Here is a 459,733-nt window from a genome sequence, read left to right as displayed (position 1 = left end):
CAGGCATACGCCTTGGGCTCCCGCTTCTGGTCCGGATCTCACGTAAAAATCTATTAGGAGGCTTAGGCCATGTGGAGAGTTTGGCTGCTGGTTAACCCCGCTCAGGCCCTGTTCGCGTCTGCCGCGATCCTGGTGACCCTGGTGACCATCATTCACCTGTTCGTTCTGGGCGGCCCGCTGTCCCAGTACCTGTTCAAGGGCTTCATCGCGAAGGGCCTGTAAGGCTCTCGCGGATCCTTCCTGCGGCGGGCTTGGTCCGGCGCGGAAAGGCCCTGAAAAAGAACCCATCCGGTGGCATAGCCCCGGGTGGGTTTTTTATTGGCCAAAACCTCGCGAGAGAGCGGGGGGGGGCGTTTCCCCCCTGCCGACCGGGGCTTACACACCGTCGTCGTTGCGCAGGCGAAAGCGTTGGATCTTGCCGGTTGCCGTTTTGGGGAGCTCATCAATAAAGCGAAAGCGCCGGGGGTATTTGTAAGGAGCGAGGCGCTGCTTGCAGTGGGCCTTCAGGTCGTCTTCCAGGGAGGACGTGGGGCGTGTGGCGTCGTCAAGGACCACCCAGGCCTCCGGCTTGACCAAACCATCGGCATCGGCCCGTCCCACCACGGCGGCTTCCAAGACGGCGGGGTGCTCGATCAGGGCGCCCTCGATTTCAAACGGAGAACACCAGATCCCCCCGACCTTGAGCATGTCGTCGGAGCGGCCGTGGTAATAAAAGGTCCCGTCCTCGTCGCGCGAATAGGTGTCACCGGTGTTCAGCCAGCCGTCCACCATCGTCGCCGCTGTTTTTTCGGGATCACGCCAGTAGGCCCGGGCGATCGAGTCGCCCCGAATGACAAGGCGTCCCGGGGTTCCGGGAGGCAGTTCCCGCTCGTCGTCATCCAGGATGCGGGCCTGATAGCCGGGCACCAAACGCCCGCTAGAGCCGGGCTTCCATTCGTCGATTCGGTTGGAAATAAAAATATGCAGGGCTTCGGTCGAGCCGATGCCATCCAAAATGACCAACCCCGTCTCCTCGCGCCAGCGGCGGAAAATGTCGGCCGGCAGGGCCTCGCCGGCCGAGACGCACAGGCGAAGCGAGGAAAGGTCAGGGGCTCGTCGGTCCATGGTTTGAAGCTGGGACGCGTAGAGGGTTGGGACCCCAAAATAAAGGGTGGGGCGGAAATCCTCGATGATGGCGAAGGTCGCCTCGGCGGTGGGGCGCTCGGCCAAGAGGATACTGGTTGCCCCCACCCACAGCGGAAAGGTCATGCCGTTGCCCAGGCCATAGGCAAAGAACAGCTTGGCCGCCGAGAAACAACGATCGTTTTCGGAGATCCCGAGCGTTTGAACCCCGTAGTTCTCGCTGGTCACCACCATATCGCGGTGACGGTGGATTGCGCCCTTGGGCTGGCCGGTGGAGCCAGAAGAGTAAAGCCAGAAACAGTCCGCGTCCGGGCCAGCCGGCACCGCGTCAAAGGTGTCCGGTCCGTGTTCGAAGAGACCGGGCGCCGTGGCCTCGTCCACTTTCAGGGTCAAGGAGGGGCGGTGAGGACCCCGGGCCAAGGCGGGCTCCACTTCCCCGGCGATGGGAGGGGAGTACAAGAAGGCGGCGCATTCCGAGTTGCCGATCAGGAAGGCGTAGTCGTTTTGGCGGAGCAAGGTGTTCAGGGGGACGGGGATCAGCCCGGCCTTGATGGCTCCCCAGAAGATATAAAAAAAGGCCGGGCAGTCCTTGATGGCCATCAGAACGCGGTCCCMCCGCTCCAAGCCTTGAGCCAACAGAGCATGGGCGCACCGGTTCACCCGTCGCTCCAGGTCGGCGTAGGTCACGCTTTCCTGATCTGTCAGGATGGCGACTTTGTCTCCCCGCCCCTCCAGGCGGTGGCGGTCGATAAACCAGCGCGCCACGTTGAAATCGCTGGGAAAGGTCAGGGGGGTGGGGCGGTGTGGCAGCGCTGAGGCCATCGCGTCTGTCCCTTGGCTCGGGGAAAGGGGGATCCCGGTATGGCACTAAAGCCTCGTCTTGTGGTGTCTTTCTTTTCTCAGAGGTGCGTTGCGCTGAGGGGCGAGGCCACGCTCCCTTACGGGATCGAGGGGTCTGGGGAGGCCTGCCTCCCCGGCCTTGGTTTTCCGTGATTTAAGGCTGGGGAGGCTTGCCTCCCCAGACCCCTCGATTTTTTGGCTTGCGCTGCTGAGGGGCACTCTCTATAACCCGGCCTCCCGATGCGGTTGACCGCCCGGGTCGCTTCGTTGGCTTCAGCCGGTGTGGCGGCCCTGAAAAAAAGCGGTTGACACGGTGGGGCGGTGCTAGTAAAAACCGCCGCCTTGGTGACGACGAACGAAGCATCTGACGATGTGACGGTAGTCGAAGCTAAGTGGTTAGTCAATATTGCCGGTTCGCCGGTGTGCTGTTTGACATTGTAAAAGAAAACGCGATCGAAAGAGATGGGCGGGCGGCTCTCGGGGGACGTCCTCGATCATCATGGCGTCGTCGTCTTCGGGCTCCGGGGGGGCAGTGGCCCGGCTCAAGGTCGAGGCCACCCGCTCCTGGATGGCCCGCATCTCGTCGCGGGTGATCCGGGGATAGGGCGGCAGGGCGGGCGGGGCGGGTGGGGCCGGGGCCACTGCCGGCTCGGGGCGTGGCCCCGGTCCCGGCCCCGGCTCCAGGCGCTCGGCCAAGCTGCCTCGGGGGGCGCGGGGCACCGGCGAGGGCGAGGAGGGCGGGGATCGACGGTCCGCGACGAGGTCGTCTTCGGAAGGTGGAGGGTCTTCGGCCTGGAGGGCCGGCGCGAGATCGGGCTCGGTCGGGGCCAAGGACGGCTCGGGCTCCGTTTTGGAGAGGATCGGGAGGGCCGACAGGGACGGGGCCGCCAAGGGCCGCTCGGGGGGATCGGCACTCAGGGGCGGCTGGAGCGCCTCGATGGCCTCGCGGGCGATGGTGTCGTCCTGGTCGCGGGCCGGACCCCGGCCGGGACGCCAGACCGGCGTTGTATCGGGAGGCGCCACGGTCGCCGCTGGCGGGGGCGGCGGCGGGGGAGCGTTGGGGGCGGGCGTGCCGGGGTCGGCGACGGGGGGGGCCGAGGGCTCAAGCGGTTCGGTGGGCGACGCGGGGGGGGCTTGGGTCAGGCGTCCGTTGACCCCGGTCAAGACCGCGGCCACCCGGTCGAGGGGGCCATCGGCGAGCAGGCCGCTCAACAGGCCGTTTTCGTCGTGCTCGTGGGCGAGGCGAGAGACATGGGCGTAGCGGCGCAAGAAGATTTCAACCGCCACGGCGCCTTGGGGGTCTTGGGCGAGCCGGGTGGCAAGGCGCTCGGCGAAGTTGGGGCCGGTGGCCTCGGCCGAGGCGAGAAAGGGATCGGCGAAGGCCCAGGGGTGGCCGGTGCCGGTGAGAGCCCACAGGGTCTCGGTCTCGTCGCGCCCGGTCAGGCCGACCCGTTCCATGATCTGGGCTAACTGGGCGTTCATGTCCTTGAAGGCAAGGTCGATGCTGTCGAGGTGGGCTCGGCGCCGCGCCTGCTCTTGCATCATGATGACGGTTCGCCCCAGGGCCTCGACATCCTCGGCGGCGCGGCGAGAATGCAGCGCCAGCCCCCGCAAGACCCGGGGCAGGTCATGGGCCGAGAGCGCTAGCGACACGCCAAGAGCGATCGCCCAGGTCAGCGTTGGCGGCAAAATCCCGGCGGCGATGACCGCGCTCAGTTCGCCAGGACCCAGGACGGCAAGCCCGGGCCAAGCCGGGTTGAGGGCGAGGACGAGAGTATAGGTCACCAGCCATCCCACCGACAGGATGGCGGCGACCAGGAGAGGAACATAGGGACCGGTCACACTGGGCTCTCTCGGTGGCGATGCGGGGGCCTGGAGTTTGTCTGCTTTCGTGGGCGGCGGACAATCTCGACCGGAGTATGGCACGTTGGCGCGACCGAGGCAAAAGGCTCAAGGGAACGAGGGGTCTGGGGAGGCGGCACCTCCCCAGCCTTCCCTCACGCGTCCCCTCACGCGTCGATGAGGCGCACGCGCAAGGAGGGCAAGCCGGTCAAGGTGGCCTCCAAAACGTCGCCGGCTTCCACCGGCCCGACGCCGGCCGGGGTGCCGGTAAAGATGATGTCGCCCGGCTGAAGGGTGACCAGCCGCGACAAACAGGCAATAATCTCGGGCACCGACCAAATCATGTCGGCAACCCGGCCGCTTTGGCGCACGCTGCCGTTGACGCTCAAGGTCAGGGTTGCCTTGGTCACGTCGCCGGCGGCGGCGATCGGGGTCAGGGGGCGACGGGGCCCGAGGCATCGAAGCCCTTGGCCATGTCCCAGGGCTGTCCTTTGGCCTTGGCGGCGGCCTGAAGGTCGCGCCGGGTCAGGTCAAGGCCCACGGCCACCCCCCAGACGCACCCCCAGGCGTTTTCCGGGGCCAGGGAAGCGCCGCCCTCCTTGAGGGCCAGCACCAGTTCCACCTCGTGGTGGAGATTGCTAGTCGCGCTGGGATAGGGGATGTCGCCGCCGCCAGGCACCAGGGCGTCGGCCGGCTTGGAGAAGAAAAAGGGAGGCTCCCGCTCGGGATCCGATCCCATTTCGCGGGCGTGGTCGGCATAGTTTTTGCCCACACAAAAGACGCGCCGCACCGGGAATAGGTCGGGGCTACCCTGGAGGGTCAGGGCGGGACGGGGCCAGTCGGCGAGGACGAAGGACAAGGGCATCTCCGGGCGAGAGAACGGGGGAAAACCAAAGCCGTATCCCGCAAATAAGGACGCCCGGCAGGGGGGCTACCGGGCGTCCTCCTTCGCGATCCGGCCAGGGGGGAGGACCGGACGCGGCACCTCCTTCGCGGAGCGGGAAGGTGGTGGGGAACCAACCTTCCTGTGACGGTCTGTCCCGTCAGTTGCTCTAAAGATGGGGGAGGGGGCGGTGTAATCCAATGCGCAATACGCAGGGCTGCTTTGCTTTTTCTGCATACCAAAGAGAAGGATCAGCGGTCGCGACGTTGCGTGGGCGCCGAGAACTGAAACAACTTGGGGTCGAGCTTGATGTCGCGCCGAGGGTCGAACAGCGAGACCGTCACCTCAATGTTCTGGGCATCGAGCACCCGCCATTGGCGCAAGTCCACCGGATCAACGGTAAAGACCAAGGTCAACGTGCCCTGCCCCGGATCCTTGGTCTGGACCAGCGAAATCTCGGCCACGCCGCCGGCCTCGCGATAGCCGGTCAGGGTGATCTGCGGGTCACTTAAGACAATGTGGTCACGCAGCAAGACGCCGAGCGGTGTTTCGTCGAGGCCGATGTAGGTGACTTGGTCGAGCTTCTTGTCGTTGTAAATGAGGTGGGAGCCATTGGCGACGACCAAAATCTCGGCTGGTGGATCGTAATCGAGCCGCAGGCGATTGGGCCGCAGCAAGGAAACGGTGCCTTCGGCGTAGTTTCCGGTCGAGGAAATCTGAAGAAACCGGGCCTGAACGCTGCGCAGGTCATTCAAAAAGGCTTCGGCGCGGGCCACGAAGGCGCGCTGTTCCGGCGTAAGCTGGGGCAAAATGCTGGTCTGGGCCGGCGTTTCCCCAGCGCGCGGGGCGGGAACACCGCCGGCCAGAAGCCCCAGGGCCAGGGCCAGGGCAAACAGGTGGGAACGACGCATCGCACTCCTCGATCAGCCAGAACGAAAAACAGAAGGACCCGGGGGGGGCCGGGTCCTTGGGGCAAAGGTCATTCGGCCGGGGTCAGGCCAGGGCCGACATCGGCCCCCTCGGCCGGCCGGCGGTCGGACGCGAGGAAGGTGTACACCACGGGCAGAACGAACAAGGTAAACAAGGTACCAATGCTCATGCCGGCCACGATGACCACGGCGATCGAAAAGCGGCTCATCGCCCCGGCACCGCCGGCGAACAGCAAGGGGATCAGGCCGCAGACCATGGCAGCGGTGGTCATCAAGATGGGCCGCAGCCGCAGCCGCGCCGCCGCCTCGATGGCCTCGCGCCGGCTGAGACCTTCTTGTTCCTGACGCTCACGCGCCACCTCGCACATCAAGATGCCGTGCTTGGTGATCAGGCCGATCAGAGTCACCAGCCCGACCTGAGTGTAGATGTTCATGCTCGCGGCGCCGATGGCAAGGGGAATAAGCGCCCCACTGATGGACAACGGCACCGAGACCAGGATGACCAGCGGGTCGCGGAAGCTTTCGAACTGGGCGGCCAGCACCAGGAAAATGATGATGAGCGCCAGGGCGAAGGTCAGCACCAGGGCGTTGCCTTCTTGCACGAACTGGCGGGACTGGCCCATGTAATCCACGGAGTAACCCTTGGGCAGCAGCTCGCGGGCGGCGCCGTTGAGCACGTCAAGCGCCTGGCCCTGGGTGACGCCCGGCATGGGAAAGGCCGAGATGGTGAAGGAGTTCAACTGATTGAACTGCTTGAGCGACTGGGGCTGCACCTCGCGATGCACGGTGATGAGTGACGAGAGCGGGATCAAGGTGTTGCTGTCGGTGCGCACATGGAAGCGGCCCAAGGCGGTGGGGTCCAGGCGGGCGTCGTCGGGCACGCGGGGAATCACCTTGTAGGACCGGCCCTGAAGGTTGACGAGGTTGACGTAGTTGCCGCCGGTCATCAGGGCTAAGGCGCCGCCGATGGCCTCCATGGACACGCCATAGGCGCCGGCCTTGTCCCGGTCGATCTCGATCACCGAGCGCGGGGTATCGAACTTGAGGTCGAGGTCGATGAAGGCGAAGCGAGCGGAAGCGCGGGCCTTGGCCATCATGGCGTCGGCGATTTCCGTCATGGTTTCGTAAGGGGCGGTCGAGCTGACGACGAACTGCACGGGCAGGCCGTCCGAGCCCGGCAGCGCCGCCGGATTGAACACTGAGGCCTTCACGCCGGCAATGCCGTTCATGCTCTGCTGCACGGCGGCGATCAAGGTGGCGGCATCGCGCTCGCGCTCGCCCCAGGGCTTGAGCGAAATCCCTCCGAACCCGTTGTTGGGATTGCCCATGCCGGCGATCAAAAAGGTCTGCTCGGCCTCGGGGTAGGACAAGAGCGCCGTGTTGATCTGGTCCACAAACACATTCATGTACGCGTTGGAGGCCTGGGGGGGGCCGTCGAAGACACTCAACACCGCGCCTTGGTCTTCCTCGGGGGCTAGTTCCGATGGCACGGCCATGAACAAAAACGGCAGGCTCACCAACACGATCAGGGCGAAGGCCACCGTGGAAGCGCGGTCGTTGAGAGAGGCCTTGAGCATGCGGCCATAGCGCTGTTGCAAGGCATCGAAAATGGCATCGAGCCGTGCGGCCAGACCCTTTTTGTCTTCCTCATGGCGCAATAGCTTCGAGCACATCATGGGCGACAAGGTGAGGGCGATAAGGCCCGAAACGATCACCGAGCCGGCTAGCGCCAAGGCAAACTCCTGGAATAAGGCGCCGGTCAGCCCGCCCATGAAGCCAATCGGCGCATACACCGCCGCCAAGGTGATGGTCATGGAAATCACGGGGAGGGCGATTTCGCGCGTGCCGATCAAGGCGGCGCTGAGGGGGGAGCGGCCCTCCTCGATATGGCGGTGGATGTTTTCCACCACCACGATGGCATCATCGACCACCAAGCCGATGGCCAGCACCATGGCGAGAAGGGTCAGCAGGTTGATGGAAAAGCCAAGCGCCAGCAACAAGATCGTCACGCCCACCAGCGAAAGCGGCATGGTGACTAGCGGGATCAGCACCGAGCGCAGCGAGCCCATGAACAGGTAGATGACCACCATCACGATTAGGGCCGCCTCGAGGATGGTTTTCACCACCTCGCGGATAGATTCCTCAATAAACACGGTCGAGTCATAGGCCATGAAGGCCGACATACCCTCGGGCAACTGGGTTGTGATCTCGGGCAGGGCCTCGTCGCGGATCTGGCCGATCACGGTCAGCGGGTTGGCTTCCGGGGTGGTGAACACGCCCACGAAAATCGCCGGCTGGCCCGAGGCGAACACGGTGGTGTCCTCGCTGGCCGAGGCCAAGGTCACGTCGGCCACGTCGGCCAGCCGGACCAAACGGGCCCCGTCGTTGACCACCACCATCTCGCGAAACTGGCTCACGTCGGTGAGGTCGGTCTTGGCCTTGATGTTGAGGATGTCGAACGTGCCCTGGGTTCGGCCGGCCGCCGAGGTATAGTTGTTCCCGGTCAGGGCGGTTTGCACGTCTTGCGGCGTGATCCCCTTTTGCGCCATGCGCTCGGGGTCGAGCCAAACGCGGATGGAAAAGTCCTTGGAGCCGAACACCTCGGGATTGGCCACGCCGGGGACGGCCGCCAGCCTTGGCTGGATCACGCGGTTGACGTAATCGGTGATCTGGGCCTGATCGTGGGCTGTGGAGGAAAAGGCAATGAAGGCCGAGGGAAAGGTATCGCCGGTTTCCTTCTTGATCACCGGATCGTCGATGCCGCGCGGTAGGGTCGAACGCACCTCGTTGACCTTGGCCGTGACCTCGGTCATGGCGGCGTTGGGGTCTTCGTTTAAGCGCACATAGGCTTTGACCTCGCTTTGGCCCTGGGTCGAGCTCGATTCCAGGTAGTCGAGGCCCTTGGCCGTCGAAACCGCCTTCTGCAAGGGCTGGGTGATAAAGCCCTGGATCAGGTCGGCGTCGGCGCCAGGATAGGTCACGGTCACCGTGATGACGGTGTTTTTCATTTCCGGGTACTGGCGCACCGGCAGCGTGAACAAGGCCTGGAGGCCAATCACCAAGATCAGCAAGCTCAGGACCGACGCCAGCACCGGTCGTTTGATAAAGAGATCGAAAACAGACATGGCGGGGGTCCTAGCGGGCCTGGGCGGCGCTCAAGGGGTGGGGCGAGACCAAGACCAGCGAGCCGTTTTCCAGCTTCATCTGACCCGAGGTCACAACGCGGTCGGTGTCGCTCAATCCCTCCTTCACCACCACGCGGTCGCCCCGGCGTTCGCCCAAGGTGATCCGCACTCGCTCGGCTTGGGCGTCGGGTTTGGGGGTGTCAGCCTTGGGGGTGTCGGATTTGGCGTCGGGCTTGGTATCGGCATCGGCGGCGGGCGCCGGGCGCAACACAAAGACCGCATCGCCCGACAGGGCATAGGTCACGGCCGACACGGGCACGGTCAGGACATTTTCCTGGACGGGCTGCATGACCTTGACGCGGGCCAGCATGCCCGGGCGCAAGGTCCCATCGGGATTGGGGAAGCGGCCCTCGACACTCACCATGCCGGTCTTGGCGTTGATCTGGGGGGCGACGGCGGTCACGCTGCCTTCAAAGGTCCGGTCGGGCCAAGCGTCGGAGGTCAGCGTGAGGGGCGCGCCGGGCTGCAACAAGGAAAGATCGCGCTGCGAGACACTGAAATCGGCCAGGATGACGGAAAGATCCTGAAGATTGACCAGCGCTTGCCCCGCGGCCACGTATTCGCCAAGATCAACCAATCGCACGCCCAGTTGACCGCTAAAGGGGGCGCGGATGGTTTTTTTGGCGATCTGCGCCTCGATTTCGTTGATCTTGGCCTCGGTGATGCGCACCTGGGCTTCGGCATCGTCTAGGCTGGCACGCGTGCCGGCACTGGTCCGCACCAAGCTGGAGGCGCGCGCCGCGGTAATGCGCGCGAGGGAGGCGCTGGCCCGGGCCGAGGCGAGGAGGCTTTGCTCCTCGTCGATATCAAGCTGAACCAGGGGCTCGCCCTGGCGCACCATCTGCCCGGACTGGAAGCGCAGCGCCGTGATTTGCCCGGCGACCGAGGGACTGACATCCACGCCGTTGACGGCGCGCAAGGTGGCCACGGCGGGCACCGAGACGCTCCAGTGTTCCTGGGTTGCGGTTTCGGCGGTGACCGTCACCAAAGGACGCGGCATATGGGCAAAATAGTCTTCGATCATCTTTTGCTTGAACTGGGTGAAGCCGATCACCCCGCCAAACAAGACCGTTGCGCCCACCACCATGATGGCCATGCGTTTGAAACTCATGAGATTTCCTCGAAGGTCAGGGTTGGTCACCGCGGGTGGTGGGAACCCTCCCGGGAGAAGAGAGGCACAAGGAGATCACGTTAAAAGGGACATTGCTGTATTACACAAACGGGAGAGGCTTTCGTTGTCGTGAAGGTTGAGTCCAGTGACGCGATTGAGAAACAGGCCGTCAAGGGCCAAGCCCACCAGCATGGCCCGGTCAGGATCGGGGCTGTCGGCGCGCATGCGTTCCAGCAAGCTGGTGAACAACTCCCGAATAGGAGCCAGGAGTTCGGGATTAAGAGCGACCGCCGCAAGGACCGCCGCGCCAACTGGGTCATTACAGTTATTATCAGGCTGGAAAGAGGCCCGAACTTGCGCCCGTGCCCACCGATAGGGCCCCTCGGGTTCTTGTTCGTACTGGCGGATGATCTGATCTTCGTATTCTGCGATCAGGCGCTGAACCATGGCCCGGATCAACTCGTCTTTGGAGCGAAAGTGATACAACACTCCCCCCTTCGACACGTTCGCATGGCGAGCGGCCTCGTCGAGGGTCAAGCGGGCCGCGCCTTGTTCCCGAACGATTCTCATGGCCGCGTCCACGATGCGGGTGCGGGTTTCTTGTCCTGCCATGCCTGGGATCCTGTCTGAGAATGTAGACCGTCTGGACGGTACACCTAAAGAAAGTCGGATATGCGGTGTACTGGACCCGTTGTCCACTGCGGTGAGGGCATATCTGCCTTGCGTTCTGGGCATAAAAAAACCGCCCGGTGGGGCGGCGGGGGGCACAGGAAGAAGGGAAGGCTGGGGAGGCGCGGCTTCCCCAGACTCCTCGGCTTTTGGGGGTTAGAAATCGGAGCAGCGGCCGTTGCGTTCCCAGTCGTTGTAGCGGGTGGGTTCGGGGCCACGGGGGCCGCCAATTTCGGGGGGCGGCGCCGGGGGTAGGGGAGAGGGCTCGGGGGAGACGGTCGGGGGAGAGGGCTCGGGGGACGTCGAGGGGCGTTGCTCGGGCATGGCTTCCTCCAGAAATAGCGGGAGTGCGCGCCGGCTTGACGCGCTATACCCACGCCTTATCTCAGCCCTTGTTCGTCGTCCATGAAGAGAGGACACTCTCATGTCGTTCGCCCGAGTCGCCTTGTTGCTGGCTGTCCTGACCGCCCTGTTCATGGGCGTGGGCACCCTGATCGCGGGGCAGGCCGGTATGATCATCGCCCTGGTTTTGGCCCTGGGCATGAATGCGCTCGCCTACTGGACCTCCGACAAATTGGTGTTGCGCATGCACAACGCCGTCGAGGTCGATGCCCAGAGTGCCCCGGACTACTACGGTATTGTTGCCGAACTCGCGCGGCGCGCCGAGATTCCCATGCCCCGGGTGTATATCATCCACACCGAGCAGCCCAACGCCTTTGCCACCGGCCGCAACCCGAAAAACGCAGCCGTGGCAGCGACGACCGGCCTGCTGGCCCGCCTGACCCCCGAGGAACTGGCCGGGGTCATGGCGCACGAACTGGCCCACGTGAAGCACTACGACACCTTGACCATGACCCTCACCGCCTCGCTGGCTGGCGCGGTGTCCATGCTGGCCAACTTCGCCTTTTTGTTTAGCGGCTCCAACGGCAATGACCGGGAGAATGGCGGCTCGGCCTTGGGAGCCGTGGGGACCTTGGTCCTGATGCTGCTGGCGCCCTTTGCCGCGATGCTGGTGCAAATGGCCATCTCGCGCACCGGGGAATACCGGGCCGATGCGGCCGGGGCCGAGATCTGCGGCCAACCGATGTGGCTGGCCAATGCTCTGGAAAAGATCGAACACGCGGCGCGCGGCATCGTCAACCCCAGCGCCGAACAAAGCCCGGCCACGGCGCACCTGTTCATTATCAATCCGTTGAACGGGCGGGCGATGGATAACCTGTTCACCACCCACCCTTCGACCGCCAACCGGATCGCCCGGCTGCGGCAAATGGCCGGCCTGTCGCCGCGTTTGTCGGGGCCTTGGGGGTAAGAACAAGCCGGGGGAGGCGCGAGGGCCCCTCTCGTTCTCGAAGACCGAAGGCCCCGGGCGAAATGCCCGGGGCTTTTTCTCTTTTTGGCCGTAGAGCGCAAAAAAACCGCTGTCGTCTTTCCGACAATGTACCGCGCGGGGGCAGGATTGTCGGGAACCCGCCATGGGGGCTTCCGAGGAAAGGCAGGGAAATCAAGCCTGTGGATAACTGGCACATCGCTTGCTTAACAAGCGGTATCGCCGTTAGATCCCGGAGGTCCCCCCATGATGATGTCCCTTTCCGACCGGGCCGCCGACGCCGTTCGCGCCGTTGTGGGCCGCTGCGCCGACCATCCCGCCGGGTTGCGGGTGCGTGTCAGCCTGGGAGGGTGCGCCGGGATTGTCTATCGCCTGGGCCTGGAGCGGGCCGCGGCTGATGGCGATCATGTGATTGATCTGGGGTCGGCCAAGCTGTTCATCGATCCCGAAAGCCAGCCCCTGATCGATGGAACCACTCTTGATTTTGTCGAGGAAGACGGCGTGCCCGGGTTCGTGTTCGACAACCCCAAGGCAGCCGGCCTGTGTAGCTGCGGCGGCTCTGGCGATGCGCCGACCTGTTCTTCGTAATYCCCCCTCGCCCCCCTGTCTTGCCCCCCCGGAGGATGCCCCATGACCGCACCCGTTTCGTCCGTGTCGTCCCCCCTGGCGTCAGCCGTTGCCGCGCCCCAGCCGGGCAGCGAGAGCTTCGAGGCTCGGGTTCATGCCCTGATCGAGACCGTGATTCGGCCGCGTCTGCAACGCGACAACGGTGATATCCGCGTCGATCGGATCGAGGACAACCGAATTTACGTTACCTTGGACGGGGCCTGTGTCGGCTGCCAGCTCTCCAGCATCACCTTGTCGGGGATCCAGCAGCGCTTGATGGAGGGGATTGGTCGGCCGGTGCGGGTGATCCCGTCTCACGTCATTGATGCGTCGTCGGCACCCCGGCGCCCGACGCGGGTGGCGGTGGCGGCGATCGAGGGCACGCCCTCCTGAGGAGGGGCGAGGGAACGCCCTCGTGACGGCCCTGGTTTTGCCGTCGTTTTTTGGTGTGCTTCGCGGTGTCCAGGAGGAGCGGGAGTGCTGGCCATGGACTGGAATTCGGTGGTGATCAACGATACGACGCTGCGTGATGGCGAGCAAACCGCCGGCGTGGCGTTCACAGCCGAGGAAAAGCTGGCCATCGCCCGCGCGTTGGAAGAGGCCGGCGTCCCGGAACTCGAGGTGGGGACCCCGGCCATGGGGCCCGAGGAACAAGAGGCCATCCGCGCCGTGGTGCGCGAGGTCGAGCGGACCCGGCCCATTGCGTGGTGCCGCATGACCGTGGGCGACATCGAGGCGGCCGCCGCGTGCGGCGTCGATATGGTCAACCTCTCGGTGCCGGTGTCCGAGCAGCAGATCCGCAACAAGATCGGGCGCACCCCGGTCTGGGTGCTGGCGCATATCGGCACCATGGTGCGCACCGCCCGCGAAAAGGGCCTGGAGGTGGCGCTGGGCGGCGAGGACTCGAGTCGGGCCGATCCCGCTTTTCTCGAGGAGGTGATCCAGGCCGCCGAGGAGGCCGGGGCGCGGCGCTTTCGCTACGCCGATACCCTGGGCATCCTTGATCCGTTCACCACCCACCAAGTGTTCAAGCGGCTGCGCGCCGCCAGTGGCCTGGAGCTGGAAATCCACGCCCACGACGATTTGGGGCTCGCCACCGCCAACTCGCTGGGCGCCTTGCTGGGCGGCGCCACCCACATTTCGACCACGGTCAACGGCCTGGGCGAGCGGGCCGGCAATGCGCCCCTGGAAGAGATCGTGATGGCGTGTCGCAACCTCTACGACCGCTCCACCGGGGTCGAGCCCAAGGCGCTGGCGGCGGTGTCGCGGCTGGTGGCCGAGGCCTCGGGGCGGCCGGTGCCGGTTAACAAATCCATCGTGGGCGAGGCGATTTTCACCCATGAGTCCGGCATTCATGTGAGCGGCATTTTGCGGGACCGGCGCAATTACGAGGCGCTGGCCCCCGCCGACCTGGGCCGCGATCATCGGGTGGTGCTGGGCAAGCACTCGGGCTTGGCCAGCGTGATGTATGCCTGCCACGAACTGGGGCTGTCCCCGGGCGAGGCGCAGGCGCGGGCCATGTTGGCACGGGTGCGCCAGCATGCCGTGCAAACCAAGCGCGCTCCCGATCCCGCTGATCTGCGGCGCTTTTACGACGATACCTTGTCCATCGCCGACGCGGTGGACTCCCTTGATCACAGCCGCCCCCAGCGGGTGGCGAGCTGAGGCAGACCGGGAGAGTGGACCATGAGCGACTTTCTGACCCGTTTGCGAACCCTGCCCAGCGCCGAGGAGTTTTTCCGGTTTCTGGACGTGGCGTTCGATCCGCATGTGCTGGCGGTCAACCGCTTGCATATTCTCAACCGCTACCGCTTGCTGTTGCGCTCGGCCGACCTGGGCGACGGCTCGGAGGCGGCGTTGCGGGCGGCGCATCGGGCATGTCTGGAGCAGGCCCACGCCGATTTCCTGACGGGAGATCCCAACAAGCTCAAGGTCTTCCGGGTCTTTGAGCAGGCTCGGGGGCGAGGACGAGGCTTTGTGGGGCTGGAGAGCATCGCCCCCCTCGACGCTTCGGCCTGATCCACGCCGCCCGGGGAGGCGGCTGCCGTCCGCGCGCTCTTCTATCGCAGCGCGCGGACGAATTTATGGTACCCTTATTCCGGGTTGCGAAGATCCTGGCAAAAGGGGTTCGCCAAAACACACTGGCTCCCCGCCCCGCGCGACGGTATAGCGAGGTGCATTTCCGATTAAAGACAGGCTTTGTCGTTCCCGTTGGGAAGTGGTATGACGTAAAAGTAATGATGCGGCGCACAAATACCCCTGATCCGTTTCTGGGAATTGCTCTTGCGCTTTGAGTGTGGCGGGGGGGGCCCCGCGCGAGTGACCGATCGCCCCGGCCAGGGGCACGCGATATGAGGATTAGACGCATGCACATAGTCGTCTGCATCAAGCAGGTTCCCGACAGCGCGCAGATCCGGGTGCATCCGGTGACCAACACCATCATGCGCCAGGGCGTGCCGACCATCATCAACCCTTACGATTTGTTCGCCCTGGAAGAAGCTCTCCGGCTGCGCGACAAGATGGGGGGCAAGGTGACGGTGATGACCATGGGCCCGCCCATGGCCGACGAGAGCCTGCGCAAGGCCCTGGGCTTTGGCGCCGACGCCGCCGTGCTGCTGACCGACCGCTTTTTCGCGGGCTCGGATACGCTGGCGACCTCGTTTGCGTTGGCGACCGCGATCGACAAGCTCCACAAGGAAGATCCGATCAGCGTGGTCTTCACCGGCAAGCAGACGATTGACGGCGACACGGCGCAGGTCGGCCCGGGCATTGCCCAGCGCCTGGGCCTGAACCAGCTCACCTATGTGTCGGGCATCCGCGAGGTGGACGTGCAGGCCAAGACCATCGTGGTCGAGCGCCGGGCCGAGGGCGGCACCCAGGTCCTGAAGACCGCCCTGCCCTGCCTGATCACCATGCTGGAAGGCACCAACACCATGCGCCGGGGCAGCATGGACGACATGTTCCGCGCGGCGCGCGCGGCCATCGCGACCTGGAGCGCCAAGGATGCCGGCGTCGAGGACATGACCAAGTGCGGCCTGCGCGGCTCGCCCACGGTGGTGAAGAAGGTGTTTGCGCCGCAGCCCCGCAAGGACAAGGCCAAGCTGGTGGAGACCGCGGGCAAGACCCCGGCCGACGTCGCCCAAGCCACCATCGATACCCTGTTTGCGGCCAATACCAAGCTGGAGGGTGACCTCCTCAAGCTGTCCGCGGCGTCCTGAGGAGGAGCAAGGAACCATGAGCGACACCAAGACCCCCGCCGTTCCCGCCGGTGGCCGTGCCTCGGCCAAGAAGGAACTGCCGGACCACTTCAAGGATTACAAGAACGTCTGGGTGTTCATCGAAATGGAGCGTGGCAAGGTCCACACCGTTTCGTGGGAGCTGCTGGGCGAGGGCCGCAAGCTGGCCGACAAGCTGGGGGTTGAGCTGGCGGCCGTGGTCATGGGCCCGCCGGGGGCGGATCTGGACCGCGCCATCTCGGACTCCTGGGCCTATGGCGCCGACTTGGCCTATGTGATTGCCGACCCGCTGCTGACCGACTATCGCAACCAGCCCTTCACCAAGGGTCTCAACGACCTGGTCAACACCCACAAGCCGGAAATCCTGCTGCTGGGCGCCTCGACTCTGGGCCGCGACCTCGCCGGCTCGCTGGCGACCACCCTTAAGACCGGTCTGACCGCCGACTGCACCGAACTCGCCATCGACAGCGACAACAGCTTGGCCGCGACTCGACCGACCTTCGGTGGCACCTTGCTGTGTACCATTTACACCCTCAACTTCCGCCCGCAGATGGCCACCGTGCGTCCGCGCGTGATGGCGATGCCCGAGCGGGTCGAGGGCCGGTCGGGCCGGGTCATCCCGTTCCCGCTCACCATGGTCGAAGAGAACATCGTCACCAAGATCCTCGACTTCCTGCCCGACCTGACCTCCAACAAGGTCAATCTGGCGTATGCCGACATCGTGGTGGCGGGTGGCATGGGCCTGGGCGGTCCGGCCAACTTCAAGCTGGTCACCGATCTGGCCCAGGTGCTGGGCGGCGATTTTGGCGGCTCGCGTCCGACCATTCAAAAGGGCTGGATCCCGGCCGAGCGTCAGATTGGCCAGACCGGCAAGACCATTCGGCCCAAGCTGTATATCGCGGCGGGCATTTCGGGCGCCATTCAACACCGGGTGGGGGTTGAGGGCGCCGACATGATCCTGGCCATCAACACCGATCCCAACGCGACGATCTTTGAATTCGCCCACTACGGCATCGTCGGTGATGCGTTGCAGATCCTGCCCGCGCTGACCAAGGCGTTCCAAGAGCGCCTGACCCAGGTGCGCAAGGCGAGCTGACCAGCAGGCGAGAGTAGGAAAGGACGAGAAGAGAGATGGCCGAGCATTTTGACGTAATCGTCGTCGGCGCGGGCATGGCCGGCAATGCCGCTGCCTATACCCTGGCCAAGGCGGGCCTGAACGTGTTGCAGATCGAGCGCGGTGAGTATCCGGGCTCCAAGAACGTGCAAGGCGCGATCTTGTATGCGAGCGCGGTCGAGGCCCTGATCCCCGACTTCCGCGACGAGGCGCCCCTGGAGCGCCACGTGATCGAACAGCGCATGTGGATTTTGGATGACCGCTCCTATGTCGGCACCCACTTCCGCAGCGAAAACTTCAACGAAGAGCGGCCCAACCGCTATACCATCATCCGTGCCCAGTTCGACAAGTGGTTGAACAGAAAGGCCAAGGATGCCGGTGCCATGGTCATTTGCGAGACCACGGTGCTGGAGCTGATCAAGGACGATGCCGGCAAGGTCATCGGCGTGCGCTGCGACCGCGAAAACGGCGAGGTCTACGCCGACGTGGTGGTGCTGTGCGATGGCGTGAACGCCATGGTCGGCCAGCGCTCGGGCATCCGCGCCGAGATCGCCCAGGAACATGCGGCGCTCGCGGTCAAGGAAATGCACTTCCTGCCGCGCGAAGTGATTAACGAGCGCTTCAATATCAGCGATAATGAAGGTGTGGTGATCGAGATCCTGGGCACCGTGACCTCGGGCATGCTCGGCACCGGCTTCCTTTACACCAATGGCGAGAGCATTGCGCTGGGCATTGGCTGTATTGTCAGCGACTTCATTGAAAAGAAGATCAACCCGGCCCAGCTTCTCGAGAAGCTGAAGACCCATCCGTCGGTCGCGCCCCTCATCAAGGGCTCGGAAGTCAAGGAATACGCCGCTCACCTGATCCCCGAAGGCGGGTTCAAGGGCGTTCCCGAGCTGTCCGGCGCCGGCTGGGTGATCTGCGGCGACGCCGCCCACTTTGTGAATGCCGCCCATCGCGAGGGCTCCAACCTCGCGCTGACGTCGGGCCGCATTGCCGCCGAGTCTATTATTGCCCTCAAAAAAGAGGGTAAGGAAATGTCGGCGGAAAACCTGAAGCTCTACAACCAGTCTCTGGAAGAGAGCTTCGTTCTGAAGGACCTGAAAAAGTACAAGGACCTTCCCGACACCCTGTGGCGTAATAAACAGTTTGTCACCACCTATCCCGAACTGTTGGCCAAGGCGGCCGAGCAGTTCTTGCGGGTCGATGGCGTTGACAAGCTGACCAAGGAAAAGGAAATCGCGCGGAGTTTCCGCAAGGCCCGGGGCGTCCTGGGTCTGGTGGGCGACGCGGTCAAGGTGGCGAGGGCCTGGCGATGACACTCAAGATCGAAGAGAAGCTGTACCAGAACCGCTATCGTGTGGCCGAAGGCGAGCCGCACGTGTGCATTGATCCCTCCAAGGCCGATAGCGAAGCCTTGAAGGCCATGGTCAACATCTGCCCCGCCGGCTGCTATGTGGCCACCGACGAGGGCAAGGTCGAGGTGGTGCCCGATGGGTGCCTGGAGTGTGGCACCTGCCGCATCGTTTGCCAGGGGACTGGCGCGTTGCAGTGGGGCTACCCGCAGGGCGGCTACGGCATTCTGTTTAAGTTCGGCTGATTCACACCGCACTCCCTGCCCGCGCTGCGCGGGCGGGGATGATGAGACCGGGACCCAAGGCTGGGGAGGCGAGCCTCCCCAGACCCCTCCTTCCTTTTGTGCTTCAGGCAACTTTGACCGTGTCCAGGAAGCCCCGCACCGTGTCGGACAGGGTGCGCGCCTGGGAGCCCAGGCCGTTGACCGCCGCCAGGACCTGCCCCGCCGCCCAGCCGGTTTCGCGCGCCGCCTCGCCCACGCCGGCAATGGTTTCGCCCACCTGGGCGGTCTCGCGGCTGGCCTCCTCGATGTGACGGCTGATCGCCTGGGTCGAGGCGTTTTGTTGGGCCACCGCCCCGGCAATCGCCGCCGATACCAAGGACACCTCGTCAATCACCGCCAGGATCTCGCCGATCGCCGCCACCGCTTCGCGGGTGCGCTCCTGGACCTCGGCGATCTGGCGAGAGATATCCTCGGTGGCACGGCTGGTCTGGGAGGCCAGGGTCTTGACCTCGCCGGCCACCACGGCAAAGCCCTTGCCGGCGGCTCCGGCCCGCGCCGCCTCGATGGTGGCATTGAGGGCCAAAAGATTGGTTTGCGACGCAATCGCGTTGATCAAGCCGATCACCTCGCCAATGCGCTCCGAGGCCCCGGCCAAGGCCCGGACGCCCTCGCTGGTGCGCCGGGCCCGATCGGCGGCGCGATCGGCGATCGAGGTGGCGTGGTGGACCTGAGCCCCAATCTCGCCGATCGCCTCGCCCAGCGCCCCCGTCGCCTGGGCCACCTGCTGCACCGCACCACTGGCCTGGGCCGCCGCCCCGGCCACCGTTGCCGAGCGCACGGTGGTTTCCTCGGAGATCCGGCTCATGGCCTCGGCGGTGCCGTGCAACTGACCGGTGGCTTGCCCCACGCTTTCTAGCACCTCGCGCACCGCGCTTTCAAAGTTTTGGGTCAGAGCCTCAAGGACGCGCGCCCGCTCCTCACGTTGGCGCCGTTGGATCTCGCGGTCGGCGGCGGTGGCGGCACTGGCGCGCATGGCATCGCGAAACACCTGCAAGGCCTGAGCCATGGCTCCCACCTCGTCGCGGCGCTCGACCCCGGGAATGGCCACCGTGAGATCCTGGTCGGCCAAGCGTTTCATTGCCGCCGTCATCGCGACAACCGGGCGGGCGATGCCCGTGCTGATCCAGGCCCCGGCGCCCAGACCGAACACGATGGCACATCCCGCCAGTCCGGCCGCCAGGGCGAGCGCCAGTTGGGCCTCCTCCAAGGCCTCGTCACCAATGCCTTCCTGGTGGTGGACCTCCGCTGTGGCCATGGCCGCCGCCGCCGCCAAAACGGAGGCCTCGGCCGGCCCCAGGGCGTCATCCCGCACGGCGGCTTGGCTTTGCACCAAGGCGAGGGCCTCGTCGAAGGTGGCCAACAGGTCCCGGCCCGCCACCCCGGCCTGCCCGGCCAGCGCAGCAAGGGCGGGCTCGGGCGCTTGCGCCTCGATCTCCGCCAGGATTTGGGTGGACCGGGTCAGGTACTGGCGCGTTTCGTCGATCAAGGCGGTGTCGAGGGTTTCCAGGGCGCGGTGGGCGGCCAGCCGCGCTTCGCCCAGGGCGTCCAGAGCCTGCCCTGCCGCAAACAACACCGGAAGGGTTCCCTGATCGCGGGCCGCCTCTTGCAGTCGGCGCACGGTATCGCTCGCGTCCACGCCTCCCAGTTCCAGATACATCACCAAACCTTCGCGGGTTTGCTCGGTATTGACGATGCGGCTGAAGGCCTGAAACGCCTGATGGAGGGACTGGGCCAGGGCATGCAACGGAGCTTGGCGCTCGGCCTCCATCTGGTCGCGCACCTGGGCCACGGCGGTGGAGGCCTGGGCATAACGCTCGTTGGCCCGCTCCGCCCCCGCGGTGCTGGGGGCAATCCCATACGCCCGGATCTCACGCAAGGCATGCAAGACCTCGGCCCGCAGGTCGGAAAGCCGGGCGGCTTCCTGCGCCGAGCCCACCAGCGCCCCAACCCGGTGATCCAGGGCGTTCAGCGACCACAAGGCGTTGGCGCCCATGGCCACCATCAGAAGAATCATCACGGCGAACCCGCCGCCGATCTTAAACCCGATCGGGATATCCTTCAGCGTCATGCCTGTTCCTCCTCCCTGCGACGGCGCGCCTCTCGCGGGCGCTTGCCGTTAACGGAATGGTATTATGGGGCGCAATTGCCGATCTGAACATCTCTCTTTTGGATCCTCACGCCCCTCCCTCCCCCCAAAGAGAATGAGGGGCCTGGGCGGGGCGGCCTTCCCAGCCTTCTCCCACGTTCTGAACCGGCTGGTTCCTTACGCCAGAAGCGACAGGCGCCCTTGCCCGCCTCTCGGTGTCCCAAATTCCTGACTTTTTCCAACAAATCAAACGCTTAACCTTATGACGTGATTTTTTAAACCAAAGCCACTATCAATTGGCTACGGCTATTTAAAGGTGATAAGGTGCCACCGCACCAAGAAGGCGCGCGCAAGGGCTCGGAAAGCCCGTCCCTGTCACTCTGGAACGGAGCACGCCATGGCTCAGTCGATCCCCGTCGGTACCTCTGCCAACCTGTTGTTTGGCTACCAGCCCGTTTGGAACCCCAGCGGGGAGATCCCCGTGCCGTTCTTTGGGCCGGCGACGCCGCCTTTGCGGCCGCAGAACATGACGAACACGCCGGTCGATTTTCCGCTTTGGGGCGGAACACCGGTGATCACCTTGCATCAGTCGCCCCAATCTCTGGTCTCAACGATTTACGATTACGATGTTTTACCCACGACCAGCGACCCCAAGTCGATTGTTGTCCCATCGGGTCCCCTTTCCCTGAACGATGCGGACAGCAAATCAGCCCTGGCAGCAACCCAAGATTTTCTAGGGCTGAACCTTAGCGGTCCCGGAAATTACATGCTGGTTGTTTATGAACGCCGTTCATCGACGATCACGGGAGATTTCTGGGACGGGAATACGTCGCGGGCGCGCGAGGACATCCTGACCGAGGAGGCTCTGGCCATTGTCGAGGCGCTGCCCAGGGCACAGCAACCAACCCAAGGATCCGTCCTCTACGACAGCAAGCTCACCCTCGCCGACGCCAAGAAGTATCTAGCCGCCATCAATGCCTTGGGAACGCATTTCGTGACCAAGGTCTTTACCGGCGACAAGCTTCTCCAGGTGTTTTCCTACGACGACAAGGCGTTCAAATACCTTCAGTCCCAGTTCAAACTGGCCGCAACCCCGCAACCCGACGGCACGCTGGCTGTTTCGGGGATCCTGGCCAACAGTTGGGCAATGTTCACGGCACCTGCCAGCACGGGCGGGTTCGTCAAGGCCTATGGGGCTCTCACCACATTTAGCCGGGACCCGGCGCTCCTTGCGGCGATTGCCGAGGGGAAATGGGCGAATGGCTACGTGCCGGACGGCACGCCCAGCATCTTCGCCGCCAGCCAGGACTACGGCCTGTTCGCGGCCCTCAGCCTGGATGTGCCCTATGCATGCGAACTCACCCCCATGGCCGAACTGATGCCGGGGGCGCTGGTGGAAGGCCCCTGGAACCGGGTTGTGGCGGGCGGCCTGACCCAGAAGTACGGCAACGAAGTGATCATTCCGTTACGCCACCCTCTTGACTATGACTGGGCGAAGATTTTCCCGGAGACGACCGAATCCTGGGCGTCGGGCATTGTGACACCGGTCATTGATATTTATCAGGAGCGGGTGGATCTGGCCGAGGTCAAGATGATGGGCGCCGACATTATCGGCGAAACCTATACCTTGGACAGTTTTTCCTGCTTTTCCCAAGTCTTACAGGCGACCACGGGCAAGGATACGCCGCCGATCCCCCTCCCCTCGGATTCGATTACCATTATCGCGCAGATCATCGACACCACGCAGGCAGCCCAGACCCCCGTTTTGCTACTGAGTGAAAAGGGACTGCGGGCGATGACCGTGGCCTGCCAGGAAATGTATGGCACGCTGATCTTCCAGCGCGAGGGACCGTCGTCACCGGTGACCCGCAAGACGGCCCTGGATGGCTTCCTCATGGCCACCCCGGAAGCAGTGGATCCGCTCACCCATCGCTATCTGGTCGAGATGGCGGGCGTGTTGACGGATCCCCCCAGCGAGGCCGTGCTGATCGCCCACTCCCAAAGCGTTGAGTTCTCCGTTGTGGCCGGCGAAGCCCTGTTGCAATCGCAAGGGACCGGGGCCGACGTGGTCAAGGGCCTGGAACTCACCTACCTGAACTGGCTGGCCAGTATTATTCCAGCCAATACCCAAGACGTTGTCCTGGCCAATGCCCGGGTTCAGGCCCTGTATCTTGCCAATGCCATCGCCGATTTTGGCATGAACACGGTGTTTGTTCCTTACGTGACCTACGACAGCTACGCGAAATACGTCGGTGATCTGGTGACGCAGGCCATGGCCCTGAGCGGCCAAATCGCCAATTACCAGTCGCTGCTGATCACGACCGAGGCCAATTACAAGGTCATGACCTCGATCCAGGCTGTGAACGACAACGTGCGCAGCATCGGCGGGGTCCTGACCCAGTACTTCAAGGCCCTGGCCGATGGCCGGAACTCGATCGACCAATACTACGGCAACATCAATGCCCAGTTAAGCCGACAACTCGACAGCACCCTGAAGAACATTGGTGATCTCCAGGTCCAGCTCGGCGAGCAGCAAAAGCGCATCAGTAATCTTGGGGCGCCTCCTGGCATCGTCCAGCAGTTCGAAACCGATTACGTCGCCTACCAAAAGGATCAAGTCTTCAAGCTGACGATGAGCATCGTCACCGGGCTGTTCTCGCTTGGCGCCGCCCTGGCCGGCTTCCCCGGCGCGGCGGAAAAGGGCGTTGCCGACGCTCTCAAGGCCATGGTGGACGTGTTCCAAAAGCTCCAGTCGGTCATGCAGGTCATCAATCAGTTGGGCGCCATTGAAAAGGTGACCAACGACATCGGGAAGATCAACCAACTAGCGCAATCCATCCAAAGCGCGGCGGCGGCGGGCACCATGGCGATGCCCAGCTTGGTCGATCTGCAAATGGTCCCGATCAATGTCGAAGCGGCCCTGGTCAACGTCCCCGACAGCGGCAGCTTGCAGCAAGACAAGGCCAACCTGATTGCCGCCACCAAGAACTTGGTGATTGTGGGGTCGGCCTTGCTGACCGCCCAGTCCGAAGCCAGCCGTCTGTTGGTTGAAATCGCCAACAATGAACGCCTGCGCACCATCAATTCCCAGCAGCAGGCCAAAATGTCGGCCCTGGGCAACGCACTCAATCTGAGCAACCCGGCGCTCCCGCCCGATCTGGCCAAGATTGATCTGATCGGCACGACGGGTCAGTTGCAGTTCCAGCTCAAGCAGGTTCTGAGCACGCTGGCCAAGGTCCTGGCTAACCAGAACGGCGCCTTGCAATTTACCTATTTTGGCACGCCGGTCGCCATCTCCTCGTTTTCGCTCAATCAGTTGCTGGCGGTGATCGCCAATCAGGACGCCAATATCCTGAGCGCCCTCCAGCACCTGAACCCGCAGCCGCAGAAAATCGACCAGCCGATCACGGTCAAGATCGGCCCCATCCCCTACAAGGAACTGATCAACGGCAGCTTCAAGCGGATTACCATCCACCAGTCCGACCCGGGCTTTTGGAACTACGTCATGGTTCGCATTGACCGGGTGGTGCCGCGTGTTCGGGGGGTGGCCTCCACTGCCTCGGGGTCGTTCGAGATTTCCCTGGACACCCAGGCCCATCCCTTCTTGGACCGCGACCCGGAGCGCCAGCCCTACACCTTTGTGTCAACGCGCCGGGTTTTCGGGCCTTACGTTTATGACGTCGCTACGGGCGCGGCGCAGTTTGGTACCAACACGGGGACGTTTGCCGACAAGGTGACCCAGCTCACCCCCTTTACCGACTGGAACGTCAGCCTGCCGGCGAAGAGTACCAACAAGGACATCACCTTTAACGAGCTTCTGGTCGATATCGAGATCGATTTCTATGTGACGGCGATCTACAACGACCCGGTCGCCTTGATGCGCCAGCGGATGATCCGGGCCATGACCGAGCGCCGGGCGGTGCCGATGGCCCGGCTGGCCGCCCCCAGCCCGGACGCCGAGGCCCTGGCGTTCGCGGCTCTCCCGGACTCCTCGCCCAGCCTCGCCTATCTTGAAGCCCAGATGTACCAAAACCAAAGCGTTCTCAACGGCTGGGACGCCGTGTTTAGCATGCTGTCCGGTCCGGTGAACGCTTTCTTGAACCAGCAGTTCTTGACGTATATCCAAAAGCTGGTCCCCGGGGATAACAGCGGTCTGATGCCGATCAGCGCTTCCTTCTTCGGCACGGCAACGCCGGTCGGACGGGGATTCTGGAGCAGCACGGTCACCCAGCTTGATTTCAGGCTGACCACCCCGCTGTTGCAGTTTATCGCCAGTTCCGATCAGGCTTCGGTCCAGCAGTACATCAAATCAGGATCGGTTGCGATCGGCTCGGTCGATGTCACCGGCAACAACCAGACCAAGACCAGCGCCTTCCTCCCCAGCAAGACCACCCTCCCGGCCGGTCCGTTGACCTTTAGGGCCGATACCACGACGAAGGAGCTGGTCATTGCCCAGGGCAACGTCCTTGGTCTCGCCCTGGGGAGCATTTACCTCAGCACGACCGGAACGTTGCCGGCCCCGCTGCAAGTGGGTGACCCCAGCACGTATACCAACGAGTATTACATCGCCCGCTGGACGACGACCGACAGCGAAACCCGGATCACCCTCACCAGCGATCCCTCAGGCGAAAAGCCCATCGAGATCACCTCCGCGGGCAGCGGCACCCATACCCTGACGGTGGATGTCAGTTGGGGCAGCCCCTCGGTAATGGACATCAGCCAATCGCCTTATGTGTTTGCCAACGTTCAGCTTTCTACCATCGTGGGCTTGGTGGATCCGCCGGCTGGTCAGGGCGACAAGGACAACACCTTGTCGGTGGTCCTGGATTTCCCGACAGGGTCCTTCGTGCTGCGCAATATCCATGTTGAGCCGCCCAACTGGAGTCCCTCGGCCTACGCGACGCAGATTTCTGCCGCCATCGCCAACTACTATGCCCAAAACGACATCCGCTTCCTGGTCCAAACCCTCAACACCACGGATTTGGCCGCCGACAAGGCGCTGACTCCGAGCAAGTTCGTGTTGCATGCCATGACAACCAACGCAGGCAATAATGTTCTCCAGTTGTTGATTGCCACAACCGGCACGCTCCAGAACACGCACACGATCAATGTGAGTGAACCGGTCGCCTATAATCCCGCCGCCCCGGTGGCCGGGGTGAGTGACTTCATGATTTCGCTGATGATCAGCTCGAAGCTGACCTTCCAACACATCTTTGTCGATAGCTTCAACCGGGGCTCGACCAACTTCGTTCTTGCGGCGGTCCAGCCCGACAAGGATTTCGAGGCATGGAGCGCCCGCATGACGTCGGGAACGATGGTCGCGGTCGTTCCTTTTGAAGACAGCTATGATGTCAATGGCACCAAGACCCAGTTTCGGATGTCAGCCAGTGGCAACACCTTGAAGTGGGACGTCACCGGCCTGACGTTCTCGCGGACCGAAACCGATGGCGTGGCCCTTTACTACTCGAACGGGACGGCAAACCCGCCAACCGGCGGCACCAACGTCGATTTCCAATACCGTCAGTATGTCTATGTCAGTGGCGGCTCCTACGCGCCGGGTCATTGGTATTGGACCAACTGGACCGATGCCTCGGCCATGACCTACGTCACCATGACGGGAACCTACCCGCTGGAAGTGAGGAACAGCGGCCCCAATCAGCTCGTCGAGTTCGCGACCACCAACCCGACGATCACGGTGGACAAGTCGAGCGACCTCAAGCCGACCGGGGCCTGCGAATGTAACAACAACGACCTCAAGATCGCCTTGATGTCGGCCTTGTCGGCGTCGCTGCCCGCCGAACTCCAGAAGAACATGCAGCAGATCAGCTTCAAGCCGATCTCGATCATGGCCCTGGAAAGCCTGCTGTTCCCGGCCGAACAGTTGATCGCCATGTCCACGGCCAAGGTGCCCGCCGACTCCTTGGTGGTGGGCCGCTTCCTGGCCCAAGTGCGCAAGACCTGCCCAACCTACACCGTGACCATCCCGGCCTCGGCGGGGGCCCAGGGCAGCTTTGGCGGCGTGTCGTTCAAGAGCGGTGACAAGGTCAGCAGCGTCACCAAGGGCTCGATGCCCGCCACCTTTGAATTCATCTACGGACCGATCGACCCGGCCCTCGGGGGACAGGTCACCTACCGCCTTAACATCCAGACCGGCGAGATCTCGCCAAAGATGATCGCCGTGATCTACCAGCCGGACATTTCGTCAACCACGGCGGCCCAGAATGTCACCTTGCTGTTGCCAGGATACCCGCTCCCGACGACAAGCTGATCTGCCCAACGGTTGCGGCGGGGGGCCGACACAAGCTCCCCGCCGGGTTTCCCCCCATGTCGGCCAGGAGGCCCTGGGATGAGCCTGCAAGACCCTGACCTGAAGGCCCTGGTGGCCTTGATGGCCGACGCCCCGTCGGTCCCCGAGGGATGGGACGTGGCAATCACGCTGTCCACCCCCGTCCTGAACGCCTTGGTGCGATCGTCCTGGGAAAGCCAGCCCCCGATCGCCCCCTCGCTGCGGTGGGCCGCACCGCCCGACGCAGGCCCGTCCCCCGAGGTGCTAGAGGTTGAAGCCCCCCTCCCCCCGCCCCTCCTGCGCCTAAACGCCAGCACTGGCATGGTTGACCTGACCTTTTATCCTGAGCGCCGGAGCCACGCGCCGCGGCGTGCCCGACGCGGCCCCCCGCCTCCCTGGCGCCGCGCTAGAAGGTGACGCCGTGGCGTGGTCGGCCCCGGAGCCCATCACAGCGCAAACGCCCGTGCGTGTTGTGACCGAGGTCCCCGTTTCGGTGCTGGCAACGGCGGAGGCTTTCGTGGTGGGCCTTGATTTCGGGGCGGCCGCCTTGCGCCTCAGCGATCGCTTGCCGGGCCTAGCGACGACGAGCGCCCCCCTTGCGGCTGTGCCCGCCCTTGATGCGCGCGGACAGATCGCCCGCCTGGACCGACGGGCCGGCCCGGATCCAACCTTGGTCCCGGCCGGGGTCAGCACGCGCATTGTCCCGACGAAGGACGGCCGGGCCGCTTTCCAGATTTTGACCGGCCCGACGGCGGGCGGATCGCTTGCCGCAGCAGGGGGGGCCGCCTTGGTGCCGGCGGCCGCGTCGGCGCAGGGAGGGGAGCCGGCCCCGGGCATCGCCGTGCAAGTCAGTTCCCAAGCGACCATGGACATGATCGCGCGCGCCTACAATCAAGGGACCGGGGTGATCAAGATCCTGGCGGTCCCACCAGCCGACCCGCACCCCCACTGGTTCTTGCAAGTGCACGAACCCATGGTGTTCGAGGGCACGTTCGGCTCGGCGGACGGTCAGGTGTACGTCCGGGACCACGCCCGCCAGTTTCTGTGCTTTGCCGGCTCGTCCGATCAGGATCTGAAGCTGTTCACGGTCATTGACCCCACTTCAACCGTGCGACTTCAGTTGGATCTTGCCGCCCACTACCCGACGGAGATCAACGATGGGGTCGCCTTGAGCGAGGGCGGACAGTCGGTGACAGGCGAAGGGTTTTATGAATCGATCGTCCGGCCGCAACTGGAAGCCTTCTTGGTTGGCGACATTCGCGCCGACATGACCCGGGTCCGCCTGACCCCCCTCAACGACCTGCTTCTCCAGCGCCTGACCTTGCCCGGCCACACCGTGCACCTTGAAGACGCCGCCCTGCCGGGAGAAACGCTGGTTCTGGGCAGCGTGCGCCCCACGGCCTGAGAAAGGGAACGCCATGGCCTCCCCCGCGACCCTCGACATGCTTTTAGCCGAAATGGCCCAGAACAAAGAAGTCTTGAACGGCTGGGATGCGGTGATGAACGTTCTGGAAAGCGCGATCAACACCTTTTTTCAGTCCCAGTTCCGCAAACAGACCGGCAATACCGGCACAATGACGATTTCACAAGTCTTTTGTGGCCCACGCATTCCCAATCCCCACGGGGATTACAGTGTTGTCACCAGCTTTTCCTTCACACTCGGCCCACCTTCCTTTGTTTTTACCGATGCCTCCAATACGGTCACGATGACCCAGGCCATCCTCGGCGGCACCACCTGTACCGGGAGCCTTGCCGTGGGGGCCGGTTTCCAGCCCGCGTCGTGCGGCTGCACGGCCAATGACCCCCGCGTCGTCTGGGGCTCCCCTGAGCGGGTTGATCTCGGCCAGCATCCCACGGTCTCGGCCAAGGTCCCCCTGACCTCGGTCACCGGCCTGATTGATACCCGCACCCAGACGGTGGTGCTGGATTTTGCCAACGGCGCTTTTACCGTCACCAACCTGACGATCGCCAACGTCGGATCCGACGATATCGCGCTGCACATCAAGAACTGGTTCGTCTCCAACGGCGTGCGCTATACGCTGGCCTCCGTGGTTCTCGGAACGGGGTCCCTGCCCTCGCTAACCCCAACGTGGTTCCGCTTCCGGGTGATCAAGACCAACGTGGGCAACACCATTGTCCAACTGCTAATCCACACCACCGGGACAGGGACCCAGGGCGACCCGATGGTGCCCGAACCGATCCCAACGGCCGACGGCTACACCTGTTCCCTGATGATCAGCTCCCGGATCACGTTTTCCGATATCCTGTGCGCCGGGTTCAACGCGGCCAACAAGCCGTTTCGGCTCTACCCCCAGAGCACCTCGCTCACGGCGGGCTATACGGCCACGATCGCGCCGCCCATGCACTTTGCCGGATCCTTCAGCTATGGCAGTTGCTGCTCTCCCACCACCGTGACCTATTCGTTGTATCTGGGGGGGACCTATTCGGGCACCGCGACTCATGGCTTTCATTTATGGCAAGAGATCACCCCGAGCGGCAATGTGGGCAACACCATCACGGTCTCGGGCGACAATCCGGTCAGTCTGTCGGGCACGGGCGCCGCGCAGGCGATCTGCATCACCCCACAGCCTCCCACCGTCGTCGTGACCGGCGGCGCCTCCGAGACGATCAACAGCACGCTTCAGGAAATTCTCAATACCGACTTCAAGACGGCCATGGCCGGCATCTCCTTTGGCCCCGTGACCTATTTTTCCCTGCGCACGATCCTGTTTCCTGACAGTATGATGAAAATGGGGGTGGTTCAGGTGCCCACGGATCTCGTCATCGTTGGGACCTTCCAGCCTGGTTAGGCGACGTCAGGGACATGTCATGGTCAGCATCTCTCTTGGAGATCCGGTCGATCTCCTCTCGGGCTTGGCCCCTTGCTTTTACCCAGCGGCCTCTCCCTGGACCCTGCCTCCCAACCGGCCGCTGGTCGTCGAGCCCCCGGATCCCCCCACGACCCCCGTTCTCTGGGACCCCCTGACCCTCTCCCTGCACGAAACCGTCGAGGATCTGCTGGGTCACCTGTTCGCCTATAGCGTGACCCCCATGGTGGGCCTGGATGGCCCTTTGTCCCTGGAGGCCAGCGTGCTGATGGCCGACGCGCCCCTGGCCCCGTTGGAAGCCCGGCTGGGTCTCGACCTCACCCAGCAGCCAGCCCCGGCCTATCTTCTGGCCCGGCTGCGCGGTGCCCGCGAAACCGTCTACTACACGCCAGAATGGTTAGGCCTTAACCGAAAGGGCAAAATCGAGCAGTGGCTGACCCCCGAAGGCCGCAACGCCATGGCCCGCCTGCGCCTGAGCGACCAGTTCCAGGAAGGTGCCGACTTCCATGGGCGGATCAGCGCTCGAAACGCCCAGCGCTACCTGGACTACTTCCACGACTTTGGAACCCACCTGATCCGCTCGATCCGCTGGGGCGAAATGATTTTTCAGGTGTTTGCGCTCAACGAGACCGTTCTGCCAAGCGTGCGGGCGCTGTTCCACCAGGAGGCGGGCGGTCCGCTGATCCAAGGTCCCCTCGCCCAAGGGTTGACCCACCTCACCCGGGCCCCCTGGGTCCAGCGGGCCAGCCCCCTCCTCACCACCGATGACACCCCCGATACCCGATGGGTCACACACCACCGGATCTGGGGCGAGGGAGAAACGGCCAGCTTGCTGTCGCCGGCTGCCCTGGTTCCGGCCAACCGGGCGACGGTGTTAAGCCGCTTGCCGGCGCGCAGCGTGATCGGCGTCACCTTGGCCTGTCAGGCCCTCTACCTTGAGGATTTCCGCGCCGATGCCTGGACCCGGGTGCTGCGGGGCTGCCTGTCCCAACGGTTCGCGCACGCAACCCGGGTCGGCTGGCGGGCCCGGGGAGGCTTTCGCACCGTGCCTTTCCTCGCCAGCGCGGGAACATCTTCTCCCCTGGTGCCTGCCCTCGCGCCGCCCGACCGCGAGCCCGGGCTGGCCTTGTTTGCCACGGCCCACCCGGAAACCGGAGCGGCGCTGCCCCTCACCACCACCACCCCGGTGGCCGAGGTAGCCCGGCAGTGGAAACTCCCCTTCATCGAGGGCAGCCTCGTCTTGAGCGACMCCCACGGCGGGCGCGCCTGTCTGGTGGAGGGGGTGTGGCTGGGGACCGGCGCCGATGGCCGGCCCACGGTCCTCGGGGCACCGGCCGAGCCGGACCCGGCCTTGCTGCGGGCGCACGCCCCCGCCTTGTCGCTGTTTCTCGCCCTGGCCCGCTCCCTCCTGGGCCCCGGGGTCGTGCCCGAGGCCGCCGCCGCCGTGCGCCGTGCCGCCGGGTGGCTGGCCGAGGTCACCGCCGGCCACGACACTGTGAGGGCGCTTCACGAGCAGGCCGTGGGGGTGGCCTGGGGGCTGGGCGTGCGAGGGGCCGACAGCCTCGCGGCCGATCCGGCCACGCGCACCGCGTTGCGGGCGGTGCTGGAGGAAGCCCTGGCGCTCCTGGCCCTGCGGCCCGACCTGGGCGGCCTGGGAGCAGCCACGCGCGGCCTGGAACGACGGGTCTCAGCCCTGCGCCGCGCGCTGCCCGCCGCCCAGACGCCCGATGCCTTGGGTCCCAGCCTTGACCATGCGGTCCAGGCGCTGCACGAGCGCTTTGCCCGGTGGGCGGCCCTGCCGACCCTGCCTCCCCCCCTGGCCGCCGCCCTGGCCGCCGGCGCCACCTTGGCCCAGCCCCCCGATCCCCGGCGGTTGCCCTCCGGCCTGCTACCCGGCACCGAGGGCGTCGCAGTGGCGTGGAACGCGGTCTTGGGACTGCGCGCCCGCCATGCCGAGGCGCGGGCTGCCTTGCATCGGGCGGTGGGCGAGGGCGACAAGGCGGTAGCGCTCCTGCGCGCCGAAAGCCTGACGGCCTGGGAGGTGCCGACCACCTTGCGGGAAGACCTCCTAAACGCCGTCCCCGATCTCCCAGAGGCCGAGCGCCAGGGGATGCGCGAGGAGGTCACGACCCTCCTCGATCTTGCCACCTCGGCCGGCCTGCTGATCGAAATCCCCCTGCCAGAGGAAACACCCCTGGACCTGCGCCGCCTCGCCGCAGTCCTGGCCGTGTTGACCCTGGCTCGATCCCTGGGCGTTGAGATCTCTCCTCTTGACACCCTGGCCCTGCCCAGTGTCGCCGCCCGCCTTTCCCAAGCGCTGGCTAACCCCATGACGCCGCAGCCCTGCTAAACGAGGGGTCTGGGGAGGCCCTCGCCTCCCCAGCCTTCCTTTCCCTCACCCCGCCGACGTGGCGGGAAAGCGCCGAAACGCCAACGACACAAAGTGCCCGCCAAAGGCAAACGAGTTGGACAAGGCCACATCGGTCGCCAGCGGCACGGTCCGCCCGCCTCCCTGCCACGCCGGCGCCAGACCCACCCCCTCCCAAAAGGGATCCACGGCATGGGGAGCCTGCTGGCGCTGAAGGGCAAGCACGGTGGCGACGGCCTCAAGCGCGCTGCCCGCCCCCATGCAATGCCCCACGGCCGGCTTGCAGGCACTCACCACGGGACCCGCGCCAAACACCTCGGCAATCGCCGCGCTTTCCAGGGCGTCGTTCAGGTCGGTGGCGGTGCCGTGGGCGTTGATGTGGCCAACCTGCGCCGGGCTCAGGCCCGCATCCGCCAAGGCGGCCCGCATGGCGCCGGCCATGCCGCGTTGGGTGGGCCGGGTCAAGCTGGGGGTATCGGACACGGCGCCCGAGCCCAGGATCTCGCCCAGGATGCGAGCCCCGCGGGCTTGGGCGTGCTCCAGGCGCTCCAGCACCAAAACAGCGGCGGCCTCGCCAATGACAAAGCCCTGCCGCTCGCGGGTGAAAGGCCGCATGATCCCGGTGGCCGGGTCGGTTTGCGGACTCATGACGGCGAGCGCATCCCAGGCGGCGAAGAGGGCGGTCCCGGGAAAGGCCTCGGCGCCCCCGGCCAGACACACGTCCATCTCGCCTTGTTGCAAGGACCGGGTCGCTTGGGCCAGGGCATGGCCCGAGGCGGCGCAGGCCGTGACATGGGCCGTCGAGGCCCGCTCCAGTCCATAGCGCGCGGCCAAGGCCGCGGTGGGGCCGTTGAGCATGATCTTGAGCAAGGTGGTCGGTCGCAACCGCTGGTCCCGGGCGACCCGCTCGACCGCGTCTTGGATGGACGCCGCCGGCCCGAAGGCACTGCCCATCATCACGCCGGCCCGTCCTCCGATGCTCTGGGGATCCAGCCCGGCCTCGGCCAGGGCTTCGTCGGCGGCGGCAAGGGCCAGCAGACTGACCCGGTCGTAGCAATGGGCATCGGCCTTGCGCACCAAGCCTTGAGTGTCGAACCCGGGAAGTTCGCCGCCCCAATGGCAGGCAAACCGGCTGGTGTCCAGGCTGGTGATGGGGCGCAGGGCCGAGGCGCTGGCAAACAGGCCCGCCTCGAACTCGGCTCGGCCCTGACCAAAGGCGGACAAGACCCCAAGGCCGGTCACGACAACGCGCGCGGGCTTATCCATGGGAGGGGGCCGGCCCCGCGCCCCGGTGCTGGAGGATCAGCTCTTCGGTCATGCTCAGGACATCACCCAGAGTATGCAGTTGGTCACGGCAGCGCTGCATATGGCTCAGGACGGGGGCGTCATATTTTTCTTCGATCTCAAACATGATCTCGACAAAATCGAGCGAATCGATATCAAGGTCTTCCAGGGTTTTATAGTCTTGGAGTTCTTCTGGTTTGACCTCCAGGAAGTCGGCGATCAGGCTCAGGATCTCGTTTTTCATGAGGGGACCTTCCAGATAGACCTGAGGGGTGAAGTGGTTTTGGGGAGGTGGGGAGAAGATATTTTTTTGCCTATTAAAATTAAAACGGGTTTTTTGTAATGAAGGGTTATTTTTTATACTAAGAACCGTGTTTGAAGGGAAGGCTGGGGAGGCGGGCCTCCCCAGACCCCTCGGGCGTTTTGGGGGAGGTTAGGATGGATCGGCGCAGACCATGGCGGCCGCGAGGTCGAGCAGGGTTTGCCCGCCCAAGAGCGCGGCCAGGGGCATGACGTGGCCCAGGTCCCGTTCAACGGCGGCCTGAAACTCGACCGCCGCCAGAGAGTCGAGTCCCAGGCGATCAAGCGGGGTGTCCAGGGACAGGTGATCGGGGGAGGTTTTTGATGATCCCGGCCAGCAGGTCCCGGCACTGGAGCGCGAGCCGCCGCCCCCGCTCGCCGTCGCTTTCCCCCTCCCTTCCCAGGCGCAGGCGAGGTCTCCTGCGTTCCCAGCGGGCCGTGTCGAACGCGCGGGCAAGACAGATCTGGGGCCGCCCCGAGCGCAAGGCCGCGCCCAAGCCCGCCAAGGCAACCGCCGGGTCAAGGAGCGGCAGGCCCGCCGCGCTCAAAAAAGCCGCAACCGGGGCCGACGCTGCCATGCCCACCCCGGCAATCGGACCAAAATTGACACTGAGCGTCGGAAGACCGGCGCGGTGGCGCGCCCAGGCCAAGCCATCGAGAAAGGCATTGGCCGCCGCATACGCCGCCTGACGCGGCGTGCCCAGGAGGGCACTCAAGGACGACGCCATCACAAAGGTCTCAATCCCCAGATCCAGACTGGCCTGATGCAGGGCCAGGGCACCCTCCACCTTGGGCGCCAGCACCGCGCGCACATCGGCCTCGGTGAGGTCACGGGCCGGCCGGTCGCGGGTCTGGCCGGCCCAGTGAAACACCCCGGCCAAGGGACGATCGGTCCTCGCCAACTCCCGCATCAGGGCGCGCACCGCCTGAGGATCGGTCACATCCAGGGGTCGAACCGCCATCTCGCCCCCCAGACAGCCCACGGCGCGGGCCAGCGGCGCCACCCGGGCCTGGGATGGCACCGACCGGCTCGTCAGCACAACCCGCCCGGCACCGTGGCGGACCAGCCACAGGGCCAGGGCCTGACCAAAGCCGCCAAGCCCGCCCGTCACCAGATAGCTGCGGCCAGGATCGCCCCGCCACGGCGCGTCCTCGGACTCGGCAACCGGGACAAAACACGGGCGATAGCGCTGCCCGGCCCGCAGGGCGATCGCCGGAACTCCGGCCCCAATCTCCTGCCAAAGACGCTCCAGTGCCGGCCCCTCGGCCCAGGAATCCGCGCTCGTAACATCAATCAGCGAAACATCGCCGATGTCGTTGCACAACGCACGCCCCAGCCCCCACACCGCCGCCTGATCGGGCCGGACCTGATCTTGGGGCGTCACCGGCTGGGCATCGTGGGTCAGGAAACATAACCGCCCCCGGCCCGGCTCCCCCCCCAAGGCCAGGAGCGTGGCCAGCCCCTCGACCAGCGGCGCCATAGGGAGAAGCGTCACCTCGACGGCCGGAGCCACCGCCCCCAGCGCGTTCTTCAAGCGCTCGGCCTGCGGCCCGGCCGGGGCAACCACACGCACCGGCCGCCCCCCGAAGGCGGCAGGGGGATCTGGCTGGACCGGGACGACCTCCCAGCCCGGCGCCCGAAAAAAGTCGGGCCGGGGAATGGGGGACGTGAGCCGCCGCAAGGGCCGGGCCGTCACCCCATCCAGCCGGGCCAGACAGACCCCGTCGTCGTCCAGCACCCACGCGCTGCACTCTCCCAAGGCAGAATCGTCGCTGGCGAGCGTAATCCACGCCCACACCGTGGCCGGCAGGGGGGTGTACACGCTCAGGCGCTGGACGGCGGTCAAAACGACCGCCCCCTCCCCCACCCGCAAGGCCAAGGCGGCCTGAAACACCCCGTCGAGCAAGGCCGGCACCCCCTGGACCTCGGGAACCGGACAACTCGGCCGATGAAGGCTGATCCGGGCCAAGGCTGCGCCGCCATCCGCCGCCAGGGAGAGGAAAGACGGCCCCTGAAACGCCGGGCCATGCCCTAGCCGCGCCCGCTGCGCCTCCAGGTCAACCGGATGCGGGGCCCGGGCGGCGAGATCGCCCACCACGCAGGCCGCAGGGCGCGGCGCTGCCTCCCCAATCCGGGCCGTGAGAACCCGGGTGACGTGTGCCGGCCGGGCCGGATCGTAGGCCAGAACCTCCAGCGCCTCGGCCACCACGCGGCTGTCAAGAACCTGCTCGTGGCGTCGGGTCAACGGAAAAAGACCCGGAAAGCGACAGGCTTCAAGACACAACGGCGTGTCGGCGGCAAAGGCTCCGGCCGCCTGCCCGGCCTGGAGTGCGGCCTCCAAAGCCGCCGCGCCGGGCAGGACCGGCACGCCCTCGATCCGGTGATCCGCGAGAAAGGCAAAAAGAGTTCGATTAAGGTCGGCCCGCCACGTGCGCGGCTGGGCGGCCGGCTCGGCCCATGGACTGGCCGCCGGATCGCCCCGCCGGTCCAAGGCCTGCACCTCGGCTTCGTGCCAGAACGGCCGGCGCTGCCACGCGGTCACGGGCAGCCCGACCAGCCGGCCCTCGGGCGCCTGGGCCCGCCAGTCGAGCCCTCCCCCGCTCTCGTAGTGGCGGGCCAGGGCGTGGTGCAGCGCCGCCGCCTCGTCGGGCCCGCCGTCCAAGACGGGCAGGACCACGATAGGCTGGGTCTGCGCGCGCGCCGCCTCGCGCAGCGGACCTTGCAACACCGGTCGGGCCCCAATCTCCAAGCAGTGGCGCACGCCCAAGGCAAAAGCGGCCGCCAGCGCTTCGTGAAACCGCACGGGCTGGCGCACATTGTCCCACCAATAGGCGGCCTCCATCCCCGCCTCGACCGAAACTCGTCGGGCGGTCACACTGGAGAACAGCAGAAGCGACGGCTCCCGCGGCGCAAGCCCCGCCAGGGCCGCGCGCAAGGGCGCTTCCAGCGGGTCCATGTCGGCACTGTGATACGCGATCTCCCCAGGCAACCGGCGCCAGGGCACGCCTTGGCGGCGCAACAGCGCCTGTGCCTCGGCCAGAACCGCGTTGGATCCGGCGAGCGTCAGGGCCGTTGGGCCATTCAGCGCGGCCAGGGCCAGCCCCGGCACCTGCTCTTGCAGCGCCGCCACCGCCGCCTGGGGCAGCCGCACCGCCAGCAAGCCCCCCCGGCCGGCCCGCTGATCTTGCAACCGGGAGCGCGCCCAGCACACCCGCACGGCGTCCTCCAAGCTCAGGTGCCCGGCGCAAAAAGCGGCGGCCACCTCCCCGGCCGAATGGCCCAGGCATCCGTCGGGCCGCAGGCCGTGGCGGGCCAGAACCCGCACCACGGCGCACTGGAAAGCAAAGCCCGCAGGCTGGGCCAAGCGACAGGGCCAAGGCGCATCGGGGGTCTCGCCCGCCAGGAGGGTGGCGCTCAGGGAAAATCCGGCCAGCGGGGCCCAGAGGGCGTCGATTTCCTCCAGCGTCTGGCGAAACACCGGCTCGCTCGCCGCCAGCATCCGGCCCATGCCCGGCCACTGCGGCCCCATGCCGGAAAAGACAAACAAGACCGGGCCGCCGTGCCGCACCTCGGCGCACCGCCCGCCCGTGCGGGCCACCCCCCGCAAGGCCGCTGCCAAGGGCCGACGTGGTCGCCGCCCCGGTTCCGTCGGCGTCGATCCAGGCGGCGCCGCCCGCGGCCCCCAAGAAACCGGTACTGCCGCCGGCCTTGGCCCCCGCCAAACCGGCGCCGGCGGCCCCCACGCAGACGCTCGCTGTTCAAAGCGATCCCGTGCCCGAGGGCGAAACCCTGGTCGATGCCGACAGCCTGACGCGCGACGACGACCTGGGTGTGGTGACGGCGCGCGGCAACGTGGTGGTGGTGAGCGGCCCCAAGGTGCTGCGGGCCGACGTGGTGACCTACAACACCGTCGATAAAATGGTCACGGCCTCGGGCCATGTCTCGCTGACCGAGCGGACACTGCCCGGCACGCCGGCGCCGGCCCAGGGGCCCGAGACAACCTTTGCCGATTACATGGAACTGACCGGCGATTTGCGCGACGGATTTGTGCGCGGCATTCAGATCCTGTCGCCGTCGGGAACCCGGCTGGCGGCGCTGTATGGCGAACGCTCGTCGCAGACCCAAAAAAAGGAGTTTGCCCGCGGGGTTTACACGGCGTGCGACTCGTGCTCGGGCGAGGCCTCGCCGCTGCCCACCCTGACCGGACGACGCGACGGCCCCCGGCAGCCCCCGCCCAGTTGGCAGGTCAAGGCGGCGCGGGTCACGCACGACGAGGCCGAGCAGGAGGTCGTGTTTCACGATGCCTGGATTGAGGCGTTCGGAGTGCCGGTGCTCTACACGCCCTATCTGAGCCAAGCCGACTCCACGGTGTACCGCCGCTCTGGTTTTCTGGCCCCCTCAACCGGGTCGTCCGACCGCCTGGGGGGCGAGCTTCAACTGCCCTATTATCTTGTGTTCGACGACCACTCCGATGCCAAGCTGACGCTGCAATATACCGAAAAGCAGTACGCCATCTTAAAAGGCGACCTGAATCGCAACTTCAGCCGGGGGGCTCTGACGTTCAACGGCTCTTTCAATCCCTATGACGAGGACGGCTGGACCCAGGGATATTATGCCTCCAAGGCCACTTGGCACCTGGACCCGGTGTGGCGCGCCTCGCTGGAAAGCTCCCTGACGACGCGGCCGGTCTACCTGCGCCGCATCGACGTTTCCCCGCCCAACAACGTGGACTACCTGACGAACCATCTGAGCTTGGAGGGCTTCGGCCTGCGCTCCAGCGCCTCGGTGGAGGGATTTTACTTCCAGTCGGTGACGGAAGGGGTAGCCCAATCGGGCATGACCGCCGTGCCGCTGCTGGCCGACATGACCTTGCTCTCCGACCCGTTATGGTCGAATGGCCACGTGGAGACGGCGCTCAACAGCGTGGTGCTGCGCCGACCCTCGGGCACAGATTCCGAGCGGGTGAGTGTGGGCTCACGCTATTCGGTGCCCCTGCGCGACGGCTTGGGCAACGAGATCACCGCCCTGGCGGCAGTGCGCGGGGACTTCTATCACGTGGTCGATCAAACCCTCGACTCGGGTCACCGTTTCGATGGCTCGGTGGCGCGGGTGGTGCCTCAGGGCGGGGTGATCTGGCGCCACCCCCTGATCGCGACGGGGGCCGGCTATTCCCAGGTGATCGAACCGAAAGTGGGGGTGTTTGCCGCCCTGCCCGACAACAACCCCGACGAGATTCCCAACGAGGACAGTCGGGTGGTCACTTTGGATGTGGGCAACTTGTTTCAGCCCTCGCGCGTGCCCGGCCATGACCGGGTGGAGGGTGGCGAATGGACCGCCTACTCGCTGCGCTATGCCTATGCCGGCGACAAGGGCGATGTGCTCGACATCGAGGCCGGCCAGTCCTATCGCCTGGGCACCGACACCGACTTGTTTCGCGCCGGCTCGGGCCTGGACCACACACTGTCCGACGTGGTGGCGCGCATCCGCTATACGCCGTCCGCCCATCTCAGCATGCAGTACGACACCCAGCTTGACCACGACAGCCTCGTGCCGCAGCGTCATGTCCTGCGCCTCTCCGGGGGCAATACCTTGGTCAACGGCGGTGTCAATTACCTGTACGCCGACACCACCACCACGCTGGATGGCGACGTCCTCAAGGATCGGCAGGAAATCACCGGCTTCGGGGCGACCCGCGTTGCGCGTCACTGGGTCGTATCGGGCGCCCACACATACAGCTTCGACCGGAACAAATCGGTGCGCACGGCCCTTGCCGTGGGGTACGACGACGAATGCCTCAGCATCGCCACAACTTATACGCGAGACCACACGGTTGAATACGATGTCAAGGGAGGGACAACGCTGATGTTCACCCTGACCCTGAAAACGCTAGGCTCTTACTCCTTCTCGCCCAGCCTGGGCGACTCCTCCAGTTGACCGAGGCCCGTCGTGGAGCACTTCGTTTCCCTTCGATCGTTTCCCCGCTCCGGGCGGGCCGCGCTGCTGGGGCTGGCCCTGACCCTGATCCCCCTCCCCCTGGTCTCCCCAGTTCTGGCGGCTTCGGCGACCGGGGCCGACCGACCGGCGGCGGCTCCGACGGCGGGCGCGGAGCGCATCGCGGCGGTGATCAATCAAGATGCCGTGTCCCTGCGCGACTTGAACGCCCGCATGGATATCGTGATGGCGACCAGCCGCCTGCCCAATTCCCCGGAAATCCGCCAGCGCCTCGCGCCCCAGATCCTGCGTGCCCTGATCGACGAAACCCTGAAGCTCCAGGAAGTGGAGCGGGTCAAGATCAGCGTGGGGCCCGAGGACATTGAGCAAGGCGTGAAGCGGCTGGAAGGGCAAAACAACCTGCCACCGGGCGGCCTGCGAAAAGCCTTCAAGGAGGCCGGCCTCGACTGGGGCAGCCTGGAGCGCCAGGTGCGCGCCGAAATGGGGTGGATCAAGGTTGTACAAAAAACCTTGGTTCCACGCGTCAATGTCTCGGATGAGGAAGTTGCGATCTACGAAAACAACCTCAAGCGCAATCTGGGCCAACCCGAGTATCTGGTAGCCGACATCTTTCTCGCCGTCGATGATCCCGCCCAGGATGCCGAGGTCCAAAGCGCCGGAGCCCGTCTGATCGACCAGTTGCGCCAAGGCGCCAACTTCGCCGCCCTCGCCCGGCAGTTCTCGCGCGGGCCCTCCGCCCAAAAAGGCGGCGATCTCGGCTGGGTCGGCCCCGGCGATGTCGATCAGGATCTGTTGGGGGTTCTGGGACAGATGGCGCCGGGGAACCTCTCCCAGCCCATCCGCACCTTTGGCGGCTATCATATCGTGCTGCTGCGGGACCGCCGGCTGGCCGGCCAGCAAAACACCAGCGCATGGCCGATGTCCCGCTTGGTGCTGATTACCCGCGGCCCCCAGGCCGTGAAGGCCGAGGTGCGGCAAAACGCCGAAGCCCGTCTCAAAAACATCCGGGGTTGCGAGGCGTTCGACGCCCTGGCCCGCGAGATTGGCCCGCCCTCGGGCTCCCTGGGGCCGGTGGATCCCCAGCGCCTGCCGCCGCCGATCCGCGACGCGGTGCGCGATTTGCCCGTGGGCCAGCCCTCGCCGCGCTTGAGCGTCGAAGGCGCCGATCTGGTCATGATGGTCTGCGACCGGCCCACGGGCGGCTTGCCCGACCGCAATGCGCTGCACGAGCGTCTGGCCCAGCAAAAGCTCGAAGGCTTGGCCCAGCGCCGGTTGCGCGACCTTCGCCAGCAGGCCCTGATCGATGTGCGGATCTGAGGCGGCGCCGTTGCTCGCCCTGAGCATGGGCGAGCCGGCTGGCATCGGCGGCGAGATCGCCCTGATGGCCTGGAGCCGCCGGGCCGACGCGCTGCCGCCCTTCGTCCTGATCGCCGATCCCGACTGGATCCAGGGCATCGCCCAGGCCCTCGGTCTGGGGCCGGTCGCGGTCGTGGACCACCCGGCCGCCGCCCGCGCCGTGTTCGACCGCGCCCTGCCCGTGCTGCCGATATCCCGGGGCTTGGCCCAACCGGTTTTGCCCGGCCAGGGCACCGCAGCCAATGCGCCCGCGGTGCAGGCGTGCCTGGAGGCGGCGGTGGCCCTGTGTGCCGAGGGCGCCGTGGAGGGCCTTGTCACCTTGCCGCTGCACAAGCGCCTGATGCAAGAGGGTGGCTTTGCCTATCCCGGGCATACCGAGTTTCTGGGGGTGTTGGCCCAACGCCACTGGCCTGGGGCGCCCTGTCAGCCCGTGATGATGCTGGCGTGCCCCGGCTTGCGGGTGGTGCCGGTCACGGTGCATATCTCGGTGCGTCGCGCCCTTGATCAGCTCACGCCGGCGCTGATCGAGACCACCGCCCACCTGACGGCGGCGGCCTTGACCCGCGACTTCGGGCTGGTTCGTCCGCGTCTGGCGGTGGCCGGCCTCAACCCTCATGCCGGGGAAGACGGCACCTTGGGGACCGAGGACCGCGACGTGATTGCCCCGGCGGTGGCCGCGTTGCGCGCGGCTGGGCTCGACGTGCGCGGCCCCCTGCCGGCTGATACCTTGTTTCATGCCGAGGCCCGCGCCGACTACGACGTGGCCCTGTGCATGCTCCACGACCAAGCCCTGATCCCGATCAAGACCCTGGATTTTCATGGAGGGGTCAACGTGACGCTGGGCCTGCCCTTTGTGCGGACCTCGCCCGACCACGGGACCGCCTTTGGCCTGGCCGGCCAGGGCACCGCCCGTCCCGACAGCCTGATGGCGGCCTTGCGCCTTGCGGCCGAGATGGCCCGCCACCGGCGCTTCCCCCCTGCCCCGGAGGCCGCGTGAGCCCGGATACGCTTGATGCCCTGCCGCCCCTGCGCGAGGTGATCGCCCGCCACGGGCTCGATGCCCGCAAGGCGTTGGGGCAAAAATTTCCTGTTTGACCTCAACCTCACGGGCCGTATCGCTCGGGCGGCCGGAGCACTGGACCAGGGATCGGTCATCGAGATTGGCCCCGGGCCCGGCGGCCTGACCCGGGCCCTGCTGGCCCACGGGGCCCGCGAGGTGATCGCCATTGAACGCGACCCCCGTTGTTTGGGGGCCCTGGCCGAGATTGATCAGGCCTGCCCCGGCCGACTAAGCGTGATCCAGGGCGACGCCCTGAGCGTGGACGTGGCCCACTTGGGCGAGGCGCCCCGCCGCATTGTGGCCAACCTGCCTTATAACGTGGCCACGCCGCTGCTGTTGGGCTGGCTCAAGCACGCCACCGCCTTCGAGTGCTTGGTGCTGATGTTCCAAAAGGAGGTCGTGGACCGTCTGGCCGCGCGCCCCGACACCAAGGACTATGGACGCCTGTCGGTGATCACTCAGTGGCTGTGCCGGGTCACGCCCCAGTTCGAGGTTCACCCCAAGGCCTTCGTGCCGCCGCCCGCCGTGACCTCCACCGTGGTACGCCTCGACCCTCGGCCCGAGCCCCTGGCGCCGGCCCGTCTGGAGACCTTGGAGCGCGTCACGGCAGCCGCCTTTGGCCAACGACGCAAGATGCTGCGGACCAGCCTCAAGCCTTTGGGCGATCCGGTCGCCTTGTGCGCCGCCGCCGGGTTGGACCCGACCGCCCGCGCCGAGACCATCCCGGTCGAAGGCTTCGCCGCCCTGGCCCGCGCCGTGGACGAGGAAGCCTGACCCCAACGAAACCGAAGAGTCCGGGGAGGTCGCGCCTTCCCGGCCTGCTTTTGGGGCAAGGGCATGAAAGGACGCAACGGGAGACAGCATGGCCCATCTGATCGTGTGTTGCGACGGCCTGTGGCACCGGGCCGGGGGGAATGGCGACCCGTCCCCCACCACGAACGTGACCCGTCTTTATCAGGCGCTGGCCGACACCACCGCCCAGGGCGAGCCACAACGCCGCGTGCTGATCGCGGGACCCGGCCGCCCCCCCCGGGGACGTCCCTGGGGCGCCCCGACCGACCTGCTGGGCCCGTCTGTGCTGGCCGGCCTGTCCTGGCTGGGGGAAACCTTCCAGCCGGGCGACCGCATCTTTCTGGTGGGCCTGAGCCAAGGCGCCACCATCGCCCGCACCCTCGCCGCCCTGATCGTCCGCTATGGCCTGCCCACCGCCCGGCACCTGGAGACGGGGCCCACGCTGCTCGCCGCCTACCGGGCCCGCACCCCGCTGCCCGAGGGCTGCCCGCCCCCCTATCCCGCCGACATCCACTTTCTCGGCGTGTGGGAAACCTTGGGACCGCTCGGCATCCCGCTGGACTCCGCGCTTTGGGGGATCGGGGCCTTCCCCACGCGGGAGACCTTTGCCGATGACCGTCTGAGCGATCGGGTGCGTCACGCCTGCCAGGCCTTCGCCCTCGACGAAACCCGCAGCCCCCCGGCGCCGTGGAGCAACGTCGCGGCTCGGCGCACCGTCTCCCAGCTCTGGTTTCCTGGCACCCACGAGGACGTGGGCGGCGCGCTCGGCCAAACCAGCCTGTCCAATGCCGCGCTGGCCTGGATGATGGAGCAGGCGGCGGCCTGTGGTCTGGCGCTGCGTGGCGACCCCCGCCCCGTCGAGGGCGGGCCGCTCCCCATCCGCGCCAGCCAGAACGGCGCGCCGCGGGCCGTGCCCTGCTTCGCCGACCCCCAGGCCCCCCTCCACCCCCTGGCCCGCGCCCGCCACACGGCACCGCCCGATCCCACGACGCCCTATTGGCCGACCCGGATCCTCGCTGCCGGCGAAACCCAGCGGGTGGAGGTGGACGCCGCCTGCCCCTGGACCCCCACCGGGCTGTGGCTGGAAGCCGGGCGCTTGTATCGGGTCGAGGCCACGGGACGCTGGCATCTGGGGCTGTTGACCTGTGGCCCTGGCGGGATCAGCGACAACGGCTCCCACACTGTCACCCCGGGCCAACTCGTCTCGCACGCCCTGGCGACGCTGGGCCGGGTCTGGCACCACCATATGGGCCAGTCCTTGCCCCCCCTGCCGGGGACCCGACGGGCCCCCACCTTGCCCTGGGGGAGCTTGGTCGGGCACATTCCCGGCGACGACGGCGGGGAAACCCTGGCTCTTGGGGCCACGGGCATGGTGGAACCGCGCACGGCGGGGTATTTGTATGTCTTTGCCAACACCGCTCGCGGCCTTTCTGGCCCCCGCTCGGGCAGCCTGACCCTTGACATCACCGCCCTCTGAGATCGGGAGATCGCCGCTCGTGTTCCGCTTCGCTCCGGCCCTTGTCCTGGCCCTGCCCCTGCTGGCGGGAGGCTGCGCCAGCGAGCCTTTCGTCGATTACGTCCAAATCCGCGAGCGCTCGACCGTGGCCCTGCCCATGCGGGGCACCGCAACCATTGCCGCCGTCTGTTACAGCGGGAACGAGGCGGCCCAGGCCAAAACCCTCCAGGCCCTGGCGGATGCCCATTGCGCCAAGGACAACAAAAAGGCTCGCTACCACCTCACGGAGCGGTATGGCTGCACGTGGCTCGCTCCCCACGTGGCGTTCTTTACCTGCGTCGAGCCGGCCCCGCCGCCTCCGGGAGAGGCCCCGTCGTGAGCGAGCCGCTGACCCTGGCCGCCACCCGCCTTGGCCATGGTCGGCCGGTGGTGATCTTGCATGGCCTGTTCGGCAGGGGGCGCAACTGGCGGGCCATCGCCGGTCGGCTGCAAGATCTCGCCAGCCTCCACCTGCTTGACGCTCGCAACCATGGCGACTCGCCGTGGAGCGACGTCATGACCTATCCCGCCCTGGCTGGGGATGTCGCGGCCTACATCGAGGCCCATGGCCTGGAGCGGCCGGTGGTGATCGGTCATTCCATGGGCGGCAAAACCGCCATGACCTTGGCCCTGACCCGGCCCACGCTGGTGGGGGCGCTGGGCGTGATCGATATCAGTCCCGGGGTGTCCCCCGGCCGGGCCACCTTGGACGCGGTGATCGCTGCCTTGCAGGCTCTGCCGGTCGATCTGCCCAGCCGTGAGGCCGCCAACACCTTGTTGGCCCCCTCCCTCCCCGACCCCGCGTTGCGGGCCTTTTTGCTGCAAAACCTGGGGCGCGAGGATGGCGGCTGGCGCTGGCACCTCAACCTGCCCGCCTTGCGGGCGGCGGTGCCGGCGCTTAGTGGGTTTCCTGACGTTGGCGACCAGGCCGCATGGCCGGGACCCACGCTGGTCGTGCGCGGCGAACGGAGCGACTACGTGCCCGACAGCGATCGGGACGCCCTTCGCCGTTTGTTTCCGACGGCCCGGGTGGTGACGGTGAAAAACGCCGGGCACTGGGTGCATGCCGAGCAGCCCGAGACCGTGGTCCAGGTGCTGCGGGGGTTCTTAGAGCGGGGGTAAAGGGGGAAGGCTGGGAAAGCGCGGCCTCCCCCCCCTTCCCTTCCGGGGACCCTACGCCGGGTCGGGAAACTCGACCAACGAGCGATAGGCGTGCCAGGAGGCGTGGCCGACCAGCATCAAGGCCGGCACCAAGCCGATCAGCCCCATCATCAAGCCTGCGCCGACAAACAAGGCGATCAAGGCGGCCCAGGCGGCGAGAGGCGCCGGATTGGCCCGCACCACCCGCAAGGACAGGTGCGCGGCCCGGAAGAAGTCCCACCGCTGGTCAATCATCACCGGCAAGGCGATGACCCCGATCACGAAAGCCACCACGGCAAACGCCCCGCCCACCCCAGCGCTCACCGCCACAAACACGGCGCCATCCAAGGTCGTCAAGGTTTCGTGGACCAGATCGGCCCACGAGGGCCCGACATACGGGAAGGACAGGGCAAACAGCACCGCGACAAAGCGCAGCCACGCCAGCAGCAGCAAGGTAAAGGTCAAGCCGGCAAACAGCAGGCCTTGGGGAGCGCGGCGAAAGGCCAGCAGAGCAGCGAACGGTTGGGGGGGACCGCCGGCCTCCACGATCCGGCTGATTTCGTAAAGGCCCGTGCCCAGCACCGGCCCCACCAGGAGAAAGCCGCCCATCATCGGCAAGATGGCCCAGGCCATGTCGAGGAGCAGCAAGCCCCCGGTCACGCCAAAGCCCAACAGCACGAACAGGGCGCTGTAGAGCAAGCTGGAGAAGGGGGCCGCGCAGATATCGGCCCAAGCCCGGTCAAGCCAGCCCCAGACGGCCCTGACGGTCACGGTGTTGAGGCGATAGGGCGGCTCGGGCGAAGAGGCGGGGCGGTGGTCGGTCATGGCCGTCTCCCTGGTCGCGCCGGGCGCAGGGACCGGGCCCGGCAGTCCGTGGCCATGGATATGGGCAGCACGGGAGCGGGGGAAAAGGGCTGGGGGCCTTTGGGGCGCAAGGACAATGATAAAAACGGAGGGGAAAGGGAAAAATAAGGCGGGCGAGGCGGGCCTCCCCAGGCCCCTTCGGTCCATGGGGGATGCGATGGGGGGATTAGACTGGGGAGAGGGTGACGTGGGCGGCGATGGCGGCGCTTACGGTGATCTCCTGGCCCTTGACCCGCAGAACCCAGGCCCCAGGCTCGCGTCCGACAACCAGCAAGGCCGCGCCGCTGGGGATGCCCGGCAGCCCGGTGCTCAGTCGCCACACCGAGCCGGCCGGCGCCTCGTTCAACGGGATGTCGCGGCACCGACGGGCCCGTTCCACCCAGGCCAGGGCGTGTTGGGTCCGGCGCGTCATCGTGGTTTCTCGCATGAGGGGTCCCCCCGGGCGCCCAAGCAAAATGACCCCCCGCCCGGCCAGGCGCCAACCAGGGCGGGGGGTCCCGATCCCCCCTACCGCCGACCGGCCCGGCCCTGGGGATCACGCTGCGCTGGAGCAGGAGGCTCCCCCCTGTCCACCCCCTGACCGTACTGAAAGTGAGAGTTGCTCGCAACTCCTGAGCGGCCGCGCCGCCCGGAATTGGGTTCACACCGTCTCGCCGCGCCCACAACAAAAAAGGCCGCCCACCGGCGGCCTTCTTGCAAACTGGCGCGAGTGACGGGACTTGAACCCGCGACCTCTGGCGTGACAGGCCAGCGCTCTAACCAACTGAGCTACACCCGCAAAGAGACACTCCCGACCGGAGAGCCTTTAAAAAAACTGGCGCGAGTGACGGGACTTGAACCCGCGACCTCTGGCGTGACAGGCCAGCGCTCTAACCAACTGAGCTACACCCGCTTCGTTCCGAGGGGCCGGTAAGTATCCGGCTTTGGCGGATCAGGCAAGCCCCTATTTTTGCAAAGGAGCATTTTTTTTGAAACCGTGGGGAGAGACCCCCTCAAAAAGCCAAAAGCCCGGACACTGACCGGGACCGTGAGAGACCTGGACGCTGGACGGACATTCTGTCCGGGGGGTCAGGCTTCCACTTCGACGGCGCGACCGAGAGGACCGGCGCTGCGGGCCGGGGCGCTGGTGGTGGGGTCGGGGCTGGCGGCGGTGTCACGCACCGGCAGGCTGGCCACGACCGAGGGAAAGGCTTGGCTCAAAGCGGCGGCGGCCACAACGCCGACAGCCTGCACATCCTTGACGTTCCCCCCATCGACCTCAACGATCTGCCGCTGGGCCAGAAAGTCTTCCAAGGCGCGCTGTTGCTGCTCGGTGAGGCCGACATCGTGGGCCTCCTTGCCGCGCAAATACGCTTCGATCTGCTCGCGGGAAGGAACCTGAAAGTTGAAATCCTCGCCGTACGTGAACTGGGTAACGCTCACATAAAAGTTGGGATCGAGGATGATTTTGGTATCAAGGTTATAGGTATCCCCGGTACTTTCAGCGGTGGCGCCAACGCCGGAAGCAGAGGGAAGGGCGCTTTCTTGCTCGGTGGGGATGGGGATGGGCTCTTGTCGAAACGAGCCTGCGTAGGCTTGCTGCGTCAAGGCAGCGCCGCCCAGTCCAATGTCCTGTCCAGCGTCCATGGCTTTTCTTGCCTCCGTTTAGACTGGAGACAGAATGCCAGAAAGCGAGCAAAGGCGCAAGAGTACCCCCGCACGCCAGCCGAAGGCCAGGGAAGCGTGGAGCGGAAGGAAACGACTGCCGCGAGGATGATCTCTGACGGGGTCAGAGGAGTGGAGACGGGTCGTGGTGACCTGTCGTTTTGCTACGCCTTCTTCTTGCCGACTCCCCCTCTTTTCCACCCGATTTTGAGCCGGTTTCGGCTCTTGAGGATCCGGGAACAACCGGACCTTCTTTCTTTGGAATTTGTTATGAGTACCGCGCGCATCGTTCAGAGTCGAGCCGAAAGTGAGCGGAGTCCGGGGAGGTGCCCCTCCCCGGCACTGGTTTACTCGCCCTTCAGCTGGGCCTCGGCTTCGGCATGGCGCTTGATGCCCTGCTCCACGCATTCCCAGGCTTCCTTGTAATCGCCCCAGCCCAGGATCTTGACCCACTTGCCTTCTTCCAGATCCTTGTAGTGGGCGAAGAAGTGCTCGATGCGCCGCAGCTCGATGGGCCGCACGTCGCCGAAGTTGAACACATTGTCGTGGTAGGGATGCAAGGAAGAGTGGGGAACCCCCAGGATCTTCTCGTCGCGCCCGGCCTCGTCTTCCATGTGCAGCACGCCGATCGGCCGGGTGCGCAGGACCGAGCCCACCGCCACCGGGATACGACCAATGACCAGCACATCCACCGGGTCGCCATCGTCGGCCAGGGTGTGGGGAACGAAGCCATAGTTACAGGGATATTGCATGGCCGTGTGCAAGAAACGGTCCACGTACATGGCCCCCGATTCCTTGTCCACCTCATACTTCACCGGGTCGGCCAGCATCGGAATTTCGATGATGACGTTAATGTCCTTGGGCGGATTCTTGCCGACGGGGATCTTCTTGATATCCATGGGTCCAACAGTCCTTACAGGATCAGGCGAGGCGCGCACTGTAGCGCCGAATTGTGCGGTGCGAAAGAGCGCCGCAAGAAGAGGGGTACTGCAAAATCACCGGGGTCACCTCACGACACGCGCCCCGCCGGCGGCGCCAGTCGGGCCGCCAGCCAGACCAGCCCCAAGACAGGCACGCCCAACACGGCCGTGCCAATAAAGAAGGGCCCGTAGCCCTGGGCATCGACCACCGCGCCGCCGTAGCCGGCGAGGATCTTGGGCCCCAGGGTCATAAGCGAACTGAACAGCGCATATTGCATGGCGGTAAAGCGAACGCTGGTCAGCGATGAGAGATACGCAACAAAAGCCGCCCCGGCCAGACCCGCGGCCAGATTGTCGGCAACAATGGCCMCCAGCAACAAAACGGTGTCCCCCGGCCGGGTGGCCAAAACGGCGAACACCACGTTGGTCGCGGCCGAGAGCACGGCGCCGACAAACAAGGACCTCATGACGCCCAGGCGAACCGCGCTCACACCGCCGACAAAGCCCCCCAGCAAGGTTGCGGCCAATCCCCAAACCTTGGTGTAGGTGGCGATCTGGTCCTTGGTAAACCCCATGTCCACGTAAAAGACCGTGGCAATCGCCCCCATGACGATGTCGGCCACCCGATAGGAGCCGATCAGAGCCAGGATGAGAACGGCAAGGCGGCCATGGCGCGCAAAAAAATCGGCGATCGGCGCCACATAGGTTTCGGCCACATGGCGCTTCGAGGCCAGCCCCAGCGCCACCAGCGCCCAGGCCGCCGCCGCCGCCGCCACTCCCGACCCCACAAAGCGCGCCACCTCGCCCCAAAAGCCAGACCAGACCCCGGCCAGCGCGACAAAACTTGCCAAAAAGGCCCCCGCCGCCAAACCGACCACCGCCAGTACCCGCAACTGGTCGCCCACCGACGCGGGCGCCGGCACCTCTCGCAGCGGTTCGGGCATCACTAAGGTGGTGAGCAAACCGACTCCCATGCCCGCCGCCATGGCCCGATAGACCCACGCCCAGGCCTCAGGGGCATAGGTGCCGGCCGGCTCCAAGGCCGAGGCCAGCCATAAGGCTCCGGCCCCCGACACCAGCATGGCCAAACGATAGCCGGCCACATACATCGCCGACATCATGGACTGCTTTTCCGGCTCGGCCGCCTCAATGCGGTAGGCGTCAATCACGATGTCCTGGGTGGCCGAGGCAAAGCCCAAAAGCACGGCGCCCACCGCCACCGGCACCAGCGACGAGGCCGGATCAAAGCTGGCCATGCCCAGCAGGCTCGCCACAATCATCCCCTGGGCCAGCAGCAACCAGCCGCGCCGACGCCCCAGCCGGCCCAGGAGCGGCAGGCGCAGACGATCGACCAACGGGGCCCAGACGAACTTGAAGGAATAGGCGAGCGCGGCCCAGCTCAACAGCGTGACCGTGGCCCGGTCGATCCCGGCTTCGCGCAGCCACACCGACAGCGTGCTGAACACCAGCATAAGCGGCAGACCGGCGGAAAAACCGAGAAAAAGCATGCGCACGACGACCGGCGAGGTCATCAAGGCCAGGGAAACCCGGGAAGGCGAGCCCTTCCCGGATCCAGAGGTGTCGTCGGCCGACGTCATGCGGCGGCGGAACGGGAGCGGCGCTTGCGCTCGTTGGGATCAAGCCAGCGCTTGCGCAGGCGGATGGACTTGGGCGTCACCTCGACCAGTTCATCGTCTTGGATGTAGGCCAGGGCCTGCTCCAGGCTCATGCGCACCGGGGGCACCAAGCGGATGGCTTCGTCCTTGCCGGCGGCGCGGATGTTGGTGAGCTGCTTGCCCTTGAGCACATTGACATCAAGGTCATTGCCGCGATTGTGCTCGCCGACGATCATGCCCTCGTAGACCTTGGTGCCGGGCTCGATGAACATCGGGCCGCGGTCTTGCAGGTTGAACAAGGCATAGGCCACGGCGTCGCCGGTGCCGTTGGCGATCAGCACGCCCTCACGCCGGCCCTCGATGGTCCCGCGGTAGGGGCCATAGCTGTGGAACAGGCGGTTCATGATGCCGGTGCCGCGGGTGTCGGTCAGGAACTCGCCGTGGTAGCCGATCAGGCCACGCGACGGGGCCAGAAACACCAAGCGGGTCTTGCCGCCGCCCGAGGGCTTCATTTCGGTCATCTCAGCCTTGCGCAGCGCCATCTTTTCGACGACCACGCCCGAGAATTCCTCATCGACGTCCACCACCACTTCCTCGATGGGCTCCAGACGCTGACCGTTTTCGTCGGTCTGGAACAAAACACGCGGACGCGAGATGGAGAGTTCAAAGCCTTCGCGGCGCATCACCTCGATGAGCACGCCCAACTGGAGTTCGCCACGCCCGGCGACCTCGAAGGCGTCCTTGTCTTCGGTTTCGCGGATACGGATGGCGACGTTGCCCTCGGATTCGCGGGCCAGACGCGCGGCAATGACGCGGCTGGTCAGCTTGTCGCCTTCCAGGCCGGCCAGCGGCGAGTCGTTGACCGAGAAGGTCATGGCCAGGGTCGGCGGGTCGATGGGCAGGGCGGCCAGGGGCGTCTCGACCTCGATGGCGCACAAGGTGTCGGCCACGGTCGCCTTGGTGATGCCAGCCAGCGCGATGATGTCGCCGGCCTCGACCTCTTCCACCGGCACGCGGGCCAAGCCACGGAAGGACAGGAGCTTGGAGGCCCGGCCCTGTTCCAGCAGCTTGCCATCGTGCGAGAGCGCCTTGATGGGCATGTTGACGCGAGCCCGCCCGGTCATGATCCGGCCCGTGAGCACGCGGCCCAGGTACGGATCATACTCCAAGGTGGTGGCCAGCATGGTGAACGGAGCATCGAGCACGCGCTCGGGCGCCGGCACGTGGTCGTGGATAAGCTGGAACAGGGGCTGAAGGGTCTTGCCCTCGGTGCCGCCCTCGATCTCCTCCAGCTCCGTGACCGCCCAGCCGCTGCGCCCGGAGGCGTAGAGGGTGGGGAAATCAAGTTGGTCCTCGTTGGCGCCCAGGTTGGCGAACAGATCGAAGATTTCGTCGTGGACCTCGTAGGCCCGGGCATCCGGGCGGTCCACCTTGTTGATCACGACGATGGGGCGCAGACCCAGGGCCAGCGCCTTGCCCAGCACGAACTTGGTCTGGGGCAGCGGGCCTTCGGCGGCGTCCACGAGCAAGAGCACGCCGTCCACCATCGAGAGGATCCGCTCGACCTCGCCGCCGAAGTCGGCGTGGCCCGGGGTATCGACGATGTTGATGCGCACGCCCTGCCAGTCCACCGAGGTGCACTTGGCCAAAATGGTGATGCCGCGCTCTTTTTCCAGATCATTGGAATCCATGGCGCGTTCTTCAACGCGCTGGTTGTCGCGAAAGGCGCCGCTCTGGCGCAGCAGGGCATCAACCAGGGTTGTCTTGCCGTGGTCAACGTGGGCGATGATGGCGATGTTACGCAAGGTGGTCATGCGGGAGTTCCGTTCAGGCCCAGGACGTCGTTGACCAGGGCGGCAAGAGAGTCCACGGCCGGCCGAGCGCCGACGTGGGAGACCACCTCGGCGGCGGTCACGGCACCGACACGGGCACAGTCGGCCGGCGCATAGCCCCGGCACAGACCCCACAGGAAGCCGGCGGCGAACAGATCGCCGGCGCCGGTGGTATCCACGAGGGTCGTCACCGGATGGGCCGGGACGTCGCACACGGTGTCGGGCAAAACGACGCGGCAGCCTTGGCTGCCCCGGGTGATCGCGGCGATGGCGCAGCGTCCCTGGAGCGCCTGGGTGGCGGCGTCGATGGAAGAGGTGTCGGTCAGGGCCAGGGCCTCCGACTCGTTGGCAAACAAGATGTCAACGTGGTTGTCGAGCAACTCGATGAAGTCGGCCTTGTGCCGCCCGACGCAAAAGGGATCGGACAGCGACAGGGCAAAGCGCCGGCCGGCGGCGCGGGTGTGATCGGCGGCCAGCCGGATAGCGTCCTTGGCCGCCGGCATGTCCCACTGATAGCCCTCGACGTAGGTGATGGCGGCGTCGCGAATGACGCTTTCGTCGATATCCTGGGGGCCCAGGCAGGTGCAGGCCCCGAGAAAGGTGTTCATGGTCCGCTCGGCATCGGGCGAGACCAAGATCAGGCTGCGCGCCGTCGCCGGCCCCTCGGTGAGGGGCACCGTAGGATAATACACGCCACTGGCCGTGATGTCGTGGCGGAAGATGCGCCCCAGGGCATCGTCTTTCACTTTGCCAATGTACGCGACGCGCGCCCCGAGAGAGGCGAGGCCCGCGATGGTATTGGCCGCCGAGCCCCCGGAGATCTCAACGCCCGGCCCCATGGCGCCATACAGCGTCTCGGCGCGCGCCTCATCGATGAGGGTCATGCCCCCTTTGGGCAGGCCCTGGGCCTCGAGAAATGCGTCATCGGCATGGGCCAGCACATCGACGATGGCGTTGCCGATCCCGGCAACGTCGAAACGGGGTTCCGCCATGGGTCCTCTCGGGGTTAGGTAAGGTCGTCGGGGCCCGGCGAGCGCGAGCCCCGCCCGCGCGCAAATGCGGGCGGCTGTCGTTGACCGCGCAGTATACCGACCGCGCGCCGAACCACAAGGGCGGGGCGGGGTTTGGACCGATCTTTCTCTTGACAAGAGTCGTTCCAAGGCGTCCCCGTGCCCGTGAACCACCTTTTTCCCCTTCTAGCCGCCACGAGAGGCCCCGCCATGTTTGTTGCCCTGTCTCGCGCCTTTGCCCAGCTTCCCGACCCAAGACTGCGCCGGGTCCTCTTGCGCTCGGTGGGATTGACCTTGCTCGGGGTCGTGCTGCTGGGCGTGGGGGCGGCGGTTGGGGTGGATCTGCTGCAAACCACCGGCATCGGCTGGCTGGAGACCGCGCTGGACGGCTTGGCCGGCCTGGGGGTCATGGCCTTGACGCTGGTCTTTTTTCCCTCCCTGGTGGCGGTGATGGCCGGGTTGTTCCTGGACGAGGTGGCCGATGCCGTGGAGGCGCGTTACTACCCGGCCCTGGGGCAACCGCGCCGCGTGCCTTTAGGCGAGGGGGTGCGCCTCGCCGGGCGGTTTGCCTTGATCAGCCTGGGATTGAATCTGGTGGCTTTGCCGTTGTATCTGATCCCGGGGGTGAACATGGTTTTGTTCTACGGGCTCAACGGCTATCTGATTTCGCGGGAATTTTTTGAGCAGGCCGCGCATCGTCGCTTGCCCCCCGCCGAAGCTCGGGCCTTGCGCAAGCGCCATCAGGGACAGGTGTGGGCTTTGGGCGCCGTTCTGGCTTTCCTTGGCACCCTCCCGGGGCTAAACCTGTTGCTGCCGCTCGTGGGCACGGCCTGCCTTGTGCACTTGGTGGAGCGCTTGCGTCCGGCTGGCTCCCCGTCCTGACCAAACAAGTAGAGTCTTGACCGAAGAGAAAGGGGACTTGACCAGGGAAGAGGGAAGAGGCTCAGTCTCTGGGGGGATCCCCTCTCGAGCGGGTCCACACCAAAGGGTGATTGCGTGGCATCTTGCGAAGCAAGGTGCGCGTTGGCTAAACTTGTCCCTCAGAAGGACAGCCGACCCATCACTTTCCTGGGATCCCGCCGAGGGTCCCGGCCCAGGGGCAGGATACACAGATGTCAATGTTCGGACGCAAGCCGGGCGACCGGGAGAAAGACTCGCCGTCGGCGACCGCCCCGGGCAAGCAAGACGAGGCCGTGCCGGGAGGGGAGGCGCCGAGCTTCAAGCCCACCCCCCCCATTGCGTCGTTTGACCCCTCGGCGGCGTTGGCGTTCACCCCCGGGGCGGGGGCGGCTGCGTTTAGCGCAACATCCGTTTTGCCCCCCTCTGTTCCCCTGCCCCTGGCGCCATTTTCTTCGGTTTCTTCTCCCTCCACAACGGCCACGGATCCGCTGGCCCCCTTAAAACCGCTTTCCAAACGAGGAACGCCCATGGCGACCCGCCCCACCAGCCCCCCTCTCAGACAACCCGACGTGCCCCGGCGGGTTCTCGATCTCCCGGGCCAGGGGCCACGTCGCGCCGACCAGAGCGCAGACGAAGGCAAAAAGCTTACCGTGGGCCGCGAAATCCGTCTTTCGGGGGAGATTTCCGCTTGTGACCATTTGATCGTGGAGGGCCGGGTGCAGGCCAACCTCAACAACGCCGACACCTTGGAAGTGGCCGAAGGAGGCGAGTTCCAAGGGACCGTCAACATCGCTGAAGCCATCATCAGTGGCCGCTTTGAAGGCGAGATGACCGCCACGCGCCGCGTTGTCCTGACCCGAACCGGCGAAATCACCGGCACCGTGCGGACCGCCGCCTTGGTGGTGGAAGAAGGGGGACGTCTCAAAGGGAACGTCAGCCCCCTCGATACCGCGCCGGCCGCCTGACGCCCGCCGCCCCGCAGCGGGAAGGCCACGCCAAGACGGCGGAGGCCTTCTCGGGGGGCGTCAACAAAAAACGCAAGAGCGGGAGCCCTGGCGCGTTTTATATCCTGGGCACCCGGCTTACTCGCAAGACTTGTCCTGATCGCTCCATCCCGGTAAGACCGGGGGGTCTCACACCCCGGAGGCCCTTGGTGATGGCCGTTGGTCGCCCGCTCTGTTTTTTAGCTCTGGCCGCCTTGTTGTTTGCCTTGCCCGTACGGGCCGCCGACGACGACGAGGAGAGCCTCTCGCTTGACCCTCAGGTCCTGCGGGGTCTTACCCCGGAAATGAGCCTGCCTCCGGCCACGGATCCTCCGGCGGCCCGCCCCCGGGCCGAGACCAGTCGGTCCCCGGAGCCGCCATCGCAGGAGGAGGAGGCCGCCGCCGTCGAGCCGGCGGTGATCACCAGCGGCACCAGCCGGGGGCAGGACGCGGTCGATGAGGGCTATCGGGCCCTGCGCGCCGGCCTGCACGATGATGCCCTGAAAGCCTACACCCGCGCCACCCGCCAAAATCCCGCCCTGCCCGATGCCCATCTCGGACGCGGCGCCGTCTTGGAGGCCCAGGGCCGGCTGCGCGAAGCGGCTTTGGCGTTCGAGCGCGCGCTGGCCCTGCGCCCCGGCGATCCCCTGCCGCGGGCGCGGCTGGTGCGGGTGCTGGGCCGGATGGCGCCAGAAGAGGCCCTGGAGCGTCTGGGCCGCTTGGCGGTGGCCTGGCCCACTGACCCCAGCATTCAGGCCCAGATCGGCCTGGCCCAAGCCCGCGCGGGCAATTTTCTCGCCGCCCTGGGGGCCCTGGAGCAAGCCAACACCCTCGCGCCGCGTGATCTTGGGGTGGCCCTGAACCTTGCCGTGGCCGCAGATCGGGCGGGCGAGCGGGAGCGGGCCGTGGCGGCCTATCGCCGGGCGCTGGGGCTGCTGCGGGCTCAAGGGAACCCAACCGGCCTTGATCTGAGCGCGGTAGCCCGCCGGTTGCGCTGGCTGGAAACCGGACCGGCGCCGGCGCCACTGCCTCTGATTGCCAGCACTTCGGGTGGGCACTCTGGAGAGACTGCCGGTGACAAGCCGGAGGAAGGTGGGGATGACGTCAAGTCCTCATGGCCCTTACGGGCTGGGCTACACACGTGCTACAATGGCATCTACAATGGGTCGCCACCTCGCGAGAGGGCGCTAATCTCCAAAAGATGTCTCAGTTCGGATTGCACTCTGCAACTCGGGTGCATGAAGTCGGAATCGCTAGTAATCGTGGATCAGCATGCCACGGTGAATACGTTCCCGGGCCTTGTACACACCGCCCGTCACACCATGGGAGTTGGTTCTACCCGAAGACGGTCCGCTAACCGCAAGGAGGCAGCCGGCCACGGTAGGGTCAGCGACTGGGGTGAAGTCGTAACAAGGTAGCCGTAGGGGAACCTGCGGCTGGATCACCTCCTTTCAAGGACGATCTGGAGCAATCCCGATCTTCACTTGATCATGACTAAATCCGGTTCTGGTTTTTCTAGGGCCGTCCTCCCATCTCTTTCGGCGTTTATGTCTTTTGGGCAAGGCTTTGGGCCTGTAGCTCAGGTGGTTAGAGCGCACGCCTGATAAGCGTGAGGTCGGACGTTCAAGTCGTCCCAGGCCCACCAAAAGCAAGGGGTCTGGGGAAGCTTGCTTCCCCAGCCTTCCAATAGGCCGCAAGGCCTTGTCCCAAGTATAAAGACGGATCCGCCAAGAGATCGCCCTAACGGGCGTCGCGTTTTCTGCTATTTGACATTGTAAAGAGGGTTTTGATGTCGTTCCGAACAGGGAACTGTTCGGAGCAATGGGAATTATGTACAAGCGCTGAGTATCTGCGCGTTTGGGGTCGGGTTGACCCCTGCGCGTTTTATCAAGCAAGAGAAGGGCATCTGGTGGATGCCTAGGCGTCAAGAGGCGATGAAGGACGTGGCACTCTGCGATAAGCCATGGGGAGCCGAGAGCAGGCTTTGATCCGTGGATTTCCGAATGGGGCAACCCACCCCTTTGGGGTATCCATTTCTGAATTCATAGGAAATGGAGGCGAACCCGGTGAACTGAAACATCTCAGTAACCGGAGGAAAGGACATCAACCGAGACTCCGTTAGTAGTGGCGAGCGAACGCGGACTAGCCCAGTGACTTGAAGTTTCTAACCAGAACGGCATGGAAAGGCCGGCCACAGCGGGTGACAGCCCCGTATGGGTGTTGATGCCCTGGCCGCCGAAGCCGAGGTCAAGCCGGCCCCGCGCCCGACGAACAACGCCCCGCGCAAGGGCCCGGCCGGTGCCGGGAAGCGTCCCGGAAAGGGAGGTCGTTAAATGCTGAATCAGACTCCGTTTGCCGAAGGCATCCAGCGCCTGTCCGAGCAGGCCAACAGCTTGGCCCTGCACCTGGAAACGGTCTCGGCCAAGGCGACCGCCGCCGCCGCGGCCGTGGCCCACAGTGGTCCCAGCGAGTTCTGGTGGCTGCTGACGGTGTTTGTTCTGGCCTGTTTCGTCGGCTTTTACGTGGTGTGGTCGGTGACGCCGGCCCTGCACAGCCCGCTGATGGGCGTGACCAACGCCATTTCGTCGGTGATCATCGTCGGCGCCTTGCTGGCGGCCGGTCCCGACATCGTGGGCGGGTCCAAGACCCTGGGCGTGATTGCCGTGTTCCTGGCCAGCATCAACATCTTTGGCGGGTTCATCGTCACCCAGCGCATGCTTGCCATGTTCAAAAAGAAGCAGAAGTAAGGGACCCCCATGATGACCGGATTCACCATGGCGGCCTACGTCACCGCCGGCGTGCTGTTCATCCTCGCCTTGCGAGGACTGTCCCATCCCGAGACTGCCCGCAAGGGGAACACCCTGGGCATGATCGGCATGGGGATTGCCATCGTCACCACCTTGCTCTCGCCGGTCGTGGAAACCTACGGCTGGATCGTTCTGGCCGTGGCCGCCGGTGGCGGCATTGGCGCGGTGATCGCACGCAAGGTGGTGATGACCGCCCTGCCCCAGTTGGTTGCCGCGTTCCACTCCCTGGTCGGCATGGCCGCTGTTCTGGTGGCCACTTCGGCCCTGCTGCATCCCGAATCCTACGGCATCGGTACCCCGGGTGACATTCACGCGGGCTCGCTCATCGAGATGTCCTTGGGCCTCGCCATCGGTGCCATCACCTTCTCGGGCTCGGTCATCGCCTTTGGCAAGCTCCAGGGCCTGATTTCGGGCAAGCCGGTGACGTTTGCCAACCAGCACCGCATTAATGCCGGGCTTGGCATTGCGCTGGTTGTCCTGATTATCCTGTTCTCGATGACCGAGAGCCACTTCCTGTTTTATATGCTGATGCTGCTGGCCTTTGCCCTCGGCTTCTTGCTGATCATTCCGATCGGCGGCGCCGACATGCCGGTGGTTATCTCCATGCTCAACAGCTACTCGGGCTGGGCTGCGGCCGGTATTGGCTTCACCTTGGCCAACCCGCTGTTGGTGGTGGCCGGCGCGCTGGTCGGCTCCTCGGGCGCCATTCTGTCCTACATCATGTGCAAGGGCATGAACCGCTCGATCTTCAACGTGATCCTGGGCGGCTTTGGCGGCGAGTCCGCGGGCCCGGCCGGTGGCGTCGATGGCGATCGCTCGGTCAAGGCCGGCAGCGCCGAGGATGCGGCCTTCATCATGAAGAACGCGGCCAAGGTGATCATCGTCCCGGGCTACGGCATGGCGGTCGCTCAGGCCCAGCATGCCCTGCGCGAGATGGCCGACACCCTGAAGGCCGAAGGCGTCGAGGTCTCCTACGCCATTCACCCGGTGGCGGGCCGTATGCCCGGGCACATGAACGTGCTGCTGGCCGAGGCCAACGTGCCCTACGACGAGGTTTTTGAACTCGAAGAGATCAACAACGAGTTCCAGACCGCCGACGTGGCCTTCGTCATTGGCGCCAACGACGTGACCAACCCGGCTGCCAAGACCGACCCGTCCAGCCCGATCTTCGGCATGCCGATCCTGGAAGTGGAGCGGGCCAAGACGGTTCTGTTCATCAAGCGCTCCATGGCCTCGGGCTATGCCGGCGTGGAGAACGAGCTGTTCTTCCGCAACAACACCATGATGCTGTTTGGCGACGCCAAGAAGATGACTGAGGAAATCGTTCAGGCTATGGGCTGAGTGGGGCCCTCTTCCTGAAGAAAAAGAACGCCCTCCCGGATTGGGGGGGCGTTTTTTTACGAGAATGGGGCGAGAAAAAGAGAAGTCTGGGGAGACGGGGCATAGAAAGGTCCCGACGGGAGGGTCACGCTCAAGAGAGCCAGAGCCCCCAAGGACACAAAAACAAAGTGACGCATGCCGGCCTCCCTGCTTGCTCCACGCCTAAGGGGAACTGGGGACCGGCCGAAAACCCGTCGCACAGGACCGGACAGACGGGTAATAGCCCGCCGGATAATCACAATAATACCACACCGGCGGCGTCGTTGGCACGACGACGGGCGGTGGATTATAGGCCGGAGGGTAAACAACTGTTGGAGGTGCGGCTGGCACAATGACGGTCGAGACTACCGCAGGATAGGGATAGATCGGCCGGTCGTACAAATACCAGAGGCCATCGACCACCCACCACCAGCCCCAACGGCCACCATGGGCCTCGTGGCGCCAGAAGCCGCCGCGCCAGACATCGTGCGGGGGAGGACGATGCCAATCCGGGTCGGGGCGATCCCATCCCCGCCCCCGATCATGGGGCCGATCCCATCCCTGCCCGCGATCGTGGGGCCGATCCCAACCAGGAGGCGGCCCGCTGTCGCCGCGCCCCCAGGTCGGATGCCCATGCCAGCCAGGGCCAGGGCGATCTTGGGCTTGCGAAGCACTCATGACCGCCAAGGGCAGAAACAGCCCCCAAAGACCCAGAGCCAAAACTGCAAAAGCACGTCGAATCATGGGGATCAGACCGTCGCCGTTCATCCTCAGCCCTCCGAAAGCGGAGCCTCCCTTTAGGATGCACGAAAAAACGACCTTTTTGCGAAGCAAGCGCTCAAGAAAATCTGGGGAGGCGGGCCTCCCCAGACCCCGCGTCCCTTAGGAGGAGGCCATGAACAATCCCTTGTAGCGCTCACGCAACAAGGCCTTTTGCACCTTGCCCATGGTATTGCGCGGCAGATCGACGGTAAAAAACGCCTTTTTCGGCACCTTGTAATTGGCAAGATGCGCCTTGCAATGAGCCAGGATCGCCGCTTCGTCGATCCCCCCCCGGGACGTGACCAAGACCACGCCAACCTCGCCGAAATCGGGATGGGGCACACCAATCACGGCCGACTCGATCACCCCGGGCAAGGCATCGATCACATCCTCGACCTCCTTAGGATACACGTTGTAGCCGCCGCTGATGATCAAATCCTTGGCCCGGCCGACCAACACCAGATAGCCGTCGGGATCGAGTCGCCCAACATCGCCGGTCTTGAACCAGCCCTCTTGCGTGAACTCCTCGCGGGTTTTCTCCGGGAGCTTCCAGTACCCCTTCATGACATTGCGGCCCTTGACCTGAACGTCCCCCACCGCCCCCTCTGGCAAGGCGGCGCCGTCCTCGCCGACGATCCGCACCGACACCCCGGGCAACGCTGGTCCCACCGCCCCCGGACGGCGCTCGCCGTCATAGGGGTTGGAGGTGTTCATGCCGGTTTCGGTCATGCCGTAGCGCTCGAGAATGGCTTTGCCGGTCCGCTCAAAGAAGGCCCGATGGGTCTCGGCGAGCAAAGGAGCCGAGCCCGAGACGAACAGGCGAATCCCCGCCACCCGCTCGGCCGTCAGACGATCGTCGCCGAGCAGCCGGGTGTAAAAGGTCGGGACGCCCATGAACACAGTGGCCCGAGGCAGCAGGTCCAAGACCGTGTCCTTGTCGAAGCCGGGCAGCCACAGCACGCTGCCGCCGGCCAGCATCACGGTATGGCAGGCGACGAACAGGCCGTGGGCGTGAAAAATCGGCAGGGCATGCAGCAGCACGTCGTCGTCGCAGAACCGCCAAGCCTCGATCAGGGCAAGGCCATTGGCCGCCAGATTGTCCTGGGTCAGCATGGCGCCCTTGGGCTTGCCGGTGGTACCCGAGGTATAGAGCATGGCGGCCAGGGCATCGGGAGACAGCTCGGCCGGGGCCAGGACCTCCCCTTGCTGGGCAAGTCGCTCCATCAGGCTGCCCGTGCCATCAGCGGCTAGGGTCAAGACCACCGCCCCGGCCCGCTCGCCCAGCGGCGTCAGTCCGGCGAGATCCTCGGGGCGACAGACGATCACCCGGGGGTCGGCATCGCCGATGAGATAGGCCAGCTCATCGTCGGTGTAGGCGGTGTTGAGTGGCAAGAACACGAACCCGCCGCGCAGGCAAGCCAAGTACAAGACCAGGGCTTCCGGGCTTTTGTCGGCGCGCACGGCGATACGATCGCCCACAACGGCCCCGGCGTCGGCCAAGACCCGTGCCAGCCGTCCGGCCAAGGCATGGGCCTCGCCATAGGACAGAGCCCGGCCGTCGGGACGGATCAGGAGCGGCTTGTCCGGACTGGGGGCGCGCTCGACGAGCAGGGCGTACAGGGACGCGATGGCTTCGGACATGGACGACGTTCCTCCTTGTTTTCCCTTGCTCCCGCTTTTTCGGGAGACGTTCGGGATACCTTAGGCGCGTCGGGCGGTCCAGGGGCGTGGCAGACGTGTGCCCCACCAGAACCCGTCCCCTGGGACCGAGAACCCTCTTTGCACGAGAGGATGCTGGGCGCTATCGTCGGGCCGACGCGTCCTTCGGAAATGGGTTTCCGAAGCGCGCCGCCTTCAAACCCGTGAGGTCGATGCCATGGCCCTTCATCCGCCCTACCTTTTGTTCCTGGGCGACGCGCCCGATGCGCTCGCCGCCAAAACCGCCAACGGCATCCGGCATTGGCGCCCCGAATGGTGCCGAGGGCAGTTCCGCCTGCCCGGTTGTCAGGCCGACCTGGGCCTGCCTGATCTCAGCTTGGAAGAAGCCCGAGCCGCTGACGTGCGCACCTTGGTGGTGGGCGTGGCCAACCGCGGCGGTGTGATCGGCGAGTCCTGGCGGGAGATTTTACTCCAGGCCGTAAGCCTGGGTTTTGATATCGCGGCCGGTCTGCATGAAAGACTGGTCGATGTCCCGGGCTTGGCCGAGGCAGCCCAGCGCGCCGGGGTCAGGCTGCACGATGTCCGTCACCCGAGCGGCAAGCTCGCCGTTGCCTCAGGCAAGCGCCGGGCCGGCAAGCGGGTGCTGGCCGTGGGCACCGACTGCTCGGTGGGCAAGATGTACACCATGCTGGCCATGGAGCGGGAAATGAAGGCGCGCGGCCTCAACGCCGACTTCCGCGCCACCGGCCAGACCGGCATCTTCATCGCCGGCTCGGGGATTTCCGTGGACGCCGTGGTGGCGGACTTCATCAGTGGCGCCGCCGAGGCCCTGGCCCCTGAGAACACTCCCGACCACTGGGATCTGGTCGAGGGCCAGGGGTCCTTGTTCCATGCCTCCTATGCCGGCGTCAGCCTGGGCCTGCTGCACGGCGCCCAGCCCGACTGGCTGGTCATGTGCCACGAGCCCGGCCGGGCCCATATGCGCGGCCTGCCCGGGCGTCAGTTGCCGTCGCTGGACGACTGCATCAAGCTGAACCTGGATTGCGCGCGTCTGACCAACCCGGACGTGGCCATGCTGGGGCTGGCCTTCAACACCGCTGGGCTGTCCTCGGAGGCGGCGACCCGTCTTTTGGAGCAGACCTCGGATGCCTTCGGCCTGCCCTGCGTGGACCCGGTGCGCACCGGCGTCGGCGCCCTGGTCACCCGCCTGACCGAGGCCGCCGCATGAGCCTGGACCAGCCCCCCCGCCTGACGGTCCGGGCCGAGGTCTGGCCCGTCGCCGGGTCGTTCATCATTGCGCGGGGCGCTCGAACCGAGGTGACGGTGGTGGTCGCCGAAATCACCCAGACCCTGGGGGATGGGCGCACGGTGGCGGGACGGGGCGAATGCGTCCCCTACGCCCGCTACAACGAGACCGTCGCCCAGGTCATGGGCGAGTTGGAGAGCCTGGGCGAGGCCGTGGCCCGGGGACTGGATCCCCAGGCTCTGCAAACCCGGTTGCCGGCCGGGGCGGCACGCAATGCCCTGGACTGCGCCCTCCTTGATCTCGAGGCCAAGCGCTCGGGCCGACCGGTGTGGTCGGCCCTTGGGCTTGCCGTCCCGCGTCCCGTGGTCACGGCCCAGACCCTGAGCCTGGAAGCTCCTGAAATCATGGAGGAAAAGGCCCGGGCTCTGGCCCGGCTGCCCTTGCTCAAGATCAAGGTAGGCGGTGAAAACCCGGTGGCTCAGGTGGCGGCGGTGCGCCGGGGCGCCCCCAGCCCGCGCCTGATCGTCGATGCCAACGAAAGCTGGGATCCGGCCACCTTGCGCGAGATCTTGATGGCGATGGCCGACCTGGGCGTGGACTTGATCGAGCAGCCGGTGCCAGCTGGCCAGGACGCGGCACTGGCCGGGCTCAAGCAGATCGTGCCCTTGTGCGCCGACGAGTCCTGTCACGTTGCCGAGGACATCAAGGATCTGGCGCCGTACTACTCCCACGTCAACATCAAGCTCGACAAGACGGGCGGGTTGACCGGGGCCCTGGCCTTGGCCGAGGCGGCCGAGAGCGCGGCCATGGGGGTGATGGTCGGGTGCATGCTGGCAACCTCGCTGGCCATGGCCCCGGCCTTGCTGTTGGCACCGCGCGCCGACTTCGTCGATCTCGACGGTCCTTTGTTGCTGGCGCGCGATCGTGACCCGGGGCTCTCCTACGAGGGCACCACCTTGTACCCGCCGCCGCCGGCCTTGTGGGGGTAGGCTGGACACCCAGGGAAGTCTGGGGAGGCGCGGCCTCCCCCAGACCCCTCCTTTCCCGGAGTGTTCAAGAATCATGGCATGGGACTTGCGTCAGGGAAGTGCCCCTCGTATCCTGGGGTGGTCGGCCCTGGCGTATCAGCCTCGGTTGAGCGACCTCCTTTCTCGTCTGGAGGCCCCGGGTGATGGCCCCAAAAGCGCTTCCTTCCCTTGCAGTCGTTCTGGTGCTTTCGGCTTGGGTCGGTGGCAATGCGTGGGCCGCCGATATGGTCCCGACCGAGGCGCTGTGTGCGGCGCATACCGAGACCTATAACCGGGACGCCGGCTTTCCGCCCCACATGCTGACCGCCATTTCCCTGGTCGAGTCGGGCCGCTGGTCCCCCACCTTGCGGGCAAGAGTTGCCTGGCCTTGGACTGTGACGTCGGGCGGGGATGGGAATTTTTATCCGAGCAAGGCCGAGGCCCTGGCCGCGGTGCAGGCGCTCCAGGCCCGGGGTGTGAGAAATATCGATGTGGGCTGCATGCAGGTGAACCTGCATTTCCATGGCGAGGCCTTCGACAACGTGGACGAGGCCCTGGATCCCGCCGCCAACGTCGCCTATGCCGTTTCCTTTTTGCGACGGCTCTATGCCGAAACCAACTCCTGGGCGGCATCGGTGACGGCCTATCATTCCCGCACCCCGGAATATGCCGAGCGCTATGCCGGCAAGATCAATCAGGCGTGGACCGAGGCCGAGGCCACCGCCCCCGCCCGTCTGGTGTTGGCCTCACAGGTCACCCCCGGACGCTTCACCGGCAACGATGCTCCTCAACAAGTGTCGCAGGTCTCCCCTCCGCGGCCCTCGTCGCTCCTGGAGCGCTACCGCGTGGCAGGGGCGGCTCGCGCCGAGGCCTTCCTGGCCCAATCCCAGGCCATTGCCGCCCAGGCAAATGCCAAACGCGCCGCCGCGCAGGCCCGCAAGACGCAGGAGGACGCCGAGCGCAGGGCGGCCGCCGAGGCGTGGCGCGCCGAAAAGCTAAAGGCTTGGCAGGAACGCCGCATCGGCGCTCCCCCATCATGAGAGGGCCTCTGCCCCTTGTCCTGGCGCTGGTCTCCCTGTTTGTGCTGTGCCTGTTGGGGCCGCTCCAGGCAGCGCAGCCGGTGGAACGGGTGGTCTTGCACCTGAAATGGACTCATGCCTTCCAGTTTGCTGGCTACTATGCCGCGCAAAGCCTGGGGTATTATCGCGAAGCCGGACTGGACGTGGACATCCGCGAAGCCTTGCCCGGCACCGACGTGGTCCAGGCAGTGGTCGCGGACGAAGGACATTACGGGATCGGCACCAGCAGCCTTTTGCTGGCCCGCCACGCGGGGCACCCGGTGGTGGCCTTGGCGGTCATTTTTCAGCATTCGCCGCTGGTCCTGGTGGCGCGCTCCTTGTTTCCCGGCCAAACCTTGCACGATCTGGTGGGACGCCGCGTAATGCTGGAACCTCAGTCCGAGGAGCTGCTGGCCAGCTTGCAAAAAGAAGGCATCGCTCCTGGAACACTGACCCTCCTTGATCATAGTTTCGATCCCCAGGACCTGATGGAGGGGATGGTCGATGCCATGTCGGCCTATACCACCAACGAGCTTTATTATTTTGAGCGAGCCGGCTTTCCCTATCTTCTTTTCTCTCCCCGCACCCAGGGTATCGATTTTTACGGCGACACGCTCTTTACCTCGGAACAGGAAATTGACCGGCACCCGGCGCGGGTTCGAGCGTTCCGGGCGGCCTCGCTCAAGGGATGGCAATACGCTCTCAGCCATCCGGCCCAGGTCATCGACATGATTCTGGCCCGCGCCCCTGACAGTCACGAGCGGGCCTTTTACGAGTATGAAGCCCATCAAACCGCGCCCCTGATCCGCCCTGATCTGGTGGAGATCGGGTACATGAGCCCGGCCCGCTGGCGCCATATTGCCGATACGTATGCCGAAATTGGCCTGCTGCCGCCGGGTCTGCCGCTCGGAGGCTTTCTGTACAACGCCACCCCCCCCAACGGCCTGAGCGGGGCATGGCCCACTTACAGCCTGGGCGGCGCTGGTCTTTTGGCCCTGCTTGTCGGCACGAGCCTCCTACGCTCGCGCCACCGGCGCCACGTGGCCCGCCTCAACGCCGAGTTGAGAGATGTCCACGCCGCCCTGGACGAAAGCGAAGGGCGGTTTAAAGTCCTGAGCGAAACCACGAGCGTGGGGTTGTTCGTGGTGCGCGACGGTCGGCTGATCCTGGTGAACCCGGTCCTGACCACCCTGACCGGCTTCTCCCGCGAGGAGTTGCTGCGCATGGACCCCTACACCCTGGTTCACCCGGATGATCGCGGTCTCGTCCAGGCGCGGTCCCAGGCACGGGGGCGGGGAGACCCCACCCCCAACCGGTACGAAATCAGGCTGTTGCATGCCAACGGCAGCGAGCGTTGGGTGGAGTTGACGGCAGGGCAGTTGTCTTATGGCGGCAGCATGGCCACCATTGGCTCCCTGACCGACCTGACCGAGCGGCGGCGCACCGAGGAGCGCATTCGCCACATGGCCCAACACGACCCCCTGACCGGCCTGCCCAACCGGGCCCAGGTTTCGGATCGTCTGCACCAGGCTTTGCCGCGCCCGGGGGGAGAGGGACCGCCCCTGGCTTTGCTGTACATTGACCTTGACCGGTTCAAGCCGATCAACGGCACCCACGGCCATGCGGTGGGCGATCGCGTGTTGCAGGAGGTTGGACGGCGGTTGCGCGCTGTGCTGCGCCGTTCCGATCTGGCAGGACGGATTGGCGGCGATGAGTTCGTCGTTTTGGTCTTGCCAGGGGGGGATCGCGCCGAACTGCGCGAGTTGTGCCAACGGCTGCGCGCCACCATTGCCCGCCCCATCGAGATCAATGGGTTGACCGTGTCGGTGACGGCCAGCGTCGGGATCGCCCTATGCCCCGAGCATGGCCAAGACGAGGTGACCTTGGCCCGCGCCGCCGACCTTGCCTTGTATGAGGCCAAGCGCCAGGGGCGTGATACCGAGCGGTTTTATCACCCCGGGATCGTCCGCGACCTCGCTGATATTCATTAAAAAAAGGAATGCTGGGGAGGCGAGCCTCCCCAGCATTCCGTCTCCCTCCCCCGGCCGGAGCCGGCTTACGCGGAGCGGATTTCGGCCAGAAAGCGATCCAGTTCACCGCGCAGTTTTTCCGAATGACTGGCCAACGCCTCGGCCGAGACCAGCACATCCTCGGCGGCCCGCCCGGTCGCCGAGGCGCTATCCGTCACGCCGGTGATCGTATAGGACACCTGCTGAGTCCCGAGGGCGGCCTCTTGCACATTGCTGGCGATTTCCTGCGTCGCGCGCCCCTGGGCCTCGACCGAGGCAGTGATGGCGGCCGCGATGTCGCGCATCTGGCTGATCACCGTGGCAATGCCCTTGATGGCCTCGACGGTGCGGCGGGTTTCTTCTTGCACAGTGGTGATTTGCTGGCCGATCTCACCGGTCGCGCGCCCGGTCTGGCTGGCCAGGGTCTTGACCTCGCCGGCGACGACCGCAAATCCCTTGCCGGCATCGCCAGCGCGGGCCGCCTCGATGGTGGCATTAAGGGCCAGCAGGTTGGTTTGGCTGGCGATATCGTCGATGAGCTGGACGACCTGCCCAATGCGATCGGCGGCACCGGTCAGGCTTTCGACCATCCCGTTGACCCGGCTCGCCTCCTGGGAGGCCACACCGGAGATACGCGCGGAGTCCCCGACCTGCCGGGCGATCTCGGCAATGGAGGAGGAAAGTTCCTCGGCAGCCGCCGCCACGGTTTCGACGTTCATAGTGGCCTGCGAGGCGGCAGATGCAACGGTCTCGGCCTGAAGACTGCTGTCGGAGGCCACCGTGGACATGGCCCGGGCGGTCTCTTGCAACTGGCTTGCCGAGTCCGACACCATGCGGACCACGTCCATAACCCGGGCCTCGAAGGCATCGGCGAGGCGGTTCATGGTGACGCGGCGCTCTTGTTCGGCGCGGGCCTGATCCTCGGCACGCGCGGCGATCGACTGCTTCAAGCTGCCTTGCATCGCCCGCAGCGAATGAGCGAGCACCCCCACCTCATCGGCCTGCTCGAGATCAAGGGATTGGTTGAAATCGCCCTGGGCAATGCCTTCGGCAAAGGCGGCACAGGTGCGCACCGGGCGGGCGATGCCCCGCGCGGCGACCACGACCAAAATGATCGCCCCCGCCGCAATGCCGAGGCCAACCGCAACTTGCCACAAGGTGTCGGTCGTAGCCCGCGCCTCCAGGGTTTGTTCCAGCACTTGGGCGGGGGCCATGACGACGGCGCGAGGCAGGGTCAGCACCACGGCCCAGGCGGTGCCGGAGCGACCGAAGGGAATGGGCGCATACACGTGGATATCGCCAAAGGAGGGATCGTCGCGGACCACGGCTTGCCCTGCGGCCACGGTGGCCTGCGTTTGCGCCCACTGTGGCCCCAAGTCGCTGACAGGTTTTCCGATCGACTGGGGCGCGCCACTGTTGGCCACGACCAAGCCGGTATCGTTGACAATCACCGCAGTGCCGGCCCCCCCGAGCAACGAGGTATCGACCTGTTCGGCGAGGCGTTGCACGAAGTCCAGGTTATAGTCAGCGCCGGCCACCCCGGCGAAGCGCCCGTCCACGACGATCGGAACGGACATGGTCGCGAGAAAGACCGGTTTCCCCTGAACGATATAGGGCAAGGGGCCAAGGAGGCTTTCCTTGCCGGTTTTCTGGGGATTGAGATACCACGCCCCTTTGACCAGTCCATTGGGGTGGCGAGCGGCACTATCGTATTCCACCAACGGCTGGACCGCGATAGTGCCCGTGGTGTCGTTACGGGTCCAATAGGGCAGGAAACGGCCGGTGCTATCTGATCCCATTTGGGTCTGCCCGACAAAGGTATTGTCCTCACCATCCAGAGCATTCGGTTCCCAGGCCGAGTAGGTGCCATTAAACCCTGGGTTATCTTCCAAGACACGCCGCAGAACAGAGTTGAAATATTTCCGCTTTTCCCCTGTTTCATGGGCAGTCTTCTCTTCTGCCTCGACTGCGAACACCTTGGCTATGGTGCGAGCGGCATCAAAGCCCAGATCGAGTTCCGCCTTGATGGAGCGCGCCTCGGCGCTGGCTCGATGGACCAGGGTCTCCTTGGTTGTCGCGTCGGCCAGCCGGGCCACATCGGCCGAGACCACCCGGCTGGTCCCGTAGGAGGAATAAACGCCAAAGCCCGTCATGACCAAAACGGTGGCAATGAGAAGAAGGCCGGACAGGAGGGCGATTTTAAGCTGGATGGATTTAAGAGCGGAAAACGAAAAGAATCCCATCACGTTGTCTCCATATCCACGTCGGGACCGCCCGGACCCTGCCAGGAGGATGGGGATGACCTGTCCCTCTCGACTTTAGAATATGGATACCGCCGTTTCAAAGAAGTGTCACTGCGTTTTAGAAACCATCCAATAAATCTGGAGGCCCCAAAAAAACCCGGGAGACCAAGCCTCCCGGGGGCAAGCGGCTCAGGTCGGCATGAGTCCTTAAGCGCGCATCGAGCCGGTCTTGACGAAACGCTGATGCCAAGACAGAGATTCATCAAGCAAGCACGGCGAATGCAGGCCGTAGGAGTTTTCCTGGGCGCGGCGGAAGTAGTCGGCCAGCGCCGGCTGATAGTCGGGGTGGGCACAGTTTTCGATAATGGTCTTAGCCCGCTGCTTGGGCGAGAGACCCCGCAGGTCGGCCAGACCGTATTCGGTCACGATGACCTGCACGTCCTGATTGATGTGGTCCACGTGGCTGGCCTGCGGCACAATGGCGGAAATCTTGCCCCCCTTGGCGGTCGAGGGGGTCACGAAGATGGACACATAGGCGTTACGGGCAAAGTCGCCCGAGCCGCCAATCCCGTTTTGAATGCGCGAGCCCATGACGTGGGTCGAGTTGACGTTGCCGTAGATGTCAGCCTCGATCATACCGTTCATGGCCAAACAACCGAGGCGACGGATCAATTCGGGATGGTTGGAGATTTCCTGCGGACGCAGGATCATCTTGTTGCGGTAGCGCTCCATATTGGCGTTGAGGGTGGTCGCCGCCTCGGGGCTCAACGAGAAGGCGGTAGCCGAGGCCATGCGCAGCTTGCCGCAATCCAGCAGATCGAGCATGCCGTCTTGGATCACCTCGGTGTAGGCGGTCATGTTCTCGAAGGGACCATCAAGCAGGCCGGTCAGCACCGCATTGGCGATGTTGCCCACGCCAGACTGAAGCGGCAGCAGATTTTCCGGCAGGCGCCCCTTTTTGACCTCGTGCTGGAAGAACTCCAGCAGATGGCCGGCGATGCGCTTGGCCACGTCGTCGGGCGCGGTAAAGGGCAGGTTGCGGTCGGGCACATCGGTTTCAACGACCGCCACCACCTTATCGGGATCGCAGCGGAAGTAGGGCTGACCAATCCGATCGTCGGCGCGCACCAGCGGAATCGGCACGCGGTTCGGCGGCAAGGCGGTGCCGTAATAAATGTCGTGCATACCCTCCAGGGCCGGGTTCTGCCAGCTGTTGACCTCCAAAATGATCTTGGAGGCGCGGTCGAGCCACGTCTTGTTGTTGCCGACCGAGGAGGAGGGAATCAGCAAGCCGTCTTCGCGGATGCCCACCACCTCGACCAAGGCCACATCAAGCGGCCCCAGAAAACCCTGCCACGCCACCGGCGCCACTTGGCTCAGGTGCATGTCGAAGTAGTTCATCTCGCCCCGATTGATCTTCTCGCGGGCGATGGGATCGGAGTTGTAGGGCAGGCGAAATTCAATGCCGTTCGCCCGGGCCAGGGCGCCATCAAGCTCGGGGCCGGTGGAGGCCCCGGTCCACACGCTCACGCGAAACGGATTGCCGGCGGTATATTCGGCTTCGATACGGGCAGCGAGCGCCAGCGGCACGGCCTTGGGATAGCCCGACCCCGTAAAGCCGCTCATGCCGACCGTGCAGCCATGGGTGATGTGCTTCACCGCTTCCTCGGCCGAGGTCACTTTGGCCCGCAGCTTGGGGCATCCGATCCGCTTGTGGTCGATCAAATCCGTTTCCTCCGATGGTTATCCCTGATCTCCGGGCTCCCCGAAGGCCGCCCTGCGGCCTCTTGGTCCGAAGTCACTTTTTCAACGGGCCCTCTTACCCCGGGCCGACCTAGAGCGCCAGTGATCAGCGACGCAACCCCCCAATGACGCAACGGAAAGGACAAAGCGCTGGCGCCTGAGCGGAACAACCCGTATCGTTTTAAGATTCATTTGAGTGGAGGCACTCGGTCGGGGGAACGCAGGGCTGCCGCCCCGCGTTCCCCCGACCGAGTGCCCCCCTCGCGTTCTTAACGCCCTGCCCCCAGAGACCGCAGGTCGGAGAGGGCGGAGCGGATCCCTTCGCGGGAGAAGTCTCCGCCCAGGAAGGCATTGCCAAGCACGCCTAGGGTGGTTCCATTGTGCAGCACGGCGGCCAGCACCGGGGAAAGCCGACCCAGGGCCGCCCCGAGCAGCAAGCCGGTGTTGATGGTGGCCGCCACCTTGAAGTTGGTGTCGATGACAGAGAGGGTCGAGCGCGCCAAGTCGTGGATGTGGGCCACGCCATCCAAGGCGTCGCGCATCAAGACCACATCGGCGGTGGCCCGGGCCACGTCGGCGCCGCGCGGCATGGCGATGCCGACATCGGCAACCATGAGAGCCGGGGCATCGTTGACGCCATCGCCCACGTAGGCCACCTTGCAGCCCTGGGCTTGCAGGGTTTGGATCAGGTGGGCCTTGTTTTCCGGAGCCACCTGGGCATGCACCTCGTCGAGCCCCAGGCGCTCACCCAAGGCATGAGCGGTGTCCGGGGTGTCACCGGTGATCATGACCAGCCGGCGGATGCCATTCTCGCGCAGACGCTCCAAGACGGCGCGGGCCTCGGGACGCACCCGATCGCGCAGGGCAATGACACCATGCGGACGGCCATCGGCGCCGACATAGAGCAAGGATCCGCCTTCGGCCGTGAGGTCGGCCAGAACATCCTCGTAAGGCGAGAAGTCGATGGCCTCATGAGCCTCCAGGTAGTGGCGGCTACCAATGCGTACCGTGAGGTCGCCCACCCGGGTGGCAAGGCCATGGCCGATGAAAAAGTCCACCTCCTCGTGGCCCATGTGGGCCAGGGAGCGCCGCCGTGCCACGTCCACCACCGCCGCCGAGACGGGATGACGCGAGTGTTCGGCCACCGAGGCGACCAGGGCCAACAGGGCATCCTCGCTGGAACAGGTGGTTTCGTCGAGGCAGACGATGCGGGTGACTTCGAGTTCGTTGTGGGTCAAGGTGCCGGTTTTGTCGAAGACCAGGGTATCGGCATCGGCCAGCTTTTCCAGGGCCCGCCCGCCCTTGACCAAGGCGCCGACCCGCGCCGCCTTGACCATGGCCGACTTGATGGCCATGGAGGTCCCAAGCTTACCAGCGCACGAGAAGTCGATTAAAAACACCGATTCCAGGCGGCGCACCGAGCGGGTCATCAAGAACACCGCCACGCCCGAAGCGAGGGTGATGATGATGCGCTGGTCGGCCAACTCGTCGGCCTTGGATTGGGTGATGGCCTCCTCGGCGAGAGCACGTTGCAGGAACTGGGCGATGCGCGCCGTTGTCGTGGCGTCGCCCACCCGTTCGGCGATGACGCTGAGGCGGCCTTCCTCGATCACCGAGCCCGAGAGCACGGCGTCACCGGCCTCGCGCGGCACCGGCAGGCTCTCGCCGGTGACTGCCGACTGGTTGACCGTGGCCGCCCCCGCGACCACCACCCCGTCCACGGCGATGGTTTCGCCGGCCTGGATACGCACCCGCGCGCCGGGCGCGACATCCTTGAAGGGAATTTCGCTGACCGTGCCGTCCTCGGCCTCGACCCAAACCGTTTCCACGTCGGGTTTGAGCAGGCGCAACACGAGGTCGTCACTAGCGCGGCGTGTGGAGTCTTCAATCAGCCCGGCGAGATTCAACAGCCATTGGGTAATGTTGGCTGTGGCATACTCGCCTCGGAGGGTGGCCAACCCCACCGCCGTAGCATCAAGCACTTCGACCCGCAACCCCTCGGTCAGCAAGGTCGCAACGCCACGCCGAACCGTGTCGGCGACATGCACGACGGTCAAGCCCGCCTTCAGCGAGGGCGGCAAAAACGGCAACGCAAGGCATAAGCCGCCCCCCAGGAACAAGGGGCTGGCATCCAGGGGATCCTCGCTCTGATCCACCGCTTGCGTGCGGGGCAGCGGCGTTTGGTCGAGAAGGCGCACGGCGTCTTCGACGCGCTGGGCCGCCGCTGCCGTGGCCTCGTGTTCCACGACCACGGACAGCGCCGCCGGATTGAGCCGCACGCGCGTGACCCCGGCCACCCCTTCAAGGTAGCCCCGCAAATACCGCTGGTCGAGGCGGCGGTCGCGCAGAGAGGCCATCTTGAAGCGGGAACGGCCGGGAAGGCGATGAACGAGGCGAGCCATGATCCCCCCAAGGAGCCGGAGCCGGAGTCTGCGACGGGAGACTCCGGCCGTGTTCACGTTAAAGTCAGGCGGACACGATCAGGCCTCGGGTGAGGGACCGTCGTCTTCTCCCGTAGGCACCGCGCCGCGCGCCGCCGCTTGCATCTCGGCCTCGGCGTCGCGGAACCGCTCCTTGATTTCCTCCATGCCGCCTTGGAACAGGCCCCACAGCGAGGCGAGCCCGGTCAGGGTCTTCTTTTGCATCGAGGGATTGCTCAAGATCAGGGCCGCCACGGCGCCGACCACCAACCCCTTGACGTAGGCGTCGTTCTGGAAATCGACCCACCCCCGGGTCCACGAAGCGTTGGTCAAACTCTGGAACATCGAAGCCGAAGCCGCCGGGGTTCCCGCCGGGGCATAAGCCGCTCCCGGCGCCGCACCTGGTCCGGTGGCATAGCCATAGCCGTAGCCATAGGCGTTCGCCAAACCGTCCGCCGGTGCCGTGCCATAGGGAGCCTGGGGCGGCTGCGGTGCCATGCCCCCATAGGGTGCCTGCGGCGGCTGGGGTGCCATGCCCCCATAGGGTGCCTGCGGCGGTTGCGGCGCCGCGCCCCAATAGGGCGCCTGCGGCGGCTGCGGTGCCTCCCCTCCTTCTGGAATTGGAGGGCAATCTCCCGGTCCAGGTCACGCCAGCCGCCATCCCCGGACAGCACAATGGCCATGAGATCGCGGCTTGCTGTCGCCGGCAGGGGAACCAGGGCGGCATCGGCGATCCCGCTGCGGTTGGCCAACAGCCGACTGACGCGCCGGGCCAGCGCCTCGTCGGGAGGCAGCGAAACCCGGACCGTGCGGATCGCCGGCAGAGGCCGTGTCAGCGCCCGGATCAGGCGCCGGGTCTCGGGGGGGGCGGTGGGGGTCAGAAGAACGCGCACTGGATCGTCTTGCGCCGTGAACCCATAGGCCAGAGCCGGCAGGGGCGGATCGTTCTCCCGGCGGCATACAGAGGCTTGGGCGGGCACGACGGCAGCGGGGTCCACCACCACGGCGGCCCCATAGGTGTTGACGTCGGCGCCCGCCATGGTGGCCAGGGCCAGGGCGCCACCGGTGCCGGTCCCCGCCAGGATCGGGCTGAGATAGGGATCAACGGCCAGGGCCTTTTGCAGATCCTGGCTATAGCCCTCCAAGGTGTTGGCCAGATCGGTGCAGTCGCCGGGCTCGGCGGTATTGATGTGGGCCAGCAGTGCCGGGGTATCGAGGCCGACGACGAGGGCGCCCTGGCGCTGCCAGCGGGTCGCCAGCGCCCGTTCGCGCGTCCCCCACCGGGCGTCGGAAAACAGCACGACCACCGATTGGGGCGGCCCTGCGGGCTGGAACACGGTCAGAGCCGCCGGGGGGAGGGAAAAGGGCGGGTCGGGAAGGGGGGGAGGGTCGGGAGGGGGGAGAGGGGTGGCGTGGGCGAAGCCGCAGATCAAGCACAGGACAAGGAGGGGGACGATGGCGCGCATGGCGTGGGACTCCTGGAGCGGTGCAGGCAAAAAAAAGGCCGGGGAGGCGTGCCTCCCCAGACCCCTCAGATCTGGTGGTTTTTAACGGGGGATGGGATCATTTGCCGATCACGCCTTTGAGCCCCCCGCTGATAAGAAACGCGGTGTCGGCCAGGGCGAGGGCGGGATTGAGCCCGCCGGCCACGGCCATGTAGCGAGGTTGCCAGTCCGGGGCAAACTTGGCCTTGAAGGCGCGCAAGCCCTGGAAGTTATAGAACCGTTCGCCGTGTTCATAAACGGCACGCCCGACCCGATGCCAGACCGGCGCCGAGACACTGGCGCGCAGCCCGGCGAGCGGCGCCATGCCCAGATTGAAACTCCGATAGCCCTCGGCCTGGAACCGCTCCATAAGGCACAGGAACAGGAACTCCATGCCCGAGCGGGGGCCTTCGGGATCGAAGCGCATCAGGTCAATGGAGACCTCTTCCTTCAGCGAGGTCGTGAGCAAGGTGGCGAAGGCCATGATCCGGTCTTGAACCCGCAACACGGCCACCGGCTGCGACAAGACGTAGTCGGGCTCAAAGGCGCCAAGAGAGAAGCGCTTTTCCCGGACCTGATGCTGGGCCATCCAGGCGTCGGAGATCTCTTGCAGGCGGTCCATCACGGCGGCGGTGTCGGCGGGCGAGAGAACGTTGACCTCCAGACCCTCGCGGCGGCCCCGGCTCAGGGTTTGGCGCAGGCCATAGCGCCGGGAGCCAGACAGGGAAAAGGTGGTCAAATCCAGGTGAGCTTCTTCCCCCAACTTGAAGGCGCTGAGGCCGGCATCAGCGTAGAGTGCCAGGTTCTCCGGGGCCACCTGATAAAACACCGCCCGACCGCCGGCTTCACGGGCGGTTTCCACGAAGCGCCAGACCAGTTCCGGCCACGCGTCGCGCGCGCCGATGGGGTCGAACAACGCCACCCAGGACAGGCCGTGGCGGCCATACATGATGAAGGCGCGTTCGTCGTCGCTAAACATCAGGCTTTTGTCGCCCATGCGCACGAGGTTGGCCCCAGCCGAGGGTTGGGTTTCAACCAGGGCAATGGCCTTCGACAAGTCGCTGTCGTGGGGGGACAAGGAGCGTCCCGACGCCGGGCGCAGCAGGGACCACAGGGCAACGGCCGCCGCGCCCAGCGTCACCGCCAAGAGGGCGCGCAGGCTGCGGGAGGCTTCCTCGGAGAAGTCGAAAGCCCCCCAAAGGTCATGGCTGTACTCAACCTCCCGGTAGGTGATGAACAGCAAGACGAACGCCGAGGCAACCACGGTCCCGACCGCGGCCAGCCAGGGCGCGGTGAGGATTTGGTGGACCAGGGCGGCAGGGCGGCGGAACTCGGCCCGGGTCGCCAGCAGGGCCACCGACAACAAGACCAGAAGGATGAACTCGCCCAACGCCAAGGCTTTGAGCAAGGATAACACCCCAGCGATCGCCGCCGCGCCAATCGCCGTCCACCACGCCCCATCCAAGCGAAAGGCCAAGCCGCGCGCGACGATGACCAGCATCAGGCCGAGAATGCTGGCCAAAAAATGAGCCGCTTCCACGATGGGGAGCGGCACCCACTGCGACAACAAGGACAAGGTGGTTGGGTGGGCTGGGGTCACCCCCGAGAACACCAGCATGGCGCCCAGGATCAAGGTCAAGGTCGAAAGCACCGGCGGGGCCAACCGGCCTCCCGCCCCGATGACCCGCGACGCCGCGGGGCCTTCGACCAATCGCTTGAGTTCAACGAGGCTCACCACGACGGCCGCAATCAACAGCGGCAAAATGTAATAAATGACCCGAAACAGGATCAACGCCCCCAGGAGCCGATCCATGGGAACGGCGTCGCCCAAGGTGGCGATCAAAATGGCCTCCAACACCCCGAGGCCGCCGGGAACGTGACTGAGGACACCAATGCCCATGGCCACCGCGAACAAAGCGACGAAGGCCGGAAAGTCGATGGGAACGGTGGGCAGCAAGATCCACAGAACCCCGGCGCAGGCCACCACATCGACGGTGGTCGCCGCCAACTGTCCGAGAAGAATGCGCGGACGCGGCAAACGCAGGGTAAAGCGTCCCCAGCCTACCGTGCCATCGCCCCGCCCCGCCAGGGCGCCCAGGGCAAACAACACGGCCAAGGTCGCTCCGGCGCCCAGTTCCAAAACCAGGGGATCAAGGCCGAGGAAGGGCGAAATCTCCTGGGCCGAGACCAACAGGCCCGCCGACGTTAAGACCGTAAGGCCCAGGCCGAACGCGGTGGTGACGAACAAGATGACCTTGCCCGCGTCTTCGGGTTCCAGGCCATAGGGGGCATAAAACCTGAGGCGGATGGCGCCGCCGGTCAGCGGACCAAAGCCGGCGGTGTTGCCCACGGCATAAGCGCAAAAGGCAGTGAGACCAACGGCCCGGTAGGGAACAGAGCGGCCGATATAGGCAAGAGCGGCCACGTCATAAAAGGAAAGGGCGATAAAGCCGATGACCGTGAAAGCAATGGCCTGGAGCACCGACGTTAACGGGGTCGCCTGAAGCGCCGCGACAACGTCTTGGTAGTGGACCTCCCGGACCAGTTTGCCAATGGTCACGCCGACCAGCCCCAGAACGGCTAAGGTTGCCAGCGAAATCAAAAGATTGCGGTGGTCCGAGGCCCAGGCCAGGACACGGGCCAGGACCGGGGAAGAACCGCCAGACGCCGAGGCGTCAGGATCGGAGTCAAGTGTCATGGGGAATCACGTGGCGCGAGGGAAAGGAACAGCCAAAAGGCGGTTGGAAAAGACCGTGGGGAGACGGCCTGAACCTGTCAAGAGGATCAGAGTGCGGAACAATACACCGCCTCCTGTTTCACGTGAAACACTCGACGAAGAAAAATCGGCCAGAACCAGACCTCTCATTCCTATCGGGATAAAAAGTGGTCCAGGGCTTGGCGCAGACTTTCCGGGGTTGTCAGGGGCGGTCCGCACACCCCGTCGCGGCACACGGTCGCCCGAGGCGATTTTATTGTGTTGGGCAAGCGTCGTACCGTAAAGGCACCGTGCCGGGCTTGGCTCAATGCGGCTTCCCAGGCGGGATCGGTGCCTTCCAACGTGACCAGCAGGCCGGTCTCCAGAAAGTCTACGGCCTGGAGTACCGAGGCGGTGTAGGGAAACTGTCGCAGCAGGGCCTCACCCGCCGGCCGCACCACGGTGTCGATCCGCTCCCGCCACACAAGATCCCCAGTCAGGTGAAACAGGCGGGCGTAGGCTTGCAGCAGAAGACCGGTGCCCGAGGGTGTTGCCGTGTCGGTGAAGCTGCGCGGCCGCCACGGCAAATCCTGGGCCGATCGGGCGGTCTGGCAATATCCCGGGCTGTCGTCGTCGCGATAGTCGCCCTCCACCGTGTTGGCCCAGGCCAGGACCTGTTCCAGGAAGGGCGCCTCGCCCGTGATCTCGTACAGCGCGAGACCGGCCCGCATCAGGCCGGCGTAATCTTCCAGCATGGCCTCAGCCTGCAAGCGGCCATGACACAGGCTATGCCCCAGGCGATGGTCGGGTCGCGTCATGGTCGCCAGGATACCCTCCCAGGCGTGACGAGCCCGGGCGATCCAGGCCGGCTCCCCGAACACCAAGCCCGCCCGGGCCAGAGCGGCGATGACCAGACCGTTCCAATCGGCCAGAACCTTGTCGTCGCGCGCCGGCCGGGGCCGATGCTCGCGCGCCCGCCACAACAAATCGCGGGCCGAGGCCAAGTGCTCTTCCAGCGCCGTTTCCGCGTCGGCGTCGAGCAGGGGCCCGGCCCGATGCAAAATATTGTGACCCTCCCACGTGCCCTCGGGCGTCACGCCGTAGGCTTCCATGAAGGCCGGGGCGAGGGGCCCCAACAGGGCCTTGATCTCGCCCACGCTCCACAGAGCAAACCCGCCTTCCCCGGCCTCGTTGTCCGCATCCAGGGAGGCGGCAAAGGCCCCGTTTTCGGCGCTCATCTCGCGGTCCAGCCACGCCACGGTTTGGCGAACCCGTCGGGCCAGCAGCGGATCGCGGGTCGAGCGCCAGACTTCGGTCATCAGCTCGATCAGAAGGGCATTGTCGTAGAGCATCTTCTCGAAGTGAGGGATCTGCCACGCCGCATCCGTGGCATAGCGGGCAAAGCCCCCCGCCAGATGGTCGTAAAGGCCGCCCTGGGCCATGCGGGTCAGGCTGTGGGTGACGGCGTGACCAAGGCCGGGGTCGTCGGTGCGGTGCGCCACCCGGTGCATCAGGGCGAACACGGCGGGCATGGGAAACTTGGGGGCGCCGCCTAGGCCGCCGTGCTCCGGGTCGATGTGGGCCAGCAGGGCGCGCACCGCCGCGTCTAGATCCTCCAGCCGTCCGCCCTCGCGCGCTCCCTCGGGAGGGTGAGGTCGGAGGGCCTCGGTGAGGGCGTCGGCCTGACGATCCATGTCCTCGGGATGACTGCGGGCAAAGTTCGAGACCATCTTCAAGACTTCGACGAACCCCGGTCGGCCCTGGCGCGGCTCGGGGGGAAAGTAGGTGCCGCCGGCAAACGGCTTGCCCTCTGGGGTCAGAAACACCGTCAACGGCCAGCCGCCCGGTTGCCCGGTCGCCGCCAGGGCTGCTTGGTAGAAGGCATCAATATCGGGCCGCTCTTCGCGGTCCACCTTGACCGGAACGAACAGGGCGTTAACAATGTCGGCCACCGCCGGATCCTCGAAGCTCTCATGGGCCATGACGTGGCACCAGTGGCAGGCGGCGTATCCCACACTTAACAGGATCGGCCGGTGGGTGGCGCGGGCCTCGGCAAAGGCCTCGGGTCCCCAGGGAGCCCAATGCACGGGATGCGTCCGGTGCTGGCGCAGATAGGGCGAGGTTTCCTCTCCCAGGCGGTTACGGCTCATGGCAAGCTCCCTGAACAGGCGTGGAAAGGGCGTTGGTGATCGGCTTACGTCTTTTACTGCTGTTTGGATGCGCCTGATCGTCATGCAACCACCGCTCCAGCCGGCGCGGTCGAGGGAGGGAACGATGAAAATCACGGTGGATGTGGAATGCACGCCCGAGGAAGCCCGTGCTTTCCTGGGCCTGCCCAATATCGCCCCGCTCCAAGACGCCCTGGTGCAACAGATGCAAGACCGCATGGCGGCCTCCCTCAATGCCCTGGAACCGGAAGCCTTGTTACGCGCTTGGTTTCCGGCGCAGGTCCAAAACCTGGGGGCCTTGCAGGACTTTTTTGGTCGCAGTTTGCCAAAAAGGGCGCGCGACCCTCTTCTTCGTCGGAGACCTAAGGCCGATTATGGCAACGATTTTTGCCCTCGCGACCGCCCATGGCCGGGCCGGCATCGCCGTGGTCCGCGTTTCCGGGCCAGGGGCCGGGCCGGTCTTGGACGCCCTGACCGGCCGCCGTCCGGTGCCCCGGCGCGCAACCCGAGCCCGCCTCTGCCACCCCGTGAGCAAAGAGTGGTTGGATGACGCGCTGATTTTGTGGTTCCCCGGCCCCGCCAGCTTCACGGGCGAGGATCTGGCCGAACTGCACATCCATGGCGGACGGGCGGTGCTGGAGGCGGTGACGCAGAGCGTGGCCGAGATCCCCGGGGTGCGGTTGGCCGAGCCCGGGGAATTCAGCCGCCGCGCCTTCTTGAACGACAAGATGGACCTGACCACGGCCGAGGCCCTGGCCGATTTGGTCAACGCCGAGACCGAGGCCCAGCGGCGGCAAGCCTTGCGTCAGGCCGACGGCGCCTTGTTTCGGCTCTACGAGGGATGGCGCGGTGAGGCGATGCGATTGCTGGCCCACGCCGAGGCCTTGCTCGACTTTCCCGACGAGGACCTGCCGCCCGCCGTCGAGGCCGAGGTGCGGGCGGGCATTGTTCATCTGCGCGACACCTTGGCCGCCCACCTTGATGATCGGCACCGAGGCGAACGTCTGCGGGACGGTCTCCACGTCGCGGTGATCGGCGCGCCTAACGCCGGCAAGTCGAGCTTGGTCAATCGGCTGGCGCGGCGCGAGGCGGCCATCGTCTCCGACATTGCCGGCACCACCCGCGATGTTATCGAAGTGGGCCTCGACCTCGGCGGTTATCCGTTGCTGCTGGCCGATACGGCCGGGGTACGCGAGACCACCGATGTCATTGAGGCCGAGGGGGTGCGCCGCGCTCTGGCCCGTCACGCCCAAGCCGACCTGACCTTAGTGGTGATGGATGGAACCCGCGACCCGGCCGAGGCCGATCCCTTGGTCGGCTTGAGCGGGGCGAACTTGCTGCGGGTCTTTACCCGGGCCGATCAGGTGGCCGAGCGGACGGGAGAGGGGATCTGGATTTCCTGCCTGACCGGGGAGGGCTTCGAGGCCCTGGAGGCGGCCTTGGAACGGGCGGCCCGGGCCCTGCTCGACGAAACCAATGCCCCTGCCCTGACCCGCGCCCGGCATCGTGCCGCCGTCACCGAGGCCCACACCGCCCTTGCGCGGAGTTTGACGGCGCCGCTGGCCGATCTCCGAGCCGAGGACTTGCGGCTCGCCGTGCGGGCCCTGGGGCGCATCACCGGCCGGGTCGCGGTGGATGATCTGCTGGACATCATCTTTAGAGACTTCTGCCTGGGTAAATGAGCATGAACGCGAACCAGTGGGATGTGATCGTCGTGGGCGGCGGGCACGCCGGCACCGAGGCCGCGGCGGCCGCCGCCCGGATGGGGGCACGCACCGTCTTGGTGACCCATCGCCGCGAGACCGTGGGGGCCATGTCCTGCAACCCAGCCATTGGTGGCCTGGGCAAGGGGCATTTGGTGCGCGAGATCGACGCCCTGGACGGGCTGATGGCCCGCGCCATTGATCGCGGCGGCATCCAGTTTCGCATGCTCAATCGCAGCAAGGGGCCAGCCGTTCAAGGACCCCGCGCCCAGGCCGACCGCCGGCTCTATGCGCAGGCCGTTCAGGATCTTCTGGCTGAAACGGCCAATCTGACCCTGTGGGTCGGGGCGGTGGAGGATCTGTGCGTGGATGCCGCGGGGCGGTGCGCCGGGGTGGTTCTGGCCGACGGCAGCCGCTGGACGGCCGGGGCGGTGGTCCTGACCACGGGGACCTTTCTGCGCGGTGTTTTGCATGTGGGCGAGGAAACCACGCCTGGGGGGCGGGTGGGGGATCCGCCGTGCCTGGGGCTCTCGGGGGCGCTGGAGCGGCTGGGCTTTTCCTTGGGGCGGCTCAAGACCGGCACCCCGGCCCGCCTTGATGGCCGGACCATCGACTGGGCCGCTCTGGAGATCCAACCGGGCGAGGATCCGCCGCCGCCGTTTTCCTTTCTGACCTCGGCGATCACCACCCCCCAGGTCCCCTGTCACCTGACGGCCACCACCCCCGAGACTCACGCGGTGATCCGGGCCAACCTGCACCGCTCGCCGCTTTATGCCGGACGCATCGAGGGCATTGGGCCGCGCTATTGTCCGAGCATTGAAGACAAGGTGGTGCGCTTTGCGGATCGCGATCGCCACCAGATCTTCCTGGAGCCCGAGGGCCTGGACGATCCGACCGTCTATCCCAACGGCCTGTCCACCAGCTTGCCGGTGGATGTTCAGCACGCTTTTCTCAAGACCATTCCCGGCTTGGAGCGGGCCCAGGTGCTGCGCCCGGGGTATGCCATCGAGTACGATTTCGTTGATCCCCGCAGCCTGACCCCCACCTTGGAAACCCGGCGGGTTCCCGGGCTGTTTTTGGCTGGACAGATCAATGGCACGACGGGCTACGAAGAAGCGGCGGCCCAGGGGCTGCTGGCGGGCGTGAATGCCGCCTTGGTGGCCGGACGCCAAGAGGCGCGTGGCTGTGAGACGTCCCTGACCATCGACCGGGCCGAGGGCTATCTCGGCGTGATGATCGATGACTTGATCACGCTGGGGACCCGCGAGCCCTACCGCTTGTTCACCAGCCGGGCCGAGTATCGCCTGGTCCTGCGCGCCGATAATGCCGACCGCCGCCTGACCGCCAAAGGTCTTGCCGTGGGCTGCGTGGGGGCGGAACGAGCCCGGGCCTTCGCCGACAAGGAGGCGGCCCTGGACGCGGCCCTGCACCAGATCCGGGCGTTGGCGGAAACACCGCAGGCCTTGGCCCGCCGGGGGATTGGCGTGAATCATGATGGCCAACGCCGCTCGCCCTTGGATCTCCTGGCGCTGCCCGACATGACCTGGGAGCGGGTGGTCGGGATCTGGCCCGAGTTGGCCCGGTTGCGGCCCGATGTGGTGGAGCAGGTGGAAATCGAGGCGCGCTATGCCGGCTATCTGGCCCGCATGCACGCCGACATCGAGGCCTTTCGGGCCGACGAAAGCCTGCATTTGCCGGGGGATCTCGACTACCATGCCCTGGCCGGCTTGTCGGCGGAACTGCGTGGCAAACTGTCGGAAGCGCGGCCGGTGACGTTGGGGGCGGCGGGACGTATTCCCGGCATGACCCCGGCGGCCTTGACGGCGCTGTTGAGACATGTGAAAAAAGGACATCGGGCGGTCTGAGCCGAGGAAAAAAGTCGGTGGAAGGCCATTCCGATCCTCCCGTTTACCTTTTCTTTTGTGTCCCCTGGCACGGTGTTCCACGGCGTTGTGGTCTGGTGTCGGGCACTGTCCCGGAGAGTCCACCAAAGGGTCTGTGCTAACGGGTACCGTTCGCGTATGAAAAAATCCGCTGTGTCATCCGCTTCCGGGGGCGCCCACAAAGGGCCGGCCCCCCTGACACCCGACGCCTTTGCCGAGGCGTGTGCTGTTTCACGTGAAACAATGAAACGCCTGGAGGCGTATCTGGCGCTGCTGCGCAAATGGCAGCCGGCCTTGAATCTGGTGGGACCAACCACCTTACACGACCCGTGGCGGCGCCATTTTTTGGACTCGGCCCAGCTTTTGCCCTTGATGCGCCCGGGAGCCCGGGTCGTTCTTGATGTGGGGAGTGGGGCGGGATTTCCCGGGATGGTGCTGGCCCTGCTTGGGGTGCCCGAGGTTCATTTGGTTGAATCGGATGGGCGCAAGGGGGTGTTTCTGCGGGAAGTCGCGCGGGTGACCGAGGCCTCGGTTCAGGTGCATACGACCCGCTTGGAAGCCATGACACCGTTTCCCGTCGATGTGGTGACGGCCCGGGCCTTTGCGCCCTTGCCCCGGCTGTTGGGCTGGACGGCTCCGTTCCTGGAAGCCGGCGCCCAAGGCCTTTTTTTAAAAGGGCAATCGGTTGAGGAGGAGTTGACCGAGTCCCGCACACAGTGGATGATAACCGAGGACCGGTTCCCCAGCCGCACCGGGTCCGGCGGCTTCGTCCTGCGACTTGAAGAGGTTCGCCGTGTCTGAGCCCTATGCCCTCGCTCCGATTCCCACTACCGGCCCCCGCGTTATTGCCATCGCTAATCAAAAGGGGGGGGTGGGTAAAACCACCACGGCCATCAATCTGGCCACGGCCCTGGCCGCGACAGAGAAAAAAATCCTCATCATCGACCTGGATCCTCAGGGGAATGCGTCAACGGGCCTCGGCTTGACGGCTGCGGCGCGTGCCCAAAGTACCTATCAGGTGCTGATGGGAGACCTGCCGGCGCGTGAGGCCATGCGGTCTAGTGGAATTGGCAATTTGTGGGTTATTCCCGCCGGCGTCGATCTGGCTGGCGCCGAGCTCGAATTGGTGGCCGAAATGGGCCGTGAGTTTCGGTTGCGCATGGCGTTGGAAGGGCAACTGGATGGGCTTGATTATGTGTTGATCGACTGTCCGCCGGCTTTGGGCCTGTTGACCCTGAACGCCTTGGTGGCCGCCCACGCGGTCATGGTTCCGTTGCAGTGCGAGTTCTTTGCTCTGGAAGGGATCAGCCATCTGGTCAAAACCATTGAGCGGGTGCGACGTCTGTTCAACCATGACCTGGATATTCAGGGCATTGTTCTGACCATGTTCGATCGTCGCAATAACCTGTCGGACATGGTGGCCGCCGATGTGCGCGGGTACTTTGGGTCCAAGGTGTACAACACCGTGATTCCCCGCAACGTTCGGATTTCCGAGGCGCCGTCCCACGGCAAGCCGGTGCTGTTGTATGATTTGAAATGCGCGGGCTCGCAGGCGTATTTGCACCTGGCGGGGGAGATGATCAAGCGCGAGCGTGGTTGGGCGGCATGATGGATGTGATGGAGTATGGCGAGATGACCCCCTCCGACTCCCAGGGTGCCGACGACAGTGTCGTTGTGCCCCCGTCCTCGAGCCGTAAGCGCGGTCTCGGGCGGGGCCTCTCCGCGTTGTTGGGAGACGATGAGGAGATTTCTCGTCTGGAAAGCGGCGACGGGCCGGTGCGGGGGATGCAGATGGTGCCGATTGGCAGCGTCATGCCCAACCCCACCCAGCCGCGTCGGCTGTTCGATGAGGAGGCGATCGCCGATCTGGCGGAGTCCATTCGCTCCAAGGGGATTTTGACCCCCATTTTGGTGCGGCCGGATCCGCTGGGCACCGGGGGCTACCAGATTATCGCCGGCGAGCGTCGCTGGCGGGCGGCGCAACGGGCTCAGGTGCATGAAGTCCCGATCTTGGTGCGCGCGCTGTCCGATCAGGAGACCCTGGAGGTCGCCCTGGTCGAAAATCTTCAGCGCCAGGACCTGTCGCCCATTGAAGAGGCGGAAGGCTATCGGCGGCTGATGGAAGACTTCAGCCATACCCAGGAGGGCTTGGCCCAGGTTCTGGGCAAAAGCCGCAGCCATATTGCGAATACCTTGCGCCTGACCACCTTGCCCGACGAAGTCAAGCTGATGGTCGAGGAAGGCAAACTCTCGGCGGGTCATGCCCGCGCCTTGATCACCAGCGACCGGGCGGTGGAACTGGCTCGTCGCGTGGTCACCCAAGGTTTGAATGTGCGCCAAACGGAAAAGCTGGCCCAGCAGGCGGCAACGGAGCCCAAGGCCCGCGCGGCACGCAATACCAAGGACGCGGATACCCTGGCGTTGGAGCGCGATATTTCCAACAACCTGGGCCTCAGTGTGAGCATTGAGTCCAAGGGGCGGGGAGGGCGCGTGGTCATTACCTATGAGTCTCTGGCCCAGTTGGATGATGTGTTGCTGCGCTTGGCCCAAAGCCATAAGGAGCCCGAGCCGGTGGTGGAAGATGACGAGACCGCTGGGTTGGGCGACCTGATCTCTTTGGACGACTAGGGGCGGTTGACGGGGACTCTGCGAGCGAGGCGATGCCCCATAAAGGCGGGGCGTGATTCGCGTGGCCTAGGCGCTAAAACCGGCGTAAAACCTCCAGATCGCCGTCCTCGCTCAGGGTCCTCATCACCATGTCGGAAGCACCGGTCGTCCCGCCGCCCCTGGAAGCGTCCCCTTTTTCCGGGGAGTCCGAAGGGGAAGACGATCCTCTCTTGCGCTTGGTGGATGCCTTTCCCGAACCCTTGGCCGTGGTGCAAGACGGGCGGCTTCTTTTCCTCAATCAAACCTTGAGTCTTTTGCTCGGGCTGGACACAGCCCAGGGGATCGGCACGATGTTTGTCGATCTGGTGCGCGAGGAAGACCGGGAGATCTTGACGGGGCACTTGAGCGATGCCGGGCGGTTTTGGGAACTGACCGCACGGTTGGCGGGCTCGGAGCGACCGGTGATCGTTAAGGGATCGGTGGCCGCGTCATCCGATGCGCCCGTGGCTCTTCTGAGCGTGCGTCCAGGGCCTGGGGGATCCGGTCTCCTTGTCGATGGTCCTTTGCGCTCGGTGCTGGACCAGATGCCGTTTCCCATCATGATGACCAGCCCGATGGGGGTCATCGAATACGTCAATCCCGCTTTTTTACGCAACCTCGGGTACGAGGCGCACGAGGTGCTGGGCCGCACCCCCCGCTTTCTCAAATCGGGGACCATGAATGAAACCATTTATGAAAAGCTCTGGGCCGATTTGGCGGCAGGTCGGCAATGGAGCGGAGAAATCCAGAACCGGCGCAAGGACGGTTCCCTGATCTGGGAGCGAACCACCATCGTTCCCCTGCGCGACGCCACCGGAGCGGTTGTGCACTATATGGCGGTGCATGAAGACATCAGTCAGCGCAAAGCCGCCGAAAGCCGGTCGTGGCATCATGCCAATCACGATGCGTTGACGGGTCTGCCCAATCGGATCTTGCTGCGCGACCGGATGACCCTGGCGGTGGCTCATGCGCGCCGGGCGGGCTCTCGGGTGGCGGTGCTGCTGGTCGATCTTGATCACTTCAAGGTGATCAACGACACCCTGGGCCCTATTGTTGGCGACACGTTGCTCTGTCAGGTGACCCAAAGGCTGCGCGAGTGCCTGCGCGACACCGATACCTTGGCTCGGGTCGGGGGCGATGAGTTTTTGATTCTCTTGGTGACGGAAGGCGGGGTCGTTGACCAGGCGCTGGTCGCCCGACGCATTCTGGAGGCGCTGCGCCGTCCATTTGTCCTGGACGATGGCCAGGACGTCATGATCGGCGGATCAATCGGCATCACCGTGTCACCGGATGACGGGGAGTCCGTGGATGAGCTGATGCGCAACGCCGACACCGCCTTGGCGCGCGCCAAGGAGTCGGGGCGCAATACCTATCAGTTTTTTACCTCGGAGATGAACCGGGAGGTCCAAGAGCAGATTTCTCTGGAGGGCGCTCTCCGGCGGGCTGTCCGCAATATGGACTTGACCGTGCATTATCAGCCGGTGGTGGACAGCCAGACTTTGCTGGTGGTGGGGACCGAGGCGCTGATCCGGTGGCCCAGTGCGGAGGGAGGATTTGTGTCTCCGACCCGGTTTATCCCGGTGGCCGAGGACTTGGGTTTGATGGAGGAAATCGGCGCTTGGGTGTTATGGACCGCCTGCACCCAGGCCCGCCAATGGCTGAACCGAGTGCCGCCGGGGTTTCGAATGGCGGTCAATTTGTCGTGGCGACAACTGCGCAATCCCGACTTTCCGCAGCGGGTGGTCGAGGTGCTGGAAGGGACGGGGGTTCCGGCCTCGGTCTTGGAACTGGAGGTCAGCGAGGCCACGTTGTCGCGCGACCCCAAGCCCATCGGCCGAACCCTTCAGGCGTTGAAGGAGTGTGGCGTGTCCCTGACCATCGATAACTTTGGATCCGGGCATGGATCCATGAAGACCTTGCGCGCCTATCCCTTTGGCAGCATGAAGCTCGATCGCCACTGTGTGGCCGACATGCTGACCCGGCACGAAGATGCGGTGTTGGTGGAAACGGCGATTTTGATGGCGCGGCGGCTGGGCTTGCGGGTGGTGGCGGAGGGGGTCGAGACCGAAGCCCAACTCGCCCACCTCCGCGCCCAGTACTGCGATTTGATTCAGGGGTTCTTGTTTGGCCACCCCTTGGCGCCGGAAGATCTGGTCGCCTTGTTGTAACCGGGGGAGATCAGTTTTCGACCTTGCCCCGGGTGACCAGGATAATCAGCACGAACAACAGCACGCAGAGGCCCAGGCCCAGGAATTGGGCCCCATACAGGATCACCGATGACACGGTGACACCCAGGACATACACGCCGACATAGAGAAGCAAGCCGGTCAAGGCGACAGCGAGGATTCCAAGAAGCTTTCCAGTTACCATGGGGGGTCTCCCGCGTCCTCTGGTCCTTTGACTGTACGCTGGGCCTGTGCATTTTGTCCACAGGAAGCACGGACGACACCTTGCCCGCCGAGGCGGGCGGTGTATGATGGCGGGCCTTTCCTGGACACGAGGAGCCCTTTTCCGTGATGATTCCAGAGGCGCTGACTTTCGACGACGTGCTGCTTGAGCCCGCCGCGTCGGACGTTCTCCCGGCTCAGGCCGATACCCGCACCCAACTGACCCGCTCGATCACGCTTGGCATTCCCCTGATCAGTTCCGCCATGGACACGGTCACGGAAAGCCCCATGGCCATCGTGATGGCGCAGTCCGGCGGCATCGGCGTTATCCACAAAAACCTGGACATTCGCGCCCAGGCCGAGGAAGTGCGCAAGGTCAAGCGCTTTGAAGCGGGTATGGTGGTCAATCCCGTGACCATCGGCCCGCACGCCCCGTTGGCCGAGGCGCTGGCCCTCATGGCTCACCACCAGATCAGTGGCATTCCGGTGACGGAGCCGCAAACGGGCACGCTGGTCGGGATCCTGACCAACCGCGATGTGCGTTTTGCCGAGGACACCTCGGCCCCAGTTCGCACGTTCATGACCCATGAAAATCTTGTCACGGTGCGCGAAGGGGTGAGCCAGGGCGAAGCCCGGCGCTTGCTGCATACCCACCGGATCGAAAAGCTCCTGGTCGTGGACGATGCCTATCGCTGCATTGGTCTCGTGACCGTCAAGGACATTGAAAAGGCCCAGACCTACCCCAACGCCTGCAAAGATCCGCAAGGGCGGTTGCGGGTGGCGGCGGCCACCGGGGTGGGGCCTGATGGCTTGGCCCGCGCCGAGGCCTTGATTGAGGCCGGGGTGGACGTGGTGGTCGTTGATACGGCCCACGGTCACTCCCGGGGCGTGATCGACACCGTGGCCCATATCAAACGTGCGTATGCCAATGCTCAGGTGATCGCCGGTAATATCGCGACCGCCGACGGGGCCCGTGCCCTGGTGGATGCCGGCGCCGACGCGGTCAAGGTGGGCATTGGCCCCGGGTCGATCTGTACCACGCGCATCGTGGCGGGCGTGGGCGTGCCCCAGTTCACCGCGATTGTCGAAGTGGCCGAGGCCCTCAAAGGCAGCGGCGTGTCGGTGATTGCCGACGGCGGCATCAAGTACTCCGGCGATCTGGCCAAGGCGCTGGCCGGGGGCGCCGACACCGTGATGGTTGGGAGCCTGCTGGCCGGCACCGCCGAGGCGCCGGGCGAAGTGTTCCTCTACCAGGGCCGCAGCTACAAGGCCTATCGCGGCATGGGCTCGTTGGGCGCCATGGCCCGGGGCTCGGCCGATCGCTACTTCCAGCAGGAGGTCTCCAACCTCAAACTGGTGCCCGAAGGCATTGAGGGGCAGGTGCCGTTCAAGGGGCCGGCCGGCACGGTCATTCACCAACTCATCGGCGGGCTCAAGGCGGCCATGGGCTACACCGGCAGCGCTACCTTGCCCGAGTTGCGGGTGCGGGCCCGCTTCCGGCGGATTACGGCGTCGGGCTGGCGCGAGAGCCATGTCCATGACGTGACCATCACCAAGGAAGCGCCGAACTACAGGGGGGGTATGTGACACCGGGGGCCCGGTTTCAGGAGGCGGTGGCGCTGTTGGGTGCCATCGCCGCCAGCGATCGTCCGGCCGACGGGGTGGCGAGCGCCTTCGTGCGGGCCCGGCGCTATATGGGGTCCAAGGATCGCCGGGCGGTCACGTCGCTGGCCTGGGGCGTGCTGCGCTGTCGGGCCCGCCTGACGTGGCATGTGGAGCGTTGCGATCTGACCCCGACGCCGCGCTCCTTGGCGTTGGCTTATCTGGTGGTGGTCGAGGGCCAGTCCGCGGCGACCGTGCGGGCCTTGTTTGCCGCAAGTCCTCCGGGACCCCATGATCCGTCCCCCTTGACGGTGCCGGAATCAGGGCTGGTGATGGCCTTACAGGGGAAATCCCTGGAGGATCGAGGCATGCGAGCCTCGGTGCGCTACGAAGTCCCAGTGTGGATTCCCGAGCGTCTGGCGCCTGCTCTGGGCGAGGCGCTCCATGCCGAACTGGAGGCCCTGCTGGCCGAGGCTCCGGTGGATTTGCGGGTCAACACCTTGAAAGCCACGCGCGACGCCGCCGTGCGGGCCTTGGCCGACGAGGGAATCTCGGCGACCCCGGGATCCTTGTCCCCGCTGTCCCTGCGCCTTGAGGGACGGCCACATGTGGCGGCAACCCGCGCCTTCCAAGATGGTCTGGTCGAGGTTCAAGACGAGGGCAGCCAGCTTGTCGCCTTGATGGCCGAGGTCACGCCGGGTATGGCGGTGCTTGATCTCTGCGCCGGGGCCGGCGGCAAAACCCTTGCCCTGGCGGCGGCCATGGAAAACAAGGGCAGCCTGATCGCCACCGATGTAAGCGCCGGACGGCTGGAGCGCGCCCGCGTGCGCCTGCACCGGGCCGGGGTGCATAACGTGACCTGTCGGGTCCTGGATGCCGAAACGTCGCGGTGGCTGAAGCGTCGCAAGGGCAGCTTCGACCGGGTGCTCATTGACGCCCCGTGTTCCGGCACCGGCACGTGGCGCCGCAATCCCGACGCCCGCTGGCGCCTGACCCCGGAGCGGGTCCAAGCGCTGGTGGCCGAACAGGCCGGCCTGCTGGAGCGCGGCGCCGGCTTGGTCAAGCCCGGCGGACGGCTGGTCTATGCCACCTGTTCCTTGCTGCCCGAGGAAAACGAAGACCGCATCACTGCCTTCCTGTCCGCTCACCCCGAGTATGAGCCCACGAACAAAGGCCGACGCTTGCTGCCCGGTCGCGACGGCACGGATGGCTTCTTCATCGCTGTCCTCACCCGCTCCTCTTAACCGAGGGGTCTGGGGAGGCCGCGCCTCCCCAGCCTTTTTCTCTTTTCCCCAAGCGCGTTTACACGGCAAACTCCCGGGTGAGGTCGGCAATAAGACCACCCAACAGGGAGAAATCAATCGTGCAAGACCCCGTGCGCCCGTTGTGGCAGCTCGCACCCGAACGCGTGGCTGCGGCGTCCTTGACCGCGTTTCGTCAGGCCGTTGAAACCGAGGAGGGCGTGAGCCTTCCCGACTACGATGCCTTGTGGCAGTGGTCCATCGACCACCCTGGAGCCTTCTGGGACAAGGTGTGGACCTTTTGCCGGGTGATCGGCGAGCGGGGCGACGGCCCGGCGGTGGATGATCCCACCCGCATGCCTGGGGCACGCTGGTTCGCCCAGGCCCGGCTCAACATGGCGGAAACCCTGTTGCGGCCCGATGTGGATCCCGAAGCCGACGCCTTGGTGTTCTGGGGCGAGGCCAGCGTGCGCCGACGCCTCAGCCACGCGGCGCTTCGGGCCGAAGTGTCGCGCGTGGCCCAGGCCCTGGCGCGGGCCGGCGTTGGGCCCGGGGACCGGGTAGCGGGCTATCTGCCGAACCTGCCCGAGGCGGTGATCGCGTTTTTGGCGACGGTCAGCCTGGGGGCGGTGTGGTCCTCGGCCTCGCCCGATTTCGGGGTCCAAGGCGTGCTGGACCGCTTCGGCCAGATTGAGCCCACGGTGTTGTTTGTGGTCGATGGCTATCTGTACAACGGCAAGGTCCATTCGTGTCGCGGCAAGGTGGCCGACATCGTGGCGCGGCTGCCATCCCTGACGGCGGTGGTCGAGATCCCCTATGCCGGGGGCGGGCCGGAGACGGTGGAGGCGGTGAGCTGGGACGATTTCCTGGCCGGCCTGACGCCGAGCGCGCCGACCTTTCACCGCGTGCCCTTCGATCATCCCCTGGTGATCATGTACAGCAGCGGCACCACCGGGGCGCCGAAGTGCATTGTGCATGGCCACGGCGGCACCTTGCTGCAACAGCTCAAGGAACATGTCCTCCACGGCGACACCCGGCCCGGCGACCGCGTGTTTTATTTCACGACGCTGGGCTGGATGATGTGGAACTGGCTGGTCGGCGCCTTGGGCACGGGGGCGACCTTACTGCTCTATGATGGCTCGCCGTTCCATCCCTCGGGGACCATCCTGTGGGACTATGCCCAGGCCGAGGGCTGCACCTTCTTTGGCACCTCGGCCAAATGGCTGGACGCCCAGCGCAAGGAGGGCCTGCGCCCGCGGGACACCCACGCCCTGGGAGCCCTGCGGGTGATTGCCTCGACCGGCTCCCCTCTGGCCCCCGAGGGGTTTGACCACGTGTACGAGGCGATCAAGGCCGACGTGCACCTGGCCTCGATCTCGGGCGGCACCGACATTGTGTCGTGTTTTATGCTGGGCAGTCCCGTGGATCCGGTGTACCGGGGCGAGATCCAGAAGCGGGGCCTGGGCATGGCCGTTGCGGTGTACGACGAGAGCGGGCGGCCGGTCGTGGGGGAAAAGGGCGAGCTGGTGTGTACCCGAGCCTTTCCCTCGACGCCGCTGGGGTTTTGGAACGATCCCGATGGCAGCCGGTTTCGCGCCGCGTATTTTGAGCGCTTCCCCGGGATCTGGACCCATGGCGACTGGGTGGAACTAACACCGCGTGGTGGCATCATTGTTTATGGCCGCTCGGACGCGACCCTCAATCCGGGCGGGGTGCGCATTGGCACCGCAGAGATCTATCGTCAGGTGGAAACCTTGCCCGAGGTGCGGGAGGCCATCGTCATCGGTCAGGACTGGGAGGGGGACGTCCGGGTGTTGTTGTTCGTGGTTCTGGCCCCCGGGCTGGCTTTGGACGACGCCTTGGTGGCCCGGATCAAGGGGCGGATCCGCGAGAACTGCACGCCGCGGCATGTCCCGGCCAAGGTTCTTCAGGTTGGGGATATTCCGCGCACCAAGTCCAACAAGATTGTCGAGCTGGCCGTGCGCGATGTGATTCATGGCCGGGTGGTGCGCAACAAGGAGGCTTTGGCCAATCCCGAGGCGTTGGACGAGTTCATGGATCGGCCGGAATTGGTGAGCTGACGGGAGAAGGGCAGGCTGGGGAGGCGGGCCTCCCCAGACCCCTCTTTCCTTTAAGGAGAGGCGGCATGGGTCACGCGATCCGAGGGGTGGGGATGGTGGTGGGGCTTTGGCTGGGGGCGGTCACGGCCAACGCGGCGGGGCCTCAGGGGCTGACGCCGGCTGAAACCCTGGTCTTTACCCTGCCGCCGGGGTGGGAAACCTTGTACACGACCGACGAGCCCAGCCATCGGCGGGCGGTGTTCGTGCCGGAAGGGCAAGGCGCCCAGGACTGGAAGGACATGGTGGTGGTGTCGATGGCTCGGGGCGAGGGGACGCCCAGCCTCCAAGAAGCGCACCAGCGGACCATCAAGGAGTACGAAACGACCTGTCAGGCCCACACCACCACGGTCCCTCAGACCAAGGTGGAAAACAACATCGGCCGGGCCTTTTGGAGCATGGGGTGCTTCCGGCGCAAGGATGTCGATGCCGGCGAGGCCTCGTTGTTTCTCTACATCCAGGGCCGCGAAGGATCCTACATGGTCCAGCGCATCTGGCGCACCCCGCCGTTTGGCAACGAAGGCCCGCCCATCGCCTCCGAGGAACGCGACCACACCGTCGAATTTTTAAGAAAAATCAAGGTCTGCGCCCTGGCGCCCACCGCTACCGCCTGCCCCTGAGAACCGAGGGGCCTGGGGAGGCCGCGCCTCCCCAGCCTTCTTTCGTCACACACTCTCCGCCGGCACCATGCGCCCCAACTTGCGTCCGGCAAACAGGTGCACATGCAAATGCGGGACCTCCTGCCCCCCGTTGACGCCCTTGTTGGACATCACCCGATAGCCCGGCTCATCGACCCCCAGCAGGCGGCCGACGTGGGCCACGCCGCGAATAAACCTGGCGATTTCGGCCTCGCTGGCCCGTTGGGCGAAGTCGTCCCAGTCGGTGTAGGCGCCCTTGGGGATCACCAGCACGTGGACCGGGGCCTGGGGATTGATGTCATGGAAGGCCAGGATGTGCTCGTCCTCGTGCACCTTGCGGCACGGGATCTCGCCCTTGAGGATGCGGGCGAACACGTTGGTCTCGTCATACGCCATCACGGATCTCCAGATCAGCCCTTGCGGGCGGCTTTTTCGTCGATCCCCGAGGTGCCGAAGCGCTGGGCCAACTCGGCCCACACCTGATCCGGCGTCACGCCGGTGTCGGCCCACAGGACGGTGAGATGATACAAGAGGTCGGCGCTTTCCGACACCACACGGTCCGGTCCCTCGGAGAGGGCGGCCACCGCCACCTCGAAGGCTTCCTCGCCCATCTTGTTGACGATCTTGCCGCGCCCCTTGGCGAACAGGCGGGCGGTGTAGGAGGTGTCGGGGTCGGCGCCTTTGCGCCCGGCGATGACGGTGTAAAGGTCGGCCAGGATGGCGGGACCGGTTGGGGAGGTCATGGCGGCTCCTGTCAGCAAAGACGCATGGGCAGGCCGGCAGCGGCCATATGGGCCTTGGCCTGGGCGATGGTGTAGGTGCCGAAGTGGAAAATCGAGGCGGCGAGAACGCCGGTGGCGTGGCCATCGCGCACGCCTTCCACCAAATGATCCAAGGTGCCCACCCCGCCCGAGGCGATGACCGGCACCGACACGGCGTCGGCAATCGCCCGGGTCAGGGGCAGGTTGAAGCCCTCGCCGGTGCCGTCGCGGTCCATGGAGGTGAGCAAGATCTCGCCGGCGCCAAGCTCGGTCATGCGCCGGGCCCAGGCCACCGCGTCGATACCGGTGGGCTTGCGCCCGCCGTGGGTGAAAATCTCGAAGCGATTCGGGCCCACCGACTTGGCGTCGATGGCAACGACAATGCACTGGCTGCCAAACTTTCGCGCCGCCTCGCCGACGAACTCGGGATGATGCACGGCGGCGGTGTTGATCGACACCTTGTCGGCACCGGCCAGCAGCAGCTTGCGGATATCCTCCAAGGTGCGCACGCCGCCGCCCACGGTCAGGGGCATAAAGCACTGCTCGGCGGTGCGGGCCACGACATCGAACAAGGTATCGCGGTTTTCGTGGCTCGCGGTGATGTCGAGAAAGCACAGTTCGTCGGCGCCGGCGGCGTCATAGACGCGGGCTTGTTCCACGGGGTCGCCGGCGTCGCGCAGGTCCACGAAATTGACGCCCTTGACGACGCGACCGTCCTTGACGTCGAGACAGGGAATGACGCGCATGGTCAGCATGACAAGGCCCTCTGTCAGACCGCGCCCAACGCCACAAGGGCGGCGGCGAGGTTGAGGCGGCCGTCGTAGAGGGCGCGGCCGCTGATGACGCCCTCCAGGCCGCGATGGGCCTGGGCCTGGACGGCGAGCACGTCGTCGAGCGAAGAGACCCCGCCCGAGACGATCACCGGTGTGGTCAGGTGCTCGGCGAGCTGGGCCGAGGCTTCGACGTTGGGGCCGCTCAAGGCGCCGTCGCGGTCGATATCGGTGTGGATGATGGCGGCCACGCCGGCGTCCTCGAAGCGCAAGGCGAGGTCGAGGGCGGTCACGTCGCTGGTTTCGGCCCAGCCTTCCACGGCGACACGGCCGTCGCGGGCGTCGATGCCCACGGCAATACGGCCGGGATGGCGGCGGCAGGCCTCGCGGACCAGGGCCGGATCACGCAAGGCCACGGTGCCCAGAATGACGCGCGACACCCCAAGGTCGATCCAGCGGTCGATGGCCGCGTGGTCGCGGATGCCGCCGCCCAACTGAACGGGAACATCCACCGCCGCCAAAATGGCTTCAACGGCGGCGGCGTTCACCGGATGGCCGGCAAAGGCGCCGTTGAGGTCCACCACATGGAGCCAACGGCACCCGGCATCGGTGAAGCGGCGAGCCTGGGCCGCCGGGTCGTCGCCGAACACGGTGGCTTTGTCCATCTCGCCCTTGAACAGGCGCACGCACTGACCATCCTTGAGGTCGATGGCGGGAAACAAGATCATCGGAACGTCCGCAGGTTGGCCTGCCCTCAAGGGGCCCAGCGCAGGAAGTTGGTCAGCAGGCGCAAGCCGGCGGCCTGGCTCTTTTCGGGGTGAAACTGGGTGCCAACGACGGTATCCCGGCCGACCACAGCGGTCAGCGGGGCGCCGTAGGAGACCTGGGCCCGGACATGGGCCGGGCACGCGGCGGCCAGATGGTAGCTGTGCACGAAATAGACCGGGGTCCCCGGCGCGAGGCCGTCGAGCAGCGGGTGGGGGCTGTCGGTGGGCTCCAGGGCGTTCCAGCCCATATGCGGGATGCGCAGGGTCTCGAGGCTGTCCGGCGGGGCTTCATCGCGCAACGGGCGGACTTCGCCGGGGATCCAGTCGAGCCCCGGGTGGATGCCGTGCTCCAGGCCGCGGGTGGCCAGCAACTGCATGCCGACACAAATGCCGAGGAAGGGGCGTCCGTGGGTCCACACGGCCTCGGTCACGGTGTCGATCATGTCGGGCAGGGCATCGAGCCCCTGGCGACAATCGGCGAAGGCGCCAACCCCGGGCAGAACCAGACGGTCGGCGCGTTGAGCGACCCGCGCGTCGGCGGTAACGGTGATGTCGGCGGCAATCCCGGCGTCGCGGGCGGCGCGCTCCAGGGCCTTGGCGGCCGAGCGCAGATTGCCGGAACCGTAATCAATGATCGCGACCAGCATGGCGATCCTCAAAAAGGGAAAAGGCGGGCGGGCAGGGCAGGGGAGTTTAGCACCCCAACCAGCGGGGGGGGCGAAGCCGTCAGGCCGAGGGAGCACTGTCGCCCAGGCTGCCCAGAACGCCCTTGGTCGAGGGGACCTGAGAGGCTTGGCGGGGGTCGATGGTCCAGGCCATGCGCAGTGCCTTCGCCAGCCCCTTGTAGCAAGATTCAACGATATGGTGGTTATTTTCCCCATAATGGGTTGCAACATGCAACGTGATGCCCCCGGTTTGGGAAAATGCTTGAAACCATTCCTTGAAAAGCTCAGTGTCGATATCGCCCAGCTTGTCGCGGGTCAACGGCACATTCCAGACCAGGAAGGGCCGGTTGGACAGGTCTAGGGCGACTTGGGTCAGGGCTTCGTCCATGGGGATCAGGGCAGAGCCATAGCGTTGAATTCCCAGGCGATTTCCCAAGGCTTGGGAGATCGCCTGACCAAGCGCCAGGGCACAGTCCTCGGTGGTGTGGTGACCGTCGATATGGATATCTCCTTTCGCGTGGAGGCGTAAATCCATAAGGCTGTGGCGCGAAAGTTGCTCTAACATGTGGTCAAGGAAACCAAGTCCGGTGCTGATGTCGGAGCGGCCCGTGCCATCGAGATCGACGGTAACGGAAATGGCGGTTTCCCGGGTGGTCCGGGTGACGGTTGCGGTTCTCATTCCGTGCAAAATCCTTGACCTTGCCCTTTTTAGGTGTACAATAAAAAGGCCGTGGGAGAAACAGCCCTCCGCAACGCACCTTGACCGGTTAAATCGCTGGAGTCGTGGGCCCGGACACGCTACGGTTTGACAGCCGGGTCCAATGGATAAACCCGCTATAGATCATGGGGCAAGAACGTGAGAAGGTCAAAAAACGAAGAGCTCCTGGGAGATGGTGTGAACAAGTCGCCCGATCCCGTGGACGTGCACGTAGGACGCCGGCTTCGGCTGCGTCGGACCCTGTTGGGGATGAGCCAAGAACAGCTCGCCAACGCCGTGGGCGTGACGTTCCAGCAAATCCAGAAGTACGAGCGCGGCTCCAATCGTGTGAGCGCGAGCCGCCTCTACGATATCTCAAAGGTCCTGGGCGTTCCGGTGGCCTTTTTCTTCGAGGACATCGGCGACGATGTCACCTCGGTGCGCAAGGCGCCGTCAGTGCCCGATCTTTCGGGCCTGGCCGAGCCCGCCATCCCGGCCTATGAGCAAGACCCCCTGCAAAAGAACGAAACCCTGGAGCTGATCCGCGCCTACTGGCGGCTGCCCACGGAGCACGTTCGTAAGCGGGCTCTGGATTTGCTGAAGAGCCTCTCGGGGCGGGAATAAGCTCAAGTCCGGGGGCCGCGGATCGGTGAAGACTGATCCGCGCCGCCGGGGCTCTTGACCCGGGTCGGTCCTTCCTTTCATCCTTGATCGCCCGGCCCCGGCCGGGGGSGCAAGGTGGTGGACCTCTTTGGTGACACGATCCCCATGCCCTTGGCCCAGCCTGCATGGAGATATTCCTGATGACAGGAGCAGAGTCCTCGTCCCCGCCAACGTGGCATGGCACAACCATTTTGGCGGTGCGGCGCGCGGGACAGGTGGTGATTGCCGGTGATGGTCAGGTGACCTTCGGCAACACCGTGATGAAGGCCAATGCCCGCAAGGTGCGGACCCTGGCCGATGGCTCGGTGATCGCCGGATTTGCCGGGGCGACCGCCGATGCCTTCACCTTATTTGAGCGCCTGGAAGCCAAACTGGAGCAGCATCCGGGGCAACTGACCCGGGCGTGCGTCGAAATGGCCAAAGATTGGCGCACGGACCGCTATCTGCGCCGTCTGGAGGCCATGATGGCGGTGGCGGACAAGGACATTTCCTTGGTGCTGACCGGCACCGGCGACGTGCTGGAACCCGAGGACGGCGTCATTGGCATCGGATCCGGCGGTGCCTATGCCTTGGCGGCCGCCCGGGCCCTGATGGGCCTTGAGATCGAGCTGGATGCGGAAGCCATCGCCCGACGCGCCATGGCGGTGGCGGCTGGCATCTGTATTTACACCAACTCCACCCTGACCCTGGAACGCCTATGAGCTCGTTCAGTCCCCGCGAAATCGTCTCCGAGCTGGATCGCTACATTGTCGGCCAGCGCGACGCCAAGCGGGCCGTGGCCGTGGCCCTGCGCAACCGCTGGCGCCGCCAGCAGCTTCCCGATGCCCTGCGCGACGAGGTGCTGCCCAAGAATATTCTGATGATCGGCCCCACCGGCGTGGGCAAGACCGAAATCGCCCGGCGTCTCGCCCGCTTGGCCCAGGCGCCTTTTTTGAAGGTCGAGGCGACCAAGTTCACCGAAGTGGGCTATGTCGGGCGCGATGTTGAGAGCATCATTCGCGATCTCGTCGAGGTGGCGATCGTCACCGAGCGCGAACGCCAGCGTAAGATGGTCGAGGCCAAGGCCGAGATCAACGCCGAGGAACGGGTCTTGGATGCCCTGGTTGGCGCTAACGCTTCGGTTGAAACTCGCCAGAAGTTCCGCAAGAAGCTGCGCGAGGGTGAGCTCAACGATCGTGAGATCGAGCTGCACGTTCAAGATACCAGCGGCCTGTCGCTGCCGACCATGGACATCCCGGGGATGCCTGGGGCGCAAATGGGCATGCTCAACCTCGGCGACATGCTGGGCAAGGCCTTCGGCGGCCGCACCCGGCCCCGCCGCATGACGGTCGCGGATTCCCACGACGTGCTGGTGCGCGAAGAGGCGGACAAGCTGCTTGACCAAGATCAGGTGGTGAGCCAAGCCATCAGCGCCGTGGAAAACAACGGCATCGTCTTCCTCGACGAGATGGACAAGATCGCCGGCTCGACCGAACGGCGCGGCGCCGATGTCAGCCGCGAAGGCGTGCAGCGCGACCTGCTGCCGCTGATCGAGGGCACGACGGTAACCACCAAGCATGGCCCGGTCAAAACCGACCATGTGCTGTTCATCGCCTCCGGTGCCTTCCACATCAGCAAGCCGTCCGACCTGTTGCCAGAGCTGCAAGGCCGTCTGCCCATCCGGGTGGAGTTGAAGGCGCTATCGGCCGAGGACTTCCAGCGCATCCTCACCGAGCCCGAGGCCAGCTTGCTCAAGCAGTACAAGGCCCTGTTGGCGACCGAGGAAGTCACCCTGGAGTTCCCCGACGAGACCGTGGTCGCCATCGCCGAGATCGCCACCGAGATCAACCGGGCGGTCGAGAACATCGGGGCGCGGCGCTTGCATACGGTATTGGAGCGCTTGCTGGAGGACATCAGCTTTACCGCCACCGACCGGGCCGGCGAGACCTTGGTGGTCACGCCCGAGATGGTGCGCGAGCGGGTGGGCACCTTGGCCGCTAAGGCTGATCTTTCGCGGTTTATTCTTTAAAGCAAGGCTGGGGAGGCGCGGCCTCCCCAGACCCCTCGATTCCTGGTTTTTTGTTGCGTTTGGTCATGGCGGGCCTCACCTCTGGGATATCGGTGTTTCCCAAGGAGGTCAGCACATGCGTGCGGTTGGCACTAAAAATCCCGGGCCTTTGTCGGTTCCCGATGCCCTGGCGGACATCACTCTGCCCCGCCCTGTCCCCCAAGGCCGCGATCTTCTGGTTGAAGTCAAGGCGGTGTCGGTCAATCCGGTCGATACCAAGGTGCGTCAGCGCCAAGCGGTTGGGGAGGACTGGAAGGTTCTGGGGTGGGATGCGGCCGGTGTGGTGGTCGAGACCGGCCCCGAGGTCAGCGGATTTCACGTCGGGGATACGGTTTATTATGCCGGCGACCTGACCCGTCCCGGCACCAATGCCGAGTTTCATCGGGTGGACGAACGCCTTGCGGCCCGTAAGCCGGCCTCGCTGTCGTTTGCCGAGGCGGCCGCCCTCCCCCTCACCGCCCTCACCGCCTGGGAAACTCTGTTCGATCGGCTGGACGTGGCCCGACCGGTGCCCGGCGCGGCGCGCAGCCTGCTGATCATCGGCGGGGCCGGAGGGGTCGGATCCATCGCGATTCAGTTGGCCCGGGCTCTGACCGACCTCACGGTGATCGCCACCGCTTCAAGGCCGGAAACCCGCGACTGGGTCACCACGTTGGGGGCCCATCATGTTGTGGACCACACCCGACCGCTGGCCCAGGCCTTGGCCGATCAGGGGCTAGCCTCCCCCGGCCTTGTGTTTTCCACCACCCAGACCGACCAACATTGGGCGGAAATTGTCGCGCTGATCGCGCCGCAGGGCCGTTTCGCCCTGATCGACGATCCGGCCCAGCTCGACGTCATGCCGCTCAAGCGCAAGAGCGTTTCGGTACATTGGGAGTTCATGTTCACCCGCTCGCTGTTTCAAACGGCGGATCAGGAGGCCCAAGGGCGCATCCTGGCCGAAGTCGCGCGGCTGGTGGACGCAGGCACACTCCGCACCACCCTGACCGAAGTCTTGGGACCCATCAATGCCCCCACCGTGCGCCAAGCCCACGCCCTGATCGAAAGCGGCAAAGCACGCGGCAAGATCGTCTTAGAAGGCTTTGCCTAAGGATCGGTGGGGTCTGGGGAGGCCAGCCTCCCCAGCCTTCTCTTGTTACCGCTTAATGGCGGAAGTGGCGCAGCCCGGTGAAGACCATGGCAAGACCGGCCTCGTCGGCGGCCTTGATGACCTCATCGTCGCGCACCGAGCCGCCCGGCTGGATCACGGCGGTGGCCCCGGCCTCGACAGCGGCCAGCAGGCCGTCGGCGAACGGGAAGAACGCATCGGAGGCGACGACCGAGCCCTTGGTGGCGGGCTCGGCGGCGCCGGCGGCCTGGGCCGCTTCCTGCGACTTCCAAGACGCGATGCGGGCGCTATCGACGCGGCTCATCTGGCCGGCGCCAATGCCCACCGTGCAGCCCTCGCGGACATAGACGATGGCGTTGGACTTGACGTGCTTGCAGACCTTGAAGGCGAACAGCATGTCGGCCATTTCCCGCTCGGTCGGGGCGCGCTTGGTGACGACGCGCAGGTCGGCGCTGAGGAGATCGGCGGCATCGCGGTCCTGAACCAGGAAGCCCCCGGCCACCGAGCGGATGGTCAGCTCCGGGGTGGTGGTATCGGCGACGACCCCGGTCAGCAACAGACGCAGGTTCTTCTTGGCGGCGAACACGGCCAGGGCCTCGTCGTCGGCATCGGGGGCGATGACCACCTCGGTGAAGATGCCGGTGATCGCCTCGGCCGCCGCCCGGTCAAGCCGGCGGTTGAGGGCGACGATGCCGCCGAAGGCACTGACGGGATCGCAGGCCAAGGCCTTGGTGTAGGCGTCGAGCACCGTTTCACCCCGGGCAACGCCGCAAGGGTTGGCGTGCTTGATGATGGCGACGGCCGGCTCGTTGAACTCGCACACCAGCTCGAAGGCGGCATCGGTGTCATTGATGTTGTTGTACGAGAGTTCCTTGCCCTGAACCTGCCGCGCGTTGGCGACGCCGGGGCGCGACAGGCCGTGGACATAGAAGCCGGCTTTTTGATGCGGGTTTTCGCCGTAGCGCAGGGACTGGCGCAAGCGGCCGGCGAACACGATGTGCCGGGGATTTTCCTCGCCGGTCTGTTCTTGGAACCAGCGGCTGATGGCTCCGTCGTAGGCGCCGCAGCGGGCATAGGCGGCGGCGGCGAGACGGCGGCGCAGATCAAGGGTAGTGGCGCCGTTGTTGGCGCGCATGTCGTCCATGACCTTGGCGTAATCCTCGGGGTCGGTGACCACGGTGACGAAGGCATGGTTTTTAGCGGCGCCGCGGATCAGGGAGGGGCCGCCGATGTCGATGTTTTCCACGCAGGTGGCGAAATCGGCACCGCGCGCCACGGTGGCCTCGAAGGGATAGAGGTTGACCACCACCAGATCAATCGGCGGGATGGCGTGCTGCTCCATGGCCCGCTGGTGCTCGGGGTTGTCGCGGATGCCGAGGATGCCGCCATGGATCCGGGGATGGAGGGTCTTGACCCGGCCATCAAGCATTTCGGGCGAGCCGGTGTAGTCGGCCACCTCGATCACCGGCAAGCCCGCATCGGCCAGGGCGCGGGCGCTGCCGCCGGTCGAGAGCAGTTCAACGCCGTGCTCGACCAGGAAGCGGGCGAAGGAAACGAGGTCGGTCTTGTCCGACACGCTGAACAAGGCGCGGCGAAGAGGAATAGCGTGCTGCACGGGTGAGAATCCCTTGAGACTGCCGGAGATGAAGGGGAGGGGCCGGAGAGGGCCGGTGCACCGCTATACCATGCCCTGAGTCTGGGCGCGACCGGGCACGCTCAAAAAAACGGCGGCGGGCGCCTTGGTTACGCGGGGGGCTCCAGGCAAAGCCGGTAGCCCCCCTCCTCCGTCACCAGGGCAAGCCCGGGGAGCGGGTCGGCCTCCAGTTTGCGGCGCAGGCGGTAGACGTGGGTCTCCAAGGTGTGGGTGTCGAGGGCGTCGCTATAACCCCACACTTTAGTCAACAACGTTTCACGTGGAACAATTTGCCCCGGAGCCCGGGCCAGGACGGCCAGCACCTGGGCTTCTTTGTCGGTGAGATGGCCGGGCCACGGGCCGCTCGGGGTCTCCAGGAGTTTGCGCTCGGGCCGGAACAGGCTGGCCCCCAGGGCCAAGACCGGCTCGGCCTGACACAGCGTTTTCAGACGGGCCACCAACTCATGAAGGCGAAAAGGCTTGGCCAGGGTTTCGACTGACGCCCCCTCCCSGSCTTGGCTCACCAGCCGCAGGATGGGCGCGGTCAGGCCGTGCTGCCGTACGGTGCGCACGGTGGCGTCGCCTTGGGGATCGTCGGGGGGGGCTTCGATGACAATCACGGCCGGGCGGTGATCGGCCAGGGCGCCGGGCGCCTCCTGGGCCTGGGCCACGGCAACAACGTCGAAGGGGCCGGCGGTGGCGAGGCTTGCGGCCAGGGCCTGGCGTGTCAGGGCATCGCCGCCAATCAACAGCAGGCAGGGGCCCGGGATCATGATAGTGTCTCTCCTCTTCCGGTTCCGCTCGGGACAGGAATATCATTCCTCCGAGCCCTTTGGTATGACGAGCAAGACCCGGGGTGTTCCGGGTTTTCCCGCCTCCTTGAATTCGTTGGACCGACCCGTGACCCAACCCTCTTCCTCGCCTACCGCCCTTTCCGACCTCCAGGACGCCGCCTTGCTGACCCGGGTGGCGCGCGGCATCAATGAAATTCGTCTCGGGGCCCCCGTTGTGGTGCGCAGCGACCGGGAGGCGGTGCTGATGTTGCCCGCCGAAGCGCCGCCCGAAACCCTGGCCGGCCTGTTTGCCCGTCCCGGGGGGGGCGTGGTTCTCACCGCCCGTCGGGCCGCCGTGCTGGGGCTCCTGCCCGAGGCCGCCGGGTCCGAGGCGGTGGTGGTCCGTCTGCGCGAGCCGCTGACCGAAGCCGCTTTGGCGCGGCTGGCCGATCCGTGCTTGGACCGGGAAGGTCCCCTGCCCGCTCTGGACAGCGTGGAGGGCGTTGCCGCCCTGTCGGCGGCGGGGGCGGCGGTGGGCTTGGCCAAGCTGGCCCGCTTGCTGCCGGCGGCGGTGGTGGTGCCCCTGCCCGACCCGCTGGAAGAGACGGCGACCCAGATTTTGGCAGCCGCCGATATTCACGAGTACCAGATGGCGGCGGCCCGCTCCTTGCGTCAGGTGGGCGAGGCGCGGGTGCCGCTGGCGGGGGCCGAGGACACCCGGATCCTGGCGTTTCGCCCGGCCGATGGCGGCACCGAGCATGTCGCCATCTTGGTGGGCGAGGTCGATCCGGCGAAGCCCATCCTGACCCGGTTGCACAGCGAGTGCTTTACCGGCGATTTGCTGGGATCGCTGCGCTGTGATTGCGGCGACCAGCTTCGCGGGGCCATTGAGGCCATGGCGGCCGAGGGCGCGGGGGTGTTGCTGTACCTGGCGCAGGAGGGACGGGGCATTGGTCTGGTCAACAAGCTGCGCGCCTATCAGCTTCAAGATCAGGGCTTCGATACCCTGGACGCCAACGGCCAACTTGGCTTTGATGATGACGAGCGGATTTATCTTCCGGCGGCGCGCATGCTGGCGCATTTGGGGATTGCACAGGTTCGTCTCTTGACCAACAATCCCTTGAAGGTCGAAGCCTTGGCGCGGCATGGGGTTGATGTGGTGGAGCGGGTTCCGCATGTCTATGCGCCCAACCCGCATAACCTGCGCTACCTGGAGACCAAGGCGCGCCGGGGCGGTCATCTGTTCTAAGCGCGTGCTGCGGGGGTGTCTCTCCAGGGCAAGCCTTGCCGGGATGGGCAGAAACAGCCGGGTGATCCTTGCCGGCCGGTGGCAGGGGCGTTTCAAAGAGAGCCGATCCCCCAACGGTCGAGGTCGTGGCATACTTTTTGATCGCTCCCCTTGGGGGGGCAAGGGGTCTCCAGCCGGAGCCTGTCGTCGCTTGATCGAGGAGTGACCATGGACGTCGAGAACAATCCCTCCGTTCCGGCCCCGGTCGTGCGGGAGGCCAAACCCTCGGGGTATCGCCTGGAGGGGGACAAGGTCATCAACGACGAGTTTCTGGATGGCTTCACGTTTTGGGATCTGCTGGACGTGGTCAATCCCCTCCAGCACATCCCCTTGGTTTCCACCGTGTACCGCCATCTGACCCACGACGACCTTAAGGCCGGCCCCCGTCTGGCCGGTGGCATGCTGTTTGGAGGGCCGCTTGGCTTGGCGGCCTCGGCCTTCAATGTGGTCATGGAAAAAGCCTCGGGCCGCGATTTGGGCGACCATGTTTGGGTGGCGGTGTTGGGGGACGATACCGCCCCCGCCTCGCTGCCCACCGGACCGGAAGCCAGTTCCCCGGCTTTGGCCTCTGGCGAGGGGGCGGCGGAAGGACCGGTGAGCCTCATTCCCGCCGCCTGGGCCACCCCTCTGGAGAGCGCTGCCCCCCAAAGAGCGCCAACGCCGGGGGCTTCTCCCGCCGCGTCCACCGTTACGGCGCGGGGCGCGGCGCCCATGAGCCGGCCCCTGGGCTACGACGCCCTGACCCCGCCAAATGCCGGAACACCGGCCGCTGCCCCCTCCCCGGCCTCGGGGAGCGGCACCGGAACCACGCCACCGCTGGTGGATGTGATCTTGTCATCGCAGCAAGGGGCGCCGCAGCAAGGAACGCCGGGATCGCCGTCCTCGGGAACCCCTCCCCTGGGCTATGACGCCTTGGGCCGGATGGCCGCGCCTGCGGCTTCGCAGCAGACCTCGGCCTTGCCGACGGCCCTCAACAAAAGCGCCCGCCAGCGTGATCCCAAGGCCATCCAGGGGATGTCCCTGGCGCAGTATCAAAACCGAGTGGGCCGCGCCGAGACGGCCTATCCCCTGCCCGAGCGCGGGGCGTCCACGGCCGCGACGCCTCTGGCCTTTGCGTCCACCGCCGCCATGATCGCGGCCCCCGCGGCGGCTCCAGCGGCAGGGGTGTCTCAGCCGGCGCCCCCCCCGTCCGGCCCCCCGTCCGGGATAAGCAATCGGCAGCTTTTGCAGATGCGGTTGGATGGGATGCAGGCCAAGGCGGCGGGTGTTTTGAGCGTCTCGGTCGCGGCGTCGGGGGGGGCCCGCCCAGGGGGCGACGGTTCACCCTCGCCTCCTCAAGCCAGGGCCACGCGCGCGGCGGCGATGCTCTCGGGCAGGTCGCGGCCAAAGCAGCGCTGGTAGTATTCGGCGATGATGGGGCGCTCGGTTTCGTCGCACTTGTTGAGGAAGGTCACGCGGAAGGCATAGGCATCGTCGCCAAAGATGAGCGCGTTCTCGGCCCACGTCAAAACGGTGCGCGGCGACATGACCGTCGAGATATCGCCATTGATAAAGCCGGCGCGTGACAGATCAGCGACCGCCACCATCTTGTCGATGACCTTGCGGCCTTCGGCGGTGTTGTAGGAGGGCTGTTTGGCCAGGGCGATATTCACCTCGACATCGTGCTCCAGGTAGTTGAGCGTCGCCACGATGTTCCAGCGGTCCATCTGGCCCTGGTTGATCTGCTGCGTGCCGTGATACAGACCGGTGGTGTCGCCCAGGCCGACGGTGTTGGTGGTGGCGAACAGGCGGAAGAAGGCGTGCGGGCGGATCACCTTGCTTTGGTCAAGCAGGGTCAGGCGTCCCTCCACTTCCAAGACGCGCTGGATGACGAACATCACATCGGGCCGGCCGGCATCGTATTCATCAAACACCAGGGCGACCGGGCGCTGAAGGCACCACGGCAAGATGCCCTCGCGGAACTCGGTAATCTGCTGGCCGTCGCGCAAGACGATCGCATCCTTGCCCACCAAGTCGATGCGGCTCACATGGCTGTCGAGGTTGACGCGGATGCAAGGCCAGTTGAGGCGGGCCGCCACCTGCTCGATATGGGTGGACTTGCCGGTCCCATGATACCCCTGCACCATGACGCGGCGGTTGTGGGCAAACCCGGCCAGGATGGCGAGCGTGGTGTCGGGGTCGAAGCGGTAGGCTTCGTCACGATCGGGCACGTGCTCGGAGGGACGCGAAAACGCGGGCACCATCATGTCGGAGTCAAGACCGAATACCTCGCGCACCGAGACCGTGGTGTCGGGCTTGTCCAAAAGCGGTTCGGCGGCGGTCAAGGGGGCGGTCATGGGCGATCCTCGAAATCAGACAGGTCAGAAAAAGGGAGAGGGGGTCACGCGCCAAGCGCGGCCATCAAGACGTGGTAGGCTTCGTTGACCATCTTGAAGCGCTCCTCGGACTCCCGATCGCCCCCATTGGCGTCGGGATGGTAGCGCTTGACAAGGGTCTTGTAGCGGGTTTTGAGGGTGTCCAGGGTCAGGGGCTCGGAGAGATCAAGCACACGCATCGCCCGGGCCCGCGGGCCATCCTCACGGTAGCGGGCGCTGCGGCGTTCCTGTCGGCTGCTGGGGCCGGTCGGGCCGGTGTCGTCAAACACCGTGAAGGGGTCGTGCAGGCCATCCGGCGCGGCGTGTCCAGGGCCGCCCCGCTTGCCAAGGGGCCACGTCGGGCGGTCCCAGCAGATGGAATGGCGGATGGCCGCCTCGATATCTTCCTCGCGCAGGCCCTGATAGTAGTTCCAAGCCTTGTTATAGGCTTGAACGTGATTGAGGCAGAACCAAAAATACTCTTTTAAGTCGCGGTCCTTGGGCGCGCGATAGAGGCCCTCGGCCGTGCATCCCGGGTGGTCGCACAGGCGGATCCTTGGCCTGGTGTCCGAGGCAAAGGTCTCAAGCGGCGGGATGGGGCGGCGCTTCCGACGGGAGCCGGAGGCGGTGTCATCGGGGTTGACCATGATGGGCTTACTATGGCGTTCGGATCCGGTCGAGGCAAGCCACCACCCAAGGCGGGGCGCTCCGGTGACTGGGGCTTTTGGCCAGGAAAGACAAAAAAAGACAGGCTGGGGAGGCGGGGCCTTCCCAGACCCCTCGGTCACGGTGGTCCTTCGCTGTGGTCGTCCGCTTTCCCTCTTTCTTTACCTAAAGGCCCTGCTAAGGGAAGGCGAGGTCTTGATCGGAAGCACAACCGGACCAAATGTCGGCCTATGCCTCATGATAAGGAGATTGGCATGTCTTCCACCCCCGTCAGCGATCGGATCCGCGCTCTTCTTACGAGTTCTCTTGATCCTCTCCACTTGGAAGTTTATAACGACTCACGGCATCACGCTGGGCATTATCACCCGCCCAAGGAGTCTCCGGGGCATGCGCAGGACGAAACCCACCTACGCGTTGAGATCGTGGCCCTGGCCTTCGAGGGCATGAGTCGGCTTGAGCGCCACCGAAAGGTGATAGGTCTTCTGAAAGACCTGGAGGGCGTGCACGCTCTCTCTCTGGGGTTGCGATCTCCGGCAGAAAACGCCTCGGCCTAAGGCGTCGCATTTTCGGAGTTTCGCGTCGCTCCCTAATCTGCGTCGCATTTTGCGAAGATCTCTCCCCCCCCTCTGCGCCTTCATTTTATTAACCTCTTGTTTTCCTTTAAAACGCTTGTGTACCGCCGGACGGCACGCCCCTTGCTCTTGGTCTGATGCGTCCCACTCCACCGACCGGGTCGGATCTCCCAGAGAGGAGACCTGGACGACCAAACAAGGGGGGTCATGTCATGACCGTCAAAATGTCTGCCGATGCGGCCACGCGGGTTCTCATTCTCAGCGAGGATGCCATTGTTCTCGATCAGGCGCGCTTGCAGCTTGAAGACCGGTTCGAGGTGATTACGGCCAGCGCGGCGGGCGGCGGTCTGCGCGTGCTGGAGGAGGAGGGCCCCTTCGCCCTGGTTTTGGCCGACCTCTCGCCCGATGGCCCGGTGTGGGACGGCATCTTGGAGCGCCTCTATTCCCTGCCCAGCGATACGGCCCTGATGCTCCTGGGCAATGGCCCGATCGGCGTCCCCTCGGGCGTCTCGCTGCACTGATCTCCGCCCATCGAGGTCCCCGTCTTCCCCGGTCGTGACGGGAGACTCTTGGGACGCATTCCGCGAGGTGCTCGACAGCGGCAACACTGGTGCCGACGTCTGGGCAGATACCGCCTATCGCTCGCGCAAGAACGAGGAGTTCATGGCGAAACGGGGCCTGCGCTCGAAGGTCCATTTTCGCCGGGCACCGGGCAAACCACTGTCACAGGCCCACGCTAAGGCCAACGCCGCCCGCTCCAAGGTGCGCTCGGCCGTCGAGCATGTCTTCGCGTGCCAGAAAGGGCCGATGGCCCTCTTCGTCCGCACCATCGGCATCGCCAGGGCCAAAACCAAGATCGGCATGGCCAATCTCGTCTACAACATGCGCCGCCTAGTCTGGTGGGACGGGAGAACTGCGCCCGCATGACGGCCGAAAGGCCGAAGAGGGGGCCGTAACGGCCCAAATACCACGGAATTCAGACCGAAATAGCCCCCAGTCTCAGCTCGGGCGCCCCGTTTTCCTATCCAAACCGTCCAAAAACTCGGTTCTTCGAGGTGTCCGGCCGATATCCATGCCCAAGACTTCGCGCCGCCCATCGGCATTGACGGCAATGGCGATGGTCACGGCAACAGAGATGGTTCGATCGTCCTGGCGGACTTTCACGTATGTGGCGTCGATCCAGAGATACGGCCACTCTCCCTCGATGGGTCGGGTCAGGAAAGCCTTCACGCGGTCGTCGATATCGGCGCACAGGCGGCTGACTTGGCTTTTGGACACCCCCGACATCCCCATGGCCTGCACCAGATCATCGACCGAACGGGTGGAAATACCCTGGATGTAGGCCTCCTGGATCACGGCGGTCAGAGCCTTCTCAGCCATACGCCGGGGCTCCAGGAACCCAGGGAAATAGCTTCCCTTGCGTAACTTGGGAATGCGCAACTCCACGGTTCCGGCCCGGGTTTCCCAATCGCGATCCCGGTACCCGTTGCGCTGCGCCAGCCGGTCCGGCGAGCGCTCCCCCAGAGCCGCCCCGGTACGGGCCTGCACCTCCAACTCCATCAGACGGTGCGCGGCAAAGCCGATCATGTCCCGCAGAACATCGGCATCGGCCCCCTTTTCCAGCATCGTGCGCAGTGCCATCATCTCGTCGGTCATCGTGGTCACCCTCGGTTAGGGTTTTGTTGTGGTGACCAAACGTTACCGAAGATCCACGATGACCGCCCCTGCCAGGATAGCCCCTTCGGACGGCTACGCCGCCCTACGGGGCTATCCTGGCAGCGCTCCTACACCACTCCTCGGGACACGATCTATATGGCCGTGATAATAGAAGATGTTGCGTTTCGAGATATTTTCTACCATTTGGAATCAACGTGGGGAGTATTGACGGGGCGGCCGATTGATTAAGGGTTATCAACAGAAAATTGAAAAATATCTACTTAAATATTTTTAGTCGTTTTTTGTTGGGGCAACGAACTCAACCTTCTTCCGTTCTCTGATGTCGGATCAGGGGGAGGGCAATGGTATCGCCGCGCGTGAGGAGAAGTAGAGTTTGAAGAGACTGATAATGAAAAGTATTTTTAAAAGTGTATTATACGTATTTAAATCTCTATTCTAGCAGCATAAAGGAAAAAGGGGGTCCGGGGCATCGCCCCGGGCGGGGTCGGGCGGCAGCCCGAGGGACCTGGGCGTCCCAGGGCTGCCGTTATCAAAAAGAGCTACGCCCTCCGCCGAATCAGCAGGTCGCGACTGGCCACGAGGGCGCCGCCGACGATGAGGAGGCAGGCGGCGACGACGACGGGGGAGAAGTGGCCTTGGCCGAAGGCGAGGAGCAAGGTGGTGGAGATTAGGGGGGCGGTGTAGCTGAGGGCGCCGAGAACCTGGATGTCGCCGTGCTTAACGCCGTGATCCCAAACAAAAAACGCCGCGCCGACCGGACCGAGACCAAGACCGAGCACGGCCAAGCCCTCGCTAACGCTGGCGGGCCAGACGGTGGTTTCAAACAGCAGGTGGCAGACGGCAGCCAGAACGGCGGTGGCGCCGCAGAACCAGCCGACGGCATCGGTGGGCACGGTGCCGAAGCGCCGCGAGAGGACCGAGTAGGCGGCCCACAGAACGGCGCAGGTCAGGGCCGAGAGGTGGCCTGGCAGGTTGGCGGGGTCGAAGGCGATGGTGCCGCCGCGCGTGACCAGCAAGACGGTGCCGGCCAAGCCCAACAGCGCTCCACCAATGTGAAACCAGCGCAGGCGTTCGCCCGGCAGTAAGGCGGCGAACAGCACGATCAGCAGCGGCCATAGGTAGGAAATCAGCGAGGCTTCGACGGCCGGCGCGAGGCGCAGGGCCATGAAATAGAAGAAGTGAAAGCCGAACAGGCCGGCGAGGCCAAGGGCCCAGGCGGCTTTGGGCTGGCGCAAGTGGCTCAGAGCCGGGGCGCCGGTCACGATCCATTTGCCGGCCATCAGGACAAACGCCACGCTGAACGCCATGGCGGTGAGCTGGAAGGGCGGAATGGTGCCGGTCCAGGTGGTCAGCAGCGCCAGGGTGCCCCACATCATGATGGCGGTGGCGCCGATCAAGGTGGCGCGGGAGCGGTGGGCGGCGCTGTTCATGCGGCGCCCTCCGCGATCAGCCGGCCAGTCGATCGATGGCCTGGGCCAAGGTGATGTCCTTGTGGGTGAGCCCCCCGGCATCGTGGGTGGACAGCGTAAGATGGACGGTGTTGTAAATATTGGTCCATTCGGGATGGTGTTCCTGTTTTTCGGCGATCAGGGCCACGCGGGCCATAAAGCCGAATGCTTCGTTGAAATCCTTGAACGTGAGGGTGCGGGTCAGGGCATCGCGCCCCGGCACCAAAGACCACGCGGGCAGGGTGGCGAGGGCGGTAGTCCGGGTCGGATCGTCGAGGGGAGCGGTCATGGACGGATCTTTCTTGCGGCAAAGGCGCCAAGGCCTGAGGATAGCTCTCCTCAAGGTGGATCCGTCTAGCCTGTCGTCAAGGGAGGCTGGKGGGTCCGCGTTCCCCGTGCCGAGAAGCGATCCATGAGCGACCTGCCGCCTTTCACCCATCCGCCCTCCCTGGCCGATCTTGATCTGATGGCCCGGGCCGCCCTTGATACCTTACCCGAGGTGCTGCGCGCCCAGTGCACCGATCTCGTCGTGCGCGTTGAGGAGTTTCCCGACGAGGAGGTGCAGGTGTCCATGGGCCTGGAGAGCCCGTTTGACCTCTTGGGTCTGTACCATGGGGTGTCGATTGACCGGAAGAGCCTGGGCGATGTGCCGGGCGGGCCTGACATGGTCTTTTTGTATCGCTCGCCGGTGCTCGATTACTGGATCGAGACGGGGGAAGACCTGAACCGCTTGGTTCGTCACGTTTTGATTCATGAAATCGGCCATCACTTCGGCTTTTCCGACGAAGAGATGGCCGACCTGGAAACGCAAGCCTAAAAAAACCGAGGGGTCTGGGGAGGCCGCGCCTCCCCAGCCTTGAAAAAGAGAAGGCCGGGGAGGCGCGGCCTCCCCAGACCCCTCGATTTCTTTTAGACCGCGAAGCTTTCGCCGCAGCCGCAGCGGGCTTTTTCGTTGGGGTTCTTGAAGACAAACGACGCCTGAAGCGCGTCTTCCTGATAATCCATCTCGCTACCGATCAGGTACAGGACCGCCCCGGGCTCGATGAAGACGGTGGCGCCGTCTTGGCTCACCACCTCTTCCAGCGGGCGCGGGCCGTCCTCGGCGTAGTCCACCCGGTAGGACAGGCCCGAGCACCCCTTTTGGGCCACGCCAACGCGCAGGCCCCGCACCGGCTGATCGGCCCGGGCCATCAGGGCCTTGACGCGCGTGACGGCGGCCGGGGTCAGGTGAAGGGACGGCGGAAGAGCCATGGGACCTCTCCTTCTCTCAGAAGTATTGCGGGTCAGAACATGTCCAGGGCAACCCTGGCCACCTCACTCATACGTTCCGGCGTCCACGGCGGATCCCAGGCCAAGGTGATGATCACCTCGCCGACCCCTGGTATGGCGGCCACCCGTTGGGCCATTTCTGGCGGCAAGGTGCCGGCGACCGGGCAGGCCGGGGCGGTCAGGGTCATCAGGATCTTGCACGTGCCGTCGGCTTCCACGCTCACGTCGTAAATCAGGCCCAGGTCATAGATGTTGACCGGGATTTCCGGGTCATAGATCTCGCGCAGAACGTCGATCACCGCATCGACCGTGGCGGCGGGCGTGCCCGGTTCCAACGGCGTGCCGCAGCGGGCAACCTCGCCCTCCTCGGGCGGGTCCATGGGCGAGGCGGACAGGGCATAGGGAGGCATCATTGGGGGGCACTCGCTCTTTCGGGTCTCAGGCGAAAAACGAACGCACGAGGTCCAGGCCCCGGACCAGGGCGTCGATGTCGGAACGTTGGTTGTAAAGCCCCAGGGAGGCGCGGGCCGTCGCCGACACCCCCAGGCGCTCCATCAGCGGCTGGGCACAGTGATGACCAACCCGCAGACACACCCCCTGGCGGTCCAGCAGGGCTGCCATGTCGTGGGGATGGATGCCGTCCAGGGTAAACGACAGCACCGCCACCTTGCCCGGTGCGGTGCCATACAGGCGCAGGCCCGGCACCGCACAGAGTTGCTGGGTGGCGTAGGACAGCAGGTCGGCTTCGTGGCGGGCGATGGCCGGGAGGCCCAGGCTCGACACATAGTCGATGGCCGCCGCCAGCCCGACCGCCTGGACAATCGGCGGCGTGCCGGCTTCAAACTTGGCCGGAGGGTCGGCCCACTCGGAGCGCTCGAACGTCACCGAGCGGATCATATCGCCGCCGCCGCGCCAAGGCGGCATGCGCTCCAACAGCTCGTGCTTGGCGTACAGCACCCCGAGGCCGGTCGGGCCGTAGAGCTTGTGTGCCGAGAACACGTAAAAGTCCACGTCCAGCGCCTGGACATCGACGGGGCCGTGGACCACGCCCTGGCAGCCATCGAGCAGCACCCGCGCCCCCACGGCGTGGGCTTGGCGGATGATATCGGCGGCGGGCGTCACCGTGCCCAAGACGTTCGAGGTCTGGGTGATCGCCACCAGCCCGACCTCGGGCGTCAGCAGGCGGGCGAAGGCGTCGCGGTCCAAGGCGCCGTCGTCGGTGATCGGGCAAACCTTGAGGGCGATGCCTTTTTCGTCGCGCAGCATCTGCCAGGGCACGATGTTGGAGTGGTGCTCCATGGCGCTGATCAGCACCGCCTGCCCCGGCTGCAACACGCCCCGGCCATAGCTCTGGGCCACCAGATTGAGGGCGTCAGTTGCCCCCATGGTGAAGACGATCTCCTCGCCCCGCGCCGCGTTCAAGAAACGCCGCACGGTCTCGCGCGACGCCTCGTAGGCCGTGGTCGCCTGTTCCGAGAGCCAGTAGGTGCCGCGATGGACGTTGGCGTACTCGGTTTCCATCATCCGCGTCATGGCGTCGATCACCGCGCGCGGCTTTTGCGCCGAGGCGCCGCTGTCGAGGTAGATCACCGGCTTGTCGCCGTGCACCCGGAGTTGGAACACCGGGAAATCGGCCCGGACCGCTTCCACGTCGTAGCCGTCATCGGCCCGTGGGGGGGGGCTGGAAAGAGCCGTCATCGGGAATCGCTCCATACCGCCTGGGCCCGGCTGCGCTGCCAGTCGCGCACCCGCTCGACCAGGGCCTCTTGCAGCCGCTCGTCCGTCACCGTGCCGATGGCGTCGTCCAGGAAGGCTTCCACCAGCAAGGCCCGGGCCGTTGCGGCGTCCAGGCCCCGGCTTTGCAGGTAAAACAACTGGTCCAGATCCATCTCGCCCGCCGTGGCGCCGTGGCCGCACACCACATCGTCGGCGTAGATCTGCAATTCGGGCTTGATGTCCACCTCGGCCCCCGGGGCCAGCAGCAAGGCCCGGTGCAACTGCCGGCCATCCGAGCCCTGGGCGTCGCGCCGCACCAGGATCTTGCCCTGGAACACCGCCCGGCCCGTTTCATCGAGCACGCCCTTGAACAACTGCGACGAGGTGGCGTGGGGCACCGCGTGATCGACAAACACCGTGTTATCCACATGCTGGCCGGCCCGCACGGCATAGGCCCCGTTCACCAGGGCTTGGGCGCCTTCGCCCTCCAGCCGCACCCGGGTTTCGTTGCGCACCAAGCGGCCGCCCAGGGTCAGGGAGAAGGTTTCGTAGCGCGCGCCGGCGGCCACGCTGGCCAAGGTGGCGCCGACCGTTACCCCATCGGCCGCGCCGCAGATCAGTCGGGCGTGCGAAAGCTGGGCGCCTTCCTCCAAGATCACGTCCGACACCAGATTGGTGAAGGTGGCGGCGCCCGGCAGGCAGACAAAGCTCGACGCAATCACCGCCCGGGCGTTCTTGCCCAGCACCATGACCGCCCGCGGATGGGTGGCCGAGGGGCCGTCGCCGGGAACGGTGAGGTGGACCAGATGCACGGGGGTCTCGACCGTTACCCCCTCGGCCACCGACAAGAACAAGCCGTCGTCGAGCAGCGCCAGATTGAGGGCGGCCAGCGGCAAGCTCTCCAGGGTTTCTTGGGTCTGCGCACGCTCCAGGAGCGGACGCACGGCCTCGGGATCGGTGCGCAACTGGGCTTGAAGGCTGCCCGCCGCCACCCCCGCCGGCAGCGGATCCGACAAGGCGGGCGCGAAGCGGCCGTTGATAAAGACCACACGAGGCGCCGTCAGCGGCAGCAGCCGGGCATCGGGCAGGTCGGAGCGGGTCAGGGTCGGCACCGGGGGGGCCGGGCCGAACACCTCGCGGCCCAGGCAGGCCAGATTGGTGTACTTCCACGCCTCGACCCGGGGCGTGGGGATCCCCTGGCGGCGGTAGGCCTCCAGCGCGTGTCGGCGCAGGCCGGCCAGCCAGCCCGAGCCCTCCACGCGGGCCGCCGGGGTAGTTCAGAAAGGGCAGGGACTCCGAGGCCGGGGCACTCATCGGATCAGGCCGCGCTTGAGACGAAGTCGGCATAGCCCTTCTCCTCCAGTTCCAGCGCCAGCTCCTTGCCACCCGAGCGCACGATGCGGCCATCGGCCAGGACGTGGACGAAATCGGGCTCGATGTAGTCGAGCAGCCGCTGATAATGGGTGATGCAGACCACGGCCCGCTCGGGTGAGCGCAAGGCGTTCACCCCCTCGGCGGCGATGCGTAGGGCGTCGATATCAAGGCCGCTGTCCATTTCGTCGAGGATCAGCAAGTCCGGTTCCAGCATGGCCATCTGCAACACCTCGGCCCGCTTCTTTTCGCCGCCCGAGAAGCCGACGTTGACCGGCCGCTTGAGCATGGCGTCCGGGATGCCCAGCGCCTTGGTGGCGGCCTTCAGCTTGGCCAGGAAGGCGCCGGCGTCCAGGTCGTCGAGGCCCTGTGCCTTGCGCTTGGCATTCAGCGCCGTGCGCAAGAAGGTGGTGAAGCCCACCCCGGGGATCTCGACCGGGTACTGGAAGCACAGGAAGATCCCGGCCCGGGCCCGCTCCTCGGGGGCGGCGGTCGTCAGGTCCTGGCCCTTGAACAGCACGCTGCCGCCGGTGATCTCGTAGCCCGGGCGGCCGGTGATCACGTTAGATAGGGTGCTCTTGCCCGCGCCATTCGGGCCCATGATGGCGTGGACTTCCCCCGCGCGCACGGTGAGGGACAGGCCCTTGAGGATCGCTTTGTCCTCGACGCGGGCCGACAGGTCGGTAATTTCCAGAAGCGCCATCACTCTCCTCCGTCTTGCCGGTGTCTCCCCCCGGCATGGGGTTGTCCTCAAGGCCAGTCAGCCCACCGAGCCTTCTAGGCTGATTCCCACCAGTTTTTGCGCTTCGACGGCAAATTCCATCGGCAGGGTTTGCAGCACTTCCTTGCAAAAACCGTTCACGATCAGGGCCACCGCCTCTTCTTGCGACAGACCCCGTTGCAGGCAGTAGAACAACTGGTCGTCGCTGATCCGGCTGGTGGTGGCCTCGTGTTCCACCTGGGCGGTCGGCGAACGGCTTTCGATGTAGGGAATGGTGTGGGCGCCGCAGCGATCGCCAATCAGCAAGCTGTCGCACTGGGTAAAGTTGCGCGCCCCTTCCGCCTTGGGCAGCACGCGCACCAAGCCCCGGTAGGTCTGGTCCGAGCGGCCGGCGGCGATGCCCTTCGAGACGATGCGCGAGCGGGTGTTGCGGCCGATATGGATCATCTTGGTGCCGGTGTCGGCCTGCTGGGCGTTGTTGGTGATGGCCACCGAGTAGAACTCGCCCGACGAGTTGTCGCCTTGCAAGATGCAGCTCGGGTACTTCCAGGTGATGGCCGAGCCGGTCTCGACCTGGGTCCAAGAAATCGACGAGTTGACCCCACGACAGGCGCCGCGCTTGGTCACAAAATTATAGATGCCACCCTTGCCCTCGGCGTCGCCGGGGTACCAGTTTTGTACCGTGGAATACTTGATGCGGGCGTTGTCGAACGCCACCAACTCCACCACCGCCGCATGCAACTGGTTTTCGTCGCGTTGCGGCGCCGTGCAGCCCTCGAGATAGGAGACCTCGGCGCCCTCGTCGGCAATGATCAAGGTCCGCTCGAACTGACCGGTCTTACGCTCGTTGATGCGGAAATAGGTGGACAGCTCCATCGGGCAGCGCAGGCCCTTGGGGATGTACACAAACGAGCCATCGGTAAACACGGCGCAGTTCAAGGTGGCGTAGAAATTGTCCGTGTAGGGGACCACCGAGCCGAGATATTTTTGCACCAGTTCGGGATGCTCGCGGATGGCCTCGGAGATGGGGCAAAAGATCACCCCCATGTCGCCCAGCTTTTTCTTGTAGGTGGTCGCCACCGACACCGAGTCAAACACCGCGTCCACCGCCACCACGCCGGCTAGGATCTCCTGTTCCTTTAGGGGAATGCCCAGCTTCTTGTAGGTGTCGAGCAGCTCTGGATCGACCTCGTCCAGGCTGGCCGGCCCCGGCTTGATCTTGGGGGCCGAGTAGTAGTGGCTGTCTTGAAAGTCGATCGGCGGATAGGAAAGCCCGGCCCACGTGGGCTCGGTCAGGGTCAGCCAGTGGCGGTAGGCCTTGAGGCGCCAGTCCAGCATCCACTGCGGCTCCTCCTTGCGGGCCGAAATGAAGCGGATAATGTCCTCGTTGAGGCCCTTGGGGGCGGTCTCCGCCTCAATGTCGGTCACAAAGCCGTATTTATACGTCTCCGTGGCCTCGCGCAGGGTCTCAACGGTTTCCTGTGTGGCTGCCATGCTTCTCTCTCCCGCAACGCGGCTTTCCGGATCATAAAGGGGCTCAGGCGAGATCACCCGCAAGAAGGGCCGCCCGCTGGCGGGTGATCGCGGGGTCGAAGGCCGGCAGGCTGCCTTGGGCCATGTCGGCCAGCGTCACCGTGCGCAGGGCGTTTTCCACCCGGCGATTGACGGTGTCCCAGTGGCCGTGCATCGGGCACAGGCCGCCCAGGCCACACGGCTCGTCCCCTCCGGGCGCCGCCAGATCGCGCGCCCCGCCGAAAGGATCTTCCCCCCGGGCCACGCAGGCCGTCAATGCAATGGGGCCTTCCAGGGCCTGGATCATGTCCGCCACCGTGATGGCCTGCGCCGGGCGCGCCAAGCCATAGCCGCCATTGGCGCCGCGATGGCTCACCACCAACGCGCTACGCACCAGGGCCTTCATCACCTTGGCCACCGTGGGCAGCGGCACGCCGGTATCCACGGCGATTTGCTGGGCGGCGCGGACCTTGTCGCTGCGGGCCATGTCCACCAGCAACACCACGGCGTAATCGGTGAGCTTGTTGATCCGAAACATGGCGGGCTTCCCTGGGGTGCTGGGGTTCAATCGGACCAAATTGGTCCTCTTTGATAAGGGGGCCTCCCCTCCCGGATCAAGGGGGGAATCGCGCCGCGCGGGGGATTGGGCGCACTTTTTTGCACCCAGGCCTCCGGCGGGGGGCAGGGCGGCTCTCTGGGGCTATTCCAAGAAAAATGCCGGGCCCTTGATCGCCATGCTTGCACCTCTGCGCCGGGTGTCGGCATGATGGGTGCACCGCACCAAGCGTCCTGTCAGTCCTCGGGAGCGACCCCCCATGACGGAAGAATTGCAAGAGCGCATTAAGACGCGCGCCTACTATCTCGCCGAAGCCGAGGGGTTCCCCTCGGGACGTGATCACGACTTCTGGGCCCTGGCCGAGGCCCAGGTCCGGGCCGAGCTGGCCGGAACACCCGCCGCCTCCGATGCCGAGCCCCCCGTCGTTGAGGCGCCGGTGGCCGAGGTTTCGGGGAATGAGGGGCCGGTCCTTGACGTTCCGGGTGAGAAACTCCCGGTCGCTGAGGCCCCCGTCGTTGAAGCGCCGGTGGCCCAGGCCTCGGTCGTCGAGCCCGAGGCCCCCCCGGTTTGCGTCCGAGCGCCCGCCGCCGAGCCCCAGGACAACGAGCCCCCCAAGCGCAAGACCCCGCGCAAGAAGGCGCGCGCCGCCGACGCCGAAGCCCCGGCTGTCACCGCCGAGGACAAGCCCGCCAAGCCCAAGACCGCGCGTGGCCGGAAGACCCCCAAGGCCCCGGGCGCCGACGCCTGAGGTCGCTTGCGGGGGGCGCCTGCCTTTTCGTCTTCGCCTCGGGGTGACGAAGCGTTCCCCGTGGAGTATCGTTTCGCGTGAAAGCCGTTTCGGCGTTGCCGAGCGCGCCCCCTTGCCGCGTACTGGAGCATCATGGACCCCAACGCCTTTTCCGAAGCGATGACCGCCCTGGTCGGGGCTCGTCATGGCAATCCGTTCGCGTTTCTCGGCTTGCATGGTGGTCGTGCCACAGGGGGGGGAGGCGGGTACTGTCTGCGGTGTTTCCGGCCCCGCGCCGCCGCGGTCAGCGTCATTGACGCCGCCGATGGCCGGGTCGTCGCTCCCATGCGCCGCCTCCATCCCGAGGGGGTTTTCGGGCTCGACCTGCCCGCCGGTCAGGGTCCCTTCTCCTACCGCCTCAGGGTCGAGGAAGACGGCCACGTCCGTGACATCGACGACCCCTACCGCTTCGGGCCCGTGCTCGGCGATCTCGATCGCTACCTGCTCGGCGAGGGCACCCATCTTGAGATCTATCGCAAGATGGGCGCCCACCCCATGACGGTGGACGGCAGCCCCGGCACCAGTTTCGCCGTGTGGGCGCCCAATGCCACCCGCGTGAGCATCATTGGCGACTTCAACCACTGGGATGGCCGGGTCCATCCCATGCGTCAGCACCCGGGCAGCGGCGTTTGGGATATCTTCATCCCCGGTGTCGGCCCCGGCGCCCTTTACAAGTTCGAGCTCACCGGCCCCGATGGCGGGTTGCTGCCGGCCAAGGCCGACCCCTATGCCTTCCGGGCCGAGCATCCCCCTCTGACCGCTTCCGTCGTCTGCGGCCTCGGCTCCTATACCTGGAGCGACGATGCCTGGATGGCCCGGCGCGCCGAAACCATCGCCCGGACCCACCCCATCAGCATTTATGAGGTCCACCTGGGCTCGTGGCGCCGCGACGACCAGGACCGGCCGCTCGGCTACCGCGCCCTGGCCGACACCCTCATTCCCTATGTCCTCGAGATGGGCTTTACCCACATCGAGCTGCTGCCCGTCAGCGAATTTCCCTTCGATGGCTCCTGGGGCTATCAGCCCATCGGTCTGTTTGCCCCGACCAGCCGCTTCGGCAGCCCGGATGACTTCCGCTACTTCGTGGACCGCTGCCATCAGGCCGGTCTCGGCGTCATTCTCGATTGGGTCGCCGGCCATTTCCCCGAAGATGCCCACGGTCTGGCGTGGTTCGATGGCTCCCATCTCTACGAGCACGCCGACCCGCGCCAAGGCCGGCACATGGATTGGGGCACCCTTATTTTTAACTACGGCCGCAACGAGGTGCGTAACTTCCTCCTGGCCAACGCCTTGTTCTGGCTCGACCAGTTCCATATCGACGGTCTGCGTGTCGATGCCGTGGCCTCCATGCTCTACCTCGACTACTCCCGCGAGGAGGGGCAGTGGGTCCCCAACAAATACGGCGGGCGCGAAAACCTGGAGGCCATCGACTTCCTGCGCCAGATGAACACCTTGGTTTACGAGCGCTTCCCCGGCGCCGTCACCATCGCCGAGGAAAGTACCTCGTGGCCCATGGTCAGTCGGCCCGTCTATTTGGGCGGCCTCGGCTTCGGCTACAAGTGGAACATGGGGTGGATGAACGACACCTTGGGTTATGTTGCCCACGAACCCATTCATCGCCGCTATCACCAAAACGACCTGACCTTCGGCCTCCTCTACGCCTTCTCCGAAAACTTCATTCTGCCCCTGTCCCACGACGAGGTGGTTCACGGCAAGCGCTCCATTCTCGGGCGCATGCCCGGCGATGCGTGGCAACAGTTCGCCACCTTGCGGGCTTATTACGCCTTCATGTGGACCCACCCGGGCAAGAAGCTGCTCTTCATGGGCTCCGAGTTCGGCCAGGGCCGCGAGTGGAACCATGCCACCGGCCTTGATTGGCACCTGCTCAACATCGACTGGCATCAAGGCGTCCACGCCCTGGTTCGCGACCTCAACCATCTCTACCGCGACCTGCCGGCGCTGCACGAACGCGATACCGAGGGCGACGGCTTCGCCTGGGTGGACTGCACCGATGCCGACCAGTCGGTCATCAGCTTCCTGCGCGCCGGTGATCCCCCGGCCGCCACCAAGGGCGATACCATCGACAGCGCCCGCGGTGTCCAGCCCTTGGTTTTGGTGGTCTGTAGCTTCACGCCCGTGGTGCGCCATGGCTATCGCCTGGGGGTGCCCCGGGCCGGCGTGTGGGATGAAGTGCTCAATACCGATAGCGGGTTCTATGGCGGCTCCAATGTGGGCAACGGGTTCGTCGAGACCGAGGCGGTGAGCGCCCATGGCCACGCTCAGTCCCTCGCCCTGACCTTGCCGCCGCTGGCGACCATCGTGCTACGGTTCAAGGGGTAAGGGAAGGCTGGGGAGGCTTGCCTCCCCAGACCCCTCATTCCTTAGGGTTTTTGGGGGAAAGTGATGCGTCGTCTCGTGTTGGAGCCGAGTGGTCCTGGTCCGGCCGGGGCTTGGGTCGGGGACGGCGGGGTTCATTGGCGGGTGTTTTCCGACAATGCCTCGGCGGTTGAGGTGTGTCTGTTCGATGCCGAGGGGCGGGAGGAGCGCTTGCCCCTGCCGGGGCGTGACGGTTCGTTTTTTCACGGTTTCTTGCCCGGGGTCGGGGCCGGTTTGCGCTATGGGCTGCGCGCTCATGGTCCCTATGACCCGGCCCGGGGCCATCGCTTTAATCCTCACAAGCTGCTGATTGATCCCCTGGCTCGCCACCTCGACGGCCCGGTGATCCCCCATCCTGCCTTGTTCGGCTTTGATGTCGCGCGCGGCTGGCCCCAAGGCGAGGATGACCAGCCCAGTGGCCTGGACAGTGCGCCCTTTGTGCCCAAGGCCATCGTCGTTGATCCTGCGGCCCCGTCGCCCCGCCCCCGCCTTGGCGGGCGTTTGGAGCCCGGTCGGCTGGTGATCTACGAGGCTCACGTCAAAGGCATGACCCAGCAGCATCCCGAGGTCGAGACCGTGGCGCGCGGCACCTTTGCCGGCTTTGCCGCCCCCGGGGTGGTGGACCACTTGCGGCGTTTGGGCGTTACGGCGGTCGAGCTACTGCCGGTCTGGGCCTTTGCCGATGAGCCTGCCCTGTGGGGGAGCGGGCGCACCAACTATTGGGGCTACAATCCCATCGCCTTCGCCGCCCCCCATCCCGCCTACGGCCCGCCCGACGCCTTTTGCCGCATGGTCGAGGCCCTGCATGACGCCGGTTTGGCCGTCGTGCTTGATGTCGTGATCAACCACACCGCCGAGGGTGGCGCGCGGGGGCCGACCTTGTCCTGGCGGGGGCTGGATAACCTGTCATGGTATCGGCTGGTCGAGGGCAATTTGGCGGCGTATGTCGATCACACCGCGTGCGGTAACAGTGTCCAGACCGAGCATCCAGGCGTGTTGGCCCAGATCGTGAACGCCTTGCGCGCGTGGGTCGTCGAGCGCGGGGTCGATGGCTTTCGCTTTGATCTCGCCGTCACCCCGGCTCGGAACCAGGGGGCCTTTGATCCCGAGGGACCCTTCTTGCGTGCCCTGGCCGCCGATCCGGTGCTCTCGTCGTGCCTGCTGATCGCCGAGCCGTGGGATGCCGGGCCGGCCGGCCATGCCTTGGGCCGTTTTCCCGCGCCGTGGTTGGAATGGAACGATCAGGCGCGCGATGCCGTGCGCCGCTTTTGGCTGCGGGGCGGCTCGGCCGGCGCGTTTGCCACCGCCCTGGCCGGCTCCAGCCCGGTCTTTCCCGCCGAGCGCGGGCCGCTGGCCGGCGTAACCTATGTTACCTGTCACGACGGCTTTGCCCTGGCCGACCTCGTTGCCTACGACACCAAGCATAATCTCGCCAATGGCGAGGACAACCGCGATGGGATGGACACCAATCACTCGGTCAACCACGGCGTCGAAGGGCCGACCGGGGAGCCCGGGATTTTGGCCCTTCGCGAGCAGCAGCGCCGGAACCTGATCTTGTCCCTGGTGCTGGCCCAGGGGGTGCCCATGCTGCGCGCCGGCGACGAGTTGGGCCAGACCCATCACGGCAACAACAACCCCTATTGCCACGACAGCCCGCTGACCTGGCTCGACTGGGCGGCGACCGATCCGACCTTTCTTGCGTTCGTCCGCCAAGCCCTCGCCCTGCGTCAGCCCGGCCGCTGCGCGTTTCTGACCGGCCAGCCGGGGCCGGACGGCTGGGCTGATGTCGCGTGGCGCCGGCCCGACGGTCACCCCATGGCCGCCGACGACTGGGACGACCGGGCGTTTGCCCTGCGCCTGGGCGCGGCGCGTCTGATTCTGGTCAATGGCCGGGCAACGGCGTGTTCCTTTGTCCTGCCCGACGATGCCGCGTGGTCGGTGGTTCTGGCCAGCGCCCCTGTCGATCTGCCGGCACTGCCCCCCTTGAGCGTGGCGGTGTTGGCACCGGATCTGGCCGGGGAATGACGGAAAGTCATTGATTATAACAATGACAAAACGGCATGGTGGCCTCCTTGGTTTCCAAAGGAGGTTGTCATGCCCCTTCCCCCCTGTCTTGCCGATGCCGATCCGGTTTTGCGCCGCTGGTGGCAGCGTGTGGTCCGCGAGGACCTGGACGACGCCTTCCTTGCCACCGTCCTGACCCTGGTCGAGGCCTTGCGCCGTACCCCAGCCGAGGCCCAGCGTCTTGGTCAGAAGCGCCTGGCGGGCTATCACCGCGCCGCCGCCCTGGCCCCCTCCACCGGCCAAGCCCGATCCCGGCTAGAGCGCAAGGCCGCTGTGATCGACGCCCTGCTGCGCCATGCCCCCGCGCCCCTGGCCCTCCCTGCCGACGAAGGCCCCACCCCGCAAACCGTCGTTCGGCGCGGCGCGGCAGCCCCCATCACCTGGTTGCGCGACCAAGGGCGCCTTGATGACGCCGAAGCCCTGGCCGCCTTGCGTCTGCGCCGGGTCATCGAGGGTCTAACCCGCCCCCTGATGGCCCGCGTCTCCCATCTAGACGGCGTTCCCGGTGCCGCCGAGGCCTCGGGGCCCGGCCGCGTGCTCGATCTGTTGCCCGGCGAACTGGCCCTGGAGCACAGCCGGCTGTATCTGCCCTGGGCCGCCGAGGTCAATGGCTGGGCGCGCCGGCCGCCCTACCGCCCCTTGCCCCTCATTCTCGATGTCGTGGTCTATGATCGCGGTCTGGATGCCGTGCGCCGGCGCCACCATTGCAGCGCCGACACCGCGTTTGCCGACCTCAAGGCCGGATTGGCGCTTTATGCCCGCCGGGCCGGGCTGGGCCGTTTTTCCCCTCGGCGCCCCCTTGACGCCGAGGGGGCTGTCATGTAATGTCGTTTCATCATGAAATTCGTGTGAGGGCCGCTCCCCCCAGCGGCCCTTTTCCTTTGGGTGGATGAGCCGGTTCGGCTCGACCACGAGGACCCTGCCATGACCGGCGAGCCTTCCTTGCCCCCCCTCTCCGAGACCGAACGCGCCTTCGTGGCCGCCTATCTCGCCAACGGTCGCAAAGCCGCCGCCGCGTGGCGCGTCCTAGAGCCCAACGCCGGCCCCCGCGCCAGCCCCCGCGCCGCCCGCTGTCTCGCCCGCCCCGCCGTGCAAGCCGCCCTCGCCGCCGCCGACCAAGAAGCCCAGGCCCGTACCCGCGCCCTCATCGAACGCTATGCCATCACCGAAGAACGCGTGCTCGCCGAACTCGCCAACGTCGCCTTCTCCCGGCCCCTCGATCTTCTGCGCCTTAACCCCGATGGCACCGCCGTCGTCGATCTCACCGACATGGACGAGCACCAAGCCGCCGCCATCGCCGAAGTCACCGTTGACGAATACATGGACGGCAAAGGAAACGAAGCCCGCCCCGTCAAGCGTATCCGCGTCAAACTCGCCGACAAACTCCGAGCCCTCAACCTCCTCGGCCACCGTCTCGGCCTGTGGAAACCCACCGCCAATGCCGACCCCAGCAACAATGGCGCCGGGCTGTCCGCCCTGCTCGACGAAGCCCTGCGCGAAGAGGAAAAAAATAGAGGAAAGGGGGAAGGGTGAAAGGGAAGAAGGGAAAGGAAGAAGGGAAAGGAAGAAGAAAGGCTGGGGAGGCTCGCCTCCCCAGACCCCTCCATTCATGGAAAAACAGAGAGTATGCGCGATCAGAAAGTCATACGTAAACATTGTGTATTTTTATTAAAATAATTAATATAATTATTATTAAAAATAAATACATTTTTATTATATTGCATCGTTTTGTGATGGGCGTCGTCCTTAAAGGAATGGAGGGGTCTGGGGAGGCGAGCCTCCCCAGCCTTCCCTTCTCTCTTTCCCTTCCCCCCCTTTGTGCCCTCTCGCCTCCCCATGGAGCCGGAGGCGGGAGGTTTCCATGCCTGGCTCTTTCTTGTCGTCGGATCTTTTCGACCGTTACGCTCACCTGCGCACGCTGTGGCGGGCTGATCCTGTGTTGTATGCGCGTCAGCGGTTGGGGCTGACGCCGACGGTGCAGCAAGCGGCGTTATTGGCGGCCGTGGCGCCGTCGGGGGCCAAGGTGACGGCGCGGGCGGGGCATGGGGTAGGCAAGACGACGGCGACGGGGGCGGCGATTTGGTGGCATTTGGAGTGTTTTGACTATTCCAAGACGCCGTGCACGGCGCCGACGGCCAGTCAGCTTGAGCAGATTTTGTGGTCCGAGTTGGCGCGTTTGTGCCGGGGTGCCGATTTGCGGGCCGAGAGCTTGGGTTTGCCCGGCGCTTTGCGGCTGTCGGCTCTGTTTGACTTATCGGCGCAGCGGATTGCCGATCGGGGCCGGCCGCGCGAGTGGTTTGCGGTGGCTCGCACCGCCCGGCCCGACAACCCCGATGCTTTGCAGGGGTTTCATGCTGGCGGGCCGGCCGGGGGGGAGGGGCGCGGGGCCTTGATGTTTGTGATTGAGGAGGCGTCCGGGGTGCCTGATGCGGTGTTTGAGGTTGCTGAGGGGGCGTTGTCGGGGCCGGGGGCTCGTTTGCTGATGGTTGGCAACCCGACCCGCAACACTGGCTTTTTTGCCCGCTCGCACAAGCAGGACCGCTCGGCGTACACCGCCTTGCATTTTTGCTGTGCCGACAGCCCCCTTGTTGATCCCGGCTATCGGCCCGGCTTGGTGCGCAAGTATGGCGAGGGGTCCAACATCGTGCGGGTGCGGGCCGATGGCGTTTTTCCGCGCCAGGACGACGATGTGCTGATTGCTTTGGAGTGGGCCGAGGCGGCTTTGGGTCGCACTGCCGAGGGGGGCGGTCACGAGCGGCGGCTTGGTCTGGACGTGGCGCGTTTTGGCGATGACCGCACGGTTTTTGTGTTGCGGGCGGGTCCGGCTGTTGAGGCCCTGGAGGTGACGACCGGGCGCGACACCATGGCGGTGGCCGGGCAAGCGCGGCGCTTGAGTGCGTTGTGGCGGGCGCAGCGGGTTTTTGTCGATGAGATCGGCGTGGGCGCTGGGGTGGTTGATCGGCTACGCGAGGAGGGGGTGCCGGTGGTGGGGGTCAACGTTGCCACGGCGGCGCCTGAGCGTGTGGTCGGCGAGGAGCGCGGCGCCTTGTTGCGCGATCATCTTTGGCTGTGTTTGCGGGCGTGGCTGCGTGATAGCCAGCCCGGGTTTGCTGGCTTGCCCCGCGATCTGGCCCAGGACTTGGCGGGTGAGTTGGTGTGCCCGCGGTATGGGTTTGAGGGGTCGGGGCGGCTCAAGCTCGAGAGCAAGGAAGCCCTCAAGCGTCGTGGCGTGCGCAGCCCTGACTTGGCCGATGCCTTGGCCCTGACGTTTTACGAGGGAGGGGCGGCGGGTCGGGTCACGGCGCTGCGCTGGTGAAGAAAGGCTGGGGAGGCACGGCCTCCCCAGACCCCTCGATTTCTTTGAAAGAGGAGAAGGGAAGGCCATGGTCGAGGTCAAGGCCGGGGGCGATCCTGCGCGTCCCGATCCAGAGTACGTGAGTTTGCTGCCCCGTTGGGCGTTGGTGCGGACCCTGATGGGGGGGACGTTGGCCATGCGGGCGGCGGGCGAGGCCTATTTGCCGCGCTACGAGGCTGAGGATCTTGAGGCCTACCGTGCTCGCCTGGAGCGCGCCGTGTTGTTTCCCGCCTTTGAGGAAACAGTGCGCGACATCACCGGGCGGGTGTTTGCCCGGCCGTTGGTGCTGGGGGCCGATGTGCCCTTGGTGCTGCGCCGCTGGCTTGACGACGCGGACTTGCTGGGCAACAGCGTGCACACCGTGGCCCAGCGCTGGTTCGCCGAGGCTTTGACCACCGGCATTGCTTGGCTTCAGGTGGATATGCCGGGGCCCGAGGTGCCGGCTGCCCGGCGGCGGCCCTACTTGGTGGTGGTGCCGGCCGAGGAGGTGATCGCGGCCCAGGCTGGGGTGGTCGAGGGGCGCTGGTGCTTGGCCCATGCCCGGGTGCGCTACGAGGTAGGCGAGCGCGACGGGTTTTTCCTGCGCCCACGGGCCCGTGTTCAGGTGCTGGAGCCCGGGTATTGGGAGATCTGGCAGCACGACGGCCCAAGCTGGGCGCCGCTGCGTCAGGGACGCACCGGTCTGGACACGGTGCCGTTGGTGCCCTTGCGGTTGGGGCCCGCCGTGGGCGCGTTGCAGGCCCGCCCGCCCCTGGAGGGCTTGGCTCACCTCAATGTGGCTCACTGGCAGTCGGCCAGTGACCAGCGCAACATTTTGACCCTGGGGCGCTTTGCCATGCTGGCGCTTTCCGGCCCGGCGCCCGAGGGGCCGGACGGCGGGGCGCTGGCCGTGGGGCCCAAGACCTTTTTGCACACCCCCGACGCCCAGGCCCGTTGGTATTACGTCGAGCCCCAGGGCACCGCCTTGCAAGCCGGCGAACGCGACCTGAGCCGGCTGGAGGCGCAGATGGACAAGCTTGCCATGGAGCCCCTGTTGAGCCGCACGGGCGCCACGACGGCCACCGCCACCGCCATTGCCGAGAGCCGGGCCAATTCGTCGATCAAGGCGTGGGCCCTGCAATTGCGCGACGGCCTGGAGCAGGCCCTGGTCCTGATGGCCGCGTGGGCCGGGCTGGGCGCGGGCGGCAGCATCGACGTCAATACCGATTTTACCGACGCCGGCGACGAGGCCGACCTCGATGCCCTGGCCCAGGCCCGGGCGGCCGGCGACCTCAGCCGCGAGGCCTATCTGACCGAACTGCGTCGTCGGGGCGTCTTGTCGTGGGCCTTCGACCCCACGGCCGACGCCCAGCGGCGCGACTCCCAGGAGGATTCCCACCCATGACCCTGCGCGTGTACTACGAGAGCGAAGAGGCCATTCCCGAGGCCTTGCGTCCCCACTACGCCCCCGGCCCCGCCGGGGGTTTTGTTTTTCAGGCCGAGGATTTGGCGGCGACCACCGCCGAGATCACCCGCCTGGGGGAGGCCCTGGCCCAGGCCGAGGAAGCTCGCCTTGCCGCCGCCGTCGAGGCCGCCTGTGCCACCACCCAAGTGCGGGCCGAGGCTCGGGCCGAGGTGCTCCAGGCGGCCCGCGCCGCCTTTGCCGACAGCGCGGCCAGCCCGGCAGCCCTGACCGAGTGGCTGGAAACCCGACGTCGCGAAGGGCCGGGCCCGTGGTGGGATCTGCCGGCCGGGGGGGGCATCCCGCCGGTACGTCTGGGCGCCGCCGTTCCCAATCCCTTTGCCCGCGACACCTTGAACCTCACTGAGCAGGGCCGCTTGCTGCGCACCCAGCCCGAGTTGGCGCGCGTGCTGCGCGATCAGGCCCGCTGATCCTCGCTTTCTGATCCAGGAGATTTCCATGAGCACGGTTTCCACCCGGTTGTCTGACGTGATCGTTCCCGAGGTTTTCCAGCCCTATCTGGTGCAGCGCTCCTTGGAGCTGGATGCCTTTGTCCAGTCCGGGGTCGTGGCCCGCGATGCCCAGTTCGATGCCCTGGCGGCCGGGGGCGGCACCACCTTTCCCCTGCCGTTTTTCAACGACCTGTCGGGGGACTCCAATGTCGGGTCCGACGATCCCGACAGTCTGGTCGCCCCGGCCCGTTTGACGGCGGGGCGTGATGTCGCCATCAAGCATGTGCGCAACAAGGCGTGGTCGAGCATGGACCTGACCGCCGCCTTGCTCGCCACCGACCCGTTGCGTGCCGTCGCCGATCTGGTGGCGCCGTTTTGGGTGCGCGATCGCCAAAAACTCTTGATCGCCAGCCTGAGCGGCGTTCTGGCCGCCAATGTTGCCGCCAACGGGGGCGACATGATCCACTCGGTGGCGACCGACGACGCCGGCGCCCCCACCGCCGCCGAGGTGATCAGTGACGAAGCCATTTTGGCCGCCGCCCAAACCCTGGGTGACATGAAAAGCCGCCTCTCGGCGATCGCCTTGCACTCGGTGGTCCACACCCGCTTGCAACGGCTCGGCACCTTGCTGCCGGTCTACGATCCCCAAAGCGGCGATCTGCGCTACCAGACCTACCTGGGCTACCGCGTCATCGTGGACGATGGCCTGCCCGTGACCCAGGGCGCCCACCGGCCCGTCTATACCAGCGTTTTGTTTGCCGAGGGCGCCTTTGCCTATGGCGAGGGCCAGCCGAAAATGCCGGTCGAGACCGAGCGGGTGCCGGGGGCCGGCGATGGCGAGGGCATGGAGATCCTTCATTCGCGCCGGCACTTCCTGCTGCACCCGCGCGGCATCCGCTGGGTGGGTGCCAGCATGGCCCGACCGGCTCCGACCAACGCCGAACTGGCCCTCGCCGCCAATTGGCAGCGCGTGTACGAGCGCAAGGCCATTCGCATCGCCGCCCTGCGCACCAACGGTTGATCCGGCCTGCAACAGGAGCGGACCATGAGTCTCGCCCTCGCCACGCTGCTTCCTGGCAGCGACCCCTTGATCGTTTTTACGCCCGCCGATGGCCCGGCCCAGGAGTTGGGTCCGGTTTATGACGCGCGTTTGAGCCTGGAGCAAGACAGCCGCGTGTGGTGGCAAGAGGCCGGCGACGGCAGCTTGGGGCCAGCTCGCGAGGATGTGGGGCGCCAGCGTCTTGTTCTGCGCTTTACTGCCCGCTGTTGGAGCCCTCTGGCCGTCTCGGCGTTCTTTGGCGGTTTGACCGGCACGGCCACGCTGACTCTGGGCGACGGTGGGCCTTCCACGGTGGTGGCGGGGCCGGCTCGGCTGGGGCCGGGGGCCGATCCCTTGGCGTGGTCGGGGGCGCCTTGGGTCGGCTTGCCTTTGGTGGTGACGTGGCTGGGGCGGCCGCCTCGGGCGTCGGCGCTTGTTGGGCCGGCCGCGTAGGGAGAAGGGAAGGCTGGGGAGGCTCGCCTCCCCAGACCCCTCTTCCCCTTAAGTCATCAGGGGTCTGGGGAGGCGAGCCTCCCCAGCCTTCCCTTCCTTAACTTCCCAAGGTGTGACCATGTCCCTGATCGCCGAGGATGGCAGCGGCCGCGCCGATGCCGACTCCCTGGTCGCCCTGAGCGCGGCCGATACTTACTGGGGCAATCGCCCCCACACCCCCCTGGCCGCGTCCTGGACCGCCGCCGCCGAGGCCCTGCGCGAAGGCGCCTTGCGCGAGGCCACCGCCTGTCTCGAGGGGCGTTTTGCCGCGCGGTTTTCCGGCCGGCCGCGCCGGGGCCGCGATCAGGCCCTGGGATGGCCGCGCGTGGGCGCCCGGGATGCGCAAGGGGCGCCGATCGCCGACGATCAGGTGCCGCGCGAGATCGTGGCGGCCTGTTGCGAACTGGCGGCCCGCGCCTTGTCGGCGCCCCTGTTGCCCGATTCCGACCCCGAGGGCCGCCTTATTGAGGAACATCTGACCGTGGATGCCCTGAGCACCACCACCGTGCGCGAGAGCGGGGCCGGCCCGGCGCCGATCCCGCCCCTGGTCCTGGCTCTGCTGGCCCCGCTGCTGGGGCCGGGCTCTGTTGTCTGCCGGAGGTGAGCCGCCATGACCCCGATCACCCGTGCCCGCGTGCTGGCCGCCTTTACCCGTGTTTTGGCGGCGGCGGGCGATGCCGTGTTGGTCGCGACCTTGCGCCGCCGGGTCGATCCCGCCTTCGACCCGACCGACGCCTGCGTGAGCGAGCATCCCGTTTCCCTGGTGTTCCTGAGCACCTCCCCGGACGCCCCGGTTGATCCCGTGCGCCTGCCCGGCGACCGCCGGGGCTTGGTGCTCACCGCCGACGCTCCCCCCCCCCGGCCGACCGACGCCCTGGTGGCCGAGGGGCAGACCTGGACCGTGATCGAGGTGGCCGAGTCCTCGGCGGCGCTTGGGCTGTTGTTTCGCGTCACCGTGCGCCCGGAGGCGGTGTTATGAGCGCCCCGGGTCTTCGCCTTGTCTTGCTGGCTGCTTTGGCGCCGTTGTTGGGGCGTCCCCTGGTGGGGGAGGGGAGCCGCGCCCGCCCGCCCGCCGGCCAGGCCTGGGCACGGGCCGTCCTGGCGCCGACCAGCGCCGAGGGCGGGCGCGGTTGGGGGGCGGAAGCGGGCGCGCTGAGTGTGCTGCTGTACGACCCCCAGGCCAGCGACCCCGCCGCTGCCGACACCGTTTGCGCGGCCGTGGCCCAGGGCTTGGGCGGGCGCTGGCTGGCGACCGAGGGGCTGGTCCTGGTGACCGGCGCCCCGGCCCGGGCCAGCGCCCGCTTCGAGGAGGGGTTTTGCGTCGTGCCCCTGTCTATTCCGTATCACGCCATGTTTGCGAGGGACTCATGAACGATCGTGAACCGCTGTCCGGGACCACCACGGTGGCCTCTGCGCTGCGTGGTCTGGGCGGGACCCCCCGCCTGTCGGACGACACCGCCGCCGTCTTGGCCTCGCCGCTTGCCTCGTCGCGCCAGCAAGGTGTGGCCGGTGATCCCCAGGGCATTGACGCCCTCATGGAGGGCGGCCGGCGCCTGCTGGCCCGACCGCAACGGGGGGTGTGATGAGCGAGGCCGACACCCTTTTGGTGCTTGATGGCCCGGCCCTGCTGGCCCGCTGGAGTGCCCGGGGCACGCGCCATGTCCTCACCCCGGTGCCGCGCGGCGAGTTCTGGCGCGACCAGAGCGGCACCGCCCACTTCGCCGCCCTGCCCGGGGCCCGCTATGTCCTGACCTTGTCGGCCAGTGATGTTCGCCCGCCGGCCTTTGCTGGCTTGTGGCCGGGCGTCACCCTGAGCGTCGAGGCCGCCAACCGCCTGGGGGTTCTGCTGGCCCCGGGGACCAATGCCTGGACCGCCGAGCGCGACATTGTGGCCGGGAGCGTTCAGGCCCACGACAGCGACGGCGCTGCCCATCCCGTGACCGAGGTCGCCGGCCGCGCGGTGAGCATCGCCCCCCACGACCGCCCGGTCTGTGTGTCGCTGCGCCCGCGCCTGTTGATGATGGTGCGCGACTGGTCGGCAGGGCTGGAGGAGTGGGACGGTCTGCACCCCTGGCGTTTGGTGCTTGAAGAAGTCTGACGGAGGAAGTCGCCGTGCCCGAGGCCCTCTACTTTGCCTGGGTCGCCCCGGGCACTCCCTTTGATGCCGCGCAGCACGCCCGTACCGACGAGGCCATCCGTGCCTTGGAGATCCGGGCCGAGGAGGGCGAGGCCCCCTATGCCCGCGTGGTCGTGGCCCGGCGCTCGTCTCGGATCGGCGGCCCCGACGGCCTTGTGCACGCCTACTTGTCCACCCGGGTGGACGGCGCCGTCATGCCGTTGTTTTTTGGGGTCCTGACCCAACTGCCCGATGGCCTGACCGGGCCGTTTCTTACCCTTCAACTCGACGCCCGCACCGGCGACACCGAGGCCCTGACCGCCGCCGCCCTGGCGCCTTACAAGGTCGCGCCGGCCTACGATGCCCTGTTTATCAGTGAGGGCCGCGAGGACGAGCCCGACGAGATCCTGGAAGGCTGGTTCGCCCGCCTGTGTGTGGATCGCCTGACCGGGGGGGTCTTGGTGTCGCACGCTCTGGAGGGACGCCGGACCCTGACCTTTGGCCCCGAGAGTCTGGCCGAAGGGAGCCTGACCCTCAGCCAGCCCGACGGCCCGCCCCCGGCCTGGATCGAGGGCCGCATGGTCACCACCTGGACCCAGCGCGGCGGGGCGCTCGCCGACTTCGGTGCCCTCATCGCCCGCGAGGCCGGCGGCGCCCTTGTCACCTTGTCGCCGGAAGCCGACTTTGCCGATGGCTGGCCGCGCGTCGGCCAGCGGTTGGGCGGCGAAACCGGCTATCTCATCACCGAAAGCGCCCTGGTCGCCCAGGACCTGCCCGCCTTCGAGTCCAACCTCACCGACGACCCCAGCGCCGTCACCAGCGAAGACGGGCGCGTCCTCGTGGTCGGGACAGGCAGCGGGATCAGTCTGGATGGCGTCGTTGATTTTGGCCCCACCGCCGCGCGCTCCAGCTTGTTTCCAGCCGGTCTGTTTGCCGGCTGGATCTCGTTTGCCAAGAGCGCCTACTGGCCCGTGCTGCGGGTGCGCTGGGACTTTCGGCAAAAACGGCGCGAAACCGTGGTGTGCCGCCTGACCAGCCATCTGGCCCCGGGGGCGCCCCCGGCCCAAGGCGGCGAGCAGATCAGCTTTGGTCTGCGCGATGTTGGCGTGTGCGACGCGGCCGAGGACGAGAGCGACAGCACGGTGCCGGACTGTGATAGTCTTCTTTCGCTCTCGCGGGCTCGGGTCAGCCTTCAGGCGAGCGCCGACGTTTCAACACCCAGCGGCTTGGATGAGGTCAGGTCCGGCGAGGCCGAGACCGGTCTGCCCATTGGCGACCCCCTCTATCCCAGCTTTGCCCTCACGTCGCGCGGGCGTCAGGCGGTGGCCCACCTGCTGCGGGTTCTGGCCGTTCGGCTGGCCTTTGCCCAGCGCTGTGTGAGTGTGCGGGCCCGCTTGCCCGGCTGGACGGCGGCGGCGCTGTCCTTGGACCTCGACTGTAGCGTGGTCTTGCACAGTCCGGTGCTGCCCGAGGGGCAGGTGCGGGGCAAGGTGGTGTCGCTGCGGTTGGCGTGGGACGAGGACGGCTGTTCGGTCGAGCTGGTGCTGGCCGGGTCGCTTGGTGGGGGCGGCACGTTCCTGCGGCCGGCGGCGGGGGCCGACACCGTGGCCGAGGCCGCCTGGGACGACTATGCCCTGAGCGCCGAGACCATCCACGCCCTGGGGGTGAGCGACGACGATCCCTTCGCCATTCCTTTTTATGACTTCAGCGCCCAGCAGCCCACCGACGCCTTGGCCAGCGTGGCCAAGTGGACCGCCGGGGACCTGTTGCAGCGCTTGTGCTTGCGTAATCTCTGGGCCGAGCAGGACGCCTACATTTGGGCGCGGCGCCACGGCACGGTCAGCCCGCGCGCCCTGCTCTCCCAGGTGCCCACCGATGTCTGTCTGGCGTTGCGGCCCCTGCGCGGCCTCGACCGGGTCGAGCACACCGTGCACGTGACCCCGGCCGGCGCCTTCGGTCTTGTTCCCACCCTCAGCCTCGGAGCGTCATGATGGTGTATCTTGATCCCTTCGCCACCGTGTCGGCCCTGGGGGGGGCTGGCGCCGGTGAGCGTGGTTTTTGCGTTTGATGAGCGCCTTGGCGGGCTGGCCGGCGTCACGGCCACTGCGCTGGAGGCCACGGGGCGAACCCGGGGACGGGTTACCGGGCTGGCCGACCTGTGTTTGTGGCCTTCGGGCGGGCTGGCCGGGGTGCGCTTGAGCGCCGATGCCGCGTCGCTGCTGGCCTTCCGTCAGGCCGGCCCGGGGTTGGCCGCCCTGCCCAGTGCGGTGGGGCCACCGTTTGTCCGCTTGGCGCGGCCCCGGCTGTGGCCGTGGGGCGGGGAGGGCTTCGCCGTGTGCGGGCTGCAAGAGGGTGTCGGCCTCGTGCTGGCCAGCCCGGCCTGGGACCAAGCGCCCACCGTTCAGCCCTTGGGGAGCGTGGTGACCGATCCCGAAACCGGGAGCGTCATTGGGGCTCTGGCCGGTGACGCCGGCTTGGAGGTTTTGGGCGAGACCTTGTTTGTTGCCACCCACACCACCGCCTTGCCAGCCAGCGAGGGCTGGGCGCCGCTCGGGGTCGAGACCAGCACGCTGGGCCTAAGCCGTCGGCTGGTCGAGGCGCCCCCGGAACAGGGCGACGGTCTGGTGGTCTGGCGCACTACGGCGGTCGCTGCCTGGGCCGGGCGCTTTTGGGTGGCGGCCACCCGGCGGGTGGGGGCGGTCGAGCGCCATCGGCTGTACAGCCTTGTGCCAGGGGGCGCCCCGGGGGTGGGCTTCGAGATGGGCGGGGTGGACGGGAGCGACAGCCTGCCCTGGGGCTTGATGGTTCAGGCCGCCGAGCCCGAGGGAGCCCCCGCCCCGGAAGCGCGGATCGGTGGGTTGTGGGCCGGGGATCGCTTGGTGATAGGGGTGGTTCCCGCCGCCGTTGACACCGCCTCTGGCCGCCTGAGCGCCTCGGGGCAGGCGGGGGTTTATGTGGTGGGCGCGGATCTGGTGCCGGTGTTTCGGGCCCTGCCGACGGGCCAGTGGTTGGCGGGGGCGGTGTGTCTTGGCAATCCGGCCCAGAGTTTGGGGGCCGCCTTGTGGCTGTGCCGCTTGCTTGATGCCCAGGGCGGGGCGCGCATGGCCCTGACCCGCGACTTCCTCACTTGGAGCGTGGACCCCGAAGGGGTGGAGCCGGTGGCTTTGCATGCCGGGTGTACGGTGCGGTGGGGGTGGCTCGCGTAAGAGAGGGAAGGCCGGGGAGGCTGGCCTCCCCAGGCTCCTCCATTCCTTGAGGAGAGGCTTCATGGTTGATGTTCTAACGCGCGCGGTGCGGGCGCGCCAAGCGGTGGCCCGGCAGGAAACCGCCGTGGTGGCCGCGACCGGCACCATCAACACCGACAAGGCGCAAAGCTGTGCCCGCGCCCTGGTTCCCACACAGCGCAGCGTGGGCACATTGCGGCCTAAGAGCAACGCCGCCGATGCCGTGTGGACCGAGATTGCGCGCGAGACGGAAACCGTGCGCGTGAGCAGCGCTGACGGCGCCTTTTGGGTCGATGTCGAGCAGGTTCGACGTCTTTCCCTGCGCTCCGAGACCGGGGCTCGCCTGACCTTGATCCTGACTCCCTGATCCCCCCCTCCGAGGTTCCCCCTCATGGTCAGTCTTACCTACCGCACCAGCGATCCCGACTGGGGCGCCGGCAAGGGCGCGCCCCTGACCGCCGCCGAAGTGGACCGCAATTTTCACGCCCTGCGCCTTGCCCTGGAGCAGACCACCGGCACCCCGGGCCGCGGCATCGCCCAGATCGCTCAGGATGGCTGGGATCTGGTGTTGACCTACAGCGACGGCAGCGGCACCCGCCTGACCCTGCCCGCGCCCAGCGTTCAGGCGCGCGGCGCTTGGCGGGCGGGCGAGGCCTATGCCCCCGGTGATTTCGTGACCCGCGAGGGCGGGGCCTATCTTTGCCTCGCCCGCCACGTCGCCACCCCGGGCTGGTGGAGCGACCAGCGCGCCGGGATCTGGGCGACCCTGGCCGGCACGCAAAGCGACAGTCCCACGGTCCACCCCATTGCCACCGGGCAACTGCTGGCCTGGGAGGTGCCGGCCGGGCTGGCGTTGAGTGTCGGCCAATGGGTGCGGGTGGTGAGCAAGGCCGATTCCACACGCTGGATGGAAGGCGAAGTCAGCGCCTATGCTCTGAGCGAGACACTGTGGAGCGTGACCCTCACGCCGACCCGGGCCTCGGGGACGGGAGATCTCGCCGACGCCCGTGTGGTGCCGGCCGTGGCGGTCAGTCTGGAGGGCAGCACCACAGCCGGTGCCTGGAGCCGGGTCCTTTCCGTGACCAGCCCCCACACCGTGAGCGCCGACGAGATCGGCGCCCTTGTGGTGGTCCCGGCCGGCGGCACGGTGATCCTTAGCGGCGATGGTTTTACGGCCGGTGACGCCCTGTGGCTGGAAACCGCGCTTCAGGGCAGTGCCACCCTTCAGGTTGCCAGCGGCACTTTGGAGGGCGGGACTACGGCGCTGGCCTTGGTGTCGGAACGGGTCTGGCTGGTCCACGAGGGGGACGGCGCGTGGCGGGTAGCGGCGCGCACCACGGTGCCCGGCACGCTGGAGGCGGCCCGGCCGGTGTGGCGCTCCACGATCAGCGTGGCGGCCGGGACTAGCCGCACGGTTGCGGCGAGCGATAGCGGCGCGCGCTTCGTCCTGGGGGCATCGGCCGTCCTCAGTGTGCCCACGCCGGCCTCTCTGGGCGATGGCGCCGCTCTGTGGGTCGAGGGCGCAACCGGGGCCAGCGTGAGCGCGGCCCTGGCTGGCGGGGCCTCGGCCTTGAGCGTGGCCGGTCGCCGGGTTCTTCTGGTGGCCGATGTTCTGGGCGCGGCCTGGGTCGTGGCCCTCAACCGGCCGGTGAGCGGCGAGGACAGCAGTGCCAGCGGCACCCTGGCCGCGCAGAACGCCGACGCGGTGGTCATCACCGGGGGCAGTCTGAGCGGGGTTGTGGTGAGCGGCGGCCGGGCCCATGGCGTGGCCCTGACCCATCAGGCCCTGGGCGCTAGGGCCTCGGCGGTGGTGTTTAATGTCGCCCAGGCCGCGTCCTTCAGCCTGACACCCACCGCCAACATCACGGTGTCTTTCAGCGGCTGGAGTGCCTCAGGTCTGCACATGGTCCAGGTCGAACTGATCGGCGGCGGCGATCGTGTCTTGACCTGGACCGGCGTGACCTGGGAGGGCGGCACACCCCCCGCGCTGTCAACCGGCAGCGGGGTCGATACCTTGTTGTTTTGGAGCCGCGACGGCGGGGCCACAGTCTATGGCAAGATGGGCGCCGCCTTTGGCGACCCGGCCCATGTGTTGGGGATTGCTCTGGTCGCGACCGGTGGCGGCTCGGGCACCTGGGCTCGGGTGGACAAGGCCGGCAACACCCTGTCGGGCAGCGATTACGCCCTGGGGGGCGCCGCGTTCAACACCCATCCGGTGTGGGGCAATCTTGTGCCGGTCACCATCGACGGGCAGGTCATGATCCGCGTCCCGAAGTTCTATTACCGCGTGGCCCCGGCCCCAACGGGCAGCGCACAGGCCGGGAAGACCTGTTGGTGGATCAGCGATCAACCCCTGGATGGCTTTGTGCTCCATCCGGCTTTTTACAAGGATGGCGCGCCGGTCAATCAGTTTTGGGTTGGCAAGTATCAAGGCAGCGACAGCGGCGGCACCAAAGTGGCTTCTGTGGCTGGGGTTATGCCACTAACCAATATCTCCTTCACCGATTACCAAGCCCGCTGTGCTGCCCGCAACGCGGGGGGCGTGACGGGTTTCATGCTGTGGTCGGTCTACCAGTGCGCAGCCTTGCAGATGCTGGCTTTCATTGAAATGGGGACGACCGATGCTCAGGGGGTGGTCGGCCTGGGGCGGGTTAATGAAGGGTCACCTGCCACAGTCAACGCAACTGATGTTGCGACCGCGACATATCGAGGTATTGTTGGGCTGTGGGGAAATGTGTGGCAGTACTGCGACGGTATACGCGTTCAGGCATCGTCGGGTGTCCTCTCTGTGTGGGACCGTCAGGGTAATAAATCCTGGGTTAATACAGGGGCGGTGCGAGTGGATTTGGGCTATCCAACCAGTTTTCTTTCAAGTGCCGGCCCAACACACGACTTCCGAGATGTTTTTGTTCCGGGGTCGGTTACAAGCACGTATCTTGACGCCATAGTCCCTGACTTAACGATTGCCACGACAAATACAGCTTACGATCGCACAGCGTCTCTGGGAGGGGCCTATTCGATGGGGCCTAACGCCGGTATTTTTTCAATCGCTCTTAGTGAGACCGCTTCATCATACTACGAGAACACCGGAGGCCGTCTGGCTAAGGTGTAGGAGGCCCCATGTACGCGACCGCTAAAGGCGCCATTATCGAAGCTTTACCGCCCGATTTGGCTGACTCCAGCGACGACACCCTAGCCGGCCACGGAATCTACCACGTGCGCGAAAGCACCCTGGCGTCTTTCGATTCGGCCACGCAGGCCCTGACCATGGACGGCGCCGCTTGGGGATATGACGAGAGCGGTTCCCTTCCGGTGATCACCCTAGCCTGGGCCGTGCGCTCCTTGACCGAGGCCGAGCTTCTGGCCCGGGCCCGGGCGCGGCGGCCCGAGATCGTGCGCCGGCTGCACGAGATCGACGCCGCGTCGATCCGTCCGGCGCGGGCGGTTGCCGCCGCACTGGCCCAGGGGAGCGCGCCCGATCCCGCCGACGTGGCCAAGGTGGCGGCCCTCGACGCCGAGGCCCAGGCCCTGCGCGGTCAGTTGGTCCCCGAGGCCGATCCCCCGGAGGTGCCGTGATGTTCTTYCCCCCTTCCGCCCAGGGGCGGCGGCGTTTTGCCCCCAGCGGGTCGATCGGCTTGGTCGGGCCCGAGGACCTTTCCAGCCTGTTTGCCACCACCTTGTACACCGGCACCGCGACGGCGGGGGAGGTGGTGACCGGGGTCGATCTGGCGTCCACCGGGGGACTTGTGTGGAACAAGGGGCGTTCGGCAAGCAGCTCCCATTTTTTGTTCGACACCCTGCGCGGGCCCAACGCCTATCTTCAAACCAACAGCACCAGTTATCAGTATACAGCCACCGACTTCCTGAGTGCCTTTACGACCAAGGGCGTCACACTGGGGTCGTCGGCCTATAACGTCAATAAAAGTGGGTTGTCCTATGTTCTGTGGTCGTTCCGTCGAGCGCCGGGGTTTTTCGATGTCGTTTCTTATACCGGCACAGGGGTCGCCGGAACCTTGATTGCCCACGGTCTCAAGACGGCGCCGGCCTTCATTCTCCTACGCAATACCAGCAGCGAGGCTAACTGGGTTGCGTGGCACAAGGGGGTCGCGGCCGGGGTCAATAGTGTGGAGTTCAATACCACCAACGCGTGGCAGAGCCAGGGGCAGTTTTTGGGCACGGAGCATACCCGCGCCGTGTTTCAGGGGGGATCGCAGGCCTATTATGCCAATCAGTCCGGCGTTCCTTACATCGCCTATCTTTGGGCCGACGCTCCGCGTCTCATCGCGGCCGGCACCTATGTCGGGACCGGCTCGGCCACGCCGTTAAGCGTGACCTGCGGCACCGGCTGGGATCCCCAGTGGCTGATGATCCGCCGCGTTAGTGGCGGTAACACCTTGATCTACGACAGGGTGCGTCAACAGGCCCGGGGGGCTGGTCCTTGTGAGTTGGCCGCCAATACCACAGGGATCGAAGGGGGGCAGGGCACAGCGCCCGATCCCGTTCTGGCGGCGCCCGGGTTTACCCTGACCACGACTTGGGAGGGGCTCAATGCAAGTGGCGCTTCTTACGCTTATCTGGCCATTCGGGCGTCTGAATTCCAATAAAAACAAGGCTGGGGAGGCGCGGCCTCCCCAGACCCCTCGGTCTGTTTGTTTCAGCCGGCCATTGCTTTTTGCAGGCCCTCGTCGAGCTTGTCGAGGAAGGCGGTGGTGGTGAGCCAGGGGTGATCGGGGGAGATCAGAATGGCCAAGTCCTTGGTCATAAAGCCGGCCTCGACGGTCTCGACGCAGACCCTTTCCAAGGCGTTGGCGAAGGCCACCACATCGGGGGTATCGTCGAAGGTGCCCCGGTACTTGAGACCCTGGGTCCAGGCAAAGATCGACGCAATGGGGTTGGTCGAGGTTTCCTTGCCCTGCTGATGCTGGCGGTAGTGGCGCGTGACCGTGCCGTGGGCCGCTTCCGCCTCAATGGTCTGGCCATCGGGCGTCATCAGGACCGAGGTCATCAGGCCCAGCGAGCCGAAGCCCTGCGCCACGGTATCGGATTGCACGTCGCCGTCGTAGTTCTTGCACGCCCACACGAAGCCGCCCGACCACTTCATGGCGCAGGCCACCATGTCGTCGATCAGCCGGTGCTCGTAAGTGATGCCGGCCTCCTTGAAGGCATCGGCGAATTCGGCGTCGAACACCTCCTGGAACAGGTCCTTGAACCGGCCGTCATAGGCCTTCAAAATCGTGTTCTTGGTCGAGAGATAAACCGGCCAGCGCCGCGTCAGGCCATAATTGAAGCAGGCCCGGGCAAAGCCCCGGATCGACTCATCCAGGTTGTACATGGCCATGGCCACGCCGCTGTCCGGGAACTTGAAGACCTCCAGGTCCAGGCCCGGGCCGCCATCGTCGGGGGTAAAGCGCAGGGTCAAGGTGCCGGCGCCCGGGATCTTCACATCGGTGGCGCGGTACTGGTCGCCAAAGGCATGACGGCCAATGACGATGGGCTGGGTCCAGCCGGGGACCAAACGCGGCACGTTCTTGCAGATGATCGGCTCGCGAAACACGGTGCCGCCCAGGATGTTGCGGATGGTGCCGTTGGGCGACTTCCACATCTTGGCCAGATTGAACTCCTCGACGCGGGCTTCGTCGGGGGTAATGGTGGCGCATTTCACGCCCACGCCATAGGTCTTGATGGCATTGGCCGCGTCGATGGTGATCTGGTCCGCCGTCTCGTCGCGCTTCTCAATGCCAAGGTCATAGTATTTCAGGTCGATATCAAGGTAGGGCAGAATCAGCTTGTCCTTGATGAAACGCCAGATGATCCGGGTCATTTCGTCGCCATCAAGCTCGACGACGGGGGTTTTCACCTTGATCTTGCTCATGTTCGAGAGTCCAGCCGTGAAAGGATGAGAAGGTCGCGGTGTCCGGCGGGGTGTGCCCCGGGCCTGAGTGGGACACGAGACACCTCGCGTCCATGCGGACAAAAGGACGATACACCCGGGGCGGCCGCGTTGGGAAGAGGGCGGGGTGCTTCGCCTCACGGCACCCGATAGCGCCCGGATCCGTCGGTTTCGGCGAGGCCGAGGGCACGCAGTCGTTCCAGTCGTTCGACGCCCCAGGCCATGGGGTCCTGGGCGCCGGCGCGTTGGCCGATGGTGACGGCGGAGGTGAAGGTTTGGTCGAGCAGGTCCAGCGCCCGGCTGTCCTTGGGCGTGGGGTGGGTGGGCGGCGTGCGGGAGATGCGCTCGCGCACGGCCTCAACAAGTTCGACGGGGGGAAGAATTTCCTGGGGGGGCGTGCTGACCACGGTCAGGCCGAGAAGCTGGCGCAGGTCGCGCTCCATGTTTTTGATTGCGCGGTGATCAGAGGGGGAGACGGGGACTGTGTAGCGGTGTTCGCGGCCATCGCGGGTGAAGACAAGGCGCAAATGCTTGCCACCCATCACCAAGCGATGGTCTGAAATCTTGGCGCGTTGCATCAAGCGATTGATGGCCGCCTCATAGTCCTTGTCAATTTTCATCCCTTTGGTGTCCTGGGCCCCTCGCCAAGGGGCAGGGGCTCAGGCGATCTCCCTCGCGTTCAGTCTCCTGTGCCGATGGCTCCCTTATATGTGGGGGGCGTTACGTGATTGCAACCTCGCAACCTTTGGGATCAGTGGGAAGGTGCGTCAAAAACGGCCGGTATCGGTCCCTGTGCGGGCCTCGCCCCCCGCTAACTCGGCGTGCAGAACCGGCAGAACTTGCCCCACGTCCTCAACCACCGTGACCAAGGCGCGGGACTGGGGCCGGGCAAAGCCGTTGGCGATGATGCTGTCAACCAGCCCGACGAAGGGATCCCAGAAGCCGTCGATATTGACGAGAACGATCGGCCGGTCATGCAGCCCCAACTGTCGCCACGTCAGGATCTCGAAGGCCTCATCCAAGGTGCCGAAACCGCCGGGCAGGATGCACGCCGCCTCCGAGCGGTCGAACATCAGGCGCTTGCGTTCGTGCATTGAGCCCACGACGTGCAGTTCCATCAAGTCGCCGTGCGGTGTTTCGATCCGGGTCAGATGTTCGGGAATGACGCCAATCACCTTACCGCCGTTTTCCAGGGCGGCGGAGGCAACGCCTCCCATCAAGCCGACGTTGCCCGCTCCAAACACCACGGTCACGCCCGCTTGGGCCAGCAGGGCGCCCAGGCGCTGGGCTTCGTTGAGATAACGCGGGTCGTGACCGGCGGCCGCACCACAAAAGACGCTTAAGGAAGTTAAGGAGGTCATGGGACACTCGTTCGTCAGAGAAATAACAGGAAAAAAACAAGGCTGGGGAGGCTCGGCCCCTCCAGGCTCCTCGGGGCAGGGGGTTAGGCGGGGGCGATGAGGATGGCGCGGAAGTCGTTGACATTGGTCAGGGTGGGGCCGGTGATCACCAGATCGTCCAGGGCGGCAAAAAAGGAATAGGCATCGTTGTCGGCTAGGAAGCCGCGTGCCGACAGGCCCCGGCGCCGGGCCCGGGCCAGGGTGTCGGGGGTGACGATCGCGCCGGCGTTGGTCTCGGTGCCGTCGATGCCATCGGTATCACCGGCCAGGGCCCACACCGATGGCGCGCCGTCGAGCGCTCGGGCCAAGGCCAGGGCAAACTCGCTGTTGGGTCCCCCCCGTCCCGCGCCTTGCACCGTTACCGTCAGTTCTCCCCCGGACAGCAGCACGCACGGCGGGGCGGCCGGATCCCCGAAGCGGGCGCACGACAACGCCATCGGCGCCAGGGCGCGCGCCACCTCCCGCGCTTCACCCTCCAGGGCATCGCCCAGAATCAGGGGCGTGACCCCGGCATGGCGGGCCACCTCGGCCGCCGCCACCAGGGCTTGGCGCGGCGTGGCCACCAGCACGGTCTCAGTTCGCTCCAGGGCCTGCGCGTCCGGCGTGCTGGCGCGACGTGTTGCCAGAAAGCGCAAGACCCGCTCGGGTTCGCTGATCCCATGGCAGCACAGGATGTCGAGGGCATCGGCCGGTGTCGAGGCATCGGCCACCGTGGGTCCCGAGCCAATGACCGTCGGATCATCCCCTGGCACATCGGAAATCAGCAGCGTCACCACCCGGGCCGGCCGCGCCGCCGCCGCCAGCCGTCCGCCCTTGAGCAAGGACAAATGCCGACGCACCGTGTTGATATCCTGGATGGGCGCGCCGCTGCGCAACAAGGCCGCCGTCACTGCCCGCTTGTCCTCCAGGCTGAGGTCGGGCGGCGGCAAGGCCAGCAAGGCCGAGGCTCCCCCCGAGATCAGGCAGAGCAAAAGATCGTCGGGCCCCAGGCTGCTGGCCAGAGCCAGGATCCGCCGGGCCGCCTCCGTGCCCCGGCTGTCTGGCAAGGGGTGGCCGGCCTCCACGACCTCCAGGCGGGGACAGGGCACGCCGTAGCCATAGCGCGTGACCACCAGACCGCTTAACGGGCCGTCCCAGGCCAGATCCACCGCCCGGGCCATGGCGGCGGCGGCCTTGCCGGCCCCGACCACCACGGTGCGTCCGACCGGACGCGGCGGCAGATGGGGCGGCACCACCAAGGCCGGATCGGCCGCCGCCACGGCGGCATCGAACAAGGCACGCAGCAAACGCAGGGGAGGGGCTTGGTCCATGGCACCAGCCTTTGCGAGCAGGGGTCACGTCGGCCATGACACCCCAAGGAACGAGGGGTCTGGGGAGGCCTGCCACCCCAGCCTTCTCTTATAAAGGAGCCGTCGCCGCCTCCAGCCAAGCCCGGGCCGACGCCTCAAGATGGGGGGCATGGGCCTCGCGCACCCGTGCATGATAGGCATCCACCCAAGCCCGCTCACCCGGGCGCAACTGCCCGACCTCAATCAGACTGCGATCCAGCGGGGCCAGGGTCAGGGTCTCGAAGCCCAGGAACGGCCGCGTGGCGCCCTCGGGCGTCGGGGTGATCTCCTGAACCGCCATCAGGTTTTCGATGCGGATGCCAAAGGCGTTTTCGCGGTAAACCCCGGGCTCGTTGGACAAGATCATCCCCGGCACCAGGGCGATCCCATTGCCGGTGCGGTTGAGGCGGGCCGGGCCCTCATGAACGCCGAGAAAACTGCCCACGCCGTGCCCAGTGCCATGGTCGTAATCCAGACCCTCGGCCCACAGGAATTGCCGCGCCAGACTGTCGAGCTGGCTGCCCGTCGTTCCCTTGGGAAAGCGCGCCCGCGCCAGCGCAATGTGGCCGCGCAGCACCAAGGTGAAACAGCGCCGCACCCCGGGGACGGCCGGACCGATGGCGATGGTTCGGGTGATGTCGGTGGTGCCGTCCGGGTACTGGCCGCCGCTGTCCACCAAATAGATCTGCCCGGGCTCCAGGAGGCGGTCGGTGGCCGGCGTGGCGCGGTAGTGCACGATGGCGGCGTTGGGTCCGGCCGCCGAAATGGTGGGAAAGCTGAGGTCCACCAAGGAGGGGTCTTGCGCCCGAAACCCCGCCAGCGCGTCGGCGGCGGCCATTTCGGTGAGGCCGCCGCGCGGTGCCGTCTCGGCCAACCAGTGGAGAAAGCGCGTCACCGCGAGGCCGTCGCGGCGATGGGCAGCGCGGGCTCCGGCCAGTTCGGTGGCGTTCTTGCAAGCCTTGGGCAGCAAGCACGGGTCCTCCGCCACCACCAGACCCGCCCCGGCTTCTTCCAGCCGGTCATGGATCCAAGCCGGGGTCCGGCTGCGATCGACTCGCACTACCTTGCCCCGCTCGCCTAGCGTATCGAGAAGTCCGCCCAAGGCCTCGGGGTCGTGGCGGCGGACCTGCGGCCCCAGGTGCTCGACCAGCAAAGGCGAGACCCGGCTTTCGGCCAGGAACAGATCGACCGAGGCATCGGCATGGAGCACGGCCCGGGCCAGGGCCAGCGGGGTGTGGGGAACGTCGGCGCCCCGGATGTTGAGCAGCCACGCCACGCTGTCCGGGCTGGCCAGGACCACCGCCGCTTGGCCCCGGGCCTGGAGCAAGGCGGCAATCTCGGCCCGCTTGGCGGTGCTGTCGCGCCCGGCCCAGGCGGTGGGGTGGGGGCGGGCCAGCGAGGCCGGCGGCGCCGGGCGATCGGCCCACAGCAGATCGATGGGGTTGACCGGGCAGGCGACCAGGACCACGCCCCGGGGGTCGCCCGTCCGGTGCAGGCGCTCGCGGGCGTCGGGGGTGAGCTGCCAGGGGTCGTAGCCCAGGCGAGCCCCGGGGGGCAGAACCGTTTCCAGCCAGCGCGGGGCCGGATCGTCGAGGAGATGGCGGCAGGTGAACAGCGCGGCGTCAACCTGGGCGGCGGCCTGAAGGGTATAACGGCCATCGACGAACAAGGCCGCCTGATCGGGCAAGATCACCGCCTCGCCGGCCGAGCCGGTAAAGCCGGTAAGCCACGCCAGCCGCTCGGCCGAGGGCGGCAGAAACTCGTTTTGAAAGGCGTCGCCATGGGCGAGGAAAAAAGGCCTCCAGCCCTTCCTCGCGCATCCAGGCCCGCACAGCGGCCAAGCGGGCGGCGCGGGCCGGCAGGGGAGAGGGAGCGTTCATGGCCGTTCCCCCCGGCGGGTGAGCACCAAGGTGGTCCAGGCGCCCAGCACCAACCGCTGCTCTAGGTGCAAGCCCTGGCGGCGGTAGGCCGAAAGCACTTGGGCCGCCTGCCGGGTCAAGAGGCCGGCCAGCACCACATGGCCGCCCGGTTCCAACAGGCGGGCCAAGGGGGCGGCGAGGGCACACAGGGGCCGGGCCAGGATGTTGGCGAAAATCAGGTCATAGGGGGCGCGGGCCTGGACCAGACGCCCCCCCACCCCCACCCCGGGCTCGACGCGCAAGAAGGCGCGCAGGCCGTTGCGCCGGGTGTTGTAGCGGGCCACGCGCACCGACTCCGGGTCGATGTCCACGCCCAGCACCGGCACCGCCCACCCCCGGGCGGCGGCGAGGCCCAGGATGCCCGAGCCACAGCCCACATCAAGGACATTGCGTTTGCGCCCCCGGCGGGCCAGGGCGTTGAAGGCCTGAAGACAGCCCTTGGTGCTCTCGTGATCGCCCGAGCCAAAGGCGGTGGCGGCATCAAGGCGCAAGGGCCAGGAGCCGACCGGGGGGGCCTCCTCGTGGTGCGAGCCGTGAATGTAAACGCGGCCCACCCGCAGGGGCGGAAAGGCGATGGCCGACTGGGCCAGCCAGTCGCGGGCCTCGATCCGCACGATGACCGGCTCGGGTTCCTCGATGCCGGCGGTGGCGGCGGCCAGGGCCACGGCGGGCAGCAGCACGGCGTTGTCCGGGCGCTCCGCGCACAGGGCTTGCAAGGTCCACAGGTCGCGGGCTTCGTCGGCCTCGACCCACGACACCGCCACGCTGACGGGCTCCAGGGCCGCTTCCAGGGCGGGCAGCGCCGAGCGGGGCAGGGTCACCTCCACTTGCCAAAAGGAAGGGGCGGCGCTGGGCGTCGTGGTCATGATGCGATCTCCTCGGTCGGCGCAAGGGGGGAGTTTAGACTTTTTTTGCAAGCCAGGGAAAGCCAGCACAAAGTGAGGCAGGTCCCCAGGAAAGGAGGGGTCTGGGGAGGCCCTGCTTCCCCAGCCTTCCCGATAACGGTCTTCTTCCTAAAAAGCTTTAGGGTGCATAAATGCCGTAATCCGGGTGTCTCGGGGACCTCCTCGATTTACGGCTGCTCGTGCGGTAGCCTTCCTCACCAGATCAGGGGCTCGGGAGGTCGTCATGAAGGTACAACAGGCGTTCAGCCTTTGCGTTGCCGCGCTGGGCGGGATCGCCGGCGTGGCCTGCGTTTTGTTTTTATCGGTGGATGTGGGGATTTACGAGGCCAATGGGCGGGCCCAGGCCCTGACCAGCACGGCGGCGGCGATGGCCCGAGTGGACGAGATTTTTTCCCTGGAGCGTGGCGACACCAACGCCGGCCTCCTGGCCCCCGACGCCGCCGACGTCCGCCTCAAAGCCACCGTTCAGGAGCGCCGCCTCGCCACGGACCAGATTTTTGCCGCCGCTACGGCGGCGCTGGCCACCAGTCCGGGCGCGTCGAGCGGGCCGGCCCTGGCGGCGCTGGAAACGATGATGCGCACCCTGGCCGAGATGCGCGTCAAGGCTGATCGCGCCTTGGACGTGGCGAAAGACGGGCGCGACGGCGCTTTCGTCAAGGCCTTCGGCCCCGAAACCCTGGCCTTGCAAGGCACGCTGTTGCAGTCGCTGGACGGGGTCGAGCGCGACATTCGCGCCGCCTCGGCCGACGTGGCGGCGTCGGTGGCCATCGCCCGCCTTGCCATGGACTTGCGTCAGGCGGTGGGGGCGCGGGCCGTCTTGTTCACCAACGTGGTGGCGGCGGCCAAGCCCCCCGAGGCCGACACCCGGGCGCTCCTGGCAGCGGCCAAAGGGCGGGTGGACGAAAACTGGCGCTATCTCGGGGTGTTGAGCGCCCGTCTGGGCGATCCCCCCAGCATCCGCGCCGCCCTGCTCGCGGTGCAAAAGGACTACGTCGAGGCCAGCGAGCGCCTCTATGGCGGGGTTCTCGACAGCTACGCCAAAACCGGAGCAAGCGGCTTGGCCGTGGCCGACTTCCGTGCCCAGCAACGCGACCAGATCCAGTCCACCCTCAAAATCCGCGATGCGGCCCTGGCCCAAGCCCAGGCCGTCGCCGCTCATGCCCGCGCCCAAGCCCTTGCTCGCCTCACCGTCACCGGCGGCGGCTTGGCCCTGGCGGTGCTGCTGGGCGTTGGAATTTACGTTTATTTCGTGCGCCGGGTGATCCGGCCCCTGCAAGGCATCAGCGAGGGGCTCCACCAGATGGCTGAGGGCGGGCGCGATATCGTTCTGCCCAACAGTCCCCGCGACGACGAGATCGGCCGCATCGTGCGTGCCGTCACCGTGCTGAACGACGGTTTGCGCCAAGCCGAGGCCCAGGCCGCCGCCGATGCCCGCGCCAAGGAGCGCCTGGAAGCGGAAAAGCACGAAGCTCTTGGCGCCGTCGCCGACAGCTTCGAGGCTCAGGTGCGCTCGGTGGTGCGCGGCGTGGCCGAGCGCGCCGCCCAGGTTCACGATCAGACCGCCGCCATGGTCCGGATGGCCGGCGAAACCGCCGACCAGTCGGGCGCCGTCACCCGGGTTTCCCTCCAAGCCAACGAGCACGTCGAGACCGTGGCGGCCGCCGCCGAGGAACTGGCCGCCTCCATCCAGGAAATCGCCCGTCAGGTCGGGGCCGCCTCCACGGTCTCAGGAGACGCCGTGACCCAGGCCACCGACGTGGGCGCCATCATGACCAGCCTCACCACCAGCACCGGGCGCATCGGCCAGATTGTCCAGTTGATCAACGACGTGGCGGCCCAAACCAACCTCCTGGCCCTCAACGCCACCATCGAGGCGGCGCGGGCCGGCGAGGCCGGCAAGGGCTTCGCCGTGGTCGCAGGCGAGGTCAAGCATCTGGCCAGCCAGACAGCGCGGGCCACCGGCGAGATCGCCAGCGAAATCGGTGAGGTGCAAAAGGTCTCGCGCGACGCGGCCGAGGCCATCACCGGCATCGGCGAAACCATCGGCCGCCTGAGCGAGATCACCCAGGCCATCGCCGCCGCCGTCGAACAACAAGCCGCCGCCACGCGTGAGATCTCCGGCAACGTCGGCGAGGCTGCCCAGGGCACCCGTCAGGTCGGCGAGGCCATCGAGGGCGTGCAAGCCACCGCCACCCGTTCCGGCGCCACCGCCCGCCAAACTCTCGACGCCGCTCAAGACCTCACCCGGCAGAGTGACGTCTTGCAGCAGGAGGTCGATTCTTTTGTAGCTCGGGTGCGGTTGGTTTGAGGGGAAAAAGGGAAGGGTGGGGGACAGTCGTCCCCCACGCCCCCTTGATCCTTGGCGGGTCGGGGCAGGCCGCGCCTCCCCAGCCTTTTTTCCTTACGAACAGCCGGTCGTGCTACCGCAGGTGTCACACTTCAAGCACGTCCCGTTGCGCACCAAGGTGAAGTTACCGCACTCGGGGCAGCTATCGCCCTCGTAGCCCTTGAGCCGGGCCTCGCGGATGCGGGCCTGGGTGTCGGTGCCAACGGGGGCGGTGCCAACGGGGGCGGTGGAGGCCACGACGGCGCCGTGGGTGCCGGTGCCGCGCATCAAGCCGGTTTCACGGCTCTTCTGGCGCAACACATACAGGTTGGAGCGGACGTAGCCGGCGCTGACGGTTTGGCTGCGGTGGTCTTCTTCCCAGACCTCGGGGAAGTCGCCTTCCTCGTGGCCGTCGCCCAGGGTATCCGGGGTCAGGTCCTGGGGCTCGACGTGGGCGAGGTCGTTGCGGCCGAGGTAGCTGATGGCCACCTCGCGGAAGATGTAATCAAGGATCGAGGTCGCCATCTTGATCGCTTGGTTGCCCTCGACGATGCCCTGGGGTTCGAAGCGGGTGAAGGTGAAGGCCTCCACATACTCTTCCAGCGGCACGCCGTATTGCAGGCCGATCGAGATGGCGATGGCGAAATTGTTCATCAGGCTGCGGAAGGCGGCGCCTTCCTTGTGCATGTCGATGAAGATCTCGCCCAGGCGGCCGTCCTCATATTCGCCGGTGCGCAAATAGACCTTGTGGCCGCCGACGATGGCCTTTTGCGTATAGCCCTTGCGCCGGTGGGGCAGGCGGGTGCGCTGGGCGATGACCCGGTTGACGATGCGCTCGGCCAGGATCTCGGCCTTGGCGATCGCCGGCTTGGCGGCCAGGGTTTCGACCAGGGGGGCGTCGTCCTCTAGGGACTCTTCTTCTTCCAGCACCTGGGCGCTCAGGGGCTGGGACAGCTTGGAGCCGTCGCGGTAGAGGGCATTGGCCTTCAGGCCCAGGCGCCACGAGGCGAGATAAGCCTCCTGGCAGTCCTCGATGGTGGCCGTGTTGGGCATGTTGATGGTCTTGGAGATGGCGCCGCTGATGAAGGGCTGGGCGCTGGCCATCATGCGGATGTGGGCCATCGAGGACAGCACCCGGGTGCCGGTGCGGCCGCACAGGCTGGCGCAGTCGAAGACCGGCAGGTGGGCGGGATCGAGGCCCGGCGCCCCTTCCACGGTCATGGCGCCGCACACATAGGTATTGGCCGCCTCGATGTCGGCGCGCGAGAAGCCGAGCGTCGAGAGGACATCAAGGGTCGGATCGGCCAGTTGCTCGGCCGAAAAGCCCAAGGTGTCGACTAGGAAGTCCTCGCCCAGGGTCCACTTGTTGAAGACAAAGCGGATGTCGAAGGCCGAGGCCAAGCCTTCCTCGATCCGGGTCAGGGCGGCCGGGGTGAAACCGCGCTCGATCAGGGCCTTGTGGTTGATGCCCGGCGCTCCGGTCAAGGTGCCGTGGCCGACCGCGTGGCGCTCGATGGCCGAGATTTCCTCCGGCGCATAGCCCAGGGCCCGCAGGGCGCGCGGCACCAGCCGGTTGATGATCTTGAAATAGCCACCGCCGGCCAGCTTCTTGAACTTGACCAGGGCGAAGTCGGGTTCGATGCCGGTGGTGTCGCAATCCATGACCAGCCCGATGGTGCCGGTGGGGGCGACCACCGAGACCTGGGCGTTGCGGAACCCGGCTTCGCTGCCCAGCATCACCGCCTTGTCCCAGGCGGCGCGGGCGGCGGCAACCAGCGAGGGCTCGGGGCAGGCGGCACTGTCGAGCGGCACCGGCAGGATCGAGAGGCCCTCATAACCCTCGGCTTCGCCGAGCGCGGCGCGGCGATGGTTGCGCATGACCCGCAGCATGGCCTCTCGGTTGTCGGCAAAGCCGGCGAAGGGCCCCATCAGCTCGGCCATCTCGGCGCTGGTGGCGTAGGCCACGCCGGTCATCAAGGCGCTGAGTGCCCCGCACAAGGCGCGGCCGGCGTCGCTGTCATAGGCCAAGCCGTTGGCCATCAACAGGCCGCCCAGGTTGGCGTAGCCCAGCCCCAAGGTGCGATAGCGGAAGGACCGCTCGGCGATCTCGCGCGAGGGGAATTGGGCCATCAGCACCGAGATTTCCAGCACCACGGTCCACAAGCGGCAGGCATGGACAAAGGCCGGGGTATCGAAGGCGCTGCCCTCGGACTGGAAGGTCACGAGATTGAGCGAGGCCAGATTGCACGCCGTGTTGTCGAGGAACATGTACTCGGAACACGGGTTGGAGGCGTTGATCCGGCCCGAGGCCGGGCAGGTGTGCCACTCGTTGATGGTGGTGTCGAACTGCAAACCGGGATCGGCCGAGGCCCAGGCAGCCTGGGCAATGCGGTCCCACAAGGCGCGCGCCGCGACTTCCTTGGTTTTGCCGGTGGTGCGCTCGCGCAGCGTCCAGGGCGCGTCGTCGAGCACCGCCTGGAGGAAGGCGTCGGTCACGCGCACCGTGTTGTTGGAGTTCTGGCCCGAGACGGTCAGGTAGGCTTCCGAGTCCCAATCGGTATCGAACACATCGAACACCAGATCGGTGATGCCCTGGCGCGCCAGTTGGAGCACCTGCTGCACGCTGTTTTCGGGCACTAGGTCGCGCCGGGCGGCCAGCATGGCCTTGCGCAGCGCCTTGTTGCGGGTGGGCTCGCAGCGATCGGCCTCGGCCAGCCCCGGGGTCGGCTGGGTGGCCGCCAGAACGGCGCGCAAGGCCCGCTCGACCACCTTGGATCCCGTGACCAGGGCCGCGACCTTGCGTTCTTCGCGGGCCTTCCAGTCGATGAAATCCTCAATGTCGGGATGGTCGATGTCGCAAATCACCATCTTGGCGGCGCGCCGGGTGGTGCCGCCCGATTTGATGGCGCCGGCCGCCCGGTCGCCGATCTTGAGGAAGCTCATCAGCCCCGACGAGCGCCCGCCGCCCGACAGGGGCTCGCCCAGGCCACGCAGGGAAGAGAAGTTGGTCCCGGTGCCGCTGCCGTACTTGAACAGCCGGGCCTCGCGCACCCACAGGTCCATGATCCCACCTTCGTTGACGAGGTCGTCCCTGATGGACTGGATGAAGCAGGCATGGGGCTGGGGGTGCTCGTAGGCGCTGGTCGAGGCCAGGGTCTCGCCGGTGCGGTACTCCACGTAATAGTGGCCCTGGCCGGGGCCGTCGATGCCATAGGCCCAGAACAGGCCGGTGTTGAACCACTGCGGCGAGTTGGGGGCAGCGCGCTGGTCGGCCAGCATGTAGCGGATTTCGTCATAAAAGGCCCGGGCGTCGGCCTCGGCATCAAAATAGCCGCCCTTCCAGCCCCAGTAGGCCCAGGTGCCGGCCAGGCGGTCGAACACCTGCCGGCTGTCGGTCTCGGCGCCGTGGCGGGCCTCGGGCGGCAGGGCGGCCAGGGCCTCGGTGTCGGCGGTGCGCCGCCACAGCCACGCCGGCACGTCCTCTTCCGGCACCGGCTTCAGGCGGGCCGGCACCCCGGCCTTGCGCAGATATTTCTGGGCCAGAACGTCGGTGGCCACCTGACTGAAGCGCTCGGGCACCTGGAGTGCCTCGGCCCGGAACACCACGGACCCATCGGGATTACGGATCTCGCTGGTGGCTTCGCGAAAGGCAAGGCCCTCGTAGGGGTCTTGGCCGCTCCGGGTAAAATGGCGCTCAATCCGCATGCTCGTCGTCCTCGCCTCAAATGGTCCGGCCCTGGGTCGGGGGGAAGGCAATCGTCCGCCTTTCCCGTTAACGAACCCTATATATGGTGGGCCCAGCCGGACGGGAGGCCTAGGTATGCGATTCTCTCGAGAAGGCTGAAGCGTTTTTTTTACCCCGAGGTCGAGTCCCTCGCAGAAAAATGACTCGCCGGGGTTGGGAAAAAACGCCGACGACTCCGGGGCCCGAGTCGCTTGGTCCCAGCCGGAACGAGAGCTGTTTTGGGTCCTCTCGTATCGAGAGCGCGACTCCGAGCCGTGAGAAAAAAGGAAGGCCGGGGAGGTGGGACCTTCCCAGACCCCGTCCTTCCCAGCCTCCGGTCACGGTTGAACCCAAACAGATTTAGCCCTATGGTCCGCGTTTGCACGTTTGTGCCCTCGTCTTTCCTTTCCCACTGCCCAGCCGCAGACCGGAGTCCCATGAGCGATCTTTCTCATATCCGCAACTTCGCGATCATCGCCCACATCGACCACGGCAAGTCCACGCTGGCCGACCGGCTGATCCAGCTTTGCGGGAACGTGGAAGCCCGCGACATGAAGGAGCAGTTGCTCGACTCCATGGATCTGGAGCGCGAGCGCGGCATTACCATCAAGGCGCAAACCGTGCGCTTGAGTTATGTCTCGCCCTCGACCGGACGCACCTATCAGCTCAACTTGATGGACACCCCGGGCCACGTGGACTTCGCCTACGAGGTCTCGCGCTCGCTGGCCGCCTGCGAGGGCTCCTTGCTGGTGGTGGACGCGAGCCAAGGCGTGGAGGCGCAGACCCTGGCCAACGTCTATCAGGCCATCGACGCCGGCCACGAGATCATCCCCGTTCTCAACAAGATCGACCTGCCGGCCGCCGAGCCCGAGCGCATCAAGCAGCAGATCGAGGACGTGATCGGCCTCGATACCTCCGAGTCCGTGGGCATCTCGGCCAAGACCGGCCTCAACGTCGAGCAGGTCCTGGAAGCCCTGGTGCAGCGCCTGCCGCCGCCCAAGGGAAACATTGACGCCCCGCCCCAGGCCTTGCTGGTCGATAGCTGGTACGACTCCTATCTGGGTGTCGTCACCTTGGTGCGGGTGCGCGAGGGCGTGTTCCGCAAGGGCATGCGCGTACGCATGATGGCGACCGGGGCGGTGCATCTGGTGGACAAGGTCGGCGTGTTCACGCCCAAGCTTATCGAAACCGATTCCCTGTCGGCCGGCGAGATGGGCTTCATCATGGCCGGCATCAAAAGCGTGTCCGACTGTCAGATCGGCGACACCCTGACCGACGAGCGCAACCCGGCCGCCTCCCCGCTGCCCGGCTTTAAGCCTTCGGTGCCCGTGGTGTGGTGCGGCCTGTTTCCGGTCGATACCAGCGATTTCGAGGTGCTGCGCGAGAGCTTGGCCAAGCTGCGGCTTAACGATAGCTCGTTTGAGTATCAGGCCGACACCTCGGCCGCCCTGGGCTTTGGCTTCCGCTGCGGCTTCCTGGGTCTTCTGCACATGGAGATCATCCAGGAGCGTCTGGAGCGTGAGTTCGACCTCGACCTCATCACTACGGCGCCCAGCGTGGTCTATCGCATGTACATGACCGACGGCACGATGGAGGAGTTGCACAACCCCGCCGACATGCCCGATGTCGTCAAAATCGACCGCATGGAAGAGCCCTGGGTTAAGGCCACCATCATGGTGCCCGACGACTACCTGGGCCAAGTCCTGGCCCTGTGCACCGAGCGGCGCGGCATTCAGATGGACCTGACCTATGCCGGCAACCGCGCCATGGCCGTGTACAAGCTGCCGCTCAACGAAATCGTCTTCGACTTCTACGACCGTCTGAAGTCGATCAGCCGGGGTTACGCCAGCTTCGACTACGAAATGTCCGACTACCAGGAAAGCGACTTGGTGCGCATTTCCATCCTGGTCAACGCCGAGCCGGTCGACGCCTTGTCGTTCATTGCCCACCGCTCCCAGTCCGAATACCGGGGCCGCGCCATCTGCGCCCGCCTCAAGGATCTGATCCCGCGCCACATGTTTAAGGTGCCGATCCAGGCCGCCATCGGTGGACGGGTGATCGCCCGCGAGACCATTGCCGCCCTGCGCAAGGACGTGACCGCCAAGTGTTATGGCGGCGACATCTCGCGCAAGAAGAAGCTGCTGGAAAAGCAGAAGGCCGGCAAAAAGCGCATGCGCCAGTTCGGCAAGGTGGAAATTCCCCAGTCCGCCTTCATCAGCGCCCTGCGCATGAACGACGAATAACCTCTATTTTCGGAGGGGTCGTGGGGAGGCCGCGCCTCCCCAGCCTTAAAAAAAGAAAGAAGGCTGGGGAGGCGCGGCCTCCCCAGACCCCTCGAAACTTAGGGCAGCAACCGGTTCAACAGTTCGTCAGGGGCGCATGCACCTTCTGGCCGCCCAACCCGGCGTGATCACCGATGGCAGCGAGGCCGTCGATCTGGCCCAAGATCCGGCCGAGATCGTCTTCCTGTCCGCCGCCGACACCGAACTCGCCTGCCTGTCCACCGCCCGCGCCGCTTGGCCCGGCGCGCCTAGTGTGCGTGCCGCCAACCTGGGCCTCCTCGGCCACCCCATGAGCGTTGATCTGTGGATCGATCGGGTCGCCGCCGGCGCCCGGCTGGTCATTGTGCGCCTGCTGGGCGGCAAGGGCTATTGGCTGCACGGCGTCGAGCGCCTGCACGCCCTGGCCCGCGATGGCGGCCCCCAGGTCGCCTTGTTGCCGGGCGACGCCCATCCCGACCTCGACCTCGCCGTGCACTCCACCTTGCCGCCCGCCGCCTTGCACCGGCTGTGGCGCTACTGGGTCGAGGGCGGCGTGGACAACGCCGGACAGTTCCTGCGCTACGCCGCCAGCCTGATCGGCCACCCGGCGCCGCCACCGGGTCGGGAAGACAGCCCCCCCGGGCATTGCGCAGAGTCGCCACATGATCAATGTTGACACCAAGCCGAAGCGTGCGGGTCATGGAAAACCTCGTTGCTCAGGTAATAAAACCCGGCCCACCTCCAACGGCGGCCGTTGACAGAGACACTCAGGAAGGGTCAGGACCGTGGCACGGCCGGGGCGGAAGAGGGGCCAGCCGAAGGCAGGCGTCGCGCCCGGGTGATCGCTTGGCGTACCAGGACATAGGCCAGTAGCCCCCCCCCCAATCCCAGGGGAACGGCTCCCACCAGCATGGGCAAAAGGACCGGCCAAAGTTGGTCGATCAACTTCTGGCCATCAAGGGCCAGGAGGGCCGGCCCCACGCCCGACAACTCGGTCGCCAGATCAGGCGGGACCGGCGCGCTGAGGCCGCCCAGCAAGGGGGCCCCCAGGGCGTACGTCCCCACACAAATGACCGGAAAGGTCCAGGGATTGCCCACCAAGGTGCCCAAGGCGGCGGCCAGCACATTGCCCCGCACCAGGAAGGCCAGCACCACCCCCAAAACGATATGAAAGCCCATCAGGGGGGTAAAGGCCACGGCGGTCCCGCAGGCAAACCCCAGGGCAATCGACCCCGGGCTTCCCGGGAGCCGGGCCATGCGCCGCCCCAGATACCGGACCTGCCGGCGCCAGCCCATGCGCGGAGCCACCCACTCCCGGAGCCGAGCCCAGAGGGATGGTCTGACCCGCCGCCTGAACATCTCAGTGCCTCGCGCGTTCAACGTAGTTGATGGCTGGAGTGGCCCGCAACGCCGCGATAATGTTGGTAAGGTGGCGCAAGTCCTGGACTTCCACATCAACGATTATGTCGCAGAAGTCCCGCTGGCGGCTGGTGGTCTTGAGATTGGTCACATTCCCTTTGTTTTTGGCAATGACCGTGGTCATAGCCGCGACGCTGCCCGGTTCGTTGGTCATGACCACATTGACCCGCCCCACGTGCACCTGCCCGTTGATCTCGTCATCCCACGCCAAATCAAGCCAACGCTCGGGCTCGTCGTTGAACTGCTCCAACTGCTCGCAGTCAATGGTGTGGATGGTGATCCCCTTGCCCGTGGTGACGATGCCAACAATCCGGTCGCCCGGCAAGGGGTGACAGCATTTGGCGAAGTGCATAGCCATTCCCGGGATCATGCCCTTGATGGTCAGGCGCTCCGCCGTGTCGCTTTTTTTGCGCGTGCGGGCGTTGGTGACCATGGTCGCCAAGCGGGGCAGAACTTTAAGCCCGGGGTAGACGGCCTGGAGCACCTCGCGCGCCGGGAGCACGCCCTCGCCCACGGCGGCAATGAGATCTTCGACGGCCGTGTGACGGAAAATCTTCAAAACCCCGTCCAGGGCCTTGTCCGACAACACATATCCCTCGGTGCGGAAGGCCCGTTCCAGCAGCTGGCGTCCAAGCGCCAAGTACTCGTCGCGCCGACGCAACCGCACGAACTTGCGAATCCGCGCCCGGGCCTTGCCGGTGACGGCAAAGCGCTCCCATTCGGGGCTGGGAGTCTGGGCCTTGCTGGTCGCGATCTCCACCTGATCGCCGTTTCGCAACACTTGACGCAAGGGCACCAGCCGACCATTGACCTTGGCCGAAACGCAGCGGTCCCCCACCTCCGTGTGCACCGCATAGGCAAAATCAACCGGTGTGGCCCCGCTGGGCAGGGAAATCAGTTCGCCCTTGGGGGTGAAGCAAAACACCTGGTCGGAGAACATCTCCAGCTTGGTGTGCTCCAGAAACTCCTCGGGGCTGGCCGTGTGGTCGAGGATTTCCAGCAGTTCGCGAATCCAGCGATATTGCCGCCCGTCCATGGCCGGGCTGCCCTGCTTGTAGGACCAGTGGGCGGCCACACCCAACTCGGCCACCTCGTGCATGTTCTTGGTGCGGATTTGCACCTCAATGCGCAGTTTTTCCGGCCCGATCACTGCGGTGTGGATCGACTGGTAGCCGTTGCGCTTAGGGGTCGAAATGTAGTCCTTGAAGCGATCCGGGATCATCGGATAGCTCGCGTGAATAATCCCAAGCGCCTTGTAACAGCTTTCCAGGTCCTGGACCTGAATGCGAAAGGCCAGGATATCCGTGAGCTGCTCCATATTAATATTCTTGCGCCCCATCTTCTGCCAGATGGAGTAGGGCGTCTTTTCGCGTCCCGTGACATCAGCCTCCAGGCCGTGCTCGTGCAACGTGGCCTGGAGTTGGGCGATGACCTTGGGGACCACCGCCTCGCCCTGCTTGCGCAGGAAGGCAAGGCGCGTCTCGATGGCCGCCTTGGCGTCGGGATGCAGCTCGCGAAACGCGAGATCTTCCAGCTCGGTCTTGATCGCCGCCATGCCGATCCGCTCGGCCAGGGGCGCGTAGATCTCGATGGTCTCGGCGGCGATGCGGCTGCGCTTTTCGGGGTTCTTGATAAAATGCAAGGTTCGCATGTTGTGCAGCCGGTCGGCCAGTTTGACCAGCAGCACGCGGATGTCCTGGCTCATGGCCAGCAGGAGCTTGCGGAAATTCTCGGCCTGTTTGGCGTGGTCCGAGGATATTTGCAGCCGACTGAGCTTGGTCACCCCATCGACCAGCCGCGCGACCTCGGGGCCGAACAAGGTGCGGATGTCCTCCAAGGTCGCCGCCGTGTCCTCCACGGTGTCGTGGAGGAGGGCAGTGATGATGGAAGAAGAGTCCAGCTTGTACTGGGTGAGGATGCCCGCAACATCCAGCGGGTGGGCAAAGTAGGGATCCCCGGAGGCTCGCGTCTGCGAGCCATGCATTTTCATGGCGTAGACGTAGGCGCGATTGAGGGCGTCCTCATCCACGTTGGGGTCGTAGGCCCTGACACGCTCCACCAGTTCAAACTGGCGCATCATGACCGGCCCCTCCTTTGCTGGGCGTGTGACTTACTCCTCGTCGGCGTCGCCGGCATCATCAAGCCCCAAGGGCTCCAGGGCGGCATCCAGGTCGTCGCCTTCGGCGTCTTGGATGCTGAGGCCATCGGCGATCAGCTCTTCCTCGAAATCGGCGCCGGTGTTCTCGCGGGTGAACTCGCGTTCCATGCCCATGGCATCGAACTCGTCGTCCTCCGGCTCGTCGATCTCGACGTGCTTTTGCAGGCCTTGGATCGCCATTTCCTTGAGCGAGACGATATCGACGGTTTCGTCGGCGATCTCGCGCAGGGCCACGACAGGGTTCTTATCGTTGTCCCGATCCAGGGTCAGCGGCGCGCCGGCTGAAATCTGGCGTCCGCGCTGGGCGGCGATCAGCACCAACTCGAAGCGGTTGGGGATTTGGAGAATGCAATCCTCGACGGTGACGCGGGCCATCAACCCCTCCGACAAAACGATGCGGGCGCTGGCCAGGCGGCCAGCGCGGAACCGATACTCATAGAGAGAAGGATCCGCCTTGGCAAGATCAAGAGGTCTTTTTTCTTCGGGCGTTGGGTGGGCATCGGTCGGTCAGGCCGGGCGGATGTCTTGGCCCGGGGGCAGCGCGGCAAGAAGCTGGTGTACGTCGCGCTGCAAGTGGGGGTGGATCCACGTGGGGGCAATGTCGGCCAGGGGAACCAGCACAAACGCGCGCTCGGCAAGCCGGGGGTGGGGCAGGCACGGCGGTCCCTCCTGGCACCGTCCATGGTAATCGAGAAGGTCGAGGTCCAAGGTCCGGGCGGCGTTGAGGGCCGTGCGCTCGCGATCGAAGCGGGCCTCAATCGCATGAAGGAGGGTCAACAAGGCCTCCGGTGGTCGATCGGTGGCCACTCGGGCCACGGCGTTGACATAATCGGGCTGTCCTGAGGGCGGTACAGGAGCGGTCAGGTAAAACTCCGAGCAGATCTCAACCCTCACCCCGGCTTCATCCAAAGCGGCCAACGCTTGGACCAGGGTCTCGCGCGGTGGTCCTGCCGGGCTGGGAAGATTGCTCCCCAGAGCAATGAGAATCATTGGCTTCGTCCAATCGCGTGCTTGCGAACCCGGGAAACTAAGATTACCACTGAGATAGTAGGGAACAGACGCTCGCATTTCGCAACGGCTTTCTTTCCTATCCCCAAATGCCATAGTGCAAAATCGTTTTATGTGAGGCTCTCATGATCTTTTATCCACAGGAACGCATCGGCTTGTTCATCGACGGCTCCAACCTCTACGCGGCGGCCCGCTCGCTGGGGTTCGATATCGACTATAAGCGCCTGTTGGAATTGTTCGCCGCCAAGGGCCGTCTGATCCGCGCCTTCTACTACACCGCCCTGGTCGAAGATCAGGAGTACTCGCCCATTCGGCCGTTGGTCGATTGGCTCGATTACAACGGGTACACCATGGTCACCAAGCCGACCAAAGAGTTCACCGACGCCACCGGGCGGCGAAAGATCAAGGGAAACATGGACATCGAACTCGCGATCGATGTCATGGAAATGCTTCCGTGTCTTGATCACATTGTCTTGTTCTCGGGGGATGGGGATTTTCGCCGTCTGGTCGAGGCCGTCCAGCGCAAGGGACTGCGTGTAACGGTTGTCAGCACCGTGCGCTCCCAGCCTCCCATGGTTGCCGATGAGTTGCGTCGCCAAGCCGACAGCTTTGTCGAACTGCTCGACCTGGAGCCCTCTATTTCTCGCGCCCCACTGCATCGCGACGATACGCGTGGCGAGGCCCGCGAGGCCCGCACCCCGCCTCCTCCCGCCCCAGCCCACCCGGATGAGGGGGATGATCTCGCGGATCTCCTGTGATTCCCGACTGCTCTCTCTGCCCGCGTCTGGTCGCCTACCGCCAGGACTTGAGGCGCCAGGACCCCGGTGGGCATAACAACCCTGTTCCCGCGTTCGGGCCAACGGCCGCGCGTCTTCTAGTGGTGGGGCTCGCCCCTGGGGCACGCGGCGCCAACCGCACCGGGCGCCCCTTCACCGGGGATTTCGCCGGCCTGCTTCTCTATGAAACCCTGATCGGCAGCGGCTTGATGGTCGGCGTTTACGGCGAACGACCCGACGATGGTCTCGTGCCGCTGGACGTGCGCATCACCAATGCCGTGCGCTGCGTGCCGCCGGAGAATAAGCCAACCCCGGCGGAGCAGGCCGCATGTCGGTCGTTTCTCGCCGCCGAGATGGCCTCAATGCCGGCCCTGGCGGGAATATTGGCCCTGGGACGGGTAGCCCACGAGGCGGTGTTGCGCGCGCGTGGTTTGCCGCTCAAGGCGTTTCCCTTTGGTCATGGCGTGGTTCATGCCCTGCCCGACGGCGTGCGCCTGGGCGACAGCTACCATTGCTCGCGCTACAACCAAAACACTGGACGCCTAACGCCGGACTCGTTTCGTGAGGCGGTTCAGGGGCTTCTGCGGGTGCTTTAAACTCAAAAGGAAAGTCTGGGGAGGCATGCCTCCCCAGACCCCTCGGGTCGTCAGGCCGAGACGCGGTGACCGGCGAGGCCAATGTCTTCCAGGGCTTCGCGGATTTCGGGCAGGATGCCGGGGTCGTCAATGGTCGCTGGCATCTTGAAGTCCTGGTTGTCGGCGATCTTTTGCATGGTGCCGCGCAGGATCTTGCCCGAGCGGGTCTTGGGCAGGCGATGCACCACCACGGTCTGCTTGTAAGCCGCCACCGGGCCAATTTGCTCGCGCACCATGCGGGCACAGTCGGCGGCGATCTTGTCGGGCGCCGTCGTCACACCGGCCTTAAGGCAGACGAAGCCAAGCGGCACCTGACCCTTGAGGTCGTCGGCAACGCCAATCACGGCGCATTCGGCAACATCGGGGTGGGCCGCCAGCACTTCCTCCATGGCGCCCGTGGACAGGCGGTGGCCAGCGACGTTGATGATGTCGTCGGTGCGGGTCATGACGTAGACATAACCGTCATCATCAATAAACCCGGCATCGCCCGTTTTGTAATAGCCCGGGAATTCGGCCAGATAGGATTGGCGGAAGCGGTCGTCGGCGTTCCACAAGGTGGGCAAGGTGCCCGGAGGTAGGGGCAGCTTGCAGGCCAGGGCGCCGATTTTGCCGGGTTCCAGTTCCAGGCCGTTTTCGTCCAGGACGCGGATGTCCCAGCCCGGCGCGGCCCGGGTCGGGCTGCCGTGCTTGACCGGGAACAGGTGCAAGCCCTTGCAATTGGCGGCAATGGACCAGCCGGTCTCGGTTTGCCACCAATGGTCGATCACCGGCACTTCCAGAACCTTTTCGGCCCACTCAATGGTGGCCGGATCGCAGCGCTCACCCGCCAGGAACAAGGTGCGGAAGTGGGAGAGATCGTACTTCTTCAGGTAGGTCGCGTCCGGGTCCTCGCGCTTGATGGCGCGAAAGGCGGTCGGCGCGGTGAACAAGGTCACCACGTTGTGCTCGGCGATCACCCGCCAGAACGTGCCGGGGTCCGGGGTGCCCACCGGTTTGCCCTCGAAGACCACCGTGGTGGCGCCGTGCAGCAGGGGGGCGTAACAAATGTAGGAGTGACCGACCACCCAGCCCACGTCCGAGGCGGCCCAGAAGACCTCGCCCGGTTTGATGTCGTAAATCGCGCTCATTGTCCACTTGAGAGCCACGGCATGGCCGCCGTTGTCGCGCACGACGCCCTTGGGATTGCCCGTGGTTCCCGAGGTGTAGAGAATATATAAGGGATCGGTCGCCGCCACCGGCACGCAGGGGTGCGGCTCGACCTTTTGTACTTCCGCTTCCCAATCCAGGTCGCCCGGCTTGTCCAAGATGGCCAAGGCCTGAGGGCGCTGGAAGATGATCACGGTTTCCGGCTTGTGGGCCGCCTGGCTGATGGCATCCTCAAGGAGCGGCTTGTAGGCGATCACGCGGTTGGGCTCGATCCCGCACGACGCCGCCACCACCACCTTGGGGGTCGCGTCGTTGAGGCGGGTCGCCAGCTCGTGGGGGGCAAAGCCGCCAAAAACCACCGAGTGAACCGCGCCCAGGCGCGCGCACGCCAGCATCGCCACCAAGCTTTCCGGGATCATCGGCATGTAAATGATGACCCGATCGCCCTTGGTCACCCCTTGGGCGGCCAGCACGCCGGCAAAGCGTGCCACTTGGTCTTGGAGCTGGGCATAGGTGACGGTGCGCTTGGTATCGGTCAGGGGGCTGTCATAGATGATGGCGGCCTGCTCGCCCCGGCCCGCTTCCACGTGGCGGTCAACGGCATTGTAGCAGGTGTTCAACTCACCGCCAGCAAACCAGCGATAAAAGGGCGCGCGCGAGTCGTCGAGCACCGTCTCCCAGCGGCGCGTCCAGACAATGTCCTCGGCGGCCTTGCCCCAGAAGGCGGCCTTGTCGTTGATCGAGAGTGCGTAGGCCTCTTCGTATGCGTTGCCCATGGTCTCTTGCTGTCCCCTGGTCCGTTCCGGTTATTGGGATCCCCTTTGCGGTCGATCCCCGCGCGCCCCCCCTTCCCCTAGGGAAGTCGGGGAAGGCGCAGTGTGGGGCAAGAGATGTCGTTTGCAAAGCCTGCGATGAAAGGAACGAGCCCTTGAATCGGGGTTTATGTAATTTTATTTCGCGCCCCCCTGCCGTGACGGCGCAAAGAGCCGGCCTCGATACAGCAAAGCCCCGCGCCGGGACCGGCACGGGGCTCTCAATCGTCGCGTTTCAGGGGCCGGGCAAGAGGCCCGGCGCCGGGGAAAACCTTTATGGGGCCTCCATGCTGGCAATTTCATCCTTGATGCGCAGCTTCTGGCGTTTCAGTTGCGCCACCATCAGAAGATCGGGAACCGGGCGGGCCTCCTCCTTCTCGACAAGCAGATCAATCTCGGCATGACGGGTGCGAAGGGCATCCTTGCGAGCATCCTGACCCATGGCAGGTCCTCCCTAGAGAGTGTCGACACGTCAACCCTAGCACCTTCTTGGTCTGGAACAAGCGGGAAAGCCGGGAAGGGGGCGGTTCCCGGCGCTTGGGGGATGGGGCAGATCCCCTCTGTCCTGCAACTATAATAATTTTAATGTAGGACGTGCTGACGAGCCCGCCCCCCCCCTACGTCGCTGACAAGTCGCCTAGCAGCCAGCCTCGCCCACGTAAATGCCAAGGCCGTGGGCCGTGTGAACCAGGGGGCCCTTAGGGTCAAGGCAGCGCGGGCCAATGCACACATCCTCCAAGGGCAGGTCGATGGCGCCCCGGTTTTGCCAAGCAACCATCCGGCCAAAGCGGCGCTGGGCCAGGAGGTCCACGGCGTGGACGCCGAACACCGAGGCCAGAAGGCGGTCGCGCATGGAGGGGATGCCGCCGCGCTGGACATGGCCCAAGATGGTGACGCGGGTTTCGATGTTTGTGGCCTGCTCGATATGGTCCGAAAGATAGGCGCCGATGCCACCATAGCGCATCTCGCCGCCGGTGTGGCGCTGCATGGCGCTTTGGCCGTCCAGGGTCTTGACGCCCTCGGCCACCACAATCAGGGCGTGGCTGCGGCCTTCGGCCTGGACCGTGCGGATGCGCTGGGTGATGCCGTCCAGGGTGTAGGGCATCTCGGGCACCAAGATGACGTCGGCTCCTCCGGCGATCCCGGCGTTCATGGCAATGTGGCCGGCGTCGCGGCCCATGACCTCCAAGATCATCACGCGGTGATGGCTGGCCGCCGTGGCCTGAAGGCGGTCCAGAGCCTCGGTCACTACGTTGACGGCCGTCGAGAAGCCCACGGCATACTCGGTCCCCTCAACGTCGTTGTCGATGGTCTTGGGAACGCCCACCATGCCGATGGATCCCTTGTCGCAGAGCTTTTTCAAGATGCGCATGGAGCCGTCGCCGCCGATCACGATCAGGCCATCAAGTTCCAGCCGATGGAACCCATCGACGAAATCCAAGGAGCGGTCCATGAAACCGCCATCGGGCATGGGGAAGTTGAAGGGATCGCCCTTGTTGATGGTACCCAGCACCGTCCCGCCAGCGCGCAGGATATCGTGACCGGCAAAACCGTCGAGATCGAGTTCGGTGTAGCGCAAGGGCCGGTCCATGAGGCCCAAGGTGCCATCGAGAATACCCAGCACCTTCCAGCCATAGGTACCGACCGCGCGATGGGTCACCGCCCGGATCACGGCGTTGAGACCGGCGCAATCCCCACCGCTGGTGAGGACGCCGATGCGTCGGATGTCGCTCATGTGCCCCTCTTCTGTTTAGGTTCGTCACCGATGCCGATAATGGTATAACGGCAGGTGACCCAGCATGACTCGCGTCTGCTGTCGATCCCAGCGTAATCGTTGTCCGCCCGTTTCCACCAGTGTCAACAAGGTGACTCCTGGAGGCAAGTCGAGCGGCGCCCAGCCGAGGAACCCCCAAGCCGTGGATGCTCACGAAATCGAGAACTTGAAGGCGAGACTCGGAGAACTGCGCCTTGAACACCGCGACCTAGACACAGTCATCGCAAAGGTCCTGGAGTCGGCTCCTTTCGACATGATTCAGATGCAGCGCCTCAAAAAGCGTAAGCTGGCCCTCAAGGATCAAATCACTCGGCTGGAGAACCGCCTGATCCCTGATATCATTGCTTAGGAAGCCCCCCAGGAGGAGGAGGGGCGGGGCGGCGGGGCGGCGGGGCGTGGCCCCTCCAGCCGGCCGCAGAACTCGCCCAAGCTTTCTCCCGGGCCACTCGCCTCGACCTGGATCGACAGCTCAAGGGGAACCCTGGTGCCGGTGCGTTCCCAGGGATGCGAGACCAAGTCGCGGCGGCGGTCCTGGGCCCAGGTGCGCAGGGCATCCAGGGCCAGCGGCGCCGATTCCCCGGGATCGCGGCCGCGCGCCACCACCAAGGTGACGCCCCCCAGGCTGCCCACCAAGGCGGGGAGTCCTCCCGCGCCCAGCAGGACCAGCGCCACATGGACGAGGGCGGCATTGGCCATCCCCGGCCCCTCGAGGCGGCGCAAGGTGTCGTGGTTCTCCAGGTGGAAGAGGGCGGCCACGATGCCTTGGGCCCGTCCCCGGTGCTCACGCATCAACCGCCCCAACGCCAAGAGGGTGGCGCGGCGATTGAGGATGGGCAGCAGGGCGTCGCCATCGGCCAGGGAGGACAAATAGGCCTCGCGACCATGGGCGAGGCGCAAGGCAGCTCGCAACCGGTCCACTTCTCCCATGATCGCATCAAGGGCTCGTTGAAGCCGAGGGGTCATCAGGTGAGCCGGCAAGTCCAGGATAAGGCTATCCACCTGATCTTGATCGTCGTTGGGAAAGGGTGGGGGCGGATCCCAGGTCTGCCCACTAAAGCGGCGATGAAACAGGGTGGATGATCCCGGGGCGTCATGATCCGCTGTCCAGCGGACGGGGCCGGGTATGTGCTCGGGACCTTGAATGTCGTCGGCCATCCTGGATCTCCTCGTCTCGTCCGGGAGTTTCTCTCCCTACTCCAGCATAGCAGTCTTGGGGGCAAGGCACGAAGGTCAAGCGCTCTGTTCTACCCGAAAACGGGCAGATGAAACGATCGGCCGTTTGTCCGGGGCAAGAGCGCGGCACTTTGGGACGACTTTATCGTGGCCGTCCCGGGGCGTGCAAACGAGCCGGGGCGGGAGGGGCGCGACTCGAGACGGAGGTCAGGAGACGAGGGCGCGGAAATAGGCGATGGTGCGGTCCAGGCCTTCTTCCAAGGAGAGTGTGGGGGTCCAGTTCAGCAGGGCCCGGGCGTGGCTGATGTCGGGTTGGCGCTGACGGGGGTCGTCTTGGGGCAAGGGCTTGAACTCCAGGCGCGAGGACGATCGCGTGAGGCGCAGCACCGTTTCGGCCAGTTCCAGAATCGTGAACTCCCCCGGATTGCCGAGGTTGAGGGGGCCGGTATGCGCGGCTTCCGACTCCATGAAGCGCAAGAAGCCCTCGATCAGGTCATCGACGTAACAAAAACTGCGGGTCTGCTGACCCTCGCCATAGATCGTGATTGGCTCCCCGCGCAGCGCCTGCATGATAAAATTGGAAACCACGCGACCGTCGTTGGGGTGCATGCGGGGGCCATAGGTATTAAAAATGCGCGCCACTTTGATCGAGAGGCCGTGCTGGCGGTGGTAGTCGAAAAACAAGGTTTCGGCGCAGCGCTTGCCTTCATCGTAACACGAGCGCGGGCCAATGGGGTTGACGTTGCCCCAGTAGGTCTCGGGCTGCGGGTGAATGGCCGGATCGCCATAGACCTCGCTGGTGGACGCCTGGAAAATGCGCACCCCCAGGCGCTTGGCCAAGCCCAGCATGTTGATGGCCCCATGGACGCTGGTCTTGGTTGTTTGGACCGGGTCACGCTGATAGTGAATGGGGGAGGCAGGGCAAGCAAGGTTATAGATTTCATCCACTTCGACATAAAGAGGAAAGGTCACGTCGTGGCGAATGGCCTCAAAACTGGGGCTATTGAGGAGGTGTGTGATATTCTGTCGGCTTCCAGTATAATAATTATCCACGCAAAGAACTTCGCATCCCTCTCGGAGCAGGCGGTCGCACAGGTGAGATCCGAGGAAACCTGCTCCCCCCGTCACCATAACGCGCTTCTTGAAGGTCCTTGATATCATGATGGTGTCTCTCGTGGAGCCCGGCTCCGGGCGGATGAGGGGGAGATGACGCTACCCTTGTTGGTCGCGGGCTTCAACTCTTCGAGGGAAGGCGGCGCGTCGGAGCGGCCTCCCCCTTTGAGAAAGTCTCTCGACGGGCCACAAGGGTTTTTGCTATAATAGTCGGCCCCTCAAAATGAGGGATCTTCTCTTTGACCCGTTGGTTTCGTCAGGATTACCGCCCATGACCGAGATGCCCGATCCGTCGTCCGACCGTCCGCTGGTCGGGGTCATCATGGGCAGTCAATCGGACTGGACCACCTTGTGTCATGCCTGGGAAATCCTGGGGACCCTGGGCGTTCCCGCCGAGCGGCGCATCGTTTCGGCGCATCGCACGCCCCAGCGTCTTGTGGACTACGCCACCACCGCGCGGGAACGCGGCTTGCGGGTGATCATCGCCGGGGCTGGGGGCGCGGCCCATCTGCCGGGCATGGTGGCCGCCATGACCACCGTCCCTGTCCTTGGCGTGCCGGTGCAAAGCAAGACCCTCTCGGGCCTCGACAGTTTGCTGTCCATTGTACAGATGCCAGGCGGCGTGCCGGTCGGGACTCTGGCCATCGGCAAGGCCGGGGCGATCAATGCCGCTTTGTTGGCCGCCGCCATTTTGGCGCCCTCTTTGCCCGAGGTTGATACCGCCCTCATCGCTTGGCGCGAGGCTCAGACCAATGCGGTCAGCCCGCTTCCTCTCGACGAAGCGTGAGGGATGTCCGTCATGACCGCGCACGCGTCGGAGGGGAGAGAGGCAGGATCGGCCATGATCGGGCCGGGAGGCTGGATCGGCATTCTGGGGGGCGGGCAATTGGGACGCATGACCGCCCTCGCGGCGGCCCGCCTGGGCTTGCGTTGTCACATTTACACGCCCGAGGCTGAAGGGCCGGCGGGGCAGGTGGCCTCCCGGGTCACTGTCGCTCCCTATGAAGACCTGGACGCTCTGGCCCGCTGGGCCGACAGCGTGGATGTCATTACCTTCGAGTTCGAGAACGTCCCCGCCGCCAGTCTGGCCTCGCTGGCCGGGCGTCGCCCCTTGCGCCCCGGGCCCCGGGCTCTGGAGATTGCGCAAGACCGGATTAGCGAAAAGAGTTTTTTCGCTGACCTTGGCATTCCCACCGCCCCGTGGGTGCCGGTCCATGGGGCCGACGATCTGCGCCACGGCTTGGCCCATCTCGGCGGCCCCGCCCTCCTCAAGACCGCCCGCCTGGGCTACGATGGCAAAGGCCAGCTCCGCCTTGATCCCACGAGCGATCCCGAGGACGCTTGGCGGAGTCTGGGGCAGGTGCCCGCCGTTCTCGAAGGATTGGTGTCGTTTAGTCGCGAGGTCTCGGTCATCGTGGCGCGAGGCCTTGATGGCGCCGTGGCTTGTTTTGATCCCACGGAAAACGTTCACCGCAACGGCATCTTGCACACCAGCACCGTGCCGGCCGCGCTGTCCGAGGACGAAGCCGAGGCCGCTTGCCGCGTTGCGATTCGTGCCGCCCAAGCCCTCGATCTGGTGGGCCTTCTGGCGGTCGAGATGTTTCTCACCATGGATGGCCAAATCATCGCCAACGAAATGGCACCGCGTCCCCACAACAGTGGGCACTGGACCATGGATGCCTGCCACACTGACCAGTTCGAGCAACTCGTGCGCGCTGTTTGCGGCTTGCCGCTGGGTGATCCTGGCCGTTTCCGGCCCCTGCGTATGCTCAATCTCATCGGCGACGACGTCCTCGACTGGGTCAGCCATCTGGCGCGCCCGGGGGCCCGACTGCATCTTTATGGCAAGCACGAGAGTCGTCCGGGGCGAAAGATGGGGCACGTCAATTTTCCCCCAACGCCCTGAGATCGCCCGACTCGCGTGCTTTCTCTCTTCTTGAAGGGGCTGCTGCTCGTTAAACTCGAGATCCCCTACCGCGAATCCGGGAGACGGAACCATGGCGCGTGACGATTACAACGCCCTGATCGAAGCAGAGTTCCGCGAGGAACTGAGGGACAATATCAGTGAACTGGAGGTTACGGTTGGCAACCTTCGGTCCGCCGCGGTCCCTCTTCGGCAGGGCGCAACGCGGGTCCGCTCCATCGTGGCCCGCATCAACCGGCTTTCCGTGGCCATGGACTTTTCCCTGTTATCCCTGACCTTGCGGCGCTTCACCGACTACATGCACGATCTCGACGAACCGACCGACCGCAATCTCGACGACTTGGCGATCTTTGCCGATATTTTGAGCGGGTTGCTCGTCGGGGAGATCGACGCGGCCGCTAACGAAGCCGAGTTCTTCCGCTCGTTGCCGGCCCGCCGTCCCGTCGATTTGGGCGATGTGGAGCACCTGAATGTCGAAGTGCTTCTTGTTGAGCCTCAGCGCTCCAGCGCCAACATCATCGCGCGTGAATTGCATCAGTGCGGTTATAAGGTCACCAACGCCCGCACAGCCCGGGAAGGGCTCGACCTCGCCGCCCGAACCCGGCCCGATCTGGTGATCTCGTCGGCAGTGCTCGACATTTTGTCTGGTGTGGACCTGGGCTGCGCTCTGGCTGCCATGCCCTCGACCGAGTCTATTGCGTTTTGCATTCTCACCAGCTTTGACCGGGATCATCCTTTCCTGGTCAAGTTGCCGAAAAGTTGCGGCTACTTGCATAAAGGCGGTAATTTCGGAGTCGATTTGTCCAACGAGTTGCAGCGGTTTGGGTTGATGTGACGTCTTTGGAATGAAGGTCTGGGGAGGCGCGGCCTCCCCAGACCCCTCGATTGCCGACGGCGAAGGGCTTATTCCTCGTCGTCGTTTTCCAGCACGGCCGAGCGAGGGGACAGGTCGGCGGCGACCGGAGGGGCTGGCCGGCGTGGCGACAAGATGATTGCTTTTTCCAAGTCGGCCTCGGTGCACAGGCCCAGGGTCACCGGGTTGCGCGGCTTGATGTTGGCGGCGTTCCAGTGGGTCCGGTCGCGGATGGCCTGAATGGTCGGCTTGGTCGTGCCCAGCAGCTTGCAGATCTGCGCTTCTGAAATCTCGGGATGGTTTTTCAAGATCCAGGCAATGCCGTCGGGGCGGTCGTGGCGCTTTGAGACCGGGGTGTAGCGCGTGCCCTTGTTGCGGGCCTGGGGCAGGGGATCATCGGTCATTTTGAGGCGCAGGCGAGCCGACGCGTCTTTTTCGCACCGCTTGATCTCCGCCATCATCACCTGTCCCTTGGCCACGGGGTCAAGGCCGGTGATGCCGATGGCAACCTCGCCATCGGCGATGGCTTGCACCTCCAGGGCATGCATGCCGCAAAATTCGGCGATCTGTTCAAAGCTCAAGGTGGTGTTGTCCACCAGCCAGACGGCGGTCGCCTTGGGCATCAGAGGCAGGGCCATGGGTTCTCCTCGCGTGCGTTGCCGCTCCAAAAAGGAAGCGGTGCAATCAGTATCGGGTCCCGGGGCACCGTCGAGCGATGGGGGGGCCACCGCCGCCCATCTCTCAACAGACGGGCGGAGCCCTTCGGGTCCACGAAGAAGGGAAAAACTTTCCCGGTTGACGGGCGGCTCGGGCTCACCCGCGCGGTCAAGCGCGCACGACTCCCGCCCGGCGCCCACGCCACCGGCGACCCCTAAGCATATAGCCCCGCTTGCCTCCCGGGTCAAATGCCGCCCATCCTTCCTTAGGCGCTTTTTTTCACGGCCAGAACGATTTTACCGATATGGCTGGAGTCTTCCATCAGGCGATGGGCGGCCACCGCTTGGTCAAGGGGAAACTCGGCGTGGATCGGTGGATACACACGACCACTTTCCAGCAAGGGCCAGACGTGTTCACGCACCGCCGCCGCGATGGCTGCCTTCACGGCCACGGGGCGCGCGCGCAAGGTCGAGCCGGTGAGCACCAACCGCTTCAGCATGACCCGCATCATGTCGAAGCTGACCCGTGAGCCGTTGAGAAAGGCGATGCTGACCCGCCGCCCGTCGTCGGCCATGATGCCAATGTCACGCGCCACATAGTCGCCACCGACCATGTCCAAGATCACGTCCACGCCCCGGCCTTCGGTGGTGGCCCGGATCACGTCCTCGTAGGTCTCCTCGCGGTAATTGATGGCCCGGTCAGCCCCAAGCGCCACGCAGGCGTCGCACTTGGTCTTGCTGCCTGCCGTGGTAAACACCCGGGCGCCCCGCGCCTTGGCCATCTGAATCGCGATCGTTCCGATGCCGCTGGAGCCCCCATGCACCAAAAAGCTCTCGCCGGGGGCCAACTGGGCCCGCTCGAACACGTTGTGCCACACCGTGAACACCGTTTCGGGCAGGGCACCGGCCTGGGTCAAGCTCAGGCCGCGCGGCACCGGCAGGCACAACGGCGCCTCGGCCACCACATACTCGGCATAGCCGCCGCCCGACAGCAAGGCRCACACCGGCATACCAACGGCAAGCGTGCCGCAATCGGGACCCAGGGCGGCGATCACCCCCGAGACCTCCAGGCCGGGTAGGTCCGAGGCACCGGGCGGAGCTGGATAGCGTCCCTCGCGCTGGAGTACATCGGGCCGGTTGACCCCGGCCGTATCCACCGCGATCAGAACCTCTCTGGGACCAGGATGGGGCACCGGGCGGGTCGCGAGGCGCAACATGTCCGGCCCCCCCTTGCCCGCGATCTCGACACAGTGCATGGTTTCTGGAAGGCCGTCGCTCATCAAAGACTCCTGTGCTCTGGAAAGAGCGGGATCTGCCCGCGCTTGGTCAAAGAGAGGGAGGGGCCATAGTGGCGGCCAGATCTGGCCGGCGCAACCCGCATCGCGCCGCTGTCTCGTGGTTGGGAGAGGAAAGATGGACCTCGACGATCGCCCCGTCCACCCGCCGCGCCCCCCGATGCCCGCGCCGTTGGACGACATGAGCCTGGGGGACCTGGAGGATTACATTCACACCCTGGAGGCCGAGATCGCTCGCACCCGCGCCCACATCGCCACCCGCTCCGGGCAGCGCACCGCCGCCGAACGGCTGTTTCGCGCCGCCTCCCCCTAATCCCGAACGCAAGGGAACGAGGAGTCTGGGGAGGCCGCGCCAAACAGCGTTGTCTTTTTGCCTTGCCCCCAAAGGGCCCGGTCCCTTCTTCCAATCGCCCTGGGCGATTGCTGTGGTCTTGTGGTACCAAAAACCGTAAAAGCGCGGGAGACCCTACTCCAAGGAGAGCGTTGATGAGCGGATCCCAGACCCGACACGTTGCCCTGATCACCGGATCGACCAGTGGTATCGGCCTTGGCATCGCCCGGGCGCTGGCCGCCTCCGGGCGCGATATCATGTTAAGCGGCTTTGGCGAGGCTGCCGCCATCGACGCCTTGCGCCACGAGATCGAAACCGAGCACGGTGTGCGCTGCCTGTATCGCTTTGCTGACCTCGCCGATCCCCTGGCTTGCCGGGCCCTGGTGGCCGAAACCGAATCCCGCCTCGGGAGGCTCGACATCTTGGTTAACAATGCTGGGATCCAGCATGTGGACAGCGTGCCCGACTTTCCCATCGAGAAATGGGACCACGTGATCGCCGTCAACCTGTCGGCGGTGTTCCACTGCTCGGCGGCGGCGCTGCCTGGCATGATCGCTCGGGATTTCGGACGCATCGTCAACATCGCCAGCGCCCACGGCCTAGTGGCCAGTGTCAACAAGTCGGCGTATGTCGCCGCCAAGCACGGGGTGGTGGGGCTCACCAAGGTTATGGCCCTGGAAAATGCCCAGCGACCCCTGACCGTGAATGCCGTGTGCCCGGGCTGGGTACTGACGCCTCTGGTCCAGCGGCAAATCGAGGCGCGGGCGGAGGCTGGGGGGCTATCGGTCGAGGCAGCCACGGCCCAGCTCTTGGGGGAAAAGCAGCCGGCCGGCCGCTTTGTGACCCCGGAGCAATTGGGGGCCTTTGTTGTTTTCCTGTGCTCCGAGGCGGCCGCAACCCTGACCGGCGCCGCCTTGCCCGTGGACGGCGGGTGGACCGCTCAGTAACCGAGGGGGCTGGGGAGGCCGCGCCTCCCCAGCCTTGCTGGGTTAGACCACGGCCGCGCTCGCCGAGGACGTCGAGGCAACCGTGCTCGCCTGAGTATAGGCGGCGATAAAGCGCTGGATCATCGACTGGGCGCCAGCTTGCCGCTCGGCCTCGCTGACCACCCCGTCCTTGTTGGTGTCCAGGGGGTCGTAGGTCTTGCTGGCGCTCACCGCGCCGCCGCCACCACCACCGCCGCCCGAGGCCGAGGTGCTCTCACTTGTGTCGCTACTGCTGTCGCTGCTGCTCGTCGTACTGCTGGCTGTTTCGGTACTTTCATCGCTTGCGCTGGTCTCGGTCGCCGGTGGCGGTGGAGGCGGGGCCGCCGCCGCCAGCTCTTCGGTGGTCAAGGCCCCATCCTGGTCGGTATCCAGGGCGTCGAACGCGGCCGCCACCGCCTCGCTGTCTTCGTCGCCGGCCGCAGCGGTGAACTCGTCCTCGCTCACCTGTCCGCTGTCATCCGTATCCAGGGCGGCCATAAGCTGGGCCAACGGATTGCCCGCTTCCTCCTGGGCCTGAAGGAGTGAGCCGGTCGTGTCACTGGAAAGGGCGCTGCTTTGGTAGGTTTGGAACTCGGACGACGACACTTCGCCGTTGCCGTCCGTGTCCATCTGGGTAAACAGCGCTTCAACCGATGAGGCATTGTTGCCGCCCGGCACGTTTTGCCCGGCGGTTTTCAGCTCTTCCAGGGTCACTCCACCGCTGCTATCGCTGTCGAGCTTGCTGAACGCATCGCTGCGGTTTTGCGTGATCGCCGCGAGGAGGCTGTAGCTCAAGGAGCTTGCACCCTCGATGTTCATGGTGAACCTCCGTTGTCGGGGGTCCGGGCCCGGTTTGGGGCACGGACCGGAGAGAGGCTCTCTCCGGCGTGAGATCTGCATGCAATAAGGACGGACAGTCGGGTTTCAAAGGAAGGTTTCATGTTGGATCCGGCCGTCTTGGCGTTAGTTGATAGAGGGGTAATATGAAATCATGACAACCAAAGAGCGTCTAATTGAAGCCGCGACGCGAGAGTTTGCCGATCGTGGCTACCATGGAGCGACCATCCAGGCCATCGTGTATCGGGCCGGGGCCAATCAGGCGGCGGTGAACTATCACTTTGGCAATAAGGCCAAGCTGTATGAAATGGTGATGCGTCAGGCCATGGCGCGTTTGATCCGCTTTCGTGACAACCCCCTGGCCGACTGGCTGGGTGCCCCCGATCCCCTGGAGGCCTTGGTGCGCGATCTCCTGAGCGAGAACCTGTTGCCCGATGGGGAACGGGCCTTGCTGCACCGCCTGCTGGCCTGGGAGCAACTCGCCTCGTCGGGGATTCCCGGGGTGCAGCCGGTGGTGATGATGGATCCGCATTTCCGGGCGGTGACGGCGCTGCTGGCCCGCGAAGTCGGTTGTCCGGCCGACGACCCTCAGGTGTTGGTTGATGCGGTCTGGGTCATTGGCCAGTGCAACGCCTTTGGCCGACACAATCCCTTGCGTAGCCATCTGCGCCCGGCGCCGGGGAACGAGGAGCGGTTTTTTGAGGAGACGGTGGCTTTGTTGGTGCCTCGGATCCGGGCTGGCTTCGCCTTGACCCGTGACCCCCCCCGGTTGGCCATTCCAGCCGAGTAAGGGGGAGAGGATTTCCGCGCAGGAAGCGGCGGAAGGTTGAAATTTTGTTTGATAATAGAAAGAGTTACGGACCCTTCGGGGGGAGCTTGTCGGGATCGAGAAAGAGAACGACACCCCCTCGGGTCCATCCCAGGGCCACAATTGCGTAGGCCCGCAAAAAGGGAGCGAGCAAGGCCGGCACCGCCAAAATGTCGGTCTCGCTCACGCTCTCCAAGACCGGATCGCTCACCTCAAGCCAGCGCGGCGCTTCGCCGTCACGGGCCGGGCGCAGGGCCAGCGAGTGGCGGGCGCCAGCCGCCAGAGGCAGGCCCAGCAGATCCTCCAACCGTTCCTCAGCGCCGCTCACCTGTCCCAGAGCCTCCACCCGCCGTGCCTCAAAGGCCGCGCGCAAGGGGCCGACCTGGCACAGCACCACCGGCAGCGTGTCCACCCTCAGGTCTCCGTCGGCTGGAGACATTGGAACACACCCTCGGCGTCTAAAACCGTGACCGGCTTGGCGTCCGCTAAAAACACACCGCGCACCCAGGGCCGCAGGCTCTCATTGGTCGTGGCCGGGGGGGGGTGTAAGGCGCTTGCCGGGAGGTCCATCACGTCCGTGACCCGGTCCACCCGAAGGCCGGCGCGCAGCCCCGCCGCCTGCGCCAACAAAAGCCGCGATCCCAGCCCGGCCGGCGGCGGGGGGTAGCGGAGCACGGTACGCAGGCAGACCACCGGCTCGACATCGCCGCGTACAGTCAAGACCCCCTCCACCCCGCTCGGGCATCCCGGGAGGAAAAAGGCCGGAGTCCCCGGTAAAATTTCCCTGACCTGCTCGCCCGGCAGGGCAAAAAGATCCCGCTCCAGGCCAAAAACCACCATCTTCAAGGTGGGTTCGTTGACATCAATCACGGGGGTTGCTGGCCCGCCCTGGCGCCGGGCCAAAATCGCCTCCAAGGTGGGGGGGGCGTCAGCGCATGGTGTCATGGTGTTCGTCCTCGGCAATCAGAACACGGTTACGGCCCTCCCGCTTGGCGTCGTACAGCGCCCGGTCAGCCCGTTCCAGCAGCAGGTGGGCGGTTTCCTGACCGGAAAAGCCCGCGACCCCGGCGCTAAAGGTGCAATTGAACTCTTGGCCGGCCGTATCAAAGCGGATCTTGGCAAAATCACCGCGCAGGTCGTCAATCAGGGCCTTGGCGTCCGTGGGGGCGACGTTTTGCAAGATGACCGCAAATTCCTCGCCGCCGTACCGGCCGACCGTATCCGACGTTCGCAACCGTTGTTGAAACAGCCGGGCCAGGGCGACCAAAACTTGATCTCCCACCGGATGCCCATAGGAGTCGTTGACCATCTTGAAACGGTCCACGTCAATCATGACCAAGCAGAGCTTGGTTTCGTCACGTCGGGCCGAGCTGATCGCCGATTCCAGAAATTGCAACATAAACGTGTGGTTAAACAGCCCCGTCAGGCTGTCGCGAACCATCAAGGAGCGCAAGGTGCGCATCCGTTCGGCCCGCAGGGCCACGGCGCTGATCAGGTCCTCTGGCTGGATCGGCTTGGTCAAGAACCCTTCCGCTCCCACCCGCAGGGCTGAGACCTGTTTGACCTTGTCGGTTTCGCTCGACAGAAAAACGATGGGCAGGCTGATGAACTCGGGCACCTGACGGATCAGTCGCGACAGGTCGCGACCAGTGCAAGTGGGCATATACATGTCCATCAAGACCAGATCGGGGTTGAACTCGTTCAAGGTTTCCAGGATTTGCCGAGGGTCGTGGAGCAGGCGGGTGGTCATGCCGACCTGCTCCAGAATAAAGCTGTGGTAGGTTGCGATTTCCGGCTCGTCATCGACCACCAGCACCCGGTACGGATCGGGCTCCTGGCTGAGGGTCAGGCCGTCAAGGCACTCCACTAAATCAATCGCCTTGATCGGTTTTGCGAAATACGCTTCGCCTCCCGCCTGGACCGCGCGCAGACGCGCATCGAAATCCCGGCGCGATGAGACAAACACCACCGGGGGTGGTGCCCGCATGTCTCGGCGTAAGCCGGCGATCAGGTCGGTGCCCAGGCTGGAGCCCGAGGGGAAGATGATGTCCATCACCACGGCGTCGGGACGAACCGACAGCACGGCGGCGCGCAGGCTCTCGGGCGTGGTAAAGATGCTGACCGCGTAGCCAAAACAGCGCAGTTGCGCACTTAGTTGTTCGGCCTGCAATTCCTCGTCATCGCAGACATAGATGCGCTTGCGGTCCTTGCGCGGAACCACGGAAAAACGCTCGAAATCGGGGGCGGGAGGGGCCACCCCGAGGGCCTCGGGATGGCGCCTAGCGTCCTCGATCCCCTGGGCAAAACCATCAAGCAGCGCAGGCAAGGCCAGAAGCAGGGCCGTCAGCCGCTCCCGGCGCGAGGATGGGCCGTCCCCGGGATCCCCGTCGCGTGCTAAACGCAAGGTGGTTTCCATCTGGGCGGCCGTGGCGCTCAGACGGGGCAAGCCAAAAGACGCCGCCGTCCCCTTTACCCCGTGGAAAAGGCGGCACAAGGCCTCCAAGGCGTCGTCATCATCGGGGGTCTGGCACAAGGTTTCCAGGTGTCTCCGGGCCTCGGTCAGACTGTCTGGCAGCTTGTCCAAAAAAACCCGTCGCAGTTGACGAACTTTTTCGCGCAGTGAGGGCGAGCGGGTGGTGGTCATTCCGTCTGTCCGTCTTTCTGTTGTCCCTCGGCACAAACCGCCGTTTGGCCGAAGGCCCCTTGCCGGGGTCCCCCGGAACCAGCCAGCGCCCCTAAACAGGGCGCCAACCCCAACACCGTTTCTTTGGCGCCCCCGTTTCTTTGGCGCAGATGTGGGCTTTATCGGTTTGGAAGATCCGCCACGGCCTGGGGGAGGACGTCCTCCAAGGCGGCATCTTTCATCAGGCATCCGGTCAGGCGCGGCTCCTCCGCCCACAGTCCGGCCGGATCATCACCCGTCAGCAGCAAAAAGGGGATGTCGAGGTTTTGGTCGCGCAAGGTGCGAAACAGGTCGATGCCACTGACCACCGGCATGTGCATGTCGGAGATGATCAGGTCCGGGATTTTCCCGTCAGGCGCCTCCAGGGCATCGAGAGCTTCCATGGCGTTGCCGGCCAGCACGATGTCGTGTCCTGCATCCTCCAGGACAGCGCCCACCAATTCTCCGGCGAGTGGGTCGTCATCAACAACAAGAATTCTCATGCTCAGGCCCTTTTCCGGGGTCAGCCCAACAGGCTCTTCAGAGTATCAACAAGACTGGACTGTTCAAAGTCCCCTTTGACAATGTACGCATCGGCGCCGACCTGGATCCCCCGACGTTTGTCCTCTTCTTTTTCACGGGATGTGATAATAATAATGGGGACGTTTTGATAGCGCTCCTCACGTCTTAGGGAGGCGGTCAGGGTAAATCCATCCATGGCGGGCATTTCCACGTCGGTCAGGACCGCGTCAAACTCTCCGGCCAGGGCCTTTTGCAGGCCGTCACGCCCGTCTTCGGCCAGGGTCACTTGGTAGCCGTGGGCTTCCAGGACGTCGCGTTCGATTTCACGGGTATTGAGCGAATCGTCCACCACCAGAACCCGCAAGCCCTGGGTCTCCGGCCGGGAAGGGGCGTCTCGCGTCGCCGCACGGTCGGCCCCGGAGCGCTGGCGCCGCGCCGCGTCCAATAAAGCAGGAGCGTGCAACACGCTGACCAGAGTATCGTTGCCCGTTGTCACCAACCCTCCCACCAGGGGCAGGCCGCGCAAGGTGTCGGGCAGGGCCTTAAGAACCATATCCCCCTCATCGATCAGGGAATCTACCAGGAGGCCCAGCTTTTCCTGACGACCGCGGACAACCACCAAGAGCAAGGAATCCCCGTGGACGCGCTCCCCAGGACGTCCCACCAAATCGGCCAGCGGAACCACGGGCACGAACTCGTTTTCAACCACAATGGCCGCACGCTCGGCCACCGTCAGAAGCCGCGCCCGCGGTACACTCAACAGGGCCGCCACCGATTGGGCCGTGAAGCCGAAGACCTCGCCCCCCGCCGCCACCAACAAAATCCGCATGACCGCCAGCGACAGCGGCAAGCGCACCGTGATGGTGGTCCCCTGGCCCGGCCGGGTTTCCACCGTGWGTGTGCCTTGCAGGTCATCGACGATGGTACGCTTGACGACATCCATGCCCACGCCGCGTCCCGAGATGTCGGTGATGATGGCGCTGGTACTGAAACCCGGCAAAAAGACCAAATCTACCAAGTCGTTATCGCCTAACGCTTGGTCCGCGCTGATCAGGCCCTTGCGAAGGGCTTTGGCCCGGATCTCCTCCAAAGGCAGGCCTCCGCCGTCATCGGCCAGATCAATACTGACAAAGCCCCCATCCTGGCGCGCCGTGAGACGCAGCGTGCCGTGTCGGGGCTTGCCCAGACTGAGGCGCCGTTCGGGTGCCTCAATGCCGTGATCGACCGCGTTGCGCAGCAGATGAACCACGGGGTCGCTCAGGCGGTCGAGCAGGTGGCGGTCGAGTTCGATATCCATGCCGGAGACCTGGGTGACCACCTCCTTGCCCAGTGACTGAGCCAGATCACGGGCCAGTCTTGCCGCCGGCTCAAAGACCTGAGCCAAGGGAAGCATTCGCAAGACCAAGGTCCGGGCGTGGAGGTCGCGCATCAGCAAGTCCTGGGCGAACACATCATCGCGCAGGGTGCGTACAATACGGTGCAGGCCGGCTTGGGTGTCTTGCTGCTCCCAGCTCCGCTCCAAAGCCTTGAGGTCGGCCAGGCGCTGGTGCAGGCGACCTTGAGACGACACCACTTCGCCCATCAGCTTGATCAGATCGTCGAGGCGTGACACCGGGATCCGCACCGTTTCCGCCGTCTTGAGCTTGGGGTCGGGAAGGGAGGGCGGCGGGGTCTCGGGGGAGGCGGTAGACGGGAGGGGGGCGACGGATGAGGGGGCGACTGAGGCAGGCGGCGGGGCAGGGGGAGGGGCAGGGGCGCCCGCAGAAGGGGAAGGAGAGGGCGCTTGCCCCAGCGCTCCGAGAGCCTTGGCAAGGGCTGGATCCAGCGCCGCCGGTGTCTGCCCCTCGGCCAGGGCATCCACCTGGGCAGCCAGAGCGTCGAGTCCACGCCGTATTAGGCGGCCGATGTCGGGGGTGAAGCTTAGGCTGGCATCGCGCAAGGCCCCTAAAACATCCTCCAAGGTGTGCGCCGCCTCGGTGATTGGGACAAGGCGCAGCATCCGCGACGAGCCCTTGAGGGTGTGGGCCGAGCGAAACAGGGCGTGGAGGGCTTCCCGGTCATCAGGGGTGGCCTCCAGCGCGGCTAGCCCCCGGTCCAACTGCTCCAGGTGATCGCGGGCTTCCTCGACGAACCGGGCCCGGAAACGGGAGAGATCGAGCGCCATCCCTTACCTCTTTTCGGCCAGAGCGGCGTGACGCTCGCACAAGAAGCGGACCTCGCGGACCGGCAGTCCCAACGGCAAGCCCAGCCCTCCATCGGGGTCAGGGTGGGCATCAAGATGAACCAGGGCGAGGCGGTAGGCGCGTCGTGCCAGTTCATCGGCACCGGCCGCGCGGTGCGCTTCCCCCAGATAGTATTGGGCCACCCAGCAGTTGTGCCGGGCGTACACCGCTTGCTTGAACCAGCGGACCGCGTCGGGGGTATTGCCCCGGGCTCTGGCCGCGAACCCCAAGATCAGACTGGCCTCGATCGACCAAGGGTTGCTCTCCAGAACCCGGGCCGCGGCCCGTTCGGCCGCGTCGGTTTCGCGCAAATGCAGGAGGGCAAAGGCATCAAGAAGGCGCAGCGACGTGTCCCCCTCTGGTGCCACACGTAGGGCCGGCGCCAGAACCGCCCGAGCCTGCGCCGGATTCTTGTCCTGGATCAGCCGACGCGCCTCCCGCACCGGATCCCTGGGGCTCGAAGGGAGAGGGGGCGCCAAAGACGGGCGCCCAGGCTCAAGGGGCGTCTTCGGAGCCGGGGGAAAAAAAGAAGGGGCAGACCGCGCCAGAAGCGGCGAGGGCAGGGCAGGGGCAGGCATGCGGGGGGGCGACGCCAGGGGAGTAGAGGCCGTGGCCGGCACGGGGGAACGCATCTCGAAATAAAAAAGCCCATCCTCCTGTACCAAGGGCAGGACCCCCAAATCATTGGCCAGGGTTTCCGACAGTCCGACCAAAAGAAAACCAGGAGTCCGCAAGCGCTGTCGCAAATACGTTAAAATGGTACGCCGGGTCGGTGTTTCAAAATAAATGAATACGTTCCGGCAAAAGATGATGTCATACCCCTCGGTCTCTTCCGGCTCTGGGGGGGCCAGAAGATTCAAGGTCGTGAAGTGGACCATGGCAGCCACCTCGGGCGCAATGCGGCCCTCGGGCGAGAAGAAGCGCGCCCGCCGGTGGGCCTCCAGGGTCCGAAAAGAAAACGTCCCATAACGGCCCTCGCGGGCCCGGGCCAGCGCCACCCGGTCGATATCGGCCCCGGTAATGCTCACCAGATGGCGGGCCGCCTCGCCGTGGGTTTCCAGAAGGGCCATGGCCAGGGAATAGGGTTCTTCGCCCGTCGAGCACCCCGCGCTCAGGACGCGCACCGGCGTCCCTCCCCGTTGGGCCAAAAGCCGAGGCAGGAGCGTCTGGGTGAACAGGCTGATATGTTCGGGTTCGCGAAAAAAATAGGTTTCGTTGATGGTCAGCAAGCTCACCAACTCGGCGAACTCACTTTCATCGTGCCCAAGACGGGTCAGATATCCCCCAGCCTCCAGTCCCGTGGCCGCCAACCGGCGTTCCAGGGCCAGGACCAGCGGTTCCTCTCCCACGCCGTCGAAGGTCAGACCACACCGCTCGCGGATCAGAGCCTTGAAGGTCTCGAGCAAGGGGATCATGCCAGGGTCTCCGCCAACTGAAGCATGGCGGCGGGGATGGCGTCGAGCGGTAGGACCCGCTCCACCGAGCCTTGCTCAATGGCCACCCTGTTCATGCCAAAGATCACCGAGGTCGCTTCGTTCTGGGCCAAGGTACGGCCGCCAGCCCGGCGCACCGCCGCCAGTCCCCGTGCCCCGTCACTGCCCATGCCCGTGAGGATAATGCCCACGCACTGGCGGCCAAACACGGTCGCCGCGCTCTCCAACAAGACATCGCAAGACGGGCGATAGACATCCTGGGCGCCGCGCGGCCGCAAGGTCAGGCGCCGTCCCGGAGTCACGGCAAGATGGCATTCGGTGGGGGCGATCACCACCCGCCCCGCCTGGATCCGCTGCCCCTCGCCGCCCAATCCTACCGGCACGCTGGAGATGGTCGCCAGCCAGTCGGCCATGCCGGCGGCAAAGCCATCGGCGATATGTTGAGCAATCAGCACCGGGCAGGGAAACTGCGGCGGCAACTGGGACAAGATCCGCGCTAGGGCTTGCGGCCCTCCCGTGGACGAGGCAATGACAAACGCCGGGGGCGGTCCTGGCAAGGCGTCCAAAGCCCCCCCTTGCGTGACGGAGGACGAGTCGGGCAAGGGCAGGGGGGGCGTTCCCAGGCGCAAGGAGCGAACATGGGTGATCACCGGGACACCGGCCACCAACCGCGCCTTAGCCACGAAATCGTCCTGCTCCGGGGAGCCCAAGATGGGTTTGGGGACCACCTCCAGGGCACCCCGGGCCACGGCCGCATAGGCGTTTTGGGCATCGGCTTCGTTGCTGACCACCAAGATCGGCACGGCGCGGCTGGTCATGATGGTCTCAATGGCCTCCAGCCCCCCCATCACCGGCATCTCCAGGTCCATAGTGATCAGGTCGGGACGCAAGGTCCGCGCCAGATCCACCGCCTCGCGGCCGTGGCGCGCCTCGCCGACAATATCAAAATCGGGTTCGTTCTCTAGCACCACCCGCAACAGTCCGCGGGCGAGGGCACTGTCGTCCACGAGAAGGACGCGGATCCGTTTGTCCATGGCGCGCCCCTTACGTCAGTCGCCCGACGTCTCCCGAAGCTGAAAGCGTTCGACCAAGGTGCCCAGTTCTCCCGACAGTCGGGCCATGTCGTGGCTGACCTCCGACACCCGGGTCAGGGATTGGGCCGTGTGGCTGCTGGCTGAAACGATCTCGCGCAGGGCAATAACCACCTGGGTCGAGGCCGTGCGCTGTTGCTGGGTGGAGAGGGAAATCTGCTGGGCGGCGCTGGTGGTTTGGCGCGCGGCGTCCACCAGATCCTCAAGACGCCCGGCGGTGACCAAGGTCGCCTCACGGCCGGCAACGATGCCGGTGGCCCCTTTTTCGGAGGTGATGACCAAGCGACTGATCGAATCTTGGATGTGATTGATCTTGCTTTCGATTTCCTGGGTGGACTCGGTCACGGAATCGGCAAGGCGCCGGATCTCGGCCGCCACCACGCCAAAGCGACGTCCCGCGTCGCCGGCGCTCGCCGCTTCCAAGGCGGCATTGAAGGCGATCAATTTGGTCTGGTCGGCCACCGCCGTGATGATCTCCATCACCTTGCTGATCTCCTTGGATTTGGTTCCCAGCTCCAGGATTTCGTGAAGGCTGTTTTGGTTGTCCCCAGCAATATCATTCATTTTGGCCATGACCAGGGCCATGGCTTCCGAGCCTTTCTTGGCGTTTTCGTAGGTCGTGGTGGCAATATCCACCACCGCTTTCGAGTGTTCGGCGATCTGGGTCGAGGACGCCGACAGCTCCTCCATGGTCGAGGTAATCTCGGCTACCGACGCCGACATTTGGCTAGACGTCGCCGCCTGCCCCTCGACGGCCCCCGTGATATCGCCTACCGCTCCATTCACGGCCCGCGCGTGGGAGCGCACCTTGAGGGCGAGGTCATGGAGCTGGCCCCGCATCTGATCCGTGGCCTGGGCCAGATCACCCAATTCATCTTGGCCTCTTTGGGGGATCGAGACACTGAGATCGCCCTTGGCCACATGATGGACCCCGGAGATCAGCATGGTAATACGCCGCGTCAGGCCCCGCGCCGTCACCAGCGACAGCAGCAGGCCCACGCCTAGGGTTCCCAGGCCGATGAGGATGGCGGTATTGCGCGCCGCCTCAAAGGTTCGCACAAAGGGGCTGCGGTCCACGGCTAGCTCAATGACGCCAAACGGGCGTCCGGCGTAATCGGGCACGGCGAACACATAGACGGCTCGCGGGGTCTCTTTCTCGGTCCCCTGGGTTCCTTTTTGGCCTGCTTGCAAGGAGGTGCGGTAAAACTGGGGCTCACCGCCAAAAGCGGCCAGCAACACGCTGGGGGGGCTGAAGGAACCGCCCTCGGCCGTGGCCGCCACAGGGGTAATCTTTTCCTGGTCGATCAGATACAGGCCGGCATCGACATTGCGCTGGGACTTGAAGGTTTCCAGGAATGCCTTGCCAAAAGACAGGCCGAACTCCACCGAGCCCACGTGCCGGCCTTGAAACATCACCGGAACCACCGCCCGGATGCCAAGGCCCGACACCCCTTGCTCCAGGCCGCCGGCCGGACGAAGGGTCTGGTTGGCGGCGACCACCGTGTGGCGGAAGCCCGAGAGATCATCGCCATAGCTCTCGGGTTTGTGCAATCTGAGGAAGGTGGTGGCAGGGGGCGAATGAAACTGGAACTGTTCGACCCCATAGGAGGCCGAAAGAGTGCGGTAGGCCTCGCCTAGCATCGCCTGGAGGCCGTCGCGATCACCGCGGGCAAAACGTTCCTGGACATCGGGCAGAGCGGCCACGAGCCGGGCCAGGGATTCCCCTCGCTCCTTTTCCAGGGCGATGGTTTGCAAAATATCGAGCGCGTTGCTCTCCAGAGCGCTGTGCTCTGTCTCGAGGATGACGGCATCGAGGGTTTGCAGGCCCGTCAAGGTTAACGTGAACGTGACCAGCGTGATGGCCACGCCCATGGAGACCATGATTTTGGCCCATAGACGCATTTTTTGATACATGACGCCTCTCCCTTCACAGGGCAATCGACTGAATGAGGGCGTGACAGTCGGCGAAAGGGAAAGAAAAGGCTGGGGAGGCAGGCCCCTCCTTCCCTGGGACCTTGCCCCGTCCGAAGGAACAGAAGAGAACGAGGGATCTGGGGGGGCGCCCTGCCTCCCCAGCCTCTTTAAGGCAAACGGCGCAGCATTCCCTCAGGGGCAGTGGCCGGAAGAACATCCCCCAGCCGCATGCGGTACATGACCGTTCCCTCGAAAACCCGCTGAACGTAGTTCCGCGTCTCCTTGAAGGGGATCCGCTCGATCCAGTCCACAATCTCCTCGGTCTTCATCAGGCGTGGATCGCCGTTGCTGTTCATCCACTGCAAGGGACGGCTGGGGCCAGCGTTGTATGCCGCCGCGGCCAGGACCAAGGAGCCATCAAAGCGCGTGACCAGATCGGCCAGATACCGCGTCCCGAGCCGGGTGTTGAAGGTCGGATCGCGGGTCAATGACGCATCGTCAAAAATCACCCCCTCGCGCTGGGCCATGGCCCGGGCCGTGGAGGGCAACAACTGCATCAAGCCGAGCGCCCCAGCCCGCGAGCGGGCATCGGCATCGAAATTACTCTCCTGTCGAATGATGCCAAACGCCGCCGCCGGTAAGAGACCTTGGGTGCGGGCCTGCTGGATCACCGCCTCGGCCAACCTCGGGGGCAGGGGGTAGCCCGCCTCCAACAACAAGGTGGCATCTTGAGCCGCACGGCGGGCCGTGCGCACCGCCATTTCGGTTTGCCCCGCCCGCAGGGCCAGCTTGGCAATCGCCGCGCGCGCGCCCGGGCCCGGATGGTTCCCCGTCATGGCAAATAGGAAGGACAACAATTCTTCGGTGCGTCCCAACTCGATCATCTGACTGACCACCCGCATCATGCGATCGCTGTTGAGCGCTCGCGTTTCCTCGGGAGAGGGGAGTGGATCTTCGGCCGGGACCAGCTCACTCAACGAGACCTTCAGCCGGGACGCCGCCAACTGGCCATAAAAGGTTCCCGGATTGCCGGTCGCTTTGTGATACCAGGCATGCGCGCGCTCTGTTTGCCTCAGAGCTTCGGCCGCCCGCCCTGCCCAATAGGCCGCCCGCGACAGGCTGATCGGCGAGGTGACGCCCTCATACAATTTTTCGAAATGACTGAGGGCTGTCTTGGGGTCCTCTAGGAACCGCAGGGCAATCCAGCCCGCCAGCCATTCGCCCTCGGCAAAGGCCGTTCCCTTGTCGCGCTCGTGGCCGGCGGCGAGCTTGTAGGCCGTGGAGATATGGCCCTGATCTAGCATGTCCCGAATCAGGATGCCGCGTTCGTTCCACCACTCCTCGTCGTGGCCTTCCCCCGAACGATGGCTCAACAACAGCTCGATCGCCTCGGCATCTAGTCCCGCTTGGCGCCGCCAGCGCACCCGCTCGAAGATCAAGCCGGGATCCGTGCGCAACGTCGCCGGAACGGCCGCCAGCGCTTTTTCTGCATTGCCCTTGCCCGTGGCCAGGATCACCCGGGCTTGGATTAGGGCGCCCTGGCCTTTGTCTAAGCGGGGAATCATGCGCCGTGCCGCGTCATATTCGCCGTCCCACACCAACCGATCGGCCCGGCGCCAGTGATCTTCCGGGCGCAGGTAGGCGGCAAACGCCTGGAGGATTTCAGGTTCGTCGGTGGCGGCAAAGGTGCCATTCACCCAGACATCGCGGATCAGCGGCGGTACTTTCGCCCCGTCGCCCTGGGCCAGATAGGCCCGAGCCAGGGCCCGCTTACCCGAGGGAGAGATCGGCGGGTAGCGCGTGAGGATCGAGATGGTTTCGGCCGGCGAGCGCGGTGTGACCAGGAGCCCGTCTTCAATCAGCCGTCGGATGGAGCCCGTCAGGGGCCAGTCGGGGTGACGTTCCAGAAAGATCAGCCGGGCATCCAGGCTGGGGCCCTCGGGCGGCGCGACCCGCATGTGCCGCCAAACAATGACATCGCGTAAGGTGTGGTCCGTGGTGCTGTCGGCCAGCGCGCGCGCCTCGTCCCAGCGACCGAGATCGGCGGCCCGGAACGCTGCCGCATACAAGGCCGAATCCGCCGCCGACAATCCGGCCGCCTCGACACTGGTCACCGTCATGACAAGGGCCGAAAGCCCCGCGAAACCCAGACCGACCAGACGCACGGCAACACCCTCATTTTCAAACAAAAAAACGCAAAGATCAGACGACAAAGACCGGGAAAAGGGTCTCTCCCGGTCTGACGTCTTGTCTACCAGCTCACCCTTCCAGGGCGGCGACACCCGGCAGTGTCTTGCCCTCTAGCCACTCCAGGAAGGCTCCCCCGGCGGTCGAAACGTAGGTGAAGTCCTCCAAGACTCCGGCATTGGCCAAGGCCGCCACGGTGTCTCCCCCGCCCGCGACGCTGAGAAGAGTCCCGGCCCGGGTCGCCTCGGCGGCAGCCTGCGCCACGGCGTTGGTGGCCGCGTCGAACGGCTTGATCTCGAACGCCCCCATGGGACCATTCCACACCAAGGTGCGGGTCGAGGCCAAAACGGCCTTGACCGCCTCAATGCTGGCCGGACCCACATCCAAGATCATGGCATCGGCTGGCACGGCGTTCACACTCACCACCTCGCTGGCCGCGCCTTCCTTGAACTCGCGGGCCACCACGGCATCCACCGGCAGCACGAGGGTGCATCCGGCCTGGGCCGCCTTGTCCAAGATGGCGCGCGCGGTATCGGCCATGTCACGCTCGCACAAGGAGACGCCCACGGCGATTCCCTGAGCATAGAGGAAGGTGTTGGCCATACCGCCGCCAATGATCAGACGGTCCACCCGGGTCACCAGATTGCCGAGCAGCTCCAGCTTGGTCGAAACCTTGGCCCCGCCAACCACGGCGGCCACCGGCCGTTCCGGGCTTTCCAGGGCCTTGCCCAGGGCTTCCAACTCGGCTTGCATCAGACGACCGGCGGCGCACGGAACGAGACGGGCAATGTACTCGGTCGAGGCATGGGCCCGGTGCGCCGAGGAAAACGCATCGTTCACATAAAGATCGCATAAAGCGGCCAGCTTCTGCGCGAACGCCGGATCGTTCTTCTCCTCCTCGGCGTGGAAGCGCAGGTTCTCCAAAAGCGCCACCTGTCCCGGGGCTAGGCCATTCACCACCAGTTCGGCCGCCGGACCAACGCAGTCCTCGGCAAAGGCGACCGGCATCCCCAGGGCCAGGGCCAAGGGCTCGACCACCGGGCGCAGGCTCATCTCGGGGACGCGGGTGCCCTTGGGCCGACCAAAGTGCGAGCAGACCACGACGCAGGCCCCTCGCTGGGCCAGTTCGCGTACCGTCTCGGCCGATCGGTCGATTCGGGTGGTGTCCGAGACCTTGCCGTCGCGCACCGGCACATTGAGATCGGCGCGCACCAGCACGCGCTTTCCTTTGACATCCAGGTCTTCGAGTCGCTTGAACGAGGGCATGGCCTGCTTTCCCTAGGGGGTGGGGGGAGAGGAGGGAGAGTGAAAGGGATTGAAAAACAATCCGTTAAAAGAATAAGAACCCCGCCGTCTCCCCGAGGGGGACGGCGGGAGATGTCTTACAGGTGGGCGCCGATCGCCACCGCCGTGTCCAGCATGCGGTTCGAGAAACCCCACTCGTTGTCGTACCACGACAGGACGCGCACGAAGGTGCCGCCCATGACCTTGGTCTGCGGCGCGTCAAAAATCGAGCTCAACTTGTTGTGGTTGAAGTCGATCGACACCAAAGGCAAGGTGTTCACACCCAAGATCCCAGCCAGAGGCCCGGCTGCCGCCTCGGCGATCGCCGCGTTCACGGCCTCGGCGCTGGTGGACTTCTCGACCAGAACCTTCAGGTCAACCACCGACACGTTGGGGGTCGGCACGCGCACCGAGGTACCATCCAGCTTGCCCGCCAGTTCCGGCAGCACCAGACCCACGGCCTTGGCCGCGCCGGTGGTGGTCGGGATCATGGACAGAGCCGCCGCGCGGGCGCGGTGCAGGTCCTTGTGCAAGGTATCCACCGTGCGCTGGTCGCCGGTGTAGGAGTGAATGGTGGTCATGAAGCCCTGGACGATGCCAAACGAGGCATGCAGGACCGAGGCCACCGGCGCCAAGCAGTTCGTGGTGCACGAGGCATTCGACACGACCAAGTGGTCGGCCGTCAGCTTGCTGTGGTTGACGCCATACACCACCGTCAGGTCGGCGCCCTTGGACGGCGCGCTCACCAGAACCCGCTTGGCTCCGGCTTCCAGGTGAACCTTGGCCTTGTCGCGGTCGGTGAAGATGCCCGTGCATTCCATCACGATATCGACGCCAAGATCACCCCAGGGCAGGCGGGTGGGGTCGCGCTCGGCCAGGACCTTGATCAGCTTGCCATCAATGACGATGCCCTCGGCGTTGGCCGACACTTCAGCGGGCAGGACGCCATGCACGGAGTCGTACTTGAGAAGGTGGGCATTCGCTTCAGACGACCCCAGGTCGTTGATGGCCACCACCTCGACGTCGTTGCGGCCCGATTCGATCAGGGCGCGCAAGACGAGGCGGCCGATGCGCCCGAATCCGTTGATCGCAACACGAACAGCCATGAGGCATCCTCCTTGTAAGTGGCCTTGTCAGTGACATGACTCAAAAACAGACAGGGGGGTCCTCGTCCGTGCCCCCCGGTGCCGCCGCCCGGAAGGTAGCAGGTCGGTTCGGCAAGACCAACCCCCCCTTGCGCCCAAGTCGGCAAATTTTAGAAGATATCTTTGTGTTCTGACAAAGGCCGTAGTGGGGTTCGGGTTTTTGGGATCATGCCAGCACCCCTGGTTCTGGCCTCTCGTTTGGTCTAGCGTCTTTCTGGGGGGGGCAAGCCCCGTCGTATGGAAGTCAGGGGAGGAGGCCGCATGTTTCGTACCGCCGAATTGGGCCGCAAGGTGTCGCGCGAGGAGTTCGACCGGCTCGCCGAGCCCTTGCGCCTTGAGCTTCTCGAATTGCAACAGCGCCTGCTCGCCGCCGACTTCCCGGTGATTGTTCTCTTCGCCGGCGTCGATGGCGCCSGGAAGAGCGAGAGCATCAACCTGATCAATGCCTGGATGGACCCCCGCTGGATTGTGACGCGCGCCTATGGCCCCCCTCGGACGAAGAGCGCGAGCGCCCCGAGTTCTGGCGTTATTGGCGAGACCTACCGCCCCGCGGACGGGTGGGGCTGTTCCTCTCCAGTTGGTATTCCCGCCCCTTCATGGATCGGGCGCTCGGCCATCTTGATGAAGCCGCCTTCGACAAGGCGCTAGAGCGGGTTGCCGCCTTTGAGCGCACCTTGTCCGACGACGGCACCCTGATCTTGAAATTCTGGATGCACCTGGGCAAGGAGCCCCAGCGCCGGCGTCTTAAATCCCTGGAAAAGGATCCCCTGCAAAGCTGGCGCGTCACGCCGACTGACTGGGATAATTGGCGTCGCTATGACACCTTTATCGCAGCCTCCGAGCGTTTATTGCAGCGCACCAGCGTGGGGCACGCTCCTTGGCAGATCGTCGAAGGCGAGGACCACCGCTACCGCTCCCTTACCGTCCTCACCACCTTGCGCGACGCTCTTCGCCGCCACCTCACCGAACGGGCCAGCCGGCGCGCCACCGCCAGCCTTCCCGACGTTCCCGATGGACTGAGTCGCCCCAGCCCCGTTGATGGCCAAGCCCCAGGCCAAGTCTCCGCAGCCGAGCCAAGCCAGGATGTGGAGCAAATGCTGTCCGAGGTCCGCCACGCCTTGCCCTCCATCCTAGATCGCCTGCCCACGGACTTGGTTCTCGAAAAGGACGAGTACGCCCGCGCGCTGGCCCATGAGCAAGGCCGGCTCAATACCCTGGTTCGTGAGGCCCGGTTGAAAGGGGTCTCCACCGTCGTGGTCTTCGAAGGGTGGGATGCCGCGGGCAAGGGAGGAGCGATCCGTCGCATTACCCAAGCGCTGGACGCCCGCGATTACCAAGTTATCCCCGTGGCCGCGCCGAGCGATGAGGAAAAGGCCCACCATTATCTCTGGCGGTTCTGGCGGCACATGAGTCGTGCCGGCCGCGTTACCGTGTTCGACCGGTCGTGGTATGGCCGGGTTTTGGTCGAGCGTGTCGAAGGCTTCGCCGAGCCTCGCGACTGGCGGCGGGCCTACGCCGAAATCCGCGACTTCGAAGAGCAACTCATCGACCACGGGATCGCCCTGGCCAAGTTCTGGATGCACATCACCCGCGAGGAGCAACTCAACCGGTTCAAGGAGCGCGAGACCGTTGCGTATAAGCGGTGGAAGCTGACCAGCGAGGATTGGCGCAATCGGGACAAGTGGGATCACTACGAGGAGGCCGTCAACGATATGGTCGAGCGGACCTCTCCCTCGCACGCGCCGTGGACGCTGGTTGAGGCGGGGGACAAGCGACATGCTCGCGTCAAGGTGTTGCGCACCGTCTGTGATACGTTGGAGAAACGGCTCAAGGAGTAGAGGAGAGGGGGAGGTAACGCTGTCCCGGCGCGGCCTCCGCAGCCCCGTCGTTCTTTTTTGCTTGCGCCCCAGGCGCCACCCCCGTATAAACAGCCCTCCCGACGCACTGGCAACGGCGCCGAGGGGGTTCGGGGGCAGGCTCCTCGGGTGGTGTAGCGGCTTTTTTCCCTTTGGGAACAACGGCCAAGCGGATCCGGGAAAAGGGCTTGACGCTGGAACGGGGCGGGGAGTAGTTTCCTTGCCTTCCGGGTTGACCGCCCGGGTCGCTTCGTTGGCTTCAGCCGGTGTCGCGGTCCTGAAAAAAAGCGGTTGACACGGTGGGGCGGTGCTAGTAAAAACCGCCGCCTTGGTGACGACGAACGAAGCATCGGACGATGTGACGGTAGTCGAAACTAAGTGGTTAGTCAATATTGCCGGTTCGCCGGTGTGCTGTTTGACATTGTAAAAGAAAACGCGATCGAAAGAGATGGGCGGGCGGCTCTCGGGGGACCGGCGCTGTCGGAAGAGAGATCTTCCTCAACCGCTCATCTTGAGTAAGACGAAAAGAATATCGACTCGTTCGATACCTTTGAAGTTCTTATGGCCAAGTATAAGTGATTGAGAAAAGGCTCGGCTTTCGAGGTTAACTTGAGAGTTTGATCCTGGCTCAGGACGAACGCTGGCGGCAGGCCTAACACATGCAAGTCGAACGCATCCTTCGGGATGAGTGGCGCACGGGTGAGTAACACGTGGGAACGTACCTTGGAGTACGGAATAATCCTTGGAAACGAGGACTAATACCGTATACGCCCTTCGGGGGCATGGCCCTCCCTTCCCCCTCCCTTTTGAAAAGCGTGCTTTTCAAAAGGGAGGGGGAAGGGAGGGCCAATTAATAAAAGAAAGCGGAGGTCTGGAGGCGTCAGCCTCCAGGCGGGGTCCGGGGCGGCAGCCCCGCGTCACCCGGCCCGACCGCCCACCTCGGCAAAAGAAAAGGCGTTCCCGGGGAAGGGAACGCCTTTTTTGTTGGGAGGCTCGCTCAGGAGCCGCCTTGTTCCACGAAGTGCTCCAGCCAGTGGATGTCATAGGCGCCGTCGAGGAAGGTCGGCGAGCGCATGAGCTTGCGGTGGAGGGGCAAGGTGGTGTGAATGCCCTCGATGACGAATTCGTCGAGGGCGCGGCGCAGGCGCATCAGGCACTCGTTGCGCGAGGCGCCGTGGACGATCAGCTTGGCAACCATGCTGTCGTAGTGCGGCGGCACCATAACGCCCTGGTACAGGCCGGAGTCCACGCGCACCCCCATGCCGCCCGGCTGGTGGAAGTCGGTGACGCGGCCCGGGGAGGGCGCAAAGGTCTCCGGGTCCTCGGCGTTCACGCGGCACTCGATGGCGTGGCCCTGGAAGCGGATGTCCTTTTGGGTGTACCCCAGCGGGGCGCCCGCGGCGATGCGGATCTGTTCGCGCACCAAGTCAATGCCGGTGATCATCTCGGTGACCGGGTGTTCCACCTGGAGGCGGGTGTTCATTTCGATGAAATAGAACTGCCCGTTCTCGTAGAGGAACTCCATGGTGCCGGCGTTGGTGTAGCCCAGGCGCTCGACGGCGCGGCGCGCGGTTTCGCCGATGGTCTCGCGCTGCTCCTCGTTGAGGGCGGGGGAGCGGGCTTCTTCCAGGACCTTCTGGTGTTTGCGCTGCAAGGAGCAGTCGCGTTCGCCCAGATGGACGGCGCCGCCATGGCTATCGCCCAGGACCTGCACCTCAATGTGGCGCGGCGCCTGGAGATATTTTTCCATGTAGACTTCGGAATTGCCAAAGGCGGCCCCGGCTTCGGCGCGGGCGGTGCGGAAGGCTTCGACCAGATCCTCGGGGCAGGTGGCGACCTTCATGCCGCGTCCGCCGCCGCCGGCGGTGGCCTTGAACAAGATGGGGTAGCCGAACTCGTTGGCCAGCGCCAAGGCCTCGGCCTCGTTTTGCACCGCGCCGTCCGAGCCCGGGACGATGGGCAGCCCGGCGTGTTGGGCGGCGCGCTTGGCCGTGATCTTGTCGCCCATCATGCGGATGTGGGCGGGCGAGGGGCCGATGAAGGTGAAGCCGTGCTCGACCACCATTTCGGCGAAGTCGGCATTTTCCGACAAGAAGCCGTAGCCCGGATGGATGGCGTCGGCGCCGGTGATGGTGGCGGCCGAGAGCAGCGCCACCTTGTTGAGGTAGCTGTCCCGGGCCGAGGGGGGGCCGAGGCAGACGGATTCGTCGGCCAAGCGCACGTGCATCGCCTCGGAGTCGGCCGTCGAGTGGACGGCAACGGTCCGAATGCCCATCTCGCGACAGGCCCGATGGATGCGCAAGGCGATCTCGCCCCGGTTGGCGATGAGGATTTTCTCGAACATGGGGCGGCGTCCCTTGCCCTTACTCAAGGATGACCAGGGGCTCGCCGTATTCGACGGGCGTTGCGTCATCGACCAAAATGGCGCTGACGGTGCCAGAGCGAGGGGCGCGCACGGGGTTGAAGGTCTTCATGGCCTCGATGAGGACCAGGGTCTGGCCTTCGCTGACCCGGTCGCCGACCTGAACGAAGGCGGGCGCGCCCGGTTCGCTGGCGTGGTAGACGACGCCCACCATCGGGGCCTTGACGGCGCCCGGATGGTCATAGGGATCGACCGTCGCCGCCCCGGCGCCGGCCGCGGCGGCCGGAGCCCCCGCCACCATCGGCGCGGCCGCATAGGCCTGAACCACGGGCGCGGACTTGGCGACGCGCAGGCGCAGGCCGTCGGTCTCGAACTCGATTTCAGTCAGGCCGGTCTCGACCAGCAGGTTGGCAAGGGTGCGGATTGCCTCGCTGTCGATGGGGGTGTTCGCCATGGGAACGGTTCTCTCCGAGGGTCAGGGGGTCAGGAGGAGCGCGCGGCGGGCGGCAGGGCGGCCACGGCTTCCAGCGCCAGCACGTAGCCGTGGGCACCAAAGCCGCAGATCATTCCCAGCGCCGCCTGCGACACATAGGAATGGTGCCGAAACGCCTCGCGGCGGTGGATGTTCGACAAGTGCACCTCGACGACGGGCCGCTCGCAGGCCAAAAGGGCGTCGAGCAGGGCCACCGAGGTGTGGGTGTAGGCGGCGGCGTTGAGGACCACGGCCCGGGCCTGGGTCCGGGCTTCGTGGATCCACTCGACCAGCACGCCTTCGTGGTTGGTCTGGCGAAAGTCGATGCCCAGGCCAAGGCGCGCGCCGGTCTCAAGACACAAAGCGCGCAGATCCTCCAGCGTGGTGGCCCCATAAATCTCCGGCTGGCGCAAGCCCAGCAGGTTCAAGTTAGGACCATTGAGTACATAAACAGGGCGTTCGGTCATGAGAATCCGGCCCAAGAAAGCAGAATATCGCGTCCCCCCAGACGGGGCACGCCAGACGCAGAGCTATAGCATGCTTCGGCCCCATCGCAACAGCCGCCGACGTTTCGACTCGCGCCGTGCTGTCGGGGTCAAAAGGAACGCAGAGCTCTGGGGAGGCCCGACTGCTCCGCCTTCCCTTGCCCCCCAGATCTCGGGAAGGCCCGTTGACCCGGAGACACTTTCGGAGGCATAGTCGCGCCCCAAGGGGTTTTATGACCTGTGGGGGGTCTGCCCACCCGCGCGGGGAGGGGGGATCGCCTTTGGGGACGATGGCCAGGGTCTAGGGAAAGAGACTTGAAGGATATCGCGATTTATAAGCTTGCCCGGATTGAGCAGGCCGTTGACAGCCTGTCGAGGGCCATCGACCGGCTGGAGCTGGCCGCCTTGGAGCGCGCGCCCCTGGATCCCGAGCACTCCGCCGCCGAGGAAGCCTTGCGCCGCGAGATCGAGGACCTGAAGGCCGATTACGAAAATTTGCGCACCGTCTCCCAGGCGGTCTCGACCCGGCTCGATTCCGCCATCGGGCGGGTGCGCGCCGTTTTGGAAACCTAACCCCCTGACGCGAAGGCCCGGGCCATGCCCACGTTGCCCCTGTCCATAAACGGTAAAATCTACCGCATCGCCTGCGAGGAAGGCCAGGAAGAGCACCTGGAGCGTCTGGGGCAATACCTGGATCATCGTTGCCGTCAGTTGGTCGGCTCCATCGGCCATATCAGCGAAAGCCTGATGTTGGTCATGGTGGCGCTGCTGATCGCCGATGAGCTGTCCGACGTGTCGGGCGAGTTGCACGAACTGCGTACCGCCCTGGGGGCGGCCGGCGGCGACGGGCCCAGCGCCCGCGAGCAGGCCGAGGAGCGCGTCGCCCAGGTCATTGAGGGCTTGGCCCGCCGTGTCGAAGGGATTGCGGAGGCCCTCGAAACCTCCTAATGTCTTTGGTGCGGGCGCTGTCCGATGCGTCAGGCAGCACACTCCCGGGGGCGATATCATTCTGAAGGGAGCTGTCCCTGACCGGACCGTGGTCCGGTCACATGGCACCCACATCGTGCTCGCGGCCCATAGGGATTCGCAGAACCAACGGTCGGCATGGCCCCGCACCCTCTCCCGGCCCGTGGGCGTCGGGAAGGACACATGACCTCCACCACCCTTTTGGCAGATCAAGGCCTGGACGCGGCCAAACAGGCGCTGCGTCGGGAGTTGCGCACGCGTCGGCGTGGGCTGGCCGCTGCTCACGGGCGGGCCGCCGCCCTGGCGGTGTGTACCCATGTTTTGGGTGCCGGGATTCGGCCACCAGAGGGCGCTATCGTCGCGGGCTACTGGCCGCAAGGCAGCGAGCTTGATCCCCGGCCTCTGATGGGGGGCTTGCGGGCGCGGGGCTGCCGTTTGGCCCTGCCGGTGGTGGAGCAGCCCGATCATCCCCTGTCGTTTCGCGCCTGGGCGCCCGGCGATCCTCTGGAACGCGGGGCCCATGGCATTTGGGCGCCGGCGGGCGGAGCCCTGGGGCACCCGGCCTGGGTCCTCGTGCCGCTGCTCGGATTTGATGATCGGGGCGGGCGGCTGGGGCAGGGCGGCGGCTATTACGACCGCACCTTGGCCGCGCTGGCGGAGGGGGAGAGGGGGCGTCCCTTTTTTTCTGGGCGTTGCCTTTGCCGGGCAACGGGTTGAAGCTTTGCCGCGCGGCGTCCATGATCACCCGCTTGATGCGGTGGTCACCGAGGATGGCGTGCGGGGGCTGGCGGTGCGCGACGGCGTGCCGGGCGCCGTGGCCGCTCCGGCCCTGGCCGAGCGCCTGGGCCTCACGGTGGGCGAGCGGCTGCGCCTGGGCGAACGGGAGGTCGAACTGCGCGCCCTGCTCACCGCCGAGCCCGACGACCTGAGCAGCGCCTTCCAGGTCGGGCCGCGCCTGATGGTGGACGCCGCCGTCTTGCCCGACACTGGACTGGTGCGCCCGGGCAGTCTGATCGAGTACACCACGTTGATTCGCCTGCCCGCCGCCACCAGCGAGGCCGAGGCCAAGGCGGCTCTAGCGGCGGCCCATCCCGAGGCTGGCTGGCGGGTGCGCGGCACCGACGAGGCCGGGGTGGGCGTCCAGTCCTTCCTCGACCGGCTGGTGCTGTTCTTGGTGCTGGTCGGGCTGACCACCTTGCTGGTCGGCGGCATTGGCGTGGCAAACGCCGTCAAGGCCCATCTCGACACCCGCCTGCCGACCCTAGCCACCCTCAAGAGCCTGGGCGCTCCGGTCGGGTTGGTTCGCCGGGTGTTCCTGCTCCAGATCCTCCTGCTGGCCGGGCTGGGGGTGGCGGGGGGCCTCGTGGTCGGCGCCCTGGTGCCGGTCGCCCTGGTCGGGGCCCTCGACACCTTGCCGGTGCCGGCCCGCCTGGGGCTCTATCCCCGGCCCTTGCTGCTGGCTGGGGCTTTTGGCCTGCTGGTCGCCCTGGTGTTCAGCCTGATCCCCCTCGCCCGGGCCAGCGCCGTCAGTCCGGCCCGCCTGTTTCGCGACAGCGACGACGACGAGAGGCCGCCGCTCTCCTGGCGCGACCGCCTTGAGGTCGGCGGGATCGGGGCCGCCCTGGTCGCCCTGATCGTCCTGTCGTCGCCCGATTCCCGCTTGGCCTTGTGGTTTGTCGTCGGCGTTGGCGTCGCGTTTTGGCTGTTTCGCGGGGCCGCTTGGGGGGTGAGCGCCCTGGCCCGACGCTGCCCCCTGCCCGTGGGCCGGGCCACCGTGCGCCTTGCGGTGACCAACCTCCATCGCCCCGGCGCGCCCACCGCGACCGTGGTCTTGTCCCTGGGCCTGGGTCTGGCGGTGCTGGTCGCGGTCGGGCTGGTGCAGCGCTCCCTTGACCACCATCTGGCCGAGGGTTTACCGGCCCGGGCCCCGGCGTTCTTCTTCATCGACCTCCAGCCCGATCAGGTCGCCCCCTTCCGCGCCCTGGTCGCCGAGGCGGCTCCCGAGGCCGAAGTCCAGTTGGCCGACATGGTGCGCGGGCGCCTGCAAGCCCTCAACGGCCAGTCGGTCAACGAGCAAACCATCGCCCCCGGGGCCCGCTGGGCGGTGCGCGGCGATCGCGGGTTCACCACCGCCCCCACCCTGCCAACCGGCTCCACCCTGGTCGAGGGCACGTGGTGGCCGGCCGATTACCAGGGCCCGCCCCTGTTCTCCATCACCACCGATCTAGCCCAGGGCATGGGTCTCAAGCTCGGCGACCAGATCACCGTCAATATCCTGGGGCGCGACATCACCGGCACCTTGGCCGCGACCCGACGCGTGGACTGGGCCAGCCTGGGCATGAACTTCGCCTTTGTGGTCTCGCCCGGGGCCTTCGCCGGAGCGCCGCGCACATGGATCGCCACGGTGCACGCCCCCCCTCACCGCCTGAAGGCCCTGGAGGACGCGGTAGGCGAGGGCTTGCCCAATGTGTCGATCTTGGATGTCCGGGCCATCGTCGCTCGGGTCGGGGGGATTCTCGACAACGCCGGGCTGGCGCTGCGCGTCACCGCCGGTGTCTGCCTGCTCACCGGCGTTCTCGTCTTGATCGGGGCCTTTGCCGCCACCCACCAACGCCGGGTGCGCGAGGCCGTGACCCTCAAGGTGCTGGGGGCGACCCGGGGCGATCTGCTGCGGGTCTATCTCCTGGAGTATGGCCTCATGGGCTTGACCGCCGGGATCATTGCCGCCGGGGTTGGAGTCCTGGCCGCGTGGGCGATTTTGCGCTTCGGGCTGGAGATTCCGGCGGTGATTGAGCCGCTTGTGGTGGTCGGGTTGGTGGGAGTTGGCGTGGGCTTGACCATCGGGGGGGGGATGCTGGGGTTGGGACGCGCGTTGTCCACCCGGCCGGGGCCGTGGTTGCGGGCTGATTGATCAAACCAAGGCTGGGGAGGCTTGCCTCCCCAGACCCCTCGTCAGGGCTGTGCTGGCTCGGGGACGCCGGGCACGGCGCGCATGTCGTCGAGCCAGACATAGCCCAGCACGCCCTGGGCGGTCACCACCCGGGCCCAGGCACCGGCCGTATCGACAAACATCACAAAGGTGTTGCGCTGCAAGACGGCCACCGTTTCAAACGCTTCCCCAGGCCCGGTGCGAACCACCGTGGTCGGGACCGCCACGGCATACACTCGCCCGGACGGAGCCACGGTGGCCGGATCGACCAGGATCACCCCCGACACGGCAGGGCGCGGACGAAGCGTTCCCGGCGTTGCTCCGGGCATCAGGTCCCGCAGCCACGGCCAGCCCACCAGCGACAGCAGCAAAAAGAAACACAGCGGCAAAACCAGTTGCAGCCAAAACCCCACTCCGGGGCGCCGCCACACATCGACAAGGCGCTGGGTCGGCGCATCCCCGGCCAAGGCATTCATCAGGCGGTCGGCCGCGGTGCGCTCGCGCTCGGTCGGCGCCAGACGGCGGGCATGGGCTGCCAGTTCGTGGGCAATCTCGCGCTGGCCCCGCGCCAGAAAAGCCCGGGCTTGCTCCAGCAAAAGCAAGGCATTCTCCCGCGCCGGGCGCATTCCGCCTTTCAGGTTGATCCACAAGGCAATCAGCGTATGAAACGGCCCGGACGGCACGGCCCACCAGCCCCGCACCCAGCAGTGCAGCGCCGCAAACAAGGCGGTGCGATCAGCACAACGCCGGCAAAACACCCCCGAGATCGACTCGTGCTGGACCCGCCGCCCGCCCCGCGCCGTCACCTTCTCCAAAATCAGATAGCGCGGTTGAGCCGTCACCGTGCCGCACACCCGGCAACTATGAAAAGCCGGCAGGCTTTCGGCCTGGGCCGTTGGCCGCGGCGCCTGAGACCGAGCGGCGCCTCGGTGATACGCCTCGCGCCCGCCCGGATCGAGCAAGGTCTGATAAGCGTCGTGCAAGAGTTGGAACTCGGCCACCGCATTGGGGCTGGGATTGCGATCCGGGTGCAGCAGCATGGCCTTGCGGCGATAGGCCCGCTTGATGACGGCCGCGCTCGCCCCGGGTGTCACCCCCAGCACGCGGTAATAGCCCTTGGGATCAGCGATCGGCGTGGCCATGAGCCCCCCTACCACGCCCCATCGGGCACAGTACCGCGCCACAAAGGCTGGCGCTCCTCAACGATGAGGCTTCCCAAGGCTCCACTGTCGAGCGACACCCGCACCCACCGGGGCACGATTTCGTTGCCCACATCGTCGATCACCGCCACCGCCAGATCCTCCGGCCCCGGCCACATCCAGCGGCCCAAGCCTCGGACATAGCGCTCAAACGCGGCCGGGTCCAGAAGAAGGCGGTCGGGAATATAGGCCAGACGGACCAGGGGCTGGGTCAGCGCCGATTGCACCATGGTCGCGCGGACCTGCAAAAGCACCACGTAATCGCGCCGGGGCGCCGGATTCGGACGTCCGCTGAGGCACTCACGACGACAAAGAACGTCCATGAAACGGGGCCTTGTTCGGGGGCTCCCGCGTGCCCCCACGCCGGGCCGAGTGGTGGGCGGTGACGGGTTCGAACCGCCGACCTTCTGGGTGTAAACCAGACGCTCTTCCAGCTGAGCTAACCGCCCTGATCGTCAGGGAAGCGCGCCAGCCCCCCGGCCCCACGCGCCTTCCCCTCGGGGCCAGATCTATTCCCGATCCGCCCCCCGTCCGTCAAGCCTTCAGGCTTCGTCAGCGTCTGGAGCGGCCTCGCCCCCGTTGACGGCGTCCTTCAGGACCTTGCCGGGCTTGAACTTCGGCTGATTGGAGGCCGGAATGGCAATCACCTCCCCCGTGCGCGGATTGCGCCCCTCGGATGCCGCGCGCCGCGACACCGCAAAGGTGCCAAAGCCAACCAGTCGCACCTCGTCATCCGCCTTCAGCGCGGCTGTGATGGCGTCGAACACGCCGTCCACGGCGCGCGCCGCCTCGGCCTTCGACAGCTCCGCGCGTTCCGCCACGGCGGCGATGAGATCATTCTTGTTCACAGGACAACCCCCTTTACTCCATGAGGCCCCTCACGGCCCGTCCACACCGCGGACGCCGACGTCAGGGGGGCGGAGACTGTACGGTCCCCTCTTCACCCGCGTCAACGGCCCTGCCTAGGGCAAAAAGCCAAAAAAAGAAAGACTGGGGAGGCTCGCCTCCCCAGACCCCTCTTTTTCAACGAATGGCCCCAATGGCCCCAGCGCCGCATCGTTCTCCCATTTAGTGGGGCCGCAGCTCTTCCGTTGCCGGCGTTTCTTCCCGTGCCGCCACCGGGGCCGGACCGTCGTCAGGCTCGGTCCAGTCGATGGGCACCAGACGGCCCACCAGGGCACGCTCCAGCACCTCGTCGGCATGGCTCACCGGAATGATGGTCAGCCCCCGCTTCACGTTGTCGGGAATCTCGGCCAGATCCTTCTCGTTGTCCTTGGGAATCAGCACCGTGGTGATGCCGCCGCGCAGGGCCGCGAGAAGCTTTTCCTTGAGCCCGCCAATGGGCAGGACCCGGCCGCGCAAGGTGATCTCGCCGGTCATGGCGATATCGCGGCGCACGGCGATGCCCGTCATCGATGACACAATAGACGTACACATGGCCACGCCGGCCGAGGGGCCATCCTTGGGCGTCGCCCCCTCGGGAACGTGAACGTGGATGTCCCGCTTTTCAAACAGCGTGGGCTTGATGCCGTAGGTCAGGGCCCGCGAGCGCACAAAGGAGCGCGCCGCCTGCACCGATTCCTTCATCACGTCACCCAACTGGCCGGTCAGCGTCACCTGCCCCTTGCCGGGCATGATCACCGCCTCGATCGACAGCAATTCGCCGCCCACCTCGGTCCAGGCCAAACCGGTGGTCACGCCCACCAAATCCTCGCGCTCGGCTTCGCCATAGCGGTACTTGCGCACACCGGCATACTTTTCCAGATTGGCGCGCGTCACCTTGATGGCCGAGCGGGCCCCCTTGCGCAGGAGAATTTCCTTCGTCGCCTTGCGGGTCAGATTGGCCAGTTCCCGCTCCAGACCGCGCACACCCGCCTCGCGGGTGTAGTAGCGAATGAGGTCGCGCAGGGCATCGTCGGAAATGGACCACTCGCCCCGGCGCAGGCCCGCCGCCTCAATCTGCTTGCGGATCAGGTGGCGCCGCGCGATCTCGACCTTTTCATCCTCGGTGTAACCGGACAGGCGGATGATCTCCATGCGGTCAAGCAGCGGCTGCGGCATGCGCATGGAATTTGCCGTTGTCATGAACATGACATCGGAAAGGTCGTAGTCCACTTCGAGGTAGTGATCGTTGAACGAATTGTTCTGCTCGGGGTCCAGCACTTCCAGCAGCGCCGACGAAGGATCACCCCGCCAGTCGGCCCCCAACTTGTCGATCTCGTCGAGCAAAAAGAAGGGGTTCGACGACTTGGACTTGCGCATCCCCTGGATGATCTTGCCCGGCATGGACCCAATATAGGTCCGGCGATGACCGCGAATTTCGGATTCGTCGCGCACACCGCCCAAGGACACCCGCACGAAGTTTCGCCCCGTCGCCCGGGCGATCGACTTGCCCAGCGAGGTCTTGCCCACACCCGGCGGCCCGACCAGACACAAGATGGGGCCCTTATTGCGGGTGGTGCGCAACTGCACCGCCAGATATTCCAAAATACGATCCTTGACCTTTTCCAGGCCATAGTGATCGGTATCCAAGATCGCCTGGGCGGCCTTCAGGTCTTTCTTGGTCCGGGTCCGCTTGCCCCAGGGCAGACTGAGCATCCAGTCAAGATAATTGCGCACCACGGTGGCCTCGGCCGACATGGGGCTCATGTTGCGCAGCTTCTTGAGTTCGCCCAGGGCCTTCTCGCGCGCCTCCTTGGTCAGCTTGACCTGAGTAATGCGCTCTTCCAGCTCGGAAAGCTCATCGCGACCGTCCTCGGTCTCGCCCAGTTCCTTCTGGATGGCCTTGAGCTGCTCGTTGAGATAATATTCCCGCTGGGTCTTTTCCATCTGCCGCTTGACGCGGCTGCGGATCTTCTTCTCCACCTGCAAGAGCCCGATCTCGGACTCCATGAAGGCATACACCCGCTCCAGCCGCTCGGCGATGGAGGAAAGCTCCAAAAGATCCTGCTTGTCGGAAATCTTGAGCACCAGATGGGACGACACGGTATCGGCCAGCTTGGCCGGGTCCTCAATCTGGTTGACCGAGACCAGCACCTCGGGGGGAATTTTCTTGTTGAGCTTGATATACTGCTCAAACTGGGTAATCACCGAACGGGAAAGAGCTTCCAGTTCCTCATCTTCGGTGCCCGTATCGGTCATGGCCTCGGCCTCGACCTCGAAAAACTCACTGCGGTCAAGGTAGCGGCTGATCCGGGCCCGCTGCACGCCCTCGACCAGGACCTTGACGGTCCCATCGGGCAAGCGCAGCAGTTGGAGAACCGTACTCACCGTCCCCACAGTGTGGATATCGTCGGGGGCGGGATCGTCGTTGGTGGCGCTCTTTTGCGCCACAAGCAAGATTTGCTTGTCCTCGCGCATCACCTCTTCCAGGGCGCGCACGGATTTTTCCCGCCCAACGAACAGCGGGACAATCATGTGCGGGAAGACAACGATGTCCCGCAGCGGCAGCATGGGATAAGCAGTCGCGGAACCGGTGCTCACCAGGTGTTCCTTTCACACGCGGTGCCCGGTGTCCCGCCATGGGGTCCGCCGGGGCACAATGATTCGTAGAGGGAGGGGGCGGGACCGCCCGAGGAGCGCCCGTCCTCGTCCGCCCCCGTCCCTTAGCCGCTGGTGCCGTCCACCGAAGCGCGCTGGTCGCCGTAGATGAACAGGGGCTTGGACCGTCCGTCCACCACTTCCTTGTTCACCACCACCTCGTCCACCCCGGACAAGCCGGGCAGGTCGAACATGGTGTCGAGCAAGATGCCTTCCATAATCGACCGCAGGCCGCGCGCGCCTGTCTTGCGGGCGATGGCCTTCTTGGCGATCCCGCGCAGGGCCTCGTCCTTGAAGGACAAGTGGGTGCTCTCCATCTCGAACAACTTCTGGTATTGCTTGACCAGAGCATTCTTGGGAGAGGTCAGGATATCGACCAGAGCATCCTCGTCCAGGTCATCCAGCGTGGCCAAGACGGGCAGACGCCCGACAAATTCAGGAATAAGGCCGTACTTCAGCAGGTCCTCGGGCTCGACATTGCGCAGGATTTCGCCGGTCCGCCGGGTCTCCGGGTCGCGCACATCGGCCCCGAAGCCGATGGACGACCCCTTGCCCCGTGCCGAAATGATCTTCTCCAACCCGGCGAAGGCGCCGCCGCAGATGAACAAGATGTTAGTGGTATCGACCTGGAGGAATTCCTGCTGCGGATGCTTGCGCCCGCCCTGCGGCGGCACCGAGGCCACGGTGCCTTCCATGATCTTCAACAGCGCCTGCTGCACGCCCTCGCCCGACACGTCGCGGGTGATAGACGGATTGTCTGACTTGCGCGAGATCTTGTCGATTTCGTCAATGTAAACAATGCCGCGCTGGGCTCGCTCCACATTGTAGTCCGACGCCTGAAGCAACTTCAGGATAATGTTTTCCACATCCTCGCCAACATACCCCGCCTCGGTCAAGGTGGTGGCGTCGGCCATGGTGAAGGGAACGTCCAAGATGCGCGCCAGCGTCTGCGCCAACAAAGTCTTGCCGCAGCCCGTGGGGCCGATCAGCAAAATGTTGGACTTGGCCAGCTCGACATCCGAATTCCGTCCGACATGGGAGAGGCGCTTGTAATGATTGTGTACCGCCACCGCCAAAACTTTCTTGGCGTGGTGCTGCCCGATCACGTAGTCATCCAAGACCTGCATGATCTCCCTGGGCGAGGGAACGCCATCGCGGGATTTGACCAAGCTGGTCTTGTGCTCCTCGCGAATGATGTCCATGCACAGTTCGACGCATTCGTCGCAAATGAACACCGTCGGACCGGCGATGAGCTTGCGAACCTCATGCTGGCTCTTCCCGCAGAAAGAGCAGTAGAGGGTGTTTTTTGAGTCACCGCCTGACGACTTCGACATGTCGGAAAGTCTCCCTATCGTCTTCCGCTGCCCACCCTGCCCGGATTTATTGTCGCCATCCGGAAAAGACAAGGCCCCGTCGTAAACGTCCCGCCCCCGCCCGGTCCCGGATCATCCCTGCAGAGGAAATGAGAGCGGGCAGCCGAGCACACCCGGAACGCCATCGGGTATGTTAGCCGTTCTGGGAAGGCCGGCACAATCCAAAACGATATCCCGGACCAAAACGATCTCCCCGGGAGGAGAGAAAAGGTCTCCTCCCGGGGCCGGGGATCCTTATCCCTTGGTCTCGGTCGGGGGGGCCTCGTCTTCGGCGCCCTTGGGCCGGCTTTCGATGACCTCGTCGATCAAGCCGAAGGCTGTGGCTTCTTCGGCGGTCATGTAGTTGTCGCGATCCATGGCGCGCTCGATGGTCTCCAGGGTCTGGCCGGTGTGGCGCACATAAACCCGATTGAGGCGCTCGCGCAGGGCCAGAATCTCCCGGGCCTGGATTTCGATGTCGGCGGCCTGCCCCTGGAACCCGCCCGACGGCTGATGGATCATGATCCGGGCATTGGGCGTGGCATACCGCTTGCCGGGAGCCCCGGCGCACAGCAACAGCGAGCCCATCGAGGCCGCCTGCCCGATGCACACCGTCGAAACCGGGCAGCGAATGTAGTGCATGGTATCATAGATGGCCATGCCACTGGTCACGACCCCCCCGGGGGAGTTAATATAAAAAGCAATATCCTTGCTGGGATTTTCCGATTCCAAAAACAAAAGCTGGGCACAGATCAGGCTCGACACACCATCGTGCACTTGCCCGGTCAGAAAAATAATCCGCTCCTTGAGCAAACGCGAATAAATATCATAAGCGCGTTCCCCCCGGTTGGTCTGCTCCACCACCATGGGGACAAGGGTATTATTGAATACTTCAAGGGGATCGCGGTCACGCATGTTTAGGTCTCGCTGCTGATGATATCCGGTGGGGGAGTCGCCTTCCCTACATAGGATGGGGAGACACCCCCTGTCCAGGGGCGCGCCCGTGTCATCGCCTCCCCAACCGGAGTCCCCCGGGACGACGCCCCGGGGGGATCTCGACGTCAGGCCGCGTCGCGGTCGTTTTCCAGCGCGGCCTTCAACTCTTCGGCGCTGATTGCCTTTTCGGTCACGCTCGCCTGCTCCAGGATAAAGGCACACACCTTGTCCTCGAACACCGGCGCGCGCAGACGCTCCATGGCTTCCTTGCTCTGGCGGTAGTAGTTGATCACCGCCGCTTCCTGCCCCGGGAAACGCCGCATTTCGCGCATCAGGGCCTTGTTCAGGTCCTCGGGCGCCACGGTCACCTTGTGGCGCTGGCCCACTTCCGCCAGCAGCAGGCCCAGACGCAGACGGCGCAGGGCAATCGCCCGGTAGTCGGTGCGCAGCTGCTCTTCCGACTTGCCCTTGTCCTCCTCGTCCAGATGGCCGTGCTCCAGGGCGTGGCTCACCTGATCCCAGATCGACTTGAACTCGGCTTCCAGCAGCCCCTCGGGCACCTCAAAGGTGCTCTGCTCGGCCAGGACATCGAGCAAACGACGCTTCAGACGGGCCTGGCAGGCCTCATCATAGTCGTTTTGGATGTTCTTGCGGATCTCGTCGCGCACTTGCTCGACGGTCTCCAGGCCCAGTTTCTTGGCCAGGGCCTCATCGACCTCGGGCAGGACCGGCCGCTCGATGGCATGGACCTTGACCTCGAAAGCGGCCTCGCGCCCCTTCAGATGGTCCACCGGATAATCCTCGGGGAAGGGCACGGTGACGGTGCGGGTCTCGCCGGCGCTCACGCCGACCAGTTGCTCCTCGAAGCCCGGAATGAAGGTGGCCGAGCCCAGTTCCAGCCGGAAGTCCTCGCTGGAGCCGCCCTCAAAGGCTTCGCCATCCAGACGGCCGACGAAATCGATCAGCACGCTGTCGCCCATCTCGGCGGCATGCCCCTCGGCGGTCGCCTCGAAGGTCTTCATGCGGCCGCGCAGTTCTTCCACGGCCTCGTCCAGCGCCTTGTCCTCGACCGCCACGCTTTCGCGCTCCAGGGTCAGAGCGGCGAAATCGGGGTCAGCGATCTCGGGCAGGACCTCAACCGCCAAGGTAAAGGCCACATCCTGGCCTTCCTCGACGTCCGAGGGAAAATCAATCTGCGGCTGGAGGGCGGGGCGCAGACCCTTCTCGTCGATCAGACGGCGGAAGCTGTCCTGGACGGCCGCCTCCAGCACCTCCCCCAGGGCGCTCTTGCCAAACCGCTTGCGCAACATCGACGCGGGAACCTTGCCCGGACGGAAGCCGGGCAGGCGAACCTGGCCTTGCAGCTCCTCAAGCCTCGCGCTCACGCGCTCGGCAATGTCAGCGGCCGGGAGGACAATCTTGTATTCCCGCTTCAGGGACTCGTTGACGGTTTCGGTGACCTGCATCGGCGGTTCTCTCAAGCCCTTGCGTAGGTAAAGGGAAATGACCCCGGCCGCACCGGGGCGGCGGGGCTGGGCCGGGACGAACGGGGAACGGGAAGGGGCCGGAACACGCGCTCCTTACGGGCGCCTTGGTGCGGGCGGAGGGATTTGAACCCCCATGGCCAGGGCCACTGGAACCTAAATCCAGCGTGTCTACCAGTTCCACCACGCCCGCCCATCGTGTCCGACGGCCAGTCCGGCTTATCCCACACCCGGCGGCTTGAAGCAACCTCTTTGCGCAAGGTCTTCGGGGGAAAGGAAAGAGAAGGCTGGGGAGGCGGGGCCTCCCCAGACCCCTGCGTTCCCAGGCCATCGCAAACGAGGGGTCTGGAGAGGCCCCGCCTCCCCAGCCTGCCCTTTTGGCCCCGTTCCTTATGCGCCCAACCGAATCCAGGTCGTCTTCAACTCGGTATATTTATCCAAAGCATGCAGGGACTTGTCCCGGCCGATCCCGGATTGACGGTAGCCGCCAAACGGCGTCGTCATGTCATCGGTATCGTAGCCGTTGACATAGACCACCCCCGCGCGCAAGCCCGCCGCCATCCGGTGAGCTTGGCTCAGGTCATCGGTCCACACCGCTGCCGCCAAGCCATAGTCGCTGTCATTGGCTACCGCCAAAGCCTCCTCGGCGCTGTCCACGGCGATCACCGCCAACACCGGCCCAAACACCTCCTCGCGGGCCAGCCGCATGGTGTTGCGCACCCCGGTAAAAACGGTGGGCTCGATATAGCAGCCCCCCGCCACCGGCGCGACCCGCGCCCCGCCCTGGGCCAAAACAGCGCCTTCGGCCTTGCCGATCTCCACATACCCCAGAACACGCTGGACGTGATCCTCGTCCACCATCGCACCGAAGCGGGTGGCGGGATCGAGGGGATCTCCCGGGCAGCGCTCCCGGGCCATGCGGGTGACGATCTCCACCACCCGGTCGTGAACGGAACGCTCGACAATCAGGCGCGAGCCCGCCGTGCACACCTCGCCTTGGTTATAAAAAATCGCCTCGGCCGCCGTGCGGGCCGCCGCTTCGAGGTCGCGAAAGCCCGAGAGCACGATATTGGGGCTTTTGCCGCCGCACTCCAGCCCCACCCGCTTGAGGTTCGACTGGCCGGCATACTGCATGATCAGTTTGCCCACCGCCGTCGAGCCGGTGAAAAACACGCCATCAACATCGCCGTGCAAGGCCAGGGCCCGGCCCACCGTCGGCCCAAAGCCGGGCAGCACGTTCAGCACGCCCGGGGGCACCCCGGCTTCCAGGGCCAACTCGCCCAATTTCAGAGCCGTCAGCGGCGATTGCTCCGCCGGCTTCAAGATCACGCTGTTGCCGGCCGCCAAGGCCGGGGCGACCTTCCAGGCCGCCATCAGCAGCGGGAAGTTCCAAGGCACGATGGCCGCCACCACCCCCAGCGGCTCGCGGGTGATCAGGGCCAGATCATCGGGCCCGGTCGGCGCTACCTCGCCATAGACCTTGTCCAGGGCCTCGCCATACCAACGAAAGCAATTAGCCGCCGAGCGCACATCAATGCCCAGGCTCTCGGTGATCGGCTTGCCCATGTCCAAGGTCTCCAGCAGGGCCAGGGCCTCGGCATTGTGCAAGATCAGCTCCGACAACCGCTGCAACACCCGCTTGCGCCGGGTCGGCGGCAGGCGGGCCCAACGACCATCGGCAAAGGCGGCCCGGGCCACGGCCACGGCCCGGTCGGCATCGGCCGCATCGCACGCGGCCACGTCGGCCAGCGCTTGGCCATCGCGTGGGCTGCGACAAGCAAAGGTCTCCCCCGACACGGCCGCCACGCGCTCCCCTCCCACGATGGCGCGCCCCTCCACGGTCACGGGGGTGAGAGCGGCGGCGCGGGCGATCCAATCGGCGGCACTGAGGGTCATGACGGCTCTCCAGTCGGGGACGCTCCCCCGGGCGGACCGGAGGGCAGAAACAAGGTCACGGTGGTGCCAACCCCCGGGGTGCTGTCAAGATCAAGCCGCCCACCGTGCAAGGACAAAATCCGCTCGGCCAGCGAGAGTCCCAGCCCGGTCCCCTCCTCGCGGCGGGCCACCGTGGCCCCATGGACCCGCTCAAACGGTTGGAGCGCCAGGGAGATCTGCTCAGGGGTCATGCCAATCCCGGTATCGGTCACGATCAGGGCATGACCTTGGGCATCGCAGCGGCTGGTCATTTCCACCCGGCCTCGCAAGGTGTATTTCAAGGCATTCCCCACCACATTGAACAAGGCTTGGCGCACCCGCAAGGGATCAAGCCGCACTTGGTGGGGGCAGGAGACCGCGTTAATCAAGGTGAGCCCCCGCTCGCGCGCTTGCAAGGCGAGCAAGGCCACCACATCCTCGACCACTGCCGCGAGCGCCACCTCCTCCACCACCAGATCCACCTTGCCCGCCTCGATCTTGGCCAAGTCAAGAATCTGGTTGATGGTCTCCAGCAGATGCCGGCCGCTATGCAAGATCAGGTCGGCGTACTCTTCATAGGGCTTGGGCAGCGGCCCCAGGGTCCGCGAGCGCATCATGTCGGAAAAGCCGATGATGGCATTGAGCGGCGTGCGCAGCTCGTGGCTCATGTTGGCCAGAAATTCCGATTTGGCCCGGCTCGCCGCCTCGGCCCGGCGCAAGGCCTCCACCAGCCGACGCTCCCCGGCGCGCTGCTCGGCCACGTCATGAATGGTCAATACTCGGCTATCCAACCCCAAAGGCGCCCAGCGCAGTTCCACCTCGCGCCGCTCCCCGTCACGGCACTCGAGAACGCCGGCGGTCGGATCGACCTTGCCCACACTTTCAACCAAGCTCGCCACCGAGCGCCCCAACAGATCGGTCTCCGGCACCCCGCTCAAGAGCGCCAGCGTGGGATTGACCGACAAAATGGTCCCGCTGCGATCGGTAATCACCATGCCATCGGCGGCATTGGCAAACACCCCCTCGGTCAGGGACAACAACCGCACTTGGTCTTCCAGCCGTCCGCGGCGCAAACTCTCGCGCCCCAGCAGCACTCCCGTTACCAACAAGCCCGCCAGGGCTGCCGCCCCCACCCCCAGCAACACCGCCGACTCCCAGGCCCAGGCTTCCAACGCCCCGCGGTGCGGCACACTCACCAAAACCGCGACAGGATAGCGTTGAGACAACCTGACTGCCAGGGAATGCGGGCCGCCCTCTTCGGTGGACAAAGGGATCACCGCTTCGTCTTGATCCCGCCGGGCGAGGTCGGCCAAGCCCGGCACCGAGGGAAACGCCCTGCCATTGCCCTCCAAGATCGGCGTCCCCTCAAGCCGGGCCAGCCACGCCGCCCCCCCTGCCCCGGCCCGATCTAAAATCACCGAGAAATACGGAGGATTGAGAGCCCCCAGAACGATCAGCCCGGGACCGCCCCGCACCGCTACGGGCAACACGCTTTGCAGACCCACCGCCGCCGCCTGCCCCGCCACGGGAAGGGTGCGGCCGGCGCGGACTTCCCCAATCATCAGACCACGCGATAACGAGCGCTCCTGCGCGGTGTGCCCTTCTCCACCGTCGGGCGGCAGCCCCAAAGCCGCCAACGACAGGTGCCACTCCGCTCCGTTGCCGGCACTATCCAAGAGAACCAGACCATCACGGGCCCGTATCACCACAATTTGCCGCAGATGAGGAGAAAACCGCAGTCCCTGCCGCGCCACGGCCTGGAGTTCTTCCAAAGCCCAGGGCTGGATCATGGCATCGCTTTCGAGCGCGGCACACAACCGGACACACACCGCCTCGCCCACGGAGAGCAAAGCCGTCTCGGCGGACTCCAGCGAGCGAGTGACCGCGTTTTCCACCATCAAGGCGACAAGAGCCGCACGTTCCGTTTGCCGATCCAGAGCCGCGCGAGCCTGCAAGAAAAGAACACTGGAAAAAAGGGCAAGAACAGCCGCCGCACACAGTGCCAGAATAACGCCCCATCCGCGTTTGCGCCGGTGCGGCACGGCTCTTCTCCCCGCGCTTATTCCGTTTCCTTCTTTATGGGTACGCTCCCTTAGCGCCCACGGCAAGAGTGCGGCCACGGCGCTTGCTCTGGAAACCCGAGGCTCCCTTACCAAGCCTCTGACCGGTTGGTCGGGCTGGCCCCCACCCCCGCTTGGCGCGATGCCCCTTTTCCCCTTTTTGTTTTATGAATCAATGAGAAAGGAAGGAGACGGCTGGGAATCCCCGGCCTCCCCCTCTCCCATGTTCCTTGGAGGGGGCAGGGGCAGGGTCCGCGCGACCTGATAGCGCGTGATGTCTGCCCCAAGATTGACCGGGGCATACCCCTGGGCCGCCCGCGTCACCACGGATTCATGGATCCAAGCGGTGTCGCCGAGCACACGCGGTTCACCCGCCGGCAGATACCAGCCGCCCAACGTTTTACGCTCGGGCCATTCCCGGTACTTGACTGATTTGGGAAAATATTCAAGCAGCCACCACGGCCCGGTCGGCTCTGGGTGAAGAGGCCCCAGGGGATCTTCCGGGGCATAGACCACCTCGCCACGCGCGTTCTTTTGCCCCTCAACGATGTTTTTCAGCATTTTTTTGTTGAAGGAAAGCCCAGCCGCCGCCGCCTCGCCCACCATCCAGCGGAGCGAAACCTTACACAGACCGCTTTCAGCCTCGGCGTGTCCCCCACCAATATCGCCATGTGCTCCGGCGAACCAAACCTGCGCCACATCCTGCGCCACGGTCTTCTGAGGATCGAAAGGATTCGGCACAAAAGGACCGGGGTGCCACAAATTCACCCGAAACATCCGCCGACGCTCATCAATCGCCATGGCGTGGCGCACACAAGCAACCGAAGGATTGCGGCGCGTGTAGGGCAAATGGACAAGGCCAATGGCCAAGCGATCCCTCAAGGGCGCGATCATGGAGCCCACGGTGTCCCACAGCCCCAAGAAATGGATCAAGACCCGTCGCGTCCCCACGTCACGGGCAAACCGCCAGCCAATCGCGAGATTGTCCTGATCGCTCGACATCTTATAGGCCTTCACCGCGAAAGCCGCGAGATTGGCCTGCTCGGGCCGAAGCAAGCCCACCTGATGGATTACCCCAGCCACCACCCGCGCCGCGTAGGCCCCACGGCTGAACCCGAACAGGGAAATACGATCCCCCGCCCGGTAGTGCTCGCAGAGAAACCGATAGGCGCTGATCACATGCTCATCGAGCCCATCCCCGGTCGCCTGCTCGGCCAAAGCCCGGATCCGATTGGACCGCCGCCGCCACAAATCCAAAATCCCCGAGGTCCCCACCCCAGGGTCATAGTAAACAATCTGCTTCTCCCCCTTGCTCAACGCGCGAAACAGATGAACGACATTGGTCGATCCAACACCCGCCCCCGTCGGCGCCGGCTCATTGCTGGTCCCATCACAACAAACGACGAGGTTACGCCCCTCTTCCACCCGATGACCCGCCGATAGGAGGTCACTTTTTGCGCTCTCACTCATCAAAACCTCCTTGCGTTTCAACCGAGTTCCTAAAGACCAAGCCCGCGCCCCAACGAAACGAAGGGCCTGGAGAGGCCATGCCTCCCCAGCCTTCCCTCTTTCTCACCGCCCCCGCTCTCGGACGACATGAAAAAGATTCCAGAGAATCGCGGCACCGTTTCCACTGGGACACCATAGCAAAATTGGGGTCTTTGGCCTTCCCCAAACCGAGGCAACCCGGCGGGGCATCGGTTTTTGCCCTCTGGCCTTTTTCCTGGATTTTTTGATAATGACACTCATTATCTCTTAAACCCGACCACAGAGAGGGAAAGCCCATGAGTGTTCACGTGATCTATGGATCCGATGGCGGCACCACCCGAGGGATCGCCCAGCGCCTTGCCAGCCGTCTCCAGGGCCGAGCGATTGACATCACCAAGGCCAGCGTTGCCGACCTGGAATCACCAGCCCTGCTGATCCTGGGCTGCCCCACCTACGGCTTCGGCGATCTGCAATCGGACTGGGAAGACCGGCTCTCCTTGCTCAAGGAAGCCCAGTTGTCGGGCAAACGGGTCGCCCTGTTCGGCACCGGGGACCAAATGACCTACCCCGACACCTTTGTGGACGCCATGGGCATCCTCTACGACATCGTGGTGGATCGCGGCGCCCAGGTGGTTGGCTTCACCGACACCAAAGGCTACGACCACACCGGCTCCGCCGCCCAACGCGACGGCCGCTTCGTCGGCCTCGCCCTCGACGAAGACCAACAACCCACCCTCACCGACCAACGCCTCACCGCCTGGATCGACCAGATCCGCTAACCCCCCCAGGCTGGGGAGGCGAGCCTCCCCAGCCGCCTCGCTCGACGGACCACGCCCCGAGGCATGGCCTACGTCCTGCACGCGACAAGGCGGTGAAGGCCGCGACACGACGGTAACACCATGTGATGGGGCACGATCTTTTGGACGGTCGCGAACTCCTAGGCTAGCAAGGCGTCACCTTCTGTGGCATCGTGAGTCTCGTGATAAACTTGCCCGTCAGAGGCTGGCCTAACTCAACAGTCATCATGGCACGGATCAATCTTAAAAAATTCATTGCTGAACATTACAAAGGTGGCGTGACAGCACGAGACGTGATCCGTGAAGGCATCACTAATTCAATCCACGCTGGCGCCAATGAGATTTGTGTCGAACTCTTTTTTCAGAAGAAGCTATTTAGTGACGAAGAGCGCAACGTCCTCGACCGCATCATCATTTCCGACAATGGCGAGGGATTCACCCAAGACAACCTGAATTATTTCGACGAAATTTGCACCGGCCACAAAGACGATATTGGTGGCAAGGGTGTCGGTCGCCTCGCCTTTTTGAAATATGCTAATCGCGTCGAGGTTCGCAGCCAACTAGCAGAGCACCTAGTCGAATTCCGCTACACCCCCGATTTTAAGTTAGAGGATGTTAAAAGAACTAAATCTTCCGGTAGTCCGAATACGAGGATAACCATCTCCGAGCCGAAGGAAGAAATCAATACACAGGTCGCAAAACTGATAAATTCGATGTGCGACGACCTGCGCCTGTTGTTGTTCCTGAAGAAGCAGGCCGGACAGATCATATCGGTCACCTTCACCCATAATTCGCAGCAGCCATTTCCGGTGTCATTTTCTTTTTCGGCAGACCAAATTGAGGCGCTGAAAACCCGGTTTTTCGAGGTCGGTGGCGAGACGTTCGACTGCTATCTTTTCCGCGAAGAGGCCCCGCGTAAGGGCATAGTCGCAATGCTCTGCGCTGACCAGCTCTGTGTTGAAGAATATCAGATCAGCAAGCGCTTCGATATCTGCCGTTACCTCATTTCAGTCACATCGACCTACCTAAACCGCACTTCCAATATCGAGCGCCAGAAACTCGAAATTCCCAAAACGGACTCTGATGTAGATCTCGTGTCGCCGATCAGCCGTGAGATGCTCATGCCGCGTATCCACGACGAATGTTTGGCCATGATTAACGAGACAGCGAAAGGCGATATCGATTCATTCAAAGAATCTAACATTGAGAAACTCAAAAAATATTATCCATTTATCACCATCAGCTCCTTAAACGGGGATGCTGCGATGCTGGACGCTGACGAGATCGTTAAAACTTACCGTGCACAACAGGCACGGCGCGAAGATCGGCTGGTTGAAGACTTGATCGAGGGTCGCAAGGCGAACTTCGACGATATATCTCATCTCGCCAGTGACGACTTGGCTCGCTTTATCGTCCATCGGGCACTGGTTATCGACTCGTTAGCTAAGATGCCCCGCGAATCTGCGGAAGAGTTCCTCCACAATGCAATTCTAAGAAAAAAAAGTAACGGTGACGATATCCGAGAAAACAATGTCTGGCTCGTGGACGACAAGTTCCTTTCCTATTCAAGCATCTACAGCGATGCAACTCTAGCGAAAATCGTTCGCGAGGTTGGCGTCGAAACAGAATCGAAACAGAAGCGCAAACCCGATGTCGCAGCCTTTTTTTCAAAGGACAATGAAGGCCACCCCAATAAACTTGTCATCATTGAATTCAAGAAACCTGGTGCCGATATCTATGATAATAACAAGGCACTACTCCAGTGCCGCCTCTATGCCAGTGAGTTGGTAGATAGGATTAAGACGGTGCGGGAGGTTTTCGCCTTCTCTATCGTCGAGATCGATGACGAATTTTACAGGGATATGAAACGCTCTGGGTTCAAGGACGTGTTCTCGTTGAGCGAGCGAGTTGTCTATAACGACTTCGCCACTGGCTCAAACGACGATATCCCACTGCACCTCTACGTGATGCCTGCGGCCTCATTGATCATTGATGCCAAGGCACGCAATCGCGTCTTCGAAGAGGTGCTCCGGTTTAACATGACCCAACATGCACCGGCGCTCACTGCCTCTCCGGCAGATCCAAGTCCTGAAAAATGACTTTCAGGCGACATCCCCACGGATCATGTCCCATTGCGTGGTGCAATAGGGTGGTGGCCATTTGATCTCCAGCAGGATTGCCGGTTTGATCAGGCTGCCGCAACGGGCGGCAAGCTGCCGGGGAGGGGGAGTTTCGAGGCGTTTTGCTACCGGGAGACTTCTCTAAAAACCGCCTTGAAGAGCCATAAAAGAAAGCGGAGGTCTGGAGGCGTCAGCCTCCAGGTGGGGTCCGGGGCGACAGCCCCGCGTCGCCGCGTCTGACCGCCCCCGCTAGCCGATTTTAAACTTCAGAACATCGGCCGGCATTTCCGCTTCAGGGAGGTTGCGCGGGTCCGGTTCTGGGGTTCCGATGGTTGTGGTGATCGGGATGACGCCGGCCCAGATGGGCAGGGCGTAGTCGGCTTCGTCGTCTTCGGGCTGGCCGGTGCGCACTTTGGCCGAGGCTTCCGTGAGGTCGAGGCGCATCAGGGCTGTCACTTTGAGTTCCTGCTCGGTCATCGGGCGCAGGCGGTCCCACTGGCCGGGGATCAGGCCGTTGACGAAGCGCTTGAGCTGGGCCTCTTTTTCCGCCGGATCGGTCACCGGCTGGGCCACGCCGAACACCATCACCGAGCGGTGGTTGATGTTGTAGTTATAGGCCGAGCGGGCCAGCACCAGCCCATCGATGATCGAGGCGCACAGGCACACTTCCTGTCCCGTGGTCGCCTGGATCATGCGGGCCACCCGCGATCCGTGCCAGTACAAGACCTCGCCATCGCGCCATACCAAGGTGGGGGTCACCAGGGGGTGCCCCTCGTGGAGATAGCCGACGTGGGCATGGGGGCAGGCGTCGAGGATGGCGTGGATGGTTTCCTTGTCGTACTTTGCCAGCCAGTGATAGCGTTTGACGCGGGTCCGCTCGCTGGGAGGGGTGTCGGTCATCGGGGAGATCCTTCTGGTTGATCGAGAACCGCCCCACTGTGGCAGCCCCACCGCCTTGCCCCTAGATCCGCCGCGGCTGCCGCGCATGGAGCCACCGCGACACGCTGGCCGGGAGACGTCGTTCGTCATGCTGCCTATCGCCTTGGAACGCACCAGCAGCGCCCCTACCTTGCAAGAGCAGATCTATCGCTTTATCCGCGACCGGGTGATGGCGGGGCATCTGCCGGCCGGCGCTCGTCTGCCCTCGACCCGCGAGTTGGCGCAAAGCCTGGGGGTGTCGCGCAACACGGTGGTCCTGGCTTTCGACTGGCTGGCCGCCGAGGGCTATATCGAGCGCCACGCCGGATCCGGGACGTTTGTGGCCCGTCTCCTGCCGCCCAACCTCACCCCCGCGCCGGCCCTACCCGAAACACGCCCCGTCCCCGATCCGCAAGAACCGCCGCCCGTGGTGCCGCCCGCCGTTCCGCCGCCCGTGCTGGCGGGCGAGGGGCGGCCGGTGTTTGACTTCTGGTATGGCCGTCCCGATCCCCGGCTGTTTCCCGCGCATACATGGCGCATGCTGGCCGGTATGGTATTGGGCGCTTGCGCCCGGGGGTTGGCCGACTACGGCGATCGCGGTGGCGACCCGGATTTGCGCAGCGCCATCGCCACCCATCTGGCCGGCGCCCGGGGCCTTGCCGCCGCGCCCGACCAAGTGATCATCACCGCTGGCGCCCAGGAAGCCTTGAACCTGATCGCCCGCCTGCTGGTCGAGCCCGGCACCCCGGTTGCCCTGGAAGCCCCCGGCTACGATGCCGCCGCCCGGGTGTTCGAGGATCATGGGGCGCGGATCCATCCCGTCCCCCTCGACCACGAGGGCCTGGATCCGACCGCCCTGCGCGGCGTGCGCCCACGCTTGGTGTTTGTCACGCCGTCCCACCAGTTTCCCACCGGGGCGGTCATGACCCTGGCGCGGCGGCGGGCCCTCATTGAGCACTGCGCCCAGTTTGGCGGGCGCATCATTGAAGACGATTACGACGGAGAGATCATCTACGACCGGCCGCCCGTTGCCGCCTTGGCCGCTCTCGACGGGCTGGAGCGTACCCTTTATGTCGGGTCCTTTTCCAAGACCTTGGGCAACGGGTTGCGGCTGGGCTATGTCGTGGTGCCGCGCGCCCTGGTTCCCGCTGCCCGCGCCGTCAAGGGGTTGATGAGCTATGGCCAGTCCTGGCTTGACCAGCAGATCCTGGCCGCGTTTCTCGCCAGCGGCCGCTTTGAGCGGCATTTACGCCGTTTGCGCGTGACCTATCGCGCTCGTCGTGATGCCGCGCGCGCTGGTCTTTTGGCCCTGTTTGGTCCCGAGCTGCGGGTGGAGGGGGCGGATGCCGGCTTGCATCTTTATTGCACCTTGCCGCCCTCGGCTCCGAGTGCCCAGGAGGTGGCCCGGTGTGCTCGGGCGCGGGGCATCGGGTTTTATCCGGCCGAGGCGTCGGGGCTGCGGGGGGGCGGTGTGGATCTTGCGCGGAGCTTGATCATTGGGTATGGCGCGCTGACGCCGGAAGAAATCAACGAGGCCTTTCGTCGATTAGAGGGGCTATGAAAAAGGCAAGGCTGGGGAGGCGCGGCCTCCCCAGACCCCTCGTTGCCTTAAATGCCAAGGGCCAGTTTGCGGTGGCGTAGCGCCGGCAAGTCGGCGTGATCTTGGTACTTGGTGCACTGCAAGACGAAGGTGCGCAGGGATTCATAGACCTTGGCGGTCAGGGGATCCTTGGCGGACATATCCTCCAGAACCAGTCGGGTCTGGCGCCCCATCTCCTGGATCACCTCGTCGGGGAAGGTGCGGATTTGGATGGTGGGGTATTTGGTCGCCATGTCGGCGAAAACCAGGGTGTTGTTGTAGGTGAAGTCGGCCAGGGTCTGGGCGCTGGTCGCCTGAGCGGCGTAGCGGACAATGGCTTTAAGGTCGGCCGGCAGGGCTTGGTAGCGTGCCTTGTTGACAATCACCTCCAGCGAGGGGCCGGGCTCGTGGAAGGCTGGCATGTAGTAGTACTTGGCCGCTTTCTGGAGGCCAAAGGCAATGTCTAGCCAGGGGCTGACCCACTCGGCGGCATCGACCGCCCCTGCCATCAAGGCCGGCATGATCTCGCCCGGCGGCGTTAGCACGGTGGCCGCTCCCAGGCGCCGCATCACCTCGCCCCCCAGGCCGGCAATGCGCATGCGCAGCCCCTTGAGATCCTCAAGGGTGTTGATCTCCTTGTTAAACCAGCCGCCGGCCTGCACGCCGGAGTTTCCCGCGTAAAACGGCTGGATGCCAAAGGGGGCGTAGACCTCTTCCCACAGCGCTTGTCCGGGGCCATTGGTGATCCAGGCGTCCAGTTCCCAGGCCATCAAGCCAAACGGGATGGCGGTGAATAGGTTGAGGGCCGGCGCCTTGCCTTGCCAGTAATACGAGGTCGCGTGGCCAATCTGCGCCGTGTCGGCCTGAATGGCATCCATGACCTCGAACGGCGGCACCAGCTCACCGGCCGCGAACAAGGTGATGGTCAGACGTCCGCCCGACATGGCGGTGACCATGTCGGCAAATCGCTGGGCATTGACCCCGACCCCGGGCGCGTTTTTCGGCCAGGGCGTCACCATCTTCCACTCCAGGCGCTCTTGCGCCAGGGCCGGGGCTGCCAAGCCGCCCACCGCAACGGCGGTACCGGCCGAGGCCGCCGCCAGAAAATCACGCCGCTTCATCCAACCCCCTCCTTTGATCAAAAAAAGTGCTCCAGCATACGGGGGGCACACACCGAGGCAAGAGGCAGCCTCAAAGGAACCGAGGGGTCTGGGGAGGCCGCGCCTCCCCAGCCTTAAAAAAAGGAAGACTGGGGAGGCGCGGCCTCCCCAGACCCCTCGATCTTTTAGATTTCGCGCTCCATGCGTTGCAGGCGTTCTGCCATGCCGGGGTGGGTGGACAGCCAGCCGCCGTCATCGGACAGGCGGGCCAAGCGGGCCAGCAAGGCGCGAAACGGTTCGGCATCGGTTCCGGTGCGGGCCAGCAGGACCCGGGCCCCGTCGTCGGCCTCGCGCTCAAAGGCGCGCGAATAGCTCCGGTCGAGCAGCAGGGCCGGCAGGGCCGCCGCCTCTTCCACCAAGGCGCCCATGGTCCCCCGTCACCACCCCGGCCACCACCACGACGCCCACCCCCGAGATCAGCCGGCGCAAGCCGTGGTGTTCGCGGATGTGAATCAGTTCGTGGGCCAGGACCCCCGCTACCGCCTCGTCACTGTCCGCCAGGGCGACCAGGGCGTCGGTCAGGACCACGGGTCCTCCGGGGAAGGCCAGGGCATTGGGTCCCAAGCGGGGCGCCTCGGCCAGGACCAGTCCGGGCGAGCTGTCGAGGCCGGCCGCCATCACCAAGGCCTCAAAGCGCTGGCGCAAAGCCGCTTGGCGCGCCTCGGGCAAGCGGGACGGCGCCAGGGCTGTTTTCTCCAAGGTCAGAAAGGCATGCTGACCCAAGGCCCGCTCCACCGGCGTCGGCACCAAAAGGGCCACGTGGTCGGTGGCGAGGGGCACGGCCCAGCGCAGGCTCACAAGCAAGACCAGAACCATCAGGGCGAGGCCCAGCAGGACACCCGGCGAGCCCCGTTCCACCCGGGCCAGCCAGCGGCCCGGGTCGCGCTGTCTCGTCGCCCCGAGAAGACGGGCCACCCCCTGGGAATCCCGGGTGATGAAGCAGCGACCATCGTCTAACACCACCCGGCGCGGCACCCCGGTGACAGCCTCGCTGATCGAGAGATGGGCGGGGTCCAGGCTGGTTTGGGTTTCCCCATCTTCCAGCACGAGCCGCCCGGCCACCAAGCCCAGGCGAGCGGGCCGCCCCTGCGCCGTTCCCGTTTGCATCACGGTGCCGTCGATGCCCCGTTCCATGCCGTGTTCCCCGTTCAGAGGGCTCTCGTTTCGCGGGAGCGCCTAGACACCGATGTCAAACCCTTCAAGGTCGGCAAACTCGGAGGCAAAGGCCGAACCAGCCTCCCGCTGTTTGCTGATAAACGTATCAATCGCCCCAGCCGGCAGGATCCAAAGACAAGAACACTGGTAGCGCCACGCCCGCACCGCGGTCCACGGATGGGCAAAGCCCAGGGTGAGTAGCGTTGCCACTGCGTTGGTCGCCACGATCCAAGTGTAGCGTAGCGCCGAGAGCCGGCACACGAAGCGGTGTCCTTCCTCCAAGGTCAGGTGATTGAGCAAAATCGCCCGGGCGCGGGTGCGGTAAAACACCCGGGCCAGCAGGAAGGCGGGCAGAAAAGACACGGTGAGGGCGGCGCCAAGTTCTTCCGCTTCTTGGAACTCCCCGCCGAGGCCCATGAAAACCGCCGCGCCCGCTGCCCCGCACGTCGCAAACGCCAGCCCCATCACCAGCCCGGCCTGGAGCAGGGCGGCGTAAAAGGGCCCCATCGGCGGCAGACTGGCGAAGCGCGCCGTTCCCAAAAAACGGTGGTTCACCCAATAGCGGCCGCTGGCCCGGGTGGCGAAAGGCAGCAAAATCCCGAGCGACACAGCACTGGCCAGGGGCCAGCCCAAATGGACCTTAGCTGCCGCGCCATAGGTGCCGCGAAAGTCGAAGCGCACCGCCTGCCAGAGGGTCATACGCGCGTTGAAACGTAGCGATCGGTTGACCAGCCAGGGCAAAAGGGCCAGCGAGGCCAGACCCACCGGGACGCTGGCAAAGGGCGAGGCGGTCTCCACCAGGGCGACCAGCCCCAGGATACCCACCACCAGCACCCGGCCCAGCAGGATGGACCACGGCCGGGCGGTGTAATCAAGGCTGCCGCCAGCCGCTTCGGTGTTGCCGTAAAAATAGCGCAGCCGCCGCACCTTGGCCCAGGCCGACCACAGGCCGATGGTCACCAAGGTGAGCAGGAGGTTGGTGATCCAGATCCCGAAGTAGTCGCGGGCCCGGCCATGAAAGGTCACGGGCAGGGCGCCGGGCGGGATGGGGGCGCTCATGGGGGGCTCTCCGGGGCTGGGGCGTGAACAACGGCAAGGGCGTCGGCGATCGAGCGGTCAAACAAGACCAGAGGGGGGCGCACCCCGTGGGCCAGCAACAAGCGGCGCATGGGCACCGAGGCCCCGGTGAGGATCATCCGCACCCCCCGGCGCGCTGCCTTGTGGGCCAGCCCCTCGATGGTGTGGGCGGCGGTGGAATCTAGGAATGGGACGGCCGACACGTCCAAGATCACGGTGCGGTGGCGATCGGCGATGCGCTCCAGAGCCGAGCCGACCGAGGCCGCCGCACCAAAGAAAAACGCCCCGCTGATGCGATAGACCGCCACCGCCGGATCGCGTGCCGTGCGCGCATCATAGGGGAGGCGCTCGGCCGGGGTGCCGTCGGGTCGGTCCTCGGGGATAAAGGCCCGCTCGGCCGTGACCTCGGTCAAGGCCGACATGCGGCTGATGAACAAGGTCGCCCCCACCGCCACCCCAACCAAAATGGCCTCGGTCAGGGAGCGGAACACGGTCAGGCCAAACGTGCACAAAAACACCACCGCGTCGCCCCGCGAGCCCCGAAACAAGGTCATCACGGCGTGGCGTTCGATCATGTTCCACGACAGCAGCATCAAGACCGCCGCCAGTGCCGCCAACGGGATCCGGTCGCCCAAAGGAGCCGCCACCAGGATAAACGCGAGCAAGAACAAGGCGTGCATGATGCCCGCCATCGGGCCGTGAGCGCCGGCCCGCACGTTGGTCGCGGTCCGGGCAATGGTGCCGGTCACACAAATGCCGCCAAACAGGGCCGAGCCCATGTTGGCAATCCCTTGGGCCACCAGTTCGCAGTTGGAGCGGTGGTTACGCCCGGTCATGCTGTCGGCTACCACCGCCGAGAGTAGGGATTCGATGGCGCCCAGCAACGCGAAGGTGATGGCTGTCGGAAAAACCTCCTCTACCCGGGCCCAGGACAGGGAGGGCAGGGCGGGGGCCGGCAGGCCTGTGGGGATGCCGCCAAAGCGCGAGCCAATGGTTTCCACCGGCAGCTTGAACAAAGCCGTGATCCCGGCAGCCACGGCGATGACGAGGAGCATGCCGGGCCACTGGGGTTTCCAGCGCTTGAGCAGGACCAAGCCCGCCAAGGTGGCGCTGGCCAGGGCCAAGGTGGGCCAATCGGTGCCGGGCAGAGCCTGCCACAACACCGGCAGTTTTTCCAAAAGCGCCGCAGGCTCCGCGGCGGGCAGGGTCAGGCCCAGGAATTCCTTGATCTGGCTGACAAAGATCACCACGCCGATGCCGGCGGTAAAGCCCAGGGTCACGGGATAGGGGATGAATTTGATATAGGTTCCAAGCCGTAAAAACCCGATGGCCAGCAGCAAAAGGCCCGAGAGGAACACCGCAAGGATCAGGCCGTCCACCCCATGGGTCGCCACCGTGGTCGAGACTAAGACGATGAAAGCGCCCGCCGGACCGCCGATTTGAAAGCGGCTGCCGCCGAACAACGAAATCAGAAAGCCGCCAATAATCGCCGTGTACAGGCCCCGGTCGGGGGTGACACCGGAGGCAATGGCGATGGCGGTGGACAGGGGCAAGGCGACGATGGCCACCGTCAGACCGGCCAGAAGGTCGTGGCGGATCTGGGCCGGGCCGTAGCCCTCGCGCAAGACCGTCACCAGCTTGGGGGTAAAGAGGTCCAGGAACGTGGGGGGAGCGACCGTCACCGGACGCGCATCAAAAGCCATGGATCCAACGCCTTGGGTTTTGACGGCGGGATCGTCGGACAGCGGCAAGCCCCGTCGTGCTTGGGGAGTCTTAAGAACAGAGGTAGTCCCGTTGCCGGGGCTTGGTCAAGGCCCAGCAAAAAGAACGGCCTCTCGAGGGGAGGGAGAGGCCGTTTCAAGGGAACCTGAAGGCTTGAGACACCAAGAAGAGGACCGGGGCCGCCCTGGGGCGGCGTCCCGAACGCGGTGAAATTAATAAGCGTTCGCGATTTCTGAGGCAAGGACAATCGCACAGGGACAAAAAAAAGGCTGGGGAGGCGTGCCCCCCCAGACCTCTGGGTCTCTCGGACGGGGAGGTGATCAGCCGACGATCTCGATCTCGGAGAAGAAGAAGGCGATCTCGTTGGCGGCGTTTTCGAGGGAGTCGGAGCCGTGCACCGAGTTCGCTTCGATGGATTCGGCGAAGTCCTTGCGGATGGTGCCCTCGGCGGCGTTGGCCGGATTGGTGGCGCCCATGATTTCACGGTTGCGCAGCACGGCGTTTTCGCCTTCCAGCACCTGGGCGACGACCGGGCCCGAGGTCATGAACTCGCACAGGGACCCGAAGAAGGAGCGCTCCTTATGGACCTCGTAGAACTGGCCGGCCATTTCCGGGGTCAGACGCAGGCGCTTTTGGGCCACGATGCGCAGGCCGCCTTTTTCGAAACGGTCATTGATGGCGCCGGTCAGGTTGCGGCGGGTGGCGTCGGGCTTGATGATCGACAGGGTACGTTCAATCGCCATGTTGGTTTCCCTTGGCTGTGGACCCCCCCGAACGGGGGAGGGGCCAGCCCCGGGAGGGGCCGGCGGGATGAGCGGGCTTCTACCGCGAAGCGTTTGCCGGAGCAATCCCCGACTTAGGCCCGGGAGGGGATCCCTCGGGCCGGCCATCGTCGCGCAAGACCACGTAAATCGCGGGGATCACCAGCAAGGTCAGGGCGGTGGACGAGGCTAGGCCAAAGACCAGGGACAAGGCCAGTCCCTGGAAAATGGGGTCGCCCAGGATGAAGGCGCCGCCGATCATGGCCGCAAGTGCGGTCAAGACGATGGGCTTGACCCGAACCGCGCCCGCCTCCAGCAAGGCATCGCGCAAGGAGCCAGCATGGGCCCGCGCGTGGCGGATGAAGTCCACGAGCAAGATCGAGTTGCGCACGATGATGCCGGCCAGCGCGATGAAGCCGATCATGGAGGGGGCCGAAAAGGGCGCGCCAAACGCCCAGTGCCCAAGCACGATGCCGATCAAGGTCAAGGGCACCGGGACCAGGACCAGCAGCGGGATCTTGAAGCTCTTGAACAGGCCCACCACCAGCAGATAAATGCCCAGCAAGGCCACGCCGAAGGCGGCGCCCATGTCGCGGAAGGTGACATAGGTGATCTCCCACTCGCCGTCCCACAGCACGCTGGGCCGGGATTCATCAAGGGGGGCGCCGTGCAGGGCGACGGGCAGGGGATCGGGGGCCTCGGCCAGGAGTTTGTTGACCGCGAGCATGCCATAGATCGGCGCCTCCACCGCCCCGGCCAAGTCGGCCATGACCATTTCGACAAAATGGCCATCGCGGCGGTAGATCAGGCGCGAGCTTTCCTCCTTGTGGACGCGCACCACGTCGCCCAGTTCCACGGTTCCCGAGGCGGCTGGCACCGGGGTGGCCAGCAGGCGCTCGCCCGGGGTCAGGGCGTCCGGGGGCAGGCGCACGACGATCTCGACCGGCCGCGCGCCTTGGCCCTGGTGGGAATAGCCCACACTGACCCCGCCGATCAGAGCGGCCAGGGTATCGTAAACCGCTTCCTCCTCGACGCCATGCAGGGCCAGGGCCTCGCTGTCGAGCGAATAGCGCAGGCGCGGCGCCTTTTCGCCGGCCATGTCGTCCACGTCCACGACAAACGGCACCGCCGCGAAGGCGGCCTTGACCCGGGCCAGGGCGGCTTGGCGGCTGGCGTCGTCGGGGCCATAAATCTCGGCCAGCAAGGTGGCCAGCACCGGCGGACCCGGAGGCACCTCCACCACCTTCAAGCTGGCGCCGGGTGGCACGGGCAAGGAGCGCAGCCGCTCGCGCGCCTCCAAGGCGATGGCGTGGCTGGCCCGCGTCCGGTCGTGGCGCGAGACGAGGTTGACCTGAAGGTCGCCCATGTGCGGCGCCTCGCGCAGGTAATAATGGCGTACGAGGCCATTAAAAGTGAACGGCGCCGCCGTACCGGCGTGGAGTTGCACGCTGGTCAGTTCGGGAAGATCGGCCAGACGCCGGGCGGCCGCGCGCAAGACGCGCTCGGTTTCCTCCAGCGAGGTGCCCTCGGGCAGGTCGGCAATCACCTGGAACTCCGACTTGTTGTCGAAGGGCAGCAGCTTGACCGTCACGTCGCGGGTATAAAACAGCGTGCACACGGCCAGCGTGGCAAGGCCGGTGAGCAGCAGGAAGGTCAAGGCCCGGGCCCGGCTGGCCAGCACCGGGCGGGCGAGCGCGCGGTAGAAGCGGCCCAGCCGGCCCTCGTGATCGACGGCTTCGGCGTGGGCGGCGCTGGCGGCGCGCCGGCCAGCCAAACGCAGCAGCAGCCAAGGCGTGATGACCACCGCGACAAAAAAGCTGAACACCATGGCCGCCGAAGCGTTGGCCGGGATGGGGCTCATGTAGGGGCCCATCAGGCCCGAGACGGCCATCATGGGCAGCAAGGCGGCGACGATGGTCAAGGTGGCGATGATGGTGGGATTGCCCACCTCGGCCACGCCATCCACCGCCTTGTCCACCACGGAGCGATCGTCGCGCATCGCCCAGTGCCGAGCGATGTTCTCCACCACCACGATGGCGTCATCCACCAAAATGCCGATGGAAAAGATCAGGGCGAACAGGCTGACCCGGTTCAGGGTGTAGCCCATGAGCCAACTGGCAAACAACGTAAGCAAGATGGTGCAAGGGATGACCAAGGCGACCACCAGACCCTCGCGCCAGCCAATCGCCAAGCTGACCAGCAAGACGATGGACGCCGTGGCCAGACCCAGGTGGAACAGCAGCTCATCGGCCTTGTCCTGGGCGGTGGCGCCGTAGTTGCGGGTGACCTCCACCGCCACCCCCTCGGGGATCAGGCGGCCCTTGAGGGTGTCCAGGCGCTCTAGCAGGGCCTCGGCTACCACCACCGCGTTGGCGCCCTTGCGCTTGGCAAAGGCCAGGGACACGGCGGGACGGATGTCGAGCTCCTGGCCGCCGGCCACCGGGTGGGCCTGCCACAGCCGGTGTTCCTCCGGGGTGGATCCCACCACCACCCGGGCCACGTCGGCAACATAGACCGGCCGGCCGTCCTGGGTGGTGATCAGGAGTTGGCCGATGTCGGGCACCCCTTGCAGGGTTTGGCCGGCCGCTGCGGGCAGGGCGCTGTTGGCCTCGCGCAAGGAACCCACCCGGAAGGAGCGGTTGGCGTTTTGCACCTTCTCGACCAGTTGGTTGAGGGTGACGCCCAGCGTGGCCAGCCGTTCGGGATCGGGCTCGACCCGGATTTGGTTGGGGGCATCACCGATCAGGAAGGTCAGGCCGATGTTTTCGTCCTTCATCAGTTCAGGCAACAGGTCCTGGGCGAGGTCGGTTAGGGCATTGCGGGTCCAGCGGTCGGCGTGTGGCCCCTGACCGGCGAGAGTGAGCACCACGATGGGCACGTCGTTGATGCCCCGCCCGACGATCAACGGTTCGGGGATGCCAAGCGGGATGCGGTTATAGTTGGCACGGATGGTCTCGTGGACGCGCAGCATGGCCACGTCCTCGTCGGTGCCAACCTTGAAGCGGGCGGTGACCGCCACCTGATCATCCACGCTTTGCGAATAGACGTGGTCCACGTCGTCGATGCCCTTGACCACGTCCTCCAGGGGTTTGGTCACCAGTTCCACGGCATCGACGGCGCGCAGGCCGTCGGCGGAGATGTGGATATCAACCATGGGCACTGAGATCTGCGGTTCCTCCTCGCGCGGCAGACCAGCCAGCGCGAGGAGGCCCACCGCCAGCGCCGCCAGGAGAAGGAGGGGCGTGAGCGGCGAGGCGATGAAGGCGCGGGTCAGGGTTCCCGAAAGACCGGCTTTCATGGGCGTGCCCCCGCCGCCGGGAGAGTCAGGGTGTCGCCCGCGTGCAGGCCCGAGAGGACCTCCACCCAGTCCCCCTGGCGCTGGCCAGTTTGCACCACCACCGGGCCCCCCTCGGCCAGATGGGCGAGGGTCAGGCCGAAGCGGTGCTCCAAGAAGCGCCCGGGTACCCGCAGCACCGGGCGTTGGTCGGTCGCCACAGAGACCAAGGCGCGTTCTCCTACGAAGTAGTCGCCAAGGCCCTCCACGCGCACGTCGGCGATGACCCGCCCGGCCTCCAACTTGGGATATACCTGCACCACCGTGCCCTCGCTGGTCGGCCGGGGCGCGCTGACGTCCAGGCCGCGCGGCCCCACCCGCACCGAGGCGCCCTTGGACAGGAAGCGGGCATGGCGTTCGGGCAGGCGCAGGCGCAAGATGGTGGTCTCGGCGGCGATGCTGGCCAGGGGCTCGCCGGGCAGGACCACGGCGCCGTTGGTGACGCTGACCGCCAGCACCCGGCCGGCGCCCGGCGACAGGACCGCGCCATCCTCGATCTGGCGGGCGATCACGTCGCGATCGCGCTTGGCTGCTTCCAGAGTTTGGGCGGTGACGCGGGCCTTGGTGGCGGCTTCGTCGAGGTGTTGCTGGGCGACGGTGCCCTGGGCCCGCAGCGCTCGGGAGCGACCAAGCTCTAAGGTGGCCTGCTCCAGTTCCGCCTGAAGCGAGCGCACCCGCGCCTCGGCGGCTTGCATCTGCAACAGGAGTTTCTCGTCGGCGATGACCGCGATCTTCTGTCCTTTGGTCACCGGGTCGCCCTCGTCGAGGGCGAGACTGCCCACGGTGCCGCCGATGCGGGCGCGCGCCTGGAGCATGTCCGTGGTTTCCACCGTGGCGAACACTGCCTTCCAGTCGGCAACGGTTTCCTGGCGTACCACAAACGAGGCGGTGTCATCGGCGTGGGCGCCGGCGGGGAGCAAGACCAAAGACAGGGTTAGGCCCAAACTCAGGCCCCAGTCCAGGCCCCAGCCCAGGGGGGGCTGGTGCGGGCTCCGGGCAAGGCCGTCCCGTCTTCCAGCGCTTGCGGTTTTCATCGCACTCACGAGGGTCTCCTTTGTCGCGCGCGGGGCGTCCCCGGTGTTTTTTCTTGGAGAGAGGGGAGGGTAGCGTCGGTCCATCATATTAGTAAACACTAATTTTAGTCGGAACCAGCGGCTTTTCCCTTGAAACCCCGACCTTCGGAGCGCTACTTTTTGCCAGGGGAGTATCGAGTCGCGGGTAATAGGTGAACTGTTCCCGGCTTTCTCCTCTTGGGCGTGTCAGGGAGAATTGGGTTGCGCCAGGGGCGAAATGCCCTCAAGAGAAACATTCATTTTGGCGAGAAGCGCAGAGAGGCAAGCGGCAAGCACGGCCCGGGAACCGGGCAGAAGTTGCCCAGATTAAGACTCTCTTCACTGCACGGGTCCTACGGTACGAGAAGGCTCTTGCGTGAGTCGGCAATCTTTGGCGGGATATGACGAGCGATATATGTCGTCTCGGGGGCCAGGGTGCTGGGCACCCCCGGCGGCCGACCAATTAGGGGTGGGTGGGCATCGTGAACAACTTCGTTCAGACCTTGCGCAGTCTGGGGCCTGTCCGTCTCGCGGCGCTGGCGGGGGTGGGGCTTGCCCTGATCGGGTTCATCATCTACTTCGCCTCGCGCATGTCCTCGACCCAGATGGATTTGCTCTACGGCGACCTGCCGCCCGGTGACGCGAAGGCCATCATTTCCCAGTTGGAAGAGCGTAACATTCCCTACCAGATGGGGGATGGCGGCAAGTCGATTTTGGTGCCGACCGATCAGGTGCTCAAGCTACGCGTGCAAATGGCCGAGCTGGCCCTGCCCACCGGGGCCACCGTGGGCTACGAATTGTTCGACAGCGCCAGCGCTCTGGGCTCGACCCAGTTCACCCAGAACATCAATCTGGTGCGGGCGCTGGAAGGCGAGTTGGCCCGCACCATTCGCTCCATCGATGGCATTGAGGCGGCGCGGGTCCATCTGGTCCTGCCCAAACGGGAGCCCTTCACCCGCGAGGAGGTGCAGCCCAGCGCCTCGGTGATTGTGCATATGCGCGGCGGGCGCTTGCAGCCCAATCAGGTGACGGCCATTCAGAATTTGGTGGCGGGCTCGGTGCCTTCCATGAAGACGGCGCAGGTGTCGATCATCGACGAGCGCGGCACCTTGCTCACCCGCGGCGGTGAGGACGAGGGCCTGATGTTGGCCCACACCCAAGACGAAATGCGCAAGGCTGAGGAGCGCCGTCTCGCCCAGGCCATCGAGCAACTGATCGAGCGTTCCGTGGGGCCGGGCAAGGTCCGCGCCGAGGTGTCGGCCGAAATGGACTTCAACCGGATGGTCACCAACAAGGAGACCTACGATCCCGAAGGCCAAGTGGTGCGCTCGGCGACCAACATCGAAGAAGACAACAACACCTCCGACACGGTGGACAACGTGTCGGTGCAACAGAACCTGCCCGATGGTCAGTTCCAGCAGAGCAACGCCCCCGTTTCGCGCACCACGGAACGTCGCACGGAAGAGACGATCAATTACGAGATTACCAAGGTCACGACCAACGAGATCAAGGAAGCGGGCAAGGTCCGCCGCCTCTCGGTGGCGGTGATGGTGGATGGGATCCCCAGCAAGGCTGCGGACGGCACGGTCTCTTGGCAGCCCCGCACCCAGGAGGAAATGCAGAAGATCACGGCGCTGGTGCGCTCGGCCATGGGCTATGACCAGGGGCGCGGCGACCAGTTGGAAGTGGTCAACATGCAGTTCGTCGATCTGTCCGACATGCTGGCGGGCGGCGAGGAATGGATGTTCCTGGGCTTCACCAAGCCCGAGATCATGAAGATCGCCGAGGGCCTGGGCGTGGCCGTGGTGGCGATCCTTGTGATCTTGCTGGTGGTGCGGCCCTTGGTTCAGCGGGCCTTCGAGAACCTGCCCTCGGGGGCCGATCAGGCCGGCGTCGGGTTGTTGACCGCCGAGATGCAAGGGGCGCCCCAGCTCACGGGACCGGGCGGTATGCCCTTGCCCGGATCCATGTTGGGCGCGCCCGACGAGTTGGAGGACGCCGAGGAGTTGATCGACATCGACAAGGTCGAAGGCCGCGTCAAGGCCTCCTCCTTGCGCAAGATCGGCGAAATTGTCGATAAGCACCCTGAGGAAGCCCTGTCGATTATTCGCAACTGGCTGTATCAGGAAACGTGACGCCTCCGGGGCCGCTGTTTGACAGGAGATCCAAGCCGTGTCGCGCATCAAGGAAGATTATCGCAGTCTGACCGGCCCGCAGAAAGCCGCCATCATGATGCTCTCGCTGGGCGAGGATCATTCCGCCAAGCTGTTCGCCATGATGGACGACGAGGAAATCCGCGAGTTGTCACAGATCATGGCCACCTTGGGCACCATCGGCGCCTCGGTGGTGGAACGCCTGTTCATCGACTTCGCCGATGCCATCTCCAACACGGGGTCCCTGGTCGGCTCCTTCGACACCACCGAACGACTGCTCATGCGCTCCTTGCCCAAGGATCGCGTGGCCCAGATCATGGAAGAGATCCGCGGTCCGGCAGGCCGCACCATGTGGGACAAGCTGGGCAATGTGAACGAGCAGGTGCTGGCCAATTATCTCAAGAACGAATATCCGCAGACGGTGGCCGTGGTCCTCTCCAAGATCAAGCCCGACCACGCGAGCCGGGTGTTGACCTTGCTGCCGGAAAACTTCGCGATGGAAGTCATCATGCGCATGCTGCACATGGAGGCGATCCAAAAAGAAGTCCTGGAAGGCGTGGAGAAGACCCTGCGTACCGAGTTCATGTCCAACCTGGCGCGCACCGCCAAGCGCGACGCCCACGAGATGATGGCCGAGATCTTCAACAACCTCGACCGCAATACCGAAAGCCGCTTCCTCACCTCCTTGGAGGAGCGCAGCCGCGAGTCCGCCGAAAAGATCAAGAAGCTCATGTTCACCTTCGAGGATCTGGGCCGTCTCGATGCCCAAGGCGTGCAGACCTTGCTGCGCCACGTCGAAAAGGACAAGCTGGGGCTCGCCCTCAAGGGCTCCTCAACGGCGATCAAAGACATGTTTTTTGCCAACATGTCGGAGCGCGCCGGCAAAATGCTGCGCGAGGATATGGATGCCATGGGCCCCGTGCGCCTGCGCGAGGTGGACGAAGCCCAGAACTCCATTGTGACCTTGGCCAAGGATCTGGCCGCCAACGGACAGATCGTGATCTCCGAGGGCAAGGACGAGGACGAACTGGTCTACTGATCGCCTGAACGGGGATCCTTGCGGGACGAAGTGGGAAGCCCATGGCCGAGATTGCCAAGTTTTTGTTTGATCGGCGCTTCGACCGCCCGCTCGGCCCCCGCCTCCCCAGCCTTTCTTTTTCCGCTTTCCCGACGCCCAGTCCCGGGGGAAAGAACTCCTTGAGCCCTGGGGAAAAGTGCTCTATAAAAAGCGTGACATCTTCTTGACACGGCCGGCAGGCTGGCAGGGGGTGGGCCGGTGGCCCACCTTTTTTGTTTTAGGCGGTCCCGTGGACGAACAGGTCGGACCGATCCACTAGGGAGACACGACGATCGTGATGGGGCATCTGAATAAGCTGCTGGCCCCCACCGCCGAGGCTTTGGGCTATGATTTGGTCCGGGTATCGCTGTTGGGCAGTGGCCGGCCGACCTTGCAGGTGATGGCCGAGCGTCTGGACGAAACCCCGATGACGGTGTCGGATTGCGAGGCCTTGTCGCGGGCGCTGTCGGCGGTTCTGGACGTGGAGGATCCCATTGCGGGCGCCTACATGCTGGAAGTCAGCTCGCCGGGGATCGACCGCCCCCTGACCCGCCCCAAGGATTTTGCGCGGTTTGCCGGGCGAGATGTCCGCATTGAGACGGATCGTCTTGTGGACGGCTACAAGCGGATCAAAGGGGTCTTGCTGGGGATCGACAACGACCGGACGGTAAAGGTTCAACTGGCCGAGCCGTCCCGCCTTGCGGACGGTCAGCCGGGATCGGACGTTCTGGCCATTCCGTTTGGGGCGATTACCAAGGCGCGTTTGCTGTTGACCGACGCCCTGATCGCGGAATCGCTGCGCGAGGCGGCGCGGCGGGCCGAGGCAGAGACCCTCCCCGAGGAGGATGACGCCGTCGCGGACGAGGCCGTCGAGGAGCCTGGCCGCTAGGCGGTCGGACGATAAGCAGAAAGACGAGAGCGATGGAACGAACCGTTGGCATGAGCCGCCCCGAGCTGATCCAGGTCGCCGACACGGTGGCCCGGGACAAGAACATTGAGCGCGAGGAGGTGTTCGACGCCATGGAGCAGGCCATTCAGAAGGCCGGCCGCTCCAAGTACGGTCACGAGCATGACATTCGCGCCCGCATCGACCGAAAGACCGGCGAGATCAAGCTGGCCCGCTACCTTGAGGTGGTGGAAGAGGTTGAGAACGAGTTTACTCAGGTGACCTTGGCTCAGGCCCGGCGAAAAAAAAGCGACGCCCAGGTGGGGGATTTTTTGATCGATCCCTTGCCGCCCATCGACTTCGGACGCATCGCCGCCCAAACGGCCAAGCAGGTGATCGTGCAAAAGGTGCGCGATGCCGAGCGCGAGCGGCAGTATTCGGAGTACAAGGACCGCCTGGGCGAGATCGTCAACGGTCTGGTCAAGCGGGTTGAATTTGGCAATATCATTGTGGATCTCGGCCGGGCCGAGGCTTTGCTGCGTCGCGACGAGGTGATACCCCGCGAGCCCTTCAAGGTGGGGGATCGCATCCGGGCCTACATCGCCGATGTGCGCCAGGAGCCGCGCGGCCCGCAGATTTTTCTCTCGCGCACCCATGAACAATTCATGGCCAAGTTGTTTGCGCAAGAGGTCCCGGAGATCTATGATGGCATCATCGAGATCAAAGCGGTGGCCCGCGATCCTGGGTCCCGCGCCAAGATCGCGGTGTTGTCCAACGATCATGCCATTGATCCGGTCGGCGCGTGTGTTGGTATGCGCGGCTCGCGCGTCCAGGCCGTGGTGGCCGAGTTGCAAGGCGAAAAGATCGACATTATCCAGTGGTCGTCGGATCCCGCGACCTTCGTGGTCAACGCCTTGGCGCCGGCCGAGGTGGCCAAGGTGGTTCTGGACGAGGAAGCCAACCGCATCGAGGTGGTGGTTCCCGACGAGCAGTTATCCTTGGCGATTGGCCGTCGTGGTCAGAATGTGCGTTTGGCCTCCAAGCTCACCGGGTGGGATATCGATATCCTGACCGAGGCCGAGGAAAGCGAGCGACGGCAAGAAGAGTTCCATTCGCGGTCGAAGGCCTTTATCGAGGCGCTCGACGTGGACGATGTGATCGCCCATCTGCTGGTGACCGAAGGGTTCAGCATCGTGGAGGACGTGGCCTTCATTGATCCGACCGAGTTGGCGGCGATTGAAGGATTTGACGAAGACGTGGCGGTCGAGCTGCAAGAGCGCGCACGCGGCTTCGTGACGGAACGGGAGGCCCGCAATCAGGCCCGCCGGCGCGACCTTGGGGTCGAAGATGCCGTGGCGGCTCTGGAGGGTCTCAGTGGAACCATGCTGGTGGCGCTGGGCGAAAAGGGCATCAAAACCCTAGATGACCTAGCGGATCTGGCCACCGACGAACTGCGCGAGATTCTGGGGAACGATACCCTGGATGAGGCGGGGGCCAACGCCATCATCATGGCGGCCAGGGCCCACTGGTTCGACGACGAGGCCAGCGAGGCAAAGGAGGCCTAAGCCGGATGAATGAAACCCCGCAGGCAGGTCCCCCCGATCAGGAGGGGGAAACCCCCTCCGGCGATCGGATGGACCTTTCCCTGGAGGACGAACGCGAGCCGGATGGACCGACGCGACGCTGCATCGTCACGCGTGCCGTCCGCCCTCGGGAGCTGATGCTCCGCTTTGTGGTGTCCCCTGAGGGGGGGGTGGTGCCCGATCTTGACGCCCGCTTGCCTGGAAGGGGATTCTGGTTGAGCCCCGGGCGCGATGTGATAGAAACAGCGTTGGCCAAGGGCGCCTTTGCCCGGGCCGCGCGCCGGTCGGTGACGGTTCCCGACGATCTGGCCGTCCAGGTAGATCATCTGTTGCAGGAACGCTGTGTTGGCTTGATCGGGCTGGCTCGCAAGGCGGGTCAGGCGGTTTGTGGTTTTGAAAAGGTCAAGGCCATGATCCGTACCCAAGCCGACGCCTTGTTGCTGGAAGCCTGGGACGGGGCCGAGGATGGCCGGTCCAAGCTGGCGTTTTTAGCGCAAGGGTCCCGGCATCAGGCTCTTGATCGTGCGACCTTGGGACGGGCCTTTGCCCGCACCGAGGCGGTGCACGCGGCGATGGCGCCGGGGGGCTTGGCCCGCCGGCTCGACGTTGATCTTCTTCGCCTGGGTCGCCTGCGTGGGCGCCGGGGCAGCATGGACGCCGAGGTCCCGGATCCCGGCGGCAAGGGGCGGCGTAAGGCCGTCCGGGCATGACACCCCCTGCTGTGGGGCGTTTTGCCGCGAGGTTCATGATCCCCGACGCACTAGGCGCCGGGACGAGGTGAAATCGGGGGCCGTGTCCCCCGGGCGGGCCGAGGGGTCCGGATGGTTGGAAGCAGGGCAAAGCCGCATGACGAACGACAAGGACCGCAAAGCCCCCCTGTCGCTGTCCTCCAAAGGGAAGCTTGAGTTGAGGAAGAGTGTTGAAACCGGCCAGGTGCGGCAAAGCTTCTCCCATGGACGCTCCAAGGTGGTGCAGGTCGAGGTGCGCAAGAGCAAAAAGCGTCCCCTGACGGCCGCTGGTGGCGATCCCGCGGCCATCCAGAATGCGAGCCGCGGCGCGGCGACGCAGGATAACGGCCTGACGGCGACCGAGCTGGAAGGACGTCGGCGCGCGCTGGACGAAGCGGCGCGCGCGGCGGCCGAGGACGCTGCGCGCCGGGTGCGCGAGGCCGAGGAAGCCGCACGTCGGGCCCGCGAGGCCGAGGAAGAAGCCAAGCGCAAGGCTATTGAGGACGAAGCTCGTCGCAAGGCCGAGGAAGAGGAGGCCAAGCGTCGCGCCGAGGAAGAGGCCAAGCGCAAGGCTGAGGAAGACGGCTGCCGCCAAGGCCCGTCCCCAAGAAGGGCCGCGCCCGGTGGAGGGCGAGCGTCCCTGGACCGCGTCCGGTGGGGCCGCGTCCGGGGGATGGGTGAGCGCCCGGGGCCGCGCCCGGTGGGGCCGCGTCCGGGGGATGGCGAGCGTCAGGGGCCGCGCCCGATGGGCGGCGACCGCCAGGGGCCGCGTCCGACGGGCGGTGACCGTCAGGGGCCGCGCCCGACGGGCGGCGACCGTCAGGGGCCGCGTCCGACGGCCGGTGACCGTCCGGGGCCGCGTCCGATGGGCGGCGACCGTCCGGGGCCGCGTCCGATGGGCGGCGACCGTCCGGGGCCGCGTCCGGTGGGCGGTGATCGCCCGGGACCGCGCCCGGCGGCGACTCCGGTGCCCGATGGCGCGCGCGCCGTGGTGCCGCCGCCGTTGTCGGAAAATCCGCGCACGGTGGGCCGGCGCGACGACGAGGATGAGGAAGGGCGCAAGAAGGCCGCTCGCAGTGGCGTGGCTGCCCCCAAGGCGCCCCCCGTCAAGCGGGGTGAGCAGAAGCGCCGCGGCAAGCTGACCATTTCGGTGGCGTTGACCGGGGAAGAGCGCTCGGAGCGGGGTCGCTCGGTGGCGGCGTTGCGCCGCGCGAAGCAGAAGGAAAAGCGCAAGGCTGAGGGGAATCTTCCCTCCGAGCGCGTGGTGCGTGACGTCATCATTCCCGACACCATCACGGTGCAGGAGTTGGCGAACCGCATGGCCGAGCGCGGCGCGAACGTGATCAAGGCGCTGATGAAGATGGGCGTGATGGCGACCATCAATCAGAGCATCGACGCCGACACCGCCGAACTGGTGGTGAGCGAATTCGGGCATCAGGCGCGTCGCGTCTCTGAATCCGACGTCGAGCTGGGTCTGGTGGACGCCACCCCGGATACGGACGATGACTTGGTGTCTCGCCCGCCGGTGGTGACGGTGATGGGGCACGTGGACCACGGCAAGACCTCCTTGCTGGATGCCATGCGCTCGACGAACGTGGTTTCGGGCGAGGCCGGTGGCATCACCCAGCACATTGGAGCGTATCAGGTCATCCGGGAGTCGGGCCAGCGGATCACGTTCATTGACACCCCGGGTCACGCGGCCTTCACGGCGATGCGTGCCCGTGGGGCTCGGGTGACCGACATCGTGGTCCTGGTGGTGGCGGCCAACGACGGCATCATGCCGCAGACGGTGGAAGCCATCCGGCATGCGCGGGCTGCCGGGGTTCCGGTGGTGGTGGCGATCAACAAGATCGATCTGCCCGATGCCAACCCGGACAAGGTGCGTCAGGATCTGCTCCAGCATGAGCTGGTGGTGGAAGACCTGGGCGGTGATGTGCTGACGGTTGAGGTGTCGGCCAAGAAGCGCCTGAACCTGGAGAAGCTGGAAGAGGCCATTTTGCTCCAGGCCGAGGTTCTGGATCTCAAGGCCAACCCCGGCCGGGCCTGTCAGGGCGTGGTGATCGAAGCCAAGGTCGAAAAGGGCCGGGGCTCGGTGGCGACGATCCTGGTGTCGCGTGGCACGTTGAAGGTCGGCGACATCTTTGTGGCCGGGGCCGAGTGGGGCCGGGTGCGGGCGTTGGTGGACGATCGCGGGGCCCGGGTGGTCGAGGCGACGCCGGCCATGCCGGTCGAGGTCCTGGGCTTCCAGGGGACGCCGGCGGCGGGTGACGACTTTATCGTGGTCGAGGACGAAAACCGCGCCCGCGAGGTGTCTGAATACCGGCGCCGCAAGGAGCGCGAGGCCCAGCAGGTCAAGGGCGCGCGTTCGACCATGGAGCAGATGTTCGAGCGTATCCAGGCCGGCGAGGCCAAGGAGCTGCCGGTGGTCATCAAGGCCGACGTGCAGGGCTCGGTGGAAGCGCTGGTTGGCACCTTGGAGAAGTTGGGCAACAACGATGTCAAGATCCGGGTGCTGCATGCAGCGGTCGGCGGCATCAACGAGTCCGACGTGACCTTGGCGAAGGCCTCCGATGGCTTGATCGTGGGCTTCAACGTCCGCGCCAACCCGCAGGCCCGCGACATGGCGCGGCGCGATGGGGTGAAAATCCGTTACCACTCGATCATTTACGCGGTGGCGGACGAGGTGAAGGCCCTGCTGTCGGGCATGCTGGATCCGACCTACAAGGAGCATTTCATCGGATACGCTCAGATCCGCGAAGTGTTCAATATTACCAAGGTGGGCCGGGTTGCGGGCTGTATGGTCACGGAAGGTGTGGTCAAGCGCGGCACCAAGGTTCGCCTGTTGCGCGACGACGTGGTGGTGCACGAGGGCACCTTGTCGCAGCTCAAGCGGTTCAAGGACGATGTCCGCGAAGTTCGCGAAGGCTACGAATGCGGCATGTCCTTCGAGAACTATAACGACATCCAGGTCGGCGACATGATCGAGTGCATTGAAGTCGAGCAAGTCGCGGCGACGCTGTAACACTGGCGGCCACCGGGGGGTGTCCCTCCCTGGTGGCCCCGTTTTTTTGAGAGGGCGTTGTCCCTGTGACAACGCGGTCGAAGAGGTCCCCGCCATGTCCCGAAACAGCGGCAAGGCTCCCTCCCAGCGCCAACTGCGCGTGGGGGAGGAGATCCGTCACGCTTTGGCCGAAGTGCTGGAGCGAGGCGACATCCACGAACCGGTTTTGGCCGAGACGCCGGTGACGGTGAGTGAGGTCCGGGTCAGCCCGGATCTTCGCGCGGCCACGGTCTTTGTCATGCGCCTGGGCGGCGGGGTGATGGACGAGGTGTTGGTGGCGCTGCGCCGGGCTCGGCCGTTTTTGCGCCATTGCCTAGCGTCGAAGCTCCAGACCCGGTATGTCCCCGACCTGCGCTTTGAGGTGGACGTCACGTTTGACGAGGCCGGCCACATTGCCCAACTGCTGAACCGGCCCGAAGTGCGCCGCGACCTGGGGGCCAACGACACCCGCCCGACGGATCCCCCGGGAGAGCTCCCGGAATGAGCCGGCGGCGGGGACGGCCGGTGCATGGTTGGCTGGCGGTGGACAAGCCGCTGGGCGTGACGAGCGCCGACGTTGTCAGCTTGGCTCGGCGGGTGCTGGGGGCGGCCAAGGTGGGACACGGGGGCACCTTGGACCCGCTGGCATCGGGCGTGCTGCCTTTGGCGTTTGGCGAAGCCACCAAGACGGTGTCGTATGTCATGGACGGCGCCAAGGTCTACGAGGTGGGCGTCGCCTGGGGCGAGGAGCGCGACACCGACGACCGCGAGGGACAGGTGACCGAGACGAGCCCGCATCGCCCGACGACCGAGGCGATTTTGGCGGTGCTGCCCCGTTTCATGGGCACGATTTCCCAGGTGCCGCCGGCCTATTCGGCGGTGAAGGTTGCGGGGCGGCGCGCCTATGACTTGGCCCGGGCCGAGGAAACAGTGTCGTTGAGCGAGCGGCAGGTGCGGATTGATGCCCTGACCCTGGTGTCCCAGCCGTCGGCGGACGAGGCGGTGTTTCGGGTGGTGTCGGGGAAAGGAACGTATATGCGGGCCCTGGCGCGGGACATGGCCCGGGCTCTTGGTACCGTGGGCCATGTAAAGGCGTTGCGGCGGTTGGCCTGCGGGCCTTTTACCGAAGAAACCGCGATTTCGCTGGAAGTCTTGACCGCTCTCGGGCAAGATGAGGCCGCTCGACGCCTTCTTCCCATCGAGGCCGCGCTGGACGACATCCCGGCCGTGCCTCTGACCGAGGAGGAAGCCCGCCGCCTGTCGCAAGGACAGGCCCTGTCCCTCTTGTCCCTGGCAAGCAGGGTGTCTCTGGACAGTCTCGCTTCTGGCGATGCGGTCCAGGCCTTGTTTAATGGACGGGTGGTGGCGTTGGCGCGGGTCGCGGGGGTGGAAATTCGTCCTGCCCGTGTGATTCATCCCTAGGGTCCTGGTCCACGATGGATCGGGCCTGTCGTTATATGGAGACTGCCCGATGTCGATCACGCCCGAGCGCAAGCAAGAGGTGATCAAGGATTTCGCGACCAAGGAAGGCGACACCGGCTCGCCTGAAGTTCAGGTCGCCATTTTGTCCAATCGGATCAATGCTCTGACCGAGCACCTGAAGATCCACAAGAAGGACAACCACTCGCGTCGTGGTCTTCTGATCATGGTGGGGCAGCGCCGCCGGCTGCTGGACTACCTGAAGCGTAAGGACACGAAGCGCTACGAGGATCTGATCGCCCGTCTTGGCTTGCGCAAGTAAGGGCTCAAGGAGGCGCCGGATCTTTCCCGCGAGGAAAGGCCGGCGCTTTCGTCCTTGAAGGGGACTGCGCGTTGGGAGGGGCCATGGCGCGCGATCCTTGTGTGTGGTAGGACGATCAAAGGGTCTCTCGCGGGGCGCGAGGTGACGGGTCGAGGGCCAAGGCCGGACCCGTGACCTGGCGCCCGGAGGGGACAACACGAGATAACGAAGGCACTACGGTGCTGGGGCCACGCGGGATCCAGGGGATCCCCCGGCCGACAGGGATCCCCCGCCACGACGGCGGTGACTTAAGGCACTCGGGATCCGACACCGGCAGGCGCAATCCGGCGGCGCTGGCAACGCAAAAGGAAGAACTGACGCATGTCCATGTTCAAGGTGTTCCGCAAGGAAATCGAATGGGGCGGTCGCACGCTGGTCCTGGAAACGGGGAAAGTCGCCCGTCAGGCCGATGGGGCGGTCATGGCCAGTCTGGGAGACACCACGGTGCTGTGTACCGCCGTGGGGGCGCGCAAGGCGTCGGCGTTCGACTTCTTCCCGCTGACGGTGAACTACCAGGAAAAGACCTTTGCCGCCGGCAAGATCCCGGGCGGCTTCTTCAAGCGCGAGGGGCGCCCGAGCGAGCGCGAAACCCTGGTCTCGCGCCTGATCGACCGGCCCATCCGGCCGCTGTTCGTCGAGGGCTACCGGTGTGAAACCCAGGTGGTGGCGACCGTGCTGTGCCATGACCTGGAGAACGATCCCGATATCGTCTCGATGATCGGCGCCTCGGCCGCGCTCACCCTGTCCGGCCTGCCCTTCCTGGGCCCGATTGGCGCGGCCCGGGTGGGCATGATCGACGGCGCTTTTGTTCTGAACCCGACGCGCGAGCAACAGACCCGCTCGTGCCTCGACCTCGTGGTCGCGGGCACGCGCGAAGGCGTGCTGATGGTGGAATCCGAGGCCAAGGAACTGACCGAGCAGCAGATGCTCGACGCGGTGATGTTCGGCCACGAGAGCTATCAGCCGGTGATCAACGCCATCATCGAGCTGGCCGAGCAGTGCGCGCGCGAGCCCCGGGCGGTCGAGCCCCCCTCCCCGGCTCTGGTGGCGATTGAGGACAAGGTGCGGGCCCTGGCCGAGGCCGGTCTGCGCGCCGCCTACGCCGAGGCCGACAAGATGGCCCGCCACGACCGCGTGAGTGCGGTGAAGGACCATGTGGTGGCCGCCCTGGCCGAGGATCCGGCCAAGGATCTGGTCGCCGGCGTGTTTAAGGACCTGGAGAAGGAGATCGTGCGCGGCGCGATCCTCGACACCGGTCGGCGCATTGATGGGCGCGACACCCGCACGGTCCGCCCGATCGAGGCGATTGTTGGGGTTCTGCCCCGGGCCCACGGCTCGGCGCTGTTCACCCGCGGCGAGACCCAGGCCCTGGTGGTCACCACCTTGGGCACCGGCCAGGACGAGCAGATCATCGACGCCCTGGAAGGCGAATACCGCGAAAACTTTATGCTGCACTACAACTTCCCGCCCTACTCGGTGGGCGAGACGGGCCGGCTGGGCTCGCCCGGTCGCCGCGAGATCGGGCATGGCAAGCTGGCGTGGCGCGCACTGCATCCGATGATGCCGCCGAAGAGTGAATTCCCTTATACCGTGCGCATCGTCTCGGAGATCACCGAGTCCAACGGCTCGTCGTCGATGGCCACGGTGTGCGGTTCCTCGCTGGCCCTGATGGATGCCGGCGTGCCGCTCAAGGCGCCGGTGGCCGGCATCGCCATGGGGCTGATCAAGGAAGAAGACCGCTTTGCCGTGCTGTCCGACATCCTCGGCGACGAGGATCACCTGGGCGACATGGACTTCAAGGTGGCCGGGACCGCCCAGGGCGTGACCAGCCTACAGATGGACATCAAGATCACCTCGATCACCCGCGAGATCATGGCGATCGCTCTGGATCAGGCCCGCGACGGCCGCACCCATATCCTGGGCGAGATGGCCAAGGCCCTGGGGGATGCCCGCGACGGCCTGTCCGATTTCGCGCCGCGCATCACGACCATCAAGATCCCGCCGCAGAAGGTGCGCGAGGTCATCGGATCGGGCGGCAAGGTCATTCGCGAGATCACCGAAACGACCGGGACCAAGATCGACATCGAGGACGACGGCACCATCAAGATTGCCTCGGCCGATGGCGACGCGGCCCAGCGGGCCGTGGACTGGATCCGTGGCATTGTGGCCGAGCCCGAGATGGGCGCGATCTATATCGGCAAGGTGGTCAAGGTCATGGACTTTGGCGCGTTCGTTAACTTCCTCGGCACCCGCGATGGCTTGGTTCACATCTCGGAGCTGTCTTCGGAGCGGGTGCGCAAGGTGACCGACGTGACCAACGTTGGCGATCAGGTCAAGGTCAAGTGCATCGGCTTCGATGACCGGGGTAAGGTCAAGCTGTCGATGAAGCAGGTGGATCAGGTCACCGGCGCGGATCTGTCGGCGGTGGCGACCGAACCGGCGCCCGAGGCCTGAGGATCATGGCCGCCCCTCCCCTGCCCCCGCAGGAGCGGGAGATCAGACACCCGGCTCGCGAGCGGGTGATTGGGCATCGCGGGGCGGCGGCCCTGGCCCCGGAAAACACCCTGGCCGGTCTGCGGCGTGCCGCGGCCGACGGGGTGGCCTGGGTCGAGGTGGACGTCCAACTGACCGCCGATGGGGTGCCTGTGTTGCTCCACGACGCGACCTTGGAGCGCACCACCTCGGGATCGGGTCCCTTGGCCGCGGCGACGGCGGCCGAGGTGGCGACTTTGGATGCCGGATCATGGTTTGGTCCGGCGTTCACGGGGGAGCCCGTGGCCTTTTTGGCGCCCGCTCTGCGCACGGCGGCGGGCCTGGGCTTGGCCATGGTCCTGGAACTGAAGGCACCGCCCGACGGCGCTGCCCTGGCCCGGACCGCCCTGGCGGTGGCGCTGGCGATCCAGCCGGTGCCGCGCTTTCTTGTGTCTTCCTTTGATCTCGACGCCCTGGCGGCGGCGCAACGCCATGCGCCCGAGGTGCCCCGGGCTTTACTGGCGGACGGCGCCGACGGTTGGACGGCGGCCGATCTGATCGCCACGGCCCAGCGCCTGGGCTGCGGTGCCGTGCATCTAGACGATGCCCTGGCCACCCCACAAACCCTACAGGTTTTGGAACAGGCGGGCTTGGCCCGCGTTGTGTGGACGGTCAATGAACCGGCCCGCGCCCTGGCCTTGTGGGACCAGGGGGCAGATGCCATTATCTCGGACCGTCCGGCGATGCTGCTGGACGCGACGACACGAGCGACGCCACGGTCCTAGGAAACGGGTGCAGACCGAGGGTCCCCTTGAGGGAATCGGTTGGTTTTGTCCGTTTGCAGGGTCGTTCAGAGATAAAAAAAGTCAAACTGGAGGGAAGGCCCCGGTGAAGAACATTGATCCGCTCATGATATCGGGCAAGGAGGTTCTGCCCCTAGTCGAGGGAGGCAAGGGGATTTCGGTCAGCAGCGGCGCCAGCTCGGGCGCCTGGGCGGCGGCCGGCGGTGTGGGAACCATCAGCGGGGTCAACGCGGATTTTTACGACGAGACCGGGGCCCTGGTTCACCAGGAGTATAAAGGCACCACCCGGCGGGCCCGGCAGCAAGAGTTGATCGCCTTTGGCATCCAAGGCGCCATCGCCCAGGCCCGCAAGGCCCACGACGTGGCCGGAGGCCGGGGCCGGTTGCACATGAACGTGCTCTGGGAGATGGGCGGGGCCGAGTCGGTCCTGGAAGGGGCCCTGGAGGGCGCCAAGGGGCTCATCCATGGGGTGACCTGTGGGGCAGGCATGCCCTATCGCGTGGCGGAAATCGCGGCGCGGCACGGGGTTTACTACTACCCAATCGTGTCATCGGCACGGGCCTTCAAGGCGCTGTGGAAGCGCTCGTATTCCAAGTTTGCCGAGTGGCTGGGCGGCGTGGTCTACGAGGATCCGTGGCTGGCCGGGGGCCACAATGGCCTGTCCAACAGCGAGGATCCGGCCCAGCCGCAAGCGCCGTTGCCCCGGGTTGCCGAACTGCGTGCCGCGATGCGCGAGTTGGGAGCGCCGGAGCGGCCGATCTTTATGGCCGGCGGTGTTTGGTATCTGCGGGAATGGCAGGACTTCATCGGCAATCCTGACCTGGGGCCGGTGGCGTTTCAGTTTGGCACGCGGCCGCTGCTGGCGGCGGAAAGCCCGGTGAGCCAAGCGTGGCGCGAGCGCCTGCTGGGGTTGAAGCCGGGGGATGTTTTGTTGCACCGGTTTAGCCCGACGGGTTTTTATAGCTCTGCGGTGCACAACGCCTTTATCGAGGATCTGGTCCATCGCTCCGAGCATCAGGTGGCCTACGCCAGCGCCCCCGAGGGGGACAAGTCGGAGGCCTTGGCGCTGGGGCCCCGGGGACGGCCGGTATACATGAGCGCCGAGGATCTGGCCCGGGCGCAGGCGTGGATGGCCGAGGGATTGAGCGAGGCCTTGCGGACTCCAGACAACACCTTGGTTTTTGTCACACCGGAGAAATCGCGCGAGATTCGCGACGATCAGAACAGCTGCATGGGGTGCCTGTCGGGCTGCGGGTTCTCTAACTGGGCGCAGAACGAGGAGGGAACAACGGGCAAGCGTGCCGATCCCCGGTCATTCTGCATTCAGAAGACCCTGCAAGCCATCGCCCACGGGGGCTCGGTGGAGCACAACCTCATGTTCGCCGGCCACAACGCCTATCGCTTCGCCACCGACCCGTTTTTTGCCGAGGGACGGATCCCGACGATGAAGGAATTGGTGGATCGTATCCTTACTGGCGATTGAAACGAGGTACGTAAGCACCGGATTTTGTGGATAAAATGGAGGCTCCGTAAGAGTGGTTCTTGACTTTGGTCCCATTTCACGCGACTGTTGTGTTGAAGCCGTGTTTTTCAACGGGGGACCGTAAGATGAACCACTATCGACCCTACCGGCCGCTGCTCGACAAGCTGCGCGCGGCGGGTCTGCGGCCAACCCGGCAAAGACTCGCCCTCGCTCGCTTGATGTTTGAAAGCGGGATGACCCGCCACGTCACAGCGGAAACGCTCCATAACGAGGCAATGGCGAGTAACGTGTCGGTGTCGTTGGCCACCGTCTACAACACCCTCCATCAGTTTACGGAGGGTGGCCTCCTGCGAGAGGTGGTTGTTGACCCTGGTCGGTCGTATTTTGATACGAACACGACCAGTCATCACCACTTCTACTTTGAGGAGACGGGCGTGTTGGTTGACATTCCCGCAACCGACGTCGCGATCGCTCGATTGCCGGAGATCCCCGATGGCGCCACGGTGCGGTCGGTTGATCTGATCATTCGCTTGGCCGCCGCCGCCTGACCGGGCGGCGGTTTCCCCAGACGATCGGCGGATCAGTCGAGAACTTCCTCGCGGTAGACGCCCCACATCCCCGCGCGCGGCAGCCATCCCAGGTGCCCGGCGACTTCAACGCGGCAAAATGGCGTGCTCCTTGGGCATGCCAGAAGTCGGCCAATGACGCCGGGCCCAACCCGGGCCAGGGGCCGCGCGTGCGGGGCTGGGTCGGTGCGCAAGACCTGGATGCCTTCAAGGGTGACCAGGAACCGGCGGCCGGCCAGCATATTTTGATGAACCCACCCTTCCGTGCCTTCCTGATCCCGGATTTTTCGCCAGTTATCATACTCCGCAATCACTTCGACCGGCAGATCGCGCAATCGGTAGATCCAGACCACGGGATACCGGGTTCCTGGGCCCGAGCGCATGTTCACCGCGTCGGAGCGTAAGGAGACAAAGCGCGGCAAGGGCAGGCCACTGGGTGCCTCCCGCGGTGTCACCTCGCCGTCCAGAGCCTGGGCCGGCGCCGTTGGGGCGGCGGGCGCTTTTCCTTGCACACCGACAGCCGGCGCTTCCCGTGTTTCCCCGACGGTGGAGAGCAACCAGGAGGTCGCCACGGTGACAAGCAAGGCAGGCAGAAGGGAACGGGCCGGGTGCATGTCCTCGTGATCTCGAGCGGCGAGCGGGACCGGTTCCCGCTTCGGGGTATTAGAGCGGGCCAGGGGGGGGGAGGTCAAGCCCGCTGGCGTTTCGGGTGGGATTGCCTCGGCAAAAGGCGCGCCGTAGTCTGGAGGGCGCCGCGTGATGGCGGCCTTCCCTATAGTCTTTTGGCGAGAGCATCCCCATGGCCTTTTCCATGATCTCGATCGGCAGTCCCTTGCGCCGGATCTTCGCCGTGGTCCTGCGCCATTGGTACTTGCTGCGCGGCTCCGTGCCCCGGCTGTTGGAAATGGCCTATTGGCCCATTATTCAGATGGTCACCTGGGGGTTTCTCACCCAGTACCTGATGGATCAGTCGAGCGTGCTGGCCCAGGCCGGCGGCCTGCTTCTTGGCGGGGTGTTGCTGTGGGATGTGCTGTTTCGCGGGAACCTGGGATTTTCCTTATCGTTTTTCGAGGAGTTATGGTCGCGCAATCTCGGGCACCTGTTCGTCACGCCTTTGCGGCCTGGGGAGCTGGTGGTCGCCTTGATGGTGATGAGCCTGATCCGCACCCTGGTGGGGGTTGTGCCGGCCTGCCTTCTGGCCATCGTGTTTTACGCGTTTAACATCTTCGACATGGGCTTGGCGTTTGTCGCCTGTTTTGCCAACCTGCTGGTCATGGGCTGGGTGATCGGCTTGGTGGTCAGTGCCGTGGTGCTTCGCTTTGGCCTGGGGGCCGAAAGCATGGCCTGGGTTCTGACGTTTGCGTTTTGGCCGGTGTCGGGGATCTACTATCCCATTGCCGTGCTGCCCGCCCCCCTCCAGGCGGTGGCGCAGGCCCTGCCATCGGCCCATGTGTTCGAGGGGATGCGCGAGGTCATGCTTACGGGCGCCTTTCCCAGCGCCCATTTCTGGGCCGCCACGGGCCTGAATGCGCTGTATCTCTCTTTGGCCTTGGCGCTGTTCCTGGCCATGTTTCGCATTGCCCGCCGGCGGGGGTTGCTGTTGGGGCAGGGGGAATAAAGGCTAAGCTGGGGAGGTAAGCCTCCCCAGGCCCCCGCGTGGCGAGGATTAGGGGCGTTCGGCGGCGGCCGCGTCGGCCCAGGCAATTTCGTAAATACGTTGGGGATCGACGATGCCCTTCAAGGTGACGTCGCCCCGATTGCGGAAATACAGGGATTTGCCCTGGCTCAGGTCGCGCACAACGCCGGAACACAGAATCTGGTCCGGTCCCGCCTGATTGCAGATCCGCGCGGCAAGGGTGACGGCCAGGCCGAAATAGTCCCCCTCTTCAACCACGGGCTCGCCGGCATTGATGCCGACGCGGATGTGCAGGGGATTTCCGGGGGTTTGGGCATTGTGGTTGGCGACGGAGCGTTGGACCTCGACCATGGCTTCCACCGCCTGGGAGACCACCGGGAAAATGGCCATGATGCCATCCCCCGTGTTCTTGACTTCCCGGCCGTCAAAGCGGGCTAGGGCAGAGCGGACCAGGGTATTGTGAATGCGGTTGAGACCGCGCGACGCGGCATCGCCCAGGCGGCTGTTATGGTCGGTGGAGCCCACCATGTCGGTGAAGACAATGGCCACGGTGCTCGACGACGAGGGACGGGTCTGGGGGGTGGTCCACTCCGCCATGATCCCGGGCAGTTCGGCAAAGGGATCGCCGTTTTGCCCCAGCATGTGGGCCATGGCGTCGCGCCCGTGGCGGGCCATCTGGAGGTAACGGGGCTCCAGGAGGTACTCGTCGATTTTGTCCACGAACAAACTGACCAGGGCGGGCCGGTTGCCCATCAATTCCAGGGCCTCGCTCAAGACCGGGCGCACCTGGGGCGAAGAAAGACCCAGGCGCTCTCCGGACAGGCCCACGGCGCCGGTCAGGTACAAGTTGATGCCGAAGCGGGTGAAGGTATCAATCTGGATCCGACTGCCCTTCAGCGAGGCCACGGCGCCGGCCAGGAAGGCCATAGCGATTCGCCGCGCCTGCTCCTGATCGGCGGTGAGCGGCGGCCCTTCCTCGGCCAGCTTCTTTTGGGCGGCCTTGTCGGCGGATTCCTTTTCCTTGCGGCGCTGTTCTTCTTCTTCTTTTTTGGCTTTGGCCCGGCGTTCGGCTTCCTCGCGCTCTTCCTTTTCTTTGCGCTTGCGGGTCCGCTCGGCCTCGGCGGCATCCAGGGCAGGGGCCTCGTCCATCAGCGCGACGGGGTCGGCCGGCGGCGGGGGGTGGGGGGCACGGCGGCGGCCGGGGGGGGCTTGGTGGCGGCGGGGTTCTGGGAGGTCGTCGGAAGGCGCGAGGRGGGCATGTCGGTCTCCGGCGCGGCGGCGGTCTCCCGCAACAGGCTGGCCAAGGGGATGAGGCGTCGGCCCAGCACGCCGGCGCAGACCAAGAAGATGGTCAGGAACAGGCCGAACAGAATCTGCCCCAGGTGGCCCCGGCCCAGGGGCAGGCCCACAGTGGCCAGGAAGTCGAGGAGGGAGGGGATGAGGGCGGTGCTAAGGCCGGCGATGATCAGGCTGGCGACCAGCACCAGCAACACCCGTCCCAGGAGGTCCGCGGTGCGGATGCCAACGGCGGTGGGGCCGCTCGACTCTTCGGCGTCGTCGTTCTCAAAGCCATACCCGCTGCGGACCACGGCGGGGCCGCCGACCATGGGGCCAACGGGGCGACCGCTTTTGATGCGGGGGCTGAGGTAGACGACCACTTCCGAGGATTCACCTCCATCGGGGTTATAGACCTCGCGAACCACTTTGGTGGCAAAGTTGGTACGGGCCTCGGTTTCCTTGGCTTCCTCCAGCGCCTCCTCGCGTTCGCTACTCGAGAAGCGCTGCTGGAGCGTCCACCCGTTGTGATTGAGGACGTAAAGTTCGTAGTGGGTGACGGGGGGCATGGCGAGCGTCTCTGGCAGAGGATCCCGGGGCCCGGGGACGAAGGGCCACGGGAGCGGCCACGGGACAGGTTTAGGTCCTTCCCGCCTGAAACGCAAACCAAAGCGCCATGAGGGGGCGTCGTGCCTCAAAAACGACAAAAGCGGCGCCTCGTTTGAGGTGCCGCTTTGTGCGTGTCGATAAAAACCGACTTACTTCTTGAGACCGAAGCCCGCGAACTTCTTGTTGAACTTCGCCAGCTGGCCTCCGCTGTCGATCAGACGGTGCACACCGGTCCAAGCCGGATGCGACTTCGGATCGATGTCCAGACGCAAACTCGTGCCCTTCATGGTCGAGCGGGTCGTGAACTCGCTGCCATCGGTCATCAGCACGGTGATTTCGTGATAATCCGGGTGGATATCCTTCTTCATCGCCTCGCTCTCCCGCGAAAAGAGCCGGTCTTATACAGAAGCTGTCCACAGGGTGCAAGGAAAACCGCGCGCACCTGTTTACCGTCACGTCGATTTTCCGCTCCCCTCGCCCCAGTCTCCCGGAACGGAGGGGTCTGGGGAGGCCCCGCCTCCCCAGCCTTCCCGTCTCGTTTCCCCTACCGTTGGTCGAGTTTCAATTCGATCCGCCGGTTGCGCGCCAGCGCCGCGTCGTCGGCTCCGGGATCAATGGGTTGATACTCACCAAAGCCAGCGGCGGCCAAGCGGTGCGGCGGCACGCCTTGCGAGATCAGGAAATTCACCACCGAAATAGCCCGCGACGCCGACAGTTCCCAGTTCGACTGAAACTGGGCGGTGTTGATGGGCCGCCGGTCGGTGTGGCCATCCACGCGCAAAATCCAATCAATGTCAGGAGGGATGGTGCGGGCGATCTGCATCAAGGTCTGGGCCAGCCGGGCTAGGGTTTCTTGCCCCTGGGGCTGAAGGATATTGGAGCCGCTGGGAAACAGGACCTCGGACTGGAACACAAAGCGATCACCGACAATGCGAACATCCTCGCGCGTACCCAGCACCTCGCGCAGCCGCCCAAAAAACTCCGAGCGATAGCGGCGCAACTCCTGCACCTTCTCGGCCAGGGCGGCGTTTAGTTTTTTGCCCAGGTCGGCGATGGTGACTTCTTGCGTCTTGCCCCGCTCCTCGCTGGCGTCGAGCGCCGCTTGCAAGGCGGCAAGCTGTTTGCGCAGTTCTTCCATTTGGGCGTTGATCAGGGCGGCTTGGGCGCGGGCTTCTTCCGAGAGGCGGCGGTCCTCGGCCAGTTGGCCGTCGCGTTCGGCCAGTTGGGCGCCTTGCGCGCGGATCTTGGCCTCCAACTCGTCGCGCAAGGCGCGCAGGGCGGCCACGTCTTGCTCCAGCTTAGCCACGCTGGCCAAGCGGTCGCGCAGTTGCTCGTTTTCAAAGGTGGCGGCATCGGCATCGCGCAGGCGGGCCTGGAGGCCGTCCACCCGGGCGTTGGCTTCGCGCAACTGGCCGGAGACCTGGGCCAGGGACAGGCGCAGGTCTTCGTTGGAGCTGCGCTCTAGGGCCAGCATGTCGGCCATTTCGGCGAGCTGTTGGTTGAGCCGCGCCAGCGCCGCCTCACGCCCAGTGAGGGCCTGGGCCAAAAAGAACTGGGCCAGGACGAACACCATCAGGGCGAACATGGTGATGATCAGCAGCGTTGACAGCACGTCAACGAAACCGGGCCAGATATCAAAATCGCGCTGGCGTTTGCGAGACAGGCCGGGCATGGGCGCTGTCCCTTACTGATCGTTGCGGGGCGCGGGGCTGACCCCGGCGATGGTGCGGGCCAGCATGCGGATTTCGCCGCGCAATTCCTTGAGCAAGGCCTCGCGTCCTTGCACGGTCTGGTTGGCGATATAGGTCACGGCGGCATCGACGTTGCGGATGTGCGCCGCGATGGGGTCGTCGGCCGTGGGGGTTGGCTTGGCCTGGGCGCTCTGCCGGTTCAAGGAGTCGGACAGCATGGTCAGGACCGGGCGCAGATCGGCTTGGGTTTCCGCGAGTTTGAGCAGCACGGCTTGTTCGGTGCGCATCTGGTCGGTGAGCACCGCCATGGTTTCGGCCATGTCGCGGATTTGGGCGCTGGTGGCGAGCGCGCTTTCCTCGCTGCGGGCGATGGTGCGCTGCAGGTCATCAAGGCTGTCGGCGGTTTTTTCCAGCAGCGCTTGGATGTAGGCCGGCACCGAGGCATCGCTGTCGCTCACCCCGCCGCCGGAGCCCAAGCGGGTCTGCTTGCTCAACCAGTCTTCCAGGCCGTTGTAAAACGAGTTTTGCGCCTGGCCGGCCTGAAGGTCGAGAAAGCCCAGGACCAGCGAACTGGAAAGACCGAACAAGGATGAGGAAAAGGCCGTGCTCATGCCCGAAAGGGGGGCTTCCAGCCCAGCCTTGAGGTCGCTGAACACGGCCGTGATATCGCCTGTACTGAGCGTGAGCTGCCCAATAACCCGGGCAATGGCGGCCACCGTGTCGAGCAGGCCCCAGAAGGTGCCGAGCAGGCCCAGGAATACACACAGGCCGACAAAATAGCGGGCGGTTTCGCGGTTTTCGTCGAGTCGTGCCGCGATGCTATCGAGCAAAGCCCGCGCGGCGATGGCCGAGAGCGAGGCTCGCTGTCGGCCGCGCTCCTTGTGCTCGGCCAGCATGGTGGCCATGGGCGAGAGCAAGCGGGGGACATCTTCCGATGAGACTCCGGCGCGGCCTCGGCTGAAGGCCTCGATCCAGCGCACTTCGGGGCCCAGGCTGATCACGTGGCGGAAGTTGAGCAAGATCCCCACCAGCCCCACGCCGAGGATCAGGCCGTTCAAGGCCGGGTTGGCCAGAAAAAAATGGGCCATGGTCGGGGCCAGCACCGCCGCCACGGCCGTGACGGCTCCCAAAAACAGGCCCATGCGGATCAGAAAGACGCGGGGCGGGGTCATGGCGGCCTCTTGCGGTCGGAGCAAAACGTGGGGCGACAGGCGCGCGCGCAGGGGGGCGCGCAGGGGAGGCGCTCAGGGGCTGACGCTGAGGTCAACCCGATCACGGGCGCCGCTGCCCGGATCGCCAAGGGCCCTGACCTCAATGGAAGGACTGCGCACGCCCTTGTCGAGCAGATAAGCCCGCACGGTGAGGGCTCGGGTCAGGGACAGTCGCTTGGCCCGGTTGGCGCTGCCGCTGCCTTCGGCGTGGGCATAGGCCAGCACGGTCACGCGTCGGTTGGGATCGGCCAGGGCGGCCTGGGCCACCGCGTCAAGAACCTGGGCTGCGTTGGCGGGCAGGTCGGTGGCCGCGCCCGCAAACCCCAGACTGACCACCCCCGCAGGCGCCGGGGCGGCGGCCGCCACCGCCGGCGTGCCAAGGAGACCCTCCATTCCTTTAAGAGAGCCAGAGGGGGTTCTTTAGTTTTTTCAAGAAGGCGGCGTGGGCGTCGCGTTCGGCGGCGGAGGCGGCGTGAGGGCGCGGGGCGCGGTAGGGGCGCTCGATCACGATCCGCTCGGCTCCCTCGCCGCCCTTGTCCGCCGCGCCCAAGGCCAAACCCGGCTCGCGCCCGCCGATCAGTTCCAAATACACCTGAGCCAGCAGCAAGGTATCAATCAAGGCGCCGTGTTTTTCACGGCTGCTGGTGTCGATGTTGAAGCGTCGGCACAGGGCATCCAGGCTGGCCGGCGAGCCGGGGTAGCGCGTCTGGGCCATGCGCAGGGTATCAATGGCCCGCTCCGGCGGCAGGGGAGGGCGGCCCACGCGCTTTAACTCGGCATTCAGGAACTTCATGTCGAACGCCGCGTTGTGGATAACCAGCGGCGCGTCGCCCAGAAACGCCATCAACTCATCCACCACCTCGGCAAACACCGGCTTGTCGGCCAGGAAGGCCTCGGACAACCCATGGACGCGGAAGGCCTCGGCCGGCATGTCGCGCTCGGGGTTGATGTACAGGTGCAGCTCCTGGCCGCTCGGCAAATGGTTGATCAGCTCGACGCAGCCCACCTCGACGATGCGATCGCCGGTCGCCGGATCCAGGCCGGTGGTTTCGGTATCCAGAACAATCTCACGCATGGGGATAAAACCTCCCGGCTCGGGGCGCCAAGGACCGCCGTTGCTTCGCGCGCAGCACCCGCCCCAGGGCGCGCCACGCCGGCTCCCGGCCCAGGCCCGAGGGAAGCAAGGCATCGGCATGGAGCTTTTTATACGGCTCCCGGGTCTGCAAGCCGATGATCTGGTGCAGCCGCTCCCGGGTCAGGCCGGGGCGGGCCAGGACCCGCTGGGCCCGCAAAAAAGGGGGGGCCCACACCACCGCCACCCAGTCGCAGCGTCGTTCGCCCCCGGTTTCAAACAACAACGGCACATCCAGCACCACAACGCGCCGCCGTTCCCGGGTATGGCGGGCGAGAAAGGCGCGCTCCACGGCCCGCACCCGGGGATGGAGCAGGCCTTCCAGGCGGCGCAGGGCCTCGGGGTCGCCGAATACCCGGGCCCCCAGGGCGCGGCGGTCGATGCCTCCTTGGCCATCCCCCACCCCGGGGAAGGCCGCCAGCACCGCCGCCACCGCCGCGCCGCCCGGCGCCAGCACCTGATGAACGGTGGCATCGGCGTTATGCACCGGCACCCCTCGGCACCGGGCCATGCGGGCGGCGGTGGTCTTGCCCATGCCGATCGAGCCGGTCAGCCCCAGCACCCAGGGCCGCCGGCCTCGCGCCCGCCGCGCCAAGCGCTCTTGCAAGGCGAGGCTCATGCCTCCCCCAAGACCGCGCGGCGCAGGGCCTCGTCCACCGTGGGCGCCACGCCAAACCACGCCTCGAAGCCGGGCCGGGCCTGATGCAGCAGCATCCCCAGGCCATCGACCACCGGATTGCCGTTGGCCCGGGCCCGGGCCAGGAGATCGGTCTCCAGGGGCACGTAGACCAGATCAGTGACCAGCACCGACCGATCGAGCCCCGCCAGATCCACCGCCAGCGGCGGCTGGCCCTGCATCCCTAAGGAGGTGGCGTTGGCCAGCAGACCGGCGCCCTCCAAGGCCTGGGGCAGGGCGGTCCAGGGGAAAACCCGCACCAACCCGCCCAGATCCTGGGCCAGGGCTTGGGCCCGGGCCTCGGTGCGGTTCAGCAGCCGCACCTCGGGACACCCGGCCTCAAGCAAGGCGGCGACCACGCCGCGCGCCGCGCCCCCAGCCCCCAGTACCACCGCCGGCCGCGCCGGAAGGTCAAAGGCGGGGCAGCCCTGGCGCAGGTTTTCCAGAAAGCCGAAGCCATCGGTGTTGTCGCCCAGCAGCCGGCCATCGGGCTGGACGACCAGGGTATTGACCGCCCCCATGCGCCGGGCCCGCTCGGTGAGGATGTCGGCCACGGCAAAGGCGGTTTCCTTGTGCGGTACGGTGACATTGGCGCCGGCGAAGCCCAGGCGGGGCAGGGCACGCAAAGCGGCCTCGGCGTCCTCGGGACGCACCGCCAGCGGCACATAGGCGCCATCAATGCCATGGCGCTCCAGCCAGGTGCCATGCAGGCGAGGCGAGCGGGAATGGGACACGGGCCAGCCGATCACGGCGGCAACGCGGGCCTTACCGGTCATCATGCGAGCAAAACTCCTCGAGCACGCAGGGCCGCCAGCACGGGCAGGAGGGGCAGGCCCTGGATGGCAAAAAAATCGCCCTCGATGGTCTCAAAGAGGGCAGCCCCCGCGCCCTCGATCTGATAGGCGCCGGCGCAGCCCAGATATCCCGGGTCCCCGGCCAGATAAGCCTCGAGGAACGCCTCGGAAAAATTGCGCATGGTCAGGCRGGGCCGGGCGACGTGGGTCCAGACGTTTTCCCCATTTTCCCCGTTTTCCACAAGCACCACCGCCGTGACCAAGGTATGGCTGCGGCCACGCAACTGGCGTAGCTGGGTGCGGGCTTGATCGGCGGTGCGGGGTTTGCCCAGGACCTGTCCATCGCATTCGGCGATCTGGTCGGCGCCCAGGACCAGGCCGGTGGGGTGGCGCCCCGCCACGGCGCGGGCCTTAGCCTCGGCCAGGGCGAGGGCGGCGGCGGGGAGGTCGAGGCCGGCGAGGCGGCCCTTGGCGGCGTCTTCCACCGCCTCGTCGGGGGGATCGGCGATCACGGGAACTCCGGCGGCTTGCAGCACGCGCAAGCGGTGGGGGCTGCCGGAGGCCAGGACCAGGGGGGGCATGCGGTATCCTCCTCCGTAAAAAACGAAAAATAAGGAAGAAAGGCTGGGGAGGCGCGGCCTCCCCAGACCCCTCGGGTTCGTTCAGAGATCCACAACCCGTTCGGGGTGCAGGCGCTGAACGATGGTGGCGGCCACTTCCTCGATGGAGCGCCGGGTCACGTCGATGACCATCCAGCCCATGCGGGTATAGAGGCGGCGGGCATCGGCGACCTCGCGCTCAACGGCCTCCAATTCGGCATAGGTGGTATCGCGGCCCTCGTTCATCAAACGCAGCCGGTTGCGGCGAATGTCCGACAGGCTGCGCGGATCGCGGGTGAGGCCCACCACCAGGGGTCCCTTGACCGCCAGCAGTTCCTTGGGGGGATCCATTCCCGGCACCAGGGGCACGTTGGCGGCCCGGACCCCCTTGTTGGCCAGGAACATACAGGTTGGGGTTTTCGAGGTGCGCGACACCCCCACCAGCACCACGTCGGCTTCCGACAGACGGTCCAGGCATTGGCCATCGTCGAGGGCCAGGGTGAACTGCATGGCGTCGATGCGGTCGAAGTAGCCTTCGTCGAGCGTATGCTGCAACCCAGGCTGGCGGTGCGCCTTAAAATCAAACATACGCGAGAGCGCATCCATCACCGGATCGAGCAAGGACACGGTGGGGACGCCCAACTCGCGGCATCGCTCCTCGAGGATCTGGCGGATTTCCGGGTCCACGACCGTGAACATCACCAGCCCCGGATGGCGCCGGATCCCTTCGCTCATGCGATCGACCTGACCCCGGGTCCGCACCAGCCACCAGCGATGTTGAACGACAGGAACACCTTCAAATTGAACGAGGCAGGCACGGATAACACTCGTTAAGGTTTCACCAGTGGCATCGGAAACCAGATGAACGTGGTGCGAGGCATCGGGCACGGCGGCTGGCTCCTGAAAAAAAGGGGGGAGGCGAGATGGTCTTAGCGCATCGGGGGGCTGTGGAAAACAGGGGACAACGGGGACAAACCCCAAGGGCTGGGGAGGCGGGAAAAAACCGTCCCCCCCTATCCCCCATTCCCTCCCCAATTCACCCCCATGGGGAAAACCCTTGTGAGGCCCCTGGGAATGTGGGGAAAAAGGGGGATTTCCTGATTTTATCCCCATGATTCTCGAGCAAGTCTTCCCCAGAATTTGATCCATTTTTTTGTTTTTTTTCAGAGGGATGATTCTCTCTATCCCCAAAACCCTCCCCCGTTTCCCCCACCCCCCTCCCCCGCTGGGGGTAAAATGGGGAAAACGGGGATCCCCAGGATCCCCAGCCCCAACCACCTCTTCCACTCCTTTTCTTTTTCCCTTCATTTGGTTTAAGGAGGGGAACCGAAATCGGTGGAAAAGCCGCGAGCGTCGGACGAGCGGCATCAATGTGTTCAGCAATGAGGGAGAAGGGTTCCGTGACCGAGGCATCCAAACCGAAGAAAGCGTTCTTGCGTGTCCTGGCCGGCGAGACCCTGTCTCCGCCGCCGGTGTGGCTGATGCGTCAGGCGGGGCGCTATCTGCCCGAATACCGCGAGACGCGCGAGAAGGCCGGCGGGTTCTTGGACCTGTGCTACACCCCCGACCTGGCCGTCGAAGTCACCTTGCAGCCCCTGCGGCGCTACAACTTCGATGCGGCCATCTTGTTCTCCGACATCCTGGTCCTGCCCCACGCCCTGGGCCGCTCGGTGTCGTTCAAGGTCGGCGAAGGCCCGGTGCTCGATCCGATCAAGTCGGAAGCCGACATCGCCGGTCTTGATCCCGAGGGCATCGCCACGCGGCTAAAACCGGTCCTGGAGACGGTTTCAGGCCTGGCCCGCGCCATCCCCGAGACCACGGCCCTGATCGGCTTTGCCGGGGCTCCTTGGACCGTGGCGACCTATATGCTCGAAGGGGGGTCCTCCAAGGACTTCGCCGAGGCCAAGGCCATGATGTTCGGCCAGCCGGCCCTGTTCGCCCGCCTGATGGAAACCCTGGTCGAGGCCACCAGCCGCTACCTGATCGCCCAGATCGATGCCGGTGCGGAAGCGGTGCAACTGTTCGACACCTGGGCCGGCGTTTTGCCCGAGACCTACTTCCGCCAGTGGGTCATCGGCCCCATCGGCGAGATCACCCGGCGCATCCATACCGAGCGCCCGGGTGTGCCGGTGATCGGCTTCCCCAAGGGGGCCGGCCTGCTGGCCGAGGAGTTCGTCAAGGAAACCGGCGTGGATGGGATCGGCCTGGATGCCACCGTGCCCGTGCGCTGGGCCGCCAAGACTCTCCAGCCCCATTGCGCCGTCCAGGGCAACCTGGATCCCCTGCTGCTGGTGACCGGTGGCAGCGCCATGGAAACCGCTGTGCGTGAAATTCGCGAGGCTCTGGAACACGGACCCTTTATCTTCAACCTCGGACATGGGATCGTGCCGCCCACGCCCCCGGAAAACGTCGCCCACTTGATGGACCTGCTGCGACGCCCCTTGTAAGGCGGGACACTCACCGGAACGCCGGTCCGCCAAGGCCGGAACCTTAGAATTGGATTGGCCGGCATGGCGCGTATGGCCGTGGTACTTTTTAACCTGGGCGGTCCGAACAGCCTGGAGGCTGTTCAACCGTTCTTGTTCAACTTGTTCAACGACCCGGCGATCATGAATCTGCCGGGTCCGATCCGCTACGCCCTGGCCAAGGTCATCTCCTGGCGGCGGGCCCCCATCGCGCGCGACATCTATGCCCGCCTTGGGGGCCATTCGCCCCTGCTGGAGCAAACCCAGACCCAGGCCGAAGCCCTGGAAGACCTGCTAAAGGCGCGCGGGCACGATGTGCGCTGTCTTATCGCCATGCGCTATTGGGAGCCCTACATCCGCGAAGCGGTGGCCCGCGTGCGCACCCTCAAGCCCGATCACCTTGTTTTATTGCCGCTTTATCCCCAGTATTCCGGCACGACCGCCGGCTCCTCACTGACCCAGTGGAACGAGGAAGCCAGCAAGGTCGGGTTGACAGTACGCACGCACAAGGTGTGCTGCTATCCCACCGAGCCCGGTTTTGTGAAAGCCCTTCGCGACCTCACCGCCGTTGAGGTGGCCAAGGCGCGAACGGTGGGCGAGCCCATTGTGCTGTTCTCGGCTCATGGTCTGCCGCGCAAGATCATCGAGGCCGGCGATCCCTACCAAAAGCAGGTGGAGGAAACGGTCGCCGCCGTGGTCGCCGCCTTGGGCGAACCCCGGGTCGAGGCCCGCCTGTGTTTCCAAAGCCGGGTGGGGCCCATGGAGTGGATCGGCCCCAGTACCGAGGACGAAATCGCCCGCGCGGGCGCCCTAGGGCGGCCGGTGGTGGTGGTTCCCGTGGCCTTTGTCTCCGAGCACTCGGAAACCCTGGTCGAGCTTGATCTGGAATACGCCCACTTTGCCCAGAATCATGGCGTGCCGCTGTATCTGCGGGTGCCCACGGTGGGTCGGCATCCGGCGTTTATCGGTGGCCTTGCCGATCTTGTCGAGCGGGCGGTTCGCGTGGATGGCGGACCCAGCAGCCATATCAACCATCGCATTTGTGATTCGGTCTGCAAGCGCTGCCCTCATCGCCAAGTGGCGGCCGCCTGACAGGACGAACAAGGAGCCCGAGACATGATTTCGTATGGATCCGAGCTTTATGGAGTGGTGAAAACCCTTCATGTCATCTCGGTCATTACGTGGATGGCGGGATTATTCTATCTGCCCCGACTGTTCGTTTATCACGCCCAAGAGCCTGTGKGGTCTGCCACGTCGGAGCGTTTCAAAATCATGGAACGCCGACTGCTCAATGGCATCATGCACCCGTCTCTGATCGTTGTGGGGTTGACCGGTCCTTTGATCGTGGGAGACTGGATTACCTTGGGCTGGATGCACATCAAGTTGCTGATGGTCGTCGGTCTGATCGTCATGCATTTCTTGTATGCCAAGTGGTACAAGGAATTTTCCGAGGACCGCAACAAGCGCAGCCACGTTTTTTATCGCTATGCGAACGAAGTGCCGACGGTTTTGATGTTGGTGATCGTTCCCTTGGTGGTTCTGAATACCCCTTAAGCGGCCAGAAGCCGGCCGGTTGCTCAAGGAAGGCCGGGGAGGCTCCGCCTCCCCAGACTCCTCCCGCCTTCATAAGCGTTGACGTCCCTCTATTCGGGCAGTACACCAAGGCGACGTCCGATCAGGGCCGACTGGCCTTCCCCATCCCTGACAAATGGTCTCCGCTCGGGTCGATCGATCGGCCCTTGCCGTTCTTGCTCGCGAGCGGAGAGACATTTCCGGCGTCCCCAGGTCCGGTTCCCGGATCGTGCTGTCCCTTGCTTCCCGCTTCCCGTCCGTTCGCGCCGCTGCCATTTGCCAGCCGCCCCCGTCCCTTTCCGCAGGCTGAGACCTTCCATGCATCTTCAGGAACTTAAGAAAAAATCTCCTGCCGATCTTTTGTCGTTTGCTGAATCGCTGGAAATTGAAAATGCGAGCAGCCTGCGCAAGCAGGACATGATGTTTGCCATCCTTAAGCAACTGGCGGAAAACGATACGGCAATTTTTGGTGAAGGCGTTCTGGAAATCCTGCAAGATGGGTTTGGGTTTCTCCGATCTCCCGAGGCCAACTATCTCCCTGGTCCCGACGACATCTATATTTCCCCCAGTCAGGTGCGTCGCTTTGGTCTTCGAACCGGCGATACGGTGGAAGGCCAGATCCGCTCCCCCAAAGACGGCGAACGCTATTTTGCACTTCTCAAGGTCAACAAGATCAATTTCGAGGTGCCCGAGGCGGTTCGCCACCGCATCAACTTCGATAACCTGACCCCGCTCTATCCCGACGAACGCCTCAAGCTTGAAATCGACGACCCGACGCGCAAGGAATTCACCACCCGCGTCATCGACCTGATCACTCCCCTGGGCAAGGGTCAGCGCGCCCTCATCGTGGCGCCGCCGCGCACCGGCAAGACCGTGATGCTGCAAAATATCGCCCACGCCATCACCGCCAATAATCCCGAGGTCTACCTCATTGTGCTGCTCATCGACGAGCGCCCCGAGGAAGTCACCGACATGGCCCGCTCGGTGAATGGCGAGGTGGTCAGTTCCACCTTCGACGAACCCGCCGCCCGCCACGTCCAGGTGGCCGAAATGGTCAGTGAAAAGGCCAAGCGGCTGGTCGAGCACAAGCGCGACGTGGTCATCTTGCTCGATTCCATCACCCGACTGGCCCGCGCCTATAACACCGTGGTGCCGTCGTCGGGCAAGGTGCTGACCGGCGGTGTCGATGCCAACGCCCTGCAAAAGCCCAAGCGCTTCTTTGGCGCGGCGCGCAATATCGAGGAAGGGGGGTCGCTGACCATCATCGCCACCGCCTTGATCGACACCGGCTCGCGCATGGACGAAGTGATTTTCGAAGAGTTCAAGGGCACCGGCAACTCGGAAATCATCCTCGACCGCAAGCTGGCCGACCGCCGCATCTTCCCCTCGATCGACATCACCCGCTCGGGCACGCGCAAGGAAGAGCTTCTGGTCCGCCGCGATGTGCTCTCCAAGATGTGGGTGCTGCGCCGCATTCTGTCGCCCATGGGCACCCAGGATGCCATGGAGTTCCTTCTCTCCAAGATGAAGGAAACCAAGAACAACGACGACTTCTTCGAGGCCATGAATTCCTAAAGAGCCCGAGGGGTCTGGGGAGGCCGCGCCTCCCCAGCCTTATTCTTTCAAATCCCCTTCAAAATCCAGCGGGCCAGCCGGCCATAGTCGCCATCAAAATGATGCCCGCCCGTCGTGCGCAGCACATCGGCGCCGCGCTGCTCCAGGGCCGGACACGCTGACTCCGCCGCCTCGTCCTCGCCATAGGCACACTGGATCATCCCAGGCGCCACCCCCTCCAGGTCGGGCAGCGTGGGGATCCCCTGCGGCGGGCGACGCCCCATCCAGCCACTCAGGCTGATTTCAAAATCCCCCACCGGGGACAAAGCCAGCAAGCTCAGGCGCACCACCCGCGCCCGGTCGGCCTCGGACAACGCGGCAAAGGTCGCGGGCAGCACGTCGGCGCCAAAAGAATACCCCACCAACACCACCCGACGAACCCCCCCAGGCCTGGGTGTACTGGGCCATGGCGCGCGACAGCAGGGCGGCCGTCGCCCACCCGGGTTTTCTTTGCTGGATGATCAGGCGATGCGCGCGGCGCTGGGCTTGGCCGCGCGGGGCCTGGGCCGAGTGTGGCCCAATCCCGCCGTGGGCTGCGTGCTGCTTGATGCCCAGGAGCGGGTGGCGGGCCGGGGCTGGACCCAGCCCGGCGGACGTCCCCATGCCGAGCGGGTGGCCCTGGATCAGGCCGGCGAGCGGGCCCGGGGGGGAACCGCCTATGTCACCTTGGAGCCCTGTTCCCATTATGGCCAGACGCCGCCGTGTGCCGAGGCCCTGATCGCCGCTGGGGTGGCCCGGGTGGTGGTGGCCCTGGGCGACCCGGATCCTCGGGTCAACGGGCGCGGGCTGGCCCGGCTGCGGGCCGCTGGGGTGGTGGTGGAGACGGGCCTGCGCGAGGCCGAGGCCCGCGAGCTGGCGTTGGGCTTTTTGCTTCACCGCACCCAGGGGCGGCCTTTGGTGACGCTCAAGGTGGCGGCGTCGCTGGATGGCCGCATCGCGACCGCCCGCGGCGAGAGCCAGTGGATCACCGGGCCCGAGGCCCGTGCCGTTGGTCATGGCCTGCGGGCGACACATGACGCCATCGCCGTGGGGCTTGCCACCGTGCGGGCCGATGATCCGGTGTTGACCTGCCGCTTGCCCGGCCTGGAAGAGCGCTCGCCGGTGCGCGTGGTGTTTGATGCCCGCTTGGACCTGCCCCTGACCAGCCGTTTGGCCCAAGAGGCCCGCCTTGGCCCACCGGTATGGGTGGTGGGGACGCCCGCCGCCGATCCGGCGCGCCGGGCCGCCCTGGAGGCGCTGGGCCTTCGGGTGCTGGGCGTGGCGGCCGATGACCAGGGACGGCCCCGCATCGACAAGGCCCTGGAAGTCCTGGCCGATCTGGGCGTGACCCGGCTGCTGGTCGAGGGCGGAGCGCGGTTAAGCGCGGCCTTTCTCGCCGCCCGGCGGGTGGACCGGCTGGCGTGGTTTACGGCCCCCAAGCTGCTGGGCGGCGACGCCTTGGCGGCGGTGGCGCCGTTCGGGGTTGACCGTTTGGCCGATTGTGCCCTCTTTGAGCCCCAGGGCTGTGGCTTCCTGGGAGCCGATCGCCTGGATATCCTTGCTTTGCCCGAAGGAGTGACGAGCGCATGTTTACCGGCATCATTACCGACCTAGGGCGCGTGCGCCACGTGGACCACAGCGGCGAAACCCGCTTCACTTTCGCCACCGCTTACGAGACCCAGACCATTCCCCTGGGGGCGTCCATTGCCTGCAACGGCTGTTGCTTGACGGTGATCGAGACCGGGGCCGACTGGTTTGCCGTGCAGGCCTCGGCCGAGACCTTGTCCAAGACCACGTTGGGCACCTGGACCGAGGGCACGCCGGTGAATTTCGAGCGCGCTTTGGCGGTGGGCGACGAGTTGGGCGGCCACATCGTCTCGGGCCACGTGGACGGCGTGGCCGAGGTGGTTGACATCACCCCCGATGGCGAGAGCCGACGCTTTCGCTTTCGTGCCCCCGAGGATCTCAAGCGTTTTGTCGCGCCCAAGGGCTCGGTGGCCCTGGATGGCGTGTCGCTGACGGTCAACGAGGTTGAAGGCGCGGTCTTCGGGATCAACATCATTCCCCACACCCAGTCCGTGACCACCTTCGGGACCTTGGTCCCGGGCAGCCGGGTGAACATGGAAATCGACATGCTGGCGCGCTACGTCGCGCGGCTCCTGAACTCCGAGACCTGAGGCATTCCCTTGACCTACCGTGACTATCTGGCGACGCCGGAAGAGATCATCGAAGACGCCCGCCAGGGCCGCATGTTCATTCTGGTCGATGACGAGGACCGGGAGAACGAGGGTGATCTGGTCATCCCGGCCAGCATCACCACTCCCGACGACATCAACTTCATGGTCAAGTACGGGCGGGGTCTCGTGTGCCTCGCCATGACCCGCGAGCGCTGCGAGCACCTGAACTTGCCCTTGATGGCGCGGCACAACGGCTCGCGACACTCGACGGCCTTCACCGTGTCGATCGAGGCGCGCGAGGGGGTGACCACCGGCATTTCCGCCGCCGATCGCGCCCACACCATCCAGGTGGCCTTGCATCCCGACGCCAAGGCCAGCGACATCGTCTCGCCCGGCCACGTGTTCCCCCTGGTGGCGCGCGATGGCGGCGTGCTGGTGCGGGCTGGCCACACCGAGGCGGCGGTCGATGTCGCCCGGCTGGCCGGGCTGCCTCCGGCCGGCGTGATCTGCGAGATCATGAACGACGACGGCACCATGGCTCGGATGCCCGACTTGGTGCGCTTTGCCCAGGAGCATGGGCTTAAGGTCGGGACCATCGCCGACCTCATCGCCTATCGCCGGGTCAAGGAGCGCCTCGTGCGCCGCGAGATGGAAACCGCCTTTCGTTCGGTGCACGGTGGCGACTGGCGCATGATCCTCTATGTCTCCACCGTCTCCTATGGCGAGCACATCGCCTTGGTGAAGGGCGACCTGAGCGGCGACGATCCGGTGTTGGTGCGCGTGCACGCCCTCAACCTCCTGGATGACGTGCTGGGGGACGCCGAGGGCGAGCATCAGGGGCAACTGCATCAGGCCATGGACCAGATCGCCAAAGCCGGGCGCGGCGTGGTGGTCTTGGTGCGCGAATCCGGCCCCACCGTTCTCGCCGACCGTCTGAAAGCCCGCATGGGCGAGCCGGGGGCGGCCGGGCGTCTCGTCGATTACGGGGTGGGAGCCCAGATCCTGCTGGACCTCGGGGTGAAGGACATGGTCCTCTTGTCCAATACCCCCAAGACCATCATCGCCCTGGATGGCTATGGCCTGCGGGTCGTGGGGCAGCGTCCCCTTTCTTGAGAGGAGTGAAACCGGATGGCTGGGGGTCCCCGTATCCTGATCGTCGAAGCGCGCTTCTACGACGACATTACCGATAATCTGGTCCGGGGCGCCATCAACGCCTTGGAAAAGGAAGGCGCGGGCTTCAAGCGCATCATCGTGCCCGGCATCATTGAGGCGCCGGCCGTGGTGCGCTATGCCATCCGGTCGATCGAGTTGCGGGCCACCGATCACCGCTACGCCGGCTATGTCGTGCTGGGCTGCGCCCTCAAGGGCGAGACCGACCACTACGAAAACGCCTGCCGCGTGGCGATCGATGGCTTGATGCACTTGACGCTGACCTACTCGCTGGCCTTGGGCAATGGTATCCTGACCTGCCAGACCTATGAGCAGGCCCTGGAGCGCTCGGATCCTGATAAGCGCGATTTTGGTGGTCAGGCGGCCCGGGCGTGTTTGCGCATGCTGAAGGTCAAGCGCGAACTGGGGCTTTAAGAAAGGCTGGGGAGGCGGGGCCTCCCCAGACCCCTCCTTTTTTGGAGGGTGGGGCGGGGCGGCAGTCTCCGCTGTGACGTTTAAAATCAAAAGCGAGAGGATGGGCATGGCCCAGACACAAGGCAAAGGCGAGCGGCAGGTGCGCAGCGCCGCCGCCCGGCTCGCCGCCGTTCAGGCGCTTTATAGCCTGGACGTGGGCGAGGGATCGGTCGAGGAACTGGTGCGGGCGTTCATGAATGGCGCGGTGGGCGGCTACACCATGGTGGATGTGCCTGATCCCGCCGGGATCTTCGATCCCACCGAAACCCGTACCGAGTTGGAGCCCCCGGATGGGGAACTGTTCTGCCAGTTGGTGCGCGGCGCCGCCGCCGAGCGCGCGCGGCTAGACGAGGTGATCCAGGCGACCCTGTCGTCCGATTGGCCGTGGGAGCGTTTGGAAGCCTTGGTGCGCGCCATTCTGCGCGCCGGCGTCTATGAACTGCTGGAGCGTCCGCGCACGCCGCCCAAGGTCGCGATCAAGGAATATGTCGATATCGCTCTCGCCTTTTATTCCGGGCCGGAGACCAAGCTGGTGAACGCGCTGTTGGATCGGGTGGCGCGCTCGGCCCGCCCCGAGGCCTTCGGGACCAAGGCCGGATGACGCGTCGCGGCGAGTTTGCCCTGATCCGCGATTTGTTCGCCCCGCTGGCCCGCGTGCGGCCCGAGGCCCTGGGCCTGGAGGACGATGCCGCCTTGCTGGCGGTTCAGGGGCTGGGGGGCTTGGCGGTGAGCGCGGATGCCATCGTGGCCGGGGTGCACTTTCTCCCCGACGATCCCCCGGGGTCGATCGCCGCCAAGGCGCTGCGGGTCAATCTGTCGGACATGGCGGCCATGGGCGCGCGCCCCGTGGGGGTTCTGCTGACCATGGCCTTGCCGGCCGGCCTGGACGATGCGTGGCTGGAGTCCTTCGCCCGGGGGTTGGGCGAGGATCTGGCGGCCTTCGAAATCGCCTTGCTCGGAGGCGACACGGTGGCGACGCCGGGGCCGCTCACCGTTTCCGTCACCATCTTGGGCGATGTCGTCCCGGAGCGGGCCTTGCGCCGGGCGGGGGCCCGGGTCGGCGACGACCTGTGGGTGTCGGGGACCCTGGGCGACGGCACCTTGGGGTTGCGGGTGGCGCGCGGCGGGGCGATGGGCCTGCCCTGGCCGTTGCAAGAGGCTCTGCGCGAGCGCTATCGCCGGCCGGTGCCCCGGGTTGCCCTGGGCCAAGCCCTGGTCGGCGTGGCCAGCGCCGCCATGGATATTTCCGATGGCCTGTGCGCCGATGCGTGGCACATGGCCCGCGCCTCCGGGGTTGGGCTGCGGATCGAGGCGCCGGTCCTGCCGGTGTCCGAGGGCGCGGCGACGCTCATCGCCGACGATCCTGCCTTGTTTGTCGAGGTGCTGGCCGGCGGAGATGATTACGAGCTGTTGTTTACCGCTCCCGCTGACCAACGCGACGCGGTGGCGGCCGGCGCGGCGGCGTGCGGGACCTTGGTGACGCGCATTGGTCGGGTGGAGGCGGGCGAAGCGGCGGTGGTGGTCGTGGACGCCCAGGGGGAGCCCTTGGCGCTCGAACGTACCGGCTGGGCGCACGACGCTTGAAGAGAAGGCTGGGGAGGCGGGCCTCCCCAGACCCCACCGATCCTGGGGAGGCCCGCCTCCCTAGCCTTCCCTTTTCTCTCCCCTAAGGGGGGAAGGCAATTCTCGTCTGGTCCTCTCCCAGATTTCGTCGCACACTGGCAGAGCCCCCAAGGTGACGGCGAGGAACAGCCCCCATGATCAAAATTCTCATTGCGTTGGTGGTCCTGGTTGTTCTGGCCGGGGGAGGCGGCGCGGCTGGGATGGCGATGGGGTATTTGCCCGATATCTTCCATCTGTTTCCCCAGGCCCCTACGGTGTCGGCCCCCCTTTTGCCGCCCACCCCTCGTCAACGCCTGGGGCCGCCGCCGTTCTTGCTGTCGATGAAGCCCCTAGAGATCCCCGTGATTCAGAACGGGGAGGTGACGCGGCGGCTGTCCATCCGCCTGAGGCTGCATTTGCAGGAGGCGGACAATTCCACCTTGAGTCAGCGTGGCCATCTCCTGCATGCGGCTTTTTTTCAGGACATGATGGGCTTTATGCCCCAACTGATGGAGGGGCGCACGGATGTGGATTTGCGCGCCATCAAGGATCGCCTCAAGGTAGTAGCCGACCGGGTGGTGGGAGCCGGGGTGATCAAGGAGATCCTGATTCAGGGCTATTTTGAGCGTTGATCTAAACTGACTCCCCTGGATCGGGGGATTATGGCAAAAGCCGGGCCAAGTTCGCAGTTTTGTTGCCCTAATCCCACACTTCTGGCACGCTCTTCCCGCCTTTCGGAAGTTACCCGACGGCCTGGGGGTGAGGGGGCTCCATGTCCTTGTCCCGAGGGCCGCCGTTGGGCTCACAGCGCAAGGAATGTCTTAATGACAGGAATTTACCTCTTCGTCATTGCCTGCGGCGTGGCGGCTCTCCTGTTCGGAGCCGCGACCGCCCGGGCGATCATGGCGGCGCCAGCCGGCTCTGACCGCATGCAGCAGATCGCCGGGGCGATCCAGGAGGGGGCTCAGGCCTACCTCAATCGTCAATACCGCACCATCGCTCTCGTGGGCGCGGTGGTCTTTGTCATCCTGCTTCTGACCCTGGGCTTCGCGGTGGCGATGGCTTTCCTGGTCGGCGCCGTGTGTTCGGGCGCGGCCGGGTACATCGGCATGCACATCTCGGTGCGCGCCAACGTGCGCGTGACCGAGGGGGCGCGTCAGGGTCTGGCGCGGGGTCTCGATATCGCCTTCAAGTCGGGGACCGTGACCGGCATGCTGGTCGCCGGTCTCGCCTTGCTGGCGGTGTCGGTGTACTACGTGATCTTGGTGATGGCCGGCGCGGAGGGGCGCGGCCTCGTCGATCCGCTGGTGGCGCTGGGCTTTGGCGCCTCCTTGATCTCCATCTTCGCCCGACTGGGCGGTGGCATCTTCACCAAGGGCGCCGACGTGGGCGCCGACTTGGTGGGCAAAGTGGAAGCGGGCATCCCCGAGGATGATCCGCGCAACCCCGCCGTGATCGCCGACAACGTTGGTGACAACGTGGGCGATTGCGCCGGCATGGCCGCCGACCTGTTCGAGACCTACGCGGTGAGCGTGGTCGCGACCATGGTGCTGGCGTCCATCTTCTTTGCGGGCACCGACAATCAGACGGCCATGATGGCCTACCCGCTGACCATCGGCGCGGTGTGCATCCTGGCCTCGATTGCCGGCACCTTCTTCGTGAAGCTGAGCGACGCCAAGGGCTGGATCAACAAGCTGTCCAGCAACCCGATCATGAACGCCCTCTACAAGGGCTTCCTGGCCTCGGCCGTGCTCTCGCTGGGCGGGATCGCCGTGGCGACGGCCTGGGTCCCGGGTCTTGGCGGCATCGAGGCGGCGAACGGCGAGAGCTACAGCGGCATTGCCCTGTTCCTCTGCGCTTTCATCGGTCTGGTCGTCACCGGCCTGATCATCTGGGTGACCGAGTACTACACCGGCACGGATTTCCGTCCGGTGCGCTCGGTGGCCAAGGCCTCGACCACCGGCCATGCCACCAACGTCATCCAGGGTCTGGCCGTGTCGCTGGAAGCGACGGCGCTGCCGGCCCTGATCATCTGCGCGGCCATCGTGCTGACCGACATGCTGGCCGGTCTGTTCGGTGTGGCCATTGCGGTGACCAGCATGCTGGCCCTGGCCGGGATGGTGGTGGCGCTTGACGCCTATGGTCCGGTGACGGACAACGCGGGCGGCATCGCCGAGATGGCGGATCTTGACCAAGGCGTGCGCAAGATCACCGACGCCCTCGACGCGGTGGGTAACACCACCAAGGCCGTGACCAAGGGCTATGCCATTGGCTCGGCCGGTCTTGGCGCCCTGGTCTTGTTCTCGGCCTTCACCGAGGACCTCTCGCACTTTGTGGCCAATCCCAAGCTGTATCCCTCGTTTGCCGGGTTGACCTTGGACTTCTCCTTGTCCAACCCCTACGTGGTCATCGGCTTGTTCCTGGGCGGTCTGCTGCCCTTCTTGTTCGGCGCTATGGGCATGACGGCCGTGGGCCGCGCCGCCGGCAGCGTCGTTGAGGAAGTGCGCCGTCAGTTCCGCGAGATCCCGGGGATCATGGAAGGCACGGCCAAGCCGGAATACGGCCGCTGCGTGGACATGCTGACCAAGGCGGCCATCCGCGAGATGATCGTGCCCTCGCTGCTGCCGGTTTTGGCGCCGGTGGTGCTGTACATGGTCATCTTGATCGTGGGGGGCAAGGCGGAGGCGTTGTCCTCCGTGGGCGGTATGCTGCTGGGCGTGATCGTGACCGGCCTCTTCGTGGCCATTTCCATGACCGCCGGCGGCGGTGCCTGGGACAATGCCAAGAAGTACATCGAGGACGGTAACTACGGCGGCAAGGGCTCGGACGCTCACAAGGCGGCCGTGACCGGTGATACCGTTGGCGATCCGTACAAGGACACCGCCGGCCCGGCCGTGAACCCGATGATCAAGATCACCAACATTGTGGCCCTGCTGTTGCTGGCCATGATGGCGCACTAAACCACATCAGGGGTCTGGGGAGGTCTGCCTCCCCAGACTTTTCTTTTTAGTTGTTGTTGCCCATCTGGCTCGCACTGACGCGGCCGAGGTTGCCTAGGAATTCCTGAAAGAAATTCGCTTCGGTGCCGCGGGTGGGGGTTTCGCGTTTGACGACCTCGACGACGCGGCCATCCTCACGGCTCAGGCGATCCACCCCCTGGAGCACGCCTTGATCGTCGAAGCGCACGGCGATAACCTGCCGGCGCAGTTCCTCGGGAGCATAAAAGGCCACCTGGGCGGTCTGGTTGCTGATGTAGTACCAGGTTTCGCCGCCGAAGAGGGAGGTGGACGAGGGCGTTCCCAAGATGGTCTGAATATCGGCCCGGGTCTGCTCGCCGACCTTGAGGCGGCCCATGGCCTCCTCGGTCGGAAGATTGCCGTGTGCGTTGATGTCGTGCGAGCATCCGGCCGTGCCCAGCACCAAGGCGGCCCCAAGGACCCCCGCCGTCAAGCGACCCATGGCGTGCACCCTCCTTGTGTGATTGTTGCGGTTCACGAGAGATCGCTGGGGAGAAGTGGGCAGCGCTTTTCCCGAAAGGCAAACTCTATCAATGGTTTTTGGAGCTTGTCCGCTCGCGTGAAACGGCGCGACTGTAAATCACCCGGGGCGGGCCCGCAAGATGGAACGGCGAAGGAAACAGGGAAGACTGGGGAGACGCGGCCTCCCCAGACCCCCTCCGTTCCTGGGGCCTTGCCTCCCCCAGCCTATCCTTTCTTGCCAAGGCGGCGCTCTCGCTTCATCCTGGGCGCGCCTGGGGGCATGAAAGCCTGACACTCGGGCAAGCTGTAAGGATGGAGTCTCATGGTGTTCGGGGTGTTTCGGTCCCGCTCTCCCTATCAGGAGACAGCGCGGACCTTGTACGGGAGTGTGGTCGCCAAGGCGCGTGACGTGGCGTTTTACAATACGCTGGGGGTGCCCGACACCCTGGATGGCCGCTATGACATGCTGGTGATCCATGCCGCGTTGCTGCTGCGCCGGCTCTCGACGGTGGATCCCGGGCAGGCTCCCCTGCGTCGGGCCCCGGCGGCCCGGTTGGCCCAGGCCGTGTTCGACCTCATGATGCGTGACATGGACTCTTGCCTGCGCGAGATCGGGGTTTCGGACATGAAAGTGGGCAAGGAGGTCAAGAAAATGGCCCGCGCCTACTTCGGTCGGGCCTATGCTTACGAAGCGGGTTGGCGCGACGGGACCTTGGAGGAGGCCGTGCGGGCCACCTTATATCGGGCCGTCTCGCCGACCCCGGCCCAGGTGGCGGCCATGGTGGCCTATATGACCCGGGAGGCCGAGGCTCTGGCCCAGCAGCCCGAGGCGTCTTTCCTGGCCGGTACCTTGGCGTTTGGTCCGGTGCCGGCTCTTTTGGACGTACAGGAGGGGGCATGACCATCGTTCCCGAAGGGGGCTTTAGCCGCGTGGTTGAGGTGCGGACCGTGCCGCCCGCCGGCCGAGCCCTTGAAATTACGGCGACACCCGAGGAGTGCCAAGCGGTGGCCCGGTCTTTGGACCTTCAGGCCGTGCACAGCTTAGTGGGCCGCCTGACCCTGACCCCTTGGCAAGACGACGGGGTCCGGGTGGAGGGCCATCTGCGGGCCGAGGTGGTGCAGACCTGCGGCCTGACCTTGGTCCCGCTCGACGCGGTGGTGGACGTCGATCTCACCCGGACCTACTCTCCCGACGCCGAGGATCCCGACGCGGCCCTGGCCAATCTCGATGAGATCGACCTGGAGGCCCTGCTGACCGAAGAGGATCCCCCCGATCCCCTGGTTGATGGGCGCATTGATCTGGGCGATGTGCTGGCCGAGGAGCTGGCGCTGGGGCTTGATCCCTTTCCCCGGGCGCCAGGAGCCGAGTACAGCGCGCTGGCCTTCGAGGAAGAGCCCGATCCCGAGCCTCAGGGACCCAATCCCTTTGCCGTTCTGGAAAGATTGCGGAAAAAATAACGTCATCGTGCCGCAACCCTTGCCGGAGCGGCCGAATCTCGCTAAACAACCACGCTCTCCAAGGACCCGGTGCGACACTCCGGCTCCGTCCCTCTGACGAGACATTGGATCATGGCAGTACCCAAGAAAAAGACTTCCAAGTCGCGGCGTGACATGCGCCGGTCGCACCACGCGCTGAAGCCCGTGGCGTACAACGAGTGCCCGAACTGTGGCGAGCTGAAGCGCCCGCACCACGTCTGTCCGTCCTGTGGCCAGTACCACGGCCGCGAGGTCGTGGCCGAGTCGGCCGCGTAACCACACCAGACAGGGTGCTGTTCATGACACAGCCGGGAGGGAAGCGGTGAGCGGGCCTTTGGTCATCGCTGTGGACGCCATGGGCGGGGATCAGGCCCCGGACGTGGTGATCAAGGGGCTCGCCTTGGCCCGCGACCGTCATCCCGAGGTGCACTATCGCCTCTATGGGGATGAGGGACGGGTTGGCCCGCTCCTGCGCGCTCACCGCGCGCTGGAAGACGTTTGCACCTTGCATCACACGACCGAGGTGGTCTCGTCGGAAGACAAGCCCTCCCAAGCCGTGCGCGGCGGGCGCAAGTCCAGCTTGTGGCTGTCCATCAACTCCGTAAAGCAGGGCGAGGCGGCAGGTGTCGTCTCGGCCGGCAATACCGGCGCGTTCATGGCCATGTCCAAACTGATCATGCGCACCCTGCCCGGCATCGATCGGCCAGCGATCGCCACCGTGCTGCCGACCCTCAAGGGGGACTGCGTCATGCTCGATCTCGGTGCCAACGCCGAGTGCGACACCAAGAACTTGGTCGATTTTGCGATCATGGGCGAGGTGTTCGCGCGAACCGTGCTGGCGCTAGACCGTCCCACCGTGGGCCTGATGAATATCGGATCCGAGGCCGGCAAAGGCACCGATACCGAGCGCGAAGCCGCTGCCCGTCTCAGCGACTCGGCCTTGCCCATTGATTTTTATGGCTTTGTCGAGGGCGATGATCTCGCCAAGGGCACCGTGGATGTCATCGTGACCGATGGCTTTACCGGCAACGTCATGCTGAAGGCCGTTGAAGGCACCGCCAAGCTCTACGCCCAGTTTTTGCGCAATGCCTATTCCAGCTCCACCCTGGCCAAACTCGGCTACATGCTGTCCCGGCCGGCCCTGGAGAAAGTCAAGGCCCGCACCGATCCTCGGCGCTACAACGGGGCCATGCTCCTGGGGCTGACCGGGGTTGCCGTCAAAAGCCATGGCGGGACCGATGCCCTTGGCTTTGCCAATGCAGTGTGCGTGGCAATCGACTTGGTCCGCCAAGGCTTTAACGAAACGATCAAGGGGGAGTTCGGCAAGGTTCATGGGCCCGCGCCGGCGCCCGTGGCCTCCTGAGTCCCGTTTCCCAGCCACCAGACCCCTGTCCGCGCCCCTTGTTGCCCGGCGCGGGCCGGGGCCTTGCAGACATAGGGGTGATCCGTCATGGTGCGTTCCGTGATCGCGGGATGCGGCGCCTACCTGCCCGCAAACCGTGTGACCAACGATGATCTCGCCCAGCGGGTCGATACCTCGGACGCCTGGATCCGCGAACGCAGCGGGATTGTGGCCCGGCACTTCGCCGCTGAGGGCGAGCTGACCTCGGATCTCGCCGCTCAGGCCGCACGCGCTGCTCTCGCCGACGCCGGCCTTGAGGCCGACGCGGTGGATCTCATCGTGCTGGCCACGGCCACTCCCGACAAGACCTTTCCCGCGACCGCTGTACGGGTTCAAACCCTGCTGGGCTGCCGCCCCGGGGTCCCGGCTTTCGATGTTCAGGCGGTTTGCTCGGGCTTTCTCTACGCTTTGGGCGTGGCCGACAGTATGGTCAAAGTCGGGCTGGCCCGCACCGCCTTGGTGATCGGGGCCGAGACTTTTTCGCGTCTCCTCGACTTCAACGACCGCACCACCTGCGTGCTGTTCGGCGATGGGGCGGGGGCCGTGGTCTTGCAAGCTAGCGACGCTTCGGGCGGCCTGGAGCAGCGCGGCATCCATTCCGTTCACCTCCACGCCGATGGTCGGTATCAGGACTTGCTGTATGTCGATGGCGGGCCTTCGAGCACCCAGACCACCGGCTTTGTGCGCATGCATGGCAAAGAGGTTTTTCGCCACGCCGTGACCAACCTCAGCGGCGTGGTCACCGAGGCCCTGGAAGCCAACGGCTTGAGCGCTGCCGACCTGGACTGGATCGTCCCGCACCAAGCTAACCAGCGCATTCTCGACGGAACAGCCCGCAAGCTGGAAATTGATCCCGCGCGTGTCATTAGCACCATTGCCCTGCACGCCAATACGTCGGCCGCCTCTGTTCCTCTGGCCATGAGTGTGGCGCGGGCCGATGGCCGCTTGAAGGCGGGGGATCTTGTCTTGCTGGAGGCCTTGGGCGGAGGCTTCACCTGGGGGGCTGCCCTCGTGCGGTTGTAGGCCAGCCCAGGAATATGAGAAGGCTGGGGAGGCGGGGCTTCCCCAGGCCCCTCCTTTCTTGGGTCCACGTCGTCTTTCAATGCTTTGATATTGACGGGTTTCTCCGCCTGCTCTACGCTTTTTGCGAAGCACCTCGTCCAGGAGCGGGAGCCAGGGCATGAGCAGCAGGACCATTACCCGAGCGCAGTTAAGCGAGGCGGTCTATCAAGAGGTGGGCCTGTCTCGTAATGAATCCGCCGACTTGCTGGAAATGGTCCTGGGCGAGATGTCCCAGGCTTTGGTGCGCGGCGAAACCGTCAAAATTTCCAGCTTCGGTAGCTTTTCCGTGCGGGAAAAGGGGCAGCGCATCGGTCGCAACCCCAAAACCGGCGAGGAGGTCCCTATTTTGCCCCGGCGGGTCCTGGTCTTTCGTCCCTCCCAACTCCTGAAGGCGCGGGTCAATGAAGGCCCGGTCGGCCGCCAGCTCGAAAACGGGTGATGATCCGTGAGCATGGGCAACACGCTGCCACCTGATCCCAACGGGGACTTCGAGGGCGACGGTCAACGCCGGTCTGGGAAGTCCGACTCTGCCTTCCGCACCATCAGCGAAGTCTCGGCTGATCTTGGCGTCCCGCAGCACGTTCTGCGCTTTTGGGAAACCAAGTTCTCGCAGATCCGGCCGATGAAGCGGGGGGGAGGGCGGCGCTATTATCGCCCGGAAGATGTTGTCTTGCTCGCGGCGATTCGGGATCTCCTCTATAACGACGGTTATACGATTCGTGGCGCGCAAAAGTTGCTTCGCGAAAGCGGCCTCCGCGCGGTTCTGGCCCAGGTCGGCGAGGGACGCGACCGGCCGACTCTGGTCGGCGCCACCATGGTGGGACTCGACGAAGACGGCTTTCCTGACGAAGCCCTCCATGAGGATGACTTTGGTCATGAGGACCTGGGGCTCGACGTTGTCCTGCCAACAACCGCGATGGTTGCTTCCCCCCGGGAGGTCCTGACACCGGCTCCGGTGGCTCCTTCTGCTTCCGCTCCTGCGGTGCTACCGGAGGCGCCCAAAGCGGTGGTCGCCGAGGTGGTGCTGGAAGAGCCCAAGGCGGTGGTTGCCGAGGCGGTGCCGGAAGAGCCCAAGGCGGTGGTTGCCGAGGTGGTGCCGGAAGAGCCGAAGGCGGTGGTTGCCGAGGTGGTGCCGGAAGAGCCGAAGGCGGTGGTTGCCGAGGTGGTGCCAGAAGAGCCCAAGGCGGTGGTTGCCGAGGCGGTGCCGGAAGAGCCCAAGGCGGTGGTTGCCGAGGTGGTGCCGGAAGAGCCGAAGGCGGTGGTTGCCGAGGTGGTGCCGGAAGAGCCGAAGGCGGTGGTTGCCGAGGTGGTGCCAGAAGAGCCCAAGGCGGTGGTTGCCGAGGACCACGCCCGCGCCAAAGCGAGGCTTTCCGCAGCCACGTCGTCGTCGATGCGGTCGAGGCCGATCTCGAGGGCGACGGTGTAATTCTCTGGCAGGGGGAGGGCGGGGAGGAGGGAAGGGAAGGGGACGTCGCCCCAGCCGAGGGGCATGTGGAGATCGCCGACGCCGAACACGCGGTCTTCGCCGGGGAAGAGGCCGGGCATGCACAGGGGCACGCCGAGGCTGTCGTGCAGATGGAGATGGGTGGCCAGGGGGGCGAGGGGGCGCAGGCGCTCGGTCAGATCCCAGCCAAAATGGCGGGCGCCGATGTGGGCGTGGCTGACGTCGATGGTGGCGCGTAAGGAGGGATGGTTGACCGCTTCGACCTGGGCGGCGATCGAGAGCGGGTCAAGGCCGTGGTTGGTGTCGGTGCCGTTCAGGTATTCCTGAATCACCGGCATGTTCTCGAGGGCGATGGTGACGCCGTGAGCGGCGGCGCGCTCGGCCATGCGGTGAAGGCCGTCGCGTTCGCGGGCCATGAGGGCATCGCGCTCGGCGGTGAAACTTGGGGTATCGACCCAACTGGGATGGACGACCAGAACCGTGCCCCCGAGGGCGGCGCAGGCGTCCACCACGGCATCGGCCACGCGCTGGTGGCGCTCGGCGTGGGTGCGGTCCATGAACGACAGGGACAGCACCGAGTGCACGGTAACGGCGGGGCGGTGGCTGTGAAGGATGCGCTGGACGCGGGCGAGATGGCCGGTGTTGAGCCGCCCGCCGATCACCACGCCCAGCGGCGTCAGGCTGAGTTCGACGCCATCGGCTCCGAGGGCCAAGGCCCGGCCCACCTGCCGGTCAAGCCCCTGAAGGGTACTTTGCTGAACGGTAAAACCGATACGCGCACCCATAACACATCTCCAGCCGGAATCGAGGGGTCTGGGGAGGCCGCGCCTCCCCAGCCTTATTCTTCCTGATCCCCTCGAGATCCCCGGGGACCCTAGGCTGTCGTCGCGGGCAAAATCACCCCCGGATTCATCAGCCCGGCCGGGTCGAAGGCGGTTTTGAGGGCACGCATCAGGTCGAGTTCGAGGGGGGCCTTATAGTGGCGCATTTCGTCCACTTTGAGGCGGCCGATGCCGTGCTCGGCGCTGATCGAGCCGCCGAGATCGGCCACGATGTCGTGGACGAGGCGGTTCATTTCTTCCCAGCGGTCGAGGAAGGCCTGCTTGTCCATGCCCTTGGGCTGGGTCAGGTTGAAATGGATGTTGCCATCGCCAACGTGACCGAACGGGCAGGGGCGGATGCCGGGGCAAGCGGCGGTGACAGCGGCGCTGGCCCGCTCGATGAAGGTCGGGACCTGGGAGAGCGGTACCGAGACGTCGTGCTTGATGGAGGCGCCGGCGTGCTTTTGGGCTTCCGGCAGGCCTTCGCGCAGGCGCCACAGGCTGGCGCGCTGATCGAGGCTGGCGGTGATGACCGCGTCGCTCAGGATCTCTTCTTCAAAAGCGCGTCCGAGCAGGCTTTCCATGACCTCGTTGAGGTCGGCGCCCGGGCGCGAGGTCGAGAGTTCGACCAGGGCGTACCAGGGGTGCGAGCCTTCCAGGGGGTCGCGCAGGCCGTCTAGGTGCTCTAGGGCGATCTCGAGGCCGAAGCGCGGGATCAGCTCGAAGGCGGTCACGTCGTCGCCGGTGATTGAGCGGCACAGCGACAGCAAGCGGGTGACGCGCGACAGATCCTCGAACCCACACAAGGCGGTGGCGGTGCTGGTGGGGGCCGGGAACAGCTTGAGCACGGCGCCGGTGATCAGGCCCAGGGTGCCTTCCGAGCCGATGAACAACTGGCGCAGAGCGTAGCCGGTGTTGTCCTTTTCGAGGGCGCGCATACCGTTCCAGATGCGGCCATCGGGCAGCACCACTTCAAGGCCCAGGCACAGGTCGCGGGTGTTGCCGTAGTGCAAGACGCCGACGCCGCCGGCGTTGGTGGCGAGGTTGCCGCCAATCTGGCACGAGCCCTCGGCGCCCAGCGACAGAGGGAACAAGCAGCCGGCGTCGCGGGCTTTGGCCTGGATGTCGGCCAGCACGCACCCGGCATCGACGGCCATGCGGCAGCCATCGGCATCGATCCAGCGCACGCGGTTCATGCGCCCGGTCGAGACGATGATCTGGTTCGCTCCGGCGACGGCGCCGCCGCACAGGCCGGTATTGCCGCCCTGGGGCACGATGGAGACACCGTGGGTCGCGCACAGGCGCACGACCTCGGCGCAGGCGTCGGTGGAGTCGGGACGGGCGACGACGGTCGCCTCCCCCCGGTACAGACCCCGTTCCTCGGCGTTGAAGGAGGCCAAGTCGGCGGGGTCGGTGACCAGCCCCCGGGGGCCGAGCACGGCCGCCAGGGCTTCGAGAAACGAGGCATCGAGAGCCACGGGTCTTCGTCTTTCCTGGAGAAAAAGCCTCCGGGCGGGACGGACCACGGCCCGGGAAGCCAGAGGATCGGGACGTCAGGGCGATCGGGGTTGGCGGTCTGGAACCCCGACGGCCGCCCCGCCATTACTTGGGTGCCATGACCATGATCATCTGGCGCCCTTCGAGCTTGGGATGCTGTTCGATCTTGGCCATTTCGGCCACATCGTCGCTCACCCGCTTGAGGACACCCATACCGATGTCCTGGTGCGCCATTTCGCGGCCACGAAAACGCAAGGTCACTTTGACCTTGTCGCCTTCTTCCAGGAACTTCCTGGCGGCGCGCATTTTCACGTCATAGTCGTGATCGTCGATGTTCGGGCGAATCTTGATCTCTTTGATCTCGATCACCTTCTGCTTCTTCTTCGCCTCGTTCTTCTTTTTCTGGGCTTCGTACTTGAACTTGCCCAGATCCAGAATTTTACACACGGGCGGATCGGCATTCGGTGAAATCTCGACGAGATCAAGGCCGGCGGCTTCGGCGCGATACAGGGCATCGCGCGTCGGCACAACACCGACGTTTTCGCCGTTTTCGTCGATCAGGCGAACCTCGGGGATTCTGATCTCCCGGTTGGCGCGCGGTCCATCCTTGGACGGCGACGCCTGCATCGGTGGTCTGGCGATGTTTCCAATCTCCCACTAGTGACAAACTTTAAAAGGCCAGCCGACCCCCGTTTCCGGGGTGCCGACCTTTCCTCGACCCTTCGTCTGGTGCCGGATCAGGCGCTCAGATCAGGCGGGGTCGCTTCCTTGACAAATGTAGCAAGGGCGTCTTCAAGCGCAAGGACTTCCTGCGTTTCGCCGCCCAGCCGGCGCAAGGCAATGGTGCGATTTTCCGCTTCCTTGCGACCGACCACCACGAGCAGGGGCACCTTGGCCAGGGAGTGCTCGCGGACCTTGTAGTTGATCTTCTCGTTGCGCACGTCGGCCACGGCCCGCAGGCCCTTGGCCTTGAGGAGTTTTTGCACCTCGAGGGCGTAGGCGTCGGCTTCCGAGGTGATGGTGGCAACCACGGCTTGAACCGGGGCCAGCCACAAGGGGAAGCGACCGGCACAGTTTTCGATCAAGATGCCCATGAAGCGCTCGAAGGTGCCGAGAATCGCCCGGTGCAGCATCACCGGCCGGCGCTTGGCCCCATCTTCCGCCACATACGACGCGTCGAGCCGTTCGGGCAGCACGAAGTCCACCTGAAGGGTGCCGCACTGCCAGTCGCGGCCGATGGCGTCGCGCAACACGAACTCCAGCTTGGGGCCATAGAAGGCGCCTTCGCCGGGGTTGAGGGTCCATTCCAGGCCGGCGGCTTCGGTGGCGTCGCGCAGAGCGGCCTCGGCCTTGTCCCAGGTCTCGTCGCTGCCGGCGCGCTTGGCCGGGCGATCCGAGAACTTCACGCGCACGCTTTCAAACCCTAGGTCGTGGTAGACGCTTTTAAGCAGGGCGCAAAAGCTCTGAGTCTCGCTAACGATTTGATCTTCGGTGCAGAAAATGTGCGCGTCGTCTTGCACGAAGGCCCGTACTCGCATCAGGCCGTGCAGAGCGCCCGAGGCTTCATTCCGGTGGCACGAGCCAAACTCAGCCATGCGCAAGGGCAGGTCGCGGTAGCTCTTGATGCCTTGGCGGAAAATCTGGATATGGCCCGGGCAGTTCATCGGCTTGAGGGCAAGGATGCGCTCCTCGGCCTCGCTCGTAAACATGTTCTCGCGGAACTTCTCCCAGTGGCCGGACTTTTCCCACAGGGTATGGTCAACCAGCATGGGGGTGTTGACCTCCACGTAGCCGGCCCCTTCCAGGCGACGCCGGATATAGGCCTGGAGGCTGCGGTAGACCGTCCAGCCCTTGGGGTGCCAGAAGACCGCGCCTTGCGCCTCTTCTTGCAGGTGAAACAGCCCTATTTCCTGGCCCAGGCGGCGATGGTCGCGGCGCTCGGCTTCTTCCAGGCGGGTCAGGTATTCCTTGAGTTGCTTGGCATCGGCCCAGGCGGTGCCGTAGATGCGCTGAAGCATGGGGTTGCGCGAGTCGCCGCGCCAATACGCCCCGGCCAGCTTCATCAGCTTGAAGGCCGTGCCCAGCTTGCCGGTCGAGGGCAGGTGGGGGCCGCGACACAGGTCGAGCCACTCACCCTGGCGATAGACGGTGATGGTCTGGCCGGCCGGCAGGTCGCGAATGATCTCGGCCTTATAGTGCTCGCCCTTGTCGGTGAACCAAGCGATGGCCTCGTCGCGGTTCCAGACCTCGCGCACGATGGGGAGGTTGCGCGCCACGATCTCGCGCATGCGCTCTTCGATTTGGGCAAGGTCGTCGAGCGAGAAGGGCTCGGCGCGGGCAAAGTCGTAATAGAACCCGTTCTCGATGGCCGGACCGATGGTGACCTGGGTGCCGGGGAACAGTTCCTGGACCGCCTGGGCCATGACGTGGGCGGCATCGTGGCGCAGCAGGTCAAGGGCGGCCTCGTCGCGGGCCGTGACAATCGACACGAGGGCGTCTCGGGTCACGGTCGTTCCGAGGTCCACCAGGGTTCCGTCTACGGTAATGGCCAGCGCGGCCTTGGCGAGGCCCGGGCCAATGCCCTGGGCGATCTCAAGGCCCGTGACGGGGCCTTCGAATTGACGGACGCTGCCATCCGGCAGAGTAATGGCGACCATGACTCCCGAGGTCCTTTCTTGACACGATGCGGGGGAAGAAGCTTAGGCCCCCTGGTGCTTGGGTTCAAGGGATTGAGGGCCGGTTCACGGTAAGAAGAAAGGGGAAGGCTGGGGGGCGAGCCTCTCCGGACCCCTCCTTTCCAGCCTTTGCCTGATGGTCCTGGGAGCGGCACCCTCCGACCTTTCCGAAAGATGACAGCGAATTAAATATGAAAGGGTTAAGGTTTGGGGCAGGATAATCCCATCAGCTTCCAGGGCGCATCTCAAGAGGTCAATCATGCTTACGGAAAGATCGGAAACTTTCTCAGTGACTCGTGATTTTGTCACTCCAGCAACGTCGATATTATTTTTATTTATTGTCGTTAGCGGCGTGATGATGTTCTTTAATTTCGGTGAATCCTTTGTAAAGTCGGCTCATGAATGGTTGGGTCTTGTTTTTGGGGCGGTGGCGATCTGGCATCTTTGGCGGCATTTCAAGGGCTTTGCCGCTTACCTGCGCCGACCGCATCCGCGTGCCGTCCTGGCCGGGGTCGCAATGATCAGTTTGGTGGTCGTCGCTCTGACCGCCCATCCCGAGCGCGCCGGGGTGTCGCCGCGCGTGGTGTTTCAGTCGCTGGAGGCGGCGCCGTTGGCCGCCGTGGCTCAGGTCGCTGGCATCGATGAGGCCGGCTTGCGCCTTGCCCTAGCTGGCAAGGGGGTCGATGTCGGCAGCGCCCACTCCTTGCGCGAGGTTGCTCAGGCCACGGGTGCCGATCCCTCCTTGCTGGTGGCCACCCTCTTTGAGCACCGTTGACGCCACGGCCGAGGTCCGGGGAAGCCCTGCTTCTCCGGGTGGGGCGGACCTTCCCCCGTGAACAGTTGGGGGTCCGCCGGGTTTCCTCCCCTTTAGCCTGAAAACCTGCCCGGGGAAGCAGCGCCTCCCCGGGCCTCGGCCGTTTTTGCCTCAGTCCAACCGCTTCAGCGTTTCAATATCTCCGGCGACAGCGCGCGGCGCTTCCCCCGCCGGCGGTCAGCGCGGTACCGCCGGGCCTGGGCTGGCAGACCGGCACCGCGCCTTTGGGGGCAACCGATCCCACCGGGCTTGCGCCCCCCACGGCCCTCGGCCCGACTCCCTCGGCCCAGCCCCCGGCCAGCGCCACCATGGCTCCGCCGACCAGCGCCTCGCCGGTCATCCTGGCGCGGTTTGCGTCGCTGGCCGAGTGGGTGGAGATCCGCCGGCGCCTGCAAGGGCTGCCGGGCGGCGGCGCCATGGCCTTGCAGGCGGTAAGCCGCGATCAGGCGCAGTTCATCTTGCCGTGGAGCGGCTCGCTTCCCGATCTTCAGGCCCAGATGCAAAGCCGGGGCCTTAGCCTGACCAAGCGCGACGGGATGTGGGTGCTGGAGGCGCAAGGCGCGGCGGTGCCGGGAATGGCGCCGCGCTAGGACCACGCGAGGCAGGAAAAGGAAGGCTGGGGAGGCGGGCCTCCCCAGGCCCCTCTCTCCTTTTTTACGTGTCTTTTCCGCGCCTTATTCTGAACCGCACCGGATTTTTCACGGAAGTGTCCCGGGGAATCCCCGAGGCTGCGTGCTACGCCTGCCGCTTGGAACAAAAAGGTCTTTCAGGCCGTCCAGGAGACAAGCAGGCATGACCGGCATGGCATACGCGGTGGCCCTTCAGCCCGTCGAGGACAGGCCCTGGAGGAGGCTGCACTGGCCCTCCTTCCCGTGGCCCGGCGTTCCCATCGCGGCCCGGATCATCGCGCTTGGCCTGTTGGGGCTGGTGGCATTTGCCGGTGCGGTGGGGATTCATCTGGTGGGCGAGCACGAGAACACCCGGGCGCTGGAACGCCGGGCGGTGTTTCGCGACCTTGATCGGACATTGCAGGAGGTCGGGCGTACCGCCTTGGCCCTGCGGCTGGCCCACCTCACCGTGGTCCATGGTCCGGCCAGCGCGGAACAGGCGGCCCTGGACGAGTTTGCCCGCCTCAGCGCCCGTACCCGCGAGACCCTGGGACGGCTGGATCCGCTGGCGGCGACCTCGGGCTTGACACCACCGCCTCGCCTGCACGACGAGGCCCGGGGCTTCGACGCCCTGATGACCCAAGTTGCCACCCACAGCCGGGCGGTGGGACGCACCGAGGACAGCGGCCTGCGCGGCGCCCTGAAGGCCCCCATCGACCAGATCGAGCGGGAACTGGCTCAATGGCCGAATGTCGGCGGCATCATGGGCAAGCTGTCCCAACTCAAGCGCTACGAGCAGGCGTTTTTCATCACTCCCAGCCCCGACACCCTGGGCCGGCTGCGCAAAGCGGCCACCGAGTGCGATTTCGCCCTGATGGGCGGCCCCTTCGACGCCAGCACGGCGGGCCAGCTCTCGGCGGCCTTGACGGGCTATGTCAAAAGCCTGGGCGACTACATCAAGGCAGTGGAAACCCGCGAGGCAGCCTCGACGGCGCTAGAGGCCAGCCTTTCAACCTTCGACGCCACCTTGGGAACCCTGAGCGAGCAGTCCGCCACCGCCCTGGCCGCCGCCGAGGACGGCTTCGCCCGGGCGCACGCCCGCACCCAAGCCGCGCTGTTCGGCGGATCCGGCGCCTTATTGCTGCTGTTCTTGCTGGCGGCGGGCGGCGTGGCGCGCTCGATCTACCAACCGCTGCGCCAGATGGAAGCGGCCATGCACGCCCTGGCCGGCGGCGCCACCGATGTCATGATTCCAGGCCTGGGCCGACGCGATGAACTGGGCCGCATGGCCGCTGCCGTGCTGGTGTTCAAACACAACGCCGCCGAGGTCCACGCTTTGCAGGAAGAACGCCAGCGCCAACGCGCCCAGGCCGAAGCCAGCCGACGTCAGGCCGTGATGACCCTGGCCGAAACCTGCGAGGCGTCGGTCCACCATCTGGCCACCGATCTCGACACCGCCGCAACGCAGTTGTGCGGCGAAAGCCGGCGCATGGCCGAAGAGGCAACGCGGACCCGCGAAACCGGGCTGGCCGTGGCCGCCGCTCTCCAGGGCGCGGCCGTCACCATGGCCCAGGTGGTGGACAGCAGCGGCACCTTGCTGGAATCGACCGCGACCGTGCGCCGCCACCTGACCGACTCGTTACAGGCCATCGACACCGCCCATGCAGGAACCCGCGAAGCCAGTCAGCGCGTGGACGCCCTGGCCGACGCCGCCACGTGCATCGGCCACGTGGTGGACCTGATCGGCGCGATCTCCGGCCAAACCCAACTGCTCGCCCTCAACGCCACCATCGAGGCGGCGCGGGCTGGCGAGGCGGGCAAGGGCTTCGCGGTGGTGGCCGGGGAGGTCAAAACCCTGGCCGGCCAGACCACCCGCGCCACCAGCGAGATCGTCTCCCAGGTCGAGCGGATCCAAGCCGAGATCGGTCACACCATTGCCGGTATCACCACCTCCAGCGACGCGGTCAGCCGGGTTCACGCCATCACCCACACCCTGGCCCGGGCCATGGACACCCAGCACGAGGCCATGACCGGGATTGCCGGGGCCGTGGAGGACGCGGCCGGGGTCATGACCGCCCTGGGCGGCAGCCTGGAGACCATGGATCAGGCCATGCGGGCCTCCACCGAGACGGCGGGCACCCTGACCCGCACCGCCGGCCATCTGGCCCAGCAGACCACCGCCTTGGGGCAGGAGGTGGAGGAGTTCCTGGCGAACGTGCGCGCCAGCGCCTGAGAGAAGTCTGGGGAGGCGCGGCTTGCCCAGACCCCTCGGTCTCGGGGGACGGGAACGACCTTGTTTTTTCAGGATTGGCGGGGCTCGGCGGCCAGTGCTTAATCGGGGGGTGGGGATCCTGGCGATCCCTTGTCCCAGCCGAGGCCTTAGGATGTCCGATGCCCCTGCCTGCCCCCGCCCCGATCTTTCCCCGTTCACGCATCGGTTTCTCAAACTGGCCGGCCCCTTCTGGCTCGCCGACAAGCCCCGCCCCCTGACGGAACGCGCCCCCGACAAATACCGCCACCTCAAGGCCCGGGCCCTGACCCTAGGCCTCGTGGTGCTCACCGTGGGTCAAGTCCTGATCCCGGTCGCCATCAACAAGTGGAGCGCCTTGCTGTTCGACACCCTGGAACAGCGCAACGTGGCCCAATTGCCGTCGTTGATCGCGTGGTTGAGCGGCGTGCTGGTCTATGCCATGGGGGTGAACGCCGGGCACCTGTGGGTCAAGCGAGAAATCCTCTATCGCTGGCGGGAGTGGCTCACCAAGGAAATCCTGCGCCACTGGATGGATAACGGGCGGCAGTACGAGGTCAGCCATCAGCCCGGACTGGAAGGCAAGGAAGACAACCCGGATGGTCGCATTGCCGAGGACATCCGCATCAGCACCGAAGCGGCGGTGGACCTGTGCCACTCCCTGTTTTATTGCGTTCTTCTGCTGGCCAGCTTCACCCAGATCCTCTGGTCGCTCTCGGGCGAGATGACGGTGCACCTGGGAAGCTTCGCGATCCCGCTGCCGGGATCCTTGGTGTGGATCGCCCTGCTCTACGCCGCCACCGGCACCAGCGCCGCCTTGCTGCTCGGCCGCCCCCTGGTGCGGGCGGTCAATCTGCGCCAAACCCGCGAGGCTAATTTCCGCTTCGGCCTGATCCGCGCCCGGGAAAACGCCGAGACCATTGCCTTGCTCGATGGCGAAACCGGAGAGCGGCGGCGGCTGTACCAGCTTTTCGAGGCCATCGGTCAGGCCTGGAGCCGACAAACCGCTGCCTTGCGCAACATCACCGCCTTTACCTCGGGCTATTCGACCCTTTCGGGGGTCTTTCCGATCCTGGTGGTGGCGCCCCGCTATATCAGCGGCAGCATCACCTTGGGCACCTTGATGCAAACGGCCCAGGCCTTCCAGCAAATGAGCGCCGCCTTGTCGTGGCCCATCGACAACCTTGCGCGGGTTGCCGAGTGGCGGGCCTCGGTCGAGCGGGTGCTGGCCCTCAAGGAGGCCTTGGAGATCACCGCATCGCCGGTCAGTTGCCGGGGACAAGAAGGGATTACGCTCATCCGCAATGGCGGCTCCGCCCTGGCCTTTCACGAGCTCCGGGTCGATCGCCCCGATGGTGAAACCATCATCGAGCCGTTCAACCTCACTCTTCACCCGGGCGAAAAGGTCCTGCTCTCGGGCGATCCCCTCGCCGCTCTCAGGCTGTTCAAGGTGGTGACCGGGCTGTGGCCCTGGGGACAAGGCGTGGTAGACCGCCCTTCGGGTCTCCACGTCCTGTTCTTCCCCCGGCGGCCCTACCTCCCCGGAACCCTCATGGAAACCCTGATTTATCCCAAGGCCTATCGCGACCCCTGGAAAGAACAGCAGGTCAAAATAAACGCCAAGATGCAAGATCAATGGGAAAATGAAAACGAAAAACTCGTCAAACGAGCCCATGAAGCCTTGGAAATTCTTAATCTTACCCCTCTCATTGGCCGCCTGCACGACCAGATGATTCTGGACAAGACCCTGAGCGTCCCCGAACAACGTCGCCTTGGATTTGCCCGTCTTCTCATGCACGATCCCGGGCCCCATTGGATCTTCATCCAGGAGGCCATTGAGGCCCTCGACCCGACCGAAGCGGCCTTCATCTTGCCGCGCCTGGAACGCCACCTCCTCCCCGCCACGGTTATCAATGTCGGCCAGCGCCCGGTCTGCCCCGGCGTCGATCACCACCGCCTGGGCATCGTCCCCACCGACAAGGGGAGCTTCCGGGTCATCACCTTGCCCCCCTTCCCGGCCAGCGCGTCCCTGCCCTCCTACACCGGGTAGGCGGCGGAAGCCTTTGGCGGTATACTCAAAACTTGGTGACACGGGGCCACCGCCCCGGGCCCCGTCCCCTTTTTTTTGGAAAAAAGGGGGTTTGGGGCATCGCCCCAAGCGGGCCCGGGCGGCAGTCCGGCGGACCCTTGGGGGGGTGCTCCCTCCTCAGCCCATGAGGCCACCATGACCGCCTCGCTTGCTCCCCTGCCCCGTGACTTCCTTTGGGGCGTTTCCACCTCCGCCTACCAAATCGAAGGCGCGGTCCGCGACGATGGCCGAGGTCCCAGCATCTGGGATACCCGCTGCCTAATGCGCGGCAAGATCGGCACCGACGAAACCGGCGATGTGGCCTGTGACCACTACCACCGCTGGCCCGAGGACATCGCCCTGATGCGCGAGCTCGGCGTGGACGCCTACCGGTTTTCGGTGGCTTGGCCGCGGATTTTCCCGCGCGGCCGCGGCCGGCTCAACCCCAAGGGCCTCGATTTTTACGACCGCCTGACCGATGCCGTGCTCGACGCCGGCATCACCCCTTGGCTGTGCCTCTACCACTGGGACCTGCCCCAAGCCCTCCAAGACCTCGGGGGCTGGACCAACCGCGACTGCGCCGGCTGGTTTGCCGACTATGCCACCGTGGTGGCCCGGCGCCTGGGTGATCGGGTCAAACACTGGATCACCTTCAACGAATTTTCCGTCTTCACCATGTTCGGCTTTGCCATCGACTGGTCGGCCCCGGGCATCACCGATCGCCAAGCCCACCTCAAGGCCATCCACCACGTCAATTTGGCCCATGGCGCCGGCGTCGATGTGGTACGCGCCCTGGTGCCGGGGGCGGTCATTGGCGCGGTCCATAACCGCCAGCAGGTCTTCCCCGAGGGCGAGTTGGAGATCCACCGCGAGGCGGCGGCCCTGTTGTCCGAACACTGGAACGATGTCTTTCCCGACCCGCAACTCCTGGGCTATTACCCCGAGCGCACCGCCCAGGCTATCGAGCCCTATGTCCAGGCCGGCGACATGGCGCGCATCTGCCGCCCCGTCGATTTTTTTGGCCTCAACCACTACGGCCCGATTTTCGCCCGCGCCGACCCAACCTGGACCTGGGGCTATGCCTGGGGCGACGCACCTGAAGGCCGGGTCAACCCCGAGATCGGCTGGGCGGTGTTTCCCGAGGTGTTCCGCGATGAGTTGATCACCCTCACCCAACGCTATGGCCTGCCCGTGTACATCACGGAGAATGGGTGCGGCGGCGGCACGGATGCGCCCGATGCCAGTGGGGCGGTCCACGACCCCCACCGCATTGCCTATCTGAAGCTGTATCAAGACGCCCTGCGCGAGGCTATGGCGGCCGGCGCCGATGTCCGGGGGTATTTTGTCTGGTGTCTGCTCGACAATTTCGAGTGGGGCAGCGGCTATGCCCAGCGCTTCGGCCTCGTCCATGTCGATTACGAGACCCTCAAGCGCACGCCCAAGGACTCGTTTGCGTGGTACCGGGCCTTGATGGCGGCAACGCGGGCGGGGGAGAGATAACCCAAAAAAGAAAGGCTGGGGAGACGCGGCCTCCCCAGACCCCTCTTTTTTTAGGAAAATTACAGCCAGCCGTTGTGGCGGAATTTGGTGTAGAGCCAGCCGCAGGCCACGGCAATCACGGTCATGATCACGGGGTACCCCCAGCGCCAGTGCAGTTCTGGCATATGGTCGAAGTTCATGCCGTAGATCCCGGCGATTGCGGTGGGCACCGCCAGGATGGCCGCCCAGGCAGCCAGACGGCGGGTGACATCGCCTTGGCGTCCGGCGGCCAACATCAGGCTGGCTTCAAAAGCAAAGCGCATCATTTCGCGCAAGGCTTCGATCGACTCGTTGATGCGGATCACGTGGTCATGCACGTCGCGAAAGTAAGGGCGCATCACCGGATCGATCATCGGCAGATCAAGGCGCTCCAGGCGTGAACAGATATCCAAGGTGGCGACCGCCGTGCGGCGCAGGCTTTCCAGATCGCGGCGCAGTACGTGGATGCGCTCGATCTCCTGCACCGAGGGCGGGCGGTGGAGCATGTCGGCCTCCAGGACCTCCACCTCGTTCTCCAGGGTTTCCAGCAAGGGAAAGTAGCTGTCCACCACGTGGTCCATGATGGCATAGAGCACGTAATCTTCCCCCTCGCGCAGAAGATGGGGAACGGCTTCGCAGCGCGCCCGCACCGGCCCATACGCCTCGGAGGGACCGTGGCGCACGCTCACGACAAAGCCGCGCGCCGCAAACACGTGGGTTTCGCCAAAGGCCAAGCGTCCCGCATCAATCCAGGCCGGGCGCAACACGCAAAACACGGTTTCGCCATACAGCTCGATCTTGGGGCGCTGGTGAGCTTTGAGGGCGTCCTCCACCGCCAGTTCATGCAAGCCGAACTCACGCTGCACCACCCCCAGGACCTCGGCCCGGGGGTCATGCAAGCCGATCCAGACAAAATGACCGGGGCGCCGCGCCAGGGTTCCGGCCTCGTGCAACGAGATGTCGGCCACGCGGCGCCCCTCGGCATAGAGGGCAGCAGCGATCACGCCATCGGGGGRAATATCGTCAAAGTCCGGTGTCGCAGTCATGGCCCCTCAGAGCAATTTGACCATGGCGATGCCACCAATTGTCAGCACCAGCACGAGGGCACTGACCACGCCTAGGCGCTTTTCGATAAAGGTCTGGATCGGCGGGCCAAAGTAGAACAACAAGACGCCCACCACCAAGAACCGCATCAAGCGTGACGCCAGCGAAGCCAGGACGAAGGTCAACAACGGCAGTTCAACGGCCCCAGCGGTAATGGTCAGCAGCTTGTAGGGCACCGGCGTTGCCCCTTTGAGCAGGAGAATCCAGGTCCCCCACTCGTGAAACATTTCTTTAAAGGTGTGGAACGACTCCTCAAGGCCGTAAAAATTGATAACCCAGACCCCAATGGTCTCGAACAAAAAATACCCAATCGCATAGCCCAAAAGCCCCCCCAACACCGACGACGCGCTCGCCAGCAGGCACAGAAACAGCCAGCGGTCACGACGTGCCAAAATCATGGGAATGAGCAAGATATCGGGCGGCAGGGGAAAGACGCTGCTTTCGGCAAAAGCCACGGCCGCCAGCCACCACGGCGCGGCCCGCGTGTCTGACTTGTTCAGGATATACCGATAAGTTTTTTCAAGCATCCGAGCATTTCCCCAGGGCCGATCCGATGCCCATCACCAAGATCGCGCCAGCGGGCGGCACTTTAGAGCGAGAGCCGAAATGGGGAAACCGCTTTTCCAAGACAGATCGAGGGGTCTGGGGAGGCCACGCCTCCCCGGCCTTCCTTTTTTTAGGGCTGGGAGCGCAGCAAGCGCAGGGCGTTGGCCGTGACCAGCACCGTCGCGCCACTATCCGCGATCACCGCCGGCCACAAGCCGGTCACGCCCAGAAGGGTGGTCACCAGGAACGCCGCCTTGAGGCCCAGCGCGATCGCGACATTCTGGCGAATGATCGCCAGAGTCCGGCGCGACAGCCGGATCATGGCGGCGACATCGGAGACCCGGGCATGCAGGCTGGCGCCATCGGCGGTCTCCAAGGCCACGTCGGTCCCGCCGCCCATGGCCAAGCCCACATGGGCCGCCGCCAGGGCCGGGGCGTCGTTGATGCCATCGCCGACCACCAGCACCCGCTCGCCCCGCGCCTGCCGCTCGCGCACCAGCCGCACCTTGTCCTCGGGCAGCAACTCGGCCATCACCTCCAGACCCAAGGGCTGGGCCAGGGCGCGGGCGGCAATGCTCTGGTCGCCGGTCAGCACGACCATCCCCACCCCCAAACTCCGCAAGGCGTTCACGCCTTCTTCCAGATCGGGGCGGGGCTCGTCGCGCAGGGCCACCCAGCCGCGCACCCGCTGGTCATCGGCCACCACCGACACGGTCTTGCCTTCGCGCCCCAACCGGGCCAACACCTCGCGCATTTCGAGATCCAGCCGATCGGCCACCGCCTGCGGCGCCCCCAAGAACAGCCGCTGCTTGCCCACGTCTCCCATGACCCCGCGTCCGGGGAGAGCCTGCACGGCGGCGGCGGCCTCCGGGGTCACGCCCTGGGCAGCGGCGTGGTCCAAAATGGCGCGGGCCAGGGGATGGCTGGAACCAACACTCAGCGCCGCGGCGTCGCGCAGGACCTCCGCCTCGCCCCCCACGTCGGTCACGCGGGGAACGCCCCGGGTCAGGGTACCGGTCTTGTCAAAGGCGACCGTGGTGATCCGCCCCAAGGCCTCCAAGACAGCACCGCCCTTCATCAGCAGGCCGCGCCGCGCTCCCGCCGACAGCGCCGAGGCAATGGCCGCCGGGGTCGAGATCACCAGGGCACAGGGGCAGCCAATCAACAAAATAGCCAGCGCTTTGTAAATCCAGTCGCCCCAGGGCTCGCCCCCCAGCAAGGGCGGCAGCACAGCCACCACCGCGGCAAACGCTACCACCCCGGGGGTATAGGCGCGGGCAAAGCGATCAATGAACCGGTCAATCGGTGCCTTGCTCTCCTGGGCCTCTTCGACGAGGCGCACAATGCGGGCAATCGTGTTGTCGGACGGGTCGGCGGTGACCCGTACCCGCAGCACGCCCTCGCCATTAATGGTGCCGGCGAACACATCCTCGCCCACACACTTGGCGCGGGGCACGCTCTCGCCCGTCACCGGCGCTTCGTTCACGCTGCTCTCACCCGCCAGCACCACCCCGTCGGCCGGCAGGCGGTCGCCGGGGCGCACCACGATAATGTCGTCGCGCCGTAGGCTGGCGGCGTCCACCTCGACCACGTCCCCTTGCGCCCCCTCACGATAGGCTTGCCCCGGCAACAGGTCGGCCATGGCCCGAATCCCGGCCCGCGCCCGCCCTGCCGCCAGCCCTTCCAGCGCCTCGCCAATCAAAAACAGAAAGACCACCGCCGCCGCCTCGGCTTCCGCGCCAATAAAAATGGCGCCGGTGGCCGACAAGGTCATCAGGCCCTCAATGGAAAAGACCGTGCCCGTGCGCGCCGCCGCCCAGGCCTGACGCGCCACTGGCACCAAACCGACCAGCGCCGCCAGGATAAACGCCGGGCGCTCAACGGCCGGAACCAGCGTGCCCACCAGATAGGCCAGGGCCACCGCCCCCCCGGCTCCCAGGATCAAGCGCCCTTGCGCACTTTTCCACCACGGACCGCTGCTCTCAAAAGCACCGCCGTGGGAATGGCCGTGAGCGTGCTCGTGCACATGAGGGGGTGAGCCACTCTTACACGTGGCATGATCGTGGTCGTGGTCGTGGTCGTGATCATGGTCGTGGTCGTGATCATGGCACGCCGAGGACGAGGCGCCCCCATGGGCCCCGCCACAGCCACAGCCCCCTCCCGCCAGGGCCGGGGACTCCACCACGGTAAAGCCCAACGCGCCGATCCGCCGAAGCATCTCGGCGACGCTGGCGGTGGGGCCGTGCACCACCCGCACCACACCGCTCAACACCGAGGCCGACACCTCGCTCACCCCGGGAACACGCGTCAGGGCCTGTTCAATCTTGCCAGCGCAGCCGCCACAGTCCATGCCCTCGACCCTGAAGCGGGTTTCGCCCAGGTGTTCCATCGCCTCGATCGCATCCATTGCCGTCATCCCCTTTTTGGGCTTTACCCCAGGCCAGGAACGCTACAAGCTCTAGCGGCTAGAGGATCAAGAGGGAAAAACGCCATGAGCCTGATCACCATTGGCCGGCTGGCGGAAGCGACCGACACCAAAATTCCGACGATCCGCTATTACGAGGAAATCGGCCTGCTGCCCCCGCCGCCACGCAGCGAAAGCAACCGCCGGCTTTATGGTCCGCCCCACGTCACGCGGCTGCGCTTTATTCGCCATGCCCGCGATCTGGGGTTTGATATCGAGTCCATCCGCGGATTGCTGGCGCTCACCGACCACCCGGGCGGCCCCTGTCACTCGGCCCATGGCATCGTGCGCGGCCATATCGCCGCCATCGACGCCAAAATCGCCAAGCTCCAGGCCATGCGCGCCGAGATCGAGCGCGTCAGTCCCGATTGTCCCTATAACAAGGTTGAGCAATGTCCGGCCCTGGAGGCGATCGCCGAGCACGGGCCGTAATGCCAAAAAACAAGGCCGGGGAGGCGCGGCCTCCCCAGACCCCTCGTTCTGTCAGGGGAAGGAGCCCGTCTCCCTATAGCTCCCTCCCCGCCTCGGGGGCCGGCGGGTCCTTTGGTTGGGGACTTTTAAGCCCCGGTTTATTATCCCTCACGCCTCTTGAAYCCCCAAGATCGTCATGACACGACCTGGAGGGGAAAACAAGCCGACGAAAGGCATGGGGTACATGCACACCATACATGCCCCCAGGCATCGAGGGGCTTGGGGAGGCCGCGCCTCCCCAACCTTCCTTACCCTTCCTCCAGCCCCGGAACAAAGAGATCGGGCAACAACCGCTGCCCCGGATCAACCGCATAGCGCGTAAAATCAACACCCCCCGCCTCGCGCAACACCTCCTCATCCAGAAAGAAGTTGCCCGTGCAGCCCCGAGCCGGCCGGGTCAGAATGGCATGAGCGGCGTCGGCGACGATCTCCGGGGTCCGGCAGCGGGCCGGATCCACGGCCCCGCCCAACATGGCCAGGGCCGCCGTGGCGATGATGCTGCGCGGCCACAAGGCGTTGGCGGCAATCCCCTGGTCGCGGAACTCCTCGGCCCAGCCCAGCACACACAGGCTCATGCCCATCTTGCTGATGGTATAGGCGACATGGCCGCCATACCACTGGGGATGGATCGACGGCGGCGGCGACAAGGTGAGGATATGGGGGTTGGGCGCCTTGGCCAGCCAGGGCAGGCAGGCCTGGGTCACGACATAGGTCCCGCGCACGTTGACCGACATCATGAGGTCGAAGCGCTTGGGGGGCGTCTGCGGGGTCGGAGTCAGCGAGATGGCGCTGGCGTTGTTGACCACAATATCAATACCGCCGAAGGTCGCGGCCGCCCGCGCCGCCGCCTCGGCCACCGCCCCTTCGTCGCGAATGTCCACGGCCAGCGCCAGGGCCTGCCCGCCCGCCGCGACGATCTCGGCGGCAGCCTCGTGGATGGTGCCGGGCAGTTTAGGATGGGGCTGGTCGGTTTTGGCGGCGATCACGATGTTGGCGCCATCGCGGGCGGCGCGCAGGGCGATCGCCTTGCCGATACCCCGACTGGCGCCGGTAATAAACAGGGTCTTGTTTTTCAGCGTGGTCATGACGCCTCGCGCAGCAAGGGACGGGGGGCCGTGTCGGCGGTGGGCCACGCCTGGGCCCAAGGGGGCAACGGCGGCGTGGGACCGGTAAAGGCGGTACGGGCCACGACCTCGGCCGGCGGGATCACCCCACCCCGGCCGACGAAGGCACCGCGCACCATGGCATAACAGACCAGCGCGCCCTCGGACTCCACGCGGTGGTCGATATACACCCACTTGTCGTCCCAGGAGAGCATGCGGCTCTTGAGGACAAAGCGCTGGAACGGGCGCAGGGGCCGACGAAACTGGACAATGCAGCCCCCAGCACCGGCGACCAGCGTTCCTTGACCACGGCGCGCCACAGGCCGGGGTCCGGGGGGCAGCACCTCCCCGGCCTTTTCTCCTCAATCACCGAAAGGACGGCGCCCACAAGAGGCCGCCATCTTTCACCAAGGCATTGGGCCCGCGCGGCAGCTTAAGCGGGCTCAAGGCGCCGAGGGAGGTCTCATAGACATCGCGGTAACTGCCGACCTGGGTCACAATCCGCCGGACCCACTGGTCATCAAGGCCCAAAGGCGCTCCCACCCCGGGATCCAGGCCCAGGAAGCGCCGGCGCATGGGATCTTGCGGCTGGGTAAGCGCGACCTGGACGGTGGCCCGATGCAGATCCCAGGCCTCGGCCTGGATCAAGGCAAACAAGGTCCAGCGGGCGATGTCGAACCAAGCAGGGTCATCATCACGCACCACGGGGCCCAGCGGCTCTTGCGAGAGCACCTCGGGCAACAGCCGAAAATCCTGAGGCCGGGGCGCCTCGGCCAAAAGAACCGCAGCGAGAGCCACACCATCGTCGGTGAACCCGTCGCAGGCGTGGGAAAAAAGGGCGCTCCGGGCTTCATCGGGCGACAGATAGGTTTTGATCACCAAAGGCAGAGCCCGGCTTTCCACCACCTCCTTGAGGACGACGAACGACGTGGTGCCTTGCAAGGCACAGATCCGGGTGCCCGAGGGCATGGCCCCCAGGTCGGCGCCGGCCACATCGTTCCAAAACAACAGGCGCTGCCCGTCGTGGAGAGAGACTCCCACCATTGTCAAGCCCCGCCCGGCATCGCGCGACAAGGTCCACGTTGTGGCCCGGCTGAGAACGTCCACATCGCCCTGGGCCAAGGCATCGAAGCGCGCGGTGGTCGCCAGCGGGACAAAGCGCACCCGGGTGGCATCGGCGAGCACGGCGGCGGCGAGGGCGCGGCAATAGGAGACATCCAGCCCCCCCCACTCGCCCCGGGGATCGACCGCACTCATGCCCGGCAGGTTGGGGCTGACACCGCAGGTCACCTCGCCCCGCTCCTTGATCCGGCCCACCGTGGGGGAACGCTCCTGGGCCAGCGCCCCGGTCGCCAGCAAGAGGCTCACGACGAGCCCCCCTGCGAATCTGAGGCCTGCCCTCCCCCCCTGCCCCTTCGGCCGGTCCCCCCGCATACCACGCTCCTCTTCCCACGTTTGCTTTAAGACAGAGATCGACCACACCCGCCCGCCCCCGGCTTTACGGTGGAGGGGGTCCCTCCCCGTGCCGAGGGGGCGAGGAAGCCCGACCTGCCCGACCATCCTCAGACTTCCCCTCTCATGATACCACCCGGCGCGCCAACAGGCAGCCATCGCGTGTTTGACGCCCCCCAGGGGAGCCGTCATGCTGACCGGGGAAAAACCGGGCCACGGCGAGGGAACACAGCGTGACACGACGCATCACGGTCGGCGCCCGTCTCCTGGGTGCCTTTCTCGCAACGGCCCTGATCTCGGTAGCCGCCAGCGCGGTGGGCCTGCTGTCGTTTCAGGCCGTGGAACGATCGCAGCGGGCGATCATGGACGAGGCCCTGCCCGCCCAGGCGCTGGCTCATGCCCTGGCCGAGGGCGCCCAGGCGCTAGTGGCGCTGGCCCCCCAACTGGTGATGGCCCATACCGATGTGGAACGGCGCTCGGCCAGCGACCGGATTCGGACTCAGGCGCAAGGGCTGGAGGATCTGCTGGCCCGGCTGCGCCCCCGGGTCCCGTCGTCCCCCCTGCTGGAAGACGTGGCCCGGCGCCGCGCCGACTTGGTGGCGACCTTAAGTGTCCTCGACCAGCAGATCGCCGAGCGGATCGTGCTAGAGCGAAGCCTGCGCGAGCGCCTGGACGAGAGCCGCCGAGCCCTGGAGGTGGCGCGACTTGAAGTTGAACGCCCTTTCCCTGGCCTGTCGGCCGAGGCCCGGATCGCGGCGCGGCTGGGGTTGTCCGAGATCCGGGCTTTTCTGGAACAAATCCCGACGGTCCCGCTGGGCCGACTGCCCGACCTGCGCACGGCGCACGGCGCGGCGCTGGCCCGGGTAAACGCCGCGCTGGCCGGGAGCGGCGCGGCGCTTTCAGATTACCTTGCGGTGTTGCCCCCCGACGTGGCGGGCGCCGATCCCTATGCCCTGCGCGAGCGCCAAGACGCGGTGCGGCGGCGCACGGACGCCCTGCTCACGGCGTACACCCGTTATGCCTTTCGCTTGGTGTTTGCCGCCAGTGCGCTGGTCCACGACAGCGAAACCGCCATCTTGGAGGCGGCGCGCAAGCAGCAGCACACCTTAGTCCGCATGGGGGGCCTGTTGCTGGGGTTGGCCGTGTTGTCTTTGGTGACGGCGGGATTGCTGGGCTTTTATGCGCACCGCACCGTCATTCGCCGCCTGGGCGCCCTGCGCCACAGCATGGCAGCCCACGTGACCGGGCACGCTGTGCCGGTCCCCAGCACGGGCAACGACGAAATCAGCGACATGGCGGCAGCGCTCAAGGACCTGTTGGCCACCATCGCGGCCCGCGAGGGCGATCTGCGCGCCAGTGAAGCCCACCTGCGGGCGGTCATCGACGCGGTGCCCGAGGGAATTCTCAGCGTGGATGCCTCGGGCACCGTGATCGCGGCCAGCCGCTCGGCCCAGGATCTTTTTGGCCAGACGGCCTCGCTGGTCGGCACCAGCCTGGGGCGTCTGGTGGCGCCGCCCGGCAACCCCGGCATTCCCGGAACAGGCAACGAGAGCGTGCTCGCCATGATGGAGCGCGCCGCGCACACTCACCAGGTCATGGGGGTGTACTGCTGGCGGGCCCGGACGATGTTTCCGGCCGACATGAGCGCGCATGTCCTTGATCATGCGGGGCGGCGAGTCACGGTGGTGACCTTGAGCGATACCTCGGAGCGTCACCGGGCCGAGGCCGAGCGCGCTCATTTTTTGGCGTTGCTGGCGGCGGCCCAGGAGGCATCGGTGGATGGCCTGATGGTCACCGACCGCGAGGGCACCATCATCACCTCGAACCGGCGCTTCCATGAACTGCTGGGCCTTGATCCCGACCGCATGGTGACCTACGCCCAGCCGCGCCGCGCCCAGATGTCGGGGGAGACGATGGCGGATCCGCAGTCTTTCTTGAACCTGTATCAAGGTGTGCTTGCCTCGCCCGAGGCGGTGGCTGCCGATACCCTGGTGCTGGCGGACGGCCGCTTGCTGGAGGGGTACACGGCGCCCTTCCGGGTAGGCGGTGCGATCGCTGGTCGGCTGTGGAGCCTGCGCGACATCACCGAACGCGAGCGGGTCCGTGCCGACCTGACCCGAGCCAAGGACGCGGCCGAGAAGGCCCTGGCCGATCTGCGCGATGCCCAGGGGCATTTGGTGGAGGCTGAAAAGATGGCGTCGCTGGGACAACTGGTGGCGGGGGTGGCCCACGAGATCAACACCCCGGTGGGCATTGCCGTGACCGCGGCCTCGCTCATCGCCGACGAGACGCGGGCCTTACGCCAGCAGGTCGAGAACGACACCTTGCGTCGCTCCAGCTTCCTGGCCTTTCTCGAGCAGATTGAGGAGGCGTCCACCTTGTTGCTCGCCAACACGGAACGGGCCTCGGAACTGATCCAGAGCTTCAAGCAGGTGGCGGTGGACCAGACCAGCGACGAGCGTCGGCGCTTTGATCTGGCGCACTATACCCACGAGGTTCTGTTGAGCCTAGGGCCGCCGCTGCGCAAGGCTCCCCACCGCCTCGACGTCGAGATCCCCGAGGGCCTGATCCTCGACAGCTACCCTGGCGCCTTTGCCCGCATTATTGCCAATCTGGTGATGAATGCCCTCATTCACGCCTTCCCCGATCCGGCCACCCCCGGGGTTTTGCGCCTGAGCGCCCAGGTCGGGGCCGATGACCAGATCGAGATGACCGTGGCCGACTCGGGGGTGGGCATGAGCGCCGAGGTCCGGCGGCGCCTGTTCGATCCCTTCTTCACCACCCGGCGTGGCCAGGGGGGCTCGGGCCTCGGGCTCAACATCGTCTACAACCTCGTGACCCACACCTTGGGGGGGCGGATCGAGGTGGACACTTTTCCAGGCGGGGGCAGCCGCTTTTTGGTGACGGTGCCACGCATCGCCCCTCTCTCCCGTCTCGCGGCCCCCGAGGGCACCTCCGACGACCCAACGCCCAGCCGCGCGAGGGGACCCCGGGACCCCGGACTCGCTCTCCTGGGCCCCACCTCGTGAGGAAACAAGGCCCACGGGAGAGGCGCCGGCAGACCAGGACGATCGATGACCCCGAGGGGTTGCACCCTCATCACACTGTGACACCCAGGGCACACACCGGCGGAAATCGGCCTTCTAAAACGGTTTCAGCCTTGCCTCTCGTCCGGGGAGCCCGGATCTTAGGGCACAGGCGGGATCGACGCGGGTCCATGCGTTTCCCGTTGGGGAGGCGTCCCGCTCAGGGACTCCGCCCCAGGGGGGCGCCACCGGGCACGGGAGGGGCCCGCGCGCTGTTTCACTTTGGGCATATGGGATCCAATTGCCATGACCAAGACCTTTCATTACGCTGTTCTGGCCGGCGCGGCGGCGTTGCTGCCGCTGGCCGCTCAGGCCCAGACGCCCCAGGGCCCTTACGTGGCGCTGCAAGGCGGTGTGAACTTCAACATTGAGCGCGAGTTGGATGTCGGCGCGGTCAGCCGCGACGTCGAAACCAATCTGGGATACGCCGTTGGCGGTGCCGCCGGCTACTCCTTCGGGGGGCCGCGCGTTGAATTGGAAGCCACCTGGCGCTCCAACGGCATCGACAAGATCGGCACCTATGCGAACGATGGCAGCATCGATTCCGTGGCGCTGATGGTCAACGCCCTCTACGACATCCCCACCGGAACGGCCTTCTATCCGTATGTTGGTGCCGGCTTGGGCTGGGTCATCGGCAAGATGGACGCGGGCCAGATCAAGGATGACCTGAGCGGCGCCTTTGGCTTCCAGGGCATCGCCGGCGTGGGCTACAACGTCACCCAGAACGTGGGCGTGACCCTGGACTATCGCTTCCTCGGCACGACCGGGATGGAATTCGAGAATCCGGCGGCGGGCGACGCCTCCTATGAAAACTACCTGAACCACACGGTGATGCTGGGCCTGCGCTACGCGTTTGGCGCCCCGGCCAAGCCGATGGCCGCCGCCCCCGCTCCGGCCGCTCCGGTGCAGCCGGTGGCCGCCAAGGCCGTGGTCCAGGTGCCCGAATCCTACCTCGTGTTCTTCGACTTCAACAGCGTGGCGATCACGCCGGAAGCGGCCGGGATCGTCAACTCCGCCGCCAAGGCCGCCAAGTCCAAGGGCACCTCGACCATCGAAGTGACCGGCCACGCCGACCGCTCCGGGACGCCGGTCTACAACGAGCGTCTGTCCATGCGCCGCGCCGAGGCCGTCATGGCCGAGCTGGAGCGCAATGGCATTCCTCGTTCGTCCGTGGCCGTGTACGCCAAGGGCGAAAGCGATCCGCTGGTCCAGACCCCCGACGGCGTGCGCGAGCCGCAGAACCGTCGCGTCGTGATCCTGCTCAAGTAAGACTTCGGCTCCGCTGAAGCCTGCGAAAGGCGCCCTCCTCCCGGGGGCGCCTTTTTTTATGCCCCGCGTTCCCTCAAGGGCACGCCTGCCCCCCCGAGACCGACACCGCCTCGGCCCGCCCCCGAATCGTGGTGGTGCGGCGCAAGATCCAGGGCGAGGGCTGGGAGGCCGACCACACCCGGGGATTGGGCAAGATCGCCACCAGCCGCGCCACCTGGACCGCATTCAGGGCGCTGGCCGACACGCCGAAAAAGTGCTGGGCCGCAGCCTCGGCCCCATAAACCCCGGGCCCCCATTCCACCGTATTGAGATACGCATCCAAAATGCGATCCTTGGGCCACAGGGCTTCGAGCAGCACGGTGTACCAAGCCTCCAGCCCCTTGCGCAGGGGGTCGCGGCCGCCCCACAGCAAAACCGTACGGGCGGTTTGCATGGACAAGGTACTGGCCCCGCGCAACCGCTCGCCGCGCTGGTACTCGGCCCAGGCCCGGCGGATTTCCACCCAGTCGAACCCATGGTGGCTACAAAAGCGGGCATCCTCGCTGGCGATGACGGCGCGGCGCAGACTGTCGGGCAGCCGGTTGGGGGCGATCCAGGTGTGGTGGAGGCCCTCGCCTTCGACGAGGCGCTGAACCATCAAGGGAGTGATCACAATCGGAACCACCCGCCCCAGGCCCAGCGCGACCAAAGGCCACACGACCAGGACCACGAGAGCCACCGCGCCGACCAGCCCCGCCAGGACAGGGACCCAGCGCCGCCCCCGGCGCTCGGGAATCACGCGGGGGTCGTCGGACAACGCTCCCTCAAAGAACCTTGCCCTGGCGCAACGACTCGAAGATGCCGGCGCTGACGGTGCGCAGGTCTTCCTCGTTGCGGACCAGCTTGCTTTTCATGGCGTCGCGCTGATACTTGAAGTTGTTATTGAACTTGCTGGGCAAGGACGCCCAGACCACAAGACGCGAGGGATCGACCAGATAGCTGGCAAATTCCTTCTCGCGGAAGGTTTCTCGGCAGAACTTAAGGATGTCTTTGATGATCTCCTGGTCGTTCATCTGCAACCACTGCTCGGAGAGCGCCGGCGAGACATAACGGCAGAACGGCCCCAGAACTTCCATCAAGTGCTCAGGCGTGTTCACCACATTGGCCAAGGCTCGCTTGTCGTCCAGGATCGCCCAAATACCGTCGCCAAACACGGGGGCCAGAAGGTTGATGAGCTTCTCGGCGTTGGCGCCCATCACCCGCAATTCCTCGATGGCGTGGTGATGCTTGGCCATCAGTTCGCGAAAAACCCGGGACTCCTCGGCCACCAGCTTGGCCTCGTCTTCGGCCGAAATCTCGGGAACATCGTCAGGCAACGGGCTGGCCCGGGCTGTCTTTTTGGGCCGGCGCACGCCCAGCTTCCACTCGGCGAACAAGCGGGCGCTGCGGCGCAGAACATAAAGGTCGCCCTCATTAAGGCCAGCCAAGTAACCAATCTGCTCGGATTTGGTAAAACTGGGCAAGAGATCGCCCAGGACCTCGACCTGGGCCCGGGAGAGCAACGCATAGGCGCTGACCATGCCAAACTGCTCGGGACGCAGGAGATAGGGCTTCATGGCTTCGTAGAGCCCGCGCATGGGGGCGCGCAGACGGAAGGTTGCCGGGTCGAAATCAGGTTCGCGCGGCTTGCGCAAGAGTCGCATCAGGCTGCGCCGGGCGGCCTTTTGTTCCTTGCGCCATTGCAAGCGCGCGCGCTTGGCCTCGTTGGTGGCCCATTCCTTTTCGGCCGCCTCGAAAGCCAGACGCGCCGACGCATAGAGATGCGACAACACAATCTGCTGGAAGGTCCGACCGCATGGAGCGATGGGCTGGTCCTGGGCCTCGGCGAGGCCTGTTCCGTCCTCGGCTAGGAACAAATCACCAAACGCCGGATCCCGGCGCTGTTCCCACGCCAAGTTCAGCAAAACGGGGACAAGTTCAGGGGAGCGGGCGAGCAGCTCGTCCACCGAGGCCCACGCGGCCAAATGGCGGGCGACATCCTGGCGTCCAGCGTTTTCCAGAACTTGGCGGAGCGCCCCGAAGCCTTGCAAGACCCGTCCCTTGATGCGGGCGGGCTGCGGGCCTTCCGGCGTTTCTGGAATCGATGCTCGGGCCATCGGGGTTCCTCTTGTCACAAAACGCTCGGGTTAGTCCGCCTGGGGGACCGACAGATCCAGGAGACGTGGCGCGCGCTCGATGATTTTGTGCAGAATCTTCTCGGCGGATTTGCACTTGCGCAAGGTCTCTTCCTCCACTTTGCCGACGTAGCGCTCCTGGTTCAAGGTATTATAGGCATCATACAAGGTCTTGATCTCATGGAGGAAGACTTCCCGCGAGCCCAGGGGCAGATGTTCCTCGCGAGCGATGGCCTTCAAAAAGGTTAAGGACCCCTCCAGCAAGGTCGCCCAAATGCGCACGGTCAAGGTATCAAAGCGATCGCGGACCCGGGACTGGCGCGGCTCGGGGAGTTGGTCGATCCGTCGCTCGATGACAATCGAAAACGCCAAGCATTCACTGGTCAGGCTGCGCGTGCGGGTGAAATCGTCGAAACGCGGGGGAAGGTCGTCGTGCCGCTGCAAGATCAAAGTACACTTGGCGAGAGCAATAATTCTTTGCTCAAGCAAAAGGAGAAAATTCTCCAGTTCCTGGACGACGCGGAACTCTTGCGCTTCCCGAGGGGACATGCTGGATGGTCCTGAAGGGCGCGGAGACCCACAAGCGGTCCTAAAGACGCGCGCGGACACCGGGCGGGAAGGGCATCCTAAGACGAGGCGTGAGCCGTGCCAAGCCCCGCCCGACCAAGCCATGTGAACGAGGGGCCTGGGGAGGCCCCGCCTCCCCAGCCTTCTTGTCCCTTTAACCGCTGACCCGGACCTTGAGAGCGACGGCGCGGCCGTTGCGCAGCACGCTAAGGGTCACGGTGTCGCCCACGGGGCTCAGACCAATCTGGCGGCGCAGCACCTCGGCGGAGTCGGACGCCTCGCCGTTGACGGCAACGACCACATCGCCGGGCTGAAGTCCCGCGCGCTCGGCCGGCGAGCCCGGCGCCACCTCGGCCACGATCACGCCCTCGGCGCGCTGAAGCCCCAGGCCTTCGGCGATGGCCGGATCCACCGACTGGATCACCACCCCCAAATGCCCTCGGCGCACCGTGCCGGTCTTGACGATCTGGTCCATGACGGCGCGGGCAATGTTGCTGGGCACGGCAAAGCCGATGCCCACGTTGCCGCCGCCCCCGGGGGAGAGGATGGCGGTGTTGATGCCGATCAATTCGCCCCGCGAGTTGACCAGCGCCCCGCCCGAGTTGCCGGGATTGATAGGGGCATCGGTTTGGATAAAATCCTCGTAGCCATCGGGGATGAGACCACTGCGCCCCTTGGCGCTGACCACCCCGGTGGTGACAGTTTGGCCCAGGCCAAAGGGATTGCCGATGGCCACCGACAGATCGCCCACCCGGGTGCGATCCGAGTCGGCGAACGTGACCTGGGTCAGCCCGTCGGCCTCAATCTGCAAAACGGCAATCTCGGTGCCGGCATCGCTGCCCAGCAGGCGCGCGCGCACCACGCGGCGGTCCTTCAGGGTGATGGAAATGTCCTGGGCGTTCTCGACCACATGGCGGTTGGTGAGGATAAGCCCTTGCCTCGCATCGACGATCACCCCGGAGCCGGCGCTCAACACGGTCTTGCGCGGCATCTCGGCGCCGGGCGGCAGACCAAAGAACTGCCGGAACACCGGGTCGTTGAACAGCGGATTGGTGGGGGCCGCCACCGAAGCCCGCACGGCAATATTGACCACGGCCGGCGTCACTCGGTCCAGCATGGGCGCCAAGGTCAAGACGCCGTCAGGCCCCATCTCGAACGCTGGGGCCGGCGCCGGCGCCCCGGACAGGGCCAGCCCCAGCACCGCAGGCAACACGAGAGACGACACGGAAAAACGCAAGGAGCGCATGCGGGCCTCCACGAGAAAAAGGGGTTCCCGCCATCAGCATCCGGGAACCGGCCGCCCATGTGGCGTGTCGGCCCTAAAAGTCAAGGTCGGCATAGTGCCGGGGCGGGCGGATATTGGCGATCCACTCCTCCAGGAGCGGCCGGAAGCTGGGGCGGGACTTGATGATGGCGTACCAGTCCTTGGCCTGGGGATGCTCCTCCCAGGGAACGTCGCCGGCATAGTCCACCAAGGAAAGATGGCAAGCCGCCGTGATGTCGGCGTAGGTCATCATGTCGCCGGCCAGCCAACGCCGCCGATGGATCAGCCAAGCGATATAGCGCAGATGGGTGTGGATGTTGGCGCGCCCGGCCCGGATCAGCCGGCTGTCAGGGGTACCGCCCGACACCACCCGCTTGATGAGCTTTTCTTGAACAATCGGCTCGGTGACCTCGCGATTGAACTTGCGGTCAAACCACGCCACCAGCCGGCGCACTTCGGCCCGCATCAAGGGGTCGGTACCCAGCAAGGGCGGGTCGGGGTAACTGTCTTCCAAGTATTCGCAGATGGCCCAGGCATCGGCCAGGACATACCCCTCAGCCTCGACCAACACCGGAACCTCGCCCTCGGGGTTGAGGGCCAGGAAGGACTCGTTGCGAACCCAGGTCTCCTCGATCACGGGGTCAAACTCCAGGCGCTTTTCCGCCAGGGCAACCCGGACCTTGCGCGACGCGGGCGAGAGTTCATGATGGTAGAGCTTGCGCATGGCGACACCTTAGGACCGCGCTTCCCGAAGGCAAGCGCGAAATGCGCCCCAGGATGGCTTGGCAGAGACTTGGAGAAAGAAGGCAAGAGAGAAGGCCGGGGAGGTACGCCTCCGCAGACCCCTTTTATCTTTGGCGGTGTTTACTCCGAGCGCGACTGCAAGCTCAACTCGGTGGCCAAGGCGCGGATGCGCTGGGTCAGTTGGCCCATGACCCGCGACATCACGGGGTTGATGGTCTTGAGCTGGGCCTGGAAGGCGGCCGCAGGGATCAGTACCAGCTTGGCTTCCAGGGCGACCCGGGCGGTCGCCATGCGCGGCTTGTCGTCGATCAGGGCCATTTCGCCGAACATTTCGCCGGGTCCCACGGTGCCCAAGATCTTCTCCTCGCCGTCGATGCGCCGCACGACGATTTCCACGAGGCCGCTTTCGACCATGTAGACGCCATCGGGCGGGTCGCCCTGCCGAAACAGGACCGTTCCCTCAAGATAGGTGCGACGCTGAAACAGGGGGGGTCCGGCCACGCGAGCATCCTCCCAAAAGGCCTGGGGGTGAGTGTATCATGGGGCCAAGGGGCCGGAGGACAAAGTGATCCGTGTCACAGGCGGGACGTTTTCCGTGGAGAAACGTGGGGTCTGGGGAGGCCCGCCACCCCAGCCTTCTCTTTTTTCCCCTTCCCCCTTCGCAGCGCCCCTCGCCTATACTGCGGGCAATGGATCACACACCCGCCCCCTCCCCTGCCCTGCCGCCCCCCGTGCCCGCCCTGGTGGTGGGGGCGGGCGGCGGGCTGCTGCTCTATCCCGATGGCGAGATTGAACCCGTGGTGCCCGGCGACGGCGCCCTGGCCCGCCTGACCCAGACGCGGCCCATGGTTTGCCACCGCCTGCACGCGGCACGGCGCCTCGCCCTGTCCTGGTTTCCCGCCCACGATGTGCTCGATCTCTTCGCCTTCGTGCGGCCCGYCCGGTTTTGCGCCCCCACGCCGCGCGGTCTGGCCCGCAGCCTGGGCTTGCCGGTGCCCGAAACCCCGGCCGAGCGAGCGCGGCCGGGCCGCTCAGGGCGTCGCGCAAGGGCCGCGCTCCGGGGGGCAGGGCCGGCGGGGCCTCCAGGGCGGGCAGGGCGCGCCAGTGGGCTGGGGCGTTGGGCTCCAAGGCGGCGTGCAGGTCTTCGCCCAGGGCACCGGCTAGGGCCTTTTCCATCCCCGGCTCCGGGGTCAGGCTGTCGAGCACCGGCGGGGCGGCCGGTCCTCCCTTGGCGCCGCGCGGCGGGGCGAGGGCGGCTTGCAGCCCGCGCGCCTCGGCTTGCAGTCGGGTGAGGGCTCCTTCGGCGGCGCGTTGGGCCTCGCTGGTGCGGGCTTCCTGGGTCTTGGCGTCGGCCCGGCGGGTTTCCACGTCCTCAAGGCGTTCGCGGGCGCTCTCCAGGGCTTCTTCGGCCGCTTCCACCGCCAGGTGGGCGTCCTCCAGAACCTCGGGGGCTACGGCGCGCGCTTTCGCCTCGGCCTGCTGGCGTGCCAGATCGTCGCGGCGTTGGGTCAGGCGATGCAGGCGCTGGGTCGCCTCGGCGCCGGCGCGGCGCAGGGCCTCGCGCCGGGCCTGCCAGTCGGCGGTGGCGCGGTTGGCCTTTTCCAGGGCCTCTTCCAAAACCTGGGCGGCATCCCGGGCGTGCTCCAGGCTTTCCTCAGCACTCTCTAGGGCCAGCGGTGTTTCGGCCTGGGCCTCGACCAGGGCCTCGCGCTCCTCGGCGAGCCGGGCCAAGGCGGTGGCGGCGTCTTGGGCTCGCTCGCGGGCACGCTCGGCGTCGGCCCGGGCCTGGGCGAGGCGGGTGGTGTTGTCGCTCCAGGCCTGGGCCAGCATGCGGGCCTCGGCGTCGAGCTGCTCGCGGGCCAAAGCGAGGCGCTGGAGCTTGGCTGCCGCCTCCGCCTCTTGGCGGCGCGCTGGTTCCAGGGCCTCGGCGGCGGCCAGTTGGGCGGCGCTGGCCTTGGCGGCGGCGCCGGTGGCATCGCCGGCGAGCCGTTCGGCGGCGGCATGGGCGGCACGGGCCGCCTCCAAGGCGCGCACCGCCGCCACCCAGCGCCGACGCAGCACCACCGCTTCGTGGAAGCGGGCGCGCTCAGACAGCTCGCGGTAGCGGGCCGCCTGCTTGGCTTGGCGTCGCAAGCTGACCAACTGGGTGTCGAGGGCGCTCAACACGTCTTCCAGCCGGGCCAGATTGCCCTCGGCGGCGCGCAGGCGGGTTTCCGCCTCCTGGCGCCTTGTGTGCAAGCCGCCAATGCCGGCCGCTTCTTCCAACAAGGCGCGGCGCTGGCTGGGCTTGGCGTTGATCAGGGCGCCGACGCGGCCCTGGCTGACCATGGCGGTGGAGCGCGCTCCGGTTGCCGCATCGGCAAACAAAAGTTGCACATCGCGGGCCCGCACTTCCTTGCCGTTGACCCGATAGACCGAGCCCTCGCCCCGGGTGATGCGCCGGGTGATGTCTAGTTCCAAGGCGGAGTTGAACTGCGCCGGCGCGGATTGTTCCTGGTTGTCGAGGGACAGGGTCACTTCGGCGACATTACGCGCGGGGCGCGTTGCCGTGCCGCCGAAGATGACATCGTCCATGTCGCCGCCGCGCAGTTGGCGGGCCGAGGTCTCGCCCATGACCCAGCGCAAGGCTTCGACCACGTTTGACTTGCCGCAGCCGTTTGGTCCCACCACCCCGGTCAGGCCCGGGTCGATGATCACCTCGGCCGGCTCGACGAAGGACTTGAAGCCCACCAGTCGCAGTCGGGAAAAATGCAGCACCGGCGGCTCCCGGGTCCGCGCTTACTTTTTGGCGGCCAGCAGGGGATCGAGCACCGCGCGGAACTGCTCCACGGACTGCGCCCCCACGATCACCGGTTTGCCGTTGATGAGGAAGCTGGGCGTGGAATCCACCCCGGCGGCCTCGGCCTCGGCCTCGCCGTCCCGAATGCCCTTGAACACCGATTCGCTATCGAGACAGGCCGCGACCGCATCTTTATCCATGCCGGCCAGCGCGGCATAGCTCTGGAGGGCTTCCATCGGATTAGGTGCCGAGGCCCAGGCCCGTTGATTGGCAAACAAGGTGCCCATCAAAGGATAGTACGTATCCATCGGTGCGCAGCGCGTGATCATCGCCGCCCCCAAGGCCAAGGGCGAGCCCAGGGAATGGTCGCGGAACACCCAACGGACTTTACCGGTGTCGATGTATTCCTTTTTGATCTGCGGCAGGATGTCCTTGTGGAAGGTGGCGCAATGGCTGCACAGCAAGGATGAATACTCGATCACCTGAACCGGGGCCGTGGCGGCGCCCAGCGAGCGCTCTTCATAGGAGGGGCCTTGGGCCTGGGCCGGGGTGCCCACGGCAAGAACCACGACCAGGGCGAGGGAAGAGAAGGAAAAACGCACGGGGGCAATCCTCCGACACGAGGGAGAGGGAGCGGCGATCATAAAGACGTGGCCCGTCGTTTGGCGCAACGGATTGTTCAGGGGAGGAAAAAGGAAGGCTGGGGAGGCTTGCCTCCCCAGCCCCCAGGATCGGAGGGGTCTGGGGAGGCAAGCCTCCCCAGCCTTCCCTTTTTTCCGTCTCGCGCGCTCGCTTTGACCTCCCGCGCAAAACCCCGTATCGTGCGGGCCAATGCCGTTCGGGTGGATTCTCCCCCTCCCTCGGACGTCCGTTGCGTGCATTCGCGGTCATTTTTTGAGACAGGGGAAAATCGCTCATGGCGTCGTACATGATCAAGGTGGCCGGGGAAGGCCTTGTCAACCAAGCCCACCGCAATTCCGATGCGGGTCCCACCACCGGCTCCAGCGTGATTTATGAAGTGATCAACGTGCCCGCCGGGGTCAGCGCCGACGACGTTGTCGCGCTGATCAAGAAGGACCCCAAGAACATCCCGCACAACACCGCCTACGAAGTGGAGTATACCGCGCTCGCTGGCTGATCGGTCTGCGTGTCTCGGGGCGAAAGAAAAGGCTGGGGAGGCGGGCCTCCCCAGACCCCCTCCTTATCATTGCCTGCCGCTGGCCAATCGGCCACCCTGGCGAGCCCAGCTTCACCTTTTGCGGCGAGCCAGCCCTGCCCGATAAGCCCTACTGCGCCGAGCACGCAGCTCGGGCCTACGTGGTCATGCCCAAGCCAGAGCCGAGACACGACCATGAATAACGAGAGCCCGACTGTCCGGGCAATTGCCGCACTCGCCCAAACCGGGCGCCGGGTCCAGTCCGACAAGCGCAGCCCTTCGGGGTGGCGGCTCGACGGGCGGGTGGTGCCAGTGCGGGCGATGATTGAAGAGGCCAATGCGGCGCTTCGGAAGGCAGAGATGCCGGTGATCGAGTTTCCAGGGGTGCAGGTCCAGACAGCCGCGCCCTAGCCCTGAAGAAGACGCCGGGGCCAGCATGCCTTCATAAATAGAGAGTGAGAAATGGCGCGCACGCGAAAGRAAAAACAACCCCCCGCTCCGCTTGCCGCATCAATGCCAGCGGAGATTAAAGGGATTGCGCCGCGAAAATGGCAGATGGATGCGGTGTACCAAGTGCGATCTCAGGCTCAGGCGGGAAGCGATAGAGCGCTGATATACGCATGCCCTGGCTCCGGGAAAACGTACGGGGGCTTGATGGTGGCGCATGATTTGGTGCACACGGTCGGCCTGGGTCCGAAGATCGTTGTGGTCACGCCGAACGAGGCGATCCGAACGCAGTGGATCGACCGTGCCGCGAGCATTGGCCTGAACCTGCGGCACCTGCGGTCTGGGTACGATCTCCGCCAGGAAGAATTGGCGCTGTCTGAGCTCGGGTTCATCGTCTCGTACCAGAAAGCAGTGACTGAGATCAGAGAAAGCCTCCGGGACTACTGCGAGCGCAACCGCCCAGTTGTCATCTTCGACGAGGTGCACCACGCGGCTGGACCGAGCAAAAAGAAGGACGGCAACGCCTGGGGGCACTCCATTGAGTACGCTTTCAGCACGGCGGCGTTCAAGCTGTGCACCACGGGCACGCCATTCCGCGAAGGCGATAACCCGATTTCCTTTGTGTCCTACAATGGGGCGCAAGAAGCAATCGCGCTAGTTCGGTACTCGTACCAGCAGGCGATTGAGGACGGCGTATGCCGGCCTATCGAGTTCACGATGTTCGATGGCGAAATGTCGTGGTCGGCCGCGGGCCAGTCTTTCACTGCGTCGTTCGGCGATCCGTTGAACAAGAAGAGAAGCGGACAGCGGCTCCTGGCAGCCATCGCGGTTGATGGGGAGTTCCCCCAGACGATGCTGACCAAGGCCAACGAAAGGCTGATGGAGTTGCGCAGCGGGGCCGGGGTTGACGCCCGCGCGGCCGGACTGGTGGTGGCACACGACACCGACCATGCCGAAGCCATTGCTATGGAGTTGCAGGCCATCACCGGAGAGCCAGCGACAGTTGTGCATTCCAAGATTGACGACGCCCAGAAGCAGATCGAAGCGTTCCGCGAGGGCAATTCGCCTTGGATCGTCGGAGTCGCCATGTTGTCCGAAGGCGTGGATATCCCACGACTTCGGGTTGGCGTGTATGCGTCGAACATCACAGCCCCCCTGTACTTCCACCAGTATTGCGGCCGTTTTTCGCGTGTGATGAAGAGTCGTCATGAACGGTCATACGTGTTCATGCCGGCAGACCCCGAGCTTGAGGCCATTGCACTCCAGATCGAACGCGAGCGGTGCCACGCGCTAGGCGAAGAGTACCGCCCGCACTTGCGCACGGTTGGCAACGGCAAGGGGCGATGTCGGCGGGAGATTGAGGTGCTGAACAGCAACGGCGACGTGAAGGGCGTGACCGTCAGCGGAAAGATGCTGCCGATTACGTTCATCGAAGCGCATCGCGACCAGATCCGCAGTTTTCGCCAGAAAGGCGCCCAGTACGCCACCTGGACCGACGCGGAAGTGGTCGGAGTCATGATTGATTGCGGCGCCATCGCCATGCCGGAGGAAGCGGCATGAGCGCGGAGGCCCCTAAAGTGTACCAGTTCGGCCATGCCACCGAAGCAACAGAACAAGCCCGTCGGCAAAGCCTTGTGTCGGACATGTGCCGGATGCTTCAGGGGGGCGAGCAACTGAAGTGCTTTGCCGCCTCGTTTGCGATTGCCTTGCGGGATCGAGTTTGGGAGCGCACGCGGCGCCTGGACAGCGGCCGGACCATTGAGCCGATCAGCTTCCGCTGCTTCGTGTCGGACCCCTACCCCGTTGGGATTGGCAGTAACGAAAAGCAGGTGCGAGCGCTGATCGCATCCTCGGAACTGCCTGACCGCGAAGCGCTTGAAGCCCAGGTCAGAGCGGCTTGGGGGGCGGAGGTCAAGGGGCATGGTGGGGAGCGCGACAACGCGGGGCGGCCGGCTGTCGTTGGACCAGGGAGCGCGTGTGACGAAGATATTCAAGCTGGCATTGCCAGCTTGAAAACAGACGCATCCATCACCCCAAACACCGCCGACTACACCCGAGCGAGACTCGCCCGCGATGCCGACCCCGACCGCACCCGCTTGGACGATGACGCCCGGGCACGGGCGGCGGCACTCCTGGCGGATGTGGATGGCGGCAAGGTGTCGTGCAACGCGGCGGCGGTCGAGATGGGGTACCGCAAGCGCAAGAGCCCGCTGGACACGATGAAAGCCGCCTGGGCCAAGGCCAGCCCAGAGGAGCGGGCCGCGTTTTTGACGTGGGTTGACCGACCCGTTTTCGACAACACAAGGAGCGCCTGAGATGACCGATGCCCCCGTCAATATCGACGGCGTTGCTGTTGACCAGTTGCGTGCCTTCGTGGCCCGGATCGAGCGGCTGGAAGAGGAAAAAGCCAACATCGCCAACGACATCGGCGAGGTTTATAGCGAAGCCAAGTCGTCCGGCTTTGACGTCAAGATCCTGCGCAAGCTGATTGCCATGCGCAAGAAAAGCAAGCAGGCCCTCGCCGAAGAAGATGAGTTTCTGTCGGTGTATCGCGCCGCTGTCGGGCTGTAGGTGCTGCGATGAAGCGCCCCGCCATGACCCCAGCCGGCCTCGTCCGTGCCGTGCGCAACGCCGCACCCGGCGAGACCGTGGTTTACATCCGCGCCGACGACCGTCGGGCCTGCCAAGTCGTCAAAGATGTGGCCCTGGGCCTGTCGCGCCTCGGTTTTGTTGCTCTGGTCCAGCGGCGGGTGGGCTGCGGCCTTCAGTATGAGGCGCAGCGCACCTGCACAATCATGAGCAAGAGCGTCGGACCGATCGAGGCGCGAAAGGCGAAAATCTCGGCGGAGACTACCTGATCTGGCGCCGGCCGGACATGGGGGGGGGAAAAAATAAATCCAAAAGGTGGGGGTAAGAGGAAGGCTGGGGGAGGCGGGGCCTCCCCCAGACCCCTCATTGCATTGGCCCCTGCCGCCGAGGCGAAAGTCCCAGGAACGGAGGGGTCTGGGGAGGCCCCGCCTCCCCAGCCTTCCTTTCTCACCCGCACACCCCACAGGCCGCCGCTCCCGGCCGGTAGCGCCTCAAGTATTGCTGATGATACGCCTCGGCCATCCAGAACGGCCCCACCCGGACAATCTGGGTGGCGATGGGGCGACGGTGGCGCGGAACTTCGCGGGCCAGCGATGCCCGGGCGAGCGCCTCCTGCTCGGCATCGTGGACAAACACCGCCGAGCGGTATTGCGAGCCAATGTCCGGCCCCTGGCGATTGACCTGGGTGGGGTCGTGGCAGGCCCAGAACACGGCCAGAAGGTCTTCATAAGAGACCTGGGCCGGATCGAAGACCACCTCCACCGCCTCGGCGTGGCCGGTGGTGTCCTGGCAGACCTCATGATAAGTGGGCTGCGGCGCATGGCCCCCGGTATAGCCCACCCGCGTCGCCAGAACCCCGGGCTGACGCAAAAAGGTTTCCTCCACCCCCCAGAAGCAGCCGGCAGCAAACGTTGCCCGGCTCCCCGGCATCTCGGTCGCGGTGTCATTGGTCATGGCGCGTTCTCCCTTGCCTTCCTGGAAATGGCAAGAAGGAGTACGCCAACGCCCACCCGCTGGATCAGCCTCGCGGACGCCCCCGGGTTAGTGAACGCGCTTGATCCGACTGACGTACAAGCCGCCCTCGACCGCATCGAAAAAGTCGGTAATCGCCGGATGGGTCAACGGGGTCGGGTCTTCCTCGGGCAACAGGTTCTGCTCCGAGACGTAGGCCGTATAGGTGGTTTCGCCGTTTTCGGCCAGCAGGTGATAAAACGGTTGATCGCGCGACGGCCGAATGGCCTCGGGAATGGCAGCATACCATTCCTCAGTGTTATCAAACACAGGATCCACATCCACGATTACACCGCGAAACGGGTGAACCTTATGGCGAACCACCTGCCCGATGTGAAACTTGGCGACCCGGATTTCCATGCTGCCTCCCGTGGCGCCCCTCGCGCCGCTGAAGTGTCCCGGCCTTGTCAGGGAGGGGTGATTTTGCCCGCCCCAGGCCCTGAACACAAGACCCCAGCGTCTTTACGGGAAAGGAGAGGGACCCCCGCCTCCCCGGCCTTGTTTTTATCGCATCGCCACACAAGAGCTTGCCCACCCCCCCMATCATGGTAAGGAAGCCCCCTCCTCCGTGCTCTCCACGCGCCCGCTTCCCCGCGCGGCCTGATCATCTTGCAGGATCTCCCCGATGCCGGCCCCTTCCCCCCTGCCCGCCCTGCCCGTCACCAGCATCCTGCCCGAGCTTTTGCGGCGCCTGGAGCACGACCCGGGCGTGGTCCTCATCGCCCCCCCGGGCGCCGGCAAAACCACCCGGGTGCCCCCTGCTCTCCTCGACGCCCCGTGGCTGGCCGGCCAGCGCATCCTCATGCTCGAACCCCGCCGCCTCGCCACCCGCGCCGCCGCCCGGCGCATGGCCCAGGAGCATGGCGAAACGGTCGGAGAAACCTTCGGCTACCGCGTGCGCCTGGAAAGCAAGGTCTCGGCCCGCACCCGCGTCGAGGTGATCACCGAGGGCATCTTGACCCGGCGCCTGCACGACGACCCCGGCCTCGACGGCGTCGGCTGCGTGATCCTTGATGAGTTTCATGAACGAGGCCTCGACGGCGATCTCGCCTTCGCCCTCCTGCGTGACATCCAAGACGCCCTGCGCCCCGACCTGCGCCTCGTCGTCATGTCCGCCACCCTCGACGGCGCCGCCGTCGCCCGCCTGCTGCCCGGGGCCAGCGTCCTGGAAAGCCAGGGCCGCCAGTTCCCCGTCGCCGTGCGCCACCTGGAGCGCCCCGCCCCCCGCGCCCTGCCCGAGACCCTGGCCCGGGTTATCGCCGACGTGCTCGACGAAGAGCCCGGCAGCGTCCTCGCCTTCCTCCCCGGCGAGCGCGAAATCCGCGCGACCCAAGCCGCCCTCGCCGCCCAGCGCCTGCCCGCCAGCGTCAGCGTGCGCCCCCTCTACGGCGCCCTGCCCGCCACCGACCAGGACGCCGCCCTCGCCCCCGCCCCCCGGGCACCCGCAAGGTGGTGCTGGCCACCGACATCGCCGAAACCAGCCTGACCATCGACGGCGTGCGGGTTGTCGTCGATGGCGGCCTGCGCCGCGCCCCGCGCTTCGATCCCCGGCGCGGCCTCTCGCGCCTCGAAACCGTCCGCATCTCCCAAGCCGGCGCCGAGCAGCGGCGCGGCCGCGCCGGCCGCCTGGAACCCGGCTTGTGCCTGCGCCTGTGGCCCGAGGCCGAACACCGCGCCCTGCCCGCCCACGAAACCCCGGAAATCCTGGCCGCCGACCTTGCCGGCCTCGCCCTTGATCTTGCCCTGTGGGGACCGCCCACCGCCGAGGGCCTCTCCCTGCCCACCGCGCCTCCGGCCGGCGCCCTCGCCCAAGCCCGCGACCTCCTGCACAGCCTGGGCGCCCTCGACGATCAGGGTCAAGCCACCGCGCACGCCCGCGCCCTCGCCCGCCTGCCCCTGCCGCCGCGCCTCGCCCACATGGTCGTCACCGCCGCCGAGGCCAGCCCCTCGGAGGGGGCGCTCGCCGCCGTGCTGGCCGCTCTCCTCGAAGAGCGCGACATTTTTACGCGCGCGCGACCCCGACCTTCGCCCTCGCCTCGCCCTCGCCCTCAGCCGCCAGCCCGCCCCCCCAACCGGCCGCGCCGACGCCCTCGCCCGGGTACGCGACACGGCGCGCCAGATCCGCCGCCGCGTCGGCCTCGCCGAACTCGACAAGAGCCCGCCCCTCTCGCCCGAGGCCGGCGGCCGCCTGCTCGCCCTCGCCTATCCCGACCGCGTCGCCCAGGCCCGCCCCGGCGCCCCCGGCCGCTTTCTCCTCGCCTCTGGCCGGGGCGCCAGCCTCGACCCGCACGAGCCCCTAGCCCACGCTCCCTATCTCGTTGTCGCTGACCTCGTCGAGGATACGGGCACCGAGGGACGCATCCGTCTTGCCGCCCCCCTCGACCGTGACGACATCGACGCCACCCTCAGCCCCACCGCCGTCGAAACCCTCACCTGGGATCCCCGCGCCGAAGCCGTCATCGCCCGGCGCGAACGCCGCCTCGGCGCCCTGGTCCTCGAGAGCCAGGACCTTCCCACGCCCGGCCCCCGCGCCGTCGCCGTGGTCCTCGACGCCCTGCGCCGCCTGGGCCTTGCCTGCCTCCCCTGGACCCCGGAAACCACCAGCCTTCGCGCCCGCGTCACCTTCCTCGCCACCGCCCGCCCCCAGGACGGGTGGCCCGATCTCGGCGATAGCGCCCTTCTCGACACCCTCGAGACTTGGCTAGGCCCCTTCCTGCCCGGCATCACCCGGCGCAGCCATTTCACCCGCCTGCCCCTGGCCGACGCCCTCAAGGATCACATCGGCCGCCAGCGCCTCGCCGACCTGGAGCGCCTTGCCCCCCGGACCCTGGTGGTCCCAAGCGGCGTCCCCGTTCCCCTCGACTATACCGATGCCGACGGCCCCGTCCTCGCCGCCCGCGTCCAGCAACTCTTCGGCCTGACCCAGACCCCGACTGTCGCCGGCCGTCCCGTGCTCATCCACCTGCTTTCCCCGGCCGGCCGCCCCCTGCAAGTCACCCGAGACCTCGCCGGCTTCTGGAAAACGTCCTATGCCGCCGTGCGCAAGGATATGCGTGGCCGCTACCCCAAACACCCCTGGCCCGAGGACCCCACCTTGGCCGACGCCACCAACCGCACCAAACCCCGCAAGGCGTGAGAACGGGGCAAAGCAGCCTTGCCTTAAGGCGCCAGCAGGCTCTCGACCAACGCGAGCCAAAACGCCGCGCCCACCCCCAACACCGCATCGTTGAAGTCGTAATCCGGCTGGTGCAGGTAGCACGGCGCCCGGTCGTTGCCTTGGCCCAGCCAGAGGTAGGCGCCGGGCACGACGTTAAGCAGATCGCCGAAGTCCTCGGCGGTCATGGCGGGTTGCAGGTCGCGGACCACCTTGTCGGCGCCCACCACCAGGGCCGCAGCCTGGGCCGCCCGCTCGGCCTCACTGCGGTGGTTGATGGTCGCGCTGGCCCGGGGTTCGATAACCAACTGGGCCTCGGCGCCAAAGGCAGCGGCGATGTGCGCCACCAGCCGGTCGAGCTTGTCATGCAGCATGCGCCGGGTGGTCGGGTCGAAGCTGCGAATGGTGCCCCACAGCCGGGCCTCGTCGGGGATGACGTTAAAGGCGGTGCCGGCTTCCAGGCGGGTGACGGACACCACGGCCGACTCAAAAGGATTGGTGCTGCGGCTGATCAGGCTCTGGGCGGCGGTCAGGACATGGCCGGCGATCAACACGGGATCCACGGTCTGGTGGGGCATGGCGGCATGCCCGCCGCAGCCGCGAATGCTGATGGTAAAGGCATCGCAAGCCGCCATGACCGGGCCCGGGTGCACGGCAAAGACGCCGGCCGGCAGTTCGGGCCAGTTGTGCAGCCCGTAGACGGCTTCGACGGGAAACAGGCGAAACAAGCCGTCGTCGATCATCTTGCGCGCCCCGCCCCGGCCCTCCTCGGCGGGCTGGAAGATGAAATGCACGGTGCCGGCAAAATCGCGGCTGTGGGCCAAAGCGCAGGCGGCCCCCAAGAGCATGGCGGTATGGCCATCGTGGCCGCAGGCGTGCATGACGCCGGGGTGACGCGAGGCGTGGGGCAGGTCGTTGATTTCCTGGATGGGCAGGGCGTCCATGTCAGCACGCAGGCCGATCGCCCGTTCGCCCAAGTGCCGTCCGTGCAAGGTGCCGACCACCCCGGTGCCGGCCAGCCCCCGGTGGACGCTGAGGCCCTGCTCGGCCAGGGTCTGGGCCACCAGATCGGCGGTCTGGCTTTCGGCATAGCTGAGTTCGGGCAAAGCGTGCAAGGCGCGGCGCCAAGCGGTCATGGGGTCGATAAACGGAGCGACGCGCTCCAGGTAGGAGGGCGGGGGCGCGGTCATCGCAGACTCTCCAAAGCGGTGGCCAGATCGGCATAGAGGTCATCCACGGCTTCCAGGCCGGTCGAAAGGCGCAACAGGTCGCCCGGAACCGGCGACGTCGGGCCTTCAATGCTGGCGCGGTGCTCGATCAGGCTCTCCACCCCACCCAGCGACGTGGCGCGCCGCCACACCTGAACCCGGGCCGCCACAGCGAGAGCGGCCTCGGTTCCCCCCTTGACTCGCAGCGACAGCATCCCGCCAAAGCCCCCGCTCATCTGGCGGCAGGCGAGGAGATGCCCGGGCGCGTCCGGCAGGCCGGGGTAAAGAACGGCGGCCACCTGGGGATGGCCGGCCAGCCGCTCGGCCAGGGTCAGGGCACTGGCGCTTTGCCCCCGCACGCGGGCAAACAAGGTGCGCATCCCGCGCAGCAGCAGCCACGCCTCGAAAGGACCAAGGATGCCGCCGATCTGCCGCTGGACCCCCTTGATCCGGGCCCAGAAGGCGTCGTCACGGGCGGTGGTGAGGGTGCCGGCGATCACGTCGCCATGGCCGTTGAGATACTTGGAGGCCGAGTGCATCACCAGATCCGCGCCCAAGGCCAGGGGCCGGGTGTGCACCGGGGTGGCCACGGTGGAATCAACCACCAGAAGCGCCCCGGCGGCATGGGCAATCTCGGCGCTGGCGGCGATATCGGTGATGCCCCACAAGGGATTGGCCGGCGTCTCGATCCACACCAGCCGCGTCTTGCCCGGACGCAGGGCGGCCCTCAGGGCGTCGGGATCCTCGACATCCACGACCGTCACCGCCAGCCCCCAGCGCGTGCCATGATCCAGCAGCCACGCGCGCAAGCCCCAGTACATCACCCGAGGCACGATCACGTGATCGCCCGGGGCCAAGGCCTGAAACACGGCGGTGGCCGCCGCCATGCCCGAGGCAAACAACACGCTGTCGTGCCCCCCTTCCAAGGCGGTGAGAAGGGCGGCGGGCGTTGCGGCTGTGGGATTATCAGGACGAGCGTAGACGTGGCCCCGAGCGTAGCCGGTGTCCGCATCGCGCATATAGGTGGTCGACGTATGCAGCGGGGGGACCAGACCGCCCGTCAGCGGTTCCTCGAACCCCAGGGCGCCGGCGGCCAGGGTTTCCGGGGACAGGGACAGCGGCGGCGTGGCGGCCATGACAACGTACTCCCAGCGACGATGATTTTCTCAAACGCTCAGCAAAAAGCCCGGTGAATAAAGGGAAGGCTGGGGAGGCGGGCCTCCCCAGACCCCTCGTTCGATTTTAGCCCTGCGGACGACGCGAACCCAGGGATGGAGGGGTCTGGGGCCCAGCCTTCCCTTTTCCCCTTGCTCTTCCAGGCTTTCAAGAAGACACAGGATATCATCCCACGACCGACGCAATTTCTCCAGTGATCGCCGCCGGACCATGACCGACCCTCTCACCCCGCCCCGCCCCGAAAAGGCCTCGTTCGAGTATCGGCTGCAACGCACGCCGGTCGGCGTGGTCATCCTCGACGACGCCGGGCGCATCCGTTCGGTCAACCCGGTGGCCCTGCGGCTGCTGGGCCAGGACGAGGCGCGCCCCTGGCAAGGCGTGGACCTGCTCGACCTCCACCCCCCAAGCGCCCGCGCTAAGGTGCGCTGGCTGATCGACTGCGCCCGCGATACCCCCGAGGGCGAAGCGGCCCTGGTCGTCACCACCCCCATGGGCAGCTTGGTCGCCAAGGTCACCCGACTGGTCGGCGAGGCCGGGCTGTGCATGATGTTTCACACCTTGGGCGACGGCCAAATGGGGGAATCGACCGAGGCCGGGGCGCCCTTGCTCAAGCTCCCCGTGGTCCGCGGTCAGGGCGGCGTTACCACCTTGGTCGATGTCGAAGACGTGGTGTGCCTGAGCGCCCAGGGTCACTATGCCGAGGCCCGCACCCTGCGCTTTCGCGCCTTTTGCCCGCGCTCCCTGGCCGACCTAGAACGGCGCCTGGACCCCCGGCGCTTTGTGCGTGTTCATCGCGGCCACTTGGTCAATTTGCGCCATGTTCTGGCGGCCGAGCGCCTGGACGGCCGCTTGTGCCTGCGCCTTGCGGATGACGGCGAGTTGATCCCGGTCAGTCGCGATAAGGTGGGGTTGGTTCGGCGGTTGCTGGCGGTGTGAGGTCGGGGGGATGTCAAGGATAGARGGCTGGGGAGGCTCGCCTCCCCAGGCCCCTCCTTCCCTTTAGAAACACTCTTCCTCAAGTTTCTTGAGCGCCGCCAGGGCCGTATCGTCGTCGTGGTCCTCGAACAGCTCGACCATGTAATAGACATGGGAGTGCAAGAGCAGGAGCTTGTCGGCGACGGGGGTTTCGCTGCTTTCGGCGTCGGCGAGGCGCTTCTTGAAGCGTTCCCAAAACAGGTTGCTGTTCGCAGGATCGTCGATATAAGGCCGCAGGTGGTCCAGGACGGCCTTCATGTTGCCGTCAAAGTCGATGCCCCGAAAACTGATGTAGCGCTCGGGCACGGCGGGATCGTTGTCCTCGGCTGGACGCACGGGAGTGGACAGCATGGGGCGTTCCTTCATGCAAAGAGGCAAGGTCGGCTTTGGGGGGTGGCTTGACGGTGCCATCGGCGCTTCGTGAGAACAATGGTCGAATCGCGAAACGACGCCCCCTTGCATGAAAGGTCAGGTTTCTGCACGAACGGCAGTTCACGCTCCGCTACCCTCCTCCAGAAAAGCGGCAATCGCCTCGACTTGCTCGGGAGCCATCAAAGCGGGAGCATGGCCGGCGTCGGGAACCTCCAGCACCGTGCAGCCCGGGCCGGTGGCTTGCATGCGCGCCAGCGTGTCGGCCGAGAGCAGGTCGGAATGAGCGCCCCGAATCACCAGAACGGGGCAGCGAAGGGCCTCCCACAGCGGCCACAGCACGATATCCTCGCCGTCCAGGTCGGCCATAACCTCCTGAATCGCCGGATCAAAGGCGGGCACCCACCCGCCGTCCTCACGCCGCCGCGCCCCATGCTGGGCGAGATGGGCCCATTGAGCATCGGTGAGAGGACCAAACGGCGCGTGGACCCGGCGGAGATGGGCCTCCAAGGCGTCGAGCGAGGCAAAGGCCGGGGTTTCGCGCAGGTACTCCTTGATCCGCAGCAAGGCCGCCCCCTCGACCACAGCGCCCACGTCGTTAAGCACCAGCCGGCGCAGGGGAGAGCCCGGCAAGACAGCGAGGATCATGCCGATCAGCCCCCCCATGGAGGTGCCCACCCAATCCACCTGGGCGGCACCGGTCCGAGCGATCAGGGGAACGAGATCGGCGGCGTAGGCCGGGTTGGTGTAGCCCAGAGGATCGCCGAGGTCATCGGACAGGCCGCGCCCCAGCATGTCGGGACAATACACGCTACGCCCCCGGGCGAGGCGCCGGGCCAAAACGTCGAAATCCCGGCCATTGCGGGTCAGGCCGTGGACACACACCACGGGGGGATGGGCCTGCGGCTGGTCGTCTTGCCAGCGGACATAGGCCAGACGACGAAAGCCTTCGGTGCGCAGGACAGGCACGTCTCCGGCGACGGGAGCGATCATGGGGGGATGACCCTTCTTCTGGCCCTATTCAGGCGGCAGGGGCTGGGGAACGGCGGAGGGCAACGCAGGGACAAGGGCTCGGTCGAGACGGGCGCGGGCCAAAGCCCCCMAGGCCAGAAGGTCCTCGGGGGTAAAGACGTAAAGACGCCCGCCTTGCTTCACATAGGTTTCCAGCCGGACGTCCGGCGCCTCCATGGCTTGCTCGATGGCCACGCGGGCATACTCCTGCGCGGCGGCAGCGGCCTGACGCAGCGCGACTTGATCGCCAGGACTCAGGCGCTGCCACGCCCGCTCGCCCATGACCAGCGGCTGGAAGTCGAACCAAACCGCCCCGGGCCCGGCCACGCTGGCACACAGCCCCTTCCCCTCGGCGGTCAGCAGGTCAAGATCCGGCTGGGCAACAACCTGGGCCTTCGCCTCGTCGGCGCCGCGCTTGGCGCCTTGGGCAGCGGCGATCTCGCCCACCGCCCGGCCGCCATCGGCCAGCGTGACCCCGGCGAAGTCGGCGGGGGCATGCCGACACACCCCGTCGCGCGAGACGAAGGCCCCGGGGACCCAGACATCAGCCAGCACGCGCACACCGCGCTCCAAGAGGACGCGCCGGACCGCTTGCATCAAGGGCGCGTCGTGCAGCGCTTTTGCCTCGGCCGAGGTTGTCACCAGCCCGGGCAGGCTCAAGTCGGCGAACACCGGGTCAACACTGGCCAGGGGCGCAAGGGGTAAGATGGCCAACTCCAGGGTCCCGGAGGTCAGGCCCAGCCACAGCTCGGATGCCGCGAACAGCCGGCCGCGGGGATAGATCTTGAGATCCAGATCAGGGGCCCGCCGCCGAAGCTCGCGGCCCATGACCTCCAGCAGGCGATGGCGGACCTCGCGCAAGGAGTCGCCATAGGGGTGGGCGGCCTTCAAGGTGGTGGCCTGGGCCGGCGACGCCAGTGTCCCCAGAGCCAGACCCACAGCCAGCAGGCCAGCGGCAATCGACAAGCGGCGCATTCTCTTCCTTTGCGCAAGACGAACCCGGGGCATGGTAGCGTGCCCGCTCCAACACCGCGCCCCTTTTTTCGTGGTCTTGGCGTTGTGTCGCGCACTCGGGACGGGTATGGTCCTGGGGCGAGTTTCCGTAATCGGAAAGCGCCCGGCCCGCCGGCTAAAAAAACACAAGGAAGTCAGGGAGTTTACACGTCCATGCCCAGCCTTGATCCGATTCTTGATCCCCATGCCCTGGCCCGCGCCCTCTCGGGGGTGCACCTGATCGACGGGGCACTGGTGGCCCCGGTGGAGGGCCGCTGCTTTGATGTGATCAACCCGGCCACGGGCGCGGTGATCGCCCAGGCCGCCGAGGGCACGGCCGCCGATGTTGACCTAGCGGTCAAGGCGGCCAAGCGGGCGCAAACGGCGTGGGCGCGGCGCCCGGCCCGCGAACGCGGCAAGCTGCTGGCCGAGTGCGGCCGGCGCCTTTTGCTGCATGTGGAGGAGTTGGGGCGGCTGGTCGCCCTGGAAACGGGCAAGGCCCTGCGGACCGAAAGCCGGGTGGAAGCCTCGGTGCTGGCCGACATGTTCACCTTCTTTGGCGGCTTGGCCTCGGAACTGAAGGGTGAAAGCGTGCCCTTCAACCCCGATATGCTGACCGTGACCCTGCGCGAGCCGCTGGGCGTGGTGGGGGCCATCATCCCTTGGAATGTCCCTTTGCTGCTGATGGCCATGAAGATCGCCCCGGCCCTGGTGGCCGGCAACACGGTGGTGGTGAAGTCGGCCGAGGAAGCGCCGCTCACCGTGCTGCGGGTCTGCCAGATCCTCAACGCCTTGCTGCCGCCTGGGGTGTTCAACATCGTTTCGGGCGACGGTCCCGGCGCCGGAGCGCCCTTGGTTTCCCACCCCGACGTGCGCAAGGTGACGTTCACCGGCTCGGTGGAAACCGGACGCATCGTTTACAAGACGGCGGCGGAAAAGCTGATCCCGGTCACGCTGGAACTGGGCGGCAAGAGCCCGATGATCGTGCTGGCCGACGCCGATCTGGAACGCGCGGTGGACGGCGCCGTGGCTGGCATGCGCTTCACCCGCCAAGGCCAGAGCTGCACGGCATCAAGCCGCATTTATGTCCATGCCGACCTGTTCGATGCCTTCTTCGAACGGCTGCGCGCGCGGGTGGATGCCCTGGCGATGGGGGACCCCCTGGATGAACGCACCGACATCGGCACCGTGATCTCGCCCGAGCAGTTCGCCCGCATCCAGGACTATATCGCCAAAGGTCGGGCCAGCGGCGCCACCACCACCGAATGCTCGGGCCTGCCCACCGATCCAGCCCTGGCCAAGGGCTTGTTCCTGCGCCCGGTGATTTTCACCGACATCGCGCCCGACGCGCCMCCGGCCCGCGAAGAGGTCTTCGGCCCGGTGGTCTGCCTGTTCAAATGGACTGACTTCGATGCGGTCATCGAGGCGGCCAACGACAGCCCCTTCGGCCTTGCCGCCACGGTGTGGACCAACAACTTGCAAAAGGCCCTGGAGGCGACCCGGCGCCTGGAGGCTGGCTTCGTGCAGGTCAACCAGAACCTCGTCGTCCAGCCGAACTTGTCCTATGGCGGCGTCAAGACGTCGGGGTTGGGCAAGGAAGCCACCTTGGAATCGATGCTGGAACACTTCACCCACAAGAAGACCGTGATCCTCAATATGCTCTGAGAAGCAAGCCAGAAAAAGAAGGCTGGGGAGGTGCTGCCTCCCCAGACCCCTCGGGCCTGCGAAAAAGACATTACGGCGCGGGGCGAATGTCCTGATAGGCGCCCTGGAAGTAAACCAAGGGGCGATGTTCGGCACTCCATGTGGCCTTTTCGACGAGCGCCACGATGATCAGGTGATCTCCCCCTTCCACCACCTGGTGAACGGTACACTCCAAACGCGCCAACGCTCCCTTGGGCGCCAGAATTCCGGTGTCCGTCTCCTCAAGATCCCCCTGAGCAAAGCGGTCGATTCCCTTGGTGGCAAAGCGTGAAGACACGTCACGCTGCTCAGAGGAGAGAATGGACACGCACAAGGGGCCGCTGGTGAAGGCATCAATCTGGGTATTGCTCCGGCCAAGACAAAACAACACCAGCGGAGGATCGAGGGACAGGGAAGAAAAAGCACTCACGGTCACGCCGGCCGGCATCCCTTCCTTCGTTCGGGCCGTGACTACGGTCACACCCGAGGCAAAGCACCCTAAGGTCTTGCGAAACACCGAAGAATCAACGCTCATGAGGGGAGACTCCCGAAAAGGGGACGGGGCTTTCGTTGCAGGATGCAAAGGGCCCGTTGGAGATGTTGGTCGCGATCGTTACGGGTCAAGCTCTTTTTGTGCTGGAGAATGTGGGCAGAGCGCTGTACTTAAGATGACAGAGTGACCATGTCTGGTCGTGGTATCCATCGGGTCGGTCTGCACGGTGCAACAATGCTCATCATCATAGGCACCATCATTGTTCTCGGCAGCGTGATGGGCGGGTATCTGCTCGGCGGCGGCCACATGGGCGTGCTCTGGCAGCCCTTCGAATTCATGATCATTCTCGGCGCGGCAGCCGGATCGTTCGTTATCGGCAATACCAAGACGGTCCTCTCCGGGACAGCCAAGGCCTTGGGCCCCATGCTCAAGGGGCCCCGGCACAACAAGACCAGTTATCTGGAACTTCTCTCGCTTTTATACACCCTGTTTCGCCTCGCGAAAACCAAAGGTGACTTGGCGCTCGAAAGCCACGTGGAAAAGCCCGAGGAGAGCCCGATCTTCCAAAAGTTCCCCAACGTTTCCCATGACCACCACAACGTCGAGTTCCTCTGCGACTATCTGCGCCTTCTGACCCTGGGCACCAACAACGCCCATGAAATGGAGTCGATCATTGACGCGGAAATCGACAGCCATCATGCGGAAAACCACGCCATCTCCAAGGCCGTGAACGACATGGCCGACGCCATGCCCGCCCTGGGTATCGTCGCGGCGGTGCTGGGCGTGATCCACACCATGGGCTCGATCACCGAGCCGCCGGAAGTGCTGGGTCACCTGATCGGCGCCGCCCTCGTCGGCACCTTCTGCGGTGTGCTGTTCTCCTATGGCTTCTTCGCACCCTTTTCCCGGGCCATCGAGGCGGTCCACAACAGCGACACCGTGTACCTCCAGTGCATGAAGTCGGCCATTTTGGCCCACATGCAGGGTTATGCCCCTCAGGTGTCCATCGAATTCGCCCGCAAGACTTTGCCCCCCTCGGTCAAGCCCTCCTTCGCCGAGGTTGAAGATACGGTCACGAATCTGACCGACTAAGGCAAGGGTCCCCCGATCAATCCAGGAGCCGAGCCCCGTGGCCGAACAGCCGATCATCATCAAGCGGGTCAAAAAAGGCGGTCATGCCGCGCATGGCGGCGCCTGGAAAGTGGCCTACGCCGACTTCGTGACGGCCATGATGGCCTTCTTCCTGCTACTCTGGCTGCTCAATTCAGTCACTGAGGAGCAGTTGGTCGGTATCTCAAACTACTTTGCGCCCACCGCCGTCTCCCAAAACCCCAGCGGCGCCGGCGGCCTGCTCGGCGGACAGGTCCTGGGGGAAGGCGCCATGCAATCCAAGTCCAGTTCTCCCACCGTCCAGCTTATCTTGCCCCCGCCCACGATTGGCGCGGGCGGCAGCGACTTTAGCGACGCCAACGAGGGCCAGGAAAAAACCGAAACCGACGCCGACACCCCGCGCCGCGGCGAACCCGACGCCGATGCCGGCGAAGGCGCTGGCGCCGATGGCGGCATGGGCGCGGACGGGACCCAACCCGGCACCGGCACCGGCAAGCCCCAGGGCGGCCAGGGCCAGAAAGGGCAGCAAGGACAGCAAGGCGACCAAGGCAAGGAGCAGCGCGGCCGCCAAGCGATGCCGCCGCCGAAAAGCGCCAGGATCAGGAATTCCAAAAGGCCGCCGCCGACCTCAAACAAGCCATCCAGGCTGTGCCCGCCTTGAAGGCCCTGGCTGATAGCCTGTTGGTGGACAATACCCCCGAAGGCCTGCGCATTCAGATTGTCGATCAAGACGGCGTGTCCATGTTCCCGAGCGGCTCCAGCCGCCTGTTGCCCCATACCCGCGAGTTGATGGGCTTGGTGTCCAAGTCCATTGCTGACCTCCCCAATCAGGTGGCCATCGCCGGGCACACCGATGCCACCCCCTATGCTGATCCCTCCGGCTATGGTAACTGGGAACTCTCAGCCGACCGAGCCTTGGCCAGCCGCCGCGCCTTGCTGGCAACTGGCTTGGGAGAAAGCAGAATCAACCGAGTCGAAGGCAAGGCGGACACCGAACCGCTGCTGCCGGAAGACAAGGCCAATGCCCGGAACCGTCGCATCACCATCACATTGTTGCGCGACCGGGAGCTGTACAAGGACAACGGCCCGGGGGCTGCCCCCTCAGGAGCCGGCGCGCCGAGCGGAGCGCCGCAGACCCGCCCGCCTAGCATTCTGACCGTGCCGAAGTCGAATCAGCTTTAGGCGTGTCGCTCCGAGGGGGAAACCCGGGCGCGGGGGAGGAGACGGGCCCTCCCCGAATCGTTCCCGATTTTGGCAAAACGGGAACAGAACACCCCCGTCTCCAGGCGAGGGGGACGCCGGTTTGGGAAAAGGCACAAAAGACCATGGACCAGGGACCCATCCATCGTCCCCATTTTTTCTTTACGACGGCGCCCATGCCGTGCCCCTATCTCCCGGGCCGGATGGAGCGCAAGGTTGTCACCGACCTGACCGGATCGGAGGCCGAACCGCTGCACGAATCCTTGTCGCGGGCGGGCTTCCGGCGCAGCCACACCATCGCCTACGCCCCGGTCTGTGCGGGCTGTGAGGCCTGTGTTCCTGTGCGCATCCGTTCGCATGACTTCGTACAGCGGCGAACTTTGCGCAAGGTTTGGGCGGCCAACGCCGACCTGAGCGGGCGTCTCATCCCGGCCCGGGCCAACGTCGAGCAGTTCCACCTGTTCTCCCAGTACCAGCACGCGCGCCACGGCGACAGCGACATGGCCCTGATGGGCTTTTTTGATTACCGCTCGATGATCGAGGATAGCCCGATCCGCACGGCCCTCGCCGAGTTCCGCGATCCGGCGGGGGTCCTCAAGGCGGCCTGTCTCATCGACCATCTCTCGGATGGGCTGTCGGCGGTTTATTCGTTTTTCGATACCACCTTGCCGCCTCAGCGCTCCTTGGGGACGTGGATTGTCCTTTGGCTGATCGAGGAAACCCTGCGCCAGGGCCTGGATTATGTGTATCTGGGCTACTGGATCGCCAACAGTCCGAAGATGGCCTACAAGGAACGCTTTCAACCCCTGGAAGCGTTCAGCCGACAGGGCTGGGTGCCGTTCGAGGACCTGGAGACCGCTGGGTGATGGAAGGCAAGGCTGGGGAGGCGGGGCCTCCCCAGACCCCTCGATTCCTGAGGCCTCCTTTACGGGAAGAGCCCGTATGAGCGTGGGGTCTGGGGAGGCCCCGCCTCCCCAGCCTTGCTTTTTTTCTAACGGTCGCGGGATTGCCTCTTGGGGCCAGCCCCCCCATACTCGCCAGCCGCGCTGGGCCTTCCCTTGAAGGGAAGCGACGCGCGAAAAAGCGAAAGGGAGACATCCGCCCATGAAACGCCGCGACTTTCTGAGTGGCGCAGCGGCGGCCGGCGCCGTCGCCGCCGCCAGCAGCTTCCCCCGGCCGGCCCTGGCCCAGGGGACCCGGGAACTGAAAATGGTCACCGCGTGGCCCAAGAACTTCCCTGGTCTGGGCACCGCCGCCGAACGACTGGGCCAGCGCATCGCGCGCATGACCGGAGGCCGGTTCACGGTCAAGGTCTTCGCGGCGGGCGAACTGGTCCCAGCCTTCGAGGCCTTCGACGCCGTGTCCAGCGGCACCGCCGAGATGTACCACGGCTCGGAATACTATTGGCAAGGCAAATCGAAAGCCTTCAACTTTTTCTCGAACGTGCCTTTTGGCCTGACCGGTCCCGAGATCAACGCATGGCTGTACCATGGCGGTGGACAGGCTCTGTGGGACGAACTGGCGGCGGGCTTTAAGGTCAAGGGCTTTGCCGCCAGCAACACCGGCGTTCAGATGGGCGGCTGGTACAATCGAGAAATCAACACGCTGGAAGACTTCAAGGGCCTGAAGATCCGCATGCCCGGTCTGGGCGGCGAGGTGATGCGGCGTCTGGGCGCGGCGGTGGTCAACCTGCCGGGCGGCGAGATCTTCCCGGCCCTGCAATCCGGGGCCATCGACGCCACCGAGTGGGTCGGCCCATGGAACGACTTGGCCTTCGGGTTCTACAAAGTGGCCAAGTACTACTACTCGCCGGGCTTCCACGAACCGGGCGCCACGATCTCGGCCGGTTTCAACCTCGATTTCTGGAACTCGTTGTCGGCCGAAGACAAGGCCATCATGGAAGCGGCTTGTGGCGCGGAAAACGACTACGGCTTGGCCGAGTTCAACGCCCGCAACGCCGACGCCCTGCGCACCTTGGTCAATGATCACAAGGTCCAGCACCGCCTGTTCCCCGACGAGGCGATCCGCCAGATTGGCAAGCTGTCGGGCGATGTGGTGCGCGAGGTCGCAGCCGCTGATCCCATGACCACCAAGGTGTACGAGAGCTTCCTGGCGTTCCGCAAGAAGATGGTGGAGTGGGGCCGGTTGGCTGATCAGGCTTACTTTAACGCTCGGGCCTTGCCGTTCGAGTACTAAAAGGCCAGAGGAAAGGAAGGCTGGGGAGGCAAGCCTCCCCAGACCCCTCCGTTCCTGAAAGGCGCTCTTTTTTCCTGTTTTTTTCTTCTCTTGTCACACCGGGAGGCTTCGGTGGGTGCTTTATATCGCCTCTCCTGTGCCCTTGACGCCCTCAATTTGGCCGTCGGGCGCCTTGTCACCGGACTGGCGCTAGTGATGGTGCTGGTCCAGTTCCTTGTCGTGGTCTTGCGCTATGTGTACGGTCTGGGCTTCATTTGGCTCCAGGAATCGGTTTTGTACATGCACGCCGTGATTTTCATGGTCGGGGCGGGCTATACCTTGCTGATGGACGGCCACGTGCGCGTCGATATCTTTTACCGCGAGGCCAGTCGGCGGCGCAAAGCGCTGATTGACCTTCTGGGCACGGTCTTCTTCCTCTTCCCGTTTTGTATTTTGGTCCTCTATGTCTCGTGGCCTTATGTGGCCAATGCGTGGGCGGTCCACGAGGGATCCAAGGAGACCAGCGGCATCCCGGGGATTTATTTGCTGAAAACCAGCATCTTGATTTTTGCCGGCTTGTTGATCGTGCAAGGTGTCTCGAAAGGAGCGCGTGCGCTGCTGACTCTCCTGGGCCTTGATACCGCCTTCGGCCCCCGGCGGGAGCACCACGCATGAGCCTTTTTGCCAAGGAACTGTACGCCCTCGCGATGTTTGCCGCGACCTGTGGCTTCCTCATCGCCGGGTTCCCGGTGGCCTTCACTCTGGCCGGTGTGGCCTTGCTGTTTGGCTTGGCGGGCGCGGGTATCGGCGCCTTTGACACGGCCTTCCTCATGGCCATGCCCCAGCGCATTTTCGGCACCATGACCAACGACGTGCTCATTGCCGCACCGTTGTTCGTGTTCATGGGCGTGATGCTCGAACGCTCCAAGGTGGCCGAGGACCTGTTAGAGAGCATGGGCCGCCTGTTCGGGTCGCTGCGCGGCGGGTTGGGCCTCTCGGTGTGCGTGGTCGGCGCCTTGCTGGCGGCATCCACGGGCATCGTGGGCGCCACCGTGGTGACCATGGGCTTGCTGTCCCTGCCCACCATGCTGCGCCGCGGCTATGACCCGGCCCTGACCTGCGGCACCATCTGCGCCGCTGGCACCTTGGGCCAGATCATCCCGCCCTCCATCGTTTTGGTGCTGCTGGGCGACCAGATTTCCAACGCCTATGGCGACGCCCAGCGCGCGCTGGGCAACTGGTCCCCCGATCCGGTCAGCGTGGGCGACCTGTTCGCCGGCGCCTTGATCCCCGGCCTCGCGCTGGTCGGGTTGTACATGCTCTATGTGATCGTGATCGCTTGGTTGCGGCCTTCGTGCGCCCCGGCCATGCCGAGCGAGGGCGAGAAGGTGGCGCTGGGCCAAACCCTGCTGCGCCTTGCCAAGGCTCTACTGGCGCCGGTTTTGCTCATTGTCGCCGTGCTGGGCTCCATTCTGGCGGGCGTTGCCACCCCCACCGAAGCGGCGGCCCTGGGCGCGGTCGGCGCCTTGCTGCTGGGCGGCCTGCGCAGCGACGCGAACGCCTCGCCCTTGCCCATTCACGCCGCTGGCCTGGGCTTGGTGCTGGTTTTGGTCATGGTGCAGATGTTCGACCTGCGCATCAACCGCACGGTGATTGGCTTTGCGGATGGCTTGGGCCTTGTCCTGGCGACTCTCGGCCTGCTGGCGGTGGTCTGGGGTCTTGTTGTGTCCTTGCGCCGGTTGTCGGCGTCGGGCGTGCTGTGGGAGGTGTCGCGGTCCACGGCCCAGATTTCGTCGATGGTGTTTGTCATCGTCATTGGCGCGGGCCTGTTCTCCCTGGTCTTCCGGGGACTGGGCGGCGAGGCCATGGTGCATCAGTTCCTGAGCGACCTGCCGGGCGGCGTTGTCGGCGCCATGCTGGTGGTCATGCTGGTGATGTTCATCATGGGCTTCTTCCTCGACTTCATCGAGATCATCTTCGTGGTCGTGCCCATTGTCGGGCCGGTGCTGTTGAAGATGGGCCTCGATCCGGTCTGGCTGGGCGTGATGATGGCCATGAACCTTCAGACCTCCTTCCTGACGCCCCCGTTCGGCTTTGCCCTGTTCTACCTGCGCGGCGTGGCACCGCCCGAGATCAGTACCATGCACATCTATCGCGGCGTGGTGCCGTTCATTTTGATCCAGATTCTCGCCTTGGGCTTGCTGGCCCTCTTCCCTCAGGGCGCCACGTGGTTGCCCAAAGTAGTGTTCGGGTAAACGAAGCCCTGGAAAGGAGGGGTTTGGGGAGGCCACGCCTCCCCAGCCTTTCTTGTTTTACTGCCGCTACAGCGCAACCGGCGCGCAGTACTGCCCTGCCTGCTTCAGGCTCTGGCACAAGGCCTGCGGCGAACTGACCGGCCCGGCCTCCAGCCGCATGAACACGCCCTTGGCCCCCAAATCGGTCTGAACGACCCGCGGCGACAAGCCCTGAAGGGTGGGAAAGCGCCGGGTCAAGTCCTTCCAGGCCTCCCGCGCCGCCGCTTCCGACTTATACGACGCCAGATGAACCCCGTTGGCGGCACGTTCCCCCGCCGTCGCCGGTCGCGCCGCGGTGGCCGGCTTGGGCACAGCGGCCCGTAGGCTGCGTTGGATCGCGGCAGTCTCGGCCCCAAGATCGGCCGGAGAAACCAGTCCGGCGGCGCGCATGGCCCGTACCCGATCCTCGGCAACCTGTCCCTCCGCCGGTAAGGTCGGCGGCGGCATCAGGCGGGCCCGCTCGCGAGGCTGGGCCGGCAGCAAGGCATCCAAGATTGCCAGACGCTCGGCCGCGAACTGCTCTTGCGTCAACGCTCCATCGGCCAGGGCGGCCCGCAGGGTTCGCAGACGGTCCACCACCTCGTCCGGGGTCGGCGCTGGCAGCCCCAGGCCGGCCCCGTCAGCCAGACCCGGGCGATGGGCCGGCCCTCGCCGTTGCCCAGGCGCGGGGACAAGAAAGCCAGCAGGCGGGAGCCCGGATCCCCGGCTCCCAGAACCGCCCCCACCACCAGCAGCAGCACCGGAATAAAGCGCAGCGCCCGCGGGTCCCGGGCAGCGACCACGGGATCGGGCGGCCGCGGGCGCAACCGGGCGGCGGCGGCGCGGGCTCGGCGGCGGTGGCGGGCCCACAGGGCCCGGGTCAGGGGATCGGCGTCTCCAAGGGCAAGACGGTCGGTGGCGGCGGTCAGCACCCGCTCCGTGGCGCCGGCCTCGAGGCGTCGGCGCGCCTCGTGCGGGCTGGGCCAGCGAAAGCGCCGCAACCCGGCTCCTGTCGTGGCGAGGATCAAGGCGACGCCGATCATCAAGACCAGGGCATGGCCCCAGGCCGGCATCCAGGCGGGCAGGCCCGCCAGGGCCAGGGCCAGCAGCCCCCCCAGGACCGAGGCCAGCGGCCAGAAGGCGGCGCACAGGCGTTCCCAGACCAAAAACAGGCGACTGAGCAACAGCCAGCGCCTCGTCCCCTCCCAAAAGGAGCGGGGGCCGGAGGGGCGGCGCGGGGGCGGGCGGGGGGAGGACAAGCGGGGCTCCCTGCGAAACGGCGTCTCGGCTGAAGATGGGGACAACACCTCGCCGGGAAAAGCAAAAAATGCAAGGTGCTGCTCGTGAAGCGTCTTGTTTTGGGCAGGGTCGGGGTTTGTCTCGCCAGCGCGCCGCCGCCGCCCTGCGTTGACAGGACGAAGGACGGCGCTTATCTGTTCCATCCCGGTTCCCGGTGTCGTCGGGAGCCGTGGGCTCGTCCGCCCGCCACCTTTCCCGCAACCTCGAGGATTTCCATGTTCGGCGCCATTGCCCGGCGGCTTTTCGGAACCGCGAATGACCGGACCATCAAGGGTCTGACCAAGACCGTCGCGGCCATCTCGGCTCTGGAGCCAGAGGTGGAGAGACTGAGCGACGAGGAATTGCGTGCGCGCACCGGCTGGTTCAAGGACCGCCTTGCCGATGGCGAGTCTTTGGAGGCCCTGTTGCCCGAAGCCTTCGCCACCGTGCGCGAGGCCGCCAAGCGGACCTTGGGTCAACGCCATTTCGATGTGCAGTTGATGGGCGGGATCGTGCTGCATCAAGGCCGCATTGCCGAGATGCGCACCGGCGAAGGCAAAACCCTGGTCGCGACCTTGCCTGTGTACCTGAATGCCTTGACCGGCCGGGGCGTGCACGTGGTGACGGTCAACGACTATCTGGCCAAGCGCGACGCCGAGTGGATGGGCCAAGTCTACCGCTTCTTGGGGCTCAGTGTCGGGGTCATTGTCAATGAGATGGACGATGCCCAGCGCCAGGCGGCCTATGCCTGCGACGTGACCTACGGCACCAACAACGAGTTGGGCTTCGACTACCTGCGCGACAACATGAAGCACCGCCTGGAGGATATGGTCCAGCGGCCCTTCTCTTATGCCATCGTGGACGAGGTGGATTCCATCTTGATCGACGAGGCGCGCACCCCCTTGATCATTTCGGGACAAGCCGAGGACAGCTCGGCTCTTTACCGCGCCGTCGATAAACTGATCCCCCACTTGGTGCCCGACGACTACGAGGTGGACGAAAAGGCCCGCGCCGTTACGTTTACCGACGAAGGCTCCGAGCATATCGAGACCTTGCTGCAAGAAACCGGCTTGCTGGTCGAGGGCAGCCTCTACGATGCCCGCAACGTCACGGCCTTGCACCACGCCACCCAGGCCTTGCGCGCCCACAAGCTCTTTGACCGCGATGTGCACTACATGGTGCGAAGCGGCAAGGTCATCATCATTGATGAGTTCACCGGCCGCGCCATGGAGGGCCGGCGCTTCTCCGATGGCTTGCACCAAGCCCTGGAAGCCAAGGAAAACGTCGATATTCGCCCCGAGAACCAGACCCTGGCCTCGATCACCTTCCAGAATTACTTTCGCATGTATCCCCGTCTGGCCGGCATGACCGGCACGGCCATGACCGAGGCCCCCGAGTTCCAGGAGATTTATGGCCTGAGCGTGGTGGATATTCCCACCAACCGTCCGGTCAAGCGCAAGGACCACGACGACGAGGTCTATCGCACGGCCAAGGAAAAGTACGACGCCATCGTGACCTTGATCGACGAGTGCCACAAGCGCGGTCAGCCGGTTCTGGTGGGGACCACGTCCATCGAAAAGTCCGAGATGCTGGCCGAGTTGTTGCGCAAGCACACCACCATCAAGCCCCAGGTGCTTAACGCCCGCTACCACGAACAAGAAGCCTTCATCGTGGCCCAAGCCGGCGTGCCGGGCGCCGTGACCATCGCCACCAACATGGCCGGCCGTGGCACCGACATCCAGCTCGGCGGCAATCTGGACATGCGGGTCCAGCGCGAAATCCCGGCCGACCTGCCCGAAGAGGAGCGCAACGCGCGCATCGCTGCCCTGCGCGTTGATATCGAAGCCAAAAAGACCCAGGCCCTGAACGCGGGCGGTCTCTATGTCATCGGCACCGAGCGCCACGAAAGCCGCCGCATCGACAACCAGTTGCGCGGCCGCTCGGGCCGTCAGGGCGACCCGGGCGCTACCAGCTTCTTCCTGTCGCTGGAAGACGACCTGATGCGTATTTTCGGCACCGACCGCATGGACGGCATGCTGCGCAAGCTGGGCTTGAAGGATGGCGAGGCCATCGTCCACCCCTGGGTCAACAAAGCCCTGGAAAAAGCCCAGCAAAAAGTCGAAGCGCGCAACTTCGAGATCCGCAAGAACCTGCTCAAGTTCGACGACGTCATGAACGACCAGCGCAAGGTCGTCTACGAACAGCGCCGCGATCTGATGATCGTCGAGGACGTGAGCGAGACCGTGTCCGCCATGCGCCACGAAGTCATCGAGGACATGGTGCTGGCCGCCATGCCCCACAAAGCCATGCCCGAGCAGTGGGATGTCGAGGGGCTGGCCGAAAAGGTCGAGCGGATCTTGGGCTTGTCGGTGCCGCTGGCCGACTGGGCCCACGAGGAAGGCATCGCCACCGACGAGGTGTGCGCCCGTCTGGTCGAGGCCGCCGACGCCCACATGGCCGAGCGCGTCGCCCTCTATGGCGCGTCGGTCATTCGTATGGTCGAAAAGAGCCTGCTGCTGCAAATCCTGGATGGCGTGTGGAAGGAACATCTGCTGCACCTGGAGCACCTGCGCCAAGGCATTTCCTTGCGCGCCTACGGCCAGCGCGACCCGCTCAACGAATACAAGTCGGAAGCCTTCTCGCTGTTCCAGGCTATGCTGTCCGAACTGCGCGAGCGGGTCACGGCGGTGTTGTGCAACGTTCAGCTCAACTTCGAGCCGCCGCCCCAGGCCCAGACCGAGCCCCCGATCCCGACCTCGGCGACCGGCCCCGTCGCCATGAGCGTGACCGGTCACCCCATCGATCCCCAGCGCCCCGAAACCTGGGGGCCGGTCTCGCGCAACGAGCCTTGCCCTTGCGGTTCGGGCAAAAAGTACAAGCACTGCCACGGCGCGCTGGCTTAAGCGGCAGCCCCATTTGCCAAAAGTCTCAAGGAGTGTCATCTTGAAGACACACGAGGGAGGGAGTGGCCCGCTCTCTCCCCCGTCCCGGGGTCCCCGGGGGGACTGGCGAGGGCGGTCGAAACCGGACGCCGGGTCCCCAAGCACTGGACGGGGACAGGAGCGATGCCGTGAACAAGATCCTGGTCGTGCTCTTTGTGTTTTTGACCGGCCTTGGCGCCGTTCAGGCCGACGAGCCGTTGCGGGTGGGGCTGCTGGCCTGTCGTGATGTGGCCAGAACGCGGGCTCAGTGGCAGCCCTTGGCCCAGTATCTGCAAGAGGCCCTGGGGGGCTCCGTCGTGGTGGAGGCCTATGGCACCCCGGAGATGAACGCGGCGGTGAGCGCCGTGGCCCTTGACGTGGTGATCACCAATCCATCCCATTACAGCGTTTTGAAAGCCCGCTCTGCCGTGTCGGCCCCCGTGGCCACCAAGGTGGTCCGCGAGGGGGAAAAGGCCCTGAGTTCGTTTGGCGGGGTTATCTTGGGGCGCGCCGACGACCCCCAGATCACGACCTTGTCCGATCTCGTCGGCAAGCGGGTGGCTACGCCGTCCGTGGAGTCCTTGGGGAGCTTCCAGGTGCAAGCCTTCGAACTGCTGGCCGCCGGGGTACCCATCCCCCAGGGCGAGCAGATCCTGGTCACCGGCATGCCCCATGACAGGGCCGTGGAGGCTCTGCTTGAGGGGCGCGTCGATGTCGCCTTTGTGCACACCAGCGAGATGGAAGCCATGGTGGCCAAAGGGACGCTCGACCCGGCCTCAGTGCGGGTGTTGCATCGCCAGGAGGAGCCGTTTTTTCCGCACGCGACCTCGACCCGGCTGTATCCCGAGTGGCCCGTGGCGGTGCGGCCCGGTTTGGAGGCCGACCGGGCCCGGCGGTTGACGGTGGCCTTGTTGACCCTTGGGGAGCACACAGAGCTGGCGCACGCTCTGGGGATCGAGGGGTTTACCATTCCCGCCGACTATGGCCCGGTGGAGGAGGTTTTGCACCGGATGCGTGCGCCGCCTTTCGATGCGCCGCCGTTTTTTTCCCTGGCCGATCTTTGGGGGCGCTATCGAAGCGCTGTTGTCGCTGTTTTGGTGTTTTGCCTGCTGCTGGGGGCGGCGGTTGGGATTTTGGAGTGGCAAAACAAAAGGGTTCGTCAAGGGAGATTGCGCTTTTCCAAGCTGTTCGAGGCGTCTCCTCAACCCATGCTGATCTTAGTCGAGGATCGCTTTACCGAGTGCAATGCCGCCGCCTTGCATGTCCTGGGGTGCCGTAGCAAAAGCGAGATAGTCGGGCGGGGGCCTCTCGACATTTCCCCCGAGATCCAGCCCGACGGCCGCCCCTCGCGGCAGATCCACGAGGAGATCAGGCAAGCGGCGCTTGGCGGCCAGTCCCCGTGCTTTGAGTGGGTCCACGCTCGTGCCGATGGCTCGCCGATGATCACCTACGTGTGTATCAACCGCATTGATCTGGACTTGCGGCCCGCGCTGGTTTGCGTCTGGCACGACATCACCCGCAGCAAGGCCCTGGAGGCCGAGTTGCAACGCTCCAACACCGAGTTGGAGCATTTCGCCCACGTGGCCTCCCATGACTTGCGCCAACCCTTGCGCATGGTCAGCAGCTACCTGGACTTGATCAATCGCCGGCTGGGACCCGACGCCACCGGTGAGATGCGGGATTTCATCGACTTTGCCCTCGGCGGGGCCCGGCGTATGGACCAACTGATCGTCGCCTTGCTCGACTACTCGCGGGTCGGCAGCCTCACCACGCCCCGGGAATCCATTGATCTGGCGACCGTCGTTCGCGAGGCCCTGGAGAACCTGCGCGTTGCCACGCGCGAGAGCGAGGCTCGCATTGATCTGGGGACCCCCTTGCCCACCGTGTTAGGCAATCGTATCGACTTGGTTCGTTTGTTCCAAAACCTGATTGGCAACGCCATCACCTATCGGCAAAAGACCCTCTCTCCGGTCATTTCTGTGAGCGGGTGGAACAGCGGCAAAGAGGTGGTGATCGAAGTCACCGACAATGGCATCGGCATCGCGTCGGAGGATCAAGACCGGGTGTTCGCCCTGTTCCAACGGGCCCGAACCGACGAACCGCGCGAGGGGACCGGGTTGGGCTTGGCGGTGTGCAAGAAGATCATGACCCGTCATGGCGGCAGGATCACGGTACGGTCCCAGCCCGGTCGCGGGAGTACCTTTGTCTTGAGCTTTCCGAAGGGGGCGGGAGGCTAGAAGAGAAAAGGCTGGGGAGGCCAGCCTCCCCAGGCCCCTTCTTTTGTGCGGGCTTATTCGGCCGGCAACCCTTTTCGTGCGGCGAAGCGGTAGGGATGGGCGGGGTAGACCCCGAGGACCCGAACTTCTTTGGTGAAGTGCCCCAGTTCTTCCAGGGCGCGGGTGAGGGGGGCATCTTCGGGACGGCCCTCGACGTCGGCATAGAACTGGGTGGCGACAAAGGTTCCGCCCACCTGGTAGCTCTCCAGCTTGGTCATGTTGATGCCATTGGTGGCAAAGCCGCCCAGGGCCTTGTACAGCGCCGCCGGCACGTTGCGCACCTGGAAGACAAAGGTGGTGATGCACGCCAGATCATCGCGGGGCACCACCGGCTCGCGGGCCATGACCAGGAAGCGGGTGGTGTTGTGGTTTTCGTCTTCAATGTTGGCGCACAGGGACTCCAGGCCATAAAACTCGCCGGCCAGTTCGCTGGCGATGGCCGCTTCGTTGGGGCGGCGCTGCTCCGCCAGTTCGGCCGCCGCGCCGGCCGTGTCGGCGTGGACGATGGCGGTCAGGCCGTGGGCCTTGATGAACTTGCGGCATTGGCCCAGCGCGTGGACATGGCTGCGCACGACCTTGACGCTTTCGAGCGGCGTGCCGGGCACGACCAACAGGTGGTGGCTTACCTTGAGGAAGAACTCGTTGACGATGAACAAGCCAGAATCGGGCATCAGGTGGTGAATGTCGGCAACGCGGCCGGCCACCGAGTTTTCAATGGGCAGCACGGCATGGCGGGCCCGGCCTTCGCGCACCGCAGCAAAGGCGTCCTCGAACGCCGGGCAGGGCAGCACCGACCAGCCGGGAAACAGGCGCGTGCACGCCATATGGGAATAGGCCCCGGGCAGGCCCTGGAAGGCCACGGTCACGGTGGGATCGCTCATGGACGGCGCACTCCAAGGGAAGGAAACAACAAGACGCTCACGCCCGGGGCGCCAGGGCGGCGCGGGCTCGCTCCAGGTCCTCGGGGGTATCCACGCCAAGCGGCACGGTCTCGACCAGGGCCGCCTCAATGCGCAAATGATGCTCCAGGGCGCGCAACTGCTCCAGCCGCTCGCGCTGCTCCAGCACGCCGGGCGCCCAGCCGACAAAAGCCGCCAGCGCGGCCCGGCGCCACGCATAGAGCCCAATATGGTGGTAAAGCGGCCCGTCGCCGGACGGCACGCTGGCCCGGCTGAAATAGAGGGCGCGGGCGTGGCGCGCGCCGGGGGCAAAGCCGGCCACTGCCTTGACCACGTTGGGATTGGTGCGTTCTTCCGGGCGGGTGATGGCACACACCGGGGTGGCGATGTCGATGCTCGGATCGGTGGCTAGAGCGCGCAACGTTTCGCGCAGAACTTGGGGGGCGAGGGTCGGTAGATCGCCTTGGACGTTGAGGATGACATCGTGGCGGCCTTCGGGGTCGCGTCGGCACAGGGCCTGCCACACCCGGTCCGAGCCGCTTGGCAGATCGGGGGCGGTCAACTCGGCTTCGCCGCCAACCGCGTGGATCGCGGCCACGATTTCGGGATCGCCCGCCGCCACCAGAACCGGGCCCAGATCCGCTTCAAGGGCTCGGCGCCAGACGTGGACGATCATCGGTTCGCCGTGGATGTCGGCCAGCGGTTTGTTGGGTAGGCGGGTCGCCGCCAGACGTGCGGGAATGACCAGAAGGGGGGTCATGATTTCAACTTTCCGTCCTCGGGAGAAAGGAAGGCTGGGGAGGCTGGCCTCCCCAGACCCCTCAGTCCCTTGGGGATCATCAACGCGGCGTTGTGAGCCGATTATTCGCGCGCGCGCAACAAGAACTCGCGGCCTACCTTGACCCGCGCTTCGCCATTGTAGGAGATGATGTCGGCGGTGGCGTAGGTTTCGTTCCAGTTCTCGGGCAGATAAGACCCGGTGCCGATAACATCGACCGGGGCCTTGGCATAGGCCATCACCCGGCACTTGGCCGGGGAAAAGCCCGAGGAGGCAATCAGGCGCACGGCGGGGAAGCCGGCCCGGTCCAGGGTTTCGCGCATGTGCCACAAGGCGGCGGCCGAGACGCCGGTGCCAATCAGGTAGCGCAACTCGGTTTCCGAGCGGTAGCCGCGGATCGCCTCGCGGGCGTTGCGCTCCAGGACACTGTAAGAGGTCTGGGTGTCCAGGCCCTCGACGAAGCGCCCGCCGTGGGTATCGAGGCGCATGCCCAACTTGCCCTCGGCCGCCAACTCGGGAAAGCGGCGGCAAACGGCCAGGGCATCGGTGATTTCCTGGCCGAAGTAATCGACGAGGACGATCAGATCCACCTCGGGGTGGGTCTCGTGGAACATCTCGGCGGCGCGCAACGTCGAGCCGGCATAGCCGATCAGGCTGTGGGGCATGGTGCCCCGGCCCTCGTCCTGGCCAAAGTAGTGGGCGGTGGCGTCGGTGGCGTTGCCGACAAAGCCCTTGGCGTCGCCCTTGCGCCGGGCCCGCTGCCCGCCGACCGAGGCGGCATAAGCCATGAGATCGGCCATTTCAGTCCCGGCGCAGTGGCGGGCATCCATGGCCAGGAAGGCGACCGTGGGCAGGTCCATGCACATGTGAAAGGCATTGTAGGCCGCGACGCAGCACGCCCCCAGCTTCTGGAGAAACAAGGTCTCCAGTTCGGACAGCGCGGCAAACGAGCCGGTGAGATACACCATCGGCTCGCCGGCGCCCACCCATTCGCTCTCCTTATAAAGGGGGGTGATGTCCACGGGGGTGCCGCGCTCGGCCGCCACGTTTTTCAGCCAGTCGAGGGCCAGACGCGGCGCAAACAGCACCGGACGGCGCATGAACACGGCATAAGTCACCGTGACATCCCCGAACCGCCGGACCACATCGGCGGTGCGGGAAAAATACTTGTCGGTCCACTGCGCGACCTCGGCCGCACCGGGCCAGCGATCGGAGCGCCTGTCCATGGTCCTCTCCTCCACACTCCCCGCTCAGGCGCGGGATTGGGCCCGTAGGCGGCTGCGTTCGGCCTTCAGGGCCTCGGCGATCAAGAACGCCAGTTCCAGGGACTGGCTGGCGTTCAGGCGGGGGTCGCAATGGGTATGATAGCGATCGCCCAGGGCGGCCTCGGTGATCTCCTGGGCGCCGCCGATGCACTCGGTCACGTCGGCCCCGGTCATTTCAAAGTGCACGCCGCCCGGGTGGGTGCCCTCGGCGCGGTGCACGGCAAAGAACTCGGTGACTTCCTGCAAGATCTTGAGGAAGTCGCGCGTTTTGTAGCCGCTGCTGGCCTTGACCGTGTTGGCGTGCATGGGATCGCACGACCACACCACGTTGCGGCCCTCGCGGGTGATGGCGCGGATCAAGGGCGGCAGGCCCTCGGTCACCTTGCCCGCCCCCATGCGCACGATGATGGTCAGACGGCCCGGCTCGTTGTGCGGGTTCAGCACGTCGCACAGCCGCAACAGGTCGTCGGTCTTCATCGACGGGCCCGCCTTGACCCCCACCGGGTTGGCAATGCCGCGCAGGTACTCGATATGGGCCCCATCAAGCTCGCGGGTGCGATCGCCCACCCACAGGAAATGCGACGAACACCCATACCAGCGCCCGGTCAGCGAGTCGGTGCGGGTTAAGGCCTGCTCGTAGTTGAGCAGCAGCGCCTCGTGGCTGGTGTAGAAGTCGGTCTCGCGCATCTGTGGCACGGATTCGGCGGTGAAGCCGCAGGCGTGCATGAAGTCCAGGGATTCGGCGATACGATCGGCGAAGGCGCCATAGCGCTCGGCCTGCGGGCTGCCCTGGACAAAGCCCAGGGTCCATTCGTGCACCTGGGCCAGATGGGCAAAGCCGCCCTGGGCAAAGGCGCGCAGGAGGTTCAAGGTGGCGGCCGACTGGTGATAGACCCGCAGCAAGCGGTCGGGATTGGGAATGCGGGCGTCCAGGTCGGCATCCATGGCATTGACCATGTCGCCGCGATAGCTGGGCAACTCCTTGCCTTCGACGGTCTCGAACGGCGCGCTGCGCGGTTTGGCGAACTGACCGGCCATGCGCCCCACCTTGACCACCGGCAAGGCGGCGCCAAAGGTCAGCACCACGGCCATTTGCAGCATCACGCGGAAGGTATCGCGGATGGTGTTGGCCGAGAACTCGGCGAAGCTTTCGGCGCAGTCGCCGCCTTGCAGCAAGAAAGCCTTGCCCTCGCCGACCCGGGCCAGGGCGCTTTGCAAGGAACGGGCTTCGCCGGCAAACACGAGCGGGGGAAATCGCGCCAGCTCCGCTTCGACGGCCGCGAGATGCGCGGCATCCGGGTAGTCCGGCATCTGCCGGGCGGGCTTCAAGCGCCAGCTGTCCGGGGTCCAGGTCGAGGCCATGGCGGGCGATTCCTTAGCGTGTGAGGGCGTCGAGAGATCCTTAGGCGAGAAGGGTTCGATATACGCAAGCGATTTCCTCCTGACCAGCGAAAAAGCCGCCCAGGATCGGAGGGGTCTGGGGAGGCCTCGCCGCCCCAGCCTTCCCTTTGTCTCTCCCCCCCCCTTCGTTCCTTTGGCCATGGTTGACTTGACCGCCTCGGGGGGTATGGTTGTGGCCCGGCCCAGACCCTCTCGCTGCCGGTTCTTTACGCCTTCGCGTGTGCCCACGACCCTGGGACCTGCCGGAGGCCCCCTCCCCAAGACATTCGCAGGAGCGACCAGGACGCCATGACCGACCAGTCCCTGAGCCAGATCATTGATGCCGCCTGGGAAGAGCGCGACGCTTTGACCCCGGCCACCCACGGTCCGGTGCGCGACGCCGTTGAAGCGGCGCTGGACGGCCTTGATCGGGGCACCCTGCGCGTCGCGGAAAAGATCGACGGGACCTGGACCGTCCATCAGTGGCTCAAGAAAGCGGTGCTGCTGTCCTTTCGCCTGTCCGACATGACCGTCATGACCGGTGGCCCGGCCGGCGCCGTCTGGTGGGACAAGGTGCCCGGCAAGTTCGAGGGCTGGGACGCTGCGCGCTTTCAGGAGGCGGGCTTTCGCGCCGTGCCCACTTGCGTCGTGCGTCGCTCGGCCTATGTTGCTCCCGGGGCGATCTTGATGCCGTGCTTCATCAATCTGGGCGCTCGCGTTGGCGAGGGCACGATGATCGACACTTGGGCCACCGTCGGCTCCTGTGCCCAGATCGGGCGCAATGTCCATCTGTCGGGCGGCGCGGGCATCGGCGGCGTGCTGGAGCCGCTCCAGGCGGGGCCGGTGATCATTGAGGACAACTGCTTTATTGGCGCCCGTTCGGAAGTGGCCGAGGGCGTGATCGTCGAAACCGGCGCCGTGCTGTCGATGGGCGTGTTTATCGGCGCTTCGACCCGGGTCATCGACCGCGAGACCGGCGAGGTCTTCATGGGCCGCGTGCCGGCCGGTGCCGTCGTCGTTCCCGGCACCTTGCCCGGCAAGCCGCTGCCCGATGGCACCCCGGGGCCGGGTCTGGCCTGCGCCGTCATCGTCAAGCGGGTGGATGAACGGACCCGCGCCAAGGTGTCCATCAACGATCTGCTGCGCGATCTGCCGCGCTAAGGAGTCCCTGGTGAGTCCTCTTGCGTCCGAGTGGACGGCCGACGCCCTGGCCGATCCCGTGCCCCTGGCCCGCGCTCTGATCGCCTGTCCCAGCGTGACCCCGGCCGATAACGGCGCGCTCGATGTGGTGCAAGCAGCGCTCACCGCTTTGGGCTTCGCCGTCGAGCGCCTTTCTTTCGGCGAGGAGGGAGGCGAGGGTGATCAGGCCCGGGTGGATAACCTGTTCGCCCGGCGCGGTTCCGGCCGGCCGGTGCTGGCTTTCGCCGGCCACACCGACGTGGTGCCGGCGCCGGCAGACAGTGGCTGGACCCGCGATCCCTTTGCCGCCGATGTCGAGGACGGCCTGCTCTATGGCCGGGGCGCCGTGGATATGAAGGGGGCCATCGCCTGCTTCATCGCCGCCGTGGCCCGGCTGCCGCGCGATCACCCGGGGCCGCTGGCCTTCCTCATCACCGGCGACGAGGAGGGGCCGGCCCTTCATGGCACCGTGCGTGTCTTGGAGTGGATGCAAGCCCAGGGCATTACGGTCGATCACTGTCTGGTCGGTGAGCCCACCAACCCCGAGGCTCTGGGCGAGGCCCTCAAGATCGGCCGACGTGGCAGTCTCTCGGCCACCATCACCTTGCGCGGGCAAGGAGGCCATGTGGCCTACCCGCACCGGGCCGACAATCCCGTGCACCGGCTGGTGCGCTTGGCGGCGGATTTGACGGCGGCGCCCCTCGATCGCGGCAGCGCCCACTTCGAGCCCTCCAGCATGCAACTGACCAGCTTGGATGTGGGCAATCCCACCCCTAACCTCATCCCGGCCCAGGCTCGCGTGACCCTCAACATTCGCTTCAACGATCATCACACCGGGGCCTCGCTCCAGCGTTGGCTCGAAGAGCGCGCGCTTCAGGCCTGCGATGGGCGACGCGACGCCTTCACCTTGGTCACGAAGCTCAGTGGCGAGGCGTTCGTGACCGAGCCTGGGCGCTTGACCACCTTGCTGGAAGACGCCTGCTTGGCGGTGGTCGGGCGGCGTCCGGTTCTTTCCACCTCCGGCGGCACATCCGACGCGCGGTTCATTCGCGCTGTTTGCCCGGTGGTTGAATTTGGCCTTGTCGGGCAGACCATGCACAAGGCGGACGAAGCGGTCGCCCTGGCGGATCTGGAGTCCTTGACCCAGATTTATCATCGCTTCCTGGAACGCTATCTTGAGGCCCCGGAATGAGCGCTGCCTTTACGGCCCGAATCGTGGCCGGTCTTGGCCTGTTGTTGCGTCTGGACATCCGGGCCTTTGCTCTTCTGGGCGAGACGCCGGCCGATGCCGCGCGCAGCTTTTGGGCCGCCGTGGTCCTGGCTCCGCTGTATCTGCTTTATATGCTGCTGGAGTTTCAAGGGGGAGCGGGCGGCAGTCCCTTCGGCCCGTATGGCCTGCTCAAGCTGCTGCATTACGTTCTAGGCTGGGCGCTGTACCCCGTCATGATGGAGATCTTGTGTCGGCTGCTTGATCGACGGGCGCTCTTTTATCGCTGGCTGGCGGCGTACAACTGGCTTCAGGTGCCCGTCATGCTGGCTTTTCTGCCTTTGACCGGCCTTGCGGCCTTCGGTCTCGCCCCGTTGCCGGTGGTGGCCTTTTTGAACAGCCTCGTGTTTTTGGTGATGACGTTTTATTTGGGGGTTGTCGCTCGGGGCGGCCTGCGGGTGCCGATGATCACCGTGGTCGGCGTGGTGTTTTTGGATTTGATTGTTGGCGAGGCCTTGCACGAGGCCTTTTTGCCCCTCCTGCTGCCGTTGCAGACCGGCGCGCAGGGGGTCGATGGGGGGTTCTAAAGGGGCGCCAAGCAGCACAGCCCCTCCCTTCGAGCAGAGCTAAGGCCTCAGCGGTTGGCGTTCTGATTGACGAAGGCCTCTAGGTCCACGTGGGCGACCCGCCACTCCCGGCCAAACTTGACGGCGCGCAGGTGTTTGTCGCGAATCCACTGACGCACGGTGGCTTCCCGGACTTTGAGCAGGTCCGCGACCTCGCGCACGGTCAAAAGGGGTTGGCGCAGCATGACTCCCGGATTCCGGCTGACCTGAGACCGCCCCACGCTCGCGGCGGGGCCTCCCTGTGACACCACTATGACCGTGTCGGCCGCGCCCCGCAAGCGGCTCGCCCACCCAGGGCGATCGGGTGACAGGGGCTTCTGGCGAGGATAGACAGAAAGGCAAGGGGGGGGGAGACGATCGGGAGATGGGGCCTCCCCAGCCTTGAAACCACCCCGCACGCGCCATGATTAAGCCACAGAGCGCCGGTGTAATATTTTCAAGAAAGAGACCGATCGTGTCGTCCTTCTTCCTAGGGAGAAGAGAGGTGCGTTGTTTTGTCCAAGCCCACGGGTAGGGCTTTGTCTCCGCCGTTGCGGGGGGGCAGCCTGCGCCCCTCAGAGCGGTTCTTTCTGAATTCAGCGTTTTTTCAATGAGATGGCATCGCTTTGGGGGAAGTTCCTCCCGGAGTCTGCACCCCTTGCTCGCTTTGTTCCGACTAAGATCGTCGGATTTTTTTCTTGACTCACGGGGCGCTCCAGAGCGATAGTCATCTCACGGGATTGGTGCCCGGGTCCGATTACCTCCCGGATCTCAAGGCAACAGTTCCAGACCGGCGCCATCTTCGCCGTGCATGGCCCGAAGATGGAGTACCGGATGCCACGAGGTGTCCAGGCACCTTGGGTAACGCTAGCCCGGCCCAAGGAATTCCGTTGGTCAGACAAGGCCCCCGCCCCGGCACCCCCTCAGCCGGACGGGGGCCTTCTAATTTGTCTTCCTCCGAGAAATCGGGCCTCCGGTCGAAGGGGAAGATGATGGCAGGGGCAGCCCCGCCTCTTTCCCGGGAAGAGGTTTTGGGGGGCTGGAGAGGAGCCGACTCTTGCCGTCTTTTCACCTCCTGGAAGAGACGAGGGTGGGAGTTGGGGTCCACAGGGGAAATGTCGGGACATGGCCGCCGTGGCCAGCGCCTGGAAAAACCCGCTAGCCCGTTTCCAGGCACGCACATGATCTTTCCCGAGGCCCCCGGTGAAGAAGCCGGGGGCCCCCTTTGTATTTCCAAAGGTTGGTCCTGGGGGAGGTGCCAGCGGCCTGTCGCGTGAGCGGGGGCGCTTGCTTTCGACTCGACTGGTCAGGGGGGGTGGTCTATTTCCGACAAAGAAACTTGGTTTTTCCCTTGACCCCAGCCCCCCAGTCCGCCATAGTCAGTGCAAGAGATCGACTTGGCGCCCCGCTCCCTCCCGGGCAACGCCTCCTCCTCTCGGTGACCAAGGATGGCGGACCGAGGGTTCTGCACAACCCCGGTCGTAGCAGGGACGTCCTAGCCCCGCCCCGGACTAATCCTGGTCTTTCAGAGCCCCCGCCGGTTCCCTCCCCGGCAGGGGGCCTTCTGCTGTTGGGCCGGAGGGCTGAACGATGGCGAGGCTTCGCCCGGCCCGAGAAAATTAAGACAAAAGGCTGTGTCCAGGCCTTGAGAAATGCGCCATCCCCCCTATCTCTTCGAATAAGACCGCAGCTTCCTTCGACCCCTCCCGAAGATCGCGCGCGGATCATCGCCGGTTTGGCCTGGGCGACGGGCGTCCCCCCCCCCTTGTCCGTTGCCCCCGCCGGCAAAACGACCCCCGTTCCGGCTTCCCCTCGGCTGGAACGGGGGTTTTTTACGTCGCTGTGCGGGCCTTGCCGCGGCTCTTGCCCAGAGCCCGTGGGTCAGAGCAGCCAAGGATCCGATGTGTCCTCTTCCTCCAAGGTCAGGCCCCCAGCCATCAGATCGGCTAGGGCGGCGCGCAGGGCATCGGGTTTCACCGGCTTGTGGAGCAAGGGAAGGCCACTGGCATCGGCCTCGCGCAGCCGCTGCGGCGCGGTGTCGCCGGTGAGCAGGAGGGCGGGAATCGGCAGGCCCACGGCGGCGCGGATCATCGCCACGGCATCGACCCCGGTTGCCCCGCCGCCCAGGCGGTAGTCGGCAATGATGACATCGGGCGGGGTGAGCAGTCCGCCCGACTCCAGGCCTTCCAGCAGATGTCCCAGATCGCCGAAGGCCAGGACCTCGCAGTCCCATCCCTCCAGGACCAGGGTCAAGCCATCTAGGATCGTGGGGTCGTCGTCGATCAGCATGACGGTGAGGCCGTGGGCGGCCTTGGGGTCGGCGCCGAGCAGCCCGCTGCCTCGCTCATCGGGGGCCACGCCATGCGCTGCCGCCAGGACCAGGGAAAAGCGCGAGCCCCGCCCCGGGACGGAGGCGAGGCTGACCTCGGCGCCAAGCAGCGAGGCGACGCGCCGGACAATGGACAGACCGAGGCCCAGACCCTCCCCCTTTTCTCGGGCCGGGTTATCGACCTGATAAAAGTCCTCGAACACCAAGGCGTGCTGGTCGCGGGGGATGCCCGGGCCAGAATCGAGAACCTGAATCTCCACCCGTCCCCGGGGACGACGGCGCACGCCCAGGAGCACGTGGCCAACTCTCGTGTAGCGCACCGCATTGCCAAGGAGGTTGCGGACAATGATTTCAACCAAGGCAGGGTCGGCATGGCCGTGGGCGCTGGTGGGGACGAGGCGCAGGGCCAGGCCTCGCCCGGTGGCCACCGGCTGGAACTCCTCGGCGAGACGGGCGAGCAGAGGCCCTACCGGGGTGTCGCGGGCCTCGCAACGCATCAGGCCGGCGTCGAGGCGCGAGATGTCGAGCAAGGTGTTGAGGAGGCCGGTCAAGGCTTCGGTGGTTTTTTCGATCCGTTCGATGAGGGCGGCCTGCCGGGGGTCGGTTTCGCGCCGGGCCAAGACCGCGATGAACATGGCCAGGGCCTGCAAGGGCTGGCGCAGGTCGTGGCTGGCGGCGGCCAGGAAGCGGGTTTTGGCCCGGCTGGTGCGTTCGGCCTCTTCCTTGGCGGCACGCAGGCGTTCATCAACGCGGTGTTCCTCCGTGACGTCGCGCAGGTGCAAAACCACCCCTGGGGCATCCCCGGGACGGTGGCGGGGGATGGCGGCGCCCACCTCGCCCCAGAGCGGCTCGCCCTGGGCACCGCGAAAACGCAACCGAACCGTCAGCGCGGTGTCCGGCCCGGCGCGCAGGCGGCGCAACAAGTCGCGCGCGATTTCCCGATCGTCGGGCATAACCACGTCATCCAAGGTGCCCAGGGCGTCAGGGGCCAGGCCCAGCAAGGTGGTCATGGCCCGGTTGACCTGCCAAAAGCGGCCATCCTGCCCCAGCAGGGCCATGCCATGACCGGCGGCGTCGAAGGTGCTGTGGAGTCGCTCCTCGCTATCGGCCAAGGCCAAGCTGAGGTCGCGGGCTTCGGTGATATCGCGGGCGCGCACCGCCACCAGCCCCTCCGGCAGCGGCGTGAAGCGCACCGACCACCAGCGACCGTCGCTCTGGTCCTCCAGGGTCTCCGCCACGCCACAGGCGCCGACCCGCGCCAACGCCGCGTATCTCGCCTGTCCTGCCGTGTCCGAGAGGCCGGTGATCAGGGTTTCGGGGCCGGGCGGGGCGCTGGACAAGCGCTGACGGGCGCGCGCATTGGCAAACACCACGCGGGCGCTTTGATCCACCACGGTCACGTCATCGTCCAGGCTGTCGAGAAGGGCGGCAATGAGCGGCGGGACATCCAAGGCCATCGGGCTGTCTTTCTTGGTCGAGAGGCGGAGCCCTTTTGTTGTGGACCGCAGGCGCGCTGGGAAAAACCAAAAAAACTCTGGGGCACACTGTCTTGTGTCTTGGCGGTGGCGGTCGCCCCGCGTGTTCGGGACAAAAACTAACGCCGCCAGGACACAAGACGGTCCACGCCCCGAAGCCCCTCAAGAAAAATGCCGGAGGCCCTAAAAGCACGTTGACGGTGTGTATCGTTGGGCCAATACTTTGGATGGGAGTCGTCTCATTGCCTCTTCGTCAAGCACTTTGTTAAGGAGGGCTCGGGGATGATGTTGGACTCGAAACGGATTCACGTTTTGGCACTCGCCTCGGGGCTTCTGCTTCTTGCCGGGTTTCCGGCCGGCCAAGCCAGCGCACCGACCGTCTCGCCGATTTTTTTCGGTCAGGGGTATGTCTGCGCCGATGGGACGCATTTTACTGTGGCCGGCTTGGAGAATGCGCCCACCGTGAGCCTCACGCTGAACGAAAATCCACCCGAAGTTTTGGCCCGCGAACCTACGGGCCAGCTTTCGGTGTATAGCAATGCCCGCCATAACCTCTACCCCGAGAAGACGGGGATCAGCTTGGGGCGGTACAAGAAGGGCCTGCTTTACACCACCTTTTGCCAGACTCCCCCCTGAACGCCGGGATCCGGCCGGCAGGATCGGCACCGTGGGCGGTTCGGTCGGGTGACGTTGCGAGGGGGCGGGTATGCCTTATGGCAGGGTTGGGGGCGCAGCGGTTGACGCGACGGTCGGGGAGCGGAATACTCTTTTTGTGGCGGAATTAAGGCTTTTCCCGAGGCAATCCAGGGAAAGGTCAGGCGACTGTCATGGAGGGAGGACACCCATGAAGCGGATGATGGGAATGGCTTTGGGGCTGGTCGGCCTGGTGGCCTTCGGCGCGACAGCCTCGGCTGAGGATCTGCGCTCGTTCACCTGTAGCGATGGCTTAACCTTCACGTTGAAAGTCAATGATGACAAAAAGACCGGTGAATTGACCCTCGCCGGCCAAAAGCCTCAGGCGGTGACGCGAGAGCCCGGGAGTGCGGCCGAAATGTTCACCGGGGAGAGCGTTTCGTTTTATTCCGATGGTGCGTCGGTCTCCCTGGCCTACATGAAGGGAACCGAGCAGGCCGGGACGGAGTGCAAGAAGAACTAAGTCGAGATAAAGAGAAGTCTGGGGAGGCGCGGTCTCCCCAGACCCCTCGGGGGGGTTAGCGTCGGGCCAGGGCCAGGGCCAGGGCCTGGGCCCGGGTTCCCGAAAGGGTGGCGCGGGTCGAGAGGGCCTCGGGATCCACCTGAAGGTCGATCACGGCCGGGCCCTGTCCGGCCAGGGCGGCGTCCAGGGCCGGGGCGAAGGCCTCGGTGGTGGCGACGCTGTAGCCACGGGCCCCGTAGGCTTGGGCCAGTGCCGCAAAGTCGGGGTTGGCCAAGGTGGTGCCGATCACCCGTCCGGGATAGCGCTTCTCCTGGTGCATGCGGATGGTGCCGTACATGCCGTTGTTGATGACGATCACCAGCAGGTCGAGCCCGTGGGCGACGGCGGTGGCCAGTTCCTGGCCGTTCATCAGGAAGCAGCCGTCGCCGGCAAAGGCGACGACGCAGCGCTCGGGCTGGGCGATCTTGGCCGCCACCGCCGCCGGCACCCCATAGCCCATCGACCCGTTGCCCGGCGCCAGTTGGCTCGGGAACACATGGCTTTTGTGGAAGCGATGGACCCAGCCGGCGTAGTTGCCGGCCCCGTTGCACACAATGGCGTCGCGCGGCAGGCGGGCTTCCAAGGTGGCCATCACGGCCCCGAGATCGACGGCGCCGGGGCAGGGATCGGGGATCAGGGCGGCCTCGTAGTCGGCGCGGGCGGCTTGGCGCCATGCGGCCCAGGCTTGGCCGTCCACCACCGGCAGGCGGGGCGCCAGGGTGTCCATAGCCGTGACCAAGCCCAGGCGCGGGATATACACGCGGCCGATCTCGGCGGGGTCGGGCACGGCGTGGATCAGAGTTTGGGCGGGGTGCGGGCTGCTCAACAGGGTGTAGCCCTGGGTGTCCACCTCGCCCAGGCGGGCGCCCAGGGCGACAATCAGGTCGGCCTCGCGCACCCGGGCGTTGAGGGCCGGGCTGGCGCCAAAGCCGAGGTCGCCAACATAGCTGGGGCTGTCGTTGTCAACGATGTCCTGGCGGCGAAAGGCGGCGGCCACCGGCAGGTCACAGGCCTCGGCCCAGCGGGTCACCTGGGTGGCGGCCTCGGGGGTCCAGGTGCCGCCGCCCACCACCACCAGGGGGCGGCGGGCGTCGGCCAGCAGGGCGGCCAGGGCTTCCAGGTTGGCCGCGCTCGGCGCCGGGCGGGCGGCCGGCCAGGGTGTGGGATCCTGGGCCGTGGCCAGCTCGGTCAACACATCCTCGGGCAGGGCGAGAACGGCGGGGCCGGGGCGTCCCGAGGTCGCCGCCGCCCAGGCGCGCGCCACCAGTTCGGGCAAACGGCCCGCGCTATCGGCGGTGGCGGTGAACTTGGCCAGGGGAGCGAACAAGGCGGTCATGTCCACTTCCTGGAAGGCCTCGCGGCCCGCCATGCCGCGCCCGACTTGCCCCACCAGCACCAACAGCGGGGTGGCATCCTGAAACGCGGTGTGAACGCCAACCGTGGCGTTACAGGCGCCGGGGCCACGGGTGACAAAACACACGCCGGGCTGTCCGGTGAGCTTGCCATGGGCCTCGGCCATATAGGCGGCCCCCCCTTCTTGGCGGCAGACCACGAGGCGCAGGCGCCCGGCCCGGTCGTGTGCCGCATCGAGGAAGCCAAGAAAGCTCTCGCCGGGTACGCAATACACCGTCTCCGCCCCCAAGCTGAGGAGCGCATCGGCCAACAGGGCCCCCCCGGTGCGGGCGGGGAGGGAAACACTGGGAGAAAGCATCACCCAAGGACCTCCGTTTTCCAAAATTCCTAAAAAAAGAAGAGGGTCTGGGCAGGCGGTGCCTCCCCAGCCTTCAAAACCCGCTTCGGGTTTCAAACAAGCGCCGACGTCGGCTCCGGTGGCCAAAAAGGCCAAGCGGCAGCTTGAGCACGTCATAAGCCAGGAGCCCCAAGGCCACGCCGGCCAGCCAATAGGCGAACCCCACCGCCGAGAACGGCAGTGTTGGCACGAAATGCTCCAGCGTTTCTAGGAACAAGTCCCCGTTCAGATGCCCCATCAGCACCAGCGGGCCCCCCCAGAGGCCATGATGGGCCAGGGTTTGGTGGAGGTGCTCCAGGTCCGTCACCCGCAGGGCAAGAGCCTCGGCCAGCGGGCCGGGCAGGGAGCCTCCGGCCGAGGCCACCGCCTGGGTGAGGGCGGCCCGCGCCTCGGCCGCCTGAAGCCCCAGGCGGTGCAGATAGTGGGCGCTGAAGCCGGGGGCTTGGGACAGCACCATGCCACTCATGGCGGCGACCGCCGCCCCGGCCAAGCGATCCAGTGTGCGCAGGAGCCATGTCATGGGCTCATTGAACGCATTTCAAGCACCGGGGGCAAGCGGGGAAACAAGGCCGGGCTGGGGGCGAGCGTTCGGAGATGAGAGGGGGCTGGGGAGGCGGCCGCCCCCCCTCCCTCGTTGTCTTCAGGCGGGCTTGCGATCGCTCAGGCGCTCGACCTGGGCACCGCAGGCGGCCAGCTTGGCTTCCAGGCACTCGTAGCCGCGATCGAGGTGGTAAACACGGTTGACGATGGTCTCGCCCTCGGCGGCGAGGCCGGCCAGCACCAAGCACACCGAGGCACGCAGGTCGGTCGCCATGACCGGGGCCCCCGACAACCGGCTGACACCGCGTACGATGGCGGACCCCCCATGAATATTGATGTCGGCCCCCATGCGCATCAGCTCGGGGACGTGCATGAAGCGGTTTTCAAAAATGTTCTCGGTGATCATCGAGGCGCCCTCGGCGGTAGCCATGAGGGCCATCCATTGCGCCTGCATGTCGGTGGGGAAGCCGGGGAAGGGCTCGGTGATCACGTCCACGCCCACCACCGGGGCGCCGCGGGCGTCCACCTCCAAGCCGCCATCGGCCCGGTTGACCCGCACCCCGGCCCGGCGCAAATGATCCACCAAGCTCTCGACCAACTCCAAGCGGGTGCCGGTTAGGGTCAGGCGGCCCCGGGTGATGGCCGCCGCCAGGGCGTAGGTGCCAGTCTCGATGCGATCGGGCACCACGGCATGACGGGTTCCGCTGAGGGAGGCCACGCCGCGCACGCGCAAGGTGGGGGTGCCCAGGCCCTCAATGTCGGCGCCCATGGACTGAAGGCAGCGGCCAAGGTCAATGATCTCCGGCTCGCGCGCCACGTTGTCGAGAAGGGTCTCGCCCTCGGCCAGGACGGCCGCCATCAAGGCGTTTTCCGTGCCGCCCACCGTGACCTTGGGAAACTCGAAGCGGGCCCCTTTGAGCCGTCCCTTGACCCGGGCGTGAACATAGCCCTCGCGCAGATCGATCTCGGCCCCCAGGGCCTCCAGGGCCTTCAGATGCAGGTCCACCGGCCGCGTGCCGATGGCACAGCCCCCCGGCAGTGAGACCCGGGCCTGCCCGTGCCGGGCCACCAGCGGACCCAGGACCAGGATCGAGGCCCGCATGCGCCGCACCAGATCATAAGGGGCGGTGGTGTCCTTGAGGCTGCCGGCGTTCAGGTCCACCACCCGGCCGGCGCTGGATGTGGCGTCGTTGAGGGAGACCCCCACGCCCATGTGTTCCAGCAGGGCCGCCATGGTTCTGATATCGGCGAGGTCGGGGCAGTTGGTGAGGCTGACGGTCTGGTCGGTCAGGAGGCTGACGGGCATCAAGGCCAGCGCGGCATTCTTGGCGCCCCCAATGCGCACCGTGCCATCCAGCGCGGTACCGCCAACGAGACGGATACGATCCATGCGAGCAAAGTCTCCCGGGGGCAGGGGGAAGGCCCATCCCGGGGCCCCTTCCCTGATAAAAGGCGGTTCCTATCCCATCCCGCCTTCCGGTGCAAGGGACGTGGCGAGTGGCGTGGGAGGAGGGGGAATCGCCAAATAAGTGTTATTCACAGCAAAAAATTTTCGCTTTGATTTATTCTGCCCTCTCTTGCAAGGCCGGGACCGCCATCAGACATCAAAGCAAGACGAATCGCGGGGGGCGGGCAGCCGCGGGGGGGCGGGAGATGTCACGGGAACAACCAACCAGGGCGAGAGGAGCCGAGAGGGCAGGGGGGGAGGCTCAACGTCGCTGCGTGGCTCTCCTCGGAGGCCTTGCCTTGATTTTGGCCGGGATTGGCGGGTTTTTGCTGCTGGAGGGGGGACAGAGTCCCGCCGATGCCGCGGGCCCACTTCTTCTGACGCGGGCGGAGGCCGTCCAGCGGTTCACCCGCTCTTTTGTGCGCGGATATGCCGCCCAGGTGGCGCTCCTGGCCCAAAGCCTCGCGGCGGGCGCGGCGCCGGCCGAGGTGTTGCGCGGCGTGGTGGCCCGCGACCCCCTGGTCGCGCGGGTCCAGCTTTTGGAAACCGATGGCTTGGCGTGGCGCGCGGAGCGGGCCGAAGAAGGGGTTCGCCTCGTGCAAGGGGCTTCCCCCGGTCCCGGCGTCCCCCCAGCCGACCCGGTGGGCCGGATGGTGATCAGCGGTCCCGACCTGGAGGAGGAAGGAGGGGGCTTTGCGGCCGGCATCCCAACCTTGCATTTCGCCCAGCGGGTGAGCAGCGAAGACCAGAGGATGGTGATGCTCACCGTGGACGCCTCTCCCCTTCTGCAAGGCAGCGACCTTGAGGGGCCGGGGGTGGCCCTTCAGCGCTCGGTGCTGGACGAGGAAGGGTACTGGCTGAGTGGGGCCGCCCCCGGAGCGGCTCTGGGGGGATGCGTCGCGACCGCCACGCCACCTTGGCGCTGGAGAACCCTCCTTTGTGGGGGCAAATCCGCGAGCGGGGCACCGGGCGCTACGCCGACGATGGGCATGTCTGGTTGTTTGCCCGGATTGATCTCGCGGCGCTCTCCGGCCTTCCCGTGGCCCATGCCCCGGTGTGGTATGACCTGCAAGGGGCTGGCGCTTCTGCGGGCGGATCCCTGCACCACGTCCAACAGGTTGGGGGAGGCGTTCTGGGTTTGGCCGGGCTGATCGTGGTGGGTCTGGTGATCGACTCCCGCCGGCATCAGCGCCAGGCCCCCGACCCGCCTCGCTCCGAACGGATCGAGGTCTTGGGGACCCTGGCCGTTGGTCTCAATCAAGCCCTGGCGCCAGGGTTGGCCAATGCCTTGACCTTGGTCTCCGCCGTGCGTCCCCTGGCGGCGACCTTGCGCCAGCCGCCCGACGCCTTGACCCCGTGGGCACTGTCGGGCCTCGCCGACCGCATGGACGCCGGGCTGGGCGCAGCGTGTCACGCACTTGATCAGGCCGGGCACGTGCTGGAGCGCTTGCGCGACATCGGCGCCACGCCCCACGCCTTTCCCTCGCGTCTGTTTGATCTCGATGAACTGGTGCTGGCGGTGGCGGAGATGGTGCGGCCCCGGTTTCGCGCTGGCCCCTTTCAGCTCAACGTGGAAGCCGGTGCCCGCGCCCATCTTGAGGGCCCTCCCGATGTCTTGCGCCAGATTTTGGAAGAGCTGCTGGACAACGCCGTTCGGCACGGCCTGGGCGAACGGCCCTTGGGCGAGGTTGTCTTGCGCAGCGCGCCCGGCCCTGGCGGCACCGTTGTCGTCTCGGTGGCCGATGACGGCGCCGGGATGCCCCCCGACGTCGAAGCTCGCGCGTTCGAGCCCTTTTTCTCGACCCAACCGGGGGCGCTGGGGGTGGGGCTGTGCGTGGTCGAGGCCCTCACTCTCCAGCGGTTGGGGGGGCGGGTCGCGGTGGTGTCTTCCCCCGGCGAGGGGACCCGCGTCACGCTGACGTTGCCGCGACGAGCGCCCGAGGCCGATCCTCCCCGCAACAAGGAGCCCGCGTGATGTCTGCATCGCCTGGAGCCCTGTCCTCGGTTCCCGCCGCGCCGGAGTCTTTTTCGGCGCCATGGCGGATTTTGGTTGTGGAGCCCACCCCAGAGGGGCGTGCTGCCGTGTTCTTTGCGCTCCAGGATGTCGAACTCCTGGGCCGGCCCCTGCTGTTGGTGCCGGCCGGCACCACCGTCGAGGCCTGTCGCATCGTGCGAAGTGCCGAGGCGCCGGCCGTGGCCTTGATTGATGTCGGGGAGGAGGGGCCGGCGGCTCTCGAAGTCCTCCTTGGGCGGGTGCGGGCCCAGGCGCCGGCCGAGATGCGCCTTGTTCTTTGGGTCCGCCACCCCAGCCAGATCCCGCCCTTGTCCATGCTGACACGCCATGACGTGAGCGACGTCTGTCGCCGAAGCGATCTCACCCAAGGGCGGTTGCTCATCGTTTTGCACGTCACCTTGTGTGCCTATGAGCAGCGTCTGCGCCTGCGGTACTACCGAGAGGGGGTGGTTGAGGCGCTGGTCGCACTGGAGGATCCGAGGTCGCGGGGGCGTCTTGAGACCCTGGCGCGGGGGTTGTTGCTGCAAATCACCGGGCTGTTGGGCGGCGATGGGAGCGCCCTGGTGGCCTCTGGCCCTGGTTCCGACGCGGCCGCCGATCCGATCGGCTTTGTCGTGCTTGGAGGCTGTGGTCGCTTTGCTGGGCTGTCCGGCACCTCGGTGTCCTCGCAACGCGGGGAAGGGGGGCTGTCTTGGAGGCCTTTGCCGCGGCTGCCGGCCGCGCCGAGGGGGGTGGCGTGACGGCCGCTTCGCCTTGCTGATCCCCCTGGGGCCGAGGCGCAGCATTTTTCTGGTGGTCGAGGGACTGGCTCGTCCTCCTGCGCGAGACATGCTTGATAGTCTTTGGCGGTTCGCCAGCAGTGTGGCTCAGGCCGCCGAAACCGTGGACCAGATCGCGCGTCTTGAGCGCCTCGCCTATCACGATGGTGCCTTGGGCTTGCCCAACCGCCATGGTTTCGAGCGCATGCTAGACCAGAGGTTGCAAGAGCCGGGACCCAGGCCGGTGCTTGTCTTTTGTGCGGTGGAAGGGGTGGCGGTCATCGCGGCCACCTTTGGCGCCACCGCGGCCACCCAGGTGTTGCGGGCCGTGGCCGGTGTTTTGCAAGGTCCGCCCATCGGCCTTGATCGCCTTGCTCGCTTCGCCGATGACAGCCTCGTTGGGCTTGCCGGTCCCGATGGTCTCGACCCGCCCGTGCTGGAGACCCTGCAAACCCAGCCGGTCCCGGTTGAAGGAGGCATGGCGCCGGTGCGGTTGCGCGTGGCGTGCGTGGACCCGGGGTCTGAGGTCCGCGAGGCGTCCACGCTCTCCCGGCACGGCCAAGCCGCCTTGCTGGCGGCAGAGGGGGGCAAGGGAGGGGGAACGATTCGGTATACCCGGGCCATGAACGATGGTCTCTATCGTCGCTTGCGCCTGCGCACCGCCTTGCGTCGAAGCCTGGAGCGCGACCGGGGGATTGACGTGCACCTTCAGCCCCAGGTTGATCTGGCGCGCGGAACCATCATCGGCGCCGAGGCCTTGTGCCGCTGGTTCTTGGACGGTCACGTGGTGCTGCCCGAGGAGTTCATCCCCCTGGCCGAAACCGGCGGTCTGTCGCGCGCCCTGACCGGGGCCGTGATCCAGCGCGTCGCCGAGATTGGCGCCGATCGTCGTGCCCTTGGCCGCCCTGCGTTGCGCTTGTCGGTTAACCTGAGCGCCATGGATCTCAGCAGCGACGACTTTGTGGAGACCTTGCTGCGCGATATCGAGGCCCTGGGCCTGACCCCCGACCTTTTGGCGTTCGAGATCACCGAGGCCCAGATCCTGATCCATCCCCGTCCCGTTCTGGACGAGGTTGCCAAGCTGCGCCGGGCCGGCTTCGAGGTCTTGCTCGATGATTTTGGTACCGGTCGGGCCTCCCTCAGCCTGCTGGAACGCCTGCCGGTGACGGCCGTGAAGATCGACCGCACGTTTGTTGCGTCTCTCACCGTGGCCGGGGCGTCCCGATCCCTGGTCGCCACGGCTCTTGCCATGGCCCGCGGCCTGGGCTTGGGCGTCGTCGCCGAGGGGGTGGAGACCGTCGAGCAACACCAAGCCCTCGCCGCCTTGGGGTGTGAGGTGGCCCAGGGCTTTCTCTACGGCGCGGCCGTCCCGGTTGCCGAGTTCGAGCGGCTGGTTGGCGGGTGGAGCTTGGCGCGCTGTCTCGCCACGGCCACCTGAGCCTCCAGGAAGGGAAGGGGGAGCCTGTCTTCTCTTTTCGTGGTTCTTCCCGGGAGGTCCGGCGCGGCAAAAAAGCAAAGTCCCTCATTTTTTCCTTGCCAGCCCCCGGGGCGCGTGGCACTTTGCCGCCCTCCCCGGACGGGGTCCTCTCGGATCCCGGTCCATGGCGTGCCGCCGTAGCTCAGGGGTAGAGCACACCCTTGGTAAGGGTGGGGTCGGAAGTTCAATTCTTCTCGGCGGCACCACTTTTTTTGTCGGCGTGGGCCGCCGTAGCTCAGGGGTAGAGCACACCCTTGGTAAGGGTGGGGTCGGAAGTTCAATTCTTCTCGGCGGCACCATTTTTTGTCGGCATGAGCCGCTGTAGCTCAGGGGTAGAGCACACCCTTGGTAAGGGTGGGGTCGGAAGTTCAATTCTTCTCAGCGGCACCATTTTCCTGGTCGTGACGGGTATCGTGACAGCCGGGGAGGCAAGCCTCCCCAAGGCCCATCTTACCGTGGCTGGGGACCTGCTCCCCGGGCCTGGATCACGCCATAGCGCCCAAGATAAACCAGAAATCCGGCGATCCACGCGCCGCCCGAGATCAGCAGCAGCGGCCAATACGGGGTGCCCGGCACCGCAGCGCCTCCGCGCGCCAGCGCCGCGATCAGCAAAAAACCATAAATCCAACGAGTTGGCGCATCGGCACGCAGCGCCAAGCCGCTGTGGCCCAAGGTGGCCCGGGTCATGATGGCCACTACCATCAAGGTGATCGCCCCCGCTCCCAGGGCATGCAGCGCCGCCCCGTCCAGGCCCCACGCCGGCCGCCAGACCGCCGCCGCCAGCACCAAAAGCCCGACCGGTACTCCGGCATAGGCGACGTGCAAGATCCAAACCAAACCTTCTGCCCCGGTTGCCGCGCCACGCCAGCGCGCCAATTGGGCCACGGTGGCAAGGCCGGCCAAGGCCAGAAGCAGGGCGACCATCGGGCTTTGGGGGAAGGCGGTCCACCCCGCCATGCTTGCGATCGTGAGGCCCAGGGCGATGTGATCCAGGCGATCTGGCGGCGGGGGGACGTCGGAGATTTGGTGCTGCTTCAACCAAGTTCGGGTGAAGTTGGGCACAATCCGCCCGCCGATCAGAGCGATCAACCCAACCAACACCGTTAGCGCCAGCCGGGGGCCGATGTTCTGGTCCGGGAGCACGCCCGCCGTTTCCAGCCAGTCCACCGCCGAGGCGCCCCCCAGGAGCCCTAGGGCCACGCTGACCGGCAGGTTGCGGGTGTTGCGCGCCACCACGACCTCGTGAGTGAACAAGCCTGTCAGCATCAGCCAAAAGCCTGTCTCCACCGCAGCGCCCAGCAGCCACGGCGTGGGCAGGGCGATCAGAAGGCGGGCCGCCAGCCACAAGAAGGCCAGAAGCAGGAGTGTCCCCCCCGCAACGGGGGGCGCCCGGTCCAACTGGGGGAGGCCGTCAGGACAAAGCCGGCCACGGCCGCCCCGGCAAAGCCAAACAGCATCTCATGGGCATGCCAGCCCAGCGGCGCAAAGGGGCCGGGGATCACGAGGCGGCCTTGCAGTACAAGCAGCCAAAGTCCCATGACCACGACGGCATAAAGCCCGGCCCCTAGGAAAAAAGGCCGGAAGGCGCGGGCAAAAAAGAGCATCAGGGGCGAAGGAGGGAGCATGGAGAGGCATCCGTAGCCAAGTCCGAGGAAAGTAGGAAATGGTAGTATCTACACGAGGATGACAGCAAGATTAAGGTTGCGGGAAAAAAAACAAAAAACCACTGCCTTTATAAGAATGTCACCTTTCAGGTGCCCAGAAAAACGACATCAAGGGCATTCCGATTGGCGGGTGCTGGTGGTATAGGCAGAGGATGATGCCTCGCCTCCTGAGAGAAGGGGGGTGCCTTTTATAATCATCAAGGAGAATCTCCTTGAGGGATGAAAGGCGTAAAGAATATGGAGTGCACGACCATGGTCAGGACATCCACAGCGGCGTTCCCAGATGAGGGTATTGTGCGGCAGACCGCACGCAAGAAATTTGTGATCAAGATTCTGCTGGGGACCGGGCTTTTGTTGATCCTGTCCTTCGGTGGATTGGGGGTGTGGGTCTACACCTACAGTAGTCGTATTTTGGAGCAGGAAATTGCTACCGAAGTGAATGAGGCCAGTCATTCCGCTGCCCTGGCCGTGCAAAACTGGCTCGAAGGCCGCCTGCTGCTGATCCAGGGATTGGCCGCCGATATTGAAACCACCCCTGATCCGGCCGCCCTGGCGCCCCTGGTCACTCGCCCTGTTCTGACCTCTTTGTTCTCCGAGGTTTACTTTGGTCATCAGGCAGATGGCGCCTTTACCACCTCCAACCCGACCGGGACTGCCCCCAGGCTACGATCCAAGGCCACGACCCTGGTATCAGGCAGCGCTCAAGGCCGGCACCCTGACGCTGAGTGATCCCTATGTGGATATCACGACCAAGGTCCTGGTTCTGACCCTGGCCCAACCGGTGAGGCAGGGGAACGCGGTGCGTGGTGTGGTGGGGGCCGATCTGCCGTTGAAGGCCTTGCAAGCGTATTTGAGTACCGTTACTCTCGGCGGCAAGGGGTTCTTGTTCTTGGTCGATGCCAAGGGTCAGATCCTGGTCCACCCCGACAAGGCCAAGGTCTTGACCTCCCTCGGCTTTGCACCCGATCAGCCGCCGGCCGTGCCCGACGGGGACATCCCCCTCCTCCAGTTCCATCCCCTGGGCGGACTCATGGCCGGGAAGTGGTCCGTGGGCGTCGCCCTCGATCCCGAGAGCATCCATGCCCCTGTGCGGGTTCTCGGCATGGTCGTCGGCGGCGGCGTGCTGGGCTGCTTGGTCATCGTGCTGGCCACGCTGGCCGTCTTCCTGTGGCGCGGCGTCGCGCAGCCGGTTTCCCGCATGACCGTCGCCATGACCGCGCTCTCGAACGGCCACCTCGACACCGCCTTGCCCGATCGCGACCGCCAGGACGAACTCGGCGCCATGGCCCGCGCCCTCGAGGTCTTTCGAGATCGATCCCACGAGGTCGCGTTGCTGCAAGCCCGCCAGGAGGCCCAGCGCCACGAGGCCGAGGAAGCGCGCAAGACCCTGCTGGGGGGACTGCTCCTCGATTTCGAGGCGTCCGTCACCCACGTGCTCCAGGCTTTGAGCGCCTCCAGTGCCGACATGGAGTGCATGGCCCAGGCCCTGCAAGCTAGAATGGCCGAAGCCGGTCACGGCAGCGAGGCCGTGCGACAGGCCGCCGTCAAGACCTCGGCCAATGTCGAAACCGTCGCCGTGGCCTCGGAGCAACTCGCCGCCTCCATCGACGAAATCGCCCGCCAAGTCACCCAAAGCGCCGACATCGCCAGCCGCACCGCCAGCGACGCCGAGGAAGCCCGCCGCCTCATCGAAGATCTGGCCCGCCATAGCGAGGATGTGGGGGAAATCGTCACGCTGATCGAGGCCATCGCCAGCCAAACCAATCTGCTGGCCCTCAACGCCACCATCGAAGCGGCGCGGGCCGGCGAGGCCGGCAAGGGGTTTGCCGTGGTCGCCGGGGAGGTCAAATCCCTGGCCGCCCAAACCGCCCAGGCTACGGGGCAGATCGCCAGCCGCATCCAGGCCACCCAGCAGGCCACCGCCCAGGCCGTCGCCGGCATCCGGGCGATCAACGACGTGGCCCGTCAGGCCCAGGCCCTGGCCGCCGGGATCGCCGCCGCCGTCGAGGAACAGGGGGCCGCCACTCGGGAAATTTCACGCAACGTCACCCAGGCCGCGACCGGCACCCAGGATGTAACCGGCCACATCCACGAGGTCTCGACCACCGTGGGGCAGGTCAGCGGCCAGTCCGACACCGTCCACGTCGCGGCCCAGACCTTGAGGGGGCGGGTGCAGGACTTGGAGGCGCAGCTCCAGCGGTTTGTTGCGACGATGCGGGCCGCGTAACAGGGAAGGCTGGGGAGGCTTGCCTCCCCAGACCCCACATTCATGGGGTCCTGCCGCCGACACGATTCCCCAGGAGCGGAGGGGTCTGGGGAGGCCCCGCCTCCCCAGCCTTTCCTCAAACGTCCAAGTTCTTCACGTTCAGCGCATTGTCCTGAATGAACTCACGGCGCGGCTCGACCACGTCGCCCATCAAGGTGGCAAACACATCCTCGGCCTGATCGGCCTGGGCGACCTTGACCTGGAGCAGGCGGCGGGCGTTGGGGTCCAAGGTGGTTTCCCACAGCTGTTCCGGGTTCATCTCGCCCAGGCCCTTGTAGCGCTGGATGGAGATGCCGCGCCGACCGGCGGTCATGATGGCGTTGACCAGGGCGACGGGGCCGGGGATGCGGGTGTCGCCTTCCTTCGAGCGCAAGGTGGCCGGCTGGCCGAAGATGTCGCGCAGGGCGCCGGCCATGGTGCCCAGGCGCCGCGCCTCGGTGCTGTGGACCATCGGACCGTCGATGGTGTGGACCTCCTCGACGCCGCGCAGGGTGCGGCGCAGGGAAAGGCCGCCGCCGTCGGCGAGGCTGCCCCGCCAGCCCCGTTCCAGCGAATCGGCCAGGGCATCGACCCGGGCGGCCACCTGATCGGCGGCGGCCTGGGCCCGAACGGGATCGGCCAGGATCTCGGGCGAGAAGGCGCCGGCGATGGCCGCTTGTTCCAGGAGGTCCCAGGGCACCTTGCGGCCCATGCCCAACACGGCGGAGCGGGCGAGGCGCGAGCGTTCCACCAGATCGCGCAGATCGGCGGCGCCGACCTGGGTGCCGTCGCCCAGGATCAAGACGGTATCCTCCAGGCCGGCGCTGATGAGGTAGTCCTCCATCTCGCGGTCGTCCTTGAGATACTGCTCGGACGAGCCGCGCCGGGCCCGGTATAGCGGCGGCTGGGCGATGTACAGGTAGCCCTTTTCCACGATCTCCGGCATCTGCCGGAAGAAGAAAGTCAGCAACAAGGTGCGGATGTGGCTCCCGTCCACGTCGGCGTCGGTCATGATGATGATTTTGTGGTAGCGGGTCTTCTCGATCGCAAAATCATCCTTGCCGATGCCCGTGCCCAGGGCGGCAATCAAGGTGCCGATTTCGGCCGACGACAGCATCTTGTCGAAGCGGGCCCGCTCGACGTTCAGGATTTTGCCGCGCAGGGGCAAAATGGCCTGAAAGGCGCGGTCGCGGCCCTGTTTGGCCGAGCCACCGGCCGAGTCACCCTCCACGATGAACAGTTCGGAGTGGGCCGGATCCCGGTTTTGGCAATCGGCCAGCTTGCCGGGCAGGCTCGCCATGTCGAGCGCCCCTTTGCGCCGGGTCAGGTCGCGGGCTCGCCGGGCGGCCTCGCGGGCGGCGGCGGCCTCAATGACCTTGCCAACGATCAGGCGGGCGTCTTGCGGGTGCTCTTCCAGCCACTGGTCGAGCCGTTCGGACACCACGGCCTCGACGACCGGGCGCACCTCGCTCGAGACCAGCTTTTCCTTGGTCTGGCTGGAGAACTTGGGGTCGGGAACCTTGACCGACAGCACGCAGGTCAGGCCTTCGCGCATGTCATCGCCGGTCAGGGCGACCTTTTCCTTTTTGAGCAGGCCGCTGTTTTGGGCATAGGTGTTGAGGGTGCGGGTCAGAGCGGCGCGAAAGCCCGCCATGTGGGTGCCGCCGTCCTTTTGCGGGATGTTGTTGGTAAAGCACAGCACCGACTCGTGATAGCTGTCGGTCCATTCCAGCGACAGATCCACGGTGATGCCGTCGCGTTCGCCCGAGGCGGTGACCGGCGAGGCGTGCAGCACCTTCTTGGACTTGTCGAGGTAGCGGACAAAGGCCTCGATGCCGCCCTCGTAGTGGAATTCGGCGACGCGAGGCTCGGCGCTCCGGTAATCCATCAGAACGAGTCGGACGCCGGAGTTCAGGAAGGCCAGCTCGCGCAGGCGGTGCTCCAAGGTGGCGTAGTCGTAGTCGGTATGGGTGAAGATCGACGGGGAGGCAAAAAAGGTGATCTGGGTGCCGCTCCGGCCCTGGCTGTCGCCAACCACGGCCAAGGGGGCCACGGCGGCGCCGTGCTCGAAGCGCAGGTAGTGCTCCTTGCCGTCGCGCCAGATGTACAGGTCGAGCCAGTCCGACAGCGCGTTGACGACCGAGACGCCGACCCCGTGCAGGCCGCCCGAGACTTTATAGGCGTTCTGGTTGAACTTGCCGCCGGCGTGCAATTGAGTCATCACCACTTCGGCGGCGCTCACCCCTTCGCCCTTGTGGATATCGACGGGAATGCCGCGCCCGTTGTCGCGCACCGTGATGGAGCCATCGCCGTTTAAGACCACCTCGGTGCGGTCGCAGTAGCCGGCCAGCGCCTCGTCAATGGCGTTATCAACGACTTCGTAGACCATGTGGTGCAGGCCCGACCCGTCGTCGGTATCACCGATGTACATGCCCGGGCGCTTGCGCACCGCCTCCAAGCCCTTGAGAACATTGATGGATTCAGAGGTATAGGCCTGTTGTGTCATGGGGGTTCCGTCAGGGTTGGGCAGCCGGCGACGGGCCGGACGCGCGAGGAAGCGGCCCAGGGAGCCGGCGATCTAGCAAGGGCCTAGTCTAGCACAGCCCCCGCGTCGAGACGCAGAAATTGCGCGGTTTTGGTCCAGAATTCAAATGCTTGAGGGTCGGTGCCCGTGACCCAGGCCTGGGCGCCCAGGGCATCAATCTCCCCCAGCAAGGCCGCACGCCGCGTTGCGTCGAGATGGGCCGAGACTTCATCAAGCAAGAGCAAGGGCGCCATCCCCCAGCGCGTCGCCAGGACCCGGGCCTGGGCCAACACCAGGGCAATCAGCAGGGCCTTTTGCTCGCCTGTCGAGCTGTGGCGCGCCGGCTGCCCGGTGGACGCGTGGCTGGCCTGCCAGTCATCGCGATGAGGGCCCTGGCCCGTGGTCCCGCTCGCCGCATCGGGGCGCCGGCTGGCGGCCAGGGCCCGGCGCAGGCGCTCTTCCACCCCAGGGCCGGTTCGTGGGCCAGCCAGCCGGCAATCTCGGAGACCAGATCCACCCGCACCCCGGGAAACGGCCCGGCCCCGGCGGCGGCGGTCTCGCCCAGCAGATCCAGCAACTGGGCCCGCGCCGCCACCACGGCGACCCCTTGGCGGGCCATCACGTCTTCCAGGGCATCAAGCCACGCGGGGACAGCGCCGCCCTGGCGCAGCAGGCGCAGGCGGTCGCGTTGGGCCCGGGCATAGGCGGCCGCCCGGCCAGCGTGCTCGGGATCCAAGGCGTTGACGAGTCGATCCAAAAATCGTCGCCGATCCGATGCCGCTCCCCGGAACAAGCCGTCCAGGTCCGGGGTCAGCCACAAAACCGGCATCAAGGCGCCCAAGGCCGCTTGCCCGGCGGCGCTGCGGCCATCAATGCGCACGAGTCGCCGCTCGCCCGCCGCCACCTCGCGCCCGGTGCCCACCTCGGCCGCGCCCCGGACACCCAGTGCCAAGCGGGCCGCCACCCCCCACGTTGGGGACGGCGGGGCGTGCGGCGTGGGCCGATACCCGACCTCGGCCAGCGCCGCGCCGCGCAGGCCCCGGCCCGGGGTGAGAAACGACAAGGCCTCCAGGAGGTTTGTTTTTGCCTGCCCCATTGGCGCCCCACAGCACAACGGGGGCCGGACCCACGCTCAGGCGGGTTTGACCAAAGCCGCGAAACCGGGTCAGGGTCAGGCTCAGGACCGCCGCCGGCGGCCAGGGCCCCAGACTCACACGCGCATCGGCATCAAGACGTACACCGCCGAGGCATCGGCGGCGTCGCGCAGCACGGTGGGCGATGACGAGTCAGCCAGATGCAGGCGCACGGCGTCGCCCTTGACCTGATCGAGAATGTCGAGCAGGTAGCGCGCGTTGAAGCCAATCTCCAACGGCGTGGCGCCATAGGAGGCTTCGATCTCCTCGACCGCCGAGCCGGCCTCGGGGCTTGAGGCCGACAAGGTCAGGGTGCCCGCCGCCACCGCCACCTTGATGGCGCGCGACTTCTCGGTGGAAATCGCCGCCACCCGGTCGGTGGCCTGGGCGAAGGGCTGGCGTGCCACCTCCAGGATTTTGTCGTTGTCGGTCGGGATCACCCGCTCATAGTCGGGGAACTTGCCGTCGATCAGCTTGGAGATCAGGCAGACGTCGTCGAAGGCAAAGCGGATCTTGTGCTCAGAGAGCGACACGTTCACCACCATGCCGGTTTCCTCGACCAGTTTGCGCAGTTCGGTCACCGTCTTGCGCGGGACAATGACCGCCGGCATGCCGGCCGCGCCCTCGGGCAGCGGGATTTCCACGCAGGCCAAGCGATGGCCATCGGTCGCCACCGCCCGCAGCACCGGCTGACCCGCCGCCTCGGTGGCGTGCAGGAAAATACCATTCAGGTAATACCGGGTTTCCTCGGTCGAGATGGCAAAGCGGGTGCGGTCGATCAACGCCCGCAGATCGGCGGCCGGCAGGACAAAGCTGTGGGAAAAGTCGCCCGGGCTCATCACCGGGAAGTCGTCCACCGGCAAGCAGGCCAACTGGAAACGCGAGCGCCCCGCCCGCAACACCAAGGGGCCGTCGCCGCCCTCGTGGCTGAGTTCCACCTGGCTGCCATCGGGCAGCTTGCGCACGATGTCGTACAAGGTATGGGCGGGGGCGGTTGTCGCGCCGGGTTGGGAGACGGTGGCCGGGATCGATTCGGTGATCTCCAGGTCCATGTCGGTGGCATTGAGGCCCAGGCCTTCCGCCGAGGCTGTCATGCGCAGGTTCGACAAAATGGGAATGGTATTGCGCCGCTCGACCACGCTCTGGACGTGCCCCAGGGATTTGAGGAAGGCAGTGCGCTCAAGAGTCAGCTTCATGGGGACCTGGACCAATCTGGAGGCCACGCGGGCCAGACGAGAAAAGGACCGGAGTATACGCTAAACGGTGGCGAGACCCAAGGAAAAGCGGCAAAAGCCGAACGGCGGGGAGGCGGACCTCCCCGGGGCCCTTCGGTTCTTGGGCGGCTTAGGCTTCCAGCATGCGGCGCAGCAGGTCCACGTCCTCGGCGAAGGAGGGGTCGCCGGCCATCAGTTCCTCGATCTTGCGAATCGCGTGCATCACCGTGGTGTGGTCGCGCCCGCCGAAGTTCTTGCCAATGTAGGGCAGCGAGCGGCTGGTCAGTTGCTTGCTCAGGTACATGGCCACCTGACGCGGCCGGGCCACGGCGCGGGCCCGGCGCGCCGAGTGCATGTCGGCCAGTCGAATCTTGAAGTGATCGGCCACCCGTTTTTGGATGTCCTCGATGGTCACCCGTCTGTCGTGGGCGCGGACCAGATCGTGGAGGACTTCCTGGGCCGTCTCCACGGTCAGGGCGCGGCCGACGAGCTGGGCATGGGCCACAAGTCGAATCAAGGCGCCCTCGACCTCGCGGCCGTTGGTCGTGACTTTGTGGGCGATGAACTCCAGCACGCGCGGCGGCACCGGCACGCCCATCTGCTCGGCCTTCGACTCCAAGATGCCCAGGCGCAGCTCGTAGGTGGTGGGGTGCAAGTCGGCGACCAAGCCACAGGACATGCGCGAGCGCAGCCGCTGGCCGATGTGGTCAAGGTCGGTCGGCGACTTGTCGGCCGAGAGGACGATCTGCGCGCCCTGATCGACCAGGGCATTGAATGTATGGAAAAATTCTTCCTGGGTGCTGTCCTTGCCACTGATGAACTGGATGTCGTCCACCATCAGCACGTCCACGCTGCGGAACTGCTCCTTGAACGACAAGGTATCCTGCTGGCGCAGCGCCCGGATGAAGCGGTGCATGAACTGCTCGGCCGACAGATAAATCACCCGGCGCAGCGGCTGGTTTTGGCGCACACAGCGGGCAATGGCGTGCATCAGGTGGGTTTTGCCCAGGCCAACACCGCCGTACAGGAACAACGGGTTAAACGACATCCCAGCGGTCTCGGCCACGCGCTTCGCAGCGGCGTAGGCGAACTCGTTGGGTTTGCCCACGACAAAGTTGTCGAAGGTGTAGCGAGGGTCGAGGGGGGCCGACAGGCCATCATCCAGAGTCGGGGGCGGGGGCGGGGCGGCCGGTGTCGGCGCCGAGACGCGGGGCTCCTCGGCTTTGAGGCGTGAGCGCGGGGCCCGGGGACGACGGGCAGGGGCCGTGGGGGGCAGGCGGGGACGAAGGCTCCTCGAAGGCAGGCTGCGACACGATGGGCCCGGCAGACCCGGCACCAGCCGCCGGCTTGGTCGGGCGTGCACTGCCCTCAACGACGAAGTCTACGATGCGCACCGAGGGATCTTCCTCGGTCCACAGCGAGCGGATGCGGTCGCCGTAGTGGGTCATGACCCAGTCGCGCATGAAGCGGGTGGGCACGCCCAGGCGCACCGAGCCCGGGCCAATCTGGGCCAAGGTCATGGGCTGGACCCAGGTTCGGAACGCTGTTTCTCCGAATTCCCGCTTGAGCTGGCCCCGCACGCGATCCCACCGGATCACCGCCGCTCCATCGCGCCCCGACGCTCCGTCCATTGTTCCCACTCCACTTTCAGGCGTCCCAACAGGGACACGACCCCAGGGGATCCTCCCCCATGCTTCCCGCTGCTTCGTTGCGGGGGCCGGAATTCGTCACACCAAGGTTAACATCTCGTTAAAATACCCCTTATCCAGGAGCATGTAGGGAAAAACAAATCCACATACAAGAAATACCAAAGAACATCCTAATAAATTCCTACCGCTTCTTTCTCGATCCATGGGGAGACTTCATAAGATTGACCTTGACTGGTTCCAGAAGGAGACTCGAAGGAGGTCAAGGCAATCGAATCGGCCGGTCTTTTAGACTCTGAGGACACCGATGACGGCAGAAGGGTAGGGCCAGCTTCGGCACAAGGCAACGAGATCGAAAGGAGAACACAGTTAATTTCCCGCGTTGACACCATATTTTGTGCGTCATCGTCGATCCAGCGCTATTAAACCCAACATCCTGTGGAAACCAGGGGGTTACCAAGCGTTCTTGAACCAGAGTCTAGAACTGACTCCGCCAGACTCCGGGAACAACCTGTGATATGTGCTCCTTGGCCGATCGGCGGCCTGGGCCGGACGCGAAAAAACCCCCGTCGCCAACGCGATCGGGGGGTCTCTTAAAACGCCAAAAGGGCGGACACGAGCGCGCTCGTTCCACCCTGGCGTCGGGGCTCTGGCACCCAGGGTGCCGAGTCCGCAGGCTTTAGGCGCCCAGACCCTTGATGCGGGCGGCAAGGCGGGAAATCTTGCGCGACACGGTGTTCTTGTGCAGAACCCCCTTGGTCACGCCGCGCTGCATCTCGGGCATGGCGACCTTGAACGCCTCGCCTGCCGCCGCCTGGTCGCCCCGAGCAATCGCCGCCTCGACCTTCTTCACGAAGGTGCGGATACGCCCGATGCGCGCATGGTTGATCTCGGCGCGGCTAGCATTGCGGCGAATGCGCTTTTCCGCCGACTTGTGGTTGGCCATTCCCTGCTCCACATGATGGTCAAGTGAAAAAAAGCGCCCGCCCCAATCCCTCCCGGGACCCGGGGACGCCTAGAAGACATGCCTTATACGGCGCGCCCCCTCCCACCGTCAAGCAAAACAGGGGAATCGGAGGGGGGGAGCCTAGCATGGAGAACGCCGGCTCCTCAGGCCCCTCGTTCGGGGGGCGGAGGGCCTTAGGCCTCGTCCTGGACGATGCGGGCTTGGCGGGCCGCGCCCAGCCACAGGGGGAACTCCTGGAGCAGACGATCGTAAAACGCCTCGTCATCCAGGTCGTGCAGGTCATCAATGGCAAAGAAGCCGCAGTTATCGACCGTGCGGCCGCCCATGGTGTCCAGGCGTTCAAGGACGCCATAATTGCGCCCCCCCAGTCCCATGAACTGCCAAAACAGGGGAAGGGAAGAGGCCTCGGTGATCAGGTCCTTGATCTCGCGGTTTTTGTGAACCCCCCCATCGCTCACGAAAAGAATATAGACCGGCAGTCGGCTGCGATCCTTTTTAAAGTGGGTGATGACGTCGCGCATGACCGAGGGCTCGTCATTGGCGCCCCCCACCCAGGCTCGCCAGCCGCCATTGGCCTGGGCGATATAGTCGCGGCAATTGGCCAGGGATACCGGGGGCAGGGGAGTCTGGCGATCGTCGAACGCCCACACATCCAAGGCGCCATCGCTGTCAAAGCGCAGGGCCAGCGGCAAGAGCCGGTCGAGGAGGGCTTGCACCTTGCCGTCCTTGTACTGACGGCGCATGGAGGCGCTGGCATCCAAGACGAGTCCCACTCGCGCCTGAAGGCGGCCCAGGCCCTTCTTCTCCAAACTTACCCCGACCTTCTTGGTCAGGTCCACCAAGTGGGGCGCCTCGGCCGCCACCCGCTTTTCCAGGGAGACACGGGGCGGTGGCGGGGTGTCCTCGGCGACTTCGCCGCCAAAATGCCGGACCACCGCGTCCAGGCCACCGTTAAACCCTTGGGCCACGATCGCCACCCGCCACTGGTCGTTCTTGCGATAGACCTCGGCCAGCATCAAGGCCCGCTCTTGCGCGAACTCCTGGCCGGTGAAATCGAAGCGGGCCTCGTGGCCCGGGGCACTGAGAACCAGGGAGCCCGCCGTCACGTCGTGAAAAACCCCGGGGCCCTCGACGGACAGCACCAGGACAAGGCGTTGGAGGCTGGCCGGCAGGCGGGTGACGTCCACCTCAAAGCGGTCGGGGGCGGCGAGGCGCACGCCGGCGCACGGCGACGTCGGCTGGTTATAGAAGACCATGTAGCGGTCGTCGGCGAGTCGGCCCTGGGCATCGAGGCCAAATACCGAGGCCTCGGCGCCGAGGCCGCGAAGGTGCCAGGTCAGGGAAAACGCCGACCCGCCCACCAGGGTTTGGAGGGGGGTGCGGGTGCCACGCGACAACATCATCTCAAGGCCTCTCCTATGGGCGAGGTTTCCGGGCGGAGTCCCGACTGTGGTGACTGGGGCTGTGGGCCAGGAAAGACAAAAAAGGCAGGCTGGGGAGGCGGGGGCCTCCCCAGACCCCTCCACTCCTTGGGGGGGCAAGGAGTGGAATACATCAAAGCGGAGGGCTGGCGCCAAGCCGAGGGGCTTCGTATGGTGCCCTTTTAACGATTCGCGCGCGGGACCGGCCCATGCTTCATGTGAATTCCGTGGTCAGCCGCATTGGCGGCCGCACCCTTCTCGACGGCGCCAGCGCCCACGTTCCCGAAGGCCAGCGGGTGGGTCTGGTCGGCCGCAATGGCACGGGTAAGACGACCCTGTTTCGTTTGATCCTCGGCGAGCGCAGCCCCGATGGCGGCTCCATCGCCGTGCGCCCGCGCGCCCGGGTGGGGCAGGTGGCCCAGGAGGCGCCCGACGGCGAGATCTCGCTGCTCGACTGCGTGCTGGCCGCCGATACCGAGCGCGCCGCCTTGTTGGCCGAGTTGGACGGCCACCCCGATCCCCACCGCGTGGCCGATCTGCACGAGCGGCTGGCGGTGATCGGGGCCCACGGGGCGCCGGCCCGGGCTGGGGCGATTCTCTGCGGTCTGGGGTTTGCGTCCCAGGACCATACCCGGGCGGTGGGCACCTTTTCGGGCGGTTGGCGCATGCGCGTGGCCCTGGCAGCGGCCTTGTTTGCCCGGCCCGACCTCTTGCTGCTCGATGAGCCGACCAACCACCTCGACCTGGAGGCGACGCTGTGGCTGGAGAGCTTTCTGGCCAGCTATCCCGGCACCTTGATCGTCATCAGCCACGACCGCGATCTGCTCAACCGGGCGGTCGAGCGCATCTTGCATCTGGAGAACGGCAAGCTGGTCTCCTACCAGGGCAACTTCGATCGCTTCGAGCGGACGCGGGCCGAGCGGCTGGAGCACTTGGCCAAGGCGGCCCAGCGTCAGGCCGAGGAGCGCCGGCACATCCAGGCGTTTGTCGATCGCTTTCGCGCCAAGGCGACCAAGGCGCGTCAGGCCCAGAGTCGGTTGAAGCGTCTGGAGCGCATGACCCCGATCACCGCCACGGTCGAGGAAGCGGTGATCCCGTTTGATTTCCCCGACCCCGAGTCCTTGCCGCCCCCGGTCATCGCCGTGGAGAACGGGGTGGCGGGGTATGGCGACACGGTGGTGCTGCGCGGTCTCAACTTTCGTCTGGACATGGACGACCGGGTCGCCCTGCTGGGCGCCAACGGCAACGGCAAGTCAACCCTGGCCAAGGTGCTGGCCGGGCGGCTGGACCTGCTGGGCGGCGAGCTGCGGGCCCCTTCCAAGCTGCGCATCGGCTACTTTGCCCAGCATCAGACCGAGGAGCTGCGCCTGGGCGAGACGCCGTTGCAGCACGGTCGGCGCTTGATGGGCGATCTGGCCGACCAGAAAATCCGGGCCCACCTGGGCCGCTTCGGCTTTGGCGAGGCGCGGGTCAACACGCCGGTGTCGTCGCTGTCGGGCGGCGAGAAGGCGCGGTTGCTGATCGCCCTGACCTGCCGCGAGGCCCCGCATCTGCTGATCTTGGACGAGCCGACCAACCACCTCGACATCGACTCGCGCGAGTCCCTGATGCGGGCGCTCAATGTCTTCCAAGGGGCCGTCGTCCTGATCTCTCACGATCCGCGTCTGGTGGAAATGGTCGCCGACCGGCTGTGGCTGGTGGATGGCGGCACCCTGACCCCGTTTGACGGCGATATGGACGATTACCGCGCCTTGTTGCTGGAGCGCGCCCGTGAAGCCCGGCGCGAGGGCTCGGCCAGCGGTCCTAGCGACGCGCTCAACTCGGCCCAGGCCCAGAAGGACCGTCGCCGCGCCGCCGCCGAGGCCCGAACCCGTCTGGCGCCCTTGCGCAAGGCGGTGGAGGCGGCCGAGAAAAAGCTGGCGACTCTGGAAAAGAAAAAGACCGAGATCGAGGCCAAGCTGGCCGATCCCGCGTTGTACCAGGGACCGGCCGCTGCCGTGACCGCTTTGCAACGCGACCTGGGCGAGGTTCAGCGTGCTTTGGCCGAGGCCGAGGAAACGTGGCTGTTGGCCCATGAGGCTTTGGAAACCGCGACCGCTGCCGAGCCGGCTCTCGCGGAAGGGTAAAAAGGGAAGGCTGGGGAGGCGGGCCTCCCCAGACCCCTCGTTCCCGAGGGATCCCCAAGGATCGGAGGGGTCTGGGGAGGCCCGCCTCCCCAGCCTGCCCTTATTTCTCCCCCGCAGGCGCCCCAGGCAACACCATCACCACCCGCAAGCCGCCATGCCCAGCCAACTCGGCATGAATGCGCCCGCCGTGCGATTCGACGGCGCGCCGGGCAATGGCAAGGCCCAGGCCAAACCCCGGGGTTGGGCTATCGCTGGCCACACGCAAGAACGGCTCGAAAATGCGCCCCAGAAGCGCCGGCGGCACCCCGGCCCCGTGGTCCTCGACACTGACCCGCAGCCAGGGCTGGCCCTCCTCCTCAAGGGCCTCGGCCCGCACCACCACCGTGGTACCGGGCGCCGTGAACTTCACGGCGTTGCGCACGATGTTCTCAAACGCCCGATACAAGACCTCGCCGCTCACGGTGCACACGAAATTTCCCTCGGCGTTCAAGGTGACGGCGCAGCCCTGGGCCTCGGCCTCGAAGGCGGCATCGTCAACAATGGCCGAGAGGAGGTCGATCAAATCAACCCGCTCGCGGGCGAAGGGGAAAGACCCGACCTCAAGGCGAGCCAGGGTCAGCAGATCGTCAATCAAAACATCCATGCGCACCGCCTCGCGCTCGATGCGTTCCAGCATGGGGCCGGAGCGTGCGGGATCTTGGCGCACCAACCCGATGGCGGCTTGAAGCCGGGTCAGCGGCGAGCGCAGTTCGTGGGAGATATCGTGCAACAAGCGCTGGCGCTCCTCGACGAACTGTTGCAGTTGCCGGGCCATGCGATCCACGTCGTGGCCGAGATCGACGATTTCGTCGCGGCGCTGGCCCAGGCGCGGCGCCACCCGGGTATCAAAATGCCCCTCCGCCACCCGCCCCAGGGCCCAGCGGATCTTCTGCAAGGGGTGGGACAGGTACCACGCCAGGAAATAGCTGAGAACAAAGGCCACCACCGCGCCCGACATCACCGGGATGCCGACCGGCGAGGGGTGCTCGCCCAGGCTCAGGGCCACCACGTCGGTCACCAGCACCACGGGGCGCCCATCGGGAGGCGTCACGTCCAGGCGGCTGCCGGGGGGGGCTGTGGGCACGACACCGGCGAGGCGCTGTCCGGTGGTGGCGTCCAGCACGCCCAGGCGCGGGCTTTCGGCGTTCCAGCGCGCAAGGACCGGGGTGAGGGCGTCCACGCCGCCCGTGGCGACCAGGGCTTCGGCGGTGGCCAGCATCACCCCCGCCTGGACCCCCGCCGTCGAGTGGGCCGCCTCGCGGTAGTCGGTGAGCAGGAGGTAGGTCACGCCGGCAACGAACGACAAGACCATGCCCAACCAAAAGCAGAAGAACAGCTTCCAAAACAAGCGTCCCATGGGATCCTCTGACGGAATCGAGGGGTCTGGGGAGGCCGCGCCTCCCCAGCCTTCTTTTTTTAAGGCTGGGGAGGCGCGGCCTCCCCAGACCCCTCGGTCTATTTTAGGGGCGTCCTCTGACTTCGGTCAGGAAGCTCTCGATGGCGTCTTGGATTTCCTGGTTTTCGCGCTTTAGTTCCTCGGCCACGCCAAAGACCGCCTGGGCCATGCGGCCGGTGTCGGCGGCGGCCTGGGCCACGGCAGCCACGCTGGTGGAGACGTCGCGCACGCCGCGGCTGGCGGCTTCGACAGTGCGGGCGATGTCGGCGGTGACTGCGCCTTGTTCCTCGACGGCGCCGGCAATGCCGCTGGAAAAGGTGTCGATCCGCCCAATGGTCTGGGCAATGGCGTGGATGGCCGCGACCACGGCCCGGGTTCCCTCCTGCACGGCGGCGATCTGGCGGGAAATGTCGTCGGTGGCGTGGCCCGTTTGTCCGGCCAGGGTTTTGACCTCATGCGCGACCACGGCAAAGCCCTTGCCCGCCTCGCCGGCCCGCGCTGCCTCGATGGTGGCGTTGAGGGCCAGCAGGTTGGTCTGGCTCGCGATGCCGTCAATCAGGGTCAGGACCTCGCCGATGCGGGTGGCGGCCTGGGCCAAGCCTTCCACAATGTCGCGCGTCTGGGTAGCCTCGGCCACCGCCTCGCCGGCGATCTGGCTGGACTGGGCCACTTGGCGGGCGATCTCCTGGATGGAGGCCGCGAGCTGTTGCCCCGCCACCGCCACGGTTTCCACCTTGGTCGAGGCCAGAGTGCTCGCCTGGGCCAAGGTGGTGCTTTGCGCCCCGGTGCGGCCGGCATTGGCTGTCAGATCGTCGGCAGCCCGATGCAGCCGGTCGATGGACGTGCCGGCGGCTTGAACCACGGTGTGGACCTTGGCCTCCATTTCGTCGGCGAGGGCCAGGAGGTCTTGGCGGCGCTGGCGGCGCTGGGCCTCGTCGCGCAAGGCGGCCTCGCCGCGCAGGCGCAGCGTTTCGGCGGCGTTGGCGCGAAAAACCTCCAGGGCGCGGGCCATGGCCCCGATATCGTCGCCGCGCTCGGTGTGAGGGATGGCCTGGACTTCTTCCCCCGCCGCCAGCCGGGCCATGGTCGCCGTGATGCCATGCAGCGGGCGCACGATGGTCAGACGGGCCAGCCCCAGGGCCAGGGCCAGCCCCAAGGCGCCGCAGCCGACGAGCGTGACCAAGATCCAGGTTTTGACCGCCTCGGCGGCGGCAAAAAACTGGGCGACGGGCATGCCCACGTACAAAATGCCAAGCACGCTGCCATCGGTTCCCCGAATGGGGTCGTATCCAGTGATGTAGGGTTCGCCGAGGATCTCGACGATGCCGCGATAGGGCTCCTGGCGGGTGAACACCGCTGTGTGGGCGGCGTTGCGGGCCAGGGTGGTTCCTACGGCGCGCGTGCCATCAGGCTTGCGCACGTTTGTGGCGACACGGGTCTCGCCGCGAAACACGGTGGCGGTGCCCCCGACCTGGGCGACGATGCGATCGACGACGGCGTCGTTGTCATCAAGCCTCTGCGATCCGGCGTACAGCAGGCCATCGCGCACGGCAAGGGGCTCGCCCAGGGCCGTGACTTCGTTCCAGGCGACCCGCATGGAGCGGTCGATGGCGTCCAGGGCGTCCTGTTCGGCTTTTTGGGTGAGGATGGAGAGGGTGGCAACTCCAACGGTCAGGCCGATGAGCAGTGTGTTGAGAAGAACCACCAGGGCGACCCGCTGGGACACCGTCATGGTTAACCGCGTCGTCTTTCCTGGCCGCATTCTCCCCTCCCGTGCCGAGTCCCATACCTTAGGATACGTTTTGTTTCTCTCTCCCAGCAACGGAAATGAAGGGGAAAACGGTCAAGCGCCGCCCCTTTTGCAGGCCCCTTATCCGAAAAGAAGGTCGATTTCGTCTTGGCTGATGGCTCTGACGTGATCTTGCGGTCCATTGAGAAGGCGTTTGTCCACATCAGGGGAGCGTTCTTCCGGCTCGAACGGCAAATCGCGGAAGGTATCCCGGCCCCAGATCGTCATCATGCGATCCACACGCGCCTCGATATATTTGAGCGTGTTGACGACCTTGCCAATGCGTTGTCCCGTCAGGTCCTGAAAATTGCAGGCTTCGAAAACGCCAACGGTCAGTTCCTGGATTTCGTCGGCAAGGCGGCGAATATAACTGTCTTGCTCCTGGGCCTGGATTTGGGCGGCCAGGCCGGCCATGCGTTCAACGCTGTCTAAGATGGTGTGGGTGGCGTTTTCGGTGGCGCTGACCACGGCGTCCAGTTCGTTGGTGACGGTGGTCAGGCGATCGCCTTGACTGTCTTCGGCAACCAGAAGGGCGATTTCTTTCTTGGTGGTTTCGATACTGTGGGCCAGGGCGTTCAATTCAATCTTCAGCAGGCGGTTTTCCGCGTGCTGGGTCGGGCTCACGGGGGGCGGTGCCGCTGGATCGGTTGAGGCGGCAGTCTGTGGGTCGTTTTCGTCATCGTCGGTGCGACCTCCCCCCAGGGCTGCGACCTGGGCCTGAAGAGCCTCAATGGCTCGTAGAAGAGTGGCATTGTCCACCTCTTCGCCGTCTTGGGGACGGCGCCGGTGCAACTCGGCTGTAAATGGCTTTTTATCCCCGGATCGCGCCATGTCTCTGGTCCTTTTTCCGCGCGTCCCCTCCTTCTGTTATTGTCGATTCGCTTTGTACCTGGGTCAACCAGAGTTGTGATCCCGCGGGGGCGGTCCGGGCCCGCGCTCCTGCTTTTTTTAGGCCCCCTGGCACGCGCCTGTGTCTTGCCTTTGCGTGTGGGATGATCCTTCATAGGGAGCTTGATCTCGTTGGTTTACAAAGGCGAGCACCTGCGCCCGGATCGGTGGGGCCAGGCCTCATGCCATGCAGGGAGGCACAAGACGGCATGACCCCCGTCATGCACTCGGAGCAGAAATTTTTCGACCTGTTGGAAACCCTGGAGGATGGCGCCGTCTACTTCGATGGCCAGGATCGTCTGGTGTATGTCAACGCCCGGTACATGGCGATGTTCGAAGCCTTGAAGCCCCTCCTGGTCCCTGGGCGGACGTTCTCCGACCTCATCCACGCCTTGGTCGAGGTTGGCTATGTCGATCCCGGCACAGATGGCGGGGCCTGCTGGATCGCCGAGCGCTTGAAACGCCGGGCGCGGCGGGAAGCTTCCGAGGTTCGGCTCAGTAATGGCCATTGGGCGCTGGCCCGCGATCAGGTCTTTCGCGATGGCTCCAGCCTCACCCTCGTGCGCGACATCACCGCTATGAAGCGTCGCGCCGAGATGCTGGAGGAAAGCAAGCGTCGTGTCCTGGAGATAGAGACCCGTCTGTCTCGCGCGCTGGAGTCAACCACCCAGGGCTTCTATCTCTGCGACGACGAAGACCGCATCGTGCTGTGCAACCATCGGGTCATGGAGCTTCTGCCCGGCCTCAAGCCACCGCCCGGGCGCACCAGCTACTATGAAATGATGAGTCTGGCCTGTTTCCTCGGCGCCATCCCGGCGGCCCAGCGCAACCCGGGGCGCTGGCTGGGCCTGTGCCTCGCCCGGCACAAGGCCCCGCGCGGCCCTTGGGACTTTCTCAACGCCAAGGGGCGCTGGGTCCGCGTCATCGAATCACCCACCCCGGAAGGGGGCCGGGTGGGCGTGATGATCGACATTACCGATACCCATAAGGCCTCGGAAATGGCGCGCCAGCGCGAGCAGCGTCTGGACGGCATCATGCGCGCCATGATCGACGGGGTGATCGTCGTTGATGGCCAGGGCTTGATCCAGTCCCTCAACCCGGCGGCGGAACGCATGTTTGGCTACCGGGCCGAGGATCTGGTGGGCGCCAGTCTTGCCGTTCTGGTCCCCGGGCGCGAGGTCCGGCGCCTGCTGGCCGCCGTGCGCCCGCGCGAGGACCGGCCGTCCCTGGGGCCCGGCCGCGAGGTTGTGGGGCGGCGGCGCGATGGCAGCGAGTTCCCGGTGGAACTCGGGGTCAGCCAGGTGCACCTCGGCGGCCAGCCGCTTTACACCGCCGTGACCCGCGACATCACCGAGCGCAAGAAGGCCGAGGCTCGGTTGCGCGAAAGCGAGGAGCGCCAAGCCCTGGCCCTGTCGGCGATCAACGAGGCGATCGTCGATTGGGACGTGGATCGCGACCAAATGACCTATTCCGATCGTATCCGCGATGTGATCGGCGCCGATCCGGCCACCATCACCACCTCACGCGACTGGCTGGCCCTGGTCCATCCCGACGATGTGGAGGGCTACCGCGCCGAACTGGGCCGGGTGCTCTCGGGCACAAGCGATCTCTTCTCGGCCGAGATTCGGCTGGCCAACCGTGAGGAGACCTGGGTGCGTCACCAAGCCTCGGCCCGGCGCGGGCCCGAGGGCCGGCTGGTCCGTCTGATCGGCTCGGTTGCCGACGTCACCGATCGCCGCAAGGCCCAAGAACGCCTGCTCGAAGCCAAGGAACAGGCCGAGTTGGCCAGCCGGGCCAAGTCCGAGTTCCTGGCCAACATGAGCCACGAGCTGCGTACCCCCCTCAACGCCATCATCGGCTTTTCCGAGATTATCCAAAACGAGATGTTCGGTTCAGTCGGCGCTCGGCAGTACCGGGATTATGCCGTCAACATCAGCGAGTCGGGCCGCCACCTGCTCGACGTGATCAACGACATCCTCGACGTCAGCCGGGTGGAAGCCGGGCGCATGCAGGTGTTCTTCGAGCCTGTGGCCGTTGTCCGCATCCTGGAGGCGGTGCGCCGCCTGATCAGCGAGCGTGCCCAGGCAGCCGGCGTCGCCTTGACCTTCGACACCCAAGGCGCCTTGCCTTTGGTCGATGGCGAACCGCGCCGCCTGAAGCAGGTGCTCATCAACCTTCTGAGCAACGCCATCAAATTTACTCCGGCGAGCGGCACCGTGCGGGTTGTCACCCGCTCCGAGGCTGACTTTCTCGAGATTCAGGTGATTGACTCCGGGATCGGCATGGCCCCCGAGGACATCCCGGTCGCCTTGCAGGCCTTCGGTCAGGTCGATGCCACCTTGGCGCGGCGCTACGACGGCACCGGTCTGGGGCTGCCGCTGTCCAAGGCGCTGGTCGAATTGCATGGAGGGAGCCTGACCCTGGCCAGCGCGCTGGGCAAGGGGACGACCGTGTGTGTGCGGTTGCCTGCGCGGCGGCCGGTGGAGGGAGAGAAGGCTGGAGAGGCGCGGCCTCCCCAGACCCCTCGATCACGGTAAGGGGGCCAGGAACCGAGGGGTCTGGGGAGGCCACGCCTCTCCAGCCTTCCTTTTACGAACCCGGCGCCTCCTCCTCCCCCATCTGCAAGCGGTCAATCGCCTCGCCCCGCCGGACCAAAGCCTCGGCCGTGGCTTTCAGGGCCCGGACATCGCCGGCCGTCTGCTCCACATGCCGTCCCAGGCGTTCGGAGCGCTCGGCCAGCCGCCGCGCTTCCCCGACCAACCCCTGGATCTCGCCGCGCAGCCGTTCCGCCGTCTCGGAAAGGCGAGCGTCCTTGACGATCGCCCGCACCGTGGTCAACGTCGCCATCAACGTGGTGGGTGACACGATCCACACCCGCCGACGAAACGCCTCCTCCACCACGGCCGGATGATGGGCGTAAACTTCAGCGTAGACCGACTCAGCGGGCAGGAACATCAAGGCTTGATCGGCAGTCTCCCCCGGCACGATGTAGCGTTCGGCAATGTCGTGGACATGGCGCAGAAGGTCCTTGGCAAAGCCGCGCCGCGCCCCGGCCCGCGCCCCATCGGTCTCGGCGTTGAGCAAGGCGCGGTAGGCCTCCAGGGGGTACTTGGCATCCAGGCAGATCACCCCGGGCGGGTTGGGCAGCAGCAGCGCGCAATCGGCAATGCGCCCGGTCGAAAGCGGGGCCTGGAAGCGATACGTGCCGGGCGGCAGCAGGTCGCGCACCAGATCCTCCATCTGGACCTGCCCCAGGGCGCCCCGGGCCTGCTTGTTGCTCAACAGGTCGTGCAGGCTGGCCATGCGCCCGGACAGTTCAGCCAAGGTGCGCTGGGCGGCATCAATGGTCGCTAGGCGCTCGCGCATCTCCCCAAGGGTCGCGTGGGTGGTCTCGGTACTGTACTGGAGGCTGTCGCCCATTTGTCGGGACAGGCGGTCCAGGCGATCGTCGATTCCCCGGCTCAACTGCGCCACCCGCCCGGCCAACTCGCTTTGGGTGGCCAGCAGCCGCTCGGTCAGGGCCTCCGCCCGCGCCTCGGGTCGGGCGCGGCGCAGCAAGCTCAGGCCCAGCCGGATGACGGCCAGCAGCGCGCCGGTTAGCACCAGCAGGGCAATCACCCCCTCGGGAGTCAGCACGCGCATCCCCAGATCCACGGTTTCACCACACCACGAGGCCGATGATCGCCCCGGTCATGCACGTCGCCACCGTGCCCGACAGGATCGACTTGAGCCCCAGCCGGGCAATCTCGCCGCGCCGCTCGGGCGCCAGGGTGCTCAGGCCACCGACCATGATGCCCAGTGAGCCGAAATTGGCAAAACCGCACAAGGCATAGGTCAAAATCAGCCGCGAGCGCTCCGACAACGCCCCCTCGGGCAGGTGAGAGAGCTGAATGTAGGCGATCATCTCGTTGAGGATGGTCTTGACCCCCAGCAGGGGCCCCCCGACCATCGCTTCGGCCCACGGCATCCCCATCAGCCAGCACACCGGCGCCATGAGCCAGCCCAGCATACGCTCCAGGGTCAACGGCGCCCCCAGCACATCGGGCAATACTCCCAAGGCATTGTTCAAAAGCGCCACCAACGCCACCATCACCAGGAGCAAGGCCGCGACGCTGATCAAGAGCTGCACCCCTTCCTGGGCGCCAATCGCAATGGCCTCAATGGCGGTCGCGGCCTCCGAGGGCGGCGGCACGTAGTCGCCCCCCGTGCGCGCCTGACTGGGAATCAGCACCAAGGACACCACGATCGCCGCCGGGGCGCTGATCAGCGAGGCAATCAGAATCTGGCCCAGCGGATTGTCCACCACGCCTTGCAAAAACGACGCATACAGCACCATCATGGTCCCGGCGATGGTCGCCATGCCGCAGGTCATGACCATGAACAGTTCGGAGCGGCTGAGGTGGCGCACATAGGGGCGGATCAACAGCGGCGCCTCGACCATCCCCATGAAAATATTGGCCGCCGCGCTCACCCCCACGGCGCCGCCCACGCCCAAGGTCCGCGTGAGGACCCAGGCCATGCCGCGCACCACCGCCGGCAAGATCCGCCAGTGAAACAGCAGCGACGACAAGGCGCTCATGATCAAGATGATGGGCAGCGCCTGGAACACCAGGACAAAGGACCCGCCCGGGGTCGTCTCGGCAAACGGCAACGCCCCGCCGCCCAGATAGCCAAAGACAAAGCTCGTGCCAGCCCGCGTCGCGCTCTGGATCGCTTCGACCACCCCGTTAAGGGCGAGAAACGCGTGCTGGACCGGCGGCAGTTTCAAAAGAACCAAGGCGATAACCACCTGAAGCCCCATCCCGATCGCCACCACCCGCCACGGAACCGCCCGCCGATCCTCACTGATCGCCCAGCACAGGGCCACAAAAAACCCCCAGTCCCACAAAAACTTTGCACCGCCAGCGTCACACCGCGTCCCCCCCCAAGAACCGCACCACTGCGGCGGGGCGGATCCTACGGAGCGCAGCGTGCGTCTGCCAAGCGAGAGCAGGGGGGACGAGGCCGGGAGCGAAGAGCGATCATCAAATGGGAAACACGGGCCCCCAACAGCATGCTGACGGCCAAGGTCGGCAGAGCGAGGGGCGGCAGGCTCCCCCGGCTTAGGGCCACCCCGGCCAGAAGAACCAGGGGCACGGTGTAGGCGGGGCGCCATGCCGCCGCGCCCGAGGCCGGGGTCCAACTCAGGGACAGGGCCGCCCACAGGCAGAACAGCCCCGCCAGAACCAGCAGGGGATCGCGCGGCCAGGGCGCTCGCCCCCCCAGGCCCAACAGGGCCAGAGCCGCAATGGGCAGAATGATTTGGCTATGGGTCGCCAGGGCCAGCAGGGGAACAGCCCCCAAACACAACAAGCCCAGCCCCTCGCCCAGGGAGGGCCGACTCCAGGCGTGCATGGTAAGTCTCTCCAGGGGGTGCGGTCGGACGGGGGACACGGGGGCTGCCGCCCCGGAACCCCGCCTGGGGCGATGCCCCAGACCCCCTTTTCTTTTGGTCATGGCCCTCCCCCTCTCCCTCCTTCTGAAAAGTGCACTTTTCAGAAGGAGGGAGAGGGGGAGGCCAATCATCAAAAAAAGAAGGGGAGGTCTGGAGGCTCGGGGTCCGGGGTGGCAGCCCCGCGTTCCCGCGCCCGTCGTCAGGTAATGACCGTCGGCTTCTCGGACCCAAAGCGCTCCCGAAGGCGCAGCAGATCACGCGTCGCCAGCACGAGGTCGGCGAGAGCCTCCTGGGCATCGAGACCATGCTTGGCCGGATCGGCCTCGAAACGCTCGAGGTACAAGCGCAAGGTCGCCCCTTGCGTCCCGGTCCCCGAGAGGCGCACGACGAGGCGGGCGCCGTCGTCGGTTTGCAGGCGGATGCCCTGCGCCTGAGTGGTCGAGCCGTCCACCGGATCGGTGTAGGCGAAGTCGTCGTGCAGCACCACGGTTCTGCCGGCGAAGGTCTGGCCGACCAGGGACGGGCCGCGCAGGTCGGCGATCAAGGCCTCGGCCGCATCCTTGTCCACGCCTTCGTGGTCGTGGCGGGTGTAGAAGGTCCGACCAAAGCGGGCCCAATGCTCGCGCAACACGTCGGCGACCGAGGAGCCGGTAGCGGCCAGGATATTGAGCCAAGCGAGCACGGCCCACAGGCCATCTTTTTCGCGCACGTGGTCCGAGCCGGTGCCGAAGCTTTCCTCGCCGCAGAAGGTCGCCAGCTTGGCATCCAGCAAGGTGCCGAAGAATTTCCAGCCGGTGGGGGTCTCGAAACAGGGCAGGCCCAGGGCCTCGGCAACCCGGTCTGCGGCGCGGCTGGTCGGCATGGAGCGGGCGACGCCGGTCACGCGGCCGCGATAGCCCGGCAGATGCTCGGCATGGGCCAGCAGCACGGCCAGACTGTCGGAAGGCGTGACGAAGGCGCCACGTCCGAGAATCATGTTGCGGTCGCCATCACCGTCGCTGGCGGCGCCGAAGTCGGGGGCATTGGGCCCAAACATCAAGGCGGCCAACTCGGGGGCATAGGTGAGGTTGGGGTCGGGATGGCCGCCGCCGAAATCGGGCAGCGGCGTGCCGTTGATCACCGTGCCGCGCGGGGCGCCCAGGCGGTCTTCGAGCAGGGCGTGGGCGTAGGGGCCGGTGACGGCGTGCATGGCGTCGAAGCACAGGGTGAACCCCCGGGCGAACAGCCCGGCGATGGCCTTGAAGTCAAAGAGCTGTTCCATCAAGGCGGCGTAGTCGGCCACGGGGTCAATGACCGTGACGCGCATTCCCCCAAGGACTCTGTCGCCCTCTCGGCTCAGGTCCACCGGGGTGTCGGTGTCCAAGATCCGATAGCGGGAGAGGACCTGGGAGCGTTGGTACATGGCCTCGGTGAGGCGCTCGGGGGCGGGACCGCCGTTGCCGATGTTGTACTTGATGCCGAAGTCGCCCTCGGGGCCGCCGGGGTTATGGCTGGCCGAGAGGATGAGGCCGCCGAAGGCGCCGTGGGCGCGAATCACACAACTGGCGGCCGGGGTGGACAGCAGGCCGTCGCGCCCCACCAGAACCCGGGCCACGCCGTTGGCGGCCGCCATGCGCAAGATGATCTGGATGGCTTCTTGGTTAAAATAGCGCCCGTCGCCCCCCACCACCAGGGTCTGGCCCTCCAGCCCCTCCAGCACATCGAACACCGCCTGGACAAAGTTTTCCAGGTAATGGGGCTGGCGAAATACCGTCACGGTCTTGCGCAACCCCGAGGTGCCGGGCTTCTGGCCCGCGAAGGGCGTGGTGGCGACGTCGATCACCCGCTCGGCCATGGGAACTCCTTGTGTCGAACGCTTCAAGAAAGGGACGTCAGCCGATCTGGCGCCGGCCAACCGGACTGTAGCGGAAGCCTTGGGCCTCCATGTCCTCGGGGGTGTAAATGTTGCGCAAGTCAATCATGACCGGCTCGCGCAGCAAGGAGCGCACCCGGGCGAGATCAAGGGCGCGAAACTCGTTCCACTCGGTGAGAATGACCAAGGCGTCGGCCCCGTCCATGCAGGCATAGGCGTTGTCGGCATACTCTACGTTGGCGAGGTGCTTGGCCGCCTCTTTCATGCCCTCGGGATCGAAGGCGCGGACATTGGCCCCGGCCGCCTGCAAGGCGGGAATGATATCAAGGCTGGGGCTATCGCGCATGTCATCGGTGTTGGGCTTGAAGGTCAGACCGAGGATGGCCAGGGTCCGGCCGGCCACCGAGCCGCCGAGGAACTGGATGATCTTGTCCGCCATGGCTTTTTTGCGCTTGGCGTTGATATCGACCACGGTCTCGATGATCCGCAAGGGGGCGCCGTATTCCTGGGCGGTCTTGACCAGGGCCAGGGTGTCCTTGGGGAAGCACGACCCGCCGTAACCCGGCCCGGGATGCAAGAACTTGCGGCCGATGCGCCCATCAAGGCCAATGCCGCGCGCCACGTCGTGAACGTCGGCTCCCACTTTTTCGCACAGATCGGCCACTTCGTTAATAAAAGTGATCTTGGCAGCGAGGAAGGTATTGGCGGCATACTTGATCAGTTCGGACGTCTCAAGCGACGTGAACAGAATCGGGGTTTCGATCAGATACAGCACACGGTACAACTGGCGCATGACGGCGCGCGCGCGCTCGGACTCGGTGCCGATGACCACCCGGTCAGGGCGCATGAAATCGTTGATGGCCGAGCCTTCGCGCAGAAACTCGGGGTTGGACACCACATCGAACTCGGCGTCGGGTCGGACCTCACGAATGATCCGGGCCACTTCGCGCCCGGTGCCCACCGGGACCGTGGACTTGGTGACAACCACGGTGTACTTGGTCATGGCGGCAGCGATTTCACGAGCCGCGCCATACACATAAGACAAGTCGGCGTGACCGTCACCGCGCCGGCTGGGGGTGCCGACGGCAATGAACACGGCATCGGCCCCGGCCACCGCAGTGGGAAGGTCGGTGGTGAAGGACAAGCGACCGGCCTGGGCATTGGACGCCACGAGTTGTTCCAGGCCCGGCTCATAGATGGGGATGTCGCCTCTCTCGCGCAGGCCGTCGATCTTGGCCGCATCCTTGTCAACGCACACGACATTGACACCGAACTCGGAAAAACACGCCCCAGACACTAGGCCCACATAGCCAGTGCCGATCATGGCAATGCGCATATCCCCATTCCTTCGCAGGCTTCAAAAGGAAAAGGCCGCCCGCGCCCCCCTCGGGACGGAGCGGCCTCACTCTTATTCGGCGGTAAACTCGCCCAGCATTTCGCGCACGGCGTCGCGCATGTCGGGCCGGTCGAGGGCGAAGGCGATGTTGGCCTGGAGGAAGCCGACCTTATCGCCGCAATCGAACCGCTTGCCCTCATAGCGCAGGCCATGGAAGGGGGTGGAGTCGATCATGGCGTTCATGGCGTCGGTGAGCTGGATCTCGCCGCCGGCGCCGCGCTGGACCTTTTCCAGATGCTCGAAGATGCCGGGCTCCAGGACATAGCGACCGATGATGGCCATGGTCGAGGGCGCGACATTGGGGGCGGGCTTTTCCACCAAGCCCTTGGCGCGGGCCACAACGCCGTTGTCCTCGACAACATCCAAGATACCGTACTTGTTGGTACGCTCGCGCGGCACCTCTTCCACCGCGACGACGTTGCCGCCCATCTTCTCGTGAACGTCAAGGAGCTGCTTGATACAAGGTTGGTCCGACAATACCAAATCGTCGGGCAGCAACACGGCAAAGGGCTCGTCGCCCACGAACGCTTTGGCACACCACACGGCGTGCCCCAGGCCCAGGGGCTGCTGCTGGCGGGTGGAATAGACCTTGCCGGGCGGCGGCTTGGCCCCCAGAAGCGTATCGAGCACGGTGATGTTGCCGCGCTCCTTCAGCAGGGCTTCGAGCTCCGGCATATGGTCGAAGTGGTCGAGCAGCGGGCCCTTGCCCCGGCCGGTGATAAAGATGAAATGGTCGATGCCAGCGGCGGCGGCTTCCTCGACCGCATACTGAATCAGAGGCTTGTCGACGACGGGCAGCATTTCCTTGGGCATGGTCTTGGTCGCCGGCAAGAACCGTGTGCCCATCCCCGCCACCGGAAATACGGCCTTACGGACACGTCGAGACATGCGTTTCCCTCTTGGTTTGATGGGGCGGCATCGTCCGGGGGCGCGCTTGCTCCCGGCGGCCGTCCTCCAGCGTTCATGCCATGGCGGCCGGCGGACTTCAAGCAGGGTTTGACAGGCCAAGCTCTTGTATTAGCACCCGTTGCGCGCCGGGTGCGCCGGCTTTGGCCAGAAAAGGGCCCAAGGAAATCCCGCCATCCCGGGTTCTCCACGCGCCCCCCCAAAGAACCAGGGGAAAAACCTTATTCAACCCCAATGGCGGTTAACAGGCCGCGCAGTTCCTGGCGCGCCGCGACATGTGACATTTTCATGTCGATCCCTGTGCCGTGGTCGCGCAGATCGAGAAGGGTCAAGCCGTTCAAAAACAATTCTCGATAAATGACACGCTCGCCCAGGCCGGGAATCACCGTAAAGCCAATGCGCCGGGACAAATCGGTCAGGGCCTCTTCCATCTCGCGCTTGTTGCGGGCATCCAGATGCGAAAGCCGGTTGCGCAGGACGATCCAGCGGATGGCCCCGCCGTCGCGCCGGGCCCGTAATTGCTTGGCCTCCCACACGGCGGCGGCATAGGCACTGGGGCCGATCACGGTCATCGATTCGCCGTCCACCCGTGCCAGGACGTCCAGATCCACAAAACTGTCGTTGAGCGGGGTAATCAGGATATCGGCCATGGCATGGGCACAACGAGCCAGCGAGGTGTCGGTGCCCGGGGTGTCGATAACCACGGTGTCCACCTGCTCATAAAAGGCCAGCATGGTGTGTTCAAGACGACGCTGATCGGCCTCGGGGTTATGGCCGGGCGCCAGCGGCACGTGTTCGGGGCTGGGCAGCTCCATGCCCCGCTTTTCGGCAAAGGCCCGCCGATTTTCGAGATAGCGGGTCAAGGTGGCCTGCCCCGCATCAAGATCCACAGATCCAACCGTTTGCCCGGCGCGCACCAGCCCCACGATCAGGTGCATGGCCACCGTGGACTTTCCCGAGCCTCCCTTCTGGTTGCCCACCACGATGACGCGGGCTTTCCCCCGCGCGCGCTGTTCCTGCTCCATCAGCCTGCCTTTCTCCGCCCCGCCGGTGTGGAGGGGTCTTTCAAGAAACCCCGCGCACGGGCAAGCCTTTAGACATCAAGCGGCGCTTGTCAATCGGGCCGCCTGCATTTTGCATGAATTTAAGAGGGCCACGTCAGCCCGCGGGGAGACCCGCAAGCCGCACAGGCCCCCATAACGAGAAGACGGGGGGGAGCGCCGCCTCCCCAGCCCCCTCGATCCTTGGGGAAGGAGTGGCACCCCCGTCCTCCTATGCGGGCAGGTCATCGGCCGCGAGGTACACGGCTTGGCGCCCCCCGGCGTGACGGGCCCGCGCCACCGCCTCGTCGGCCCGGCGCAACACCGCATCAAAGATAACGTCCTCGCGCACCACATGCGTGGCCCCCAGGCTGACGGTGGGCAGAGGCGGGGCGTCTTTGAGAAGATCGGCCGCGGCCTGGGCCATTTCAAGGACCAGCCGCTCGGCCAGGGCCACCGTCCCGTCGCGCTCTGTTTCGGGCAGCAAGACGGCAAATGTCGCCCCGGCGGTGCGGCCCACGATGTCCGCGGTGCGCAGGGCCCGCATGATCGCCGCGCCCATGACCCCCAACACCGCATCGCCCCGCTCGGTGCCGTGGGCTTGGTTGACGGCACGCATGTTGTCGAGCACCACCACCAGCACCCCAAGCGGGCGCTTGTAGCGCCGGGCCCGGCTGACCTCCTGGTCGGCTAGGTCCATGAAATGGCGGCGATTGAAAACTCCTGTCAGGGTATCCACCATCGACAGACGGAGAACCTCCTCCTGACTGGCCCTGAGATTATCTTCGGTGATGGCTAGAATTTCCCGGAGCTGGGCGTTTTCGGCTCTCAAGCTTTCCAGCGTTTTAGCGTCGCGCGCACCCATCGAACCCCCGGTTTTTTCCAATCGCCCCGGCATGCCCACGTCTTCCGGCCCGGAGAGAAACACACCCAAAAGTCGCCCGTTCCCCAATCCCTGTCCCTGGGGAGGAAAACCTTAGCCTGCCAACAAGAACCGGTCTAGCCCAAGGCCGTCCAGAGCGATTTCCGGGGTCCGCCCCCCCAAGAGATCAGCCACCAGACGGCCCGATCCACAGGCCATGGTCCACCCCAAGGTGCCGTGACCGGTGTTGAGCACCAGATTGTCGTATTTTGCGACCCGGCCCAGCAGAGGAACCGAGTCGGGCGTGGTGGGACGCAGACCGCACCACGCCTCGGCCTCGGCGATCTTGCCGGCTCGCGGAAACAGGGCCTGGGTCTCGCGTCGGATCAAGGCGGCGCGCTCGGGACGCAACTGCGGGTCCCAGCCCGCCAGTTCGGCCGTGCCGGCGGCGCGCAACCGGTTGCCCAAGCGGGAGTAGACCATGCGCTTTTCCTCGTCGGTCAGGGACACGGTAGGCGCCAGCCCCTCGGGCGGCACGTCCACGGTAATGGAATACCCCTTGGCCGGGTACACCGGCAAGCGCAGGCCCAACGGCCGGAGCAGACGCGGGGACTCGGACCCCAGGGCCACCACCACCCAGTCGGCCTCCAGCGGTCCCTGGTCGGTCATCACCCGACAAATGCGCCCGCCCTGCGCCTCCAGGGCCACAACCGTGGTCGCCTCGTAAAACAGCACCCCCAGCCCCCGGGCCCGCTCGGCTAGGGCCCGGGTAAAGCGATGCGCATCGCCGCTTTCGTCGTCGGGGGCCAAAATGCCTCCGGCCAGAGTGGGGCGGGCGTCTTCCAGGGCCGGCTCCAGAGCCACGCAGGCGTCGGCATCCAAGGCCCGCTGCTCCAGCCCCCAGGCCCGCGCCGCCGCCATCGCCGCCAGCCCCGTCTCGAGCACGGCCGGGCTGCGGTAGATCTTGAGGATGCCCTGGGTCCGCTGATCGTACTCTAAACCAATCTCGGTACGCAGGGCCTTGAGCTGGGCCCGGCTATAGAGCGCCACCCGGACCGCCCGCTCCATGTTGCGCGTGAAGGCCGAGGGCGTGCAGTTGGCCAAAAAGCGCAGACCCCAGGCCCACAACGGCGGATCCCAGCGCAGAGGGCGCACCACCAGCGGCGCATCGGGACGGCCCAGCCAGCCCAGGACTTGGCGCGGCGCCTCGGGCCCGGCCCAGGGATGGGTGTGGCACACCGAGATCTGGCCGCCGTTGGCAAAACTGGTTTCCAGCCCGACCCCAGGGCGGCGGTCCACCACCGTGACCGCGTGTCCGGCCTGCGCCAGATACCACGCTGTCGTCACCCCCACCACCCCCGCGCCCAACACGATCACACTCACGGTCGTTTGACTCCTCACTCGTGGGCTGGCCCGGTCGCTGACCCGCCCCTGGCCGTTCTTATACGTCGTTTTCACGAAACGACAAAAAAGGGAAGGCTGGGGAGGCAAGCCTCCCCAGACCCCTCCCATCCTGGGGTCTTGGCGAGGGCGGGGCCTCCCGGCTACACTGACAAGGCCCCTTTCCGGGAGGGATCGTCATGTCCTTGCCGATAGACTGTGCCGTTCTTGATGTCCAGCGCATGGGAGAGGCTGACCGCCTGACCATTGGCGCCGGCACCCCTGGCCTTGCTTTGATGGAAGCGGCCGGCCATGCCGTGGCGCGGGCGGTGCGTCAAACGTGGGCACGTCGTCCCGTTGTGGTTCTGCGCGGTCCCGGTAATAACGGGGGCGATGGCTCGGTGGCCGCCCGCCATTTGGCGCGGCATGGCTGGCGGGTGCGGGTCCTTGACCTGTGGCCCGAGCGGGCGCCCTCGGGCGACGCTGCGGTCATGGCCCGGCGCTGGCGGGGCCCGGTGGCCCCCCTCACACCCGAGGCCTTGCGCCCTGGGGATCTGGTGATTGATGCCCTGTTCGGGGCCGGCCTCACCCGGCCGCTGACCGGGCTGGCCCGGGCGGTGATCGAGCGCCTCACCGCCTTGGACCTGCCGTGCGTCGCCGTTGATGTGCCCAGCGGCCTGGACGCCGACACCGGGCAGATCCTGGGAGCGGCGCCTACCTGCGCCCTGTGCGTCACCTTTTTTCGTCCCAAGCCGGGCCACCTGCTCTATCCCGGCCGCGCCCTGTGTGGCCGGTTGGAAGTCGCCGATATCGGCATCTCGCCCGCTGTCCTCGACGTCTTAGCCCCCGATACCTTCATCAACGCCCCGGGCCTGTGGACGCTGCCCCGCCCGCCCCGGCTCGGCCACAAATACCAGCGCGGCCATGTGGTGGTCGTGTCGGGTCCGCGCCTGACCGGCGCGGCGCGGCTGGCTGGCCGGGCGGCGCGCCGGGCCGGGGCCGGGCTGGTCACCCTGGCCGGCCCCCCCGCTACCTTACCCCTCTTGGGCGCCGACCAGCCGGGAGCCTTGCTGTGGGACCTGGAGCACGACGGCGACCTCGCCGCCTTGCTCGGCGATCCCCGCCGCTCGACCTATGTGCTGGGGGCCAGGACGAGGCCGAGGCCTGGCGACCACCGCCGAGGCCCTGAGCTTGGCCGCCAGCGATCGGGGCGTGGTGCTCGACGCCGACGCCCTGACCAGCCTCGCCGGCCAACGCGCCGCCTTGGCCGCCGTGGCCCGACCGGCCTCCTGCGTCCTGACCCCACACGACGGAGAATTCCAGGCCCTGTTCGGTGATCTCGCCGACCTACCCGCCGACCGCCTGGGCCGAGCCCGCGCCGCCGCCCGTGCCGCCCAGGCGGTGGTGGTGCTCAAGGGGCCCGATACGGTGATCGCCCATCCGGCGGGCTTGGCGGCCCTCACCCTTAACGCCCCGCCCGATCTGGCGACCGCCGGCTCGGGAGATGTTTTTGGCCGGCATCATCGCCGCCCACCTCGCCCAGGGCTTGCCCGCCTTCCCGGCCGCTGCCGCTGCCGTCTGGCGCCACGCCGAAGCGGCCCGGACACATGGACCCGGCCTGATCGCCGAAGATCTCGCGGAGGCGCTAACAGCAGGCTTTTAAGGAAAGGAGGGGCCTGGACCTCGGCCGGATCCCTCTTCTTAAACGGGCTCTCACGCCCTCATTCCCCTTGCCTTGATGACACCGGCGGACCTTGACGTCCCCCCCCGCCGCGCCTAAGGTCCCCCCCGTTACAAGGAAACAGGTTCCCCGGTCCAAGTCCTCCGGGGATTAAAAGGGAACTCCGGTGCGGCCCAGACGGACCAAAGCCGGGACTGCCCCCGCAACTGTGAGCGGCGAGCGCTCTTCCCAGACGTGCCACTGGCCCTTGGGCCGGGAAGGCGGGAAGAGAGCCCAGACCCGCAAGTCAGGAGACCTGCCGTTTCCGATCCGTGCCATTCTTCCGGGCGGGGTGTCCCGGGGACGCGGGACCAGTCCGGTGGGCGCCCGCGAGGGAGACCCGTCTTTTCCGGCAGGGCCCTCCCCATCGATTCCCACGTCTCCCGGATCATCCAGGGAGAAGAGTTTCATGCACATCATGGAAGGCTACCTACCGCCGCTCCACGCCGCGGCCTGGACAGCCGCCGCCGCGCCCTTTGTCATTGCCGGCGGCCTCAAGGTTGTGCGCGTGGTCCGCGACCACCCCGAAAGCCGGCTGTTACTGGCGGCGTCGGGGGCGTTCACCTTTGTTTTGTCGGCGCTCAAGATGCCCTCGGTCACCGGGAGCTGTTCGCATCCCACCGGGGCGGGGCTGGGCACGGTGTTGTTCGGCCCGGCGGTGATGACGTTCTTGTGCTCCATTGTGCTGCTGTTCCAGGCGCTGCTGTTGGCCCATGGCGGCCTGACCACGCTGGGGGCCAACATCTTTTCCATGGGCATCGCCGGCCCCTGGGTGGGTTGGCTGGTGTGGAAGGGACTGCGGGGCCTCAACGCCCCCTCCGAACTGGCGGTGTTCGCCGCCGCCGCGTTGGCCGATCTGGCCACCTATTGCGTGACCTCGGTCCAGTTGGCGTTGGCGTTCCCGGATCCGGCGTCGGGCTTTGCCGGGGCGGCGGTCAAGTTCCTGGGCGTGTTTGCCGTCACCCAGGTGCCGCTGGCCCTGGTCGAGGGTCTGCTGACGGTGGCCATCATGAACCGCCTCGCGCGCTACAGCACCGAGGACCTGCGCACTCTGGCCCGCATCCGCTAAGGAGCCTCCCGATGACCTTCTTGCGCGACAACCGCATTATCTTCGCCTTAGTGGTGGGAATTCTTCTGCTGCCCTTGCTGATGCCCAGCCTGAAGGACGCCGAGTTCTCCGGGGCCGACAGTCAAGCCGAGGGCGTGATCACCGCCCTTGCCCCCGACTACCAGCCGTGGTTCGAGTCGCTGTGGGAGCCGCCAAGCGGCGAGATCGAGAGCTTGCTGTTTGCCCTTCAGGCCGGTCTTGGCGCCGGCATCTTGGGCTACGTGTTGGGCTTCCACCGGGGCCGGGCCGGCAAAGACCACACCACGGGGCGCGATGACTGATCTCTTCGATCGCGCGGCCCATGCCAGCCGATGGGCGCGCCGCGGCGTGGGCGGCAAGACCGTGCTCGTCGGGGGGCTTTTGGGGGTGGCCTTGGCCGCCCCTGCCCCCTGGGGTGCGCTTTTGGTCCTCCCCACGGCCCTTGCCCTGGCCCTGGGGCCGGCGGGGGTCTCTCCCCGAATCCTTTTGGTGCTGTTGGGGGCTCCAGCGGGCTTCCTGCTGCTCTCGGCGCCTGTATTAGCCGTTTCCCTCGACTGGACGGCGGGGGGCTTCTGGCCTCAGGTGCATCTCATCCCCGATGGCCTGGGATCGGCGCTCTTGCTTGGGGTCCGGGCGCTGGCGGGGACGGCGTGTCTCGCCTTGCTGGCGCTTACCACCCCGTTACTCGACCTGATCCGGCTGCTGGCCCGCCTGGGACTGCCGCCGGCCCTCATCGACATCACGGTTTTGACATACCGGCTTGTTTTCCTCCTGGGGGACAGCGCGTTGACCGGGGTTCGGGCCCAAAGTGCCCGCCTGGGTCACGACGGCTTTCACCGCTCCTTGCGGTCGTTGTCATGGCTGGGGGCGGGGTTGCTGGTGCGTACCATGGAACGGGCGCGGCGCCTGGAGCGGGGGTTGGCTGCGCGCGGGTTCGACGGCGCCTTGCCACCCCTAGCCCGGGGGCCGGCGACCCGGGGCGCCGACTGGAGCTTGGCCTTTGGCCTGCCGTTGGCCCTGGCCGCCGCCGCCTTGGCCCTGGAGTTTGGAGGACCGTCCGTGCTGGCGGCGGTCCAGGGAGGTTTCCTGCCATGAGCCCCGCCTTGCTGCTTGAAGCCCGGTCGCTTGTTCACACCTATCCCGGGCGCGACACCCCCGCGCTGGATGGCCTGTCGCTTGGCGTCGAGCGGGGGGAACGGCTGGCGTTGCTGGGCCCCAATGGCGCGGGCAAGACCACCTTGCTCTTGCACCTCAACGGCTCCTTGCGTCCGCAAGACGGGGAGATCCGCTTGGCGGGCGAGCCCCAGGGCTATGACCGCGCCGCCCTGCGCCGCTGGCGCTCGCGGGTGCAACTGGTGTTGCAAGAACCGGACGATCAGCTTTTTGCCGCCTCGGTCAGTGAGGACGTGGCCTTTGGGCCGCTCAATCAGGGACTGGACGAGCGCGAGGCCGAGGAGCGGGTGGCCCGGGTGCTGGAGGAGTTCTCCTTGAGCGCCCTGGCCGACCAGCCGCCGCATCTGCTCTCGCATGGCCAGCGCAAGCGGGTCGCAATGGCGGGGGCGGTGGCCATGCGCCCGGACATCCTGATCCTGGACGAGCCCACCGCCGGCCTGGATGCCTCCGGGCAAATGGAGATGCTGGCCGCCTTGGAGCGCCTTAACGACGACGGTACCACCTTGGTCTTTTCGACCCACGACGTGGACCTGGCCCACGCCTGGGCCGACCGGGTGGCGTTGTTTGCCCAGGGGCGCATCCTCGCCCTGGGGCCGGCGCAAAGCGTGCTGCGCGATCCGGCCTTGCTGCGGGCCGCCGCCTTGCAGCCGCCTATGGTGGTCCGCCTGACCCATGCCTTGCAGGCGGCGGGCTGGCGCGATCCTGAGACGACGCCGGCCCGTGATGTCGAGGCGTTGGCCCGGCGGCTGACTCCTGAGAGTTTGGTGGTGCGCTAACAAGGAAGGCTGGGGAGGCCCGCCTCCCCAGCCTTCCTTCTAAAGCGGCGCCAAGGCCACCGCCCCCGTGCGAAACAACAAGCTCTGCAACGAGTCGAGGGGCATGGGCCGCCCTAATAGATAGCCCTGCAAGGCATCGACCCCCAAGCTGGAGAGCAAGGCGGCCTGCTCGGCGGTTTCCACGCCCTCGGCCACCACGCGAGCGTCCAGGTCGTGGGCCATGCCGGTGATAGCCCCAACCAGGGCCTGGGAGCGGACATCCTTTTCCATGGCCACCACGAAGGAGCGGTCGATCTTGAGGGTGTCGATACGAAACGCCATCAGGTAACTGAGGGCGGAATACCCGGTGCCGAAGTCGTCGATGGCGATGCTGACCCCGAGCGCGCGCAGGGCCTCCAACTGGCCCAGAACCTCGGTCGAGGGATGGAGCAACACCCGTTCGGTGATCTCGATTTCCAGCCGCCGGGGATCGAGGGCATGGCGCTCCAGCAGGCCCTGAATCTGGGTGGACAGGTCCTGCCCGAATTGTTTGCTGGAAATGTTGACGGCGATGCGAAACGCCCCACCCCCGGAGACCTCCAGGTTAGCCAGATTGCGGCAGGCCTCTTCCAGCACCCAGGAGCCCAGGGCCAGAATCTGCCCGGTTTCCTCGGCCACATCAATGAACTCGGCCGGAGACACCGGCCCCAACTGGGGATGACTCCAGCGCAGCAAGGCCTCGGCCTTGGTCATGCGGCCGTCCCGCGCGGCAAAAATCGGCTGGTAGAGCAGCGAAAGACTGCCATCGCGCACGGCGGAGCGCAGGCCGGTTTCGATCATCATGCGCCGGCGCGAGGCTGATTCGACCTCCGGGGTAAAGAAATGGAAGCCGTCGCGCCCGTTTTCCTTGGCCAGATACATAGCGGCATCGGCGTTGCGCATGAGAATCTGGGGACTGGTCCCGTCACCGGGCCCAAGACAGATCCCGATACTGGCTGACACATAGATGTCGCGACCGTCCACGGTGAAGGGCTGGCGAGCCACCTCAAGCAAGCGCCCCGCCACCACGGTGGCTTCGCTCGGTTTGTGCAACCCGGGAGCCACCACCAGAAACTCGTCCCCTCCCAGCCGGCCCAAGGTATCCTGGGGCCGCAGCACCGCCGAGAGCCGCGACGCCGCCTGCTTCAAGAGGACGTCGCCGGCGTTATGGCCCAAGGTGTCGTTCACCTGCTTGAACCGGTCGAGATCCATGAACATGACGGCAACACGGTGGCTCTCCCGCCGGGCCACAGCCAAGGCGGTGTTGAGGCGATCGAGCAAAAGCTGGCGGTTGGGCAGGCCGGTCAAGGGATCGTAGTTAGCGCGGTGGAACAGTTCCTCCTCGATCTCCTTTTTTTGCGTGATATCATCTTTGACCGCGACAAAATGGGTAATCTTCCCCTCTTCGTTCTTGATGGGCGAGATGGTGGCGCGCTCCCAATAGAGCGTGCCATCCTTGCGCCGGTTATGGAACTCGCCTCGCCATTCACGCCCCGAGGCGATGGTCTGCCACATATCGCGGTATATTTCGGCGGGCACCCGGCCAGACTTTAACATGGCGGGGGTGCGGCCCAACACTTCTTCCGGGGTATAGCCGGTGATCTGGCAGAACGCGGGATTCACATATTCAATCTGGCCCTGAGCGTCGGTAATCACCACACTGGCCGAACTTTGCTCCACGGCGCGCGAGAGCTTGAGCAACGAGGCTTCATGCCGGCGCTGCTCGGTGACATCCACAAAGGTGACGACGGCCACGGGATCGCCATCGCGCGGGCGCGACCGGCCCTCCCCCAGCAACAAGCCGATCACCCCCTCGCGCCAGGACCGCGCCGTCGCCGACATCGGGCCCGTCATCAAGGAGCAGGTGATCTCCACCGCCAGGACAACACCGTCCTTGCGGCGAAACCACGCCGACACAGCGCAAGGGGCCCCGACCTCTTGAACCCGATGCACCGGGCAGTCCTCAAGAGGCCCCGGCGAGGGGTCGCCATCGCCGCAGGCATGGAACATCTCGTGGGCGGACTGGCCCAAAACCTCGGCTTCGGTGAAGCCCAAAAGACGGCACGCGGCGACATTGACCATGACCACGCGGCCGGCCCGATCGACGACATACAAGCCCTCGCCCATGGTGTCTGTGACGGTCACCAAGCGCCGACGTTCCCGCTCGGCGCGAATCCAGGTCTGACGCAAAACCAGGGCCACCCCCCCAGAACCACGATCAACCCCAGGCCAATCGCCAAAACAAGAACGGCCTGCGTCCACAACGCGGCACGCTCGGTGCCGGGCCAGAAGCCGGTCATCAGCCCGATCGGTGTCCCCTCAAGATCAAACAAGGGCAGCAACGCAATCACCCCGGTGACGTCGGGGCCGCCATCCACAAACAGGGCAAACGCCTGCCCCCGCGCGAGGCCGGCGCTCAGGGCCTCGCGCGGGGCCCGGGCCAGCGCCTCTTCGACGAGGCCCCCAGGATCACGCAGGCCAAAATGGCCATCATCCAAACCACCGCCCCCCGGCGGAGGAAGCTCCCGCACAAACGAAGGGCCCAAGCTGGACGGAGCAACGCCGGGACTCCCGGGAGGCACGGCGGCGCCCACGGCCGAGCCATTCAGCACAAGGTCAAGGGCGACCCCGGGCAGGCTCAAGGCCAGGGATTTGAGCACAACCGCGCGCGAGAGGCTGGTGTCCAAATAGCCCACGCGCTCGCCCTCGTCTTCCAGAACATGGATCATGCGAAAGAGGGCAAAACGATCACCGGCCTCGAACCCCCACACCTGCCCGCGGCTTTCCAAAGCCCGCAAAACAGGCAGCCCCAGCGGCCTTTGGTCCACCGGGCTTCCCAGCGGCAACAGCAAGCCTCCCCGGGCATCGCGCAAGCTGAGGCCGCCATAGCCCTGGCCCTGCAAGGCGGTCTGACGGCTCTCTAGCAAAGCGTGCAAGGTTCGGGTGGCCTCGTCGCGGGCGCCGGCGTCGCTCGCGGTCAGACGCGACACCAAGTCCAACGTGCGGTCGTCGCGCAGCAGCACGGATTGCAGCACCCGCCCCCTGGAGACAAAGCCCTCCAGCATGGCAGCCGCTCCCGTGTGCAACAACTCAGTGCGGGCGTTCAACAAATCGGCCTCGCGCCGGCTGGTTTCGGCGACAACCGTCCAGGTCACCAGGAGGGCAAGCAAGACAAAAACCACGACCAGCCGCATGTTCCCCCCTCGGGCCCATCATAACGCCCCACTCGCCCGAGAAAAGGTCTGCCTTTGTCTCGAAACGCCCCGCGTCAGAAAATCTCGGCGGAGACTACCTGATCTGGCGCCGGCCGGACATGGGGGGGGAAAAATAAATCCAAAGGTGGGGGTAAGAGGAAGGCTGGGGAGGCGGGCCTCCCCAGACCCCTCATTGCATTGGCCCTGCCGCCGAGGCGAAAGTCCCAGGAACGGAGGGGTCTGGGGACTCTGACCAAATATGCTTCCACATTTTGACATCGGAGTATCCCTTTGCCGAAAGAGTTGCATTGATTTGAGGTTCATCTATTTCAGAGTTGTCTGATGGAATAATTTGCAACGACGATTCTGAAGAAGAGGTTCCTTCACTTGTTCTTAAAGCCCAGTGCTTCACCCTCATTAAAAGAGTTTTCCCCATTCCCTTTGTTGCAATTATTAAGTTTATTCTGTCTGATTCCAAAAATTTTTGAATCTTTGTATTGATATAGATTCCTTCCTTACTGATCACTCTGTGATCGTGTCCATCTGACGGCCACCAATCATCTGTACCCATGACGGGCTCCTCCTGCAAAGAAGACAATGGATCGAATAGAATGCCCTTAAAAGTTAGGCTATCTTTAAGGCGGAATGACATCAACCAGTATCGCGATGGATATCAAAATATCAAACCTTTAGTTGTTTCTGTGGTGAAAAAATCTAATTGAACATGTTTTTTGGTGCGCTTGCGATGGGATGCGTGGGTTGAATCTGGGGTATGGCATGACTTTTGCTAAACGTTAGACTGCTAAGTATGGCTCCCTAGATCAATTTTTAAGAAACCAGTAAATCTTTGATTGTTTTTTTGGGGTTGAAAATTTTGTCTTATGCAGGCGACTCACCTCCTTCTGCGAGGTTCCCGCCCCCCAGTTTTTCTATTATCCCGTATATGCGACCTTGCGTTGGGTCATGTTCCCAAACGAAGACGCCATCACCCGTCTGATCAGCGCCATCCTCACTTGAGCCGAATGACGAATGGGCCGTCCAGAGAGCCTGCTCCATGACCTTGGAATCCATCGCACTCTTCGGCGTTGATCCCATCAACGGCTTGCTGCTCGTCGCGGCAGCCTGATCAAACCGGCCAAGCCCGCCGGAGATCAAACGGCGAAACCGCGGTTACACCACTCAACAGGACACGATCCTGGACAGGAACAGACGGTGGGCCTCCATCTCCAGCGCCACCGCCCCTAGCGCGACGTTGTCGCGGGCAAACACACCCAGTCCCCTATTTTTGTTCTACCCGCCCCACAGGGGATTGCCTGCCCAGGTGCGATAGGCGTCATCCTTGGTCAGGGCTGGATTGTCGCATTCCTGGATCACAGACACATCGGCGAGGAAAGGCTCCAAAACCTGCCACTTCCTATGCAAAGCGCCATTACAATCCCCAAAAATTTTTGTTAAAAATATTTTTTATTATAACTAAAAAAAGAAGGGGGTCTGGGGCATCGCCCCAGGCGGGGTCCGGGGCGGCAGCCCCGGGTTACCCGACTGAGCGGCAGCCCCCGTCCCCGACCTCAGCCACCGCCGCTCGCAACAAGACGCGGCGCGCACGGCGAGAGCAGGCTCACCCGAACCGAGACACCAACCCGTTGGGCGCCGCCGCCCAGCATCACGCCCTTGACCGGGCTCACGTCTTCAAAGTCGCGTCCCCAGGCCACGGTGATATGCTCGCGCGTTACCACCTTGTCGTTGGTGGGGTCGAGGCCGATCCAGCCGCCGTTGGGGGCGTTGGGACAGGGCACGAACAGGGCCACCCAGGCGTGGCTGGCGTCGCCCCCTTCCAGGGCTGGTCCGCCCTCGGGAGGGTGGGTGAGAATGTAGCCGCTCACATAGCGGGCGGCCAAGCCCATGGCGCGAAAGCACGCAATCTGGAGATGCGCGAAATCCTGGCACACCCCACGCCGATTGCGCAGAACCTCGGCCAGGGGGGTGGCAATGGTGGTGGCGCTGGGGTCGTAGGCAAAGTCGCGATGAAGGCGCCGGGTCAGGTCGAGGCCGGCTTCCAGAATAGGTCGCCCCGGAGGAAAGGAGGGCCGCGCATACTCGGCGACCGCCCCCAAGGTGCGAACATAAAAGCTGTCGTGCAAGACGGTGCAGGCATCCAAGGTGTCGGCGCCAAACCCCCGTCGCAGGCGCTGGGCCACCTCTTCCCAGGGCGGGGTGTCGGCCGGATCGGGCAGGTCGGGGGGATGCACCCGCACGCGGCAGCGCGAGATGATGGTCAGGGCCTCGTGCGGGCGCGACAGGGAAAAGCTGGTAACGGTGTTGCCGAAGTAGTCGGTGCGCTCGGCACGGATTTCGGGCAGCGGCGAGGCCCGCAGCTCGGTTTCGATCACGTCTTGGGTGGCGAAGGAGCGCGGCCGCAAGTGAGCCGAGTGGTGAGAGACCGTCACCCCCTGCGAGTAGTTGTAGGTGGTGATGTGCTCGACGTCATACAGCACCGAGGTCCCGCTCACGACGCGCCTCCTTCCGCCAAGGCGTCGGACGGCGAGGCGGGGCCGATCTCGGGACGGCGCTCGGCATCGCGCGCCGCCAAGGCCGCCTCAAGATCGGGGTGCCCGGCCATCTCCGGCCGGGTTTCCAGGGCGTGGGCGAAATAGTGCAAGGTCAAGACCCCATTCAGATCGGCGAGTCCCTGGCGAACCCGGGCCAGCCACGCCCCCAGCGCGATCTGGCCATCGGGGGGGGCGATGTCGAGAGACACCTTGCTGGGATCAAAGGTGCGCACATCGGCCAGCAGGCGGGCCATGCAGCGCTGCTCCTCGGTGGGCAGGCCGAAGGCGTGGTCGGGGGAAAGCTTGGCCATGTGGCCCTCCAGCCGGACCAACTGGTAGGCCAGCGAGCGCGGATTGCTTTCGTCCGAAACCAGCAGGTCCAAGGTCGGCGCCAGCCCGGGCGGGGCCAGATAGCGCGAGCGATAGGTCATGATGGAATCGGAAACATCCAGGGCCACGTCGAGCGCCGGACCGACATCGCCCTCATCGACCATGATCAGGCCGGTCAGCAGGTCCAACCCATGGGTGGCCCGCTCCAGCCGCCGTCCGATGTCGAGGAAACGCCAGCTCAACGCCTGGGTCATGGTGTCGAGGGCGAGGCCGCCCAGAGCCAACAAGCCCATGATCAGGCTTTCCAGGGCACTTTGCGGGGTTTCCAGGTCCAGCACCCCGGTTTCGGGCGGGGCGACCAGAGGAATGCGGTTGATCTGGGCCACGGCGCGCCAAGTATCGTTGGACAGGCGATCACGCACCGACACCGCCGTGCGCCGGGTGTTGGCCAAGGTGGCGGCAAGGCCCAGGGGCTGGCTGGGATCGGCATTGAGCCGCAGCACGGTACGCAGGGCCTGCTCCTGGGTGGCAGCGTCGCTATAGTCGGTGGTGAGAGGCAGATGGCCCAGGAGCGCAAACAAGGAGAGCACCACGGCCAGTTCCGGCTCGCCAAAGCCGGTTTCGGCGGCCACCACGCAGGCCTTGCGCAAGAGGCGCACGGTGTCCTCGCCGCGCTCGGCGTAGCGACCCAGCCAGCAGGTGTTGTCGGCGACGCGCGAGGGCAGATCGCGCAGGCCCCGCCGCGGGGTCTCGTCGCGGGTGCCGCGCACCGTGATCACGGCGGGCGCGGGGGTCTCGCTCAACACCCAGGTGTCCTTGGTGCCGCCCCCCCGGGTCCGCCCGACGCGGCCAGGGGCGATGCCGGGGGCGGGGCCGACGCGGGCAAGGCCGCCTGGCATGACGGCATAGCCGTCGCCATCGGCGACCAGATGCACCCGCAGCACCAGCGGCAGGGGATGGAGCCGCCCGTCGTGCCAGACCGGGACGGTGGAGAGCGGCACGGCCTCCTGGCCGACATAGCTCCAGGGCCGGGCGTCGAGCCGGCGCAACACGGCGGTGCGGGCCGCATCGTCGAGACTGTCGCCGGCGATGGGGTCGGCGCGGACGTTAAAGGCCGGGCGAAGCACCAGGGACTCCAGGTGGTCGCGCACGTAGGTCTGTTCGCGCTCTTGCCCGCACCACCACGTGGCAATAGAGGGCATGAGCAGATCCTCGCCCAGCAGGCGCCGGCACAAAGCGGGCAGGAAGGGCTTGAAGGCCGGGGCTTCGGCTACCCGGGCCCCCAGCGCGTTGGCAATGGTCACGGTGCCGGCGTGGACCGCCCCCACCAGCCCGGGCACGCCCAGGGTGCTGTCGCCGCGCAGCTCCAGAGGGTCGCAATAGCTGCCCTCATTGAAGCGCACAATCACGTCGATGGGCTTCAGGCCTTCCAGGGTCTTGAGATAGACCCGGTCATCGCGGGTGGTCATGTCCTCGCCCTCGACCAGGGTCAGGCCGAGATACCGGGCGAGATAAACGTGCTCGTGGTGGCTTTCGTTGTAGGGGCCCGGGGTCCACACCACGATCAGGGGGGCCTCGACCGGGCGGGGCGCCAGCCGGGCCAGGGCTTCGCGCGCCTTGCCGAAAAAGGGCGCGAGGCGCTGGACATCGAAGGCGCGGTAGATCTCGGGCAAAACGCGCCCGACGATCTGGCGGTTTTCCAGGGCATAGCCGGCCCCCGAGGGGGTCTCGGTACGGTCGTCGATCACCCACCACAAGCCATCGCGCGAGCGGGCCAGATCGGCGGCATAAAAGTGCAAATAGGTTTTGCCCGGGGGCCGGGCCCCGTGGAGCGGCCGCAGGAAGCCGGCGTTGGCGTGCAGCAGGGCCGGGGGCAACTGGCCTTCGTTGAGCAGGTGGTGGGGGCCGTAAAGGTCGGCGAGCACGGCGTTGAGCAAGGCGGCGCGCTGGACCAGGGCACGCTCGATGAAACGCCACTCGCGCGGCTCCACGAGCAAGGGAATGGGATCGAGCGCCCACGAGCGCCCGGTCTCGCCGGTGCTGTCGGGATCCACGGGCACATCATGGGCCAGCCCGGATTCCCGCAACAGCCGCAGGCCCCGATCCCAGCGCCGCGACAGTTCGTCGGGCTCCAAGGCGGCAAGACGGGTCATGAAGGGCTGCCAGCGCGACCGTACCCTGCCCTCGGCATCGACCATTTCGTCGAACCCCTCGGGCATGGGATACGGCAACGGGGACAGTGCCCCCTGGGGCCGGGCAACTGTCGGGCTGGAACGCATCGGAGATCTCCGCAAAGGCTCCCGGAGGCCTCGGCCCGTTGCCGAAGAAACGGGCCAATTCCCCCAAGAAAACCCGTTAATTATACCCCGTCGCCTTGAAAAACCCAAAAGAAAGGATCGGAGGGGTCGTGGGGAGGCCGCGCCTCCCCAGCTTTCTTTCTTTCCGACGCCCTCCCCTCCCCTCTAGGCCCCTATCGGACGGCGCAGGTCCAGAGTCAGCGGGAACGCCGGGTTGATCTCAGCCGGCGGCGTCACCATCGGCCCCGCGGTATGGCCGATGGCGAAGAACCGGGCAAGACGCCGGCTTTCGGCCTCGTTCGCGTTGATGGGAACCACGTCATAGGACCGCCCCCCCGGGTGGGCCACATGATAGACGCAACCACCCATCGACCGTCCGTTCCAGGTGTCGAGCAGGTCGAACACCAGGGGAACATGCGGGGCGACGGTGGGGTGCAAGCAGCGGGACGGACACCACGCCCGATAGCGAACCCCCGCCACGCTTTCGCCCGGCGTGCCGGTGGCCGTCAGGGGCAGGCGCCGGCCATTGCACGTCAGGACATGGCGGCCGGGGATCAGGCCCTGGGTGCGGATCTGGAGTCGCTCGACCGAACTATCAACGAAACGCACCGTGCCGCCCGGACCCGGATCCTCCCCCACTGACATGCCAGGGCTCCAGGGCGTGGCGGACCTCGATGTCCACGCCCCCGTGATGCACCGTGCCATAGGTGGGGAAACGGAACGCGAGATGGGGAGCGAACCATGCGGGATCGAAGGGATAGCCCGCCCGAGCCATGTCGGCCAACAGATCGCGCAGATCCTGCTCCACATAATAAGGCAGCATGAAGCGATCGCGCAGGGCATGGCCCCAAGGGACCAGGGGCGCGGTGAACGGCGTCTCCCAGAAGCGCGCGATCAGGGCCCGCAACAAGAGCTGTTGCACAAGGCTCATGCGCGCATGCGGCGGCATCTCGAAGCCGCGGAACTCGACCACGCCCCAGGCGGCCGGCCGGCCCGGTCCGGGGAATAGAGCTTGTCGATGCTGATCTCGGTGCGGTGGGTGTTGCCGGTCACGTCGATCAACAGATCGCGCAAGATGCGGTCCACCACCCAAGGGGCCACCCCCCCGGCCTCGGCCTGGGCCCGGGTGGGCAGGAGGTCGAGGGCCAGGGCGACATCGTAGAGGGTTTCGTCGCGGGCCTCGTCCAGGCGCGGCGCCTGACTGGTGGGGCCGATGAACAGGCCGCTGAACAGGTAACTGAGCGCCGGGTGCCCCTGCCAAAAGCGAATCAGGCTGCCCAGCAGGTCGGGCCGGCGCAAAAACGGGCTGTCGGCGGGGGTAGCGCCGCCCACCACCAGATGGTTACCGCCTCCGGTGCCAACGTGGCGCCCGTCGATCATGAACTTTTCCGTGCCCAGCCGGACATGGCGGGCCTCGTCGTAAAGGGTCTCGGTGATGTGGACCAACTCATCCCAGGAGCCGGCGGGATGGACGTTGACCTCAATCACTCCCGGGTCTGGCGTCACCTTCAGCACGTTGACCCGGGGATCGTGCGGCGGCGGATAGCCCTCCAAGATCACCTGAACGCCCAGGCGCCGGGCCGTGGCCTCAACGGCTTCCACCAACTCGATATAGTCCTCCAGGGCCTCGGCGGGCGGCAAGAAGACGTGCAGCCGACCCTGGCGGATCTCGCCACACACGGCGGTGCGCACCACCCCCCGGCCGGCGGCCGCGGCCAGGGGCTCCTGGTCGGGCAAGGAGGTCTGCTCGGCCTGGGCTTGCTCGGCTGGGGATTTTGCGGCTTGGGCTCGCGCGTGGTCGGCCGGGAGACGGCGTTGCAAGCGCGGCGCCGGCAACGGCGGCAAGGGGCCGCGCGGCACAAAGGGATCGACCGGGAACAAAAACGGATACTGGGTCGCCGACAGATGAGGCAGGCTCTCCAGCGGCAGCCGCAGGCCCATCACCGAATCGCCCGGGATCAGGTAGCATCGCCCCTGGCGGAACTGCCAGATTTCGGTGAGCCAGCGCGGCGCGTGGGCCGGGCTGTTCCAGCGCTGAACGGGCAGGACATAGCCGACCGGGGTCTCCAGACCACGCTCCAGGGCGCGGGCCAGCCGGGCGCGGGCCAGGGGATCCTTGAGCCGCTCGTCGCCGGGCTCCAGGTTGATGGGCAAGCGGCGTTCCTCGGCCATCATCTGCCAGGGATCTTCGAAGGCCGGCTGCACCGCTACTGGATCCACGGCCAGGGTCTCGGCAAGCGCCGTCATGAAGGCGCCGGCGGCGTCGATGGCGTGGGCGCCGGGCTGGGCCGGATCGCCCAACACCTCGGGATCTTGGACCAGCGGCACACCATCGGTTCGCCAATAGAGATGATGCGCCCAGCGCGGCAGCGGCTCGCCGGGGTACCATTTTCCCTGGCCGAACAGCATCAGTCCCCCGGGCGCGAAGCGGTCCTTCAGGCGGTGCAACAGCACGGTCGCCAGCCGCTCCTTGGTCGGCCCGACCGCCTCGGTGTTCCACTCCGGGCCGTCCATGTCGTCAACGGACACGAAGGTTGGCTCGCCGCCCATGGTCAGGCGGGTGTCGCCGTCCGTGAGGCGCCGGTCCACCGCGTGGCCCAGATCGAGGATGGCCTGCCATTGGGCCTCGGTATAGGGCTTGGTCACCCGCGGCGTTTCATGCAGACGCCGGACCTCCATGGTGAAGTCGAAGGTCGTCTCGCACGGCTCGACCCCGCCCGATACCGGCGCCGCCGAGGGCGTATCCGGGGTGGCGGCCAGGGGGATATGCCCCTCGCCGGCCAGGAGACCACTGGTCGGGTCCAGCCCCACCCAGCCGGCCCCGGGCAGATACACCTCGGTCCAGGCGTGCAGGTCGGTGAAGTCGGCGCTGGGTCCGGCCGGGCCATCGAGCGGCTTTTGGTCCGGGGTCAACTGGATCAGGTAGCCCGAGACAAAACGCGCGGCCAACCCCAGATGACGCAAAATCGCCACCAGCAGCCAAGCCGTGTCCCGACACGAGCCGCTGCCCAATCTCAGGGTTTCCTCGGGGGGTTGCACCCCGGGCTCCAAGCGCACGAGATACTTGATCTCGCGCTGGAGCCGCGCATTGAGATCGACCAGAAAATCAACGCAGCGCCGGGGCTCGCGCGACACCGTAGCCAAAAAAGCGCTCAGGCCGGGCCCCGCCGCAACCGGCCGGCGATAAGGCGCCAGTTCCTCGGCCAAATCTTCGGGGTAAGTAAACGGGTAGCGCTCGGCGTCGGGCTCCAAGAAAAAATCAAAGGGATTATACACCGCCATGTCGGCCACGAGATCGACCGTGACGGCAAAATGATCAACCTTTTCAGGAAAAACAACGCGGGCCAGCCAGTTCGCGTTGGGATCTTGCTGCCAGTTGATAAAATGCGGCTTGGGTGAAATCTCGAGACTATAGGACAAAACGCGCGTTCGACTGTGCGGGGCCGGTCGCAGGCGAATCACCTGGGGCGTGAGAGAAACCCGCCGATCGTAGGTGTAGACCGTGCGGTGGGTCAGCGCGACATGGATGCTCATGGAAACCCCGAACGCCAGAGGAGTGCCTATCGTAGAAGCAGGACCCGGGAGCGTGCAAGCACGGCAGCCAGAATCGAGGGGTCTGGGGAGGTCGCGCCTGCCCAGCCGTCTTTCTTCACCGCTTCCCCCCGGCCTCCTCGACGCTAGCGAGACCGGCCGGAGCCGTGTACACTTCCGCCGCCACAGAAAGGAGAAGCTCGCCGTTCTCAAAGGAAGCCTCTCCTGGCGCCATCATTCCCCGTAAAAAACAAAAAGGCCGACCCACGGCCACAGGGAGGGACGGGTATGTACACCGAAACGCATCTCGATTTGGGCCGAACGTTTGCCGTTCGCCTGATGCAGCATCTGGTGGTGCCCACGTTCGTTTTGGATGCGACACGGCGCGTTGTCATCTGGAACCGGGCCTGCGAGCGCCTCACGGGGGTGGGCGCCCCCGAGGTCCTGGGCACCCGCGACCACTGGCGCGCCTTTTATGACACCCCGCGCTACTGTCTGGCCGACACTTTGATCCTGGGACGCACCGAGGAACTCACCCGGCTTTACGACAGCCACACCGTGCCCAGCGACAACACCTTGGGCCTCAGCGCGGAAAACTGGTGCGTGATGCCCCGGGCGGCCAAGCGCCTGTATCTGGCCATCGACGCCGGCCCCATCTTCAGCGAGGACGGCACCTTGATTGCCGTCGTTGAGACCTTGCGCGACATGACCGAGCAGAAACTGGCGCAAATGGCCCTGCACAGCTTGGCCAACCGCGATGGCCTGACCGGTCTTGCCAATCGCCGCGCCTTCGACACGGCCATCGTCGCCGACTGCCAGCAGGCCCAGCGCGACACCACCGCGCTATCGGTCTTGCTGGCCGACGTGGACCACTTCAAGGCCTACAACGACACCCACGGCCACCAAAAGGGCGACGAGTGTTTGCGCACGGTGGCCCAGGCCATCGAGGCCCAGATTTTCCGCCAGGGCGATCTGGCGGCGCGTTACGGGGGCGAGGAGTTCGCCATCTTGCTCCCCAATGTCGATCTGGCCGGCGCCTTGCAGGTGGCCGAGCGGGTCCGCGCCGCGGTTGAAGCCCTGCACCTGCCCCACGGCGGACGCCCGGACGGCGGCCCTGTCACCTTGAGCATCGGCGCCGCCTCGGGGGTGCCCTGGGATGGCCCCGATATCCTCATCGCCACCGCCGACGAGGCCCTCTACACCGCCAAGCGCGCCGGGCGCAACCGCGTGGTCGGCAATGCCGTGACCCGGCCCACCTTGGTTGAGGAGTTGTATGAGGCGTAACGGGAAGGCTGGGTGGGGGCGATGATCATGACACGGTTATCCAGGCGGTCGAGAAGGGCGGCAAGGTCGCCAAGGCCCGGGGCGGCCCCGCTCCACAGGGCGGGCGGTACCGAGAGTCTGACATCGTCGCCCTCGTTGTCCAATCGGAGCGGGCGCAAGGTCGGCACGCGGTCCAGGGCGTCACGCAGCAACACCGTCAGGTACTCGGTCGCCGCCGCCCGAGGCTGGGACCGGGCGCCGATATTGGCGTCGGCACGGGCCGGAGTCTTTTCAAGACGGATCGGGGCGTCGGCGCGCGTTGGCAAGACGGCCAATGCGTCGGGCATGGGGCCCGCAGTCTCCAGGCTCGACATGGAAAACAACAAAACAAAAAATCCAAAGAGCAGCAAAACCAGATCGACGAACGTCACCATCCAGATGCCCCCGGCCGATTTGCCCGAGGCCACGGATCCGGCCGACACGGCCTGGAGATCGGCGTCGCGGTCGTCGAAAATACTCATGGCAGGCCTCCTCCCTCGCCGCGCCGGCGAAAGGTGAAGACCACGGTGTCCAAAGGCCCGGGACCCAGGCCGGCGCTGATCATGCCAGGGCCTCCCCCCAGGGCATGGGCCAAGCGGCCCAAGGTGGCGGCCCGACGCACTTCCAAGCTGGTGGGGTCGGGCATGGTGGCGTCAGAGGCGCCGCCGGTGGCGACAACAATCTCCATGGCCCGGGGCGGGGCCGCTGAGGCCGGGGTCAACGCGGCCACCAAGCGGGCCAGGAACGCCTCGCGTCCGGGCCGCAAGGCGTCGGTGCCTTCCAAAAACAGGGCGTCGGTGCGAAACGAGGCCTGAAGAACGTCGCCCGCCGTCAAGGTTTCCACGTGGGCGGCGGKGATCTCGGCGCGAAAGAGGTCGCCCACGTCCGGGGGGGTGACCTCACGATCGCTCCCCAGAACCGGTCCCGTTTGGCTGGGGGCCGGAACGCCCGCGCCGCGTGCCCCAAAGGTTTTGGCCACCGAACGGACCGCTGCCTGGGTGCGATCGCCCATTGGGGTGGCGAGACTGCACAGGGCAATGAAAAAAGCCAGCAGCAACAGGTAAACGGAAAGGAAAAGCGACTGGGCTCCTCCCAGTCCTCCGCCCCGTTCGCTGCCGTCCCCCCGCCCGTCCATCGCCTTGTTCCTTGCCCCCTTTCCTGGGGAAACGTCGATATGATGCCTGTCTGCGGGTCGTGCCCCAGGAGATCCCTTCCGGGAAACTATGGAGACGACCCCTGAAGGGAATGTTAATTCGTTGCGCGCCCAGAGCGAGAGTCTGGGAAAAGCTGCCTGAAAATCAATCCCCGTTCTTGTTGCTCAAGAAAATTCACAGGTCCTCCTCGCCATCGGGCCGACCGCGAAAGCCTTGGGCGATGACATACACCTCGGGCGATTCCGCCCGGCTGCTCGCCGGCTTGGCATGACGGACCGACTCGCAGAGCTGTTTCATGCGGGCCAGCAATGCCCCTTCGGTCCCGCCTTGGAAGACTTTGCAACAAAAGGCTCCGCCCGGGGCCAGAACGCTTTCGGCGAAGTCCCACGCCATTTCGGCCAGAGCCATGACCCGCAGGTGGTCGGTCTTACGATGCCCGGTGGTGGGGGCGGCCATGTCGGAGAGCACAAGGTCGGCCGGGCCGTTGAGGGCGGTCTTGAGCAGATCGGGCGCGTCGTCGGCGGTGAAGTCGTGGGTCAGGCAGTGGGCCCCGGCCACGCCCTCCCAGGGCAGGATGTCGATGCCGACCACGCAACCTCGGCCGCCGTCGAGCAGGCGGGTGCGCTCGACCACCACCTGGGTCCAGCCACCGGGCGCCGCCCCCAAGTCTACCACCCTGAGGCCCGGGCGCAGCAGATGAAAGCGGTCGTCGAGCTCCATGATCTTGAAGGCCGCCCGCGAGCGCAGTCCCCGTCGCTTGGCCTCCTGGACATAGGGGTCGTTGAGCTGGCGTTGTAGCCATTGGGTGGAGGAGTTCGAGCGGCGGCGCGCGGTGCGCACCTTGACGGTCAGATCGCGGGCCACGGTGGGCGCGCTCACGCCGCCCCCCTTCGAACGACCGGAAGAGGACGGCGGCTTACGCGAGGACATGGGAGATCTCCCTGGGACGCATGGAAGGAACGGCCGTATCGGCGGCGTGCATCAAGTCAAGCAACAGGCCTTCGCGGATCCCCCGATCGGCCACCCGGAGATCGGGGACCGGCCACAAGGACAAGATGGCCTCTAAAATAGCGCACCCGGCCAGCACAAGGTCGGCGCGGTCGCGACCGATGCACGGGTGGGCGATGCGATCGGCCGGGGTCATGGCCAGAAGGCGCCGGCCCACCGCGCGCACATCGGCCACCGACAGGGTCAGCCCGTCGATGCGGGCCCGGTCGTAGCGCGGCAGGTTGAGAGCCACCGCGCCGGCGGTGGTAACCGTGCCGGAGGTGCCCAGCATGGACAAGGCGCCCCCAAACACGTGCTCGCGCATGGAGTGGGCCCGGTCAAAGGCCACCAGCCGGGCGCGGACATGGGCCACGATGTCGGCGTGCAGCCGCTGCGACAAGTGCCCGCCGCCCACCGCCTCGGCCATGGTGACCACGCCCAGCGGCAGGCTTTCCATGGCGCGGATGCCCCCCAGGCGCGGCCCGTGGGCACTGGGCGTGACTTCGGCCAAGGTCAGCTCGGTGGAGCCGCCGCCGATATCGAACACCAGGGTAAATGGGGTGTCGGCGCGCAACAAGGGGGCGCAGCCGGCCAGGGCAAGGCGGGCTTCCTCGTCCGGCGGGATGACCTCCAGGCTCAGGCCGGTTCGCTCGCGCACCCGCTCCAAAAAGGTCTCAACATTGGTTGCCGCGCGACAGGCGGCGGTGGCGACACAGCGCGCGGCCCGGACATCGTGGCGTTGAAGGCGCTCGGCGCAGACTTCCAGGGCGCTCAAGGTGCGCTCCATGGCCCCCTCGCCCAGGGCTCCCGATGCGTACAGGCCCTCGCCCAGGCGGGTGATGCGGGAAAAGGAGTCCACCACGCGAAACCCCGTCCCCTTGCGTTGGGCAATCAGGAGCCGACAGTTGTTCGTGCCCAGATCAAGGGCGCCATACACATCCCCCGGGGACCGCGGTCCCGGCGGGAAGGGGGGGCGCACGCGGCAAGACGCAGTCGGAAGGGGCACTCCAACTCCTGGGCCAAGGGAAAGGGCGACGGGGAAGGCGGGCCGGGAGCAGCCGGCACGACCTTGCATTTTACCCTCGTTGTTCATGGCGATCCAAGAGGCGTTTTTCGACGCTCTCGCGCAAAAAAGCATTTGCATTCCCCGGCCTGCGTGGTAAACGTCTGGCCCTCGCGACGAGGCATCCTTCCGGTAGAACATCTTCCGCTGGAATACGGTCCCTTAAAACGAGATCYCTGGTGGGGGATAGTTTAACGGTAGAACTGCGGACTCTGACTCCGTCAGTCCTGGTTCGAATCCAGGTCCCCCAGCCACTTCCCGTGAGGGTCTTCGGGCCCTTGACGGGCAGGATACAAAAAAGTCCCTGGTGGGGGATAGTTTAACGGTAGAACTGCGGACTCTGACTCCGTCAGTCCTGGTTCGAATCCAGGTCCCCCAGCCACTTGAAGCCCCGCCCGGTGCCGCCCGGCGGGGTTTTTCGTTGTTGGGGCTGGGGAAGGCGGTGGCGCGCCCTGGGCAGGACGCGCCGCACCGGGATCAGGCGCCGCGCACGGCCGCTTCCGCCTCGGCCAAAAGGCGCTCCAGCTTGATGCGCAGGCGCCCCTCGGTCATGTCCACGCCTTTGGCCGTCAGGTCGGTCAGGACCCGGGCGATCAGGGTGTCCTCGCCGTTGGGGGCGAGATCGGCCTCGACCAGGGCCAAGGCGTAGGCGTCTGCCGCGGCGGCCTCAAGGCCCAGTTCGCCGGCCGCCCACAGTCCAAACGCTTTGTTCCGGCGGGCCGTGGCCTTGAAGCGCAGTTCCTCGTCCAGCCGGTGTCCGGTTTCCATCGCCCGCTCACGGTGGGTGAAAGCATCGCTCATCGTGTGTTGTTCCCTGGATTCATCTATTGGTTGCCACTGGGGCGTGATGATTACCTGGACACGCGGGTTTGGCGCCGGCGTGCCGGGCCGGTTATAGCGCTTGCTCCCTTTCCCGGGTAGTCCCAAACTCCCGCCCCGGCTGGGGGCCCGCGCGCAGACAACGAAGAGGATAAGGCCATGTGTCTGGTGGTGGTCGATTGGTGTCCGGGGGCTCCGTGGCCCCTAGTCCTGGCGGGCAACCGCGACGAGCGCCGCCAGCGCCCTTGGCGGGGTCCGGCGCGACACTGGCCCGAGCAGCCCGAGGTGCGCGCCCCGCTTGACGATGTGGCCCTGGGCACCTGGATTGGGGTGAATGACGACGGGGTGATGGCGTGTGTGGTCAACCGACAGGGCACGTTGGGTCCCGAGGACGGGCGTCGCTCGCGCGGCGAGTTGGTGCTGGAGGCCTTGGGGCACGCGGATGCCAGCGAGGCCGCTCAAGCCTTGCAAGCCCTGGACGGGCGAGCGTATCGGCCGTTTTCGCTGATTGTGGCCGACAACCGCGATGCCTTCTGGCTGCGGCACGCCGACCCCTCGGGGCGGGCGCCGGTCCAGGCCTTTCCCCTGCCGCCCGGCCTCTGCGGGCTGACGGCCCGTGACCTGAACGACACTCGCGAGCCCCGGCTGGCCCGGGTGTTGGCACGCTTGGGCACGACGCCTCGGCCCGATCCCGACCACGGTCTGGCCGCCTGGGAGGGCTGGGTTGCCGCTTTGGGCGATCGCGTCCCGGCCACCCCGGGGCAGCCGGACACCGCCGCTTGTTTCATGACCGACGCGGGCTTTGGAACCTTGTGCACCACCTTGGTGGCTTTGGCCGCGCCGGAGCATCCGGCCGGGCCTGTCCAGGGGTGGTTTGCCCCGGGGCCGCCGGATACCTGCGCTTTTGATCCGATCGCCTAGGGGACTGTCGGTACGGCAAGGGCCTTGGAACAAAAGCCGGAAGACTTCCGTGAAGTCTGCGGAGACGCCTTCCGTTCCATGGGAAGGAAGGATCGGAAAGGAAACAGTCAAAAGCCACAAAAGGAGCAAGGGAACGGGCCTGGGCCTTTCATGCGCCCTGGACGCAGGACTCCCGTTTTCCTGTGATTGTCATCATCGTAAAAACATCGCATTCTGGTATGCAGAAGCCTCCCCGAAGGCTGCCGTGCCCTCGGTGCCGCGTTTCATACCTTATTTTGCATTTTTTTTAGCCCGCTCCACCCCAGGGAGTGGTTGACTCGTCCTTCAGGATCAGGCAGGCCGCGACCCGCCGGAAAGGGAACCGATGACCATCGTGACGCAAAACGCGCGCCCGGATCAGGCGACCGACACCGGGCTTTCTCCTTGGAGTGACGGCGGCGCCGGGCTCACGATTCTGTCGCTGGATGGCTCCTCCCCAGTGATTGGCGATAGCGGGTTGTTGCTGCACGGCATTTACAGCCGCGACGGCGCGGATCTGCTGATTGTGGATGGCCAGGGGCACGGGGTCATCGTGACCGACTATTTCTTGAAGGACCCTCCGCCTGCCCTCGTCAGTGCCGAGGGCGCTCGTTTGGAGGGCGATGTGGTCGCGCGCTTGGCGGGCAGCGCGACTCCGGGGCAGGTGGCGCAGGCCGGCCCGGCGTCGGGCACCAGCGTGCCCATCGGCACCATTGAAAAAGTCACGGGCGCCGTGGTCATCACCCGGGCCGATGGCACCCGCATCGAGCCCCGGGCGGGGGATCCGGTGTTTGAGGATGACGTGGTCGAAACCAAGGGCGACGGCGCCATTGGTATCAAGTTCATGGACGGCTCGGCCTTCTCCCTGACCGGCAACGGCCGCATGGTCCTCGACGAACTGGTTTACGACCCGGCCTCGGGCCAGGGCCACAGTTCGGTCGATCTGGTGGCCGGCGTCTTTTCCTTTGTATCGGGCGGTATCGCGCGCTCCGGTCCCGACGCCATGACCTTGGTCACTCCCGTGGCCACCATCGGCGTGCGGGGCACCATGGGTGTGATCAAGATCATCGTGCCCGAGGGGGTCGATCTCGGTGACATGGACGCGGTGCGGGCCCGGCTGGGGGCGCTCGGAGTCAGTTTGGACGTGGTCTTGCTGCCCGAGGCCGATGGGACAACGGGCGAGATCATTTTTACGCCGATGGGGGGCGAGCCCCAGGTCCTGAACGTGGCCTACGACGGCTTGCGGGTCACGGTGGGCCAGATCCTTGATCGGGTCGAGACCTCGGTCGCGCGTTTCACGGCCTCGCCGGACGATTTCCGTGGCGAGGGGGCGGCCGGTCGCTCCCTTGATTTCCTTCCTGCCGATCCGTCCAAATCCCAAGACGACCAAGGCGGCAAGACCAACGCGCCCGCCCAGCCAGACGGCAAGCCCCAGGGTCAGGGCGACACCGGCACCGACAAAAGCGACGCCAACACCGGACAAGACACCCAGCAAGCCCAGAACACCGGGCAGGAAACGGGGGCAAGCCAGACGCAGGGCCAACCGCTGGTCTATCGCCCCTTGGACCTGGATCTGAGTGGCACGGCGGCGGAGACCCTCCAGGGCAGCGCTCAGGACGACGCCATCTCGGGGGGGAGCACGACGACCGGCTCGACGACGTCGGCCGGGTCTGCGACTCGTCCCTCGGCCGTGGTGTCCTTTGCCGACACCATTGCCCGGACCATTGTGACGCAAACGACCACCGATGCCACAACCACTCTGACGTCGTCCCCCTCGCCAACCCTCTCTGGCAGTGGTTCTTCCGCGTCCGGGACGGGAAGCAGCGGAGGATCGGAAGCGCCGGCGGGAAGCAGCGGCCCCGGGAGTCCAGACACCGGCAGTGGCACCGGGGGGACCGGCACCGGGAGTACAGGGAGCGGCAGCGGGAGTACAGGGAGCGGCAGTGGGAGTACAGGGAGCGGCAGTGGAGGGACCGATACCGGGACCGGCAGTGGAGGGACCACGGTTCAAAAAGTCCTGCAAGCCAGCCCGGACACGCCCATGCCGACCTTTGTGGTGAGCGCCTCCTCCAGCGACTGGTATAAAAACTGGGATGTGACCGGCTCCACCGCCTCCGACAGCATTGAAACCGGGGCGGGCAACGACACCTTGGTGGGCGGGGCCGGCGGCGACATCCTTAAGTCCAACGACGGCGACGATGTGATGATCGGCGGCTCGGGCGCCGATTCGCTCATCGCCGGCTCGGGCAATGGCGACGATACCTACAGCGGTGGCAACGGCCTGAGCGACGACGACGACGATAATCTGGACGACTGGATTTTATTTCCCTCCACCGGTCAGGGCATCCGGGTCGATCTGGCCTCCGGCGTGGCCAGCGGCAGCGAAATCGGCACCGACCGCCTCTATGCCCTGGAGCACGTCCTGGGGGGTAGCGGCAACGATACCCTGATCGGCAACGCCGACGATAATATTTTGCAAGGCGGCGTCGGCAACGACCAGTTGTCCGGCGGGGCCGGCAACGACAGCCTGGAAGGGGGCGCCGGCAACGACACCATGCAAGGCGGCCGTGGCAACGACACTCTGGTGGGGGGCGACGGCACCGACTGGGCCGATTACAGCGATGCGACCAACCCTGTCGTTTTGTCCCTGAGCGCGGGCACTGCTGGGGGACTGGATGTCGGGGTCGATGTTCTCTCGGGGATCGAAAACGTCATCGGCGGGGCCGGAAACGATACCCTGACCGGTGACAACGCTGCAAATGCCCTGCAAGGCGGCGCCGGCAGTGACAGCTTGGTCGGGCTGGGCGGCAACGACACCCTCGACCTGGGGATCGGGGGCGGGTTGATCGACGCCGGGGCTGGCGACGACGACGGCCGGTTCACCCTGACCGCCGGGGCCGAGGTCACCGTGGCCGGCGGGGCGGGTACCGACACGCTGGTGATCACCGTGACGGACGCCGACCTTGAGGACACCGACCGTCTGGCCGCCTTGGCGCAGGTCCGGGCCTTTGTGGAGGCCCACCCTGGTGAAAGCACAAGCTTTTCCGCGCTGGGCCTGACCTTGGAGGGCTGGGAAAGCGTGCGCATCGTGGACAGCGCGGGGGCCGAGGTAGACCTGGACGGGGTTGTCACATCCCCGGCCCTGACCCTTGTGTCCACGAGCGGCGCCGAGGACACGGCCCTTGGTCTTCGTCTTGCCGTCAGTGCGACAAGCAGCGTGACGCAAACCCTGACGGTAACCCTCTCGGGGATTCCCGAGGGCGCGGTGCTGCGCGATGCCTCTGGCGCCGAACTGGTTCAGACCGATCACGCGGTTACCTTGAGCGCCGATCAGCTTGCTGGCCTCACCCTCACACCGCCCGCCCAGAGCGCCGCCGACATCCAGCTTCAGGTGGAGGCGACCGCGACCGCGCTTGATGGGTCCACCGCCACGTCAACCGGCACGCTGACGCTTGTGGTCACCCCGGTGGTGGACGGCGTGACCTTCGACCTTCCCGAGGCGGACACCCTGGTCACGCCCCATGCCTCCGACGATGTTCTGGAGGGGGGGGACGGCAGCAGCACGATGCAAGGAGGCGGGGGCAACGATACCCTGACCGGGGGGAGCAGCGACGACCTTCTGCTGGGGGATGAGGAAACCGGCTGGTTCTCGGAGAAGCTCGATCTCACCCCCCTTCTGGTCGATGGCGACGGCTCGGAAGACGTCACCGTGCGCCTCCAGGGCTTGCCCGAGACGGCCTTGCTGTCGGCCGGTACCAGACAAAGCGATGGCTCCTGGCTGCTCAGTGCCGCCGATCTGCCCGGGCTCACGGTCACGATGCCGACGGGGGCGACCTCGTTCGTGCTGACCCTGAGCGCCACCGTCGTGGATCTCGATCCCGACGACGGCACGTCGGTCTCGGCGACCCAAACCTGGACCTCCCACATCACCGTGGATCCCGGCGTGGCCGGCAACGATGTCTTGCAAGGCGGCAGCGGCACCGACACCCTGATCGGCGGGGCCGGCGAGGATACCCTGGACGGGGGCATCGGGGCCGACGTCGTCATGGGCGGCACGGGCAACGACCTGGGGATCTTCAGCCGCGATGCCACGGCCAGCGGTGCCGATACCTATGACGGCGGCCTTGGCACCGATACCTTGCGCGTGGTCTTGTCGGCGAGCGATCTTGCCAACCGGGCCGTGATGCAGGACCTGGAGCGGCTGCGCGATTTCGTGGCGGCGCAGGCCGACGCCACCTCCGAGGCGGGGGAGGCGGCGAGCTTCTCGGCCCTCGGCCTGACGGTGAGAAACTGGGAAGCGGTGAGCTTTGTCGATGCCAACGGCACGCCCCTTGTCATCGACAGCGGTCCCGAGGCGGGAACTTTGACCTTCACCGTGGCCGAGGATGGCGTGGCCAGCACCGGCGCCACGGCCAGCGCCTTGTTGCCCCATGACGGGGGGTACGATGCCGTGGGGGCTCGTCTGAGCCTGACCGGTCTTTCGACCTCCCTGACCAGTGGCGGCGAGAGCGTGGTTGTGACCTCGGATGGGGCCGGGGGTCTGATTGGCCGCGTGGGGACGGCGACGGTGTTCACCCTGGCCCTGGAGACCACCACCGGCGTTGTGACCTATACCCAGCATCTTCCCCTCGATCACCCGACGGGGGATGATCTGCCCTTGGTCGTGGCCTATCGCGTGACGGACGGCGACGGCTCCACCGCCGATGGCACGCTCAACGTGGTTGTTCACGACGACACCCCCGAAGCCCAGGACGACAGCCAAAGCATTACGGTCGGCACGACGCCCCAAACCGTGAGCGGCTCCTTGGTCGAGAATGACCTTCTGGGGGCGGATGGCCTGGGGCGGATCACCGAGATCCGGCTCAACGGCACCGTCCACACTGCTGGCGCCGATGGCACGGTGACGATTGCCACAGCGGGCGGCGCTCAGGTGTGGGTTGACTTCGCGACCGGGGCCTACAGCGTGACCGTCACGCCAGGGGCCGGCGCGACGGATGCCACGGTCGAACTCGGCTATTCCCTGGTCGATGGCGATGGCGACACAACCTCGGCCACCCTCACCCTGACCCTCGATCAGCCCGAGGCCCAGCCCCCGACCTTGACCGGCGGCCCGGTCACGGGGCTGGAAGACGGGACCCTGGCCCTGTCCCTCGCGGCGGCCCTGGCCGACACCGATGGGGCGGAAACCCTGGCCCTCACCATCGCCGGCCTGCCGGCCGGGGCCACCCTCTCGGCCGGGACCCGGAATGCCGATGGCACCTGGAGCCTGACGCCCGCCCAGTTGACCGGCCTGACCTTGACCCCCCCCGCCGACAGCGACGCCGGCTTCACCCTGATCGTCACGGCCACCGCGACCGAAACCAGCAATGGCACCACCCAGAGCACCCAGATCGAGGTGCCCGTGACCCTGACCGCCGTTGCCGACACCCCGGTGGTGACGGTGTCGGATGTCTCGGGGACCGAGGACGGGGCGGCGATTCCCCTGGTGGTCACGGCCTCCACGCCCGACACCGATGGGTCGGAAACCCTCAGCCTGATTTTCACCGGCGTGCCGCAGGGCGTGACCTTGTCGGCCGGGACCTACGACCCCACCACCCAGGCCTGGACGTTGACGCCGGCTCAGGTGGTCGGCCTGACCCTCACGACGCCCGCGCAGTATTCCGGCAGCTTTGACATCACGGTGACGGCGCGCACCACCGAAAGCGCCACCGGGACCTCGGCCGAGGCCAGCGATACCTTCAGCGTGAGCGTGGCCCCGGTCGCCGACCCGGTGAGTTTGGTCATTACGGCCGCCCAAGGCGACGAGGACACGGCCATCCCCTTGGCGATCACCGCCACCACCCCCGACGCCGACGGCTCGGAAACCCTCTCCGTCACCATCACCGGGGTGCCCTCGGGGGCCAGCCTGTCGGCGGGGATCTACACCCCAGCCAACAATACCTGGACCCTGACGACCGCCCAACTGAGCGGCCTGACCCTGACACCGCCCCCCGACTACGCCGGGAGCATCACCCTCACGGTCACCGCGCGCACCACCGAGGACGCCACCGGGGCCTTTGCCGAGGCCTCCAAGACCCTGGGCGTCACGGTGCTCCCGGTGGCCGACACCGCGACTCTGACCGACGCGCAGGTGTACGAGAGCGAGGACGTCGTTGACGGTCGAACCGACGACGAGATCACCGCCTCTGGCGGGACGAACTTTTATGCCGGATTCGGGGGCAACGACACCCTCATCGCCGGCAACGACAGCGTCACCATTTTTGGCGACTACTACGGCCTTGACATCGTCGTTATCCTCGACCTCTCGGCCACGGCGGGCGATACCGACGGGTCGGAAACCATGACCTATACCCTCGCGGGGTTGCCCGAAGGGGTCACCGTGACCGACAGCGAGGGAACGGCGCTGACGATCACCAGCGGCACGGTCACCCTGAGCGAGTGGCAGCTTGAAGGTCTGCGCCTGTGCACTCCGGTCACGCAAGACACCTTCAGCCTGACCTTCCAGGCGACGATCACCGACCAAAGCGCCACAGGAGCCACCGATACCGGCACGACGTCTCACACTGTGACCATCGTCATGGGGGGCGACGATCTTCTGGTCGGCGGGACTCATGACGAAACCCTGTCCGGGGGCGCCGGTAACGACACCCTGATTGGCGGCACCAGCAACGACGTTCTGTATGGAGACAGCGGGAACGACCAGATCCAGGTCAAGCTTTTCGCCGGCTACAAAAACGTCCAAGGCGGGGCCGGTGACGACACCCTGACGATTGACATCTCGACGGTCGATATGAACGACATCGAGATAATTCAAAACCTGATCAGCTTGCGGTCCCTGATCAACGGCGGCCATGTGGGCGATGACCAAGCCCTGGAGGCGGCCGGCCTGAGGGTCACGGGGATTGAGCATGTGTCATTCGTCGATGCCACCGGCGCGGAGCTTTCCTTCCTGGCCCTGACCTGCCAGGAGGGCGAGACGGTGACCATGAACCTCCTGTCCTACTTGACGGGACAGGCCGCCGGGCGGAGCTTGGTGTCCGTGAGTTTCACCGTGCCCGAGGGCTACACCTTCCTCGTCGATGGCACCGAGGTGACGTTGGACGGGGACCGGGGCGTGAGCCTGACCCCCACCCAACTGGCGGGCTTGAGCGTCAAGACACCCAACGACAACGCCACGGACCAGTGGATCCCCGTCACGGCCGTGTGGGACAACTCCACCACCACCGAGCTGTCCTATGGCATCATCGTGACCCCGGTGCCAGAGACCCCCGTATGGACCGGCAGCGATACCTTCAATGTCATCGTCAACGACGAAGCGCAAACGCTGACCACGGACGAGTGGGAGGCCTCGCTCAATGGCGGCGGCGGCAGTGATACGTTGACCGGGGACGCGGCCGACAACCTTCTGATCGGCGACGATCAGCGCCTGAATGTGTTCGTCACCCTGCCCTTGACCACCGGCGAGGCCGCCGCCGCCGACGCTGCGGGCACGACCGATGATGCCTCAGAGGGCATCACCTCGATAAAAATTTCGGGCATTCCCGAGGGCGTCTGGATCCTTCCGAGCTTTAGCCTCCCCCTCACCGTGACGGACGGCTCCGTTACCCTGACCCAAGATCCGACAAGCCACCTTGTTCCCTTGCAGCTTGCCTTCAGTTTGCCCCTGGATCAGGCGTCGTTCACGCTTGAGCTTGAGATCACGGTGGCCGACACCGATCCCAACAACAGCAGTTTCGTCGTTTCCCACACCTTTACAACGACTTGCGAGGTGGCGACCCTCTCCGCGCCGGGCGATGACTCCCTCATCGGCAACGGAGGCGACGATAGTCTGGTCGGGGGAGAGGGCAGTGATACCCTGGTGGGGGGCACCGGCGATGATGTGTTGCAAGGGGGGGCGGGCGCCGACAGCCTCTTGGGCAACGACGGCGACGATACGTTGGCGCCCGGCGCCGGGCTCAACAACGTAGAGGGCGGCGGCGGCACCGACTGGATCGACTTCAGCGACCAAACGGCCGACGTGACCTTGAGCTTGACCGGCACTCAGATCGCCACCACCAGCAACGGAGGGATCACCTTCGTGGCCGGGATCGAGAACATCCAGGGCGGGGCGGGGGCCGACTCTCTGGGCGGGGATACGGGGGACAACCATCTGGCCGGTGGTGCTGGCAATGATACCCTGTCGGGGGGCGGCGGCCTCGACACCTTGTCGGGCGGTACCGGCGATGACCGCTTCCTTCTCACCCTCGCCGATACCCAGGGGCCAACGGCCGTGACCAGCCCGTTGACCTGGGTCGCCTCCGAGGCCACGACCTCCACGTGGCTGGGGAACGAGGCGACCGATGGTCAAAACGGCGCGACCGACGTGGCCCGCTATTCTCTCAAACTCTATGCCGCCAACAGCGACGGTACGCAGAAGACGGACGCCAACGAGGGATTCCTGAAAGTTTATGGGACGGACTCAGGCTCGGACTATGCCGGGAGTGTTGTGTCCCGGGACACTGGCGACGACGGCGATGCCGTGTGGGTGCTTGCGGACGCTCAGGGTCGGGCCTTCAGCCTTGTCTCGCTGACCGTGACCTATCCCGCCGGCGAGGATCAGCCGGTTTTGGTCCAGGGCTATCTCAACGGCGTTTTGGTGGCCCAGAGTTCGCTGATCCTGGTTGCCGGGGCCGCCACCACCTTGGCCTATGGCGATCAGTTGAACGATCCCGCCTTCCAGAACGTGGACGAAGTTTGGATCCTCGGGCAGGGCGCCAATCTTCAGATTGGCATCAACGACGTTGTCGTGACCTCCCACGTTGGGGAGAGCGTGATCGGGGCCGACGCGGCGTGGCAGGGGAGTTCCGAGACCGATCTCATCGTCTTGAGCGAAGCCGGCACGTACGATCTGAGTAAAGTGGTCGATGTGCATGCCTCGGCCCTGATCGACGGCGTGGCCCTCGGCTCCCACACCACCTTGGACCTCTCCGGCGGCGCCGAGACCCTGGCCGACACCACCACCGCATGGTGGATGACCCCGTTTGGGGAAACCCTTTGGGTCACCGCCTCAGGCAGCACCGACATGACGGTCAGCGGTCTTGACGACTGGATCCAGAACGGCTGGACGGTCAGCTACGCTGGCACCCTGACGCGTGACGACGGCGATCTGGCCGGGACGTATCACTCCTTTGCCCTGACCAACAGCAGCCTGGGCAGTGACTATGCCTATACCGTCAATGTTGAGGACGCGATCAGCGTCGTTAACAGCAGTGGCAACGACTTCGTGACATATACCGACGCCGCCTACGCCCCCCTGACCCTGGCCGGCACCGAAGATGCCGACACCCTGATCGGCAGTGGGGTGGGGGATACGCTCACGGGGGACGAGGGGAACGACCTCCTGGAGGGAGGACGCGGGGCCGACTCCCTGGTGGGCGGCACCGGCGACGATACCCTCCTGGGCGGGGCGGGCGACGACATCTTGGACGCAGGGGAGGGCGCCGATCTCCTGCGAGGCGGTGCCGGCAATGACCTCTTGTCCGGGGGCTTGGACAGCGACGCCGATTCCCTGGAGGGCGGCACCGGCGACGATACCTTTGCCGGGGCGTTCTCGGCCAACGCGGTTTACAAGGGCGGCGAGGGCTTCGACTGGCTGCACTTTTCGAGCCCGACAACCGGGCTCGTCCTCGATCTGAGCAATTCCAGCCAGTTCGAGAACATTGAGGGCATCCACGGCGACTCGGGCAACGATGATTTCCGCGCCTCGGACAGTTCCAGCGGCGTGTGGATGATCGGGGGAGGTGGCAACGATACCTTCTTCGGCAGTTGGGGCGATGACACCCTGGATGGCCGCGAGGGGAGTTGCTCGATGTATGGGGCCTTTGGTGACGACGTGATCCTTGCGTCTTTTGACAACGGCTGGGAAAGCCTGGAGGGTGGAGAAGGCCGCGATCTCTTGCAGTTGGAAGGCAGCAAGGCGGACCTTACCGGGGCTGATCTGGAGCATCTGTCTGCGTTTGAAGGTCTGGATCTGTCCCAGGTCTCGGGGTTGACGAGCCTGTCTTTGACCTCCGGCGATCTCTCTGGGCTTTATGGAGGAGAGAGCGACCCCTTCGATGTGTCTCTTATCCTGGATCCCGCCGCCCAGGTCGATGTCATCCTGAGCTACGAGTATCAAAGCTGGGAATTCACCGGCACCAAGACCCAAGACCTGGATAACAACGGCGTCGCCGAAAGTTATTCGGTGTATGCCGCGACGGTCGGGTCGGATACTTACACCTTGAGTGTTTCCGGCGCGGCATCGGTGACTCTCAATAACTATGGAGGGTGCTGATCGATTCCGTGGGGCTGCCTCAGGCCGCCCCACGGCGCGTTGTTCTCGTTCGCCGCAAGGGGATTGACGGCGGCCGATCAGTTCCATAAATATACGGCTCATGTGGGTTGATCCGCACGGTTTCACGCCAAGGGACAGGACAAGACCATGAGCACTTCCGACGAGCCGGTTTTCACCCGGGGCCGCGTCTACGACAGCATCCTCGATACCATCGGGGGAACGCCCCTGGTTCGCCTGTCCCGCTTCGCCGCTCACCATGGCGTTGGCGCTCAGATTCTCGGCAAGGCCGAGTTCTTTAACCCGCTCGCCAGCGTCAAAGACCGCATCGGTCTGGCCATGGTCGAGGACGCCGAGGCCGATGGCCGGCTAAAGCCGGGCGCCACCTTGGTGGAGCCTACCTCGGGCAACACCGGCATTGCCCTGGCGTTCGTTTGCGCCGCCAAGGGGTATCGCCTGATTTTGACCATGCCCGAGAGCATGTCCATCGAGCGGCGTAAAATGCTCACCCACCTGGGGGCGGAAATCGAACTGACCCCGGCGGCCAAGGGCATGAAGGGGGCGGTTGCCCGGGCGCGAGAACTCGTGGAGAGCATTCCGGGCGCCCTGATCCTCCAACAGTTTGAAAACCCCTCTAACCCCGAGATCCACCGCCGCACCACCGCCCGCGAAATCTGGGAAGACACCCAAGGCGGCGTTGATATCCTGGTGGCCGGTGTCGGCACCGGCGGTACCCTGACCGGCGTCGGCGAGGTGCTCAAGGCCCTCAAGCCTTCGGTCAAGGTCGTGGCCGTCGAACCCGAGGACAGCCCGGTGCTGTCGGGCGGCGCGCCCGGCCCGCACAAAATCCAAGGTATTGGCGCCGGCTTTATTCCCGATATTCTCAACACCGGGGTCATCGACGAAATCATCAAGGTCGCCAACGAGTCTGCCTTTACCAACGCCCGCGCCGTCGCCCGCCTCGAAGGCCTCCCCGTCGGCATCTCCTCCGGCGCCGCCCTCACCGCCGCCCTGGAACTCGGCCAGCGCGAGGAAAATAAGGGCAAGTCTATCGTCGTCATCCTCCCCTCGTTCGCCGAACGCTACCTCTCGACACCGCTGTTCGAGCAGCCCTGAGGCCGAGGGGGGGCGCTTCGCTTCGGCGAGGCGGGGCTGCCGCCCCGCGCCCCGCCTGGGGCGATGCCCCAGCGGGGCGGTCTATGGGGGGGGGCGCTGGGTGGGCGAGCAAAAGGCCCGTGAGGTTCTGGCCGGGATTCAGCGCTCCCTCCCCCCGGGGACCAGCCTCACCTATCAGGCCTTGTCGGTCAATCCGGCGGCCCTGGCTCTGACCTTGCGTGGGGTGCGCCTCACCGATGAGGGGCGCCATCTGGAGGTGAGTCTGGGCAGCGTTGTCGTCTCCGACCCGGGGTTTGCGGGCAAGCACCTTCGTTCGCTTGATTTGGCGCTGAACGAGGTCAGTCTCACCCGCACGTCTGCCGAGGGCAGTGTGCATGGTGGCTTGCTGCGGGCCCAGGGGGAAGACCTCGATCTGGACCGTATCAAGGCCCTTGGACGCGCCCTCAAGGAAGCCCGCGATCCTTTGGCCCTGGATCCGGCCGCACTTGCCGCCTTTGACCTGGGGCCTGTGCGCCTGGAGGGGCTGACCGTCGATCAACCCACCCACCAGCGCGCCCTGGCGGTGGGCGAGGTCACGATCTCCGGGGTGAGCCAGGGGCGCTTGGGGCAGCTTGATGTGCACGATATCCGGGTGCGCGATCCCGAAGCTGAGGCCCGCATCGACGCGCTGTCCCTGGTGGGGTTCGATGCCCCGCGCGCCCTCGCCTGGGCTCGCCAGACCCAGGGGGCTCTCCTGGTCAAGGACAAGCCAGCCTTCGACACTTTGGGGGTGACAGCCTTTCGCCTGGAGGGCGTGGAGGGGCAGGCCCGGGATCTGGGCTTGGTGTTCGACCGTCTGGCTTTGGCTGACCTGGACAGCCGCTTGGGCGTTCCGACCCGACTGACGTTCGACCTGGAAGGCGCCGTGCTGCCCGTCAGTCTGCTCGACCGGCGTCATCAGGCCTTTTTCGCTGCCAATGCCATGGAGTCCCTCAAGGTCTCCGTGCACTGGGCCCATGCCATCGACGACGAGGCCCGCCGCCTTAGCCTTGGGCCCCTGCGGGCCGAGATCGGTGACGTGGGGGCGGTGTCGGGGGGCGTGACCCTCGACGGACTGACTCTAGCGACCGTGCTGGAGGCCCTGGAGCGGCCCGAGCGCTTGCTCGACGCTGTGCGTTTGAGCGGCTTCAGCGCGGGGGCCGAGGCCGAAAAGCTGACAGCCGCCTATCTCGATGTCCTGCTGGCCGAGGGGGATCTCAAGCGATCCGAACTTCTGGAACTCCTTCGGACCCAACTCGCCCCTTCCTTGCGCCAAACCGTGGGCGCCGATCTGGCCGAGCGCTTGGTGACGGCCCTTGACGCCTTCTTGCTGGCGCCGGGCTCTCTGGCCGTGTCGGCCCAGGCGAAGGACGAGCCGATGACCCTGACCCAACTGGGGATGGGCTTGGCGCTCGCTCCTGAAAAAACCGTTGCCGCCTACGACGTGCGCGTCGAGCACCGGCCGCGCTTCCCCTAAAAAGCCGAGGGGTTTGGGGAGGTCGCGCCTCCCCAGCCTTTTTATTTTTGCCAAGAGCAACAAAAATTTCCTGTAAATCCCTCCTTTTTTCTCTCGATTGTTGCAGTATGCAACGGCCTAAAGAGCACCTGCCCTGGCGGAAGTGCCTTGTGCTCGAGGTGCCCGGCGCCTATCTGTTCTAAGGAACAGATCTTTTCTGCCATACGCCGTTGCAGAATGCGAAGGAGGGACCTTCGATGACGCTCGCTTCCTTGTCCATATCCCGCAAGATCGGTCTGATCGTCGGGCTTTTGTCCTTGGCCTCGCTGGTGGTCGCCGGGATTGGGGGGGTCTCCACCCACCACTACAGCCAGACCGCCGACCACATGACCAATACGGCGGCCCGGGCCCTGGTCAGTGAACGGGTGAACGGGCTGGTTTATGCCGTGGTCATGGATTCCCGGGGCATCTACATGTCCAAGGACTGGGCCGCGGCCGAAAAATTTGGCAAACCCCTTCTGGCCAACCTGGAAGAAATTCAAAAACGCCTTGATGAATGGCGGCTCCTGGTGCCGCCGCAGCGCTTGGCGCAGTTCGAGGAAATGAACACCCAGGCCCAGGCCTTCATCCGCTTTCGCACCGAACTGGTCCGACTGGCTCGCGAAGAGTCCACGGCCCAGGCCCGTGTTTTTGGCGACAACGACGCCAATAGAAGCAATCGTGCCGCCTTCAACAAATATCTCAAGGAATTTACCGAGGCCAATGCCCAGGAGACTGCCAGCGTTCTCGCGCAGATGAAAGCCTCGGAGACTCGGGTCTTTCTTCTTTTAATTGCGGTACCTGTAGTCAGTATCGCCGCCGGGATTGGTCTCACTCTGGTGGTCAGTCGGCGCTATATCGTTCGTCCTCTCAATCAGGTGTCCCACGTCATGGAGCGCCTGACCCACAACGATCTCGAGGTGCCGCTCCCCGACCACACCGGGCAAGATGAGGTGGGGCGAATGGTGCAGGCCCTGGCCGTGTTTCGCGATGGCCTGATCCAGGCCCGCTCTCTGGCCCAGCGGCAACAGACCTTGGAACGGGAACGCACCCAGCGGGCCGCCACCTTGGCCGACTTGACCACCTCTTTTGATGCCCACGTGTCCACCGTTTTGGTCAAGGTGGCCGATGCGGCCGGGCGCATGACTCAGACCGCCGGCACCATGACGTCCATTGCCCAAGATACCAGCGCGCGGGCCTCCGAGGTCGCCGTGGCCTCGCAACAAGCCACCGCTAATGTTCAGGCCGTGGCGGTGGCGACCGAGGAGCTGACCTGTTCCATCGGCGAGATCAGTCGGCAGGTCTCGGGGTCCACCGAAATCATTCGTCAGGCGGTGACCCAGGCCAGCACCACCAATCATCAGGTCCAAAGCCTCACCGAGATGGCCCAGCGTATTGGTGAAGTGGTGGACCTGATCAACTCCATTGCCAGCCAGACCAACCTGCTCGCGCTCAACGCCACCATCGAGGCGGCCCGCGCTGGCGAGGCAGGGAAGGGCTTCGCCGTGGTCGCCGGCGAGGTCAAGACCCTGGCCACTCAGACCGCCCGCGCCACCGAGGAGATCGCTACCCAGATCGCCGGGATCCAGAAAATATCGAGCGAGACGGCTCTTGCCATCGGCTCCATTGCCAGCGTGATCGGTCAGATCGACACGTTTGCCGCGACCATCGCCCAGGCCATCGAACAACAGGGATTGGCGGTGCGCGAGATCTCGCAAAACGTCCATCAGGCCGCCGCCGGCACCGAGCGCGTCTCCTCGACCATCCACGGGGTCAACGATGCGGCGCGCGGCGCCAGCTCCACGGCCAGCACCGTTTTGGACGCCGCCACCGGCCTGACCAGCGAAGCCCAGGCCCTCCGCGGGATGGTCCAGCGCTTTCTGGAAGGCATGCGCGTTGCCTAATTAATAGAGAATCGAGGGGTCTGGGGAGGCCGCGCCTCCCCAGCCTTAAAAAAAGAAGGCCGGGGAGGCGCGGCCTCCCCAGACCCCACGATTCCTTTAGCGGCGCAGCGCGGTCTTCAGGTCGGCCAAGGAGGTGGCGCGCAGCAGCAAGACCAGCCCGCCATAGCCCAAGCCGCCAGCGGCGATCAGCACGATCAGGGCGGGGATGCGGGTGAGATCGCCATGGGCGCTCAGGGGCTCCAGCAGGTCCATCACGCCCCACAAAAGGGCCCCCATGCCGGCCACCGCCGCCACGATCCGGGGCAGGCGGGTTCCCAGGCGGGCATCGGGCGAAAACAGCCGGCGCCGGTGCAAGACCACGGCCAGCAAAACCGCATTGAGCCAGCTTGACGCGCTGGCGCCGATGGCGATGCCGATATGCCCGAGGGGGCCCATCAGGGCGACGTTGAGGCCGATGTTGGTCGCCATGGCGACAGCGGCGATGCGCACCGGTGTTGCCGTGTCCTCGCGGGCGTAAAAGGCCGGGGTCAGGACCTTGACCAGCACAAAGGCCGGCAACCCCGCCCCAAAGGCGACCATGGCGGCGGCGGTGGCCACGGTGTCCTCGGGCGAGAAGGCGCCGCGTTCAAACAAGGTGGCGGTGATCGGGGTGGCCAGCACCATCAACGCGGCCGCGGCCGGCAGGGTCAGGAGCAGGGCCACCTCCAAGGCGCGGTTCTGATTCCAAAGGGCCGCCTCTATGTTTCCGGCTTTGAGTTGTCGCGACAGCAAGGGCAGCAGCGCCGTGCCCACGGCAATGCCGATCACGCCAAGCGGCAACTGGGTGACCCGATCGGCGTAATAGAGGTAACTGACCGCGCCGTCGCTGACCAGCGAGGCCAGCACGGTACCGATGAGTAGGTTAACTTGATACAAGCTGGAGCCGAACACCACCGGCACCACCCGCCGACCCAGGCGGCGGACCAGCGGTGAGAGGCGGGGCCGGGTCAGGCCCAGCGGCAAGCCAGCGCGCCGGCAATGAACCGCCAGCCAAACGAATTGCAAGACGCCCGCCGCGCTCACTCCCCAGGCCAGCGCGTGGCCCGGCGTTGGCGCGCTGTCGGCAAAGCCCAGCAAGGCGGTGATCAGGGTCAGGTTGAGCAAGATGGGGGCGGCAGCGGCGGCGGCAAAATGTCCGAGCGAGTTCAGCACCCCCGATTGCAAGGACGCCAGCGAGATGAACAGGAGATAGGGAAAGGCGATGCGCGACAACTCGACGGCCAGGGTCATCTTGCCCGGCACGTCGGCGAAGCCCGGGGCCAGGGCGATCATCGCCCAGGGCATGAGGATCTCCATCGCTGCGACGAACACGACCAGCAGCAAGGCCAGCACGGTGTAGGCCTCGCGGGCGAAGCGCCGGGCCGCGTCGCGCCCCTGGGCCTCGACCTCGCCGGCGAACAACGGCACGAAGGCCGCCGAGAACGCCCCCTCGGCAAACAGACTGCGAAACAAGTTGGGAAAGCGGAAGGCGACAAAAAAAGCGTCGGCCACCGCGCCCGCCCCCAGGTAGCGCGCGATGATGATGTCGCGGACAAACCCGGCGACCCGGGAGAGCAGCGTGTAGCCGCCCACGGTGGTGATGGCGCGAAGCAGACTCATGGTGATCTCCCTGATGCCCTCTGAGGGGTCTGTAGCGCAGGACATCGGTCCAGGGAAGCCGCGCCCGGAAGCCGCCGCCAAAATTTCCCAAAAAAGCGCTTGCGTTCCTCAGGCCGATGGCTATTATCCGCCTCCACCGACGACGGCAGCCCCGTCGAAACGAAGGAATTCTTTGTTTCCAAAGGGTTGTCTCGGGCGCAGCGGATGCGGGTGTAGCTCAGGGGTAGAGCACAACCTTGCCAAGGTTGGGGTCGTGAGTTCGAATCTCATCACCCGCTCCAAGGCGCCAAAGCGGGAAGAACAGACGGGTGCGGGTGTAGCTCAGGGGTAGAGCACAACCTTGCCAAGGTTGGGGTCGTGAGTTCGAATCTCATCACCCGCTCCAACTGTTCTGAAGAGTACGTGGTCCGGTCTGGGCTAGCCGGGGAGTGCGGGTGTAGCTCAGGGGTAGAGCACAACCTTGCCAAGGTTGGGGTCGTGAGTTCGAATCTCATCACCCGCTCCAAATGCCACGATGTTTTTACTGTTGCGGGTGTAGCTCAGGGGTAGAGCACAACCTTGCCAAGGTTGGGGTCGTGAGTTCGAATCTCATCACCCGCTCCAGTTCAAACAAAAGTGCCGGCAAAGACGCCCTTCGGGGCGTTTTTTGCGTTTTGGGGCTTGCATCGAGGCGGCGGGCTCGCAATCGTGCGAGGTCGATCGCTTTCACCTGAACCGGGGCTCGTCCGGCTAGGAGGGCACATGCCCCATCACCTGTCCCCCGTTGCTGCCCTGTTTGCTCGGGCCGACCTTCATTACGGCTCGGACACCGCCATTTTGTTCTCGGGCTTCGCCTTGCGCCTGCTTCTGTATGGCTTGATGGGGTCCTTTGCTGCTGCGTTCATGAAACGCTTTGGGCTCAGGCCTGTCGCTAGTGTTGCCCTTGGGGTGATCGGCGCTGGGGGGCTGGGCTCCTCGTTCATGACCGAGTTTTGGTCTTACGGCTTGTGCGGCTTGTCGTTGCCGTACCCGCCGTTTACCGATTCCGGCTTGGCGAGCCCGTCCTTGTTTCCCATGTCTTATGCTCTGGACTGGGGGCGTTTCCTAGCAGTCAATCTGACCGACGATCGCTTCGGCGAACTGGCTAATCTGGTGTTTGGCTAGGTCTTTGCCAGCGACCAACTGGAGGGCTGTGCCGCTTATGGCGATGGCCTCAGTCACACGCTCTATGGCAGCGCCCTGCCGCCGTTTTTTATGGCCGGAGTTTTATGCGTCCTAGCTGCCCTGGCGATGCTCGGATCTGGACGTAGAAGAGCAATAGCCCAAGAAGGGGGCAAAGGAAGTAAGAGTGTGAAGTTAACCTGGCGGTGAATGTCAAATCGCATCAAAAAGGATATTTCGATGCATACCTGCGGTTATGATAAAAACAAAATTAGCCTTGTCGTCGCAGATATTGATGGGTGTTTGACGCAAGGTAAGAAAAGTTCAATCGATATAGATTCTTTAAAATTATTACGCGATTATAATAACGGGCTGGTAAAGATGGGGTTGCCGCCTCTAGTTTTTTGCACGGGACGGCCTCAGCCATATGTGGAGGCTCTTTCCCAGTTGCTGGGGGTAAAAATGCCGTGTGTCTGTGAAAATGGTGCCGTTATTTATAAGCCTGATCAGGATACAATCCTAATTCATCCAACGATTCGTCCAAGTTTTCTTCACGAAATCAATAGAATGCGCGAAAAATTTTCAGATGGACATCTCTCGGGCATCACTTTTCAGGTGGAGCCAGGGAAAGAAGTGTGCATTAGCCTTAATCCAATATCCAAGGATGGTGGAGAAGAATTTTCACTGAGAGAGAAAGTAGTTGAGTTGTATAACGTTGTTAAAGACATGGTTGATCAATCTATTTTTTCGGTTAATCATTCAACAACGGCTGTCGATATTACGCCTTTTGGCATTGATAAAGGGGTTGGGGTGCGCTGGCTTTCACAGCTCACGTCAATTGATGAGCAGTTTATGCTTGGAATTGGTGATAGTGCGGGAGATATTCCTTTCTTGACTCGTGTCGGATATCCCGCCGCGCCTGAGAATGCCTGCGATGCTGTAAAATCCGTGGCGAAATATGTTTCACCTCTGCCTTTTGCGGAGGGGGTGGTCGATATCATCAATGTTCTCGTCAAGCAGAGCGGCCATGATACTTTTGGGGTCCACCCCTAAACAATCGCGGACGAAGGGAGGGAAGAGACTGTCGATGCGACAGTAGTGTGATTTTTTCCCGTAAAGGGTGCGCATCTATCAACGACGAACTCAAAAAAATACGGATGCAATGATCTTGAGGCCGGAAAGCCCCAGGAGAAGGGCGATAAACACCGTGGAGGTCGCAATCACATTCGCCATGACTTGGTCGCGCCACGCTCCAGGCGACAAAAACATCGGTGCGATCGAACTCGTCGGCAAAATTAAAAAAATCAAGCATGTCGCCCAAATGGCGGGAGTCGAGGAACCTCCAAGGAAAAACGCTCCGACAGTGTAAGCAAAGACGGTGATGCCCACGCCGACCGCTCGGACTCCGAGGAGACGTCTCAAAAGACGGCCGGGAGCGACGAGGCGTGGGCTAAAGTGTAAGCCCAGGTGTAAGGCGATGCTTGTGGTGAGAAGGACCTTCAGTATTGTCTCTAGGGGCGCTGGGACGGGGACGTTGACTGTCTCCAGGAACAAGCCGAGGCCGACGCAACCCATGGTAATAGCCGCTTGCCGCCACGATTTCATCAAGGTTTGTCGCGCAGGAGAGGTCTCCCCTTGCTCTCCCCTGCGGGCAAGAATGGGGAAAAGTAGCAGAAGAGATATAAAGTTACCTAAGTCAATTCCAATAAAAATGGGGAGCCATTGCGGCTCAAGAAGCGAAAGGAGAAGAACTCCTCGGTTCCCCCCTCCGTAAGTAGAAAATTCTATAAAATCACGGCCGATAGATTTTTTTTGTTTTAGGAGGGAAAAGCCAAGAAGGCTTGGGACCGCTTGCAGCGAAAATCCAATCGTCAAAAGTAACCAGAGGTCAGAGGAAGCAAGAGGGTGGGAAAAGAGGCAAATCGTATAAAGTGTCAAAAAAAATAGAGTGCTTTGCTGCAAAACTCCCGCCCAAGGCATCACCCGAGCTTCTTGGTACCGCCGGAGATAAGCTCCGGCGGCCATAATCAAGAGAATAGCAATAAGGGAAAGCATGCTGGCGAGAAACTCTGCTATGGCTTTTTGATGAAAAACCTCTCAGCAATCAGGGTCATCAACATAGCATGGGTGTCGCCCCTTGCCAATTCTGGAAAATGAAGTTTCTCTTGCCCAAGCAAATTAAAGACAGAACTATTCAAGCGTGTGGCAAGGCGGGCAATAATTTCTTTAGGTTCATCTTCTATGGTTTCTGCTAGTAAAGGTTTATCCCAGTCAGCGGTCCCAATTTTTTCTCCTTTGAGGATGCGGCGGATGTAATCAATAGGAAATGTGCTTCCGACGTTATTTTCTGCTGTTGTTTGATATCCAGGAAGATCGAGGATGTTGGCGGAATTAGCCTCGAAGTTATATCTTGTATTGTAGGCGACGTAGGTGAGGCCCGTGACGCTGCCTCGGGCCGACATGCCGATCACCGCCACCACCTTGATAGATTTGCCGCGGAGCTCCGGATTTTCCTGGGGGAAGGCAGGGTCCAGAATATCTAACGGGGCGGTGAAGTTGATCAGGAATGCTCCATCTCCACTGCGCTTGCGCTCGACATTATTTTCTGCCTCATCCTGGCGCAGGCGGCGCATAATTCCCCCGACGTACGCCTCGGTATGCAGCATGACGGCGCTATCAATGCCTTCCCAATCCTGCATGTCGAAGTGATTGGATTGGCTCATCACTGTTTGCCCACTGCCCCACCGGTGAAGGGCGATAAACATCTCTAGAAGTTTGTTGTGTTCAGGGCCGCCAACGGTCAAGAAGATGGCATCGTCTTCTTCAGAGCGCTTCATCTTTGTCCAGGTGGAGGTGTCCTTTGTAATAACAGGGATGAAGCGATAAATCGGAATAGCGATGTCGCCGTCTTGCGGGGTAAAACTCAGGGTGACATCAGCTTCATTGGCGGTGTTTGCGAATTTCATGTATTTTGGGTGACCAGCAAGAATAGTCATTGACCTAAGAATTGGTGTCAGGTCAATTTCGCCTTGCCCCATCTGTGTGTAGTTTTGGCTGCGCATAAAATTTTCTTCTTGCGGAGCGCGGGACGGGTCTATGTATACGGAGAGAGGCTGGGTACGATCTTTGTAGATGTCACGCAGGGCTTGGCTTAATGCTCTAATTCCTTTTTTTGTATTCACCGTGTCGAGGAGGAGGGCTTTAGAAAATCCCTCGCTTTCTGAGGAGCGAAGGTAGACTTCGCGCACGAAGGGCAAATAAATTGAGGGAAAATCGCTCATGGTCGGCGCGACCGTCGCGTTCGACCGTTGTCGTGCCATCCCGGATTGGAGAAGATAAAGGTTTAGTGGGTCCAAGAGGTGAGAGAAGTAGATTGGAGAAATATTTCTATCAAAATTTGCAACACCATCCTTCAAGCACTCGCTTGAGAAGAGCCAGTCGTTAAGGGTTGTAGCGTCGCGGGGGTTTCCAAGGTGCTTTGGCGCAACAACGAGATGCATCAATTGTTTTTTATTGGGTGTCATGCCGCAGGTAAAATGTATCGTTGTAAAATCGTGAAGGGGGCGAGGTTTGTTCGTGTATTCATCTTTTTCTAGGCGCATGATTCTCTTATATAGTTCTTTCATGCACTTGTCAAAATAGTAATTCTGAGTAGTTGTTTTTTTTATTTCATCGCTATCGTTGGATGTTCTGTCGTTATTGTTTTTCTTTTTTCGGTTTCATCGTCCAATATGTAATTTATGCCACCGCTTTTGCGATCTTTGTATTCTGAATCGATTTTTTTTAGGGAAGCGTTAGACAAAACCTCGTGTTCAGGCATCGTAAGAAGCCAAATCGAGTTAAGTTTGTTGACGTGATTTTCAGAAATACATGCTTTGCTTATAATTTTATTAATATTGTTGTCCCGAAGGCTGTGGCCAATAACGACAAGGTCCCTTCTGTTGACAAGAGAGACAAGATTTTTTTCTAATTCAATCTCAGTTTCTTGGTCAAACCGCTGAATTGTTTCGCTGGTTGCATCTATCTTTCGGGTTCTAAGGTCCCCGTGAATTTTGAATAATTTCAGCGGAGGGTTATGAAAATCACTTTTGATGAACAAGGCAATTTCATTGGGGTCGCTCATTTTTCTGGTGAGCAAGATCATATCGTGCTGGGGAATTTTGGCATCAGCAAAAGCCTCTTCGACTAACGGGTCAAAATTTGTTGAGACAATCCATTCAAAATACCCTTTCTTTGCAAGTTTACCGAAATATTCATACCCGATAGATGGGCGATGATATTGAAGATATTCATGATATATTCCATATATTTCTTGAATTGAGCGCCTGCTTATTGTTAAATTGTAAAGGCTTGAGACTAATTCATAATAGTAATTGATGTTTTTTTGATCTGTTAATTTTTTTCCGCTTGATAAGCGGTTCAAGTAGTCAGTGAAATCCCTGATCAAACTGGAAGTATCATGTTCTTTTATTCCAGGGGTAAAATCTTTAATGACGTCAATCCAATCTTTTTCGGTTGGTGGATAAGATCTAAGGATGCTTTCCATCAAGCCGTAACCATCTGGTCCTCCTGATTCAATAGAAACTCCAGAGCCAATCAGAAGAACTGGCATTCTTCCCGTTTTTTTTCTATCAAAAAGAAGCTTGGCTAGAGTCTCAATGTTTGATTTTCTAATTCCATAGTTTTCCATTGTCATCTCGCTATTTGAGAGTCCAGTGGTAACGTCTACGGTGTCATATTCATAAACGACCTGTCACGACGTCACCATTATTGAAGTCGGACTTTTTGACCTTCTCAGGCCCAAGGGGTGGGTGGCAACTAAAGAGGTAGCAACATGAAAATTGTACTTTTTTAAGACCGCTAGTTCAATGGTTTATTTTTCAAAAATAGCAAACAAAAAAATCAACTAAAAGCTGATTTTTTCTCTGCCTCGGCGGCGGCAAGAATTTTTTAACAATCTAGAGATGCAAAAATTAAGAAAATTCGTCCCAGAGAATGGGGAGAGGCCACGCTGCAACCAAGAAACAAGACGTTTTGCGTTAATTGGTTCCTCGACGCGGCAAATGGAATTCGGCTGAAGGCTGCGACGTGATCAGATAACCTTTCCCCCGCGTGTTAGGGGGGGGCAGCGATGGATGTGGGAGAGATTTTGGCGCTGGGTCTCGGGGTAACGCCGCCGTGGCGTCTGGTGAGCCAGGACCTGGAGACGGAGACGCAGCCCCACGAGTTACACCTGCGCCTGGAGGCGGATCGGGGATCGCTGTTCGCCTGCCCGGAGTGCGGCCGGGCCTGCAAGGCGCACGATTTCACCGAATTCCGCTGGGGGCATCTGCATTTCTTCCAGCACCACTGCTTCATCACGGCACGGATGCCGCGCACCAATTGCCCGGAGCATGGGGTGAAGCGGGTGCAGGTGCCGTGGGCACGCGAGGGCAGCGGGTTTACGCTGCTGTTCGAGGAGGTGGCGCTGATGCTGGCCCGCGAGATGCCGGTGCAGGCGGCAGCGCGGCAGATGGCGATCACCGACCAACGGCTGTGGCGAATCATCGGCCATTACGTCGGGCAGGCGCTGGGTCGGCTCGATCTCGCCGGCGCCAAGGCGGTGGCCTTCGACGAGACCGCCTCGAAGAGGGGCCACAACGACGTCACCATCTTCATCGACATGGACCGGATCTCGCGGCCGGTGGTGTTCGCCAACGCCCGGCAAAGGCAAGGAGACCGTCAGCCGATTCAAGGATTTCCTAGCTACCCACAACGGTAAGCCGGGCCGCGTCGTCGAGGTGGTCTGCGACATGTCCCCCGCCTTCCTGGCGGTGGTGGACGAGAATTTTCCCGAGGCATCGGTGACGGTTGACTGGTTCCACGTCGTCCAATTGTTCACCACGGCGCTCGACGACGTGCGCAAGGCCGAGGTCCGGATGGTCAAGATGCCCGCCGCCGTCCGCTGGGCCGTGCTGAAGGCCAGGGAAAGCAATCTCACGCCGAAGCAGGAAGCGGCTTTGGCCGAACTGAAGGCCGGGGGCCTGCTGACCGCCGTTGCTTGGCAGATCAAGGAGAAGCTGCGCTGGGTCCGCCTAGCCACGACGCCCCAGGGCCGCACGCTGGCGCCTCTCGCACTTCCTTTGTCATGCCCGTGACAAGGTCCAATGCGGGCCGCTGCTGGCCCCGGTGCTGACCGCCGTCGAAACCGTAGAGAAGCACGCCGAGCGTATCCTCAGACGCTGGGCCTCGACCTTCAGCAACGCCCGCATGGAGGCCCTCAACGGCATCTTCCAGGCAGCACGCGCAAGCGCGCGCGGCTACCGCAATGTCCACACCTTCATCACCATGATCTACCTCATCGCCGCACCCCTCGGCGGCATCATCAAATCCACTTGAAACGTCGAGGAGCCCGTTAATTGAGGGGTGAGGGAAGACCAGTATGTTTTTTTTGGCTTCCTGCGGTCGTCAAGGAAGGTCGGTGGCTTCCTACGCTTCTCAAGGGGCAACCCCGAAAAACGTGTACGGTTTGAGTCCCCCTGGGCGAGCCAATGCATGGCCCCAGGTCCGGGCAGGGGGCAAGCGAGAGGATGTGGCGGTCTTTTCCCTGACCGCCACAAGGGCTGTGTTCCAGGCCTCACAAGCCCGGCAACACCCGGTCGGGCGGGCAATGACCGTCGATGAAGGCCTTGATGTTGATCAAAACCTTTTCCCCCATCTCGACCCGGCCTTCCAAGGTGGCCGAGCCCAGGTGGGGCAGCAAGACCACGTTGTCCATGGTCAGGAGCTTGGGGTTGATCGCCGGTTCGTGCTCGAACACATCCAGGCCGGCGCCGGCCAGTTCGCCCTTGCTCAACATGCGCACCAGGGCATTCTCGTCGATGACCTCGCCGCGCGCCGTGTTGACCAGATAGGCGTGGGGGCGCAACAGGGCGAGGCGCCGGGCCGAGAGCAGGTGGTAGGTGGCCGGGGTGTGGGGACAGTGCAGGGAAATCACGTCCATGCGGGCCAGCATCTGGTCCAGGCTTTCCCAGTAGGTCGCCTCCAGGCCCTGCTCGACGCTTTCATGCAAGCGCCGGCGGTTGTGGTAGTGAATGGTCATGCCAAAGCCGCGCGCGCGGCGCGCCACCGCCTGACCGATGCGGCCCATGCCGATGATGCCCAGGCGCTTGCCCCACAGGCGATGGCCCATCATGAAGGTGGGGGTCCAGCCGGTCCACTTGCCCTCGCGCACCAGACGCTCACCCTCGGTCAATCGGCGCGGCACCGCCAGGATCAGGGCCATGGTCATGTCGGCCGTGTCTTCGGTGAGCACATCCGGGGTATTGGTCACGGTCAGGCCGCGCTGGTGGGCGCTGGCAATGTCGATATGGTCGGTGCCGGCGCCAAAGTTGGCGAGCAGCTTCAGGCGTGGTCCCGCCTGGGCCATGACGGCGCTGTCGAGGCGATCTGTCAGGGTCGGCACCAGAACGTCGGCTTCGGCCATGGCCGCGCTCAATTCGTCGCGGCTGAAGGGGTGATCGTCCAGGTTCAGCCTAGCGTCGAACAGTTCCATCAAGCGCGTTTCGATGGGGTCGGGCAGTTTGCGCGTAACAATGACCAGCGGCTTGGTCTGCGGCATGGCTCGAACTCCTGTGGCGGCGGAATGACCCAGTGAATTGGGTAGCAAGCGGGCTCGGGGTTGTCCAGACGGGGCGCGTTTCCCTCTTAAGGGTTAGGGCGGAAGGGGGGGGCACTTGAGATCGGTTCCAGTCTTGACTTTTGTCTGGGGCAAGCAAAAGAGTGATGAAGGACCGAAGCCTGGACCTTCGGTCACTCACACGCTTCCCCCGGGGGTCGAATCGGCCTTTGGCAGGAGGCCGTCTTCCTTTTTTCTGGAGGTTTGCCCATGAGCTTCAGGAGCGTGTTGTCGGCCCTGGCCGGGCTGTTGCTGATGCTGCACATTCCGGCGGCCTTTGCCGCCCCCATCACCGAGGCCGAGGTTCTGGCGGCCGAGAAGGCGTGGGGCGATGGGATCGTTGCCATTGGCAAGGCGTCGATGCGCAGCCATCGCGCGGCCGTCAAGGCGGCGGCTCACCACCTCGACACCCTCTACGGCTATGGCCTGGGGCCGGTCCTGTTCAAGCCGACCAAGGCGGCCGAGGATCAGTTCCGCGAGACCCGTGATCAGGCCCTGTCCTATTTCGTCAAGGGCAGCAACCCCGAGGATCATGGCTTCGCCCTGGCCCCTTGGACCAACGTTCGCTTCGAAAACCACGCCATGGTCCTCAAGGATGACGAGGCCCTGGTGATGGGCAACTACTATTTCACGCCGCTGAAGGGGGATCCGGTCAAGGTCGAATACACCTTCGGCTATACCCGCGACGCCAAGGGCAATCTGCGCATCAACCTGCATCACAGCTCCTTGCCCTATCAGCCGTCCCATTGACGAGGGGTCTGGGGAGGCCGCGCCTCCCCAGCCTTCCTGTCTTTCTAGAGGGGCGTGCCCCGTAAGAGCTTCGGCACCGGGCCAATGGCCCGCCGTCCCATGGCATGGTCACGCAGAATGCCTTTCAGCGGACCGATCCGGTTGACAGCGGCCAGTCCCAGGCGCCGGGCTACGCGCACCGGCGCAATGTCGTTGGAAAATAGGCGGACCAGGGCATCCGTGGCCGCCAGCATGACAAAAGTGTCGGGCCGGCGCCACGCCTGATAGGCGGCCAGGGCCGAGGCGTCCCCCGGGTCGCGGCCCAGACGGTGTCCCTCCACCAAAATCTCGGTCAAGGCCGCCACATCGCGCAGGCCGTAATTGAAGCCCTGACCCGCCACCGGGTGCATGCCATGGGCGGCGTCCCCCACCAGAACCAAACGTCTCTCCACCAGCCGCTCGGCGACGCTGAACCCCAGGGGGTAGGCAAAGGCCCGGCCTTCCAGGGTCAAGGGGCCCAGGAAATCGCCGAACCGGTGAGCCAACTCCCCCAAGAACCGTGCCGGGGGCAGGGCCAGCAGGTCGGTCACCCAGGCCGCCCGCTCGCTCCACACCACCAAGGACCGCCGGCCGGGCAGGGGGAGGATGGCAAACGGTCCTCCGGGCAAGAACAGTTCCACGGCCAAGCCATCATGCGGCTCGGCATGGCCCACCGTCTGGACCAGGGCGCTCTGGCCGTAGGTCCGCCGGGTGAGGCCGATGGCCGCCTCGGTGCGCACCTGGGAGTCCCGGCCATCGGCCCCGACCACCAGGGCAGCCTGGATCCGCTGCCCGGTGTCTAAGGTGGCCTCGACCCGATCGGTGTGGCGTTCCAGGTGGCGCAGGCGGGCCGGGGCGAGCACGGTGGCGGCGGGCAGGGCGGCGAGGCGGGCAAACAGGGCGCGGCGCACACTGCGGTTCTCGACCATGACCCCCAGGGGGCCGGGGCCGTCGAAATCGAGGATCTGGGGCGCGTGGTTGTCGCAGACGCGGATGTCGGTGATCGGTTGGCTGCCCGGGGCGAGGGGCGCCCACAGGTCCAGCGCCTCGAAAAGGGCGCGGCTGCTCAGGGCCAAGGCCGACCAGCGGCCATCGGCCTCGGCGGCCAGCAAGGTTTCGGGTGCCGTGGCATCGACCACCGCCACCGAGACGCCCGAGCGGGCCAAGGCGCAGGCCAAGGTGCCGCCGACGAGGCCCCCGCCGATGATCAAGACATCTTTGGTCAGCATGAACCGGTACTCCCTGGTCGGGAGGCCTGGGCGAGAGGTGCCAGGGCCCTGGCGGTTCTACGGGCTGGGGGCGAATTTGGACCAGAAGGGAAGAAAAGGCTGGGGAGGCGGGCCTCCCCAGACCCCTCCATTCCTAAAGAAGGAGGGTTAGACCGAGGGGGTCATATCCGGGCCGGCGCTGGCGGCGTCGCCCAGCACGCGGGCTTCGTCCACCAGCATCACCGGGATGCCATCGCGGATGGGGAAGGCGAGGCCGCCGACGTCATCGACCAGTTCCTGGGCCTCGGCATCGTAGCGCAGCGGATTCTGCGAGCCCGGCGCCACCAGCAGGTCGAGCAGCTTGGGATCGGTCGGGCGCACGCTTGTGGTCATGGAAGGGTTCCTTGAGCGAAAGGGGAGGGAGGCTTACTGCCTTGAGCCCCCGGTTATTGGCGAGGCCGCGCCAATACGCAACAGGCTGGTCAACAGCGTGGCTCGCTCGGCGGGGGTCGGGGCCTCGAGGAGGGCCTGTTTTTCGCTGGGTTCAAAGGGGCAGGCCATGGCCAGGGAGGTGACCAGGGCCTCACGCGGGATCTCGCGCAAGGCCTTCCAGTCCAGATTAAGGCCGTTGGCCTCGGCATAGGCCTTGAGCACCGGCATGAAGTCGGGGTCGGGGCTGGGGGCGGTCGGCGCCGGCTGCATGTCGGCGGCAAACGGGGTGTAGTCCACGGCAAAGCGCCGATAGCCGCGGTGCAGCTCCTTTTCTTCGAGCAACTTCAGGCGGCACACCCCCTCCAAGGTGATGCCCAGCCGCCCGTCGCCGGTCTCGACGAACGACACCACCCGTCCCAGGCAGGCCACGCTATAAAGCGGCGACGGATCTTGGGTCGGATCGCGGGGCTGGCCCATGGCGAACAAGCGGCCTTGCCCCAGGCAATCCAGGGTCATGGCCAGATACCGGGGTTCGAAAATGGTAAGCGGTAAATGCCCTTCCGGCAGGAGCAAGGCGCCCGTTAAGGGAAACACGGGAACAACGGACGGCAGGTCCTCAAACCGAGGTTGAAAGAAGTGGCTGCTCATGCGCGAACTCTTCCTTTCTCATCGGGAAGGGCCTAGCCGTCCCAGGGGGTCAGGAAAACAAGATCGACGACAGCTTGCGCCGCCCGCTGACCGTGACCGGGTGGGTGGGGCCCAGGGCCTCCCAGAACTTGAGAAGCTGCACCCGCGCGGCTCCTTCGTTCCAGGTGCGGTCGCGGCGCAGGGATTCCAAGAGCTGATCGCACGCCCCTTGTGCGTCGCCCCGGGCAAACAGGGCCTCGGCCAGGGCAAGCCGGCTGTCGTGGTCAGCGGGATCAGCCTCCAGGCGGGCCAGCAACGGCCGGGGATCGGGGGCATGCTGGGCCCGTTCGGCCAAGTCCAAGGCGGTGCGCACGGCGGTGATGTCGGCGTGGGTGGCCAGGGGCGGCTCTAGGGCGTCGAGGACCTCGCGCACGGCCTCAATTTCGCCGAACGCCAACTGGCAGCGCAGCACACCGGCCAGCGCGCCCGGGTGGGCCTGATCGACGCTCAGGATGTCCTGAAACGCGTTCATGGCTTCCTCGGGGTTGCCGGCATCGAGCAAGGCGCGCCCCTCGGCCATCACGGCGTCCACATCCAGGCCGGGACCGCCGTCCAGCCGGTCGATGAAGGCCTTGAGCTGGCTCTCGGGCAGGGCGCCCATGAAGCCGTCCAGCGGCTTGCCGTTCAGGAAAGCGTAGACCGTGGGGATGGACTGGACCCGGAACTGGGCGGCGAGGCTCTGGTTTTCGTCCACGTTGATCTTGACCAAGCGCACCCGGCCGTTGCGCTGCTTGACCAGCTTTTCCAGCGCCGGCCCCAGGGTTTTGCACGGGCCACACCACGGCGCCCAGAAGTCAACGATGACCGGGCCGTTGCGGCTGGCTTCGAGAACGTCGGCGACAAAGCGGCTGGTGTCGGACTCGATCACCAGGGGCGGCGCAAATCCACCGGCGCCGGCGGGCGTGGTGGGAGCGTTCGCAGTAAAAATCGAGGACATGCGCAGACGGTTCCTTCACAAGATGCGGAGGGCTGGAGGCCAAGCCCTCCCTTATCTGTCGTGTTCTTGCCCTTGGCGCAAGGGGGAGGAGGGGCTGGGGCTTCATGGAGAGGGAAAACAAAAAAGGTAGGCTGGGGAGGCGGGGCCTCCCCAGACCCCTCCACTCCTGGGGGAGTCCTCAAGCCGGGGCGGCGGTCGGCCGCAGGTAGCGGCCAATATCCACGTCGTCGATCTGATCCGGCCGCAGATACTGCTCGCCATACTGGCGGTAGACCCCCGAGGTCAGGAACAGCTCGAAGACATCGGGATCCACGTGCTTGTCCTTGGCCATGAACGACAGAATCTTGACCGATTCCGAAAGCGTCTTGGGCTTTTTGTAGGGGCGGTCGGCGGCGGTAAGGGCCTCGAAGATATCGGCCACCGCCATGATGCGGGCCGGCACCGAGAGTTTGTCCGGGGGCAAGCGACGGGGATAGCCGGAGCCGTCCATTTTTTCGTGGTGGTTGCCGGCAATCTCGGGCATGCGGCTCAACTGACGCGGCAAGGGGAGGCTGGAGAGCATGATGATCGTTTGCACGATATGCTCGTTGATCTTGAAGCGTTCCTCTTCTGTCAGGGTGCCGCGCCGGATCGAGAGGTTATAAACCTCGCCAAAATTGTAGGCATGCTCCGGCACCGTCATGTCGAAGCCCCAGGTGTTGCGCGGATCGTCTTTTTGCACCGGCGGTTTGCGGCTGCCCCAGGGCACCACGTGCTCGGGGCGGTCGGCCAGCAGCGGCTCGACGGCCGGGGCCGGGACGGCGGGCAAGCCCTCCAGGCGCAGTTCCTCGACCGGCGAGAGGCCCAGGCGGTCGTCGAAGTGGCGAACCCAAGGCGTTGCCGCCAGGGTTTTCAGACGCTCCACATCGGCATCGGCCATGAACTCGCCGCCGACATTGCTGCGGGCAATAAAGGCGAAGTCGTCTTGCAACTGGGCCTGACGCGCGTGCTTCGCCGCCTCCACCGCCGCGGGATCGGCGCCGTCAAGACGGGCCTGGAGCGCCTCGATCTCGGCATCGCGCCACAGGACCTCGAAGCGGGTGCGCACCTCGTGGATCCGGTTGTGAATGGTCTCCAGCTTGGTGGCCTTGTCCACCACGTATTCCGGGCTGGTGATCTTGCCGCAATCGTGCAGCCAGCCGGCCAGCGTGAACTCGTAGCGCTCGTCCTCGTTCATGCTGAAGCGGGCGAACGGGCCCTCGGTGGCCTCGGCGGCCTTTTGCACCAGCATGGAGGCCAGTTCGGGCACGCGATCGCAGTGGCCGCTGGTGTAGGGCGATTTGGCGTCGATGGCGCCGGCCAGCAGTTTGATCAAGCTGTCGAGCAAGCGGCGCTGGGCGGCAATGAGCACCTGATTGTCCAAGGCGACCGCCGCCTGGCTGGCCAGGGCCTCAATGATCTGCTGGACGTCCCGGCCAAAGGGGATAACCGTGCCGTGGGGATCTTGCGCATTGATCAACTGCAAGACCCCGATCACCTCGTCCTTATGATTGCGCAAGGGGATGGTCAGAAAGGACTTGGAACGGTAGCCGGTGGTTTGGTCGAATTTTTTGGTGCCGGAAAAGTCATAGTCATGGGAATCATAGGCGTCGGCAATATTGATGGTGCGACCATCGAGAAGGGCCGAGGTGCATACATTATGATAATTGGGCTCGCCCGTGTCGGGCTGATAGATGTTCAAAGGCGGAAACGGGATGGCCTTGCCGGTGGTCCCCCCCATCGCGACGTTGAGACTGTCGTTGCGCATGATCACAAAGCGCAACTGCCGCATGTCGTCGGTGCGCAGGTACAAGGTGCCGCCATCGGCGTTGGTCAGGGATTTGGCTTCCAACAAAATGCGCTCGACCAACACATCGTGGTCGCGCTCGGCCGAGAGGGCGATGCCGGCCTCGATCAGGCGGCGCAGGTGGTCGCGCGAGCGGCTGCSCCCCCAAGGGCGGCGGAGCGGCTGGGGCGTCGTTGGTGGGGTCCGGGGCCTCTGGACTGTCCGCCGGGTCATCATCCCAGCGGGGTTTGTTGGCCGGAAACGGCCCCGCTTGGCGCAGTGCATTTCGTAGAAGATCCGCCGTCCCCATCTCCACCCCCCCTTTGCATCGTGGGTGTTTGTTTGTTTCGCCATCCCGTCGGGCGGTTGACGTATAGGGCGTTTATGGTCGCAGATCCAGGACGGCGGGTCCAGGAGGCAGGTCCAAAAGGGAAGGCTGGGGAAGGCGCGGCCTCCCCAGCCCCCCGGTCCCATTGACTCCGCGGACGACGCCATGCCCCAGGAATGGAGGGGGCTGCTTGACGGCTTGGGCCAGGGGGTCGTTTAGTGCCAAGATTGCTTGTTGATCCCGTGCTCTGGAGTCCCTCCATGCCCTATGACAGTCTGCGCGAATTCATGACCTTGCTGGAGGCGAAAGGGCTTCTGGTCCGGGTCACGGCGCCGGTGTCGCCCCATCTGGAAATGACCGAAATCCAGACCCGCCTGCTGGCCGAGCAGGGGCCGGCGGTGTTGTTTGAAAACCCGATCCGGCCCGACGGCACCCCTTATGCGATGCCGGTGCTGGTCAACCTGTTTGGCACCGTCGAGCGGGTGGCGCTGGGCATGCAACGCACCCCGGAGCAACTGCGCGAGGTCGGCGAGACCCTGGCCTTTCTCAAGCAGCCCGAGCCGCCCGCCGCCTTGCGCGATGCCCTGGAACTGATGCCCCTGGTCCGGTCGGTCATGGCCATGAAGCCGCGCACCGTCTCGCGCCCGCCGTGTCAGGAAATCGTCTGGAAGGGCGACGACATCGACCTGTCGCGCCTGCCCATCCAGACCTGTTGGCCGGGCGAGCCGGCGCCGCTCATTACGTGGCCGTTGGTGGTGACACGCGGGCCGCATGCCGAGGGGCCGGGCGCCAAGCGCGAGGATGCCTTTAACCTCGGCATCTATCGCATGCAGGTGACCGGCAAAAACACCACCTTGATGCGCTGGCTCAAGCACCGCGGCGGTGCCCAGCACTGGCAGCGCTGGAAAGCCGAGCGCCAGGAGCCGTTGCCGGCGGCGGTGGTGATTGGCGCCGATCCCGGGACCATCCTGGCCGCCGTCACCCCGGTGCCCGATACCCTCTCCGAGTACCAGTTCGCTGGCCTGCTGCGCGGGCGCAAGGTGGAGTTGGCCGACTGCGTGAGCGTGCCTCTCAAGGTGCCGGCCACCGCCGAGATCGTTCTGGAAGGCCACGTCATGCTCGACGAGTACGGCGACGAGGGGCCCTATGGCGATCATACCGGCTATTACAACGCGGTCGAACCGTTCCCGGTGTTTCGCATTTCCGCCGTGACCATGCGGCGCAACCCCATTTATCTCTCGACCTTCACCGGTCGCCCGCCCGATGAGCCGGCGGTGCTGGCCGAGGCGCTCAACGAGGTCTTCATCCCGCTGCTCATCCAGCAGTTCCCGGAAATCGTTGATTTCTGGCTGCCGCCCGAGGGATGTAGCTATCGCATTGCCGTGGTCAGCATGCGCAAGGCGTATCCCGGCCATGCCAAGCGGGTGATGATGGGGGTCTGGTCCTTCCTGCGCCAGTTCATGTATACCAAGTTCGTCATTGTCGTGGACGATGACATCAATCCCCGCGACTGGAAGGATGTGATGTGGGCCCTGTCCACGCGCATGGATCCGGGTCGCGATCTTACCGTGGTGACGGGAACCCCCATCGACTACCTCGACTTCGCCAGCCCCGAGAGTAGCCTGGGCGGCAAGATCGGTTTGGATGCGACCAACAAACTGCCGCCCGAAACCCATCGGGAATGGGGACAGGTGCTGCGGATGGGCGATGAGGTCATCGAGCAGGTCACCCGGCGCTGGGACCAATATGGCCTGCCCGGCTCTGGCACCCCGATCTGGAAAAAAAAGTAACCCCGTCGCCGTAAAAGCGACAACGCCGGGACCGAGGGGTCTGGGGAGGCGAGCCTCCCCGGCCTTCCCTTTTCCCGAATCTCTCCCCTGAGGACACGATGTCGGTCTATGACATGCTGCTTTTCCTGCCGGCCGCCATTCTCATGGCGATCCCGCTGGGCCCCAGTAACTTTCTCTCGTTTTCCAATGCGTTGCAGCATGGCGCGGTGCCGGCTGGCATTGCGGGCCTCGCGCGCATCGCCGGCTTTGGCCTGCTGATCGTCATCACGGCGTTTGGCCTGGGCGCCGTGCTGGCTGAGGCCGCTTGGCTGCTGATCGGGATCAAGTGGTTTGGCGTGGCGTATCTGGCGTGGCTGGGCTGGCGCCTGCTGCGCGCTCCGGCCCCCGACCTTGCCGCCGCGCGCCGCACCCGCGCTTCGGTCCCCTTGCGCACCTTGATGCGCCAGGAGTTCACCACCGCCCTGGCCAACCCCAAGGCGATCCTCTACTTCACCGCCGCCTTTCCCCAGTTCATCGGCCACGCCGACAACTTCACCCTGCGCTTCCTGGTGATGGGCGCGATCTATCTGGTGTGCGAATACGCCGCCCTGTGGGGCTATGCCCTGATCGGCAGCGGCCTTGGCCATTCAGGGGTTCTTGATCGCGCCAAAGCGTGGGTAAACCGCGTGACCGGGATCAGCTTCTTTGGCTTCGCCGGCTGGATGGCTTCCTCTGGAAGCTAACGACATCGAGGGGTCTGGGGAGGCCCGCCTCCCCAGCCTTTTTTTCTTCCTTACCCCCGCCCGACAGCGCCGGCTTGGCGAATCCCCACCAAAAACGCCTCAACCTCACGCCGCAAGGTCTCGGCCTCGCGGGCCATGTCGGCTGAGGCCCCCAAAACCTTGTCCCCCGCCTCATCGGTCAGGGCCGCCGTCTGGTTGACCTCGGCCACATTCATCGACACCTCCAACGTTCCGGTCGCCGCCTGCTGCGCATTGCGGCTGATCTCCGAGGTGGTGGCGCTTTGCTCCTCAATGGCGGCGGCAATGGTGCTGGAGATCTCGTTAAGCCGGGCAATGGTGTCGCCCACCGCGTCGATGGCCGAGACGGTGCTGCGGGTTGCGGTTTGCACCGCACTGATTTGAGCGGCAATATCCTCGGTGGCTCGGGCCGTCTGATTGGCCAGGGTCTTGACCTCGCCCGCCACCACGGCAAAGCCCTTGCCCACGTCGCCGGCGCGCGCCGCCTCGATGGTGGCGTTGAGGGCCAGCAGGTTGGTCTGGGCGGCAATGTCTTGAATCAGCCGAACGACCTCGCCGATTTCCCCGACGGCCTGGGCCAGACCGCGTACCGTATCGATGGTTTCCTGGGCGCGGCGCCCCGCTTCGTCCACCACCTCGGTGGAACTGGCCATGCTCCGGCCAATTTCATGGATCGAGGCCAGCATTTGCTCGGCGGCGGCGGCCACGGTCTGGACGTTGGCCGAGGTTTGTTGGGCGGCCGTCGCCGAGGCCCCGGCCTTTTCCTTGGTGCGTTCAGCGATGTCGGTCATCGAGCGGGCGGTGTGGTGCAACTGCGCTGAGGCGCCGGTGACAATATCGAGGATGCGGGTGAAGTCAGCGCCAAACGAGGCGATCAGGCGCTCGATTTCCTGGGTGCGTTGCTCGCGGATTTTTCGCTCGGCCCGGCTGCGCTCTTCCAGCCGCTCGCGTTCGCACATGTTTTCCTTGAAGGTGGCCAGGGCGGTGGCCAGGGCGCCGATCTCGTCGCCGCGCTCGCCATGGGGGATGTGGCCCGAAAGGTCGCCCGCGGCCACGCGCCGGGTGGTTTCGGTCATGGCCCGCAAGGGGATCACCACGCGCCGCTGCACGATCAGGAAGCCGATCACGCTGAACGCCAGAACCAGCGAGATCTTGAGACCGGCCAACCCAAGGCCGCGGGCTGCATCCTCGGTCTTGCTGACTGTTTCGGTGTGGATCTGGGTCAAGATCGCGGTTCCCACGCCATCCAGATCGAGCATGGCCCGGTCGGCGCTGCCGTTGATCTCGCCAATCGCCTGGGGGAGTTCGCCACGCTCGGCAAGACGGGTCAGGGTCTTGTCCAGGACCGCACCATAGTCGGTGAAATACGAGCGCTGGGCTGCCTCAATGGCGGTTCGGATCACCGGTGGGGTGTCGGCACGCGGGGCGGCGTCGCGCAGGGCGCCCCAGGCCCCTTCCAGCCGCCCGCGCGCGGTATGGAGTTTGCCAGCGGTCTCGGGCGTGACTTGGCGGCTGGTCAGGGCAATATCGAACGTCGAGCGCACCCCGGTGAAGTGCCCCCGCGCCGCGATGGCGGCATCCTTCAACGGCAGCAGGCTGCCAAACACCGGATCGGCGCTGCGCAGGGGTTCTAGAAGAGCGTTGGCGATGGAGGTCATCAAGGCCACCGTCGCCAAGCCTTCCTTGGTCCACTCGTCGGTCAGACCAGGGCGCCGGGCGTTTTTGTCTTGCGACAGGGCGGCGTCGATCTCCTGGCGCAACGTATTGACCCGGCCCATGGCCGCTTGAATGTCGGTCGGGCCCAGGCCCGCGGGACAGGGGACCTGGGCGCATACCGTTCGTACCGTGGCGACCACGTCGGCCGAGGCGGCGCGCAGAGCCGGCAAGATTTTGTTCTGGATGTCGGGTTCCGACCCGGCAGGCTGCATCAGGAGGCGATTGGTGTTGCCTCGCTCGGAGCGCAGCGCCTGCATCGCCTTGTAGACCGAGAGCGACGCTTCGGCTGTGGTCTCGCCGGTGCGGCTGACCGACCACAGATGATAATCCTCCAGCGCATCACTCACGATCAAGGCTGTCAGATAGGTGTAGAGAGCGGCGAAAAGCGCGGTCAGCGTTGCCGCGACGCTCAGACTTCGGTTCCCGGCCATTGCGCGTCCTTTGTGCTCCGGGCGAGGGGAGGACCCGGAACCTTGGTTTCCTGGCAGGAGGCGGAAAGGAAGGGCCGGGTCAGGGAATGGACGCAGCCGAGGGCCCGGCGTGCGCCCATGCGAGCGAAACATTTTGAAAGCGATACATTATATTTTAATCGCTAAAACGTCAAGACTCGGCGCGTTCTCTTTAGAGGATCGGCTGTGCGACCAAGAATCGGGACAGACAAAGGCAAAAAAAAAGGCTGGGGAAGCACAGCCTCCCCAGACCCTCGGATTCTGGAAGGAGCCCTTGGTCAGGCGGCCCAGGTCGCGCCTTCAACGCCATAGAAGAAGCCGTTGGCCGGCTCGCGTTCGCCCAACAAGGCAATCATCTGTTCCTCGGCGGCGGCGGGCGTCAGAGCCCCGTCGAGAAGCTGGCGGTAGATCCGGGCCGCGGCGCCCATGTCGAGGTCCAGCGGCGAGAGCCGCAGGCGGTTAACCCCCATGTCCACCAGGGTCGGGATCTCCGCGACCAGCAAGGTCACGGCGTGGGCCTGGGTTTGCAAGCCGTTCAAGGTGAGGAAGCTCTGGCCGTCCAGGGTATCGACGGCCATGCCCTCGTTATCGCGGTCGCACACGTACTGGCAGCCATCCTTGGTCATGCCATAGGCGCGGGCATGGTGGCAGCGGGCCGAGATGGCGAGCGGGGCCTTGCCCAGCACCTCGACCTCGACATCCATGCCCAGTTCACGACCGCGCTTGGCCAGGATGGCAATGGACTTGCGGTCCAGTTCCCAAGGCAGGCAGATCGACATCGCGCCGCGCGCCGCCAGGACCTCCAAGGTGCCCGTGTTGTAGCAGTTGATGTGCGGGCCCACGTAGTGCGGCCGGCCCGAAAGACCGCGCAGGGCGCCGGCGTCGTTGGCTTCGACCTTCAGGGAGGGCTCGCCCGTCAGATCGGCGATGGCCCGGCGCTCGGGATCGGTGGTGGCCAGCGACAGCGTGGAGTGCACCACGGTGCGACCCGCGGCCTCCAGGGCGGCGGCGGCTTCGGCCATCACCGGGCCGTTGATGGCCTGGCGCTTGGCACAAATCGTTTCGCCGATATACACGACATCAAAGGTCGGCTCGGCGGCCACGGCCGCATAAAAGGCCGCGCGCTTGGCGGTGGACCAGTTATAGGTCAGCGGCCCCAGGGCGATTTCAAGCATCAAAGCTGTCTCCTTGCGCCGCTTAACGCCAGTCACGCCGGTACGCACCCTCGGTGCGGCCCTGGCCTTCCATGAGGTGCCGGGTGGCGGGGTCGGCGGTACGGGTTTCGCCGTCGATGGCGGCGCGCAACGAGCGCACGACCTGGGCGACGTAGGCCTTGCCGCGCTGGCGTCCTTCGACCTTGAGCGCCTTGACACCCGCTGCCTTGAGGTCGGGCAAGATGGTGGTGGCGTCGAGGCTGGTGGGATCCTCGAACAGGTGGCCGGACCGGGCCTTGGAGTGGAAACGGCCCTTGCACAAAGTGGGGTAACCCGCCGACTCGCCAGCATCGAAGCGGTTGATGGTGAACTCGCCCAGGCGCGACACCATCACGTCGCCTTCTTGCTCATAGCGCACATGGCTGGCCGGCGAGCACACGCCGTCCTTGTTGGGCGACAAGCCGGTGGCGTAGCTCGACAGGCAGCACCGGCCCTCGGCCATCACGCACAGGCCGCCGAAGACGAACACCTCGGTTTCAATGGGCGCAATGGCCTGGGTCAGCTCGGCGATCTCGGCCACCGACATCACGCGCGGCAGGACCACGCGGCGCACCCCAAAAGCCTCCTGGTAGAACTTGGCGGCTTCGGGATTGGAGGCCGATGCCTGCACCGACAGATGCAAACGCAAGTTCGGGTGCTTCTTGGCGGCATAGGCGGCCAGACCCATGTCGCACAAAATCACCGCCTCGACATCGAGATCAGCGGCCACGTCCACCGCCCGGCGCCAGATCGTGTCGTCGCCAGCGTCGGGGTAGGTGTTGACGGCGATCATGGACTTGACGCCCTTGGCCTTGCAGGTGGCGACCGCCTCGGCCGCTTCCTTTTCGTTGAAGTTCAGGCCAGGGAAGTTGCGGGCGTTGGTGCGGTCACGAAAGCCGAAGTAAATAGCGTCAGCGCCAGCCTCGACGGCCGTCGCCAGCGCCGCTGGCGTGCCAGCCGGACACACAAGCTCAATCGACGTGTCACGCGGTGCCGGGGCAACCGGGTGAAGAGGGGTGATCTCAGCCATGGGCAAGCTCCTCGCGCGAGACGACCTTGGGGCGGCGCCCGGCGGGACCCTGGGTCTCCAGGCGGGTCACCCGGGTGTTCAGGCGGGCCAACTCGCCGCGCAGGGGGCCGAGCAGCAGGGCCTGCGCCTTTTCCAGGTCGGCAGTGGCGCGTTCATGCAGGGGACCCAGCCGGCCCGACAGGCGTTCCACCAGCAGGGCCGCAGGGGTGGGAAGGTCGCGCATCAGGGCGCGAAGGTTCATGCCATTGTCTTCGATGGCGTAGCGGAAGGCCATGACAAGGCCCGTGTCGCCTTCAATGCGCAGGGCCCGGGAGAAAAAAGCACCATCGCCATCGGGGCCGTCCTCGGCGGCCATCAGGTCGAGCAGCACTTCCGGGGCCGCCGAGACAATGGCGGTGGCCAAGCTGTGGTCGGGCCGCTCCAAGAAGACGTCGAGCCCGTTCGGGCCGCCTACGGCGATATCCACGCACCACGGGCCAGCCTACGGGGCGGATCGACAAGCAGCCGGTCAAGCCTTCCAGGACGTCCCGACAGCGGGCCTCCCCAGGCGCGAACCCAACGGCGGAACACGGGCGCGGTGATCGCCCGCATCACGGACAAGGGCAGCGGCGCGCCAACTGCCGCAATCATCAAGGGTGTCAGACCGGACGCGTCGGTCGGTGGTGGGGCGCGTTTTGCCGCCCTCGGCGGGGGGGGCGCGGGCATGTCAAGAAGAGTCGTGTCCAAGACTCCCCCCGCCGAGGGCGGCAAAACGCGCCCCACCACCGGATCGGCCGGTGTCGGCCACGGCACCGCCCCCAAGACAGCCGCGTGGGCCAGCAGCACGCCCCCCAGCACCAGAGCACGGCCTCCCCGCCGGCGCATCGTCATCTCGCCTCCTCGCCCCGACCGGGCCCCAGGGGGAAACCAACCCTTCTCAGGAGATAAAAAGAAGGCCACACCAGTCTGTCTGGTTCTCGCGGGACAGGGACGGGGGCCACCCTCTCGGGAAGACGCGGCGTCGTCCAGCAAAAAAAGAACCAGGGGAGAGCCCCGGCCGCGCAAAGACCGACCGGCCGGCCGCGCCCCCAAAAAAGGTGCACGATCTGCTTGCGTCGGGGCGGGCGGGGAGAGAAAACAACAGCGATCGACCGCGTTATGAACCTCAGGGACATAACGCAGCGACCCAGGACCGGCGGCGCGCCTGGCCCGTCTTGCGCGCCCCCCGCCCCGGTTCGCCAGGGAACGAGGAGCGACGCGCATGAAAACAGGTCCCACGCCAGCGATCGCCGCCAAAGATCCCCCAGCGGCCTTGCCCTCCCGCCCCGCCGACCCGGGCCAGGGCTCTCTTTTGACCTTGCTGTCAGACATCAGCCAAGGCGCCGCCGCCGCCGATGACCTAGGGGCCCTGGTCGCCCTCGTGGTGCGCGGGATGCAAACCCACCTCGGCGTGGTCCGGGGAGGCATGACGCTGGTGGAGCCGGGCACGGCTTTCCCCGACCATGGCGCCGCCCMMGGCCCGGCAGCGGGGGGCGCCGGCTGGAGCTCGTGGGCCCCGGGCGAGGATCTGATTCGCCTCGTGGCGGAAAGTGGCCAGGCACTCATCCGCCCCCTTCGTCACAGCGCCCCCGAGGGAGCCGCCCTGCCCCCTATGCTCTTGTGTGTCCCGATCTTTTCGCACCAAAAGGTTTTAGGGATCCTGGGGGCCGAGGTGGCCTCGCGGCCGCGTGGTGCGCTTTCACAAGACGTGGATGTGCTGCGCATCCTCGCGGCGATCCTTGCGCCGGCCGTGGAAAGGTCCCTTCGGCAGCCCGCGCCCCGGCCTCCGGCCCCGGCCGTGCGGTTTCGTCCCGCCAACATCATCGGGGTCTCGCCCCCCATGCTGGCGGTCTATGACTTGATCCAGAAGGTGGCCCAGACCAAGGCCACCGTCTTGATTTTGGGGGAGAGCGGGGTGGGCAAGGAGTTGGTGGCCGCCGCCATTCACGCCAACAGCCAGGGCGCCCAGGGGCCGTTCGTGACGTTCAACTGTGCCGCCTTGCCGGAAAGCCTGATCGAGAGCGAGCTGTTTGGCCACGAGAAGGGAGCGTTTACCGGTGCCATCGCCCAGCGCAAGGGCCGCTTCGAGCTTGCCGATGGCGGAACCTTGTTTCTCGACGAGGTGGGCGAACTCAGCCTCCCCATGCAAGCCAAGCTATTACGGGTGTTGCAGGACAAGACCTTCGAGCGGGTCGGCGGGCATCGCCCGGTGCGGGTGGATGTCCGCATCATTGCCGCCACCAACCGCAACGTGGCGCGGATGGTCGAGACCAAAACGTTTCGCGATGACCTCTACTATCGCCTCAACGTCTTTCCCCTGACCCTCCCCCCCCTGCGCGAGCGTGGCCACGATGTGGTCTTGCTGGCCAACCACTTCATCCAACGTCATGCCAGCGTCCTGGGCTGTGGGGCCAAGCGCCTGTCTCCCGCCGCGCTCGCCCTGGTGCGGGCCTATTCGTGGCCGGGCAATGTGCGGGAACTGGAAAATGTAATGGAACGCGCGGTCATCTTGTCGGACGACGGGGTGATCCACAGCCACGCCCTGCCCCCCGCGCTCCAGGCACCCGAGGCGACCGGGGCGCTCCAGGGAGGGACCTTGGCGACGAAACTGGACGCGGTCGAGCGCGCGCTGATCTTGGAGGCCCTCCAGGCCCACCACGGCAACATCACCGAGGCGGCTCGGCACCTGGGCCTGACCCGGCGGATCCTCGGCCTGCGCCTGGAGAAGCATGCCCTCTCCTACAAAGCCTTCCGCAAAGGCGGCGTCGAGCCGCCGGGGGCGCCCCCTCGCCCGGGGCAACGGCGCTCGGCGATCCGCTCTTGGGAGGCTGAGGGCGCATGGCCCACGACGTGATGCCCCCCCCTCACTTCAGCAAGGCGAGAAAGGTCTCCAGCACCAAATTGGGTCGGGCCCCTTTCTGAATCACGGCCTGGAAGGCCACGTGGTCGCGGTAGAGATCGGGCCGAAGGGCGCGCATGCGTCCCTGGGCCACCCACTGCCGGGCCATGTGGGTGGGGAGCTGGCCCAGATAACAGCCGGTCAAAATCAGGAAGGCCACACCTTCGCGGTCGCTGGCGGTGGCGGTGACGCGGGCCGGGGCGGTGGTCGGCGCCGGGGAGACGGCCACCATGTCGTAACACGCAAGACGCGCCGGGGTGATCTCGGCCTCGGGCACGGCAAACAAGGGGTGGTCGGCGCCGCAATAAAGCTGGGCCTCCTCGTCATACAGGGCAAACGCCAGCAGCCCCGGCAACGGACGGGTGGCCGGGACCACGCCAATATGCAAACGGCCATCCAGCACGCCGCGCTCAATGTCGGGCGGCGGCATCATGCGAATGGCCACGTGCACGTCGGGGCCGCGTTCCTTGAGACCACGCAGCGCATGGGTCACGCGCATATGGGGCAGCGTCACCAGATTGTCGGTGATGCCAATGGTCAAGGTGCCGCGCAGACGGGCGTGCAGGGCATGAATTTCTCCACGAAAACTCTCGGCGGCCGCAAGCAGGCGTTGCGCCGCTTCGTGCACCGCCTTGCCGTCGTCCGACAGGCGAAAACCGGCTCGGCCCCGCCGACACAGGCTCAGGCCCAGGCGTTGCTCCAGATCGGCCATGTGCAGGCTGACCGCGGCGCGGCTGATGTTGAGTTCCACGGCGGCCGCCGAGAAGCCGCCACAGGCCACCACGGTGAGGAAAACCCGTAACAGGCGCAGGTCCACATCGGTCAGGGCGGGCAGGGCGGCGGCCATGGGTAAGCGTTCCTTTGCCTGAAGATTGGGAAGTTCAGATTTAACAGATATGAAAGGCTGGGCACACTCCGGTCTCGGCTTCGGGGGAGTCGGGGAAGGGAAGGCTGGGGAGGCTGGCCTCCCCAGACCCCTCGTTCCCACTGGCGTTTCGCGTTGAGGGAATCCCCAGGATCGGAGGGGTCTGGGGAGGCCAGCCTCCCCAGCCTTCCCTTTGCCCCTTCAAGGAGACTCGCATGTTTGACCCCGCCCAGGCCGCCGGCCTGACCCGCGAGGAGTTGGAAGCCCACTGGATGCCGTTCACGGCCAACCGGGAGTTCAAGGCCAACCCGCGCATGATCGTTGCCGCCGATGGCGCGCATTACATCGACGCCCGGGGCCGGCGGGTGTTCGACAGCCTTTCAGGCCTGTGGTGCTGTGGCGCCGGGCACAATCGCCGGGAAATCACCGAGGCGGTGAGCCGGCAGATTGGCACGCTGGACTACAGCCCGGCCTTCCAGTTCGGCCACCCCGATTCCTTCCGTCTGGCCAACAAGGTGGTGGCGCTGACCCCCCCCGGCCTCGACCACGTGTTTTTCACCAACTCGGGCTCCGAGTCGGTCGATACCGTGCTCAAGATGGTCCGCGCCTACTGGCGCCTGAAGGGCCAGCCGACCAAGACCAAGCTGATCGGCCGCGCCAAGGGCTATCACGGCGTCAACTATGGCGGCATCAGCGTCGGCGGCATCGGCGGTAATCGAAAGCTGTTCGGTACCGGCATCGACGCTGACCACCTGCCGCACACCTTGTTGCCGGAAAACGTCTTCACCCAGGGTCTGCCGCAGCGCGGGGTCGAACTGGCTGACGCCCTGGAGGAACTGGTCGCCCTGCACGATGCCTCGAACATCGCGGCGGTGATCGTCGAGCCGTTCTCGGGCTCGGCCGGCGTGGTGGTGCCGCCCCAAGGCTATTTGCAGCGCCTGCGCGCCCTGTGCGACAAGCACAACATCCTGCTGATTTTCGATGAGGTCATCACCGGCTTCGGCCGCACCGGGCAGGCCTTTGCCGCCCAGACCTTTGGCGTGACCCCCGACCTGATGACCATCGCCAAGGGCCTGACCAACGGCGCGGTGCCCATGGGCGCGGTGGTTGCCAAGACCGAGATCTACCAGACCTTTATGGACAATGGCGGGCCCGAGTATCTGGTCGAGTTCCCGCACGGCTACACCTACTCGGCTCACCCGGTGGCCTGCGCCGCCGGTTTGGCGGCGTTGGAGATCTTCGAGCGCGAGAAGCTGTTCGACAAGGCGGCGGCCTTGATTCCTTATTTCCAAAATGCCCTGCACGGCCTCCAAGGCGTGCGGCATGTGGCGGATATTCGCACCTGTGGGCTGGCCGGGGCGATTCAGGTTGCGGCTCTGCCGGGCGAGCCGGCCCGCCGGCCGTGGGACGTGGCCAAGAAGTGCTGGGACGCGGGCTATTACGTTCGTTACGGCGGCGACACCCTTCAGTTCGGGCTGCCCTTCATTAGCGAAAAGTCGGACATTGATGGATTGATGAACGCGGTTTCCGACGCGCTCGCGGCCACGGCCTAGGCGATGAAAGGGAAGGCTGGGGAGGCGGGGCCTCCCCAGACCCCTCCCCTCCTAAAAAATACTGGATATCCCGATGACTCTGATTGCTCACCTGATTAACGGTCACGCCGTGGCGCCGGGGCCGATGGAGCGTTTGCAAGACGTGGTCAATCCGGCCACCGCCCAGGTTGTGGGCCAGGTCGCCCTGGCTGGTGTGGCGACGGTGGAGGCGGCGATTGCCGCCGCCCAGGCCGCCTTTCCGGCGTGGCGCGACCTGCCGCCGGCCAAGCGCGCCCGGGTGATGGCCCGCTGGCGCGACCTGCTGGAGGCCAACGCCGATGCCCTGTGCGCGCTGATCACCCGCGAGCACGGCAAGGCCCTGGACGACGCCCGCGGCGAATTGCAGCGCGGGATTGAGAATGTCGAGTTCGCCACGGCCATTCCCACCCTGCTCAAGGGCGAGCACTGCCGCAACGTTGGGCCGGAGATCGACAGTTGGTCGGTGTTCCAGCCGCTGGGGGTAGTGGCGGGGATCACGCCGTTCAACTTCCCGGCCATGGTGCCCTTGTGGATGATTCCGGCGGCGGTGGCCTGCGGCAACACCTTTGTGCTCAAGCCCTCAGAGCGTGACCCGAGCGCTGCCCTGCGCCTTGCCGAGTTGGCCCACGAGGCCGGCCTGCCGCCCGGGGTGCTCAACGTGGTCAACGGCGGCAAGGAGGCGGTGGACGCCCTGCTGACCGATCCCCGGGTGCAGGCGGTGAGCTTTGTCGGCTCCACCCCCATCGCAGAATACGTCTATGCCACCGGCACCGCCCACGGCAAACGGGTGCAGGCGCTGGGCGGCGCCAAGAACCACGCCATCGTCATGCCGGATGCCGATCTGGACAACGCGGTCAATGCCCTGATGGGGGCGGCCTATGGCTCGGCCGGCGAGCGCTGCATGGCGATTTCCATCGTGGTGGCGGTCGGCGATGCCGTGGCCGACGCCCTGGTGGCGCGTCTCAAGGACAAGCTGGCTGGCCTGCGGGTGGCGCCGGGCGACGTGCCGGGCTGCGAGATGGGGCCCCTGGTCACCCGGGCGCATTACGAGAAGGTGCGCGGCTATGTCGATCAGGGCGTGACCGAGGGAGCGAGCTTGGTGGTCGATGGTCGGGGACTGCGGGTGCCCGGGCACGAGGACGGCTTCTTCCTGGGCGGTTGCTTGTTCGATCACGTCACGCCGGCCATGAGCATCTACAAGGACGAGATTTTTGGTCCCGTTCTCGGTGTCGTCCGGGTGGCCAGCGTGCAAGAGGGCATCGACCTGATCAATGCTCACGAGTTCGGCAACGGCACCTGCCTATTCACCCGCGATGGCGAGGCGGCGCGGTATTTCGCCGAGACCATTCAGGTGGGCATGGTCGGCATCAACGTGCCGTTGCCGGTGCCGGTGTCGTACCACAGCTTTGGCGGTTGGAAGCGTTCGCTGTTTGGCGATCTTGCGGCCTATGGCCCGGATGCGGTGCGGTTCTACACCCGGCGCAAGACCATTACCCAGCGCTGGCCATCAAGCCAAGTGCGCGAGGGGGCGCAGTTCGCGTTTCCGTCCTGAGCGACCCACAAAGGCAAGGCTGGGGAGGCGGGCCTCCCCAGACCCCTCGGGTCAGGAAGGGGCGTGGTTGGTTTCGCAGGCCAGGACTTCGAGGCGGGCGGCGCGTAAGCGGGCGGCCATGACGGGCAAGATGCGGTCCATCAAGGCGTGGGCCAACTGGTGGTCGTGGCGCATGCGTTCACGCAACGTGACGGCATCAATGACCAGGGCGCGCACGGGGGTGCGGGTGCGGGCCTCGAAGGTCCAATGATAGGGCGGGATCAGCCAGGACCAGCCCAGGGCATCGCCCTCGCGCACCACCTCAATGACCCTCAGCTTGTCGCTGCCCTGGGCAACCCCCAAGGTGATGGTGCCATCCAAGACGAGAAAGAAGCGCTCGGCGAGGCGGCCCTCGCTCAACAGGGTTTCGCCGGCAGCAAACTGTCCCTCGTGGGCCAGATCGGCCAAGCGATCGATCAAGGTCGGCTCAAGTCCCCGCAAGAACGGGTGGTGGTCCAGGGTTTCGCGAAGATCGGTATCGTCGGCCATGGTTTCCCCCTTGTCCAATCGTCCGACGTTCCGGCGCCCAGCCAGGCGCCAACGGAATTCTCTTTCACCGCCGGGCGCGGTGTTGGTAAAGCACACCAAGTGGCGCGTGACCAGAAAAACCCGATTGGGGCGTCCCGATTCCTTTGGTGCGAAAGCTCCCGGCATGAGAGTGGATTTATTTGATTTCGATCTCCCGCGCGAGCGGATCGCCGTGCGTCCGGCCGAGCCGCGCGAGGCGGCCCGCTTGTTGCGGGTGGGGCCCGGTGCGGCGCTGCAAGACCTGAGCGTGCGTGATTTCCCCGCGTTGTTGGCGCCGGGCGACCTCTTGGTGCTCAACGACACCCGGGTGATTCCGGCGCGGCTCAAGGGCCGGGTCGGGGCCGGGGGCGTCGAGGTGACCTTGCACTTTCAAGAAGCCCTGGACTGCTGGCGCTGCTTTGCCAAGCCGGCACGCAAGCTGACGCCGGGGCGGGAGATTCTCTTCGCCGAGGACTTTCGCGCCGTGGTCGAGTCCCGGGGCGAGGGCGGCGAGGCGGTGTTGCGGTTTAACGTGGCCGGTGCGGCCTTGATGGCGGCGCTGGAGGCCCATGGCCGCCTGCCCCTGCCCCCCTACATGGGCCGCGAGGACGACGCGCGCGATCGGACCGATTATCAGACCGTCTATGCCCGGGTGGATGGCGCGGTCGCCGCCCCCACGGCCGGCTTGCACCTGACCCCGGCCCTGCTCGATGCCCTGGCGGCGCGCGGCATCGGCCGGGTGGCGGTGACCTTGCACGTGGGGGCCGGGACCTTTTTGCCGGTTACTGCCGACGACACCAACGACCACCGCATGCACGCCGAGCGCGGTGTCCTGACCCCCGAGGTGGCGGCGACCATCAATGCCACCCGTGCGGCCGGCGGGAAGATCGTGGCGGTCGGCACCACCGCCTTGCGTCTGCTGGAAAGCGCCGCCGACGATAGCGGCATCGTCCATCCGTTCGACGAGGCCACCCGCTTGTTTTTGGTGCCGGGTGCCCGCTTCAAGGTGGTGGATCGTTTATTGACCAACTTCCACCTGCCGCGCTCGACCCTGTTCATGCTGGTGTCGGCCTTTGCCGGGCTGGAGACCATGCACGCGGCCTATGCCCATGCCATCGCCGCCGGCTATCGGTTTTATTCGTATGGGGATACCAGCTTGCTCAGTCGGGCGGTCGCGGGCTCGGCGGCAGACTGAACAAGGCTGGGGAGCAGGCCCCTCCTTTCCCTGGGGGGCGTTAGCCGCCGACGGGGAGGCGCACGGTGGCGGTGGTTCCGTTTTGGGGGTCGCCCTCGATCGCCAGGGAGCCGCCGTGCAGTTCGGCGAAGCGGTGCACCAAAGCGAGCCCCAGGCCTTCGCCGGGCACCGTGCTGCCAAGGCCCTCGACCGCGCCCCCGGTGTCGGCCACGGTAAAAACCATCCAATCCCGGGCGTTGGCGCTGTCACGCCGCGCCGCCAGCACCACCGCGCCGCCGGGCCCCGTGCTGGTGAGGGCTGTGGACATCAGGTGATAGAGGATCTGTTTGACCCGGGTCGCATCCCCCACCATCCAGCCGATGTCGGCGGGACAATCCTCGCTCAAGGTGACGCCTCGCCGACGCGCCGCCTCGCGGCCCAGGGCCAGCACCGCCGAGAGCAAGGCCGGGACATCGAAGGCATCAAGATCCAAGGACAGGTTCCCCGCCTCGATGCTGACCAGACCGCTGATCTCCTCGACAAGGCGCGAGAGCTGGCCAATGCCCTCGACGATCCGTCCCACCGTTTCACGCGCGCTCTCGCCCACGCCGTCGTGGGTCGGATCGGCCAGCGCACCGGCCAGCCCGGACAGCACCCCGAGCGGCGAGCGCAGTTCATAGGAAATGTTCTCGATAAAAGCGCTCTTCATGCGGTCGGCGGCGCGCAGGGCCTCGGTGCGTTCGCGCAGGGCTTGCTCGACCCGCACTCGGTCGGTGACATCCAAGATGGACAGGAGCAGGCCGCCATCGGGCAGAGGGACGGTGGCATAGTCAAGGTGGCGGCCATCCATCCGCACGAGTTGGCCGGTGCGTGGCCCCCGGCCCTCGCTGCGTGCCGCCAGTCGGCGCCGGAAGGTCTCCCACTGGGGGCCCGGCCGCATGGAGGGGTCAAGCCGGGTCACGAGGTCGGCGGCCAGCGGCTCGCCCAAGGAGTCTTGCAAGTCGAGGAGGTTGACAAAGGTCGGGTTGAACAGCCGCAACCGGCCATTGGCCCCGAACACGGCAACAGCCTCGTGCAGATGATCGAGGGTTTCGCGCAACACCGCGGTCAACTGGTTGTAAGAGCGCTCCAGGGCCAAAGAGTCGGTCACGTCCTCGAAGGTGGCGATCAGGCCGCCCAGGGGGTGGGGCGCCACCACCCGGCGCAAGGTGGCGCCATCGGGCAGGTGCAAAATATCTTCGCGCGGGCGCAAGAGCTTGGTGAAAAAGCCCAGTTCCCCGGCCTTGAAGGCGGGAAAGTCGGCCACCTCGGGCAGGCGCCGGTTCTCGCGCAGGCGCTCCAGAAAGTCGCCATAGCCGGGGCCGGCGGCCAGCCACGCCGCCTCCAGCCCCCACAGTTGGGCAAAGGCCGCGTTGTGGAAGCGCAGGCGGGTGTCGATCCCGAACAGGGCAATGGCCGAGCCCAAACGCTCCAAGACCTCGGCGTGGGCCTCGATCTCGCGTTCCAGGCGGCTTTCCACCTCCTCGATGGGGGTGATGTCCTGGGCCAGCCCCACGGTAAAGCCAGCCAGCGGTCCTTGGGTCACCGGTGTCTCGGTGATGTCGAGCAGCCGACGCTCGCCCTCCAAAATGGCGTGAAACCGCGCCCGGCAGGCTTCCCCCGCCGCCCGGCTGCGCGCGGC

Annotated in this window: 380 protein-coding genes, 14 tRNA genes, 1 other RNA gene, 15 pseudogenes, 1 riboswitch and 3 other annotated features (1 of these 414 cut by a window edge); of the genes and pseudogenes, 201 read left to right on the top strand and 209 right to left on the bottom strand. The window is 65.6% G+C overall.

Annotated features, from left to right (window positions below; all coding sequences use genetic code 11):
* Positions 1–69: 69 nt before the first annotated feature.
* Complete coding sequence (gene pufA, locus RSPPHO_RS18790) at positions 70–222, top strand: light-harvesting antenna LH1, alpha subunit (RefSeq protein ID WP_014414400.1); 153 nt, start codon at positions 70–72, stop codon at positions 220–222.
* A gap of 153 nt (positions 223–375) precedes the next feature.
* On the opposite strand, the gene RSPPHO_RS06145 is transcribed toward pufA, so the two are convergent.
* The 8 genes and pseudogenes from RSPPHO_RS06145 to RSPPHO_RS18785 all read right to left on the bottom strand — a co-directional run bounded on the left by RSPPHO_RS06145 (position 376) and on the right by RSPPHO_RS18785 (position 10,905).
* A complete protein-coding gene (locus RSPPHO_RS06145) occupies positions 376–1,944 on the bottom strand; it encodes a benzoate-CoA ligase family protein (RefSeq protein ID WP_014414399.1) in 1,569 nt (522 codons plus the stop codon).
* Positions 1,945–2,358: 414 nt separating this feature from the next.
* Positions 2,359–3,804 carry a hypothetical protein gene (locus RSPPHO_RS06140; protein WP_041794635.1) on the bottom strand — a complete coding sequence of 482 codons (1,446 nt, stop codon included), beginning with the start codon at positions 3,802–3,804 and terminating at the stop codon, positions 2,359–2,361.
* A gap of 167 nt (positions 3,805–3,971) precedes the next feature.
* Positions 3,972–4,543, bottom strand: a pseudogene (locus tag RSPPHO_RS06135) (fumarylacetoacetate hydrolase family protein).
* 395 nt (positions 4,544–4,938) lie between these two features.
* Positions 4,939–5,598: a LolA family protein gene (locus tag RSPPHO_RS06130; protein ID WP_014414396.1), complete on the bottom strand. Its 660-nt coding sequence runs from the start codon at positions 5,596–5,598 to the stop codon at positions 4,939–4,941.
* A gap of 68 nt (positions 5,599–5,666) precedes the next feature.
* The gene (locus RSPPHO_RS06125; protein ID WP_014414395.1) at positions 5,667–8,741 is read right to left on the bottom strand and encodes an efflux RND transporter permease subunit; all 3,075 of its coding nucleotides are present in this window, start codon (positions 8,739–8,741) and stop codon (positions 5,667–5,669) included.
* A 10-nt stretch (positions 8,742–8,751) separates the two neighbouring features.
* Positions 8,752–9,912, bottom strand: coding sequence for an efflux RND transporter periplasmic adaptor subunit (locus RSPPHO_RS06120; RefSeq protein WP_041794632.1), 1,161 nt, complete (start codon positions 9,910–9,912; stop codon positions 8,752–8,754).
* Positions 9,913–9,987: 75 nt separating this feature from the next.
* Positions 9,988–10,524, bottom strand: a complete 537-nt coding sequence (locus RSPPHO_RS06115; RefSeq protein WP_014414393.1) for a TetR/AcrR family transcriptional regulator — start codon at positions 10,522–10,524, stop codon at positions 9,988–9,990.
* Between the two features lie 213 nt (positions 10,525–10,737).
* On the bottom strand, positions 10,738–10,905 hold the full coding sequence (locus RSPPHO_RS18785) for a DUF1674 domain-containing protein (RefSeq protein WP_014414392.1): 168 nt from the start codon (positions 10,903–10,905) through the stop codon (positions 10,738–10,740).
* A 100-nt stretch (positions 10,906–11,005) separates the two neighbouring features.
* Here RSPPHO_RS18785 and htpX point away from each other — a divergent pair, with 100 nt between their 5' ends.
* The 9 genes from htpX to RSPPHO_RS06070 all read left to right on the top strand — a co-directional run bounded on the left by htpX (position 11,006) and on the right by RSPPHO_RS06070 (position 18,464).
* Positions 11,006–11,890, top strand: coding sequence for a zinc metalloprotease HtpX (gene htpX / locus RSPPHO_RS06110; RefSeq protein WP_014414391.1), 885 nt, complete (start codon positions 11,006–11,008; stop codon positions 11,888–11,890).
* Between the two features lie 264 nt (positions 11,891–12,154).
* Entirely contained in the window at positions 12,155–12,496 is a 342-nt protein-coding gene (locus RSPPHO_RS06105; RefSeq protein ID WP_014414390.1) for a HesB/IscA family protein, read from the top strand.
* A 42-nt stretch (positions 12,497–12,538) separates the two neighbouring features.
* Positions 12,539–12,907 (top strand): NifU family protein, encoded by a 369-nt coding sequence (locus RSPPHO_RS06100; RefSeq protein ID WP_014414389.1) that lies wholly within the window; start codon positions 12,539–12,541, stop codon positions 12,905–12,907.
* Between the two features lie 93 nt (positions 12,908–13,000).
* Positions 13,001–14,179, top strand: coding sequence for a homocitrate synthase (gene nifV / locus RSPPHO_RS06095; protein WP_041796720.1), 1,179 nt, complete (start codon positions 13,001–13,003; stop codon positions 14,177–14,179).
* A gap of 21 nt (positions 14,180–14,200) precedes the next feature.
* Positions 14,201–14,533, top strand: coding sequence for a nitrogenase-stabilizing/protective protein NifW (gene nifW / locus RSPPHO_RS06090; protein ID WP_014414387.1), 333 nt, complete (start codon positions 14,201–14,203; stop codon positions 14,531–14,533).
* 347 nt (positions 14,534–14,880) lie between these two features.
* The gene (locus tag RSPPHO_RS06085; RefSeq protein ID WP_041794623.1) at positions 14,881–15,732 is read left to right on the top strand and encodes an electron transfer flavoprotein subunit beta/FixA family protein; all 852 of its coding nucleotides are present in this window, start codon (positions 14,881–14,883) and stop codon (positions 15,730–15,732) included.
* A 16-nt stretch (positions 15,733–15,748) separates the two neighbouring features.
* The gene (locus RSPPHO_RS06080; RefSeq protein ID WP_041794620.1) at positions 15,749–16,846 is read left to right on the top strand and encodes an electron transfer flavoprotein subunit alpha/FixB family protein; all 1,098 of its coding nucleotides are present in this window, start codon (positions 15,749–15,751) and stop codon (positions 16,844–16,846) included.
* Between the two features lie 35 nt (positions 16,847–16,881).
* The gene (locus RSPPHO_RS06075; RefSeq protein WP_014414384.1) at positions 16,882–18,183 is read left to right on the top strand and encodes an FAD-dependent oxidoreductase; all 1,302 of its coding nucleotides are present in this window, start codon (positions 16,882–16,884) and stop codon (positions 18,181–18,183) included.
* Positions 18,180–18,464 carry a ferredoxin family protein gene (locus RSPPHO_RS06070; protein ID WP_014414383.1) on the top strand — a complete coding sequence of 95 codons (285 nt, stop codon included), beginning with the start codon at positions 18,180–18,182 and terminating at the stop codon, positions 18,462–18,464. The genes RSPPHO_RS06075 and RSPPHO_RS06070 overlap by 4 nt, the downstream gene beginning before the upstream one ends.
* 103 nt (positions 18,465–18,567) lie before the next feature.
* Here the strand turns inward: RSPPHO_RS06070 and RSPPHO_RS17635 are convergent, their stop codons facing one another.
* Positions 18,568–20,571: a methyl-accepting chemotaxis protein gene (locus RSPPHO_RS17635; RefSeq protein WP_014414382.1), complete on the bottom strand. Its 2,004-nt coding sequence runs from the start codon at positions 20,569–20,571 to the stop codon at positions 18,568–18,570.
* A gap of 415 nt (positions 20,572–20,986) precedes the next feature.
* Between RSPPHO_RS17635 and RSPPHO_RS06060 the strand changes: the two genes are divergently transcribed.
* From RSPPHO_RS06060 to RSPPHO_RS06040, 5 genes are all read left to right on the top strand, one after another.
* Positions 20,987–26,857, top strand: a complete 5,871-nt coding sequence (locus RSPPHO_RS06060) for a hypothetical protein (RefSeq protein WP_041794617.1) — start codon at positions 20,987–20,989, stop codon at positions 26,855–26,857.
* 78 nt (positions 26,858–26,935) lie between these two features.
* Positions 26,936–27,292: a hypothetical protein gene (locus RSPPHO_RS06055; RefSeq protein WP_041794615.1), complete on the top strand. Its 357-nt coding sequence runs from the start codon at positions 26,936–26,938 to the stop codon at positions 27,290–27,292.
* Positions 27,246–28,280, top strand: coding sequence for a hypothetical protein (locus tag RSPPHO_RS06050; RefSeq protein WP_014414379.1), 1,035 nt, complete (start codon positions 27,246–27,248; stop codon positions 28,278–28,280). The genes RSPPHO_RS06055 and RSPPHO_RS06050 overlap by 47 nt, the downstream gene beginning before the upstream one ends.
* 13 nt (positions 28,281–28,293) lie before the next feature.
* The gene (locus tag RSPPHO_RS06045; protein ID WP_041794612.1) at positions 28,294–29,685 is read left to right on the top strand and encodes a hypothetical protein; all 1,392 of its coding nucleotides are present in this window, start codon (positions 28,294–28,296) and stop codon (positions 29,683–29,685) included.
* 19 nt (positions 29,686–29,704) lie between these two features.
* Positions 29,705–32,053, top strand: coding sequence for a hypothetical protein (locus tag RSPPHO_RS06040; RefSeq protein WP_041794609.1), 2,349 nt, complete (start codon positions 29,705–29,707; stop codon positions 32,051–32,053).
* 45 nt (positions 32,054–32,098) lie between these two features.
* Here the strand turns inward: RSPPHO_RS06040 and RSPPHO_RS06035 are convergent, their stop codons facing one another.
* The 4 genes from RSPPHO_RS06035 to RSPPHO_RS06025 form a co-directional block, all read right to left on the bottom strand.
* Positions 32,099–33,337 (bottom strand): beta-ketoacyl-[acyl-carrier-protein] synthase family protein, encoded by a 1,239-nt coding sequence (locus RSPPHO_RS06035; protein ID WP_014414376.1) that lies wholly within the window; start codon positions 33,335–33,337, stop codon positions 32,099–32,101.
* Entirely contained in the window at positions 33,330–33,599 is a 270-nt protein-coding gene (locus RSPPHO_RS06030; RefSeq protein ID WP_014414375.1) for an acyl carrier protein, read from the bottom strand. The genes RSPPHO_RS06035 and RSPPHO_RS06030 overlap by 8 nt, the downstream gene beginning before the upstream one ends.
* Before the next feature lie 189 nt (positions 33,600–33,788).
* A complete protein-coding gene (locus RSPPHO_RS21905; RefSeq protein WP_422610590.1) occupies positions 33,789–33,917 on the bottom strand; it encodes a hypothetical protein in 129 nt (42 codons plus the stop codon).
* Positions 33,918–33,936: 19 nt separating this feature from the next.
* Complete coding sequence (locus RSPPHO_RS06025) at positions 33,937–37,275, bottom strand: SDR family NAD(P)-dependent oxidoreductase (RefSeq protein WP_014414374.1); 3,339 nt, start codon at positions 37,273–37,275, stop codon at positions 33,937–33,939.
* An 8-nt stretch (positions 37,276–37,283) separates the two neighbouring features.
* Between RSPPHO_RS06025 and RSPPHO_RS06020 the strand changes: the two genes are divergently transcribed.
* From RSPPHO_RS06020 to RSPPHO_RS05990, 7 genes and pseudogenes are all read left to right on the top strand, one after another.
* Positions 37,284–39,590 carry an LPS-assembly protein LptD gene (locus RSPPHO_RS06020; RefSeq protein WP_014414373.1) on the top strand — a complete coding sequence of 769 codons (2,307 nt, stop codon included), beginning with the start codon at positions 37,284–37,286 and terminating at the stop codon, positions 39,588–39,590.
* A gap of 12 nt (positions 39,591–39,602) precedes the next feature.
* The gene (locus RSPPHO_RS06015) at positions 39,603–40,925 is read left to right on the top strand and encodes a peptidylprolyl isomerase (RefSeq protein ID WP_014414372.1); all 1,323 of its coding nucleotides are present in this window, start codon (positions 39,603–39,605) and stop codon (positions 40,923–40,925) included.
* Entirely contained in the window at positions 40,912–41,961 is a 1,050-nt protein-coding gene (gene pdxA / locus RSPPHO_RS06010; RefSeq protein WP_014414371.1) for a 4-hydroxythreonine-4-phosphate dehydrogenase PdxA, read from the top strand. The genes RSPPHO_RS06015 and pdxA overlap by 14 nt, the downstream gene beginning before the upstream one ends.
* Positions 41,958–42,798: pseudogene (gene rsmA, locus RSPPHO_RS06005) on the top strand (16S rRNA (adenine(1518)-N(6)/adenine(1519)-N(6))-dimethyltransferase RsmA). The gene pdxA and the pseudogene rsmA overlap by 4 nt, the downstream one beginning before the upstream one ends.
* An 88-nt stretch (positions 42,799–42,886) precedes the next feature.
* Entirely contained in the window at positions 42,887–44,293 is a 1,407-nt protein-coding gene (locus tag RSPPHO_RS06000; RefSeq protein ID WP_014414369.1) for a phospholipase effector Tle1 domain-containing protein, read from the top strand.
* Between the two features lie 19 nt (positions 44,294–44,312).
* Entirely contained in the window at positions 44,313–44,651 is a 339-nt protein-coding gene (locus tag RSPPHO_RS05995) for a hypothetical protein (RefSeq protein WP_041794601.1), read from the top strand.
* Positions 44,648–45,433, top strand: coding sequence for an alpha/beta fold hydrolase (locus RSPPHO_RS05990; protein ID WP_041794598.1), 786 nt, complete (start codon positions 44,648–44,650; stop codon positions 45,431–45,433). The genes RSPPHO_RS05995 and RSPPHO_RS05990 overlap by 4 nt, the downstream gene beginning before the upstream one ends.
* 51 nt (positions 45,434–45,484) lie before the next feature.
* On the opposite strand, the gene RSPPHO_RS05985 is transcribed toward RSPPHO_RS05990, so the two are convergent.
* The 9 genes from RSPPHO_RS05985 to RSPPHO_RS05945 form a co-directional block, all read right to left on the bottom strand.
* Complete coding sequence (locus tag RSPPHO_RS05985; protein ID WP_041794595.1) at positions 45,485–46,276, bottom strand: DUF2189 domain-containing protein; 792 nt, start codon at positions 46,274–46,276, stop codon at positions 45,485–45,487.
* Positions 46,277–46,481: 205 nt separating this feature from the next.
* Entirely contained in the window at positions 46,482–46,742 is a 261-nt protein-coding gene (locus RSPPHO_RS05980) for a hypothetical protein (protein WP_157879105.1), read from the bottom strand.
* A 274-nt stretch (positions 46,743–47,016) separates the two neighbouring features.
* Positions 47,017–47,093: transfer RNA gene (locus RSPPHO_RS05975), tRNA-Asp, on the bottom strand.
* Positions 47,094–47,130: 37 nt separating this feature from the next.
* A tRNA-Asp gene (locus RSPPHO_RS05970) sits at positions 47,131–47,207 on the bottom strand.
* A 176-nt stretch (positions 47,208–47,383) separates the two neighbouring features.
* Positions 47,384–47,941: a hypothetical protein gene (locus tag RSPPHO_RS05965; protein ID WP_014414364.1), complete on the bottom strand. Its 558-nt coding sequence runs from the start codon at positions 47,939–47,941 to the stop codon at positions 47,384–47,386.
* A gap of 365 nt (positions 47,942–48,306) precedes the next feature.
* Entirely contained in the window at positions 48,307–48,858 is a 552-nt protein-coding gene (gene ppa / locus RSPPHO_RS05960) for an inorganic diphosphatase (protein ID WP_041794588.1), read from the bottom strand.
* 110 nt (positions 48,859–48,968) lie between these two features.
* Positions 48,969–50,411 (bottom strand): AmpG family muropeptide MFS transporter, encoded by a 1,443-nt coding sequence (locus RSPPHO_RS05955; protein WP_242390578.1) that lies wholly within the window; start codon positions 50,409–50,411, stop codon positions 48,969–48,971.
* Between the two features lie 62 nt (positions 50,412–50,473).
* Complete coding sequence (typA, locus tag RSPPHO_RS05950) at positions 50,474–52,309, bottom strand: translational GTPase TypA (protein ID WP_041794585.1); 1,836 nt, start codon at positions 52,307–52,309, stop codon at positions 50,474–50,476.
* Positions 52,306–53,319 carry an adenosine kinase gene (locus RSPPHO_RS05945; RefSeq protein ID WP_041794576.1) on the bottom strand — a complete coding sequence of 338 codons (1,014 nt, stop codon included), beginning with the start codon at positions 53,317–53,319 and terminating at the stop codon, positions 52,306–52,308. Before RSPPHO_RS05945 ends, typA begins: the two co-directional genes overlap by 4 nt.
* A gap of 228 nt (positions 53,320–53,547) precedes the next feature.
* Here RSPPHO_RS05945 and RSPPHO_RS05940 point away from each other — a divergent pair, with 228 nt between their 5' ends.
* From RSPPHO_RS05940 to RSPPHO_RS05910, 6 genes and pseudogenes are all read left to right on the top strand, one after another.
* Entirely contained in the window at positions 53,548–54,219 is a 672-nt protein-coding gene (locus tag RSPPHO_RS05940; protein ID WP_041794573.1) for an EI24 domain-containing protein, read from the top strand.
* A 230-nt stretch (positions 54,220–54,449) separates the two neighbouring features.
* Entirely contained in the window at positions 54,450–55,202 is a 753-nt protein-coding gene (locus RSPPHO_RS17630; protein WP_014414358.1) for a polymer-forming cytoskeletal protein, read from the top strand.
* A 191-nt stretch (positions 55,203–55,393) separates the two neighbouring features.
* Positions 55,394–55,816: pseudogene (locus tag RSPPHO_RS21900) on the top strand (tetratricopeptide repeat protein); the annotation flags it as partial.
* A gap of 313 nt (positions 55,817–56,129) precedes the next feature.
* Positions 56,130–56,515, top strand: a sequence feature (16S ribosomal RNA rRNA prediction is too short).
* An 11-nt stretch (positions 56,516–56,526) separates the two neighbouring features.
* Positions 56,527–56,659 (top strand) — a sequence feature (16S ribosomal RNA rRNA prediction is too short).
* Positions 56,660–56,788: 129 nt separating this feature from the next.
* A tRNA-Ile gene (locus tag RSPPHO_RS05920) sits at positions 56,789–56,865 on the top strand.
* A gap of 286 nt (positions 56,866–57,151) precedes the next feature.
* Positions 57,152–57,472 (top strand) — a sequence feature (23S ribosomal RNA rRNA prediction is too short).
* Between the two features lie 81 nt (positions 57,473–57,553).
* Entirely contained in the window at positions 57,554–57,967 is a 414-nt protein-coding gene (locus RSPPHO_RS05915; protein WP_014414357.1) for an NAD(P) transhydrogenase subunit alpha part 2, read from the top strand.
* 9 nt (positions 57,968–57,976) lie between these two features.
* The gene (locus tag RSPPHO_RS05910; RefSeq protein ID WP_014414356.1) at positions 57,977–59,368 is read left to right on the top strand and encodes an NAD(P)(+) transhydrogenase (Re/Si-specific) subunit beta; all 1,392 of its coding nucleotides are present in this window, start codon (positions 57,977–57,979) and stop codon (positions 59,366–59,368) included.
* Positions 59,369–60,268: 900 nt separating this feature from the next.
* Here the strand turns inward: RSPPHO_RS05910 and RSPPHO_RS05900 are convergent.
* On the bottom strand, positions 60,269–61,789 hold the full coding sequence (locus tag RSPPHO_RS05900; protein ID WP_014414355.1) for a malonate--CoA ligase: 1,521 nt from the start codon (positions 61,787–61,789) through the stop codon (positions 60,269–60,271).
* A gap of 235 nt (positions 61,790–62,024) precedes the next feature.
* Between RSPPHO_RS05900 and dgcN the strand changes: the two genes are divergently transcribed.
* From dgcN to RSPPHO_RS05880, 4 genes are all read left to right on the top strand, one after another.
* The gene (gene dgcN, locus RSPPHO_RS05895; RefSeq protein ID WP_041794567.1) at positions 62,025–63,035 is read left to right on the top strand and encodes an N-acetyltransferase DgcN; all 1,011 of its coding nucleotides are present in this window, start codon (positions 62,025–62,027) and stop codon (positions 63,033–63,035) included.
* Positions 63,032–64,042 carry an N-acetyl-D-Glu racemase DgcA gene (dgcA, locus tag RSPPHO_RS05890; RefSeq protein ID WP_041794564.1) on the top strand — a complete coding sequence of 337 codons (1,011 nt, stop codon included), beginning with the start codon at positions 63,032–63,034 and terminating at the stop codon, positions 64,040–64,042. Before dgcN ends, dgcA begins: the two co-directional genes overlap by 4 nt.
* Positions 64,043–64,224: 182 nt before the next feature.
* Positions 64,225–65,100, top strand: a complete 876-nt coding sequence (locus tag RSPPHO_RS05885) for a transglycosylase SLT domain-containing protein (RefSeq protein ID WP_157879104.1) — start codon at positions 64,225–64,227, stop codon at positions 65,098–65,100.
* Complete coding sequence (locus RSPPHO_RS05880) at positions 65,097–67,109, top strand: diguanylate cyclase domain-containing protein (RefSeq protein ID WP_051013719.1); 2,013 nt, start codon at positions 65,097–65,099, stop codon at positions 67,107–67,109. Before RSPPHO_RS05885 ends, RSPPHO_RS05880 begins: the two co-directional genes overlap by 4 nt.
* Positions 67,110–67,174: 65 nt before the next feature.
* On the opposite strand, the gene RSPPHO_RS05875 is transcribed toward RSPPHO_RS05880, so the two are convergent.
* The 7 genes from RSPPHO_RS05875 to RSPPHO_RS05845 all read right to left on the bottom strand — a co-directional run bounded on the left by RSPPHO_RS05875 (position 67,175) and on the right by RSPPHO_RS05845 (position 79,862).
* Complete coding sequence (locus tag RSPPHO_RS05875) at positions 67,175–69,370, bottom strand: methyl-accepting chemotaxis protein (protein WP_041794561.1); 2,196 nt, start codon at positions 69,368–69,370, stop codon at positions 67,175–67,177.
* Between the two features lie 207 nt (positions 69,371–69,577).
* Entirely contained in the window at positions 69,578–71,095 is a 1,518-nt protein-coding gene (locus RSPPHO_RS05870; protein WP_014414348.1) for an acetyl-CoA hydrolase/transferase family protein, read from the bottom strand.
* A gap of 287 nt (positions 71,096–71,382) precedes the next feature.
* Positions 71,383–73,515 (bottom strand): heavy metal translocating P-type ATPase, encoded by a 2,133-nt coding sequence (locus RSPPHO_RS05865; protein ID WP_041794558.1) that lies wholly within the window; start codon positions 73,513–73,515, stop codon positions 71,383–71,385.
* Positions 73,516–73,593: 78 nt separating this feature from the next.
* Positions 73,594–73,878 (bottom strand): hypothetical protein, encoded by a 285-nt coding sequence (locus RSPPHO_RS05860; RefSeq protein ID WP_051013717.1) that lies wholly within the window; start codon positions 73,876–73,878, stop codon positions 73,594–73,596.
* A complete protein-coding gene (locus RSPPHO_RS05855) occupies positions 73,863–74,999 on the bottom strand; it encodes an AcvB/VirJ family lysyl-phosphatidylglycerol hydrolase (protein ID WP_041794550.1) in 1,137 nt (378 codons plus the stop codon). The genes RSPPHO_RS05860 and RSPPHO_RS05855 overlap by 16 nt, the downstream gene beginning before the upstream one ends.
* 97 nt (positions 75,000–75,096) lie before the next feature.
* Entirely contained in the window at positions 75,097–77,715 is a 2,619-nt protein-coding gene (gene mprF, locus RSPPHO_RS05850; RefSeq protein WP_014414344.1) for a bifunctional lysylphosphatidylglycerol flippase/synthetase MprF, read from the bottom strand.
* Between the two features lie 170 nt (positions 77,716–77,885).
* Positions 77,886–79,862: a thioredoxin domain-containing protein gene (locus tag RSPPHO_RS05845; protein ID WP_041794547.1), complete on the bottom strand. Its 1,977-nt coding sequence runs from the start codon at positions 79,860–79,862 to the stop codon at positions 77,886–77,888.
* Between RSPPHO_RS05845 and RSPPHO_RS21715 the strand changes: the two are divergent.
* From RSPPHO_RS21715 to RSPPHO_RS05815, 7 genes and pseudogenes are all read left to right on the top strand, one after another.
* Positions 79,861–80,112 (top strand): annotated as a pseudogene (locus RSPPHO_RS21715) (DUF6489 family protein); the annotation flags it as partial. The gene RSPPHO_RS05845 and the pseudogene RSPPHO_RS21715 sit on opposite strands and share 2 nt — an antisense overlap.
* 142 nt (positions 80,113–80,254) lie before the next feature.
* Positions 80,255–81,562: a tRNA uridine-5-carboxymethylaminomethyl(34) synthesis GTPase MnmE gene (gene mnmE, locus RSPPHO_RS05840; protein ID WP_041794544.1), complete on the top strand. Its 1,308-nt coding sequence runs from the start codon at positions 80,255–80,257 to the stop codon at positions 81,560–81,562.
* On the top strand, positions 81,559–83,448 hold the full coding sequence (gene mnmG, locus RSPPHO_RS05835; protein WP_014414341.1) for a tRNA uridine-5-carboxymethylaminomethyl(34) synthesis enzyme MnmG: 1,890 nt from the start codon (positions 81,559–81,561) through the stop codon (positions 83,446–83,448). Before mnmE ends, mnmG begins: the two co-directional genes overlap by 4 nt.
* A 213-nt stretch (positions 83,449–83,661) precedes the next feature.
* Positions 83,662–84,267 (top strand): 16S rRNA (guanine(527)-N(7))-methyltransferase RsmG, encoded by a 606-nt coding sequence (gene rsmG, locus RSPPHO_RS05830; protein ID WP_041796705.1) that lies wholly within the window; start codon positions 83,662–83,664, stop codon positions 84,265–84,267.
* A complete protein-coding gene (locus RSPPHO_RS05825) occupies positions 84,260–85,075 on the top strand; it encodes a ParA family protein (RefSeq protein ID WP_277905303.1) in 816 nt (271 codons plus the stop codon). Before rsmG ends, RSPPHO_RS05825 begins: the two co-directional genes overlap by 8 nt.
* A gap of 23 nt (positions 85,076–85,098) precedes the next feature.
* Positions 85,099–86,094: a ParB/RepB/Spo0J family partition protein gene (locus tag RSPPHO_RS05820; protein WP_157879103.1), complete on the top strand. Its 996-nt coding sequence runs from the start codon at positions 85,099–85,101 to the stop codon at positions 86,092–86,094.
* Between the two features lie 128 nt (positions 86,095–86,222).
* Positions 86,223–88,280 (top strand): putative bifunctional diguanylate cyclase/phosphodiesterase, encoded by a 2,058-nt coding sequence (locus tag RSPPHO_RS05815; RefSeq protein WP_014414337.1) that lies wholly within the window; start codon positions 86,223–86,225, stop codon positions 88,278–88,280.
* Between the two features lie 10 nt (positions 88,281–88,290).
* On the opposite strand, the gene RSPPHO_RS05810 is transcribed toward RSPPHO_RS05815, so the two are convergent.
* Positions 88,291–88,482 carry a hypothetical protein gene (locus tag RSPPHO_RS05810; RefSeq protein WP_014414336.1) on the bottom strand — a complete coding sequence of 64 codons (192 nt, stop codon included), beginning with the start codon at positions 88,480–88,482 and terminating at the stop codon, positions 88,291–88,293.
* 143 nt (positions 88,483–88,625) lie between these two features.
* Here RSPPHO_RS05810 and guaB point away from each other — a divergent pair, with 143 nt between their 5' ends.
* From guaB to RSPPHO_RS05790, 4 genes are all read left to right on the top strand, one after another.
* Positions 88,626–90,086: an IMP dehydrogenase gene (guaB, locus tag RSPPHO_RS05805; protein WP_014414335.1), complete on the top strand. Its 1,461-nt coding sequence runs from the start codon at positions 88,626–88,628 to the stop codon at positions 90,084–90,086.
* Positions 90,083–91,345 (top strand): RsmB/NOP family class I SAM-dependent RNA methyltransferase, encoded by a 1,263-nt coding sequence (locus tag RSPPHO_RS05800; protein ID WP_014414334.1) that lies wholly within the window; start codon positions 90,083–90,085, stop codon positions 91,343–91,345. Before guaB ends, RSPPHO_RS05800 begins: the two co-directional genes overlap by 4 nt.
* Positions 91,346–91,464: 119 nt before the next feature.
* Positions 91,465–93,423, top strand: a complete 1,959-nt coding sequence (locus tag RSPPHO_RS05795; protein WP_197535628.1) for an acetoacetate--CoA ligase — start codon at positions 91,465–91,467, stop codon at positions 93,421–93,423.
* Between the two features lie 65 nt (positions 93,424–93,488).
* Positions 93,489–94,079, top strand: a complete 591-nt coding sequence (locus RSPPHO_RS05790) for a hypothetical protein (RefSeq protein ID WP_014414332.1) — start codon at positions 93,489–93,491, stop codon at positions 94,077–94,079.
* 45 nt (positions 94,080–94,124) lie between these two features.
* Here the strand turns inward: RSPPHO_RS05790 and RSPPHO_RS05785 are convergent, their stop codons facing one another.
* The 6 genes from RSPPHO_RS05785 to hisB form a co-directional block, all read right to left on the bottom strand.
* Entirely contained in the window at positions 94,125–94,493 is a 369-nt protein-coding gene (locus tag RSPPHO_RS05785) for a histidine triad nucleotide-binding protein (RefSeq protein WP_041794534.1), read from the bottom strand.
* A 14-nt stretch (positions 94,494–94,507) separates the two neighbouring features.
* On the bottom strand, positions 94,508–94,840 hold the full coding sequence (locus RSPPHO_RS05780; RefSeq protein WP_041794531.1) for a phosphoribosyl-ATP diphosphatase: 333 nt from the start codon (positions 94,838–94,840) through the stop codon (positions 94,508–94,510).
* A gap of 11 nt (positions 94,841–94,851) precedes the next feature.
* Positions 94,852–95,613: an imidazole glycerol phosphate synthase subunit HisF gene (hisF, locus tag RSPPHO_RS05775; protein WP_014414329.1), complete on the bottom strand. Its 762-nt coding sequence runs from the start codon at positions 95,611–95,613 to the stop codon at positions 94,852–94,854.
* 14 nt (positions 95,614–95,627) lie between these two features.
* Positions 95,628–96,356, bottom strand: coding sequence for a 1-(5-phosphoribosyl)-5-[(5-phosphoribosylamino)methylideneamino]imidazole-4-carboxamide isomerase (hisA, locus tag RSPPHO_RS05770; protein WP_041794528.1), 729 nt, complete (start codon positions 96,354–96,356; stop codon positions 95,628–95,630).
* Positions 96,357–96,382: 26 nt separating this feature from the next.
* The gene (hisH, locus tag RSPPHO_RS05765) at positions 96,383–97,042 is read right to left on the bottom strand and encodes an imidazole glycerol phosphate synthase subunit HisH (RefSeq protein ID WP_041794525.1); all 660 of its coding nucleotides are present in this window, start codon (positions 97,040–97,042) and stop codon (positions 96,383–96,385) included.
* A 79-nt stretch (positions 97,043–97,121) separates the two neighbouring features.
* Positions 97,122–97,739: an imidazoleglycerol-phosphate dehydratase HisB gene (gene hisB, locus RSPPHO_RS05760; RefSeq protein WP_041794522.1), complete on the bottom strand. Its 618-nt coding sequence runs from the start codon at positions 97,737–97,739 to the stop codon at positions 97,122–97,124.
* A gap of 177 nt (positions 97,740–97,916) precedes the next feature.
* Between hisB and RSPPHO_RS05755 the strand changes: the two genes are divergently transcribed.
* From RSPPHO_RS05755 to RSPPHO_RS05740, 4 genes are all read left to right on the top strand, one after another.
* The gene (locus RSPPHO_RS05755; protein ID WP_014414325.1) at positions 97,917–98,381 is read left to right on the top strand and encodes a helix-turn-helix domain-containing protein; all 465 of its coding nucleotides are present in this window, start codon (positions 97,917–97,919) and stop codon (positions 98,379–98,381) included.
* Positions 98,382–98,560: 179 nt separating this feature from the next.
* Entirely contained in the window at positions 98,561–99,121 is a 561-nt protein-coding gene (gene hslV / locus RSPPHO_RS05750) for an ATP-dependent protease subunit HslV (RefSeq protein ID WP_041794520.1), read from the top strand.
* Positions 99,118–100,428: an ATP-dependent protease ATPase subunit HslU gene (hslU, locus tag RSPPHO_RS05745; protein ID WP_014414323.1), complete on the top strand. Its 1,311-nt coding sequence runs from the start codon at positions 99,118–99,120 to the stop codon at positions 100,426–100,428. Before hslV ends, hslU begins: the two co-directional genes overlap by 4 nt.
* Positions 100,429–100,543: 115 nt before the next feature.
* On the top strand, positions 100,544–101,557 hold the full coding sequence (locus RSPPHO_RS05740) for a zinc-binding alcohol dehydrogenase family protein (RefSeq protein ID WP_014414322.1): 1,014 nt from the start codon (positions 100,544–100,546) through the stop codon (positions 101,555–101,557).
* A 52-nt stretch (positions 101,558–101,609) separates the two neighbouring features.
* Here the strand turns inward: RSPPHO_RS05740 and purH are convergent, their stop codons facing one another.
* Together purH and RSPPHO_RS05730 are read right to left on the bottom strand one after the other, a co-directional pair.
* Positions 101,610–103,190 (bottom strand): bifunctional phosphoribosylaminoimidazolecarboxamide formyltransferase/IMP cyclohydrolase, encoded by a 1,581-nt coding sequence (purH, locus tag RSPPHO_RS05735; protein ID WP_014414321.1) that lies wholly within the window; start codon positions 103,188–103,190, stop codon positions 101,610–101,612.
* 128 nt (positions 103,191–103,318) lie between these two features.
* On the bottom strand, positions 103,319–103,981 hold the full coding sequence (locus tag RSPPHO_RS05730; RefSeq protein ID WP_014414320.1) for a response regulator transcription factor: 663 nt from the start codon (positions 103,979–103,981) through the stop codon (positions 103,319–103,321).
* Here RSPPHO_RS05730 and ribA point away from each other — a divergent pair.
* Together ribA and RSPPHO_RS17625 are read left to right on the top strand one after the other, a co-directional pair.
* Positions 103,905–105,230, top strand: coding sequence for a GTP cyclohydrolase II (ribA, locus tag RSPPHO_RS05725; RefSeq protein WP_014414319.1), 1,326 nt, complete (start codon positions 103,905–103,907; stop codon positions 105,228–105,230). The genes RSPPHO_RS05730 and ribA overlap by 77 nt on opposite strands.
* 207 nt (positions 105,231–105,437) lie before the next feature.
* Positions 105,438–106,670 carry a hypothetical protein gene (locus RSPPHO_RS17625; RefSeq protein WP_051013713.1) on the top strand — a complete coding sequence of 411 codons (1,233 nt, stop codon included), beginning with the start codon at positions 105,438–105,440 and terminating at the stop codon, positions 106,668–106,670.
* On the opposite strand, the gene cobS is transcribed toward RSPPHO_RS17625, so the two are convergent.
* Together cobS and RSPPHO_RS05710 are read right to left on the bottom strand one after the other, a co-directional pair.
* On the bottom strand, positions 106,604–107,605 hold the full coding sequence (gene cobS / locus RSPPHO_RS05715; RefSeq protein WP_014414318.1) for a cobaltochelatase subunit CobS: 1,002 nt from the start codon (positions 107,603–107,605) through the stop codon (positions 106,604–106,606). The genes RSPPHO_RS17625 and cobS overlap by 67 nt on opposite strands.
* A 44-nt stretch (positions 107,606–107,649) precedes the next feature.
* On the bottom strand, positions 107,650–108,270 hold the full coding sequence (locus tag RSPPHO_RS05710) for a J domain-containing protein (protein ID WP_157879101.1): 621 nt from the start codon (positions 108,268–108,270) through the stop codon (positions 107,650–107,652).
* A gap of 12 nt (positions 108,271–108,282) precedes the next feature.
* Between RSPPHO_RS05710 and RSPPHO_RS21710 the strand changes: the two genes are divergently transcribed.
* The 3 genes and pseudogenes from RSPPHO_RS21710 to RSPPHO_RS05700 form a co-directional block, all read left to right on the top strand.
* Entirely contained in the window at positions 108,283–108,843 is a 561-nt protein-coding gene (locus tag RSPPHO_RS21710; protein WP_339325403.1) for a BolA family protein, read from the top strand.
* A 230-nt stretch (positions 108,844–109,073) separates the two neighbouring features.
* On the top strand, positions 109,074–109,382 hold the full coding sequence (locus tag RSPPHO_RS05705) for a response regulator (RefSeq protein WP_041794518.1): 309 nt from the start codon (positions 109,074–109,076) through the stop codon (positions 109,380–109,382).
* 64 nt (positions 109,383–109,446) lie between these two features.
* Positions 109,447–109,788, top strand: a pseudogene (locus tag RSPPHO_RS05700) (IS5/IS1182 family transposase); the annotation flags it as partial.
* A gap of 90 nt (positions 109,789–109,878) precedes the next feature.
* Here the strand turns inward: RSPPHO_RS05700 and RSPPHO_RS05695 are convergent.
* From RSPPHO_RS05695 to RSPPHO_RS05685, 3 genes and pseudogenes are all read right to left on the bottom strand, one after another.
* A pseudogene (locus tag RSPPHO_RS05695) lies at positions 109,879–110,517 on the bottom strand (IS256 family transposase); the annotation flags it as partial.
* Between the two features lie 560 nt (positions 110,518–111,077).
* The gene (gene yddG, locus RSPPHO_RS05690) at positions 111,078–111,968 is read right to left on the bottom strand and encodes an aromatic amino acid exporter YddG (protein ID WP_041794516.1); all 891 of its coding nucleotides are present in this window, start codon (positions 111,966–111,968) and stop codon (positions 111,078–111,080) included.
* A gap of 16 nt (positions 111,969–111,984) precedes the next feature.
* Positions 111,985–112,275: a 4a-hydroxytetrahydrobiopterin dehydratase gene (locus RSPPHO_RS05685; protein ID WP_041794514.1), complete on the bottom strand. Its 291-nt coding sequence runs from the start codon at positions 112,273–112,275 to the stop codon at positions 111,985–111,987.
* Positions 112,276–112,398: 123 nt separating this feature from the next.
* Between RSPPHO_RS05685 and RSPPHO_RS05680 the strand changes: the two genes are divergently transcribed.
* Positions 112,399–112,803 carry a metallopeptidase family protein gene (locus RSPPHO_RS05680; RefSeq protein WP_014414311.1) on the top strand — a complete coding sequence of 135 codons (405 nt, stop codon included), beginning with the start codon at positions 112,399–112,401 and terminating at the stop codon, positions 112,801–112,803.
* Positions 112,804–112,895: 92 nt separating this feature from the next.
* Here RSPPHO_RS05680 and RSPPHO_RS05675 read toward each other — a convergent pair whose 3' ends face one another.
* The 7 genes from RSPPHO_RS05675 to RSPPHO_RS05645 are packed head-to-tail and all read right to left on the bottom strand — an operon-like array spanning position 112,896 to position 119,113.
* On the bottom strand, positions 112,896–113,237 hold the full coding sequence (locus RSPPHO_RS05675) for a HesB/IscA family protein (RefSeq protein ID WP_014414310.1): 342 nt from the start codon (positions 113,235–113,237) through the stop codon (positions 112,896–112,898).
* A gap of 32 nt (positions 113,238–113,269) precedes the next feature.
* The gene (locus RSPPHO_RS05670) at positions 113,270–113,668 is read right to left on the bottom strand and encodes a DUF59 domain-containing protein (RefSeq protein ID WP_014414309.1); all 399 of its coding nucleotides are present in this window, start codon (positions 113,666–113,668) and stop codon (positions 113,270–113,272) included.
* A 25-nt stretch (positions 113,669–113,693) separates the two neighbouring features.
* Positions 113,694–114,953 carry an aminotransferase class V-fold PLP-dependent enzyme gene (locus RSPPHO_RS05665; protein WP_041794512.1) on the bottom strand — a complete coding sequence of 420 codons (1,260 nt, stop codon included), beginning with the start codon at positions 114,951–114,953 and terminating at the stop codon, positions 113,694–113,696.
* On the bottom strand, positions 114,950–116,230 hold the full coding sequence (gene sufD, locus RSPPHO_RS05660) for a Fe-S cluster assembly protein SufD (RefSeq protein ID WP_014414307.1): 1,281 nt from the start codon (positions 116,228–116,230) through the stop codon (positions 114,950–114,952). Before sufD ends, RSPPHO_RS05665 begins: the two co-directional genes overlap by 4 nt.
* A gap of 59 nt (positions 116,231–116,289) precedes the next feature.
* Positions 116,290–117,045 carry a Fe-S cluster assembly ATPase SufC gene (sufC, locus tag RSPPHO_RS05655; RefSeq protein WP_041794504.1) on the bottom strand — a complete coding sequence of 252 codons (756 nt, stop codon included), beginning with the start codon at positions 117,043–117,045 and terminating at the stop codon, positions 116,290–116,292.
* Between the two features lie 57 nt (positions 117,046–117,102).
* Positions 117,103–118,557: a Fe-S cluster assembly protein SufB gene (sufB, locus tag RSPPHO_RS05650; protein ID WP_041794501.1), complete on the bottom strand. Its 1,455-nt coding sequence runs from the start codon at positions 118,555–118,557 to the stop codon at positions 117,103–117,105.
* Between the two features lie 43 nt (positions 118,558–118,600).
* Complete coding sequence (locus RSPPHO_RS05645) at positions 118,601–119,113, bottom strand: RrF2 family transcriptional regulator (protein WP_041794498.1); 513 nt, start codon at positions 119,111–119,113, stop codon at positions 118,601–118,603.
* A 277-nt stretch (positions 119,114–119,390) separates the two neighbouring features.
* Between RSPPHO_RS05645 and RSPPHO_RS05635 the strand changes: the two genes are divergently transcribed.
* The 21 genes from RSPPHO_RS05635 (at position 119,391) to RSPPHO_RS05535 (ending at position 141,081) form a co-directional block, all read left to right on the top strand.
* The gene (locus RSPPHO_RS05635; RefSeq protein WP_051013711.1) at positions 119,391–119,879 is read left to right on the top strand and encodes a DUF2934 domain-containing protein; all 489 of its coding nucleotides are present in this window, start codon (positions 119,391–119,393) and stop codon (positions 119,877–119,879) included.
* A 132-nt stretch (positions 119,880–120,011) separates the two neighbouring features.
* Positions 120,012–122,258, top strand: coding sequence for a 1,4-alpha-glucan branching protein GlgB (gene glgB / locus RSPPHO_RS05630; protein WP_014414302.1), 2,247 nt, complete (start codon positions 120,012–120,014; stop codon positions 122,256–122,258).
* Positions 122,259–122,321: 63 nt separating this feature from the next.
* Positions 122,322–124,319: a glycogen debranching protein GlgX gene (gene glgX, locus RSPPHO_RS05625; RefSeq protein WP_041794495.1), complete on the top strand. Its 1,998-nt coding sequence runs from the start codon at positions 122,322–122,324 to the stop codon at positions 124,317–124,319.
* 69 nt (positions 124,320–124,388) lie between these two features.
* The gene (locus tag RSPPHO_RS05620; protein WP_014414300.1) at positions 124,389–125,183 is read left to right on the top strand and encodes a hypothetical protein; all 795 of its coding nucleotides are present in this window, start codon (positions 124,389–124,391) and stop codon (positions 125,181–125,183) included.
* A gap of 99 nt (positions 125,184–125,282) precedes the next feature.
* A complete protein-coding gene (locus RSPPHO_RS05615) occupies positions 125,283–125,891 on the top strand; it encodes a terminase small subunit (RefSeq protein WP_051013709.1) in 609 nt (202 codons plus the stop codon).
* A gap of 328 nt (positions 125,892–126,219) precedes the next feature.
* The gene (locus tag RSPPHO_RS05610) at positions 126,220–127,674 is read left to right on the top strand and encodes a hypothetical protein (protein WP_051013707.1); all 1,455 of its coding nucleotides are present in this window, start codon (positions 126,220–126,222) and stop codon (positions 127,672–127,674) included.
* Between the two features lie 67 nt (positions 127,675–127,741).
* Complete coding sequence (locus RSPPHO_RS05605) at positions 127,742–129,097, top strand: DUF4055 domain-containing protein (RefSeq protein ID WP_014414297.1); 1,356 nt, start codon at positions 127,742–127,744, stop codon at positions 129,095–129,097.
* Entirely contained in the window at positions 129,094–129,585 is a 492-nt protein-coding gene (locus RSPPHO_RS05600; RefSeq protein ID WP_051013705.1) for a hypothetical protein, read from the top strand. Before RSPPHO_RS05605 ends, RSPPHO_RS05600 begins: the two co-directional genes overlap by 4 nt.
* Positions 129,586–129,613: 28 nt before the next feature.
* The gene (locus RSPPHO_RS05595) at positions 129,614–130,627 is read left to right on the top strand and encodes a hypothetical protein (RefSeq protein ID WP_014414295.1); all 1,014 of its coding nucleotides are present in this window, start codon (positions 129,614–129,616) and stop codon (positions 130,625–130,627) included.
* A gap of 24 nt (positions 130,628–130,651) precedes the next feature.
* Complete coding sequence (locus RSPPHO_RS05590; RefSeq protein WP_051013703.1) at positions 130,652–131,098, top strand: hypothetical protein; 447 nt, start codon at positions 130,652–130,654, stop codon at positions 131,096–131,098.
* Positions 131,099–131,216: 118 nt separating this feature from the next.
* A complete protein-coding gene (locus RSPPHO_RS05585) occupies positions 131,217–131,741 on the top strand; it encodes a DnaT-like ssDNA-binding protein (RefSeq protein WP_041794487.1) in 525 nt (174 codons plus the stop codon).
* A gap of 6 nt (positions 131,742–131,747) precedes the next feature.
* Entirely contained in the window at positions 131,748–132,116 is a 369-nt protein-coding gene (locus RSPPHO_RS05580) for a hypothetical protein (RefSeq protein WP_014414293.1), read from the top strand.
* A complete protein-coding gene (locus RSPPHO_RS05575; protein WP_014414292.1) occupies positions 132,113–132,508 on the top strand; it encodes a hypothetical protein in 396 nt (131 codons plus the stop codon). Before RSPPHO_RS05580 ends, RSPPHO_RS05575 begins: the two co-directional genes overlap by 4 nt.
* Complete coding sequence (locus RSPPHO_RS05570) at positions 132,505–132,720, top strand: hypothetical protein (RefSeq protein WP_041794484.1); 216 nt, start codon at positions 132,505–132,507, stop codon at positions 132,718–132,720. Before RSPPHO_RS05575 ends, RSPPHO_RS05570 begins: the two co-directional genes overlap by 4 nt.
* Positions 132,720–133,235 (top strand): hypothetical protein, encoded by a 516-nt coding sequence (locus tag RSPPHO_RS05565; protein WP_041794481.1) that lies wholly within the window; start codon positions 132,720–132,722, stop codon positions 133,233–133,235. Before RSPPHO_RS05570 ends, RSPPHO_RS05565 begins: the two co-directional genes overlap by 1 nt.
* A 14-nt stretch (positions 133,236–133,249) precedes the next feature.
* The gene (locus RSPPHO_RS05560; RefSeq protein WP_014414289.1) at positions 133,250–135,244 is read left to right on the top strand and encodes a hypothetical protein; all 1,995 of its coding nucleotides are present in this window, start codon (positions 133,250–133,252) and stop codon (positions 135,242–135,244) included.
* Between the two features lie 54 nt (positions 135,245–135,298).
* Positions 135,299–136,459: a hypothetical protein gene (locus tag RSPPHO_RS05555; protein ID WP_041794478.1), complete on the top strand. Its 1,161-nt coding sequence runs from the start codon at positions 135,299–135,301 to the stop codon at positions 136,457–136,459.
* A 61-nt stretch (positions 136,460–136,520) separates the two neighbouring features.
* Entirely contained in the window at positions 136,521–136,844 is a 324-nt protein-coding gene (locus tag RSPPHO_RS05550; protein ID WP_041794475.1) for a hypothetical protein, read from the top strand.
* 24 nt (positions 136,845–136,868) lie between these two features.
* The gene (locus RSPPHO_RS20910) at positions 136,869–139,589 is read left to right on the top strand and encodes a carbohydrate-binding protein (protein ID WP_014414286.1); all 2,721 of its coding nucleotides are present in this window, start codon (positions 136,869–136,871) and stop codon (positions 139,587–139,589) included.
* 8 nt (positions 139,590–139,597) lie between these two features.
* The gene (locus RSPPHO_RS17615) at positions 139,598–140,053 is read left to right on the top strand and encodes a hypothetical protein (RefSeq protein WP_014414285.1); all 456 of its coding nucleotides are present in this window, start codon (positions 139,598–139,600) and stop codon (positions 140,051–140,053) included.
* A complete protein-coding gene (locus RSPPHO_RS05535; protein ID WP_041794472.1) occupies positions 140,053–141,081 on the top strand; it encodes a DUF7483 domain-containing protein in 1,029 nt (342 codons plus the stop codon). The genes RSPPHO_RS17615 and RSPPHO_RS05535 overlap by 1 nt, the downstream gene beginning before the upstream one ends.
* A gap of 50 nt (positions 141,082–141,131) precedes the next feature.
* Here the strand turns inward: RSPPHO_RS05535 and RSPPHO_RS05530 are convergent, their stop codons facing one another.
* From RSPPHO_RS05530 to RSPPHO_RS05505, 6 genes are all read right to left on the bottom strand, one after another.
* A complete protein-coding gene (locus RSPPHO_RS05530; protein ID WP_041794469.1) occupies positions 141,132–142,349 on the bottom strand; it encodes an NADP-dependent isocitrate dehydrogenase in 1,218 nt (405 codons plus the stop codon).
* A 155-nt stretch (positions 142,350–142,504) separates the two neighbouring features.
* On the bottom strand, positions 142,505–142,987 hold the full coding sequence (locus RSPPHO_RS05525; protein ID WP_014414282.1) for a hypothetical protein: 483 nt from the start codon (positions 142,985–142,987) through the stop codon (positions 142,505–142,507).
* A 147-nt stretch (positions 142,988–143,134) separates the two neighbouring features.
* Positions 143,135–143,728: an LOG family protein gene (locus RSPPHO_RS05520; RefSeq protein WP_014414281.1), complete on the bottom strand. Its 594-nt coding sequence runs from the start codon at positions 143,726–143,728 to the stop codon at positions 143,135–143,137.
* An 83-nt stretch (positions 143,729–143,811) separates the two neighbouring features.
* Positions 143,812–145,077 carry a glycerate kinase type-2 family protein gene (locus tag RSPPHO_RS05515; RefSeq protein ID WP_014414280.1) on the bottom strand — a complete coding sequence of 422 codons (1,266 nt, stop codon included), beginning with the start codon at positions 145,075–145,077 and terminating at the stop codon, positions 143,812–143,814.
* 88 nt (positions 145,078–145,165) lie between these two features.
* On the bottom strand, positions 145,166–146,788 hold the full coding sequence (locus RSPPHO_RS05510; protein WP_014414279.1) for an aminopeptidase family protein P: 1,623 nt from the start codon (positions 146,786–146,788) through the stop codon (positions 145,166–145,168).
* Positions 146,789–146,971: 183 nt separating this feature from the next.
* Positions 146,972–147,880, bottom strand: a complete 909-nt coding sequence (locus RSPPHO_RS05505) for a 50S ribosomal protein L11 methyltransferase (protein WP_041794466.1) — start codon at positions 147,878–147,880, stop codon at positions 146,972–146,974.
* Between the two features lie 262 nt (positions 147,881–148,142).
* On the opposite strand from RSPPHO_RS05505, the gene RSPPHO_RS05500 reads away from it, so the two are divergent.
* The gene (locus RSPPHO_RS05500; RefSeq protein ID WP_041794463.1) at positions 148,143–150,227 is read left to right on the top strand and encodes a methyl-accepting chemotaxis protein; all 2,085 of its coding nucleotides are present in this window, start codon (positions 148,143–148,145) and stop codon (positions 150,225–150,227) included.
* A 93-nt stretch (positions 150,228–150,320) separates the two neighbouring features.
* Here RSPPHO_RS05500 and RSPPHO_RS05495 read toward each other — a convergent pair whose 3' ends face one another.
* Positions 150,321–153,950 (bottom strand): vitamin B12-dependent ribonucleotide reductase, encoded by a 3,630-nt coding sequence (locus RSPPHO_RS05495; protein ID WP_041794460.1) that lies wholly within the window; start codon positions 153,948–153,950, stop codon positions 150,321–150,323.
* Between the two features lie 456 nt (positions 153,951–154,406).
* On the opposite strand from RSPPHO_RS05495, the gene lepA reads away from it, so the two are divergent.
* The gene (lepA, locus tag RSPPHO_RS05490; protein ID WP_041794457.1) at positions 154,407–156,212 is read left to right on the top strand and encodes a translation elongation factor 4; all 1,806 of its coding nucleotides are present in this window, start codon (positions 154,407–154,409) and stop codon (positions 156,210–156,212) included.
* A 608-nt stretch (positions 156,213–156,820) separates the two neighbouring features.
* Here the strand turns inward: lepA and RSPPHO_RS19725 are convergent.
* From RSPPHO_RS19725 to folK, 5 genes and pseudogenes are all read right to left on the bottom strand, one after another.
* Positions 156,821–156,931, bottom strand: a pseudogene (locus RSPPHO_RS19725) (pyridoxine 5'-phosphate synthase); the annotation flags it as partial.
* Between the two features lie 76 nt (positions 156,932–157,007).
* Positions 157,008–157,538, bottom strand: coding sequence for a DUF2062 domain-containing protein (locus RSPPHO_RS05480; protein WP_157879100.1), 531 nt, complete (start codon positions 157,536–157,538; stop codon positions 157,008–157,010).
* A 52-nt stretch (positions 157,539–157,590) separates the two neighbouring features.
* On the bottom strand, positions 157,591–159,729 hold the full coding sequence (locus tag RSPPHO_RS05475; protein WP_014414274.1) for a RelA/SpoT family protein: 2,139 nt from the start codon (positions 159,727–159,729) through the stop codon (positions 157,591–157,593).
* A 30-nt stretch (positions 159,730–159,759) separates the two neighbouring features.
* Positions 159,760–160,182 (bottom strand): DNA-directed RNA polymerase subunit omega, encoded by a 423-nt coding sequence (gene rpoZ / locus RSPPHO_RS05470; protein ID WP_041794452.1) that lies wholly within the window; start codon positions 160,180–160,182, stop codon positions 159,760–159,762.
* Positions 160,183–160,314: 132 nt separating this feature from the next.
* A complete protein-coding gene (gene folK / locus RSPPHO_RS05465; protein WP_041794449.1) occupies positions 160,315–160,797 on the bottom strand; it encodes a 2-amino-4-hydroxy-6-hydroxymethyldihydropteridine diphosphokinase in 483 nt (160 codons plus the stop codon).
* Between the two features lie 143 nt (positions 160,798–160,940).
* Here folK and RSPPHO_RS05460 point away from each other — a divergent pair, with 143 nt between their 5' ends.
* Both RSPPHO_RS05460 and RSPPHO_RS05455 read left to right on the top strand, forming a co-directional pair.
* Positions 160,941–161,573, top strand: coding sequence for a LabA-like NYN domain-containing protein (locus RSPPHO_RS05460; protein WP_014414271.1), 633 nt, complete (start codon positions 160,941–160,943; stop codon positions 161,571–161,573).
* The gene (locus RSPPHO_RS05455; RefSeq protein WP_014414270.1) at positions 161,570–162,187 is read left to right on the top strand and encodes a uracil-DNA glycosylase; all 618 of its coding nucleotides are present in this window, start codon (positions 161,570–161,572) and stop codon (positions 162,185–162,187) included. The genes RSPPHO_RS05460 and RSPPHO_RS05455 overlap by 4 nt, the downstream gene beginning before the upstream one ends.
* A gap of 50 nt (positions 162,188–162,237) precedes the next feature.
* Here the strand turns inward: RSPPHO_RS05455 and RSPPHO_RS05450 are convergent, their stop codons facing one another.
* From RSPPHO_RS05450 to RSPPHO_RS05445, 3 genes are all read right to left on the bottom strand, one after another.
* Positions 162,238–164,148 (bottom strand): propionyl-CoA synthetase, encoded by a 1,911-nt coding sequence (locus RSPPHO_RS05450; RefSeq protein ID WP_014414269.1) that lies wholly within the window; start codon positions 164,146–164,148, stop codon positions 162,238–162,240.
* A 310-nt stretch (positions 164,149–164,458) separates the two neighbouring features.
* Positions 164,459–164,626, bottom strand: a complete 168-nt coding sequence (locus RSPPHO_RS18745) for a YdcH family protein (protein ID WP_014414268.1) — start codon at positions 164,624–164,626, stop codon at positions 164,459–164,461.
* 195 nt (positions 164,627–164,821) lie between these two features.
* A complete protein-coding gene (locus RSPPHO_RS05445) occupies positions 164,822–165,919 on the bottom strand; it encodes an ATP-dependent 6-phosphofructokinase (protein ID WP_014414267.1) in 1,098 nt (365 codons plus the stop codon).
* A gap of 181 nt (positions 165,920–166,100) precedes the next feature.
* Here RSPPHO_RS05445 and RSPPHO_RS20905 point away from each other — a divergent pair, with 181 nt between their 5' ends.
* Complete coding sequence (locus RSPPHO_RS20905; protein WP_041794446.1) at positions 166,101–166,307, top strand: YdcH family protein; 207 nt, start codon at positions 166,101–166,103, stop codon at positions 166,305–166,307.
* Here RSPPHO_RS20905 and RSPPHO_RS17610 read toward each other — a convergent pair.
* Both RSPPHO_RS17610 and RSPPHO_RS05430 read right to left on the bottom strand, forming a co-directional pair.
* Positions 166,304–167,113 carry a GGDEF domain-containing protein gene (locus RSPPHO_RS17610; protein WP_014414266.1) on the bottom strand — a complete coding sequence of 270 codons (810 nt, stop codon included), beginning with the start codon at positions 167,111–167,113 and terminating at the stop codon, positions 166,304–166,306. The two genes, RSPPHO_RS20905 and RSPPHO_RS17610, sit on opposite strands and share 4 nt — an antisense overlap.
* A gap of 225 nt (positions 167,114–167,338) precedes the next feature.
* Positions 167,339–168,292, bottom strand: a complete 954-nt coding sequence (locus RSPPHO_RS05430; RefSeq protein ID WP_014414265.1) for a UDP-glucuronic acid decarboxylase family protein — start codon at positions 168,290–168,292, stop codon at positions 167,339–167,341.
* Between the two features lie 223 nt (positions 168,293–168,515).
* On the opposite strand from RSPPHO_RS05430, the gene purE reads away from it, so the two are divergent.
* The 3 genes from purE to RSPPHO_RS05415 all read left to right on the top strand — a co-directional run bounded on the left by purE (position 168,516) and on the right by RSPPHO_RS05415 (position 171,003).
* Positions 168,516–169,031, top strand: coding sequence for a 5-(carboxyamino)imidazole ribonucleotide mutase (gene purE, locus RSPPHO_RS05425; RefSeq protein ID WP_242390573.1), 516 nt, complete (start codon positions 168,516–168,518; stop codon positions 169,029–169,031).
* Positions 169,032–169,085: 54 nt separating this feature from the next.
* Positions 169,086–170,150: a 5-(carboxyamino)imidazole ribonucleotide synthase gene (locus RSPPHO_RS05420; protein WP_041794443.1), complete on the top strand. Its 1,065-nt coding sequence runs from the start codon at positions 169,086–169,088 to the stop codon at positions 170,148–170,150.
* A gap of 91 nt (positions 170,151–170,241) precedes the next feature.
* Positions 170,242–171,003 carry a PleD family two-component system response regulator gene (locus RSPPHO_RS05415; RefSeq protein ID WP_014414262.1) on the top strand — a complete coding sequence of 254 codons (762 nt, stop codon included), beginning with the start codon at positions 170,242–170,244 and terminating at the stop codon, positions 171,001–171,003.
* 68 nt (positions 171,004–171,071) lie between these two features.
* On the opposite strand, the gene RSPPHO_RS05410 is transcribed toward RSPPHO_RS05415, so the two are convergent.
* Both RSPPHO_RS05410 and RSPPHO_RS05405 read right to left on the bottom strand, forming a co-directional pair.
* Positions 171,072–171,659, bottom strand: a complete 588-nt coding sequence (locus tag RSPPHO_RS05410) for a DUF1013 domain-containing protein (RefSeq protein ID WP_051013698.1) — start codon at positions 171,657–171,659, stop codon at positions 171,072–171,074.
* A gap of 284 nt (positions 171,660–171,943) precedes the next feature.
* The gene (locus tag RSPPHO_RS05405; RefSeq protein ID WP_041794440.1) at positions 171,944–172,957 is read right to left on the bottom strand and encodes an NAD(P)H-quinone oxidoreductase; all 1,014 of its coding nucleotides are present in this window, start codon (positions 172,955–172,957) and stop codon (positions 171,944–171,946) included.
* A gap of 133 nt (positions 172,958–173,090) precedes the next feature.
* On the opposite strand from RSPPHO_RS05405, the gene RSPPHO_RS05400 reads away from it, so the two are divergent.
* Together RSPPHO_RS05400 and RSPPHO_RS05395 are read left to right on the top strand one after the other, a co-directional pair.
* On the top strand, positions 173,091–173,285 hold the full coding sequence (locus RSPPHO_RS05400; protein ID WP_041794437.1) for a DUF1192 domain-containing protein: 195 nt from the start codon (positions 173,091–173,093) through the stop codon (positions 173,283–173,285).
* Positions 173,286–173,458: 173 nt separating this feature from the next.
* Positions 173,459–174,250, top strand: a complete 792-nt coding sequence (locus RSPPHO_RS05395; RefSeq protein WP_041794434.1) for a 3-hydroxybutyrate dehydrogenase — start codon at positions 173,459–173,461, stop codon at positions 174,248–174,250.
* Positions 174,251–174,292: 42 nt separating this feature from the next.
* Here RSPPHO_RS05395 and RSPPHO_RS05390 read toward each other — a convergent pair whose 3' ends face one another.
* Positions 174,293–175,087, bottom strand: a complete 795-nt coding sequence (locus RSPPHO_RS05390; protein ID WP_041794427.1) for an EF-hand domain-containing protein — start codon at positions 175,085–175,087, stop codon at positions 174,293–174,295.
* A gap of 172 nt (positions 175,088–175,259) precedes the next feature.
* On the opposite strand from RSPPHO_RS05390, the gene RSPPHO_RS05385 reads away from it, so the two are divergent.
* A complete protein-coding gene (locus tag RSPPHO_RS05385; protein WP_014414256.1) occupies positions 175,260–175,895 on the top strand; it encodes a TetR/AcrR family transcriptional regulator in 636 nt (211 codons plus the stop codon).
* Between the two features lie 64 nt (positions 175,896–175,959).
* Here the strand turns inward: RSPPHO_RS05385 and RSPPHO_RS05380 are convergent, their stop codons facing one another.
* From RSPPHO_RS05380 to gap, 11 genes are all read right to left on the bottom strand, one after another.
* Positions 175,960–176,325, bottom strand: a complete 366-nt coding sequence (locus RSPPHO_RS05380; RefSeq protein WP_041794423.1) for a hypothetical protein — start codon at positions 176,323–176,325, stop codon at positions 175,960–175,962.
* Between the two features lie 2 nt (positions 176,326–176,327).
* Positions 176,328–176,858 carry a chemotaxis protein CheW gene (locus tag RSPPHO_RS05375; protein WP_041794420.1) on the bottom strand — a complete coding sequence of 177 codons (531 nt, stop codon included), beginning with the start codon at positions 176,856–176,858 and terminating at the stop codon, positions 176,328–176,330.
* Positions 176,842–178,557 carry a diguanylate cyclase gene (locus RSPPHO_RS05370; RefSeq protein ID WP_041794417.1) on the bottom strand — a complete coding sequence of 572 codons (1,716 nt, stop codon included), beginning with the start codon at positions 178,555–178,557 and terminating at the stop codon, positions 176,842–176,844. Before RSPPHO_RS05370 ends, RSPPHO_RS05375 begins: the two co-directional genes overlap by 17 nt.
* Positions 178,558–178,715: 158 nt before the next feature.
* Positions 178,716–179,078, bottom strand: a complete 363-nt coding sequence (locus RSPPHO_RS05365) for a response regulator (protein WP_014414252.1) — start codon at positions 179,076–179,078, stop codon at positions 178,716–178,718.
* Between the two features lie 20 nt (positions 179,079–179,098).
* Positions 179,099–181,261: a hybrid sensor histidine kinase/response regulator gene (locus RSPPHO_RS05360; protein WP_014414251.1), complete on the bottom strand. Its 2,163-nt coding sequence runs from the start codon at positions 181,259–181,261 to the stop codon at positions 179,099–179,101.
* Positions 181,262–181,264: 3 nt separating this feature from the next.
* A complete protein-coding gene (locus RSPPHO_RS17605; RefSeq protein ID WP_014414250.1) occupies positions 181,265–182,734 on the bottom strand; it encodes a CheR family methyltransferase in 1,470 nt (489 codons plus the stop codon).
* A complete protein-coding gene (cheB, locus tag RSPPHO_RS05350) occupies positions 182,731–183,786 on the bottom strand; it encodes a chemotaxis-specific protein-glutamate methyltransferase CheB (RefSeq protein WP_014414249.1) in 1,056 nt (351 codons plus the stop codon). The genes RSPPHO_RS17605 and cheB overlap by 4 nt, the downstream gene beginning before the upstream one ends.
* 15 nt (positions 183,787–183,801) lie before the next feature.
* The gene (locus RSPPHO_RS05345) at positions 183,802–185,757 is read right to left on the bottom strand and encodes a methyl-accepting chemotaxis protein (RefSeq protein WP_041794414.1); all 1,956 of its coding nucleotides are present in this window, start codon (positions 185,755–185,757) and stop codon (positions 183,802–183,804) included.
* Positions 185,758–185,924: 167 nt separating this feature from the next.
* Positions 185,925–187,922 (bottom strand): lytic transglycosylase domain-containing protein, encoded by a 1,998-nt coding sequence (locus RSPPHO_RS05340; RefSeq protein WP_041796655.1) that lies wholly within the window; start codon positions 187,920–187,922, stop codon positions 185,925–185,927.
* Between the two features lie 94 nt (positions 187,923–188,016).
* Positions 188,017–189,210, bottom strand: a complete 1,194-nt coding sequence (locus RSPPHO_RS05335; RefSeq protein ID WP_014414246.1) for a phosphoglycerate kinase — start codon at positions 189,208–189,210, stop codon at positions 188,017–188,019.
* Between the two features lie 116 nt (positions 189,211–189,326).
* Entirely contained in the window at positions 189,327–190,334 is a 1,008-nt protein-coding gene (gene gap, locus RSPPHO_RS05330) for a type I glyceraldehyde-3-phosphate dehydrogenase (RefSeq protein WP_014414245.1), read from the bottom strand.
* Between the two features lie 386 nt (positions 190,335–190,720).
* Between gap and RSPPHO_RS20430 the strand changes: the two genes are divergently transcribed.
* The gene (locus RSPPHO_RS20430) at positions 190,721–192,211 is read left to right on the top strand and encodes a polyphosphate kinase (RefSeq protein WP_339325409.1); all 1,491 of its coding nucleotides are present in this window, start codon (positions 190,721–190,723) and stop codon (positions 192,209–192,211) included.
* 1,015 nt (positions 192,212–193,226) lie between these two features.
* Here RSPPHO_RS20430 and accC read toward each other — a convergent pair.
* From accC to aroQ, 3 genes are read right to left on the bottom strand one after another with little or no spacing between them, the layout of a single operon-like run.
* The gene (gene accC, locus RSPPHO_RS05320) at positions 193,227–194,573 is read right to left on the bottom strand and encodes an acetyl-CoA carboxylase biotin carboxylase subunit (protein WP_041794411.1); all 1,347 of its coding nucleotides are present in this window, start codon (positions 194,571–194,573) and stop codon (positions 193,227–193,229) included.
* A 19-nt stretch (positions 194,574–194,592) separates the two neighbouring features.
* The gene (locus tag RSPPHO_RS05315; protein ID WP_014414241.1) at positions 194,593–195,045 is read right to left on the bottom strand and encodes an acetyl-CoA carboxylase biotin carboxyl carrier protein; all 453 of its coding nucleotides are present in this window, start codon (positions 195,043–195,045) and stop codon (positions 194,593–194,595) included.
* A 29-nt stretch (positions 195,046–195,074) separates the two neighbouring features.
* Positions 195,075–195,530, bottom strand: coding sequence for a type II 3-dehydroquinate dehydratase (aroQ, locus tag RSPPHO_RS05310; RefSeq protein ID WP_041794409.1), 456 nt, complete (start codon positions 195,528–195,530; stop codon positions 195,075–195,077).
* A 333-nt stretch (positions 195,531–195,863) separates the two neighbouring features.
* On the opposite strand from aroQ, the gene RSPPHO_RS05305 reads away from it, so the two are divergent.
* The 5 genes from RSPPHO_RS05305 (at position 195,864) to RSPPHO_RS20480 (ending at position 199,425) form a co-directional block, all read left to right on the top strand.
* The gene (locus tag RSPPHO_RS05305) at positions 195,864–196,121 is read left to right on the top strand and encodes a hypothetical protein (RefSeq protein WP_041794406.1); all 258 of its coding nucleotides are present in this window, start codon (positions 195,864–195,866) and stop codon (positions 196,119–196,121) included.
* A gap of 24 nt (positions 196,122–196,145) precedes the next feature.
* Positions 196,146–196,496, top strand: a complete 351-nt coding sequence (locus tag RSPPHO_RS05300; RefSeq protein ID WP_014414238.1) for a cell division protein ZapA — start codon at positions 196,146–196,148, stop codon at positions 196,494–196,496.
* An 11-nt stretch (positions 196,497–196,507) separates the two neighbouring features.
* Positions 196,508–196,663: non-coding RNA, 6S RNA (gene ssrS, locus RSPPHO_RS21895), on the top strand.
* 34 nt (positions 196,664–196,697) lie between these two features.
* Positions 196,698–197,231, top strand: coding sequence for a 5-formyltetrahydrofolate cyclo-ligase (locus tag RSPPHO_RS05295; protein WP_014414237.1), 534 nt, complete (start codon positions 196,698–196,700; stop codon positions 197,229–197,231).
* A gap of 4 nt (positions 197,232–197,235) precedes the next feature.
* Entirely contained in the window at positions 197,236–199,425 is a 2,190-nt protein-coding gene (locus tag RSPPHO_RS20480) for an ABC transporter permease (protein WP_242390572.1), read from the top strand.
* A 41-nt stretch (positions 199,426–199,466) separates the two neighbouring features.
* Here the strand turns inward: RSPPHO_RS20480 and RSPPHO_RS05285 are convergent, their stop codons facing one another.
* The 12 genes from RSPPHO_RS05285 to RSPPHO_RS05230 form a co-directional block, all read right to left on the bottom strand.
* Positions 199,467–200,585: a DnaJ domain-containing protein gene (locus tag RSPPHO_RS05285; protein ID WP_051013696.1), complete on the bottom strand. Its 1,119-nt coding sequence runs from the start codon at positions 200,583–200,585 to the stop codon at positions 199,467–199,469.
* Between the two features lie 8 nt (positions 200,586–200,593).
* Complete coding sequence (locus tag RSPPHO_RS05280; RefSeq protein WP_041794403.1) at positions 200,594–200,965, bottom strand: tunnelling fold family protein; 372 nt, start codon at positions 200,963–200,965, stop codon at positions 200,594–200,596.
* 50 nt (positions 200,966–201,015) lie between these two features.
* Positions 201,016–201,091, bottom strand: a tRNA-Val gene (locus RSPPHO_RS05275).
* Positions 201,092–201,184: 93 nt separating this feature from the next.
* On the bottom strand, positions 201,185–201,490 hold the full coding sequence (locus RSPPHO_RS05270; protein ID WP_014414233.1) for an HU family DNA-binding protein: 306 nt from the start codon (positions 201,488–201,490) through the stop codon (positions 201,185–201,187).
* Positions 201,491–201,710: 220 nt separating this feature from the next.
* Positions 201,711–204,095 (bottom strand): endopeptidase La, encoded by a 2,385-nt coding sequence (gene lon / locus RSPPHO_RS05265; protein WP_041796648.1) that lies wholly within the window; start codon positions 204,093–204,095, stop codon positions 201,711–201,713.
* Positions 204,096–204,247: 152 nt separating this feature from the next.
* Complete coding sequence (clpX, locus tag RSPPHO_RS05260) at positions 204,248–205,516, bottom strand: ATP-dependent Clp protease ATP-binding subunit ClpX (RefSeq protein WP_041794399.1); 1,269 nt, start codon at positions 205,514–205,516, stop codon at positions 204,248–204,250.
* A 273-nt stretch (positions 205,517–205,789) separates the two neighbouring features.
* On the bottom strand, positions 205,790–206,449 hold the full coding sequence (gene clpP / locus RSPPHO_RS05255) for an ATP-dependent Clp endopeptidase proteolytic subunit ClpP (protein ID WP_041794396.1): 660 nt from the start codon (positions 206,447–206,449) through the stop codon (positions 205,790–205,792).
* Positions 206,450–206,595: 146 nt separating this feature from the next.
* Positions 206,596–207,936, bottom strand: coding sequence for a trigger factor (gene tig / locus RSPPHO_RS05250; RefSeq protein WP_041794393.1), 1,341 nt, complete (start codon positions 207,934–207,936; stop codon positions 206,596–206,598).
* Positions 207,937–208,062: 126 nt separating this feature from the next.
* Positions 208,063–208,147 (bottom strand) — tRNA-Leu (locus RSPPHO_RS05245).
* A 197-nt stretch (positions 208,148–208,344) separates the two neighbouring features.
* Positions 208,345–209,850 (bottom strand): aldehyde dehydrogenase, encoded by a 1,506-nt coding sequence (locus RSPPHO_RS05240; RefSeq protein WP_014414228.1) that lies wholly within the window; start codon positions 209,848–209,850, stop codon positions 208,345–208,347.
* Positions 209,847–211,910 carry a PAS domain-containing sensor histidine kinase gene (locus RSPPHO_RS17600; RefSeq protein ID WP_051013694.1) on the bottom strand — a complete coding sequence of 688 codons (2,064 nt, stop codon included), beginning with the start codon at positions 211,908–211,910 and terminating at the stop codon, positions 209,847–209,849. The genes RSPPHO_RS05240 and RSPPHO_RS17600 overlap by 4 nt, the downstream gene beginning before the upstream one ends.
* A gap of 183 nt (positions 211,911–212,093) precedes the next feature.
* A complete protein-coding gene (locus RSPPHO_RS05230; RefSeq protein WP_069187538.1) occupies positions 212,094–213,398 on the bottom strand; it encodes a DUF2235 domain-containing protein in 1,305 nt (434 codons plus the stop codon).
* Positions 213,399–213,712: 314 nt separating this feature from the next.
* On the opposite strand from RSPPHO_RS05230, the gene fldA reads away from it, so the two are divergent.
* Complete coding sequence (fldA, locus tag RSPPHO_RS05225) at positions 213,713–214,195, top strand: flavodoxin FldA (RefSeq protein ID WP_014414225.1); 483 nt, start codon at positions 213,713–213,715, stop codon at positions 214,193–214,195.
* Between the two features lie 245 nt (positions 214,196–214,440).
* Positions 214,441–216,312 (top strand): ATP-binding protein, encoded by a 1,872-nt coding sequence (locus RSPPHO_RS05220; protein WP_081581657.1) that lies wholly within the window; start codon positions 214,441–214,443, stop codon positions 216,310–216,312.
* Between the two features lie 270 nt (positions 216,313–216,582).
* Here RSPPHO_RS05220 and RSPPHO_RS05215 read toward each other — a convergent pair whose 3' ends face one another.
* Positions 216,583–217,233 (bottom strand): pyridoxamine 5'-phosphate oxidase family protein, encoded by a 651-nt coding sequence (locus RSPPHO_RS05215; protein WP_041794386.1) that lies wholly within the window; start codon positions 217,231–217,233, stop codon positions 216,583–216,585.
* Between the two features lie 127 nt (positions 217,234–217,360).
* On the opposite strand from RSPPHO_RS05215, the gene pdxR reads away from it, so the two are divergent.
* Complete coding sequence (gene pdxR, locus RSPPHO_RS05210; RefSeq protein ID WP_162138085.1) at positions 217,361–218,812, top strand: MocR-like pyridoxine biosynthesis transcription factor PdxR; 1,452 nt, start codon at positions 217,361–217,363, stop codon at positions 218,810–218,812.
* A 47-nt stretch (positions 218,813–218,859) separates the two neighbouring features.
* Here pdxR and RSPPHO_RS05205 read toward each other — a convergent pair whose 3' ends face one another.
* The 8 genes from RSPPHO_RS05205 to RSPPHO_RS05175 form a co-directional block, all read right to left on the bottom strand.
* Positions 218,860–219,951 carry a TRAP transporter substrate-binding protein gene (locus RSPPHO_RS05205; protein ID WP_041794384.1) on the bottom strand — a complete coding sequence of 364 codons (1,092 nt, stop codon included), beginning with the start codon at positions 219,949–219,951 and terminating at the stop codon, positions 218,860–218,862.
* 164 nt (positions 219,952–220,115) lie between these two features.
* Positions 220,116–220,358 carry a M48 family metalloprotease gene (locus tag RSPPHO_RS21470; RefSeq protein WP_014414220.1) on the bottom strand — a complete coding sequence of 81 codons (243 nt, stop codon included), beginning with the start codon at positions 220,356–220,358 and terminating at the stop codon, positions 220,116–220,118.
* Positions 220,285–221,124 (bottom strand): M48 family metallopeptidase, encoded by an 840-nt coding sequence (locus RSPPHO_RS21465; RefSeq protein ID WP_014414219.1) that lies wholly within the window; start codon positions 221,122–221,124, stop codon positions 220,285–220,287. Before RSPPHO_RS21465 ends, RSPPHO_RS21470 begins: the two co-directional genes overlap by 74 nt.
* Before the next feature lie 42 nt (positions 221,125–221,166).
* On the bottom strand, positions 221,167–222,204 hold the full coding sequence (locus RSPPHO_RS05195) for a YjgN family protein (RefSeq protein ID WP_014414218.1): 1,038 nt from the start codon (positions 222,202–222,204) through the stop codon (positions 221,167–221,169).
* Positions 222,201–223,925: a SulP family inorganic anion transporter gene (locus RSPPHO_RS05190; protein ID WP_051013996.1), complete on the bottom strand. Its 1,725-nt coding sequence runs from the start codon at positions 223,923–223,925 to the stop codon at positions 222,201–222,203. Before RSPPHO_RS05190 ends, RSPPHO_RS05195 begins: the two co-directional genes overlap by 4 nt.
* A gap of 339 nt (positions 223,926–224,264) precedes the next feature.
* Complete coding sequence (gene ndk, locus RSPPHO_RS05185) at positions 224,265–224,687, bottom strand: nucleoside-diphosphate kinase (protein ID WP_041794381.1); 423 nt, start codon at positions 224,685–224,687, stop codon at positions 224,265–224,267.
* 79 nt (positions 224,688–224,766) lie between these two features.
* Positions 224,767–228,003, bottom strand: a complete 3,237-nt coding sequence (locus RSPPHO_RS05180) for an efflux RND transporter permease subunit (protein WP_014414215.1) — start codon at positions 228,001–228,003, stop codon at positions 224,767–224,769.
* The gene (locus RSPPHO_RS05175) at positions 228,000–229,073 is read right to left on the bottom strand and encodes an efflux RND transporter periplasmic adaptor subunit (protein ID WP_157879320.1); all 1,074 of its coding nucleotides are present in this window, start codon (positions 229,071–229,073) and stop codon (positions 228,000–228,002) included. Before RSPPHO_RS05175 ends, RSPPHO_RS05180 begins: the two co-directional genes overlap by 4 nt.
* A gap of 500 nt (positions 229,074–229,573) precedes the next feature.
* Between RSPPHO_RS05175 and fliF the strand changes: the two genes are divergently transcribed.
* The 13 genes from fliF to irrA all read left to right on the top strand — a co-directional run bounded on the left by fliF (position 229,574) and on the right by irrA (position 245,624).
* A complete protein-coding gene (gene fliF, locus RSPPHO_RS05170) occupies positions 229,574–231,226 on the top strand; it encodes a flagellar basal-body MS-ring/collar protein FliF (protein ID WP_041796638.1) in 1,653 nt (550 codons plus the stop codon).
* 37 nt (positions 231,227–231,263) lie between these two features.
* A complete protein-coding gene (fliG, locus tag RSPPHO_RS05165) occupies positions 231,264–232,283 on the top strand; it encodes a flagellar motor switch protein FliG (RefSeq protein WP_014414212.1) in 1,020 nt (339 codons plus the stop codon).
* A gap of 316 nt (positions 232,284–232,599) precedes the next feature.
* Positions 232,600–233,190 carry a ribosome maturation factor RimP gene (gene rimP, locus RSPPHO_RS05160; protein WP_157879095.1) on the top strand — a complete coding sequence of 197 codons (591 nt, stop codon included), beginning with the start codon at positions 232,600–232,602 and terminating at the stop codon, positions 233,188–233,190.
* 32 nt (positions 233,191–233,222) lie between these two features.
* Positions 233,223–234,752 carry a transcription termination factor NusA gene (gene nusA, locus RSPPHO_RS05155; protein WP_014414210.1) on the top strand — a complete coding sequence of 510 codons (1,530 nt, stop codon included), beginning with the start codon at positions 233,223–233,225 and terminating at the stop codon, positions 234,750–234,752.
* Between the two features lie 5 nt (positions 234,753–234,757).
* Entirely contained in the window at positions 234,758–235,480 is a 723-nt protein-coding gene (locus tag RSPPHO_RS05150) for an RNA-binding protein (RefSeq protein WP_014414209.1), read from the top strand.
* 136 nt (positions 235,481–235,616) lie between these two features.
* Positions 235,617–238,520, top strand: a complete 2,904-nt coding sequence (infB, locus tag RSPPHO_RS05145; protein WP_041794379.1) for a translation initiation factor IF-2 — start codon at positions 235,617–235,619, stop codon at positions 238,518–238,520.
* Between the two features lie 94 nt (positions 238,521–238,614).
* Entirely contained in the window at positions 238,615–239,043 is a 429-nt protein-coding gene (rbfA, locus tag RSPPHO_RS05140) for a 30S ribosome-binding factor RbfA (RefSeq protein WP_041794376.1), read from the top strand.
* The gene (gene truB, locus RSPPHO_RS05135) at positions 239,040–239,960 is read left to right on the top strand and encodes a tRNA pseudouridine(55) synthase TruB (protein ID WP_014414206.1); all 921 of its coding nucleotides are present in this window, start codon (positions 239,040–239,042) and stop codon (positions 239,958–239,960) included. The genes rbfA and truB overlap by 4 nt, the downstream gene beginning before the upstream one ends.
* A gap of 49 nt (positions 239,961–240,009) precedes the next feature.
* Positions 240,010–240,279, top strand: coding sequence for a 30S ribosomal protein S15 (rpsO, locus tag RSPPHO_RS05130; RefSeq protein ID WP_014414205.1), 270 nt, complete (start codon positions 240,010–240,012; stop codon positions 240,277–240,279).
* 360 nt (positions 240,280–240,639) lie between these two features.
* A complete protein-coding gene (gene pnp, locus RSPPHO_RS05125; protein ID WP_014414204.1) occupies positions 240,640–242,772 on the top strand; it encodes a polyribonucleotide nucleotidyltransferase in 2,133 nt (710 codons plus the stop codon).
* A gap of 5 nt (positions 242,773–242,777) precedes the next feature.
* Positions 242,778–243,575 (top strand): glycerophosphodiester phosphodiesterase family protein, encoded by a 798-nt coding sequence (locus RSPPHO_RS05120; protein ID WP_014414203.1) that lies wholly within the window; start codon positions 242,778–242,780, stop codon positions 243,573–243,575.
* A 103-nt stretch (positions 243,576–243,678) separates the two neighbouring features.
* A complete protein-coding gene (locus RSPPHO_RS05115; RefSeq protein ID WP_041794372.1) occupies positions 243,679–245,076 on the top strand; it encodes an NAD(P)H-dependent flavin oxidoreductase in 1,398 nt (465 codons plus the stop codon).
* A gap of 125 nt (positions 245,077–245,201) precedes the next feature.
* Positions 245,202–245,624, top strand: a complete 423-nt coding sequence (irrA, locus tag RSPPHO_RS05110; RefSeq protein ID WP_041794369.1) for an iron response transcriptional regulator IrrA — start codon at positions 245,202–245,204, stop codon at positions 245,622–245,624.
* Between the two features lie 32 nt (positions 245,625–245,656).
* Here the strand turns inward: irrA and RSPPHO_RS05105 are convergent, their stop codons facing one another.
* Positions 245,657–246,256, bottom strand: coding sequence for an SH3 domain-containing protein (locus tag RSPPHO_RS05105; RefSeq protein ID WP_081581656.1), 600 nt, complete (start codon positions 246,254–246,256; stop codon positions 245,657–245,659).
* Positions 246,257–246,441: 185 nt separating this feature from the next.
* Between RSPPHO_RS05105 and RSPPHO_RS05100 the strand changes: the two genes are divergently transcribed.
* Positions 246,442–247,260 carry an ABC transporter permease gene (locus RSPPHO_RS05100; protein WP_014414199.1) on the top strand — a complete coding sequence of 273 codons (819 nt, stop codon included), beginning with the start codon at positions 246,442–246,444 and terminating at the stop codon, positions 247,258–247,260.
* A 48-nt stretch (positions 247,261–247,308) separates the two neighbouring features.
* Here the strand turns inward: RSPPHO_RS05100 and RSPPHO_RS17590 are convergent, their stop codons facing one another.
* From RSPPHO_RS17590 to RSPPHO_RS05045, 11 genes are all read right to left on the bottom strand, one after another.
* A complete protein-coding gene (locus tag RSPPHO_RS17590; protein WP_014414198.1) occupies positions 247,309–248,427 on the bottom strand; it encodes an adenylate/guanylate cyclase domain-containing protein in 1,119 nt (372 codons plus the stop codon).
* Positions 248,427–249,122 (bottom strand): hypothetical protein, encoded by a 696-nt coding sequence (locus tag RSPPHO_RS05090; protein ID WP_041794366.1) that lies wholly within the window; start codon positions 249,120–249,122, stop codon positions 248,427–248,429. Before RSPPHO_RS05090 ends, RSPPHO_RS17590 begins: the two co-directional genes overlap by 1 nt.
* Before the next feature lie 189 nt (positions 249,123–249,311).
* The gene (rpmE, locus tag RSPPHO_RS05085; RefSeq protein ID WP_014414196.1) at positions 249,312–249,530 is read right to left on the bottom strand and encodes a 50S ribosomal protein L31; all 219 of its coding nucleotides are present in this window, start codon (positions 249,528–249,530) and stop codon (positions 249,312–249,314) included.
* 176 nt (positions 249,531–249,706) lie between these two features.
* Entirely contained in the window at positions 249,707–250,834 is a 1,128-nt protein-coding gene (locus tag RSPPHO_RS05080; RefSeq protein WP_014414195.1) for a peptidoglycan -binding protein, read from the bottom strand.
* Between the two features lie 12 nt (positions 250,835–250,846).
* Entirely contained in the window at positions 250,847–252,025 is a 1,179-nt protein-coding gene (locus tag RSPPHO_RS05075) for a flagellar motor protein MotA (RefSeq protein WP_041794363.1), read from the bottom strand.
* Positions 252,026–252,097: 72 nt separating this feature from the next.
* The gene (locus RSPPHO_RS05070) at positions 252,098–252,457 is read right to left on the bottom strand and encodes an OmpA family protein (RefSeq protein WP_041794360.1); all 360 of its coding nucleotides are present in this window, start codon (positions 252,455–252,457) and stop codon (positions 252,098–252,100) included.
* 4 nt (positions 252,458–252,461) lie between these two features.
* Positions 252,462–253,139 (bottom strand): DNA polymerase III subunit epsilon, encoded by a 678-nt coding sequence (gene dnaQ, locus RSPPHO_RS05065; RefSeq protein ID WP_041794355.1) that lies wholly within the window; start codon positions 253,137–253,139, stop codon positions 252,462–252,464.
* Complete coding sequence (gene coaE / locus RSPPHO_RS05060; RefSeq protein WP_051013692.1) at positions 253,132–253,815, bottom strand: dephospho-CoA kinase; 684 nt, start codon at positions 253,813–253,815, stop codon at positions 253,132–253,134. The genes dnaQ and coaE overlap by 8 nt, the downstream gene beginning before the upstream one ends.
* Positions 253,812–254,651, bottom strand: a complete 840-nt coding sequence (locus RSPPHO_RS05055) for a shikimate dehydrogenase (RefSeq protein ID WP_014414190.1) — start codon at positions 254,649–254,651, stop codon at positions 253,812–253,814. Before RSPPHO_RS05055 ends, coaE begins: the two co-directional genes overlap by 4 nt.
* Entirely contained in the window at positions 254,648–255,247 is a 600-nt protein-coding gene (locus RSPPHO_RS05050) for a Maf family protein (RefSeq protein ID WP_014414189.1), read from the bottom strand. The genes RSPPHO_RS05055 and RSPPHO_RS05050 overlap by 4 nt, the downstream gene beginning before the upstream one ends.
* 81 nt (positions 255,248–255,328) lie before the next feature.
* Positions 255,329–256,153, bottom strand: coding sequence for a pyruvate, water dikinase regulatory protein (locus RSPPHO_RS05045; RefSeq protein ID WP_041794352.1), 825 nt, complete (start codon positions 256,151–256,153; stop codon positions 255,329–255,331).
* Between the two features lie 494 nt (positions 256,154–256,647).
* Here RSPPHO_RS05045 and hemE point away from each other — a divergent pair, with 494 nt between their 5' ends.
* The 4 genes from hemE (at position 256,648) to rho (ending at position 260,877) form a co-directional block, all read left to right on the top strand.
* The gene (gene hemE / locus RSPPHO_RS05040) at positions 256,648–257,712 is read left to right on the top strand and encodes a uroporphyrinogen decarboxylase (protein ID WP_051013690.1); all 1,065 of its coding nucleotides are present in this window, start codon (positions 256,648–256,650) and stop codon (positions 257,710–257,712) included.
* A gap of 63 nt (positions 257,713–257,775) precedes the next feature.
* Complete coding sequence (gene hemH / locus RSPPHO_RS05035) at positions 257,776–258,822, top strand: ferrochelatase (RefSeq protein ID WP_041794347.1); 1,047 nt, start codon at positions 257,776–257,778, stop codon at positions 258,820–258,822.
* Between the two features lie 24 nt (positions 258,823–258,846).
* Entirely contained in the window at positions 258,847–259,284 is a 438-nt protein-coding gene (locus RSPPHO_RS05030; RefSeq protein ID WP_014414185.1) for a CopD family protein, read from the top strand.
* 336 nt (positions 259,285–259,620) lie between these two features.
* Positions 259,621–260,877 carry a transcription termination factor Rho gene (gene rho, locus RSPPHO_RS05025; protein WP_041794344.1) on the top strand — a complete coding sequence of 419 codons (1,257 nt, stop codon included), beginning with the start codon at positions 259,621–259,623 and terminating at the stop codon, positions 260,875–260,877.
* 47 nt (positions 260,878–260,924) lie between these two features.
* Here the strand turns inward: rho and RSPPHO_RS05020 are convergent, their stop codons facing one another.
* Positions 260,925–261,287, bottom strand: a complete 363-nt coding sequence (locus tag RSPPHO_RS05020; protein WP_014414183.1) for an AcvB/VirJ family lysyl-phosphatidylglycerol hydrolase — start codon at positions 261,285–261,287, stop codon at positions 260,925–260,927.
* A 97-nt stretch (positions 261,288–261,384) separates the two neighbouring features.
* Between RSPPHO_RS05020 and ribD the strand changes: the two genes are divergently transcribed.
* The 8 genes from ribD to RSPPHO_RS04980 all read left to right on the top strand — a co-directional run bounded on the left by ribD (position 261,385) and on the right by RSPPHO_RS04980 (position 269,257).
* The gene (gene ribD / locus RSPPHO_RS05015; protein ID WP_051013688.1) at positions 261,385–262,509 is read left to right on the top strand and encodes a bifunctional diaminohydroxyphosphoribosylaminopyrimidine deaminase/5-amino-6-(5-phosphoribosylamino)uracil reductase RibD; all 1,125 of its coding nucleotides are present in this window, start codon (positions 261,385–261,387) and stop codon (positions 262,507–262,509) included.
* A complete protein-coding gene (locus RSPPHO_RS05010; protein ID WP_014414181.1) occupies positions 262,482–263,072 on the top strand; it encodes a riboflavin synthase in 591 nt (196 codons plus the stop codon). Before ribD ends, RSPPHO_RS05010 begins: the two co-directional genes overlap by 28 nt.
* A 9-nt stretch (positions 263,073–263,081) precedes the next feature.
* Complete coding sequence (ribB, locus tag RSPPHO_RS05005) at positions 263,082–264,185, top strand: 3,4-dihydroxy-2-butanone-4-phosphate synthase (protein ID WP_014414180.1); 1,104 nt, start codon at positions 263,082–263,084, stop codon at positions 264,183–264,185.
* Positions 264,186–264,200: 15 nt separating this feature from the next.
* Positions 264,201–264,656: a 6,7-dimethyl-8-ribityllumazine synthase gene (locus tag RSPPHO_RS05000; RefSeq protein ID WP_014414179.1), complete on the top strand. Its 456-nt coding sequence runs from the start codon at positions 264,201–264,203 to the stop codon at positions 264,654–264,656.
* Between the two features lie 100 nt (positions 264,657–264,756).
* The gene (gene nusB, locus RSPPHO_RS04995; RefSeq protein ID WP_041794341.1) at positions 264,757–265,296 is read left to right on the top strand and encodes a transcription antitermination factor NusB; all 540 of its coding nucleotides are present in this window, start codon (positions 264,757–264,759) and stop codon (positions 265,294–265,296) included.
* The gene (gene thiL / locus RSPPHO_RS04990) at positions 265,293–266,279 is read left to right on the top strand and encodes a thiamine-phosphate kinase (RefSeq protein WP_014414177.1); all 987 of its coding nucleotides are present in this window, start codon (positions 265,293–265,295) and stop codon (positions 266,277–266,279) included. Before nusB ends, thiL begins: the two co-directional genes overlap by 4 nt.
* Before the next feature lie 173 nt (positions 266,280–266,452).
* Entirely contained in the window at positions 266,453–266,929 is a 477-nt protein-coding gene (locus tag RSPPHO_RS04985; RefSeq protein WP_014414176.1) for a hypothetical protein, read from the top strand.
* Between the two features lie 192 nt (positions 266,930–267,121).
* Positions 267,122–269,257 carry a sodium-translocating pyrophosphatase gene (locus RSPPHO_RS04980; RefSeq protein ID WP_041794337.1) on the top strand — a complete coding sequence of 712 codons (2,136 nt, stop codon included), beginning with the start codon at positions 267,122–267,124 and terminating at the stop codon, positions 269,255–269,257.
* Between the two features lie 46 nt (positions 269,258–269,303).
* On the opposite strand, the gene RSPPHO_RS04975 is transcribed toward RSPPHO_RS04980, so the two are convergent.
* The gene (locus RSPPHO_RS04975) at positions 269,304–269,756 is read right to left on the bottom strand and encodes an outer membrane protein assembly factor BamE (protein WP_041794330.1); all 453 of its coding nucleotides are present in this window, start codon (positions 269,754–269,756) and stop codon (positions 269,304–269,306) included.
* Positions 269,757–270,098: 342 nt separating this feature from the next.
* Between RSPPHO_RS04975 and RSPPHO_RS04970 the strand changes: the two genes are divergently transcribed.
* The 7 genes and pseudogenes from RSPPHO_RS04970 to RSPPHO_RS20895 all read left to right on the top strand — a co-directional run.
* Positions 270,099–270,677, top strand: coding sequence for a ubiquinol-cytochrome C chaperone family protein (locus RSPPHO_RS04970; RefSeq protein WP_014414173.1), 579 nt, complete (start codon positions 270,099–270,101; stop codon positions 270,675–270,677).
* Positions 270,674–271,234 (top strand): YceD family protein, encoded by a 561-nt coding sequence (locus tag RSPPHO_RS04965; protein ID WP_041794327.1) that lies wholly within the window; start codon positions 270,674–270,676, stop codon positions 271,232–271,234. The genes RSPPHO_RS04970 and RSPPHO_RS04965 overlap by 4 nt, the downstream gene beginning before the upstream one ends.
* A 111-nt stretch (positions 271,235–271,345) precedes the next feature.
* Positions 271,346–271,528: a 50S ribosomal protein L32 gene (gene rpmF, locus RSPPHO_RS18735; protein ID WP_081581654.1), complete on the top strand. Its 183-nt coding sequence runs from the start codon at positions 271,346–271,348 to the stop codon at positions 271,526–271,528.
* A gap of 46 nt (positions 271,529–271,574) precedes the next feature.
* Entirely contained in the window at positions 271,575–272,615 is a 1,041-nt protein-coding gene (gene plsX, locus RSPPHO_RS04960) for a phosphate acyltransferase PlsX (protein ID WP_041794325.1), read from the top strand.
* An 87-nt stretch (positions 272,616–272,702) separates the two neighbouring features.
* Positions 272,703–273,677 carry a beta-ketoacyl-ACP synthase III gene (locus RSPPHO_RS04955; protein WP_014414170.1) on the top strand — a complete coding sequence of 325 codons (975 nt, stop codon included), beginning with the start codon at positions 272,703–272,705 and terminating at the stop codon, positions 273,675–273,677.
* A gap of 157 nt (positions 273,678–273,834) precedes the next feature.
* Positions 273,835–274,155 carry an integration host factor subunit alpha gene (ihfA, locus tag RSPPHO_RS04950; RefSeq protein ID WP_041794322.1) on the top strand — a complete coding sequence of 107 codons (321 nt, stop codon included), beginning with the start codon at positions 273,835–273,837 and terminating at the stop codon, positions 274,153–274,155.
* 12 nt (positions 274,156–274,167) lie between these two features.
* Positions 274,168–274,401: pseudogene (locus RSPPHO_RS20895) on the top strand (MerR family transcriptional regulator); the annotation flags it as partial.
* 188 nt (positions 274,402–274,589) lie between these two features.
* On the opposite strand, the gene RSPPHO_RS18725 reads toward RSPPHO_RS20895, so the two are convergent.
* From RSPPHO_RS18725 to thrS, 4 genes are all read right to left on the bottom strand, one after another.
* Positions 274,590–275,945, bottom strand: coding sequence for a sugar phosphate isomerase/epimerase family protein (locus RSPPHO_RS18725; RefSeq protein ID WP_242390571.1), 1,356 nt, complete (start codon positions 275,943–275,945; stop codon positions 274,590–274,592).
* An 89-nt stretch (positions 275,946–276,034) separates the two neighbouring features.
* A complete protein-coding gene (locus RSPPHO_RS04930) occupies positions 276,035–277,459 on the bottom strand; it encodes an FAD-binding oxidoreductase (protein WP_041794313.1) in 1,425 nt (474 codons plus the stop codon).
* Positions 277,460–277,583: 124 nt separating this feature from the next.
* Positions 277,584–278,105 carry a translation initiation factor IF-3 gene (gene infC / locus RSPPHO_RS04925; RefSeq protein ID WP_014414166.1) on the bottom strand — a complete coding sequence of 174 codons (522 nt, stop codon included), beginning with the start codon at positions 278,103–278,105 and terminating at the stop codon, positions 277,584–277,586.
* A 110-nt stretch (positions 278,106–278,215) separates the two neighbouring features.
* Positions 278,216–280,135, bottom strand: coding sequence for a threonine--tRNA ligase (gene thrS, locus RSPPHO_RS04920; protein ID WP_014414165.1), 1,920 nt, complete (start codon positions 280,133–280,135; stop codon positions 278,216–278,218).
* Positions 280,136–280,442: 307 nt separating this feature from the next.
* On the opposite strand from thrS, the gene RSPPHO_RS04915 reads away from it, so the two are divergent.
* The 5 genes from RSPPHO_RS04915 to RSPPHO_RS04895 all read left to right on the top strand — a co-directional run bounded on the left by RSPPHO_RS04915 (position 280,443) and on the right by RSPPHO_RS04895 (position 287,391).
* Complete coding sequence (locus RSPPHO_RS04915; protein WP_157879093.1) at positions 280,443–280,928, top strand: DUF4405 domain-containing protein; 486 nt, start codon at positions 280,443–280,445, stop codon at positions 280,926–280,928.
* A gap of 263 nt (positions 280,929–281,191) precedes the next feature.
* Positions 281,192–281,557 carry a hypothetical protein gene (locus RSPPHO_RS04910; protein ID WP_014414163.1) on the top strand — a complete coding sequence of 122 codons (366 nt, stop codon included), beginning with the start codon at positions 281,192–281,194 and terminating at the stop codon, positions 281,555–281,557.
* A 202-nt stretch (positions 281,558–281,759) separates the two neighbouring features.
* The gene (locus RSPPHO_RS04905; protein WP_051013684.1) at positions 281,760–283,808 is read left to right on the top strand and encodes a methyl-accepting chemotaxis protein; all 2,049 of its coding nucleotides are present in this window, start codon (positions 281,760–281,762) and stop codon (positions 283,806–283,808) included.
* 151 nt (positions 283,809–283,959) lie between these two features.
* Positions 283,960–285,873, top strand: a complete 1,914-nt coding sequence (locus RSPPHO_RS04900; protein WP_051013681.1) for an ABC transporter ATP-binding protein/permease — start codon at positions 283,960–283,962, stop codon at positions 285,871–285,873.
* 174 nt (positions 285,874–286,047) lie between these two features.
* Complete coding sequence (locus tag RSPPHO_RS04895) at positions 286,048–287,391, top strand: GH1 family beta-glucosidase (RefSeq protein WP_041794309.1); 1,344 nt, start codon at positions 286,048–286,050, stop codon at positions 287,389–287,391.
* Between the two features lie 59 nt (positions 287,392–287,450).
* Here RSPPHO_RS04895 and corA read toward each other — a convergent pair whose 3' ends face one another.
* From corA to RSPPHO_RS04880, 3 genes are all read right to left on the bottom strand, one after another.
* Positions 287,451–288,455, bottom strand: coding sequence for a magnesium/cobalt transporter CorA (gene corA / locus RSPPHO_RS04890; protein ID WP_014414159.1), 1,005 nt, complete (start codon positions 288,453–288,455; stop codon positions 287,451–287,453).
* Positions 288,456–288,461: 6 nt separating this feature from the next.
* The gene (locus RSPPHO_RS04885) at positions 288,462–289,040 is read right to left on the bottom strand and encodes a YqaA family protein (RefSeq protein ID WP_014414158.1); all 579 of its coding nucleotides are present in this window, start codon (positions 289,038–289,040) and stop codon (positions 288,462–288,464) included.
* 149 nt (positions 289,041–289,189) lie between these two features.
* Entirely contained in the window at positions 289,190–291,475 is a 2,286-nt protein-coding gene (locus RSPPHO_RS04880) for a heavy metal translocating P-type ATPase (RefSeq protein WP_014414157.1), read from the bottom strand.
* Between the two features lie 75 nt (positions 291,476–291,550).
* Here RSPPHO_RS04880 and RSPPHO_RS04875 point away from each other — a divergent pair, with 75 nt between their 5' ends.
* A complete protein-coding gene (locus tag RSPPHO_RS04875; RefSeq protein ID WP_041794306.1) occupies positions 291,551–291,955 on the top strand; it encodes a MerR family transcriptional regulator in 405 nt (134 codons plus the stop codon).
* Positions 291,956–292,242: 287 nt separating this feature from the next.
* Here the strand turns inward: RSPPHO_RS04875 and RSPPHO_RS04870 are convergent, their stop codons facing one another.
* From RSPPHO_RS04870 to RSPPHO_RS04860, 3 genes are read right to left on the bottom strand one after another with little or no spacing between them, the layout of a single operon-like run.
* Positions 292,243–293,079 carry an SDR family oxidoreductase gene (locus tag RSPPHO_RS04870; protein WP_041794304.1) on the bottom strand — a complete coding sequence of 279 codons (837 nt, stop codon included), beginning with the start codon at positions 293,077–293,079 and terminating at the stop codon, positions 292,243–292,245.
* On the bottom strand, positions 293,076–293,441 hold the full coding sequence (locus tag RSPPHO_RS17580; protein ID WP_051013679.1) for a thioesterase family protein: 366 nt from the start codon (positions 293,439–293,441) through the stop codon (positions 293,076–293,078). The genes RSPPHO_RS04870 and RSPPHO_RS17580 overlap by 4 nt, the downstream gene beginning before the upstream one ends.
* Before the next feature lie 22 nt (positions 293,442–293,463).
* Complete coding sequence (locus RSPPHO_RS04860; protein WP_157879092.1) at positions 293,464–294,465, bottom strand: transporter substrate-binding domain-containing protein; 1,002 nt, start codon at positions 294,463–294,465, stop codon at positions 293,464–293,466.
* A 317-nt stretch (positions 294,466–294,782) separates the two neighbouring features.
* Between RSPPHO_RS04860 and RSPPHO_RS04855 the strand changes: the two genes are divergently transcribed.
* On the top strand, positions 294,783–297,578 hold the full coding sequence (locus RSPPHO_RS04855) for an ATP-binding protein (protein ID WP_014414151.1): 2,796 nt from the start codon (positions 294,783–294,785) through the stop codon (positions 297,576–297,578).
* 303 nt (positions 297,579–297,881) lie between these two features.
* Positions 297,882–298,904 carry an OmpA family protein gene (locus tag RSPPHO_RS04850; protein ID WP_041794301.1) on the top strand — a complete coding sequence of 341 codons (1,023 nt, stop codon included), beginning with the start codon at positions 297,882–297,884 and terminating at the stop codon, positions 298,902–298,904.
* Positions 298,905–298,977: 73 nt separating this feature from the next.
* Here RSPPHO_RS04850 and mtgA read toward each other — a convergent pair whose 3' ends face one another.
* The 8 genes from mtgA to RSPPHO_RS04810 all read right to left on the bottom strand — a co-directional run bounded on the left by mtgA (position 298,978) and on the right by RSPPHO_RS04810 (position 307,013).
* Entirely contained in the window at positions 298,978–299,700 is a 723-nt protein-coding gene (gene mtgA, locus RSPPHO_RS04845) for a monofunctional biosynthetic peptidoglycan transglycosylase (RefSeq protein WP_014414149.1), read from the bottom strand.
* A 7-nt stretch (positions 299,701–299,707) separates the two neighbouring features.
* Positions 299,708–301,039 carry a hypothetical protein gene (locus RSPPHO_RS04840; RefSeq protein WP_041794299.1) on the bottom strand — a complete coding sequence of 444 codons (1,332 nt, stop codon included), beginning with the start codon at positions 301,037–301,039 and terminating at the stop codon, positions 299,708–299,710.
* Positions 301,040–301,069: 30 nt separating this feature from the next.
* On the bottom strand, positions 301,070–301,606 hold the full coding sequence (locus RSPPHO_RS04835; protein ID WP_041794296.1) for a hypothetical protein: 537 nt from the start codon (positions 301,604–301,606) through the stop codon (positions 301,070–301,072).
* Between the two features lie 172 nt (positions 301,607–301,778).
* Complete coding sequence (locus tag RSPPHO_RS04830; protein ID WP_041796612.1) at positions 301,779–302,870, bottom strand: trypsin-like peptidase domain-containing protein; 1,092 nt, start codon at positions 302,868–302,870, stop codon at positions 301,779–301,781.
* Positions 302,871–302,943: 73 nt separating this feature from the next.
* Entirely contained in the window at positions 302,944–303,612 is a 669-nt protein-coding gene (locus RSPPHO_RS04825) for a glutathione S-transferase family protein (RefSeq protein ID WP_014414144.1), read from the bottom strand.
* 140 nt (positions 303,613–303,752) lie between these two features.
* Entirely contained in the window at positions 303,753–304,133 is a 381-nt protein-coding gene (locus RSPPHO_RS04820) for a cyclic nucleotide-binding domain-containing protein (RefSeq protein ID WP_014414143.1), read from the bottom strand.
* A gap of 174 nt (positions 304,134–304,307) precedes the next feature.
* Entirely contained in the window at positions 304,308–306,389 is a 2,082-nt protein-coding gene (locus tag RSPPHO_RS04815) for a chromosome segregation SMC family protein (protein ID WP_051013674.1), read from the bottom strand.
* A gap of 21 nt (positions 306,390–306,410) precedes the next feature.
* A complete protein-coding gene (locus tag RSPPHO_RS04810) occupies positions 306,411–307,013 on the bottom strand; it encodes a DsbA family protein (RefSeq protein ID WP_051013672.1) in 603 nt (200 codons plus the stop codon).
* 314 nt (positions 307,014–307,327) lie between these two features.
* Between RSPPHO_RS04810 and RSPPHO_RS04805 the strand changes: the two genes are divergently transcribed.
* Genes RSPPHO_RS04805 through RSPPHO_RS04780 form a run of 7 tightly spaced genes read left to right on the top strand, consistent with a single transcriptional unit; the run spans position 307,328 to position 310,872 of the window.
* Positions 307,328–307,549 (top strand): hypothetical protein, encoded by a 222-nt coding sequence (locus RSPPHO_RS04805; RefSeq protein ID WP_014414141.1) that lies wholly within the window; start codon positions 307,328–307,330, stop codon positions 307,547–307,549.
* A complete protein-coding gene (locus tag RSPPHO_RS18720) occupies positions 307,546–307,770 on the top strand; it encodes a GcrA family cell cycle regulator (RefSeq protein WP_081581838.1) in 225 nt (74 codons plus the stop codon). Before RSPPHO_RS04805 ends, RSPPHO_RS18720 begins: the two co-directional genes overlap by 4 nt.
* Positions 307,763–307,978 carry a hypothetical protein gene (locus RSPPHO_RS04800; protein ID WP_041794291.1) on the top strand — a complete coding sequence of 72 codons (216 nt, stop codon included), beginning with the start codon at positions 307,763–307,765 and terminating at the stop codon, positions 307,976–307,978. Before RSPPHO_RS18720 ends, RSPPHO_RS04800 begins: the two co-directional genes overlap by 8 nt.
* Before the next feature lie 51 nt (positions 307,979–308,029).
* On the top strand, positions 308,030–309,574 hold the full coding sequence (locus RSPPHO_RS04795; RefSeq protein WP_081581652.1) for a DEAD/DEAH box helicase family protein: 1,545 nt from the start codon (positions 308,030–308,032) through the stop codon (positions 309,572–309,574).
* Positions 309,571–310,329 carry a hypothetical protein gene (locus RSPPHO_RS04790; RefSeq protein ID WP_041794288.1) on the top strand — a complete coding sequence of 253 codons (759 nt, stop codon included), beginning with the start codon at positions 309,571–309,573 and terminating at the stop codon, positions 310,327–310,329. Before RSPPHO_RS04795 ends, RSPPHO_RS04790 begins: the two co-directional genes overlap by 4 nt.
* A gap of 1 nt (position 310,330) precedes the next feature.
* A complete protein-coding gene (locus RSPPHO_RS04785; RefSeq protein ID WP_041794285.1) occupies positions 310,331–310,585 on the top strand; it encodes a DUF2312 domain-containing protein in 255 nt (84 codons plus the stop codon).
* 23 nt (positions 310,586–310,608) lie between these two features.
* A complete protein-coding gene (locus RSPPHO_RS04780; protein WP_041794282.1) occupies positions 310,609–310,872 on the top strand; it encodes a hypothetical protein in 264 nt (87 codons plus the stop codon).
* A gap of 178 nt (positions 310,873–311,050) precedes the next feature.
* Here RSPPHO_RS04780 and msrA read toward each other — a convergent pair whose 3' ends face one another.
* Together msrA and hspQ are read right to left on the bottom strand one after the other, a co-directional pair.
* Positions 311,051–311,557 carry a peptide-methionine (S)-S-oxide reductase MsrA gene (msrA, locus tag RSPPHO_RS04775; RefSeq protein ID WP_014414138.1) on the bottom strand — a complete coding sequence of 169 codons (507 nt, stop codon included), beginning with the start codon at positions 311,555–311,557 and terminating at the stop codon, positions 311,051–311,053.
* Between the two features lie 87 nt (positions 311,558–311,644).
* On the bottom strand, positions 311,645–311,974 hold the full coding sequence (hspQ, locus tag RSPPHO_RS04770) for a heat shock protein HspQ (protein WP_041794279.1): 330 nt from the start codon (positions 311,972–311,974) through the stop codon (positions 311,645–311,647).
* 265 nt (positions 311,975–312,239) lie between these two features.
* Between hspQ and RSPPHO_RS21705 the strand changes: the two genes are divergently transcribed.
* From RSPPHO_RS21705 to RSPPHO_RS21695, 3 genes and pseudogenes are all read left to right on the top strand, one after another.
* Positions 312,240–313,100, top strand: a complete 861-nt coding sequence (locus RSPPHO_RS21705) for a DEAD/DEAH box helicase (protein ID WP_014414135.1) — start codon at positions 312,240–312,242, stop codon at positions 313,098–313,100.
* Positions 313,064–313,183 (top strand): annotated as a pseudogene (locus tag RSPPHO_RS21700) (hypothetical protein); the annotation flags it as partial. The gene RSPPHO_RS21705 and the pseudogene RSPPHO_RS21700, both read left to right, overlap by 37 nt.
* Positions 313,184–313,331: 148 nt before the next feature.
* Positions 313,332–314,750, top strand: a complete 1,419-nt coding sequence (locus tag RSPPHO_RS21695) for an ATP-dependent helicase C-terminal domain-containing protein (RefSeq protein ID WP_339325401.1) — start codon at positions 313,332–313,334, stop codon at positions 314,748–314,750.
* 23 nt (positions 314,751–314,773) lie between these two features.
* On the opposite strand, the gene RSPPHO_RS04755 is transcribed toward RSPPHO_RS21695, so the two are convergent.
* Both RSPPHO_RS04755 and RSPPHO_RS04750 read right to left on the bottom strand, forming a co-directional pair.
* Positions 314,774–315,958 (bottom strand): M20 aminoacylase family protein, encoded by a 1,185-nt coding sequence (locus RSPPHO_RS04755; RefSeq protein ID WP_014414133.1) that lies wholly within the window; start codon positions 315,956–315,958, stop codon positions 314,774–314,776.
* A complete protein-coding gene (locus RSPPHO_RS04750; RefSeq protein ID WP_014414132.1) occupies positions 315,955–317,112 on the bottom strand; it encodes a trans-sulfuration enzyme family protein in 1,158 nt (385 codons plus the stop codon). Before RSPPHO_RS04750 ends, RSPPHO_RS04755 begins: the two co-directional genes overlap by 4 nt.
* Before the next feature lie 250 nt (positions 317,113–317,362).
* Here RSPPHO_RS04750 and RSPPHO_RS04745 point away from each other — a divergent pair, with 250 nt between their 5' ends.
* Positions 317,363–318,088 carry a PAS domain-containing transcriptional regulator gene (locus RSPPHO_RS04745; protein WP_014414131.1) on the top strand — a complete coding sequence of 242 codons (726 nt, stop codon included), beginning with the start codon at positions 317,363–317,365 and terminating at the stop codon, positions 318,086–318,088.
* A 63-nt stretch (positions 318,089–318,151) separates the two neighbouring features.
* Here RSPPHO_RS04745 and cowN read toward each other — a convergent pair whose 3' ends face one another.
* The 3 genes from cowN to RSPPHO_RS04730 all read right to left on the bottom strand — a co-directional run bounded on the left by cowN (position 318,152) and on the right by RSPPHO_RS04730 (position 320,482).
* Positions 318,152–318,478 (bottom strand): N(2)-fixation sustaining protein CowN, encoded by a 327-nt coding sequence (gene cowN / locus RSPPHO_RS04740; protein WP_041794272.1) that lies wholly within the window; start codon positions 318,476–318,478, stop codon positions 318,152–318,154.
* Positions 318,479–318,619: 141 nt separating this feature from the next.
* Positions 318,620–319,489, bottom strand: coding sequence for an alpha/beta fold hydrolase (locus tag RSPPHO_RS04735; RefSeq protein ID WP_014414129.1), 870 nt, complete (start codon positions 319,487–319,489; stop codon positions 318,620–318,622).
* A 24-nt stretch (positions 319,490–319,513) separates the two neighbouring features.
* A complete protein-coding gene (locus RSPPHO_RS04730) occupies positions 319,514–320,482 on the bottom strand; it encodes a type 2 periplasmic-binding domain-containing protein (RefSeq protein WP_051013670.1) in 969 nt (322 codons plus the stop codon).
* A 192-nt stretch (positions 320,483–320,674) separates the two neighbouring features.
* Between RSPPHO_RS04730 and RSPPHO_RS04725 the strand changes: the two genes are divergently transcribed.
* On the top strand, positions 320,675–322,165 hold the full coding sequence (locus tag RSPPHO_RS04725; protein WP_041794269.1) for an aldehyde dehydrogenase family protein: 1,491 nt from the start codon (positions 320,675–320,677) through the stop codon (positions 322,163–322,165).
* A gap of 70 nt (positions 322,166–322,235) precedes the next feature.
* Here RSPPHO_RS04725 and RSPPHO_RS04720 read toward each other — a convergent pair whose 3' ends face one another.
* Positions 322,236–322,718, bottom strand: coding sequence for a flavin reductase family protein (locus RSPPHO_RS04720; protein WP_041794266.1), 483 nt, complete (start codon positions 322,716–322,718; stop codon positions 322,236–322,238).
* 192 nt (positions 322,719–322,910) lie between these two features.
* Here RSPPHO_RS04720 and motA point away from each other — a divergent pair, with 192 nt between their 5' ends.
* The 6 genes and pseudogenes from motA to RSPPHO_RS04690 all read left to right on the top strand — a co-directional run bounded on the left by motA (position 322,911) and on the right by RSPPHO_RS04690 (position 329,416).
* Entirely contained in the window at positions 322,911–323,768 is an 858-nt protein-coding gene (motA, locus tag RSPPHO_RS04715) for a flagellar motor stator protein MotA (protein WP_041794263.1), read from the top strand.
* A 37-nt stretch (positions 323,769–323,805) separates the two neighbouring features.
* Positions 323,806–324,968 (top strand): annotated as a pseudogene (locus RSPPHO_RS22140) (flagellar motor protein MotB).
* Positions 324,969–325,111: 143 nt separating this feature from the next.
* Positions 325,112–325,852, top strand: a complete 741-nt coding sequence (locus tag RSPPHO_RS04705) for an arginyltransferase (protein WP_041794260.1) — start codon at positions 325,112–325,114, stop codon at positions 325,850–325,852.
* A gap of 238 nt (positions 325,853–326,090) precedes the next feature.
* Positions 326,091–327,182 (top strand): TRAP transporter substrate-binding protein, encoded by a 1,092-nt coding sequence (locus tag RSPPHO_RS04700; protein ID WP_014414122.1) that lies wholly within the window; start codon positions 326,091–326,093, stop codon positions 327,180–327,182.
* Between the two features lie 111 nt (positions 327,183–327,293).
* Complete coding sequence (locus RSPPHO_RS04695; RefSeq protein ID WP_041794257.1) at positions 327,294–327,836, top strand: TRAP transporter small permease subunit; 543 nt, start codon at positions 327,294–327,296, stop codon at positions 327,834–327,836.
* Positions 327,833–329,416: a TRAP transporter large permease gene (locus tag RSPPHO_RS04690; protein ID WP_014414120.1), complete on the top strand. Its 1,584-nt coding sequence runs from the start codon at positions 327,833–327,835 to the stop codon at positions 329,414–329,416. The genes RSPPHO_RS04695 and RSPPHO_RS04690 overlap by 4 nt, the downstream gene beginning before the upstream one ends.
* Before the next feature lie 66 nt (positions 329,417–329,482).
* On the opposite strand, the gene RSPPHO_RS04685 is transcribed toward RSPPHO_RS04690, so the two are convergent.
* Together RSPPHO_RS04685 and RSPPHO_RS17570 are read right to left on the bottom strand one after the other, a co-directional pair.
* Complete coding sequence (locus tag RSPPHO_RS04685; RefSeq protein WP_051013668.1) at positions 329,483–330,031, bottom strand: hypothetical protein; 549 nt, start codon at positions 330,029–330,031, stop codon at positions 329,483–329,485.
* Positions 329,983–330,693, bottom strand: coding sequence for a DUF4175 family protein (locus RSPPHO_RS17570; protein ID WP_051013666.1), 711 nt, complete (start codon positions 330,691–330,693; stop codon positions 329,983–329,985). The genes RSPPHO_RS04685 and RSPPHO_RS17570 overlap by 49 nt, the downstream gene beginning before the upstream one ends.
* Before the next feature lie 255 nt (positions 330,694–330,948).
* Between RSPPHO_RS17570 and secA the strand changes: the two genes are divergently transcribed.
* Both secA and RSPPHO_RS17565 read left to right on the top strand, forming a co-directional pair.
* Positions 330,949–333,615 carry a preprotein translocase subunit SecA gene (secA, locus tag RSPPHO_RS04675; RefSeq protein WP_041794251.1) on the top strand — a complete coding sequence of 889 codons (2,667 nt, stop codon included), beginning with the start codon at positions 330,949–330,951 and terminating at the stop codon, positions 333,613–333,615.
* Between the two features lie 167 nt (positions 333,616–333,782).
* On the top strand, positions 333,783–335,870 hold the full coding sequence (locus RSPPHO_RS17565) for a PhnD/SsuA/transferrin family substrate-binding protein (protein WP_051013664.1): 2,088 nt from the start codon (positions 333,783–333,785) through the stop codon (positions 335,868–335,870).
* A gap of 53 nt (positions 335,871–335,923) precedes the next feature.
* Here RSPPHO_RS17565 and RSPPHO_RS04665 read toward each other — a convergent pair whose 3' ends face one another.
* From RSPPHO_RS04665 to RSPPHO_RS04650, 4 genes are all read right to left on the bottom strand, one after another.
* Positions 335,924–336,790 (bottom strand): prephenate dehydratase, encoded by an 867-nt coding sequence (locus RSPPHO_RS04665; protein ID WP_041794248.1) that lies wholly within the window; start codon positions 336,788–336,790, stop codon positions 335,924–335,926.
* A gap of 37 nt (positions 336,791–336,827) precedes the next feature.
* Positions 336,828–337,568 carry a 3-deoxy-manno-octulosonate cytidylyltransferase gene (locus RSPPHO_RS04660; RefSeq protein ID WP_041794245.1) on the bottom strand — a complete coding sequence of 247 codons (741 nt, stop codon included), beginning with the start codon at positions 337,566–337,568 and terminating at the stop codon, positions 336,828–336,830.
* Positions 337,569–337,669: 101 nt separating this feature from the next.
* Positions 337,670–338,812 carry a nicotinate phosphoribosyltransferase gene (locus RSPPHO_RS04655; RefSeq protein ID WP_041794243.1) on the bottom strand — a complete coding sequence of 381 codons (1,143 nt, stop codon included), beginning with the start codon at positions 338,810–338,812 and terminating at the stop codon, positions 337,670–337,672.
* A 24-nt stretch (positions 338,813–338,836) separates the two neighbouring features.
* A complete protein-coding gene (locus RSPPHO_RS04650; protein ID WP_041794239.1) occupies positions 338,837–340,213 on the bottom strand; it encodes a class II 3-deoxy-7-phosphoheptulonate synthase in 1,377 nt (458 codons plus the stop codon).
* Positions 340,214–340,540: 327 nt separating this feature from the next.
* On the opposite strand from RSPPHO_RS04650, the gene dapD reads away from it, so the two are divergent.
* From dapD to RSPPHO_RS04635, 3 genes are read left to right on the top strand one after another with little or no spacing between them, the layout of a single operon-like run.
* The gene (gene dapD, locus RSPPHO_RS04645; protein ID WP_014414113.1) at positions 340,541–341,392 is read left to right on the top strand and encodes a 2,3,4,5-tetrahydropyridine-2,6-dicarboxylate N-succinyltransferase; all 852 of its coding nucleotides are present in this window, start codon (positions 340,541–340,543) and stop codon (positions 341,390–341,392) included.
* A 10-nt stretch (positions 341,393–341,402) separates the two neighbouring features.
* Entirely contained in the window at positions 341,403–342,602 is a 1,200-nt protein-coding gene (gene dapE / locus RSPPHO_RS04640; RefSeq protein WP_041794233.1) for a succinyl-diaminopimelate desuccinylase, read from the top strand.
* A complete protein-coding gene (locus tag RSPPHO_RS04635; RefSeq protein WP_014414110.1) occupies positions 342,599–343,204 on the top strand; it encodes a hypothetical protein in 606 nt (201 codons plus the stop codon). Before dapE ends, RSPPHO_RS04635 begins: the two co-directional genes overlap by 4 nt.
* A 47-nt stretch (positions 343,205–343,251) precedes the next feature.
* Here RSPPHO_RS04635 and RSPPHO_RS04630 read toward each other — a convergent pair whose 3' ends face one another.
* Together RSPPHO_RS04630 and RSPPHO_RS04625 are read right to left on the bottom strand one after the other, a co-directional pair.
* Complete coding sequence (locus RSPPHO_RS04630; protein WP_041794224.1) at positions 343,252–343,428, bottom strand: helix-turn-helix domain-containing protein; 177 nt, start codon at positions 343,426–343,428, stop codon at positions 343,252–343,254.
* 1,675 nt (positions 343,429–345,103) lie between these two features.
* Positions 345,104–347,008: a PAS domain-containing hybrid sensor histidine kinase/response regulator gene (locus tag RSPPHO_RS04625; protein ID WP_014414109.1), complete on the bottom strand. Its 1,905-nt coding sequence runs from the start codon at positions 347,006–347,008 to the stop codon at positions 345,104–345,106.
* 300 nt (positions 347,009–347,308) lie between these two features.
* Here RSPPHO_RS04625 and RSPPHO_RS04620 point away from each other — a divergent pair, with 300 nt between their 5' ends.
* On the top strand, positions 347,309–347,662 hold the full coding sequence (locus tag RSPPHO_RS04620) for a hypothetical protein (RefSeq protein ID WP_041794221.1): 354 nt from the start codon (positions 347,309–347,311) through the stop codon (positions 347,660–347,662).
* Positions 347,663–347,870: 208 nt separating this feature from the next.
* Positions 347,871–348,182, top strand: a complete 312-nt coding sequence (locus RSPPHO_RS04615) for a hypothetical protein (protein WP_014414107.1) — start codon at positions 347,871–347,873, stop codon at positions 348,180–348,182.
* A gap of 55 nt (positions 348,183–348,237) precedes the next feature.
* On the opposite strand, the gene RSPPHO_RS04610 is transcribed toward RSPPHO_RS04615, so the two are convergent.
* The 3 genes from RSPPHO_RS04610 to murA form a co-directional block, all read right to left on the bottom strand.
* Positions 348,238–349,932, bottom strand: coding sequence for a thiamine pyrophosphate-dependent enzyme (locus tag RSPPHO_RS04610; protein WP_041794218.1), 1,695 nt, complete (start codon positions 349,930–349,932; stop codon positions 348,238–348,240).
* A gap of 73 nt (positions 349,933–350,005) precedes the next feature.
* A complete protein-coding gene (locus RSPPHO_RS04605) occupies positions 350,006–350,491 on the bottom strand; it encodes a DUF2937 family protein (RefSeq protein ID WP_014414105.1) in 486 nt (161 codons plus the stop codon).
* A 120-nt stretch (positions 350,492–350,611) separates the two neighbouring features.
* The gene (gene murA, locus RSPPHO_RS04600; protein WP_014414104.1) at positions 350,612–351,901 is read right to left on the bottom strand and encodes a UDP-N-acetylglucosamine 1-carboxyvinyltransferase; all 1,290 of its coding nucleotides are present in this window, start codon (positions 351,899–351,901) and stop codon (positions 350,612–350,614) included.
* Positions 351,902–352,233: 332 nt separating this feature from the next.
* Between murA and RSPPHO_RS20355 the strand changes: the two genes are divergently transcribed.
* The 7 genes from RSPPHO_RS20355 (at position 352,234) to RSPPHO_RS04565 (ending at position 356,597) form a co-directional block, all read left to right on the top strand.
* A complete protein-coding gene (locus RSPPHO_RS20355; protein WP_041794215.1) occupies positions 352,234–353,109 on the top strand; it encodes a hypothetical protein in 876 nt (291 codons plus the stop codon).
* Positions 353,097–353,933 carry a sensor histidine kinase gene (locus RSPPHO_RS04590; RefSeq protein WP_041794212.1) on the top strand — a complete coding sequence of 279 codons (837 nt, stop codon included), beginning with the start codon at positions 353,097–353,099 and terminating at the stop codon, positions 353,931–353,933. Before RSPPHO_RS20355 ends, RSPPHO_RS04590 begins: the two co-directional genes overlap by 13 nt.
* Positions 353,933–354,712: a GAF domain-containing protein gene (locus tag RSPPHO_RS20350; RefSeq protein ID WP_041794209.1), complete on the top strand. Its 780-nt coding sequence runs from the start codon at positions 353,933–353,935 to the stop codon at positions 354,710–354,712. The genes RSPPHO_RS04590 and RSPPHO_RS20350 overlap by 1 nt, the downstream gene beginning before the upstream one ends.
* An 88-nt stretch (positions 354,713–354,800) precedes the next feature.
* The gene (locus RSPPHO_RS04580; protein ID WP_041794206.1) at positions 354,801–356,168 is read left to right on the top strand and encodes a bifunctional diguanylate cyclase/phosphodiesterase; all 1,368 of its coding nucleotides are present in this window, start codon (positions 354,801–354,803) and stop codon (positions 356,166–356,168) included.
* Positions 356,169–356,338: 170 nt separating this feature from the next.
* Positions 356,339–356,413: transfer RNA gene (locus tag RSPPHO_RS04575), tRNA-Thr, on the top strand.
* Positions 356,414–356,431: 18 nt separating this feature from the next.
* A tRNA-Thr gene (locus RSPPHO_RS04570) sits at positions 356,432–356,506 on the top strand.
* A 16-nt stretch (positions 356,507–356,522) separates the two neighbouring features.
* Positions 356,523–356,597: transfer RNA gene (locus tag RSPPHO_RS04565), tRNA-Thr, on the top strand.
* A 60-nt stretch (positions 356,598–356,657) separates the two neighbouring features.
* Here RSPPHO_RS04565 and RSPPHO_RS04560 read toward each other — a convergent pair.
* Positions 356,658–357,745, bottom strand: a pseudogene (locus tag RSPPHO_RS04560) (NnrS family protein).
* A 378-nt stretch (positions 357,746–358,123) separates the two neighbouring features.
* Between RSPPHO_RS04560 and RSPPHO_RS04555 the strand changes: the two are divergent.
* Together RSPPHO_RS04555 and RSPPHO_RS04550 are read left to right on the top strand one after the other, a co-directional pair.
* Positions 358,124–358,600 carry a hypothetical protein gene (locus tag RSPPHO_RS04555; protein ID WP_157879088.1) on the top strand — a complete coding sequence of 159 codons (477 nt, stop codon included), beginning with the start codon at positions 358,124–358,126 and terminating at the stop codon, positions 358,598–358,600.
* Entirely contained in the window at positions 358,491–360,098 is a 1,608-nt protein-coding gene (locus tag RSPPHO_RS04550; protein ID WP_081581646.1) for a methyl-accepting chemotaxis protein, read from the top strand. Before RSPPHO_RS04555 ends, RSPPHO_RS04550 begins: the two co-directional genes overlap by 110 nt.
* Before the next feature lie 115 nt (positions 360,099–360,213).
* On the opposite strand, the gene gyrB is transcribed toward RSPPHO_RS04550, so the two are convergent.
* The 8 genes from gyrB to RSPPHO_RS04520 form a co-directional block, all read right to left on the bottom strand.
* Complete coding sequence (gyrB, locus tag RSPPHO_RS04545) at positions 360,214–362,622, bottom strand: DNA topoisomerase (ATP-hydrolyzing) subunit B (RefSeq protein ID WP_014414096.1); 2,409 nt, start codon at positions 362,620–362,622, stop codon at positions 360,214–360,216.
* Positions 362,623–362,705: 83 nt separating this feature from the next.
* Positions 362,706–362,885 carry a hypothetical protein gene (locus RSPPHO_RS20880; RefSeq protein WP_242390570.1) on the bottom strand — a complete coding sequence of 60 codons (180 nt, stop codon included), beginning with the start codon at positions 362,883–362,885 and terminating at the stop codon, positions 362,706–362,708.
* Between the two features lie 56 nt (positions 362,886–362,941).
* Positions 362,942–363,736, bottom strand: coding sequence for a DNA replication/repair protein RecF (locus RSPPHO_RS04540; protein ID WP_014414094.1), 795 nt, complete (start codon positions 363,734–363,736; stop codon positions 362,942–362,944).
* Between the two features lie 114 nt (positions 363,737–363,850).
* Positions 363,851–364,969, bottom strand: a complete 1,119-nt coding sequence (gene dnaN / locus RSPPHO_RS04535; RefSeq protein WP_041794197.1) for a DNA polymerase III subunit beta — start codon at positions 364,967–364,969, stop codon at positions 363,851–363,853.
* Between the two features lie 148 nt (positions 364,970–365,117).
* Positions 365,118–366,140 carry a chromosomal replication initiator protein DnaA gene (gene dnaA, locus RSPPHO_RS04530; RefSeq protein WP_242390645.1) on the bottom strand — a complete coding sequence of 341 codons (1,023 nt, stop codon included), beginning with the start codon at positions 366,138–366,140 and terminating at the stop codon, positions 365,118–365,120.
* Positions 366,141–366,144: 4 nt separating this feature from the next.
* Entirely contained in the window at positions 366,145–366,618 is a 474-nt protein-coding gene (locus tag RSPPHO_RS20875; protein ID WP_242390569.1) for a DnaA N-terminal domain-containing protein, read from the bottom strand.
* 694 nt (positions 366,619–367,312) lie between these two features.
* Positions 367,313–367,579 carry a 30S ribosomal protein S20 gene (gene rpsT / locus RSPPHO_RS04525; protein WP_041794194.1) on the bottom strand — a complete coding sequence of 89 codons (267 nt, stop codon included), beginning with the start codon at positions 367,577–367,579 and terminating at the stop codon, positions 367,313–367,315.
* 194 nt (positions 367,580–367,773) lie between these two features.
* A complete protein-coding gene (locus RSPPHO_RS04520) occupies positions 367,774–369,003 on the bottom strand; it encodes a VWA domain-containing protein (protein WP_041794191.1) in 1,230 nt (409 codons plus the stop codon).
* A gap of 227 nt (positions 369,004–369,230) precedes the next feature.
* On the opposite strand from RSPPHO_RS04520, the gene RSPPHO_RS04515 reads away from it, so the two are divergent.
* Complete coding sequence (locus tag RSPPHO_RS04515; RefSeq protein ID WP_014414089.1) at positions 369,231–371,147, top strand: ABC-F family ATP-binding cassette domain-containing protein; 1,917 nt, start codon at positions 369,231–369,233, stop codon at positions 371,145–371,147.
* Positions 371,148–371,247: 100 nt separating this feature from the next.
* On the opposite strand, the gene RSPPHO_RS04510 is transcribed toward RSPPHO_RS04515, so the two are convergent.
* The 3 genes from RSPPHO_RS04510 to RSPPHO_RS04500 all read right to left on the bottom strand — a co-directional run bounded on the left by RSPPHO_RS04510 (position 371,248) and on the right by RSPPHO_RS04500 (position 375,202).
* Positions 371,248–372,543 carry a HAMP domain-containing sensor histidine kinase gene (locus tag RSPPHO_RS04510; protein ID WP_014414088.1) on the bottom strand — a complete coding sequence of 432 codons (1,296 nt, stop codon included), beginning with the start codon at positions 372,541–372,543 and terminating at the stop codon, positions 371,248–371,250.
* A 103-nt stretch (positions 372,544–372,646) separates the two neighbouring features.
* Positions 372,647–374,314, bottom strand: coding sequence for a methyl-accepting chemotaxis protein (locus tag RSPPHO_RS04505; RefSeq protein ID WP_157879087.1), 1,668 nt, complete (start codon positions 374,312–374,314; stop codon positions 372,647–372,649).
* A gap of 138 nt (positions 374,315–374,452) precedes the next feature.
* A complete protein-coding gene (locus RSPPHO_RS04500) occupies positions 374,453–375,202 on the bottom strand; it encodes a hypothetical protein (protein ID WP_014414086.1) in 750 nt (249 codons plus the stop codon).
* Positions 375,203–375,468: 266 nt separating this feature from the next.
* Here RSPPHO_RS04500 and RSPPHO_RS04495 point away from each other — a divergent pair, with 266 nt between their 5' ends.
* Positions 375,469–377,796, top strand: a complete 2,328-nt coding sequence (locus RSPPHO_RS04495) for a sensor histidine kinase (RefSeq protein WP_162138084.1) — start codon at positions 375,469–375,471, stop codon at positions 377,794–377,796.
* 52 nt (positions 377,797–377,848) lie between these two features.
* Here RSPPHO_RS04495 and RSPPHO_RS04490 read toward each other — a convergent pair whose 3' ends face one another.
* From RSPPHO_RS04490 to RSPPHO_RS04450, 9 genes are all read right to left on the bottom strand, one after another.
* Positions 377,849–378,901 (bottom strand): DNA recombination protein RmuC, encoded by a 1,053-nt coding sequence (locus RSPPHO_RS04490; RefSeq protein ID WP_051013657.1) that lies wholly within the window; start codon positions 378,899–378,901, stop codon positions 377,849–377,851.
* Positions 378,902–378,917: 16 nt separating this feature from the next.
* Positions 378,918–380,126: a NupC/NupG family nucleoside CNT transporter gene (locus RSPPHO_RS04485; RefSeq protein ID WP_242390568.1), complete on the bottom strand. Its 1,209-nt coding sequence runs from the start codon at positions 380,124–380,126 to the stop codon at positions 378,918–378,920.
* Between the two features lie 89 nt (positions 380,127–380,215).
* Positions 380,216–380,653, bottom strand: a complete 438-nt coding sequence (locus tag RSPPHO_RS20870; RefSeq protein WP_041794186.1) for a hypothetical protein — start codon at positions 380,651–380,653, stop codon at positions 380,216–380,218.
* Positions 380,654–380,892: 239 nt separating this feature from the next.
* On the bottom strand, positions 380,893–382,527 hold the full coding sequence (locus RSPPHO_RS04475; protein WP_041794183.1) for an alpha-D-glucose phosphate-specific phosphoglucomutase: 1,635 nt from the start codon (positions 382,525–382,527) through the stop codon (positions 380,893–380,895).
* Between the two features lie 37 nt (positions 382,528–382,564).
* Positions 382,565–383,881 carry a UDP-glucose dehydrogenase family protein gene (locus RSPPHO_RS04470; RefSeq protein ID WP_014414081.1) on the bottom strand — a complete coding sequence of 439 codons (1,317 nt, stop codon included), beginning with the start codon at positions 383,879–383,881 and terminating at the stop codon, positions 382,565–382,567.
* A 72-nt stretch (positions 383,882–383,953) separates the two neighbouring features.
* Positions 383,954–384,829: a UTP--glucose-1-phosphate uridylyltransferase GalU gene (gene galU, locus RSPPHO_RS04465; RefSeq protein ID WP_041794180.1), complete on the bottom strand. Its 876-nt coding sequence runs from the start codon at positions 384,827–384,829 to the stop codon at positions 383,954–383,956.
* Between the two features lie 239 nt (positions 384,830–385,068).
* On the bottom strand, positions 385,069–385,872 hold the full coding sequence (locus tag RSPPHO_RS04460) for a division plane positioning ATPase MipZ (protein ID WP_014414079.1): 804 nt from the start codon (positions 385,870–385,872) through the stop codon (positions 385,069–385,071).
* Between the two features lie 247 nt (positions 385,873–386,119).
* Positions 386,120–386,752, bottom strand: coding sequence for a GGDEF domain-containing protein (locus RSPPHO_RS04455; protein ID WP_041796597.1), 633 nt, complete (start codon positions 386,750–386,752; stop codon positions 386,120–386,122).
* A gap of 111 nt (positions 386,753–386,863) precedes the next feature.
* The gene (locus tag RSPPHO_RS04450; protein ID WP_041794177.1) at positions 386,864–388,132 is read right to left on the bottom strand and encodes a D-amino acid dehydrogenase; all 1,269 of its coding nucleotides are present in this window, start codon (positions 388,130–388,132) and stop codon (positions 386,864–386,866) included.
* Between the two features lie 197 nt (positions 388,133–388,329).
* On the opposite strand from RSPPHO_RS04450, the pseudogene RSPPHO_RS21685 reads away from it, so the two are divergent.
* The 7 genes and pseudogenes from RSPPHO_RS21685 to RSPPHO_RS04425 all read left to right on the top strand — a co-directional run.
* Positions 388,330–388,890, top strand: a pseudogene (locus RSPPHO_RS21685) (NAD(P)H-hydrate epimerase); the annotation flags it as partial.
* Positions 388,891–389,263: 373 nt separating this feature from the next.
* A pseudogene (locus RSPPHO_RS21680) lies at positions 389,264–389,578 on the top strand (NAD(P)H-hydrate dehydratase); the annotation flags it as partial.
* 61 nt (positions 389,579–389,639) lie between these two features.
* On the top strand, positions 389,640–389,792 hold the full coding sequence (locus RSPPHO_RS21675) for a hypothetical protein (RefSeq protein ID WP_339325416.1): 153 nt from the start codon (positions 389,640–389,642) through the stop codon (positions 389,790–389,792).
* Positions 389,793–389,918: 126 nt separating this feature from the next.
* Positions 389,919–390,123: riboswitch (cobalamin riboswitch) on the top strand.
* Positions 390,124–390,258: 135 nt separating this feature from the next.
* Positions 390,259–390,918, top strand: coding sequence for an energy-coupling factor ABC transporter permease (locus tag RSPPHO_RS04440; RefSeq protein WP_041794174.1), 660 nt, complete (start codon positions 390,259–390,261; stop codon positions 390,916–390,918).
* Positions 390,919–390,929: 11 nt separating this feature from the next.
* Positions 390,930–391,238 carry an energy-coupling factor ABC transporter substrate-binding protein gene (locus RSPPHO_RS04435; protein ID WP_014414075.1) on the top strand — a complete coding sequence of 103 codons (309 nt, stop codon included), beginning with the start codon at positions 390,930–390,932 and terminating at the stop codon, positions 391,236–391,238.
* Positions 391,231–392,031: a cobalt ECF transporter T component CbiQ gene (cbiQ, locus tag RSPPHO_RS04430; RefSeq protein WP_051013655.1), complete on the top strand. Its 801-nt coding sequence runs from the start codon at positions 391,231–391,233 to the stop codon at positions 392,029–392,031. Before RSPPHO_RS04435 ends, cbiQ begins: the two co-directional genes overlap by 8 nt.
* The gene (locus RSPPHO_RS04425) at positions 392,028–392,885 is read left to right on the top strand and encodes an energy-coupling factor ABC transporter ATP-binding protein (RefSeq protein ID WP_041794172.1); all 858 of its coding nucleotides are present in this window, start codon (positions 392,028–392,030) and stop codon (positions 392,883–392,885) included. Before cbiQ ends, RSPPHO_RS04425 begins: the two co-directional genes overlap by 4 nt.
* 39 nt (positions 392,886–392,924) lie before the next feature.
* Here the strand turns inward: RSPPHO_RS04425 and RSPPHO_RS04420 are convergent, their stop codons facing one another.
* From RSPPHO_RS04420 to RSPPHO_RS19705, 3 genes are all read right to left on the bottom strand, one after another.
* Positions 392,925–395,105, bottom strand: coding sequence for a sensor domain-containing protein (locus RSPPHO_RS04420; RefSeq protein ID WP_242390567.1), 2,181 nt, complete (start codon positions 395,103–395,105; stop codon positions 392,925–392,927).
* Positions 395,045–396,097, bottom strand: coding sequence for a hypothetical protein (locus RSPPHO_RS19710; protein ID WP_014414071.1), 1,053 nt, complete (start codon positions 396,095–396,097; stop codon positions 395,045–395,047). The genes RSPPHO_RS04420 and RSPPHO_RS19710 overlap by 61 nt, the downstream gene beginning before the upstream one ends.
* A gap of 190 nt (positions 396,098–396,287) precedes the next feature.
* Positions 396,288–396,668, bottom strand: a complete 381-nt coding sequence (locus RSPPHO_RS19705; RefSeq protein ID WP_157879086.1) for a hypothetical protein — start codon at positions 396,666–396,668, stop codon at positions 396,288–396,290.
* Positions 396,669–397,060: 392 nt separating this feature from the next.
* Between RSPPHO_RS19705 and RSPPHO_RS19700 the strand changes: the two are divergent.
* Positions 397,061–397,223, top strand: a pseudogene (locus RSPPHO_RS19700) (IS256 family transposase); the annotation flags it as partial.
* Positions 397,224–397,665: 442 nt separating this feature from the next.
* On the opposite strand, the gene RSPPHO_RS04415 reads toward RSPPHO_RS19700, so the two are convergent.
* The 5 genes from RSPPHO_RS04415 to RSPPHO_RS04405 all read right to left on the bottom strand — a co-directional run bounded on the left by RSPPHO_RS04415 (position 397,666) and on the right by RSPPHO_RS04405 (position 404,807).
* On the bottom strand, positions 397,666–398,607 hold the full coding sequence (locus RSPPHO_RS04415; RefSeq protein ID WP_014414069.1) for a transglutaminase family protein: 942 nt from the start codon (positions 398,605–398,607) through the stop codon (positions 397,666–397,668).
* The gene (locus tag RSPPHO_RS04410; protein WP_081581644.1) at positions 398,604–401,255 is read right to left on the bottom strand and encodes a circularly permuted type 2 ATP-grasp protein; all 2,652 of its coding nucleotides are present in this window, start codon (positions 401,253–401,255) and stop codon (positions 398,604–398,606) included. The genes RSPPHO_RS04415 and RSPPHO_RS04410 overlap by 4 nt, the downstream gene beginning before the upstream one ends.
* Before the next feature lie 183 nt (positions 401,256–401,438).
* Positions 401,439–401,918 carry a transglutaminase family protein gene (locus RSPPHO_RS21670; RefSeq protein ID WP_339325400.1) on the bottom strand — a complete coding sequence of 160 codons (480 nt, stop codon included), beginning with the start codon at positions 401,916–401,918 and terminating at the stop codon, positions 401,439–401,441.
* Complete coding sequence (locus RSPPHO_RS21665) at positions 401,869–402,204, bottom strand: transglutaminase family protein (protein ID WP_339325399.1); 336 nt, start codon at positions 402,202–402,204, stop codon at positions 401,869–401,871. Before RSPPHO_RS21665 ends, RSPPHO_RS21670 begins: the two co-directional genes overlap by 50 nt.
* A complete protein-coding gene (locus tag RSPPHO_RS04405) occupies positions 402,201–404,807 on the bottom strand; it encodes a transglutaminase family protein (protein WP_339325398.1) in 2,607 nt (868 codons plus the stop codon). Before RSPPHO_RS04405 ends, RSPPHO_RS21665 begins: the two co-directional genes overlap by 4 nt.
* Positions 404,808–405,092: 285 nt before the next feature.
* On the opposite strand from RSPPHO_RS04405, the gene RSPPHO_RS04400 reads away from it, so the two are divergent.
* Positions 405,093–406,088, top strand: a complete 996-nt coding sequence (locus tag RSPPHO_RS04400; protein WP_014414064.1) for a sensor domain-containing diguanylate cyclase — start codon at positions 405,093–405,095, stop codon at positions 406,086–406,088.
* Here RSPPHO_RS04400 and RSPPHO_RS04395 read toward each other — a convergent pair.
* From RSPPHO_RS04395 to RSPPHO_RS04375, 4 genes are all read right to left on the bottom strand, one after another.
* The gene (locus RSPPHO_RS04395; RefSeq protein ID WP_051013652.1) at positions 406,001–406,588 is read right to left on the bottom strand and encodes a flagellar motor protein MotB; all 588 of its coding nucleotides are present in this window, start codon (positions 406,586–406,588) and stop codon (positions 406,001–406,003) included. The genes RSPPHO_RS04400 and RSPPHO_RS04395 overlap by 88 nt on opposite strands.
* Positions 406,585–407,241, bottom strand: a complete 657-nt coding sequence (locus tag RSPPHO_RS20865; RefSeq protein WP_014414063.1) for a hypothetical protein — start codon at positions 407,239–407,241, stop codon at positions 406,585–406,587. Before RSPPHO_RS20865 ends, RSPPHO_RS04395 begins: the two co-directional genes overlap by 4 nt.
* A 193-nt stretch (positions 407,242–407,434) precedes the next feature.
* Positions 407,435–408,190 carry an RlmE family RNA methyltransferase gene (locus RSPPHO_RS04380; protein WP_014414062.1) on the bottom strand — a complete coding sequence of 252 codons (756 nt, stop codon included), beginning with the start codon at positions 408,188–408,190 and terminating at the stop codon, positions 407,435–407,437.
* Positions 408,177–409,253 (bottom strand): Ppx/GppA phosphatase family protein, encoded by a 1,077-nt coding sequence (locus RSPPHO_RS04375; RefSeq protein ID WP_242390566.1) that lies wholly within the window; start codon positions 409,251–409,253, stop codon positions 408,177–408,179. The genes RSPPHO_RS04380 and RSPPHO_RS04375 overlap by 14 nt, the downstream gene beginning before the upstream one ends.
* Before the next feature lie 237 nt (positions 409,254–409,490).
* Between RSPPHO_RS04375 and RSPPHO_RS04370 the strand changes: the two genes are divergently transcribed.
* Positions 409,491–409,564 (top strand) — tRNA-Gln (locus RSPPHO_RS04370).
* A 54-nt stretch (positions 409,565–409,618) separates the two neighbouring features.
* Positions 409,619–409,692: transfer RNA gene (locus RSPPHO_RS04365), tRNA-Gln, on the top strand.
* A gap of 95 nt (positions 409,693–409,787) precedes the next feature.
* Here RSPPHO_RS04365 and RSPPHO_RS04360 read toward each other — a convergent pair.
* Positions 409,788–410,111, bottom strand: coding sequence for a DUF1476 domain-containing protein (locus RSPPHO_RS04360; RefSeq protein WP_041794163.1), 324 nt, complete (start codon positions 410,109–410,111; stop codon positions 409,788–409,790).
* A gap of 177 nt (positions 410,112–410,288) precedes the next feature.
* Between RSPPHO_RS04360 and RSPPHO_RS04355 the strand changes: the two genes are divergently transcribed.
* The 5 genes from RSPPHO_RS04355 to RSPPHO_RS04335 all read left to right on the top strand — a co-directional run bounded on the left by RSPPHO_RS04355 (position 410,289) and on the right by RSPPHO_RS04335 (position 425,910).
* A complete protein-coding gene (locus RSPPHO_RS04355) occupies positions 410,289–411,050 on the top strand; it encodes an NRDE family protein (protein ID WP_014414058.1) in 762 nt (253 codons plus the stop codon).
* Between the two features lie 364 nt (positions 411,051–411,414).
* The gene (locus RSPPHO_RS04350) at positions 411,415–421,380 is read left to right on the top strand and encodes a FecR domain-containing protein (RefSeq protein ID WP_014414057.1); all 9,966 of its coding nucleotides are present in this window, start codon (positions 411,415–411,417) and stop codon (positions 421,378–421,380) included.
* A 147-nt stretch (positions 421,381–421,527) separates the two neighbouring features.
* On the top strand, positions 421,528–422,493 hold the full coding sequence (gene cysK, locus RSPPHO_RS04345; protein ID WP_014414056.1) for a cysteine synthase A: 966 nt from the start codon (positions 421,528–421,530) through the stop codon (positions 422,491–422,493).
* Positions 422,494–422,593: 100 nt separating this feature from the next.
* Positions 422,594–423,988 (top strand): hypothetical protein, encoded by a 1,395-nt coding sequence (locus RSPPHO_RS04340; protein WP_014414055.1) that lies wholly within the window; start codon positions 422,594–422,596, stop codon positions 423,986–423,988.
* A 236-nt stretch (positions 423,989–424,224) separates the two neighbouring features.
* On the top strand, positions 424,225–425,910 hold the full coding sequence (locus RSPPHO_RS04335) for a methyl-accepting chemotaxis protein (protein ID WP_051013650.1): 1,686 nt from the start codon (positions 424,225–424,227) through the stop codon (positions 425,908–425,910).
* 96 nt (positions 425,911–426,006) lie between these two features.
* Here RSPPHO_RS04335 and murJ read toward each other — a convergent pair whose 3' ends face one another.
* The gene (gene murJ / locus RSPPHO_RS04330) at positions 426,007–427,548 is read right to left on the bottom strand and encodes a murein biosynthesis integral membrane protein MurJ (protein ID WP_041794161.1); all 1,542 of its coding nucleotides are present in this window, start codon (positions 427,546–427,548) and stop codon (positions 426,007–426,009) included.
* A 206-nt stretch (positions 427,549–427,754) separates the two neighbouring features.
* Between murJ and RSPPHO_RS04325 the strand changes: the two genes are divergently transcribed.
* The 6 genes from RSPPHO_RS04325 (at position 427,755) to RSPPHO_RS18700 (ending at position 429,741) form a co-directional block, all read left to right on the top strand.
* Positions 427,755–427,829, top strand: a tRNA-Gly gene (locus tag RSPPHO_RS04325).
* Positions 427,830–427,858: 29 nt separating this feature from the next.
* Positions 427,859–427,933, top strand: a tRNA-Gly gene (locus RSPPHO_RS04320).
* Positions 427,934–427,978: 45 nt separating this feature from the next.
* A tRNA-Gly gene (locus tag RSPPHO_RS04315) sits at positions 427,979–428,053 on the top strand.
* 23 nt (positions 428,054–428,076) lie between these two features.
* A tRNA-Gly gene (locus tag RSPPHO_RS04310) sits at positions 428,077–428,151 on the top strand.
* A 138-nt stretch (positions 428,152–428,289) separates the two neighbouring features.
* Complete coding sequence (locus tag RSPPHO_RS04305; protein WP_014414052.1) at positions 428,290–428,691, top strand: MFS transporter; 402 nt, start codon at positions 428,290–428,292, stop codon at positions 428,689–428,691.
* A gap of 237 nt (positions 428,692–428,928) precedes the next feature.
* Positions 428,929–429,741 carry an HAD family hydrolase gene (locus tag RSPPHO_RS18700; RefSeq protein WP_157879084.1) on the top strand — a complete coding sequence of 271 codons (813 nt, stop codon included), beginning with the start codon at positions 428,929–428,931 and terminating at the stop codon, positions 429,739–429,741.
* A 90-nt stretch (positions 429,742–429,831) separates the two neighbouring features.
* Here RSPPHO_RS18700 and RSPPHO_RS19695 read toward each other — a convergent pair whose 3' ends face one another.
* The 3 genes from RSPPHO_RS19695 to RSPPHO_RS18695 form a co-directional block, all read right to left on the bottom strand.
* Positions 429,832–430,743, bottom strand: coding sequence for a hypothetical protein (locus RSPPHO_RS19695; protein WP_157879083.1), 912 nt, complete (start codon positions 430,741–430,743; stop codon positions 429,832–429,834).
* Between the two features lie 17 nt (positions 430,744–430,760).
* Positions 430,761–432,290 carry a hypothetical protein gene (locus RSPPHO_RS19690; protein ID WP_157879082.1) on the bottom strand — a complete coding sequence of 510 codons (1,530 nt, stop codon included), beginning with the start codon at positions 432,288–432,290 and terminating at the stop codon, positions 430,761–430,763.
* A gap of 62 nt (positions 432,291–432,352) precedes the next feature.
* A complete protein-coding gene (locus RSPPHO_RS18695) occupies positions 432,353–433,378 on the bottom strand; it encodes an SIR2 family protein (RefSeq protein WP_157879081.1) in 1,026 nt (341 codons plus the stop codon).
* A gap of 441 nt (positions 433,379–433,819) precedes the next feature.
* On the opposite strand from RSPPHO_RS18695, the pseudogene RSPPHO_RS04290 reads away from it, so the two are divergent.
* Positions 433,820–435,066: pseudogene (locus RSPPHO_RS04290) on the top strand (ISL3 family transposase).
* A gap of 238 nt (positions 435,067–435,304) precedes the next feature.
* On the opposite strand, the gene RSPPHO_RS04285 reads toward RSPPHO_RS04290, so the two are convergent.
* Complete coding sequence (locus RSPPHO_RS04285; protein ID WP_041794144.1) at positions 435,305–436,288, bottom strand: 2-hydroxyacid dehydrogenase; 984 nt, start codon at positions 436,286–436,288, stop codon at positions 435,305–435,307.
* 267 nt (positions 436,289–436,555) lie between these two features.
* Between RSPPHO_RS04285 and RSPPHO_RS04280 the strand changes: the two genes are divergently transcribed.
* The gene (locus tag RSPPHO_RS04280; RefSeq protein WP_041794141.1) at positions 436,556–437,095 is read left to right on the top strand and encodes a lipoprotein; all 540 of its coding nucleotides are present in this window, start codon (positions 436,556–436,558) and stop codon (positions 437,093–437,095) included.
* 44 nt (positions 437,096–437,139) lie between these two features.
* Here the strand turns inward: RSPPHO_RS04280 and RSPPHO_RS04275 are convergent, their stop codons facing one another.
* The 5 genes from RSPPHO_RS04275 to RSPPHO_RS04255 form a co-directional block, all read right to left on the bottom strand.
* The gene (locus RSPPHO_RS04275) at positions 437,140–438,342 is read right to left on the bottom strand and encodes a UbiH/UbiF/VisC/COQ6 family ubiquinone biosynthesis hydroxylase (RefSeq protein ID WP_014414045.1); all 1,203 of its coding nucleotides are present in this window, start codon (positions 438,340–438,342) and stop codon (positions 437,140–437,142) included.
* A gap of 147 nt (positions 438,343–438,489) precedes the next feature.
* Positions 438,490–438,714 carry a Trm112 family protein gene (locus RSPPHO_RS04270; RefSeq protein ID WP_014414044.1) on the bottom strand — a complete coding sequence of 75 codons (225 nt, stop codon included), beginning with the start codon at positions 438,712–438,714 and terminating at the stop codon, positions 438,490–438,492.
* Between the two features lie 33 nt (positions 438,715–438,747).
* The gene (locus RSPPHO_RS04265) at positions 438,748–439,401 is read right to left on the bottom strand and encodes an LON peptidase substrate-binding domain-containing protein (RefSeq protein ID WP_014414043.1); all 654 of its coding nucleotides are present in this window, start codon (positions 439,399–439,401) and stop codon (positions 438,748–438,750) included.
* Between the two features lie 49 nt (positions 439,402–439,450).
* The gene (gene trxA, locus RSPPHO_RS04260) at positions 439,451–440,377 is read right to left on the bottom strand and encodes a thioredoxin (protein ID WP_014414042.1); all 927 of its coding nucleotides are present in this window, start codon (positions 440,375–440,377) and stop codon (positions 439,451–439,453) included.
* Between the two features lie 178 nt (positions 440,378–440,555).
* Positions 440,556–442,418: an HD domain-containing phosphohydrolase gene (locus RSPPHO_RS04255; protein WP_422610582.1), complete on the bottom strand. Its 1,863-nt coding sequence runs from the start codon at positions 442,416–442,418 to the stop codon at positions 440,556–440,558.
* 351 nt (positions 442,419–442,769) lie between these two features.
* Here RSPPHO_RS04255 and RSPPHO_RS04250 point away from each other — a divergent pair, with 351 nt between their 5' ends.
* Both RSPPHO_RS04250 and RSPPHO_RS04245 read left to right on the top strand, forming a co-directional pair.
* Complete coding sequence (locus RSPPHO_RS04250; RefSeq protein WP_041794138.1) at positions 442,770–444,299, top strand: UbiD family decarboxylase; 1,530 nt, start codon at positions 442,770–442,772, stop codon at positions 444,297–444,299.
* Between the two features lie 98 nt (positions 444,300–444,397).
* Positions 444,398–445,021 carry a LysE family translocator gene (locus RSPPHO_RS04245; protein ID WP_014414039.1) on the top strand — a complete coding sequence of 208 codons (624 nt, stop codon included), beginning with the start codon at positions 444,398–444,400 and terminating at the stop codon, positions 445,019–445,021.
* Between the two features lie 50 nt (positions 445,022–445,071).
* On the opposite strand, the gene RSPPHO_RS17555 is transcribed toward RSPPHO_RS04245, so the two are convergent.
* From RSPPHO_RS17555 to RSPPHO_RS20860, 5 genes are all read right to left on the bottom strand, one after another.
* Positions 445,072–447,186: a methyl-accepting chemotaxis protein gene (locus RSPPHO_RS17555; RefSeq protein WP_051013648.1), complete on the bottom strand. Its 2,115-nt coding sequence runs from the start codon at positions 447,184–447,186 to the stop codon at positions 445,072–445,074.
* Between the two features lie 296 nt (positions 447,187–447,482).
* On the bottom strand, positions 447,483–448,379 hold the full coding sequence (ubiV, locus tag RSPPHO_RS04235; RefSeq protein ID WP_041794135.1) for a ubiquinone anaerobic biosynthesis protein UbiV: 897 nt from the start codon (positions 448,377–448,379) through the stop codon (positions 447,483–447,485).
* Between the two features lie 22 nt (positions 448,380–448,401).
* Positions 448,402–449,427 (bottom strand): ubiquinone anaerobic biosynthesis protein UbiU, encoded by a 1,026-nt coding sequence (gene ubiU / locus RSPPHO_RS19685; RefSeq protein WP_051013645.1) that lies wholly within the window; start codon positions 449,425–449,427, stop codon positions 448,402–448,404.
* Complete coding sequence (locus tag RSPPHO_RS04225; RefSeq protein WP_014414034.1) at positions 449,420–449,893, bottom strand: SCP2 sterol-binding domain-containing protein; 474 nt, start codon at positions 449,891–449,893, stop codon at positions 449,420–449,422. The genes ubiU and RSPPHO_RS04225 overlap by 8 nt, the downstream gene beginning before the upstream one ends.
* Complete coding sequence (locus RSPPHO_RS20860; protein ID WP_242390565.1) at positions 449,878–450,297, bottom strand: hypothetical protein; 420 nt, start codon at positions 450,295–450,297, stop codon at positions 449,878–449,880. Before RSPPHO_RS20860 ends, RSPPHO_RS04225 begins: the two co-directional genes overlap by 16 nt.
* 370 nt (positions 450,298–450,667) lie before the next feature.
* Here RSPPHO_RS20860 and RSPPHO_RS04220 point away from each other — a divergent pair, with 370 nt between their 5' ends.
* Positions 450,668–452,299 (top strand): sigma-54 interaction domain-containing protein, encoded by a 1,632-nt coding sequence (locus tag RSPPHO_RS04220; RefSeq protein WP_014414033.1) that lies wholly within the window; start codon positions 450,668–450,670, stop codon positions 452,297–452,299.
* A gap of 10 nt (positions 452,300–452,309) precedes the next feature.
* Here the strand turns inward: RSPPHO_RS04220 and RSPPHO_RS04215 are convergent, their stop codons facing one another.
* Positions 452,310–453,191: a LysR family transcriptional regulator gene (locus RSPPHO_RS04215; protein ID WP_041794133.1), complete on the bottom strand. Its 882-nt coding sequence runs from the start codon at positions 453,189–453,191 to the stop codon at positions 452,310–452,312.
* Between the two features lie 233 nt (positions 453,192–453,424).
* Here RSPPHO_RS04215 and aptA point away from each other — a divergent pair, with 233 nt between their 5' ends.
* Together aptA and RSPPHO_RS04205 are read left to right on the top strand one after the other, a co-directional pair.
* Complete coding sequence (gene aptA / locus RSPPHO_RS04210; protein ID WP_014414031.1) at positions 453,425–454,762, top strand: omega-aminotransferase AptA; 1,338 nt, start codon at positions 453,425–453,427, stop codon at positions 454,760–454,762.
* Positions 454,763–454,835: 73 nt separating this feature from the next.
* Positions 454,836–456,332, top strand: coding sequence for a CoA-acylating methylmalonate-semialdehyde dehydrogenase (locus RSPPHO_RS04205; RefSeq protein WP_014414030.1), 1,497 nt, complete (start codon positions 454,836–454,838; stop codon positions 456,330–456,332).
* 51 nt (positions 456,333–456,383) lie between these two features.
* Here RSPPHO_RS04205 and RSPPHO_RS17550 read toward each other — a convergent pair whose 3' ends face one another.
* Positions 456,384–456,860 (bottom strand): cyclic nucleotide-binding domain-containing protein, encoded by a 477-nt coding sequence (locus tag RSPPHO_RS17550; RefSeq protein ID WP_157879080.1) that lies wholly within the window; start codon positions 456,858–456,860, stop codon positions 456,384–456,386.
* 163 nt (positions 456,861–457,023) lie between these two features.
* On the opposite strand from RSPPHO_RS17550, the gene queA reads away from it, so the two are divergent.
* Positions 457,024–458,073 carry a tRNA preQ1(34) S-adenosylmethionine ribosyltransferase-isomerase QueA gene (gene queA, locus RSPPHO_RS04195; RefSeq protein WP_041794130.1) on the top strand — a complete coding sequence of 350 codons (1,050 nt, stop codon included), beginning with the start codon at positions 457,024–457,026 and terminating at the stop codon, positions 458,071–458,073.
* A gap of 40 nt (positions 458,074–458,113) precedes the next feature.
* Here queA and RSPPHO_RS04190 read toward each other — a convergent pair whose 3' ends face one another.
* Positions 458,114–459,733 carry the 3' portion of a PAS domain-containing sensor histidine kinase gene (locus RSPPHO_RS04190; RefSeq protein ID WP_081581641.1) on the bottom strand. Its footprint extends 735 nt past the window's final position, so only the last 1,620 of its 2,355 coding nucleotides appear in the window; the start codon falls outside the window, past its right edge; its stop codon occupies positions 458,114–458,116.

The organism is Pararhodospirillum photometricum DSM 122 (genome assembly GCF_000284415.1).
In the GTDB taxonomy this organism is placed as follows: domain Bacteria; phylum Pseudomonadota; class Alphaproteobacteria; order Rhodospirillales; family Rhodospirillaceae; genus Pararhodospirillum; species Pararhodospirillum photometricum.
Note: the sequence above shows the minus strand (reverse complement) of the source record. Positions and strands in the feature narration are given on the sequence as shown.

Excerpts from the sequence above, each read along its gene's own strand:
- pufA (WP_014414400.1), top strand. The coding sequence starts at position 70 with ATGTGGAGAGTTTGGCTGCTGGTTAACCCCGCTCAGGCCCTGTTCGCG.
- RSPPHO_RS06130 (WP_014414396.1), bottom strand. The coding sequence starts at position 5,598 with ATGCGTCGTTCCCACCTGTTTGCCCTGGCCCTGGCCCTGGGGCTTCTG.
- RSPPHO_RS06125 (WP_014414395.1), bottom strand. The coding sequence starts at position 8,741 with ATGTCTGTTTTCGATCTCTTTATCAAACGACCGGTGCTGGCGTCGGTC.
- RSPPHO_RS06120 (WP_041794632.1), bottom strand. The coding sequence starts at position 9,912 with ATGAGTTTCAAACGCATGGCCATCATGGTGGTGGGCGCAACGGTCTTG.
- RSPPHO_RS06115 (WP_014414393.1), bottom strand. The coding sequence starts at position 10,524 with ATGGCAGGACAAGAAACCCGCACCCGCATCGTGGACGCGGCCATGAGA.
- RSPPHO_RS18785 (WP_014414392.1), bottom strand. The coding sequence starts at position 10,905 with ATGCCCGAGCAACGCCCCTCGACGTCCCCCGAGCCCTCTCCCCCGACC.
- htpX (WP_014414391.1), top strand. The coding sequence starts at position 11,006 with ATGTCGTTCGCCCGAGTCGCCTTGTTGCTGGCTGTCCTGACCGCCCTG.
- RSPPHO_RS06105 (WP_014414390.1), top strand. The coding sequence starts at position 12,155 with ATGATGATGTCCCTTTCCGACCGGGCCGCCGACGCCGTTCGCGCCGTT.
- RSPPHO_RS06100 (WP_014414389.1), top strand. The coding sequence starts at position 12,539 with ATGACCGCACCCGTTTCGTCCGTGTCGTCCCCCCTGGCGTCAGCCGTT.
- nifV (WP_041796720.1), top strand. The coding sequence starts at position 13,001 with ATGGACTGGAATTCGGTGGTGATCAACGATACGACGCTGCGTGATGGC.
- nifW (WP_014414387.1), top strand. The coding sequence starts at position 14,201 with ATGAGCGACTTTCTGACCCGTTTGCGAACCCTGCCCAGCGCCGAGGAG.
- RSPPHO_RS06085 (WP_041794623.1), top strand. The coding sequence starts at position 14,881 with ATGCACATAGTCGTCTGCATCAAGCAGGTTCCCGACAGCGCGCAGATC.
- RSPPHO_RS06080 (WP_041794620.1), top strand. The coding sequence starts at position 15,749 with ATGAGCGACACCAAGACCCCCGCCGTTCCCGCCGGTGGCCGTGCCTCG.
- RSPPHO_RS06075 (WP_014414384.1), top strand. The coding sequence starts at position 16,882 with ATGGCCGAGCATTTTGACGTAATCGTCGTCGGCGCGGGCATGGCCGGC.
- RSPPHO_RS06070 (WP_014414383.1), top strand. The coding sequence starts at position 18,180 with ATGACACTCAAGATCGAAGAGAAGCTGTACCAGAACCGCTATCGTGTG.
- RSPPHO_RS17635 (WP_014414382.1), bottom strand. The coding sequence starts at position 20,571 with ATGACGCTGAAGGATATCCCGATCGGGTTTAAGATCGGCGGCGGGTTC.
- RSPPHO_RS06060 (WP_041794617.1), top strand. The coding sequence starts at position 20,987 with ATGGCTCAGTCGATCCCCGTCGGTACCTCTGCCAACCTGTTGTTTGGC.
- RSPPHO_RS06055 (WP_041794615.1), top strand. The coding sequence starts at position 26,936 with ATGAGCCTGCAAGACCCTGACCTGAAGGCCCTGGTGGCCTTGATGGCC.
- RSPPHO_RS06045 (WP_041794612.1), top strand. The coding sequence starts at position 28,294 with ATGGCCTCCCCCGCGACCCTCGACATGCTTTTAGCCGAAATGGCCCAG.
- RSPPHO_RS06035 (WP_014414376.1), bottom strand. The coding sequence starts at position 33,337 with ATGGATAAGCCCGCGCGCGTTGTCGTGACCGGCCTTGGGGTCTTGTCC.
- RSPPHO_RS06030 (WP_014414375.1), bottom strand. The coding sequence starts at position 33,599 with ATGAAAAACGAGATCCTGAGCCTGATCGCCGACTTCCTGGAGGTCAAA.
- pdxA (WP_014414371.1), top strand. The coding sequence starts at position 40,912 with ATGTGCGGATCTGAGGCGGCGCCGTTGCTCGCCCTGAGCATGGGCGAG.
- RSPPHO_RS06000 (WP_014414369.1), top strand. The coding sequence starts at position 42,887 with ATGGCCCATCTGATCGTGTGTTGCGACGGCCTGTGGCACCGGGCCGGG.
- RSPPHO_RS05985 (WP_041794595.1), bottom strand. The coding sequence starts at position 46,276 with ATGACCGACCACCGCCCCGCCTCTTCGCCCGAGCCGCCCTATCGCCTC.
- RSPPHO_RS05980 (WP_157879105.1), bottom strand. The coding sequence starts at position 46,742 with ATGCGAGAAACCACGATGACGCGCCGGACCCAACACGCCCTGGCCTGG.
- RSPPHO_RS05965 (WP_014414364.1), bottom strand. The coding sequence starts at position 47,941 with ATGGACGCTGGACAGGACATTGGACTGGGCGGCGCTGCCTTGACGCAG.
- ppa (WP_041794588.1), bottom strand. The coding sequence starts at position 48,858 with ATGGATATCAAGAAGATCCCCGTCGGCAAGAATCCGCCCAAGGACATT.
- typA (WP_041794585.1), bottom strand. The coding sequence starts at position 52,309 with ATGACCACCTTGCGTAACATCGCCATCATCGCCCACGTTGACCACGGC.
- RSPPHO_RS05945 (WP_041794576.1), bottom strand. The coding sequence starts at position 53,319 with ATGGCGGAACCCCGTTTCGACGTTGCCGGGATCGGCAACGCCATCGTC.
- RSPPHO_RS05940 (WP_041794573.1), top strand. The coding sequence starts at position 53,548 with ATGTTTGTTGCCCTGTCTCGCGCCTTTGCCCAGCTTCCCGACCCAAGA.
- RSPPHO_RS17630 (WP_014414358.1), top strand. The coding sequence starts at position 54,450 with ATGTCAATGTTCGGACGCAAGCCGGGCGACCGGGAGAAAGACTCGCCG.
- RSPPHO_RS05915 (WP_014414357.1), top strand. The coding sequence starts at position 57,554 with ATGCTGAATCAGACTCCGTTTGCCGAAGGCATCCAGCGCCTGTCCGAG.
- RSPPHO_RS05910 (WP_014414356.1), top strand. The coding sequence starts at position 57,977 with ATGATGACCGGATTCACCATGGCGGCCTACGTCACCGCCGGCGTGCTG.
- RSPPHO_RS05900 (WP_014414355.1), bottom strand. The coding sequence starts at position 61,789 with ATGTCCGAAGCCATCGCGTCCCTGTACGCCCTGCTCGTCGAGCGCGCC.
- dgcN (WP_041794567.1), top strand. The coding sequence starts at position 62,025 with ATGGCCCTTCATCCGCCCTACCTTTTGTTCCTGGGCGACGCGCCCGAT.
- dgcA (WP_041794564.1), top strand. The coding sequence starts at position 63,032 with ATGAGCCTGGACCAGCCCCCCCGCCTGACGGTCCGGGCCGAGGTCTGG.
- RSPPHO_RS05885 (WP_157879104.1), top strand. The coding sequence starts at position 64,225 with ATGGCCCCAAAAGCGCTTCCTTCCCTTGCAGTCGTTCTGGTGCTTTCG.
- RSPPHO_RS05880 (WP_051013719.1), top strand. The coding sequence starts at position 65,097 with ATGAGAGGGCCTCTGCCCCTTGTCCTGGCGCTGGTCTCCCTGTTTGTG.
- RSPPHO_RS05875 (WP_041794561.1), bottom strand. The coding sequence starts at position 69,370 with ATGGGATTCTTTTCGTTTTCCGCTCTTAAATCCATCCAGCTTAAAATC.
- RSPPHO_RS05865 (WP_041794558.1), bottom strand. The coding sequence starts at position 73,515 with ATGGCTCGCCTCGTTCATCGCCTTCCCGGCCGTTCCCGCTTCAAGATG.
- RSPPHO_RS05860 (WP_051013717.1), bottom strand. The coding sequence starts at position 73,878 with ATGTTCCAGAGTTTGACCAACGCTTCGTGGACCCGGGGGTGGGTCGAT.
- RSPPHO_RS05855 (WP_041794550.1), bottom strand. The coding sequence starts at position 74,999 with ATGCGCGCCATCGTCCCCCTCCTTGTCCTGTGCTTGATCTGCGGCTTC.
- mprF (WP_014414344.1), bottom strand. The coding sequence starts at position 77,715 with ATGACACTTGACTCCGATCCTGACGCCTCGGCGTCTGGCGGTTCTTCC.
- RSPPHO_RS05845 (WP_041794547.1), bottom strand. The coding sequence starts at position 79,862 with ATGAGCCGTAACCGCCTGGGAGAGGAAACCTCGCCCTATCTGCGCCAG.
- mnmE (WP_041794544.1), top strand. The coding sequence starts at position 80,255 with ATGGCAACGATTTTTGCCCTCGCGACCGCCCATGGCCGGGCCGGCATC.
- mnmG (WP_014414341.1), top strand. The coding sequence starts at position 81,559 with ATGAGCATGAACGCGAACCAGTGGGATGTGATCGTCGTGGGCGGCGGG.
- RSPPHO_RS05820 (WP_157879103.1), top strand. The coding sequence starts at position 85,099 with ATGACCCCCTCCGACTCCCAGGGTGCCGACGACAGTGTCGTTGTGCCC.
- RSPPHO_RS05815 (WP_014414337.1), top strand. The coding sequence starts at position 86,223 with ATGTCGGAAGCACCGGTCGTCCCGCCGCCCCTGGAAGCGTCCCCTTTT.
- RSPPHO_RS05810 (WP_014414336.1), bottom strand. The coding sequence starts at position 88,482 with ATGGTAACTGGAAAGCTTCTTGGAATCCTCGCTGTCGCCTTGACCGGC.
- RSPPHO_RS05790 (WP_014414332.1), top strand. The coding sequence starts at position 93,489 with ATGGGTCACGCGATCCGAGGGGTGGGGATGGTGGTGGGGCTTTGGCTG.
- RSPPHO_RS05785 (WP_041794534.1), bottom strand. The coding sequence starts at position 94,493 with ATGGCGTATGACGAGACCAACGTGTTCGCCCGCATCCTCAAGGGCGAG.
- RSPPHO_RS05780 (WP_041794531.1), bottom strand. The coding sequence starts at position 94,840 with ATGACCTCCCCAACCGGTCCCGCCATCCTGGCCGACCTTTACACCGTC.
- hisF (WP_014414329.1), bottom strand. The coding sequence starts at position 95,613 with ATGCTGACCATGCGCGTCATTCCCTGTCTCGACGTCAAGGACGGTCGC.
- hisA (WP_041794528.1), bottom strand. The coding sequence starts at position 96,356 with ATGATCTTGTTTCCCGCCATCGACCTCAAGGATGGTCAGTGCGTGCGC.
- hisH (WP_041794525.1), bottom strand. The coding sequence starts at position 97,042 with ATGCTGGTCGCGATCATTGATTACGGTTCCGGCAATCTGCGCTCGGCC.
- hisB (WP_041794522.1), bottom strand. The coding sequence starts at position 97,739 with ATGAGAACCGCAACCGTCACCCGGACCACCCGGGAAACCGCCATTTCC.
- hslV (WP_041794520.1), top strand. The coding sequence starts at position 98,561 with ATGACAGGAGCAGAGTCCTCGTCCCCGCCAACGTGGCATGGCACAACC.
- hslU (WP_014414323.1), top strand. The coding sequence starts at position 99,118 with ATGAGCTCGTTCAGTCCCCGCGAAATCGTCTCCGAGCTGGATCGCTAC.
- RSPPHO_RS05740 (WP_014414322.1), top strand. The coding sequence starts at position 100,544 with ATGCGTGCGGTTGGCACTAAAAATCCCGGGCCTTTGTCGGTTCCCGAT.
- RSPPHO_RS17625 (WP_051013713.1), top strand. The coding sequence starts at position 105,438 with ATGGACGTCGAGAACAATCCCTCCGTTCCGGCCCCGGTCGTGCGGGAG.
- cobS (WP_014414318.1), bottom strand. The coding sequence starts at position 107,605 with ATGACCGCCCCCTTGACCGCCGCCGAACCGCTTTTGGACAAGCCCGAC.
- RSPPHO_RS05710 (WP_157879101.1), bottom strand. The coding sequence starts at position 108,270 with ATGGTCAACCCCGATGACACCGCCTCCGGCTCCCGTCGGAAGCGCCGC.
- RSPPHO_RS21710 (WP_339325403.1), top strand. The coding sequence starts at position 108,283 with ATGGCGTTCGGATCCGGTCGAGGCAAGCCACCACCCAAGGCGGGGCGC.
- RSPPHO_RS05705 (WP_041794518.1), top strand. The coding sequence starts at position 109,074 with ATGACCGTCAAAATGTCTGCCGATGCGGCCACGCGGGTTCTCATTCTC.
- yddG (WP_041794516.1), bottom strand. The coding sequence starts at position 111,968 with ATGAACAGCGCCGCCCACCGCTCCCGCGCCACCTTGATCGGCGCCACC.
- RSPPHO_RS05685 (WP_041794514.1), bottom strand. The coding sequence starts at position 112,275 with ATGACCGCTCCCCTCGACGATCCGACCCGGACTACCGCCCTCGCCACC.
- RSPPHO_RS05680 (WP_014414311.1), top strand. The coding sequence starts at position 112,399 with ATGAGCGACCTGCCGCCTTTCACCCATCCGCCCTCCCTGGCCGATCTT.
- RSPPHO_RS05675 (WP_014414310.1), bottom strand. The coding sequence starts at position 113,237 with ATGGCTCTTCCGCCGTCCCTTCACCTGACCCCGGCCGCCGTCACGCGC.
- RSPPHO_RS05670 (WP_014414309.1), bottom strand. The coding sequence starts at position 113,668 with ATGATGCCTCCCTATGCCCTGTCCGCCTCGCCCATGGACCCGCCCGAG.
- RSPPHO_RS05665 (WP_041794512.1), bottom strand. The coding sequence starts at position 114,953 with ATGACGGCTCTTTCCAGCCCCCCCCCACGGGCCGATGACGGCTACGAC.
- sufC (WP_041794504.1), bottom strand. The coding sequence starts at position 117,045 with ATGGCGCTTCTGGAAATTACCGACCTGTCGGCCCGCGTCGAGGACAAA.
- sufB (WP_041794501.1), bottom strand. The coding sequence starts at position 118,557 with ATGGCAGCCACACAGGAAACCGTTGAGACCCTGCGCGAGGCCACGGAG.
- RSPPHO_RS05645 (WP_041794498.1), bottom strand. The coding sequence starts at position 119,113 with ATGTTTCGGATCAACAAGCTCACCGATTACGCCGTGGTGTTGCTGGTG.
- RSPPHO_RS05635 (WP_051013711.1), top strand. The coding sequence starts at position 119,391 with ATGACGGAAGAATTGCAAGAGCGCATTAAGACGCGCGCCTACTATCTC.
- glgB (WP_014414302.1), top strand. The coding sequence starts at position 120,012 with ATGGACCCCAACGCCTTTTCCGAAGCGATGACCGCCCTGGTCGGGGCT.
- glgX (WP_041794495.1), top strand. The coding sequence starts at position 122,322 with ATGCGTCGTCTCGTGTTGGAGCCGAGTGGTCCTGGTCCGGCCGGGGCT.
- RSPPHO_RS05620 (WP_014414300.1), top strand. The coding sequence starts at position 124,389 with ATGCCCCTTCCCCCCTGTCTTGCCGATGCCGATCCGGTTTTGCGCCGC.
- RSPPHO_RS05615 (WP_051013709.1), top strand. The coding sequence starts at position 125,283 with ATGACCGGCGAGCCTTCCTTGCCCCCCCTCTCCGAGACCGAACGCGCC.
- RSPPHO_RS05610 (WP_051013707.1), top strand. The coding sequence starts at position 126,220 with ATGCCTGGCTCTTTCTTGTCGTCGGATCTTTTCGACCGTTACGCTCAC.
- RSPPHO_RS05605 (WP_014414297.1), top strand. The coding sequence starts at position 127,742 with ATGGTCGAGGTCAAGGCCGGGGGCGATCCTGCGCGTCCCGATCCAGAG.
- RSPPHO_RS05600 (WP_051013705.1), top strand. The coding sequence starts at position 129,094 with ATGACCCTGCGCGTGTACTACGAGAGCGAAGAGGCCATTCCCGAGGCC.
- RSPPHO_RS05595 (WP_014414295.1), top strand. The coding sequence starts at position 129,614 with ATGAGCACGGTTTCCACCCGGTTGTCTGACGTGATCGTTCCCGAGGTT.
- RSPPHO_RS05590 (WP_051013703.1), top strand. The coding sequence starts at position 130,652 with ATGAGTCTCGCCCTCGCCACGCTGCTTCCTGGCAGCGACCCCTTGATC.
- RSPPHO_RS05585 (WP_041794487.1), top strand. The coding sequence starts at position 131,217 with ATGTCCCTGATCGCCGAGGATGGCAGCGGCCGCGCCGATGCCGACTCC.
- RSPPHO_RS05580 (WP_014414293.1), top strand. The coding sequence starts at position 131,748 with ATGACCCCGATCACCCGTGCCCGCGTGCTGGCCGCCTTTACCCGTGTT.
- RSPPHO_RS05575 (WP_014414292.1), top strand. The coding sequence starts at position 132,113 with ATGAGCGCCCCGGGTCTTCGCCTTGTCTTGCTGGCTGCTTTGGCGCCG.
- RSPPHO_RS05570 (WP_041794484.1), top strand. The coding sequence starts at position 132,505 with ATGAACGATCGTGAACCGCTGTCCGGGACCACCACGGTGGCCTCTGCG.
- RSPPHO_RS05565 (WP_041794481.1), top strand. The coding sequence starts at position 132,720 with ATGAGCGAGGCCGACACCCTTTTGGTGCTTGATGGCCCGGCCCTGCTG.
- RSPPHO_RS05550 (WP_041794475.1), top strand. The coding sequence starts at position 136,521 with ATGGTTGATGTTCTAACGCGCGCGGTGCGGGCGCGCCAAGCGGTGGCC.
- RSPPHO_RS20910 (WP_014414286.1), top strand. The coding sequence starts at position 136,869 with ATGGTCAGTCTTACCTACCGCACCAGCGATCCCGACTGGGGCGCCGGC.
- RSPPHO_RS17615 (WP_014414285.1), top strand. The coding sequence starts at position 139,598 with ATGTACGCGACCGCTAAAGGCGCCATTATCGAAGCTTTACCGCCCGAT.
- RSPPHO_RS05530 (WP_041794469.1), bottom strand. The coding sequence starts at position 142,349 with ATGAGCAAGATCAAGGTGAAAACCCCCGTCGTCGAGCTTGATGGCGAC.
- RSPPHO_RS05525 (WP_014414282.1), bottom strand. The coding sequence starts at position 142,987 with ATGAAAATTGACAAGGACTATGAGGCGGCCATCAATCGCTTGATGCAA.
- RSPPHO_RS05520 (WP_014414281.1), bottom strand. The coding sequence starts at position 143,728 with ATGACCTCCTTAACTTCCTTAAGCGTCTTTTGTGGTGCGGCCGCCGGT.
- RSPPHO_RS05515 (WP_014414280.1), bottom strand. The coding sequence starts at position 145,077 with ATGGACCAAGCCCCTCCCCTGCGTTTGCTGCGTGCCTTGTTCGATGCC.
- RSPPHO_RS05505 (WP_041794466.1), bottom strand. The coding sequence starts at position 147,880 with ATGACCACGACGCCCAGCGCCGCCCCTTCCTTTTGGCAAGTGGAGGTG.
- RSPPHO_RS05500 (WP_041794463.1), top strand. The coding sequence starts at position 148,143 with ATGAAGGTACAACAGGCGTTCAGCCTTTGCGTTGCCGCGCTGGGCGGG.
- RSPPHO_RS05495 (WP_041794460.1), bottom strand. The coding sequence starts at position 153,950 with ATGCGGATTGAGCGCCATTTTACCCGGAGCGGCCAAGACCCCTACGAG.
- lepA (WP_041794457.1), top strand. The coding sequence starts at position 154,407 with ATGAGCGATCTTTCTCATATCCGCAACTTCGCGATCATCGCCCACATC.
- RSPPHO_RS05475 (WP_014414274.1), bottom strand. The coding sequence starts at position 159,729 with ATGATGCGCCAGTTTGAACTGGTGGAGCGTGTCAGGGCCTACGACCCC.
- rpoZ (WP_041794452.1), bottom strand. The coding sequence starts at position 160,182 with ATGGCCCGCGTCACCGTCGAGGATTGCATTCTCCAAATCCCCAACCGC.
- folK (WP_041794449.1), bottom strand. The coding sequence starts at position 160,797 with ATGATTCTCATTGCTCTGGGGAGCAATCTTCCCAGCCCGGCAGGACCA.
- RSPPHO_RS05460 (WP_014414271.1), top strand. The coding sequence starts at position 160,941 with ATGATCTTTTATCCACAGGAACGCATCGGCTTGTTCATCGACGGCTCC.
- RSPPHO_RS05450 (WP_014414269.1), bottom strand. The coding sequence starts at position 164,148 with ATGGGCAACGCATACGAAGAGGCCTACGCACTCTCGATCAACGACAAG.
- RSPPHO_RS18745 (WP_014414268.1), bottom strand. The coding sequence starts at position 164,626 with ATGGGTCAGGATGCTCGCAAGGATGCCCTTCGCACCCGTCATGCCGAG.
- RSPPHO_RS05445 (WP_014414267.1), bottom strand. The coding sequence starts at position 165,919 with ATGAGCGACATCCGACGCATCGGCGTCCTCACCAGCGGTGGGGATTGC.
- RSPPHO_RS17610 (WP_014414266.1), bottom strand. The coding sequence starts at position 167,113 with ATGGCCGACGACATTCAAGGTCCCGAGCACATACCCGGCCCCGTCCGC.
- RSPPHO_RS05430 (WP_014414265.1), bottom strand. The coding sequence starts at position 168,292 with ATGATATCAAGGACCTTCAAGAAGCGCGTTATGGTGACGGGGGGAGCA.
- purE (WP_242390573.1), top strand. The coding sequence starts at position 168,516 with ATGACCGAGATGCCCGATCCGTCGTCCGACCGTCCGCTGGTCGGGGTC.
- RSPPHO_RS05420 (WP_041794443.1), top strand. The coding sequence starts at position 169,086 with ATGATCGGGCCGGGAGGCTGGATCGGCATTCTGGGGGGCGGGCAATTG.
- RSPPHO_RS05415 (WP_014414262.1), top strand. The coding sequence starts at position 170,242 with ATGGCGCGTGACGATTACAACGCCCTGATCGAAGCAGAGTTCCGCGAG.
- RSPPHO_RS05410 (WP_051013698.1), bottom strand. The coding sequence starts at position 171,659 with ATGGCCCTGCCTCTGATGCCCAAGGCGACCGCCGTCTGGCTGGTGGAC.
- RSPPHO_RS05400 (WP_041794437.1), top strand. The coding sequence starts at position 173,091 with ATGGACCTCGACGATCGCCCCGTCCACCCGCCGCGCCCCCCGATGCCC.
- RSPPHO_RS05395 (WP_041794434.1), top strand. The coding sequence starts at position 173,459 with ATGAGCGGATCCCAGACCCGACACGTTGCCCTGATCACCGGATCGACC.
- RSPPHO_RS05390 (WP_041794427.1), bottom strand. The coding sequence starts at position 175,087 with ATGAACATCGAGGGTGCAAGCTCCTTGAGCTACAGCCTCCTCGCGGCG.
- RSPPHO_RS05385 (WP_014414256.1), top strand. The coding sequence starts at position 175,260 with ATGACAACCAAAGAGCGTCTAATTGAAGCCGCGACGCGAGAGTTTGCC.
- RSPPHO_RS05375 (WP_041794420.1), bottom strand. The coding sequence starts at position 176,858 with ATGACACCATGCGCTGACGCCCCCCCCACCTTGGAGGCGATTTTGGCC.
- RSPPHO_RS05370 (WP_041794417.1), bottom strand. The coding sequence starts at position 178,557 with ATGACCACCACCCGCTCGCCCTCACTGCGCGAAAAAGTTCGTCAACTG.
- RSPPHO_RS05365 (WP_014414252.1), bottom strand. The coding sequence starts at position 179,078 with ATGAGAATTCTTGTTGTTGATGACGACCCACTCGCCGGAGAATTGGTG.
- RSPPHO_RS17605 (WP_014414250.1), bottom strand. The coding sequence starts at position 182,734 with ATGATCCCCTTGCTCGAGACCTTCAAGGCTCTGATCCGCGAGCGGTGT.
- cheB (WP_014414249.1), bottom strand. The coding sequence starts at position 183,786 with ATGGACAAACGGATCCGCGTCCTTCTCGTGGACGACAGTGCCCTCGCC.
- RSPPHO_RS05345 (WP_041794414.1), bottom strand. The coding sequence starts at position 185,757 with ATGTATCAAAAAATGCGTCTATGGGCCAAAATCATGGTCTCCATGGGC.
- RSPPHO_RS05335 (WP_014414246.1), bottom strand. The coding sequence starts at position 189,210 with ATGCCCTCGTTCAAGCGACTCGAAGACCTGGATGTCAAAGGAAAGCGC.
- gap (WP_014414245.1), bottom strand. The coding sequence starts at position 190,334 with ATGGCTGTTCGTGTTGCGATCAACGGATTCGGGCGCATCGGCCGCCTC.
- accC (WP_041794411.1), bottom strand. The coding sequence starts at position 194,573 with ATGTTCGAGAAAATCCTCATCGCCAACCGGGGCGAGATCGCCTTGCGC.
- RSPPHO_RS05315 (WP_014414241.1), bottom strand. The coding sequence starts at position 195,045 with ATGGCGAACACCCCCATCGACAGCGAGGCAATCCGCACCCTTGCCAAC.
- aroQ (WP_041794409.1), bottom strand. The coding sequence starts at position 195,530 with ATGACCGAACGCCCTGTTTATGTACTCAATGGTCCTAACTTGAACCTG.
- RSPPHO_RS05300 (WP_014414238.1), top strand. The coding sequence starts at position 196,146 with ATGCCCACGTTGCCCCTGTCCATAAACGGTAAAATCTACCGCATCGCC.
- RSPPHO_RS05295 (WP_014414237.1), top strand. The coding sequence starts at position 196,698 with ATGACCTCCACCACCCTTTTGGCAGATCAAGGCCTGGACGCGGCCAAA.
- RSPPHO_RS05285 (WP_051013696.1), bottom strand. The coding sequence starts at position 200,585 with ATGGCCACGCCGATCGCTGATCCCAAGGGCTATTACCGCGTGCTGGGG.
- RSPPHO_RS05280 (WP_041794403.1), bottom strand. The coding sequence starts at position 200,965 with ATGGACGTTCTTTGTCGTCGTGAGTGCCTCAGCGGACGTCCGAATCCG.
- lon (WP_041796648.1), bottom strand. The coding sequence starts at position 204,095 with ATGCTGCCGCTGCGGGACATCGTTGTCTTCCCGCACATGATTGTCCCG.
- clpX (WP_041794399.1), bottom strand. The coding sequence starts at position 205,516 with ATGTCGAAGTCGTCAGGCGGTGACTCAAAAAACACCCTCTACTGCTCT.
- clpP (WP_041794396.1), bottom strand. The coding sequence starts at position 206,449 with ATGCGTGACCGCGATCCCCTTGAAGTATTCAATAATACCCTTGTCCCC.
- tig (WP_041794393.1), bottom strand. The coding sequence starts at position 207,936 with ATGCAGGTCACCGAAACCGTCAACGAGTCCCTGAAGCGGGAATACAAG.
- RSPPHO_RS05240 (WP_014414228.1), bottom strand. The coding sequence starts at position 209,850 with ATGACCCTCAGTGCCGCCGATTGGATCGCCCGCGCCGCCGCTCTCACC.
- RSPPHO_RS05230 (WP_069187538.1), bottom strand. The coding sequence starts at position 213,398 with ATGAGTGAGAGCGCAAAAAGTGACCTCCTATCGGCGGGTCATCGGGTG.
- fldA (WP_014414225.1), top strand. The coding sequence starts at position 213,713 with ATGAGTGTTCACGTGATCTATGGATCCGATGGCGGCACCACCCGAGGG.
- RSPPHO_RS05220 (WP_081581657.1), top strand. The coding sequence starts at position 214,441 with ATGGCACGGATCAATCTTAAAAAATTCATTGCTGAACATTACAAAGGT.
- RSPPHO_RS05215 (WP_041794386.1), bottom strand. The coding sequence starts at position 217,233 with ATGACCGACACCCCTCCCAGCGAGCGGACCCGCGTCAAACGCTATCAC.
- pdxR (WP_162138085.1), top strand. The coding sequence starts at position 217,361 with ATGCTGCCTATCGCCTTGGAACGCACCAGCAGCGCCCCTACCTTGCAA.
- RSPPHO_RS05205 (WP_041794384.1), bottom strand. The coding sequence starts at position 219,951 with ATGAAGCGGCGTGATTTTCTGGCGGCGGCCTCGGCCGGTACCGCCGTT.
- RSPPHO_RS21470 (WP_014414220.1), bottom strand. The coding sequence starts at position 220,358 with ATGGGCGCCTTGGTGGAAGAGGCGGCGGCCCTGCCGGCCCTGCTGCTC.
- RSPPHO_RS21465 (WP_014414219.1), bottom strand. The coding sequence starts at position 221,124 with ATGGAACGGGGCATCGACGGCACCGTGATGCAAACGGGAACGGCGCAG.
- RSPPHO_RS05195 (WP_014414218.1), bottom strand. The coding sequence starts at position 222,204 with ATGAGCGCCCCCATCCCGCCCGGCGCCCTGCCCGTGACCTTTCATGGC.
- RSPPHO_RS05190 (WP_051013996.1), bottom strand. The coding sequence starts at position 223,925 with ATGGCTTTTGATGCGCGTCCGGTGACGGTCGCTCCCCCCACGTTCCTG.
- ndk (WP_041794381.1), bottom strand. The coding sequence starts at position 224,687 with ATGGCGATTGAACGTACCCTGTCGATCATCAAGCCCGACGCCACCCGC.
- RSPPHO_RS05180 (WP_014414215.1), bottom strand. The coding sequence starts at position 228,003 with ATGAAAGCCGGTCTTTCGGGAACCCTGACCCGCGCCTTCATCGCCTCG.
- RSPPHO_RS05175 (WP_157879320.1), bottom strand. The coding sequence starts at position 229,073 with ATGAAAACCGCAAGCGCTGGAAGACGGGACGGCCTTGCCCGGAGCCCG.
- rimP (WP_157879095.1), top strand. The coding sequence starts at position 232,600 with ATGGGGCATCTGAATAAGCTGCTGGCCCCCACCGCCGAGGCTTTGGGC.
- nusA (WP_014414210.1), top strand. The coding sequence starts at position 233,223 with ATGGAACGAACCGTTGGCATGAGCCGCCCCGAGCTGATCCAGGTCGCC.
- RSPPHO_RS05150 (WP_014414209.1), top strand. The coding sequence starts at position 234,758 with ATGAATGAAACCCCGCAGGCAGGTCCCCCCGATCAGGAGGGGGAAACC.
- infB (WP_041794379.1), top strand. The coding sequence starts at position 235,617 with ATGACGAACGACAAGGACCGCAAAGCCCCCCTGTCGCTGTCCTCCAAA.
- rbfA (WP_041794376.1), top strand. The coding sequence starts at position 238,615 with ATGTCCCGAAACAGCGGCAAGGCTCCCTCCCAGCGCCAACTGCGCGTG.
- truB (WP_014414206.1), top strand. The coding sequence starts at position 239,040 with ATGAGCCGGCGGCGGGGACGGCCGGTGCATGGTTGGCTGGCGGTGGAC.
- rpsO (WP_014414205.1), top strand. The coding sequence starts at position 240,010 with ATGTCGATCACGCCCGAGCGCAAGCAAGAGGTGATCAAGGATTTCGCG.
- pnp (WP_014414204.1), top strand. The coding sequence starts at position 240,640 with ATGTCCATGTTCAAGGTGTTCCGCAAGGAAATCGAATGGGGCGGTCGC.
- RSPPHO_RS05120 (WP_014414203.1), top strand. The coding sequence starts at position 242,778 with ATGGCCGCCCCTCCCCTGCCCCCGCAGGAGCGGGAGATCAGACACCCG.
- irrA (WP_041794369.1), top strand. The coding sequence starts at position 245,202 with ATGAACCACTATCGACCCTACCGGCCGCTGCTCGACAAGCTGCGCGCG.
- RSPPHO_RS05105 (WP_081581656.1), bottom strand. The coding sequence starts at position 246,256 with ATGCACCCGGCCCGTTCCCTTCTGCCTGCCTTGCTTGTCACCGTGGCG.
- RSPPHO_RS05100 (WP_014414199.1), top strand. The coding sequence starts at position 246,442 with ATGGCCTTTTCCATGATCTCGATCGGCAGTCCCTTGCGCCGGATCTTC.
- RSPPHO_RS17590 (WP_014414198.1), bottom strand. The coding sequence starts at position 248,427 with ATGGACGAGGCCCCTGCCCTGGATGCCGCCGAGGCCGAGCGGACCCGC.
- rpmE (WP_014414196.1), bottom strand. The coding sequence starts at position 249,530 with ATGAAGAAGGATATCCACCCGGATTATCACGAAATCACCGTGCTGATG.
- RSPPHO_RS05080 (WP_014414195.1), bottom strand. The coding sequence starts at position 250,834 with ATGCCCGGCCTGTCTCGCAAACGCCAGCGCGATTTTGATATCTGGCCC.
- RSPPHO_RS05075 (WP_041794363.1), bottom strand. The coding sequence starts at position 252,025 with ATGACCCCGCCCCGCGTCTTTCTGATCCGCATGGGCCTGTTTTTGGGA.
- RSPPHO_RS05070 (WP_041794360.1), bottom strand. The coding sequence starts at position 252,457 with ATGGAGGGTCTCCTTGGCACGCCGGCGGTGGCGGCCGCCGCCCCGGCG.
- dnaQ (WP_041794355.1), bottom strand. The coding sequence starts at position 253,139 with ATGCGTGAGATTGTTCTGGATACCGAAACCACCGGCCTGGATCCGGCG.
- coaE (WP_051013692.1), bottom strand. The coding sequence starts at position 253,815 with ATGAGCCTCGCCTTGCAAGAGCGCTTGGCGCGGCGGGCGCGAGGCCGG.
- RSPPHO_RS05055 (WP_014414190.1), bottom strand. The coding sequence starts at position 254,651 with ATGATGACCGGTAAGGCCCGCGTTGCCGCCGTGATCGGCTGGCCCGTG.
- hemE (WP_051013690.1), top strand. The coding sequence starts at position 256,648 with ATGAGGGAGAAGGGTTCCGTGACCGAGGCATCCAAACCGAAGAAAGCG.
- hemH (WP_041794347.1), top strand. The coding sequence starts at position 257,776 with ATGGCGCGTATGGCCGTGGTACTTTTTAACCTGGGCGGTCCGAACAGC.
- rho (WP_041794344.1), top strand. The coding sequence starts at position 259,621 with ATGCATCTTCAGGAACTTAAGAAAAAATCTCCTGCCGATCTTTTGTCG.
- ribD (WP_051013688.1), top strand. The coding sequence starts at position 261,385 with ATGCGCGCGGCGCTGGGCTTGGCCGCGCGGGGCCTGGGCCGAGTGTGG.
- RSPPHO_RS05010 (WP_014414181.1), top strand. The coding sequence starts at position 262,482 with ATGTTTACCGGCATCATTACCGACCTAGGGCGCGTGCGCCACGTGGAC.
- RSPPHO_RS05000 (WP_014414179.1), top strand. The coding sequence starts at position 264,201 with ATGGCTGGGGGTCCCCGTATCCTGATCGTCGAAGCGCGCTTCTACGAC.
- nusB (WP_041794341.1), top strand. The coding sequence starts at position 264,757 with ATGGGCATGGCCCAGACACAAGGCAAAGGCGAGCGGCAGGTGCGCAGC.
- thiL (WP_014414177.1), top strand. The coding sequence starts at position 265,293 with ATGACGCGTCGCGGCGAGTTTGCCCTGATCCGCGATTTGTTCGCCCCG.
- RSPPHO_RS04985 (WP_014414176.1), top strand. The coding sequence starts at position 266,453 with ATGATCAAAATTCTCATTGCGTTGGTGGTCCTGGTTGTTCTGGCCGGG.
- RSPPHO_RS04980 (WP_041794337.1), top strand. The coding sequence starts at position 267,122 with ATGACAGGAATTTACCTCTTCGTCATTGCCTGCGGCGTGGCGGCTCTC.
- RSPPHO_RS04975 (WP_041794330.1), bottom strand. The coding sequence starts at position 269,756 with ATGGGTCGCTTGACGGCGGGGGTCCTTGGGGCCGCCTTGGTGCTGGGC.
- RSPPHO_RS04970 (WP_014414173.1), top strand. The coding sequence starts at position 270,099 with ATGGTGTTCGGGGTGTTTCGGTCCCGCTCTCCCTATCAGGAGACAGCG.
- RSPPHO_RS04965 (WP_041794327.1), top strand. The coding sequence starts at position 270,674 with ATGACCATCGTTCCCGAAGGGGGCTTTAGCCGCGTGGTTGAGGTGCGG.
- rpmF (WP_081581654.1), top strand. The coding sequence starts at position 271,346 with ATGGCAGTACCCAAGAAAAAGACTTCCAAGTCGCGGCGTGACATGCGC.
- RSPPHO_RS04955 (WP_014414170.1), top strand. The coding sequence starts at position 272,703 with ATGGTGCGTTCCGTGATCGCGGGATGCGGCGCCTACCTGCCCGCAAAC.
- ihfA (WP_041794322.1), top strand. The coding sequence starts at position 273,835 with ATGAGCAGCAGGACCATTACCCGAGCGCAGTTAAGCGAGGCGGTCTAT.
- RSPPHO_RS18725 (WP_242390571.1), bottom strand. The coding sequence starts at position 275,945 with ATGGGTGCGCGTATCGGTTTTACCGTTCAGCAAAGTACCCTTCAGGGG.
- infC (WP_014414166.1), bottom strand. The coding sequence starts at position 278,105 with ATGCAGGCGTCGCCGTCCAAGGATGGACCGCGCGCCAACCGGGAGATC.
- thrS (WP_014414165.1), bottom strand. The coding sequence starts at position 280,135 with ATGGTCGCCATTACTCTGCCGGATGGCAGCGTCCGTCAATTCGAAGGC.
- RSPPHO_RS04905 (WP_051013684.1), top strand. The coding sequence starts at position 281,760 with ATGACCGGCATGGCATACGCGGTGGCCCTTCAGCCCGTCGAGGACAGG.
- RSPPHO_RS04900 (WP_051013681.1), top strand. The coding sequence starts at position 283,960 with ATGTCCGATGCCCCTGCCTGCCCCCGCCCCGATCTTTCCCCGTTCACG.
- RSPPHO_RS04895 (WP_041794309.1), top strand. The coding sequence starts at position 286,048 with ATGACCGCCTCGCTTGCTCCCCTGCCCCGTGACTTCCTTTGGGGCGTT.
- RSPPHO_RS04885 (WP_014414158.1), bottom strand. The coding sequence starts at position 289,040 with ATGCTTGAAAAAACTTATCGGTATATCCTGAACAAGTCAGACACGCGG.
- RSPPHO_RS04880 (WP_014414157.1), bottom strand. The coding sequence starts at position 291,475 with ATGACGGCAATGGATGCGATCGAGGCGATGGAACACCTGGGCGAAACC.
- RSPPHO_RS04875 (WP_041794306.1), top strand. The coding sequence starts at position 291,551 with ATGAGCCTGATCACCATTGGCCGGCTGGCGGAAGCGACCGACACCAAA.
- RSPPHO_RS04870 (WP_041794304.1), bottom strand. The coding sequence starts at position 293,079 with ATGACCACGCTGAAAAACAAGACCCTGTTTATTACCGGCGCCAGTCGG.
- RSPPHO_RS04850 (WP_041794301.1), top strand. The coding sequence starts at position 297,882 with ATGACCAAGACCTTTCATTACGCTGTTCTGGCCGGCGCGGCGGCGTTG.
- RSPPHO_RS04840 (WP_041794299.1), bottom strand. The coding sequence starts at position 301,039 with ATGGCCCGAGCATCGATTCCAGAAACGCCGGAAGGCCCGCAGCCCGCC.
- RSPPHO_RS04835 (WP_041794296.1), bottom strand. The coding sequence starts at position 301,606 with ATGTCCCCTCGGGAAGCGCAAGAGTTCCGCGTCGTCCAGGAACTGGAG.
- RSPPHO_RS04830 (WP_041796612.1), bottom strand. The coding sequence starts at position 302,870 with ATGCGCTCCTTGCGTTTTTCCGTGTCGTCTCTCGTGTTGCCTGCGGTG.
- RSPPHO_RS04825 (WP_014414144.1), bottom strand. The coding sequence starts at position 303,612 with ATGCGCAAGCTCTACCATCATGAACTCTCGCCCGCGTCGCGCAAGGTC.
- RSPPHO_RS04805 (WP_014414141.1), top strand. The coding sequence starts at position 307,328 with ATGGCGTCGTACATGATCAAGGTGGCCGGGGAAGGCCTTGTCAACCAA.
- RSPPHO_RS04800 (WP_041794291.1), top strand. The coding sequence starts at position 307,763 with ATGAATAACGAGAGCCCGACTGTCCGGGCAATTGCCGCACTCGCCCAA.
- RSPPHO_RS04790 (WP_041794288.1), top strand. The coding sequence starts at position 309,571 with ATGAGCGCGGAGGCCCCTAAAGTGTACCAGTTCGGCCATGCCACCGAA.
- RSPPHO_RS04785 (WP_041794285.1), top strand. The coding sequence starts at position 310,331 with ATGACCGATGCCCCCGTCAATATCGACGGCGTTGCTGTTGACCAGTTG.
- RSPPHO_RS04780 (WP_041794282.1), top strand. The coding sequence starts at position 310,609 with ATGACCCCAGCCGGCCTCGTCCGTGCCGTGCGCAACGCCGCACCCGGC.
- msrA (WP_014414138.1), bottom strand. The coding sequence starts at position 311,557 with ATGACCAATGACACCGCGACCGAGATGCCGGGGAGCCGGGCAACGTTT.
- hspQ (WP_041794279.1), bottom strand. The coding sequence starts at position 311,974 with ATGGAAATCCGGGTCGCCAAGTTTCACATCGGGCAGGTGGTTCGCCAT.
- RSPPHO_RS21705 (WP_014414135.1), top strand. The coding sequence starts at position 312,240 with ATGCCGGCCCCTTCCCCCCTGCCCGCCCTGCCCGTCACCAGCATCCTG.
- RSPPHO_RS04755 (WP_014414133.1), bottom strand. The coding sequence starts at position 315,958 with ATGACCGCGCCCCCGCCCTCCTACCTGGAGCGCGTCGCTCCGTTTATC.
- RSPPHO_RS04750 (WP_014414132.1), bottom strand. The coding sequence starts at position 317,112 with ATGGCCGCCACGCCGCCGCTGTCCCTGTCCCCGGAAACCCTGGCCGCC.
- RSPPHO_RS04745 (WP_014414131.1), top strand. The coding sequence starts at position 317,363 with ATGACCGACCCTCTCACCCCGCCCCGCCCCGAAAAGGCCTCGTTCGAG.
- cowN (WP_041794272.1), bottom strand. The coding sequence starts at position 318,478 with ATGCTGTCCACTCCCGTGCGTCCAGCCGAGGACAACGATCCCGCCGTG.
- RSPPHO_RS04735 (WP_014414129.1), bottom strand. The coding sequence starts at position 319,489 with ATGATCGCTCCCGTCGCCGGAGACGTGCCTGTCCTGCGCACCGAAGGC.
- RSPPHO_RS04720 (WP_041794266.1), bottom strand. The coding sequence starts at position 322,718 with ATGAGCGTTGATTCTTCGGTGTTTCGCAAGACCTTAGGGTGCTTTGCC.
- motA (WP_041794263.1), top strand. The coding sequence starts at position 322,911 with ATGCTCATCATCATAGGCACCATCATTGTTCTCGGCAGCGTGATGGGC.
- RSPPHO_RS04705 (WP_041794260.1), top strand. The coding sequence starts at position 325,112 with ATGGACCAGGGACCCATCCATCGTCCCCATTTTTTCTTTACGACGGCG.
- RSPPHO_RS04700 (WP_014414122.1), top strand. The coding sequence starts at position 326,091 with ATGAAACGCCGCGACTTTCTGAGTGGCGCAGCGGCGGCCGGCGCCGTC.
- RSPPHO_RS04690 (WP_014414120.1), top strand. The coding sequence starts at position 327,833 with ATGAGCCTTTTTGCCAAGGAACTGTACGCCCTCGCGATGTTTGCCGCG.
- secA (WP_041794251.1), top strand. The coding sequence starts at position 330,949 with ATGTTCGGCGCCATTGCCCGGCGGCTTTTCGGAACCGCGAATGACCGG.
- RSPPHO_RS04665 (WP_041794248.1), bottom strand. The coding sequence starts at position 336,790 with ATGAGCGATCCCACCGTGACCGTGGCCTTCCAGGGCCTGCCCGGGGCC.
- RSPPHO_RS04660 (WP_041794245.1), bottom strand. The coding sequence starts at position 337,568 with ATGACCCCCCTTCTGGTCATTCCCGCACGTCTGGCGGCGACCCGCCTA.
- RSPPHO_RS04655 (WP_041794243.1), bottom strand. The coding sequence starts at position 338,812 with ATGGACAGGCGCTCCGATCGCTGGCCCGGTGCGGCCGAGGTCGCGCAG.
- RSPPHO_RS04650 (WP_041794239.1), bottom strand. The coding sequence starts at position 340,213 with ATGGCCTCGACCTGGACCCCGGACAGCTGGCGCTTGAAGCCCGCCCGG.
- dapD (WP_014414113.1), top strand. The coding sequence starts at position 340,541 with ATGACCGACCAGTCCCTGAGCCAGATCATTGATGCCGCCTGGGAAGAG.
- RSPPHO_RS04635 (WP_014414110.1), top strand. The coding sequence starts at position 342,599 with ATGAGCGCTGCCTTTACGGCCCGAATCGTGGCCGGTCTTGGCCTGTTG.
- RSPPHO_RS04630 (WP_041794224.1), bottom strand. The coding sequence starts at position 343,428 with ATGCTGCGCCAACCCCTTTTGACCGTGCGCGAGGTCGCGGACCTGCTC.
- RSPPHO_RS04625 (WP_014414109.1), bottom strand. The coding sequence starts at position 347,008 with ATGGCCTTGGATGTCCCGCCGCTCATTGCCGCCCTTCTCGACAGCCTG.
- RSPPHO_RS04620 (WP_041794221.1), top strand. The coding sequence starts at position 347,309 with ATGATGTTGGACTCGAAACGGATTCACGTTTTGGCACTCGCCTCGGGG.
- RSPPHO_RS04615 (WP_014414107.1), top strand. The coding sequence starts at position 347,871 with ATGAAGCGGATGATGGGAATGGCTTTGGGGCTGGTCGGCCTGGTGGCC.
- RSPPHO_RS04610 (WP_041794218.1), bottom strand. The coding sequence starts at position 349,932 with ATGCTTTCTCCCAGTGTTTCCCTCCCCGCCCGCACCGGGGGGGCCCTG.
- RSPPHO_RS04605 (WP_014414105.1), bottom strand. The coding sequence starts at position 350,491 with ATGACATGGCTCCTGCGCACACTGGATCGCTTGGCCGGGGCGGCGGTC.
- murA (WP_014414104.1), bottom strand. The coding sequence starts at position 351,901 with ATGGATCGTATCCGTCTCGTTGGCGGTACCGCGCTGGATGGCACGGTG.
- RSPPHO_RS20350 (WP_041794209.1), top strand. The coding sequence starts at position 353,933 with ATGTCTGCATCGCCTGGAGCCCTGTCCTCGGTTCCCGCCGCGCCGGAG.
- RSPPHO_RS04580 (WP_041794206.1), top strand. The coding sequence starts at position 354,801 with ATGCTTGATAGTCTTTGGCGGTTCGCCAGCAGTGTGGCTCAGGCCGCC.
- RSPPHO_RS04555 (WP_157879088.1), top strand. The coding sequence starts at position 358,124 with ATGGTCAGGACATCCACAGCGGCGTTCCCAGATGAGGGTATTGTGCGG.
- RSPPHO_RS04550 (WP_081581646.1), top strand. The coding sequence starts at position 358,491 with ATGGCGCCTTTACCACCTCCAACCCGACCGGGACTGCCCCCAGGCTAC.
- gyrB (WP_014414096.1), bottom strand. The coding sequence starts at position 362,622 with ATGACACAACAGGCCTATACCTCTGAATCCATCAATGTTCTCAAGGGC.
- RSPPHO_RS04540 (WP_014414094.1), bottom strand. The coding sequence starts at position 363,736 with ATGGGGCAGGCAAAAACAAACCTCCTGGAGGCCTTGTCGTTTCTCACC.
- dnaN (WP_041794197.1), bottom strand. The coding sequence starts at position 364,969 with ATGAAGCTGACTCTTGAGCGCACTGCCTTCCTCAAATCCCTGGGGCAC.
- RSPPHO_RS20875 (WP_242390569.1), bottom strand. The coding sequence starts at position 366,618 with ATGGACGGAGCGTCGGGGCGCGATGGAGCGGCGGTGATCCGGTGGGAT.
- rpsT (WP_041794194.1), bottom strand. The coding sequence starts at position 367,579 with ATGGCCAACCACAAGTCGGCGGAAAAGCGCATTCGCCGCAATGCTAGC.
- RSPPHO_RS04520 (WP_041794191.1), bottom strand. The coding sequence starts at position 369,003 with ATGATGTTGTCGCGTGGCACCCGCACCCCCCTCCAAACCCTGGTGGGC.
- RSPPHO_RS04515 (WP_014414089.1), top strand. The coding sequence starts at position 369,231 with ATGCTTCATGTGAATTCCGTGGTCAGCCGCATTGGCGGCCGCACCCTT.
- RSPPHO_RS04510 (WP_014414088.1), bottom strand. The coding sequence starts at position 372,543 with ATGGGACGCTTGTTTTGGAAGCTGTTCTTCTGCTTTTGGTTGGGCATG.
- RSPPHO_RS04505 (WP_157879087.1), bottom strand. The coding sequence starts at position 374,314 with ATGACGGTGTCCCAGCGGGTCGCCCTGGTGGTTCTTCTCAACACACTG.
- RSPPHO_RS04500 (WP_014414086.1), bottom strand. The coding sequence starts at position 375,202 with ATGGCGCGATCCGGGGATAAAAAGCCATTTACAGCCGAGTTGCACCGG.
- RSPPHO_RS04495 (WP_162138084.1), top strand. The coding sequence starts at position 375,469 with ATGACCCCCGTCATGCACTCGGAGCAGAAATTTTTCGACCTGTTGGAA.
- RSPPHO_RS04490 (WP_051013657.1), bottom strand. The coding sequence starts at position 378,901 with ATGCGCGTGCTGACTCCCGAGGGGGTGATTGCCCTGCTGGTGCTAACC.
- RSPPHO_RS20870 (WP_041794186.1), bottom strand. The coding sequence starts at position 380,653 with ATGCACGCCTGGAGTCGGCCCTCCCTGGGCGAGGGGCTGGGCTTGTTG.
- RSPPHO_RS04475 (WP_041794183.1), bottom strand. The coding sequence starts at position 382,527 with ATGGCCGAGCGGGTGATCGACGTCGCCACCACGCCCTTCGCGGGCCAG.
- RSPPHO_RS04470 (WP_014414081.1), bottom strand. The coding sequence starts at position 383,881 with ATGCGCATTGCCATGATCGGCACTGGCTATGTGGGCCTAGTGTCTGGG.
- galU (WP_041794180.1), bottom strand. The coding sequence starts at position 384,829 with ATGTCTCGACGTGTCCGTAAGGCCGTATTTCCGGTGGCGGGGATGGGC.
- RSPPHO_RS04460 (WP_014414079.1), bottom strand. The coding sequence starts at position 385,872 with ATGGAGCAGGAACAGCGCGCGCGGGGGAAAGCCCGCGTCATCGTGGTG.
- RSPPHO_RS04455 (WP_041796597.1), bottom strand. The coding sequence starts at position 386,752 with ATGGGTGCGCGCGACGCTAAAACGCTGGAAAGCTTGAGAGCCGAAAAC.
- RSPPHO_RS04440 (WP_041794174.1), top strand. The coding sequence starts at position 390,259 with ATGCACATCATGGAAGGCTACCTACCGCCGCTCCACGCCGCGGCCTGG.
- RSPPHO_RS04435 (WP_014414075.1), top strand. The coding sequence starts at position 390,930 with ATGACCTTCTTGCGCGACAACCGCATTATCTTCGCCTTAGTGGTGGGA.
- cbiQ (WP_051013655.1), top strand. The coding sequence starts at position 391,231 with ATGACTGATCTCTTCGATCGCGCGGCCCATGCCAGCCGATGGGCGCGC.
- RSPPHO_RS04425 (WP_041794172.1), top strand. The coding sequence starts at position 392,028 with ATGAGCCCCGCCTTGCTGCTTGAAGCCCGGTCGCTTGTTCACACCTAT.
- RSPPHO_RS19710 (WP_014414071.1), bottom strand. The coding sequence starts at position 396,097 with ATGCGGCTGGTCGTGGTTTTTGTCTTGCTTGCCCTCCTGGTGACCTGG.
- RSPPHO_RS19705 (WP_157879086.1), bottom strand. The coding sequence starts at position 396,668 with ATGGGTACAGATGATTGGTGGCCGTCAGATGGACACGATCACAGAGTG.
- RSPPHO_RS04410 (WP_081581644.1), bottom strand. The coding sequence starts at position 401,255 with ATGCGTTCCAGCCCGACAGTTGCCCGGCCCCAGGGGGCACTGTCCCCG.
- RSPPHO_RS21670 (WP_339325400.1), bottom strand. The coding sequence starts at position 401,918 with ATGTCAGTGGGGGAGGATCCGGGTCCGGGCGGCACGGTGCGTTTCGTT.
- RSPPHO_RS21665 (WP_339325399.1), bottom strand. The coding sequence starts at position 402,204 with ATGAGCCTTGTGCAACAGCTCTTGTTGCGGGCCCTGATCGCGCGCTTC.
- RSPPHO_RS04405 (WP_339325398.1), bottom strand. The coding sequence starts at position 404,807 with ATGAGCATCCATGTCGCGCTGACCCACCGCACGGTCTACACCTACGAT.
- RSPPHO_RS04400 (WP_014414064.1), top strand. The coding sequence starts at position 405,093 with ATGTACACCGAAACGCATCTCGATTTGGGCCGAACGTTTGCCGTTCGC.
- RSPPHO_RS04395 (WP_051013652.1), bottom strand. The coding sequence starts at position 406,588 with ATGAGTATTTTCGACGACCGCGACGCCGATCTCCAGGCCGTGTCGGCC.
- RSPPHO_RS04380 (WP_014414062.1), bottom strand. The coding sequence starts at position 408,190 with ATGTCCTCGCGTAAGCCGCCGTCCTCTTCCGGTCGTTCGAAGGGGGGC.
- RSPPHO_RS04360 (WP_041794163.1), bottom strand. The coding sequence starts at position 410,111 with ATGAGCGATGCTTTCACCCACCGTGAGCGGGCGATGGAAACCGGACAC.
- RSPPHO_RS04355 (WP_014414058.1), top strand. The coding sequence starts at position 410,289 with ATGTGTCTGGTGGTGGTCGATTGGTGTCCGGGGGCTCCGTGGCCCCTA.
- RSPPHO_RS04350 (WP_014414057.1), top strand. The coding sequence starts at position 411,415 with ATGACCATCGTGACGCAAAACGCGCGCCCGGATCAGGCGACCGACACC.
- cysK (WP_014414056.1), top strand. The coding sequence starts at position 421,528 with ATGAGCACTTCCGACGAGCCGGTTTTCACCCGGGGCCGCGTCTACGAC.
- RSPPHO_RS04335 (WP_051013650.1), top strand. The coding sequence starts at position 424,225 with ATGACGCTCGCTTCCTTGTCCATATCCCGCAAGATCGGTCTGATCGTC.
- murJ (WP_041794161.1), bottom strand. The coding sequence starts at position 427,548 with ATGAGTCTGCTTCGCGCCATCACCACCGTGGGCGGCTACACGCTGCTC.
- RSPPHO_RS04305 (WP_014414052.1), top strand. The coding sequence starts at position 428,290 with ATGCCCCATCACCTGTCCCCCGTTGCTGCCCTGTTTGCTCGGGCCGAC.
- RSPPHO_RS18700 (WP_157879084.1), top strand. The coding sequence starts at position 428,929 with ATGCATACCTGCGGTTATGATAAAAACAAAATTAGCCTTGTCGTCGCA.
- RSPPHO_RS19695 (WP_157879083.1), bottom strand. The coding sequence starts at position 430,743 with ATGCTTTCCCTTATTGCTATTCTCTTGATTATGGCCGCCGGAGCTTAT.
- RSPPHO_RS19690 (WP_157879082.1), bottom strand. The coding sequence starts at position 432,290 with ATGCGCCTAGAAAAAGATGAATACACGAACAAACCTCGCCCCCTTCAC.
- RSPPHO_RS18695 (WP_157879081.1), bottom strand. The coding sequence starts at position 433,378 with ATGGAAAACTATGGAATTAGAAAATCAAACATTGAGACTCTAGCCAAG.
- RSPPHO_RS04285 (WP_041794144.1), bottom strand. The coding sequence starts at position 436,288 with ATGCCGCAGACCAAGCCGCTGGTCATTGTTACGCGCAAACTGCCCGAC.
- RSPPHO_RS04280 (WP_041794141.1), top strand. The coding sequence starts at position 436,556 with ATGAGCTTCAGGAGCGTGTTGTCGGCCCTGGCCGGGCTGTTGCTGATG.
- RSPPHO_RS04275 (WP_014414045.1), bottom strand. The coding sequence starts at position 438,342 with ATGCTGACCAAAGATGTCTTGATCATCGGCGGGGGCCTCGTCGGCGGC.
- RSPPHO_RS04270 (WP_014414044.1), bottom strand. The coding sequence starts at position 438,714 with ATGACCACAAGCGTGCGCCCGACCGATCCCAAGCTGCTCGACCTGCTG.
- RSPPHO_RS04265 (WP_014414043.1), bottom strand. The coding sequence starts at position 439,401 with ATGAGCAGCCACTTCTTTCAACCTCGGTTTGAGGACCTGCCGTCCGTT.
- trxA (WP_014414042.1), bottom strand. The coding sequence starts at position 440,377 with ATGTCCTCGATTTTTACTGCGAACGCTCCCACCACGCCCGCCGGCGCC.
- RSPPHO_RS04250 (WP_041794138.1), top strand. The coding sequence starts at position 442,770 with ATGCCCTATGACAGTCTGCGCGAATTCATGACCTTGCTGGAGGCGAAA.
- RSPPHO_RS04245 (WP_014414039.1), top strand. The coding sequence starts at position 444,398 with ATGTCGGTCTATGACATGCTGCTTTTCCTGCCGGCCGCCATTCTCATG.
- RSPPHO_RS17555 (WP_051013648.1), bottom strand. The coding sequence starts at position 447,186 with ATGGCCGGGAACCGAAGTCTGAGCGTCGCGGCAACGCTGACCGCGCTT.
- ubiV (WP_041794135.1), bottom strand. The coding sequence starts at position 448,379 with ATGCTTGAAATCGCCCTGGGGCCGCTGACCTATAACTGGTCCACCGCC.
- ubiU (WP_051013645.1), bottom strand. The coding sequence starts at position 449,427 with ATGGCTGAGATCACCCCTCTTCACCCGGTTGCCCCGGCACCGCGTGAC.
- RSPPHO_RS20860 (WP_242390565.1), bottom strand. The coding sequence starts at position 450,297 with ATGACGATGCGCCGGCGGGGAGGCCGTGCTCTGGTGCTGGGGGGCGTG.
- RSPPHO_RS04215 (WP_041794133.1), bottom strand. The coding sequence starts at position 453,191 with ATGGCCGCCGCCCTGCCCGCCCTGACCGATGTGGACCTGCGCCTGTTA.
- aptA (WP_014414031.1), top strand. The coding sequence starts at position 453,425 with ATGTTTGACCCCGCCCAGGCCGCCGGCCTGACCCGCGAGGAGTTGGAA.
- RSPPHO_RS04205 (WP_014414030.1), top strand. The coding sequence starts at position 454,836 with ATGACTCTGATTGCTCACCTGATTAACGGTCACGCCGTGGCGCCGGGG.
- RSPPHO_RS17550 (WP_157879080.1), bottom strand. The coding sequence starts at position 456,860 with ATGGCCGACGATACCGATCTTCGCGAAACCCTGGACCACCACCCGTTC.
- queA (WP_041794130.1), top strand. The coding sequence starts at position 457,024 with ATGAGAGTGGATTTATTTGATTTCGATCTCCCGCGCGAGCGGATCGCC.